The sequence below is a fragment of the Agarivorans albus genome (assembly GCF_019670105.1).
Taxonomy (GTDB): Bacteria; Pseudomonadota; Gammaproteobacteria; order Enterobacterales; family Celerinatantimonadaceae; genus Agarivorans; species Agarivorans albus.
The window spans coordinates 1,763,944-2,225,316 of sequence record NZ_AP023032.1 but is presented as its reverse complement, the minus strand read 5'-3'; the positions used below and the strand labels follow the sequence as shown (position 1 = coordinate 2,225,316).

The following is a 461,373-nucleotide window of genomic DNA, read 5'->3' as shown; positions in this document are numbered from 1 at the left end:
CAAAGCCTTGGAAAGATTTAAAGACAGCGACAAACCCATCATTGCTTATGCCGACTACTATGACCAACACCAATACTATTTAGCCAGTTTTGCAGATCAGTTATTACTGAATCCAAAAGGCGCTGTGTTGATGCGTGGTATGAACTCACGTCGTTTGTTTTTTAAAGATGCCATCGACAAGTTAGATATCACCACCCATGTGTTCCGTGTAGGAACCCACAAATCGTTTGTTGAGCCTTACCTACGCAACGATATGTCTGATGAAGCAAAACAGGATTTAGCGCGCTGGATGGACCAATTGTGGTCAGCTTATCTAAATACCGTTGCTAACAACCGTCAACTATCGGTCAATCACCTTCTGCCTGAACCATCGGCTTTGCTAGCGCGATTAAAAACAGTAGATGGCAACGGGGCTAGATATGCAGAAAAGTTTGGTTTAGTCGACCAGTTAACTACCCGCGCTCAAGCTAAACAAATATTAGTGGATACTTTTGGTGAAAATGACGAAGGCGACAGCTATCAAGCTCGCCATTACGCAGAATATCTGCAAAACGTGGTAGACGAACCGTCCAGTGAAAATAAAATCGCCCTCATTGTTGCCCAAGGCGCCATTGTTGGAGGCCGCGGACAAGAAAAGGTAATTGCAGCCGACACCGTATTAACCCAGCTCAATCAAGTATTGGATGATGAGCAGATTAAAGCAGTAGTGATGCGCGTAGACAGCCCTGGTGGAAGCGCATTTGCCTCTGAGCTTATCCGCGAAAAATTGCAGCAAATCCAAGAACAAGGAATTCCTGTAGTTGTTTCCATGGGCAGCGTAGCCGCTAGTGGTGGCTATTGGATATCATCAACTGCGGATCAAATCTTTGCTAGTCCTACAACCATTACTGGTTCTATAGGTATTTTTGGTATGTTTGCCACCTTAGAAAACGCCTTAGCCAAGTTAGGCATTAGCAGTGATGGTTATGCAACCAGTCCACTGGCTGAGATTAGCCCGTTCCAACCCTTACCAAAAGAGTTGGCCGAGATTATTCAACTTAATGTTGAACATGGATATCACGACTTTTTATCGCTAGTTTCCTCAGGACGAGACATTCCGTTATCTGACATGGAAAAGATTGCCGAAGGGCGAATCTGGACTGGCCAAGATGCACTAAACAACGGCTTAGTTGACCAACTAGGGGATTTAAACGACGCAATTGATTACGCAGCGAGTATAAACGAGTTGGATTCTTACCAAGTAGAAACTTTAACCCCTCCGCTTAATCCAAGAGAGCGCCTAATTGCCCAGTTCTTTGACAGTCAAATCAGTGCCGCGCTAGCTAATGTTGTTCCTAATTGGCAATTGTTTAACCAAGTTGCTGAACAAGCGCCTGCAATAGACAAGTTTAGCGACCCACTTGGTCAATACAGCTTCTGTGCGGTATGTGAACAATTTTAAGCCAAACTAAATAAACAAAAACGGCTAATTACTTTAGACAAACATCAGACTATAATTTCACAAATTCTTTGAATTATAGTCTGATGAATCGAAAATCAATATATATTGCTTATACTGGCGGCACCATAGGTATGCAACGTAGCGAAAGAGGCTACGTGCCTGTTGCTGGGTTCATGCGCGATTGCCTAGAGGCGATGCCAGAGTTCAAACGCGATGAAATGCCCGAATTCACGGTACATGAGTTTTCTCCCCTAATTGATTCCGCAGATATGGATCCGCAGCATTGGCAATTAATTGCTGAGGATATACAAGCCAACTACGAAAAATACGATGGCTTTGTAGTGCTACACGGCACCGACACAATGGCTTACACTGCGTCAGCCCTATCCTTTATGCTGGAGAACTTAAGCAAACCGGTAATTGTTACTGGTTCGCAAATTCCACTCAGTGAATTGCGATCAGATGGGCAAACCAACTTACTAAATTCCTTATACCTAGCGGCGTATTACCCGGTTCATGAAGTATGCTTATTCTTTAACAACAAATTGTTACGGGGAAACAGAAGTACTAAAGCGCATGCGGACGGTTTCGATGCCTTTATGTCGCCTAATTTCCCGCCGTTGTTAAAGGCCGGGATTGATATTGAAGTTATCACAGGGCAAGTTCGACCTACAGGGATTAGCGCACTACAAATAAGTCCCATTGTGCCGCAGCCTATAGGGGTGGTTAGCCTCTACCCTGGAATATCAACTGAAGTTATTGGAAATTTGCTACTTCAACCTGTTAAGGCGTTAATACTGCTAAGTTACGGTGTAGGTAATGCTCCACAACATCAATCAATGTTAGAGCAATTACAAGAAGCCAGCGATAGAGGCATTATTGTTATTAACCTTAGCCAATGTTTAACCGGTAAAGTAAACATGGGCGGTTATGCTACTGGTAATGCGTTAGCGAAAGCTGGAGTGGTAAGTGGTGGCGATATGACTACCGAAGCAGCACTGGCCAAATTACATTACTTGCTAAGTAAAAACCTACCTAGCCAGCGAATTCGTGAGTTACTTTGCCAAGACATTCGAGGCGAAATCTCTATTTAACTGTCATTCTGCGGAACACTAATAATAGTTTGGTCCTCTTTGTACTGACGTTTCAACTCTTGTTTGGATTTCATTACTAACTCGCCATCTGTTCCAACAGTAAAATGTTGGGGCTGATGGTTATGTTTAGACTGATACAAGATAACCATTTGCTGGGTATGGTCTCGTTGCTCATCAGTTACTGGCTTGCCATCAGGCCAGCGACCCGTTTCAACCGCCGTTAGCATATTCTGGTAAATCTCAGGGCTAATTGCAGCTAACAATTTATCTACATCCATTTATCACTCCTATAATGTTATGGGAACACTAACAAACCGACACAACACTGCCAAGCTATATTCTGACCACTTAACTTAACTGGGCAAATTAGGAGAAGCTATATGGAAAATATTTGTGGTAATCTTAGCCCAATAAAGCATTGTTTAAATTGAATTCAGGGAAATGATTTGTCTTTAGTAAAGCCATTTGGCTATAGCTTTTTTTTAGCACTACCTCTAGTACTAAGTGGTTGCGATTCGGGATTTGATTTATTCGGCTTTGGTAGCCGCTCAGTTAAAAGCATTTGTAAAAACAACCCAGAATTATGTGAAGACTTAAACCGCGATGGTTGGTGTAAAAAAGAGCGCAATGGGGTAATCATTAGCCGCTTCAATGAAATGAATGAAGCAAGTGAAATAAACCAATACCAGCTCATTAAAAACTACCGAGACTATAATTTTTGCATAGAGCTAGCAGCCAGCATTGAACCTAAATACGACAAGTCTCGTAAAACTCAACGAGTAATCGGCCTACTAACTTCACTTGAAGAGCTTGAGCGCTTAGAAGCAGAAACTAAAGAGTCTAATTACCCATTTTTGTCTATGTATCACTGGACACAGTTTCGCGATCAAGCAGCTGGAGAACGCTTTCTTGCCCTTGAGGGAACAGACCAGCTGAATCACCCCGATTTACAGTGGACGTTAGCTATTTACTACAGTGGCAAAGACGCTAAAAAGACTATCAACATCCTGCAAAATTCCTTTAAGCTGTTTGGTGAAGAAGAAACAATACCTGCCAAATATGCAGAAGCGATTACCTCCCAATACATGACCCTAAAAGATTACCGTCATGCCTATTTGTGGGCTCAAGTAGCGGCCTTGTTCGAAGATCACAGCAAGCAAGACTACTCCGGTCTTAACCACAAGTTAAAGCTATCAGAAGAGCAACAGAAGGTATTGAAAGAAGAAGCCGGTATTATCTTTAAGCAAATAGAAAAAAGACAATACCGTTTATAGTGGGGGATTTACTCAGCAGTAAAGTCAAGAGCGACTGAGTTAATACAGTAGCGCTCTCCTGTCTCGGTAGGGCCATCGTTAAATACATGGCCCAAATGCGCATCACACTGGCTACAGCGTACTTCGATCCGCTCCATGTTATGACTTTGGTCTCTTACAAACGTAACTACCCTGCTCTCTGCAATCTTATCAAAACTCGGCCAGCCACAACCTGAATCAAACTTTGATTCAGAGTTAAATAGTGCCTGATTGCAGCAAATACAATGATAAACACCTTGTTGTTTATTGTGTAGCAAAGTCCCTGAAAATGGACGCTCTGTGGCTCCCTTTCGAGTTACTTGGTAAGCCATTTCACCTAATAAGGCATGCCATTCTTGCTCGTCTTTTACGATCTTACTCACGATTTTACTTGTTCCAACAATAACATTGATTTTGCTTTAAGTTTGACACTACTTACGCCGCGAAGTTTCTTTTCGAATATGGCTTGCTCATTTGCGGTATCCATTTGTTGACACCAAATTGATTTACCCTCGGCAGTTGGGATAACAAAGTCAATTTCATGAGAGCTAGCGTTAATAATCCATAACCAACGCTCTTTTGATTCTCGCAGGTTTCTTACTTCAACTGCCACGGCCCAACCGTGCGATTGATGCCAGTCTTCTTGGTGCATGTTCTCACCATCGTGACGATACCACCGCACTCCATGTAATTGTGAATGACATTTCTCGTAACTGTCATTTTCCAGCTGCAAATAATGAAAAACACGAGAACGTTTGCGCAGTGCCATCAGTTGCTGACAAAAGATTAGGAACTGTTGTTGATCACGGTCCAAATTCCAGTCAAACCAGCTTATTTCATTGTTTTGACAATAGGCATTGTTATTGCCTTGCTGAGTTCGGCTAAGTTCATCACCACCAAGGAAATGCGGTACACCTTGAGATAACATTAACGTTGCGAGTAAATTGCGCTTTTGTTTACGACGTAAAGCTAAAACCTTTTTGTCTTTAGTTCGCCCTTCTTCACCATAGTTGGCAGAAATATTATGGCCGTGACCATCGCGATTCTCTTCACCATTTGCATGGTTATGACGTTGTTCGTAGCTAACTAAATCTTCTAAAGTGAAACCATCGTGATAACAAATATAGTTAACGCTAGTATGAATACTTCTGCGGCTGGCTAAAAACAGATCACGCGACCCCATAATACGAGTCGCCATCTCGCCCAATAAGCCATGCTCACCTTTCCAGAAACCGCGGCTGGTATCTCTAAATCGATCATTACACTCCATCCAGCGTTCTGGGAAGTGACCTAATTGATAACCATTAGGGCCGATGTCCCAAGGTTCTGCGATCATCTTCGCTTGAGACAAAATAGGATCTTGAGCCACCGCCTTAAAAAATGCAGCTTGACTGGTGTAATGGTTATTCTCGCGGCCCAGGCTAACAGCTAAGTCGAAACGAAAGCCGTCTACCTGCATCTCTTCAACCCAATAGCGCAAACTATCAAGCACTAGCCTCAAACTAACCGGGTGATCTAAACTAACGCTGTTACCACATCCGGTATTGTTGGCGTAATGGCTATAGTCTGGGCTATCTCCAATCCGTTCAAACAGGTAATAGTGTTTGTTATCTAAACCTCTGTAACACAAGGTTGGACCATCATCACCAGACTCTGCAGTGTGGTTAAACACCACGTCCAAAATCACCTCAATCCCATTTCTGTGCAGCTCGCGCACCATGGTTTTGAACTCAATTAAGGCATTTGATTTAGCATAACGTGGCTCTGGCGCCATAAATAATATTGGGTTATACCCCCAATAGTTACTTAACCCTAAGCCTTTTAATCTAGGCTCAGACATAAACGCAGCTGTAGGTAACAACTGAACAGAGGTAATACCTAAATCTTTTAGGTGCTTAATACTAGCGCTATCAGATACACCTAAATAGCTACCTCGGTGTTGCTCGGTGACTTGGGTATTTAACTTACTAAACCCTCGAACATGAGTTTCGTATAACACCATATCTTGGCGGTCTACATTAGGTTTAGTCACACCTTGCCAATCAAAGTGATCATCACAAACAATACACTTAGGTATTAAGTCTGCATTATCTTCTTGGTAGGCTTTGCTATCCCATATTAGTGGACGAGAGATGGCCTTTGCGTAAGGGTCTAAAATGAGTTTTCTAGGATCGAACCAATTGCCGTGCTCGGGTTGATAAGCACCAAAAACACGATAACCGTAATATTGATTTGCCTTGATACCTTTCACATAACCAAAACGGATACCGCCTTGCTTACCAGGTAAGACTAGGCGCGCAACTTCATTTTCATGTTCGTCGAATAAGCACAGCTCAATATGCTTCGCATCGCCGGCATGAATGGCAAAATTACAACCATTTTCGTCGAGAGTGGCGCCGAGAGGATAATCCCTTCCAGGGGAAACCTGAAAATGACTCAGGCTAAAAGGCAAAGGCTTTAATTGACTTCTTGTAGACATGCAAACCTTATTACCCCCTCGCTCCAGCAAGGGGGTATAAACAATGTATTTAATCTACTTTGATTAAATACAATGTTGATAGCGGTGGCAAGTTTAAAATCACAGAATTTTCGCGTCCATGGCTAGCAACGGATTCAGATTGGAATTCAATTCCTGCATCATAGTTGCCGCCCCAGTACATTTCTGAATCTGAGTTCAAAATGATGCGGTAGCGGCCTTGCTCTGGCACAGCCAAACGGTAGTTATCACGAGGAACCGGGGTAAAGTTACTCACTACAATTACTTTTTGTTGACTATTTAAGGCATTACGCTGGAATACCAACACACTTTTTTCCCAGTCGTCGTGATCAATCCACTCAAAACCTTGAGAGTCATAATCACCTTCAAACATCGCTGGGTGCTCGCGATACACTTTGTTTAGCTGTTTAACTAACTCTTGCTGCCCTTTGTGTTTAGGGTATTCCAGTACATTCCACTCAAGGCTTGAATCGTGATTCCACTCGCTAGCTTGTGCAATCTCGTTACCCATAAAGTTTAGCTTTTTACCCGGATGCGCGTACATAAATGCGGTATAAGCTCGCAGGTTGGCGGCCTGTTGCCATTCATCACCCGGCATTTTCCCTAGCAATGAGCCCTTACCGTGAACAACTTCATCGTGTGAAATAGGCAATACAAAGTTCTCGTCATAGTTATAAACCATGGCGAAGGTAATTTCGTTGTGGTGATACTTTCTGAATGCAGGATCTTTTTGCATATAAGTTAAAGAGTCATGCATCCAACCCATATTCCATTTAAATCCAAAGCCTAAGCCGCCGGTAAATGTAGGGCGAGAAACACCCGCAAATGCCGTTGATTCTTCTGCGATGGTCATAGCATGTGGGTACTGGCGATAAACTTCTTCGTTGAACCATTTAAGTAAGCTAATAGCTTCGTAGTTATGATTTCCGCCATCTACGTTTGGTACCCACTCACCTTCTTCTCGTGAGTAATCCCAGTAAAGCATCGATGCTACTGCATCTACTCGTAAACCATCTACATGGAATTTATCTAACCAGATTAGAGCACTGGCAACCAAGAATTGGCGTACGGTATCGCGGCCAAAGTCATAGATGTATGAATTCCAATCGTTGTGCCACCCACGGCGTGGGTCTTCATATTCGTATAAATGCGTGCCATCAAATTGGGCTAAGCCGTGAGAATCACTTGGGAAGTGCGCAGGAACCCAATCAACAATAACGCCAATACCATTTTGGTGGCATTGGTCGACTAAGAATTTAAAGTCATCTGGGTTGCCAAATCTGCTTGTTGGAGCGAACAAACCGATAGGCTGGTAACCCCAAGAACCATCGAATGGGAACTCAGAAATAGGCAATACTTCAATGTGAGTGTAACCCATCTCTTTGACATACTGGACCAACTCAACAGCTAGTTCACGATAGCTCAAATAATTGTTGCCGGTGGCCTCAACTTTGCGACGCCAAGAACCAAGATGCACTTCATATATGCTCATTGGTTGGTGTCGCTTATCGTTATTTTGAGAGCGTATCCACTCATCGTCATTCCACTGATATTGGTCATGGTCCCAAACCACAGAGGCAAATGACGGGTACTGCTCAGAGCTAAAACCTACAGGATCAGTTTTATGTGGCAGCGAGTGGCCATGACGATCTTTTAATTCGTACTTGTACTTGGTGCCAGAATCTAATCCTGGAACAAACAGCACCCAATGCCCATCTAGTGAACGCTGCATAGGCAGGCGGCGACCATCCCAATGGTTAAAATCACCGATTAAACTCACACTTGATGCACTAGGCGCATACACACCAAAACGAACACCCTTTACTTGAACGCCGTCCACTTCAATGGTTTTAACTTGTGCGCCTAACACCTGGTAAAGGTTTTGCGGCGCGTGAGTCATTGTGGCTAAGCCATCATAAGCTAGGTCGGTAAATTGATACGGGTCTACTACTGTTAGTTTGCTGTCGGCATATTCAACTTCTAACTGGTAAGCAAAGAGTTCTTCAGCATCAAACTCTAATTCGAAAAGGCCTTGAGGAGATAACTGGCCCATAGTTCCCAAAACTTCGCCATTTAGCGACATCACAGTTATCGCTTTTGCATCAGGTTGCCAAGCCCTTAACACCAAGCCTTTACCTTTGGCTTTTGCGTTTAAACCCAGAGCATTAAATGGCTCACTTAAACGCACGCTGGACAATTGTTGAACTAATTTAGAAACCTGAGAAGACAAAGATTGTTTCATTATGTACTTACCTTAACGTCCTGAGAATAAGGGGATTTGGTCATTAATGCTTAGGTTAGCGCAACTCTTCGAGCTTTTCTCAATTAATCAGTAGTAAAGTGAGATAGAAAACATTTTCATAGGCAAAAAAAAGCGCTCCGAAGAGCGCTTGTTTATAAATGCATCAAATTTACTTGCTAGCTTTGTTACGAGCGTCTGTTAATGAATACATTAAGTGCTGTACATCGTGGTTGTTAAACAAGTCACTTAGGTTCCAAGTTAACTTACGACGCCAGTTTGGATATTCGCTTGAAGTACCAGGTACATTAACTGGCTTATCCATTTCCATCCAGTCTTCTAACTGAACAGATAACAAGTTACAGCTACCTTTTGCCATGTGTACTTGGATACCGTAGTTAAGGCCTTTATCCATGCCTACCCAGTTAACATCACGAGAGATGTAATCTGGAATACTTTGGTGACCGTGCAAGGTATCTAACAGCTTTTGTTTGTTCTCATGACGATCTTGGTAAAGGCTTTGTAGCACTTCTTCGTCTGGATAAATGCCTAGCTCACGACCTAGCGCTAGATCATCACAATGCCAAAAACCGCGTAGGGTTGGCATATCGTGAGTGGTTACCGCAGACATTGCCTGCTCTGGGTAATGCGCAGGAGAGATAAAGCCACCATCTTCAGCTTGCTCGAAGAAGAAAATACGGTAAGAGTGAACACCGTTTTCTTGGAGAACTTCGAAGATGCCGTCTGGAACAGTACCTAAGTCTTCACCAATGATTAAACACTGGTTACGGTGACTTTCAAGTGCCAAAATTCCTAGCAAATCTTGAATTGGGTAGTAAAGGTAAGCACCTTTATCCGCTGAATCTTCAACAGGAACTAGCCATAAGCGCAATAGAGCCATTGCGTGATCGATACGTAAAGAACCACATGAGCGCATGTTAGAACGGAATAAGTCAACCATTGGCTGGTATTGCTGTTCTTCTAGCACTGCAGGGTCCATTGGAGGCAAGCCCCATTTTTGACCAAGTGGGCCAAGAATATCTGGTGGAGCGCCAACACTTGCATCTAGAGAATACAAATCGCCGTTTGCCCAAATTTCAACACTACCTTCACTTACACCTACAGCTAAATCTCGGTAAAGGCCCATAGCCATACCCGATTCTTTAGCCACTGCATCTACTGCTGCTAATTGCTCGTCGGCAATCCACTGCAACCATAAGTAGAAATCTACAGCTTCTTGGTTAGTTTTTACCCATTCAGCAACCGCTGGTAGGTGGTACTCTTTGTACTCGTCAGGCCATGCTGGCCAGCCCCAGGCGTTACCAATGCTATCGTACAAGTGAGCTTGTAGTGCATCGTAAGTAGCTTGAGCTTGTAAGCTTTCGCCGCCTTCTTTAATAAATGTACGGAAAGCGTTCGCGCGCTTAGTGCGACCTTTCTGAATAGTTTGGAACTGCTTGAATACCAGTTTAAGAGCTTCAAGTTTTGCTTCAGTTACGCCGGTGTAGTCTACCCACTCGCTGCTGCGTAATTGCTCCAAACGGTTTTGGAAAGCAGCGCTAGCAACCAAGGCTGCAGCATCAGACTCAGCAAATTCGTTGATAGCTTCAACGTCGATATAAACTACGTTTAACCAACGACGTGAAGAAGGACTATATGGGCTAGCTGCTTCTGGATTCGCTGGGTATAGCGAGTGAATCGGATTTAGACCAACAAAATCGCCACCGCGCTCGGCAATGTTTTTAACTAAAACCTGTAAGTCTGAGAAGTCGCCGATACCCCAGTTAGTCTCTGTACGTAGGCAGTAAAGCTGTACACTTGGGCCCCATACTTTTTTGCCGTTAGCAATTTGTGGCTGAATGTAAGCAGCTTTAGGTGCAACGATGTAACGCGTTTCAGCTAAAACTTTACGGCCGCCTTTAACCGAAATGCTTAAAGTGTGGTAACCAATAGGTAACTCTAGGCTTAAGTTAACGATGTAAGCTTGGTACTCAACATCATTAATAGCGTGAGCTTCGATTAACTCACCATCTACAGGCGTAATCTGCCCTTTGAATTCTTCACCCTGCTCTGTTTTCAACTTCCAAGTGAATGCTTTATTAGCTAACTCGATAGGAACACGGATCTCTAATGGATATTCAGAAGCGACACGTACTACCTTTACTACTGGCATAACTTTTTGCCAGTAATTTAGTACATCTTCTTCATAGCGCTGTGCTAGTTGCTCTGCATCGTCTACAGGGTAACCTAACGCTCTTAGCAGTTTCGATTTGCTTTCAGGTACGACTTGCGCCGGATTTCCCCAAGCATCTACGTAGCTGGTTTCAATGCCGCGAAGCTTTACCAACTGTTCAATGATTTGATCTGACATAACATTTCCCGAGTTATTGCTTTTATCTAACTAATTATTGTTTTTTTAGCGCGTGTATTGTACTCATCCTAACGCTCGATTTATCGATCTAGCACAAATTTCGCTAAATTAATTTTATCTGAGATTGAGTGATATTGATTGTTTTTTTTTACTTCTAAGCTAATACTTCTTCCTGCAAATGTTAGCTTGCTCATTTTTAAACCATTAATTGATATCGCGCAAATTAATTGGCGATTGAACTTGACCAATTTTAAAAATGTTGTAAGTTTACAACCAATTTCTACATCTGTTAACACTTGGAACATTAGGTATCACTATGACAATTAAAGTTGGTATTAACGGTTTTGGCCGTATTGGACGTTTCGTATTCCGTGCTTCTGTTGAGCGCAGCGACATTGAAGTAGTAGGCATCAACGACTTAATCGACGTTGAATACATGGCTTACATGCTTAAGTATGACTCAACTCACGGTCGCTTCAACGGCAGCGTAGAAGTAGTTGACGGTAACTTGGTAGTAAACGGTAACGTTGTACGCGTTACTGCTGAGCGTAACCCAGAAGACCTTAAGTGGGACGCAATTAGTGTTGATGTAGTTGCTGAAGCAACTGGTATCTTCCTAACTGACGAGACTGCTCGTAAGCACATCACTGCTGGCGCGAAAAAAGTAGTTTTAACTGGTCCTTCTAAAGACGCTACTCCTATGTTCGTAATGGGCGTAAACCAAGAGTCTTACGCTGGTCAAGACATCGTTTCTAACGCTTCTTGTACTACTAACTGTTTAGCGCCTATCGCTAAAGTACTAAACGACAAGTGGGGCATTGAATCTGGTCTTATGACTACTGTTCACGCTACTACTGCTACTCAGAAAACTGTTGACGGTCCTTCTGCTAAAGACTGGCGCGGTGGTCGTGGTGCTTCTCAAAACATCATCCCTTCTTCAACTGGTGCTGCTAAAGCTGTAGGTGTTGTACTTCCTGAGCTAAACGGCAAACTAACTGGTATGGCTTTCCGCGTACCTACTGCTAACGTTTCTGTAGTTGACCTAACAGTTAACCTAAAAGAAGCTGCTAGCTACGAAGAAATCTGTGCTGCTATGAAAGCTGCTTCTGCAGGCGAAATGGCTGGCGTACTTGGTTACACTGAAGACCAAGTTGTTTCTCAAGACTTCATCGGTGAAACTCAAACTTCTGTATTCGATGCAAAAGCTGGTGTTGCTCTAACTGACAAATTCGTTAAAGTTGTATCTTGGTACGACAACGAAATCGGTTACTCAAACAAAGTTCTAGACCTAATCGCTCACATCTCTAAATAAGATATGTAGCTTCTAGCTAGAATAATAAAGCGACCTTAGGGTCGCTTTTTTTATAGGTAAAAATCATGATCTTAGAAAAGCTTAAACTAAAAGTTGTTAAGCAAATAGATAACGCGGTGTTTGAAGTAAGCAATGCCGAAGGCATGGTATTTTATTGGATTGATCACCCCAAAGCGAAAGCACTCATCGCCCAGCAAGGGGCTCACCTAGTTTCTTACCGCCCTAACCCAGGTGAAGAAACCCTTTGGTTAAGCGATGATAGTCTGTTTACCAAAGGGAAAGCCATTAGAGGCGGAGTCCCTATCTGTTGGCCACGCTTTGGCAACCTAGGTGATGACAGCCTTCCGAAACACGGCTTTGCTAGAACAAGCCTTTGGTCTTTAGATGAAACCAATACCAGCGAGGATAGCTGCTCAATTCGTTTGAGCCTAAATCAAAGCGCTACTCCAGGCATTGCATTAACTTGCTTGTTTACCTTTACAGATAATCTTTGTTTAGACTTAATCACCGAGAACAACAGTGACGATAATTTTGAGTTCACAGGGGCCTTGCACAGTTATTTCATTACAGATGTAAAAAAACTACACATCGGATCACTTGGCGCCCAATATTTTGATGCCTTAACCCAAAAAGTTGCAGTTGAATCAGCTGGTTTTAAACTTAGTGAAGAGACGGATCGTATTTATTTGCAGTCAGCAGATAGCAATTTAATCAGTAATGGTGAGCGTTCATTAACCATTCATCACAGCGGTAATGACAGCGTAGTTGTTTGGAATCCAGGTGAGCAATTAGCTAACCAAATAGATGATGTTAGCGACTATCGCCAGTTTATCTGTGTTGAAACGGCTATCACTCAATCCCCAGTCTGTTTAGCGCCTAAGCAATCTCACTGCTTACAACAGATTATTTCTTAACAAAAAAGCCCTAGGCATTACACCTAGGGCTTTTAGTTTCAAACCGTTTAAGAATTACACTTTAGTAATGCCAAACACTTGGTTCTCTTGCTCTTGCACACGGATGAAAGTGGTTCGTTTAGTCAGCTCTTTAAGCTCAGACGCGCCCACGTAAGTACATGCAGAACGAACACCACCAAGAATATCCTGAACGGTAAGTTGTACACTGCCTTTATAAGGTAGCAGCACCGTTTTGCCTTCAGATGCACGATATTCGGCTACACCACCAGTGTGTTTGTCCATAGCTGTTTGTGAGCTCATTCCATAGAATTTCATGAACTTATTGCCATTTTCTTCTACAACTTCGCCACCATTTTCTTCGTGCGCTGCTAACATGCCGCCAAGCATAACAAAGTCAGCTCCACCGCCAAATGCTTTAGCTACATCACCAGCCTGCGTACAACCGCCATCACCGACAATTTGACCACCAAGGCCATGTGCGGCGTCTGCACATTCGATAATAGCTGATAGTTGTGGGTAACCTACTCCAGTTTTAACGCGCGTTGTACAAACACTGCCAGGACCGATACCTACTTTTACAATGTCCGCACCACTTAGAATAAGTTCTTCAACCATTTCACCGGTAACTACGTTACCAGCCACGATAACTTTATCAGAAAAAGTTTCGCGCATTTTACGCACATAACCAACAAAGTGCTCTGAGTAACCATTAGCAACATCTACACAAATAAATTGTAAGTTACTATTCAGCGCCAAAATCTGCTTAGTTTTTTCAAAATCTGCGTCTGAAGTACCACAGCTTACCATCAGATACTTAATTTTATCGGCTGACATGCTGGCTAAAAACTGCGACCACTGTTCGATAGTGTAGTGTTTATGAACTGCTGTCATCATTCGGTGCTCGGCCAATGCTTTTGCTAAACCAAATGTCCCAACTGTATCCATATTGGCAGCAATTACAGGCACACCTTCCCATTGACTACCAGTATGTTTAAAGGTAAACTTCCGATCTAGTACAACCTGAGAACGGCTCTTCAAGGTAGAGCGCTTGGGTTTGATTAAAACGTCTTTAAAACCCAGCTTTATATCTGTTTCAACTCTCATCTACTTCTCTGCTAGTTATTAGGCACAAAACCCAAAAAGTATAGCAAATCTTTATTGATGACAAAAACATTAATACTGCTTTTTGTGCGCAAAGTTTAGATACAAAAAAAGCCTGCAACTTGTGCAGGCTTTTTTTTGGAGAGAAGCTCTTAGGCGTTACCCTTAACCTTTATTTGGTTAGTCTTGGCAAAACCTAGCATTCGATTTAGTGGTACTAAAGCCTTATCGATTAAGGCTTCATCAACAAATACTTCTTTGCCACTAGCATCAATTAGCGCCTCTTCTATTGCCTTCAAGCCGTTCATAGCCATCCATGGACAATGTGCACAAGAGCGACAAGTGGCGCCATTACCACCCGTTGGCGCTTCAATCATTTCTTTATCTGGACAAGCTTGCTGCATCTTATAGAAGATACCCTTATCGGTAGCAACAATAAGCTTCTGGTTTGGCAACGCTTTGGCTGCGGCAATAAGCTGGCTGGTTGAACCAACAGCATCTGCAATATCTACAACGCTTTCTGGTGACTCTGGGTGAACCAACACTGCTGCATCAGGGTATTGCTGCTTAAGTTGCTTTAAGGCTTTTGCTTTGAACTCATCATGCACAATACAAGCGCCCTGCCACAACAACATATCAGCGCCTGTTTGTTTGGCAACATAACCACCTAAGTGTTTATCCGGAGCCCAAATAATTTTATGCCCCTCGGCGTCTAGGTGCTCAACCACCTCTACTGCAATGCTAGAGGTAACCACCCAATCGGCACGCGCCTTAACAGCAGCAGAGGTATTGGCGTATACCACTACAGTATGATCTGGATGAGCATCACAAAACTCTGCAAACTCTTTTTCTGGGCAGCCTAAATCCAGTGAACAAGTCGCCTCTAGAGTTGGCATAATGACTTTTTTTTCTGGTGTTAGGATCTTGGCCGTTTCGCCCATAAAGCGCACGCCAGCCACTAACAATGTTTTAGCTGGGTGATTGTTACCAAAGCGAGCCATCTCTAAAGAATCGGCAACGCAACCGCCAGTTTCTTCAGCCAAAGCTTGGATCTCAGGGTCTGTATAATAATGAGCAACCAACACCGCGTCCTGCTCTATAAGCAATTGCTTAATGCGTTCTTTGTGCGCTGCGCGCTGCTCGGCATTAAGTGGAACAGGCTTAGGAGGAAATGGGTAAATTGATTCGTTAAAATATTCGAGCTGTTGCATAACTACATCTGAGATAAAAATAGTCCGAGTATTATACACGGCGATGTTAGCTAATGGCAGCTATTGGACTAAAGAATTAGTCTAGTTCTTGGAGATAAACCTTAAGAAATGGTGGGTTGTGAAGGATTTGAACCTTCGACCAATTGATTAAAAGTCAACTGCTCTACCAACTGAGCTAACAACCCTTAGAAAGTAGTAGCAACAACAGCAGTGGTGGGTTGTGAAGGATTTGAACCTTCGACCAATTGATTAAAAGTCAACTGCTCTACCAACTGAGCTAACAACCCGTTACTGTTAATGCATATTTTGAAACGAAGAAGTGGTGGGTTGTGAAGGATTTGAACCTTCGACCAATTGATTAAAAGTCAACTGCTCTACCAACTGAGCTAACAACCCATAACGTTTCAAAATAGTGGTGGGTCGTGAAGGATTTGAACCTTCGACCAATTGATTAAAAGTCAACTGCTCTACCAACTGAGCTAACGACCCACTAAAAGTGCTAATAGAAGTGGTGGGTTGTGAAGGATTTGAACCTTCGACCAATTGATTAAAAGTCAACTGCTCTACCAACTGAGCTAACAACCCATAAATTCTATTACAGCGAAGTATCAAAGTGGTGGGTTGTGAAGGATTTGAACCTTCGACCAATTGATTAAAAGTCAACTGCTCTACCAACTGAGCTAACAACCCGCTCTGAACTTCTGTTAAATCCGCTTCAATTTGCTTGCGCAATTGGCCTGACTCAACGGCGGCCTATGATACGGATTTAAGACTGTTGTGCAACAGTAATTTGAATCTTTTTTTCTAAGCGTTCAGCAAATAAGCAACCAGCTTCTTGTTTGTACAGAATTTTGAATTTACTGAACTTTATTTGCTAAAACTTAGGCTACAACTTAGCTAAACGCGTTTGCGCCAAACCCGCAGCTGCAGTGTTTGGATGCTCTTTAACTACCCGAGTAAACAGCGATTTTGCTTCAGCATTGTTATTTTGAAACTGGGCGATGATACCTAATTTTAACAATGACTCAGCCACCTTATTAGAATCGGGATAATCGTTAACAACTTTATTAAACTGCTCAGACGCTTGATCACGCTGTCCACGAGTATATTGTAGCTGGCCTAGCCAATAATGCGCATTTGGTGCGTAACTAGATTTTGGATAATCCTTGATGAAGCTCTGAAATGCAGGAATAGCTGCATCGTAGTCTTTATCTTGCATCACTAATGCAACTGCCGCATCGTAGGCTTGGTCTTCACCCGCTGCAACAGGAGCGGCCTCAGTGGCAGCTTTAGCGGTAATTGGTGAAGCTTGCAGTTGGGCAAAGCGACGATCTAACTCTTGATAGATTTCACGCTGGCGCTCTATCAACTGCTCTATTTGATAATTACTTTGTTCTAACTGCCCTACCATTGTCGACATGCTATCCGACATATCTTCAACTTGGTTTTGCAAATCTAATTGAACCTGGTTACGCGCCTGTAACATACGTTCTAAACGCTCTATGCGCTGCTCCATGGTAAGATTACTTGAAGACAGAGCCACAGAGTTGTTTGCAACGGTGTTAGCGGAGCTTGCACCCGCTTCTTCTACTGGCGCAGCGGCGTGGATTTGGGCTGAAAATAAAACGGCTACAGAAGTAGCCGTAATCATATTAAGTTTCATAAATTACTCTACACAATCAAGCGTATTAATAAACTAACACAGCGCGACGATTCTTAGCCATAGCTGCGTCGGTATGAGAGTTATCTACTGGCTTTTCTTCACCGTAGCTAACAATAGAAATCTGCGACGCCAACACACCTAAACTTTGAAGGTACTTTGATACAGCTTTACCACGACGCTCACCCAAAGCGATGTTGTACTCAGGCGTGCCTTTTTCATCGGTATGGCCTTCAATAAGTACTGTAACTGATGGGTTGTCACGTAAGTAACTTGCATGCGCTTCTAAAATTTCTGCAAACTCATCACGAATGTCTGAACGGTCGAATTCGAAGTAAACCACTTGGCTTTGACGAAGTTCAGCGGCTTTCTGGCGCTCTTCTTCTTCAGCACTTAGTACTGGGTCTACTGCACCCACTTCAACACCGCCATTTGTTTGGCCTTCGCCAGTGGTGCTATCTTCAATAACAACACCGCCTGCTTTATCTTGCTCGCTCACATCACTATCGCTGGTGTTGTTTGAACTACAAGCGGCTAAGCCTGCAAACGCTAGTCCTAAAAATACGGTTTTTACTACTCTTTCGAATTGCATTATTGATTCCTTATGATCACATAGTTTTTGTTAGTTTAAGAAGGGTGACCAAGCAGGGGCTCTTACACTGCCCTCTTTAGCTGGTAAAGTCGCTTTAAATCTTCCGTCCATGGATACCAATGCTAAAACTTGGCGCCCACCTGCTACCGTGCTGTACATAATCATACTGCCATTGGGTGCAATAGTAGGAGACTCGTCCAGTTGAGTCCTAGTCAATACTTGCACGTAGCCAGTATCAAAATCTTGTCGAGCAATTCGGTATTGCCCATTAACTCGACTAACCATCACCAAGGCCGAACCATCGGGGGTGACAGAGCCACCCAAGTTCATTTCGCCTTCCCAGGTTACTCGGTTAACTTTATTGGTATCGATATTCACTTTGTAAATTTGTGGTTTACCACCGCGCTCCGAAGAGAATAACAGCTCACTGTTACCATTTGGCAACCACGTTGGCTCGGTATCAATACGGCGATTTTTGGTAATGCGTTGTAACTTTTTAGTTTCTACATCTATAACGTAAATATCAGGCTGGCCATCTTTAGACAATACTAACGCGATACGTTTCCCGTCTGGAGACCACTCTGGAGCACCGTTAATCCCAGTAAATGAAGTTAACTTAGTTCGCTGCGACGTATAAATATCTTGTATGTAAATCTCTGCTGTGCGGTTTTCAAAACTTACGTAAGCTAGCTGACGACCATCTGGTGACCAAGATGGCGACATTAATGGCTCTTGCGAACGCAGCAAGGTTTTTTCATTATGCCCATCGTAGTCTGCAATTCTTAATTGATAAGGGTAATTGGCTTCGTTATTAACCACTACATAAGCGATACGGGTTAAAAATGCGCCACGCTCGCCAGTTAAAGCTTGATAAACACCGTCAGAGATTAAGTGCGCCATTTGTCGAAGCTGAGCTTTTGCAACACTTTTAAAACGGTCTAAAAGTATATGGTCTTGACTAGTAACTAACTGACCATCTTTAAGCTCTTGTTTATTACCGGCAGTGACTTGTCCACGCAATATATCAACAAGAGAATAGCTGACTTTATATTTACCGCCTTCTAAAGCTTCTACATTGCCAAGTAAGACAGCCTCAACCCCTAAGGCAGCCCAAGCTTCATAATCTACTTGTTCTGCAGTTTGAGGGGTTTGCGGCATTTCGCTAATTGCAACAGGGTTAAATTTCCCTGAACGGCGCAAATCATCTGCCACTACTTTAGCTAAATCTAGCGGAACGTTTCCATGTCCCTTCCAAACAAACGGTACAACGCCCACTGGCCTTGCACTGTCTACGCCTTCCGTGATTACAATTTCTAGGTTAGCTTGAGCAGCATTCACAAAAGCAAACAATAAGCCCACACTCACTAAAAATTTTCTAATCATCACAGCTATTCCTATATCTTAAAGTGTTATTACTAAAGTTAGTGTTTTCATCTCTGCAAATACTTCCGGGTCTTTAGATACAGGAAGCGTTCCAGCTTTCAAAATAGCTCGTTTTGCAGAAGCGCATACAGCTTCATCGTTTTCTAAAACGTTGGTGCTAATAACAAAACCACCAGGAGCCATGTTCACCTCAATTCTACATGTTCTACCCTGCATACTAGGGTCAGTCAACAAATTGCGTTGAATCGTAGACAGTATCATTGCTTTGTATTTGTCGACTTCACCCAGCACTTGTCTTTGACGACGAGAGCTTGCTTCAGCTGCCATTTCAGCTTGCATTAAGCGCTCAAACTCAGCTTCTTGGCGAGCAACTTCCGCCTGTCGCTTCCTTTCCGCTTCGGCCTTAGCAGCTTTTTCTTTGGCAATACGGGCTTCTTCTTCTTTTCGTTTACGTGTTTCTTCAGCTTTGCGTGCAGCCTCTTCGGCTTTCTTAGCAGCTTCTTCTGCTTTACGTTGTTCTTCAAGCTTACGTACTCGCTCTGCTTCTGCAGCGACTGCTGCAGCTTCAGCGACTTTACGTTGCTCTTCTTTCTTTTTGCGTTCAGCTTCGGCTTTAGCCGCTTTTTGCTGCTCTAACTTTTGTTTTTCTTGCGCCCGACGAGCTTGTTCATCGGCTTTGCGCTTTGCATCTTCTTTTTGGCGTTTTTCAAGTTCTAGTTGCTTAATGCGTTTTTCTTCGGCTAAACGTTTTTTACGCGCCTGCTCAGCTTCTTTTTCAACTCTTTCTATTCGCTGTTTTTCTTGGTCTGCTTTATCTTTTTGTTGTTGCTTAATCCGCTCAACTTGCTGGCTAACCTGATTAATATCTACAGCAGTGGCGTTGATAATTGGAGCACTAGGGGTGGGTGTTAACTTTACGCGCTCAAAATCTACCGACCACACCAAGGCAACAAATAGCACTGCATGCAACAGTATTGAAATAACGATAGATAAGCTAAAAGGCGACTTCAATGCTATTCCTATTTTAACTTTCGTCTGGCTGAGTCATTAAACCCACAGACGGTACGCCAGCACTTTGCAGCAACACCATCAGGTTAATTACTTGCTCATAGCGAACATTTTTATCACCACGCACCACTACGGGTAAATTAGGGTCTAATTGCAAATGAGCCATCACAACAGCTTGTAGATCATCTCCAGAAAGAGACTGATTTGCAGAGCCATCATCTTCACCGGTATCGAGGTAGTACTGGCCACTTTCGGTTACCGTAGCAACTAGAGGCGGCTTACTGTCTTCCGGCATTGCTTCAGCACTGGCCTGTGGAAGATCTACCTTCACACCTTGGGTTATTAGCGGCGCTGTTACCATAAAGATAATCAACAATACCAACATCACATCGATGTAAGGTACAACGTTAATTTCGGCAACTAAACGTCGTTTAGGACGTTGATAATGATTCACGCTAGCTCCTCTTAATTACTACCGCTGTGTGTTTGGCGATGTAAAATGCTAGAGAACTCTTCCATGAAGTTAGCGTAGCCGTGTTCAAGTTTAGCTACGCCCGTAGAAAAACGGTTAAAGGCAATAACAGCGGGAATTGCTGCAAATAAGCCCATTGCTGTTGCAATAAGTGCTTCTGCAATACCTGGGGCTACCATGTTCAAGCTTGCTTGTTGAACTTCACCCAATGCGATAAAGGCATTCATAATACCCCACACCGTACCAAATAGGCCGATATATGGGCTAATCGAACCTATGGTTGCGAGCATGGGTAACTGATTTTCTAGTGATTCAACCTCACGCGATAACGATACCCGCATACTACGATAAGTACCGTCCATTACTGCATCGGCACTGCGACCACTGGTTTTATGTAGACGAACATACTCGCGAAAACCAGAGTGAAAGATTTGTTCCATCCCCTGCAGGTGATCTGCTCGGGCGTTACTCTCTTGGTAAAGCTTATTAAGGTCTACACCAGACCAGAACTTTTGTTCAAAAGCATCGCTAGCAGTTTTAGCAGCCTTTAAAACGCGATTACGGTTAATAATCATGGCCCATGAATAAACAGACATACTCACTAACAACAGCATTACAAACTTAACTAATAGGCTCGCCTGCCAAAACAAGCCGATAAATGACATATCAGAGTGCACCGAGTAAATCCTCTTTTAACGTTTCAGGAATGGCCGTGGCCTTCATTGATGACAATGTGACACAAGCTACAGTAACCGTTCCCTGGGCGATGACTTGTTGATCAGCATTTCTAATGGTTTGTTCAAATACCAAACTGGCTCTTTTCATTTTATTGATGGTGGTTTCTACCGAGAGCATTTGGTTGAATAAAGCAGGAAGTTTGTAATCGATGTTTAGCGAGCGCACAACAAAACACAAATCTTGTTTCATTAATACATCTTGATCATAGCCAAGCTCGCGCAACCATTCTGTGCGGCCTCGTTCGAAGTACTTAATATGGTTGGCGTGATAAACCACCCCGCCAGCATCGGTATCTTCGTAATAAACCCGAACAGCTAAAACCGACATTGCACCTATCCCAAATATATAATTACAAATTACTATACACAGGCTAGTGCCCAAGGTTAAGACTCTAAACACTTAATTTAGATAATTGACAAAGAAAATTGGAATAACGGCTTAAAATTAAACACTTTAAGCTCATTTTTTGGCTATACTGTCGTTATTAAACGACAGCATTTTTATCGTTTAGGAAGGTCTAAACCGAGGTGTAAATAGGCTTTATCACTGGCAATGCGCCCACGAGGAGTACGTTGCAAAAAGCCTTGTTGAATCAAGAAAGGTTCTAGTACATCTTCTATGGTTTCTTTATCTTCACCTATTGCAGCTGCCAGGTTGTCTAAACCCACAGGGCCACCAGCAAAAGTTTCGGTAATGGCTTTAAGTAACTTGGTATCCATGTAATCGAAGCCAGCACTGTCTACGCTTAGTAAATCGAGTGCTTGTGCAGCAACTTGTTGAGTGACTTTGCCATCAAATTTAACATCGGCATAATCACGAACTCGGCGTAATAAGCGATTTGCAATTCGAGGCGTTCCTCGAGAACGTTTAGCTACTTCCCACGCCCCTTCGCCATCTAAGTCTAAGTTGAGATAATGAGCACTTCGTTTAACGATATCGGATAAGTCTTTAGTATTGTAAAACTCTAGACGCTGTACAATGCCAAACCTGTCACGCAGAGGAGAGGTTAGCATTCCTGCTCGAGTGGTTGCACCAATCAAGGTAAAAGGCGGTAAGTCCAACTTAATCGAACGCGCTGCCGGTCCTTCGCCGATCATAATGTCCAGCTGATAATCTTCCATTGCTGGATATAGCACTTCTTCAACTACAGCACTTAAGCGGTGAATTTCGTCGATGAATAATACGTCGCCAGGCTCTAAGTTGGTTAAGAGCGCCGCTAAGTCACCGGCTTTTTCTAACACCGGGCCAGAGGTAGTTTTGATATTCACCTCTAACTCGTTAGCCACAATATTAGCCAAGGTGGTTTTACCTAAGCCAGGTGGGCCGAAAATGAGCAAATGATCTAAAGCATCGTCACGACGACGAGCAGCCTCAATAAAAATTTCTAACTGCTCTACAACCGCGTCTTGACCGGTGTAATCTTCAAGCTTTTTGGGTCTAATAGCTCGATCTACACTCTCTTCTTCAGTTACTGGTGTGGCTGCTACCAAACGGTCAGCTTCAATCATCAAAATTACCTTTGTTACAGTGCCGCTTTTAAGGCTTCTCTAATTAGCTCTTCACTACTCATTCCGCTGGTCCACACTTGTTTAACCAACTTATCGGCTTGATTACCTTTGTAACCCAAAGACTCTAGTGCAGCGATGGCTTCATCTCTTGGATCTACATTTGCTTGTAAAGGTAAATCGCCATGGCTACTTAGGCTATCACTAATTGGCGTTTCTGGAAGTTCTACATTCCAGTTTTTCAAGCGGTCTTTCATTTCTACCAATAAACGCTCAGCAGTTTTTTTACCAATACCCGGCACTTTCACTAGGCTCGATAGATCTTCATGTTTAACCGCAAACACAAACTGCTCACAACTTAAACCAGATAAAATAGCTAATGCTACTTTAGGGCCAATGCCATTTACTTTTATCAACTCTCTAAACAAAGAGCGTGAAGCTTTATCATGAAAGCCATAAAGCAGTTGAGCATCTTCTCGTACGATGAAGTGAGTCAACAAGCGTACCGACTCGCCCAGCTCAGGTAGCTGGTAAAAGCAATTCATAGGTAGTTGAATTTCGTAGCCTACTCCAGCCACATCAATTAAAACAAAGGGGGGGACTTTTTCTTCTAAGATACCTTTAATGGTAGCGATCACTGCATAAACTCCTAAACTAACTGCGCTTAGCTTAACTCAAAGACTGGATATATATCCAGTCTTTGAGTTAAAAGTTTACTTAGCACCAATTAAGCCCTGCTAGGTTCTCATCTTCAGTATTAGGCCTTATTCATGTTGCAGCGATTTGTGTTTATGCACCAAGTTCCAATCGGCTAATACCGCATAAGCTGCCGGAATAATAAATAACACCATCATAGTGGAAGCAATAATGCCAAATACTATCGACACCACAATTGGTTGCACAACTTGAGCTTGCAAGCTGGTTTCCAGCAATAAAGGCAACAAACCTGCAGCTGTAGTTAAAGAGGTTAAAAACACTGCCCTAAAGCGCTCTTTACTTGCATTCACTACTGCTTGATAAACATCGTCGCCCTCATCTAAATGATAACGGATATACTGCACCAGCAATATTGAATCGTTAGTCACAATACCCGCTAGGGAGATAAACCCGAGTATTGAGGGCATGCTTAGGTTGTGGCCCAATAAAAAATGCCCCCACAAAACCCCAATTAGGGCCATGGGAATCACCGTAAGCACCACTACCGGTTCTAAGTAACTTCTGAACTGAAAACTCAAAATAGCAAATACACCAAATATGCCAATAGCAAAGCTTTTGCTTAAAGAAGCCCCTACTTTAGCGCTCTCTTTAGCTTCACCTTCAAAATCTACCCGTAAGCCCGGGAACTGTTTTTGAAGCTCAGGCAAAAAGGTTTTTTGTACCAGTTGCATCACCTCGTTGGTGTTGGCAACTCGGGTATCAACATCTGCCATTACTGTCACGGTGCGCAAACTGTTAATTCGTTGAATGCGTACATAAGCGCGCTGATATTCAATGTTTGCAATAGACGATAACGGCACTTGCTGTCCATCGGCTAACACAATTGGAAAATTCGCTAAGGCTTGCAAGCTTCCGGACTGTTGCTTGTTAAGCCTTACGTCTATTTGCATATTTTCTGGGCCAATTTGAAACTCGTCGGCAATGACTCCTTGGTAAGAAGCGCGCAACTGCTCAGCAACCATTTGGCCATTAACCATAAATGACTCTGCACCACCTCGAAGAGAGATAACCACCTCTTCTTTGCCAGGTCGCATATCATCTAAGATGCTATTCACACCCTGAAACTTGCCCAAGTAAGCTTGTAGTTCAACAGAAGCGGACTTTAGTGTATCTAGATTTGAGTGCTGCAAACGAACTTCAATCGCCCGCCCTGCCGGCCCCATCGTCGGTTGAGTAAACGCCAACGCTAAAGGTAAAGCTTGCTCGCCAACTTGCTCGCGCCAAGCCGCGATAAAATCTTCGATATAACTATTGCGAACTTCTGCCGAGAGTAAATCAAGGCGCACAGTAGCGACATGCGGGCCCGACTCGCCTGCATCGGCATTAAAGTTGTATTGCGCAGTAATATCGTGAATAAGCGTCTGAGGTTCGTTGTTATCTTGGGTGAACCTTTCTCCAACTTGTTGCGCTGCATTTACGATTTCAGTAACTAGCGTCTCCGTTTGGCTCAAACTCGACCCAGGAGGAAGGATGATCCTTGCCTCTGCAATATCGCCATCTAACTCTGGAAAGGCGGTAAATTTGACTAAACCACTAATCACTAGTGAAAAAGATAACAACAATAAACCAAACGTTGCTCCTAGCGAGACATAACGCCATTTCACTACAAAGGCGACTGCCGGAACTAGCTTGTTAAGCCGGAAGTTTTCAAAAGCATTTAAAAATTTAGCTTTAAACCCGCTAGTAGGCCGTTCAATTCCTTTGTGCTGCAAAGTATGACGAAGGTGATTAGGCAAAATTAAAAATGCTTCTACCAAACTAATGCATAGCACCAATAACAAGGCCATGGGAACCACGCTTAACACAGCCCCCATTTGACCGTCTAACCACATCAAGCTTCCCAGTACAAAAATGGTGGTGAAGAACGACGAGATAACCCCGGGTGCGGCTTTTTTAACGCCTTTTACTACTGCTTGGTCAGCGCTTAATCCACGTTCTAAATGCGCGGCAATGGATTCTGCAATCACAATCGCGTCATCCATCATGATACCAATGGCCATAAGCAAGCCCACTAGCGTCATGATGTTGATTGACAGTCCAAACACCGACATTAAAAACAATCCGCCCATAAAGGCTACCGGTAATCCAGCTGCAATCCAAAATGAGTAACGCAGCGAGAAAAACAACCACATGCTCAAAAAGACCAAGATAATCCCTTGCCATCCATTTTTGAGCATCATGTTTAGACGATCGCTCAATAGAGAAGACATATCGTTGGTAAGGGTTAAGCTCACTCCCTCCGGCGTAATAAGGCGCTGGTCATCAACAAACTGCTGAACAGACTGCTTAATTCGCAAGGCATCATCTGCTTTGTTTTTGCTTATTTTAAGTACCGCAGATGGAAGGTTGTTAAAGAGGATTTTTTCTTCGTCTAACTCAAATCTATCACTGATAGTCGCTATATCACCAAGGTACACCACGCTGCCATTGTTATCTGAGGCGATCACCGTTTTAGCCAACGCAACAGGGTCTCGCTTACGCTGGTCAAATCGAATTAACAAATTTTTATCGGTAAGTTCAATGGTGCCAGCTGGCAAATTTATGTTTTGCTGGCTAATGGTACTAGCTACATCATTCACGCTAAGGTTTAACCTGCGCAGCGCTGTGTGGTCTAGCTCAACGCGTAACTGATGATCCGAAAATCCACTCACGCTTACCATCGCTACGCCGTAATCAACCTTTAGGATATGTTTAAGCTCTTCTGCGTAAGCTTTTAAATCAGGCCAAGATGCTGGCGCACTTATTGCGATATCGACAACTGGCTCGGCCCAATCCATTTCTTTTACTACGGGCGGTTCAATTTGCTCTGGGAAATCCTTAATTGCATTTATTTCGGTTTGAATATCAACCAGCATTCGCCCTACATCGGCATTACCATCAAGCTTTACAACTAACGAACCAAGGCCTTCAATTGCTTCACAGCGGGTTTCTTCAATACTTGATAAGCCATCAACTGCGTCTTCCATTCGCATACATAAACTTTCTTCCACTTCACTAGGTGACGCACCAGGGTACACCACCGTTGCGATAATGAAGGGATTGGTAAACTCGGGAAAGGTTTCACGCTTTAAGGTACTAAGGCTAGTTAAGCCGAGAAGTATAAAACTCACCATTACAAGGTTTGCTAGAGTAGGATGGCGAATAAAATAATTAAGCATTCGTCGCGTCCTCTAATCGCAAACTCATTCCCTCTACTGCAGGGATAAGATCATTAAGAATTAGCATCTGTCCACTGCTAATCTCGCCACTGATAGCCACTCCTTGTTCAGTCCTAAACAACACAGTAATTGGGATTATGCGAAGTTTGTCTTGGTCATCCATGAGGTAAATATTGCTGCCATGCAAAGCGCGTTCTGGCACCACATAGTGCTGTTGCGGATAACCCTTAATGGTTGCTTGCACATACATACCTTTAGTAAGCGGGATTTGCTGGGCTAAATCCATTTCTGCAATATTTTGTGCAACTTCTAAAAACATACCAACAGTGGCTTGTTCTACACTCACCGCCTCAGCAACGCGAGTGACCGTAGCGGGCCAGCGGTACTCAATACCGGACGCCACTAGACTCACAGAAGCTTCAAACTCCAACTCATCGATTGAAGGTAAACCCAAAGCATTTTGATAGTGCTGAACGCTGCTAACCAAATGACGCATGTCGTTTAACGATAGCTGCACATCGGCTACCATTACATCCAGTTTCTGCGCCACTACCATTACCGATTGCAAGTTAACCACCTGCTCAGTTTCAATATTTACTTCTGCAATTTTGGCATCAAAAGGCAGCACGATTTCTGTTTTGCTCAGTTGCCGTTGGGCATCTTCAAGTTTGGCCTCTTCCACCGCGAGTTGTGCTTCGGCAACGCGTCTATCATCGGGGATAAGCTGTAGGGCATTCTCAAGCTCTTGAACCACATTGTTTTGAATGAGTACGTTTTGTTTTTGGTTTTCTAACTCTGAGCTAGAAATAAGATTTTGCGCTTTAAGCTTTTGCTTACGTTTATACTCTTCATCTACCAACAAAGCTCGCTGACGTTCGATATCTAAGCTCACTTTAAGATTGGTTTCTTCTTGGTTTAGTCGAGCCAATTGAGTTTTACTGGCGCTTAAGTTGGCCTCTGCCTGAACCAGTTTTAGGCTGTATTCAAGCGGGTCGATTTTAAGTAACAAGGTTCCTTTAGGAAGAAACCGCCCCTCTTCTAACAAGGGATGACGATAAACCAAACTACCGGTTACTTCGGCTACTGCTTCCCAGCTGGTTTTAGGCTCTACTCTTCCGTAAGCCACCGCTACAGGAGCAGCAGCTTGCTGTTTTAAACCCACCACCTCAACTAAACGGGAAGACTGGTGCTGAGCATTTACCGGTGCAACTTCCTTTGTAGCAATAGCCAAGACCAGAAAAAATACCCCAATGGCAATGCCAGGAAAAATCAACCAAGGTTTATTGAGCTGCATTACTATGTTCCTTAGGTTTAAACAATCCACGCTCAAGCAACTGAACGTTGTGATCTGCAAGTTTTAAAAATTTTTGTTTCGACAATTCAATTTGATTGGCTTCCAGTAAACGCTCAGGCATCAAAAATGGAAACACCATTAAACTCAAAAAGCTAATCTGTGCCATCTCAGGGTCTACGCCATCTAAAAGTGACTTATTTTTTAACAATTTTTGGAATAACTCCCTGCTTTTAAAGCGCCCCAAACTGCCAATCATCAGGTTTAGTTGCTGAGCGCTTTCGTGTTCTTTAGGTAACCCGGACAATTTGTATATCAGCTTCGGAAAGTAAGGGTTGTCCACCATGGTGGTGTAATAAGCGCGCATCACCTTAGCTAAGTCACTTACTTCGGTGTGTTGTTTCCCATGTTGAAGGGTACTAAATACAGGGTCAGATACATTCTTTAGCATTTCACCAAAAAGCTGCGCTTTAGAGCCGAAGTAATACCTAATAAGTGCCGCGTCTACTTCGGCTTGGTTTGCCACCATGCGTATCGATACTTTGTCGTAGTCGTGTTTTACAAACAGCTGCGTGGCAGCCTCTAATAATTTTTTCCTAGCTTGGCTATCGCCTTTAGGTCGCCCTACAGGATTCTTTTTAGTCATGGCTTATTGGTTTATTCATCATGTGTAGAATAAATAATAAAACATAAACGCGCGTTCTGCGCCAAGTAAAATTCTTCGCATCTTTACTTTCAATGAATTTCCTTTAATTCGCACTGTTCAAGTCTTACTACTGTTCATCAGGCTCCTACAAAATATTTGATAAATATCAGTACCCTACTTGGCTATAGCCAACTCGCATCTACAACATAAGTAACTATGAACTTAAGCATTTTTAAGCAACAATGAGGCTTACGAAATAGTTGGCTTGAATGGAGTTATCATGGCAGTTAGCGGCGAGTTAAAGATTGGCTTAGCTTTGGGTAGCGGAGCAGCAAGAGGCTGGTCTCACCTAGGAGTAATAATGGCCTTGCAAGATATGGGTATCCGCCCACATATTGTATCTGGTTGCTCAATCGGTGCCTTAGTAGGAGCAGCTTATGCTTGCCAACGAATAGACAAACTTAACGAGTGGGCCTTAAGCCTTTCTAGCTGGCAAGTTTTCAATTTGATGGACTTCTCACTTTACCGTGGTGGATTGCTCACCGGGGAAAAGGTCTTTAACGCTGCAGAAAAATACATTGGTCGCGACAGCATAGAGCAATTAACGATTCCATTTGGCGCAGTGGCAACTGAGCTTGAGACCGGCAAGGAAGTTTGGTTGCAAAAAGGCAGTGTACGAGACGCTGTTCGCGCATCATGTGCCATGCCGGGATTAATGGCCCCCTATCGTTTAAAAGATCAATGGCTGGTAGATGGCGCAGTGGTTAATCCAGTTCCAGTATCGTTGTGCCGAGCTATGGGCGCCGACATCGTTATTGCGGTAAATCTTAATAATGATAAATCTCGAATTGCGCTAACCGACCATCCCTTAGAAATAAACGAGCAAAACAACAATGCTAACGAGCAACCATTTTGGCGCTTGTTAGGTGGCGGCAAAGATTTTCTTAATTCCATGCTAAGTAACCTCAAGCAGCCAAACAATAATCGCTCCCCCGGCATGATAGGCGTAATGTCTACCTCGATTAATATTATGCAGGAGCGGTTAACCCGCACCCGTATGGCAGGCGATCCACCAGATATATTGCTGTCTCCCAAATTAGGGGATATTGGCATCATGGATTTCCACCGCGCCGAAGAAGCTATTGCCGAAGGCAAAAGAGTGACAGAACTGATGCGGCCACAAATAGAGGAAGAGTTATTTTATCGCTAAATTAGCTTTTAAGCTCGATGAATAATACCAATTAAAATAATCATTATTATTGATATGAAAACCGATAACCCCATTAAATCAATCAATTAAGATAGTTTTATGAATTTATCTCGCAACTAAATCCGCATGCATGCAATCCTTGCTCGGCGTATACTTAAGCCTGATGTTGAGGATTAAGTATGTTAGAGAAACTAAAACAGCTCAGTAAAGCAGATGTATTGTGCCTAATTACCTGCTTAGTAATCCTTACGCCTCTCATAAACGGCCCTGGCGCTCTGGTTATTGGAGCTTGTTTCGCAAGTTTTGGATTAACACCTAAAACCATTGATATTGCTATTTTAACCAAGCGTTTATTAGCTATCTCAGTGGTCGGTTTAGGTTTTGGTATTTCTATTACCCAAGCTATTGAATACACGCAACACGGTTTTGGTTTAATTGTAGGCTCTATCGCTTTTACCCTATTTGTTGGCTTAGTTGCCGCTAAGTTAGTGGGTATGGAGAAAAAGACCGGCTATTTAATCTCGGTGGGAACTGCAATTTGCGGCGGCAGCGCCATTGCCGCGGTAGCACCTGCGATTAAGGCAAATAGTAAACAAATTTCCTTAGCCTTAGCGACCGTGTTCATTTTGAATGCTTGTGGCTTGTTCTTATTCCCATTGCTGGGCCACATATTAGAGTTAAGCCAAAACCAATTTGGTTATTGGGCAGCCATTGCTATTCACGATACTTCGTCTGTTGTAGGCGCTGCTGCAGCGTACGGCGATGAAGCCCTTAGCGTTGCCACTACGGTTAAACTAGCCAGAGCGTTATGGATAATCCCTGTAGCCTTAATGAGCTCGATAATATTCAAAGAAAAAGACGGAAAGGTATCAATTCCCTACTTCATTTTCTTCTACATTTTAGCAATGCTTATCAGCAACTATGTACCGATGTTTGAGGCTGTCTACAAAGGCTTATTTGAGATGTCTAAACAGTTGTTGGGAGTGTGTTTATTTTTAATCGGCTATGGCTTAACGGCAAAAAACTTACAACAAGCAGGCAGTAAACCATTATTGCTTGGATTAGGCCTATGGTTCTGCATAGCAGTGAGCTCACTAGTTATCATTAAGCTTTTCTACTAACCGGCAAGCTAAACCTGCATGAGCAATGCTAATGGTTAGATTTACGCTGTTTGCCCACTAACGATGTACCTAGCATTACCAGTACCGCCAAAAAGGCTGTTGCTTCGAATACTGCTCGGATCAAATCACTACTAAACCAAGCAATAACTAGACTTAGAACAATAATCGTTAACAAAATTTTACGTAACATCAGCACCCTCCAGTTGGCAAAACTGTAACCAACATTTGTGCTTCTGCAAATTCAGTTTGTCTATAAGCTAGCGCTGCTGCTTATAAAGAATGATTGTTGAGGCGAATAATAATTAGACATGCATCACATTTTTGTTAGAATCGTCCGCGGTCACAATACTTACGGCAGGCACAATGTTTCAAACTTTGTTCTATAGAATACTTTTTCCGTTCATCATCGCGTTGTTGGTGATGATATTAGCAATATTGCAAATGCAAAAAGTAACTTTGGCAAAGTTTTACGACAAAGAATTGAGCTTTTCCGATTACCTAAACTGGTTTTCAACTCACCCAGCTAACACCGTAGACGTATTGTCGGTATTGCGAGCCCAACAACCCAACCACCATGGCGGTACAACGCAGGATTGGTGTCCAAGTGTTAACTCTGAAGACGGTTTTGTTAGCATTAGCTATTTAGATGACAAACCCGTTTGTTGTAGCTTAGGCCAAGGACAGCGCTACGTTTACTACAAAGAAGATGAGCAGTTTATTACCTTACTCTGTGGACGATGGCCAAGAACTGAAGTAGTGAATGTGAGTAAGAAAGGGATCCGCGCGGTGCAATCTTACCGTAGTGCAGCAGGCTCTTAACTAACTCCGCTTTGTTTACAGCACTTTAGTGCTCGTCAAAATAGTCTTTATTGCGAATGTATTTACGCATGTAGTGATAAGTAAACGGTAATAGCAACCAACTAACCAAAGACTTACTTAGCCGATACCAGGTTGGCGTATTCTCATAAATTCTCTCATCGTGTAACCATAGCATTCTACCTACATGCCAATAGACAAATGGCAAGGGCGGTAAAAAGGTTACTATGTCTAAGTCACAGCAAATTCGGTAAGTTTTACGATGCAATTTGTAGTGTTTTTTAAAGTTCCATAAGCCTGTTGCGGGTTGACCAAAGGTTACGACCCGCTTTACTTTTTTGGGATATTGACGCTCTAGCCTATCCGCCACCAATACTGCCATACAACCACCAGAAGAATGCCCCGTGAGCGATATGCGCTTTCCCTGTGCCATCAGTGGCAATAATATTGCCTCAAGACGCTGGTACACGGTGTACTTGTTTTTGCTCCGATTAGGATCGCAACTTAACTGCTCCAACAGCTGCAAATAGCCCCAATGAACATGATAGTGGCTCTCTCCTGCTTGATACTTGCGTGGAACAAAAGCAAGATTAACCAGCCAATCAAATATGTTCATTGACCCTCGAAAAACAACTATCACTTCATCTTTGTTCTCTTTCCATAATACCCGGGTTGTTGACCGCCCCCAGCGATCAAACACATCTTGATACAAATACTTGTCAAGCTGCTCAGTCATACCTTGCATAGCCGACGGATAAGCCAGTCGACAAAGCACCGCATAACGTTCGTATTGGTAACGTTTTAGTTTTTTTAACTTAGCGATGGGTTCTTGAATTAGCGGTTGGTTCAAACAAAGCTACCTAAGGCGTTTTGGTTGTATATTGAAACATAGTGTTCACAATTTAATATGACACTTTAATGAAACAGCACCAACACTGCTATTGTGCGTAGTACTTTAACCAATATTGCTGAGCCTTAACGTGGTTAGGAACTACCTTGTTAAAGATATAAACATTGCCAACTTGCTGAACCACAAAAAAACCGTGTGCAATTACGCCTGTTTTATCATTTAACTCTAGCCTTCCCCACCCCCCGCTAAACGCTGAAAGGCTTGGAAAATGCAATTCAAGGTCTTTCACCTTACAACTCGTGCTAGAGCTTGGCACTAACACGCGATAAGGAAAGTCTTTCCATAGTTTGTCTTGGCTTAACACATTGATTTGTTGCTGTATGCTGGCGTTCCAAGCAAGCTCTATAGTTATTAGTCGCCCTCTTAATAGTTGAAGGTTATCGTAAACACAGGCATTGCTTGCAGGTAGGCTTATTTGCAAGGCATCTGCTTGCTCGTTAACACTTGCCTTTGTTATTGGTATAAGTTCAAGTTGTTTGGCTGCTTCTACTCGAAAAGTAAGTTTGGGGTAAGCCCCTTCTATCACTTCTATCGCTAGCTGATTAGCTATCGCGGAGTATGAAAACAAGCCTAAACAAAATAACCATTTACCCATAACCACCATTCCTTAACTTATCCAAGCGAAAGTTCATCGACTTTAAGATTAGCAGCTTAATGCATTAAGCCATTGCTGAATCTGCTTCACTGTCCATAGCGGCGCATCTAAGGGAAGGTCATGCCCTGCGGTAGGATGCTGTTTAAGATCTGCTTGCCAGCGCTTAGCGAGCAGTTCACTGCAACTGCAATCAACTAATTTATCTCTACGGCTATTTAGGATCAGCATTGCTTGTTTGGGCTTATTAGGTGCTTTAAAAGCTGCAGCCGCTTTAAGTTGCAAATAAGCATTTTCTAGGCTTACCGGATACTGCATTGCCCAGCTAACCCAAGAACACAAAACTTGCTGGTGCTGTTGTGGGAAGTTAGTGGTTAAAGCCATGATTTTTCGTTGCCGAGAAACTGTAGTTTGAGTGAAAATAGCGCTTAGCAAAGAGGGATAAATACGCCAATTTAAACGACTATAAAACGGTGAAAACGCTGCGTTAGAAGAGTTAATTAAAACCAGCGAGTTAACTTCATGACTAAATTTATTTGCCCAATCTACGGCCAACATTCCCCCTAATGAAATGGCAACGATATCTACACAATCAATGTCTACATTTTGTAGTCGAAGTTGAATTCGCAAACTTTGCCGCATTTGGCAAACGCTGTCTGCACTTTTTAAGCGATATAAGTGGCCATTACCGGGGACGTTAAAACTAACAATTGTACGCTCAGGAAAGGCCTGCTGCAGGAGTTCTCGAAATCGTCCCCAATGGCGTTTCTCTCGAATTAACCCTCTAACCAAAACAATTGGTCGTTGATGACTAGTCATGAATACCACTTCTTTATTGCTGCTTTCTTGTCTAAGTCTAATTGTGGATCATTGAGGAAGCTTTGCCATGAATGGCAGGCATCCATTAAAAACTCCATTAATATTAAGTGCCGTCTTAGCACTCGCTGTACTCGGTGTGGCTTCATGGGATGATACAAACCTAAACTGTTAAACAGCTGAAGTGGATTTTTCTTTAACCAACGCCACGAACCCATCTCCAGAGTAAGAGGAATAAACGTACCCGGGTAAGCTAAAGACTGATCGTAGCAATAATCCCAAAGGTCACCATGACAAACATAATGTTTAGTTTGTGGTTCAAACAGATAGTTTTGGTGCGGAAAGCCACTAAAAAAAGCTTTTCGAAGCTGATAAACCACACCAAGGTCATCAATAGGCTGTGATACCGAGTTTGCATAAGGAAACCAAATCCGGTCACTGTGACCAAAACCGCTATGACAATCTAATACCAAACTAAAAGGCCGGGGGAATAAGTTGGTTTGAGCAAATTTAACTAAGGCCTGATTTTCCATTTCCATTGCTTGGCCATTTTTGCCTCTAAACCATGGTAAATGTGGACTGATTCGCTGCCCTCCAACCATAAAGCTTGCGCCATCGGTAGCGATACTTGGCGAGTTACGCATTAAGTCTACGCCATTAGCGTTAGCTCTTCGCTGCATAACCATGCCACTAGGGTTTACGATAGGTACAAAACCAAGGTAGCAGTTATTGAGGAGGTACTGTAGTTGTGTGTCCCAATCAAGCCGGTTTAGCAGGCTGGCTAAAAAAGACAACACTACTTGACTACCAATACGTTCAACACCGTGAACCCCACCTACAAACAATACTCCAGGTTTATCAATTGAGGCATTACCCAGGCTAATTGCATGAACAGGATAAGAGTCATTAGTGTTGCTGTTTACTTCACACAGTAACTCTACTTTAAGCTTATTTGGAAACAGCTGAAGAATGTTAAGCAGCTGATCCATCTCTGGGAATTCACTCTGGCCTTGCATCGCGTCCTCGCTTGCTATAATTGGCAAGTTACATCTAGCAAAATGCCATGACAGGTTTATTACCAGCTCACTATGTAATCTTAATAGTATTTTGGAAGTAGTTGATTTTGCGACAAAGCTGGGCTTCGGTTACACTGCAACAACGTGCTTATAAGGACTACACATGCCAGTAAACGACAAGCTAGATTTTTCATCAGTTTTAGCCACTGCAGTTCACGATATGAAAAATTCGCTATGTATGCTGACTCAGTCAACAGAATCCATCGCCTTACGCTCAAAGCAAATGGGCAGAGAAGACAGCGAAGAACTGTCGCGCTTGCATTACGAAGTGTCACGCTTAAACGGAAGCTTGATGCAGTTATTGGCGCTTTATCGTTTCGAAAAAGAACAAATGCCAATGACCATTGAAGAGCAGTACCTAGAAGACTTGCTCAACGACATTTATTACAAGAACCAAACCTTCATCGAACAAGCAGAAATGAAGGTTGAAATAGATGTGGAACCTTCACTAAGTTGGTACTTTGATGGCGTACTGGTGGACTACCTACTTAATGATATTGTGGTGAATGCGCTTCGCTATTCAAAAAAACAAATTAAAATATCTGCAAAACAAGCCGATAACTATTTATGCATCCAAATTGATGATGATGGTGATGGATTTCCCCAGGACATTATCGACTTGGCAAATATAGAAGTAGCTTCGCAAATAAATTTTGTTAAAAATCGTAGCGGTTTAGGTTTATTTTTCGCAAAATTGATCGCTAAAGCACATATAAATTCGGGCAAGGAAGGTAAAATAAAACTAGAAAATGGCAGTTCTTTAGGTGGTAGCCGTTTTAGTTTATATCTCCCGTAGCACAAACACTTAGGATATTTTTTCGGTTTAAGTATGGTATTTACCTTAGTATTGCTTGGCATAGGCGCGTTGTTATTTTTAGTCATCGCCTACAACATGGTTCAACAATTTAAACAGAAGCAAGAAACCGAACGCCGTTTAGCAATTGCCAAGCAAAAGGCAATTATTAACGAAACGGAAGAGTTGCTACTGCATTCCTCTATTTTGCCTTACAGCAAAGAATTGGTAGAGCTGCTGCATAAACGAATGTTAGAAGCCCTCAATCAAATTAGAACCACTGACCCTAGCGTTAAAGGCTTAAATAACCGTATTCGCGCAACCAAAGGTCAACTAAGCCAAATAAAAAATGCAGGCGACATCAGTGACAGTGCTTTTAGAGCCCCTGATACTGATAAAGATGCTCTGCAAATGCTGCAAATCATTAAAAAAATTCGTGCGGTAGTACGCTCAGAACATGCAAAAGGTCGTTTAAACACTCAAGTGTTTGTACTAGAAGACCGACGCTTAGAGTTAATGCAGCTAAAAGTGAACATCGAAAACGCCCTTAAGCGCGCTGTAGAAGCCCAAGCGCTGCGCCAATGGGGCACGGCTCGCCAATTGCTTAATAAAGGAATATCAGCCTTGAGCAATATTTCTGACCGCGATGCCTACCTAGAACAAAAACTACAAGACATGCGCCGGATGAACCAAGAAATGAGCGACAAGCTTAAATCCGACAGCAAACAAGAAGCAGAAAACTTAGCAGAAAAAGAAACTGACGAGTTAGATGTATTGTTTCAACCCAAGAAAAAGTGGTAATACTTCCCCACCTCATCGTAATCGCTTTGAATTAGCAGCCTAACTCAGAAAGTTAGACCTGCAGCTCAAAGCTATGCGAAAATATCGCTAACTAAATAAATAAAGCAAACACAACATGCGTAAAACACTTGAGCAGATTTCTAGTGACCCTTTCCATGGGGTTTACTTCATAGGTACCACTCCCCCTAAACAAAATACCGATATCGAAAAAGTCAGCGACATTGCAGATAAATTGCTGTCTCGTTTAGATGAAATTGAGTATGACGGCCTAATTGTTTACGACATTCAAGATGAAAGCAGCCGCATCGACAAGCCTCGCCCATTTCCTTTCATGCAAACACATGATCCGCGTATGTACGCGCAACTGCTAATGCATAAAAGTGAACGCTCGGTAATTACTTACAAAAGTGTCTCTCAACGAAACGAACAAGATTTTGTAAATTGGTTAAAAGAAGCATGGCACCAGTTTGAAATTCGCGACTTGGTGTTAGTAGGCAGCCCTGCGGCAACCAATGATATTCAATTAAGTTTGGCCGATGCCTACAAAGCAATCGCAAGTCATGCACCAGAGTTTTATTTAGGTGGAGTAACCATCGCTGAGCGGCACGCCAAGAAAGGTGATGAACATGCTAGGTTAATCCATAAAACACACCAAGGCTGCCAGTACTTTGTGACTCAGGCGGTATATAACGCTCAAGCTACTATCGATATGCTAACCCGTTATGCCCATGAGTGTGCCGCGAGCCAGCAAAAACCGCAGCGGATCATTCTTACCTTTTCACCCTGTGGTAGTGCTAAAACCCTAGAGTTTATTGAATGGTTGGGAATATCGGTACCTGAAGCAACCAGTCTGCGTATTCTCAATGCTGACAAACCGCTAAAAGAATCAATCCTAATTTGTTACAACAACTTAGTGCAGATACTAGAAGCCGTTTTACCGCTTGGGATCCCCTTAGGGCTAAACATAGAAAGCCTTACCAACCGTAAAGAAGAAATTGATGCCGCTATTTTGCTGTATAAGCTACTAAAAGCCACCATGGACAAAAAGCTGGCTCAGTTGCAATTAAACAGCTAATCATCGAAAAATAGCCAATAAAAAAGGAAGCTTTCGCTTCCTTTTTTTGGTTCTATCTACTTACGCCTTTTTCTTGGCTTTAGGCTTTTTGCGCTTATCTTCAATGGTCCATTTACCATCGCTAAAGTACGCTCTCCAACCAGTAGGTTTACCGTCGACTTCAGTGCTTAAGTATTGCTCTTTAGTCTTACGGCTGTATCGAACCAAAGATTTAACCCCATCTGGATCTTCTGTTGGTCCATCAGCTAAATAGTAAAACTTCTCTGGCAATCTATCTCTAAAGCGCTTCAATTCTTCCACTAATGGCGCACGTGTCTCTCGTGAGCGTGGGAAGTTACTTGCGGCCATAAAGATACCGGATGCGCCATCGCGTAATACAAAGTAGGCATCACTATTTACACAGGGTAGTTCAGGCAAATGAACGGGATCTTCACGTGGTGGAGCCACTTCACCGTTTTTCAAAATCTTACGGGTATTGCTACAATCTTCACCTGTACAAGCCATGTACTTGCCAAATCGTCCAGTGCGTAACTGCATGTCGCTGCCACATTTTTCACACTCAACGATAGGCCCGTCGTAGCCTTTAATCTTAAAGCTACCTTGCTCAACCACATAACCTTCACAATCTGGGTTGTTACCACACACGTGTAGCTTACGGGTCTCATCAATAAGGTAACTGTCCATGGCAGTACCACAAACTGGGCAACGCTCTTTAGCTCGCAGAGCCTCTGTTTCTTGCTCTTCTGCATCAGCGGCAACCGCTTCCTCACCAGGAATAAGGTTGATAGTGCACTTACAACGCTCTTTTGGTGGCAATGCATAACCAGAACAACCTAAGAATACACCGGTGCTGGCGGTGCGGATGCCCATAGGACGACCACAATCAGGACACTCGATGTTAGTCAGAACAGGAGTATTGCTACGCATCCCCTTTTCGTCATCGTCGGCAACGGTTAGTTGCTTCTTAAAGTTTTTATAGAACTCGTTAAGTGTTTGTTTCCACTCAATACTGCCATCAGCAACTTCATCAAGACGTTCTTCCATCTCTGCGGTGAAGTCGTAATTCATTAAATCTTGGAAGCTTTCAGTTAAGCGTTCAGCAACAATCTCACCCATTTTTTCAGCGTAAAAACGACGACCTTCGGTGCGTACATATCCACGATCTTGAATGGTTGAAATAATTGACGCATAGGTAGACGGGCGACCAATACCGCGCTTCTCTAGCTCTCTAACTAATGATGCTTCGTTGAAACGCGCTGGTGGCTTGGTAAAGTGTTGCTTAGGATCAAGCTCAACCAAGTTGAGTTTGTCACCTTGGCTCACCGCTGGTAACACACCATCATCGGCTTTACTGGCCTTGCCTACTGGCTGAACCTTTGTCCAACCATCGAAGCGCAAAATCTTACCTTTAGCACGTAATTCGAATTGAGCTGCACTCACTGTAACGGTGGTAGCATCGTATTGAGCATCAGTCATTTGACAGGCTACAAATTGACGCCAAATTAAATCGTATAACCTAGCAGCATCAGCATCTACACCAGCCAATTGAGTACTGGTTACATTCACGTCTGAAGGTCGAATTGCTTCGTGCGCTTCTTGAGCACCTTCCTTACTTGAATAACGTAAAGGGTTGTCTGGTAGATACTTATCACCAAAATTATCGCCAATATAGCCTCTAGCAGCCTCTACAGCGTCGTTACTCAAGTTTGTTGAGTCAGTACGCATATAGGTGATGTAGCCTGCTTCATAGAGCCTTTGAGCTAACATCATGGTGCGTTTAACGCCAAAACTTAAACGGGTGCTAGCTGCTTGCTGCAACGTAGAGGTAATATAAGGTGCTTTTGGCTTTGAGCGTGTCGGTTTATCTTCACGTTTGACAACTTGATAATCGGCGCTTTTTAAAGTCGCAACTGCCGCTTCTGATTGTTGTTTATTAACCGGTTTAAAGGCCTGACCGTTTTCTTTAGCAACTTCTAAGCGAAAGCCTTCGCCTAATTGTGTGGCTAGATCAGCATGAATATCCCAGTACTCTTCTGGTACAAAGGCTTTAATTTCACGCTCTTTTTCTACGACCAGACGAACCGCTACCGATTGAACTCGTCCAGCAGACAATCCACGAGCAATTTTTTTCCAAAGCAGTGGCGATACCATGTAACCCACAACTCGGTCTAAGAATCGACGGGCTTGCTGGGCATTCACTCGCGCCATGTTTAATTCGCTTGGCTGCGAGAACGCGTCTTTAATTGCTGACTTAGTAATCTCGTTAAATACTACTCGCTTAAAACGACTGTCATCGCCGCCAATAATTTCTTTTAAGTGCCAAGCAATGGCCTCTCCTTCGCGGTCCAAATCGGTTGCGAGATAGATAGTGTCAGCATTTTCGGCAAGCGTTTTAAGCTCGTTTACTACTTTCTCTTTGCCAGGCAGAATTTGGTAATTGGCTTTCCAATCTTTCTCGGGATCCACACCCATTCGAGCTACTAGCGCTTTTTTGTCTTTAGCCTTTTTTATTTTGGCTTTTTCTTCTGCGCTTAATCCTTTGGTTGAAACAGGCGCAGCTTTCTTTTTATTGGTTGCACTTCCACTGCTAGGCAGATCACGAATATGACCGACACTTGATTTCACCACATATTGGCGACCCAAGTACTTGTTAATCGTTTTTGCTTTAGCTGGTGACTCTACAATTACCAGAGATTTGCTCATATTTTTCTTTTTACCATTGTGTCCACCAACTTGGCCTATTGACGGAAAGTAATAGATATTCGTTCTTTTTTATATTGCTCGAGACTTAGCATAGGTCAATAACTTTTTTGCATCTTTGGTTTATTGGGCGAATAATTAAGCACTCGACCACCAAGATACAAACTGATAACATCTGAAAATCCCAGTAAAGCGTAGTGTTATACGCTTGATTTTCTTTTTCTGCCAATATAAATAACCATTGGTGTCAAATTTTTCAATAAAAGATAACTCATTTTTTAAGTGAGCGTAGTAAAAGGAAGACTATGAAACATTTTGAAGTCAACTTCGACGGCTTAGTTGGCCCAACCCACAATTATGCGGGTCTTTCATTTGGCAACGTTGCCTCTTTATCCAATGCCCAAAATGCCTCAAACCCTAAAGAAGCCGCCAAACAAGGCTTATTAAAAATGAAAGCCTTGCACGACCTAGGGCTTACTCAAGGCGTGTTGGCTCCGCAACAACGTCCCGATCTCAATCTTCTTCGTCGTATCGGTTTTACCGGTAACGATAGTCAAGTTTTACAACAAGCGGCAAAAAATGCGCCAGATGCCCTACTCGCTAGTTATTCGGCATCAAGCATGTGGACTGCTAATGCAGCCACCGTATCGCCAAGCGCAGACACCGAAAATGGCAAAGTACATTTCACCCCAGCAAACCTAACTAATAAGCTGCATCGCTCTATTGAGCCACAAGTTACCGGTAATATTTTGAAGGCGGTATTTTCCGATAGTAAATACTTTGAACACCATCAACATTTGCCAGAAAACGACTACTATGGCGACGAAGGTGCGGCTAACCATACCCGATTGTGTTCAAATTACGGCGAAGCTGGCTTAGAACTATTTGTTTATGGCCGCTCAGCTGCAGATGCCAGCGTAATTGCTCCTAAAAAATTTCCCGCAAGGCAAACCCTAGAAGCAAGCCAAGCAGTAGCTCGCTTACATGGTTTAGACCAAGATACTGCGATTTTCATTCAGCAAAACCCTGGAGTAATTGACCAAGGTGTTTTCCATAACGATGTGATAGCGGTGGGCAACCAAAATGTGCTGTTTTATCATCAACAAGCTTTTTTAAACACTCAGCAACAACTTCAGCATATTCAGCAGCGTTTCGGCGATAATAAGCTACATTTCATAGAAGTTAGCGACAATGAAGTGAGTGTTTCAGAAGCAGTTAAAACCTATTTATTCAATACCCAGATCGTTACCACTGCACCAGGTGAAATGGCAATTATTGCGCCAACAAACTGTCAAGAATCGTCTCAAGTGAGTGCTTATTTAGAAGACTTAGTAAGCCGAAATACTCCGATTAAGCAAGTCCATTACTTTGATGTTAAGCAGAGTATGAGCAACGGTGGTGGCCCAGCTTGCTTGCGCTTACGTGTGGCGTTAAACGACATGGAATTGGCTGCAGTAAACCAACACACTATCATGAATGAACAACTGTTTAGCACGCTAAACCAGTGGGTTGATAAGCACTACAGAGATAGCTTGGTTTTTGATGATTTACGTGACCCTCAGTTAATCACCGAAGTGAATACCGCATTGGATGAGCTAACCCAAATCTTACACTTAGGTTCTGTATACCCTTTCCAACAAGCTTAACTGAGCAGATAAAAAAGCCTGACTAAGGTCAGGCTTTTTGATTGCTATTTGTTAGCTTGATATTACTTGGTCCAATCCCAAGATTGAGACTGGATAATTTTCATTACGCCACGCTCTACTCCAATGCTTGCCGCTTGGCTGAGCTTTTCTGCTAATTTCTTCTTAGTGTGGTACTTGAACTGGATAACTTGTTTTTCCTCAAACTGCTGCATCAAGTAATCGTCACTGGTAGATACTTCATCAACCAATTCCAAAGCAAATGCTTGAGTGCCGTACCAATGCTCACCAGTGGCTACTTTTGCAATATCCAACTGCGGACGAAACTCTTGAACAAACTCTTTAAATAGAACGTGAGTTTCTTCTAGTTCAGATTGAAATTTCTTGCGTGCTTCATCGGTGTTTTCGCCAAACATAGTCAGGGTGCGTTTGAACTCACCGGCTGTGACCTGTTCAAAATCGATATCGTTTTTCTTTAATACTTTATTAAAGTTTGGCAACTGCGCAATTACGCCAATTGAACCAACGATGGAAAACGGCGCTGCAATAATCTTATCAGCGATACAAGCCATCATATAACCACCACTTGCGGCAACTTTATCAACGGCGATAGTAAGTGTGATGCCTTTTGCTTTAATCCGTTTTAACTGAGAAGCCGCTAAACCATATCCGTGAACCATGCCGCCGCCGCTTTCTAAACGAACTAACACTTCATCTTCTGGCTTCGCTGCGATAAGTACCGCAGAAACTTCTTCACGTAAACTGGCTACTTCTTTGGCGTCGATGCTGCCTTTAAAGTCGATAACAAACAATCGTGGTTTAGTTTGTTCTTCGCCTTTTTTCTTATCTTCTTTTTGTTGTTGCTTTAGTTGCTTCTTATGCTGTTTAAGTTGCTCTTTGCTCATGAGGTTATGATTAAGTTTTTCCTCAACCTCGTTGTGTTGCTCACTTAAATCAGTAACTTCAAGCTCACCACTTTTGTGTTTAGTCTTAGAAGAAGCGGCAATCACAACCACAACTACAGCAATAATAGCGATAACAATCGTTAAGGCCTTCGCAAAAAACAATCCAAACTCAATCAAAAAATCCAAACTTCTGCCCTCATATTTTCGAGCTGCTATTAGTACCATAGCTTGCACACTGAACCAAGTAACAAAAAAGGCCTGCGCGATGCAGGCCTTAGAACCGATAACTTAGTGCTTATTGAGCCGGAGCAATTACCGAACTATCACTCACCACAACACTAGCATTTCCAGCATCAGCACTTACTGCATAACTAACAAACTGGGTTTGCATTTCAACCGTAGCAGCCAAACTAGCTGCTGGCGAAATCAGTGAGCTATGAGAGCCTTGGCTAAAGCGCACCGCATAACTACCTGCTGAGGTAACTTCGGTACCCTCTAGACCCATTGAAGCAATCAGCGGCTCGGTGCCAACTAACGGCAACGTTGCAAGGCTATTTGGAATAACTTGATCACCGCTACCCTCACTACCATCACCCACAATTTCATGCACTAATACTGGCATCGCAAAACCGGATTGCGCATAGTTAATTGGATCTACTCCATCTACCACTGTTTGCGCTAACGACCCAAAAATTGACGCAAATGCAGGATAATTCGAGTCAATCACCAGCTGTGCTGCTTCTGGGTAAGTGGCTTGATATACTGCAAACTGCTCTAAGGCTGTTGCAGTGTCATTGTCTTCAAAGCCAAGGCCAGCAGCAACTAGCGCTAAGTAACCGGGGTTAGATTTTAACCCTGCTTCTACGATTGGACCAAAACTAGGTGAGTACTGGAACACTCCAGCTAAACCGCCAGCTGGTGCGCTAAGCGAAACACTTTGTAGGCTGTAATCAATGTCAAAACCGCTTACGTTTACCGTATCAGCAACCGATGCTGGACCAACACCGACAATTGCTCCTAATGACTGACCTGCATAATGTACTTTGCTGCCGTCAAGTTCAGCAGGCGCACCAGCTGCTTGCAAGGCAGCTCGCACCGCGAGTAAATCGGCTGTTGATTGACGTAGATTTTCTCGAATGCTTAAAAAGCTACTCAAGTTGGCGAATACTTGAGGATCGTCATTGGCACTGATTTCCGCATTACCATCACCGGTCAAATCCAATCCTCGACTACCGTGATAAGGCAAATCCATAGCCAAAACTGCGTAACCTTGCGCTGCATAGCTAGCAGCAATAGCCGCCGCGGTTTCTTTAACCGACCCAATACCATGTTGGAAGATCACTACTGGCCAACCTTCGGCAGGCATGGTATTGCCAGTTAAGGTTTCGTCAGGTAAATAAATATCTAAGTCTAGAAACGCAGTGCTTTTAGTTTCTGGAACAGGGTTATAAGCCGTAAGATGGCGATGTGAGTCAACTGGCATCGCTTCACCGTCTTGCATATAGGTAAGTCCAGCTAAATCTGCCTGAGCAAGCATTTGACCAGCGGTCGTTGTATCACCGCCTGCTACTAAGCCACCAAATGTAGCAACGTCAAAACCTTTTGCGCCGGCCTGGGCCCAAAAACTTGTTGCACTGCCTTGGTCAGCAAAATCAGCATTGGTTTGCAGCAATTGTAAAATGGCTACTGGACTATCAGTCTTAGCTTGTGCCCATTTATTTACATCCGCACCAGTTAGATCAGGATTATCAAGGTCTGATAAATAATAAGGCACTGCCAAGGTAGACTTAAAGTATTTAGCGGCTACAAAGCCTGGTTGGCTACTACCAAGAGCAGCATTGGCAACGTCTTGCGCTGTAGTGCCCGTATCAACAAGTGCGCTCAATGGTAATAAGCTATTTAGTGCCATACCACCATAAATCTGCTGCAAAGTAGTTAACACGCTTCCTACCGATTGAGTGGTAAACACTGCTGAGTAACTTACATTTGCAGTTACGCCTTCAGCGGCCAACAAGCCATTATTAAACGCTGTTAAGCCTTTCAGGCTTTGCACCGTAGCATCATCATCAGCAGTGATTGGAGAACTCAATAACTGGTAGGCCTCACCGGCGGCAACACCTCGACCATTTTCATCTAATAGTTGATCGGTAATTGCCACCATATAAGACGTAGCAGGAGCAAACGGTACTAAAGGAGTTACAATTAAGCTGCCATCACTAAAGGTAGCTATGTAGTCTTCACCGTAAACAAGCTGCTCATCAACGCGGCAAGTTTGCCCTGCCACAAAACTGCCACCATTTTCGGTAACGTCAGCACAAGTATCTGCAAAACCAGAAGCGCGAACTTTGTATAACAACACGCCAGCTGGGAAAGAACTTGCATCTAACTTTGTATCAATTTCTTCATTGTATTCCGCGTCATCATCGCCGTAGGCTAAAGGAATTGAAAACGGCACACTGGTTTGCCAACCGTCTAAGGCTCCTAATACATTGGTGATATCTTGATACTGCTGAGTAAGCGCAATAGCGGCTTCACTAGGTAGGTTAATAGTCCCGTCTAAGCTACCGTTAAACAACAAGTTATTTGGTGTAGATACATCACCAGTAAGAGGATTGAAGCGAATTTTTACTGAGTTTGGCTCATTTGGCGTGATATCATTACCAAAATCAAATGGCGAGTTGCTACTACCACAACCCGCTATAGTAACTGATGCAAATAGAGTGACTGCTGTAGCTATTCGGGACAGACGCATATTAGCTAATTCCTTTTTTTATAGTATGTTTCTTCAAAGAAACCTTAAACATTTGTTTACATTTTTGCAACAGGTCTAACCAGGCGTTAAACACTTGTTTAATTGTTAATCAAATATTTGTGCACCAACGCACATCTACAGGAACGAAAAATGAGCACGGAAACCTCTCCTCAACACTTCCAAGCAGCCAGTGACGAGCTACAAAACAAGGTCATCTTAGTAACCGGTGCGGGCGACGGCATTGGCCGCCAAGCGGCTCTATCCTTTGCACAATGCGGTGCAACAGTGATCTTGCTAGGAAGAACAGTTAAAAAGCTTGAAGCTGTATATGATGAAATTGAAGCATTAGGCGCACCACAACCAGCCATTATTCCCCTAGATTTAAAAGGTGCTACTCAACAAAACTATCTTGATATGGCGGCCACCATCGAAAACCAATTTGGCAGATTAGATGGCGCCCTTCTTAATGCGGCGCATTTGGGGGTGTTAAGCCAATACGTGCAAATAGAAGAAGATCTTTGGGATCAACTTATGCAGGTAAATGTAAAATCACAGTTCTTACTTAGCCAAGCTTTAGTTCCGTTAATGCTTAAAAGTGACCATGCCTCATTAGTTTTTACTTCTTCAAGTGTCGGTAAAAAAGGCCGTGCTTATTGGGGTGGTTATTCGGTGTCTAAATTTGCGATAGAAGGCATGTCGCAGGTCATTGCAGACGAATTTGATAAAACCGGTTTACGCAGTAACTGTATAAACCCAGGTGCAACCCGCACTTTAATGCGTGCAACCGCATATCCCGGCGAAGATCCAAAAACACTAAAAACACCGCTCGATATTATGCCTAATTATTTATACCTAATGAGTGACGCTAGCATTGGGGTAACAGGCACTAGCTTAGATGCGCAACCTAAGTAACTAGTTAGGATAGCGAACGATGAGCAAGCCATTTCGCGCCAAAAGCACCTTAGAGCAGTGGCGTATTTTTCAGGCCGTTGTGGATTATGGTGGCTACGCACAAGCCGCCAGTCAGCTAAACAAAAGCCAATCCTCACTGAACCACGCTGTCAGTAAGTTACAAAACTTACTTGGCATTCAACTGCTTGAAGTGAAAGGTCGCAAAGCCTACTTAACCCCAATGGGCGAAGTAATGCTAAGGCGCAGTAAACTGCTTAGCCAAAACATCCAAGAGCTAGAATTACTTGCTGCAAGTCTAGAGCAAGGTTGGGAACCACAATTGAGCTTAGCTTGTGAAATTATTCAACCTCAAGCTCCCGTTATTAAAGCACTTAAAGCCTTTTTACCGGAAAGCAGAGGCACTCGTGTCGAAGTTATTGATACCGTAGTAAGTGGCGCTGATGATGCAATAGCTGAAGGTGAGTTTGACTTGGTGATCACTGCTCACTTGCCTAAAGGTGTTTTGGGTGAACGCCTCGGTGTTGTCACCTTAGTTCCAGTTGTTCATCGCAATCATCCCTTGGCTAAAATGCCACAACCAGTCTCGATAGACGAAGTGATACAACACGTCCAACTAGTGATCCGTGATACAGGTAAAAACCCTCAACAAGATAGAGGTTGGTTACGCGCCGAACAGCGCTGGACCTTTAGTAGTTTTCATCGCGTAGTAGAAGTACTTAAGCAGGGTTTAGGCTTTGCATGGCTGCCACTACATATCGCTCAACCGCATTTCGAAGATGACAGTTTGGTTGAACTTAATGTAAGTGGCGGTGCGGCCAAGTCATTGGTTACCTATCTGGTAGTGCCACGCCCAGAACTACTAGGCCCAGCTGGCCAGCATTTTTCAAAGCTACTGATTCAACATTGTAAAACGCTACGTTAAGGAAGGTAGATGTTACTAAATTGCGATATGGGAGAAAGTTTCGGCGTATGGGAAATGGGGGTTGATGAGCAGCTCATGCCCCATATTGATCTCGCGAATATAGCTTGTGGTGGGCATGCTTCAGATCCCAATGTAATGAGTCGTACCTTAGCACTAGCCAAGCAACATGCTGTCACAGTAGGCGCGCATCCAAGTTACGCTGACATAGCTGGCTTTGGCCGGCGTTCTATCCCCTATCAAACCGATGAGCTCACTCGCCTACTACTCACACAAATAGGTGCTTTAGATGCTTTATGCCAGTTTCATGAGCTTAACTTAAGTTATGTAAAACCACATGGCGCTTTATATAACGACATGCATAAACAGCCGGCTATATTCGAAGCAGTATGCAAAGCGCTAACTGGCCTCAATAAGGTGCCTCAACTAATGGTACACGCCACCCAATGCCATGGCTTTATCAGTGAGCTAGCAGAAAAATACCAACTATCGCTAATCAAAGAAGCCTTTTGTGATAGACGCTACTTAAGCGACGGGAGTTTACAAGCACGTAGTCAAACTGGAGCGGTACTCTCAACCAAAGAACACATATTGGAACAAGTAGATTTGTTACTCACGCAACAAAGCTTACGCTGCGCTGACGACAGCTTATTAGAAGTAGAAGCTGATACCCTGTGTGTTCATGGCGACAATCAAGCAGCCGTTAAGCTGGTTCAAGCCATCAAGCAGCAAATCCAACGCTCAAAGAAAGATTAGTCAGTATGTACTGCATCGATTATGTTAATGAAGATAGCGTGCTGGTAAGCAGCATATCAGCCCCCCACTGCCAAGCACTGCCTGATTTAGCGAATTTTCTGAAAAACCAGCTTACCAACATCACTGATATTATCGTGGCCAGCGATACTTTACTTTGCATCGGCAATAGCCAAACGCAGTTCGAATCGATAGGCATATCTGTTCAGCAGTTTGAAGTGCAATTAAGTAAACGTACTAGTCACCAAGTATTCGATATTCCAGTTTGCTACGCAGAACAGTTAGCGCCCGATTTAACAGCAGTCGCTCAGCAACTTCAACTCAGTGTTAATCAAGCTATTGAGCTGCATAAACAAAGTGTTTATAAAGTAAAGATGATTGGCTTTATGCCTGGCTTTACTTACTTAAGCGGACTAAACCCACAGCTAAAACTGCCTCGCAAGTCCACTCCCTTAAGCAAAGTACCAGCTGGTAGCCTAGCAATAGCCGAAGATATGAGCGCCGTATATCCCAGCGATAGCCCAGGTGGCTGGCACATCATTGGCCAAAGCCCCATAAAGCTATTTGATAAACATCTCGATCCCATGTGCCCGTTAACGGTAGGTGATCAAGTACGTTTTGTTGAGCTCAGTTATAAGGAATTTCTCAGCTACGGAGACAGCAGTGACTAAAGCAGCCTCACTCACCGTGCTTCGTAGCGGTCCGCAGATGTTAGTTGTTGATCAAGGGCGTATTGGCTTTCAACACATCGGCGTTAGCCCAGGTGGTCCCGCAGACAAGCACGCCTTTAATTGGGCTAACCGCTTGTTAGCAAATCCGGTTAACAGCCCTGCCCTAGAAATCGCCTTTGGTGGCGCTAAGCTGCATTTTGAGCAAGCCTGCCAGATTGCGGTGTGTGGCGCGGCAGTAACGCTTAGCTTTGAAATAAATAAAGCAAACAACAAACCGATTACCACTTGGCAGAGTATTAATGTGGGAGCCGGTCAAACTTTACACATAGGTCCTAGTCGCTCAGGGCTAAGAGCATATTTGGCGATACAAGGCGGCTTTTTACTCGACAGCGAGCTAAATAGTGTAAGCAGTTCACCGAAGCAGACTTTAGGTCCCTTTAATGGGCGGGCTTTAAAGCAAAATGACAAACTCCTTTATCCTATAAAAAGTGCTAAGCAACTGGCCTCCACTCCAGTGCAACAAACTCCGCATCAGTTTATTCCAAACTATAAAGAACACTTAAAACTCGCGCTTATTCCAGGTTATCAATTCCACGCATTTAGTCCGCAACAACGACAACAGATTTTGCAACAGGAATATCAACTCAGCGAGTTAAGCGACCGCATGGGGGTGAGATTAGAAGGCATAGCTATAGACAATGTTCCCCAGGCTAAAGAATCAGAGGCAATAGCTTTAGGCGCTGTGCAAATCCCACCTAACGGCTTACCAATAATTCTGTCTGTTGATAGGCAAACTATTGGTGGTTACCCCAAATTGGGTTGTATCTCTCGGCTAGACTTATTTGCTTTAAACCAACGGCATCCAAAGCAAAGCATAAGCTTTTACTTAAGCAGTGTTGAGGAACAACGACAGCGCTGGCTAGCCTTTGAAAACTTCTTCAACTAAGCCAGCTAAGAGGCTAAATCCATTATGAGCAGTTCACCAGCTAAACCTAAGCGACTAAGGGACTTAAAAGGCTTTGGTCCACGCAGCGAAGAAATATTGGCAGAGGTAGATATTCACTCCGTCGAAGACTTTATGGCCATCGATCCCTACCAACTCTACGGGCGTTTAAAAGCCCAAGTAAAAGGCACTGGTTTAAACTCTATCTACGCGATAATCGGCGCAAGAGAAGATCGCCATTGGCAAGAGATTAAACAACAGCATAAAACTGAGATTTTGTTCAAGCTAGACGAACTAGGACTAGCACCTAAGTAAGCAGAAGTTAGAGTGCTAACCAATAGCGCAAACTATTTACTATATGATCAACGTCGCTTAAACCGTTAAGCCGTTCTAAGGTTTCTAAAGCCATTATTGGCGAGTCAGTAACCACCCCATTTACCCGTAAATAATAAAGTCGCTCAACGTCTGCAGCATTGTTAACTGTCCAAACATGTACTTCTTGGCCACGCTGCTGGGCGCTAAAAAGTCGCCAAGCGTTCAACCATTGCTGGTTCACAATCAACATATCAACATTTTGTTGAACCGCCGACTCACCAAAACTGGCTGCAGCAATAAAGGCAGTGCTAATCCTATTTGCCAACTCGGTACCGCTTATTTGCAGCTTTAGTTCTTCAAGCAGCTCAATGTCTAAACTACTTATGATGACCGGGTATGGATATTCTTTTAAAGACTCTAATAGCGCCGGAACCAAGGCTAAAGAATTGTTGTAGCGTTTAAGTTCAATGTTTAAGGTAATCTTGTTGGCGCTCTTTTTTAACCAATAAGGTAAGGCCTGCGGTTGGCTAAATCCTGCGTCCACAAAGGCCTGTTGAATCTGCGCAAATGAGCTTTCTGGCACCACCAAATCACTTCCCGTTAAGCGGCGTAAGTCGCGATCGTGAACCACTGCTATTTGACCATCAGCGGTCAACTGTACATCAATCTCGGTCACCGGCAGTTCCAGGTTTATCGACTTTTGTAAGCCTTCTAAACTGTTTTCTAGAGCCAACCAACCTCCAGCCCGATGCCCCATCACCAGCATTGAGCTTGGCTCGCTAAAACGCTGACTAAAGGCGCTAATTTCCTCTTTCATTTCACTAGCGCCCAACAACAAAACAGCAATAAACATCAGGCGCAAGCCTAAGTGAACGCGATGATTTTCATTAAGAACCTGTTGGTGCTGTTTGCTTACGCTTTCTTTGTGTTGTTTTAGCAATACCTTAAATAGATAGAACTGAATACTTGCGTACAGCCAAGTGTCTAAAAAGCTAAGAACAGAGCCACCCGCCAGCACTGTTGCACTGAAAAGCAATAATACTAAGGGAGTGACGTCTTCAGGCGCCCACCAATTTAGACTAATGCGAAGTAACCATATAAAGCCAGCGATCACCGCAATAAATACAGAGGTGCGTAAGGCAAACCAAGCAAGGTTCAAACACAAAATTAACTTACGTTGGCCAATGCTTAATTGGGTGGAATCCTTGAGCTGAGCAAGCAGCGGCTTTTTCTGCAACATGCAAAATGGCAAGGCAAACCACCAGTTAAGCCATTTAGCGCCAAGCCAAACAGCTAAGGGTAAGCCGCCAATACTTAAGGCGGCAAAATAAAACCAAAGCTGATTTCGTTGCTGGTCTAAATAATAGTTAATATCCCAGTCAGCTAACATTAAGCCAAACAGCCAACGGCCAATAAACAACAGCGTACAGCTAATGCTAATCAGCAAAGCAGATTGCAAAAACGCTAACCTAGCGATTGTCCAAGCACGATTAACCAGTAAACGAATCGCCTGCGACACCGAACGTTTGTTCACTTCGTGCTGCGCAAGCAATAAGGTTAAAGCACCCTGCTGCAAGAAGAAGTTGAATAAGGCCATCGCGACTAGCCATATAGCGAACAAGTAGCCGCTGGGCGATAAGAAGAAAGCCAATAGCTCTTGATTGGCAACTCCCTTTAGCCCATACCAAGACATCAACGCTTCACTCACCACTATCGACAAAGGCGCAAATATGGCGAGCCAGCTAGCTTGCACTAATAGATAAGCCCCAAACATGGCTATGCCGCGATTTTTTAATGAGCTCGCCAAGTAATAAACAAAATGGCGAATACGATGCAGTAAGTTTGGCAACATATTAATTACGCTCTAGAGCTAAGGCCATGGAGCTCACTTCTCGTTGAGAAACTTGGGCGCGTTGTAGTTCTAATTGTGGATCCTTATCAGCAGCCATTGCTAAAGCATAACGAGTATCAAACTGGCTTAACAAAGGCTCCGAGGCGGCACTATGAAAATGCTTTATTCCCTGCATTTTTAGCATAGCTAAGTTGTGAGCACGAACGCCCCCAGCCACTATCCATTCGATATTTTGATGTTGTTGCTGTAAGGCTATTAGCAATGATAATCCCTGCTCGATGTAATTCTGTTGTCCTGAGCTCAACACCCTATTTATGCCTAATTCGCTAAGATGCGTTGCTGCAACGGTAGGATTAGCTGTGCAATCAAAAGCGCGATGAAAAGTGCTAGCTAGATTGGTAGAAGCTGCAATAAGTCGCTTGCAGGCATCAAGATCAACAGTAGCTTGGTGAGTTAACGCACCAAACACCACGCCGTTAAACCCTAACTGTTTAACTAGCTTAATGTCTTCGACCATATGTTGTAGTTCACTGTGGCTATAACAAAAGTCTCCACCCCGTGGGCGAATCATTACCACAATGTTAATTTTTGGCAGATATTGGCGGGCTTGCAGCAGTGCGCCGTAACTCGGTGTAGTACCTCCATCACGCTGTCCTGCACATAACTCTATGCGCGTAGCACCACCTTTGATGGCACTAATAATGTCATTTTCACTATAACAACAAATTTCCAGCGTATAACCAGAAGGGTCTGAAGAAACCAAACAAGTAACCACTTTAAAAAATACTGGCTTGATTATAACGGATTATTGTTTAGCAACGAGTCACTATGCGAAACATAAACGGCGCTTTGTTTAACTAGATCAAAAATAATCAGCCAAAATAACTGTGCTTTTACTCTAAAGCCAGTCACTTTTGCCCCTGAATAGATTAACAATAAGAAAAATCGAAGGTTTTCCAGCTCACAACTTAGTCGCCCAAACAAGCGTTTTACTAAATAACTGTGTATATTGGCTAAGTTATTCTAAGGAAAGAAGACATTTTCGGGTGAAACAATGACACGATTTTCTCTATATTTGTTGACTGCTGCACTAGCGATCAACGCAAACTTGGCGCATAGCAATGAATACTTATTTGTAGGCACTGGCAACGTAAGTGGTGTTTACTACCCAACTGGCAATGCATTATGCCGACTTCTTGAACAAAGCAACGAACACCGAAAATTAAGTTGTACCGCCGAAAGCTCGGGGGGTTCTAGTGATAACATAGAAGCGCTAAAAGCCGGCGACATTGATTTAGCCATTGTTCAATCAGACGTTCATTGGCAAGCCTACCAAGGCGCTGGTGAATTCACTGAACAAGGTGCTTATAGTGAATTACGTTCACTGCTCTCACTCTATTCAGAAGCCTTAACTGTATTGGTTAACGCCGATCTAAATGTTAGCCAAATTGATGAGCTTAAAGGCCATGCTCTAAACCTTGGCCCGGTGGGCTCTGGTCAATATTCCACCATGCAGGTGGTTATGCAGCAGTTAAACTGGCAAGAGTCCGACTTCTCTAAAATTACCAACCTTAAACCAGACGAGCAAAGTCGCGCCTTATGTGGGAAGAAAACCGATGCCATTATTTATGTTGTTGGCCACCCGAATACTTCGATAACCCGTGCTACCACTATGTGTGAGTCAAACTTATTGAGTTTGTCTAAAAAGACCATTATGGCGCTGGCAGAAAAGTACGAATACTTCTCCCCAGTAACCATTAAAGGTGGTACCTACCACGGAAACCCAAACGATGTATCGTCAATTGGCGTAAGTGCAACGCTAGTGGCCGATAAACAACTCTCGGAGCAAACGGTATATAACTTCGTTGCAGCTATATTTGAAAACTTGAATACCCTGCGCTCTCTGCATCCCGCTCTTTCAGAGCTGAACGTAGAGCAAATGATCAATACCAACTTAAGTGCACCACTTCACCCTGGCGCGCTACGTTACTATCGTGAACAAGGTTGGGTAAACTAAGCTTTAGTTATCCCAGCATGCTCCGATATCTGGCTAAGTGGCAAGTCCAACTTGTCACATAGCCTATCTAATTCATTGTCTAATACCTGATTCCAATCTTCGCATTGCCCTTGCCAACCAAGGCTTTCTAGCCAGTCTTGGCACACCTTTCTATTAGTAAACAAATCATGCAGATAAGAGCCTTGGATGTTATTTAGCTGCCACCCCGTTGCTTGTTCAACAAAGCTATCTACATGAACTGAACATTGGGTTTGCCCATGATGAATTTCATAACAAGCTATTGTTTCATCGCAGTAGTTAATGCTTCGTTGAATCGTCGTTTTTACATTTGAATAAACAGTAGTTAGCGGCAGCAAGGCTAAACCATCAAACGTTTCGCCTTCTACAGAACTAGGATCGAGGTTGCGCTCCCCCAAAATCTGTAAACCACCACAAATGCCAGTTACCCGAACGCCTTGTTTAGCCGCATTAACAATTTGCTTGTCTAAACCTGTTTTTGCTAAATGCTTTCGGCTAGCAGCCACGTGTTTAGAACCTGGTAAGATAATGGCGTCAAAATGGCCTAGATCTTGGTTGTCACGCATTGGCACAACATTAACCCCTGCTTGATACACCAAAGGATCAAACTCATCTAAGTTGCTGGCATAAGGGTAAACAATTAAGGCAACATTCAGACAATTAGCTTGCCAAACGCTTCGGTGAAAAAAGTTATCTTCTTCTGGTAATTGATGCTCAGTCCATGGGATCACTGCTACTATTGGTATGCCGGTTTTTTCTTCTAACCACTCATTGGCATCGTGTAATAAAGCCTGTTCACCTCGAAACTTGTTTAGCACAAAACCTTTTACAAGCCGTTGTTCTTCTGCACTTAAACACATCCATGTTCCTAGTAGATGTGCGTAGGCTCCGCCGCGGTCGATATCAGCAATAAGATAAACCGATGCCTCACAATGCAAGGCCACTTCCATATTTACGATATCACTTTTACGCAAGTTAACTTCAGCGGGACTTCCAGCTCCTTCAATAACAAGTTGAGAAAAACCCTGTTGCAAGCGAGCCAAGCTAGCCGTAACGGCAGGCCAAAGTACAGATTTTCGTTGGTGCCAATCTTTCGCTAACAGGTCATGGCTTACTTCGCCATTCACCACCACCTGAGCGCCTTTTTCGCTATGTGGTTTTAACAACACCGGGTTCATATCTATGCTGGGTGTTTGCTTTGCGGCTATCGCCTGAAGATATTGGGCGCGGCCAATTTCTCCGCCTTCTTGAGTTACCGCGGCATTGTTACTCATGTTCTGTGCTTTAAACGGCGCAACGTTGCTACCAAGGTTGGTTAAATGTCGACAAACCAGTGCGCATACCAAGGATTTGCCCGCATCGCTGGTGCAGCCCATAAACATGATTGGAGATTGGTTCTTGGTAGTGTTTTGCATTAGTTATCGTTGTTCACTAGCAAACAGGCTAATACATCACGCCAAGTCACAAGCCCCAGCAACTTATTGTGCTCATCAATCACCGGCAAACAGCTAATGCCTTTGTCCACTAAGCTACGGCCAGCATCGCTAATGCTGGTATTGGCGTCACAACACAATGGCTGGCGAGTCATCACATGGTGAACTCGCTGGGTTAAGGTATGCACGTCACGTTGGCTTTCAGCTGCTTTTCCCAAATAAGGGCTGAGTGAGGCTAACAAATCTGATTCAGTAAGAACGCCAACCACGGCATCTTCATCATCAAGTACCACTAAGTGATGAAAACTCACATTATCAAAAATGTCTTTTATATCGAATAGCCGCTGATCCATGCCTACGGTAACAACTCGAGTTTGCATAATATCTTTGATATTCAAGTGATTCTCCAATCTGTTGGGCTTAATTCCATTATAAACATAAGCCACTTTAATTGGTGGCTTAGTTATTACAAACTATAGAAAATTTCATCTACATCCGTACACTAGGCTTGTAATCAATAAGAGTTAACAACGATGGCTTACCAAATAATTCCCGTTACTCCATTTCAACAAAATTGCACCCTTATCTGGTGTGATAAAAGCAAACAAGCTGCGATTGTCGATCCTGGTGGCGATCCTCAATTGATTCAAGCGGCGGTAGATAAAGCTGGCGTAGAGGTCACCAAAATCTTGCTCACCCATGGCCACCTGGACCACGTAGGCGCTAGCAGCATTATTCAGCAGCGCTACCAAGTACCGCTGATTGGTCCACATAAAGATGATGATTTCTGGATCAGCAAAATGGCAATGCAATGCCAAATGTTCGGCTTTCCTGAGGTGGCTAGCTTTACCCCTGACCGATGGTTAGAGCATGGTGATGTGATTGAAATTGGTGAATTAAAGTTAGAAGTACGCCATTGCCCTGGCCATACGCCTGGTCACGTGGTGTTTGTCGATCACGACAATCAATTGGCTATTGTGGGAGACGTATTGTTTAACGGTTCGATTGGACGAACAGATTTCCCCAAAGGCGATCACCCTACTCTGATCAACGCCATCAAAACTCAGCTTTATACGCTGGATGATGCCTATCAGTTTTTACCTGGACATGGTCCCATGTCGAGCATTGGGCACGAAAAAGAATTTAACGGTTACACCCGTTAACAAAAAGGGCACCTTACTAGGTGCCTTTTTTATAACTGGATATTATTCCGTTTAGCCAAGTATTTTGCTTCTGTCGCGATACAACAAATATGCGCAACTTAACCACACTCCTATGGCCATAAAGAACAGTGGGTACTCTCTGGGACAACCATCCTGTAAGCAGCTTAAATCGGTGTAAGGAAATAGCCCAAGCGGGGTGAAAATGTGAAAGAATATCGCGCCAGACATAACCCCTAAGCCAATCAATGCGCCATAGAAACGAGTAGCTTTACGCAAAATTAAAATGCTGGCCACTAACTCTGCTAATCCAATCACTGTTTCACCGTATTGGCCAAACAGATCGCCAATAAGATTAAGTCCTAAACCATCTCGTAACCACTGCCCAACGGTGTCAAATATGTACACGGTAATATCTGCAGGACTGCCAAACCAACCAGCAAACTTAAAGAACAGTGATTGTAAAAATACAAAGGCGACGTAAATAGATAGAATGAGTGGGATGTGCTTTTTCAAAGCTAACTCCATGATTTAGGATCTTGTTTAAGCGTAGTCGAATTAAGCACCTTAGTGCTTATTCTTGCCAATCAGAGACCTACCTTCACTAGCTTCCATTTCAGCAAAGCCCAACTATTTTTCAATAGTTGGGCAAATATATATAACAGTCTGCAGTTTTAACTAGTCATTGCTTGCTGGAAAAGTAGCAATTAGTAACTCAGGCTCTGGTTGTTTTTTGCTAGAAAAGCGCTCGCGTAAAGTTTGGAACAACACAAAAAACGCTGGAACAAACAAACAGCCAAGCACCGTAGCTGCCAGCATTCCACCAAACGACGCCATACCAATTGCTTGCATCGCCGCAGCCCCTGCAGAAGATGCTAGCATTAAAGGCACTACTCCCAATATGAAGGAGAATGCTGTCATCAACACAGCACGAAAACGCAATTTAGCTGCTGCAACGCCCGCTTCTACAATGCTATAACCTTTTTGCTCTCGTAACTGCTTAGCAAACTCCACAATAAGAATAGCGTTACGGCTTGCCATACCTATAAGCAGCATAATGGCGATTTGCGAGTACAGGTTGATGGTTGTGCCGCTAAGTAACACCGCTGACAAAACACCAAATATTGCAGTGGGTACTGCTAGCAAAATAGCTAATGGCGTTAACCAAGATTCATACTGAGCAACTAAAAACAAGTAAGTGAATAACATGGCAAAAGCAAACGCAATGAGGCTAGCGTTACCTGCTTGCTGTTCTTGTAAGGTTAAACCGGTCCATTCATAGCTAAACCCTGTAGGTAAAACCTCATTAGCTAGCTGTTCCATTGCTGCAATGGCTTGACCTGAGCTGTAACCTGGCATGGTAATACCATTAATTGTGGTGCTGCCTGATACGTTATAGCGAACCAAAGAACTAGGATTAAGCACCGTACGAACCGAAACCAAGTTGCTTAATCGCACCATCTCGCCTTGGCTAGAACGAACATAAAGATTCGATAAATCATCGATTTGTTGTCTAGAGTCTGCTTCAGCCTGCAGCATTACTCGGTAGTTTCTTCCGCCTTTTGTAAAGTCATTAATGTAACTTCCGCCATATTGCACATTAAGGGTATTTACTATGTCACCAAAGGCAACACCCATCGCAGCAGCCTGCTCTTCGTTAATGTCGAGGTACAAGTTAGGCATACTGATGCTAAAAGTAGAAAAGGCCGAGGCAATCTCTTCACGCTGATTAGCTTTATCGAGTAGCTGTTCGAGTACCTCAGCAGTTTTTTCTGGCCCCTTGCCCATTTCATCTTTAAGCACAAATTCAAAACCATTCACCATACCTAGCGCAGGAATGGCCGGTAAACCAAAGGCAAAACCCACACCTTCTGGCAAAGCATCAATGGCAGCTTGTACTCGTGCAATAACCTGATCTTGATGTTGTTGTTTATCTGAGCGCTGGTCCCAGTGTTTTAGACTGAACACCAACAAAGCAGAATTTGAGTTACTCGACTCGTTTAATAAGTTGTAACCAGCGGCAGAAAACGCCATCTCAATATCGGGATCATCTGCTAATGACTCCACCAATAACTTAGTCATGTCGCGCGTGCGATTAAGCGCAGCCCCTTCCGGCAAATCAACCACCGCAAAAAAGGTTCCTTGGTCTTCATCGGGTAAGAAGCCACCGGGTAAACTAGCACCTAAATAAGCGCAAGTCCCCAAAAACACCGAGAACAACAACACCGCAATACCTACTCGGCGACACAACACTGCTACGCCTTTGCCAAACAATTCGGTAAAACGTTCAAAACCGCGGTTAAATGCTTGAAAGAAACGGTTTGGTTTAAGGTCGCGATTCATTAGCATCACGCATAATGCTGGCGTTAAGGTCATCGCAACCAAGGTGGAGATAACTACAGAGACTGAAATGGCGATGCCAAATTCAGCATAAATAATCCCCACCATGCCAGGCATTACAAGCGTTGGACCAAACACCGCTAACAGCACAGCAGCTGCGGCAATACATGGGCCAATCACTTCATTCATGGCTATTTCTACACACTCTTTCACTGGTTTTGTGGTTTCGTGCAGCAAGCGCTCTACGTTTTCAATCACCACGATGGCGGCGTCAACCACCACACCAATGGCTAACACTAAACCAAATAAGCTAATGGTATTAATGGTTGAACCAAATGCTTTCATCACTGCAAACGTTGCTATAAGGGAAACCGGAATGGCAATCGCAGGAATCAATGTAGCTTGCCAAGTTTGCAAGAATAAATAGGTCACCAAGGTCACTAAGATTAATGCAATTACCAGTGTTTCTTGTACGTTGTAGATGGAGACATCAATAAATTCGGTAGCATCATAAGGCAAAGAAAACACCATGCCATTTGGCAAACTTTGCTCAAGTTTAGCCATTGCGGCTCGTACATCTTCAGCAACTTGCATGGCGTTGGCAGTTGGATCTTGGTAGATCATCATAGCAACCGACTCTTGGTTGTTTAGATAGGTATCAACCAAATACTTTTGCGCTCCCAGCTCAATACGAGCAACATCTTTTAAGCGTACTAAAGTGCCATCGGGATAGGCTTTAACTCGAATGTTACCAAAGGCCTGCTCGTTGGCTAATCGACCTCGAACTTGCACAGTGTATTGCCAATCATTATTTCCTGTTACCGGCTCGGCGCCTACACTGCCCGCGCCACGCACAGCATTTTGATCGGCAATAGCAGTAGAGATGTCATTAACAGTTAAATCTAAGGCCTGTAAACGCTCTGGCTCAAGCCATACTCGCATGGCATATTCTTTTTCACCTAGGGGTGTTACTTTACTTACGCCTTTAATTCTGGATAAAGTTTCTCGCACAATGCCAGTTAAGTAGTAGCTTAACTCTAAGGTGCCGTGAGCACCGGTCTTAGAGTTTAGGCTTGCAATCATTAGCATCGAAGGGCTCAGCTTTTCTACATAAATACCACTGCGCTTAACCTCATCGGGTAGTAAGGGCTGAGCTGCATTTACCCGATTTTGTACCAAGGTAGCCGCTCTGTCTGCGTCAAAACCAGTCTCAAAGGTTACGTTCAAATTGTATGAACCGTCATTGGAAGAAGTTGATTTCATGTAAATCATACCTTCAACCCCGTTCACTTCTTTCTCTATTACCGAAGCAACGGTATCGTTCACAACACTAGAATTAGCGCCGTTGTATTGGGTGAATACGTTGATCATAGGCGGTGCAACATCGGGATACTGTCCTACCGGCATGGTGTAAGCCGCTAAGGCGCCTAACACGCTCATGATCACCGATAGTACGATGGCGGTTTTAGGGCGCGAAATAAAGAACTTAACCATACTAACCTCGCTGTCTTACTAGGCTGCCATCACTTAGCTTTTGCTGGCCTCTAGAGACCACAACATTGCCATCTTCTAAGCCCGTTAATACTTCAGTTTGATTACCCAACTGAAAGCCCAGCTCTACTGATTGAAGTTTTGCCTTGCCTCCGCTTACCTTATAGACAGCAGGCCCGTTAGCGGTTTGTACTAATGCTCTGCTGGGGATCACAATTGCTTGTTTCATTTCACGCAATACCACTTCAACAAATTGGCCAACAAATACACTGTCGTCATTGGCAAATTTAAAACCTACTGCTAGTGCGCCAGTAGCCGGGTTAATTTGATTGTCGATAAAATCAAGTTCACCAGCTAATGGGTATTTGCTGCCATCTAAAAATCTCGCCAACACTTCAAACTGGGAGCTACCATCACGGTATTGCTGAATAGCTTTTAGAACTGTTTTCTCATCAATACTCACAGTAACTTTAAAGTTACTGTCATCAACGATAGAGGCTAACACTTGGCCTACCCCAACCGTATCGCCAGGGCTAAATTGAGTTTGGCTAATACGCCCAGAACGCGTAGCTTTAATCTCGGTTCTGCTTAACAAAAGCTCTGCATCGTCTACTTGCTTTGCAATGGCTTTAAGGCTGGCTTGATTAACCAAAAACTTGGTTTCGATATCTTCTAATTCCTGCTTGGAGATGGCATCGCCTAGTTGCTTAGCGCGTTGTAGGCTTTTAAGTGCAGAATTGTATTTGGCGGAAACGTTAACCAAATTAGCTTGCAAACTGGCTAGGTTAAGCTCGAATTCCAAGGGGTCTAGACTAAATAATAATTGGCCTTGTTCGACAACATCCCCTGCTTGAAAGTGCTTATCAAGTAAGGTTGAGGTAACTCTGGATATCACCCTCACTTCTTCATTTGCCAATACTGTGGTTGTGTACACTTCTTCAAAGGTAAGTTGCTGTTGAGCAGCGTTGGCGAGATCTACGGCAACAGTGGCAGTGGTTTGACTTAGCTTAGCGTCTGATGTGTTAGATGTTTCGCAAGCACTGATAAATACACTGGCCAATAACAAACTAACTAGTCTTATTTTCATGTTTTGCCCTTATTCGTTGTTTTGTCCTTAGCGTTTTTGCAATTGGTTAGTCATCCTTGTTTGCTTATGGTACACCGCTATCGTTAACAACTAGAATTAGCACCTATCAGTTTTGCTTAAAGCTTTTTCCCTAACCAATGGCCAGTCAATACCACCGGGTGAAACAACAAAAAAAGGAGCCAATAGGCTCCTTAAGATTCAACAATGGTTTATGCCGCTTGGCAAAGCTCAGATTTAGCAGATTGCTTTTGTTTGTTATCCAAGGCTGCACTTAAACGGGTTAGCAATAAGGCGCCAACAACAATCAATGCTCCAACCCAAGGAGTATGTTCTACCCCAGCATTGGCAACTATCAGCCCACCGCCCCAAGCGCCTATAGCAATGCCTACGTTAAACGCAGCAATGTTTAAACCGGAGGCTACATCCACCGCATTGGGCGTATATTGTTCGGCTAACTTCACCACATAAACCTGTAAGCCTGGCACATTGCCAAAGGCAAAAGCCCCCCAAACTAGAATGGTTAAAACAGCGGTAATAGGGTTAACCGCGGTAAAGTTGAATACCAACAGTACTGAGGCTAAACCTAAGAATATCCAGCTTAGTGCTTTAGTTGGGCCTAAACGGTCAGCCATTTTTCCACCCCAGATGTTGCCAAAAGCGACCGACACGCCATACACCAACATAATCAAACTAATAGCGCTGGCGTTAAATCCACTTACGTCCTGCAAGATAGACGCTAAAAAGGTAAACGCAGTAAACGAACCACCGTAACCTATAGCGGTTATTGCATATACCAACAACAATCGAGGCTCTGTTAATACTTTGACCTGCTCTGATATTTTGGTGGCAGGCGCTTGCTTCAAATTACTGGGTACCAAAACAGCGCTGCCAATAAGTGCAATTAAACCCAAAATCGCTACTACTAAAAATGTGGTTTCCCAACCAAAATGTTGGCCAATGTAGGTACCCAAAGGCACACCAGTAACAAGCGCTACCGTTAGTCCGGTAAACATAATGGCTATTGCACTAGCAGCTTTTTCTTTTGCCACTAAACCCGTTGCGATGGTTGAGCCAATAGAAAAGAACACGCCGTGGGCTAAACCTGTAAGAATTCGAGCACCTACTAAGGTTTCGTAACTCGGGGCCTGCCAAGCTAATAAATTGCCCGCGACAAATAAACTCATCACCGCAAGCAGCACTTGTTTGCGTGGCCACTTGCCAGTTAATGCGGTTAACACGGGCGCCCCCACCGCAACACCTAAGGCATACAAGCTCACTAACAATCCAGCAGAAGGTAAAGAAACCGCTAAGTCTTGGGCCATAGTAGGAATCAACCCCACTATCACAAACTCGGTGGTTCCAATGGCAAAGGCACTTAAAGTAAGTGCAAATAAAGCTAAAGGCATAACAGTAATCTCTCGTCATCGATTAGGTTGTTGCGTTGCGCAACAGTTGATGGCAAGCATTATTAGTTAATTAACTTTTGTCAGAAATGGCAGTATCAACAAAATACTTTTGTAGAAAATGTAAGTAAAAAAGCGATAAATCTAAGAAAACTGTTGTAATAAACACTAGTATTAAGCATTCACTTTTGTTGATTTCTTCGCAAAGAGTTGCTGATGTTTAACCTAAAAAATCGTTCTGATGATCTCGAAATTTTGTTGGCTGTAGTTGATAGCGGAGGCTTCTCAGCTGCCGCAGATGCCTTAGATATACAAGTCGCTAAAGTATCTAGAGCGGTTAGCAAAATAGAAAAGCAACTAGGCATTACTGTTCTTAATCGAACCACCAGACGGGTGGTACAAACCGACGAAGGCCGCCAGTTTATAGAAGCAGTACGTGTAGGTTTAAGCCAAATTCAACAAGCTGAAGAAGATATTATTAGTAAGGGTGAATTGCCTCAAGGTAGGCTGCGAGTTGATGCGGCAAGCCCGTTTGTCATTCATCAACTCGTTCCACTAATAAATGAGTTTAAACTCGCCTTCCCCAACATAGAACTAGAGCTAAATACCAACGACGGCTTTGTAGACTTACTGGAGAAGAAAACCGATTTAGCGATCCGCATAGGTACATTAGCAGATTCCACCCTGCATGCTCGGCCCATCGGCGTGAGTAATTTGTATATTGTCGCCTCTCCAGCTTATCTCGAAAAACGTGGTGCGCCCCTGCAAGTTACACAATTACACGAACATGAGTTAATCGGCTTTAGCGGAGCTAAGGTGCTAAACCATTGGCCATTAAAAGGGTTTAAATCGATGAAGCCTGCTATTACTGCTAGTAGCGGAGAAACCATTCGCCAACTAGCATTAAGTGGCAACGGTATTGCGTGTTTGTCAGGATTTATGGTTAAACACGATATCGAGCAAGGAACGCTAGTGAGTTTGTTCCCGGCCTTGTTGATGGAAGAAACTAATCAGCGACAAATTAATGCTGTGTACTACCGTTCATCTAAAGTCGCCCGACGTATCACAGCGTTCATTGATTTTATTAAACCTCGATTAAACTTGTAAGTTGCGGCTTGACTTGGAGCTAGCTCCAAGGTCTAGGCTTGTGACTTAGCCTTAGATTAATGGAGTGGTCAATGGAACAAACAAGATACCAACGTGGCTTTGATAAGCTAAGCGAAATAGACGGCGAAGCAGGCCACAATGTGATCAATAACCTCGCCAGTATTTGCCCAGATCTGGCCAAATTCATCATAGAGTTTCCCTTTGGCGACATATACAGCCGCGAAGATCTCGACCTTAAATCACGAGAGATAGCAACGGTATCAGCACTAACCGCAATGGGCAATTGTGCCCCCCAATTGGCGGTACATATCCATGGCGCCCTTAATATAGGCTGTAGCCCAAAAGAGGTGACTGAAGTGATTTTACAAATGGCAGTATATGCTGGGTTTCCGGCTGCTATTAACGGCATGTTAGTCGCAAAACAAGTTTTTGAAGAGCGTGGGATCATTACTCCTTAATAAGCACTTTTTACAACAGTTTTAGGTACTGTTTTGGAGTGATTTTTCCAATGGTTTTACACTCTCGTGTCATATGCGCTTGGTCGGAAAAGCCCTGATTAACAGCAAGCGCAGCCAGCTCAATATCTGGCTGCGTTTTTAAGGCCATAAAAGTATTTTTTACTCTCATGGTTCGCTGCCATTGTTTGGGCGTCATGCCGGTTAACGCTTTAAACTGACGTTCTAGTTGCCGTTGGCTAAGCGCTAATTCATCAGACACCAAACCGATCTCTTGAGCATGTTCTACCAATTCAATGGCGTCTTTAAACAATTGTGGTGGGCAATTATGTATGCCGAGGTGCTGTTGTAACCACTTATACATTAATACTATCCGTGCATTATGCCCGCTAGTTGTCACTAAGCTTTGATGTAGCAGCTGCAATTTTTTCAGCAATGAGGCTTCGATATCCTCGGCGTCACGTCTTACCAATTTGCCAAAGAACCCAACACTTACACCAGGATTAAAGCGAAAACCCGCTAGCTGGGTATCCGCTGACAAGGTGATGCTTCGCGCAGTGGTGTTCACTGGCAGCACAATCACCCCAGAAGGATAAGACTTATCTTCAAGCCTTATTGGAGGGCCTAAGTTAAACAGCACCCCGCTACAGCCGTCGGCATGCAGCCAACGGGTAAGCGGTGCTCGCTGCTGCGCCTCAACGGAAGCAGACCACAGGCCTTGTATGGCTTGAGCTAGCTGTCCTTTTGGCTTAAATAAACTAAACAGAAACTGCTGCTCAAGCTGGTGAATAATTTGCTTAGCTGGGTTTATAACTGCCTACCTCGGGTTTAAAGGTGATTGCAATTCTATTCCAACTGTTGATGGCATTAATTGCAATGCTTAAATCCACCAATGCCTTTGCGCCAAAGGCGTCTAGCGCTTTTTGGTAAAGCTCATCGTCTAAGCCTGTACATGCCGTTAAGCGTTCGGCGCATTCTAAAGCCAGCCGTTCATTTACCGAGTAATACGGGGCTTCTCGCCATGCACTTAAGCCTATTAAACGCTGCCAACTTTCGCCTGCACTCTCAGCATCTTTACTATGCATATCAATACAAAATGCGCATTGGTTAATTTGCGATACCCGCAACTTAACCAGCTCTAATAGCTTCATGCCAAGCGCCTGCTGCTCTGCAAACTGGCTTTTTAGATACTCTTCTTGCTCGAACAAAATTTGCATAGCCTTTGGTGCTTCTGCAAAGTAGTTAACTTTAGTCATGCTTAACCTCTCTTCAATAATGAAAAGCCAGCTTAATTAAACCTTGCTTCCAATTATTGAAGATTTTCGACATCACACAACCGTATTGCGTTTGCTATTAGGTAAACTTAAAGGTGCTAATTGGCTATATTTTAGCCTTCACCGCAAAATTGTCTCATTACCTATTAGCAGCGAGACAATCACCATGAAAACCTATAAAACAGCCTTACTATCTGCGTTTATTTGCACCTTAATGCTTAGCCAAACTGCTAGTGCACATATCGTAGAAATCGACATCTACAAAGATGGTATTGAATATGAGTGCCTACAAGATACCGATACAGGCAAAATCTTTAACTGCGAGCGTGATTAAGATGAACAGATATCAATTAGCCATTATTGGCCTGCTAGTATCAACCAGCGCTTTTGCCAAGATTGAAAACTTAGCTGAACATTGGCAAGTAGCTAGCAACAACAACGCCGCTGTATTAAGCCAAGATCAAGGTTACATCGCAGAGTTTAGCTTCGCTGATGGCGGCGTTATTATATCTAGCACCATTAATGGCAGTTGCACCAGCACCCAACAGCAACATCATGTGGCCGGTAAATTGGTTACTTTTGAGTTAAAGCAACATAACAAGCACTGTTCATTAATCCCTAAAAAGATTAAAGATAAAGCGATTGTAAACTCCTCGTTTAACCGCTTAAAAACAGTAAGCTTTAACAATGCTAGCTTTACCACTAAAGGCTTCCATGATGCGTTAATCCAAGCTGAAAAAATCCGCTTCACTGGCAAAAATAGTTAAACAGAGCTAATCGCAAACCTGCTCGAGCAACTGCATTTTAATTACCTTAATTTCCGGTAAATAGGACTGCATGTTTTGCTCTGGGCTGGGTGGTAAAACGTAGCCCTGAACAACTACTGGGTTTCGGTACCCTTCGAGCTGGTATTGGCCTTGTACATCAGCACTAGACCACATCCAAAACCGTTCACCTTGGCAGCTTTCGAACAAAGATGTTTCGAAGCCGTATATCCAGTAACCCTGCATCGTTTGATTAGGGTATTGCGCAGTGCGATTTGAGCAAGAAAATAGGCTTACCAAGAGAAACGTGGCCAAAACCACTCGAAATACAATAGTCACCCTACTTCTCCCCTTTTTCTCTACCTTACACCTATGCAGTGTCGCCGCAGCATAGTTTAAATCATTAACAAGCTTGTTGATAAGCCTTTAAAAACACAGGTTAAATATCAAACTCCCCATGCAAACCAACTGCATATTTTCAAATGAATCAACAATGGCGGGTAGTATAAATATCGAACAATAAAATCATTCAGCCATTAGTGGATACACTGTTGGCTTTATCGCCACCACTATCAATAAGATGCATTTAAATAATATGAAACAATGAGTTAAAAGAAAGACAAATCCGACCAGTATAGCGCACGACTTTTAGTTAAATCCTGCCATGAAACAACAGCAGTACAATTTTTGAACTGCCGCACAAATCACCAAAGCAAGTATTTATTCACCCTCTCGAAATAAATATTGATCAACCAATTGTGATCAACCTCTAAATTTTGGATAACCAATAATGCTATTTATTTGCCTATAAACCCAATTATTGGTCAACCTATTGGCGTTATTTAGGGAAACCAATTAACCACAAGGAGGACGGTATTTCTTGAATCGCTTAACCAAGGGAGTGGCAACAAGTGGTCAGTATCAAAAATAGCGCAATCATATTATTTAAGCTCAACAGCTTAAGTGCTTGGCTGCTATCAAGTACTACCAAGTAAACCACTTCATTCGTTTAAGCACAGAACAACTTATTAAGGGAACCAAAATTGGTATACCAAATTTTGAGCATATCGCGTTTAGATAATCGAGAAGTAACAAACGCAAATAAATAACTAGGATATAAACATAGGAAGTTTTATGACTATCAAGGCAAAGAAAATGGCTCCGCTCTGCTTTGCTGTCAGTTCAATACTGAGCATAGGTGTATGTTCAGCAGCAGCTGGCGAAGCAATACGAGTAGAGGCCGAAGATTTCGTGATGATTGGCGGAACCTTCGATGACGGCCAAATTGCAGCAGTAAGCACCTATACAGTAAATGGTGCGACTGCAATAAACTTTGTAAACAAAGGCGACTACCTAGACTATCAGGTAAATATCGCTGAAGCCGGTACCTACAACATCGAATACTTAATTGGCACCGATATAGCAAACGGTGCAGAAATTGAAGTATTAGTAAAAAGTGGTGCCGCTTGGGTTTCTCAAGGAAGAACGACTGTGCCAGCAGCTGGCTGGGACAATTTTCAATTACTCGCCCCTACTCATACGGTAGAGCTACCGAGTGGCCAGGTGGATATTCGAATTGCCGCCTCTGGCGCCAATGACTGGCAATGGAACTTAGACTACTTCACGCTGCAAAAAGTTGGCGATGAACCGGTAGATCCTGAACCGCCAGTGGTGTTGCCTCCAGCAGCATTGATTACCCAAGCCACCAGCTTTACTGGTAGTGGTGGTACCTTTGCCGATGGTCAACCTTCTCCTGTAAGTACTTATACCGCTAATGGTGTAAGCGCGATTAATTACATTAACAAGGGCGACTACGTAGATTACGACCTAAATATTGCAGAGTCTGGTGATTACAGCATTGAATACTTAATTGCTACAGCGCTTGATGCAGGTGTAGAAATTGAAGTATTGCTAAATACCGGTAACGGTTGGGCGTCTGTAGGTAAGTCTTCGGTAGCTGCAGGTGGCTGGGACAATTTCCAGTCTCTCAAACCAAGTTATTTATTGTCGATTCCTAGTGGTTCAGTGCAATTGCGCTTAAATGCTTCAGGGACCAATGACTGGCAGTGGAATTTAGCCAGCTTCGCCTTATTACGTGAAGGTGATTATACGGAGCCAACTGATCCTACGGACCCAACTGATCCTACGGACCCAACTGATCCTACGGACCCAACCGATCCTACGGACCCAACTGATCCTACGGACCCGACCGATCCGCCTGTAGTGATACCACCAGGCAATGGCACCGACCCTGTTGAAGTAGAAGGCAGCTTTACCTTAGAAGCAGAAAACTACCAAGCAGTAGGTGGCGAAGTTGGTATTTATGATATCGATAACGGTAAAGCCGTTAATTACTTCAACTCTGGTGATTACTTAGAGTTTTACGTCAAACTTGAAACCGGTGGTTTATACGACGCCAGTTACCGAGTTGCCACAGGCACTTTAAGTGATACAGCAGTGGGCCTAATGCTTACTGATCACAATGGCCAATTAGCAGTTAAAAATGTAACAACCGTTAATAGTGTTGGCGGCGACTGGGACGTGTTCTACACCCAACCAGGCAATGGTAGATTCAACATCTTTAGTGGCACTAACACTATCCGTATTTACGGCGCTGGTTCAGCTGACTTTCAGTTCAACATCGATAGTATTAGCTTTAGCCGTGTAGGCAATGTTGACCTAGCTATCGACGGTGACAATGACGGTGTTCCCGACGTAGATGACCTTTGTGCTAGCAGCCCTAGTGACGAAGTTGCAGATGCAAACGGTTGTACGCCATCACAAAAAGACAGCGACGAAGACGGCATCAATGATCGCATAGATCAATGCCCTAACACACCACCAGGCGCCTTTGTAGATGACATTGGCTGTACTAGCACTGGCGGTGACGACGATGATTTTGATGGAGTACCAAACACCATTGATCAATGTCCAAACACACCATTTGGTCAAAATGTAACACCAACAGGTTGTCCCGTTGCAGGCAGTGATGCCGACGAAGATGGCGTAGCCGACAGTGTGGATATTTGCCCCAATACACCTATCGACGAGTTTGCTAACGCAAAAGGTTGCTCAAGTTCGCAACTAAGCAACGGCGAAACTGTATCAGTAAGTGTAAACGCCAATATCATGCATGAAGTGAACGGTGTATCTGACTTTGGCCGTAGCCGCCATATGACAATGCACAGTACTATCTTTGAGCAAGATTGGAATGGCCACAGTGACCGTTTGAACTACATCCTAAATACGCTAGACGTATACATGGGCCGTGACAACGGAACAGCAACTTGGCGCTTCAAAGAAACCGCTCAAGATCCAAATGTAGCTAATACACCAGATATGGACTGGATGGTTAATCGCGGTAAAGTACTGCGCGAAGATTACGCTAACAACGAGTTCTACAAGCGTTTTGCGCCAGAAAAAACCGAGTTAATTGCTGGTACTAACCCGCATCCTACCTACCCTACCTTAAGCTGGTACGACAACGGTATGACATCTACCGGTTGGCAGCCAAAAACTATTGAGACCTCAGCAAAATGGATGGGTCATTACCTAGCCAACTACTACGCTAACTCTCAAAACGGAAACGTTGGTGAGCCGATGCCTAAGTTCTGGGAAGTAATTAACGAACCCGACATGTTGATGAAAACCGGTCAGTTCATGGTTACCAACCAAGAAGACATTTGGCGCTACCACTCTTTGGTTGCTCAAGAAATCAGACAAGCACTGGGTGACGAAGCACCGATGATTGGCGGTATGACCTGGGGTCAACACGACTTCTATCGTCGTGATGGTATCTCTCGTCACCAAGACGACTACCTATGTGCTTGGGTAGACGAAGAAGCCTGTGCAATGTTCACCGAAGCAATGCAAACCACTGTGGACGATACTCGCGAAAGCGATTGGTATCAGTGGGATGTTATGTGGCGTGGCTTTATGGAAGAAGCGGGCGCAGATATGGACTTCTACGCTGTACATATCTACGACTGGCCAAGTAAAGACCTAAATGGACAAGCAGGTACGGTTCGCCGTGGCGGCCATGTGCAAGCCATGTTAGACATGATGGAGTGGTCTGACGTTAACCTTGGTGGTTTAGAAAACCGTAAACCAATTGTTATGTCTGAGTACGGCGCTGTACAAGGTGCTTGGGACGAACTTCCTCACGAAGAACGTTACGACATCGAGAACTTAAAAGCCTTTAACGGCATGTTAATGCAGTTCTTACAACGTCCAGACTACGTGATTAAGTCTATGCCGTTTACGCCAGCGAAACCATTGTGGGGCTACAAGCCTGCGGGTTGTGGTTACGATGCAACAGTTAACTGTACTGCACCTTACCACTACTCAATGATGATGGAGTCAGAGCTAAACAACGGTGATTGGCAGTGGTCTTCTTACATTAAGTTCTTTGAACTTTGGGCAGACGTAGATGGAACACGTGTTGACGCTCACTCAAGCGATCCTGATGTTCAAGTTAATGCTTATGTAGACGGAAAAGAGTTGTTTGTAATCATCAACAACCTAGAAGATTACGACACGACCGTTAACCTAAACGTTGCAGGTTTAACTGGCCTAAATGTTAGCAATGTTGAACTACGTCAAATGTACTTTGACGGTGTAGAGCATACCAAGCTTGAACGCCGCCATAAGAAACAGCTTCCTTCTAGCCTAACCTTAGCAGCTGATGGAACCGCAGTTCTACGCTACACCTTAAGCAACAACGTTGCCGTTAACCAAAAAGTAACTGAACACAAATACTTTGGCGAAAGTGTTAGTGGCGGCTCGGTACCACATCGCATAAGCGTAAATGGTGGTGCTAAAACCGTTAAGGTTAACAACCTTGTAGTACCTAATGGCGCTGCTGAAGCAATGCTACGTTTAACTGTAGCCTTGTTCCCAGACCAAGATGATAAAGAAGGCGGATTGCTTACTATTAACTCACTAACAGTTAATGGTAACGACGTAACTACACCTATCGATTGGCGCGGCCCAGCTAAGTACTCTTCTGACCGTTACTTTGCAACGTTAGAAATTCCTGTACCGGTAGAGTACCTCTCTACCAACAACACCGTAGATGTTGATTTCAAACATAACGGTGAGCTAACGGTTGCCAGCATAGTGGTTTGGGACTTCTCCGCCCCGCCACAACGCTAATGCCTTAGCAAGTTCTTGGCCCTAGCACCAAGACCGTAAGCAAAAGCGCCACTTCCCCTGAGTGGCGCTTTTTTTAAATCGTGATTTACACAGCCAAAGTACTTATTTCTCTTTATTAGATTAGCGCTTACAATAAAAATATAAGGATATCTCATGAACGCTTTACGCCTAAACAGCTGCAATTCCGCACTCGTTAAACTGGGTTATATGAGTTTGCTGGCACTTAGCCTAAATATGCCATTAGCCAACGCGTGGCAATGGGGTGACGCCACCGATAACTCCACCTACCAAAACTTAAAGTCTCAGGCACAAACTGCTCGAAATCAGCTTATTCAAACCATTGCCCAAGCAGAGCAACAAGGCCACAACACCGACTATGCCAACGTGTCTAAGGCGGTAGTAGATCTGTTCTTAAAATACGCTGAGTTTGACCGACAAAATCCACAAATCATTCAAGCCAAAGTAGATGCCATATGGTGGAACGAATATATACCGAGTAACTACTCGCAAAATATTCCCTTTGAAGAACTAAAAGACAGCATTACCGTTGCAAAGCGTGCCGTACAAGAACTGCAAGCTCAAATGAATGGCAGTTTAGTATTGCAAGCTCCTACCGACTTTAGCAGCGGGCCCGTTAAGCTTAGTGGCGATAAATTTACCATTAACAACCAAGTTGTTTATCCCAGTAGCTTTAATTGGTTACCTAGCGAGAACAACTACATCGATGCTTTTGGCAGAATTGGCGGTGACTATTACCCAGTATCAGAACTTAAAGAAAGTGGCGGTTTACATAACTGGGCAGTAAACAGTGCTGTAGAAAGCTTACAGTCGCAAAATGCCAAATACATGGATCCTAAGGTATTTTTCCTTGGATACAATACGAGCGCATGGCAGAAAGAAGCAGCACCAGAAGCTTTTGAAACTGGCCGCTATTTTGTTCCCTTTGATATCGACAACAGCAGTATTCGCAGTTGGTACCAACAACTCATGCAGCACTATATTCCTGCAACTAAGGGACATGCCGGTGAAGGCGAAAGAATCCACTTACTGGCTAACGAACCACATTTTGCAACACGCGAAGGCGGTTGGTATGCAGACAAGGGGGTATCAAATAGCACTAAACAAAAATACCAAAACTGGTTACAACAGCAATACAACAGTATTAGCGATTTAAACCAAGCATACGGCACCCAGTATAGTAATTTTGCCCAAGCTAAAGATGGCTTAACTATCCCTATTGCCAAGTCATTACAAGGTGGACCCATTTGGTACGACTGGTGCAAATTCAACATGGCCCGTGTTACCGAATGGTTTAGTTTTTTAAAACGCAACGTTCAACAACACGATCCACAAGCCAAAGTGACCATTAAATTGTTGGGTTGGATTATGAGCTCTGAGTGGCGAGATCACGGCATCGATATTGAAGCATTAGCTAAGTTACAAGATGTAATGGGATCTGACTTTAGTATGGGCCCTCGCGATTTAGTCAACTTTAGAAATAAAGAGTTTGAATTTAGAGAGCGTTACAGCATCGAATGGGTAGAACAGTCGAGAGGCTTAGATTTCTACCGTAGCATTGCGCCTAACAAGCCCTTTTACGACTCCGAATGGCATGGTTTATCTGCCGAATGGCAACACTTTGATATGGACCCAAACTACGTGCGCGCAGGCCTGTGGTTAGGCCATACCCACGGTATGAAAATGAACACTGCTTGGGTGTGGGGACGTAAAGAAAACGGAGATCCTAGCACCGTAAACTCGATTTTTGTTTCAGAGCCAACCACGCAACCTTTGGTAATGGATGCCTACGGCCGTACCATGAAAGAACTAAATGCCCACGCCGAAAGCTTCAGCCATTTAGTGGATTACGATACCACTTTCCGCATTTTTTATTCCGAAGATTCAGCCATTCAAGATAGCGGCTACATTGATAAACTCACTAAAGTCTATGAAGCACTAAAAATGCTGAATGTAGACGTCGGCTTTATTACTGCTTCTGAGCTAACTAACTTAAGCAGCGATAAGGTGGTGGTTGTCCCTCCTACTCCCTACCTAAGCTATTGGGCCTACAAAGCATTGCAGGATCATGCAGCAAAGAAAATATTGGTAAATCGTCAAGACTCCTTTGTTAAAAACCAACATGGCAAGCCACGCAATCAGCCCCAAATGCCTTCTTACGCCGACATAACTTTAGGCGGTGTATTTGATATGGCCGACGAGTTGGCAAGCAATGTAAAATCCTTAGCAGCACCTCGTAAGGTAGACTTTCAAATTACAGATATGCAAAACCAAGCGGCTTATGGTGTGTTTGTTAGGCAGTTTACCGACGACAGTGGCGATACCACCCTATCCATCATTAACGTAAGTAAAGACAAGCGTAAACTTAATTTAGATTTATCCCACCAAGTAAAAGACCTAATCACCGGCAAAATGCATGCTCAACAATTTGAGCTAGAGCCCTACGACGTATATCTAGTAAAAACCAGTCAGCAAGCTAACACCGAAAACAGCCTAAGTGGCCTTACCGTGCCTTCTACAATAGATGCGGGACAGCAAGTCTCAGTTGCTGTTAATTACTCCGCTACCAACACCCAAGACTTACAACTTCATTTAGTGAGTCGCACTAGCTGGACAACCGTTGCCAAGCAGCAAAAAGTGGTTCATTCCGCCACCAATCAAGACACCTGGTTTGGCTTTGAAGTACCAGGCGATCTGCCCAGCGGCGACTACGAGTTTAGAGCGATGCTAATTCCAGAAGATGAAACATGGCGTGAAGCTCACGACATTATTAACCATCGCATCGTGGTAAATGCCAAGCAAAACGGCAATGCGGTACCGGCAAGTTGGACCAACCTCGAACTCGCCCACAGCGGTCGCTGTTTCGATCTTGCCAATGGCAACACGGCAAATGGCGCGACCTATCACCAATGGGATTGTAATACAGGCAACCTAAATCAACGCTTTAAATTTATTCCAGCAGATGATGGTTGGTACCTTATTCAGTCGCAACGCAGCGAAAAGTGTGTTGATTTAAACAATGGCTCCACGGCCGATGGTGCAACGGTTCACCAATGGTCGTGCATGCCCAACAATCAGAATCAACATTGGAAGATTAACCCCAAAGACAATGGTAATTTTGAGTTAATCGCAAGGAAAAGTGATAAATGCCTAGACGCAGAAGGCAAATCAACCGCTAATGGAACTCGTCTATTACAGTGGGCTTGTTACAACGGCGACAATCAACAGTTCACTTTCAAGTAGGTGCTAAAAATATAAAGCTCGCATAAGCTGCGAGCTTTATACGTTTACATAAGTCTAATCAGCTTTATGGTAGGCAGAGATAATCGTTGTGCTTGTTACAGAGCTAACAAAATACTGATCTTTAACTAGCTGATAATTTGGGTCGGCAAAAAAACTGTCCTTGTTTTCTTCGCTACTAAAGTTAATGGTGAAAACGCGATTAATGTTACTTTGTTCAAGCGAATCTTGTTGCTCGGTCTTGAGCACCTCCGACACTTTAAAGTCATAAACAAAGTGCCCCTGATAATCAGCCAATATTGGCTTCATTGCTGCTCGATACTCTGCGTACTTAGCATCATCTATTACTTGTAAACCCACTAATATTTCGTAAGACATACACCTCTCCAAGGCTTAGCTGAAACCAACAATGTAATCTAATAATCTGTTAACTACTCTACACCCAGCTTTTAGCAATCGCCAAGCTTAAGCGCCAACAAAACTTTGCTATTTTGTAAGCCACAAATATGTAATACAAATTCGCTAGTTTGATGTAAAATCTAGTTTTATCTTAGTAGTATTCAAGATGCCTCGCTTATCACCCGTTACACTGCTCACGCTGTTAGGCGTGTTTTTAGTGGCCCTTAATTTAAGAGCACCGTTTACCAGCTTAGCCCCAGTGCTAGAGCAAATTATGGAAAGCCTTTCTCTGTCTGCTGCTCAGGCGGGGTTTGTGACTGCGCTTCCGTTAATATCCTTGGCGGTTTTTTCATCTTTAGCGCCTAAATTAGCGCAAAACCTTGGCTTAGAAAAAGCCTTGGTAATTTCGCTATTTTGCGTGGCACTTGGTGTCGCGGTTCGTTCAATGGGTTTAGTTTCGCCCTTATATTTGGGTACCGTTGTAATGGGCGCAGGTATCGCTTTTGGTAATGTACTATTGCCAGCGGTAGTTAAAAAGTTCTTCCCTGAACGCATTTCTGAGGTTTCATCGCTGTACATTTTTGTAATGGGGGTGGGTTCAACCTTGGCGGCAAGTGTGATGGTGCCCCTGTCGCAACAAGCGCCAGAACAGCTATTTGGTTGGCAATTTGCGCTAGCCTTTAACCTTATCTTTCCCTTAGCCGCCCTATTATTCTGGCTACCAAAACTTACAACTAAATCGAGACAGCAGCACCAAGCAGAGCAACATAGCGAATCAGTGTCCATTACTTCACTGCTGCGTTTACCGGTAGCTTGGTTTGTTACCTTAGCGCTTGGCATCAACTCTTTTACCTTTTACGCCTTTGCTGGATGGCTGCCTAAAATACTGAATGATGTTGGCTACAGCGAATTAGATGCTGGTTATATATATGGATTTTTACAGTTTTCTACCATGGTGCCAGGCCTGGTGTTGATGCCCATTCTGGCCAAGCTGAGAAACCATACTTTGCTAATAACACTGTGTGCATCTAGCGTAGTATTTAGTTTGCTGGGGATGATTTTAGCACCCGGTTTAGCCATATTATGGGTAGGATTATTTGGCCTAAGCAACTGCGCTACGTTTATTGTAGCGCTTAGTTTTATTGGCCATAAAACAACAAATACTCAACAAGCTGCTGCGCTGTCGGGCATGTCGCAAAGCTTTGGTTATGCTTTAGCGGCAACTGGCCCTTCACTTATAGGTTTTATCCATACCTCGACGGGGACTTGGAGCTTACCATTATTAATCATTGCTCTGTTTGGCGTGGCTTGTACGGTATTCTGTGCGCTAGCGGCAAAAGGTAAGCGACTACGGGTAAATGAACATAACTAGTCGACGCTAAATTTTCCAAGATATTCAATTCATAGCTTTCCAGATATTGGAATACTGGCACTTTATCGTTACGAACTTTAGAAACAGCAGTTGATAATCTGATCTCACCAAACATTCTTAACCACTTGGTGCGAACTATGAAAAAATCTATATTAACTGTTGTTACACTCGCGTTGCTCTCAACGCATGCTTTAGCCGACATGAAAGCTGGCGATAAGTTAGATTATTACCAGCCTCAACGTGCAGCCCATCAAAACGGTGCAGAGCTTATCGACTTAAGCGGCCAAAGCGGCCAAAGCGCAGAAGCCTTAGCACAAACACTTGCTAAGTTTGACCGCCTAACGCCGGATGCCGAAGTACTCACGCTAGCTAAAAATGCAGTAGCAAACAACCAAGCAATAGCCCCTAAATATGCCGCTATGATGGAACGCCAAGCAGAAATTCGAGGAGTAGAAGTACACGAGCTATATGCCGCAGCATTGCAAATGGACTGGTCAGTAAACAAGTCGATTATGCAGGCCAACACTAAGCAAACTCTTTCTGAGGCAGCCACTAAAATGCGCGGTTGCACAACACTTGCCTTTGCAGATACCGGCATTGTTGCGCAAAACAATGACCTAGGGATCGACCACTTGCTTAACTACCCTACCCGTGTGATCAAGACCGACGATACTATCTTTATACCCACCGACGGGAGTCATTTTCAAGGAATGGGTAAACACGTTGGTGTGGTGCTAAATATTATGGGCGAGCCTAGCGGCACCACTGCAGATATAAACACCAAAAATATTGTAACCATAGATGCTGTGTTTGCAGCGATTACTTCATCTACCAGTGTTGAAGATGCCTTTAACAAACTTAAGCATTACACCACACCAGTAGCCATGAACTTTACCGTTGCTGATGATTCTGGCGACCATGGCGCTATAGAAATGTCGGTAGATGCTACTGTTCTAGTACGTGGAGACGGTGGCATTGGCCACGCTAACCACAATGCAAAAATGAAACAAACAATGCTTGAAACCATGAGCATGACAGAGGCAAACGAAACCTTTGTCGATAGCTTTGCTCGCGAACAAGCAGCGCAAAACTTCGTAGACTTTAGTAAAGAAAAAACAGTGCAAGGGATGAAATACATTCTTAAGCAAAAACCAATCAACATAACCCTTTACGACAAAGACTTTGTCACCGTTGAATCAATGATTTTTGATACTAAGCAAGGCTGTGCTTACGTGTCGGGCGATAACCCGCTATTTAGCGAATACACTAAAGTATGTTTTTAACCCAGCCTAAACAAAAAAACCAGCGGCCAAAGTCGCTGGTTTTTATTTCGTTAAGTGCATAATGCTAATCGAGCATAAAATGGGTTGCGCATATCTTATTGCCGTCGGGATCACGCAAATAAGCCATATAAAGTTTTCGTGGCGCTTTACCTCTTATGCCTGGTGGCTCTTCGATTGCAGTTCCACCATTAGCAAGCCCCACCGCGTGCCACGTATCCACCATCTCTGGGTTGCTAGCTAAAAAACCCACTGTCATCCCATTACCATTAGTGGCGTCTTCGCCATTAATTGGCTTAGTTAAGCCCAACACTCCCGATGCAGTGGCATACATACAGCGACCTTTAGCATCCATCACACCTTCGTTATACCCAAGCACTTGCATAATCTGGTCATAAAATGCTTTTGAACGTGCTACATCGTTAGTACCAATCATTACGTGGCTAAACATACTTTGCCCTTTAGTTTATAAAACAAACTGCAATCAGCTTAAAATTCCAAGCAACCAAGATATAGAATGATCTTGCTGTTTACTCTCTATTATTCGCAAAACGACTATTAGGTTACTTTGCAAACATTAATTGCCTTTTGCAGGCAACTAGTCGTCTTCAACCGCTTTACACTTAACAATTATTTCTGCCACCAGCTCTTCTGGAAACAAAGACTTCGACAAATATTGTCGACCGCCTATTTTAGCCACCAGAATAATGCCAAGCTCGGTTTCAATTACCGTCTCTACATTGTCCCAAGCTAGGCTGGTTTTAGTGTAAGGATTTTGTGTCTCTATACCTTCATTGTTAATGCTAAGTTTTATCTCACTATTAGCGCTGCGCCCCCACATTTGTCGAGTTAGCCACCATGCTCGTTTAAAGCGAATATGAATTAACTCTAGTACCGCTAAACCAATTAGCATGCTACCCGCTACTTTGGGCTGCTCGGTAAACATCAACAGCGCTAAGCCTACTAATAGCAATAAAGCAGGAAACCACTTCTTTATAGCGGACTTCTTTTCAAAGGGCGATGTTTGATCAAAACATTCGGCGAGGTATTGGCGAGACAGCGTAAACTGCGTTTTAAAAGCTTGCATAACAACACTTAATAATTGGGAGGAGGATTAACACCAAGGCGACTATTGGCCTATCGGGTGTTGGCTTATCAAAATAGCCTGGCTAAAAATTAACTTGAGCATTTTACTTAAGTTAACTGTAAAGCTGTAGCAAAAGCTTAGTTTTCTAGTGTTGCGAATAGCGCTTGTACATCGCTGACAGCAACCGGCCTTACAACTCGTGCCACTTCCTTACCGGATTCAAGCAATATTAAAGTTGGCCAAAGCTTAACCTGAAATGCTCGCCCTAAGCGCTTACCTTTGCCGTCAAACACCTTAATGTGTGGTAAATCTTTAGGAGATAACACCGACTCAACCGCACTGGCAGCAGCTTTACAATGGCCACACCAAGGCGCACCAAACTCTAATACTGCATATCCACTTAATGCTGCTAAATCCTCGCTGCTAGGCGCTTCTTCTTGGTACTCTGGGTTAAAACCCTTCTTGCTTGCTTCCATCGTTGTTCCTCCAAATCGCCTAAGCTTACTCACTAGTTTAAGCTCACATTGCCACGTAAAAATCTACATTACATCAACACTAAAGCATAAATAGATAAGCCGCGTTCTTTACACAGCACATAGAAAGGCAAACCTTTGCATATCTTTACATTAGTTTACCTAAACAGAAACCTAAACAACGTAAAATAGCTATTCATTTTTAAGCTCGATGGACTCCCATGTACTTACGTTATGTTTTACCGCCAGTTCTCATTATTTGCATGATCGCTCTAATAGTGATCAATCAGCAGTCTACAAATGGCAACCCAGCGCGTAGCCTTGCCCCCACTTTGGTAACAACAGAGCAAGTGCAACAACATAGCCTAGCTCAAAACCTGAGCTTAATTGGCACCCTAGATGCCGAACAGTCGGTGGCTATTGCTGCAGAAGTCAGCGGCAAGATTAATCAAATCAATGTGCGCTCTAATCAACGAGTTCAAGCAGGCGACGTATTAGTTAAGCTAAACGACTTAAAAGCCAGTGCAGCATTAGCCGAAGCAAGAGCCTACTTGGCCGACGAGCAACGCAAACTGTATGAATTTGAACAACTGTTAAAACGTAAGGCTGTTTCGCAAACCAGTTTTGACGCGCAACTGGCCAGCGTAACGATTGCCAAAGCAAGATTACAATCAGCGCAATCAGAGTTTGATGATCACACCCTTACCGCGCCTTTTACCGGGGTTACTGGGTTAATCAATATCAGTAACGGTGAACTGATTAACGCAAATCAATCGCTACTCAGCTTAGACAACCTATCAAGCCTGCAACTCGACCTAAATGTGCCCGACCAATATTTGTCTCTATTATCCAAAGGCATGCCTATACAAGCCACAACCCCCGCTTGGCCGCAGCAGATCTTTGAAGGCACCATCGACGCCATAGACCCGCGAGTAGACAGCAATACCCTAAACCTCACTGTGCGAGTTAACTTCGACAACACCAGTAAACAATTAAAACCTGGCATGATGATGCGCGCTAAGCTCACCTTGCCAGCATCCACCCAAGCAATGATCCCTGTGCAGGCTATTGAATATTCTGGCACTAAACGATTTGTATACGTGGTTGGAGAAAACAATATTGCTCATCGCACCGAAGTTCAGCTAGGTGCGCGTATTAATAACTACGTACTAATCGACCAAGGTTTAGCATTAAACGACAACATCGTAGTACAAGGCCTAGTGAATATTCGCGACGGTGCACATATTAAACAAGTAGACACCAAAGTCGCTAAATCGAAACAACTAGCCGATGAAAAAGCCACTCAGGAGCCAATTTAATGCTGCTGTCTGACATTTCGGTAAAACGCCCTGTTGTTGCCATTGTATTAAGCTTGTTGCTGTGTGTTTTTGGTATTGCTTCGTTTAGCCAATTGGCTGTGCGAGAAATGCCAGATGTAGAAAACCCAGTTGTTACTATTAGCACCCGCTACGAAGGCGTGTCTGCCACCATTATCGACAGCCAAATAACCTCGGTAATTGAAGACCAATTATCGGGTATTAGTGGTATTGATCAAATTGATTCTGTATCGCGAAACGGTATGTCGCGGGTAACCGTAACCTTTTTACTGGGTTGGCCCTTAACCGAGGGTGTGAGCGATGTGCGTGACGCAGTGGAGCGAGCGAAGCGTAGTTTGCCAGATGATATTACTGATCCAGTGGTGTCTAAAGATAACGGAAGCGGCGAAGCTTCTATCTATATCAACCTAAACTCTAATAAGATGGATCGCACCGAACTAACCGACTACGCAGAGCGCGTATTGGTAGATCGTTTTAACCTTATTAGCGGAGTAAGCTCGGTAGAACTTACCGGTGCATTATACAAAGTAATGTATGTAAAACTCGACCCCACCTTAATGGCCGGTCGACAAGTTACTCCTAGCGACATTGTTACTGCATTAAAAAGCGAAAACCTCGAGTTACCCGGCGGTGAAATAAGAAACGATACCACGGTTATGTCGGTACGCACCGAGCGACTTTATGCCGAGCCTGAAGATTTTGACTACCTGCGAATTCGAACCAGTGAAGACGGCACTCACGTTTATCTAAAAGATGTCGCCAGCGTATTTGTTGGTGCCGAGAACGAAAACTCCACCTTTAAAAGTGATGGCATCTTAAACCTAAGCCTAGGCATTGTTACGCAATTAGATGCTAACCCACTTAATGTAGCCACCATGGTTGCAAACGAGGTTGAGCGTTTACAACGTTTCGTACCCGAAGGCACCGAGCTAAAAGTAGATTACGATGCCACGGTGTTCATCGACCAAGCCATCGACGAGGTTTACCAAACCTTAATGATCACCGGTGGCTTAGTTGTGTTAGTGCTGTATATTTTCCTAGGCCAAGCACGAGTAACCATTATTCCGGCGATTACCGTTCCGGTATCGCTAATTGCCACATTTATTGCTGCACAAAGCTTCGGCTTTTCCATCAACCTAATTACCTTAATGGCGCTTATTCTTGCCATTGGCTTAGTGGTGGATGATGCAATTGTGGTAGTAGAAAATATTTACCACCACATCGAACAAGGCACCCCGCCTCTGTTAGCAGCTTATCGCGGTACCCGTGAAGTCGGTTTTGCCGTTATTGCAACCACTCTGGTTTTGGTCATGGTGTTTTTGCCCATTGCTTACATGGACGGCATGGTAGGTAAAATGTTTACCGAGTTTTCGGTATTACTATCGGTAGCCGTTATTTTCTCCTCGTTTATTGCACTAACTCTTACCCCGGTGCTCAGCAGTAAACTGTTGCGTCACAATGCTAAACCTAGCCGTATAAGCAAAATGATGGATGCAGCGTTCGCAAAATTGATCCCTGCTTATCAAACTCTGCTAAACAAAATTATCGCGACTCGCACTGCGGGGCCTACCGCCATTGTATTATGTGTGCTGGGCAGTGTTGCGTTTATGCAAGCTATCCCCTCGCAACTTGCGCCGGTTGAAGACAGAGGTGTGGTATTCATCATGATCAAGGGTGCCGAAGGTACTAGCTACGATCGTATGACCACCAACATGGACCAAGTAGAGCAGCAAATTATGCCCTTGGTTGGCAATGGTGTGATTAAGTCATTTAACATGCAAACGCCAGCCTTTGGTGGCCGCGCCGGCGACAATACCGCCTTTATCATTGTTCAACTAGAAGACTGGGCAGAACGCGAACAAAACGCCGGCGACGTAGTTAACCTACTGCGTAAAACACTGTCTAATATTGCCGACATTTCTATACGACCCATGCAGCCAGGCTTTAGAGGAAAATCAAACGATCCTATTCAGTTTGTATTGGCGGGTTCAAGCTTTGAGGAGCTAAACCATTGGGGCCAAGTAGTTATGGAAGCCGCCGAAGCACATCCTGCGATTAGTACGGTAGATATTAACTATTCTGAAAAAACCCCAGAGCTTATTGTAAAAATTGACCGCCAACGCGCCGCCGAGTTAGGCGTAAGTGTGAGCGACATTTCCGACACATTAGAGGTAATGCTAGGAGGCCGCAGCGAAACTACCTTTGTAGACAGAGGCGAAGAATACGACGTTTACCTGCGTGGAGGCGAAGAAGGCTTTAACAGCGCCAGCGATTTAAGCAAAATTTACCTACGTGCAGCAAACGGTAGTTTGGTAACGCTAGATAGCGTAACCCAACTAGAAGAAATAGCCTCTGCCAGCCGACTAAGCCGCTTAGACAAACAGCGAGCGGTGACTGTTTCGGGTACGCTTAATCAAGGCCATACTCTGGGAGAAGCACTAGATTACCTAGAACAGTTTGCCATTGAGCAGCTGCCTAGCGACATATCTATTGCCTACAGTGGAGAATCAAAAGACTACAAAGAAAATCAAAGTAGTACCTTTATTATTTTCTGCTTAGCCATATTAGTTGCCTATTTAGTGCTTGCCGCCCAATTTGAAAGCTTTATCAACCCAATGGTAGTGATGCTTACCGTACCGATGGGAATATTTGGTGGCTTAGCAGGTATGTACTTAATGGGCGAAAGCCTCAATATTTATAGCCAAATAGCCATGATCATGCTCATTGGTATGGTAACCAAAAATGGCATTTTAATTGTTGAGTACGCCAACCAACTTCGCGACCGAGGTGTTGAGTTTAACCAAGCAATTGTGCAAGCAGCATCAAGGCGCTTACGCCCAATTACCATGACAGCCTTCACTACGGTAGCCGGTGCAATCCCTTTAATTGTCTCTACTGGAGCGGGAGCAGAAAGCCGTATCTCAGTAGGTACGGTGGTGTTGTTCGGAATGGCCTTTGCCTCGATAGTAAGCTTACTGGTGATACCAGCAATGTATCAGCTATTAGCACGCTCAACTCACTCTCCAGGCCATGTTGGCGAACAACTTAATCAGCAAATCGCTGCCGACAAACAAGCTACTGATTCTTAAGCCCTAAAACCTAGATCCAAGAACCTAAAAGGCCAAAGCAAACCTTGCTTTGGCCTTTTTGTCACCACGCTTTCAGCTTCTTTAAAAGCATGTTTAGCTTTTATCTATTTTGCCTAAGCGCTTCGTAAAATCTTTTTCAATTCATGCCCTTTTGCAAGTTCATCAACTAACTTATCAAGGTAGCGAACTTGTTGAGTAATAGGGTTGTCAATTTCTTCCACTTTATAGCCACAAATCTTGCCGGTTATTAACTTTGCATTTGGGTTAATAGTGGCGTCGGCGAAGAACGCTTCGAATGTGGCAGAGCCATTAATATGCTTTTGAAGAACTGCCTCGCTATAGCCGGTAAGCCAGCTAATAACCTGATTAAGTTCGTTACTTGTACGCGCTTTCTTCTCAACCTTGGTAAGGTAAAGAGGATAGATTTTTGAAAAGACCATGTTGGCTATTTGGTCGTCTTGCTCTTGTGTAGATTTCATTTTTAACCTTGTAATTTCACCCAAAGTAACGGAAAGCTTATACCTTAGATATTGGCCTCAACTGCCCACTTTATCGCTCTTTCTAAGCGGTCATTTCCCCAAAAAAGCTCGCTACCGACATAAAAAGAAGGCGCACCAAAAATTCCACGCGAAATCGCCTCTTCGGTTTGTTCTCTCAGCATTAACTTAGCCTCTTCAGTCACCGCTTCCCTCATCACTAAGGAAACATCTGCCCCAACCGCACTAAGACAAGGTTCGATTACGCTTGGAGATGAGATATCTTGGTTATGCTCAAAATTAGCAGAGTAAACTAACCTTACGAATTTGGGGATCCAAGGTGCATCAGAAAATCTAGTTGTAACGCGGGCTGCTAGCAAACCATGTTGCGGGAATGTTTTGGGGCGGCTAAACGGAAGATTGGAATCACTACAAATTCTCGCCATATCTTTCCACATGTATTCACCTTTAGCGGGATAGACATTAAAAGGTGAATCATTCATACCCTGCTTATTGAAGACTGCACCCAACAGAAAAGGCCGCCACACAATACTTACATTGTTATCGGCCGCCACAGACTCAATACGCATTGCCGCAGGATAGGAGTATGTACTAGCGTAATCAAACCAAAACTCAATGTTCACTAAGCACTCCTCTAGAGGCTAATGCCTTGTTAAGCTGATGACTTAAGCGAATACTACTTATTGTTTTCTTTATCCGACAGATACTTAGTAATCAATTGAGGAATATGTAGCCCTGTCTTACGAACAAGATACCAATCTATAGCAGCCAGAATAACCAAACCTATAATCATTCCCATTTCCAATCCCCCATGCATATTGAAATACAAATCTATCAAATGGTTAAGAAATATACTTTGAACCTAAATACACTATTGATGTTAGATCTGGATAACTACTTTTATTCTATTACACCGCGTTAAGCTTTGAGCAGAGCGAGTCCGGCGACCAACGGGAGCGTACTTGATTGGTTTGTTATAAGCCGTACTCTAGTGTGACACCAGAAGTAACGGTGTTGCTATTTCGTAGCGTGGTAATTAGCTCACTAAAGTGCTTCAAATTTGTTGACTCGGGAATCTGTCTGGCACTGACTCCATTTTCGACCATTTGGTTGAAATCGGAATCTTTATTGTGAAGACTTGGATACTCAACACAAAACCACATTTGAAAAACTATTGTTTCTGGAACCCATGACTTCTTGATGGTGCTATACATTGAAATACCATCAATCAAAGAAAAATGGTTGATATCAGTTCTAAATTCATAAGCCACGTCTTTATCACAATCAGCATGTTTGAAGAAGTTTCTAGACTTGAACATATGTCTAAGCCACTCCTTCTCTTTACCTTCTTTTATCCAGTCATTTTCTCGGAGAAAACTTTGAGCACCAAAGTCCTTTCCAATATCGCTAAGAACTTGGTTTGCAGCTTCCACAAGTGTGTGCACAGAAACAGCATCCTCTTCACGGAAAAACATACGAATTGCCTGAAAAAGCTGTCGTTCTGCCACATCGAACTTGGTTAGTCTTAATTTTTCCATGATTTCACTTAGGCTTATAACGCTTCAAGCAGCGGCGCGCGTTAGCGCGTCCAGCCACAAAGTGGCGATACTGCCTTGGCTTGTTATGTGTTTGGATGAGCATTAGCTAATTTACTCATTACCAGGCTGTTTGAACTCTGCTATTTCGCCTGTGCACATATTTACATTGAATATCTTTCCTTGAATTTCTTGGAGTTCAAAACATTTCGTTTGAGGATGTAAGTTACCATCCCTGTTTCCCAGAAATGCCATACCAAAAACAAAAGCTGCTATACCTAATGCAAACGAGAGAGCAACAAGACCCGAACCTAAACCGTCACCGATAGCCTTAAGTCCTTGGCTATCTGATATCCGCTCTACAGATTTCGCTATTGCTTCTGATTTTGAAAGTTTTTCGTCACTCATAATGATTTGCTTACACATAACGTTCTAACTAAGCGGCGCTGCGCAGCAGCATCCGATTTAGGGCACTTGAGCCCGTAATGTATTTAAGTGTTTTGTTAGTTTTATCTACTTAACTTCATTAAAAGCTTTTTTAGAGTTTCAACATTAATCCAAGGCTTAGCTCTATGAATCATTCTATGGCAGTTAGAGCATAGAATACGTAAATCTGATAGTTTAGTTTTTTCATTTGGTTTGAGCTTGGAAATTGGCTTATCGTGATGACATTCGGCAAAGCCTAAACCCAAAGTGCCATATTTTTCAAAAAAATCAAACTGACATGCTTCACAAGCAAGTTTACCGGTTTTCTCTAACACTTGTGCTTTTTTCTTTTTAACAAGTGAACTATTGCGTTCACGATATTTGTGTACTCTTGATAAGACTCTACCTTCTGTAGCTTCATCATCTTCATCGGATTCCATTTGAGATATTTCTGTATGGTAATACTTAGTATTCTCTTTTATGGCGCTAGCCGTAAGCCTTAATCGATCAAGATCACCATAGAACTCTTCCCAAACAACCTTTTCTAATGCACTACCTTGTTTTAGACCTTTCCCTTCGTAATTAGGGTCATATCTTAAGAAGTTAGCTAACTTCATACCAACGCCATTAGGGTTTCTAAATTCTTGCTTTCTAGCACTACTCTCGTGAATTGGTAGTGAATTTAATACTTCGCTGAGTTCGATTACTTTTGTATGATTTGCATTACCAATAGATTCGGACTCTTTAAAATATAGATCTAAAGCTAAAATTAGTTCATCTTTAGTCCAATTTGGAGATCTCATATCTATAACCTAATTTTGTAGTGAACCGATGAAAACCTAACGCCTTGCTAAGCGGCGTGAAACAGTTGGCTAAACTTGCGAGGAACGAGCGTGAGCCAACTGTTTCACGTCCGTTTAAGCAACTTGTTAGGCTTTTTTTTCCTCAATTTCAGGGATCGTTAATTCGATCTCCTTCTTAGGGTTAGAGCCTTTATATTGCTTACCTAATTGGTCAATTACATAGCACCCAGAAATTTCAGGTAAATGTAAATCTCCTTTGAGCCATACATTATATGATTTACTTGAGCCTGCGGGTATGTCATCTCCTCCGATTTCATCCAATCTTTGTAGGAAGCTATGTCCTCGCACTAGGGCTTGGTAATTTTGGATTCCATTACTAGTTTTAATCAACAATCCAACGTCATGTATGTGCATTGATACATGGCTAATATTTCGTACTGTAACTTTGTAAACAGGTCCAACTAATGAATTTTCATCTCTTTCTCGGCGTGCTCCAAAAATATCAGAGGGATTAACGGAGACATTGATTTGGTGTTGTGCAGATTCGCAAACAGAGTAATCAACTTTTAATTTTCTAGCGCTTTTTTGGTACATTATCCAAAAACGTCCCAAGTTTAGAAACAGCGCAATAGTACCAACGACTGCACCATAAACTGCTATAGAATTAGCTTGTAACCACTGAATATCCAAAATACCTCCTGAAAGCCTAACAACTTATTAAAAGGAAAAATTCCTTGTTTAAACAATGAATTTTTCCTTTTATCACACATTTCTTGGATTGAAGATTATCACTAAACCCTAATCAATTCAGCACACTAGCCAACACATTGACAAAAAACTCATGACGAAAGTATGCAAGCTGTTGGGGAAAAAAGGAAAGTAAAAAGCACTGAGTGAATACCCAGTGCTTTTTTGTTGGTTGAGCGTTTTAACTGCTGCTAATTACAAGCTAGCCATGTACGCTCGCCAGCCGCCAAATTCGCTAACATCTTTGGCTGTGGTCGTTGCGTAGCCTTCGCAGATAAAGCTATTTACCCAGCTTCCATCAGCTAACTCAATTTTGCCTAAACCTAGAGGGTGCGGAATGCCTAGCAAAAAACTGCCAAGGTGTTGTTTGGGTAAGCGCCATACTTCTACTTCTATCGCTACGCCATGTTCCTCATCACGAATCATGCCGGGGCGCGCGGGCGGACCACCTGCCAAGGCATATAACTTGTAGGCGCTGGCGCTTTGAGTAGCGTTAACTAATTGCCCTGCTCGCTCGGTAAGCTGAAAGTTAAGGGGTAAACCTGACAAGTGAGCACCACACACTGCTAGGTCCATGTAATCATCCTCTATGCTTTCTGGGGTTTGCAGTGCCGGTAACGCTTGTTTGCTTGCACCTAAGTTAAAGCCATTATCTTGTTGGACAAGCGCAGCCATACTGAGGATCTTTCTGTCGCAATAAGCATCGCTAAACAGGGTAATACCAAAGCTTTGAGTATTTCCTTGCTTGTTTTGGTAGAAACCGGCAGGTACCGATATCGCGCTGTAGTCCAGCAAGTTCATAAAGTTAGTGTAGTAGCCCATGTTGGAGTTGAGTTGAATGGGATCATCTTGTAATTGGGCAATGCTATAACTACTGCCCGCTGTTGGGGTAACAATTGCATCTACTTGTTTAACTAGCTCGTCACAGACCACTTTATAGGCTTGCAGTTGATAGAAGGCCTTAAAGGCATCTACCGCATTGTGCTTTGTAGCGCCGCCAATAATGGTTTGAATAACCGGTAAACATTGGCTTGGATCTTTTTCAAAAAACTCTTGAATAGCGGCATAGCGCTCGGCCACCCATGGGCCTTCGTATAGCAATTTGGCAGCTGCTAAGAATGGTTCAAAATCAATCTCTACTAACTCTGCGCCTAAACGCTCTAGCTGTTTGAGGCTTTGCTCGAACAGTTTTTCTGTTTCTGGGTTATCGAAGAACGCAAGGTTGCTTGCTTTGGGCACACCAATTTTAAGAGAAGTTAACTCCTGCAAAGGCTGATAGTACTGGCTTTGATTAGCTTTTTGGTTTGGCCTTGCGTAGCAATCATCGGCATCGTACTGGCCAGCTACGTCCAGCAGCAGGTTTAAATCATCGCTGGTATGGGCAAACAAGGTGACACAATCTAGGCTTTTACAAGCTGGCACTACGCCGCTGCAACTAAGCAAACCTTTGGTGGCTTTTAAGCCAAGAATATTATTGAGCGCTGCGGGCACTCGACCAGAGCCTGCGGTATCGGTACCCAAAGAGAAACACACTTGGCCCAACGCAACACTTACCGCACTGCCTGAGCTAGAGCCACCAGAAATCATCCTTGGATCAAAACTGTTTTTAACTGCTCCCCAAGGGCTGCGAGTACCCACTAAACCTGTAGCAAACTGGTCTAAGTTAGTTTTACCCAAAGGCACCGCACCAGCTGCAATAAGCTGTTTCACCACAAAGGCGTTGTCACTGGGTTGGTAGCTATATTCTTTACAGCCTGCGGTAGTTGGCAAGGCTGCTAAATCAATATTGTCTTTAATCGCAAACGGCACGCCAAATAATGGTAACTCGGCAATATCTTGCTGCTCTAGCGCGGCTAAATAGTCGGCTAATTGTTGCTCACTTATGGTAGATATCCAGCAGTTGTTAATGTCGCTTTTCACTGCTGCTAACTGCTGCTCTAAATATTGCTTAGCGCTAAACTGTTTGCTTAGGTAAGCTTCGCGCAACTGCGAAATAGTGTAGGTACTTGTTGTCATATTATTCGGTCTCCATAACCATTAGGCGCTGCCCTGCGTGAACTTGGGAACCTTGAATTTGGTTCAACTGTTTTATTACTCCGTTTGAAGGCGCAGTCACTTCTAGTTCCATTTTCATTGCTTCTAACACTGCCACCACTTGCCCAGATTTAACGCTTTGCCCCGGCTCTACCATTACTTGCCATAGGTTGCCGGCTACGTGGCTTTCTATCGCCAGTTCTGAATCTGCTAAAGCGTCTTCAGTAGCGCTTTGTTGGCTTTGCTCTTCTACCGAGAAGTGAGCTTGGCCGCTTTCTTCCCAGCGTTGGCGCTCGGCTTCGAAGGCTTGTTGTTGATTAACTTTAAAAGCTTGAATGCTCTCTTGTTGCTCGTCTAACAGTGCTTGATAGCCTTTCAAGCTGAACTCGGTTTGCTCAATTTTTAGCGGGTAATCTCCACGTGGGAAATCTTTACGAATTTGCTTAAGCTCGTCCGCACTCACTGGGTAAAATTTAATTTGATCAAAAAAGCGCAATAACCAAGGTTTAGTAAACTCTGTAGTGCTGCGGTAGCGATTCCACATCTGCAAAGTGCGGCCTACAAACTGATAACCACCCGGCCCTTCCATGCCATACACACATAAGTAAGCACCACCAATACCTACAGCATTTTCTGGTGTCCAGGTACGTGCAGGGTTGTATTTGGTGGTGACTAAACGGTGGCGAGGGTCAATAGGTGTAGCAACCGGTGCGCCTAAGTACACATCGCCTAAGCCCATCACCAAATAATTAGCGTTAAACACAATGTCTTTAACTTGTTCAACGGTGTCTAAGCCATTAATGCGGCGAATAAATTCGATGTTATCCGGGCACCATGGCGCGTCTTTACGCACAACGTCGTTATACTTTTGAATGGCTAAACGAGTGGCTTCGTCGTCCCAAGATAGCGGCAGATGCACAACTCGTGCTGGCACACTAAGTTGGTCAATATCACCAAGGCTTGCTTCTGCTTGCTCTAGTATTGCCAATAAACGCTCTAACGGTAGCTCTAGGTTGTTGTAGTGAACCTGTATTGAACGAATACCAGGCGTAAGCTCTTCAATGCCGGCAATGTTTTGCGCTTGCAAGTTCAGCATTAAGGCATGCACTCTAAATCGTAGCGCAATGTCTAAACGCTGCGGACCATACTCAATCAGCAAATAGTCTTCACCCGCTGGGCGATATACCACCTTTTCACCATAAACATCACTGGCTAAGGTTTTTACAATTGGCGTGGTAATGGGCGCAGCGCTAATTTCGCTATTGTAGGCGTTGCCTAGCGCTAAGCTTGCTAATTGCTCTCGCTCTGCCTGCTCTGCTTGCTTGATACTAACTGGAATAAAGTTAATTTCATCGCCCGCTTTAAGCTGTCCCATTTTCCATAGGTCGGCTTTAATAATGGTTGCCGGGCAAACAAAGCCGCCTAAGCTTGGGCCATCTGGCCCAAGAATCACTGGCATATCGCCAGTAAAATCGATACTGCCTACAGCGTAAGCGTTATCGTGAATGTTAGATGGGTGCAAACCCGCTTCGCCGCCATCACTACGTGCCCACTCAGGCTTTGGCCCAATAAGGCGCACGCCGGTTCGGCTAGAGTTGAAATGTACTTTCCAAGTTGCTGCAAAAAAAAGTTCGATGTCTTGGTCGGTAAAAAAGTCTGGCGCACCGTGCGGGCCGTAGATTACGTGAATATTCCATTGTTGAGTAATTTGCGGCTTTTGCTGTAACTCTCGGCCTAGTAAGAAATCGTCAATGGCTTTGACTTGCTTAGCATCTGGCAGTTGCAGTACGTCACCAGTGCGCAGTGCACGCCCTGCGTGGCCGCCAAACTGACCTAAAGTGAAGGTAGATTTACTGCCTAAATACTCAGGACATTGAATGCCACCACCTACCGCTAAATAGGCGCGAGCACCGGCATCACTCACTTTGCCTAATGCTAAGCTTTGGCCAGCGCTTACTTTAAATACTTGCCACATCGCGCGGCTTTGGCCATCTAAGCTAATCTCTATATCCGCGCCACCTACTGCTACCAAGCTGTCTTGATTAAACTTAAGCGTTGGCCCTTGCAGGGTAATCTCTAAACCAGCGGCATCACTTGGATTACCTAATAGCTGATTAAGAAGCTGAAAACTTTGCGCATCCATTGGCCCTGACGGTGGAACGCCAATATCCCAGTAGCCTTTTCGTGCTGGGTAATCTTGAATAGTAGTTTGTGTGCCAGCGCTTAGTACATCCATAGTACTTGGGCGGTAAGCAAAACTGTTTAAACTTGAAGTAAGCAAGGTACCTTGCTCTAAGGCAGGTAAAGTTAGCAACTGTTTAAGGTAGGCTAAGTTATGCTCAATACCGTACACTTGGCAAGCCTGCAGCGCCTTGGCTAAACCAGCAATGGCAGAGTCTCTATCTGCTGCGTGGTATTGCACTTTAGCCAGCATTGGGTCGAAAAACGGAGAGACTTCTACCCCACTTTCTATCCAATGGTCGATACGTAGTTGCTCAGCTGTTGGCAAACCCAGTTCTGCTTTAGTTGGCCATGCAACATGGCTAAGTAAACCAGCGTTTGGTTGGAAATCTTTGTTAGGATCTTCGGCATATAAGCGCACTTGAATGGCGTGACCAGAAGCCTGTAAATTGCTGGCTTTATCAACCAATGGATAAGCTTGTTTAGCAAATTGCGCATAACCCAGCTCTACCATCCATTGCACTAAATCGACGCCAAACACCATCTCGGTTACGCCGTGTTCCACCTGTAAACGGGTATTAACTTCTAAAAAGTAAAAAGATTGGCTTTGCTGATCAAATACAAACTCTACGGTGCCTGCACTGCGGTAATTCACACTTTCGGTAAGCTGCTTGGCAGTTTGTTGTAATTGCTGGCGAATAGCTGGGCTTAAGTTGGGAGCTGGGGTTTCTTCAATCACTTTTTGGTTACGGCGCTGCGCTGAACAATCACGCTCGCCTAAGGTTAATACCTCACCAGCACCGTTACCAAATACTTGCACTTCGATGTGGCGTGCTTGGGTAATAAATTTCTCAAGGAATAAGCCCGCATTGCTAAAGTTGTTTTCACTAAGGCGTTTTACGCTATCAAAGGCTTGGCTTAATTGCTCCGCGGTGTCACAACGTTGCATACCAATACCGCCGCCACCAGCTGTGCTCTTTAGCATAACTGGGTAACCCAGTTGTTCGGCGCAGCTTAATGCTTGTTGTTGATCTTCTAATAGACCACTGCCCGGTAATAAAGGCACTTGCGCTTGTTCGGCTAACTCACGAGCACAATGTTTAAGGCCAAAGGCATTCATTTGCTCTGCTGTTGGGCCTAAAAATACTAAACCTTGTTGTTCACAACGTTTGGCAAAGTCTTGGTTTTCACTTAAAAAACCATAACCAGGATGAATGGCTTGCGCGCCAGTTTGTTTGGCAATGGCAAAGATCTTGTCGATGTTTAGGTAAGTTTGACTGGCTGAACCTTCACCCAAGCTATAGGCTTCGCTGGCTTGGCTAATGTGCAGGCTGTCTGCGTCGGCGTCGCTGTAAATAGCCACGCTGGCAATGTTCATTTTGTTAAGGGTTCGAATGATCCGGCAAGCTATCGCGCCACGGTTGGCTATCAATACTTTATCGAACATAGTGTCACCTGAGAGCTGCGGGTCGTCCCGGCTAATAACAAGGCGTGTTTAGGGTCGTCCCTAGCCTTAATCTAAAGAGTTATTACTTGTGTTTAAGCTGCATCCCAAATCAACATTTCTACTGGGGTTGGGTTGTAGCCATTACAAGGGTTGTTTAACTGCGGGCAGTTAGACATTAGAACAATCACGTCCATCTCGGCGCGCATTTCTACGTATTTTCCAGCACCGCTAATGCCGTCTTCAAAGGTTAAACCACCGGCTGCGGTAATTGGCACGTTCATAAAGAAGTTAATGTTGTGGGTTATGTCGCGCTTGGTTAAGCCGTACTGTTCGTTCTCGGCAACCGCTAACAACCAACTATCACGACAAGCGTGCATGCATTTTTTATCCAGAGAATAACGCACTGTGTTGCTTTCGGTGGCACAGGCACCGCCTAAAGTATCGTGGTGACCACAGGTATCGGCAGTAATGGTGAGCATTTCGCGACCTAGGTTGGATAACAGCTTAGTGCCTGCTGTTAAGTAAACATTGCCTTGTTCACGAATGGTATCCATAGCGCTGTAACGCTCGCTGGGATCGGCTGCACTGTAAAACAATGTGTCTGCAGCTTGGTTACCTTCTAAGTCCAAAATTCGCAGCGTTTGACCGGCCTTGAGAACCTGCATGTAGTAGTCACCAGCTGGTACCACTTCTCGCTGGCTGGCTTGTTCTGCTTGTAAATCACTTTCTTTGATCATGAATGTTATTCCTTGTTTAGCGCTTCCAACTAAGCTTCACAACAAGTGCTAGCTTGGCTAACACAGCGGTAGCGTTCGGTATTTTCGAAGCCACGACCATTCTCTGGTCTAAAGTTTCGGCAGTAGTCGTCTTCACTCACGGTATCAGCTTCCAGCATCGCAACTTCAACACCATGGTTGGGGTATTCACTAGCAGGGTTCATTGGATGTGGGCAGGTTGTCATCAGAACTAAAGTGTCCATTTCAAAACGCAGTTCGATTACATCTCCTGCTTTACTGGCGTTTTGCTCAAACTGTAAATTGCCTTCTGCATCGGCGGCTACTTTACTAAATAGGTTAATGTTAGCTGCCATATCTCGCTTGCCTAAACCATATTTAGCTAATTCAACCAGCATGGCGTCGTAGCCATTTTGTAGCCACAAGTTACCTTGAGTTTGATAGCTGCGCTCGCCCCATTTCTGAGCGACCTTTTGCTTGTTCGCTAAGCCACCTACGCTGTCTATCCAGCCGGTATCGTCACGGGTAATCGAGCAAAACACTCGCCCCATATCGGAATACAAACAATTACCTTTAGTTAGTTTAAAGGTGTGCTGACATTTAAGGGTATCGGGCGCGTTATAGCGCTCTAACAAATCCTTTGGGTTATAAAACAACAGGCTCACATTAGAAGCCCCTTCTGGATTGGTAAAACGCAAGGTTTTACCTGCAGGTACAGTTACCGACCAATGCGCGGCACCGTTTATCACTTCTTGGTAAATAGGTTCTTGGGAAATAGTAGAGTTCATAGATTGTCCTTATTAAGCCACCGACTTATCAATAATCGGCTTCATCTCTTCACTAAAGCGAGCAGCATCGCTGTCTTTGCTAATAGGAATATCGAAGGTGACTTGCGCGCCAAAGCGCTCGGGGTGCTGTGCATCATGACGATGCTTGTCAAACACCCATAGGCGATTGCCTAAGCTAAAACCTTCGGAGAGATCGTGGGTAATCATAAAAATGGTAAGTTTGTGCTCTTGCCACAACTGATGAACTAGCTTGTGCATGTCTTTACGAATGCCGGGGTCAAGCGCGCCAAAAGGTTCGTCTAGTAACAATATCTTTGGCTTTTTCATCAAGGCTTGAGCAATTGCCAAGCGTTGCTGCATCCCCCCAGACATCTCTGTTGGGTATTTATGCGCGGCTTCTGTTAAACCTACTTTATCTAACATTGCCATTGCTTGGCTGTATGCCTGTTGTTTTGCTTTACCAAATAGACTCGCAAGCACTGGCGCTTTAGCAAATACATCACTTAGCATAACGTTTTGCACTGCCGTTAAGTGGGGAAACACGGAGTACTTTTGAAACACAATGCCACGCTCTGGCCCTGGTTCATTAGGTAAAGGTTCGCCATTTAACAAAAGCTTGCCACGGCTGGCAGTTTCATTTCCCAATAGCAAGTTGAGAAAAGTAGATTTACCGCAGCCAGAGGCGCCTACAATGCTAACAAACTCGCCTTCTTCAACACTTAGGTTTAAGCGCTCTAGCACTACGTTGTCGCCGTACTCTTTCCAAACGTCTATGGCTTGAATGATTGGAGTGCTCATTATGCGTCTCCTTGTGTTTTGTGATACCAAGAAAAAGCATGCACCGACAACTTGCGCAGCAGCCAATCCATTACAAAGGCCAACACACTAATCCACAGCACGTAAGGTAAAATTACGTCCATCGCTAGATAACGGCGAATAAGGAAAATGCGATAACCCAAGCCCTCTGTGGCAGCAATTGCCTCAGCAGCAATCAAAAATAGCCAAGCACTGCCCAAGGTTAAACGAACCGCTTCGATTAGCTTTGGCAGAATTTGCGGAATAACTACTGCAATAATGGTTTGCCAACTTGAAGCACCTAAGGTTTGCGCTTTTAAGATCTGCTCATTAGGTAACGCATCGGTGCGCAGCTGCAGGTCTCTAATCATAATTGGGCAGATCCCAATGATGATCAGCATCACTTTAGATAACTCTCCCAAGCCAAACACAATGAACAGAATAGGCAAAATTGCCATGGGTGGAATGAGCGAGATGGCAGTAACCAATGGCGATAAAGGTGCACGTACGAATGGCACCATGCCATTAGCAACACCCACCATTAAGGCCACTAAGGCGCTGATCCCCACCCCAAGTGCCAAGCGAGTTAAGCTAGCAAGCGTATCTGCCAGCATTAAGTACTCACCGCTGCGTTTGCTAGGCTCAAACGCCATGCGGTTAATTGCTTCCACAAAGCTCGACATAGCAGGCAATAACTTATCGTTTGGATTGTCTGCTAAACGCGCCTGTGATGCGGCCATGTATAAAGCAATTAGCAGCAAAAACGGTAGTAGGCCCAACATCAGCCGCACGAAGCGGCTAGGTTTTTTATTAATTATGCGAGTCATAGGCAGAGCCTTATAGTTTGCCTTCGGCAGCCATATCCATGTACTCGGCTGTAAAGCGAAGTTTTACGTTACTTGAATCGCCATAAACACCTGATGGAGTTTCGATACCGATAAAGCTAGCATCTGGTGCGCCTTCACCTAACAAACCGTGATGGTGCGAAAACTCGGCTACTTTAGCCATGGTGCTTTTTAGGGTTGCGCTATTGGTAAAATCAACAGCTTCTTGAGGCTGGTAGAACATTTTAGTAGAGGCTAATTGCGCATCATAACCGGCTAAATCGGTACCTGATGCTTCAGCCATAAATGCACGAGCTTTCATTGCTGCTTCATCATCACCCGACATAGTGGCCATAATCTCGTACCATGCGCCGGTTAGAGCTTTACCTAGCTTAGGATCTTGCTTAAGCGTATCGGTGTTCACTACTAGCAAGTCGATGATTTCACCAGGGATCTTAGATGAATCGAACACCATGTTGGTATCTGGCATTGCCACAATTTCGCTTAGTAGCGGGTTCCAAGTGGTAACAGCTGTTACATCTTTGGTAGTGAATGCAGCTACTAAATCGGCGTCGGAGGTGTTTTCAACTTTGATATCACGCTCTTTTAAGTCTACTGACTCTAAGGCGCGAGCTAACAAATAATGCGAAACACTTAACTCTACTAAGTTAACTTTTTCGCCTTTTATGTCAGCAAGGCTTTTATCACCTTTAAGTACTACACCATCGTTACCATTTGAGAAGTCGCCAACAATTAGCGCTGTTGAATCCACGCCACTGGCTGCAGGAATAGTTAGTGCGTCCATGTTGGTCATTACTGTGGCATCAAAGCCACCGGCGGTGTATTGGTTAATTGACTCGATGTAGTCGTTCACCTGCACTACTTCGATATTGATATCGTATTTGTCGGCCCACTTATCAACAATGCCTGAGGCTGCACCATAGTCCCACGGCATCCAACCAACATAGATAGTCCAAGCGAGTTTATAAGTAGGTTTATCGGCGGCTTGGGCAGATACAACACTAAGCGCACTTGCGCTAACGATGGTGGCTGCTACTGCCAGGGTACGGAGTGGAGATTTAATTAGATTTATCATGGTCACCTCAATGTGGTTATGCACTTTAAAATAAAAACATGAGAGACGTATTTATTGTCATCTCCCGGGCTTTTATCCCTCCGTGTAACCTCTATGAGGTTGACAACTCTCGGTCCAGACACTGCGTTGCAGCCGGAACCCTAGATGTCTATTGCAAATTTTAAGCGGCTCTTGATGAGGCAGAGCCATACATCTCTCATGTCGCAAGTATTAGGTAGCAATGGATATGCCAACGCTAACGCATCCCTCTATCTAGGTATAAATCACTAAATGAAGCCCCAGTAATAGCCACCCAAAGGCACCATAACGGTGCAAACATGTGATTTTTGCACCAAAATTTAATAAAACAAGGGCGTGTTACGCTGTGTGAGAAGAAAACAATATTGTGGCTACAATATAAAGATAAGCAACGAGCAATCTACCGCGATGCTTCAAAGGCTTATATTCATCAACAACTTAAGTTAACAAGTGAAACTAGCTAGCCTTAAGTAAATCACTTATTGCTTTTAGCTATACCTATTTGATTTTTTATATTTATACTCGAATAACTAATTACATTAGCGTGATGAATTAAGCGTTCTTGATTGGCACTCAGCAAAAAGGAGTTATGCATGAGTAGTATTTTTTCCCCTGCCGTTTATTTAAGTGACAGAGTAGGTTTTAAATACAAGTTCATAATGTGGACTTGCTTGTTTTTAATGCCAATCGTTTATGGTTTTGGGTCAATAATCCTCACCATGAATAAAGAAATATCATTTACCGAGAATGAGTTAGCAGGATATGAGATTGTTAACCAACTGCCCGGTATCTCCAACTCGGTAGTGAGGCACCAGCATCTAAACACGCTAAGAACGATGGGTGCAGATTACGACAAAGATGAACTCAGCGCTATTCAGCAAGATTTAAACAGCACCCTGCAACAACTAAGCTCACAACTTTCTGGCGATAATAAAACGTCGATGGAGCAAGCCCAACAGAGCTGGCAGGCCCTAGCAGAAAGTAAAAGCTCTTTAGGTAAGCTGCTCATTGAGCATGAAGCCTTTCTTAGACAAATTAGAGCCATCACCTATAGCGTAGCCGCGAATAGTGGATTAACTAGAGATCCGGAAGTCAGCAGTTATTACCTAATAGACATAGCTACTGCCCGTTTACCTATATTACAAAGCAACATTGCTAGGCTAAGAGATAAAGGAGGCGACATTGCTGACTTTGGTATTCTCGACGCTGAAGGTAATGCTGATCTTCAGTTTAGAACCGATAATGCCATCGAAGTGCTTAACGATATGGATAAAGCCTTGGCGCAACTGGTATCTTACGATAAACAGTTTGAAACTAAACTGGGTAAACAAGCCCAGCAAACTACCGAAAGCATAAAACGAATCGTTAATTTGATTCGCGATGAAATTCTCAAAGACCAACAAGTTAAAACCAATACCAATACTGTTTTTCAGCTTGCTAATGACAGCTTAAATCAAATCGAAGATTTTACCGCTGCTTCGCTTAGCTACTTTGGCGAAGAGTTAGGTAAGCGTAAAGCCAGTGCAGAACAAAAACGAGCCGTTATGCTGTTTGCCCTACTCGGGGTGCTACTAGCATGTTGCTATTTCATGGTTGGTGCTTATCTATCCATTAGACGCACCGTAAAACAAATTCGCTATGTAGCAGGTAGGGTTAATCAAGGCGATCTAAGCCAAGATTTAACGGTATATGGTTCTGACGAACTTGCTGACATTGCCCATGACTATAAAACCACCTTAGAAGCCTTACGATCGTTGTTAGAACAAGTTAAAAGCGGCTCCGAAGAAATGTTAATTGCTACCCAACAAATTGATGGAAAATCGCAAGAAGTGAGGGATGCGATTAATCAGCAGCAACTAGAAACACAGCAAGTAGCCACTGCTGTTGCAGAAATGAATGCCACTGTTAACAACATGGCTGAAGATGCGAATAAAGCCGCAGACTCTACCCTAGCCTCCCAACAAGCAGTTGTTAACGGCCAAACAATTGTCAGCGAAACCATTTCGACGATTGGTTTAATAAATGAAGAAGTACTTACCACCTCTACTTCACTCAACCAGCTGCAAGAGCAAACAAGCGCAATAGGTGGAGTTATCGATGTCATTAGAAACATCGCAGAACAAACCAATCTTTTAGCATTAAACGCAGCTATTGAAGCAGCTCGAGCTGGAGAACAAGGTCGTGGCTTTGCGGTGGTTGCTGATGAAGTGAGAACCCTTGCCAACAGGACCCAAACCTCAACTGATGAAATTCAGAAAATGATTGAAGGTTTACAATCTGGATCGTCGAGTTCAGTTAATGCCATGGCAAATGCTAGCAGCCGCGCACTTAGCGGTGTTGAACAAGCCGAAGAAGCCGGTGGCTCTTTTACCAATATTACTCAACGTGTAGACGAAGTTGTTGATTTGAACACTAACATCGCCAGCGCGATTGAAGAGCAAAGTAAAGTAATGGACGAAGTGGAACTCAATATCGTGCAAATATCTGATGGTGCCAATGCCGCGCTGCTTCTTGCAGATGAAGCGAGCCAAGCCAGTGTTAGCATTGGACAAGAAGTAGATAAGTTGCAGCAGATAGTTAATAAGTATCAACTGTAAGCTAAGCTAAGTAACTCTATGAATAGAGCAAGGCAATGCGGCATGTGAATTCACATGCCGCCAATTTTTCTAGCAGTATGGCTGATCAATTAAGTGCATTAGTTTTGTTCAAACAAAAAAGCCAGTAGCGTTAGCTACTGGCTTTTTTAATTGGTGCCCGGGGCCGGACTTGAACCGGCACGTCCTTTCAGACGAGGGATTTTAAATCCCTTGTGTCTACCAATTTCACCACCCGGGCAAAACTCTTCTTTGTAATGGAGGCGGGTCCCGGAGTCGAACCGAGGTCCACGGATTTGCAATCCGCTGCATAGCCACTCTGCCAACCCGCCAAACAGCGTTACAAATTTTGGAGCGGCACATCGGGTTCGAACCGATGACCTCAACCTTGGCAAGGTTGCGCTCTACCAACTGAGCTAGTGCCGCTTTATTCTTTATCACTATTTAGTGCAAGTGAGCTAACAACTAGGTTGCGCTACTCTTTATACCTACACCGAGCTAGTGCCGCTTTATTCTTTATCACTATTTAGTGCAAGTGAGTAAGCAACTAGGTTGCGCTACTCTTTATACTCACACTGAGCTAGTGCCGCTTTATTCTTTATCACTATTTAGTGCAAGTGAGCTAACAACTAGGTTGCGCTACTCTTTATACCCACACCGAGCTAGTGCCGCTTTATTCTTTATCACTATTTAGTGCAAGTGAGTAAGCAACTAGGTTGCTCTACTCTATATACTCACACTGAGCTAGTGCCGCTTAAATCTTTAAACAAATTGGTGCCCGGGGCCGGACTTGAACCGGCACGTCCTTTCAGACGAGGGATTTTAAATCCCTTGTGTCTACCAATTTCACCACCCGGGCGACACGTTTTGTTGTTAACTAGGAGCTAGCCCCTGAAAACGAGTTGTACTTTAACGTATTACAGAAATGAGTCAACGGATTTTTTAAGGGAGTTGATTCAAGTGCTTAAAAAGCGATCTAGGCGCTGCCTTTTCACACCATTCCTGTATTTACGTTGTGAAAACAAGCGGCCTTTACACACTACCAAAGTAAAACAGATATCGATAAACAAATGATTTGATGCGCTGATTAATTGCAACAATGAGAGTAGCTGACAAGATGAGGAAAAACTTGGGAAGCTTGAGATATAGGATAGATAGAAGAGTTGGTGCCCGGGGCCGGACTTGAACCGGCACGTCCTTTCAGACGAGGGATTTTAAATCCCTTGTGTCTACCAATTTCACCACCCGGGCGACACAGATTTATAGTATGGAGGCGGGTCCCGGAGTCGAACCGAGGTCCACGGATTTGCAATCCGCTGCATAGCCACTCTGCCAACCCGCCATACTATGTGTGTTAAATTGGAGCGGCACATCGGGTTCGAACCGATGACCTCAACCTTGGCAAGGTTGCGCTCTACCAACTGAGCTAGTGCCGCTTCATCTGCTTTACTTGCTAGTATGAATAAATAGACAACTTAGGTTGTGCTACTTTTTATATCCACACTGAGCTAGTGCTGCTTCTTGCGTATTACCTAAGTAATTCGCCTTTAACACCCCAGCGTTGCCGCTGAATGTGCTGTGCATTTTAGCGACCTAAATCTTTACGTCAACTGTCTTTTAATAAGTTTCTTACTGTTCGTTGGATTTTTAGGCTAAAGCTACGATTTATTAATCATTTTGCTTTAATTCTGGCCATGCCAGCATTAAATAACTCACCATTGACCAAAGCGTAAGAACGGTTGCCACATAAAATAGTGCGTAACTGGCTTGCGTAACAAAAGGGTCTATTTGTGCGGTTAAGCCGGTAATAGCTGCCATTTGAGCAGCTGTTTTATATTTTCCTATCCAAGATACCGCAACGCTTGAACGCTTACCAAGTTCTGCCATCCACTCTCGTAGCGCGGAAATAATAATTTCGCGGGATATCATGATAACCGCAGGAACAGTAATCCAAAAAGTCTGATAATGCTCTACCAATACCACTAAGGCTGCAACTACCATAGCCTTATCGGCCACTGGATCGAGAAATGCACCAAAAGGTGTGGTTTGGCCCAGGCGTCGCGCTAAGTATCCATCTAAATAATCTGTAGCAGCCGCTAAGCCAAAGATAAATGCAGCGGCCAACATGCCCCACTCTACGGGAAGGTAAAAAGCTATTAAGAAAAACGGAATTAATACAATTCTAAACGCGGTTAGTATATTTGGAATATTTATCATTATTTTTCATTTATAAAACTACTGCCGCTATGTTGCCTAATCTTGCCTAGTGATGCAACGAATCATAAATTTTTTGCGCTAAAGTAGGGCTAATTCCGGGAACTTTTTTAATTTCGTCAACACTAGCGCTTTTGAGCTGTTGCATTCCACCTAAATGCGTTAGCAAAGCTTGACGCCGTTTTGCCCCCACTCCATCAATATCTTCCAACACACTAGTCTTGCGCGCTTTGTCTCGGCGATTACGATGACCGGTTATCGCAAAGCGATGGCTTTCGTCTCGAATATGTTGAATAAGATGCAATGCAGCGGAATCACTAGGTAAGTGAATTTCGGTCATCGCTTTACCAATCAGCAGCGTCTCTAAGCCTGGTTTGCGGGTTGTACCTTTAGCGACTCCCACCAACAAAGGCATTGGCTCCAAATTTAGCGGCTCAATGCTGGCAAAGGCTGCAGACAGCTGCCCTTTACCACCATCAATAAACAATACATCGGGGATCTTTTCAGTTAACTGGGCCTTTTGGTAACGACGAGTTAATGCCTGCGCCATTGCGGCATAGTCATCGCCACCGGTAATGCCGTCGATGTTAAAGCGACGATACTCAGATTTGTTTGGCCCTTGCCTATCAAACACCACGCATGAAGCCACCGTGCGCTCGCCTTGGGTATGGCTGATATCAAAACACTCCATGCGCTTAATTGGCTGTTCTTGCTTGAGCAGCGCTTCAAGTTCAGTGACGCGATGATGAATGGTGGCTTCTTGATTTAGTTTGGTTAACAGGGCATTTTCTGCATTGGTATTTGCTAGCGCAACAAACCGCAGTTTCTCTCCACGTTTAGGTTGGGAAAGTTTCACTTTGCAATCAAGTTCACTTTCGATTGCTGCTTCTATCTCTGGCCAATCACCTTCGATATCAGGTAGCAGCACTTCATTAGGTTGGTTGCCCTTACGTTGTTCAGACAAGTAGTACTGCATCACAAAACTGCGCAGTACTTCAGGTAAATCGGCTTGTTTAGGCACTTTAGGGTAATACGAACGACTACCTAGTACTTGACCATCACGGATTAGCAACAAATGAATAACGGCAATGCCATTTCTAAAGGCAAAACCCAATACATCACTATGCTCGGTATTGCCGCTCACAAACTGTTGCTCTTGAACCTTGCGTAAGGCTTGAATTTGGTCTCTAAAACCCGCGGCAGCTTCGAAATCTAAGCTATCGCTGGCCTTGGTCATCTTTTCCGCTAGTTGATTTATTACCTGTTGGCTTTTGCCCTTTAAGAACATACTCGCAAGGTCTACTTGCTGTTGATAGTCTTCTTCGCTAATTAGGTTTACACAGGGTCCAGAACAACGTTTAAGTTGGTACTGAAGACAAGGGCGTTGGCGGTTTGCGTATTCACTATCGCTGCACTGGCGAATAGGAAATAGCTTCTGCATCAAATGCAGGCTTTCACGTACCGCATTACCATTAGGATAAGGACCAAAATAGTCGCCTTTATTACGTTTAGCGCCTCGATGCATCGATATCCGCGGATGCTTGTGTTTACTTAAAAGAATATAGGGATAGGACTTATCGTCTCGCAACAGCACATTGTATTTGGGTAAGTGCTTTTTAATCAGGTTGTGTTCGAGAATAAGCGCTTCGGTTTCGGTATGAGTAACCGTAACTTCAACCCGTGCTATGTTTGAGACCAAGGCTCGGGTTTTATTGCTATCGACGTTTTTTCTAAAATAGCTACTTAAACGCCTCTTAAGCGATTTAGCTTTACCTACATAGATTACTTCATTAGCGGCGTTATACATCATGTATATGCCGCTAGCTTCGGTGACTTGGCTTAGAAATGCCTTACTATCAAATGGAGCGCTATCTTCGAGCAAAATTACAGCTTGTCTGTGTCTATCATGCCGTGGCGAATGGCTAAATGAGTTAACTCTACATCACCGCTAATGTTCAACTTGCTAAACAAGCGGTAACGGTAAGAATTGACCGTTTTGGGGCTTAGGCTGAGCTGGTCAGAAATATCGGTAACCTTTTCGCCTTTGGTAATCATTAGCATTATCTGCAACTCTCGTTCAGATAAGCTTTGAAATGGATTGTCTTCTGCCGGATTAAACTGACTCAAAGCCATTTGCTGAGCGATCTCGGGTGACAGATAACGCTGCCCTACGTTAACCGCACGAATAGCTTGTAGCATTTCATCTGGGCCGGCACTTTTGGTTAAGTAACCACATGCGCCTGCTTGCATCACCTTGGTAGGAAATGGGTTTTCAGTATGAATAGTTAACACGATAATCTTAGCATCTGGATCGTAACGCAATATCTTGCGGGTAGCCTCTAAGCCACCAATTCCAGGCATATTCATATCCATTAAGATTACGTTGGCTTGGTTGCTTCTGCACCATTGAACGGCTTTCTCTCCGCTCTCGGCCTCACCAACCACTTTAAATCCTCGAACGTCTTCTAAAATGCGACGGATCCCTGTACGCACTAGCTCATGATCGTCAACCAGAAATACGTTTATCAAGCGTTTTCTCCGCTGTAACTAAAACATCAATCTACTAATTGGGCGGGTTGCCAGACCTTGCATCGTCTGCGCAGCAAACTTTATATCCCATCAGGATAATAATTTAAAGGCTTAAGCGATATAAGTTTAGAGTAGAACTGAGATTATTGGCAGTTTGCGCAATAAACTGGCAATTTATCCACATTGGATGTGAGGTAGTGCAGAAACGAAAAACGCCAGCGTAATGCTGGCGTTTTTCTGAATAATGGCGGAGGAGGAGAGATTTGAACTCTCGAAGGGCTATTAACCCTTGCCGGTTTTCAAGACCGGTGCATTCGACCACTCTGCCACCCCTCCGCAGCAACCGGGCGCATATTACCTAGCATTTTTCAGCTTGTAAACCGTCATCTTTGAATTTTTTGGAAATGTCTAACAATTGACTAAATGCTAGGCAAATTTTGGCTATAAAAAAGCCCAGCATAAGCCGGGCTTTTTAGCAGTTTGTCGCTAACTTACTTAGGTAAGTAGCTCTTACCCATTAAGAAGGTATCAACGGCTTGTGCTGCACCACGACCTTCGTTGATTGCCCAAACAATCAAACTTTGACCACGACGCGCATCACCAGCTGCAAACACACCTTTAACATTTGTGGCGTATTCACCGTAGGTTGCTTTAGCATTTGAACGAGCGTCTTTTTCAACGCCTAGTTCGTCAATAATACCCGCTTCTGGTCCCATGAAGCCCATAGCTAGCAATACTAAGTCAGCTTTGATGACTTCTTCACTGCCTTTTACTGGCTCTGGTACCATTTGGCCGTTAGCGTTTTTCGTCCAGTTGACCTTGGTAGTGTGAACTTCTGTCACGTTACCTTGCTCATCACCCACCATTTTCTGGGTCATAACTAGGTAACGACGCGGATCTTCACCTTGAATGGCAATCGCTTCGTCTTGACCGTAGTCACGCTTTAAGGTGCGCTTAAATTCTGGCCAAGGGTTGTCTTGAGCACGTTCTTGCGGAGGCTGAGGCATAATCTCTAGCTGCATTACGTTCTTACATCCGTGACGCAGTGAAGTACCCACACAGTCAGTACCTGTATCACCACCACCAATAACCACAACGTGCTTATCTTTAGCGCTAATGTAACGGCCATCTTCTAGGTTGCTATCTAGCAAGCTCTTAGTATTTTTACCTAAGAACTCCATCGCAAAGTGAACACCGTTTAACTGGCGACCTTCTACTGGTAAGTCACGCGGAACCGTTGCGCCAGTGGCTAGCAACAGTGCGTCAAAGTCTTCGTTCAAACGGTTAATAGAAATGTCTTTACCCACTTCTACTGAAGTTTTGAATACGATACCTTCTTCACGCATGATTTCGATACGACGCTCAACGATCTCTTTTTGCAGCTTCATGTTCGGAATACCGTACATTAATAAGCCACCAACTCGGTCAGCACGTTCAAACACAGTTACTTTATGACCAGCAGAATTTAACTGAGCAGCAGCTGCTAAACCAGCAGGACCAGAGCCTACAATGGCGACAGTTTTGCCGCTGCGTTTAGCTGGAATGTTAGGTTTAACCCAACCTTCCTTAAATGCACGCTCGATAATGTTAACTTCTTGGCTCTTAATGGTTACTGGTGGAGCATTAATACCTAGAACACAAGAATCTTCACAAGGAGCTGGACATACGCGCCCAGTAAACTCCGGGAAGTTATTGGTTTTGTGTAAACGGTCAATCGCATCCTTCCAGCGACCACGGTATACCAGGTCATTCCACTCTGGAATCAAGTTGTTAATTGGACACCCAGCTACGCGTGGCGCGTAGTCTGAGTCACCAGAATGACAAAAAGGAATACCACAATCCATACAGCGAGAAGCTTGGTCTTTAACCGCTTCTTCGCTCATAGGCGTTTTAACTTCTAGCCAATCTATCAAACGCTCTGCTGGGTCGCGGTCTGTCGATAGCTTCCTGTCTATTTCCATAAATCCCGTTGGATTTGCCATGTCTCTCTCCTAAACCGCTTCAGCTTTTTGTTTGGCTTGTTCAGCCTTGGCTTTTTTCGCTTGCGCTACGCTATCAAGGTGCATATCAAATGCAGCTACCGCTACATCGTAATCCGTTTCATGCTCACCTGTGGCTTTAGCTTCTTTCATGTAGTTCTGCATACGCTCGTAATCGGTAGGCATTACACGAACGAACATGCTAAGTGCGTTATCCCAATCAGCTAGCAATTCTTTTGCTACATCAGAGCCAGTTTGCTCTAAGTGATTTTCGATTAATGCTTTTAGCTCGGCTGCTTCAGCTGCGTCTTCAACGCCGCCTAGCTTAACCATTTCCATGTTACAACGTGAGGCAAATTGCTTGTTACGGTCTAATACGTACGCTACACCGCCAGACATACCAGCTGCGAAGTTACGGCCCGTTTCACCAAGAATTACCGCTTTACCTCCGGTCATGTATTCACAACCGTGGTCACCTACGCCTTCAACAATGGCTGTTACACCAGAGTTACGAACACAGAAACGCTCGCCAGCTATACCGCGAATATAAGCTTCACCAGAAGTACCACCAAAGAAGGCTACGTTACCTACAATGATGTTTTTGCGTGCTTCGAACGGTGCGCTTGAATCTGGGTAAACCACTAATTTGGCGCCAGATAAACCTTTACCGAAGTAATCGTTGGCATCGCCTTCAAGTTCAAACTTAATACCTTTAGCGGCAAAAGTACCAAAGCTTTGGCCTGCACTACCGTTGAATTTCACTTTAATCGTGTCTTCTGGTAGGCCTTCAGCACCATAACGCTTAGATATTTCGTTCGACAGCATGGTACCAACACTACGGTTGGTGTTGATGATCTCTGATTTCAGAGATACTTCTTCGCCACTCTCAAGCGCCTTAGCGGCATCTTTGATTAACTGGCGATCCACGATGTCGTGAATTAAGTGTTTTTGCTCTTGGCTGCAGTAAAGTGTTTCGTTACCACTGTCATCAGCTTTATAAAGGATTGGAGATAAATCCACGCCTTTGTATTTCCAGTGATCAACATCGGTACGTGGTGTTAGACACTGGCTTTGACCTACCATCTCATTAATTGAGCGGAAGCCTAGTTCAGCCATAATTTCACGTAAACCTTCAACCATCATCTTGAAGAAGTTGACAACGTGGTCAACTTGACCTGCGTAACGCTCGCGTAAACGACGGTCCTGAGTAGCAATACCCACTGGACAAGTGTTCAAGTGACACTTACGCATCATGGTACAACCTTCAACTACTAGGGCTGCAGTTGCTACGCCCCACTCTTCAGCACCTAGCAAAGTTGCTACAGCTAAATCGCGTGGTGTTTTAAGTTGACCATCGGCCTGTACAGTAATACGGCTACGTAGTTTATTTTGAATTAGCGTTTGATGCGTTTCTGCTAGACCTAGCTCCCACGGCAGACCCGCGTGTTTAATTGAGCTAAGTGGAGAAGCACCAGTACCACCGTCGTAACCTGCGATAAGTACTACGTCGGCGTAACCTTTACATACACCAGAAGCAATTGTACCTACACCCGCTTCTGATACTAACTTAACGTTAATACGTGCATCGCGGTTAGCATTTTTCAAATCGTAGATTAGCTGGGCTAAATCTTCGATTGAGTAGATGTCGTGGTGTGGAGGTGGTGAAATTAGACCAACACCTGGCGTTGAGCCACGAGTTTTACCGATCCAGGCATCAACTTTATCACCTGGTAACTGACCACCCTCGCCCGGTTTAGCACCCTGCGCCATCTTGATCTGTAGCTCTTCAGCATTTGCCAAGTAATGGCTAGTTACACCAAAGCGACCAGAAGCAACCTGTTTGATCTTAGAGATCATAGAGTCGCCATTTTCCATAGGCTTAAAGCGAATTGGGTCTTCACCGCCCTCACCAGAGTTACTCTTACCGCCAATGCGGTTCATAGCAATTGCTAGTGTAGTGTGCGCTTCCCAAGAAATAGAACCAAAGCTCATTGCACCAGTAGCAAAACGCTTAAGAATCGTTTCTGCTGATTCAACTTCACTTAGCGGTACACTTTCACGGTCTGATTTAAACTTCAATAAACCACGTAGCGTGAAAGCTTCTTTAGCTTGGTTATCTACGTTTGCAGCATATTCTTTAAACACTTTGTAGTCGTTAGTCGACGAAGCATTTTGTAGCAAACGAATCGTTGTTGGGTTAAATAGGTGACGTTCACCGTCTTTACGCCATGCGTACTCACCACCCGTTTTCAGGATTAGATCACTGAATGGGTTGTCGTCTGCAGGGAAACCTTCACGGTGACGGTTTAGTGCTTCTGTAGCGATACCGTCTAAGCTTAAACCTTCGATACGGGTCACTGTACCGGTGAAGTATTTTTTCACTACTTCAGAGTTAATACCAAGCGCTTCAAAGATTTGAGCGCCTTGGTAAGACTGAAGTGTAGAAATACCCATCTTCGAGAAGATTTTTAGCAAGCCGCTATTTACTGCTTTAGTGTAGCGCTCAACAACTTCATCGTTGCTTAGGCTGCTTTCGATAATTGCTTGGTCGCGCATATCAAGAAGCGTTTCAATTGCTAAGTATGGGTTAACCGCTGCTGCGCCATAACCTAATACAGTTGCTAAATGGTGGGTTTCGCGAATATCACCAGACTCAACAATTAGGTCTGCGTGAGCACGAATGCCTTCACGAATTAAGTAGTGGTGAACTGCTGCTGTAGCTAGTACTGAAGGCACTGCTGCGTGGTCACTATCTACTTTACGGTCACTCAAGATTAGAATTGAGAAACCATCATCTACCGCATCTTTAGCATGACGACAAATACGCTCAAGCGCTTTTTCTAACTCATTTTCTGCACCAGAGGCGTGGAAAGTGGTATGAATAGTCGCAGCTTGGAAGTGATTGTGATCAATGCTACGTAGCTTAGCTAACTGGTCGTTAGTTAATACTGGTTGCTTAATCTCAACTTTACGACAATGCAGCGGCGTTTCTTCAAGTAAGTTTAAGTCCGCACCTACGTATGTACGTAGTGACATTACCATTTCTTCACGAATTGGGTCGATTGGCGGGTTAGTTACCTGGGCAAACAACTGTTTAAAGTAATGCGATAAGTGCGGGTTTTTATCAGATAAAATCGCTAGCGGCGTATCTGTTCCCATTGCACCAAGTGGTTCTTTAGAAGTACCAACCATCGGCTTTAATACCGCGTTAATATCTTCTTGGCTGTAGCCAAATGCTTTTTGACGTTTCTCTAGGCTGTGCTGCGTAGCAAAACGGTCGTAACCTTCTGGTAATGGAAGATCATCTAAAACAATCTTGTTTTCTTCTACCCATTTGCCATAAGGCTGGCTAGAACACACTGTGTGTTTAACTTCATCATCAGCAACAATGCGGCCTTGTTCTAGGTCGGCAATGAAGATTTTACCTGGTTGCAAGCGGCCTTTTTGAACCACTTTAGATTGATCTACAACCAATGCACCAGTTTCAGAGCCCATTACTACTAAACCATCATCGGTTACTAGGTAACGAGAAGGACGTAAGCCGTTACGGTCAAGAGTTGCGCCAATTACTTTACCATCGGTAAATGAAATTGAAGCTGGGCCATCCCATGGTTCCATGATGCAAGAGTAGTACTCGTAGAAGGCACGCTTCACCGGGTCCATGTCATCTTGAGTTTGCCATGCTTCTGGCACAACCATCATCATTACTTGTTCAAGCGGACGACCACTTAATACAAGTAGCTCTACACACATGTCTAAGTTTGCAGAGTCTGAGCGAGAGATATCACAAACTGGATTAATCATATCCAGTTCTTCTTTGCTGAAGTTTACACTTGCAAGCAAAGACTCACGTGCGCGCATCCAGTTTACGTTACCTTTAACAGTGTTAATTTCACCATTATGTGCAATGTAACGGAACGGCTGTGCTAAGCGCCATGCTGGGAATGTGTTAGTAGAAAAACGCGAGTGGAACATGGCAATTGCCGAAACCACACGAGAGTCTTGAAGGTCTAAGTAATACTTGCGTACTTGAGCCGTAGTTAACTGCCCCTTGTACACAATAGTACGAGAAGACATCGAAGCCATGTAGAAGTCTTCGTCTACACCGGCAACTGTCGCATCAGCGATGTGCAAGGTGTATTTACGTAAAACAAATAGCTTACGTTCGAAAACTTGCTGGTCTAAGTCAGCAGGACGCGCAATGAACACTTGTTCAATTTGCGGCTCATTATCTAGAGATGCTTGACCTAGGCTAGAGTTGTCTTTTGGAACTACGCGGTAACCTAATAAGGTTAGGCCTAGTTTTTCAATGTTACGGTTTAGTATCTCGCGACATTCGCGACGAATAGCTTCACCAGCAGGGAAGTAAACCATACCCACGCCGTACTCACCTGGTTTAGGTAAGCTGAAGCCCAATTTTGTTACTTCTTCGTTAAAAAACTCATGAGGAAGCTGAATGAGAATACCGGCGCCGTCTCCACTATCTACGTCACAACCAGTACCACCACGATGCTCCATGCAAGTAAGCATGGTTAATGCGTTTTCGATCACATCATGACTTTTACGCCCTTTTAAGTGGGCAACGAATCCGATACCACAGCTATCGTGTTCGAATTCTGGCCTATAAAGGCTCTTATTGTGTTGAGTTATGTTTGTCATCCAGTAATTCCTATTTACTGCTATATTAATGTTATTCAGACCGACAGGACCTTAGACATCAATAGTATTTTCATTTAAAGAGGAGCCCCACCATCTATCGATGATGTGTGAACAACTACCTTTCACAGATAATTATTCTAAAAACCTCCAAAACAACAGCATTCAATAACGCAGGAGCTAGTCCATTCGTCACGAAAGTAAACGAAATGCTACCACAGATATAATTTGAATTTCAGACTTGACTTGAAATTAAACACGATTTTTTTTTACAAAAATGCGTAAGAGACTAAAAAAGCGAGTTTTTTCTCACAAATAGTGCAGAAAAATTCACTATCACTTGATAATTTTGCGTTAAAGGCATCTTAACGTAATAAAATAACGTAATTTGTAAACCATTTTAAAGCATCATGTTGCTGAAAACGCTACCGAGAGTTACAAAAGAAAGCGATCTAACATTTACCTACAAAAAAGCCAGCGATAGACGCTGGCTTTTAGCGAAAGGTTTGCCCTTTAAGCTACATCAAACTCACGTTGTAGCGGCGGCATAACTTGTTTCTTACGGCTAACTACGCCAGGTAGGTCGATAACTGAACCTTCGATAGTTCCACCTAAAGTAGAAGCAACCAGTGCAGCTTCATCACTACAAATTAAGCCAGTAGAGTTTAGGGTAGTAATGTCAGTTAACAACACAAGAGCGGTGTGGTAGTTGTTTGCTTGTTTAAGCGCAACTAAGGCCGTTTCTAACTCATCTAAACGGGCTAGTACCGGTTTTACTGAAGTAAGTTCTAATTGAGCAATGGCAAATTGTTTACCATTAATCTCATAAACTTTTTGATCTCTTAGTACTAACTCATCCGCAGGCACTGAAGCCACATCAGATTTTGCTGCAAATTGCTCGTCTGCAAATGCATCAATATCTTCAACACCAGCCAGTAAAGCTAAGGCTTCTGCAGCTTCACGATCTACTGGTGTAAATGTTGGGGAGTTAAATTTAACTGTATCGCTTAAGATAGCGCCTAACATTAGGGTAGCGGCTTCTTTACTAGGCGTAATATTAGCGGCTTGATACATGCTATAAACAATCGTACAGCTACAACCTACAGGGCGGATCCAACACTCTAAAGGTTCAGCAGTAGTGATATCACCAAGTTTATGGTGATCAACGATACCGCGAATGTTAGCTTTTTTAGCGTCTTTTGGCGCTTGCCCCCAATCAGAGTAATCAATTAGCCAAACATCTTCGCCAGCGATCTCTGTGCGCACTTCTGGCGCTGCAAAACCAATTTTGTCTAAGAGAAATTTGGCTTCAGGATTAGGTTCACCTTGAGCAATCGCTGTTGCTGGTGTGCCTTGCTTGGTTAATAACTCTGCTAACGATATTGCACCGGCAATACTGTCACAGTCTGGATTAGTATGTCCTAAAACTAACATCTGTTATCCGTCTCTCTTAATCGTTGAATGGTTTAGGCAAACTGCCCTGTTAATGCGCTGATCATAGGGCTATGTGATGGCGAGTGCAATACTAAGGAAGGTTTAAGCTTGTTGATTATTTCGCTTAATCAAAGCAATTTTGTTAAGTAGTTGAGCGTCTTAGGAAATTATTCGATGATAATTTGGTGAGGCTAAGCCCACTTTTAGATGGCGGATTTGATTTTATTTGTAAAAAAACTCGTTATACTACAATTTCGTTTTACATAACTTAACGAACTAACTCAGTCATAACGGAGTGAAAAAATGAATCAGCCGAGCACGATAAACTATAGCGCTGCATCGAAACTGGAAACAAATAAGGTATTGCGTAACACCTACGCCTTACTTTCGATGACCTTGTTTACCAGTGCCATTGCAGCATTCTTTGCAGTAGTCGCCGGAATTGGTAGCCTGGCATCTATTGGTATGATGGTTGCCGCCATGGTAATCGTATTCTTCGTTCTACCGAAAAGTATCAACTCTTCTATGGGTTTGGTTTGGACTTTTGTATTCACTTCATTAATGGGCGCCTCTTTAGGCCCGTTGCTTAGTGCTTACCTCCAATTCCCACAAGGTCCTGCTATTGTAATGCAAGCCCTTGGCATGACAGGCTTAATTTTCTTTGGTTTGTCTGGTTACGTGCTAACCACTAAGAAAGACTTCTCTTTTATGAGTGGTTTCTTAATGGCAGGCCTAATCGTTGTTGTAGTTAGCATGTTGCTTAACTTGTTTTTGCAAATCCCAATGCTTAGCCTAGCCATTAGTGGTGCAGCAGTACTGTTGTTTTCTGGCTTCATTCTTTATGATACCAGCAACATTCTAAACGGTAATGAAACCAACTACATACGTGCAACAATTTCAATGTACTTAAATGTATTCAACATTTTTGTTCACTTGCTAAGTATTTTAGGTTTCCTAAACGACGACTAAGCTATTCAGCTAAAGGACTATTACGCCCTGTTCTTACAGGGCGTTTTTATTTATGGTACTTAATTTTAAACTAGATGCTTCCAAACTTAATTGGACCATAGCCTGTAAAGCCGCTGGTTTGGCTATGTTTATTCTCAGCCTAGGTTTGGTATTTAATTTAGATTTCGCTTTAACAGCAACACTTGGCGTGGTTGCAGCAGGACTAGCAGACAGCCCAGACTTTTATCAACATCGCCTGCAAAGCACCTTGTTGATGATGGCGAGCTTTTCCCTAGCCAGCATCTCAGTTACTTTACTGTTTCCCCTTCCCTGGCTATTTGCCATTGGCTTATTTTGTTCTAGCTATCTATTTATGCGCATGCCAGTGCTTGGGCAAAAATACGGTGCAATTTCCCTGTGTTCGTTAATCATCGCTATATATACGATGCTTGGTTACAACACCTACGAAAACCCTTGGTTACAACCCTTTTGGTTAGTGATAGGCGCATTGAGTTACGCCCTTCTCTCATTGCTTATTAATGCGCTATATCCAACCCGCTGGTTAGACAGACAGCTGGACCAAATATTTAAACAGATTAGTCTTTATCAATTAACTAAGACCCGTTTGTTTCAACGCGAAGCAAACATCACCGATATACAAGTAAAGCTAACGGCTCAAAGCGCCGACATTGCAGAGCAATTGGGTGTTATTCGCCATGGATTATATGTTTACCAGCAGCGTAACAAACAGCATGTGGGTTCCAGCCAAATGGACCGCTTTTTTAAAGCACAGCTGCTGCATGAACGCTTAAGCTCCTCACACTTAGACTACCAACGTTTACAACGAGTATTGCCAAGAACCTTACTAGCCGACACGAGAACAGTGTTAGTTAAAATCGCACGGGTTATTGGTGCAAAGCACCTCGATGCAAGCGCAGAGAAAGAATTAATATCCGCTGTCGATGATTTAGAAACGGCACGGGCAAATCTAAAAAATGTTCCTCCCCGCTTTGCCTATATGCTGAAAAATTTGCATAAGGTGATTGCCCTATGTTTTAACGAACAGCATTTCCCCGAGCCAGAACAAAGCTTCTCACCATTTACTCGAATATCGGTAAAACAATACCTGTCTCAGGCTGCTGATATCAGCCTAAGTATTAATCGCCATGCCTTGCGAATGGCCACGCTAATGCTACTTGCCTATGGATTAATCCAATTGTCTGGCGATGAACATGCCTACTGGCTAATGCTTAGTTGTTTACTAGTGGTAAAACCTAATTATCACGATACTAAAAAACGCGTAGATAAAAGAGTATACGGCACCATAGTTGGTGTCGGCTTTGCAGCAGCCTTGAGCTACTTACGTCTACCCGACATAGCACTAACATCATTAATCCCCGGTTTAGTGCTGTTATTCTTTTTGTTCTTTCACCTTAATTACGCCATTTCGGTTGCCATGATTACGGTGTTTGTTGCCATCTCTCTCGATCTTCAAGGCTACCCCGCTAACGAAGCATTGATAGTGCGTACCTTAGTAACAGTAATTGGTGCCTTAATGGCAATGGCGGCACTTCGTTACCTGTGGCCCGATTGGCAACATAAACAAAGCAGAAAAATAATTAGCCAATTGTTTGCCAACACTGCCAATTATCAAACTGCTATTTTTAACCAGTACTTTAATGGCGATGTTGAAGAAACCACTGATTTTCGATTAAGTCGCTACCACGCATATCAAAGCGAAGCTGAGCTAGTTCGACATTGGCAATACATGCTAGCAGAACCTAGCCACAAGCAGCGTTTATCGCCAGACTTATATCAGCTAGTTGGCTTAAGCCATCACTTGTTATCGCATTTATCTGCATTATCAACACACCGCACTCAACTACAGTCCAATCAGGCGGCCGAGCGTTTGGCCTGTTTAGGCGAATTGATTCAAAGCGAATTACAATTGATGCATGATTACTTGTTACTAAAGGGGCCACATCGACCCATAGTGCAAGCAAACAACGATGCATTTACCCGAGCAATTAACCAACTTCTTCCCCAGTTAGTCGGCAACGAACTGTTGATTGCTTATCAACTTCAATTAATCGGCAAAGACTTAAAGAAAATTCGTCAACTACTGGTAAATGGTAAGTGGTAAACTAGCCACAAGATAAAGAAGGCACAAAGTACACAATGATTGAATTTAACGGTCAGCAATTTGAAACCGATAAAAATGGTTATTTAATCGACTTAAACAGCTGGTCGGAAGACCTAGCAGCGCATATAGCCCAGCTAGAAGAAATTGAAATGAGCGAAGCCCATTGGGAAGTGGTGAGGTTTGTTCGCAACTTCTACTTAGAGTTTAATACTTCCCCGGCCATGCGAGCCTTAGTTAAAGCGATGGCCAAAAAGTTTGGTCCAGAAAAAGGTAATAGCCGTTACTTGTATAAGCTATTTCCGCAAGGCCCAGCAAAACAAGCCACTAAAGTTGCCGGGCTGCCTAAACCAGTAAAATGCATTTAGCATTTGATTTACCTATAAAAAAAAGCGCCTAAAGGCGCTTTTTCTTTTAAACATTACTTAAACCGCAATGGTTTCTAAACCGCCCATATAAGGCTGCAAAACTTCTGGAACCTTGATGCTGCCATCGGCGTTTTGGTAGTTCTCTAAAATTGCCACCAAAGTACGGCCTACTGCCAAGCCAGAGCCATTTAATGAATGCAGTAACTCAGGCTTCTTAGCACCAGTAGCACGAAAACGTGCTTGCATGCGACGAGCCTGGAAATCTTCACAGTTAGATACTGAAGAGATTTCGCGGTAAGCCTTCTGAGCCGGAACCCACACTTCCAAATCGTAGGTTTTTGTTGCACCAAAGCCCATGTCACCTGTACACAGCGTTACAACGCGGTAAGGAAGTTTAAGCTTTTGAAGGATATTTTCGGCATGTTGGCGCATCTCTTCTAATGCTTCGTAAGACTTCTCTGGGTGAACCAGTTGCACCATTTCAACTTTGTCAAACTGGTGTTGGCGGATCAAACCACGCGTATCACGGCCGTATGAGCCTGCTTCACTGCGAAAACACGGCGTATGAGCAGTCATTCGAATCGGCAATTCAGCCTCTTCAACAATGCTGTCGCGTAACATGTTAGTGAGCGGTACTTCTGCAGTTGGGATTAAGCTCATGCCAATGCCTTCTTCGGTCGCTGGCTGAGTATGGAACAAATCCTTGCCAAATTTAGGCATTTGACCGGTGCCATATAAAGAGTCTGAGTTAACCAAGTAAGGAACGTACATTTCTTGGTAACCATGCTCCTCAGTATGCGTATCTAACATAAACTGAGCGATTGCACGGTGTAACTTAGCAATCTTGCCTTTCATTACAATGAAGCGTGAACCACTAATTTTAACTGCATTAGCAAAATCTAGCCCTTGTAAATCGCTACCTACATCAACGTGATCTTTAACCTCAAAATCAAAGCTTGGAAGTTCGCCCCAAGTATGTAATTCAACGTTTTCTTCTTCATCTTTACCAATAGGTGCGCTCGCATGAGGAAGATTAGGTAAAGTTAAAGCGTAATCTTTAATTTCTTCTAACAGCTCACTTAGTTCGGCTTTAGCAGCGTCGAGCTTTTCGCCAAGCTGGCCTACTTCTGCCAAAAGTGGCGCTATATCTTCACCACGACCTTTAGCTTGTCCGATAGATTTGGAACGGGTATTACGCTCATTTTGTAGTTCTTGGGTACGAACTTGCAGCTCTTTACGACGACTCTCTAGCTCTGTCAATCGTGCTACATCTAGTTCAAATCCACGAGTCTTTAAGCGCTCTGCGGTGGTTTCTATTTCGCCGCGCAACAAATTAGCGTCTAACATTCAATAACCTACTTCCAATTCTTGTCGTTAATTAAAGGCAAAGCTCCAATTTAGCCTACGGTAGTGAAGGCAAAATAAGCTTTGCTAATTATTTGGTTTCCAAAACTCGCTTATTATAAAGCAACTACTTACAGACACAATCGGGCTATAGGCTGGATTGAGTAATAAACTGAAAATAGTGTTGTTTATTGTTGGCTATTGCGCTTGTTGGTCTAAATTACGCAGGTATTCAAGCTTTTCAGCAATCTGCTTTTCTAAACCACGAGGCTCTGGATGGTAGAACTGATGGCCTAATAAAGGGTCTGGAAGATATTGTTGACCAGCAGAATATGCATTAGGTTCATCGTGAGAATAGCGGTACTCTGCGCCATAACCTAGTTCCGCCATTAGCTTGGTTGGCGCATTTCTCAAATGCACAGGCACCTCGGCATCGCCGAACTCTTTTGCTGCAAGCCTAGCCGCTTTAAAAGCGGTATACACCGCGTTACTTTTAGGCGCACAGGCCAAATAAACCACAGCTTGAGCTATCGCCCGCTCCCCTTCGGCTGCGCCTACTCGGGTAAAGCAGTCCCAGGCGCTTACAGCAATTTGCATCGCGCGGGGGTCGGCATTACCCACATCTTCAGAGGCAATAGCTAAACATCGTCGCGCAACCGATAGAGGATCACCACTAGCTTCTAAAATTCGACAGTACCAAAACAATGCAGCATCCGGCGATGAACCACGGATAGATTTATGTAGGGCTGATAACAAATCGTAAAACTTATCGCCGCCTTTATCTATATGACTATAGCGCTCTCCGGCAACTTGCTTGAGAAGATCAAAACTTAGCTGTTTCTGCAGACCTTCGCCCTCAGCCAATTCACTCATCATCTCTAACAAGTTTAAGGCGCGGCGTGCATCCCCACTCACTAATGTGGAAAGCGCTTCTAGTACACCTTCTTCAAAATTTAGTGTGTGTTGCTTTAGCAACTCATCTTCGTTAATTGCCCTACTCAATAGTTGTTGAATAGCCTCACTGTCTAAAGCGCGTAATACATAAGTTTTGGCCCGTGATAATAAGGCGTTATTGAGTTCAAAAGACGGATTTTCGGTAGTTGCGCCAATAAAGATAACAGTGCCATTCTCGACATACGGTAAAAACGCATCTTGTTGGCTTTTGTTAAAGCGGTGAACTTCATCAACAAACAAAATGGTGCGCCGACTAACCTGTTTGTTTTGCAGAGCGCGATCAATAGCGGCGCGCACTTCTTTTATCCCCCCGGTTACGGCTGAGATCTTTTCTACTTCCGCATCGGCATACAATGCGGCTAATTCTGCAATGGTGGTTTTTCCTGTACCAGGAGGCCCCCAAAGAATCATCGAGTGCAACTGCCCAGAAGAAATGGCTTTATGCAGAGGTTTATCTGCAGCCAAAATATGTTGCTGGCCGACATAATGCTCTAGTTTGCTGGGCCGCATTCTCGCAGCAAGAGGCCTAAAGTCGGCCTCAAAATTCAGCTCTAAGCTCATTAGCGTTGATCATCAATCATAGTGTTTTTAGGGATCTCAAACTTAAACAGTTTTTCACTAAAGCTTGGGTTGGCTTTAAAACCTTGAAGATCAAACTGACTACGCTGTCCGGTACTTTCAATAATATCAAAGCGAGAAATACTATTATCAGCATTTAGCTTTACCCAAAAAGCAGCTTGTAGTGGGTCATCTTTAGACTTAACTAAAAACCCTTGTTGCTGTTTTTCTACCTGATAATTTTGCCAGCTTTCGCTGCGGTCATCTGCCAACAAGATGAATGGTGATTGATTGATGGCTTCACTCGCATCCATAATCGTTACTTGCTCAACAAACGGGCTGTAATACCAAATGGTTGAGCCATCAGACACAATCATATCTTGCTCAGGCATCACTTGTTGCCAGTTTAACTTAGCGGGGCGAGCTAAACTTAGTTTGCCTTCGGCTTCATGAATGCTTACGCCATCAGCATCTATCACGGTTTGTTTAAACTGCGCTTGAAACCCTTTTAAATCGGCAAGATGCGTTCTTAACTCGTTAGCGGCGTCATTGGCAAATGCTTGAGCAGATAACAAAGCCGCAAAACTTATACTTAATAATTTTTTCATCTTTTCTCTTAATCAATTCTCACTGGAGGCGGCGCGATAACTTCCCGGTTACCGTTATGACCTGGTGCACTAACAATGCCCTGAGCTTCCATTTGCTCAACGATTCGAGCGGCGCGGTTATAACCAATTTTAAACTTACGCTGTACGCCAGATACCGAGCCACGGCGTGTTTCTGTAACGTGCATAACAGCTTGATCAAACAAAGCATCTAACTCTTCATCAGACTCTGCTACTTCACCTGGCAACATAGCATCGGGACCAGCCTCACCATTTAATATTTCATCAATGTAATCTGGCTCGCCACGTTCTTTCCAAGCCGATACCACAGCATGTACTTCGTGATCGTCCACAAATGCGCCGTGAACACGGGTTGGCACTCCAGTGCCTGCCGGCAAATAAAGCATATCTCCCATACCTAGCAAGGTTTCAGCGCCTTGCTGGTCTAAAATGGTACGTGAATCAATACGGCTAGAAACTTGAAAGGCCATACGAGTCGGAATATTCGCTTTAATTAGACCGGTAATAACATCTACCGATGGTCGCTGAGTAGCTAACACCAAATGAATACCTGCCGCACGGGCTTTTTGTGCAATACGTGCAATTAACTCTTCAACTTTTTTACCCACAATCATCATCATGTCGGCAAACTCGTCAATGATGACCACAATATGAGGTAGTTTTTCTAAGGTTGGCGCAGTTTCAGCCATACTGTCTTCAGGCTTCCACAATGGATCAACAATTGGGTTGCCGGACTCAATAGCATCTACCACTTTTTGGTTGAAACCTTTAAGGTTTCGCACTCCCATTGCAGACATTAACTTGTAGCGTCTTTCCATTTCGCCAACACACCAACGTAAAGCATTCGCCGCTTCTTTCATGTCGGTAACAACTTCAGACAACAAATGAGGAATACCCTCGTAAACTGAAAGCTCCAACATTTTAGGGTCGATCATAATCATCCGAACATCTTCTGGTGTTGATTTATACAGAAGACTCACAATCATTACGTTTACGCCCACCGACTTACCAGAACCAGTAGTACCTGCAACTAACAAGTGAGGCATTTTTGCCAAATCTGCGACCACCGGTTGACCGGCGATATCTTTGCCTAGCACCATAGCTAAAGGCGACTTTGACTGATGGAAGGTACTGCTATCAATAACTTCGCTAAGATAAACAATCTCACGATAACGGTTAGGTAATTCTAATCCAATCACCGACTTACCAGGTATCACTTCCACTACCCGCACACTAATAGCAGACAGCGCGCGTGCTAAATCTTTAGACAAGTTAGTAATTTTGCTAACTTTAACCCCTGGCGCTAAATCGAGCTCAAAACGGGTAATTACTGGGCCAGGATGAACGGCAACTACTGATGCTTGAATATTAAAATCAAGCAGCTTTGCTTCAACCAAACGAGAAACTTGCTCTAATTCTTCTGGTGAAATTGGGTTAGCTTTTTTGTCGGGTCTATCCAACAAATTCATATCAGGTAAACGGCTTAACCTTGGTTGAGCAGGTTTTACCGGCACTGCGGGTTTAGCTGCAGGCGGTTTAGCCACAGCGACAGTTTCACCGTCAAAAGGGATATCAGGCATGGGCTCAGGAGCGGTATCATCGATAATCACACTTGGTGGATCAATCGCTTCATCTTCGTAAGCAAATTCAATATCTTCTTTTGCCTGTGACAACTCTGCTTCAAAGTCACTGTCCATGGAGAAACTAGGCTCAACAGCAACAGAGGTTTCTGGCTCTGAGTAAACAGTTTGCTCGAGCGTTGGCTCTTGATATGTATTTTGCTCTTCAACAAAATCCTGTTGAAGTTCTTCATTACCTGCTGATAAGTCACTTTGAGCAGGTTCTTGTGATGAAGACTCAGTAGCAAAATCCCTCATAAGAACATCTTGCTCTAACTCGCGCTGTTTTTTATTACGTAAACGTTCAGGAAAACTCACTATTGCACGGTAAGTTGAGTTAAGGCCCCCACCAAGTTGCTCTACAAACTGAACCCAAGATTGACCGGTAAACAAGGTAATACCACCGGCAAAAACGGCTAATAAAATAATGCTAGTGCCAAGCAAGCCAAACACTGGAATCATTAGCTGAGTGAAGATATCTCCCACTAAGCCTCCTGAAGAAAAGAAATGAAAATCATCAATATGAATGCTCGCTAGCGTGGTTAAGCTAACGAAGGTGAATACAAAGCCAATTAGCCTGAGACCTAAGGTGAAGAAGTTTACTTGGGCTATAGGACAAGGGCGCCAAAACAAGGCCCAAGCCAACAAACCACAAATAAACGGCATGCTATAAGCCATAAAACCAAAACTAAACAACAGTAAGTCGGCAAACCAAGCACCAGAACTTCCCGCAGCATTAGCAATACTTTGCTGACCAGCAGTTTGCGACCAACTAGGATCGCTCGGATTAAAACTTAATAAGGCTACCATTAGGTAAACACCTAAAGCGCCCATTGCGATGGCACACACTTCCGCAATTCGAGCAAAGCCAGACAATTTGCTGTCTGTAGTATCTGTCACAAGCGTTCCCTTGAACTAAAAATATCCAATAATTATTCTGTTTGTCTAAAAACAAAACAAGCGGCTATAGCCGCTTGTTTAACTTTATCAAAAATGAATTGGAGGGGGAAACGACTCCGTTAGTTTTTGATAACTAGTCGATTACTCTGCTTCACTTCTTCCATCACTACGTAAGTACGGGTGTCGTTAACACCAGGTAGGCGCAACAAGGTTTCACCTAACAACTTACGGTAAGCAGACATATCTGCTACGCGGGTCTTTAATAGATAATCAAAATCACCTGACACTAAGTGACATTCTTGAATTTCTTCAAGCTGTTGCACAGCATGATTAAATTGTTCGAATACGTCAGGAGCACCGCGATTCAACGTGATTTCAACAAAAACCAGTAGCGAAGCGTCTAAGTATTGAGGGTTTAGAATAGCAGTGTAACCAGTAATGTAACCTTGGCGCTCTAAACGTCTAACCCTTTCTAGACAAGGTGTAGGGCTAAGGCCTACACGTTTTGAAAGTTCCACATTCGATATGCGGCCATCTTTTTGCAACTCATTAAGTATGTTGCGATCAATACGATCCAGTTCCTTCATTGGTCGACCTTTTGCTTCCATTAATGGTGATACGATTGTTGTCCCTAAGCACACCTAGTTGTGCTGACTTTTTATGCATTAATACTTGAGGTAATTGCATAAATTATGTGAATATCCTTTCACACATAAATAAGTCATTCCAAGCGAGATGCAGAGCTAAAACCCAAGCCAATAGACTTTTTTAAACTTTTGTCTTATCCCTGAGCATTATTTATTCCACAAAATGCACGGACTATCAAGTAAAAAGCCGAATTAAAGGCTAGATAAATACGCATATCCATATAAAGTTTTATTATTTGGTAGGAATAACGAAGCCTATTATGCTGTGTCCAACAAACTTCTACTTTGTATAAAGCGCACTTTTTTCGCTTTATTACGCTTGATTTCGGATTTTGTACCCTCATATATCAAGCAAGAACTTTAAGGAATTGTAGCAATCATGAGCAATGCAAAACACCACAAACTAATTATCCTAGGCTCTGGCCCAGCAGGTTACACTGCAGCTGTATATGCGGCACGCGCCAACTTAAACCCAGTGCTTATTACTGGCATTCAGCAAGGCGGTCAGCTGACCACAACCACTGAAGTTGAAAACTGGCCAGGTGATGCAGAAGGTTTAACAGGCCCTGCCCTAATGGAGCGTATGCAAGCTCACGCTGAGAAATTTGAAACCGAGATTGTATTTGACCATATCAACGAAGTTGACTTCAAAGAGAAGCCATACAAGCTTAAAGGCGATAGTGGCGAATACACTTGTGATGCGTTGATTATTGCCACTGGTGCATCAGCCAAATACTTAGGCCTACCTTCAGAAGAAGCGTTTAAAGGTAAAGGAGTTTCTGCTTGTGCTACTTGTGATGGTTTCTTCTACCGTAACCAAAAAGTAGCAGTTGTTGGCGGTGGTAACACGGCTGTTGAAGAAGCCTTGTACTTATCAAACATTGCATCTGAAGTGCACTTAATTCACCGTCGTGAAGAGTTCCGCAGTGAAAAAATCCTCACTAAACGTTTAATGGATAAAGTAGCTAACGGCAACATCGTATTGCACTTAAACCAAACACTGGATGAAGTGTTAGGCGATGAAATGGGTGTAACCGGTGTACGTACTCAGAACGTACAAGATGGCACAAGCCAAGATATCGAAGTTATGGGTGCCTTTATTGCTATTGGTCACCAACCAAACACCGGTATATTTGAAGGCCAATTAGAGATGAAAGATGGTTATCTAACTATCCAGTCTGGTACCGAAGGCAATGCAACTCAAACCAGCATCCCAGGCATTTACGCTGCAGGCGATGTGGCCGACCACATCTACCGTCAAGCCATTACCTCTGCTGGAGCAGGTTGTATGGCGGCCTTAGATGCTGAGCGATACTTAGACAGCCTAAACGACTAAGTAATAGATGAGCCGGTTGTAAAACCGGCTTTTTTATATCAATAATCGTTTTAATATTGATATACTTAGTAGAGACATTGTAAAAGCTATAAGTGCCTGTGCAACCAGTATTCCTAGAGCTAAATCGCCCCTTCCCGTCTCCAAATAATGCCTTAGACGATCCTAATGGTTTGTTAGCCATTGGCGCAGATCTTAGTCCACGAAGATTAATCGCAGCCTACGATAACGGTATTTTTCCTTGGTTTAGTGATGACCAACCCGTTTTATGGTGGAGCCCAAATCCTCGAATAGGCCTAGACCTATCCTTGCATACCGTAAATAAAAGCATGCAAAAATTCATGCGTAAAACCTCGTTACAAGTTAGCGTGAATCGTGACTTTTCACAGGTTATTAAACGTTGTGCAGCCTTACGCACTGATGAAACATGGATAAACTCAGACATGATTAAGGCCTATATTGCCTTACATCAACTGGGTCGAGCTCATTCAGTAGAGGTTTGGAAAAATGATGAGTTAGTGGGTGGATTATACGGCGTTCTCGTTGGAAAGGTATTTTGTGGTGAGTCAATGTTTCATACCGAAACTAACGCATCTAAACTGGCTTTTCACAGTTTTTGTCACCACTTTAAACAACATGGCGGCGTATACATCGATGGGCAAGTTGAGAATCCCCACCTGATAAGTTTAGGTATGCAAGCCATCGAAAGAGAAAACTTTTTAGATTTACTTTGTAAGCACAAAGATGACCAGGTAAATATAAACTGTTGGCACCAACAGGAAATTTTTTAATGCAACTGCCAGTAGGTTTGAGCCAAGTAAACAATTGCCCTTACTTAGATGAACAACAAGAGCAGTTGTGTTTTTTATTGTGTGATGATGAACAAAAATCAGCCTACTACTCACAATTGTTGGAGCTCGGTTTTCGACGCAGCGGCAATGAGATATACCGCCCAGCTTGCAGCGCCTGCAGTCAATGCCAATCATTAAGAGTTAAGGTGGCAGACTTTAGCCCTAGCAAATCTCAAAAACGAATTCTAAACAAAGCTAAGCAACTTACACTTCGTTGGCACCACCAACTCGATCAAGATGATTATCAACTTTATGCCCGCTATATCGAAGCTAGGCATAAAGATGGCAGCATATACCCTCCAAATGAAAAAGCCTTTTTCGAATTTTTACAATGCGATTGGTCGAGCACTCAATACCTAAAATTATTTCAAGATGAACAATTAGTCGCGGTGTGTGTTACTGATGTTTTCTCAAAGGCATTAAGTGCTGTTTATACATTCTTCGATCCAAACTTAGATAAACTCTCGTTAGGAAATCTAGCGGTTTTAATGCAAATTCACCAAGCTAAACAGCAAGGCAAAGACTGGTTATATTTAGGTTACCAGGTGGATGTGTGCAGAAAAATGAACTACAAACGGAACTATTTGCCACATCAACGATTTATTAACAGTAAATGGCAATAGATTTAGAGGATAAACTTTACACAAGGCAGTAAATCTGGCATCCTCCCTGCGTTTTTATAAGTGCGTGTCAAACAGAGGACTCAATGGCGAAAGAAGACAATATTGAAATGCAAGGCACAGTGTTAGACACCTTGCCTAACACAATGTTCCGTGTAGAACTAGAAAACGGACATGTTGTTACTGCCCACATTTCTGGAAAAATGCGTAAAAACTACATCCGCATTTTGACCGGAGATAAAGTTACGGTTCAATTAACACCGTACGACTTGTCAAAAGGGCGCATTGTTTTCCGCGCGCGCTAATCCGCAATTGTTGTATACAACAATTAAAAAGCCAGCTAATAGCTGGCTTTTTTGGTTGTAGTTGCAGTACTAATTAAACTTCAGCAACTTCATCTTCATATTGAAAATCTAGCTTGCCGTCTTTGATACCAACATCTACGTGTCCACCATCATTCAAGCGCCCAAACAATATTTCGTTCGCTAATGGTTTACGAAGTTGTTCTCGAATAACTCGAGACATTGGTCTTGCACCCATAGCTTTGTCGTAACCTTGTTCAGACAACCACAAGCGTGCTTCAGCATTTACTTCCATTGATACGCCGTTAGCGTCGAGCTGAGCTTGCAGTTCAACAATAAATTTATCCACGACTTGCTCGATAATGGTTTCATCTAAGTGATTGAACCAAATAATGTTATCTAAGCGGTTTCTAAATTCAGGAGCGAAGATGCGATTAATTTCATCCATGGCATCAAAACTCATGTCCTGCTCTTTAAAGCCAATAGCAGAGCGTTGAGTCTCTTTAACCCCGGCGTTACTAGTCATAACCAAAATTACGTTACGGAAGTCAGCATGGCGGCCATTGTTATCGGTTAGCGTACCGTGATCCATTACTTGTAATAACAAGTTAAATACATCTTCGTGCGCTTTTTCAATTTCATCCAGCAACACCACACAATGCGGGTGCTTTAACACGGCATCAGTAAGTAAGCCGCCTTGGTCGTAACCCACGTAGCCAGGAGGCGCACCAATCAAGCGAGAAACAGCATGGCGTTCCATGTACTCAGACATATCAAAACGAATTAACTCTACGCCTAAGGCCTTGGCAAGTTGCTGAGTCACCTCTGTTTTACCTACACCAGTAGGGCCGGCAAACAAGAATGAACCCACAGGTTTTTGCTCTGCCCCTAAACCGGAACGATTTAAGCGAATGGCATCAACTAACACGTCGATGGCTGGGTCTTGACCAAACACCACCATCTTCAAGGTTTCATTTAAGCTACGCAGTGTTTCTCTATCAGAAGAAGATACCTTTGCTTCAGGAATACGAGCAATCTTGGCAACAATGGCTTCAATATCCCCTGCCCCAATGGTTTTCTTGCGGCGGCTAACTGGCAACATCCGCATGCTTGCACCGGCTTCATCAATCACGTCAATCGCCTTATCTGGCAAATGACGTTCGTTAATGTACTTAGCGGCAAGTTCAGCAGCACTGCGCATGGCTTGTTTGGTGTAACGTACATCGTGGTGAGCTTCGTAACGGCTTTTTAAGCCCAACAAAATCTTAGTGGTATCTTCAATTGTTGGCTCTACGACATCAACTTTTTGGAAGCGACGTGCAAGTGCGCGGTCTTTCTCAAAAATTTGATTGTACTCTTGGTAAGTAGTTGAACCGACACAACGCAATAAACCATTGCTTAACAAAGGTTTAATTAAGTTTGCTGCGTCTAATTGACCACCCGATGCTGCACCCGCACCAATGATGGTATGAATTTCATCGATAAACAAAATGGCGTTTTCGGCATTTTCAAGCTGCTTTAATAATGCTTTGAAACGTTTTTCAAAATCGCCACGGTATTTCGTCCCAGCAAGCAAAGATCCAATATCTAAGGAGTAGATAGTGGCGTCTTTAATCACATCTGGCACATCTTCGTGAACAATCCGATAAGCTAAACCTTCGGCAATAGCGGTTTTACCTACTCCGGCTTCCCCCACCAATAGCGGGTTATTTTTACGGCGACGACACAATACTTGAATGGTGCGAGATAATTCTTTATCGCGGCCAATAAGTGGATCGATTTTGCCTTTAAGCACTAAGTGATTAAGGTTGCTGGCAAAGCTTTCTAGCTGCTTAGTTTCTTCAGACTGAGCTTCGGTATCGGCAGGGCTTTGTTCAGCGCTAGGTTCTTCATCTTTACGAATGCCATGAGAGATAAAGTTAACCACGTCTAAACGGCTAATATCGGCCTTCTTAAGGAAATAAACGGCTTGGCTCTCTTGTTCGCTAAATATGGCAACCAAAACATTGGCACCACTTACTTCACTATTACCGGAAGATTGAACATGAAAAACGGCCCGTTGGAGAACCCGCTGAAAACCTAGGGTTGGTTGCGTCTCGCGCTCTCCATCGTCCTCAGGAATTACTGGGGTAGTTTGTTCAATGAAACTGCTTAACTCTTGGTTAAGTTGGTTGAGGTTAGCCCCGCAAGCGACTAGGGCTTCCTTGGCGGCAGAGTTTTCTAATAAACCCAACAACAAGTGCTCTACCGTCATGAATTCGTGTTGTTGCTGTCTTGCTTCTTTAAACGCCTGGTTTAAAGTTTGTTCCAACTCTTTATTTAGCATGCATAGGCCCCCTAAAGACAATCAATACTACTTAGCTATGCTTTCTCCATAGTGCACATCAAGGGATGGTCATTTTGTTTGGCATAACTATTTACTTGTGCAGCTTTGGTTTCAGCTACTTCGGCCGTGAAAACCCCACAAACTCCTTTACCTTTGTAATGAATGGTAAGCATTATTTGGGTTGCTTTGTCCAAATCCATATTAAAATACAACTGCAACACCTCAATAACGAACTCCATAGGAGTATAGTCGTCATTATTTAAAACCACCTTATACATTGGTGGGGGTGCCGTCTCACTTTTTGCTTGTTTGGTTATTTCTTCTACATCTAACCAATCAGATAATTTGCTCATAAAAACTATAGTAGTAAAAACGCGTCTCTGTTCTCAACATAACCGCTTTGAGTTAACAAGGCTAGTAGAAAAGTACTCTGAAAACTTGACTGTAGTAAATATTTTACTAAATTGTTAAACAGCTGACTCAAAGTTGCGTCAAAAGTGACCAGCTCGGTCAGTTTGGTAGATAAATTTAATAGGGATATGTCGTATGCCAAGCGGAACAGTTAAGTGGTTTAACAACGCAAAAGGATTTGGTTTTATTTGCCCGGATACAGGTGGAGAAGATATCTTCGCTCACTATTCGACGATTCAAATGGAAGGGTATCGCACTCTTAAAGCTGGCCAGCCAGTACAATTTGAAACTCAGCAAGGCCCCAAAGGTAGCCACGCAGTAAGCATTGTTTTCGACGACAGTCAAAACTAGCGCTCGCTGCAGCAGCTAAACAAAAAACCAGTCTTAACGACTGGTTTTTTATTGCGCGTTTGTAAATTTTATTTCAAACACAAAAAAGCCGATGGCTAAGCATCGGCTTTGTTCAAATAAAGCTAAGCCTAACGTAAGCTATCAATAACATCGTTAAACAAGGCACTTGGGCGCATTGCTGCAGCCGCTTTAGTGCTATCAGGCTGGTAGTAGCCGTTTAGGTCTACTGCAGGCCCTTGAGCGGCGTTTAGCTGCTCAACAATTTCAGCTTCTTGGCTTACCAACTTTTGCGCTACTTCAGCAAATATAGCTTTCAACTCTTGGTCATCATTTTGCTCTGCTAAGCACTGAGCCCAGTACAAACATAAGTAGAAATGACTACCGCGGTTATCCAACTCTTTCACCTTACGTGAAGGCGATTTGTTTTCATCCAAGAAAGTACCAGTAGCTTTATCAAGCGTACTAGCTAGTACCGCTGCTTTAGCATTGTTAGTTACTTGCCCTAGGTGCTCTAAAGATGCAGATAGAGCCAAGAACTCACCTAAAGAATCCCAACGTAGATGGTTTTCTTTTTCAAACTGCTGCACGTGCTTAGGCGCAGAACCGCCAGCACCGGTTTCGAACAAACCACCGCCGTTCATAAGCGGTACAATCGACAGCATTTTAGCTGAAGTACCTAGCTCAAGAATTGGGAACAAATCGGTTAGGTAGTCACGTAATACGTTACCTGTTACAGAAATAGTGTCTAAGCCCTGCTTAACTCGCTCTAACGAGAATTGTGTTGCTTCGCTTGGGGCAAGTACTTTAATTTCTAAACCGCTAGTATCGTGTTCAGCCAAGTACTGCTCAACTTTGCGAATGAGTTGCGCATCGTGAGCACGATTTGCGTCTAACCAGAATACTGCTGGAGTATTAGTTAAGCGAGCGCGGTTAACCGCCAGTTTCACCCAATCACGGATTGGTGCATCTTTAACTTGGCACATTCTGAAAATGTCGCCTTGCTTAACCGCTTGGCTAAGTACAACTTGGCCATTTTGGTCAACAACTTCAACGGTACCAGCAGCTGGTGCAGTGAAGGTTTTATCGTGTGAACCGTACTCTTCAGCTTTTTGCGCCATTAAACCAACGTTTGCTACAGAGCCCATGGTAGTTGGGTTGAATGCACCATTCTCTTTACAGAAATCGATGGTTTGCTGGTAAACACTTGCGTAGCTGCGATCTGGGATAACCGCTTTCGTATCTTGTTGCTTGCCTTCTGCATTCCACATTTGACCAGATGCGCGGATCATTGCAGGCATAGACGCATCAATAATTACATCGCTTGGTACGTGTAAGTTAGTGATGCCTTTATCTGAATCAACCATTGCTAGGCCTGGGCGCTGCGCGTATACCGCGTCAATTGCGGCTTTAATTTCTTCTTGCTTAGCAGCGTCTAACTGTTGAATTTTTGCATAAACATCACCTAAGCCATTGCTTACATCAACACCTAGCTCATCAAACAGCTCGCCGTACTTAGCAAATACATCTTTAAAGAATACTTTAACAACATGACCAAAGATGATTGGGTCTGATACCTTCATCATGGTTGCTTTCATGTGTAGCGAGAACAAAATGCCTTTGGCTTTAGCATCTTCGATTTCAGCTTCAATAAAAGAAGAAAGCTCCGCAACGTTTAGTGCAGCAGCATCAATTACTTCGCCTGCTAATACTGGAAAAGCTTCTTTTAAGGTGATGGTTTCACCAGCCTCAGTTTTTAACTGAATAGCTACAGAGCCAGCTTCTTGGATAGTGGCAGAAACTTCGCTGCCGTAAAAATCACCTTGGTTCATGCTAGCAACATGGCTTAACGAATCTTTCGACCATGCTCCCATTGAATGCGGATTGTTACGCGCGTATTGCTTAACAGAACCAGGTGCACGGCGGTCTGAGTTACCTTCACGCAATACAGGGTTAACTGCGCTACCTTTTACTTTGTCGTATTTGGCTTTAGCGTCACGCTCTTGATCATTGCTTGGCTCTTCTGGGTAATCTGGCAACGCGTAACCTTGAGCTTGTAACTCTTTAATGGCCGCTTTTAGTTGCGGAACCGAAGCACTGATATTAGGCAGCTTAATAATGTTAGCTTCTGGCTTTTTAGCTAATTCACCTAGCTCAGCTAAGGCATCAGAGATCTGTTGTTGCTCGGTTAAACATTCAGGAAAGCTAGCAATAATTCGGCCGGCTAAAGAAATATCACGGGTTTCTACATCAACACCAGCAGCATTAGTAAACGCTTGTACAATAGGTAGCAGTGAATACGTAGCTAAGGCTGGCGCTTCGTCCGTTAAGGTATAAATAATCTTTGACGTCATGTCGGTCCCTAAAAGTTGTGGTTGCTCTCGCAATGGCTGCCATTTTTATACAAATGATCGAGTCTGCGAGGTGGTTAGCAAGCAATAAAAAACTACAAAGTTTGTTTACTTATCTACTCACCGTCCAATAATTCGGCCAAAATAATAAACCATTTACAAACGCTTTAACATTGTTTTACTAGTGGTACATCCATTAGATGTTACAATTGCCGCCATGAATAAGTTTGCAAAACCCCAACAGTCGCGTCGTTTTAAACGAAAGGCTGAGACCAAATCAGTTAAACCGCTCAATGGCCCGCGCCGTTTAGTTCTGTTCAACAAACCCTTTGATGTACTTAGCCAGTTTACCGATGGGCAAGGCAGAGCTACCTTAAAAGACTTTGTCGACATTCCCGATGTATATGCTGCCGGTCGGTTAGACAGAGATAGTGAAGGCTTGTTGCTGTTAACAAACGACGGGAAACTGCAACATAAACTTGCCAACCCTAAAGCTAAAACCGCAAAAACCTACTGGGTGCAAGTTGAAGGCGTGCCTAAAGATGTTGATTTGGAGCCCTTGCGTAAAGGCATTGTGCTAAAAGACGGCCCCTGTTTACCGGCCAAAGTAGCGCTTATGGATGAACCAAATTTATGGCCACGCAATCCACCAGTTCGAGAGCGTAAATCCATTCCAACAACTTGGTTAAGCATTAGCATTAAAGAAGGCCGAAATAGGCAGGTTCGGCGCATGACAGCAGCTATTGGCTTCCCCACCCTGCGCTTGGTTCGCTATCAAATTGGTCGCTATACCTTAGATGGAATAGACAACGGCAGTTACCAACAATTAGTGGGTGAAGAGCTCTCTTAGAACGACATGCTGAAATGCTGTTTTCGTCACAGTTTTTCTGGTAGAATTCGCCGCAAATTTTTCCCAACAAGTTAGCATGAACTCAAACAACACTAAAAAAGTGATTGTCGGTATGTCCGGCGGCGTTGACTCTTCCGTTTCAGCCTACTTGCTTATTCAGCAAGGCTATCAGGTTGAAGGTCTTTTTATGAAGAACTGGGAAGAAGACGATAACAGCGAATACTGTGCAGCGGCAGAAGATTTAGCCGACGCTCAAGCTGTGTGTGACAAATTAGGTATAAAGCTACATACCATTAACTTCTCAGCAGAATACTGGGATAACGTATTTGAACACTTCCTCGAAGAGTACAAAGCGGGTCGCACGCCGAATCCAGACATTATGTGTAACAAGGAAATTAAGTTTAAGGCATTTTTGGAATTTGCCGCAGAAGAATTGTCTGCCGACTACATCGCCACTGGCCACTATGTGCAGCGCCGTTTTCAAGACGGACACTGGCAAATGCTACGCGGCCTAGACAGCAATAAAGATCAAAGCTACTTCTTGTATACGCTAGAAGAAAAGCATATTGCGCAAACACTCTTCCCAGTAGGCGAAATAGAAAAGCCAGAAGTGCGCCGCATTGCCGAAGAACAAGGCCTTATCACCGCCAACAAAAAAGACTCCACAGGTATATGCTTTATTGGCGAGCGTAAGTTTACTGACTTCCTAGCCCAATACCTACCAGCTCAACCGGGTGATATTGAAACCTGTGAAGGCAAAGTCATAGGTAAGCACCAAGGTTTGATGTACCACACCCTAGGCCAACGTAAAGGTTTAGGCATAGGCGGCACCAAAGACGGTGACGAGACGCCTTGGTACACCGTAGATAAAGACATTGAGCGCAACGTGCTGATTGTTGGCCAAGGGCACGATCACCCTCGCCTAAAATCGCGTGCACTTATTGCAGGCCAATTACATTGGGTAGACCGCAAAACCATCACCGAAGAACTGCGTTGTAGCGTTAAAATTCGTTATCGCCAGCAAGACGTTGCCTGCACCATTATCCCGCGTGAAAACGACGAGATTGAAGTGGTATTCGATGAGCCGCAAATAGCGGTTACTCCAGGACAATCAGCAGTATTTTATCTAAACGAAGTATGTTTAGGCGGCGGTATCATTGAACAAAAGATTGGCCTATAGCCTATGAGCAATGCAATCAACGACCGCGTTATCGCTTTTGCTGGGATCTGCCAAGCCGCTAAACTGGTGCAAGACGTAGCCAGAACCAGCAACTGCGACGAAGCAGGTTTAAAAACCAGCTTAGGTAGTATTCTAATAACCAACCCCAACGAAACCGTTGAAGTATTTGGCTCTTTAGAGCAACTTAAGCTAGGCCTAGGTGTAATGAGCGGCCAACTGAGCAACCAACAAGAAAAGCGTAACGCCGAAATCACACGTTACCTGGTTAGCTTGTTGGCCCTAGAGCGCCGTTTAAATAAACGCCCAGACTTAATGAACATGATGGGCGAACGTATTGGCCAACTAGATAGACAACTACAGCATTTTGATTTGCTAGACCAACAAGTACTGGGCGGAATTGCCGACATTTACAGCGACATTATTAGCCCGCTTGGTCCGCGTATTCAAGTAGCCGGAAACGTGAGTTACTTGCAGCAACCGGTAGTACAACATAAAGTTCGCGCGCTACTGCTAGCCGGTATTCGCGCCAGTGTATTGTGGCGCCAATTAGGCGGCCAACGACGCCAGCTACTGTTTTCACGTAAAAACTACTTGCAGCAAACAACACAACTTTTACACACCATTGATTAGTTAATTTAGGAGATCACCATGGAACTGTCGGCCTTGACAGCCATTTCCCCGATAGACGGACGCTACGGGGATAAAACTTCTGAACTACGTAGTATTTTTAGCGAGTTTGGCTTAATTAAATACCGCGTACGAGTAGAAATTCGTTGGTTACAAAAACTTGCTCAACAGCAAAACATTGCTGAAGTACCAAGCTTCTCTCCTGAAGCTATCGCGTTTCTAGATAGCATTAACGACAACTTTAACGAAGCAGACGCTGCGCGCGTTAAAGAAATTGAGCGTACCACTAACCACGACGTAAAAGCGGTTGAGTACTTCTTAAAAGAAAAAGTAGCGGCAAATGCTGAGCTTGATGCTGTATCAGAGTTCATCCACTTTGCTTGTACTTCTGAAGACATTAACAACCTTTCGCACGCGTTAATGCTTAACGAAGCACGTAACGAAGTATTAGTGCCTTACCTACAAAAGCTTATTGATTCAATCACCGAGCTAGCAAAAGAGCTACGTGCAACCCCGCTACTTTCACGCACCCACGGCCAACCAGCTTCGCCAAGCACCATGGGCAAAGAAATGGCCAACGTAGTTGCTCGTTTACGTCGCCAACTTAAGCAAATTGAAGCGGTAGAAGTACTGGGTAAAATTAACGGCGCCGTAGGTAACTACAACGCGCACATCTCTGCTTACCCAGAAGTAGACTGGCACCAATTCTCAGAAGAATTTGTTACCAGCCTAGGTGTACAATGGAACCCCTACACTACGCAGATTGAGCCACACGATTACATCGCCGAGCTATACGATGCCATCGCTCGCTTCAACACCATTTTGCTAGACTTTGACCGCGACATTTGGGGCTACATTTGCCTAGGTCACTTTAAGCAAAAAACCATTGCTGGTGAAATTGGCTCATCAACGATGCCGCACAAAGTTAACCCAATCGATTTTGAAAACTCAGAAGGTAACCTAGGTATTGCTAACGCCTTGTTTGGCCACCTAGCGGCTAAATTACCGGTTTCTCGCTGGCAGCGTGACCTTACAGACTCAACGGTATTGCGTAACCTTGGTGTAGCCATGGGTTACTCGTTAATCGCCTATCAAGCCACCCTTAAAGGTGTGAGCAAGCTACAAGTAAACGAAGAAAACCTACTTAGCGATTTAGATAGCAACTGGGAAGTTTTAGCCGAGCCTGTGCAAACCGTTATGCGCCGCTACGGCATCGAAAAACCTTACGAGAAGTTAAAAGAACTTACTCGTGGTAAGCGTGTAGACGCACAAGCCATGCGTGAATTTATCGATGGTTTAGACATGCCAGAGTCAGCCAAAGACGAGCTGAAGAAAATGACCCCAGCCAACTACATCGGTGATGCGGTTAAGCTAGTAGACCAGCTGTAATAACTGCGGCCTATAGCCTCTCGCTTAAGGCCTAGTTAATACCAAAAGCCACAACAGATGTTGTGGCTTTTTTATTTGCCTTACTTCACTAAATTTCTCTATTCAATCCAGCTACAGGCAACATCACCAGCAACGTAACGCTGGCTATTTACTGGCTATGCATACAGCATTATTAATTTTTTGCGTTTTTGAGCTAATAATTTGATAGATTGTGCGCGTTTAGCCTTGAGCTAAAAAAAATACAAGCGTAGTATCAAACACTTAGCTTAGTGTTAATTAAATAATAGGTTTGTTAACTTTGCATACGCGTTTTGCCAGAAAGCGTATTGAGCCTTATTCTTAATTCTTCACTCAATTCAAATAATTAGCTATGCGCGTTTTCACTGGTCTAACAAGGTAAACGCGCATGCGCAATATACAAATGTTATGTGCTGAAGACTATTTCACTATTCTGCAATAGATAAGAATAGCAGGAGTCATCTGAATAAATTTAATCAGATTTTTTTCATATAGCGGGACTGAGTGCAATACTTTGTACTAGCGTGTTTCCAGAAAATTGTTGAGGATTAAATGAAAGATATCACATCCAACCCATGGTTATGGCTGCTGAGTTGTGTCATTAGCGCGTTTATTGCTGGTATAGGTGTTCTAAATTTTCTAGATGATCGAGTCGAAAAAAAGATCAAAGATGCAGAAAATCTGGCTCCACAAGTAATTGAAATGCCAAAAGGTAGTATTTTAGCTTGGGATCCAGTTATACGAGACTTTAATGGAGTACCCACAGGGAAAACCAGAGAACTTCCTAGCGGTTGGAAAATCTGCAACGGAAAAAATGGAACTCCTGATTTAACTAACCGTTTTATTATGGGGGCTAGAGATGCTAGCAGTTCTGGTAACGTTGGTGGAGCTAACAGTATAGCAATGGATGGTGAGCATAGTCATGGTGGGAGAACTAGTGGCTTTGCAGGTTATATACCAGGAGAAATTAATTGGGATACACGCAGAGGTTATCAAAATCCATATCAGATCAAACATGCAATTAGACCTGATGGGAGCCATAATCACGGGGGAGACAATAGACCTGCGTTTTATTCAGTGGTTTACATCATTAAAATGTGATTATTGTGAAAAGTCACATAACAAAGCGTTTAAGACGGACTCCCAACGCTCGGCATTTTGGGTTTTGCTTCGGCTTTAGTGTTTACGGCACAATACTTTATGTGCAGTGGTCTAAGTTGCTCACCACTTAACGCGGCGTTATGTGTCTTTATGATTGATCAGGCAATTTATAATTCAGTTTTAGATTTAGCTTGTGAATTGGCCAACTCTTCAGGAGCAGGTTTAACTGAAAACTATTGAGCTACTTATCAACAATTAAACTCAATATGTGAAACAAACAAAGGCTCAAATAAAGATCATCCATTTCAATGGGAAACATTAGCTGACTATACAAAAAGTGCTGAACAGGCAATTCGTATTTATTCAGTTGCAATTGAAGTTGCTAAAAAACTAAACTTAGTCGAATTTTTAGCATCGTCACAATTAGCTCTCGCAGAGCGTTATCTTGAATTAAACAACAAAAGTGCAGCAATTAATTGGGCTTCTATAGCAAATGAAAACGCACTTAAATGTAGTAATTTAGAGTTACGCCAAGAAATGTCAGAATTTTTATTAGAGCTTGTAGGCAACACGTAACAAAGCCATCAAGCATAAGGACGCAAAAACAAAAAAGCAGCCAATGGCTGCTTTTTATTAACTTCTATTTAAGCTGCTAGGCGTTTAAACCTTGGCTTTTTAGGTACTCTTCGTAAGTGCCGTGGAAGTCTACAATACCTTGTGGCGTCATTTCGATGATACGCGTAGCAAGGCTTGATACAAACTCTCGGTCGTGGCTTACAAACACCAAGGTGCCTGGGTAGTTTTCTAAGGCTAAGTTGAGTGACTCAATAGATTCCATGTCCAAGTGGTTGGTTGGCTCGTCCATCACCATAATGTTTGGCTTTTGCAAAATCATTTTGCCAAACAGCATACGGCCTTGCTCACCACCAGAGATTACCTTAACGGATTTGTTAATGTCTTGCTGTGAGAACAATAAGCGGCCTAAGGTGCCACGAATCACTTGCTCGTCGTCGCCCTCTTTACCCCATTGCCACATCCAGTCAATCAGGTTTTTATCTTCTTCAAAGTCGGCTGCATGATCCTGTGCATAGTAACCTAGCTGAGCATTTTCAGACCATTTAATGCTGCCACCAAAATCAGTATCACCCACTAAACATTTAAGGAAGGTAGTTTTACCAATACCGTTAGGGCCAATTACCGCAATACGCTCGCCTACTTCAACCATTAAGTCTAGATCTTTGAACAGGGTTTCTTCGTAGCTCTTTTCCAAACCTTCAATTTGTAAGGCTAAGCGGTGCAGCTTTTTCTCTTCTTCAAAACGAATGTAAGGGTTTTGGCGGCTCGAAGGTTTAACTTCGGCCAATTGAATTTTATCAATTTGCTTAGCACGAGAAGTAGCTTGCTTAGACTTAGAAGCATTAGCAGAGAAACGGCTAACAAAGGTTTTAAGCTCGGCAATTTGGGCTTTTTTCTTGGCGTTGTCCGACAACATTTGCTCGCGAGCTTGGGTTGCAGCGGTCATATATTCGTCGTAAGAACCAGGGAAAGTACGCAGCTCACCGTAATCCAAATCGGCCATGTGGGTACATACACTGTTTAAGAAGTGGCGGTCGTGCGAGATGATGATCATGGTGCAGTTACGCTCGTTTAGCACCCCTTCTAACCAACGAATGGTATTAATATCCAAGTTGTTGGTAGGCTCATCTAAAAGCATAATATCAGGGTCACCAAACAATACTTGGGCTAGCAATACACGCAGTTTCCAGCCAGGTGCTACTTCGCTCATTGGGCCGTAATGTTGCTCGATAGGAATGCCAACACCTAGCAGTAACTCACCAGCGCGAGCTTCAGCGGTGTAACCGTCCATTTCAGCAAACTCGGCTTCTAGCTCAGCAGCACGAATGCCGTCTTCTTCACTCATCTCTGGGTTGGCATAAATCGCGTCGCGCTCAGATTTAACTGCCCACAGTTCTTCGTAACCCATTATAACAGTATCGATAACCGCTTTATCTTCGTAAGCAAATTGGTCCTGTTTTAACTTACCAATGCGCTCGTTTGGATCTTTAGATACATTGCCGGCACTTGGCTCTAAATCGCCACCCAATATTTTCATAAAGGTAGATTTACCACAGCCATTAGCGCCGATTAGACCATAACGGTTACCTTCGCCAAATTTAACTGAGACATTTTCGAACAATGGCTTTGCGCCAAATTGCATGGTGATATTAGAAGAAGTAAGCAATGTAAATATTCCGCTTGGTTACGTTACACCAGCATTTTGCTGGGTAATCTGATGGCTAAATTGTTTGGTCGCGCATTATGCCACAACTTGCTCAAACAACGCACATATTAAGACAAAGATCACATAAGCTTAGCCACTTTCCGCGAATACGCCGTAAAACTAAGCACTCAAGAGCTAGCTTAGCGCTTTTATATGACGGCTTAGTTTATTTGGATTATTCTAACCACCTATCATCGTAACGAGGACGAACCATGTCTGACGCAAATAACATTGCTAAAGCCGATAGCCATTCACGCATGCAATACCTAATTAAAGAAAGCAAAGCTCAAAATCAATTGTGGATCTTAATCGACGATGATGGCTGCGTAATGCTTAACTCTGAAGATGAGGACTGCGTACCCGTGTGGCCAAGTAAAGAGTTTGCCGACGCTTGGGCGACTGGAGATTGGCTGCACTGTAAAGCCGAAGCAATATCGCTAAACAAATGGCGTAGCCGCTGGACCGAAGGCCTGACCGGTGACGAACTGTATGTTGCGGTTTTTCCTAACGAGCAAGAAGAAGGCTTAATTTTGTCGCCTTACGAGTTTGAAGACGCCTTAGGTAAAGGCCGTTAAGATAAAAAGCCTCGCTAGACTTAAATCTCGCGAGGCTTTAAAGATTCAATTTAAAAACTACCAGCCTTGGGTATGTTTTTCAATTAACTGACAATACAACTCAACTTGTTCGGGATTATCATTTAACGCTGAAATGTAATGATACTGCTCCCCGCCCGCTTCTAAGAACTCATCTCGCAATTCACAAGACACTTCTTCAATTGTCTCTAAGCAATCTGCTGAAAAAGCCGGAGAAATTACATCTACCGATTTAACGCCCTGCTCTGCAAGTTGGTGCAGTAACTGGTCGGTATAGGGTTTAACCCATGGATCTTTACCAAAGCGCGACTGATAACATAAGCGCCACTGATTTTGCTTAAGCCCTAATACTGCGGCCACTTTAGCTGCAGTATCTTCACACTGCTGCGGGTAAGGGTCGCCATTTCGCGCGTAACGCTCTGGGATACCATGAAAAGAAAACAACAACACTTCGCCACGGGCGGTTAACTCCCAGTGCTGTTTAATCGAATTTGCTAAAGCTTGAATATAAGCTGGCTCGGCATAGTAATCTTTAACCATGCGTAATTCAGGCAAGTTGTAAGTATTTTTAAGTGCTTTGGCATAAGCATCAAAAACCGGAGCAGTAGTTGATACCGAATACTGAGGATACATCGGCAATAACAGTACTTTTTGATGCCCCCCATCTAGCACCTGATTAACCACCTCTTTAATATCTGGTGAGCTATAAGTCATGGCTAAATGTACTTCGTACTTATCGCGAAGTTTGGCTGACACTTTATTGCGAATTTGTTCGCTAATAACTTTAAGGGGCGAGCCATTCTTTAGCCAAATTTGTTGGTAAAGCTTGGCAACACGTCGTGAGCGCAAGGGCAAAATAACGCAATATAACAGTGGTAACCATAATAACTTAGGCAGGTTTACCACTCGCTTATCTGATAAAAAACGCCCCAGAAACTTCGCTACGGCGTTAGGTGTCGCTTCATCTGGTGTTCCTAGGTTCACCAATACTACGGCACATTTTAACTCGTTGTCATGTTGTGACATTCAACTATTCCCTAAAAGTGGACAACACAGTGTACGGCATTTTTAGGCATAAAAAAAAGCGGCAATTGCCGCTTTTTTTTGCAAATAGTAATTAGCAATTAATCAAGTAATTCAACTAATTGATTGCTAATTGCTTCAACAGACTGAGTACCGTCTAGTTTGAAGTATTTGCTGTTGCCTAGCTCAGCTTCTTTACCGTAGTAGCTTACTAATGGTTTAGTTTGCTCGTGGTAAATAGCTAGTCGGTCACGTACGATGCTTTCTTCGTCGTCTGGGCGAATAACTAAGTCTTCGCCACTTACGTCGTCTTTACCTTCAACCTTAGGTGGGTTGTAAACAATGTGGTAAACACGGCCGCTGCCTGGGTGAACTCGACGTCCACTCATGCGTTTAACGATTTCTTCGTCGGCTACGTCAAATTCTAATACCGCATCAATGTTAATGCCGGCTTCTTTCATTGCGTCAGCTTGAGGGATGGTACGAGGGAAACCATCTAACAAAAAGCCTTTTTCGCAATCGTCTTCAAGAATACGTTCTTTTACTAGGCCAATAATCAACTCATCGGAAACTAATTGCCCTGCATCCATTACTTCTTTTGCTTTGATGCCTAACGCTGTGCCAGCTTTTACAGCGGCGCGAAGCATATCGCCAGTAGAGATTTGAGGGATGCCGTAACGCTCCATAATAAATTGTGCTTGGGTACCTTTACCCGCACCTGGAGCGCCTAAAAGAATAATGCGCATAATTTGCTGTTCCTTGGTCTAGTTTTTAGTGCTTTTACAAGAGACGTGAATTTACACTGATGAGGCCAGAACTACAAGGGAAGCTCGACTAAAGTTCAGTTTGACGAAGCTCTGCATAATAACGCTGTTTGTTACTATACATGTTCTGATCTGCTAGCTTGTACAAACCACTAAAGTCTACGTCGGTGGTTGACGCGTAGCCTACAGAGAAGCTTACCAAAGGCTCCCCGCCAAAGCTGTTTAGGTCTATTCCTACTTGATTATTTTGTCTTGCCGCTAAACGCGCGTTTAGCTCGCTAGCTGATGCTAATTGCTCACCAGACAAAACTGCTGCGAATTCATCACCACCAATACGGTAGAAGTCTCCCGTTAAGCCTTCGCAACAATCTGATAGCACTCTCGCCACAGAAATAATCAGCTGGTCACCTTTCTCATGGCCTTTCTCATCGTTCATTTGCTTTAGGCCGTTTACGTCAATAATAAATAAGCCAACTTCGGCATCTAGTTGCGTTTCTAATGAGAATTGCAATTCATCAAAGGCTTGGCGGTTTTTAATACCGGTTAAAGAATCGGTTCTGGCAACATGGTCCAACTCTTCGTTTAGCGTTCGGTTTTCTAAAAATGCACTGAGTTCGGTGATAAACAGTAGAATTCGGTTACTGTTTTCTTCACTTAACTTAGGTTCATTAATGAGTAGCCACCCCATTTTTCCGCCACCGCAGCGAATACCAAAAACATTCACCAACTGTTGTTTAAACTCGATACTAAATCGGTCCCAACGCTGTCGAGATTTCTCTGACACACGATTAGAAAGCTGTTCAAAGCTTTCTACTTCGACAGACAAGCTGTCGTTCACCATACGGTGACCACGCGATTGTGGTAGGTGAATAACCAAACCTGTATTTGGAAAACACATAGACAATATACGAAGTGCATCATTAGCAATCTGTCGGTTACCCTCACTGGCCTCCAATACTCGCCTAAATTGCACAAGCTGTTGAAAAAAGAAGTTACTTTGCGCCAGGTTATCCATCGACAGTTCTAAGTCTCGGGTGCGCTCTTCTACTTTGTACTCAAGTTGGCTATTCAAGTTTTGAACTTCTTCTAGGTAGCCTGCCCGTAGTTTGTCGATACGTGCTAACTCAACATTCTTCTCATTCACCGTTCTTAACTGCTCTCCAATGGTACCTTTCATTTCGGTGAGCAAGTTTGCTACATCGGCAAACTCTCGAATCACTAGCTTTCCGTTGTTCAGTGCTTCGGCATTTCGGCCTTTTTCAAAGTCTCGAATTAGGCCGTACAAACGCCCAAATGCTTTTGCCACTAAATGAGCAAACAGCATCACCACCACAATAATAAGACCAATAACAATAATGCTACTGGCCATGCCCGGCGCCATTGCTTCTTTAACTTGATTAGCCAGGCTCTCTAAGCGCTGACCAACTTTAATTTTAATCCATACAGAGTTTTGATAATTTCGCCCCGATATAATCAAGCGGCTGGCATGAGTAACATCGTAAGCGTCATCACCAATCAGGTTCCCAAGCAATTGTTCTTCGCGATAGAACACTGCGAGGCTCTCTTGGTCGTCAAGCCGATTGGCAGCAACTTCCGCTAGTTTATAAATCGGCACTACCGCTATTAAGTAACCTTTTACAACGATACGGTCGATGGCACGATCTGAGTAAATAGGCACCACATGCACCAAACTATGGTGCTGGCCGCTTTTGCCAACTAAGGAGTAGTTATCAACCAAGTAGACCTTACTTTTTGATTCAAGATCTTTTATTTCGAAGGGACTGGTAAAACGTTGCTGCAGAATATTGGATTGCTCAAGTGCCAATATGTTACCGCCATAAGATTCCACTACAAAACCATCGGCTTCTACCAGGTACAAAGACTCAATGAGCGGCGCATCGAGCACAAAGTTACCCAGTATATCGGGAAGGTGAATCGAATAAAGTAGGTCGTCAATACCGTTTACTACACTCTCTTGCTCAGAAAGCAAACGTAAACCATTGGTGAGAATCTCATTACTATGTTTAAGCTCCGCTGTTATCTGGCTTGCAGAAGCCGCCAGACGGCTATTAACCGATTGATAAACAAAATTGTACATCTGTTTATATAAGGTAAAAGAGAGCACCGAAACCGGGATAATGGCTACGAAGATCAATAACAAAAATGTGATAGACCGAAGTCTTATTGTCATTTTTTGCGTCCGCGTTTGCGAGTTTCTTTGTCAGCAATGGTTTGCATTAACTGGGTAGCTTGTTCGACTGAATAGTTATGATCCATATATCGGTTAAAGCCCCGTTCTAGGGCTAACCACACCACGGTCATTTCGGCATCCCCGGGCATCGCTCTGGTATCTTCCATTTGCTTCAACATGTTTTGTTCGTTGGGGTTGTTGTCACTGATTATTTTCGAAACCAATTCAACATTAGCAGGGATTAAACCACCTTGTTGATAAATGATGCTTTGTGCTTCTTGCTGCTGCATAAATGCACTAAATTGCTTAATTTGTTGGTAATTGTCATCTGACGTTGAGAGACGAGGAAAAGCTAACACATAACCAGAAAACATCGGCAGCATTGGGCTTCCCTCAATATCTGGTAAGGTGCTTACACCTAGCCGCTCATCCATAGTTTGTTTCAATTCCTTATAAATCCAATCGCCGTTAATCATATAAGCTGACTGACCGTTCTTAAATCGTTCTACACTGCAATCGTGATTACATTTGGGGTCAACCAAGCCGATATCTTTAAGCTGTTTATAGAACGTTAAGGCTTGCTGCATTTCTTTGGTATCTAGGGTTATTTTTCCGTCGTTAAGCGGCCAACCTTGAAATGCGGTTAAGAATGGAATAAACCAATACATCTCGGAATAGTTCCAAACAATAGCTTGTTGCTCACCTTGGCTAAGCGCTGATTGCTGTTCTAATAACTCTGCCCAAGAGCTTACGGGCTGTTTAACTAAGTCTTTGTTGTAGTAAAGTACTAAGTGGTTGCCTTGAAATAGTGGCACACCATATTGTTCGTTGTCGGTAAAACCCGCTTTAAGCACCCGCGGTTCTGTTTGCGGAATAATCCAGTCTTTAGGCACCGGTGCTAAAGAAATCAAATCGTGCATGCCAACAAAATCACTAGGCACGTAAAGAATATCTGGCAAGGTATTAGTGCGGGCTTGGTTAAGCACCTCTTCGCGTAATCGTTCTGACAAGAAGTTGTTTTTTTCAACGGTTACACCGGACTGTTTTTCAAATTCAGCAATAGCATTATCGAGGTATTGAGATGGGTTATGGGCATTCCACAATGTGATTTTTGCGTTAGCTTGAGAAATCGTACACATTAAGCCTAAAATCAGCACTACTTTGCGCATGTTAGCTACCTTTCCGTTATTATTTTTTTGTTTAGTGTAGCAACGATTCAGTGCTTTATCTGTGAACTCATCCTCCGCAATTGCTTATAAGTCATCTGACCTGTAATTCCACAATCAAGTCTATGAATAATCGTTTTATTTTTGGAAAAACGCCCAAATAAGCTAGCAACAAAAAAGGCAGCACCGAGTGCTGCCTTTTATTCTTTAGAGTATGTTTAAGCTAAAAGTTGGTTAACTCGCTTAATGAACTCAGAAGGGTTTTCTAAGCTACCACGCTCAGCAAGGGTTGCTTGATCCAATAGTAAGCTTGCCCATTCAGCAAATTTAGCTTCGTCTTGCTCATCGGCAACGCGCTTAACTAAGGCGTGTTGAGGGTTCAGTTCAAAGATGTATTTTTGATCAGGCACATCTTGACCAACAGCTTGCATTAACTTCTGCATTTGCGTGCTCATGTCGTTGTCATCAACAACGATACAAGAAGGCGTATCGGTTAAACGGTAAGTTAAACGAACATCTTTAACCTTATCACCTAAGCTTTCTTTCATGCGCTCAACAAAGCTTGCGTATTCGCTTTCGTCTTGCTCTTTCTGCTTCTTAGTTTCTTCGTCATCTAAGTCGCCAAGGTCTAAATCACCTTTAGTTACCGAAACAAGGGTTTTGCCTTCGGCTTCTGGCAAGTGACTAATTAACCACTCGTCTACGCGGTCGTGCATTAACAATACTTCAATGCCTTTACGTTTGAAGATTTCTAAATGCGGGCTGTTAGCAGCGGCTGCGTAACCATCGGTTGTTACGTAGTAAATCTTGTCTTGGCCTTCTTTCATGCGCTCGATGTAATCGGCGAATGAAACATTTTGCTCAGCACTGTCGCTATTAGTTGAAGCAAAACGCAGTAGCTTAGCGATTTGATCTTTGTTAGCGAAATCTTCTGCTGGACCTTCTTTTAGCACTTGGCCAAATTCAGCCCAGAACGTTTGGTATTTCTCAGCATCGTTCTTCGCCATGCGCTCAAGCATAGTAAGAACACGCTTAGTACAAGCGCTACGTAAGTTAGCGGTTGTTTTAGTATCTTGAAGGATCTCACGTGATACGTTTAGTGGCAGGTCGTTTGAATCTAACACCCCCTTCACAAAGCGTAGGTAACCCGGCATAAACTCATCAGCGTCGTCCATGATAAATACGCGTTGAACATACAGCTTCAAGCCATGTTGACGCTCGCGGTTCCACATATCAAATGGGGCTTTGCTTGGGATGTAAAGCAAGCTGGTGTAATCCTGCTTACCTTCAACTTTGTTGTGCGCCCACGTGAGTGGATCTGCGAAGTCATGGGAAATGTGCTTGTAAAACTCGTTGTACTCGTCTTTAGAGATGTCGTTTTTACCGCGCGTCCACAAAGCAGTTGCTTTGTTAATGGCTTCCCATTCACCTGGCACAGCTGCAACTTTTTCACCGTCTGGACCTTCAGACTCAGGCGTTTCGTCTTTCCACATTTGAACTGGGATAGAAATATGATCTGAGTACTTAGTGATAATAGAGCGGACTTTCCAGCTATCTAGGAACTCATGTTCATCTTCACGTAAGTGAAGAATAATGTCGGTACCGCGGCCTTCTTTGGCAATGTCGGCTACGGTGTAATCACCTTCACCAGCACTTTCCCAACGTACGCCTTGGCTAGCTTCTGCACCTGCAGCTCGAGTTTCAACGGTTACTTTATCGGCTACGATAAATGCTGAGTAAAAACCAACACCAAATTGACCAATTAGTTGCGAGTCTTTTGCGCTGTCACCACTTAACTGACCAAAAAATTCTTTAGTGCCAGACTTAGCAATAGTACCAAGATGCTCAACAACTTCATCGCGGGTCATACCAATGCCGTTATCCGACAAAGTAATAGTTTTAGCTTCTTGGTCGAAGCTTACACGTACACGTAAGTCACCATCATTTTCAAATAAAGCGTTATTTTCTAAAGCTTTAAAGCGCAATTTATCGGCAGCATCGGCTGCGTTTGAGACTAATTCGCGTAAGAAAATTTCTTTGTTTGAATATAGAGAGTGGATCATCAACTGGAGTAATTGTTTTACTTCAGTTTGAAAGCCATGAGTTTCTGCATGAGCTGCATCAGTCATCTTATTGTTTCCTTGCTTTTACACATACTTCGTTAGTTGCTAAACGATATGGGGGTAGCCAATTTTGATTTCAAGCAGGCGAGAAAAAAAATTATAAATGAACAACAAAAAAGCTCACCTTAAGTGAGCTTTATCTATACCGAACATGTTGTATTAATCGAGTTGTTGGCGCCCAATCAGGGAGTGAGACAGTGTAGTGCCGTCTACGCTATCTAGCTCACCGCCTAGTGGCACGCCATGAGCAATTCTTGATACTTTAATTTGATAACGCTTGGCCATATCAGCGATGTAATAAGCGGTAGCCTCGCCTTCTACGGTGGGATTAGTTGCGAGGATCAATTCTGCTACCTCTTCTTGGGCGAAGCGCTGTTCCAGTTTATCTAAGTGCAACTCGCCAGGACCAATGCCGTCAAGTGGTGAGAGATGGCCCATTAACACAAAGTAACTACCAAAAAATTGTGCGGTCTGCTCAATAGCAGCAACATCTGCTGGGGTTTCAACCACACAGATTGCCCCTTTACTCATCCGCTTGGGCGATTGGCATATAGGGCACAGTTCTTCCTCAGCAAAATTGCGACACACCTTGCAGTGGCCAATTACGTCCATTGCATTGCTAATGCTAGCAGCAAGCTGTAAGCCATCTTTACGTTTGCGCTCTAACAAATGAAAAGCCATACGCTGGGCACTACGTGGGCCTACACCGGGTAAAACCTGTAGCGACTTAATCAATTGTTCTATGCTGGGGCTGTATTTCATTAAACTTCCACTAAACTCAATTTACGCGACGCTAATGTAACAGCGTGATAAACAAAATTCATTAAAAGCGACAGATTTTGTCCCTTAATATTAGTAGCCAATTAGTTGTTACAAGTAGACCAAACAGCACTCATGTGCGTATGATAATGATGAAGATGTATTAGCGATAAAGGATTTGTCGTTAACTTGAACAAGGAAAAAGTAATGAAGCTAAAAACCAGCTTAATCTCGGCCGCTATTCTATCTGCATTTAGTACCAATGCACTCGCCGAAGATACCTATGTACAAATTGGTGACTATACTCAGATTCTACTCCCTCTTGGCGGCCTAGGTGTGAGTTTAGCCAAGGGTGATACCGCAGGTAGCTGGCAATTAACCAAGTCATTCGCCACTACTATGATATTCACCCATGGTATTAAGTTTGCCGTAGACAAACGCCGGCCTAACTTCACCACTAACAATTCGTTTCCCTCTGGTCACACCGCTGCTGCATTTAGTGGTGCTTCTTTCTTCCAAACTCGTTATGGCTCAGCCTGGGGCGTGCCCGCTTACGCACTTGCCGCATACACTGGCTGGAGCCGAGTACACGGTGATAAACACTACTGGGATGACGTAATTGCAGGTGCCAGTATAGCTACTTTGAGCAACCTGTTTTTTGTTAACCCCATCGATGAAGACATTAAAGTAAGCCCAATGGTTGATGGCGATGCCAAAGGTTTACAAATCTCTTTATCAAATGGCTTTTTTGAAGGTGGAACGCGCTCTAAAAAACCACCAACAACGTTTGACCCTCAGTTTAAATTTGATTTCTTACTGGGACCGACTCGCTTAAAATCTAATGATATTGGCAGCTTTGCGTCTGAGCAGAATATAGAATTTGGCCAAGAAGATACCTTGACTACTGCAGCCGCTAGATGGACGTGGTTTGCTAGCGACCAACATAGCTTTAGTTATCTTACCCAGCCCTATGAAGCCCGTGATCAAGGCAAAGTAGAAGGCGGCGGTGATGTTTACGCGCAATACCAAGTGTGGGATAACTTAGTTAATTGGCAGTACGATTTACAGCTTGGTAAGCAATGGATAGGTAAAGCCGGTTTAGGTTTATTAATTCAATATGCGCAAGCTTCACTTTACCCCGACTCAAGCTTTAGCAAAGAGCTAGAAGGCGATGAAGAGTGGTTGTTTTACCCCTTAGCAAACGCAACCCTTGGCTACCACATCACACCTAAAGTGAACCTCGCATTTACCGGTGAATACGGTAATAATGGCGACGGTGAAGTGCTTATGACAGACCTAAGCATCAACTATGCGTTTAATAAACGCTGGGATATTGGTGGTGGATACAACTACTATAAGCGTGACCAAGACAATGCTAAAACCTTTAGAAAAATTGAATTCGACAGCATTTATCTGCGTTTAGGTTATGCATTTTAATACTAAAGGCGCAGGTAGCGCCTTTTTGTTTTAATACCTTTTACTTGCAAGGAAGCCCGTGAGTACTCGTTTAAAGTCAGCTTTACTAATCAACCTAATCTGCTTGTTGGTGGTGGCCAGTGTCACCGCCTTAGCGTTGCCGTTTCTTTACCAGCAGCAAAAAGCCAACACCGAGAAAGAAGTGACAACCGCGCTAAGTTTGTTTGAAATTAGTGCCCGGCGCGCGGTTAATATTCAAAATAAAGCAGTGCTTAAAGAGTTGGCTGAAGAACTGTTAAAATCACCTAGCGTTAACTATGTAAAAGTTACCGACCAAAGCAGTCGCACAGTAATGGCAGAAGCTGGAACGCCCCGTAAAAAACAACAAAATGATGGCAAACAAACCAACAAGCTGGCTGCTAAAGTTGATAACCAAAAGCGTTCATCTACCCAAATTAATCCTATCGCTTGGGTAGAGATAGAGTTTTCCAACCCCACTAATGTTTACCATTGGTTACTGCCACATCGTTTAGTCGTATTCCGGCTGTTAGCTGGGATCTTGTTGCTACAAATCTTACTCAGTGTTTTTGTCAGCAGAATGTTTACCACTGCCCCTGCAAAACCAACATCGAATAAACCAGTGAGCAGCAAGCAACAGGCAAAACAAGACCCTGTTATCTCTAGCTCAAAAACGGCGGTGGATATAACCAATGCCAAGCTAAGCAAAGAGTTACAAACAGCTAAAGCACAACACAAAAAAGACAAACAAAAAGTGAAGCAGCTGGTTGAGTTATCTAACCGCGCTAACAGTTTGAAAAAAGCGTTGCTAGAACATGCTAATAACGCCGCATTTATCGTGGATGAACACAACCACGTTATCGAAGCTAGCAAAATTGGGCTTAACTATCTAAACGTAAGCAAAGCCAAACTCATCAACATTAACTTAAATAAACACTACTCAGTACCAAGCCTTGATAATACTCAAGATGGCGAGTTTATGGAGTTATTGGTGTCTTACCCCGAGGAGTTTTGCCTATTAGTTAAAGCAAATAAAACAGGAAAAACCTACGCGGCTACCCACCTTGCCCTGCCCTTTAGTGAAGACAGTTTGTACTTAGTGAGCATCAACCCCGTTAGCCAAAATAATCAAACTCTGCAAGCTAAACAAAACACTAAACAAATTTTACAAAACTTAACGCCAAGCGATTTATACAGCCCCCTTAAAGCAGGGTGTTTAGATGCCTTGAACCAGCTTAACAAGGCCTCGCTTCTAGCGCCTAATGAGCATTCGGATAGAGAACGCTTAGACGCGCAGCTACGCTTAAGCACCTTGATACGCAGCTTGCCTTGGCAGCAGCAAGAAGCCAGCATAAAGCTTAAAGCAGAGTCTGTACTAGACGTACTTGAGCAGAGGCTCGGTCAGTTTTCAGCGCTTTACCAAGCTAAAGAATTGCATTGGGCATTGGTAGTTAGCCCAAAGATTAGCTCGCAATACATGCTTAATCGCGCTCATTTAACTGCGATATTAGATCTGCAACTTTACTTGATTTCATTGTACCCAGCCAGCAGCCAAGTGCTTATTCAGTTGCAGGTTGAAGATCAACAATTAGCCTTTTCTGTGGATAGCGAAAACGCCGGCCAATTAAGTGCTTTACAGCAATCAATCATTGCCCTTAGCGCAGCCTTAGTAAAACAAATCAATGGCCGTCAGCAACAAAACCAAGACTCCTTAAGTATTTGCTTAAACTATGAAACAGTAGCATCGAACCAATTGGTAGAAAGCCCTAGTGATGAGGTGCAATACTTCGCAGTAGATTTTGCTGATGAGTTTTTCCAGCGTTGTATCAGCATTCAACTGCAACTTTTATCTGCCGAGCTTGTAGAGCTCAATCAGATCGAAGATGTGTCCGCCAATCACAAGGTAACAGTGATAACTGACAAACCTGAGCGAAGCCTTGAGTTAGAAGACCAAGGCATTAAGCTAAAGATATTGCTGGTAGCAGAACAACTGCCTTCACCAACGCAAGTCGACTCTTCTCTTGCGCCATTATTTTGTTTGAAGCATCAATTGTGCAGCTTTTTAATGGCGAGCTTCTTCCAGCGACATTCCGATAAAGAAGAGCAGCAAACCATAGAAGACCTTGCTGAAGTAGCCATTGCAGCATCGTCCGAAGATGAGCCAAACACACCAAGCAACTTCTCTATTGCTTCATTTAGTCAATCAAAGCACCGTTTTGAGCACTTAAGTACTCACATAGGTGACATTGCCATTAAATGGCAGCATCGTGCTTGGCAAGAAGCTTATAACCAGATTAAGAATCTCGGCACAGTTGATTACTTGTTACTCGAAAGCAGTGAACTCACGCCGATCCGTGTTCAACAAATACAACAGTACAAACCTGAGCTTCGCTTACTGCTATTAGTGAACAACGCTAAGGATTTTGATGCCACAGATTTAGCGGGCTTACATTACTATTTGATAAGCGAATCCAATACTGAAAGCGATATTCGCGATGTGTTGGTATTAAATCAACACTTTGGGCAGGCATTAGAAGGCTTGTGTGCTGATGAGCAGCTATTATCATCTCATGCTCTTTCGGAATATAGCTACCTTCGCTTAATTGAAAGCCTTAGCGGCTTAAGCCCTAGCGAACCAAAGCCTAAACCCGATAACCAAGCTGTGGCTTCGCCAACAAAAGCAGATAATGAGCCCTACTTACTTGCGCTAAAAAATGTATTCGGTATCGAAAACAAAAACCGCTCTTCTCTCATTGTAGAGTTTGCCAAGCAGCAACGCTGGAAAGAAGCTCAAGAGCAAGTACAACAGCTGGCATTTGGAGCAGAAAAGTTTGCATCGGATAAACTAAACCAGCAGGTAAGTGAGATTTCTGAAGCAGTATTTAAGCAAGATGAAACGGCCTTAACTAGCGCACTAGAACAGCTTGGTTAAGAGAAGACAATTAAGAAGAGCAAGGCATTGCCCTGCTCTTTAACTTTGCACTATCGTTCTAATCAACGATTAAATCGTAATCTTTACGAAGAATATCAATCACTTCTTGTTTTGGATTGTCGCCAATAGTGATTGGCGCACCAGTGATCTTTTCGGCAATGCCTGTATAGGTTTCAGATATTTTCATTAATACTTTAACCGGCAAATTGTTTTCTCGCGCTAAGGCTTCACGCTCTGGCATACGGTTTTTATTCAACAGTATGTCTGGGTCTGGGAAGTAGCTAAGTAAGGTTTGGCGGAAGTCTTCTTTAGAGTTCTCGACAACCTTACCTTCACGATAACTTGGGCCATCCCAAATACGTGATGAGTCAGGTGTCCCCACTTCATCCATGTATATCAACTTGTCCTGGCCTTGAGCATCGGTCACGTAGCCAAATTCAAATTTGGTATCAACAAATACTTGGTCGATATCGCTTAATGCCTGACTAATTACACCAAAACCTTGTTTAAGTAGGTTTTCGTAAACATCGATATCGTTAGCAGATTTAAAGTTAAATGCTGCGAAGTTATCTTCGATATTTTTACGCGTTACATTTACGTCGTCGGCTTCTGGCACGCCAGGGATCCCTTTAAGAATACCTTTAGTAGACGGGGTAATGAGAATCTCTGGTAGTTTTTGATCTCGTTGTAGCCCTTCCGGCAAATCAATACCACAGAAGTTACGCTCACCTTTCTCATAAGCACGCCACATAGAGCCTGTAATGTATTGACGACAAATCGCTTCAATCATTACCGGGCGTGCTTTTTGAACAATCCAAACAAAGGGATGAGGAATATCCAGAATGTGGCTGTCGGCCAAGCCTTGCTCTTTGAAAAGCTTAAACCAATGGTTAGAAATTGCGTTAAGTGCAGCACCTTTACCAGGTACACCTTTAAGGCCCTCTTCGCCGTGCCATATGCAATCAAAGGCTGAAATTCGGTCGCTGATTACCATAATTGCTAGTGGTGTGTCGGCAGCAACATCATAAGCTTTTTCTTTAATGAGTCGTTTACTATCAGCTTCGGTTAGCCAATATACCGAACGTACTTTACCGCTATGAACGGGCGCGTCGGTGCGAATGGGTAAATCGTTATTCACTGCTAATACTTTATCAGCAAGACTCATGGTAAACAGTCCTCTATTTAAGAGCGAAAAATCAACGAACAAGCTGGCTTACACACTGATTTTTACGGGGAACATTAATTTGCTGAGGGATTTTACCAGAAAGCTCGCTAACTGCTAGCGATTCGCGAGCTCTAAACAACTTTCATTCTCAGATACGCTTTGGCCAAACTTAACTAAAGAATGAAAATGATTTGGCTAAAAACTATTGTTCATCAAAATACCAATAGCCGGCGTTGAGTAGCTCTAACAGCCAATCAAGCTGGTGCTCATCTTCGTTAAATGCCCGTAACGAGTGAGTGTCTAAGGCGGTACTATCACACATGTTTTTTGCTAAAGCCCAAGAACAATTGGGCACCGCATAACTTTGCCCATCAACAAACAGCTCGTAAGGCAATACATCAAGGTACAAGGCCTTAATGCCCGAGGTTCGTTTTAACTCAGCGCCCTGCTCCATCAATTGGCGCAGATCACTCATCGCTAACTCTTGATCGCTGCCACTTAGCACAACAATGTCAGAGCTATGTGATGAATCACTAAGGTACTCACCTAAAAAATGGGCACTGGCTTGAGGAGAGTTGAATAAAGACTGCATCAGTTTATTAAGTGCTAAGGTATCGTTCTCGGCTACGCGACCAAACTCATTAGTTTCTTGGCGCTGAGGGTCAGCAAAGCGTTGTGAGCTAGTTTCATGTTGCAGAAGATAATCAGCAAAACCAGTCACCAAATCTTTAGCATTTGGCGCTCTAAAGCCCACCGAATAATTCATCGATGGCTCTATCGCATAACCTTCATGCGGGCAGCCCGGTGGGATATACAATACATCGCCGGCTTCGAGCACCACATCAATCTCAGCCACAAAGTCTTCGCAGTGTTTTAACTTATCGTGAGAGGCAAACTCTTTAAGAATTTGCTTTTGGCCAACACGCCAATGTCGCTTACCTTGTCCTTGGATGATGAATACGCAATATTGATCGATATGTGGCCCTACACCGCCCTTAACGGTGGAGTAAGAAATCATCACATCGTCAAATCGCCAGTTAGGGATAAACTGAAACGCCGCGGCTAGTTTTGCCACTTCGCCATGCCAATGGTCGACACCTTGAACCAACAACGAACTATGTGATTCACCCAGCAATGCAAAGTCTTCGAATGGCCCTAGGTGAGCTTCCCACTGCTGCTCATGACAGGTTACCAATCGGCTTTGAATATCAGCCTCCATCGCTAAACCAGCAAGCTCTTCCGGGCTAAGTGGGTCAACAAAATCAAGCATGCCTTGTTTTAACAAACAGGGACGCTGTTGCCAGTAATTAGCCATAAAATCTTGTTGGTTAAATGCGGTTTGATATGTCATACAGCTTACCTTTTGTAGTATCGGCAAAGTGTAACTGATTTCCACACAGGCTTTTAGCCAAACCGTCGCTTTATTCAAAGGACAAAACTCAAAAAACTTTGTATGCTTAGGCCAGCTAACAGGGACAGTAAACGTAACACTAAACCATGACCACGCACTTTCAATTATTTGATCTCCCGGAAAATGCTACCGAGGAGCAAATAAAAACTCGCTACAAACAACTCGCCAGCCGCTGCCATCCCGACAAAGGCGGTTCTGCGCAGTTGATGATTTTAATTAAAAACAGTTATCAAAAACTGTTGTTAGGCGAAGGCGCGATTGCCATAGAGCAATCTTTGGATGATTCAAATAAGCAAGTCCTTGCCTTAAAAAAAACCATTCATCAACAGCAATTCTATATTCAAAAACTTAGCGTAGCGATTGCCAAACAGGCACAAATTAAAGAAACCAAACGATTAAAAAAGATATTAATGCCAGCGCTTGTTGGGATATTTGGCGTAGTGACGGTAGTTCTAGCCAATGGCTGGTATCAGTCTAACCAGCAATTAAACAAAGTAAGCAAACAGCTGACTACAACCATTAATAACAGCAATAAGCCTGCAAAACCCACTATGCCTGCGCTAAGCCAAGAAAACTTAGCCAAAACATGGGAGCTAAAACAAAAGCTACGTTTAAGCAGTGCACGCCAACAATACCTTGAGTCTGATTTTGATATGAGTTTGACGCTAATTCGTGCCTTGCTTAATCAGCATTCCGCCAAAGCGCTCAATCAAGTACAGCAGCAGTTTTTGTTACAGCAGCATATAGAAATACCACCCGTAATTGATAACGAAGCGGTCATTGATGAAAGTGCAGCTGTTAAAAGCTCTATCGAAAAAAACTCGACTAAAGCTCAACAAACGGAAGAGCAACAAGTAGAAGAGGTAGATTTAGACGGGGAACCGAGAGCAGTGCTTTTAGAAAGTCTCGACGTTAGCGCTGCAAACGCGACAACTAATTAGATAAGAAAGCCTTTAACTCACGCTTTGCCTGTTCGTTTTGTTCTTTAATAGCGGCAATTTGGTCTAGCAGGCGAGTCTTCTTATCACCACAAGGTAGCTTGGCACACAGCTCATCTAAGCGTGCTAAAGGGTCTAATAGTTTATCGAAATGCTGGTTAATTTGTTCCATTTTCACTGTCCCAGTTAAAACCGCCATTAAGTGTACAGATCAAGTACTTGAAAACAAGACTCCAAATGGGTGAAACTTCATTAACTTGAAGTGAATACACTAAATTTGCCAATGCCTTACTCCGCGCTGCTCGAACCCATTAACAATTTTTTATACTGCTCTACACCTAAGCAATGGCTGGCTACGGCTAAAGAGCCCGAAAACTTAAAGGTTTTGTTAATCGATCACGCAAATGCAGAGTGGAAAGCGGCCGCCACTGCAAGCAAACTGATGCTCAAGTATGCCGGCGCTAATCAGCCATTGATTCAACAAGAAATAAAAGCATTGCTAGCTCCCTATGAATTCATTATTTTTCGGGCGGGTCGCTGGTCTGTTCAGGTATTTATTGATTGGTTCTTTCCGTTAGGCATAGACAAAGCCAATAACGAGCAACTAAACGCAGCTCTTACAACCTTGGCTTTAATGCAGCGGTGCAAGTTTGACCAACAGCTATTGTCTCAGCTGCATGATCTAGTAGGTAGTCCTAACGATAACTCTGCAAACAGAACATCAACATTAAGTGCTAAAGCAGAAACTAGATCAGAGGGGCAACTATCTGATTTCCAAATAGCATTGATTGAAAAAATGCGGCTGCTAATTAAAGAGGAACTGCACCACTTTGAACAGGTTTTTTCTATCATGCATCAGTTTAACATTCACTACCAAAATCTCACTGCAGGTAGTTATGCCAAGGGCCTAATATCGCAAGTTCGTCACTATGAGCCTCAAGCCCTAGCCGACAAATTGATTGTTGGGGCTTATATCGAAGCGCGCTCTTGTGAGCGTTTCGCTATGCTTGCGCCACTTTTACCCGAGGCCATTGGCCAGTTCTATATATCATTATTGCGCTCTGAAGCCCGCCACTATCAAGACTATTTGAGCTTAGCCAATATGATCATCGATGAACAAGAGCTCCAACAAAGAGTCAACAACATTGGCCAACAAGAAGCACAGTTAATTTCTCAGCAAGACAAGGTATTTCGTTTTCACAGTGGAATACCCGTGAGCTAATATAATTAACATAGAGAGAATTGATCACCCAAGCAGTAAACCACGTAGTAATTTGTGAAGTTAATTATATTGGATATGGTGGACTATGCGCTTACCCTTGTTTCCTTTAGAGCTTTTTGTTTTGCCCGGAGGGCTAAGCAAACTACGCATATTCGAACCGCGTTATTTGCGCTTGGTCTCTATAGCTAGCGAAGAAGCTAAAGGCTTTGTATTATGCCAGCCACTGGCGGAAGGCCATACAGAGTTCAACATAGGCGTTCATTGCCAAATAGAGGATTTTGAGCAACTTGAAGACGGCATGCTGGGCATTACTATTCGCGGCATCAAACGCGTCGACTTAAGTGATACCAGCCAAGCCGACGATAAGCTTTATAGCGCTTTTGCTCAAGCTAAACCCAATTGGCAGCTTGAAGAACCTCCCGCAGTTGAAGATGACCTAAGTGAAAAACTACAACAGGTATTAACTCAGCATGAGCTTTACGAGCAACATCCTGATTTTTTTGCTTACGACGACGAATATTGGGTAGTGCTGCGTTGGTTAGAGTTATTGCCTTTCTCCAGCAAAGCAAAAAACCAAATTCTTTTTGAAGATGACTTCTCAACCTTAGATAACCTGGTCCATCAATTAGTGTCAGAAATAACAATAGGCCATAGGTAGCTGAAATTAAAAGTGATTATCAATTAAGCTATTTATCTTAATTGATATCTAATATTTAGCATTTAAAACTTATATTTAACTAAAAAATGTCATATTTATCGTAATATGCGAACTTTTACACAGTCTTGTAATCAAAAGTGCTTTAAGATGATTGAGTCATGGATGATGAGAAGAAGTAATGGCTTCGCATTGGACATAGAATCCAATATGCTATTGCCCTAATAACCTTGGAACGATAAATATCTAGTAGTTAGACAGTAAGAGATCTGCGACCCTTTCTGTCTTAAAGGTGATTCATGAGATATAAAGCAAAAATAAGCGCAGCAATTACACAAGCACTACCGCTAGTCCAATCTGCCACCGCCGATGAAGCCGTACTTTGGAACATCGAAAAAGAGCGTGACATGCTCTGCATGGAGTTCACTTCAAATATGAGCTTCGAAAGTTTAGAGGCTGGATTTAAACAAGCCGCAGAGAAACTAGGCATTACCTGCCCTATTAGTATCTTAAAACTGCGTCGCTAGTTTATAAGACAGTGGGGGCGGATCTCCTCCCCCAACTCTTTCCTTTAATTTTTAGTCTTAGTCATCTTCTCGTTAGTTTGTTGCGTATCTAATACACAAACTAAGGAGGCTTATATGGATCTGATAATTAATTCTCATGAAGGTGATATCTACCTAGTTAACGAGCAACAACACAATTCTCAACAAGCGCTTCGCGAGAACAGTTACCCCGCTGTTAGGTTCTCCAGTATTTCTAGCATAAAACAACACTATCAAGACCAAGCCATCGATAAGGTGTGGCTAGTTCAGCACTCTGCCTACGATGAAATGTGCGGCTTACAAAGCACCAACCAGCCAATGAAAATGCTATTAAGATGGTAGCTTGAGGTTATCAACAGAGTTAAAAAAAGCAGCCATTAGGCTGCTTTTCACTTAGTCTTGAAGCCAAGGCGGTAAACATACCCCTAAGCCACCTAAACCACAGTATCCATTGGGGTTCTTGTGTAGATACTGCTGATGGTAAAGCTCTGCGTAATAGAAAGTATCAAAACTAACTATCTCAGTGCTAATAGCATGAGCTAGGCCTTCACCTTGCAGGGCTTTTTGATAAGCCTGCTGAGCTTGCTTAGCTAACTCTAGCTGTTTACTGCTGGTCGCAAATATCATCGAGCGATACTGAGTTCCAACATCCCCACCTTGGCGCATGCCCTGAGTAGGGTCGTGCTGCTCAAAAAAGCAGGTCAACAATTGTTGATAGTTAATCACACTTGGGTCGTAAATTACTTTAACAACCTCAGTATGCCCAGTTAAGCCAGTACACACTTCATCGTAATTTGGGTTAGGTGTAAAACCACCGGCATAACCTACTGCCGTTGTAATTACGCCTTGTTGTTGCCAAAACAGACGCTCGGCGCCCCAGAAACAGCCTAAACCAAAATAAGCAGTTTCCTGATCAGCGCTAGCTTGCTCTAGGTAATTGCTGCCGTTTACTGCATGAATTCCGTCTAACTCTATCGCCTCCAAGCGCCCTGGTAAGGCATCAGCTTGGCTAACCAAAGTCGTTTTGCTCATCGATACAACTCCATCTCTATTGGCAAACGTTTAATTACTGGCACCTAGCCACCAATTTTAGCCCAAGTATCACGCAAACCTACAGTACGGTTAAACACTAAAGCTTCCGGGCTTGAATCTACGCTGTCGGCACAAAAATAACCTTGGCGTTCAAACTGATAAGCATGTTCCGCTTCTGCCTTAACTAAGCTTGGTTCAACAACCCCTTGTTTAACTACCAATGATTCAGGGTTAAGCACTGCGGTGAAATCTTCTTCTGCAGCTGGGTTAGCAACGGTAAACAAACGGTCGTACAAACGGATTTCCGCAGGCTTGGCATGTTCAGCAGACACCCAATGGATAACGCCTTTTGGTTTACGTCCATCTTCAGGGTTTTTACCTAAGGTGGTGTCGTCATAAGTACAATAAACAGTAGTAACATTACCGTTTTCGTCTTTATCGCAACGTTCGGCTTTAATCATGTAAGCATTACGTAAACGCACTTCCTTACCGATCACTAAGCGCTTAAACTTCTTGTTAGCTTCTTCACGGAAGTCTTCAGCTTCAATGTACAGCTCGCGACTAAATGGCACAATTCGCTCGCCCATATCTTCGCTAGGGTGATTAGGTGCAGATAGCTGTTCTACTTTGTCTTCAGGGTAATTTTCGATTACCACTTTAATTGGATCTAACACTGCCATTGCACGAGGTGCATTGGCATTTAAGTCATCACGTATACATGCTTCTAACATTGGCATTTCTACCATGTTTTCCATCTTGGTCACGCCAATACGCTTACAAAACTCGACGATTGATGCAGCGGTATAACCTCGGCGACGTAAACCAGCAATGGTTAACATGCGTGGATCATTCCAACCGTTTACATGACCATCGGTAACTAAAGTATTTAGCTTACGCTTAGACATTACCGTGTATTCAAGGTTTAAACGTGAGAACTCGTACTGATGCGGTACTGTCTCAATGGTAATGTTCTCCAGTACCCAATCGTATAAACGACGGTTATCTTGGAATTCTAACGTACACAAAGAGTGAGTAATGCCCTCGATCGCATCCGAAATACAATGTGTAAAATCGTACATTGGGTAAATGCACCACTTATCACCGGTTTGGTGGTGATGAGCAAATCGAACTCGATAAATAACCGGGTCACGCATACACATGAACGAAGAGCTCATGTCGATTTTTGCACGTAACGAACACTCACCTTCTTTAAACTCACCCGCGCGCATTTTTCTAAATAACGCCAAGTTTTCTTCAACAGGAGTATCGCGGTAAGGGCTATTTTTACCTGGTTGGCTTAAAGTGCCACGGTACTCACGCGCTTCGTCGGCATTTAAGAAACAAACGAATGCCAAACCCTTTTGAATCAACTCTTCAGCATAAGCGTATAACAGATCAAAATAGTTTGATGAGTAACACACCTCACCATCCCAATCGAAACCAAGCCACTTTACGTCTTGCTGAATTGAGTTAACGTAGTCGATATCTTCTTTTTCAGGGTTGGTATCATCGAAGCGTAAGTTACATGCGCCCTGGTAGTCTTGAGCAATACCAAAATTCAAACAAATCGACTTAGCATGGCCGATGTGCAGATAACCATTTGGCTCCGGTGGGAAACGTGTATGCACTGTGTCATGCTTTCCGGATTTAAGATCTTCATCAATGATGTGACGAATGAAATTGCTAGGGCGATTTTCCGCCTCACTCATACCAGCCTACCTATAAATAATGAAACGCTAATTAAAGCCGTATAATCCCTGATTCTTAGCCTTAGTACAAGCAACCATCGAACAAGCGATGAAAAGATCGCCTTATGCATCTGTTCTGCATCCATGCCTTGCCATTAAACAGCTTCGGTTGATTAACTTTTTTGCGTTCCTTTTGGCTAAACTCAACCAGCATCTTGCAGTAACTTCAGCCAATAAGACTGGTGTCAAAGTCATTCACCCCCACCTTTCTTACTTATGGTTTTGTTAAGGAAATGGCGAATTTGTAGTCATGGTTTATAGTGATTAATGGTTACTGTTGATAATTAAGGGAATATGTCATGCGTCTACTTAGTGTTGCTTTTAGCATCCTGCTATTGGTTGCTTGTTCTAGCCAACCCACCTGGGATGGTATGTCAGAATCTGAAATTGCGTCTTGGAAAGAAATCGGGGTAAATGTTGAACAAGTACAAACTTATGTACGAGCAGGCATGAGCCAACCACAAGTTAAAGAATTTATAGACCAAAACTTTACTGACCCAAACCAAATCACAGCTTGGGCCCAAGCCTTCACTGCTGTTGACGCCCGAGGCTGGATAGATTCAGGCTTTGATCTTTCTTCAGCCACTGCATGGGCCACTAAAAAGTTCACTCACCAAGAAGCCAGCGCTTGGAAGTCAGCCGACTTTGATCTAGACGGCGCTGTAGACAATCGCAATAAGGGCTTAACCCCCGTAAAATAAAGCCATATAACATGGGTGTTTACTCAATTTGAGTAGACACCTTACCTAGGCCTTCAATACTCACTTCTACTTGGTCTCCACTCTTTAGTGCCTTAGTTCTTCCCGGTGTACCAGTAAAGATCACATCATAAGCTTGCAAGGTTACATATTGGCTAATGTAACTAACAATATCCTCTACAGAGTGAATCATGTTCGCCGACGATTCTTGTTGAACGATATCTCCGTTTAGCTTAGTGGTCACAGTGAACTGGTTTTCAGCTGTAGTTTGAGTTATCCAAGGAGAAATCGGAGCAAAACCATCGGCACCTTTAGCCCGCCACCATTGCAAATCTCGACCTTGCCAAGAGCGCTCGGTGAGATCATTCCCTACTGTATAACCAAATATACATTCTCTAGCATTTTGCTTAGATACCTTTGAACAGTTTTGACCAATCACAACCACCAGCTCCCCCTCAAAATGCACATTTCGCGCATCCTTTGGGAGCTGCAACGGTCCTCCAATACTGAGAGAACTATATGACTTATAGAAAATTTCTGGCTTGCTGGCACCTGCATCTCCAGCATGGCTGCGATAGTTTAAACCCACTGCAAATACTGTGGCCGGTTTTATCGGCATTAAGTACTTAGCTGATGCCTCAGCCGATGTTTGACCATTAACTTGGCCTTCATCTAAAGGTGAAGCATTTAAGTGAAGTAACTTATCACCATCGCGTTTAACCCAGGTTTTTACCCCTTCATGGTCAATTAACGCAAACTGGCTGGTTTGCTCAGCAGTCGCTGGGCTTGAGAGTAGTAAAAGCGCGAAGCCTGTCGATAATATGTAATTCACAGTTCGTCCTTGATATTAGGTGTCTCAGTAACTACGTACACAAGCAAACTATAGTTTAGCGTTTAACCACTTTGTCCACACTTAAACCCAAACGTTTTGCCAAGCGGCTTAGATTGGCTCTATCAACCCCTAGCTCTTTAGCTGCCGCAGACCAGCTTCCTTGGTGTTTTTCTAAACTCGCTGCTACCAAACTTTTTTGAAACGCGTCTGTTGCTTGGCGTAAGTTAAAGCCAGCAGCAATGCTTGTGGGTGCAGTCGATTGATAAGAGGAAGATTCTACAATATCAGCTGATTTAAGCTCACCGCAATCAGCAACGCTAATTCGTACAATAACTTTACCACTTTGGTGAGCTCGCGCTTTTAGCGCTGCACGGCTAATTAGATGCTCTAATTCCCGAACATTGCCAGGCCAATCGTAGGCATTTAGATAAGCCACCAAATCACTTTGAAGTTTTATTTGTGGAATCCCCAATTTGCGTTTAACCAGCTCCACAAAAAAGCCCGCTAATAATTGAACATCCCCCACTCTCTCTCTTAAAGGTGGAACCAACACAGGGTAGACCGATAAGCGATGATACAAATCGGCGCGAAACCGGCCTTGCTCAACTTCCTTTGCTAAATCCCGGTTCGTGGCGGCAATCACCCGGACATCTACTTTTTGAATTTTGTCTTGCCCAAGCGCCTGCACCTCTTGGTTTTGCAATACTCGCAATAGCTTACTTTGGGCAGCCAAAGGCAACTCACCTATTTCATCGAGAAAAATAGTGCCGCCATCAGCAATGCTAAATTTACCTGCGCGGTTTTTATCAGCGCCGGTAAAGGCGCCTTTAACATGACCAAATAGCTCACTTTCAATCAAATTGTCAGGTAAGGCTGCACAGTTCACATGCACTATTGGCGCTTTGTAACGAGACGATTGAAGGTGCAAAGAGCGGGCAACTAGCTCCTTACCTACACCGGTTTCCCCTTGGATCAAGATAGTAAAATCAGATGGTGCCACCAAGGCAATTTCCTGTTTAAGGCGCTTCATCACCGGGCTTTCACCGACAATTTCATCACTGTTGTGATGCCATGCAGCTTGATTTAGTTCTTCCAATACTTGTTGCGAATGATGAGCCTGCTGTTCCAGTAGGTCTAAGGTTAAGCCTGTATTAAGGCTAGCTGCCGCCATAGCGGAGATTACTTCAAGTGTTCTATTGGGAATGTCATCAAACACTTCCGGAGTAAAGCTATCTAAGGTAAGTACGCCAATTAAGCTTTGATCAAAATACAAGGGTAAACCCATACAGGCATGAACAGGCAAATCACCTTCTCGGTCAATCAACAAGCCATCATAGGGATCGGGTAACTCACAGTTAGCCGGAAAACGCACCGGCATGCTGGAGGCACAAATTTGTTGAAAGCGCGGATGTTCCGACAGGTAAAAGCGCCTACCTAGAGTATCTCGGCTAAGCCCTTGCAGCGTAAGAGGAGTGAGTTGCTCACCTCTTACTGCAAGCAGAGCCACTGCATCACAAGCAATGGTTTTTCGCACGGTATCCAGTAACCGGTCGAATCGATCTTTACTACTAAGATTTTGCGCTAAGTCTAAAGCTAACTCGATTAAGGCTTTTGAAGATATATCTGACATTACAACTCCTCATTTATACCCATAGTAGTCAAAATGACAAGGAATATCCACGAGTCATTATGACATCGTCATTTCAAGAGTCGGCGAGTTCACTGGTCTTAGCGGCTTTAAATAGTTGGTATGAAGATTGCGAAGTACTTATGTAAACGAGAAATGAATATCAAATAGCTAGTATCAGGAGAATTCCATGAAACACTTTCCTTTATTCGTAGATTCAAACAAACCAAGTGCTTTTCGCCAATACATGCGTTGCATAGTGGGTGGAAACTGGTTAATGCTAGTCTCACTGCTTGTGATCATTTCATCCATTATCATTTCCTACCCCTTAGCACAGGCTTTTTCTATTCCAATGCAAATTACTGCACACATATCTACCATTGTATTTGCTGGCGTATTAAAAGTTGGTTACGTGTTACGCTGCGTAGGATTTAACGAACTTGGTCAAGAGGTTATATAGTGATTAAAATTGCTGAGCCAGATACAAACGATACAGCACAACATTGGCATCAACACCCAATCTTCGAATTAGCCTTTCGCCCTTTCTTCTTGCTAGCAGCCTTTAGTTCGGCACTTAGCTTGGCGTTTTGGATATTATTACTAAACGGCCACATGCTAATTGGCCATAGTGGGTTAAGTCCACATGTGTGGCATGCTCATGAAATGCTAATTGGCTTTGGCACTACCGTAGCAGTTGGCTTCATTCTTACTGCGGTACAAACCTGGACCGGCCAGCCCAGCATTAAAGGAAAAGCGCTGGCTGCTTTAGTAGCACTTTGGTCTTTAACTCGTATTGCCTTTTACATAAACACTGCCGAAAGTGCAGTACTGGCTACCATCTTACAAGGTCTATGGTGGCTAGCTGTTGTAATCATCTATAGTAAGTTGGTATTTGCTGCGCAAAATCGACGTAACTACATATTTATCGCACTGCTTTCGGTAATGGGTTTAGTTAACTTGGTTATATTAGGCAGTGATTTAACAGCAAACAGCGGTCTGGCGCTGCATTTAAGCCGAGCCATGGTTTTATTGTTTACTATTATGATGGCTTTAGTGGGCGGCAGAGTTATTCCCTTCTTTACCGTTCGCGGTGCGCAAACTGCCCCCATCGAATGCCCAGCATGGATCAATCGCTTGGTAGGTCCATTAGCAATTGCTACCACTGCCGCTTTTATTGCTAGCTACTTTGTAAATACCTATCAACTTGTACCACTAAGTTTAATGTTACTTGGTCAGTTTCACTTATTACGCTTAGCTTACTGGCGCAGTATTAACACCCTAAAAGTACCGCTGTTATGGTCGCTACACATATCGTATTTGCTTATGGCCTTGGGTTTAATTGCTCTTGGCGCGAGCTATTACCTAACTTCACTAAGCTTTAGCAATGCGCTGCATATCATTACCATTGGAGCCATTGGCTTAATGATTTTTGCCATGATGAGCCGTGTATCGCTTGGCCATACCGGCAGAACATTGATCATCAAGCCGATTATTAGCATTGCGTTTATCCTCTTAGTAGCGGCTACGTTAATACGTACTTTTTTGCCCCTTGCTGATGCTTTGTTAGCTTGGAATTTAAGTGCAGGACTTTGGATAATCACGAGTTTGATTTTCTTGGCGGTATATTTGCCAATATTGTCTTCTAAACGCCAAAGCTAAACATTTTACGGCAAGCTCTAGACGCCCTTAGGCTATTCTGCGATATTGCAGCAATGTTTAAGGGCTTCTTTACAAGGATTTCCCCATGTTGCTCAGTGTATGGCTCACCTTTGTAGCCGCTTGTATTGTATTTAGTATTTCTCCGGGAGCTGGCACAGTAGCCACTATTAGCCATTCATTAAGTGGTGGTTTTAAACAGGCATGTAAAAACATAGCTGGCTTACAGCTCGCTTTGGTTACTCATCTACTTATTGTGTCTATTGGTTTAGGCGCATTGTTAGCGTCTTCGGCGATAGCGTTTACCGTAGTAAAGTATCTAGGCGCAGCCTACCTTCTTTATTTAGGCATTAGTAAATTCTTTGAGAAATCAGTAGCACTAACAGGAAAAGAAGTGGCAAATAAAACCAGTTCACAGCTTATCAAACAAGGGTTTATCGTTAACTTAATGAACCCAAAATCAATTATTTTTCTTGCGGCATTTTTACCGCAGTTTGTTAATCCAACCCAAGATATGACAGGCCAGTACCTGCTTTTAGGGGTAACAGTGGTAATGATTGATTGCGCCGTGATGTTTAGTTATGCCACCTTAGCGTCAGCGGTAAAGCCTTGGTTAGGAAAGGCGAAGTTTGTAGCCTTGCAAAATCGTGTATTTGGCTCGCTGTTTGTAATGATGGGCATTGCGCTGGCTCGCGTAGAACGCTAGTAAGTATGTCCGTCAAACAATAAAAAAGACGCTATGAAGCGTCTTTTTTTTTAAAAAAGCGAGAGAAGCAATCAATTAAGTACGTTTATAACAACGTAACAACACCAAACTTAAACCAACCAACATTAATGGCCAGGTAGGCGGAGTCGGTACAGGTGTTGCTGCGGTATAAGAAAGCGCGTCAAAACCGTAAACCGCTGAACTACTCCCTGATCCAACCAATGAAAAGGATCTTAACGCTGTATCACTAATCAAGCCGAAAAAGGTACTTTCATACCACACATCGGTAATCTTTAGCGCTTCATCGATAATGTGGCCTGCACTATCCAAATAATCCAAATGAGATGAGTTAAGTTCGTTCAAATCAAAGCCAAGTGCAAACACATCGTGTTCAAATTCAACGGTGAAAGTATTTGATTCAAAAATACTAAGGGCTTTTGCACCCTCACTAACTAAACTACTAGTGCTTCTATAACGGTTCGCACTAATCGTTAAGTCTTCGTTCAGCAAAGCAGGATCATTAAATCCTTCAAAGGCTAACTCGGCACCAGCAGCATTTTCAAATGCAGCTCGATCGGTATAAACAATAAACCCAGCATGGGCTTGCTGCGTTAATCCAAGCACAGCAGCAAAAACGAGTAGCGTATATTTCATTCTATTCAGCATATAAGGTCCATTTAACAGGGTACGACTTCCATTTCAGCCCGACATACTAAACTAAAAAGACTGTTGAGCAAGTCGTTATTTCAAACTCATATAGGAGATAAACCCCTAATTTAATTAAGGTTTAAGTTGAGTCCATGTTAAGCAAACGGCTCGTTTTCAATACTTAACCGTTGATTCGAAGCAAAAATCAGCAATGGGCGGCATAAGTTTAAAACTAGTCTTTTGGTGTACCTAAATAGATAGCGAAGAAAATTCGTCTTTTTCTCATCAGGTTCGTCTTATAAGTAATTCACCAATACGATGAGAACATCATGATTAAAATTGTTAGCTTTAAAATTTGCCCATTTGTTCAGCGCGTCACTGCAGCTTTAGAAACTAAAAACATAGCTTACGAGATTGAATACATTAGCTTGAAAGACAAACCGCAGTGGTTTTTAGATATTTCACCTAATGGGCAAGTTCCCGTTCTAGTGACAGAAAACAATACTGCGTTATTTGAGTCAGACGCCATTATTGAATACATCGAAGATGAATTTGGTTCCATAGAAGCTGATGTTACTAACGAGCAGCGAGCCATAGACCGAGCATGGAGTTACTTAGGTTCAAAGCACTATTTAACCCAGTGCGGCACAATGAGCAGCAAAGACAAAACCACCTTTGAAGAACGCAGTGAAAAACTAATTAAAGCCTTTAGCAAAGTAGAAGAAAATTTGTCTGGAACAACGGTGTTCTTTAAGTCTAACCATGTAAGTAAAGTTGATATCGCTTGGCTACCGCTGCTGCACCGCGCAGACATTATCAAACGAAAAACAGGCTTCGACTTATTAGAAGGCTTACCCAAAGTCCAAGCTTGGCAACTCAACTTGTTAGCTACAGGCATTGCTGTGGCAAGTGTTGCGCAAGATTTTGAAGAGCAATTTAGCAACTTCTATCTTACTAATACTTATCTAGCAGGCTATAGCAAAAGCAAAGCTAAGGGGGAACCTGTGGATCTTACCGCCAGTTAGCGAGGGTCGCATTAATCTTTGCTCTTAGGTTCATAGCTAAGAGCAACGGTGCAGCAAACAAGCCCGATTATTCACGCTGGTATAAAGCTTCAATGGTGCTCGACTCTAAGGTATTGGCATTAATCATATACCCGGCCAAGGCCCCCGAAGCTCTTGTTGGTAAATCTAGTTTTTCAACCGATAAGGCATGCAAGGTAAATCGGTAGCGATGCATACCATGTCCTTTTGGAGGGCAAGCTCCGCCAAATGCCTCAACACCATAGTCGTTCTCAATCTGACGGCTACCACTAGGCAGTATCTCAGATTCGACACTGCCGGCATTAGTTGCCAAGGAACGGGTACTTAGAGGGATATTAACCACCTGCCAATGCCACCAGCCACTTCCGGTAGGTGCATCTGGATCATAGGCAGTAATGGCAAAGCTTTTAGTGCCTTTAGGTGGATTTTTCCAGGAAAGCTGCGGTGACATATTCCCCCCAGTACAACCAAACCCGACAAACTCTTGCTGCTTGCTCATTAACTCTCCATGGCTAATGTCATTACTCGACAAACTAAGACTCTCAGCCATAGCCATGTTGCACCCGATTAGTGAAAAGAAAACTGTTGCGGCAGATAACGCTCTCATAATAAACCTCTTAAACAAATAATGAGGGATTATCTTAGAACTTACCTAATTACATAATTAGCGCAAAAACCGTCAAGTTATCGCCTTATTCGTTCATTCTGGTTTTTCTTAATTCTCGAGGGGTTAGGCCGAAGTGTGCTTTAAATTTGTCGGTAAATCGAGATTGCGAGTGGTACCCACACTGCTCTGCTATTAAACCTATCGGCTCGACACTGGTTTGTAATAAATGCAGAGCCAAGCTCATACGAGAACGATCTTTAATTGATTGTACACTGCTACCTTCAAGCTTGAGCTTACGGCGTAATGTAGATTCGCTCATCGCAAGCTTTTCACAAATGGCTGTGGTTGATAAATCTTTAAAACCACTTTTCGTAAACAACTCGTGCAGCCGATGCGATACTTTGTTTTTGCTTCGCATCATAGCCACTTGTTGATAACCAAGGTGATAAAGTAAGGCCAATATTTCTCGCTTCCTTAAAGACAATATCTGCTGATTTGCCCAACTACTGCATTCAACAAACTGTTGTAAACTTTGCCTTAATGGGACTGGTATTTTGTCTGCAAAGTAGTCTTTATCCGGCTGCTCTCCAATGGGCAACTCTTCAAAATCTTGGTAATCAAACTCAATTAACAAAGCGAAATACAACTTAGCTTTCGGAATATTTCGCATATTTATGGCTGGGCTGTCCGACAGAAAAATAAAATGGTCGGCCGGACAATTAATTTTATTGTCGCCCCCAAGTTGCTTGTCTCCGCTTAACACCACAATCAACAAGGGTTTGCTAATAGGTACATTGTGCAATTGCTGTTCTAACACCGAGGAGTAAACCGAAAAGGGCAAATCACTAGATTGTTGCATCGCTTTTCTAATACTAAAAAGCAGTTTATCCATTGCTGGCATCCTTGTTTAATTAATTCGCAAGCAAGCTTATTGGCTGAAGGTTGGCTTAGTTACCTGGTGATCGGTTGGTTGAGGCGTTACCGTCATTACTTTTACCGCTTCGGGTGTTTCAAAGCGGTGCCATTGATTTTGCGGAACCACCGCTAACTGCCCTGCACTTAGCGCGATACGCTGTTCTCCCTCTTCCTGTAACAAAATAAGCGAGGTAGAGCCTTTGATAATTTGAACAATTTCATCACCTTCTGAGTGGCGCTCCCATTCGCTATTGCCAGCATAATGGCCAATGTAGATGCCGCCATTGCGATATGCAGATAACTCAGAAAATGCGCCAGCTAAGTCTTGTGCTGTAGACTCCGGCCGACGCTCACTTGCAAAACGAAGTTGTTTAAATGCTTCCGACAAGGTGACCACTTTTATAGACATAATTGTTCCTTGAAAAGCTGCCAAATCTAGCTTCGCTAGAAAGTGCATAACATCATGAAATGTGCAGCTACTGTAAGTTAATAGCAATTAACGTTATTTGCTAAATGCGTCCAAGCTTAGTAGCGTACTAAGATACTGTAACGAGACATAAATTAAAGAAGTGATTTTATGAAAAAGATCCTTAGTACCATTCTGGCCTGCGCCCTACTCACTGCTTGTGATAGCAATGAAGTCGCCGATGTATCTTTAGGCTTACTTACCACCAAAGACATTAAAATCAGCGTATTGAAGGATCCGTTAATCGACGGAGTGACCTGTCACATAGCTAATGTAGAAGCCGATCTAGACTTTGCAGACCCTAGCGATATGTCTATATCCTGTCGCCAAACTGGCGAAATCACCCCGGCGATGTTAGCTAACATTGATAAAAGCAAATCTGGTGAAGTGGTGTTTAAAAAGTCGAAAAGCATTTTGTTTAAATCACTCAAAATACGCCGAATTTTTGATGAAGAATCACAAACCCTAATGTATTTGTCTTACTCAACCAAAGAAACATCGGGCAGTTACAAACATAGCTTGTCTACAGTACCGCTATGGGGAACCAAAGCCTATGCCGAACCGGCTGCTATAACTCAGTAACCAATATCAAAATCAATATAAAATAGTAACAAAAAAGGCCCTCTAATGAGGGCCAAACACTATCACTACAATAGCAGTTAAGGACGACTGCTTTTTTTTGCTCTTTTCTTTGTTCTTTTATTTGGCCGCCAATAGCTTCAACTCATTGGCAACAAATTCTACGTGTGGACCAATCACCACTTGTACCGCCGTTTTACTTGGAATAATAACGCCAGGTACATGTTTTTTAAGTTCATTTACATTTACTTGGTCACTATCTTTCACTTCTAAACGAAGACGCGTTGCGCAGTTATCAACTAGCACTACATTGTCGGTACCACCTAACATGGTTAGTACTAAATCTGCTGTATCGCTGTGCGAACCTCCTACGCTTAAGCTAGCTTCCTCTTCAGTTGCATCTTCACGCCCCGGCGTTTTTAGGTTCATTTTGATGATCATTGTTTTGAAAACAAAGTAGTAAACAGCAAAGAAAACAAAGCCTTGTGGAATCAGCATGTACCAGTTGGTAGCAAGTGGATTACGTGATGACAGCACCATATCAACCAAACCAGCACTAAAGCCAAAGCCCGCCATCCATTGCATTGACGCAGCAATAAACACCGAGATACCAGTAAGTAAGGCATGTACAACGTAGAGTACTGGAGCTACAAACATAAAGGCGAACTCGAGCGGCTCTGTTACACCGGTAAAGAACGAAGCTGTAGCAGCGGCAATCATAATTGATGCAACTTTAGTTTTGTTCTCAGCTTTAGCGGTGTGATAGATAGCTAGCGCCGCCCCTGGTAATCCAAACATCATAATCGGGAAGAAGCCCGCCATGTAACGGCCTGTTTCTCCAGGCACAGCATCAGAAGCAACACTCAAGAACTTGCCTAAATCGTTAATGCCGGCCATATCGAACCAGAACACAGCATTTAGTGCATGGTGAAGGCCAATTGGAATGAGTAAGCGGTTAAAGAAGCCGTAGATACCCGCGCCTACCGATCCCATACCAGTAATACTCTCACCAAAAGTAACTAGGCCACCAAAAATTAGCGGCCACAGGTACATTAATACAAAGGCCACCACAATACCGGCTACCGAGGTAAGAATAGGAACTAAGCGCTTACCACTAAAGAAGGACAACGCTTTATGCAGCTCAACTTGATAAAAACGGTTATACAGCTCGGCCGCCATAATACCGCTGATAATACCTACAAATTGGTTTTCGATTTTAGAAAACGCCAGTGTGCTTGCGTCATTTAGCGTTACCAAGCCAATTTGCTCTACGGCTCCCGGAGAAAGCAAAGTGGTTATTACCATGTAGCCAACAAAACCGGCTAGCGCAGCAGCACCGTCTTTGTCACGAGACATACCATAGGCAATACCAATAGCAAACAGTACCGACATGTTGTCGATAATAGCAGCGCCAGATTTAATCAAAAATGCAGCCAGCGCGCTATTACCGCCCCAGCCGTTCGGATCAATCCAATAACCTATTCCCATTAAAATGGCTGCTGCTGGTAGCACAGCAACGGGCACCATTAAGGCTCGACCAATTTTTTGTAAATAGCTAAACATAGTATCCCTCGTTATGGTTATTAATAACCAAGTTCAATTTTCCAGTAGCGTTTGCCTATTCGAGCTTGGTGCATCATTGGTTATTTGGTTGATTAATGATCCGCCAAGAACTTAATTCGCAGTGTAAATAATAAAAATTCACACGCAAATAAAGAACCGCAAAAATGTGACACAGACACGAACAACAGAGACTAAAACAGGCTATTTATCACAAAATATCGAAAACTTATTTTTCAAAGAGAATTATATTGCTAAACTAAGCCTAAATTTAGTGGAGAACGATCATGAGATTAATACCATTACTCGACAAAAACCAAGTAGGACGATGGTCTGCCCTTTATATCGCGGAGAAAATTAAGTCCTATAAGCCTACGGCCGAGCGCCCATTTGTATTAGGTTGCCCTACTGGAGGTACACCGCTAGCTACTTATCAACACTTAATAGAGCTGCATAAACAGGGTGAACTAAGTTTTGAGCACGTTGTAACGTTTAATATGGATGAATATGTTGGGATCCCTAGTGACCATCCAGAAAGCTACTACAGCTTTATGCACAACAATTTTTTCTCGCAGATAGACATACCAGCAGAAAACATTAACTTGCTCGACGGTAACGCCGAAGACTTAGAAGCAGAATGCGCCAGATACGAAGCTAAAATTAAACAATACGGAAAAATAAACTTGTTTATGGGTGGCGTAGGTGTTGACGGGCATATCGCTTTTAACGAACCTGCATCGTCTTTGGCCTCTAGAACGCGGGTTAAAACCCTTACCGAAGATACCCGTATGGTTAATTCACGCTTCTTCGACAGCTTAGAGCAAGTGCCAAAACTGGCGCTTACGGTAGGAGTGGGAACTCTACTTGATTCAGAAGAAATTCTTATATTGGTGACCGGACACAACAAAGCCCAAGCGCTAGAAGCCGCGGTAGAAGGCAGCGTAAACCACCTTTGGACTATTTCTGCCCTACAACTTCATCCTAAAGCGATGATAGTATGTGACCAACCTTCCACTATGGAATTGAAAGTAAAAACAGTACGTTACTTTCATGAACTGGAAGCCGAAAACATCAAGAATATTTAGGATAAGCCAATGATGTACGCCCTAACCAATGCACTAGTGTTTGATGGTTGTGAATTGCTAAACGGCTATTCGGTGCTTGTTGATAACAACAAAATCAGTTCAGTGGTGCCTAACCAACAAGTATCGCCACAGATTAGCAGCATAGACTTAAATGGCTCGGTACTTTGCCCCGGTTTTATCGACCTACAGCTAAACGGCTGTGGCGGCGTAATGCTTAATGGCGACTTCTCTAGCACCAACTTAGAGCGTATGCATCAAACTAATTTAAAAAGTGGTGCGACTAACTTCATGCCAACCCTTATCACCACCAATGATGAGGATATGGAGCAAGCGGTTAACGTTTCTAGAGAACACAGCAAAAATAGCGGCACAGTTAACTTAGGTCTTCACTTAGAAGGCCCCTACTTAAGTGTTGATAAAAAAGGCATTCATAGCGAAAAGCTGATCCGCCAACTTAACCAACAACGATTACGCTTTTTGCTCGACAATCATGACGCAGTTAAAAAGGTTACCCTTGCGCCTGAGCAGGTTGAGCTATCTAGTATCTCCGCACTTAAAGAAGCAGGCATATTGGTCTCTTTAGGCCATACCAACGCAAACTACCAGCAAGCAAGCGATGCCATTAATGCCGGGGCTGGCTTTGCCACTCATTTGTTTAATGCCATGAGCCCAATGACCGGGCGAGAGCCAGGTGTACTTGGCGCTATATTTGACCACAACCTCTACGCAGGAATCATCGTAGATGGCCACCATGTGTCAAACGCCAATGTGCGCATCGCAAAACGATTATTGCGCCACAAGCTATGTTTAGTTAGTGACGCAACCGCTGCAGCTGGCGCTGATATAAGCAGCTTTGATTTTGTTGGACGTAAGATCACAGTTCAAGATGGGATTTGCTTTGGTGATGATGGTACACTCGGCGGTTCTGCTTTAACCATGATTGAAGCAGTAAAAAACTGCGTACAATCAGTAGGTTTATCTCTTCGAGACAGTTTAAGAATGGCTTCTTTGTACCCAGCAACCGCTATTAACAGGGATCACGACTTAGGCAGAATCAAGGCAGGTTACGCCGCAAACTTAACCGCATTTGATCAAGACTTTAATGTCACCCTTGCAATTAGCGATGGCCAATTGACTCAGTTTTAATCAAAAAGATGAATGACAAATTAATCGTAAATGTAGATAAAGTTAAGCAGGTAAATACTGCCGCAGTATATGGCATGATTGACCAACAAGGACCAATCTCGCGGGTGAAAATTGCGGAGCAGAGCCAACTAGCGCCCGCCAGTGTGACAAAAATTACCCGCCAACTGCTAGCAACAGGCTTAATTAAAGAAGTTGCCCAACAAGCCTCCACCGGAGGTCGTCGCGCTATTTCTTTAATGGCAGAGCAAGGCAGTTATTACTTTATCTCGGTACGATTGGGTCGCGGAGCTTTAGATATTTCACTGTTTGATTTAAGCGGTGTATCTCATGCCCACGACAAACTCTCAGTAAACGAACTTGAGCAAGATCCGTTAACCCAAGAGTTACTCGACAAAATCGCCGACTTTATTGAACAGCATGTTAGTGAACAAAAGCAGCTTATTGCGGTAGCCGTAACCTTGTCAGGCTTAGTTAATCCCGGTGAAGGCATTGTGGTTTATACCCCACATTACCAACTACGCGATTGCCCATTAGGTGAAATGATAGAGAGCCGTTTTGGTTTACCCGCTTATATCGGTAACGACACTCGCGCGATGGCTTTAGCCGAACATTACTTTGGCGCGACCAAAGACTGTTTAGACTCGATACTGATTACTGTGCACAGCGGTACTAGCGCGGGCATCATTGTTAATGGTCAGGTATTTATGAGCCAACACCGCGATGTTGGCGAAATTGGGCATATTCAAGTCGATCCATTAGGTCAGAAATGCCAGTGTGGTAATGTTGGTTGCCTGGAAACCATTGTATCTAACACCGCCATTGTCGCTCGTTTGCAAGCGCTAATTGAGCAAGGTAGCCCAAGTATTCTGGAAGCCGGCTTTACCATTGAAGACGTATGTTTTGCGGCGAAACAAGGCGACATGTTATGCCGACAAGTACTGCAACGAGTTGCCACTGTATTGGGCAGCAGCATTGCGATTGCCATTAACCTGTTTCACCCACAAAAAATTGTTTTAGCGGGTGAAATAATGGCCGCTGAAGACATTTTATTACCCACCATCAAACAATGCATTCAGCATCAAGCCTTAAGCTCTTTTGCTGATGCCTTGCCAGTGCAAGCGGCACACTTTCAAAATAATCCGACCATTGGTGGCCTGGCACTCGTAAAGCGTGCCCTACTCGACGGCAGCCTGTTAATCCGCTTAATCAATCAGAAGCCGGAATAAGCATTCAAATATAGCCCAATAACTAATCTAGAAAATGGAACTTAAAACACTGTAAAGCATAGGAATGATTGATGTTTTTATGCTTTACTTGTGAGGTCTATGCAAAAGGATTGGTTAATGCGGATATTCTCACCTCGAACCGTTGTAATCAGCAGCGGATTTTTCACCTGCGCTCTGATGGTTTACATTGCCTTAATGCTGCTTTCAGCAGATATTAGTGAAAGCCAACGCCGCTACGCCCACAATACTATTTCTCTGACTCAAACAGTTATTTATGATTCCCTTCAAGCTTTAGACGACCTTGAAAAACTAGATATAAATGATTGTAGCGAAGCTTCCCTCACTAAGATGCGCCAAACAGTATACTTAAGTAGTTATATTCGCGATGTGGGTTTACTAGAAGACGATCACCTTCTTTGTACTAGTGTTGGCGGCTTACTCGAAGAGCCAGTAGCTTTAGATCCTCCATCTTTTTCTACCTCACTAGGCTTTGATATTTGGCTTAATACACAGCTCATCATATTTGATTACCTGCACTCTGGAGTGGTGATTCGCAGGGGCGACTTTAATGTGGTGATCGATAACAGTACCTTTGCGCCGCTCGAATATGGTGATAATCAATGGGAGTTAGTGTCGAACAGGAGAGAAAATGCCATTCACCTCACCGGCACCCAAGGTATATATAAAGACACCGACACCTTGGTTTATGAGGAAGTCACCGACAACTATCACTATTTTCACAGCTGTAGTGAAAACTACGATTTTTGTATCGCCCTAAGCCTTTACAATTACACGCTTATTAAAAACAAAACTTGGTTTTTATTCTTCTCGTTAATGTTCAGCCTTGCCTTTGGGATTTTGGCAAGCATCTGCTCCGAAACATTATTTAAGCGTCACAGCAGCACCAACGCTCGACTTCGTCGAGGTTTACGTAAAAAGCATTTTTATTACCAAATTCAACCTTTGGTGGACTTAAAAACCAAACGAGTGATTGGCGGTGAGGTATTGGCGCGCTTTAAGGACCCGCTTGGCGAGCTTTATCCAGACCAATTTATTGGTGAGATCCGAGCCTTAAAACTCACTTGGCCGTTTACTTTATTGGTGATGAAAAATGCGCTAAAGGACTTGCAAGCCAGCGGTGTAATCCAAAGTGATTGCAAAATTAGTTTTAATATTTTCCCTAATGACGTTGAAAACAACAACATCAACGAGTTAAAAAACTTACAAGAGGTAAAAGACTTCGCAGGCAACATAACCTTAGAGATAACCGAAGACTTGCAACTAGACAGCCTAGTAGCAAACCAAAATATAAACCAAGTCATTAAACAAGGTTTTGAAGTTGCCATTGACGACTTTGGTACCGGCTACTCTAACCTTGCTCAACTAAAAAACTTTCGCTGCCAATACTTAAAAATAGACAAAAGCTTTGTATTTGATTTAGAAGCTGGCTCTATCCGCTCTTCGCTAGTGCCACACATGGTAGATATTGCTCATAAGTCTGACTTAAAAGTAATTGCCGAAGGCATAGAAAATATTATGCAGAGCAAAGTGTTAGAAGATTTAGGTGTTGAATATGGTCAAGGCTGGATGTTTGGCAAACCAATGCCAGTGAAGCAGTTTATCGAAGCTTACCAACGCACCAACAAGCCAGAATAAGCGATTAACTTATATAACAGGCTAAGATAGATAACTTCAACTTAGTTGCTTTGGTACAGCAATTAAAATAGCCACAAAAAAAGGACAACTTACTGCTGTCCTTTTTTGGTCTAAGTTTGGGTATAGATTTAACAGGTTACGCCAATGCTATTGTCATTTTGCCAGTAAAGCTGCCACTGCTCTTCGCTAGCGCTACAACCACAGCCTTTATTACATGAGCCGAGTTTAACAACTCGCAACTTATGGCGCTTAACCCATGGTTGAAGCATAGCTAGCGCGGCGTCATCGCTAAGCGAAAAATGCTTAGCGACTTGGTTTAACAACACACCAGGGTTCTCTTCAATATAGCTTTTAAGCGCTTGTAGTATCATAGTGCTCTGCCTTTTGACGCTTTAAGAACAGTACCCAAACACTTAGTACAATCACCATTGCCAATAACAATACACTGCCTGAAATGGGTGTTTGTTGCCATGTTGCCGCTTGGTAATAAATAGTTGCGGTGCAATAAGCTAACAAGGTCGACCATACGCCAATCAATCTTGCCCATTTTAGTCCAAGCTCTTTGACCAAAGCGCCCATTGCCGCTGCACAAGGCATGTACAACAAAATGAACAACATAAACGATACAGCTGAAGCTTGGCTAAAGTGTTGAGACAACTGTGACATAGTGCCTAGATCTACTTCATTGATTTCAGCAGCGCTAGCTACATCTTCAGCTTCTTCAATAGCAATGCCCAGGGGATCGCCATAATTAAGGTCGTTAAAGTTATCGACAATGCTTTGACCGGCTTCTTGGAAACGGCCTAAGTAAGTCCATGCTTCAGCCTCTTCTTCGGGATCTGCATATAGACTGTTTAAGGTGCCAATTACCGCTTCTTTAGCAAACAGGCCGGTTACAATTCCTACAGTGGCTGGCCAGTTATCTTGCTCGATGCCCATGGGGCCAAATACCGGCGTAACAAACTGACTAGCGCGGGATAATATCGAGTGCTCTTGACCTTCAGCATCCAACTCACCGCCGGTACCAACGTGATTAAGAACACTTAATATCGCTACCACTAAAACAATGGTTTTACCGGCGCCAACAATAAAGCCTCGCACTTTTTGCCAAGTAAGCAATAGTACCCCAAACACTGTTGGGAACTGATAGTCTGGCAGCTCTAATACAGAGTCTTGAGCTGTGCCAGGTAGCAGAGTGTACTTAAGCAGCAAACCGGTAATAATCGCAGCGATAATGCCCACAATATACAAAGCAAACACCATGTTCTGCCCTTGCTCGGGGAAAAACGCTGCAACAAACAAGGCATATACGGGTAAACGTGCACCACAAGACATAAACGGGCTCATTGCTGAGGTAAGCACCCGTTCACGGTGTTTTTCTAGTACTCGAGTAGCCATAATGGCCGGCACGGTACAACCAAAGCCCATTAGCATTGGCACAAATGCTTTACCAGGTAAGCCGATAACTTGCATAGCGCGGTCTACAACGAAGGCTGCACGCGCTAAGTAACCTGAGCTTTCTAACAAGGCTAAAAACAGATACAAACAAGCAATTACAGGAATAAAGGTTGCTACGGTTTGTATGCCTACCCCTACACCACTAGCCAATACAATGCTCGCCCATTCTGGCGCACCAACACTGGCTAACAGTTCGCTCACGCCATCAACAAAAATAGTACCCGCTGTAATATCGAAAAAATCGATAAACACCGCGCCACCGTTAATGGCAAACATGAACATTAAGTACATAACACCTAAAAAGGCCGGAATACCAACCCAACGGTTAAGCAATACTTTGTCCAGTAGCTCGGAATAATCGCGGCTTAGCTGGCCTTTTTTACTGATACAGCTTTGGGTAAGTTGGTAGATAAAGCTATAGCGGCTATCAGCGAGCTCTAAATCAACGTCAGTTGTTGTAAATTGACCCAGCGCTTGGCCCACCTCTAGCTGTAAATCAGGGTCTAGTTGCTCGGTTAACCATGGATCATGCTCAATTAAACGCAGAACTTGCCCTTTGTTTAAGCCAAGCTTTTGCTGCCACTCGGTGGTAAAGGCTTCAATTTCCGTTGGGTATTCCAAGCTTAAAGCGGGAGCTTGCTGGGCTTGCTCCATTAATTTTGGCAAGTTGCGCTTAAAGTCATTCACTTGCTTTTTAGAGGTGGCTGACAAGCACACCACAGGCAAATTAAACTGTTCGCTAAACTGCTTCACCTTAATATTAAGTAGCTTAGCTTTAGCTGTGTCCATTTTATTTAGCACCAACACCACTGGTAAGCCAAGCTCCTTAAGCTGAATGCTTAAATATAGGCTACGCTCCACAGCGCTGGCATCAATCACATTAATTACTAGGTCTAGTGGCTCAGACTGCAAAAACTCACAAGCAATTCGTTCATCTAATGAGCTTTTATCAAGCTGCGGGTCAATGTTGTACACACCGGGTAAGTCTACAACTTCTGCTTGCCAGTCGGCTTGGCGGATCCAGCCAGACTTTTTGTCTACAGTTATCCCGCTAAAGTTACCTACTTTTTGTTTACTGCCGGTTAAAGCGTTAAACAAGGTACTTTTACCGCTATTAGGATTACCTACGGTGGCTATCATATGTTTGTTCATAGACTATCCACCTCAATCGCTTTTGCTTGGCCATTACTTAGGGCAAGGTTGATTCCAGGTGCAGATACTTGGATAGGATCCCCAAGTGGAGCGCGCCTTACAATGGTTAAGGTCGTATTAGGTAAAATACCCAACGACATAAGCTTTTTGCGCATTGTGCGCGGTAAGCCATTTAAGCTCAATATTTGCGCCTTTTGACCAGTGGCTATTTCATCCAATGACATGGAACCTCCATACCTAAGTCTAAATAATAATGATTTTCATTTGATTTCATTGTGCGACACACATCACTGTTCCGTGTTGATCTAAATCAAACGCTTATAGATAGCTTTGTATTTTTGTGAGAAATATTTATCGCTATTTTTTGAAACCGCCTGAATAAATACGCTACCATCAGCACAACTTAGGTATAAGGTAGATTGAAGATGTCATTCAAAGACCAACTTTCGCAACTGGTTTACTCAACAGACCAAGGCCGCATTGAACCAGAGCAGCAAGCTGAACAAGTGCCTGAAACAGACGGTACTATTAAGCTGCGTAGAGAAACTAAAGGTAGAAAAGGCAAAGGGGTTACCTGCTTAACTGGCTTTGGTTTAGCCGAAGCAGAATTAAAAACCTTATGTAAAGATATGAAAAAACATTGCGGCGTAGGTGGCAGCGTAAAAGATTACGTTATCGAGATCCAAGGTGACCAACGCGACAAGCTAGAGGTTTGGCTTAAGCAGAAAGACTACAAAACTAAACGCATCGGCGGCTAAACCATTGCCTTTAGTAGGGCTTTTGGGTATATTCAGCGCGCTTTTGGGGAGTAGCTGCCCATATCAATAAGGTATGGGGCATTTATCAACATACTTAGTGCTCATCACTATGGTAAATGCAGCCTTTATTGGCCTAGCAAGACCAAATGCACATTAACGCCATAAAGAGGTGAGCTGCGTTGTGTGCATTGGTTTATTCGCTCGCCTCATACAAGAAATCCAATGGAAGCTTTATTCACTTCAATTACTGCCGTAGCCATTGCCGAGATAGGCGATAAAACTCAACTGCTTGCTCTTCTGCTCGCCTGCAAATTCAAAAAACCTCTGCCAATTATTGCCGGTATTATTATTGCAACTCTACTTAACCATGCAGCTGCTGCTTGGTTTGGCTCGTTAGTGCAGCAATGGCTAAACCCTGAGATTTTACGTTGGTTAGTTGGCTTCTCATTTATTGCCATGGCGCTTTGGGTGTTAGTGCCAGACAAAATAGATGAAGACGATAACAAGCTACTCAAATACGGCCCCTTTTTGGCCTCGCTCATCTTGTTTTTTATTGCCGAGATTGGTGACAAAACCCAGGTTGCGACTGTGATTTTAGCAGCCAAGTATGACTCAATGTTTATGGTAATTACCGGCACTACCATCGGAATGTGCCTAGCCAACGTGCCAGTAGTGCTGCTGGGTAAGCTTGGCGTAGAGAAATTGCCTATGACTCTAATTCATCGTGTTACTGCTATTTTGTTTTTGGTGCTGGGCATTACTACATTGGTGTTTTAGTAAGGCTTTTGCTGAGCACTGATTGTGTTAAACTCAGCCGCAAATTGTTAGCAAGGTTGTAATAATGAAACTAGTTCGTTGGATTTTAGGCCGCATTATATTGTTACTTAACGCAGTATTTTCGCCTAAGGGCGTAAAAAGAAGTGCTGAGGAGCAGGCTGTCATTGATCAAAAAACCCAAGGTTTACACCTTTATCAGCTGCCGGCTTGCCCATTTTGCGTAAAAGTACGTCGCTCGATGAAACGTAATGGAATAAGTATTGGCTTACGCGATATTAAGGCGCAGCCAGAATATCTTGAAGAGTTGGTGGCCCAAGGCGGTTCAAGAAAAGTGCCTTGTTTACGCATTGAAGATGGCGACCAAGTAGAATGGTTATACGAGTCTAACGATATCATTAACTACCTAGAAGCCAAGGTAGCCTAAAACCAAAAAGCTCCGCAATGCGGAGCTTTTTACTATTAGCTGCAAAAACTTAGTCTGCTTCCATAATATCACTTGGCATGGTTTCACGCAGGCGCTTCCACACTTCACTAGTAGCAATACCGTAACTACGCACTACTTGCAGCGCTTTATCGTGTTCGCCGCTATCGGCCAAGGTGATTAGCTCTTGATAGAAATTATCAACTAAGGTGCGTGCTTGAGGGTCGTCAAAGTAGTATTTACCAACGCTTTGATACATACCTCTAAAGCCATTTAAAATAAGCGCGTATAAAGGATTGCCCGACGCAAAAGATAAGCCGTGTAACACTTGATAATCAAACTCAGCATAAGCTTCGCCAGTTTGCTCAAGTTGTTTGTATTGCTCGATAAGTTGGCGACTTTTCTCGGGATTGTTTTTTAGGGCACCACGAATAAAAATCACACTAATGTTGGTTCTTGCTGATAGCAGTTGCTCAAACAACTCTGGCACACCATCGGTATCTAAACGGGCTAAAGTTTCCAAAATATTCAGCCCTGCGGTTTCCCAAAAGTTGTTCACCTTAGTGGGTTTGCCGTGCTGAATAGTTAACCATCCATCTCGCGCTAATCGTTGAAGCACTTCACGCAAGGTGGTGCGGGTTACACCTATTAACTCAGATAATTCTCTTTCGGCGGGTAAAATTGTGCCAGGAGCAAAACGGTTATTCCAGATAGATTCAATGATGTATTGTTCTGCGAATCCCGCTGGACTTTTTGCTTTAATTACCATTATTTACTCAGTCTATTTTCGTTTTTATTGTATCGATAATAACAAACCATTAACTAAAGCTAAAGCAAGTGGTTTGAGCTCAAACCTCCAAATTTGAAAATCTCTTGACTATTTTTATCGACACTTGAATAAATTTGATATTTTCGGTTGTTCAACTACCAAAGCCGCGTGAGATCACATACAATCGCGCACGAGTTTTCGTAGGGGAAACTCGACCTGCCATTTGAACAACAATGAGATTTCAGGATGAATACTAGTCTTTCTAGTGCTTTTGCTAAGAATTTTCTTGGCAATGCACCTTTGTGGTATAAAAAAGCCATTGTTTTATTTCTAATCATTAACCCCATCGTTTTCTATATCAACCCGTTTGCTGCAGGTTGGTTACTAGTTATCGAATTTATTTTTACTCTTGCGATGGCGTTAAAATGTTACCCGCTTCAGCCGGGTGGCTTGCTAGCCATTGAAGCAGTAGCAATAGGCATGACATCCTCTGAAACCGTTAAACATGAATTAGTCGCCAACTTCGAAGTAGTGCTGCTATTGATTTTCATGGTGGCCGGTATTTTCTTCATGAAACAACTGCTGTTGTTTGTTTTCACCAAGATGCTAATCAAAATTAAAGACAAAGCCATTTTGTCTTTAGCCTTTTGTGCAGCCGGCGCCTTTTTATCAGCCTTCTTAGATGCCTTAACCGTAATTGCTGTAGTCATTAGCGTAGCGATTGGCTTCTACAGCATTTACCACAAAGTGGCATCTGGCAAAGATTTTCACCAAAAACATGACCACACTGGCGATGACTTAAGCAGTGATGACTTAGAAGGCTTTCGCGCATTCTTACGTAGCTTAATGATGCATGCGGGTGTAGGTACCGCATTAGGTGGCGTATGTACTATGGTAGGTGAACCGCAAAACCTGATCATTGCAGACCAGTCTAGCTGGCAGTTCTTCGAGTTCTTCCTGAGAATGGCACCGGTATCCCTGCCTGTTTTAGTATGTGGTTTGATTACTTGTTTTGCGTTAGAAAAAATTGGCAAGTTTGGCTACGGTAGCCAGCTACCAGTAAATGTTCGCCAAATTCTTACCGACTACGATAAACACGAAGATCAAAAACGCACTAACCGTGACCGTGCAAAACTGATTGTTCAAGCGGTTATTGCAGTATGGTTAATCATTGGTCTTGCATTACACCTAGCCGCTGTTGGCTTAATTGGTTTATCGGTGATTATTCTTGCTACTTCATTTACCGGCATTACCGAAGAGCATCAGCTAGGTAAAGCCTTTGAAGAGGCCCTGCCATTTACTGCCTTGTTAGCGGTGTTTTTCTCTATTGTTGCGGTAATTATTGACTTAGAACTATTTAAACCAGTGATTCACTGGGTGTTGTCGATTGAAAACGAAGGCCAACTAGTTGCTTTCTATATTGCAAACGGCTTGCTGTCGATGGTCAGTGACAATGTATTTGTGGGCACGGTTTACATCAACGAAGTAAAAACAGCTTGGTTGGAAGGACAAATCACCCGAGATCAATTCGACATGTTAGCGGTTGCGATTAACACTGGTACTAACCTACCGTCGGTTGCCACGCCAAACGGTCAAGCGGCCTTCTTATTCTTACTTACGTCGTCGTTAGCTCCATTATTACGCTTATCTTACGGCCGCATGGTTTGGATGGCGCTGCCTTACACCTTTGTACTTGCTGGTGTTGGTTTGTTGTGTGTGGAATACGCGCTTATTCCTGCGACTCAATACTTCTACGATATGGGTTGGATCAGCCATCACGTTGCAGGAGCGGCATCGGCGGTTTCTGCTGGACATTAAAAATAAAAACGGCGATGCTTGCATCGCCTTTTTTTATCGGAGTTTCTGATTATGCTCAACTTTTTAAGCAGCATGCCGTACCAACGTAAACCTTGGTTTCTGCTTTTTATTGGTAGCTTATCACTAGAATTGTGTGCCTTATTCTTCCAACACGTAATGAAGCTCGACCCTTGTGTTATGTGTATTTATGAGCGTGTAGCCATGTTTGGCTTAATGTTCGCGGGCCTCATTGGATGGATAGCCCCACAAAACCTTATTATTCGCTTAACAGCATTTGGAATGTGGATAGTAAGCGCAGCTTGGGGCTTGCAGCTGGCTATTACTCACACCGATTATCAAATGAACCCTAACCCATTCGCGACTTGTGACTTCTTCGCTAACTTTCCGGAATGGGCGCCATTAGATAAGTGGGTACCTTGGTTATTTAACCCAACAGGCTTCTGTGACAAAATTTCATGGATGTTCTTAGGTTGGTCTATGCCACAGTGGCTAATCTTGATATTTGCGGTGTTCTTAGCTGCAGGTGTAATTTTCTTTGGCCTACAATGGCGCAAAAAATAACTCGCATTAAAAAGCCCGCTTTAAGCGGGCTTTTTATTTGTGCCAATAACCAGAACTACTCACATTCATCTAAAGGCCAACGCACAATATAATCTTGAGAAGGACCAGTTAATTGCGTTTCGCAAACAATTTTACCGCGTACCGATGCTCCTCGTTTATGCATCTCAGAGGCTTTGCCTTTATTAAGTAGTGGATGCCATTGTGGCAAAGGTTTACCTTCAATCAAACGCTTATAAGCGCAACTTGGCGGCAGCCAATGAAAGGCATCAATATCATCTAAGCTTATTTTTACGCAGTCGGGTACTTTAGCAAAACGGTTTTCATAATCACTGCATCGACAGCTTTTACTATTAAGCAATACACAAGCGATGTTGGTGTAATAGAGCTCATCGGTGTCTTCGTCTATCAACTTCGACAAACAACATTTTCCGCAGCCGTCACACAATGACTCCCATTCTTGGGCATTCATCTGCGCCAAGGTTTTGGTTTCCCAAAATCTTACTTCACTCACTTATTACAACCTCTGTTTCTAACTCTATATCGGCAACGGTTAATGCTAGTTTATCTCCAGCTTCTAAAGGACCAACACCTGCAGGAGTGCCAGTAAGTAACACATCCCCCGCTTGTAGACTAAAGCACTGAGAGGCTTCAATTAACAACATCTCAATGGTGCGGATCATTTGTTGACTACTGCCCTGCTGTTTTACTGCACCATTTTGTTTTAGCTGCAAGCTAACGTCGGCTAATTCACTTAAGCAAGTAATTGGTTTAAAGGCGCTAAGCACACAGCTTTGATCAAAAGCTTTGGCTCGCTCCCAAGGGTGACCACGTTGCTTTAGCTCTAGCTGAATATCTCGAAGGGTTAAATCTAAGGCCGCAGCGTAACCCCAAACTGCATCATTTAGCTCAGCTTTAGAGGCATTTTTTAGCGGCTTGCTAATTAACAATGCTAGCTCTAACTCATAGTGCACAGCTCCCAAACCTTTGGGAATAGCAACACCATTATCAAAACTTACAAAGGCACTAGGCGGCTTGTTAAACAACACTGCTTGTTTTACCGGAGCGCCGCCCATCTCTTGCATATGTGCAACATAATTTTGCCCAACACATACGGCTTTGCTAGGCCTTAGTGGTATAGCTTTGCCTTCGTTATCAACATGCTGATACATATCAAAACACCGGTGGGTAAGAAATACGATCAGCCAAGGTGCCAACCGCTGCTACGAAATAGTGTGAACGATTCCATTTCATTAGCACCCGATAGTTATCATAAGCGAGGTAGGCACGGCCTTGCGCATCATCAGGTTGAACAATTGAAGCGCTAATATCACGTGTAGGTAAATCGCTGCCGTCGTAACGGCGAACACCTAGAGCTTGCCATTCCGCTAAAGTTTTAGTGATTTTTAATCCAGAATTGCTGACATCATAATCTTTAGGAAGCTGAACTTGGCGCCCCCAGGTTAGATCATCACTCCAGCCACTTTGCGCCAAATAATTTGCAGCAGAGGCTAAGGCGTCGGCGGTATTGTTCCAAATATCGCTATTCCCATCGCCGTCAAAATCTTGCGCGTAAGCGAGAAACGAGCTTGGCATAAACTGCACTTGGCCCATTGCGCCGGCCCAAGAGCCTTTCATTTTGTTCGGCTCAATATGTCCGGCATCTAAAATACGAAGCGCATTCATCAGTTCTTTCTTGAAAAACGCTTCGCGACGCCCTTCAAAAGACATGGTTGAAAGCGCCGACACTACATTGTAGTTGCCGGTAAACTTACCAAAGTTAGACTCTACTCCCCATAAGGCAATAATAAAGCGAGGCTGCACCTTATACTTTTTTTCTATCTCTTTTAGCAAAGGGTAATGTTTTTTGTATAAAGCACGCGCTTGTTGCACCTTCCAATCGGGAACGGCTCGCGGCAAGTATGTGTCTAAAGTAAGTTTAAACTCAGGTTGCTGCTTATCTGCCTTTACCGCACGTTGGTAAAATTTAGTATTAGCAAAAGCTGCATCAATGGTTTGCTGAGATATTCCCTGCTCTGCCGCTTCTAATTTAAGTTGTTCAACGTAGTTATCAAAGCCCGGTTCAGCGTGTAACGAGAAGGCAGCCGAGAAGAGCACCGCACTGATAATTTTTTTCACTAACGTCCCCTTATTGTTTATTTTTAGCTTTAGCCTGGGCGGCCAAATGCTGTTTAAGATAATTCTCTGGAGGTGGTGGTAGTTGTAAATAGTAGCCTTGTTCCTTAAACGCGGCTTCTATGGCGTCGATTTTTACACTAGCAAAATCTTTTGTTGGTCGTTTAGGCACCAACATAACTAGCTCCTTAGCGCCCATTAATTCAATTAACGAGGCCGGAACTTTCGAAAAATCGTCTTTCTTCTCAATATAGAGATAAGTTTGCTGTTTTTTGAGACTTTTATAGACTGCACAGAACATGAAAATGTTAGTATCCTAGGCACTGATCAGGTTATGCTAAAACGCAGACTATATCAGAATATATGGTGTAGCGTCATCGCTCGTATACAAATGTAAAAAGGAATCCGCTGTTCATGTCCGGACAGGAAATAGAGTTTAAAGGGACAAACTTTACCCTTTCAGTCGTTTACTTAGGAAAAAATGATTTAACGTCATTAAATAACAAACTTATGGAGAAGGTGGCACAAGCCCCGCAGTTCTTCAATTGTGCTCCTATCGTAGTAAATATTAGTGAAGTGGATGATGCGTTTGACTTCGACCAACTTAAAGAAGTAGTTGAAGCTCAAGACTTTGTATTAGTGGGTGTAACTGGCTGTAAAACCGCTGAGCAAAAAACCGCAGCTCGTGCTGCCGGCTTGGCTGTGATGACCAGTGGCTCGCAACAAGCTACTGCTAAACCAAGCAAACCAACAGAAGAAAAAGCCCCCACTCCTCCCGCTGCTCCTTCGGTAGTTCCCAGTAAAATTGTTCGCGGCCAAATTCGCTCTGGCCAACAAATTTATGCACAAAATACCGACTTAGTAGTGATTGGCTCCGTAGGAAATGGAGCCGAAGTAATCGCAGATGGCAACATACATATATACGGCGCGTTAAGAGGCCGAGCCATCGCTGGCGCAAGTGGTAGAAAAGACAGCAAGATTTTCTGCCAAAACTTGCAAGCAGAACTTATTTCAATTGCTGGTGTTTATATGCTGCATGAGCAAATCGGCGAGCATGCCGATTCTCCGCAATGCATTCAAATAGAAGACCAGCAAATCGTATTTGGTAATTTAAGTTAACCCCGTTAACGAATTTATAAAGGAAAGATAATGGCTAAGATTATCGTTGTAACCTCAGGAAAAGGTGGCGTAGGTAAAACAACCTCCAGTGCTGCTATTGGTACTGGTCTCGCCATCAAAGGTTTTAAAACAGTAATCATCGATTTTGATATTGGCTTACGTAACCTCGATTTAATTATGGGTTGTGAACGTCGAGTCGTTTACGATTTTGTTAACGTAATTAAGGGCGAATCTAATCTTAATCAATCGTTGATTAAAGATAAGCGCACCGACAACCTATACATTTTGCCAGCATCGCAAACTCGCGATAAAGACGCGTTAACTAAAGAAGGCGTGGAAAAAGTATTAGACGATTTAGCCGAACAAGGTTTCGACTACATTGTTTGTGATTCGCCAGCTGGTATCGAAACCGGTGCAATCATGGCTTTGTACTTCGCCGATGAAGCGATTGTAACAACTAACCCAGAAGTTTCTTCAGTGCGAGATTCAGACCGAATTTTGGGCATGTTGGCCAGCAAATCAAAACGTGCCGAACAAGGCAAAGAGCCGGTTAAAGAACACCTACTATTAACTCGCTACAACCCAGAAAGGGTAAACCGTGGCGATATGTTAAGTGTTGAAGACGTGCAAGACATTCTGGCTATTCCTTTGCTTGGAGTGATTCCTGAATCTCCAGCTGTGCTAAAAGCGTCAAACTCGGGTGAACCAGTGATTTTAGACAGCGAAAGCGATGCAGGTTTAGCTTACGACGATGCGGTAAGCCGTTTAATTGGTGAAAGTGTAGATTTCCGCTTTTTAGAAGAACAAAAGAAAGGCCTATTTAGCCGTATATTTGGAGGATAACAATGTCTCTTTTAGACTACTTTCGAACGTCAAAACAGTCTAAAACGGCGGCAACCGCCAAAGAACGACTGCAAATTATTGTTGCCCACGAACGTGGACAACGCAGTGGGCCTGATTACTTGCCTGCGATGAAGCAAGACATTATTGAAGTAATTAAAAAGTACGTAGATATTAACTCAGACCAAGTGAATGTTAGCTTGGACAACAAGAGCGAAGATATAAGCGTACTTGAGCTAAATATTACGCTTCCTGAGCAACGTGATTAGCAAATAAAGGCTGACGCCAACCGGTAAGTAAAAGAGGTAACTCCGCTGCTTGCCGGTCTTCTTTCCAAAGCCAAGACAAATACTGATTAAGCATTTTCTTACTCGCCAATACATCTTCTGGTAAGCCTGATTCTTCGGCAACTTTAGCCACTACTTTTTTAAGCTCTTGAATAGTTTTCTTGTAATCTGGGTAATCAACAATACGTTTAATGGCCTGGGGAAAATCTACGGTTTTAGTCTGCTGCCCTTGTTTAACTAACTTTAATAAGCGCTGCCCATGTATCCGCAATTCTTGCGGTGGCAAACCAAGGCGCTGAAGTTGTTCCATAGTACTTGGCTGATAACGCGCCAAAGCCCATAAACTGTCGCCATGAACAACATTGTTAATGGCTAAGTCTCGGCTAGCAGCTTGTTGGGCGCGCCAACGCGCTAATACCTGTAAAACAGCTAGTTGCTGCGGATTTAGCTTCCAAGCATTCTTAATATCTTTATAAGCTTCGTCTTGATTAAACACTCGCTTTTTAAGCGCAGCTAAACGTGCACTTTCTTCAAGCGCCGCATCAAACCGCCCTTCATCTTTAAGCTGTTGTTGAATCTTTAAATACGCAGGTAAGAGGTAGATAACATCTAAGGCCGCATATTCCAATTGAGAAGAACGTAACGGACGTGCTAACCAGTCGGTACGCGATTCGCCTTTGTCTAATTGAATGTCCAACTCTGTATCAATAAAGCGCTGATAACCCAAGCTAATACCGTGACCTAGAAAAGCGGCCCCAACTTGCGTATCAAATACACTAAGACCAAACTTGCCGCTCACACGCTGAATGATTTCTAGATCTTCACTAAAGGCGTGAAGTACCCAGTGGTGCTTGGCCAATGCTTCCCACAAGGGCGCCATTTCTACTTTGAGTGGATCAATCAAATAGCATTGTTGACCATCAAAGATTTGCAGTAAACCAAGCTGAGCGTAGTAAGTACGAGTACGAACAAACTCTGTGTCAATGGCAAGTACCATTGCCTTTTGCTCATTTAAAAAACGCAACAGAGGCGCAAGTTGCGCCTCTGTTTCTATCATATCGAAGTTTACGTCTGCCAAAATTACGGCGTCCTAGTGGAAAGCATCTTAATAATCACCATTTTACGGTTTATGCCTCTTCACGCAAGGCTCTACGTAAGATCTTACCCACATTTGTTTTAGGAAGTTCATCTCTAAACTCTACCAACTTGGGTACCTTATAAGCTGTAAGAAACTCACGGCAATGCTCGATAACTTGTTTCTCGGTAAGCGACTCATCCTTCTTAACCACAAAAACTTTTACCGTTTCGCCGCTAACATCGTTTGGAACACCTACCGCTGCAACTTCTAGTACCTTGGCATTACTGGCCACCACTTCTTCCACTTCATTAGGAAATACGTTAAAGCCCGATACCAAAATCATGTCTTTTTTACGGTCCACAATGTGGAAGAAACCTTGTTCATCTACTGTGGCAATATCACCGGTAGCAAACCAGCCTCCAGGCATTGATTCTTCAGTAGCTTCAGGACGCTGCCAATAGCCCTGCATAACCTGCGGGCCTTTAACTAAGATCTCACCAGATTCGCCTTCGGCCACTTCCTCTCCATCTTCGCCCACTAGCTTGATATCGGTAGAAGGCGCCGGAAGGCCAATACTGCCGTTATAAGCTTCTAAGTCATAAGGACATACGGTTACCAACGGCGCACATTCGGTTAAACCGTAACCTTCGATCAACCGAGAACCGGTGACTTCCTGCCAACGCTCTGCAACCGCACGCTGCACCGACATGCCACCACCTAAAGAAAGACGTAAACGAGAGAAATCGAGCTTGGCAAAATCTTCATGATTAAGCAGCGCGTTAAACAAGGTGTTCACGCCAGTAATGGCGGTAAATGGGGTTTTAGCCAACTCTTTAGTAAAAGTAGGAATATCGCGAGGATTGGTAATGAGAAGGTTCTGACAACCCATTGCGAAAAACACCATGCAGTTAGCCGTTAAGGCAAAAATATGGTAGAGCGGCAAAGCAGTTACCACTACCTCTTTGCCTTCGCGCAAACAAGGGCCAACAATGCCTAAAGCTTGCAGTAAATTGGCCACCATATTTTTATGTGACAACATGGCGCCTTTGGCCACACCGGTTGTGCCACCCGTGTATTGTAAAAAGGCTAAATCTTCGCTTTGGATCTCTGGGCGAACATATTGTAAATGCTGACCTTTCGACAATACATAACGTAAGGATTGTGCATGTGGCAAATGATACTTAGGCACCATTTTTTTCACGTACTTAACCACAAAGTTAACTAAGGTACGTTTAGTGGCAGAGAGCTGATCGCCTAAGCGAGTTAGCACTACATGCTCTACCCCGGTTTCTTCAACAATTTCTTCTAGTATGTGAGCAAAGTTAGAGACAATTACAATGGCCTTTGCACCACTATCATTTAACTGATGCTTAAGCTCGCGTGGCGTATACAACGGGTTTACATTCACCACAACCATGCCGGCACGTAAAGCACCAAACAAACAGATGGGATACTGCAGCAGATTGGGCATCATTAAAGCAACACGGTCACCCGCTTTTAGCTTTAATTCGTTTTGAAGATAAGCAGCAAAGGCCCGAGATTGTTCTTCGAGGCGGCGATAGGTCATCACCTGGCCCATGTTAATAAATGCTACTCTGTCGGCATGTTTGGCTGCGCCTTCTTCGAAGACATCAAGCAATGTTTGATAACGTGCTGAGTCTATCTCTGCAGGAACATCCTTAGGGTATCGATTAAGCCAAACCTTATCCACGCAGTTCTCCTAAACAATTCAATTACATTAAGTATAAATTGCCCACCAAGTTTATTGTGAATTTTATTATGCACTTGGTGACATTACTGGCCTTAGAGCTTTAGCTCTAAGATTTCAAACGATTGTTTCATACGGCGTTTAAAATAACAATATATTAACATTAAGCGTAGAGTGTAAGTTCAAAAACAGTGAAGTGCTTCAAACAATTGTTTTAATAAAGTCTTGAAGTAACTGAGCTGTAGCATGCGGATTTTGCATATGTAGGTGGTGACCACCACTTAGTAGTTGTGTTTGAATATTGTTAAACCATTGCTGGCGCAAGGCAATGTAATCGGGCTTAAGTAAAGGGTACTCATTTGCTGCCAGCAATAAACAAGGTGTTACAGCTGCTTGGCAAATCTGTTTGGCTTGTTCTTCACTAAAACGTAAAGGTGAGCCAAGTTTTAATTTTTCGTCATGCCGCCAATACCACAACCCTTCACGCTGAATAGTGGCGCGCTCTACTAGTAAGCGGCTATTTTCAGTGCTAATCGCGTTAGTTTTAGCTCGCAGGGCCACGGCATAATCTAGCTCTGCAAAACCTTTGGCGGGTTTTAGTTGCTGTCTTTGACGAATCGCTTTAGCTAAATGCGTAGACGTTTCATGGCTTGCCAAACTTAAAGGTCCAATGCCATCAATACATACTAAGCCACTCAGCTGCTCAGGAAATGCCGCAGCAAAGCAACTGGCCACAAGCGCTCCCAAAGAATGGCCAACTAAGATAACTGGTTTACTAAGGTTGAGCTCATTTAATGCAACATAAACGTCGTCTACGTAGTCAACAAAATGATAATAATCTTGTCGGTGTGGCGAAAAGCCATGTCCAGGAAAGTCTAAAGCAATACAGTGACTATTAGGCAGCTCGTGAATAACAGGAATGAAACTAGCAGCGTTGTCCATCCAACCATGCAACATTAATAAACAGTATGGGCTGTCGGTTGTTTGTTCTAGGTAAGCAAGTTTGCTTTGGGGAAGGCTGGATTCACTGAGCATGGATAAAGCAAGGCCGAGTTAGGCAAACAAGTCGATGCCGAACATTTCATTTACCTGTTGGCGCTTAAGTTGATTAGCAACATCTTGATAGTGAGACACAGCCTCTCCGCCACTGCCAATATTTTGGTCATAGCGGAGCTTTTCTACACTTTTTTCATCCATTACCGCCCATGGCACTACACCTTTTGGCGCTTGAGTAGCGGTACTTAACTCAGTACTACTACTTGCCTGCTTAACTTTAGGCTGTTGCGGTATGGGCTGGCCAAGGCCCTGAATTTTCAAGTTATTTATCCTTTAACTATTCTCTACCTGGAAGCTTTTTCCAAGTGACTTTATCTCGAAGATACACCGGTTCTGCGTTTTCGGCAGCAACAAGGTCGCCACATTCAAAAGCATATTGAGCATAACTAAGCATATCTCGTGCCGCCGGGTATAACACCGAATCTAACACGCTTACGCCAGAAAATTGACCACTTAATAATTCTTTATAGGTTTGCCAACCAGTGCCAACAGCTGCGGCCTTATTGGCACTTGCTTCGAGTAGCTCAGGCTTAATCACTAACTCTTGTCCAACCAAGCGCATCAAACCTTCTTCTAGATGATATTCACCCCAGTATACTTCGCCCATGCGTGCATCAATGGCTGCCAAGCAACGCTCTGAGGCATGATTAACATAAGCTTGCTGCGCCATGGCTTGCAAAGTTGACACTGCAACCATCGGTTTATCTGCCCCAAATGCCAAACCTTGCACGGTAGCTACGCCAATACGTACACCGGTAAAACTGCCTGGCCCGCGGCCAAAAGCAATGGCATCCAGTTGAGTTAAGCTTACACCTGCTTCCGCTAATACTTGCTCCACAAACGGCAAGATCTTTTGAGTGTGGTCGCGCGGACTGTATTCTTGCTTGCTGATCACTTCACCCTTCCATTGCAAGGCAACAGAGCAGTTTTCGGTAGAAGTATCTAAAGCTAATATATTGGCTGTCATGTTTCCTCAGCGTCTTTTTTAACAAATTCTAGAACTTTTGATAGCTCTCTTGTGCGGGGCATAGCCGGTAAGCTACTGATAAATAAAGAGCCGTATTCGCGGTTTACTAGGCGATTGTCACAAATAATCACCACGCCGTGATCGGCCTGAGTTCGAATCAAACGCCCCACTCCTTGCTTCAAGCTTATTACAGCTTGCGGCAAATATACCTGACGAAAAGGATCTCCGCCACGCAAACGGCAATCTTCACTTTTTGCTTTTAGTAAGGGATCATCGGGTGCAGCAAACGGTAACTTATCGATGATTACACACGACAAGGCCTTACCGGGTACGTCTACACCTTCCCAGAAAGTACTTGTTGCCACTAACACGGCGTTGCCATCTTCAACAAACTCGCTAAGCAGCTCTTGTTTGCCAGCTTCCCCTTGCACCAATACCAATAACTCAGTGCGTTGCCTTAACTCTGCGGCTACTTTTTGAATCATGCGATGACTGGTACATAAAAAGAAACAACGGCCGCCGTTGGCTTCTATTACCGGGGCAAGCTGATCTAGCATCAGCTGCTCGGCGTTATGCTGCTTAGTTTCTGGCAAGTAGCGCGGCACACAGAGTAAGGCTTGTTTTTGATAATCGAAAGGGCTGTCGAGCAGCATGCTGCTCGCATCTTTTAAACCCATTTGGGTTTGGAAATGCTGAAAGTTGCCATCAACAGCCAAAGTAGCTGAAGTAAATACCCAAGCCGCGTTGCGATCTTCCACTTCACTATTAAAGCGCTCTGCAATATTTAAGGGCGTAATGTTTAAGGTGAAATGCTGACGCGTAGTCTCGTACCAATAACTAAAGCCGGTTTTATCTACGTCCATTACCTTGTCGAACAAGCTGCGCATTTTAGCTAAACGCTCAAAACAAGCGTCAGCTAATTCACTGCGTGAAAGTGCTAGCTTTAGCACTTGATAAACAAAGTCCATGTCTTCACGTAAATCTTGCATCATCTCGCCAAAGCGTTTTTGTTTAGCAAGTGGACGCCATTCACCTCGGTCTCGCAAACCTTCAAAAGCGAGTCGGCATTGTCGAATGCGACGCTCGAGCTTTTGTGAGGCTTTTTGTAATTGCGCCATATCGCGAATGTCGGTTTTATAACTCAACTCAATGTCATTACATAAATCGAGAATCTGTCGGCTAGAGAAGTGCTGGCCAAAATAGCTGGCTGCAATATCCGGCAACTGGTGTGCTTCATCAAAAATAAAGGCATCAGCTTCTGGAATCAGCTCACCAAAGCCCGTTTCTTTAACCACCATGTCGGCAAAAAATAAATGGTGATTCACCACCACTAAATCAGCTTCCATGGCGCGATTACGCGCTTTAACCAAATAGCACTCTTTGTAAGATGGGCAATCTCTGCCTAGGCAATTATCGTTGGTACTAGTTATAAGAGGGAATACATCTGCCCGCTCAGCCACCGGGCCTAAGTCGCTAATGTCACCACTTTCTTCACCTTGTGCCCAACTTTTGATTTTGACTAGCTCCGCCAAGGTAGCTCTGTCTTGGCCACTGCTGTAGTGCGAAAAGCTGTTTAACCTTTCAATACATAAATAGTTAGCGCGCCCTTTTAGTAAGGCAATCGATTGATTGTACTTAAGGGCTTTTTGCATGCGTGGTAGGTCTTTAGTAAACAGCTGGTCTTGCAAGGCTTTACTACCGGTACTGATTACTATTTTTTTGCCGCTATCCATAGCAGGAACAAGGTAAGCAAAGGTTTTACCGGTGCCAGTACCTGCTTCTACTAACAAACTACCGCGGTCATTTATAGCATGCGCTACTGCATTGGCCATTTCACCTTGTTGAGGACGAGGAGAGAAGCCATCAATGGCCTTGGAGAGTAATCCATCTTTGGCGAAATATTGCTGTTTCAATCTAAATTCCGGCAAGCAAAAGTCGCCGCAACTATACCAGCCGAATTAGCCGAGACCAAACTTAAAACTAAACAAACAAGTCAATGTTATGTGGGTCGTCGGGATCTGGCTTTTTTTTCTGCGCTTGCTGTTGGTCTTGACCAGTTTTAGGCCGCACTTGTATATCATTGTGCGCGCTAGTTTTACCCTTTTTAACCACTTTCGTCGTTTTAATCGGCGGCGCCTTACCGTCAGGCTTTGCAGGTGCCCTAGGCAAAATTGGTAGTATCGCATCTTGGCTCACAACTACAGCTCCTTTTATGGCTTCCTTTACTATATTATCGGTTAAATTTTAAACAACTTTAATCTATTCATAAAAAGGCGTTAAAAAAGGTTGCAATTTAGCGCTAGCTTGGTAACTTTATGCCCATTATTGCCATCAAGGCAAAACTCACGTTGACAGGAACGTTACATGATTTTTAACCAACTGAAGCATCATCACCACCATCATCCAGAATAAGCTTCAGGCGGTTATCTGCTGGAAGCTTGTAAGACGCTTCCGGTGGTAGAATATAACAATATTGCAAACCCCCGGAAGGTAATCCTCCCGGGGGTTTTTTAGTATTATAATTAGGGACATAAACATGACAGAGCAAAAACGACTACGCATCGCCATCCAAAAATCAGGACGTCTAAGCGATGACTCACAGGCACTATTAAAAAGCTGCGGAATGAAAATCAACCTCCGCCAACAACGCCTAATTGCCCACTCAGAAAACATGCCAGTAGATCTACTACGTGTGCGCGATGACGATATCCCAGGCCTAGTAATGGACGGTGTGGTTGATTTCGGTATCGTTGGCGAAAACGTACTAGAAGAAGAAACCATGTTGCGCACCGCGCAAAATGAACCTACCGAATGTGACATTCTAAAACGCTTAGACTTTGGTGATTGCCGCTTCTCTCTAGCAGTAGCAGAAGAGTTTGATTACACCGGTCCGCAATGTTTAGCCAACAAACGCATTGCCACTAGCTACCCAGGTATTCTTAAGCGCTACTTAGACGAACAAGGCGTACCGTTTTCAACTTGTATGTTGGCAGGCTCGGTTGAAGTAGCCACTCGCGCTGGCTTAGCTGATGCAATTTGTGACTTGGTATCTACCGGCGCAACTTTAGAAGCAAACGGCCTTAAAGAAGTAGAAGTAATTTATCGCTCACAAGCTGTTTTAATTAAATCTAAAAATAAGCTTAGTGACGAGCACCAAGAGCTGTTAGATCGCTTACTAATGCGTATGCAAGGCACCATGGAAGCCAAAGAAAGCAAATACATCATGCTACATGCGCCAAAAACACATCTTGACCAGATCGTTGACTTACTGCCAGGCAGTGAGCACCCAACTGTATTGGCGCTTGCTGGCGACGAAGATAAAGTAGCCCTGCATGTAGTAAGTACCGAGAACCTGTTCTGGGAAACCATGGAGAAGCTAAAAACCTTAGGTGCTAGCTCTATCCTAGTCATGCCAATCGAGAAGATGTTGAGATAACCACCATGCAAACGGTAATTTGGAAGCAACTTAATTCAGAGCAACAACTACAGGTGCTGTCCCGCCCTGCGGTTAATAGCTCAACCGACATTGCCGGAATTGTTGCCGATGTAGTAAGCCAAGTTCGTGAACAAGGCGACAAAGCCCTAATCGATTTAGCTGCCAAGTTTGATAACACCGAACTTAGCGCTGTAAGAATATCTCAACAAGAGATAGAAGCAGCGGAGCAAGGTTTAAGTGAAGAATTTAAACAAGCTGTAGCGCAAGCCAAAGCTAACATTGAAGTTTTTCACCAAGCGCAAAAGCCACAGCCAATTAGCCTAGAAACCCAACCAGGGGTGCGTTGCGAAATGCACTACGCTGCCATTGGTAATGTGGGTTTATATGTGCCTGGAGGCACTGCGCCACTACCTTCCACGGTATTAATGTTAGCCATTCCTGCCCGCATTGCTGGCTGTAAAAAAGTGGTATTAAGCTCTCCACCACCCATTGCGCCAGAAATCCTTTATACCGCTAACTTATGTGGTGTAGACGAAGTTTACGCAGCAGGTGGCGCGCAAGCGATTGCAGCCATGGCCTATGGCACCGAGAGTGTTAGCAAGGCAGACAAAATATTTGGTCCTGGTAATGCTTTTGTAACGCAAGCCAAACAGCAAGTGAGCGGCGACCACGCTGGTGCCGCCATTGATATGCCAGCAGGCCCGTCTGAGGTGTTAGTTATCGCCGATGACAAAGCCAATCCGGCTTTTGTTGCTGCCGATTTGCTCTCGCAAGCCGAACACGGCCCAGATTCACAAGTAATCTTGGTGACAACTTCAGAGCAACAAGCCGAAGCGGTTAATCAAGAATTGGCTCGACAGTTAGCGCTGCTTAGTCGTAATAACATTGCCGACCAAGCCTTGTCGCACAGTACTGCCATTGTAGTGAACGACTTAGCCCAAGCAGTGCAAGTAAGTAACCTTTACGGCCCAGAGCACCTAATTGTTCAAACCGAGCAAGCACGTGATTTACTGCCAGAGATTGAAAATGCGGGTAGCGTATTTTTAGGTGAATGGACGCCAGAATCAGTAGGCGATTACGCCAGTGGCACCAACCACACCTTGCCTACTTACGGCTATACACGCACCTACTCTAGCCTTGGCACCCTAGACTTTATGAAACGTTTCACGGTTCAAGAGTTAAGCCAGCAAGGCCTAAAAGACTTAAGCCGTGCAGTAGTGCCTATAGCTAACGCAGAAGGGCTAGACGCTCACCGCAGAGCAGTTACTCTGCGCTTAGGCGAGGAGCAATAATATGTCGGTTACATTATTAGCCCGCAAAAAGATTCAGGCGCTAGTGCCCTACCAAAGTGCTCGCCGAATTGGCGGCAGTGGTGAGGTGTGGCTAAACGCCAACGAAAGCCCAGATGTTTGTGACTTTAGTTACGAAGGCGATGAGCTAAACCGCTACCCAGAGTTTCAACCAGAAGCTTTAATTAACGGTTACGCTGCTTATGCAGGCGTAGAGCCAAATCAAGTGTTGGCTAGCCGCGGCGCCGATGAGGCGATTGAAGTACTAATTCGCGCATTTTGTGAACCGAACGAAGACAGCATTACCATTTGTGCCCCTACTTACGGCATGTATGCGGTAAGCGCCGAAACCATTGGTGTTGAGATAAAAACCGTTGCTCTAGATGCGAACTTTGATCCCGACTACGCGGCACTGGCAAAAATAGATAGCAAAATTATTTTCTTATGTGCACCCAACAACCCAACAGGCAACATGCTAGATGAAGCCAAGTTGTGTGAGTTGTTAGAAGCACAAAAAGATAAAGCGCTAGTTGTAGTAGACGAAGCCTATATTGAGTTTTGCGAAGAACTTAGCGTAGTGAAACTGCTCGGCGGCTACGACAACTTGGTGATTACTCGTACCTTATCTAAAGCCTTCGCTTTAGCTGGCTTACGTTGTGGCTTTACCGTTGCAGGTCGTGAGGTGATTGAAGTAATGAGCAAAGTGATTGCCCCTTACCCTATCGCCCGTCCAGTAGCAGAAATCGCAGCAAAAGCGTTAAGCCAAGATGGCTTAAAAGTTATGCGCGAACGAGTCGCTCGTTTAAACGCTATTCGTAGCCAAGCGGTTGAAGATTTAAGCAAACTTAATATTGTGCAAGAGATCTTCCCAGCTACCGGTAACTACATACTGGTACGTTTCGACGATTCAGCCCGTGTATTTAAAACATTGGGCGAGCAAGGCATTGTACTGCGTGATTTTGCCAATAAGCCGCGGTTAGAAAACTGCATCCGCATTAGCATTGGCAACCAGCAAGAAGTGGCCGCCACCGTATCAGCAATTCAAGGATTGGAGCGAACTTAAGTGAGCCAAGTAAAACAAAAAATCTTATTTATCGACCGTGATGGCACCATGATCGACGAACCTATCACCGACAAACAGGTTGATAGTGTAGAAAAGGTAAAGTTAGAGCCACAAGTGATCCCGGTATTGCTTAAGCTACAAGCCAATGGCTACCGCTTAGTAATGGTAACCAACCAGGATGGTTTAGGTACCGACAGCTTCCCCGAAGCTGATTTCCACCTAGCTCAAAACTACATGATGGATATCTTCGAATCACAAGGCATTAAGTTTGACGACGTACTGGTATGCCCGCACTTCGACGAAGACAACTGTAGCTGTCGCAAACCCAAGCTTGGCTTGGTTAAAGACTACCTAAAAAGTGGCGTGATTGATTTTGCCAACTCTTATGTGATTGGCGATCGCCACACCGACATGCAGCTAGCCGAAAACATGGGGCTAGAAGGCTTGCAATATCAACGCGACGGCCTTAACTGGATTACCATTGAAAAGCAGCTTACTCAACAAGGCCGCAAAGCCAAGGTTGAGCGCAATACTAAAGAAACCCAAATTAGTATCGCGGTTGATTTAGACAACGCAGGCGGCAGCCAAATTGATACTGGCCTTGGCTTTTTTGACCACATGCTTGATCAAATTGCTACCCACGGCGGTTTTCAGCTCAACTGTAAAGTTGTTGGTGATTACCACATCGACGACCACCACAGCGTAGAAGACACCGCCATTGCCCTTGGCCAAGCCCTTAAAGAAGCGCTTGGCGACAAACGTGGTATTGGTCGTTTTGGTTTTGTACTGCCGATGGACGAATGCCTAGCCCAATGCGCACTAGATTTAAGCGGCCGTGCTCACCTAGAGTTTAAAGCCGACTTTACCCGAGACAACATTGGCGACTTTGCTACAGAAATGGTACCGCATTTTTTCCGCTCATTAAGCGACGCGATGGCCTGTACCCTGCACCTAGAAACCACCGGCAAAAATACTCACCACATGGTAGAAGCCTTGTTTAAAGTATTTGGTCGCGCACTAGGTCAAGCTATCGTAAAATCGGGCGATGCAATGCCTAGCAGTAAAGGCACACTATAAGCGCCTGCTTTAAAGGATAAGAGCAAACATGAACGTAATTATTGATACAGGATGTGCCAACTTATCTTCGGTAAAATTTGCCGTAGAGCGTTTGGGCTTTCCAGTAACAGTGAGCCGCGATCCACAGGTAATTTTAGCGGCTGACAAACTGTTTCTACCCGGCGTGGGAACCGCCACCGAGGCGATGCAAAACCTAGCCGACCGCGAGCTAATCGACTTAGTAAAACAAGTTAAAAAGCCGCTATTGGGTATTTGTTTAGGCATGCAAATGCTGGCCGAATTCTCTATCGAAGGCGGCGCCAAACAAGCCGACGAGCCAGTCCCCTGCTTAGGTTTAGTACCTGGCACCGTAAGCTTAATGCAACCGCAACAAGGGCAACGCCTGCCGCACATGGGTTGGAATCAAATTCAACCTAAAGCCGGTCACCCACTGTTTAAAGGCATTGAAGCCGGTAGCTACTTTTACTTTGTACACAGCTATGCCCTGCCAGTAAACGCTGCCACAATTGCCGAATGTGATTATGGCAACGCCTTTACCGCCGCAGTAAACAAAGGCAATTTTTACGGGGTGCAATTTCACCCAGAACGTAGCGGCCAAGCCGGTGCACAACTAATCAAAAACTTCTTGGAGATGTAACACATGATCATTCCTGCTTTAGATTTAATCGACGGAAAGATTGTGCGTTTGTTCCAAGGTGATTACGCACAAAAAACCATTTATGGTGACGACCCACAAGCGCAGTTTTCTGAGTACCACAGCCAAGGAGCTGATTGGTTACACTTGGTTGATTTAGACGGCGCCAAAGATACCAGCGCTCGCCAACTAGATGTGATAGCCCAGTTACTTAAAAACACCCCTGCTAAAATTCAAATTGGTGGCGGCGTGCGCAGCGAGCAAGATGTAAAAGACTTGCTCGACGCAGGTGCAGAGCGCGTAGTAATTGGCTCTACCGCCGTAAAGCAGCCAGAAGTGGTTGCCAAGTGGATGGAAAAATACGGCGCCGAGCACATTGTATTGGCGCTTGATATTAACATCGACGAGCAAGGCAATAAGGTAGTAGCAGTATCAGGCTGGCAAGAAGACAGTGGCGTAACCATTGAAGAGCTAGTGGCTATTTACGCGCCTGTTGGTCTTAAGCACGTATTGTGTACCGACATTTCTAAAGATGGCACGCTAGAAGGCTCAAACGTAAGTTTGTATCGTGAGCTATGTGCGCAATACCCAGATATTCACTGGCAAAGCTCTGGCGGCATTGGCGATTTATACGACATTGCAGCGCTTACCGATACCGGCGTAGCTGGCGTAATTGTTGGCCGCGCATTGTTAGAAGGTAAGTTCAACGTAGAGCAAGCCATCGCCTGCTGGCAGCAAGGAGGCAACAATGCTAGCTAAACGAATTATCCCCTGCCTAGACGTAAAAGACGGCATGGTAGTAAAAGGCGTTAAGTTTCGTAATCACGAAATTATTGGCGACATAGTTCCGCTAGCCAAACGCTACGCTGAAGAAGGCGCTGATGAACTCGTTTTTTACGATATTACCGCCAGCTCAGACGAGCGCGTAGTGGATAAAAGCTGGGTAAGCCGCGTAGCCGAAGTTATCGATATTCCGTTTTGTGTTGCCGGTGGTATTAAAACCATTGAAGATGCCAACCGCACTTTGCAAAATGGCGCTGATAAAATCTCTATCAACTCCCCTGCTTTAGCCGATCCTAGCTTAATTACTAAGCTAGCCGACAAGTTTGGCGTGCAGTGCATTGTAGTGGGCATCGATTCCTACTACTGCGACGAAACCAGCCAATACCAAGTTAAGCAATTTACTGGTGACGAAAAGCGCACCGTAACCACTACTTGGAATACCTTTGATTGGGTGAAAGAAGTGCAAGCACGTGGCGCGGGTGAAATAGTACTAAACGTAATGAACCAAGATGGCGTGCGTCAAGGTTACGATTTAGAACAACTAAGTCGAGTACGCGAGATATGTAATGTGCCTTTAATTGCCTCCGGCGGCGCTGGCGAAATGCAGCACTTTAAAGACGCCTTTAAGATTTCCGACGTAGACGGCGCATTGGCTGCTAGCGTATTCCATAAGAGCATTATTGATATTGGCGAATTGAAGCAATATCTCAAACAACAAGAGGTGGCAATTCGACTATGAGCCAGTTTGAAGAACTAAACCAAAAGATTAACTGGGACAAAGTCGAAGGCTTAATCCCTGCCGTGGTTCAAAACGACCACAGCGGCCAAGTGCTTATGCTGGGTTACATGAACAGTGATGCCCTAGCTAAAACCTTAGATACCGAGCAAGTAACCTTCTTTAGCCGCACTAAGCAGCGCCTATGGACCAAAGGTGAAACCTCAGGCAACGTGCTAAAGCTTAAAGGCATTACCCTTGATTGCGACCAAGACACGCTACTAGTAGCGGTTGACCCAATTGGCCCAACTTGCCACCTCGGCAACCAAAGCTGTTTTGACGGCCACCAAGAGCCTAAGCTGACCTTTATCGCCCAATTACAAGCGGTATTAGCCGAGCGTAAGTTAGCCGATCCAGAAGAAAGCTACACCGCTAGCCTATTCGCCCGCGGCACCAAGCGCATTTGCCAAAAAGTGGGTGAAGAAGGTGTAGAAGTAGCCCTAGCGGCCATGGCTAACGACCGCGAAGAGCTAGTGAATGAAAGCTCAGACTTGTTGTATCACCTACTAGTATTGCTAGAAAAACAAGAAGTAGGCTTTGACGAAGTAGTAGCTTGTTTGCAAGCAAGGCATAAGTAGGGCTTAACACCTGACCCAACAAAAAAACCAGCGTAATGCTGGTTTTTTTACGACATCGAGAATCGACTAACTTACTTTTGGACACAAATAAGCTTGAGCTTAACTAAGTACGTCTAAACCAGAAGTGCCCTAGGCATGAAATTCTATAGTGAATTAAAGTATTCCACTAAAAAATCAATAAATGCCCTAACACGGTAAGGTTGATAATCGTCAGACTTAAATACTGCGTACATTGGTAAGCTCATCGATTTATAACTATCTAAAACTTGTACTAAGCGTCCACCTTCAATGTGCTTTCTTCCCATCCAATCAGGCAGCAAGGTAATTCCTTGACCAGAGAGCGCCATTTGCATTAGTAACTCAGGACTGTCACTGGAAAAAGCGCGTTTGACCGGCACACTGTATGTCTTACCTTGCCTGTCTGATAACCCCCAAACATGAGATCTTGCTGATAGGGTATATACTAAACACCGATGTGTCGTGAGTTCTTCTGCTTTCGTTGGGATACCATGCGAATTTAGATACTGTGGAGAGGCCGTATAAATTGCTCGGTTATCAAAGAGGTGGCGTGCTTTATAGCCAGAGCTTTCCAACACAGAAGCTCTAAGTGCAATATCTATATCCCCCTCAATCAAATCCACTTGTTGATCGTTTACCGACACATTAAAGGTTATCTCTGGATGCATATTCATAAAATCATTAATCGGTTTTACAAGCAGCTGTGTGGCCAATGCACTAGGTACGGACAACTTTAGTAAGCCTTTTACTTCGGAAAGCTCCCCCTTAATTCTTGCTTCAACTAAAGCGAACTCTTCAATCAGCTGCTCGCAGTATTCAAGATAATCGTATCCTTGCTGAGTGAGGTTAACGGTGCGGCTACTACGGTGAAACAACTTGAACTCGACTTTTGCCTCTAACCAAGCAATCTTTTTGCTTACTGCACCTTGGGTCATGCCAAACTCAGAGGCTGCTGCGGTAAAGCTGCCTAAATTTGCGGTACGAACAAATAGTTTAATGCACTCATGTTTATCCATAATTAATTCCATTCAGGAATATTAACTATCAAAAAAGTAGCATTTATCTAAGTGTATTGGAATGATTAAACTGAAGGCACTTAGACAGGAGACGCAAACATGATCGAGTTTATTCACCAAACATTTACATATTTAGCAACGGGCTTTTTGTTCACGCTATTTCTTTTTACCAGCTCAATTAAAATAAGTCGTTGGCATCAGTACATTGTGCCATTTCAATTAGGCTTTATGAAAAAGTATGGTTTGAATGGTTTGGTATATACTCTGATTGGCGTTGCTGAGCTGCTTGGTGCGCTGGGTTTACTGCTTGCGGGAAGTCATGTCTTAGGTACATTGGCAGCGAGTGGACTGTTTTTCTTAAGCCTTGGTGCTTTCCTCTACCACCTCAAATTTGATTCATTCCAGTTTGGTATTCCTGCTCTACTATGCGGCAGCTTGGCGTTAGTGCTGTTTGCTAGTCACTTTGCTTGGTTGACAGAATTACCAACTAATCTTGCTATTACTGCGGATATGCTGGACTTTCAGTTTTCTTTGAAAACAGCGATTCCATTCCTAGTCGGAGCGTCAGTTGCCCTGAAGTTCTCTCTCATAATGTCAGAAACAGCAACTACAAAAATGCTTAATGCTGATAAAGAAGATCCATACGCAGCCTAGAGACCTAATAAGCCTAAGCTAAATGACTCAAACCACCTCAAACCAAGCGTTGCTGAATCCCAAATTAAAATCGGTAAGTTGCGAAAGCCGCGCTGGAGAGCTAGCTCCAGCGCGGCTTTTTAGGTATCCACGTCAAGTAGTAGTTAAATAGCAGAGCCTTGTTGAACAACTTCAGACTCAGCATTTATACGCTGCACCACCGCTAGTCCTTTTTCTAAGGCTTCAGTGCGGCTATCTACGATATGATCTTCATCTATCCAATCGCGGATTTGGATCTTCTCTAGCTGGTGCATGGTTTGCTCATTAGGGCTGTAGAGGAACACTTCACATCCAGCATCTAAGGCATCACGCATGGCGTTTTCCAGCGCTAGCGCCACAGTAACGTCAATCATCGGTACCGCACTAAGATCTAGCACCATTACTTTGTACTGCTCAACCGCGGCGTGTTGTCTGGCAATGGCTTTTGATACTCCAAAAATCATTGGCCCTGAGAGGTAGAAAAACAATAGCTGACCTTTGGCTTGGTCTAACAACTGCCGTTCTGAATCTTCAAGTGGCACACCGTCGTCGGCATCAGATATCGCTTTAACATTTTTTTCCTGAACTCGGCTCAGCTTTTCAATAGTAATTACGTTGGCGAGGAATACTCCAATGCCTACGGCGTAGATTAAATCGACAAAAACGGTAAGAAATAGCACACCATACATGATGCAAGTAGGCACTAAAGATACTCGGTGGGCGCGTTTAATGAAGCTCCAATCGAGAATATTAAGGCCAACATACATAGCGATACCCGCGAGAACGGCCAATGGAATAGGCTGGGTAAGCGGGGCTAACCACAGCACAACCAAGAGCAGAATTACCGCGCGCACAATGCCAGAGAGCGGAGAGCTTCCGCCCACCTGAACATTCACCACAGTTCCCATAGTCGCGCCTGCGCCAGGCAAGCCCCCAAACAGGCCTGAAACCGTATTTGCTATGCCCTGCCCCATTAACTCTCGGTTAGAGTCATGTTCTTTGCGGGTTAAGCTATCGGCAATTACTGCGGTAAGTAGAGTATCGATACAACCTAATGTTCCTAGTACTAAAGCATCAACCAGCATTTCGCTAAGCAGGCCCCAAGTAAAAGTGGGCCAAATAATCGATGGTAGGCCACTTGGGATCTCTCCAATACGGCGAATACCCTCGTCACTAAAGAGCAGCATCGACACTAAAGTCACCGCCACCAGCGCGACCAATTGTGGGGGGATTATTTTTTTATATTTGTTAGGCATGAATAAAAGTGCGCCTAAGGTCATCAGCCCTAGTAGGAACTCGCCAAAGTGCATGTTTCGAATTAAGTCGGGAATCGCCTGTAAGGTACCTAAAGCTCCACCAGCGGGAGTAGACTGGCCTAAAAAGGGTGCCAATTGAAGGATGACCAGAATTACCCCAACGCCAGACATAAAGCCAGAAATAACACTATAAGGCATCAAGGTAATGTATTTACCAAGCTTAAGTGCCCCAAGGGCGATTTGGAATAGCCCGGCCATCATCACCACGGTAAATGCCATGGCGGGCCCGTTTTCTGGGTGTTTGGCAATCATGGTGGTAAGTACCGCCGCCATTACTACGGTCATCGGGCCGGTTGGCTCTGAGATCAAGGTTCGCGAACCGCCAAATAACGCGGCAAACAAGCCGACTAAAATGGCGCCCCAAAGACCCGCTTGAGGCCCTGCTCCCGATGCAACACCAAACGCTAAAGCCATTGGTAGTGAGACGATAGCGGTGGTAACACCACCAAACAAATCGCCCTTAATGTTCATTGATTCAAACTTACCCTTAACCAAACCGCTACTCCTTTTGCTTGGACGCCCCAATTGTATTGAATTCTTTTGGAATTAAAACACTGAATATAGTGCGGTTATTAATTATTTCTCTTACGCCTTACAGAGGCTAAGCAGTCAAATAGCATTAAAAGCGGCGACTACAGCGGCTGCATCACAGCCAAAACATACAAACACCAAGTGACAAAAACTAGAACGAGTCACCTTCCCAATAAGGAAAGCGCCTAACAACTTACTAATTTCTTTCTGCTTCGATATAAATCGGCATGCTCTAGTAGGTATTCCCCAGCTAATTCAAGCCTAATGTCTGCTGTTGCCACCATCTCTGGCGGCTTGCCATATACAATGGCGGCTAACTCTTTTCCTGATGTCACACATTCCACCTGAATACTGAACTTTCGATATCCATCTGGCTCATGTACACGTTCTAAGTTGTCCATTTCTGCTAGCACTTGGTCCGAGACTAAGAAAACTTGCCCTTTCACCGGCTGGCCTTTGCCCTTATCAAGCACTAACCACGGCGAGTAACGGCTACCCACCAAATACAAAGGGTAACTTTCTTTGCTTACATAATCAGAGCCATGGCGAATGCCTTGGTTAAATTTGAAATTTGGGAAGCCTTGTTTTAGCGTGCCAAATACAAACACTTTGTGCATATGTTTATCGTCCTTAAGTGATGTTCTCTAAGAGGCCTTTAGACTGGCTCCACTGTTTAGGAGATTGCCCATACATCCTTTTAAACTCCCGACTAAATTGGGATGAGCTAACATAACCAACGGCCATTGCCGCTTCACTGACATTATTACCTGCGGCAATTTTCATAGCGGCTTGATTCAAGCGCATCGACTTCATAAATTGAATCGGCGACATCATCGTTGCTTGTTTAAACTTACGGTGAAATACCGCTCTGCTCATGCTAACTTGAGAAGCAAGCTGATCAATGGTGACATTTTCGCTAAGACGCTTAGATAAGTACTCAATAGAGCGGGCAATTTCGTTACCAACTCCAAAGGCGCGCCGCGCCGAGATGCCCGCTTCACCTTTTAACACCGCATAATAAAACTCACGTAAACGGCTAGCACCTAAAATAGCACTGTCCCTCGGGTTATCGCCCAATTGTAGTAGCCTTAATAGGGCATCAGAGAAGTTGTCATCCCAATTAGCTAGCGATAGGCCTTGCGCGCTATTTTTAGGATGCTTTATCACCGTTGCTGAGCTTTCCATTTCAATGGCTAGCTCGGTCATTACTTTGGTATCGAGAGAGATGTACACACCGAGCAAAGGCTCTTCTGGCGAGGCTTCTGGTGTACCCGCTTCTACTGGCATAGACATGGTGCAACACAAGTATTGGCTACTATCGTAGACATAATGATGCCCCTCGATTATCGCCTCTTTTTTACCACTGACAATAACCACAACTGTCGGCTCATAAACCGCAGGAGCACAAGGGATAGCAGTGGTCACTTTAAACAGATGAACCCCTTTTACTCCTGTCTCAACCATTCCTTCATCGCTGATGCGACTTTCTATCAGCTGTTTTATTTCTTGCCTAAACACACCACCCTCCCAAAATCACAGTTGACACAAATAGGCAAATATTAGCGTCAAATACGCCTACTAACCATACACAGTGAGAGTTAAAGTCATTCCTAAGCAAAGATACTACGACAAATAAGGTAGTGCAATTAACTTTCGTTGCACTCTCCGAAGACTGAATCAAGAGGTTAGAAAATGACAATTAAGCAACTTACCACTATAGCTTGGACACCAGAGCAGATTGGCTCTCTAACAGGAAAAACCTACGTAATTACTGGCGCCAACAGTGGTGCCGGATTTGAAGCCTCTCGCATCTTGCTGTCTAAAGGCGCAAAGGTAGTAATGTTAAATCGAAACCCTGTTAAATCTGTCGCGGCCATAGAAGAGTTAAAAGCCCAGCTGGGTAGTAATATTGATCTTAGCTATATTCAAATGGATTTGGCTGAGCTTGACTCGGTTAGGCGCGCAGCTAAACAATTACTAGAGAGCACCAACAGCATTGAAGCGCTTATTTGTAACGGCGCGATTGCGCAAGTTGCCAAACAACAATTCACAAAAGACGGCTTTGAAAGCCAATTAGGTGTTAATCATTTTGGCCACTTTCTTCTGTGTGGCTTGTTATTTGAACAATTAGAGGCATCTCAAGGGCGTATTGTGATAGTAGGCAGTAACGCCTACAAAATGGGCTTAAAGAAAATTCAATTTGACGATCTTAACTTCGATGCTAATTACACGGCATGGAACTCTTATGCTCAAAGTAAACTCGCGCAAATGATGTTTGGCTATGAACTGCAGCGACGAATTAAAGCCTCAGGTAAGCATGTACAAGTACACGTTTGTCACCCAGGCGCGTCGAGAACTAACTTATTAAAAGACACAGCTAGCACGTTTAACAAAATACTCTGGGCTCTACTGTCTAGACTAATCGCACAATCTGCCGAAAAAGGCGCATGGCCAGAGGTAATGTGTGCCACCAAACAAGGCTTAGCGATAAACAAACTCTATGGCCCTACCAAGCGCGCCGATACCGTTGGCCCGGTGGGTGAATGTTTATTAGATGAGGTAGCACTTGACCAACAAATGACTCAGCAACTTTGGCAGTTATCTGAAGAAAACACCTCGTTTAACTGGAAACTATAAGCTTGACTCAAATCGACCAAGTTTAAAGTAATACTTAGCCCCACAGGAGCAAAAAATGATAGAAACTAGCTTATTGTTACGAGGCATTGGCATCGCATTGATCATTGCCGGCATTGTGCTGGTATCTAATCCAGAATTAGTCAGTAACAAGGCAATTCCCGACAATACCTTTGATGCAATTGAACGAAGAATTTGGTGGGGTCTGTTAATTGGTTTTGGTTGTTTGCTAATGTTTCATCATCAATTTCAGCCTTGGGTGACAAGCCTTGCCGCTACTAGCGCATCACTAATGTTTGGCCTACTTGTGGCAAGACTTATAGGAATAATGCTAGACGGTTCGGTAACAAAACAATGGTTATATGTAGGCTTAGAGTTAGTATTGTTGGCGCCATTGGTGTGGTGGTACCTTAGCGTTCGGGCATAGCAAAGCCCGAGACCCAATTTATTGAGGAACTGGCTTGTTAAGTATACATAACACACTACATTAAAGTGCTTTAGTGGCGACCACCTCTCCTACCTTATTGATGGTTATTTCAACACTCTCTAAGGGTTGCTTTAGCTTAGCTAAGACATTTTTCACCCACTTAGAGAGTCCACCACAGCAAGGCACCTCCATTCGCAAAATAGTCAGGCTTTTAAGTTGACCATAGCGAATAAGCATATTGAGTTTTTCCACATAAGCGTCTTGGTTTTCATCTAGTTTAGGGCAAGCAATAAGTAGCTTTTTCCCGTCTAAATAGCTGCTGTGAAAATCGGCTGCGGCAAACGCGCTACAATCGGCAGCGAGTAACAAGTCCGCGCCCACAAAAACTGGATTGGCGCTGTTAATAAGATGTAATTGAATAGGCCAATGGCTTAAGGCGCTAGTTGGCGCACTTCCATCACTTGATACTTGGTTTGGCTCACCTTTATCTCGAACAAGCACCTGCTCTTTTTTACCGGGGCAGCCTGTAGTTGAGGCCTCATCGGACAATTGTTTGTGAGAGGGCACATCTATTCCCTGCTCCGCCAATACCTGTAAGGCGATTTGGTAATAATCAAATTCTTGATGCTCTAGCATATGTTCTAAATGGGCTTTAATTACATTTGGCCCACCTTGTATGATGTTTTCCATGACTTTTCGTTCGTCATAAGCGCTAGCTTCACGCTTTACCACAGTCATTGCGCCTGTGGGACAATGTCCCAAGCAAGCACCTAGGCCATCACACATTAAGTCGCTAATTAAGCGAGCTTTTTGGTCGATGATTTGCAAGGCACCTTCATGGCAAGCAGGCACACATTGACCACATCCGTCGCATAGCGCTTCATCTATTTCTATTATCTCGCGTAACATAGCTTCCCCACACTTTCTGCTTATTGAAAGCTAGGCTGCAATATCAAAGCCAGTGAAAACATAACTTAAGTGGCTGATATTTCGTTCAAACTAAAGAGAGATGAAATAAAGCAAACAAGTAAATGTAAGCTTTGTGCTAAGTGCGACAGTTTTAAACTACATACTTGGAATGTGTTGAAAGGCCATCCAAGGGTGAAAATTTACTCAGATACTGCCATTACCCGCAGCAATCTTAGCTAAGCGCTAGCTGGCAGAGTCATTCTTACTTATAATGTCCCTACAAATATTAGGTACTAGTTTACTAGTACTGCTATGGCTTAAAGCGTTACCTTCGCTTTGCCACCATAAACTAAAGATTAAAGAGAAAATATCATGAGCGATCTGCCTCCATGCCCAGAATGTGAATCAGCCTATGTATACCAAGATGGTTCACTACTTATTTGCCCTGAATGCGCGCATGAGTGGAACCCTAACGAAGTTGTTGTTGACCCTGATGCCATTGTACTTAAAGACGCTGTAGGCAATTTACTGGCAGAAGACGACAAAGTTACCCTGATTAAAGACCTAAAAGTGAAAGGGTCGTCGTTAGTGCTAAAAGTTGGTACTAAAGCGGTAATTAAACGCTTTGTAGATGCTGATCATGACATCGACTGTAAGGTAGATGGTCACGGCCACATGATGCTTAAATCTAAATTTGTTAGAAAACAAAACTAGGTGAACTCAGTTCTATCGCTAAATAAAAACCTGCACTAGCAGGTTTTTTTATACTCTTTAGCCACACAACAATAAGGAACACACTTTGGCAATCAATAAAGTACTGTGTTTTGGCGACTCTAATACTTGGGGTTACTCTCCTGCTAGTAGGCAACGTATGCCAGCCAACTCTCGTTGGCCGCGGGTTATGGAGAACTTGCTTGGCGAGCCTTACCAAATTATTGAAGCTGGACAACCCGGCAGAACCACCTATCCCAGTTCATCAAGCTTTGGTTTGAGCAGCGGCATAGATGCCTTGTTGCAAGACACCCAAAAGCACCAGCCAGACTGCTTAGTATTGATGTTAGGCACTAATGATTTTTATCCAGAATTTCAACTTGCAGTAGAGCAGATAAGTGACAACCTTGAGCAAATGGTTGTTGAGCTAGACCAGCACTGTGTAAACCAAGGAATAACAAGCCCCAAGGTGTTGTTAGTTGCTCCACCAGCAATAGATGAAACAGGCCCTTTCGGTCAGCACTTTAAAGGCTCGCAAGCTAAGTCTCAGCTACTTGCTGGCTTACTCGCAGCTAAAGCAAAAAGGCTTAGCTGCGCGTTTTTTGATGTAAACAGCATTATTAAACTTAAACAACAAGACGGCGTTCATTTAAGCCCTGAGCAACATAAGCAACTTGCTGAAGCGCTTGCGGCAAAACTGGCGTTTATCTACCAGTAAGCATAACTAAAGCCTCACGAAGAGGCTTTTAATCATTACAAACCAAAATGCTTAGGCAGCTTGCGAGGCGCCCATTGTTGCCAACGATATAAAGCCTCTATGAAAAAGTAATCGCCAAAAATAGTGCCGACTTCTGGCTCGCCCCATTTTTCTGAGCCTTTCAGCAAAATACTTTGGTAGTTATTGTCCATTGCTAAGTATTTAGGTGTAGAAAGTGACGCTAGCATTTGTTGTGCGTCGTTTAAGTACTTCTCTTGTTGAGTAATCTTATAAAGCTCGATGAGTGCTGATGCCACAATCGCCGTAGCAGAACTATCTCGAGGGTTATCATCATCTATTGGAGCGTCAAAGTCTGAATACGGCACCAAGTCTTGAGTTTGTTGTTTGGTGCTTTCAATAAAGTATTCATAAGACTTGATTGAGCGCTCTAGCATCCGTTCTAAACCCGTGTAACGATAATACATAGCATAAGCATAAACCGACCAAGCTTGGCCTCTTGACCAAGTTGATTCCGTTTTCCAGCCTTGATGAGTTCTTTTCTTAACTACTTCACCACTGGGGCTATAACTCACTACATGGTAGGTGCTGCCATTTTCTCTTACGCCGTGCTCCCAGGTTTTATCTGCATGTGAGATCGCCATCTTGGTGAATTCGGGCTTGTTGGCATGTTTGCCTACCCAAAGCACCAATTCCATATTCATCAATTGATCAATATTGACTTCAAAAGGCAGCCGAGTGGGATTACTAATCCCCTGCCGCCAAGACCGAAATGCGCCGATATCTTTGTTGTAACGCTGTTTCACTAAGGTAGAGGCACCATCTATCAATACTTGCTTGTAATCATCGCTAGGCTTTTTACCCATGGTGTAACCTAAACCAAAACTGTTAAAAATTTGAAAGCCAGTATCATTGTCAGTGGCATAGGCGCGCGACCTTACCCCTTCTGTCCAATGCTCAGCATACTGCTGCCATTGGCCATTATTACTTAGTGCATTTAGATACCAAAAGATGCCCGGTATAAATCCGCTACACCAGTTTTTCGAGTACTCATGCTGCCATTTTCCCGCTTCATTGGTATAGGCTGTAAACCAATGTTTGTTACTGTTTAATGCCTCGGAGGCAAGCAGTTCAGATTTGCTTTCGATAAGCGCCATCACGCTTTGTGGGGGCGCTTGGCTGGCTACCGCCTGTGCGTTTACAGACAACATGCTTACCGCTAATCCTGCGACAACAGCGTTTTTAAGATTGGCGTGTTTAATGGAAAAAAGGGGCATAGTTACCTCATAGTTTGGTACGGTAAATAGCTGCTAGCAGGCTAAGGGCTCTCGGGAGGTGGCACGCGAGAGCTAACCAGGTGCAGGCTTCTATTTAGGCTCAGCTGCTGAGTACTCAAGCTTGTAGAAATGTGCTTCACTCATACCATGGGTAAATTGGTTGTATACGCCGGCTTTAAAGTAACTTAACAGGTGACGCCAATAATCAATGTCGTGCTTAACTAGGTTGGTACCGTCTACGTCAACCGATAGCGTTTTGTTGCCTACGGTAATATCAAAAGCGGTAGTTTTACCTGTCGGCGCTTTACCCAAATCAATGTGGCTATAAGCAACATCAGGCTTACACATATTTTTGTCTTTGTTTTTTTTACCAAAGGACCCTTTGCAAATGACTGCATTGTTTTTGATGATTGCCCAAAAATGCCCTTTCACGCCATTAGCATCACGCTTCCATACCACCCTCAATAAGGGGTGCGGTACATTGTGTGTGCCTTCGTCATCTAAGCCCTTGTTATGTACTTGTAGAAAAGTAATCTCATCTTGTTTTGAGTCTGAGTTTTTCATTGAAGCTTCAGGGTCAATCATTTCAACGTCGGCGCGTAATGAGTAAAAATGATCGGGTAAATCGGTACGGAAGTTTTTATGCACCCGAACTTCATTACGTAAATGATCGTTCTTCATTTTGAAGACCAGGGCTTCGCTTGTTTTATCTACATAAAAGTAAGGACTCACGATACCAGTAAAATCTCCATCTAGCGCAAAGTATTCCTTATTGCCTTTCTTACCTTCAGCATCTGAAATTTGCAGCTCAGATTCGCTTAAAACATGTTGAAACTGAGGATAGTTAACCGGCTCGCCCAAGCTACCGTTGTTATCAGAAAACTGAACATTGGCTGAAGCCAATGTGGAAACAGCTAGTAAAGCAGATAGAGCGAGTATATGGTTTTTCATAAGCCCTCATTAATGTAATATCATCATACTAATAAATATTTAGCATATTCGAACAACAATAAAAGCCACTTAACACGATAGTGTGCACCAAGGCTCAAAAGTAATGAGTTAGAACTAGCTTAACGAATTGTTAGATGAGCGGAATTATTTTTCGTTGTTGGGTTCTTAAGACTTGGCGTAGGGAGTTCTCACTATTAGTTGTTCTTGCCTGTTCAGTTTCCTATTTAAAGCGCTAAAATAAACGCCCAAGGCGCTAAATTGGCTTTAGCAGCTCTTCTCAGTTTCACTCAAAGGACAACTTATGCTGTTTGTATGTTCTGATATTCATGGCGACTACCAAGCCCTAACACTCACTTTAGCCGCTTTTAAACGCAGCGGAGCTTCGCATTTAATCAGCTTGGGCGATGTACTTAACCACGGGCCTCGTAACCCCGTGCCCGCTCACTATGCACCTTTAAAAGTAGCGGAAGACTTAAACAACATCGCTGATAAAATTATTGCGGTTAGAGGGAATTGCGATAGCGAAGTAGACCAAGCCCTGTGTCACTTTCCATTGTTAGCTGAATACAACCAAATGCTTTTAGGAACACGCAAAATATTTTTGTGTCATGGCCATAATTATGGACCAAACCAACTGCCGCCTTTAAGCCCTGGAGATATATTGGTGAGCGGCCACAGCCATATTCCGCAAGCCCAACAACAAGACGGGCACTTTGTGCTTAATCCCGGCTCGGTATCTATGCCTCGACAAGATTGGCAAGCCAGTTACGCATTAATCACTGAACAGCAATTACAAGTATGTAGTCTTGTTGATCACCAAAAGCTACTGAGCTGCCCTTTAGATAAAAACTAAACGACAGCTAGCAGAGCCAGGCTCTGTTAGCACTAATTTGCTTTGACTTACAGTTAAAATCGTCGTGTTTACCGGCGAACATTGCGCAGTGAACCAAACTGTTTCCATCCCACAAACTGTGATGTACAGCAAAATTTATAAATGAAACTCTCAAAAACAAAGAGCAATATGAATAATTGCCAAGGTCATCATATTTAATAATACAATAGTATTATAACGTTTCCCTGTTCACGAAAACTCCGTCTACGAGTTACATTTAACTAACAGGGAACTATCATGAAAAAGATTTATGTCGCTTGTGCCGTAGCTGCACTGTTTGCAGGTACAGCTGGCGCAGCTGGCGCAGCTGGCGCAGCGAATACACCGACCAATTACCAGCTTGAATTGATGTCGAAGCTGGATGCCTCTAAAGCCCCGGCGCAAAACTTCGAAATGCGTAAGTGGAAAATTAACTTACCCTACCCTGATACCAAGCCTGAGCGCGAAGGTAAAACCATGGAAGTGTATGCATCTCAACTAAACGATGCAGAAAATCCGTTCTCACATCCAGAATGGTTTTACACCAACGCTGAAACTGGCGCCATGGTATTTAAAGTACCTAATGAAGCCGTGACTACTCCTAACAGTAAAAACGCTCGTAGTGAATTACGCGCAATGTTAAACGTGAACTTACCTACTGGGTATAAAGATCCAAGCACCAATTTTGTATTGGCTTCTCACGACAATGCGGCAGCTTACGGCTCTATTGGCGGACGCATGAGCGCAGCCTTAAGTGTTGACCATGTAAGCCTAAGTGGTAACGATGCAAAAATGGGTGCTCACTCGGTGGTTATTGGCCAGATCCATGGTTCAAATAATGAACCTTTAAAGATCTTCTTCCGCAAATTGCCAAACCATGAGCATGGTTCGCTATTCTGGAACTATGAAATTAATCCTAAAGACAAGAAAGACCGTTTCGATATTCCTCATAACATCTTCGGCCAGTACAACTTAACCAAAGACGATAAAGATCCAGTTGGCGGCATCAAGCTGGGTGAATTGTTCTCTTATGACGTTGATATTGTTGACAACATAATGAACCTCACATTTACCAAAAACCCAGGTGAAGCCAATGAGCAAGTTGTCACGTATAAGGTTAACTTAGCTGAACCTAACTCTGCTTCAGACTTAGATACCAGCTACGCGCAAGATTGGATGTACTTTAAAGCAGGTGCTTACAACCAGTGCAATATCAAACCTAAAACCAATACTTGGAGCTCGGGCTGCAGCAATAATGGCTTAGATGCTGGTGATTACACACAAGTAAGCTTCTATAAACTTAACCTTATTCAATAAGGCTAAATAAGCAAACAACTCCGTTTATAAACACAAGCCCTTGGCATGAAAATGCCAAGGGCTTTTTAATCACAAGTAAAGCTATAACACTTAAGCCTTCGTCAACAATAAAGGCCTAAAAGCGTAGTAGAGAAGAGGCGTTAAACAAAGAAATACTCATCAGGCTTTAGTTACACCCGATGAGTATGATGCTTAACCGCTCACTGATCGATAGGTATAACCAGCAGATCTATCGAGACGTTATTAACCAGCTCATGATGTTTAGACGCTAAACGATGCCAGAACCCATTATCATGACCACATACGATTAAGTCAGCGCCTACCTCGGCCACTGTTTCATCTAAGCGGGCACTTAAATCACCTTGCATAACAAACTGGTTCTCAATGGTGTAATTAGTATCCACCACCAAGGCGTTAAGCTTGTTAGCAAACTCTTTAAGGCTAGGATGCATTGGTTCTATGGCGGCTAAATCAAGATCAATTAGCCCACTGAATGCTGAATCGTTAGCGCTTTCATCAACAAAAATCAGTGATACTTTTGCATCGAGTGGTTTCGCTAGCAGGATGACTTTATCGATTATTCGTCTGCTGTTTTCAGAGAGGTCGACGGCGACTAAAATGTGACGATAGCTCATGATGTGCTCCTCGTAGTTTATTTAATCACTTTAAGCTTAGCAGCGGAAATACGCCTTAGACGGACTTGGCGCACATGCCAAGGGAATATTTGAAGCTAACTTGAGCTTGGTCATTATTAGCTTCAAAACAATGTATTAGAGACAACATAAAACCAACATTACCGCTCGCTTAACAGCATTCATGGTTTAGTCTCCCTTTTTTTGACAAGTAGATAATTACTGTTAAGTGCTACACAGCTAGTTTCTCTTATTTATTCAGCGGCTTTGTGAGCAAGCTCATACTGACCATGAAACAACAAGAAATTTACCTATCTATTTCAGGCTGTTATGCGGCTTTCCAACTTTTTTACTTAGCTAACTCGGGTAGCATCATCTTTAAGTAAGTTGTTAACTTCACCCTCAAACGTGAGAGCCTAAAATGCCCGAATGTCGAACATACCACCGCTTCGCAGCTAAGCTGATTTTACTTGGTTTCATCTCGCCTTTTGCAGTTGCGGCCGACTGCGAGTACTCCATAACCAATCAATGGGACCAAGGCTTTCAGGCACAGGTGACCATTACAAATACCGATTCAACTAACATCGAGGGTTGGCAAGTTAATTGGCAATATCAACAAGGCTCTCAACTTAGCTCTAGCTGGAATACGGTTTTAAGTGGAGATAACCCATACAGCGCAAGTAACCTTTCGTGGAACGCGACTATAAAGCCAGGGGAGTCGGTTGAATTTGGTATTCAAGGAACCATGAACGGCAACAATGCGGAACAACCAGCGCTTACTGGTGATGTTTGCTCTAGTCAAACACCACCACCTCCCAGTGAACAACCTGCTATAACGGCTATAGACGCTGCAGCAGCAATGGGCACCGGCTTTAACTTAGGGCAAATGTTCGACAACCAACAACATGCGGCTACCCTAACCGAAGCTTCAGGAAAAATAGATGCTTATTACGAGCAAGGTTATCGTAATGTCAGAATTCCGATTAGTTGGACCATAGAGATATCAGGTTCAACCATTGCTAACGAATCAGGAAAAATAGACCTTAACAATGCTCGCCTTAAAGAGATAATAAAAACTGTCGACCATGCCCTAGCTTATGAAGATATGTTCGTAGTTATCAATGCTCACCATGAAGCCGTAATCAAAGACAATAGTGATGCGGTGATGTTAGAAACTCTGTGGACTGATATTAGTGCTCTATTTAAAGACCGCAGTAACCGCCTCATTTTTCAAATTTTAAACGAACCGCACTTAAGTAATAGCGAAGCCATGCTTCCGTCAAAGCTACGCCACATGACAGGTTTGGCATATAACAAGATCAGAGAACAGAGTCCAAATCGGATTGTTGTAATTGGTGGAAACCAATGGTTTGGCGCTCATGAGATGGCGCGAACCTGGCCAAACTTAGACGCTGTTGGAGGGGGCAATGACCCCTATGTGATGGCCGCATTCCACCATTACAATCCTTGGTCTTACCACGGTGAAGGTAACTTATCGACTAAGTGGACTGAATCTGACATTAGTGACCCAATTAGAACCATGCAACAATGGGCAAACGGTGTGGGTCAAGGTATGCCAATCTACATCAGTGAATGGGGTACTAATTGGCAAAAATATAAAAGCCAAATGGATTGCAACAATATTAGAGCTTGGTATGAATTACTGGACTCTAAACATGCAAAAGCAGCAGGCATTCCCACTTCTGTGTGGGACGATGGCGGTTGGTTTATGATCTATGATCACCGCACCAATACCTACAACAACAACCTTTATCAGTGCATTATTCAAGGCTCCTGCGAGTACAGCAGTAACGACAGCAGCCAAATCAATGCAGCCTGTAAGTAGCGCAACTAAAACCCACTACTTTATACTTCCCGCGACTACTCCGTCGCGGGCAACCTTAGAGTATTGGAGACAGCATTCAAAGCGTGATTGTTAACCGCGATAACCAATACTAAATACCCCACCCTCTGTCACCGAATTATAACCAATGCCAAACACTAAATGCCGAGTTAAAGCATAACGAAGCCCAACTTCGCCGCCCCAGTTTCGCTTGGTATCGGTATACCATTCTGGCTTACAGTCGGTGCAAAACTGGGTAATACCGTCAGTGTATTCGGTGGTGTCTTCTAACATTGCTCCACCGCCGTAAACACTTAGATTATTGGAAAGGCTGTAACTCACCCCTAGCCTTAACATGGTTAAGTCTCTTTTACCTTCTGCAGGTGCTTCAAAGCCTAAGTCTTCTTCTTTTGATCTACCATAACCGAGGTAGTAACCCCAATTAGGGTAGCTTTTGTCGTAATGATTTACCGCTACGGTCAAGCCCAACATAGGTTGGTCGGGATGTTGGTAATCGAGAAATACCGCAGCCCACGGATAAGCGTTGGTGTTTTCTTGTTGCTGTTGGGCAACAGCCTGAGCAGACATTGTGAGGGCAAATACTGTAATACTGGGTTTTACTAACTTAGAGATGTGCACGAAATTCTCAACCTTTTAAACCTTACCTCCCTGTAAACCAATAATCTGCGGCAGATAATGGCAGTTATCTGTCCTTAAAAAAACCGTAAGCACTGCTTTAGCTCAAATCATTAGGATAATTTGCTGAATACTTGATGGTGCTTTGAGTTTACTGCTCGCAACCTAGCTAGAAAACCAAGGTATGGCGGTTAAAGCTCTCTTGTCTCACCGCAATTAGATTTTGCATAAGCTATTGATTAAATTGCTTACTTGACTATGCTGAGAACATAAATCTTGTTGAGGATGTATTTATGTTTCAGCTTACTGGCCGTAAGGTTGTTGTTTTCTTTTTGGTGTTTTTCATCATTAACTACATCATTGCAGTGTTTTGGAGCATTGAGCCAGACCGAATCGAGGTCAAAGAATATGTACTTGAGCAAGCAGTGGCAAACGGTGAAGAAGCGGTAACCGGATATGCTACTACCACCGCATTGATGTTTGTGGCCGAAACCCTGCTAAACAAATCGGGCGGTTACTTAAGTAACGATAAAATGCCCCCCAGTGTGTTTATGGACAATATGCCAAGTTGGGAGCTTGGTGCATTAAACCAAGTTCGAGATTTATCGCTGATTATGCGTAAAGATTTTAGCCGCTCTCAAGCACAATCGGTAGAACATGCCCAGCTTAAAATCGCCCAGCCTAAGTTCAATATTGACCATACTTCATGGCAGCTTCCAAGTGCAGAGCGCGAATATCAAGATGCTATAGATGCCCTTGCAGTTTATCGCGCCCAATTAGCCGATCCTAAAGACCCAAATGCGCAGTTTTATGCTCGTGCCGACAACTTAGTTACCTGGCTTAACGAAGTACAATCCCGCCTGGGAAGCATGTCGCAAAAGCTTTCGGCCTCGGTAGGCCGAGAGCGCATTAACACTAGCTTAGTGGGCGATGAAGGTGCTGCACAGTCTACCTTTGCTCCATCAGAAAGCATGGTGAAAACCTCTTGGTGGAAAATTGATGACGTGTTCTACGAAGCGCGTGGCGAAGCGTGGGCATTGTTGCACTTTTTCCAAGCAATAGAAGTAGACTTTAAAGGCGTGTTAGAGAAGAAGAATGCTACAGTAGCGGTTCGCCAAATTGTTCGCGAATTAGAAGCGACCCAAGAAACCGTATGGAGCCCAATGATCTTAAACGGCACAGGTTTTGGCCTCATGGCTAACCACTCCTTAGTAATGGCTAACTATGTATCACGTGCCAATGCGGCCATTATTAATCTAAATAATTTGCTTACCAAAGGCTAAATTAGCTACTAGCAAATACCAAAAGCAGCGTTGATTCGCTGCTTTTGTGCATTTACACTGGCTTAACTTTTACCAAGGATAAGTAACATGGACAAACAACAAGCAATTGAAGCTGCCACTTTTCGCCGTTTGCTGGAACACCTAGACCAACACAAAGAAGTACAAAACATTGAGCTGATGAACTTAGCTGATTTTTGTCGAAACTGTTTAGCCAAGTGGATGATGGCAGCGGCTGAAGAGCAAGGCGAAAGCCTTAACTATGATGAAGCAAGAGAAAAAGTGTATGGCATGCCATACTCAGAATGGAAAGAGCACCACCAACTGCCAGCAACCGATGAGCAAATGGCCATTTTCAACGCTAAACAAGCCTCTAAAAAGTAATACGCTATGGTGAAGTGAGCTTTCTTCTTTCACTAACCATTGTAATGAACATTTAGCCAATCCGGTCCGTATATCTAAGTATCACGGTAAATGATTGAGGTAACACAATGCCAAAATCAGTATGGATAAAAAGCAAGGCCAGCAACAACGCTAAAACCCTAGTTATTGCTGGCTCCCTGCTAGTATTTATTGGGATAAGTACCCTCTACGTTCCTGCGGTATTGGTGTCACTTATAGCCTCGGTGATTTTCTTTTTAGCATACCTGGGGATTAGAGTTGGCGTAGAAAAATGGATGCAACCGGTGTATTCAGTTGTATTGTGCTATGACCACATTCAATTTCACCATCGTTACGGTGGTTGGTGTTTGCCCTGGGATAAACTACAACGTATCGATGTCCCAAGGTTAAGTGATGGACTTAATTGGCACGATATGAATTACGTTGGCTTACGTTTGAGTGACCCAGATTATTTACTCGACAGTCTGTCCCCTCGCCTATCAGCACATTTACTCACAGAGCAAAGAGCGGCCTTGCTCGCATCCTTGCGAAGAAGCTGTACACATTGCCAAGACAGTAAAGTGAGTGATCATTTAATTGAAGACGATTATTTTAAATCAAGCAGTGGGAAAATTTACACCGGACTCACCGGAATGTTCGCAAACAGAATGAAAAAGCTTCGAGAGCTCACTGGTTATGATCTATTAATTGAGCAAGATATTCTTGACCGAGAACCAGAAGATTTCATTAGCTTAGTGCGTAACTACAAAAGCCAAACTCTGCGCGAGCACAACGCATAATCACCTAGCTCGCTAGAGAACGATTACCAAATTAATAACGCGGCTTATCGCTGCCTTCAACGGTACGCAATAACTTTAAAGTCCACATGTATTGCTCTGGCGAGCGAGAAATTAACTTCTCTACCTCTTGATTCATTCGCAAGGTATCTTGCGCAACATCTTTGCTGGGGAAGTCTTGCATAGCAGGATGAATGAACAACTTAACTTTATGCAGTTCGCTGTCGTATCCCGCATAGATAGGCACCACCTTTGCGCCACTTAATTTGGTCATTTTACCCAATACCGGCAACGTGGCTTTTTTAGTAGCAAATAATGGCGTCATTAAACTGGCTTCTGGACCAAAGTCTTCATCTGGTAAATAGATACACCCAAAACCGGCTCTTACTGCTTTGATCAGCGTTTTAATACCTGCGTTACGTTCAAAAATAACGCCGCCAAAACGAGTACGTTGTTTTGCCATCGCCCAATCAACAATGGGGTCACCAGTTTTTTTAAACATGGTGCACATATCATGGCCTCGGGTACAAAAATAAGTCCCCAGAAAATCCACTGGGTAGGTATGTGGTAATAGAATTATAAAGTTTTCATTATTATCAAGAATACTTTGAATATGCTCTTCACCATCAACCACAATACGGTTCTGCAGATAACGTTTTGAGCGAACAGACATCTCGCCCGCTCCCAAAATAAGCTGAGCAAAAATCTGCATATTTTCTTGCATTAATTGCTCGCGCTGTTGCGCGGTCATATCGGGGAAACACAGCTTTAAATTAGTGTCGGCAATTGCACGGCGTTTCTTCAAGGCTTTAAGGTTAAAGATACGGTTGGCAATAGCTACGGCAATTTTATCTCGTAGCTTTACCGGCACATAGGCCAGCAGAATGATGAGTCCGCCCACCAACCAGGTGCCCCAATGCTTAGGGGCTAACCATGTTTTGGAAAACGATATAGAAAATGCTTGAGACTCAAACTTCGACATAGTCTAACAACACTACCTTAAGAAATTGATAAAACTGCGCGCCAGTTTACTCTGCAGTGGCGCTAAAGCAAGTTTACTCAAGGCGGTGAGTTACAAAATAGAGTGTGTCGCATCCAAGTTACTCGATACGAAATGATCAAGTTGTGGCGCCATTAATAAGGGTTCATCTTGCCAAATAATCGCTTTACGCATTTTTTGGCGTGCATCTAATACCATAGATTCAGTTTCTTTAGAGCGTAACCAATGGTCTTTACTAGGCCACTGCGAGTAAGAAATCCACGTGCCGTCGGAGGCTTTATGCAAACGCGATCCCAATGCGGCACACTTATCAATATTAAAATGAATAATCTCTGACCAGCCTTCTTTAAAGGACTGAATATGCTCTTCATTTAACTTCCAACGAAACAACACAACAAACATCGACAATCTCCTTATTATTCTCGCTTAACATAACTATGGCTGTAGCCTGCCTTAAAACACAAGGTCTCTAGCTAAACTCTGCTAAACGGTTATCAATTAGTTGACTTAACTCACTTTTTCTTTGCTCACTGGCATAACTTGCGGCAACAGCGTTTTGGCAAAGCTGGGCAATCTGTAGCGGGCTCCAGGCAAAAGTTTCACTGCAGGCCTGCAAGTTATCCAGTAAATATCCACCAAAATATGCAGGATCGTCTGAGTTAATAGTAACCGCCAAGCCTTTCTGCAACATTTTCGGTAATGGGTGCTCACTTAAGTGCTCAACCACCTTTAGTTTTACGTTGCTAAACGGACAAACGGTTAATGGCATTTGAGCGGCGGCAAGTTCTTTAACTAAAACTTCATCTTCTAAACAGCGAACGCCATGATCAATTCGGCTAACATCCAATAGCAGCCAAGCATTTGCCACATTGGCTGCCGGGCCTTCTTCTCCTGCATGAGCCACTCTTTGCAGCCCCAGTTGCTTTGCCATCGCAAACACTTGTTGGAACTTCTCAGGAGGATGACCTTGTTCACTAGAGTCTAAACCCACACCAATTATATGTTTAAGGTAAGGTTTAGCCGCTTCTAAAGTCTCAATTGCAGAGTCCTGCGATAAGTGACGCAGAAAACACATAATATATTCGCAGGTTATTCCAAACTGGGTAAAAGCTTGTTGCTTAGCCCTCACCAGCCCATTAATCACTGTGTATATTGCGATACCGCGTTCAGTGTGAGTTTGCGGGTCAAAGAATATTTCCGTATGTAATACATTATCGCGGTGGCAGGTTTCAAAGTAAGCCCAAGCTAAATCGAAAAAGTCTTGTTCTGTTTGCAACACTTCTGCACCTTGATAGTACAAATCTAGAAACTCTTGAAGGTTATTAAACTGGTAAGCTTTTCTTAAGTCTTCGACGCTGGCATAAGGCAAAGTAATATCGTTTCGTTTTGCTAGCTTGAACATCAACTCAGGTTCTAAGCTACCTTCAATGTGCAAATGCAGCTCAACCTTTGCTATTTTTTTAATAAAATCTTGTTGATTAAACATCAATCTTTTCCTTCAACTGCTTGGAGATAAGGGGCTGTTAAATTTTCGCGATTAAATTTTGTTCGCGATAAAATAGTTTTAGGCGCGGCAAGGCGTGCGTAACCTAGTCACTCTAAGTAAGTACGCCTTAACAAAGCATAAAACTATTTTAGCCGAACCCTTTGGGCAGCGTTTGTGGCTTATTTCTACGGCGTTATCAGCTTCTCATGTAGGCTAGCTACACATTAAAGCTTCTACCTTGTATAAATAACCCTCAAACTACTGCAAAATTCAGCTCGAAAGTTAAACAGCCCCTCATGAATATAAGCTATTTGTTGCCGTTAGGTTATTTTTCTCTAGCGCTTTTTAGTCACACTACGTTACTCTGAACTACGGATTATAGGGTTCTAAGGAAAAAGAATGAGCAAAGCAGTTATTTGTGACATTGATGGTGTACTACTACATGACAACCAACTGATAGATGGAGCCAAAGCATTTATTGAGCGTTTACTGGCTAACGATACCAAGCTAGTAATTTTAACTAACTATCCTGCTCAAACTCCGCAAGATTTACAGAACCGCTTTCAAACTGCTGGAGTTGATATTCCAGAAAGCTGTTTTTATACCTCAGCGATGGCTACCGCAGATTTTCTTAAACGCCAAGAAGGTAACAAAGCCTATGTTATTGGCGAAGGCGCGTTAATTCATGAACTTTATAGCGCTGGATTTACCATCACCGACATTAACCCCGACTTTGTAGTAGTGGGCGAAACCAAAAACTACAATTGGAATATGATTCAACATGCTGCAAAATTTGTTGCACAAGGCGCGCAGTTTATTGCCACCAACCCAGACACTCACGGACCAAACATGAGCCCAGCTTGTGGTTCACTATGCGCTCCTATCGAACGAATTACCGGGCGCGAACCCTTTGTCGTTGGTAAACCCTCTGCTTGGATTGTACGTGCGGCTCTCAATAAAATTGGCGCACATGCAGACGACACCGTGATAATTGGTGATAACCTACGCACTGATATACTGGCTGGCTTTCAAGCGGGCTTAGAAACAATTTTGGTACTATCTGGTGTGAGCAGTGAAGCCGACATTGAAATGGTACCCTTTAGACCGAACTATGTTTTCCCTAACGTGGCAGCAATCGACATAATATAACGATAAAGATTTAGCACTTAATGGATATTTCTATACTAATAACAGTGACGTTTTTGGCAGGATTTCTTGCTCATTTAGCGCACTTACCCCCTCTAATTGGATTTTTGGCTGCCGGTTTTGCCTTACGCGAAATGGGTTATGAACAAAATGAATTGATCTCTACAGCAGCAGATTTAGGTGTAACATTACTGCTGTTTACCGTTGGGTTAAAACTAGATATACGTACCTTGTTTAAGCGTGAAGTTTGGGGAACCGCAACAGCGCATATGGGAACCAACATGCTGCTGTTTGTAGGCACGCTATCAGCTGTTAAATGGTTCGGTATAAGCAGCATTGGTGAGCTGTCTACCACTGGTATTGTTGTATTGTCTTTTGCATTGTGTTTTTCCAGTACAGTATTTGCAGTAAAAGTATTAGAAGACAAGAGTGAAATGAATGCTCTGTATGGCCGCGTGGCTATTGGTGTATTGATTATGCAGGACATCTTTGCGGTAGTATTTCTGGCTGCTACCACTGGCAAAGTTCCAACCATGTATGCGCCACTACTATTGCTGTTATTGCCGCTACGCCCAGTGTTGTATCGTTTGCTAAACCGCGTAGGCCACGGCGAATTGCAGCTAGTTTTAGGCTTCTTTTTAACTTTTGTTTTAGGCGCGCAACTATTCGACAGCGTTGGCCTTAAATCAGATTTAGGTGCGCTAATTATAGGCATGTTGCTAGCAGGCCACCCCGCTGCAAGTGGCATGGCAAAAGCCTTATTTAGCTTTAAAGAACTCTTTTTAGTTGCCTTCTTCTTATCGATTGGTTTATCCAGTGAGTTAAGCTTCGAATCTATCTATATCGCGCTGTTCTTAGTGGGCATTCTCGTGATAAAAACAGCATTTTATTTGCTGTATTTACTGCAATTTAGGTTACGTTCACGAACCGCATTTCTAGGTGCTGTGAGCTTGGCAAACTACAGCGAATTTGGCTTGATTGTAACAGCTGTTGCAGTGCAACTTGGCTGGCTACATGGCGACTGGATGGCAACCTTAGCAATGGCTGTAAGTATTAGCTTTTTGGTTGCTGCTCCTATCCATAAAAACGCCGATATCATTTACCAGTTTATTCGCCCAAGCCTAAAACGCTTACAGCGCTCTAAGTTGCACTTAGAAGACCAACCTATCGAGCTTGGGCAAATGCAGGTAGTAATATTAGGCATGGGCCGAATTGGTGAAGGTGCCTACGATATGTTGCAGCAACACTATCCCGATTTGGTTATCGGTATTGATACCGACCTTGAGAAAATCCAGCACCAAATTGAAAGTGGCCGAGCAGTGATTCAAGGTGACGCTACCGACTCCGATTTTTGGGAAAAGTTAGCCCCCTCAAAAGATTTAAAACTGGTATTACTGGCAATGCCCCATCACCATGGTAACCAATACGCATTAAAGCAACTTAAGAAAGGTGAGTTTAATGCCAAAATTGCCGCCATTGCGCAGTTCGCCGATGATGTTGAAAAGCTAAAGCGCCTTGGCGCAGACGAAGTCTTCAACCTCTACAATGAGGCCGGTGCGGGTTTTGCCGACCACGTACACTCGCAACTCATTGATAGCAATAAACCACAAGAATAAAGCTTAAAATTTGCAAAAAAACTTACAAAAATAGCCAGTTTGTTAATAATTCTTAGTTTTCTGGCTTTTTTTAGCAAAAAATGTCATTCAGGACTTGCAATAATTTCTGATCTTGGCAAATTGAGGGCAATATTGGAACAAATGGCGAAGTACCATTTGTTCGAGAGTAAACACAAAGTAGTTAAGGGAAGAGTATGTGTTCCATATTTGGAGTTCTAGACATTAAATCTGACCTCAGTGTATTGCGTAAGCAAGCACTTGAGATGTCAAAACGTTTACGCCACCGTGGCCCGGATTGGTCAGGTATTTACACTTCAAAAAATGCCATCTTAGTGCATGAGCGTTTATCTATCGTAGACGTAAATACCGGCGCACAACCTCTTTATAATCCCGAAAAAACTCACGCTCTTGCGGTTAATGGTGAGATCTACAACCACAAAGATCTTAAAGCTCAGCTTAATGTTGATTTTGAATTTCAGACAGAGTCTGACTGCGAAATCATCTTGGCCTTGTACAAAGAAAAAGGCATTGAGTTTTTAGACGACCTAAACGGTATCTTCGGTTTCTGCTTATACGACTCTGAAGAAGACGCCTACCTAATTGGTCGTGACCATATTGGTATTATTCCTCTTTATACTGGCTACGATGAGCACGGTAACTTCTACGTTGCTTCAGAAATGAAAGCATTGACGCCTATTTGTAAAACAGTGAGCGAATTCCCTCCTGGTCACTACTTATACAGCAAGAACGGCGAACCTGTTAAATACTACAAGCGCGATTGGATGGACTACAAAAACGTAGAAAACAACGACGCTAGTGTAGAAGATTTAAAAGTAGCTTTAGAAGCTGCGGTAAAACGCCAGTTAATGTGTGACGTTCCGTACGGTGTATTACTCTCTGGTGGTTTGGATTCTTCGGTTATTTCTGCAATTACTAAAATGTATGCAGATAAGCGTGTTGAAGATAATGACAATTCTGAAGCTTGGTGGCCGCAACTGCACTCATTTGCAGTTGGCCTAGTAGGCTCGCCAGACCTAATTGCTGCACAAAAAGTTGCTGACCATTTAGGTACCGTGCACCACGAAATTCACTTTACCGTTCAAGAAGGTATTGACGCCATTAAAGACGTTATTTACCACCTTGAAACCTATGACGTAACAACCATTCGTGCGTCTACTCCTATGTACCTAATGGCCCGTAAAATTAAAGCGATGGGCATTAAAATGGTACTTTCTGGAGAAGGTGCTGATGAAATCTTCGGTGGTTACTTGTACTTTCACAAAGCGCCAAACGCAAAAGAGTTCCACGAAGAAACCCTACGTAAGCTTGAGAAACTGCACATGTTCGATTGTAACCGTGCTAACAAATCTCTTGCTGCTTGGGGCATTGAAGGCCGTGTACCGTTCTTAGACAAAGAGTTCATGGATGTTGCAATGCGCATAAACCCAGAAGCTAAGATGTGTGCCGGCGATAAAATTGAGAAGCACATTGTACGTGAAGCTTTTGAAGGTTACTTACCTGCTGAAGTGGCTTGGCGTCAAAAAGAGCAATTCTCAGATGGTGTTGGTTACTCATGGATTGACAGCTTAAAAGAATTGGTTGAATTGGAAGTCTCTGATCAAGAATTGTCGAATGCGGCTTTCCGCTTCCCAATTAATACGCCAGATACTAAAGAAGCGTACTTCTACCGCAGCATGTTTGAAGAACATTTCCCACAGGACTCTGCAGCAGAATGTGTACCTCACGGTAAGTCTGTAGCTTGTTCAACTCCTGAAGCGATTGCTTGGGATGAGAGCTTTGCCAACAACGCCGATCCTTCTGGTCGCGCAGTACTATCGGTTCACAACGAAGCTTACTAGTTACTAAAATCTTTACCGCTTTAAACAAAAAAACCGATGCTTTGCATCGGTTTTTTTATTGCGCGTAAATCCAGCCCTAAGGCTAGAATCTAAACGTTAATCAAGCCATACAAGCTACATAAGCGGTGGTAAACGATGTCTCTTGAAAGGCTTTAAGGCCCGTTGCAGAAAACTCTACCGGCATTGGGTTATCTTTTAATACTTGCTTAGATTTAGTGGCTGAAACTAAGTCTACATTTAGCTCGCTAATTAACTCGATAGCCGCTTCCAATTTAAAGCCTACCGCACCACCGGCAAATTTACCTTTCATTGGGCGCTGCTTAATCGCCACTTTCTCAACCTTGTAATCGCTCATCAATTTAGCAAAGGCGAACTGAAAATCACGTAAGTGCTGAGTGCTGTTTATGTCGCTTAAAGTAAGACGGCGCACACGACAATCTGGAATTTGAAATAGTCCATCTTCCAGTGTTAGCAAGCTAACAATAACTTCATTACTTTTTATTTCTACACCGCATACTTTCATCTTGCTACCTATTTTAATCTACGTTCATGCAAACTAAGTGTTGCACAAAAAAGGCCGCTATGCGGCCTAATCAATTTGCTGCTCTAAGCTAGCTTAGAATGGCATTTTCATACCTGGAGGCATTTGCATTCCACCGGTTACATCAGCCATTTTTTCTTTGCTGGTTTCTTCTACACGACGTACTGCGTCATTAACCGCTGCAGCCAGTAAGTCTTCAATCATGTCTTTGTCATCGTCCATTAAGCTTTCATCTAGCTCAACACGACGAACGTTGTGGTTACCTAGCATAACAACTTTCACCAAGCCTGCGCCTGATTCACCAGTAACTTCCATTTTGGCGATTTCTTCTTGAGCGCGCTGCATTTTATCTTGCATTTGCTGCGCTTGCTTCATTAGGTTACCCATTCCGCCTTTAAACATAACTATTCTCTTCTCTTCTATTAGTTATAACTGCGACATTACATCTAGATTAATGTCGAAAATCAAGTTGTTCAGTGGTATTTCACACTGTCGTTATCTAATTCTGCACCAAAGCGTTGCTGTAATACTTGGATATTAGGATCACTCAATAACCTATCAATGGCTGCATTGGTATTTTTTTGATGAAGTAACTGCGCCAACTCTAAAGGTGTTTTGCCATTTGAGTTTTCACCGACAGTTATTTCTAATTCGATTTCCTGCTGCAAGCACACGCTCAATTGCTGATTTAACTCTTCCACCGAGCTTGGTTTAGGCAAGTGAGATAACTCGGGTTTTAATAGCAACTTTACGGTGCTTTCAGAAAGTTGATACAAAGAGTTAATGGCTATTTGTCGAGCAATTGGCCCTAATTCCATAAACTTCACCATCTCGGACCAAGCTTCATCATTGTCGTTTGTAGTGGCGACAAAGCTTACCGTTTCTACTTCCTCAACTGGTTCAACCGTTTCTGGCTGCGCTGGTGAAAGATTATTCGAGGATGGCTCCGAAGCATTTACTGATGCTAAGTTTGGCTTTAGATTGTTAGAGGCGCCCGCCTCTTCAGACTTTTTTCCGGACTTTCCTCGCCCACGTAGCTGGCTTCTCAACTGCAACAAGGATGCAGTTTCTTCTTTAGCCGGTGCTTGAGGAACATCTACTGGAGTAGTCTCAGGCATTGCAGCAGGCAAGTCTTGAGCTTGGTATTCGGCAGCATAATTAGGCTCTTCATATTCAGCCTCAACATTCATGTCGGCAAACTGGGCATAATAACTATCATCAACCGATGCTTGATCTGCACTAACAGCGGCTTGTTTGGTGTTGGCCTGAGGAGCAGCTTGAGTTGATGAAGGTGGTGTTTGGGAAGGCGCCGGATGGCTTGCCACTGGTGGCGTGCTCCCTGTAGATGCTTCTGTTGCAACTGGTTCTGCTGGGTTGCCTACATCCGCTGAAGAAGCAGCTTGTTTGGTTTGCTGTTGCTGTTGCTGTTGCTGTTGCTGTTGCTCAGAACTATCACCACGTAACTGATTTTTCAGCTTGGCAATGCTCTGCTCTCGCTGCACAACTCGCTCATCTTTATCAACAGGAGCTGGCGCATTATCGCTAACACCTGATACTGCAGGAGCGGTAGGTATTTCATAACCTTGCTGCGTCGCTTGCTCTAAAATTTCTTGTTGCTCTTTTACTAAGCTTTTATCCGCTAAATCTGCATTGCTCGGGCTATTTTCTGTAGTAATCGGGCTTGCAACTTCACCCTGCTCTGCTGGCTGAAATGCCAACAATCGTAATACGGTCATTTCGAAACCGCTACGTGGGCTTGGAGCGTAAGCAAAATCTCGCTTACCAGTAATCACTATTTGATAAAGTAACTGCACCAGTTGCGCGTCTACTTGCTCTGCAAGCATTTGAATCGTTTCATCATGTTGACTTGCTGGTAGCACCTGCGCCATAGCTACTTTATGAATAATCTCAGCGAGTTGTTGATGCAAGTGCTCGTAATCAGGCGACATACTCGCTAACTCTGAGATTTTGCTGAATACCGATTCTGTTTGCCCGGCAACGACATGACAAAGAAGCTGACGCAACTGATGAGGGTCTAACACGCCCAACATATTAAGTACTTGCTGGTAAGCTAGCTCTTGGTTAGACAAGGCTAACGCTTGATCAGTTAAGCTCAAAGCGTCTCGCATGCTACCATCGGCTGCATGGGCTAAAGCAGCAAGTGCTGCAGGCTGATATTTACGCTGTTCAGCATCTAAAATATGAGCTAACTGCTGAGAAATTTGTTCTTCACTCAGCGCTTTCAACTGGAATTGTAAGCAGCGTGACAACACCGTAACCGGCAGTTTCTGCGGATCGGTGGTAGCAAGTAAAAATTTAACGTGTTCTGGTGGCTCTTCTAGTGTTTTAAGTAGTGCGTTAAAACTATGACGTGACAACATATGTACTTCGTCGATTAAGTACACCTTATAGCGGCCTTTGGCGGGGCTATACTGAACGTTGTCTAGAAGCTCTCGAGTATCTTCGACTTTAGTGCGCGAGGCAGCATCAATTTCTAACAAGTCAACAAAGTTACCTTGATCGACTTCTAGGCAATTACTGCACTTGCCACAAGGATTAGAAGACACTCCTTGCTCACAATTGAGGCTTTTAGCAAACAAGCGCGCAATAGTTGTTTTACCCACACCGCGGGTGCCACTAAACAAATATGCGTGATGCAAACGCTGTTGGTCTAATGAGTTTATCAAGCCAGCTAGTACATGTTGTTGGGCAACAACTTGCTGGAATGTTCTGGGTCGCCATTTTCTCGCTAGGGCTTGATAATTCATTAAATGCTGTTGTCCTATTCGCCTTCGAACTCAACTAGATAAGTTGATTCTACTCCGAGTGTCGTTAATTTCTGTGCGCCAGGTAAGTCTACCAAATTAATAACAAAGGCCGCATAGTTGATTTCGCCGCCTAACTGGCGAATTAACTTCACAGACGCCTCGGCGGTACCGCCAGTTGCGATTAAATCATCAACCAACAACACTTTGTCGCCAGGCTGAATAGCATCGGTATGTATTTCCAAAGTATCCATACCATATTCAAGCTCATAGCTTTCGCCAATGACTTCGCGAGGTAACTTGCCAGGTTTGCGAACCGGAATAAAACCAACCCCTAATGCCAGCGCTAGTGGCGCACCAAAAATAAAACCTCTTGCTTCGGTGCCAACGATCTTGGTAATACCAAGGTTTTCGAAACGCTGTTGCCATTCATGAATAACCAAGGCAAAAGCCTTTGGATCTTCAATTAAACTGGTAACATCCCTAAACAATATCCCCTCTTTTGGGTAGTTAGGGATAGTTTTAATTGCGTTCTTTATATACTCAAGATTAGCGCTGCTCATACCGGCTTCCATTTTCCAAAAAAAACGCCCAAACAGGATGGGCGTATTTACAATCTTTAATTATCTCAGTTTATGACGATAAAGCAACGAAGTGCTAACCTAGATAATAGCCAAAAGTTAGGCAAATATTTTTAGTAGAGACAAGCTCAAAGGTAGGGTTGGTAACAGCAGCGCCACTACAAAACCTAGGAAATAGAATACGTTATAATCTTCTTTAAACTGCTGGTCCATCTAAACTTCACCTTTAAACTAAATTCAATCAACATTGATCTAGATCAATTATACTTGAGCATCATCTCTACAAACACCCAACAAAAACATGGAAATAAACTGAGCATCCAGCTTATTCAGGCCAATAATTTGCGTAGCTAATTTGCTAGCAGCAGACACCACAAACCGTTAGAATGGCCGCTTTTTCAAACTAAGGTTTACTATGCGCGTAGTTTTAGCCCCAATGGAAGGCGTTGCAGATGCTTCCATGCGCCAGCTTTTGTCTAGTTGTGGTGGCTACGACTGGTGTGTAACAGAGTTCATTCGTGTTACTGACGTAGCCCTGCCCGACAAAGTATTCTACAAGTACTGCCCGGAACTACATGAGCAAGGTTTAATAGCAGGCCACACCCCGGTTAGAGTACAGCTGTTAGGCCAGCATCCTGGCCCGATGGCAGAAAATGCGGTAAGAGCTATCGAACTTGGCTCTCATGGTTTAGATCTAAACTTTGGCTGCCCCAGCAATACTGTTACTGGAAGCTGCGGTGGTGCGTCTATGCTAAAAGCCCCTCAGTCGATTTTTGATGTTGTCAGTGAAGTAAGAAAAGCGGTACCTAAGCAGCATATTGTATCTGCCAAAATTCGCTTAGGTTGGGAAAACAAAGAAGACTGCTTTGATATTGTGCAAGCTGTGCAAGAAGCAGGCGCCAATGAGCTAACCATTCATGCGAGAACTAAGCTCGACGGTTACAAAGCGCCAGCGCATTGGCACTATATAAAGCAAGTTAAACAACAGTTCTCTATTCCTATTATTGCTAACGGAGAAGTTTGGAACCGAGAAAACTACTTACAGTGCAAAGAAGCAAGCGATTGTGAAGATGTAATGATTGGCCGTGGTGCACTTACTATTCCAAACCTTGCTAAAGTAGTACGAGGTGACGAAGAACCATTGCATTGGTCAGCAGTGATTGAGCTGCTAATTCGCTACTCTCAGCACGAAATCACCAGTGAAAAAGCCAAGTACTACCAAAGCCGGGTGAAACAGTGGTTAAGATACCTTTCTGGCTACTACACCGAAGCCGACGATCTCTTTCGCAACATCAGAGTATTAAAAGATACCAATTCTATTGTTAAGCAAATCCGCTTTCAGCAATGCAAAGATTGACCTTTCGTTAAGCTTGGCTTTACGTTTCTTCGCACTATTTGCTCATATTCTGTATTAGATCAACAAAACCCTAATAAAAGTAGTTATATAGCTTTTTAGTGTTTCGTTTTGATTCACATCATATCTCGGGGTTAGACCCGGTGTTTATACTGCTAGCTCATTTAATAATTGGGCTTAAACGTGGAATTTAGAGATTATCAGTTGCGACTCACGCAACAATTAGAGCAGTTAAAGTCTGAAATAATCTCAATTTTAACTGCCTCAGAAAAAACCAGCTTGAAGCTAACAGCTGACAAATTACAGTCTTTAACTAACGAAGAACTTATTGACCAGGCCCTGAAATTGCAGCTCTCAGAGCTAACGACTCAGTTAAAACAATTACAAAGGGTTGACGCAGCACTTTGCCAAATAGACTTAGGTTTATATGGATTGTGTAGCGACTGTGAAGAAGAGATTGAAATTGGCCGTTTAGAAAACGATCCAAGTACTCAACGCTGTCAACGCTGTAGTGACAAACACCGTATGTTTAAGCGGCGCGAAAGTTTCGCACTTTAAATTATACTGAAACCAGTAAATACAAAAAGGCCACCCTTAGGTGGCCTTTTTACTTCCATCTTCTTAGAAGAATTAGAAGTTGTAACGTACACCCACTGCTAAGCGGTTGTCGTCTTCTTTAGCACCAGATACAGACTTAGTAGTCTCGTCTTGGTACTCAGTGTACAAAAGAACATTGTTCCAATCGTACATTGCACCAACTAAAGCAGTTTTTAGGTCAGCTGAAGAGTTTTTGTCTTCTTGAACGTTCCAACCAGTGTAAAGCTGTAGACCCATGTCTAGCGTGTAAGCGAATACACCTTCGTGGCCGATAGCTTTGTCAGATACGCCAGTAGCGCCTTCAAACTGTACGTGGTTTTTGAACTCACCGTAAGATACCGCAGCGTAGATAGGGCCTTGGTTGTAGCTAGCCGCTAACGCAGTAAGCTTAGCATCGCCATCGTTGAACACTTCTGATTTTTCAGCATCAGTACGGTTCATTTGGTGGTAAGTAGCACCAACATTTAGACCGAAATCGAAGTCATAAGAAACAGCACCAGAGTAGCTATCTTTACGACCTTCATCTTCGTCAGCGAATTGGTACTGACCGCTTAAGTTAACGCCGCCAAAGCTACCGTTGTATTGAAGTGCGTCGTTAGCACGTGCAGTACCTGCTTTGTCACCGTTGTCGTAAATACCCATTGCGGTACCGCCGTATACCCAAAATACATCGGTTACGCCAGTGATAGTGTAGTAAGTAGACCATTGCTTACCGTAAGAAACAGAACCATAGTCTGCGTGGTCAACTGCGATGAAACCTAAACGGTTGAAGAAAGGAGAGTCACTGTTACCATTTGGGTTGTCTAAACCGTACTCCATAGTAGCGCGAGCAGTAACATTTTCGCTCATTTTGCGAGAGAAGTTTAGGTTAATACGTGAAGAGTTGTTTTCTGAACGAAGATCGCGCTCGCCTTCGTTGTTAGCAGACTCAACCATAAGGTTAAGACGACCACCGATAGAAAATGCGTTTTCGCCGTCGTTGTAAATTTCTTGAGCGTTAGTTGCACCAGTTGCAAATAATGCTGGGATTGCGATTGCTAGAATAGTCTTTTTCAAAGTTCCACTGCCTATTTTGAGATTAATAATTTATCTCTTCCTTGACCCATTCATTCGTCCTTGGAATGGTTTCCTTGAGCAGTGAATTCCCTCTCACGGCCGACATATTTGCTGATAATGAGAGTGAAATCAACATTTTTTTGAAGTTTTTATGAACTTTTATGGTTAATTGAAAGTGCAATAGGCATGTCAACAAAATAAAAATCTAAACAATGTCTATTTAATAGCAAATATTTAGGCAAGCTTAAGATTTAAAAAGCTTTTTAGGGAAAGTGAAGAAAGAGAACTTACAAGCTAGGCTAGGAAAATTTGAAATCAGATAAAACAAAAAAGCCCACCGAAGTGAGCTTTTTAATGGCTGTAGAACGCTTAACTAGCGCTCATCGCAACAATAAACTTAGAAGTTGTATTGTACTGCGATAGTCCATTCGTTGTCAGCGCCTTCTAGGCCATTGTTCAAGTACTCAGCCCATGCTTTCATGTTGCTGTTGAACTTGTAAGCTGCACCAAGCTTGAATGCTTTAGCAGTATCGCCTAAATCACTAGCGTCGCCTTTACCTTCTTGCGCAGCATAACCTGTGTATAGAGATACAGCGTTAATGTCGTAAGAAGCAACTAAGTCATAACCTTTAAGTTCTGCACCATCTAGATCAGTAGCAGCGTATACAGCGCCTAAGTATAGGTCTTCCCAAGAGTAAGTAGCAGAAAGAGCCATGTTCTTCTTATCGGCACCATTTACTGCACCGTTTTCGAAAGAATCAAATTTTTCTACGTGGTAACCACCATATAGACCTAAACCGAAGTCAAAGTTGTAACCTAAAGTAGCAGCGTAACCTTGATCTAAAGAAGCTTGAGTAGGTTCAGCAGGGATGCCTGAGTCAGGGTTGCCAAAACCTAGCTTGAAGTTCTCATCACGGAACTGGTAAGAAGCACCAACGTAAAAACCACCAAACTCACCAGAGTATACGATTTGACCTTCTTGGCGACCATCTTCGATTGCCGTGAAAGCTTCGTAACCGTAGGTATTGAAGATATCTGTTGCAGCTACAGCTTGGTAGAAAGCAGTATCAGTTTGACCAAATACTACTGAACCAGCATCATCGAATTCGAAACCAGCGTAGATGTGACGAGCGGAAAGCTGCTTAGCTGATTCGCCGCTGTTTTCGGCACGAATTTGCCACTCACCACGAGCTAAACCGTAAACGCCTGATGCAATTTCAGATTTTGCTTTAAAGCCCATACGAGCAGAACCAACACCATCAAGGTCTGAATCGTCGCCACCAGCATCACTGATATCAAATTGCATACGACCGTAAAGTTCAGCTGTTACGCCGTCAGCGTCATATACTGTTGCAGCTTGTGCAGATGCTGCGAATAGAGCTGGTATTGCTACCGCTAGAATTGTTTTTTTCATTTTTCCTGTGCCTTCTTAGCAATTAAACACTTGTTCCTTAAATTCCCTGTGCGACAGTGATTTCTCACTGTCTGGTCAATACATTATCAAGCTGAAAAATTTTTGCAATAAAAAATTGAACTTTTATAAAATCACGTAAAACCCTGTATCTACGCGCTTTTAGAGTGGTCAAACTATAGTCAGGCACAATAAAAGAATGTATTAGAGATAAAAACGTGATCTAGCTCTAACAGTATTTAAGCCAATAATTTGATTTTTTTACAGTATTTTATGTCGCTCTAGTCATCTATAATATCTAGGCATGGAATAAGCGCTTACTTATAAGTTGTTAACAACATTGAGGAATTCATGTTAACAGAAAAAAACAAACAACGAATTCGCCATTGGTATAATACTCTTCAGGAGCAAAACCCATTATTTGTGAAGAGATCTGCACAAAGTTCTCTTATTGCACAAATAGCCAAAACAATTGCTGGGGACATTAATCGTAAACAACGGGTGCTTTTAGCAGAAGCCGGCACGGGAACAGGTAAATCGCTAGCTTATTTACTGGCGTCTATTCCATTAGCCAGAGCCCTAAATAAGAAAGTTGTCGTTTCCACCGCAACCGTTGCCCTGCAGCAACAACTAATAGAAAGCGATTTACCCACGGTGCATAGAGCAGCACACGGCGAGTTTGAGTTTGCCTTAGCAAAAGGAAGGCAGCGGTATTGTTGCGCCCATAAACTTGTAGCTGCGACTAGCGCCGATTTAGGCCTCACCCCTAAACAATTAGATCTCACCAAAAAAATGGCAATTGCTTTGCAGCAAGGTAAATGGGATGGCGATAGAGATAGCTGGCCAGGGCAAGTACCTTGGCAAATTTGGCAACATGTTGTGGTTGATACTCTAAGTTGCTCGGTTCAATCGGCTAGGCATAGAAGTTGTCCGTTTCATAAAGCACGCAAAGGTTTAAAAAAAGCTGATGTTATTGTGGCAAACCACAGTTTGTTGCTCGCCGATCTTCATGCAGGCAGTGGCCATATTCTGCCGGCAGCAGAAGATTGCATCTATATTTTAGACGAAGCTCATCAGTTTCCAGAGATAGCAAGAGAAGCTAGCGCTAAGCAACTAATGCTAAATCACGCACTAAAGGAGCTAGAAAACCTAAAGCTGTTCGACAAAGAATTAGCGAACATACTAAACCCAAATGCCATTGCAGGAAGCAGCCTAAAGCTAAAGGAAGCTTGCGCAGAACTAAACCGCTGCTTTAACAAACTTAAGGATGTTGCAAATGCGAATAAAGAATCATTTGATAACAGTCAGCATTGGCGCTTCGCTTTAGGAAAAACTCCCTCGGCAGTTATTAACCTAGCCAGTAACTACCATAAAGAAGCCAATAAGCTCAGCAATAGTTTGCAACATTACGCAGGGGTTATCCAAGAGAACGTTGCCAACAATCAAATGAAGTCTGCCCAGGCTGAAGCCTTACTGAGTAGATTAAGCATCATGCAAAGTTTAGCTGAGTCTTGGTTGGAGGTGTTGTTTAGTTATGCGAACGAAAACAACCAAAAAAACTATGCCTTTTGGTTTACTCGTAAAGATAAAGAAATACAGCTTTGTAGTTCACCAATAGAAATTGGTGGTTTGCTGCAACAGCTGCTGTGGCAAGACGCTTTTTCGGTTATAGCCGTTTCAGCAACACTTAGTGCTCTAGGTAACTTCTCCTATTATGTAAACCAAATTGGCTTACCTAAGTTAGCCAGCGAACAGCTCATAAAGCTGCCTTCCCCTTTTAACTACCAACAGGTTATTTTAGAGGTTCCGAATAATATCGCTGAGCCTGACCATCCTGAATTTGCCAATAATGTTGCTCAAAAGATCATCGAAGCTCAGCACAATCAAGGCGGCATATTGGTACTTTGTAACTCTTATCGTTTAGTGGATAAAGTTGCGGAGCAATTAGAAAAGCAAAAATTAGATAACCTTTGGATTCAAGGTCAATTAACCAATCAACAAATCTTGGCAAAACACCGACAAAGTCGACAACAAAAACAAACCAGTACTATTCTCGCCACAATTGGTTTTAGTGAAGGCATAGATTTGCCCGGTGATCTATTAACCGACCTTATCATTGCTCGCCTTCCCTTTGCAGTGCCGACCGAACCCGTTATGGCCAGCCATGCTGAGCTGCTTGAAAGTCGCAACCAAAATCCGTTCATGTTGCTAACTTTACCTAGCGCCAGCAGAAAACTAGTACAGAGCTGCGGAAGACTAATGAGAAAAGAAAGTGATTCAGGTAGAATCGTGCTGCTCGATAGTCGACTCACTACTCGTCGATACGGCAAGCAACTATTAGCTGCATTACCACCTTATAAAAGAAGTGACCATTGATGTTAGAACTGGGACTCGACCCTTCTGTTTTGATCCTTATCGTAGGCATAGGCCTAACAGCCGGTTTTATTGATGCTATTGCAGGAGGCGGAGGCCTATTAACCATTCCCGCCTTACTAAGCATTGGCTTACCTCCTCACATTGCCTTAGGTACTAACAAGCTTGCTGCGAGTTTTGGTTCAAGCACCGCTGCATGGACATTTTATCGCAAACAACTATTTAACCCGGTGTTTTGGCTTTGGAGCTTTGTTGCTACTGCAATTGGCGCCTTTGCCGGCACCTTTATCGTCGACTTTATTAGTACCGAGTGGTTAGAAAAGCTGTTACCTCTAGTGATTATGGCAACCGCGGTTTACACCATCCTTAATCGTAAACAAGCCGACGGCCAAGCAGTGCTTCCCAAAGCAGACAAAAAACTAACCAAACAAATGCTTGGGCAAGGTTTAAGCTTAGGCTTTTACGATGGTGTTGCCGGTCCTGGTACCGGAGCTTTCTGGACGGTATCGTCCATGGCCTTATATAAGATGAACATTTTATTGTCCTCTGGCTTAGCAAAAGCGATGAACTTCACCAGTAACTTTGTTTCCTTTATTACCTTTGTATACTTAGGCCACGTAAATTGGGCAATTGGGTTAACCATGGGCGTAAGTATTATGCTTGGAGCAGTAGTTGGCGCGCATTCTGCCATTCACTTTGGTGCTAAATTTATTCGCCCGGTGTTTATTACTGTGGTAATGGTTATTGCCGGTAAACTGGCTTGGCAAGCATGGTTGAGTTAGAACTTGAAACGTTGGCGCAAAAGCTTCGCCAACTAAAGGAGCAAGCCGTACACCGAGATTTGCAAGGTGAACGCAGCGCGTACGCAAAAACCGCAGTACTTGATGAACGATTTAACTGTCGTAGTGATCTGTTTAGTGACTATGTTAGTGAGCTTGAAAAAGACCTCCTTCAAATAAGTCGCTTAGGTGAAAAAACCAAAGACATAGACTTGCTCAAACTATACTGCGACCGATTTGTAGGTAAATTTGCCATGCTGCAAGGTAAAATTAACCAGGTAACTCGCAAACAAAAACAACGCTCCATTCCCCAGCAGCAGCGGATCCAGAGTTGGCAAAATCGCTTAAATAAAGTAATCAACTCTGGCGATCAAAATCAACTGCGCGAAAAGCTCAATCAACAAAAGCAATTTGAAGCACAATTAGAACAAAAAATTGCAGAAAAAAACCAAGTACTTAATCGTAGTAATATCAAGACAGATACTGCTAGACTAAGCGCGGAGATCCTCAGCTTAAAAAGTCGTTTAGGTGAGTGTCAAAAAACCACTTGGAAACTGGAACAGAAAATAAATCAGTTAGAATCACGCTTTAAGGAGTAATTCATGCGATTCTTTGGGAAGACTGTAAGCTTAACATTTGCTTGTATTGCAAGCTTCAACGCCTTTGCCGCGAGCTTTTCTACACCTAGTCACTTTGAGATTATGTATGTAGATAAACAGTCTACTGGTGTACTTAGCCTTAGCAAAACTAGCGCCGACTTAAATGCTGGTCCTCATCAAGTTGTGGTTCGCTACGCAGACAACGTAGGCTCTAACAGCAATTCAGAAATTATTAAGTCAACGCCCATCGTTATCAACTTAAACGTTAAAGATGGCCAAGACATCGTTTTAAAAGCTCAACAACCCCGCAGTATTAGCAAAGCCAAAAAATTTGCTGATAAGCCAAGTTTTAGTTTAAAAGATGAAAACGGTGGTTCTGTAGACTCAAGTTATTATCTTCTGCCTTTAAAACCAGGTATGCAGTTTTCTCGTGATTATTTAGAAGAGATTGCCGCCATTGAAGCTAAACAAGGTACAGCGGCTCCAGCAGCTGCCGCCGCCACAACCACTGCCGTGGTAGCTAAAACCGACACTCCAGCGGCAAGTTCTACAAATAGCAACAGCAATGCCACAGCTGCAGTAGCAACAACCGCTGTTGCAGCTACAGCAGTAGCAGCCTCTAACGATAGTCCAGCTGCAGCAAGTAACGACGTAGCAGTTCCTGCGGGAGACAATACCGAATTACAAATGCTGCAATTTTGGTATCAGCGTGCTGATGCAGCTACGCGTAAGCAGTTTCAAATTTGGGTAATCCAACAACAATAAAAACCTAACGAATACTGGCCTGAGTTGTGTCAACTCAGGTCATTTTCCCATCGCTTTAGCTCTCCCGGATTTCTATGTCTCTTAACTCCGCTCCAAAACACATTCAGTTGGCTGTAGATTTAATTCAATTACTTGAAGAAAACCACATTGAGCCAGAGCTCGCGCTTAAGGCACTAGAAATAGTGAGCCAAGACTGCCAAAAAAAACTTGCAGAACAAGCAAAACCAGAAGATTAAACTCAAAATATCCTCACAAATTTAACTTAGTGCTCAACAATAAGCCTAAGAGCCTGAATTTTAGATATTTGTCACTTATATATTTTTATTATTTTTTTGTGAAAAGCTAAATACCATAAACATATTTGGTTAATAAGATTTAATTGACCAATAAGTGAGCGGTTTTTTGTGATCCAAATCAGAACTTTAGTTCCCTTCCACTATAAACTTTCTGCCGAACTCAAAACAAAACACACACGGTAATTCACTTAAACGTGAACAAGGAACTACCCTATGAAAAAAATTGCACTACTTTCAGCTGCCGCTCTTTTAGCCAGCGCGCCTGCCAGCGCCGAGTATCTTTACGGTTTTGGTAACATCAGCGTAAACTACTTAGATTGGTCTAAAAACACTCAAGACCGTACTGGTTTCCAAGAAGATTTTGCTTACCTTGAATTAGAAGGTGGCGCAGGTTTTGATTGGGGTGAAGTATACGGCTTCTTCGATCTAGAAAACGTTCAAGATGGAAGCGATGAACTACGTACAGCATATAAAGGAACTATTGCTTACAAAATCGCTGATACTGATTTCCGTTTATACGGCCAACACTACGCAACTGACTCAAAAGGTTTTGCTGCAAACAACACTGTACTAGGTGGTCAATACCGCTTCCAAGGTGACGGTTGGTTTGTTACTCCTTGGGTTGGTGCTCACATGACTATCACAAACCCTTCTTGGAACGACGGTTTCACTGGTTTTAACGGTGGTATGTTCGGTTGGACCGCGGTTTACAACTTTACCGCTTGGGACCAAAAATTCTGGATCTCTAACTGGCACGAATCTGAATTTGCACGTAAGTCAGATTACACCGACGTTTCTGGCGAAACTGATGATGTATCAATGAATGGTGCATTAGCATTTTGGTGGGATGCCACAGAGCACGTAACTACCGGTATCCAATACCGTTACGCATACAACAAGCTAGGTACTGTAGGCAACCAAAACGCCTTCATCTACTCACTACGTTACAACTTCTAAGTTCGTAGTTAGCAGAGTAAAAAGCCAGGCATTGCCTGGCTTTTTTGTTTAAGGAAGGTGTAACTGAGTAGTGCTGCCAGATGAATGCTTAAGCACATCTATACGGCTGGTAATTTGTTCCTTCATCTCAGACACATGAGAAATCACCCCCACCATTCGGCCTGTACTTTGCAAATCCACCAAAGTTCGAATCGCCAAATCTAATGACTCTTGATCCAAGCTACCGAAACCTTCATCAATAAACAGAGTATCTAGTTTTATGCCACCTGCATAGGCTTGTACCACATCAGACAGCCCCAATGCCATGGCTAGCGCAGCCATAAAGCTCTCGCCCCCACTTAGGGTTGCGACAGGGCGTACTTTAGAAGTGTAGCTATCTTCCACTTCTAGCTCTAAGCCAGAGGCTTTGTTGCCTTTCGCCCGTTGCTCTTTGCGAATAAGCTGGTAACGCCCTTTACTCATAACGCTTAGCCGCTGGCTGGCCTGCAGCAATACGTCATCTAGCAAAACACTCAATACAAAGCGCTGCAAACTCACTTTGTTACCGGTTTGGCCGTTAGCCACATCGGCTAAAGTGCCTACTACTTGGTATTGGTCAGCGAGAGATTGGACATTCTTATCGGCTTGATTTAGCTTATTTTGAATATCTAACAAACTTAACTGACGATTATTGAGCTTGTTCCACTCCGCATCTGCTAAATCTTTTTGTTCTAGCAGCTTGTTAAGCGCTTGCGCTAAGTCTTCAATATTTTGCTGCTTTTTACCCTTTAGTTTGACCTTTAATTGCTCTAATTGCGCAGACACTGTTGTTAAGTCGCTATGATATTCTTCTAGCTCCTTTGCAAGTCCTGCCATTTCTTCATCACTAATCAAGGCCATGTTAAAGGCGCTTTCATTGGCAAAACTGGATTTTGCTAATTGTTCAGAAAACGTAGCTTGCGCTTCACTTAAAGCTTGCTGAGCGAGCTGCAGCGCCTGTTTTGCCGCTGTAGCTGCCGATTGTTTAGCGCTTAAGTCTTCACGAGCAACATTGTGTTGCTCGTTTATCACTGCAATAGATGTCTTAAGTTGCTCAATTTGCTGCTGTTGTAAGTTTATTGCTTCATCAAGAATTGACGGCTGCTGAAACTTCTGGGGTAGATTTTGCTCAGCACTCTCCCGCTGCCCTTGCAACACATCTAACTGGCTTTTGGTTTGCTGATATAAATCTCGCGCTTGCTCTACCTGAGCTTGCAGCTGCTTCTCTGTTTGCTCTGTTTGCTCAAGTTGTTGTTGCTGTTGTTTAGCATGTAACTGAGCCTGTTGAGTGGCTGCCAAAGCTTGCTGTGCAGCATCCAGCTCTGCGCGAAACTGTTGAAAGGAGGTTGCCGCTTTATCGCCCAGTTGCTGGCTAAGATTCTGCTGTTGATTTAGCCATTCGCTTTGCTTAGTTTTTAAGGTTTTGTAGTGCTGACGCGCTTCTTCTAGTTTATCTCGCGCGATTTGCTCATTGTTACGTGCCTGTTCTACATCATTTTCGCTGGGCAATGCTTGCTGACTCGCCGCAAGTTGAGGATGCGCAGTGCTGCCACATACTGGGCAAGCATCACCAGCCTTAAGACGCTGCGCCATGATAGCTGCTTGGCCTTGATGCCAAGTTAGTTGAACCTGATTCGCCTGCTGCTGAGCTTGCTCGTAATGAGCTTTAAGCTGCTTACCTTGCTCAGCAGATTGTTCAACTTCCCGTTTATTCTCGCTTAACTGTTGATTGAGTTTTGCTAAAGAATCAGCCTGCTCAAGATACTGTTGAGCTAAACCTAAAAGCCGCTGTTTTTCCGCTTGGGTTTCGGCCAATTGGCGACTGCTGGTAAGTTGCTCGCTTAAAGCGGCTTTACTGCTAACTAAATCTACCAGCTGCTGCTTTAACCCCTTGCCTTGTTCTGCTTGGCTATCTAGTTTTGCATGAGCGGCAGTTTGCTGCTGCTTAAGCTTTTCTAGTTCTTGAATCAGTGGCTTAAAGTTTTGTAGCGAAAGTAAGCTTTCTTGAGCTTGCGCTAATTGCGCTTCTTTCTCTGGCATTTGCTCCACTTGCTGCAGAGCTTGCTGCAAGTGTTGTTGAGCCAAACTTAATGCCGATTCACCCTGGCTTTGTGCCAAACTGGCTTGCTTAGCCTCGTTAAAACGCTGCACTTTTGCCGTATCAAAGGCCTCAATAGCCTGAGCAGCTTTGGCTTGGTCTAAGCGAGTTTGCTTTTCGCCAATATTGGCTTTTTGTTTGTTTAAAGCACTTAAAGATGTTTTGAGAGTAGCCTGTAAACTAAAGTCTTCGTCGAGTAGTTTGGCCGCTTCATAGTCTTTATTTGCTGCTGAGTACTGAGACTCAGTTTGCTGTTTTTGCGCTAAGGCTTGCTCAAGTTGCAGGCTTAACTGGGCTAGCTCTTCGCTTAAATTGCTTTGCTCATTTAGATCTGCACTTTGTAAAATACCTTCGCGAATATTTTTTTGCTCTAGGGCTTTTGTACGAATGCTAGCCGCTTGATTTTTAAGGCTATCTTCAATTTTTTTGTATATATGCGTTTGAAACAATTGAGAAAATATTTTTTCCCGCTCTTTCGAGTCAGCCATTAACAGCTGACGAAACTTGCCCTGCGGCAAGACCATCACTTGGCGAAACTGGTCGGCATCTAAACCGGTAAGCGCTTCTATCTGACTATTGGCTTCAGACACTTTGGCGGGCACCAACAGCTCTTCGCTGCCGTCATCATTAACTAAACTTAACTGTGCTTCGGGCTTTTGTTGAGTATAACCATCACCGGATTTTTTTAAGCGTGCTTGTTCGGGCACGCGACGAATTTTATAGCGTTTCGCCCCTAGTTCAAACTCAAAAATCACTTCAGTTAGTAGGGCTTCATCGGCCAAATCGCAACGCATTTGTGAAGCTTCGCGCTCGTCACCTGTGCTCTTTCCATACAAGGCGAAACACATGGCATCTAAAATGGTGGTTTTACCCGCGCCCGTAGGACCATTGAGCAGAAACAGCGGGTTTTGGCCGAGTTGGCGAAAATCTATCAACTCTGTTCCAGCAAAGGGGCCAAAGGCGCTCATGCATAAAGTAATTGGGCGCATTATTGGTCTCCGCGGTGCAGTTGGTCGATAGTTTGCTTTAACAAAGCTTGCTGCTCAGCGCTTAGCTCGTCGCCAGACACTTGGGCAAAAAAGTCGGTGAACATGTCGTATTCACCTTTTTTTATGTGCTCTCGATTAAGCTCAAGCTTGTCTGTATTCGCCATCAAGCCGGTTCGCTCGAGGTGCAGAACATTTGGGTATACCTCGCGTAACTTACCCATGGCATCTAAAATGGCCGACTTATCTAACAAACGCACCATTAGGTAATCATCTCGGTGACTATCGGCGCTTCCGCTAGCTAATAACTCGTCGAGATAACCTTCTATAATGCGTACGTCTCGCTTAGCGTTTAGAGCAATCAGTTCTATATTGCAGTCGTCTTCGGTGAGCTCAACCAAAGTCACAGACTTAGCCTGATGCTGCTCGCTAAAGGAATATTTTAATGGAGAACCGGAATAACGGATCTGCTGTGATCCCTTGTATTGAGGCCCATGTAAATGGCCTAGTGTAACATAATCAAAGTCGCTAAATAGGTGTGGAGAAATCTTATCAGCCCCACCAATGCTAAGTGGCCGCTCTGATTCGGATTCATCACCGCCATCTAAAAAGCAGTGAGCAATCACCACCTTTTTTAAGCCTTCGCTATCATGTTGTTTAACTTGTTCAACCAGCACTTGCATTGCTTCTTGATGGCTAGTTGCTTGGCACTCAAATACTTCGCGTACGGTCGCTGGTTCAGCATAAGGGAGCGGATAAAACACCACTGATTCACCATCTTTGGCGGCAAGCTTAATGGCAGGAATTTGTTGACCTAAAGTGCCACTAATATAAAGGCCACTTTCACGCATTTGTCTCGATGCAAAAGCTAGGCGCTGCGCGCCATCGTGATTTCCGGCAATCAGTATCACAGGAATGTTTAGCTGATTAACGAGTTTATCTAGGGTGTCATCAAGCAGCTTAACAGCATTACTGGGTGGCACAGAGCGATCAAATACATCACCAGCTACGATTAACGCATCCACTTGTTGCTGTTGGGCAATTTGAATAATTTGCTCTAACACATACTCTTGATCTTCTAATAAAGACTGATTGTGTAACTGGCGCCCAAGGTGCCAATCAGAAGTGTGGAGAAATTTCATTCAATATCCGTAAGTTAAACCAGAAACAAGCACAAGTGCTTTACTAATTGCAGTGCCAGCATTATCGCCAAGCCATGCTTTTAAGGCAACGAATATACGCATTTGGCACCAAGCAAGCTGTCAAAGAAATGAATTCGTCAGCGAAACTCGCATAGCGCTTTAGACTCTGGCAACATACAATTATTGTTTCGAGTTAATTCAAGGAAGAACAGTGTCTGATCAAGGTTCTACTGGCAACGTGCTTGCCGCTATTTGTAGCTTTTTTATCCCCGGTTTAGGCCAATTAGTTCAAGGCAGAATTCTGTCGGCTTTAATGTTTTTTGTAATCACCGCTTCAGGCTACGCGCTTTGGTGGTTAATTGTGCCCATTGTGATTGCGGTGATCGTTCATATTTGGGCAATTATTGACGCAGCGAGATTTACACCAGGGAGTAACTAATGAGAATTTTTAGCATATTATTATTGCTTACCGGCCTTGTTGCTTGTGAATCCACCTATTACTCCGCAATGGAAAAGGTGGGCTACCACAAACGCGAGATATTGGTTGACCGAGTAGAAGAAGCACAAGAAAGCCAACAAGATGCGCAGCAACAGTTCACCTCGGCTCTTGAACAGCTAAAAACCTTAACTAATTTTGATGGCGGCGATTTAGAAGATGTTTACGATGAAGTTAATGCCCAATATAAAGACTCTAAAGCAGCAGCCGAAACCGTAAGTGAACGGATAGATGAAGTAGACAGTGTTGCAGAAGCACTTTTTGATGAATGGCAAGATGAGTTAGAGCAATACCAGTCAGCCAGCTTAAAAGCAGAAAGTAAGCAGCAGCTGTCAGATACGCGTAAACGTTACGCCGCCATGCTTAAAGCCATGCGCAAAGCTGAAGCGCAAATGGATCCAGTTCTTAGTCGCTTAAACGATAATCAGCTTTACTTAAAACATAATCTAAATGCTCGAGCCATTGGCGCGGTTGGCAAAGAGTTTTCTCGATTAGAGCAAGAAGTTGCAGACGTAATTAAACAAATGAGCAAAGCGATAGCCGAATCAGACAAATTCATCGCAAGCATGAAATAACTAAGTTACAAGGCTACAAGTCCTTCTTTTGTAGCCTTTTATTTGCCTTTTCTACTATCAATCCCTTCTCACCAACAGCTGTAACATTTCTTTCATAAAAATGAAGTAAATTTGCCACTCGAAATTATTTTTGAACTAAGCAGCACAATAGCTAAGCGCTTAAATTCTGTTGCAGGCCAAGGTACTTTATTGATGTTTTATCGGATTAAACAGCTACAACTTAAGCCTGCGTTATTTGCGCTACTTTGCAGCCTGTTTCCCATCATCATTAGTTATTTTTGGATTGTTGAAACCAGCAAACAACAAAGGCGAGAAGCTTTTAATCACGACTATCAAATAACCTTCAACAACATTAGTCATAACCTAAAGGCCATTGACCAGCAGTTTGAGCAACTCTCTCATGTAAGTGAACAGTGCCAAGAAGATACTTTAATCGCCTTGCGCAAAGTTCACTTTAAGATCTCTTACATTGCAGAAATGGGCTTGGTAAGCCAACACGGCAAATTGCTGTGCTCCAGCTGGGGGAAGCTAGATCCTCCCACCGACGTACTTAAGCCAATTAATTCTAACGTGTTGCGCTACTTTGGGCCTCTCGTTCTAGAGTACACCAAAGAACCAGCTATGGTTGTTGCCAAAACCCGCCCCGATGGCAGCGAAGTTAACGCAGCAATACCGCTAGAGGTATTCCGTTCATTTATCGAAGATACCAGCCAATCTAGTGACATCGTCGCTTTAAGCGACAGCCAAAATGGCACTCCCCTTTTTGTAAGTGGTAGTTACAGCTTGCCGCTAAACTTAAATAGCCCTTTGTTCCCATTACAACAAAGTAAAACCAGCGGTTTTGCGCAATTTGATGATGACAGCAATAAATATTTTGTTAGCGAAGTTTTTCCTGCACTGCCAGGGCTAGCCCTCGTTGCCAGCCGCCCAACTTCTGAACTATACAAAGGTGTCTATTGTTTAAGCCTAGTGCAGTTAAGCATGTATACCCTACTGCTATGCTGCACCGTGTTCTTGGTATACCGACATCGCAGCCAGCGTCTTAGCCAGCGCTCTCGGCTTAAGTTAGCACTTAAAAACCACGAGTTTATAAACTACTACCAAGCTATTTTTGACACAAGAAACTGCCAGCTAGTCGCAGTAGAAGCGCTTGTTCGCTGGATGCACCCGGTAGATGGCCTGCGTTACCCAGATGCTTTTTTGCCCGATATTGACCGCTATCGTTTGCAAGTTGCCCTTACCGAACAAGTGATCAGTAACTTAAAGAATGACCTTCACTCTTTGTTAGCCAAATGTCCTCAGCTAAAAGTGAATATCAACATCACCGGGCAGCATTTAAAAGACGCATCTTTTATTAAACAAGTGCTAAGCGCACATGCCGATTTCCCTAACTTGTGTTTAGAAGTAACCGAAACCGAACTAGTAGAAATAGATTCTCCTCAGGTGCAACAGTCGTTGCAGAGCTTAAAGGAGCAAGGCGTTAAATTGGCTATCGACGATTTTGGTACTGGTTATGCCGGCCTACAATATTTACAACAACTGCCCTTAGATGCCTTAAAAATAGACCGCAGTTTTGTGGTAGCCATTAACACCAATTCTCCACAAGCCAAAGTACTAGATGGCGTAATCGACTTAGCCTTAAACCTAAATCTGCAAATAGTGGCCGAAGGCGTAGAGAATCAGCAACAAGCAAATTACCTTATTTCTAAAGGTGTTTATTTACACCAAGGCTGGCTCTACGGCAAACCACAGGCCATTAACAAATTCAGCGAGTAAAGATTGGCTGTATTGCTTGAGCTGTTTTTTTGTAATGTTTATCAATACTTGCAAGCCAAGGCGTTCAACCGCACAATAGCCGCGTTAACGAAGGAGTAAAACAAATGGTTTCTAAATGGGCTAAGCGCTTTTTTCAAATGGCAGAACTCGTGGCTTCTTGGAGTAAAGATCCCTCTACTCAAGTGGGGGCCGTCATCACCGAGAGCAACCGCATTGTTTCTTTAGGCTTTAATGGCTACCCACACGGTATATCTGACAGCGCAGAAACAGACAACAGAGAAATGAAACTGCTTAAAACCTTGCATGCTGAAGAAAATGCAATTCTGTTTGCCAAACGAGATTTGTCTGGCTGCGAAATTTGGGTTACTCACTTCCCCTGCCCTAACTGCGCCGCAAAAATTATTCAAACAGGCATTGCAACCGTGCATTGCCCAGAACAATCTGAAGACTTTTTATCGCGCTGGGGAGACAAAATTAAAGTTAGTGAAGATATGTTTAGCCAAGCAGGTGTTGCTGTTGATTGGTTGCCGCTAAATCAAAACTAATCATTCATATTGCTAGGGCTGTTGTTTCAACAGCCCTTTGATATGTAGTACAAAATAGAGATGTAGAGTCAACTTTTAGGCTTACAAATCGTTTGTCATTATCTAATCAACGCTATTAATAAATCCCTACAAAACCGTTTTTAGTTTTAAGCATTATCAAGATTTAGCCTTGATAAGCATTACGAAAATCAGTCACTTATATCGATGCCTTTAATAGCTTTTACTCTTATTCCAATCCAATAAATAAACTATTCAATAACTTATAATCTTACGAAAAAGTGTTTTTTCAGCTAAGCTTCTACTTTTCGCTTAACACCAATTTGTTGTTTCAATTCTCCCTTAAACAAGGTTGATTAGCTGTTTAAGCTCACATTTCTTTACGCTAAACCTCATCTAGCCCACAGTTTTTAACCTTTTTCTTTTAATCATACAAAAATATTTAATAATCTGATCGGGTTCACAGATACAAATCCAAAATCCCAATAGCATATTTGTATTACATTAATACTAGTAGCTAAGTCACCTCTAAGGACTAATGATGACAAGTTATAAACCTTTAGCTTTTGCAATTTGTATCGCAACCAGCTCAAGCGCTATTGCAGCCGAATTTGTATTTGTGAAAGAAGAAGTATTAAAAAACAACCGAGTATTGCTGCATTCTGAGAATGCTCCAGCAACGATGACTCAAAGCTATCAGCGTTTGTTAGAAGAAGCAAAATACGCCACCAAAGCAGGTCGATTTTCGGTGACCGATAAAGGGATGACTCCTCCTAGCGGTAACAAAAACGACTATTTAAGCATTAGTCCTTATTGGTGGCCTGACAAAAACAAAGCTGATGGCCTTCCTTGGAATCGTATTGATGGCAAGGTAAATCCAGCATCAAAAACTAGCGAAACGGATTCTAAACGCTTAGGTAAGTTTACCCGCTCAGTCAGAGCCTTGGCGATAGCCTACTATTTTAGTCAAGACGAGCAATATGCAGAAACGGCTATAGATTACATTCGCACTTGGTTTTTAAACCCTGAAACACGAATGAACCCAAACATGAACTATGCCCAAGGTGTACCAGGCCGAGCTGAAGGACGCCGCGGAGGAATTATTGATTCACGTTCATTTGCAGACAGAATGTTAGACGCAATTGCGATGGTGTCTCAGTCTCCCGCTTGGACAGAAGAAGACGAAAACGGCATTAAACAGTGGTATGGCGAATACTTAGATTGGCTGCTCACCAGCGAATTGGGCGGTGGCCCGAAAGGCGAAGCCTATGCTGAAAACAACCACGGCTCTTGGTATGACTTGCAAGTTGCAGGCATCTCCTACTTTTTAGGCAAAGAATCAATTGCCATGAACGCGGTAGAGAAAGGCAAGATGCGTATAGACAGTCAGTTTAGAGCCGACGGTACTCAACCACATGAATTAGCGCGCACTCGCTCTTACCATTACAGCTACTTTAATTTGGATGCTTTATCTGGTGTTGCTCAAGTGGGCGAAAAAATTGGCATAGACCTATGGAATTATGAATCTCCTAAAGGGGGTTCATTAAAGAAAGGTATCGAGCTGTTAGCTCAATATCAAGACAAAGCAGAAGACTGGCCTTACCCGCATAAAAAAACTCCGCGAGTAATGCGCATGATGCCAATTTATCGTAAAGCGGCCCTAGGCATGAGTGACCAAACCTTATTGGCTCTCTCAGAATCGGGTGATTTTTCTCAGTTTACTGTTAAAAAGAATCTCGCCGAAATTTGGGCTGAACGAGATATAGAACTGTTATACCGAAAACAATAACAACTACCCTAACTCCCTAAATAAAAACTAGGCCTGTTAAAGGGCCTTAACTGGAAATGGAATTTATCATGACAAAAATGAAAAGCCTTTCAATTGCAATTGGTGCACTATTAATCGCAGCACCTGTAGCTGCGGGTCAATTAGATTTTCGTAGTGAATACAAACACGAAACAGAAGCTCACGCCTACCGAATTAAAATCGGTGATTCAACTAAAGTAAGCGATGCTGGCCAATGGAACTACAGCGTAGAGATGAAGTTCTTTAGTGGTAAGAATGAAGACGGCGAATACGGCGGTTTTCTAGAAAACTTACAACGTGGTGACTCAGAGTTTGACCTAAGCTACAAACACAAGTTGAACAAAAAGTGGTATGTCCAACCTGGTATGCCAATTACCTTTGGCGATGAGCGCGTAACTTATAAACCGCAGTTTCGTGTAGGTTATACCTCAGATTTCGGTTTGAAAACTGCATTGCGCTACCGCTACGAAATTCGCCAATATGCCGATGGAAAGGAAAATGGGGAAACTTGGTACAAATCTAAAATCACTTTAACTGGTGGCTATAAAGTGAAGAGCATGCCAAACCTTAAGTTGGACTATGAAGCAAATTACTGGAAGAGTCATACCTATGAGTGGGACGCAATTGCCGGTAAAGCAAAAGATCCACAATTCAACAATGGTGATGACAACTGGGACGCTGGTATCTTCATCGGTTACCAAATTGAAAAATGGCGTCCATACGTAGAGTTTTGGAACTCAAGCGTTAGCTCTAAAACTGACCAACGCCAACTTAAAACCCGTGTTGGTGTTAAATACAAATTTTAAGCATTTCGTAAATATTTAGCTTTCCTTCTTTAAAGCCAAGCAGGTTTTCTGCTTGGTTCTTTTTTTATGCAGAGCACACACTAGTATTATTTAGCATTTCTTGTTTGCGCATCGGCATTGCATCAATAATTTCAAATACTTCCTGCCAATTGGTAGTCGCGCCCCAGCGGTGTTTTTCGTGGCCATCTTTACCAATTAACACTGCTATGTGCTTGTTATCTTCTACCTTATATTTGTCGCGTAAATAAGAGACCCCATGGCTTGCTACTGGGCCAGTTTTGCCTAAAGCTTGTTGCGGTGTCATCACTACAACAACAAGATCTCGTTCTTGGATCTGGCAACGGTAACGCATTTCATCTGCCAAAAATTGTTCAACTGCGTGGTCTTGTTGTGGCGCAAAAAACAACACACTTCGGTGTGCCCAATAGTCGCTGTCTAAAGGATAAGACATAGCAACGCCACTAATGGATAACAACATAGCTGCGATTACTTGTTTCATAACAATTCCCCCGTTCTCTGCTAATTAGAACGAAGTCTTAGGGGATAAAGTTCAATTTATCCCCACTTAATAAAAAGTCTGCTGGTCAGGATTTTTTACAGCAATAACTGAGGCTTTGTAAGTGACTAATATCAAAATGAAAAACCATCCACTCAAGCTACAAGGGAGTTTATTTACAAAAACATTAATTAATATAATAAGTTCAGCACACTACAGTTGGTAACAAAAGTGTCATTAATGTTTACATAATTCCTTGATTCACCAGGCCATGCTTTCTTAAGTACTGATTTTTATAACTTTTACATCTTGGCGCAATTATTGATTTACAGGATGTTAACTTTACAAAGGAATGCCTAATGCTAATCACTAGAAATATACTCTCTGTAAGCTTGTTGTTACTCACCGCGCCTGTTCAAGCAACTATCATCGCCTACGACATGCTAAGCAGCAGTAGCCTTAATGTAGTCGATTATCAAAACCCATTTAGCCAACAATTTGTTAGTGACCAAGACGGATTTGATAAATACCAAGCAGTTTCAAGTGCCAGCATTCCAAATAGCTTGGTTGATTCAAGCTTAAGTAACCCAAGTGATAGCCTTGGTATTGTTGATTCACAAACTGACCAAGACAGCTTCTTTGGCGTAAATGATACGCTAAATCCAAACAACCCAAGTGGTGACGCGCAAGCAACTTGGCAGTTTGATATTAGTGGTTTTTCCTTAAGTTCAATTTCTATTTCCATGGCTGCTATGGGTGATTTTGAAACATTTGATCACTTTAGCTTTAGCTATGCAATTGATGCTTCCCCCATTCAGATATTGTTTGCTAGCGCTGTTGGTGAACAAGCCAACCAGAGCTACACCATGGCCAACGGGAACCAATACCTACTAAACGACCCTCTATCTATAAACGGTCAGGTGCTAAACAACCAATTCCAGCAACTTAGCCAGAGCCTAATAGGCAGTGGTTCAATACTTAGCTTGTACTTTAACGCAAATCAAAATGGTGGGACTGAGGCATTCGCCTTTAGGGAGATCATCGTTAACGGAGAAAGTCTACTAGCTAGCCAAGTACCTGAACCAAGCAGCATTTGGCTGGTGCTATTGGGCTTAGTCGCGCTAAAGATCAAGCGCAGCCAGGTTTAAAGCAAATAAAAAAAAGCGACAGCATAGATTTACACTGTCGCTTTGCTATTACCGCTTATTTCTTGTTGTTATTGCTTGATGCCAGCAAATACCACAACCACTTTGTCGTCACCTTTGGTGCGACTAAAGGCGTAAGGTTGATCGCTTATCTTGTTATGTTCACCTGCACCAATGGCAACATGGCGGTCGCGGAACTGACCTACTGTTTGCCAGTGTTTTACTAGCGCTTGGCGATCTGCTTCTTTAGCAATTTGCTCCCAGTTCATAAACGAACGAGTTGGAGAGTCAAAGGCATCCGATTGTGGCCCACGCGGTCTGCCACTCTCATCACCATAATACAATTGCACGCCACCAGGCATCATAAGTAATGCGGTACCGGCACCCGCTTGCAGCGGTAAGTCTTCATAGTTTGAGTAGAACAACTTGGTATCGTGCGAACTAATGTAAGTAAGCAAGTTAAAGGTTGGGTCGCTGTTTATGTCTTTGGCGTAGCTTGCATACATTTTTTCGTTTTGCGCCAAACACTGCGATCCTTTAAGTGCTGCACTATCGCCTGCATATTCAAAGTTAATTAGGCTATCCATACCGTTGTCGAAGTAAAAGTCACGGTAAGCACCGTGGTGCCATACTTCACCCACCATCCAAAATGGTTTGTCGTCAATGGCTTTCTCTGGGTTTTTACTCTTCCATTCTGCTAAAGCGTCAGTAGCTGCATCTTTCAACTTAGCCCACACTTCAGGCTCTACGTGTTTAACAGTATCGGCCCTAAAGCCATCAATACCGTAATCGCGTACCCAATTAGTATGCCATTCAACTAAGTAATCCAGCACAGTGTAGCCTTCACGCTCAACTGCTTTGGTATCTTTTTTGTTTTTAAGAATCGGCGGCAAACCTACGTGTTTAGTGCTCTCAGTCAATAAGTCAGGTAAACCTGCTAGGTTCATGGTGATATCATCACCACCAGGTGCGGTGTAACCAGCCATGCCACTGCGAACCCAATCAGGTCCCCACCAGTTATCTACCCACTCGCTAGAGCTCCAACGAATAAAGTTGTTATAGCGGTGCCAGTTATGCCCTTTATCAAAATCAGGCTGCCAATCGGTCCACTTTTCTGGAACAGGAGCACCAGGAGCCATCGCGTTAATGCCGAAGGTTTGCATGTCATCCATGGTCGGATAACCCACGTGGTTAACTACCACGTCAACCAGCACTCGAATGCCGCGTTTATGTGCTTCGTCAACAAAGCGACCAAAATCTTCTTCACTGCCTAGGTTTGGATCGATTTTAGTAAAATCTAAAGCCCAGTAGCCATGGTAACCATAAAATGGGAAGCTGCCTTTATCGCCGCCGCCCACGAAACCATGAATTTGCTCAACAATAGGCGTAACCCAAATGGCATTCATGCCTAAGTCTTTGATGTAATCCAATTTAGCGGTAATACCGCTAAAGTCACCACCTTGGAAGGTACCAATTTCCTGTTTACCATCTGCTTTACGATTCAGCGGGTAATCATTACTGGTGTCACCATTATTAAAACGGTCAGTCATTATGAAGTAAACGCTCGCGTTATCCCATGAAAACTCACTGGCTTTGGCATCTGCAGCTTCCAGCAACAAGATTCCGCCGCTAGCAGGGTCTGGCTGCATGGTAACTTTACCATTAGCCACTTTCTGGGTTTGGCCAGAATAAAAGTCTTTAACAGTTTGACCATTTTTAAAGGTGGAGCTTACGTCAACCGTTACCGGCTGCCCATCCCAAGCAATACAATCAACCGCTGGCGGTTTACGTTTAAAGGTTGAAGCTTGTGCTTTACGTGAAACTTGTAAGGTAGGTTTGTCGGCGTCTGAGTTATCTAAAATTAACTCGTAGTTACCCGCAAACAATATTTTCAACTCGTAATACCGTTCTTCAGCACAATTACTCAAGTCGTGAGGTTTTGAAAAACGAAGTTTACTTTCTTCTGCTGGACCAAAACGCAAGCCACACTGCAAGCCTTCGTCAGAGATCTGAACTTTATAAGTCCCCTTCTCTAGTGGAACAGTAATTTTATATTTACTTTTTCCTGCAAATTTTAAGCGCTGCTCAACATTTACACCGCTATCGGCATAATTCATGTAAAGAGGCGTTTTGATCATCGCTGCCGACAAGTTCGCCGAACCACCCGCCATAACAAGAGCCGCACTCAATAAACCTAGTTTAAAACCTTTCATTCAACCTCCATGGTATTTACCTATCGCAAACTGCGCGCAAACACCTCGTTCAACTATTTGAAGTGATGAAAACAAAAGCTACTTAAGTTTTCACTAACAAAGCATGATTATTTGCGAATTTTATGACTGACAGCGCTTTCATTTGGCAAAACAGCACGTTCGCCGTCATATACACATTCATTGGCGCGTGCCCCTTGCTGCACCTGTGATGTTGTTTTATGATGTCGGGTCTTTATTGTGGTTATTTTTGCAGAATAATTCGCTTAAGAAACACAATTAGCAGACAGATAAAAGAAACAGTTTAAGTTAGTAGTATTCGCTTAAAGCTTGACTAAATAAATAAGAATAGCGCGAGTGAGAGCAACAGACAGGGTGTAAAGGAAGCCATGAAAAAAACAATGTACGAAAAGATCTGGGACGCGCATGTAGTCCACGAACCAAAAGGTAGCGCATCTATCCTTTTTGTTGACCGTCACCTCATGCACGAAGTAACAAGCCCGCAAGCCTTTGAAGGTCTGCGTATGGCTAACCGCCCGGTTCGCAATCCACACAGCATTTTGGCCACTATGGACCACTGTGTTCCTACTAAAGCCGCCGACCGCGCTTCTTTGCCAGACCCAATCGGCAAAAAACAAATTGAAGTTATGGCGCAAAACTGTGCCGACAACAGCATCAACTTATACGATATGAACAATGCCAATAACGGTGTAATTCACATTGTTGTACCTGAGCATGGTTTTGTTCACCCGGGTATGGTGGTTTGTTGTGGTGATAGCCACACTGCTACACACGGTGCATTTGGTGCCCTTGCGTTTGGTATTGGTACCTCTGAAGTTGAACATATTATGGCAACTCAGACCATCCAACAGAAAAAATCTAAAACCATGTTGGTTAAAGTAGACGGCGAGCTAACTCAGTTTGCAACTGCTAAAGACATTGTACTAGCCATCATTGGTAAAATCGGTACTGCTGGCGGTACTGGTTACGTAATTGAATTTGCCGGTAGTGCAATTGAAGCCTTAAGCATGGAAGGTCGAATGACCGTATGTAACATGGCGATTGAAGGCGGTGCGCGTGCTGGTCTTATTGCACCAGACCAAAAAACCTTCGATTTCTTAGAAGGCAAAGAGTTTGCACCTAAAGGCGAACATTGGGAACAAGCTTTAGAATACTGGAAGTCTCTAACCACCGACGAAGGCGCTGAGTACGACGCTGTAGTTGAGTTAGACGCAGCAGACATTGCACCTCAAGTAACTTGGGGCACTTCACCAGAGCAAGTACTGCCTGTAGACCAGCCTATTCCTGACCCAGCCAAGATTGAAGACTCAATTAAATCATTAGCTGCTAAAAGCGCCCTAAACTACATGGGTCTAGAAGCAGGTAAGAAAATGACCGACTTCCCAGTAGACGTGGTATTTGTTGGTTCATGTACCAATGGCCGTATTGAAGACTTCCGCGCTATTGCTGAAGTGTCTAAGGGCAAAAAAGTAGCACCTGGTGTTCAAGCTATCGCTGTACCGGGTTCTTACCCAGTAAAAGAGCAAGCTGAAAAAGAAGGCATTGATAAAGTGCTTATCGAAGCTGGCTGGGAATGGCGTGAGCCGGGTTGTTCAATGTGTTTAGCGATGAACGGTGATTACCTTCAACCTGAGCAGCGTTGTGCATCAACTTCAAACCGAAACTTCGAAGGACGACAAGGCAAAGGGGGTCGTACCCACCTTGTATCACCAGCGATGGCAGCAGCAGCGGCCGTTGAAGGTAAGTTCGTCGATTTACGTAATTGGAAATAATGTAAACACGTTGATTAATCAATGTGAGTGAAATTTTTGGAGTTTATTATGCAACCATATAAAAAACACAGCTCAGTTGCTGCGGTAATGAATCGTAGTAACGTAGATACCGACCAAATCATTGCTAAGCAGTTTTTGAAAAAAGTAGAACGTACCGGTTTTGGTGTTCACCTTTTTCACGATTGGCGCTACCTAGAAGATGGCTCTGACAACCCAGAGTTTGAATTAAACCGCCCTGAGTTTAAGGGTTCTAAAATCCTAATCGCTGGTGACAACTTTGGCTGTGGTAGCTCACGTGAGCACGCACCTTGGTCAATCGCCGATTACGGTTTTAATACAATTATTTCAACTAGCTACGCTGACATTTTCTTCAGCAACTGCTTTAAAAATGGCATCTTGCCAATCATTGTTGATGCAGAAACATTACAAGCATTAATGGATGAAGTAGAAGCCGCACCTGGTATTTCAATTACTATCGATTTAGAGAATCAAGTAATTCAAACTCCAGCCGGTAAAGAAGTAGCGTTTGATGTAGACCCATTCCGTAAAGAAACTTTATCTAAAGGCCTTGACGACATTGGCTGGACTTTAAAATTTGAAGACAAGATCTCTGAATTTGAAGCCAAACACAAACAACAACTACCTTGGTTGTGGCCAAGCGCATAGTTGCAGCTAGGCGCTACTAAGGTAGCGCCTACTCTTTAGCTAACTTCTTTACTGCGAGACATGGTTTATGGAGCAAAACCGCTCAATACAACTCATGGACACTACCCTTCGCGATGGCGAACAAACCCAAGGTGTGTCTTACTTCCCCCAAGAAAAAGTCAGTGTAGGTAAAGCCCTACTCCAATCCTTAAAAGTTGATCGTATCGAAGTAGCCTCTGCACGTGTTTCAGACGGCGAAAAATCTGCGGTACAACAGCTTACCGACTGGGCTAGAAACGCGGGACACCTGCATCAAATCGAAATTCTTGGTTTTGTTGATCACACCAAAAGCGTTGATTGGATTGTAGAATCGGGCGCTAGAATCATTAACCTGCTGACCAAAGGCAGCTTAAACCACTGTACTAATCAGCTAGGTAAAACCATAGAGCAGCATATCGCCGACATTAAACAAACGGTGAGTTATGCCCAAGCCCAAGGCTTAAGCGTAAACGTCTATTTGGAAGACTGGTCAAACGGCTATGCCGATAGCCCAGACTACGTATACCAGCTGGTCGACGCACTTAAAGACTTAGGTATAGAACACTTTATGTTGCCAGATACCTTAGGGGTAATGGCACCAAAAGAAGTGTTTGATAGCTTAACTGACATGATTGAGCGCTTCCCAAGTATTAAGTTTAACTTTCACCCGCATAACGATTATGGTTTAGCCACAGCCAATAGCATGGCAGCGGCAGAAGCCGGTGTAGCTGCGCTGCATTGCACCATGAACTGTTTGGGTGAACGCGCTGGTAATGCTTCGTTAGCCGAAGTGTCAGTAGTACTTAAAGATAAGCTCGGTCTTCAGCTAAACATCGATGAAAAAGAAATCCACAATATTGCCAAGCTAGTTGAAAGCTTTTCCGGTAAACGACTAGCCGCTAATACCCCGATTGTTGGTGCAGACGTATTTACTCAAACCGCAGGTATTCATGCCGATGGTGACCATAAAGGTGGTTTATACATTACCGAGCTAAGCCCTGAGCGCTTTGGCCGTGAACGCAGTTATGCCTTAGGTAAAATGGCAGGTAAAGCCTCAATTATTAAAAACCTAGAAGCGATGGAGATAGAAATATCTCCAGAGAATCAGAAAAAGCTGCTCGACAAAATCGTTAAGTTAGGCGATCAAAAAGCCACTATCACACCTAACGATTTACCGTTCATTATCGCCGATATCATGGAGAGCAATGACTTCGCCCATATTGAGTTACTTAATTGCTCAATAACCAGTGGTTTGGATTTAGAGTCTTCCGCCAACATTCGCCTGCGCATTGGTGATAAGGTTTATAAGAGCTCAGGACACGGTAACGGTGGTTTTGATGCCTTCATGAAAGCACTCGACCATCCTTTAAGTGATTCCAAGCTAACCATGCCAGAACTGATCGATTACGAAGTTCGAATCCCACCAGGTGGTCAAGCAAATGCACTTACCGAATGTGTGATTCAATGGGCCGATGATGCTAAGCAATTTCATACCCGTGGGGTTAACTCCAACCAGGTATTTGCTGGTATTCAAGCTACCTTACGCATGCTGAATGTGCGTTTACATCAGCGCCAGTAACTCTAGCGCAAGCGTAAACTAAAAAAGGCGAGCATGGCTCGCCTTTTTTAGTTAAAGCCAACGATACAAAACCTCAAGCAAAGTCCACTAGAGTAAAACGCGGGTTGTCACTTAATACTTTTAACTGCTTAAGGCTATCAAGCAGTACAAGGCATTCACCTTCTTCCTGTTGTAACTTGATACATTCTTGTTTCTGTTGATTAGTAAAGGTATCAACTGCTATGCCTTCAAGCACGGTATCGTCTCTCAATTGCAGCCTAACGGAGTAGCGAAACATGCAGGCTATTTCAATATAATCATATTCGTTGCAAGAAATCATAATCACCCCACTCCACTATATGTCGCCAACTATAGACCAGCGAAGAAAGCTATTAATTCCCAAGCTTGCAAGTAAATAAGGTGCTACACTCCGCGCTCGTTACCTTACAGGCTAGATACTATACTAGCTGTTGCCGCTTATTTAGCAGAGTACTCCAATGCCTTTTACAAAACTTGGTTTAAGCACAACGCTTATTCAAGCCATACAAGAACAAAACTACCAACAGCCTACTCCTATTCAGGCTAAAGCCATTCCATTGGTATTAAAAGGCAAGAACCTTATTGCAGCTGCACAAACAGGCACAGGTAAAACTGCCGGTTTTGTCTTACCCATTTTACAAAGTATTTCCCAGCAAACCGAAGCACTGCGCGGTAAAAGAGTACGCGCTTTAATATTAGCCCCTACTAGAGAGCTAGCTCAGCAAGTTGAGCAAAGTATAAAGGACTATGCAAAACACCTTGAAATAAGCTCTTTAGCAATGGTTGGCGGAGTAGACTCAGAACCGCAAAAACAGGCCCTAATTTACGGTGTAGATATTTTGGTGGCAACTCCCGGTAGATTGTTGGACATGATGTATCAACGTGCGGTGCACTTTGACCAGCTAGATACCTTAGTGCTCGACGAAGCTGACCGCATGTTAGATATGGGCTTTATCGACGACATAAACAAAATCGTTGATCGCCTACCTGAGCAGCGTCAAAGCCTATTATTTTCGGCCACACTATCTAAACAAGTTAAACAACTTGCTAAGACCACGATTGGTGATGCGGTTGAAATATCGCTTACCCACGATGCCAACAACGCGCCCGATATTGATCAATGGCTAGTCACCGTAGACAAAGACAAAAAGTCATCATTACTTAGTCACATGATTAACAAAAATGATTGGCAGCAAGCGCTTATTTTTATTCAAACCAAACATGGCTCGGCCAAATTAGTTAGCCAATTGGAAAAACGCGGAATAGCTGCAGAAGCCTTTCACAGCGGTCGTAGCCAAGCGTCGAGAACTAAGTTGTTAGAAAGCTTCAAAGCCGGTGAGGTAAAGTTTGTAGTAGCCACCGGTATTGCCGCTCGCGGTATTGATATTGAAGAATTAAATCGAGTGGTTAACTACGATTTACCCGACCAAGCCGATGACTATGTGCACCGCATTGGTCGAACCGGCCGCGCAGGCGCAAGCGGCGAGGCGATATCCTTTGTATCAAAAGATGACTTTAGAAACCTATGTGCAATAGAAAGCCGAATTGGCCACCTTATTGAGCGCAAAGAAGTAGAAGGATTTGAGCCAAAGAAGGAAGTGCCCATTTCAATTCTCAACTATAAACCTAAATCTAAAAAGGGTAATGGGCATTACAAGAACTCGAAAAAGACGAGCAAATAATGTGTAACAGCCTTCACTGCTCGAGAGGGCTAATTAAATCAGCTTTAGAAGAAGCGAGTTAACTTTGGAAACTAGCTTTTAAGTATCAAGGGTTTTACTTTTGCCCTGCCTGAGTTTTCAAAGAAAGGATTGGGTTTTCCTTTTCCGGTCAGTTTCCAGCTTAGTAATTTAACAATCAGTTTAAATTTGGTTATCCGTGGGGATGCTCCCAACAGTGCCTTGGGTAGTGGCTTTAAGGCTTCATCTTCATTTACGGCTCCCAAGTCTTCAACTTGACTTTGTAAAGCGCTAGTTTGCTCTGCAGCCACAAAATCTTGATAAACCGTTACTAAGGGCAGTTTAATGCCCACGGTATTAGCAATAGGTGTATTACAACATTGGCTATACCAGCGATAAATGCCTTTGCGCGTTAGTCGCAAACAGGCTAATTGCTGTTTGCCCTCAACTATTTCAACCTTAGCGGGCGCCGCTAAATATAGCTCGGAGCCACCATATTGGTTTATTGAGCCTCCCTCACTCTGCAAATGTAGAGCGAACTTGCGGCAATCTTCACAGTAACAGGCTAGCTGCTTAACAGCGCTTGGGCTTACTTGCTTTATCTGCCCTTTTATTTTCCCACAACGGCACTGTAAATCGACATCCATGACTAACTCCATTTTACTCAGGCTTGTATTTTATAAGGAAGCAGTTTCTTACACTGTTCGGCATATTGCGCAATTTGACGCTGTTCTTCGAGGCAAAAATCTTTTATTGCAGCGGAAAAGTCACTACGAGCAACATAGTGAGAAGAATACGTAGTCACCGGTTCGAAGCCTCGGTAAAGCTTATGCTCACCTTGAGTTCCCGGGTTAAACCGCTGCATTCCCTTGGCAATCGCAAACTCAATACCTTGATAAAAGCACAACTCAAAGTGCAGCATATCTAGCTCTTGCAAACACCCCCAGTAGCGGCCATATAAGTTATCTTGATTGAAAAAGAACAAAGCACTAGCCACAATTTTCTGGTCTTTTTCTGCTGTCACCAGCAGCATGTTATCGCCCATTTGCTTAGCGAGTTGCTGAAAAAATCCAAACGACAAATAGCCTTTTTGTCCACGCTTCATATAGGTAGTTTGATAACAAAGATAAAATGCCTCTAAGGCTTGATAGTCGATATCTTCGCCCGTTCGCCAAACTATCTCGTCCACGCTGGATATCGCTACTCTGCGCTCTTTGTTAGTGGTTTTTCTTTTGCGAGAGGTAAAACGTGATACATAATCTTCAAAGCTAGCATAGCCTTGATTATGCCATTCAAACTGCACCCCGTGACGCGTCATCATGCCATTGCTTTGCAATTGCTCGGCAAAAGACTGCTCAATAAAATTGCAGTGCCAAGAACTTAAGCTCTGTTGTTGGCAAATATCTACCACACTATCGGTCAGTTGAGAAACGGCGCTATCAGTGAGGGCATTACCAAAGTGCTTCTGCCCGCCGATAGGCGTAAAAGGCTGCATGGTTACAAGCTTGGGGTAGTACTGTAAACCGTAACGCTGATAAGCATCGGCCCAGGCCCAATCAAACACATACTCACCATAGCTATGTGACTTTAAATAGCTGGGAAACAATAATTGATGATCGGGTAACTCTATATGATGAGGCTGCCAGCCGCTATTAGCGCCCACACATGCTTGTTGCTCTAAAGCTTGCAAGAACAATGGGTTGTGAAATGGTGAGCTAGCATTAAGCGTAATTTCACTATGGTTAATATTAGAGTGCAATAAATAACTGAAATTGTTAGTTAACGCGTTTTTACTGGTAGTCACAAAATCACATTTCGTTACATTGATACAACCAAATTACAACAAAGCGACGCATAACAATACTATTTATTGGCTCTGTTGGCCGCTTTTACACAACATGCTCTTTGCAACTTAATATAAATACACCTTAAGTAGCTAAATCACCGGCGCTGGAGCAAGGCATCGATGGCAAAGCTTGGTTGCTAGCTACACCTCTTTGCCTTTTGCTGAGCCATTCAAGAAACTCGCGCTCGGGTAAGGCCTTTGCATAAAAATACCCTTGGGCAAGTTCACAGCCTAAGCTCAACAATTTATCTTGTTGTGCTTTGCTTTCAACTCCCTCTGCAATAACCGGCAATGAAAATACTTTTGCCAAACTTATAATGCCTTTTATCATCCGGAGATCCTTAGGGTCGTCCAGTACATCACGAACAAAACTTCTATCAATTTTGATGAGTTCGGCAGGCAAGCTTTGCAAATAGCTTAAAGACGCATAACCAGTTCCAAAATCATCCAAGGCAAAGCTAAAACCTAGGCCTTGGCATTGTGCCATCACTTTTGCGACTTGAGCAAAGTCATCTAATACTCCAGTCTCGGTAATCTCTAGCTCTAAGCAACCAGGCTTTACCGTTGGGTATTGCTTAGAAAGGTGATCTAAGCGTTCAGCAAAATTATCTTGTTGGATATGAAAAGCAGATATATTGACACTTACTTTAAGATGCACGCCTTGTTGTTGCCAACGCTCTAGTTGAGCCAAAGCTTGGTTTATTACCCACTCGCCTAAGTCAATAATAAGCGGGTGATCTTCAATGGCCTGCAAAAAACTCACAGGGGAACGTATTCCCAAGTTAGGATGCAGCCAGCGCAATAGCGCTTCAGCACCAATCACTTGTCCGGTTTTGGTATTCACTTGAGCTTGATAGTAGAGTTGCAACTCTTGATTTGCCAAGGCTGCTTTAAACTCTTCGCGTTGAGCAAATAGAGACTTGATCGTTCGAGCGCTTTCTCCATCAAATAGCTCATAACGATTTTTACCAGCCAGTTTTGCGCGGTATAAGGCTTGATCAGCTTGGCGGATTAATTGCTCCGGAGCCAAGCTTTCTTGATCCTGTTCCGGATAGAATGTCACCCCAATACTGGCCGAAGTTTCAATCTTTAGGCCATCGATAACAGTGGTAAAATTGCAGGCCTTTATGATGCGCTCTACAGATAACAAGCATGCTGATTGGCCTTTGTCGCAATTTAGTACCGCAACCAACTCATCTCCACCAAACCGCGCGATGGTATCTTCGGCTCGAATACCTGAGGCGATTTTTTGGGCAATTTCCCGCAATAAACGGTCTCCCGCATCATGCCCTAAATAGTCATTTACCTTTTTAAAATCATCAAGATCTATCATCAATACAGCGATACGAGAGTTGTTTCGATTGCAGCGTGCCACTGCTTGGCTTAAGCGGTCTTCCAAAGATATTCGGTTAGCTAAGCCGGTGAGCGGGTCGTGAGTCGCTTGGTAAGCCAACTGAGATTCGCGCTCTTCTCTTATTTTTGCTTCGTATTGAGCTTCGGCCCATCTGCGTACCGCAAGCCACAACAAAAAAATAGGAGATAACAACACCATTAAGATGATTTCGTCCAGTTCCCAACTTTCATGGTTGCGAGAAAAGGAATATAGGGTTTCAAACGCTTCGAGATGAGCGAGAACAAATCCCAATAATAAGGTAGCCAATAACGCCGCAAGAGATTCTGCAACGATACACTTGTTAGAACGTTTTGCTTTGCTAATCAAACCCAATCCCTGGAGTTTAAAGCCTTTGCGCTGGTTATTGTCGTTGAGTCACCAGTATCAAGGTTGTATTACCATCATATTTTATGAAATTTAGTCTATTGCTTTGCGAACTTCCTTACAATAGCTATTGAGCAATAACATTAAATAAAAATGATAAAAAACAGAGCATTATTTGACATGCCAATCAAAACTCTGCCGCTGAGCCAAAAAGTATTTTTCGATTTGAAAGAGTAAACTGATTACAACACAAGTTGGTTGCCCTAGCGCGGTCCAGAACATAAGTCTTGTTAGAATGATAAGCGCAAGCTCGCTAAGCTCAATGGTAGGATAACAACAGAAAGCAAGAGCCGATAAGTCGGCTCTTGCAAAGTAAACTTAAATACAGTCTACGATTTTAATATCGCCAGGTGCCCAACCGATACCCCTCTCGAATTTCTTACCTTCGTCAGTAATAAATTCAACAAATAGGAAGTGGAAGTGCCCGTCTGGAAGATCTGCAGTTGGGATAACTAAAGGATCACTTAGGTCAAACTCAGCAGTTGCCGTACCTGATTCACTGTTAGCCGATTCAGGATGTTCAATGATGTAATCATTAACAAGCCCCCAACCAGCATCCATGTGTCTTAAGCGGAAGGTTAAACCATTGCTGTTAACTTCTGACCCCGAGCCAGCATGATAATTTGCTACCACATCAAGGGGTTGATTTGTACATAGCTCTGGTCCGAGATATTTACTGTTGTCATCAAATACAACACTCGCTTCTACAAATGCCTCTACATCCAATGAAACGGTATCTTTTACTTGATCAGCTACTTCAGAACCTACAGCAGTTGCAGTAATCACAACATTACCCGCAGCAATAGGGTTAACTTGACCACTGGTTGATACGGTTGCAACACTCACATCAGATGAAGACCATAGAATTGAAGGATCATCAGGTAGTTCTCCAGGTTCACTGGAAGTAAGCTGCGCGGTTAATTGGTAGTTTTGACCAATGTAAACAGCTTGTTCTTCCCAGTCGATGCTAATGCCTGTTGCATAGATAGGGTCAAACTCGCCTGACTTCACCAGCAATGAAGCAGAGACACTTTCGGCAGCAGTGGATTGTACAGTGATTGTTGCCTCGCCTAGCTCTATTGCTGTGACTAAGCCAGTGTCACTAACTGACACTAGATCTGGAGCGCTTGACGTGTAAGTCACGCCATTAATCGCATTAACCGGCGTAAAACTTGGCGTGATCTGGTAGCTATCACCAGGGCGCAGTTTACGCTCTTCGCGCCCTAAATCGATGTCAGTTGGCGCTGGCATTTCAGCATCATCACTGGTGATTCGTTCATTAATGGCTGGAGCATTTAAATAAACTGTCTCACCATTACGCCACGTAATCTGGACTTGTTCGATAGCTGTAGATTTACCTAAACCAAAATGTACTGTGTTCAGTAAACTTTGTGAGAAGTTTTCACCTGAAGAGCCTACACGTCTTGTATAAGACTTACCTTCAACTGACACTTTAATAACTGCCGACATTGGGTCGACATTATGCACTGGGCTATAACCAACATGCACTAAACTATGACTGTCGGTAATCTCTGTTTGGTTTTTGTAGAGATACCAAATGCCGTCTTCACTGCCATTAAGTAAGTCAACTTTACCATCACGAGTAAGAGCAAAGGCTTGTCCCATGTCACCATGACCAGGGTCTTTTGGATCATGAGCGCCATGCATTTGAGTTAATTCAAACTTACCTTCACCGGTATTTAGCAATAGATAATCGGTAACACGTTCCTTTAAGAAACCATAGCGATGAACAAAGATGTCATTGTAACCGTTGTTGTTAAAGTCTCCGTAAGTAACGCCCCAGTGATTACCACCTGGAGGAAGATTCCATTCGCTGGTTTCATCAACAAATACTCCGCCTTTGTTAACCAACAGTATATCTTGCTGATTTCGGTTCTGAGGCTCCCATGCAGTATTCACATTTTGAATGTTATCGAGTGAGAACGCTACCTGCCAAAACACGTTGTCATTTTTAACCCATTCCACATTCCACTGGTTGTCACCAACGTAGCCGATGTAAATGCCATTTTCTTCGCGATTTTCTGGCCACCCCATTGCTGCTTCTTGAGCAATAGTTAAGTCTTCAGGAAGCGTGTAGTAATCCTCAACTTTAACCACTTCATGGGCAACTTTGTTCTCGCCCAGCATTATCGGGAAACCACCGTCATATTGACGATAAGTGAGGTGAAGGTTTTTTAGTGTAAACGAATCTTCCACCGTGAGCTGCATGGTTCTGCGCCCCTGATTACCATCATCGTTAAGATCAAGTGTTTGTGAGCTCGGGTTAAAGTCTAAGGAACGATTTGAAAGTTGGTAATGCGGAAGGCCTTTTGATAAGTAGATATCTGCAAAACCATTTCCTGTCACATCCACATCAGCGGCCGCTTGAACTTGCCATGTTTGGCGTACATTCTCAGGTAAAGCTGTATCGGTTACGTCAGTAAACGTGAAATCGCCATTATTTTTCCACAAGGTCATCGGAGTGAGGAATAATAAGTCATCTACACCATCACCATCGTAGTCCAACACTAACACCCGTTCAGTATTGGCTTTTTCGATGCCTGGTACATCAATTCGACTAAAGGTTCCGTCTAGGTTGTTTTTGTAAAATAAATGCTGTGCTCCACTGTCACCGTTAATGCCTTCAGCATTAATGAATACTAGGTCAAGGAAACCATTGCCATTCATATCGATGAAACGAGCACCTCGGCCACGGGCACTTTCAGTGATGCCTACCTCTTGGTAAGACTCTGTTAGTGTAGTGTCCTCGTTAACGAAAAAGTCTGGGTATGAAGGTGTTGTTCCGTTGCCGCCACCTCGCGTTACGATAATGCCTAAATCACCCGATTTGTCATAATCAGCTACAGCGGTACCATGCATGTCACCCCATGATAAAGAACCATCCCAGTCACCAGTGTTTAAAGTAAACGTGCCGTCTTGGTTATTCCAATAAAGCTGGTTGGTTGGACGCCAGTTATGGTTATTAAGAATAAGATCGTAGTAACCATTATTGTTAATATCGGCAACGGTTGGCCCACCATATTTAGGTAGATTTAGTTGGTCTGTGATCCCCACCTCTTCGGCAATATCAACAAACTTAGGCAGTAATAAATCGGGGCGTTCACTAAATTCCATTTTATTAACAGTGATATCACCACCACGGGCCATTAACTTAATACTTTTTTGCCCCACCTCACCAATATCCACTAATGCGTTAATAGTATTGATACCAGAGGCAGGAATATCAATATTGTCTATTGCAAGCTTGTCATCGATGTATAGCGATAAATTAGCAAAGTCACTGTCGATAGAAACTTCAAAGTCAATTCGTTGTAACGAATCACCACTAAAATTTTTCTCTAAGGTAACTGGCTCAAAAATACCAACTGTAAAACTGTCATCTACTGGGGGGGGAGTACCATCGTCAGAGCTGCTACCACATCCGTATAATGTAGTTAAAGAGGCGGCTAGCAAGGTCAAACAAAGACGCTTATTAAAGCGTTCAACCATGTGGGGCATATTAAATCCTTTTTATTCAGATTATGACTGGAACCAAATTCCCCCTTAAGCTAATTCATTGGTAAACCATGATTCAATATTGGTTCACATTTTGTGCGATGAAGATCCATATTGGTTAACCATTATTGTGGGGTAGATCGATGTTTGACCTTAAACATACTGATAACAATTGGAATTACTGCAATGATTAATCATTAAAAATATTTACTTCCACCTACCCTAGGATTTTTAAAAGCCTATAGGTAAGAAGTATCACGAAAGGCAAGTTACTGATGTTTAATATAAAAAATGGACCACTATTAATACTATTGAGTTTGTTCTGCTTGCTTACACCAAGTATAAGCTCAGCCTGCGAGGACGGACGATTTCATGGAAGCTATGACCCAATATTGAATAGACCAATAAAGCTGCCCGATGGCGTTAGAGTTGTAACACCGAAGATATTGGACTTGGTCGATCGTGAATTTAGCTATCAGGTTATTATTGAATCCGATGGCGAGATAGAAGACTTAGCTATAAAAATTGCACCAGGCCCTGGAGTGATTGTTAATCAAGAATCATTCGGTGTTTTCGAGAATACGATGTCACATACCGTAACCGCAAAATCTGTAGCAAGTGTAATGACGATGACCTCGGTACAGGTTCGCGGCCGCTACAATGGGCAAGAGTTTAATGCATATCGTTTTGTCACTGCGCTACCTAAAAAATAGGTATTCGACTACATCGGTAAATGATTGATTATGCCGATAGCGTACCTCAGTGAGAAACGATGTTACTAGCTATAATTGGGCTCGTTTATACCTACGAAACAATAAGCGAGCCTTGAAAGAACCTATGATTGAGATACAAAAAAGTAGTTAGGTAAGAGATATTGGCCCCATTTCGCAAAGCGCTAAGAGCAAACTCTAATAACGACTTCTTCTGCACTCGGCTTCTCAAATTGTTGCCAAAACATCTCCATCATCTCGGGTGTCATTTCGTAAGCGTGCTCACCGCGATCCTTATTACGTGAATAAGCGCGGTCACAACATTGCGCAAAACTTACGTCTAGATAGTGAATCTCAAACTCAAAGCCTTCGGCTTGGGCCCACTGAGCCATTTCTATTCGCTCTGTTTTTTGCCAAAGGCCGCAGTCAAACACAACTGAGTTTCCCAACTTCAATAACGATATTGCAGATTGTTGAAACAAACCATAAAGAGCATCTTGTCGCGCATCAAATAGCTCGCGATCCATATGCTCACCAAACAAAGGGATCATCCACTCATCCATGGTGAAACGAAATGCCGGCAGCTCCGCCGCTAGCTTTTTTGCGTAAGTAGTTTTACCTGAACCAATAAAACCACACAGAAAAATGACTTTAGCCATTACTCTCCTCAAGATTACGCCTAAGGCGTAATAAACTTATCAAAACGACTATCCATACAAGCGCTTATATCAGTGGTAATAAATTGCCCCTGATAATAAAGACTAAAGATAGGTTGCGGACAAGGGCAATTTTGCGCTTTTTCTACACTATCTAATTTAACAATGCTTAACGGGATGTTCCGCTTAACACAACTTTGCTGCAGAGATTCTAAGACGTGATACTCAGCAAATGGACAGCGATTAGAATAATAAACAAGGCAACCTCGCTGAGCATTGCTAAGATCTGCATTATGCACCGAGTTTGCAAAACGCGGTTTTTGCTCGTCTGCAGAATTGGGGAATTGATACGCTAAGAGCAAAAAGCCATTTGGCGCCTCATCAACCACTACAAAGCCTTGCCTAAGCAGCCACTTGGTATCGCTCATAAAGTGGTATTTTTTCTTGCCTACAACGGTAACCAAACCGAGCTTGTTGTTTTCTTTAGCAGCGCCAATCGCCTTCGCCAACAGGGCTTTGCCATGACCTTGCTTCTTATACTTACCAGATACCCAAAAACAACCAAGCGCCAAATACTGTGGCGCAACAATGGGTAACCATGCTTGCTCGGCAGCTTGATACTCAATAAAGACCTTGGCTCTTTCATCTAAGCGCTGAAATACAAACCCTTGTTCAAATTGCTGACTCATCCATTGTTTTTTAGCATGGTAGCTGTTGGCACATTTCTTATCAGAAAAGCCGCAGCAAATGTGCTCACTCTCGATGTTGTCATGATTAAGCTGAATATAATCCATGTGCTTTGCACTCCGAGTCAATGCATAGCTTTACTCTACCAGCCCCAATAAATGCAATATTGATACAACACAAAAAAGCCCTTGCAGATTGCTCTGCAAGGGCTTTTTATACAAAACTAAATACTAGTTTAAATCGATAGCTTTAACTAGCTCAGCGATAGCATCCCAGTTTTGTTCTTTGATTAGATTCGCTGGAACCATCCAAGTACCGCCACAAGCAAGTACAGCATTAATGCTTAGGTAATCGTTAATGTTCTTAACCGATACACCACCCGTTGGCATAAATTTAACTGGGTAAACCGCCGTTAACGCTTTTAACATGCCTACGCCGCCTGAAGGCTCTGCAGGGAAAAACTTCAAGGTGTCTAAACCCATTTCCATCGCTTGCTCAACCAATGAAGGGTTATTAACACCAGGAATAATCGGCATGTTACGTTGCTGACAGTAACGCACAGTAGTTGGGTTGAAACCAGGGCTAACCACAAAATCAACACCTGCTTCGATAGCCTGATCAACTTGGCCACTGTTTAATACTGTGCCCGCACCAATTAGCATGTCTGGGTAGGCTTCGCGCATGTTAGCAATTGCTTGAGCCGCAGCTGGCGTGCGGAAAGTAATTTCAGCACAAGGTAAACCATTATCTACCAATACTTTTGCCAATGGCACAGCATCATCTGCGTTATCAATAGCGATAACAGGAATTACTTTAAGCGCTTGAAGTTGTTCATTTAAGTTCATGTTTTGTTCCTAGTTCTTACACCGCATCTGCGGTAAATAATAGCTGAATCTTTGGCATATGTGCGGCGTCAATTACTGCGCCTTTATGCTGAATAACTGTACCAGCCACTTTATGGCCAGTTAATGCTGCTTGTTCGGTATTTGCACCGTGTAAACGAGCAACCAAGTAACCTGCAGCAAATGAGTCGCCCGCAGCATTGGTATCAACCACATTAGCAACTTTTGTAGCTGGAACACTAATTGCGCCGTCTTCAGTAACGATTAAACAATCTTTACTACCGCGCTTAATCACTAATTCGCTAACACCTAGCGCTAAAGTACGCTCTATGCATTGCTCTATATGTGCATCATCATAAATCTCTTGCTCATCATCAAAGGTGAGCATAGCAGTATGAGTGCAGGCTAGAACTTTGGCATATGCGTCGATAGCTTGTTGCTTACTTTGCCATAAAGCTGGGCGGAAGTTGTTATCAAATACAACTTTCGCCCCGTTGTTTTTACACTGAGCTAAAACTTGGAAAAGCTTCTCTTGAGATGCTTCTGGCAACACTGCAATGCTAATTCCCGACAAGTAAATTACATCGTAATCAGTCAGCTCTTCAATTAAAGCGTCACTAGCGCGCTCTAACCAAAACTTAGCAGCGGAATCGTTGCGCCAATACAAAAAGCTGCGCTCGCCAGTCTCATCTACCTGCACCATATAAATACCAGGTAACTTGTCTTCTAAACGTTGTACCAAGTGGGTATCAATATTGTCGGCATGCCATGTTGCGATCATTTGCTCGCTTAAGGCATCGCGGCCAAGTGCGGTAACATAGCTAGCTTTGGCATTTTGGCTAATACGCGAAAAATAAACCGCTGTATTTAGCGTGTCGCCACCAAAGCTCTGACGCAGGCCATTTTCTTGTTGCTGCAGTTCTACCATGCATTCGCCAATAAAGGCGACTTTTAACTCAGTCATGAATGTTTCCTCTTAAGACAAGAAGTCCTCACGCGGTGGTGAGAAACAATCTACTAATACGCTACCTTCTTCCAGCGCAACTGCACCATGCATGAAAGTACGCGGGGCGATGTAAGCATCACCTTTCTTAACAATTCTTTTTTCGCCGTTGATTTCAGCTTCAAAGCTACCTTCAGCTACGTAACCAATTTGGTCGTGAAATTCGTGAGCGTGTGGAGCACCAATAGCGCCCTTTTCAAAACGTACGTGAACAACCATTAACTGGTCTGTGTGACCCACAATTTTACGGGTAACGCCATCGCCAAGGTCATCCCAAGGAGTTTCTGCTGAATTAAAAAATGCTGTCATAATGTTTCTCGTTATGGTTAGTTTTCAGTTGTGCTTAAGGTAAATCCTTCTTTTACCAAGGCGAGACGAGCTCGCCTTGGCTTAAGCCTCTCGCGTTTATTCCGTTATCGCTTCTGTGTCTAAGTTTTTATTTGGTTTTCTAGAAGCTTGTACCAACAAGATCCCTGCTACCAATACTATGGTTCCGCACAGAACAAACAGTGCTCGACCGGAAATGTCATTTGGAATCAATGCCATGGTGATGATACCGAAACCAGCAACACTAATTAGGTTACCCAACATTGAACGCTGTTTAGTATCTAGGTTATGTTGCTCTTCAGTGTTTGCATGTACTGGAGTATTCCAATCGCGGAACAGCTCAGCTACTTCAGCTTCACGCTCTGGCGTACGCCCTTTAAAGAACAAGGTTGAGCCAATAAAGAAGCCACCGGTAAATATGACGTGTGCAGCTAGGCTAAGTCCTACTTTCAGGTCAGCCCATTCACGACCAGTTAGGGCTTGCTCTAAGCCAAACCAGTTTTGAATGTCGTCGGAAGTTAATGCGATACCAAATACATAAGACACCACACCACCAACTACTAAGGTTGCCCATCCTGCCCAATCAGGCGTATTGCGGATCCACATACCAAGTAGCACCGGAATCAGCATTGGGAAGCCAATCAACGCGCCAATGTTTAATACAATGTCAAACAGGCTTAGATGACGTAGCGAGTTAATAAATAGGCCAATCGAAATAATCACAAAACCCATGAATATCGTTGCGGCTTTACTTGCAACAATAAGCTCTTTTTCGCTGGCTGCTTCTTTACGTAAAATCGGTGAATAGAAGTTACGAATAAAGATACCTGCATTACGGTTAAGACCCGAGTCCATAGAGCTCATCGTAGCGGCAAACATTGCCGACATTAACAAACCCACCATACCTGCTGGCATAACGTTTTGAACAAAGGCTAAGTACGCTGCATCGCTGCCACCTACGGTGCTATAAGCTTCCGCAAAGTCAGGCATAAAGGCATTTACATACCAAGGTGGTAAGAACCAAATAAGCGGACCAACAATCATCAACACACAAGCTAAACCAGCAGCTTTACGTGCGTTATCACTGTCTTTGGCACATAAGTAGCGGTATGCATTAATGCTGTTATTCATTACCCCGAATTGCTTCACAAAGATGAATACAATCCACAATAAGAAAATGCTCACATAGTTAAGGTTACTGCCCATCACAAAGTCGCCATGGAAGTTACCAATGATGTTGGTTAGACCGCCACCATGGAAGTAAGCAGCAATAGCACAGGTAATTGTTACCGCCATTATCACTAACATTTGCATGAAATCAGACGCAACAACCGCCCAAGAACCACCGGTTACGGCCATTATCACCAATACTACACCGGTGAAAATAATCGTGGTTTCCATAGGAATGTTGAAAACAGCGGCAACAAAAATTGCCAAACCGTTTAACCATACACCGGCAGAAATCAAACTGTCGGGCATGCCTAGCCAAGTAAAAAATTGCTCAGAGGTACGGCCGAAACGTTTTTTAATCGCTTCGATTGCGGTAACTACGCGAAGTTGTCGAAACTTCGGAGCGAAATAAATGTAATTCATAAAGTAGCCAAACGCGTTGGCTAAGAACAAGATAACGATGGCAAAACCGTCGCTAAATGCTTTCCCTGCTGCTCCAGTAAAGGTCCATGCTGAAAATTGAGTCATAAATGCTGTCGCACCTACCATCCACCACAGCATTTTACCGCCGCCTCTAAAGTAGTCACTGGTGGAAGATGTAAAAGTACGAAACATCCAACCTATCGCAATTAAAAATACGAAGTAGGCTAGTACAACAACGATATCAATACTCATAGCCGCCTCTGAAGGTCAAAAGTTAAGTGTGAAATAATTAAAGCCAGCTAAGTGTATTACAAATTAATTATATTGTAATACAAAAACACTTTATGTGTGATGAAGATCCAATTATTTTTTGCTTAGCTTGTTTTGATTAATTTTAAGGCAAATCCAGCCTCATGCTACATAGCTTCAACAACTAAGCTACAATGCTGTAGAACGAATAAACAGCAAAAAGATATATTGTGAGTAAGTTCACTTTTTTACCTGATTATGCTGAATTCATTTTTTATTTGTATTACTTTATATCAATAAATTATGTGTATGAGGTTTCAAATGCTTGCGAATTTAAATGCAGTGTTACTAGACCAGCAGGAAATTGCTGAAATTAGCCAACAGCTAAACACCAAAAGCTTAATGGGTTTAAGCTTAGCCAAAATGATTAGCGAAACTCAGGCTTATATGGCTAAGCCTATTGAAGTACCCGGCCATGGCGAAGCGGGTGGTTACGAGCACAACCGTCACAAGCAGAACTACCAGTACATTAATCAAGCGGGTCGCTTATTTCTTATTACCGGTGAAGAGCAATACGCCCAATACACTGCAGACATACTGACTGAGTATGCCGACAAGTACCTAGGCTTTGGCTTTCATATTCAACGCAATACCAACCCACCGGGGCGTTTGTTTCACCAGATTCTTAACGAACACGTGTGGCTTCTGTATTCAAGCTTAGGCTACAGCTGTATTAAGCACTGGTTAAACGAAGAGCAAGTTAAACATATCGAAAGCCAACTATTTCAACCTATGTTGGATATGTTTACCGACAAATACGGTTTTGATTTTGACCGCATTCACAACCACGGCCTTTGGGCAGTGGCAGCGGTAGGTATTTGTGGTCTAGCCATTGGCAAACCAGAATATGTAGAAATGTCGGTACATGGCCTAAAAGGTGACGATGTTACTGGTGGATTCTTAGCACAAATTAGCCAACTGTTTGCGCCATCAGGCTACTACATGGAAGGGCCTTACTACCATCGTTATGCGATTCGCCCACTGTGTTTATTTGCCGAAGTGTTGCACCGCCATCGTCCAGAGCTAGACATCTTTAACTACAAAGACCAAGTGATTGGTAAAACCATTAAAGCGATGTTAGCTACCGCCTACCCTAACGGTGTGTTCCCGGCGCTAAACGATGCCTCGTTAACAATGGACATTAAAGATCAAGGTGTAGTAGTGGCAGTGAGCTTAGCTTACAAACACTACGGCCACGATGAAAAACTGCTTGGCATGGCTAAAATTCAGCAGCAAGTTTGGTTACATGGCTGCGGCGCGGCCTTATCAAAAGCTTACCAAGACTCAACCAACACAGCCCTTCCTCACTGGCCAAGTGTTGAGTTAAACGAAGGTCCAAATGGTGATCGCGGCGCACAAGGCTTTGTTCGTATGCAAAGCAAAGACGGTGACGTAAGCCAATTGGTAATGAACTATGGCCAACACGGCATGGGACATGGTCACTTCGACACCTTAGGCATTAGCTTCTTCAACCGTGGACAAGAGGTACTTAAAGAGTACGGATTTGGCCGCTGGGTAAATGTAGAACCTAAATTTGGTGGTCGTTATTTAGATGAAAACAAATCTTATGCACGCCAAACCGTTGCTCACAACGCAGTTGCTGTAGACCAAGCTTGTCAAAACAACTTCGATGTAGAATTGGCAGACAGCAAACACGGCATCCCGCACTTCTTCGAAAGTAGCAACCAAGATCTACAAGCGGTAAGTGCCTTTGCTGAAGAGTTTTACCCTGGCGTTGACCAACAACGCAGTGTAGTACTCATTAACGACGACGCACTAGAAGCACCGCTATTACTAGACGTGTTCCGTTTGTCTAGCGACACCGAACATAGCTACGACTACGCCCTACAATACCAAGGTCAAATTGTACGTTGTACAAGCGATTACCAAACACATAAAGAATTGGCACCAATGGGTGACAACTTTGGTTACCAACATTTGTGGAACGAAGCGCAAGGCAAAGCCTCTGAAAACAATTTAGTAAGCTGGCTACAAGGCAATAGCTACTATTCTTGGATTAGTGCCAGCGAAGCAAACGACGAGCTCTTCTTCACTCGCGTAGGCGCTAACGACCCAGAGTTTAACCTGCGCAGCGAAACCAGCTTTATTTTACGCCGCCAAGCTAAATCTACGGTATTTGCTAACGTATTAGAAACGCACGGCTACTTTAACGAAGCTGTAGAAGCCAGTACTAATGCTCGCGGCAAAGTAAACCAAGTGACTGTAGTTGTAAGCAACGACATTGGCAGCGTTATTGAAGTTAAAGGTGAAGGCATTGATTTCACCGTAATGCTTAGCAACCAACGCGATGTAAGCGCTGAAACTCAGCACACTATTGAACATAATCAACAAACTTATTGCTGGCAGGGATCTCTGGCGTTAGAAAAGAACCGAGGTTAACCATGACTTACCAACCATTATTGATAAGCTTTGAAGAAGCAAAAGAGCTAGCTAAGCATCTAAATACCGATTCGCTGATTGGTCAATCTATCGCGGCAGAAGTTGCCGCACTAGAAGCCTACATGCCTTTAGGCATTGAGATCCCAGGCCACGGTGAAGCAGGCGGTTATGAGCATAACCGCCACAAGCAAAACTACATCCACTTGGATTTAGCTGGCCGCTTGTACCTAATTACTGAAGACCAACGCTACTTAGATTATGCACGTAGCATGCTGGTTGAATACGCCAAGGTGTACCCTACTTTGGAGCTAAACACTAGCCGAGACTCAAACCCACCAGGGCGTTTATTCCACCAAACATTGAACGAGAACATGTGGATGCTGTACGCCTCATGTGCTTATTCTTGCATTCGTCATAAGTTGGCAGAAGACGAGCAAACACTGATCGAAAATGACTTATTTAAGTTAATGATTGAGCTGTTTGTAGACGTGTACGCCCACGACTTTGATATTGTGCACAACCACGGTTTGTGGGCAGTAGCAGGTGTTGGTATTTGTGGTTACGCAATTCAAGACCAAGCCAGCGTAGATAAAGCCTTGTATGGCCTTAAAGGTGATAGCGTAAGCGGCGGCTTTATTGCTCAGCTTACTCAGCTGTTTTCTCCTGACGGTTACTACATGGAAGGTCCTTACTACCACCGCTTTTCGTTGCGCCCAATCTTCTTGTTTGCCGAGGCTATTGAGCGTCGCCAACCAGAGATTGGTATTTACCAACTAAAAGATCAGGTTATTAAAACTACAACCTACGCAGTAATGGCTACCGCCTTTCCTAATGGTGTATTACCTGCACTTAATGATTCATCAAAAACCATGGACATTAACGACGAAGGTATTTTGATTGCTACCAGCATGTGCTTTAGCCGTTACCAACGTGACGCCAACTTAGTGGCTATGGCCAAACACCAAGCTAAAGTTTGGGTGCATGGTTCTGGTGCCAGCCTATCGGATGCGAGTGAAAATGCTGCAAGTATTGGTGGCTTTAACTGGGGCAGCTTAGTATTAACCGATGGCGCTGAAGGCGACCGTGGCGGCGTAGCAATTTTGCGCCACCGTGATGCTCAACAAGACGACAGCATGGCGCTACTTTGGTTCGGCCAGCATGGTAGTGACCACAAACTTCACTCAGCCTTAGACCATGGCCATTTTGACGGCTTGCACTTCAACCTATTTAATCGTGGCCAAGAAGTATTGCACGACTACGGCTTTGGCCGCTGGGTAAATGTAGAGCCAAAATTTGGCGGCCGTTACATTCCAGAGAACAAAAGCTACGCGAAGCAAACCATTGCTCACAACACTGTGGTTGTTGACTACCAAAGCCAAAACCAAGGTGATACCGCCACCGCAGAAGAAAAATGGGGCGAGCAGCACTTCTTTGTAAGTGGAGACAACCAGCTACAAGCAATGAGTGCGTTTGTACGCAACTACTACCCTGGAGTTGATCAACAACGCAGTGTAATCATGTTTGAAGCAGAAGGCTTCGCTAAGCCTTTGGTATTGGATTTGTTCCGCTTAGTAAGCGAGCAAGAGCATAACTATGATTACGCCCTTCACTACTCTGGCCAGTTTATTCGCAGCGACTTTAACTACGAATGCAATGCACGCCTTAAGCCTTTAGGCGAAAACAATGGTTACCAGCACCTATGGCATCAAGCAACAGCAGAAGTTGAAGGTTCAAGCCTAATCACTTGGTTGCAAGGCAACAGCTATTACACAATGGTTAGTTCTGCGGTAGCAAATAGCCAAGTTATTATGGCGCGTACCGGTGCAAACGATCCAGATTTCAACTTGCGCAGCGAACCAGTATTGCTGTTACGCCAGCAAGGTAAAGATCACTTGTTCGCCAACGTATTCGAAACTCACGGCTACTTTAATGAAGCGATTGAAGCGAGCACCGAGGCTCGTGGCCAAGTAGTTTCGGTTGAAGTATTGGCTCACAACAAAGTGGCGTCAGCAGTGGCGATTCACTTGGTGTCTGGCAAACAGATTACCGTTTGTGTTTCTAACCAAGCAAACGTGAAGTCAGATACTCAACATCAATTAGAGATTAATGGCGAAACCCTACGCTGGAGTGGCGCTGTTCACATAGCTTAATACTCTCTATCTTTATAAAAGCCTCGCTATGCGGGGCTTTTTTATTGCCTCGCGTCAAGCTCATACTGCTCTATCAACATTCTGCTGTAACAAAATATTCATCTATCGCCATCCCCTACTCTGACAAGCTTGCCAAAGTTGATTAATTAACAAACAAGTAATTTAACCCAAATGGGGAATGGTCGTGAATTATCAGCTTAGGTTACTCTTTCGTCATACCTAATTAGTAACAGACTTGATTTAGGTAACTGTTTAACAAGGATTGTTATCAACGAATAGAGGTTAAAGGAATGACGATAGTATTAACGCTTTCTCTACTAACACTAATTATGCTTGCACCGATTAAATTGGGCACTCAAGTGCTCAAAATTGAGCGCTCGGGAATAGATGTTTGTTTTGTTGCTGTAATTGCTGCAATAGCCGCTACAGCGTTTACCGAAATGGTTATTGGCGAGGGGCTCTTCCCTTCTTTAGTTGCTTTAGTTATCACTAGCATTCTATTCTCTTTGGTCTTTCGAACCACGGCTGTAGCGGGTTTTGTATTAGCGTTATTGTCTACCGCAATACAGTTTGCCTTTGCGCTAGGCCTTGTGGCCTTAGGTGTTGTTATTGCTTATAGCATCTCTTAACTAAACCACCAATCCCCCAAAGGGCGCTTTTGCGCCCTTTTACTTGCGCCAAACTAAATTAACCCACAAAGAATTTCTACTAGGTTTACTCGCTTCTTTTTCTTTTCCCCGCTAACATAAAAATGTTAAATCATTGATCTAACGCTAGCTTGCTAGTTAACAAAGATTTTCAGGGACGGAATGAAGAAAACAGTACTTAGTATCTTGCTGCTATCGCTATCAAGTACTAGCTTGGCAGAGCAAGACGGTGGTCCTCGGATAGTTGCCTATCGCGATACCTATATTTTGCTAGGGAAATACAACCCTAACCCACCAAGTTTAGGTGATTACTCCTCAGTATTAGCCACCAAAGAAGCCGAAAATGGCAGAGGTATCGACAACCTAGAAACCGAATTTCAGATCAGTGGCAAGCTCATCGTAGCTGAAAACCTGTTAAGTGATAGAGACTACTTTAGCATTGCCTATACTCAGCAAAGTTTTTGGCAGGTATATAACAAACCCTTCTCGTCCCCATTTCGTGATACCAATTACGAGCCCGAACTCATTTACACTTGGCGCCCCGATCAATTTAGCATTACTAAAAATCGCTGGTTGTTGCGCGCAGCCAGCCTTGGATTTAGCCATCAAGCAAATGGTTCTTACGGTGATTTTGATCGCTCCTGGGAAAGAATATACGCCCAATTTGATACCTCTTATAACGATTGGTTAATCACCTTTAAACCCTGGATCCCAGTAGGCCCCGAAGTAAACAACGGCGGTGACTTCACCGATTATTATGGTTACGGAGAACTGACTGTAGGGTATTTATTTGGTGATAATCAATGTAACCACCGCATCACAGCAATGGGCCGCAATAATCTGCAATCAGATAATAAAGGCGCTATAGATTTGCGTTTTGCTTACTGCATTAGCCCTGCATTTTCTCTTTACGCCAAGTATTTTAATGGCTATGGCGAGTCAATGCTTGACTACAACATCCACAACCAGTCTTTTGGTTTAGGGGTTGCCCTCAACCGGATCGGTGACCGTCGTGAAATGATGTCTACCAGCAGCCAATGGACGTTTGCCGGCATGAGTATGTTTAGAGATAACTATATTCTGCCATTTAAATATAACCCCTCCCCTGCCATCCCTGATTTAGCTGGAGGTGTGCCCGGTCAACAACCTGAAAAAATGGAAGTAGAGTTTCAGTTTAGTTTCCGCCTCACGCTTCCTTTCACGCTATTTACCGATAGCGATAATTTAAGCTTTGCTTACACTCAACAAACCTTTTGGCAGCCTTATGAACGTTCAGGAGATTCGATTCGAGAAACCAACTATGAACCCGAGTTTTTCTACCAATGGAATAGCCAAGCTGACCAAAAATCACAATGGTCGCCTGAATGGCTGCGCTTTGGCTTAGTGCACGAATCAAACGGACAAACACAAATACGCTCGCGCTCATGGAACCGAGTGTACGCAGAATTTGGCTTTGATGCAGACCCGGTAAGCATCGCGATTAAGCCATGGTATCGATTACCAGAAGACGAGTCTGAAGACGATAACCCTAACATGGAAGACTACTACGGCTACGGTGAGCTAACGGCCAAATGGCAAATAAATGAGCGCCATCGTTTAAGCTTTTTAGGGCGGAATAACTTTAAAAAAGAGAACAAAGGCGCTTTAGACCTACGCTGGTCCTATGGTATAAGCCAAGAGTTAGCACTCTACCTTAAGTACTTTAACGGCTATGGTGAATCCCTAATTGATTACAATAAACATAATCAAAGCTTGGGTATTGGTTTTGCCATTAACAACTAGTGGCTTTACAGCAACCACCGAAAAGAGCGTTTTAAAAAGTTAGTCGCATCTTCGTGAATAATTTCACCATGCGACATCACTAAGGTATCAGCTTGCCAGTTGAGTATCTGGGTTAAATGTTGACGTGCTTTGGCTTTACCAAACATAAAGCTAAGCCGCCAATCTAGCGGCATTTTTCCATTTGGCGCCACTATTCCGGTTATCTTAGCCAATATTCTTTGCCACCAATTAAAACCAGCTGGATTAAAGTTCTCAAGTAAGTCGGTAACAATTAACACACCTGATGAAGGGTGGTAAAAGATGCATTCTTGCATCAGTGGAGAACCGGTAAAAAGCACTTGTTTTATCTGTTGATGCCAAGGCCACACTTCACTTGAACTGTTGGTTAAAGCGCCATCAAAATCCAAATCATTACGCTTAATAATTAATTGTTCTGTGCCATACAAGCGAGCATCAGGGAACTGCTGTTGCCAAGGCTCAATAAACAGATGATGCAGATGGTTTGGCGCGACCAAATACTTAACCTCTCCTAGCGAGGCTATATTTGTTAGCAAGTTATCGTTTAAGGCTATTGGGCTGTGGATCCACAACTGCTGATTATCCAGGCGGATAATAGTCATACGGGTAGAATACGGTAAACCGAAAAAGGGAACACTAGGCCCCTCTACAACCCAAACATTCTCGGCAAGTTGTTGCATTGTACTCCTTTTCACTACGTACTATCTCTATAGTTTGTCCTCTTCTAAACAAATAAGTTCTTGAAAGAATGAAATAAAAATCAAGAAAGTCACTTAAAGAGGAATTGGAGAGCAAATTATAGATAGAGAAAAGCTGTCCGCCACATATAAGCGCCAACAGTTTCATAGCTTATCAGTGGGGAGCAAACTCTTTGTCGTGGTTTAGTCGAGCCAGTGTTGGTTATTCGTCTACTTTTGGTCAACGCTGTCTGAGGATTCGTTAGCCGATTTTGCTTCTCTAACCAAAATACGCGCAGGATTGCCTACTGCAACAGCATTTTCTGGTACGTCTTTAACCACAACAGCACCAGCGCCAACAGTGACATTGTTACCGATGCTAATATTACCCAAAACAACAGCACCAGTAGAAAGCCTCACTTTATTACCGATAACCGGGACACCGGCATCACTACTTGCTCCGCCTTTAGCGCCCACTGTAACCCCATGGTAAATAGTTAGGTCATCACCATAATGCGCTTTTTTATTTAGTACGATATTGCCAAAGTGAGGTAAAAATAGGCCTTTACCGATTTTTGCCGCGCGAGGAATTTGCACCCCCGAAACAATACGAATAACTTTATAGAAAGGAATAGATAATAGCTTTATTAAAGGATTTTTATGAGTGGCTAAGCGATAAAACAAAACAATAATAAAGGTACTTCTTAACAACAGCCAAAGCCAACGCTTTATTAACGAATACTGTTCAAGCTCATGCTCTACTACATAAACAGAATAATCTTGTTTTAACTCATCCATGAATCAACTCACTTAGCAATTGAAGAAATATGAGCTCCAGCTCGCACACAATATAACTCAGTTAGTTAGATGTTGTTGCATACTTTATGCTGGAATTAGAAACAAAAATGCCGACAGTATAACTGTCGGCATTTAGCAATTATCAGAGAGGTAATACTAAGCAGCGTTATCAGAAGGCAAACGGTGATTACTGTTATTTAGCAAGGCTAGGTTAGCTTCACGCGCTTTTTCTGCATTGCCAGCCATAATCGCATCATAAATAGCCTTGTGCTCATCAATACAGGTGCCACCTTCTTTTGATGAGTGGTCAATAAATCCGATAAACATGGTGCGCAGTACGTTAGCAAAAGGAATATAAAAGCTATTACCGGTAGATAGGAATACCAAACGGTGGAACTCCATATCTACGTCTGTCCAAGAAGTGTCTTCATCAACCCCGGTAGCAACATCGAACATCTGTTGAAAAACAGCCGACAAGCCCATACGCTGTTCAGCAGTAGCATTTCTTGCCGCTAAGGCAGCTGCTTCTGGCTCGATAGCGCGGCGTAAAGCCAAAAATTCTTGATAAGCTTGTTCGGTATTGCTTAAACCCATCATCCAATCAAGTAATTGGGAGTCTAAAAAGTTCCAGTATTCGCGGTCACGCACACGCGTACCAATTTTAGGCCGAGACTCTAATAAACCTTTAGAGTTAAGCAATTTAATCGCTTCACGTAATGCAGTGCGGCTTACACCAAATTGTTCGCATAAGTCGAGTTCGCCAGGAATAATGCTGCCCTGTGGCAAGCTTCCCGACAAGATGCCCCGGGCAATCTCTCTCGCTACTTGCAAATGTAGGCTGCGAGACGCACCTTCTATTTGCATGAATTCGTTAGACATAAAATAACCTTAATCAAATATTGTGTTAGCAATAACCAATCCGCCGGATTTATCATTGCTAACACAACTCATTCTACATTTAGTATGACTAATACTACCCTATTTGTAATAGACCAGATACAAAAAAAGCCGTCAAATGTAGGCTTGATCGCTATATTTGTAACACTTAAATACTAAAGTCTTAGCTCATTGCCAAAGAAAGAACACCCGCTGAGTGCTTTCAGCTATTAAAAAAGCCACACTTAATGTAAGTGTGGCTTTGCTATTCTAAAGCGCTAAACGCAGCAATTAGATACCTAAGGCTTGTCCACCACCAATCTGTACAGTTTCAGCGGTGATGAATGAGGCGTCTTTGCTGACCAAGAAAGAGATAGTTGAAGCAACTTCTTCTGGTTGACCTAAGCGGCCTAGTAGAATGCTATCTTTCCAAGAAGCAAATACTTCAGGCTTGGTTTCTTTGATTTGAGCATGGAATGGCGTATCAATAGTACCAGGAGATACTGCGTTAACTCGAATACCAGCTGGCGCGAGTTCTTTTGCTAATGCGCGAGTTAAGGTATGTACCGCACCCTTAGAAACGCCATATATGCCAGCACCCGGACCACCGGCATTCCAACCAGCATTTGAGGTGAAATTAATGATTGAAGCATTTTCACCTTTCTTCAAGAATGGAATTGCAGCACGCGATACAAAGAATGCACTATCTAGATTTAGGGCCATTACAAAGCGGTAGAACTCAGTGGTCATTTCTTCCATAGGGCTACGACCGCCTAAGCCACCGGCGTTGTTTACAAGCACGTCAATTTTGCCAAACTTTTCACCAATTTTGGTCACATTGCTAGTAACTGCAACTTCATCGGTAACGTCAAAGCTATAGTATTCTGCTTCAATACCTAATTCTTGTAATTGAGCGACACGCGCTGCGCCGGCTTCATCTTCGATACCGTTCAAAACAACGGTATAGCCGTCTTCACCTAAGCGTTTTGCCACTTGAAAACCAATTCCACCGGTTGCTCCGGTAATTAATGCAACTTTATTAGACATATCTACACTCTCAATTAAAGGTTAAGTAATGTTAGAGAGCCAACGGCCTCTTTAGTAATACAAATAGATTACACCCTGATAATTTGTAATACAAATACGCAGATCACATTTTAGAAGTTATAGCGTAGGCCTATGCGGCTTCTTAACTCTCGTTGGCTAGATTGATCGGAAACTGAAACATCACCAAACTCTAACCACGGCGTCCAACTGCCCATGCTGTAATGAATGGTAAAGTTGTTTTCATAATTAGTTCGGCCATTGTTATAGAGGTGATATTCAGAATTGTCGGAGTAGTAATAGTTACCCTCTAGACCAAATGTCCATTGCTGATACTTATACCCAATGTTGGCGGTATAGCGATGGCGATACTTCTTAATATCTTCTCCCGGTTTTACGTCAAGTCGGTAACGACCACTTAATGACAATCCCTTTACCTTTTCTGGGGTGTAGGTCAATCGGAGTTGCGGTTTGTAGGTAGCACCGGATTGACCAAACTCTATAGGCATACCAGGAATTAGCGCCCATTCATCGTTAATTTTATAGCGGTAGCCAAGGTCGATTTCAGATCCGTTTGATTGTAAGTCTTCCATGAATTTGCCCTCTTCTCCTTTAAATTTAAGCTCTAAAGCCATAGAGAAATTATTTTCAAAGGTATGGGCCATCTTTACTCGGCTAGCATGCTGCTTGGTATCGCTTTTGTACTCATGGCGAAAGTCTACTGAAGTCGCGAGAACGTTCGCACTCAGTAAACAACCACCACTAAGTAACATTGCTAGACTGCATGATTTCATGTTTATAACTCTACATTGAACATAATAATTTGTATTACAATATCATTTTAATGCATTTTATAGACTAAACCGTTCAAAATGTGATCATCAGCATTACTGTTGAAACAAAACGTCTAACAGATCACCTTTTACAGCCCATTAATTCGATAGTTGATTCAAATGCAAAATATAATATGGCAAGAAAGGCGGTAGGCGACATTGCTAACTTAGGGTGCAGCTATATTGCTTTACGAAGTGTTAGAACGTCTTGATAGCATGTAAACCTTCGAAGGCGACACATTTACTTTTAGAAGAGCGTTTACTGAAAAGAAAAATGCACCCTATAAGGTGCATTTTAGAACTGCTATTGTTAGCGATTTACAAATTCACGACTATTGCATTACAACTTGCTTGCTGGTCGGCGATGTTTCCATTTGTATCTAATTGAGCAATAGTGAGTGGTTGTATAAGGCCGAAGTAGAACTTTTAATAAACCCTCACATACTAAGTAGCGAGGGTTTATTGATTAGCAACAACTAGTTAGCAGTAAAGCCAAATGCTTCTGCTCGCGCCGCAACTTCTTCAGCTGTTAGCGTTGATAACCAGAACGCTGCATTATCAATTGCGCCATCAAGGTTTTTCTGCGAGCTGTTAGAACCACCACCGATGTACACTTTGTCACCTTCTTTGGTGTTTGCAATGTAATCTGTGATTTCAGCAGTACCTTCAAGTACACCATCTACATATATGCTTGCTGTAGTACCATCGTATGTGGCTATAAGGTGAGTATAGGTATCATCTTCTAGTACTGAAGTTGCTTTAACTGATGTTGAGCCGTCACCATTATAGATACGTAACTCTGGGATCAAGGTGCTTTTGTTTACAACAACCTTCCAACCTTTATTACTATCGGTGTTTTCAAGTAGCTGTAAATCTTGGCCAAGGTCAGCATTGAAGCTGGCGCTAGTTGACTTGTATACCAACTCCATTGAAATAACGCCATCGATAGCGGCTAAAGGATCAGTCGTTGAATCCATTACCGTGTAGTGATAACCAAACAAGCCATCAGCAGAGGTTTGAGTAATAGACACCGCTGCATCAGCTTCTACTGCGCCATCAACCACAGCTCTTGCATTATCATCAGCTTTACTCATTTGTAAAACTTTTGTACCTTCAGAAGGTGCTGCATCAACGCTGCTAAAGCCCCACTCAAAATCAGCGGTTGGTCCTGTAGGCGTCTCAGGATCGGTATCCCCAAAGCCAAAGTCTTTTGCACGCTCTGCAACTTCCTCAGCTGAAAGGGTCTCTAGCCAAAATGCTGCACTATCAATAGCACCAGCTAAGTTTTTCTGAGAACTGTTAGAACCACCACCAATGTATACCTTGTCACCTTCTTTAGTATTTGCAACATAATCAGTTACTTCAGCACTGCCCTCTAATTCACCATTAATGTATATGCTAGCCGTTGTTCCATCATAAGTTGCAACAAGATGCATGTAGGTATCGTCTTCTAGTACCGAGGTAGCTTTAATGCTTGTAGAACCACTGCCATTATAGATACGAAGTTCAGGAATCAAGGTGCTCTTATTTACAACAACTTTCCAACCATTGTTACTGTCAGTATTTTCAAGTAGCTGTAAGTCTTGGCCAAGGTCAGCATTGAAGCTAGCACTATCAGCCTTAAAAGTAATTTCCATTGAAATTACGCCATCAATGGCAGCTAATGGATCTGTTGTACTGTCCATAGTGGTGTAGTGATAACCGTAAGAGCCTGACTCAGCTGACTGTTCAATAGATACCGCAGCAGCAGATTCTACCGCTCCATCAACTACTGCTCTTGGATTAGCATCTGCTTTACTCATTTGCAGCTCTTTATCGCCCTGCGCAGCATCTGCGTCGATAGCGGTAAAGTCCCATTCATAGTCAGCAGTTGGAACTTCTACACCTGGCGTTTGTTCTTTTTCTGCATCAGCAATAGCCGCTAAAATAGTTTCGTCGGTTACTTCTGCTCCAGAGTCGTTATAGTCCACTCCATTTAAAGTGTAAGTAATTGCAAGAGCACCTGCATCATCAACTACATATGTACCGTCTACATCACCATAGGCAATAGTGGTTTCTGAAACAGTGTAAGATTGAGTCGTGTAGGTGTAAAGGTCGTTAGTTTCATCGTAACTATAGATAGTTAGCACATCATCTACAAACTTATAGATTTGTGCGTATTCAGTCGACGACGTTGTGATATTCGAGGTTTCGCTAGAGATATTCCAATCGGTGTTTTCAATAGCATAAGTCGGCTCTGGTGGCGGAACGTATACTTCTGGCGCCTCAAAACAACCAAACATAAAAGTTGTGCTCATAGGGATTAGCAGCAGCTTAGACGGTTTCATTTAAACCTCCTTGTAGGTATAAATAATATTATTGTAATAGTTAAAATACTAATATTGCTAAGGTCACCCGTAGTTAAACAGTCCGAAACCTATTTAACGAAATACAACCAGATGACTTTTCCTTTCCAGACTATTCGCTCTCTTAAATGATTAGCCGGCGATAAGTTCCCATTTAAACCTCCTAACTACGGTAAAAATGATCATATTGTATTAGTAATACAAAACTATAATGTGGCAAAAGATTGTGATTGTAAAGTGACCGACTTCGCACTATTTGCGATTAATCTTTTTGGCTTCACAAGTCGTAGAATCTACATAAAAGCAGAGTGAGCGATGAAATTATTGATATTGCGAGGAACGAACTTATAGGCAAACTATAAAGCAAAATAACTGTTTAATAACTTATTAAGTAATGATCTTGAACACCACAACCCCAGTGGTTAAATTCTCCAGTTGCACCAGATATAAGTGAACACAGGTTAAAACTAGTAGGCTTGTTAACCTGCTAGTTTTGTATCGCTAGCCAAGAGAAACACTCTGGCTTAGTTCCACTCTAAACCGAAATTGGTAATACAAATATCTTGTTTGCCCGCTTAGGTTCATCGGCAGAAGGTATTTTGCTATTACTGGTTTAACGCTAACAAATTTTGTTACTTAACGCGCTTAGCTTCACTAATCTGATTGAAATGCCCCATTTCTTAAGCAAAACAAGATCAATCTCACAGACATCTGTTTAAAAAATAGGCTTTAATTGTATGACTATTTAAGCTTGTAGCTTTAATAGCAAGACAGGGTACTAGCTGTTATAAGCTAAATACGCTGCAAAAAATAATAAGAAAGATATACATCGTTAAAACCTTCATTGCACTGTTGTCGGAACTGTTGGTTTTAATAATTAAACGCGAGAATAAGGACAACATTATGATTTTTGTAGGAATATTCCTGGCATTAGTCGCCTCTTACTTAGTAATAATGGACGTAGCAGCCATACTAAAAAGTCACCATTAAGATAAAAAACATGAATAAGACTAACGTTCTAACCGACGCATTTTGTCGGTTAGAATACTTAACCAAGCGCTAAACTCCCATTCCAACACTGAATCATCTTCGTTATTAATTCTTTAAAAGCTTTCTTCAAACCAAAGATTTATACCGACTCCTGTGCAAATAACGCATACTTAAGCAATTGTTCAGACAGTATTTAGTATTATGGACTTAGAAGAAATCTATCGTCGTGACCTAAACTTACTCATAGCTTTAAAGGTGCTCATCGAGGAAAGTAGCGTAAGTAAAGCGGCTATCCGCTTGAGTCTTAGTCAATCGGCGATGAGTAGAGTATTAACCCGCCTACGTGACTTACTCAATGACCCTTTATTTATTCGCCAAGGGCAAGGTTTGGTGCCTACTGAGCGAGCGTTAGAATTGAATCAAGCCTTACAAGGTCCCTTAGAAAACCTGCGTCAGGTACTTAGCCCAAACGTGTTTAACCCAGCAGAATGCAGCCAACATTTCACCATTGCTACTACTGACTATGCAATGCAAACCATTCTGCCTTTTGCCCTAGCAAGGATTTATCAAGAAGCACCGAATATCTCTCTTGAATTTGCTCCATTGCAGCATGAACAACTCGCCCAACAGTTATCTGCAGATGGCTGCGATATGGCGATTTGTCGACCTACCAAACCAGTAGTCCCGCTTGCTAAAGACAGTTTGGGTTTAGTGAGTGTATTTTGCTTACTTGCTAAGCATCACCCATTGGCAAACAAAGAACTCACTCTAAAAGAGTATTTAGCTTATCCACACGCGATGATAGCTATTAGCGATGGCGTTAAAAGCTTGCTGGATGAAGCATTATCTGGTCAAGATAAACCACAACTATTGCTTCGCGCTTACCACTTAGAAGCGGCCCTAGCAATTAGTGAACAAGTGCCGGTGATTATCACGGTTCCCGCTGATCTAGCCTATTTAGTCGCGGAAAAGAATCAACTGGTAGTTAAACCGCTGCCTTTTGAATTTAAGCCTTTTGACTACTCACTGTTATGGCACCCACGCTGCGAGCACTCTGCTCCGCAAATTTGGCTACGCAATGTAATTAAACAAGAATGTAGCCGCTTAATAAGCAAACGAGTGCAAGACATGGGATTAGTAGAATAGGTGCTAAGCAATCAAAAGCAGAGCAACAAAAAAGCCGACCTTATAGATCGGCTTAGACGTAAATTACTAAGTTTTTAAAGCTTGATAACCACCCGCCCAGTGACTTGGCCATTCGTTATAGCTTCAGCGTATTCCGCGACTTGCTCTAATTCCACTTCGGTGCACGCTTGCTGGTAGTAACTATCTGGAAGCAACTCAGCTAAACGTTGCCACGCTTTAATCCGCTTCGCACGTGGGCAGCTCACTGAATCTATGCCTAACAAGCTAACATTACGCAAAATAAACGGCATTACCGTAGTCGGTAAATCGAAGCCGCCAGCTAAGCCACATGCGGCAACGGCGCCATTGTAATCCATTTGAGCCAGTACTTTAGCCAATACCTTGCTACCCACGGTATCAACTGCACCGGCCCAAACTTGTTTTTCTAAGGCGCGCGCTGGCTCTTCAAACACGCTACGGTCGATAATTCGACTAGCGCCAAGTTCTTCTAGTAAAGCACCATTTTGTTCTATTCGACCACTAACAGCAGCCACTTTATATCCCAGCTTAGCAAGTAAGGTAACGGCTACTGAGCCAACGCCACCACTGGCGCCTGTAACCAGGATTTCACCCGATTCTGGCGTAATACCGGCATCAACTAAGGCTTGTACACATAACATAGCAGTAAAACCAGCAGTACCTACCATCATGGCTTGTTTACCACTTAAGCCCTCAGGCAGAGGAACTAGCCAATCTGCTTTTAAACTTGCTTTTTCTGCCATTCCACCCCAATGGCCTTCACCAACTCCCCAACCGGTTAACACCACTTTGTCACCAGCAGCGTATCGAGGGTCGTGAGATTGCTCAACGGTACCGGTTAAATCAATTCCGGGCACCATAGGGAAATTGCGAACAATTTTGCCTTTACCGGTAATGGCTAGGCCGTCTTTATAGTTAAGTGAGGAATAATCAACTTTTACAATTACGTCACTCTCGGGCAAGTCGGTATCATTAAGTTGGCGAATGCTAGAAGTGGTTTGTTTCTCAACTTGATCGAGAACGAGTGCCTTAAACATAGTAGAGCTCCGAGTTAGTAAGCAAAATTTACAAATATCAGTGTAGCCGCTCTAGCTTTATGTATTAAATGAATTTTTATCATTTAATACATGTACAACACTCATAATGACTAAAGTTTAGTCGCTGCGCTACTCCGCATTCCTAAGTTAGCAGGCTTACTTGAATAAGCGAGCTATCTAATTGAGCAAGCTTTTGTTTTGCTAATCGAATGCACTTACCACAGGTGCTACCCAACTGCTTTGCTTGTTTTAACTGCTTAACCGTTTTTAAGCCTTGCACATAACTAACTGTCAATGCTTGATCGTTAATCTGTTCACATAAACACACCCACATAAGTTTGCTCCTGTATTCAAAAAACTAAAGCAACAGTAAATTAAGGCTAACTGGCTAAGCAGTTACACACTGGAGCGTTAAGCAGAACGCAAAACCGGAGCTAGGTAACTTTAGGTAACAAACAGCCAGGTAAGAAGCGTTAACTTATTGTATTAACGGGAGTAAACCGTAATTTACTCAACACTTAGATGTTTGCATAAGAGAATGTGTCACTCAATGTTTACTGAGACATCATCATGCAAAGCGTACAAATTCTGATTTGTTTATCACTGTTAGCATTAGGACTAAGTAAGGGTTTGCAAGCGCAACAATTTGCAGATTTGTCCAAACAGGTTTCCCCTTACAACCACAAACCCTTGCTGAGTGATGTCGATGAACTAAGCAATTATCAAAGCATGAAACGTTACTTGTCGGTAAATCATGGCTTAGACTATCAAATCCAAATTGCGCCTATTGCCCAAACCGACGGCCATGGACATAACTACCTTGATAACGAAACCGACCTGATTATCACCAAGCGATTTTGGGAAGACCAACAAGGTTACGGCAAGCTAGTGTTTGCCGGCGTGATGGTTAACATGCTTAACAACAGCTATACCCGAAAATTTGCCGACGATGTCGGATTAGGGCCAAGTCAACCAAATGGTGGAATGACAGGACCAGACCAAAACATCACCGCAATTAACGGCTTATGGTGGGAACATAGCTTACTAAACCATGGACTCACCTATCGCCTAGGACACCTTTACACCACCCGACTATGGGCAACCAACAAATATCTAAGTGATGATCGTAGCACCTTTATGGCCTCGCCATTTTCACACCAAGGCTTAAGTTGGACTAGTGGTCAACGTGCACTAGGCGCGACATTGTCAGTTCAAAACCAATGGGCCTATGTTCAGGTGGGGTTTAACGATGCGAAACCTAACGGCAAAGATATCGACATTCGTAGCTTTAGTGATGGGAAATTTGTACGCCATCTTGAGCTAGGGCTAACACCAAGCTTTGACTTTGGTGAAGGTGAGTACAAAATCAGTCTTGCAGACATTGACGATACAACTAGCTCACACACCTCGGCAAATGAGTTAGAGGCAAATAAAGCCGGTCAAACTTTATCGGTGAGTATAAGCCAAGACTTTGGCAACCTAGGTATATTTGCTCGCTACAATCGCTCTTATCAACGTTATGCAGCAAAAACTAAAGCGGTGGCCGTGACCGGCCTAGTGATAAATGATTTGTTAGACAACCAAGATGTATTAGGCATTGGATACGCCGAAGTAGAACCCGTTGATAGGATCCGCAAACAACACGGAAACGAAAAGTCCATCGAAATTTATTACGATATAAAACTGACTAATCGCTTAAGCATTGCACCTGATATTCAATACTACTTTACCAAAGCAGCCACCAAAGGCATTAACACTGCCGGAGATACCATTTTTGGCTTACGACTTCGCTATATGCTGTAGTGCCTATAACGATACGTCGTCAGCACATATAACAATCGCCTTACCCAATGCACTGTAACAAGTTACTGGGTCTTTTAAGATGTCACTAGGAAGCTGCTGCGCCGCTTCCTTATTAATGGTGACTTCATTAAAGCCTTGTTCCGCATGATCATAAATTTCGGTGCCATCTTGCAGCGCCCAATAGATTGTTGAATCGTTAGCGCTGGCACAGATTTTTATCTCGCAAGGCATAAGCTTTATCTCATCACCTTGATAAACTCGGCACTCAAACACATCTTTACCACAGCCTGCATTCGCTGAGATGCAATAAAACAGTGCTAAAGCTATTGCGATAAGTTTAAACAACTAGTTTTCTCCCCACGGTTTCAAGAAATAGTATCACCAGAAGGTTTTATGTTCTTAAAGCTTTCTCGTGGCGCTTTAGCAGACGCAAACCTAAACACATTTTTATCGACATCGCGATGAATGGTGATATCGATATAGGTGGTTTGATTAGCAGCACACACCTCATCGATGGCTAAACCCTCAGAGCGAAACTGGGTGTTGGTGTAAAAAGAAAAGCCCTTGTTTGGTCTAGCCATCACTTGCAGTCCAAAACAGCTATCTTTAATTTGCGACATTTTGTCGGCATCAATGTAATACACCAAGCTATGTGTTGCTTTATTCATTTGCTTATCGACAAAGAAACCATCCGGTAATTGATGAGGTTTATAACCTTTACCTGCTAGTAGCAAAACATCGTAGTTTTCATTGTGAATGTGCTCGCCAGTTTGGTCTCTAACCCGCACAACCAACATGCAATATTTACCAATGGTTCGCTTTTTACCGAGCGGCACTTTGGCTTGTTCGGCTTGGCTTAACTGCGTTAGCTCAGCGCTGCGTTGCTGATAATCACTGGCACTGTTTACTTGCAAACATGCAAGCACTTGGTCAACAACGATATAATGATTAGCAGAACTCGCTTTATTCGCCATAATACCCATTTTGGTCCCTGAATGACTAAATTCACTTAGTATCCCAATAGGCACTTCTGCAGGGCGTCGAACAGGCTCAACTTCGCTAGGGTTTAGTCGATATGTTTTACCTTGAAAACCTGTCAACTGTTCTTCAGACTGCTCTAGAGCAAAATAACGGTAATTCATATTGGCACCCGCTACGCGTACCACGCCATCTGAACCAGACTCTACCAAGTAGCCATTTAAAAAATCATAGAACTTAGTATCAATCCCCTGTCCACTTAATACAAAGGGATAAAAGTTGTTGCCAACATAATCATAAGCCATACCATTTTCATTTAGCTGCCACTGACCTTGGCTACCCAGGCACAGCCAATCTAATACTCTTTGCCCTGGCTCAACACCAGCAAACCAAGACTTAATACGCCCAACCCGCTGTTTGCCTAACACCGCTAAACTAGAGCCATGGTTAGCTGGTGCTAGCATCACTAAATGCTTAAGCGGTAACGAAGCTAAACCTGCCGCACCGTAATACTTATCAACCCAAGAACGCACAACCGGCCCACCAGTAGAATGGGTAATACAAGAGAATTCTTGAATGCCTGTTTCGTTACCGGGTAAATCTAATAAGGCTTGCTGCATAGCTCGCGCGATGTCATCCATCGATACTTCATCATGGAAGCTAATGTATTTACCCAAATAGATGTGTTCTAAATCTAGCTGCAAACCTGCAGCGCTAGCTTTAGCCACTAAAGACTGTGGTAGCTCGCCGTATGTAGAGGTATTAGTTACACTCCAGCCATGCACAAAAATCAATTTCATCGTATTACGTCCATGTAATTTAAATAGCTAATTCAAAAGCTTATTTTTATTCGCAAACGATTGTTAACCGTAAGTTAAAAAAAAGCAATCTCCCTTTTACACTATTGCATAGCCTAGGTAAGCCACTAGCAAAGTGCGATGAAACTAACGAGAAAAGACGCGATGAGGCTGTAGTAGATAGTGGACAGTAAAAACGCTGTAGAGCTATGGCTTACGCAATCTAAGCACTAAGTTTTGAACACTAACGGGCGCCGGCTGAGTATAGCGCTGGACAATAAACACAATCGCGAAATTTACTAGCATTCCCAGGGCGCCAATTCCTTCTGGAGAAATCCCCCAAAGCCAGTGTTCCGAATGGTTTAGGGCTGGAAACACAAACTTAAAGAAACCCACGTAAGCCAAAGTAATACTCATGCCAATTAGCATTCCGCTTATTACCGCTGTACGCCCAATAGACTTAACAAATATACCCAGAACAATAGCCGGAAACAGCGAGCTAGCCGCCAAACCAAAAGCAATAGCAACCACTTCTGCAACCAAGGCTGGAGGGTTAATGCCTAAATAGCCAGCCGCGCAAATTGCTGCAATTGCGCAGCAGCGTGCCAATTTCAGCTCCTGTTTATCACTAAGTTTTTTTTGCCAAGTTTGCTTCACTAAATCATGTGATATCGAACTAGCAATCACCAATAACAAGCCTGCAGCGGTAGAAAGTGCTGCAGCTAAACCTCCCGCAGCAACCAAAGCTACCACCCAGTTTGGCAACTGTGCTAGCTCCGGTGAGGCCAGCACCACAATATCTTGATTAATGGTGACTTCATTGCGCTGATCTCCCGAGTAAAACAAACGGCCATCACCATTTTCATCTCGCCACTCCACCAGGCCAGCTTGCTGCCAATGAGCTAACCAGCTGGGTTGTTGTTCTTCAGCAATGCCGTTTGAATCCAAGCCGTTGATAGACTCAATAATATTAACTTTTGCAAAGGCTCCCACTGCCGGTGCTGCGGTGTACAATACGGCAATAAAAGCTAAAGCATAACCGGCAGATGCTCTGGCTTCTGCTACTTTAGCGACAGTAAAAAACCGTACAATTATATGCGGTAATCCCGCAGTTCCCATCATCAATGCAGCAGTGATAAACACTTGGTCACTCAGGTCTCGAGTGCCATTGGTAAACTTGGCAAAACCTAACTCTTCAGATAAGCCATCAAGCTTATCTAACAAGTAAACATTTGAAGCTCCACTAACATTGCTACCTAAGCCAAACTGCGGAAACACCTGCCCAGTTAAGGCTATTGATGTAAAAATAGCTGGAACCAAAAAGGCAAAAACCAGTACGCAATATTGCGCAACCTGGGTATAGGTAATGCCCTTCATTCCTCCCCACACCGCGTAAAAGAACACGATTGCCATGCCCAATAATATGCCTAAATTTACGTTCACTTCTAAAAAGCGCGCAAACACCACACCAACGCCGCGCATTTGCCCAGCAACATAAACAAAAGAAATGAACACCGTGCATATTACCGCTAGCACTCTCGCCCGCTTAGAGTAATAACGCTGACCAAAAAAATCGGCGACAGAGTATTGGCCAAAACGATGTAAGTAGGGCACTAAACATACCGCCAACAGCACGTACCCGCCTGTCCAGCCCATTAAATAAACCGCCCCATCATAGCCAAGAAAGGAGATAGCCCCCGCCAAAGAAATAAAAGAAGCTGCCGACATCCAAGTAGCAGCAGTAGCCATGCCGTTGGTAAGCGGGTGAATGCAAGCATGAGCAACGTAGAAGTCTTGGGTATTGTTGGCTTTAGCCCAAATGGCTATCACCATATACAGCGTGAAACTAGCCGCAACGAATAAAGAAGTCCAAGTTTGAATGTCCATATCTAGCGATACTTATCCTACTGGAGCTAAGATGCTGATAATCGAAAAGAGACACCAACAAAACAGACCAAAAGTTAACAAATTGTTACGCATTAACTTAGGGCGCATTTAGCCACTTGAAACTTATACTTTGGTATAGATGAGACACTCAATAGCAAAGGTGCTTTATTAATTTACAGATTCACACGTAAGCTATTGAATAGAAGTAAAAAGAAGACCAAAACCCTTCTATCATCCTTTAGTCTAAACAATGATAAACAGGGCGATGTTTCTATAAAAAAGACAAAAAAAGAGCTCTTGCAAAGCAAGAGCCAATGGAAACGTGCTTTTTGGAAACCTTCAACACTACTCCCCTCGATGCAGTGCTCGCCGACCAAAGCTAGAAGGTTCAAGCTACTAAACTAAATTAGCATGCTGATTTTGTAGGTCAACTATAAATTTTACAATTCATTAACTTTATGTGAGCAGCCTAACACGCTGAAGAAACGATGCATTTTTCGATCTCTTTTATTTCTTTAAACGTACTTTACTTAAATAGAGCGAAGCAAATCACGCCTGTTTGTTATAGCCAAAGAGCCTTGCGCGGGAATTCTTGAACGGACAGGATGGCAACAATTAATGACTAAAGGTTTTTAAAAAAATGCTTATTTTTTAGAAATTTATTTTTGCCATGGTATAAACTTATTTTAGCGCTTCATGAAATCTTTTGTTTCCAAATTCTATCTTTTATAGAGATAGCTTGTATTTAGGAGGCCTAGGCCATGAGTATTTTTGACCACTATCAACAGCGTTACGAGCAGGCTCAAGAAGAAGAGTTATCCCTCGACCAGTTTTTAACACTTTGTAAAGAACAACCAAGCACTTACGCCAGTGCAGCAGAACGCCTTTTGCTCGCCATTGGCGAGCCAGAAATGGTGGATACCTCAAAAGATCCACGCCTAAGCCGGCTTTTCTCCAACCGTATTATTGCTCGTTATCCCGCCTTTAAAGAATTTTACGGGATGGAAGACAGTATTGAACAAATTGTCTCTTATTTAAAACACTCTTCTCAAGGCCTTGAAGAGCGCAAGCAAATTCTTTACTTGTTGGGTCCAGTAGGCGGTGGTAAATCATCCTTAGCCGAAAAGCTGAAAGCCCTTATGCAACAAGTACCTATCTACCGCTTAAAAGGCTCACCAGTAAACGACCATCCATTCTGTCTGTTTGACGCTAACGAAGATGGCAACATTCTAGAAAAAGAATACGGCATTAGTAAGCGCCATTTAAAAACCATTATGTCTCCCTGGGCAGCCAAACGTTTAAATGAATACGGTGGGGATATTACTAAGTTCAAGGTGGTTAAATGTTACCCATCTATCATCAACCAAATTGCGATAGCTAAAACAGAGCCCGGCGATGAAAACAATCAAGATATTTCATCCCTAGTGGGTAAAGTAGACATTCGTCAATTAGAACACTTTGCGCAAAATGACCCCGATGCCTACAGCTACTCAGGCGCACTATGTAGAGCTAACCAAGGTTTAATGGAGTTTGTTGAGATGTTTAAAGCGCCTATTAAGGTGCTACACCCTCTACTCACCGCCACCCAAGAAGGTAACTTCAACGGTACCGAAGGGCTCTCCGCAATTCCCTTCGAAGGCATTATTTTAGCTCACTCAAATGAATCCGAGTGGCAAAGCTTTAAAAACAACAAAAACAACGAGGCCTTTTTAGACCGCGTTTATATTGTAAAAGTGCCTTATTGCTTACGAGTAAGCGAAGAGATAAAAATTTATCAAAAACTACTGGATAATAGTGAGTTAAACACAGCCAAATGTGCTCCTAGCACCTTGGAGTTATTATCGCAGTTTTCAGTCTTATCGCGGCTTAAAGACCCAGAGAACTCAAGCATCTATTCAAAAATGCGAGTTTACGACGGTGAAACACTTAAAGACACCGATCCTAAAGCCAAGTCTTATCAGGAGTATCGTGATTTTGCTGGGGTAAATGAAGGCATGGAGGGTTTATCTACCCGTTTCGCCTTTAAGATACTATCGCGAGTGTTTAATTTTGATACCACCGAGGTGGCGGCTAACGCAGTGCATCTGTTCTACGTGCTTGAACAACAAATAGAGCGCGAGCAATATAGCCAAGAAGTGGCAGACCGCTACTTAGAACACTTAAAAGGCTACTTGATCCCTAAGTACGTCGACTTTATCGGCAAAGAAATTCAAACCGCTTATTTAGAGTCGTACTCAGAATACGGACAAAACATATTTGACCGCTACGTTATTTACGCCGACTTTTGGATTCAAGACCAAGAGTATCGCGATCCTGATACTGGCCAGCTATTTGACCGCGCAGCACTCAATGCTGAGCTAGAAAAAATAGAGAAACCCGCGGGTATTAGTAACCCTAAAGATTTTCGTAATGAAATCGTCAACTTTGTACTCCGCGCTCGTGCGGGCAATGACGGCAAAAACCCTAACTGGACTAGCTACGAAAAACTTCGCACAGTTATCGAGAAGAAAATGTTCTCGAATACCGAAGACTTGCTACCTGTTATTTCATTCAATACTAAAACCTCCGCCGACGACCAACAGAAACACGATGATTTTGTTGCCCGAATGATGGAGAAAGGATACACCCGCAAACAAGTGCGCTTGTTGTCGGAATGGTATTTACGCGTTCGTAAATCGTCTTAGATTTGATGGAGGGCGCCTATGGCTCATTTTATCGATCGACGTTTAAATGGTAAGAATAAAAGCGCGGTGAACCGCCAGCGCTTTATTCGCCGCTATAAAAGCCAAATTAAACGCGCAGTAAACGATGCGGTTAATCAGCGCAGTATCCAAGACTTGGAGAACAGCGAAAGCATAAGCATTCCTCATAAAGATATTACCGAGCCCTTTTTTCACCAAGGTGAAGGGGGGCATCGCCAACGCACTCTGCCTGGTAACGATCAGTTTGGAACAGGCGACAAAATAGAACGCCCTCCCGGAGGAGAAGGAGCAGGCGGACCAGGTGATGGTGAGGCCAGTGACCAAGGCGAAGGCACCGAAGAATTTCAATTTAACATTTCCAAAGACGAATACCTTGATATTCTATTTGACGATTTGGAGCTACCCAATCTTCAAGAAACAGACGTAGATAGCATTGTTGAATACCGCACCGCCCGCGCCGGCTTTACCAACGACGGGGTGCCAGCCAATATAAATATTGTGCGCTCTTTACAAAACTCGCTAGCGCGACGAATGGCGATGGGAGGAGACAAGCGCAAACGCTTGCGTGCATTGGAACAACAACTTGAACAAAGCCAATCAGACTCGCAAGTTCCACATAGCGAGATTGAAGCGATAAAAGCAGAAATCGAGGTATTAAAACGCAAACTTTCGAACATCCCATTTATCGATACCTTCGATCTTAAATTTAATAACTTTGCTAAACACCCAGTACCAAGCAGCCAAGCGGTGATGTTTTGTTTAATGGATGTCTCTGGCTCTATGGACCAAGCCACCAAAGACATTGCGAAGCGTTTCTACTTACTGCTCTATCTATTTTTGACCCGCAGTTACGAAAAAATCGAGGTAGTGTTTATTCGCCACCACACTCAAGCTAAAGAAGTTGATGAGCATGAATTTTTCTACTCTCAAGAAACCGGTGGCACCATTGTTTCTAGCGCACTTAACTTAATGGATAAGATTATTGAAGAGCGCTACCCGCAAAACCAATGGAACATATACGCAGCACAAGCTTCCGACGGCGATAACTGGGCAGATGATTCACCCAAGTGTCGCGCATTACTGGAGAAGACCCTGCTACCTCTAAGTCGTCATTACGCTTACATTGAAATAACCAGCCGTGCCCACCAAAGCTTGTGGCACGAATACGAACAACTCAGTGAAATTTTCCCTAACTTCTCTATTCGTCATGTGAAAAATGCCGAAGAAATATTGCCGACATTTAGAGACCTCTTCAAAAAAGCCACTGCGTGAGGCCCTTATGAGCAAAACAAAGATGTTGCCCGATGGACCAGATTGGACCTTTGAAATGCTTGAGCTTTATCATCAAGAAATTGAGAAGGTTGCACAACACTATCAATTAGATACCTATCCTAATCAAATTGAAGTAATTACCGCCGAACAAATGATGGATGCCTATTCCAGCGTAGGTATGCCGATTGGTTATCACCACTGGTCCTATGGCAAAAAATTCATCCAAACTGAACAAACCTACAAGCGCGGCCAAATGGGCTTGGCCTACGAAATTGTTATTAATTCAGACCCTTGTATTGCTTACTTAATGGAAGAAAACACCATGCCAATGCAGGCTTTAGTTATTGCCCATGCCTGCTTTGGCCACAATAGTTTTTTCAAAAACAATTACCTGTTTAAAACTTGGACCGATGCCAGCTCAATTATCGATTATCTGGTGTTTGCCAAAAACTACATTAGCAAGTGCGAGGCTCGCCATGGTGTACAAGCGGTTGAAGACTTGCTTGACTCTTGCCACGCTCTAATGAATTACGGTGTCGATCGATACAAGCGCCCTAGCCCAATTTCAATGGAAGAGGAAAAGTCTCGCCAAGATGCTCGAGCAGAGTACTTACAGAGCCAAATCAATGAGCTGTGGAAAACCATTCCAACCAAGGAAGATCCAAACGTAGAAAAGCGTCAGCGTTTCCCCGCCTCACCAGAAGAAAACATTCTCTACTTCATCGAAAAACATGCCCCCTTATTGGAGACTTGGCAGCGAGAAATTGTTCGCATAGTAAGAAAAATTAGTCAGTATTTTTACCCTCAAAAACAAACTCAAGTAATGAATGAAGGATGGGCTACGTTCTGGCATTACACTATCACCAATCATATGTTCGACCATGGACAAGTGAGTGAGCGTTTTATTCTTGAAATTTTACACAGCCATACCAGCGTAGTAATGCAACCGGCATATAACAGTCCATATTTTAACGGGATAAACCCTTACGCGCTGGGTTTCGCTATGATGACCGATATCCGTAGAATATGTGAGTCGCCCACCGATGAAGACCGCAAGTGGTTCCCCGATATCGCAGGCAGTGATTGGCTTCAAACCCTACACTTTGCTATGCAAAACTTTAAGGATGAAAGTTTTATTAGCCAGTACTTATCGCCTAAGGTAATACGTGACTTAAAACTGTTCACCCTCGATGATGACGAAAACAAGCCCTACTTAAAAGTTAAAGCCATTCATGATGACCATGGCTACCAACAAGTGCGCGAAGCGCTAAGTGCTCAATACAATCTAAGTAACATTGAACCGAATATTCAAGTTCATAACGTAAATCTTCGTGGAGACCGTTCACTTACCTTACGCTACGTCCCTCATCAAGGCATTCCACTAGGCAAAAGCAAAGATGAGGTGATTAAACACCTTCATCGCTTATGGGGCTTTGATGTGATTCTCGAGCAAAGTGACTATGCAGGCGGCGCACAAGAAATCGCCCGCTGCCCAGCACAAGAATAACAATGCTGTTTATAAAAAAAGGCCACCATATGGTGGCCTTTTTTATTTAGAGTGAATTTAGAACAACGCTTTGTTCAGCATTAAGTGGCAAACAATAGAGGCGGCATAACCTAAGGCAATAACCGGTGCCCAGCGCAGGTGGCTAATAAAGGTATAGTGGCCTCTAGCTTGCCCCATTAACGCAACCCCCGCCGCAGAGCCAATTGATAACATGCTACCTCCAACCCCTGCGGTCAACGTCACCAATAACCATTGGCCTAAGGACATTGCTGGCTCCATGGTGAGAACGGCAAACATAACTGGGATGTTATCTACAATGGCACTTAATACCCCAACGGCAATATTGGCATAGGTTGGATCCCAATTTAAGTACATGGTGTTAGATGCCATTTCTAGGTAACCAATAAATCCAAGACCACCAACACAAACGACTACACCGTAGAAGAACAGTAAGGTGTCCCACTCGGCCCGCGCTACCCGGTTAAAAATATCAAAGGGCACGACACTGCCTAAGGCTTTTAATCGGGCATCATCACGATGAGAAATCGCATCAACGGCTTTTTTATGCAAGCTAGACGCAAGTGTTTTGCGCAAGAAGAAACCAAAGAACTGTAAGTAACCTAAGCCCATCATCATGCCCATTACCGGTGGCATGTGGAACAAACTATGCCCCATTACAGCAGTAGCAATTGTTATTAAAAACAAACCTACAATTCGTCTTGCGCCGCGTTTTAATTCAACTTCTTCGTGTTCTGCTTCTACTGCTTCAGCAGAAACAAACATCGACATGATAAAGGCAGGAATAACAAAATTAACAAATGAAGGGATTAACAAATCGAAGAACTGACCAAAAGTAACCAAACCTTTTTGCCAAACCATCAAGGTAGTAATATCACCAAAAGGACTAAATGCGCCACCAGCATTAGCACCAACAACAATATTGATACACGCTAGGTTAATAAATCGGCTATTTCCTTGTGCTACTTTAGTTACCACCGCACACATAAGTAACGCAGTGGTAAGGTTATCGGCCACCGGCGAAATAACAAAGGCTAAGCAGCCCGTTAACCAAAACAACTTACGATAACTCAGTTTTTTACTAACCAGCCAAGCCCGCAATGCATCAAATAAGCGTCGTTCCTCCATTGCATTGATGTAAGTCATCGCCACCAACAAGAACAGCATTAACTCTGAAAACTCCAGTAAGTTATGGCGAAAGGCATCGGTTACCAGCTCTTCGTGACCAGAGCCGCGGTAATAAATAGCAATCAAAAACCAAATTAAGCCTGCGGCGACCAGCACGGGTTTCGATTTTCTTAGATGAATAACCTCTTCACTCATCACCAATAAGTAAGCAATGGCAAAAATGACTAAGGCACTATAGCCCACCCAAGACGAGGTTAAGCTCAAGCCATCAGCGGCATAACTAGCAGAAGAAAAAAACAACAATAGCAGAGGCAACAATATACGCATTAAATCCCACTCCTTAGGCGAATGCTCATTTGTTTTAGATTGATAAAGATTTCGTTCTAGCGTCCGTAGCTTAGGGCGCTGGCACTTCGATGATTGTTCATTGCATTTTCAGCTTTGCTTATTAGTGCCTCAATATTGTTGGCAGTGCCATCTACGCAAGCCACCCCCAACCGAGAGCCAAGTTCTAACTCATCAAGATAGTTGAGCCAAAATTCGCTACCTAAAGCATCGTGGATCCGTTCTGCAGTATCCAAAGCTTGGTACAAGCTAGATTCAGGTAAACCAATAACAAACTGATCTTTTTCGCAACGCGCTAACAAGTCAACTTTGCGTACCTTCGATTGTAAAAAATTCGCTAGTTTAACCAATAGCTTATCAGCTTCATCAGCGCCTAATTTATCACGGTATCGACTAAAATGATTGACGTTAATCAAAACAATAGAATAGGCATTCTGATAACGAGAGGTACGTTCAATTTCTATCTCAGAAAACTGTTTAAAGCGGGCAAAGTTAGCACAGCCAGTCAGCTCATCAGTATCGATAGATTGCTTAAACAAAGGTAGGTTTTCGCTACTTGGCTGTTCTTTCTCTTGAAACAAATCTAAGCCTTGTTCATGAGTATAGCGATGACGCCACAAGGCATGACAAAGACAAACGATAATACATACCAATAAACAGTTCACTAAGGCATTTGGCAGCTCGACATAAGGCCAATTTTGTACTTGGCTTGCGTTTAAGGGCTCAACACCACTCAAAGTGAGCAAAGTAGCAACAACTATCAACATAACTGCGAGCAAGATAGGTAAATAGAAACAAATAAACAGTACTGGTAGGCTGTACACTAACCAATCAGGAACAGCACTAAACTGCAGCTCCCCTCCACCATGCATTAAAGCGAAGATTAAAGTGAAATGAATCACTGCATGGCCAGCTAACAAGGCATGGGCTGAGCGAGCCGTCACCAACTTTAAACCACGCCAAGTAAGCAACATTTGATAACAAAACCAAACACTTAATGCTAAAGATGCGCCTATATTGGCTTGTTGCCACCAAGCAGCAAGTACACCCGATTGAAAAAGATAGGAAATAACACACAAGCAATAGAGCGATTGAACCCAAAAGAGATGTTGGCGCTGTTGTTGCCACTGCCAGTTAGCAAATTGCCGCTCTTGGCTAGAGGAAGAAAAGCCCATAAATACGCTTTTCCACGCTTGCATAACTTGTGGCTGTTGCATCTTTCCTTTAACTCCTGTTGTTAAATCAAAGAGAACACCGATATAAGCTAGTTTAGATTTGCGCCTAGGGCTACAATATCGGCTTTAATTGCCAAACAAAGAATCATTGTGACTTCACTTAAGCATACTCGCTATCGACAGTTTTTCCCGTCATTAAACGGTACTAATCAGCCATTTGCATACCTTGATAGCGCAGCTTCAACTCAAGTCCCTGAAGTTGTCTTAAAAGACATTGAACAATATTACCGCCAAGGTCATGCCAATGTACATAGAGCAAGTCATAGCTTTGCTCGACATGCCACCAATGCCTTTGAATTAGCAAGGAAAACACTTGCAGAATTTATTGGTGCCAAGGCGCAAAATATTATTTGGACCAGCGGAACAACTCAAGCTGCCAACCTATTGGCAGATGGCCTCGCCCATTTAGTTGATGAAGGCGACGAAATTTGGGTTAGCGAGCTCGAACATCACTCAAACCTAGTACCTTGGCAGCAACTAGCCCTTAAGCGTAAGGCGAATCTAAAAGTAATTCCTGTACTAGACAATGGTGATATAGATTTAGCTTACTTTCGCCAGCAACTTAGCGACAAATGTAAAATTGTTGCCGTTGCCCACGTATCAAACAGTATTGGTGCTATGCAACCAATTCCTGAATTATCTAGGCTAGCCCACCAGTTCGGCGCAAAAATAGTGGTGGATGGCGCACAAGCTGTAGCTCACTTAGACGTCGATGTTAATCGCTTAGCTTGTGACTATTACTTGTTTTCTGGACACAAGTTATATGGGCCAACAGGCATAGGCGCTCTATATGGAAGCGAAGAAGCCTTAGAGCTGCTCGAGCCCAGCATGTTTGGTGGAGAGATGATAAGTAAGGTGTCTTTTGAAGCTAGCACTTGGAACAGTCTTCCTTATCGCCTAGAAGCGGGGACCCCAAACATAGCTGGGGCAATAGGTTTGGCCTCAGCCATTAAGTTCTTAGCACAGTTCCCTTTAAAAGAGCGTCTTAGTCACGAGCGCCAATTATTAGCTTATGCGCTACAGCAGCTTAAACAGCACCCCAAGGTTGAACTGGTTGGTGAACCGATGATGAGAGTTGGCTTAATTGCCTTCAACTTGCAAGGTGTTCACCCTCAAGATGCTGCCACCCTATTTGACCAATACAATGTTGCTTTGCGCTGTGGCCATCATTGCGCAATGCCCTTGAGCAGTCGTTTGTCTCCAGAAGGCAGTATTCGTTTGTCACTTGGCTTATATAACAATCAACAAGATATTGACCAAGCGATAGAAGCAATTGATAAAATTATGGAGTTGTTTGGTGAATAGAGCACCCCAAGTTGAACTAAACATAGAACAGATTGAACAGCGCTTTGTTAATTGTAAGTCTTGGGAAGAGCGTTACCGCCAACTGCTGCTGTTAAGCAAAGTACTGGGCCCGATGGACTCTCAATACCAAACACAAGAAAACTTAGTACAAGGCTGCGAAAGTAATGTGTGGCTGTATTATGCCAATAAGCAGCTACTGATTGATAGTAATGCGAAAATCATCAAGGGTTTACTGGTAATCATGCTAGCCTGCTTCGCGCAGGATGCTGAAAACACTCAAATAACATTTAGCCAAACTTTAGAAAAGCTTGGCTTAGCGCATCATTTAAGTGAATCGAGAAACAATGGAATAACGGCGATATTGCAGACAATCGCAAAGTTGAGCTAAGCGGTTACTCTTCGCTAGGAATGGTATAAGTGCGGCGTTTTTTGGTTTTAATCACAACTTTTGATTTAGCACCGCCTTCTTCCATCACCGCCCTATATTCACTTCTAGGCACTGGTTTAGCTTGGGGTACTGGCTTGGTAGCTGCAGGTGGACGGCTCGTTACACTATAGGTAAATCCACAATCACGACAGGCCATTAATGCTGGTTTATGGCCACCGCAAGATGGACATTTTTGATTAGAGCTCACTACTGGTTCCTATTTCTTTCTATGGGAAATTTAGTTTATTGCTTAAGTGTATTTGATCATCTGCAATTAATCACAACAAATTAAACATTTAATGATCCGGTTAGCTATTTACTTAGATTTATCGCTAGTTTATTCGCTGTTTTGCTCTGTCAGATGCTCAATAAACCATTCCCCTGCAGGCCCAAGAGCTTGACTCCAAACCACTTCAATTGGCCACTCAAAGTCATCCACAATAAAATCTCGTTCTAACTCAACCAGTTGATTATTGGCAATGTAGGTTCTAGCTAAAGGCTCGGGGAACAAACCAAAGCCAACGCCATTAAGCAACAGCTGCTTAAATTGGTACATTCTTGAACAATTAACCACCTGAGAACTAAGGCGCACTGACTCAGCTAAATCTTCAGTAATAAAGTTAGACACAGCAGGAGTTATTTGAATTTGCGAAAGGAGATCTTGAATAGATAAAGCATGTTTTATCTTGGCAAGCGGATGGCTTGGCGCGCAAACACACAACCATTTAATTCGGCCAATCATAACACTCTCTACTCCGCGTCGCGGGATAAGTTCAGCAGGAGTAATAAGAATGTCTACCTCGCCACCTTCACCAAAATTATGGGAGTCGAACTCATCTACATCAATGATCTTCACATTTAACTGCGGAAACTTAGCTAACAAGCTCTTTATCGCCTCTCCATACTCTGGAAAAAAGCTATAACCCGATACGCCAATGGTTAATTTGTCTTCAATCCCTTCATGGTAAGACTGAGCTTTCTTCTCCATAGCTTGTAAGCGTGGAACAATCTCCAAAGCCTGAACGTAAAGCGTGCGCCCTACGTCGGTTAAGGTTGGCGCTTGGCCAGAAACACGATCAAAAAGTCGAATATTTAAATCCAACTCCATGTTTTGAATCAATTGGCTCACTGCTGAAGGGCTTACCCCCAGTTTACGTGCGGCTGCTGAGAAAGAACGCGTCTCAGCTACTGTCACCAAATAAACTAAACGCTCGGGAGTAATATGCATGCAGTACCTAGGAACAATGCTTTGTTTTTATTGATTAAATGTTAGCACTAGCAGTTTGCTTTTCCCAGCGGTCAACTACTTAATTGTTTGGCTATAAAACTCACTAATGTATTTTCCGCCTTTAATATTGGCAATAATACGTAACTTATAGCTATCTCCCTGGTTAGGGATCAATTCGCGTAATTCGGTGGGGCTTCTCCAGTAATAAGGGCTATCACTCATGCCTAGTGGGTAAGCGGTCACTACATTTGCACTACTTACAATAAAGAAGGTGGCACTATCTAAAGGAAAGGTAGAATTAACCGTGGTTGTTCCTGCTTCATCACTAATATTGAGCTGAAAATCACCGGATTCAAGAATACACTTTTGGTTAATAATGTCGCAGTGACCATAGGTACTTAGCTGGAAAACGCGCTCTTTTTCTGCATCATGCTCCAAATAAATATCAGATGCGATATAACCGCCAATTGCCAAAAACGGCATCACTAACATAGCCAACTTAGTGTGTCTGTTCATTGTTACTTCCTGTAATCAACCTTATTGAGTGATGCTAACCAAGTTCACTCTTTAACACTATCATATTGAAAATTAATTATTTTTACCAAGTTCCACCGCAAAAAAAGGCTCCCTCTAGGGAGCCTTTTGCTTACTAGGGATTAGTTCAATTCAAGCTTAATGATCGTGAGCTGCGCCTGCACCATGTGGTACACGGAAGTTATCAACCATATCTTGAATATGCTGTGGAGCAGGACCGGTTACTTTACATACTGCGAAGGCAACACCAAAGTTAACCAAAGCACCTACTACACCAAAGGCATTTGGCGAGATACCCAAGAACCAGTTTGGTCCCATATCACCTAAGAATGAAGTACCAGGGATAAACATAATGCCTTTATGTTGGAATACGTAAAGCATTGTTACACCAATACCTGAGCACATACCAGCTACCGCAGCGGTACCACTCATTTTCTTAGCAAAGATACCCATCATCAACGCTGGGAAGATAGACGAAGCGGCTAGACCAAAGGCCAGTGCAACGGTACCTGCGGCAAATCCAGGCGGATTTAAACCGAGATAACCGGACACCAAGATGGCAAGTGTCATCACTATTCGCCCTGCCAGCAACTCATTCTTATCTGAGAGGTTAGGCGTGAGCACCCCTTTCATTAAGTCGTGAGATATCGAGGATGAAATAGCCAACAACAAACCAGCAGCGGTTGAAAGCGCAGCCGCCAAACCACCAGCAGCTACTAATGCAATTACCCAGTTAGGTAGGTTAGCAATAGCTGGGTTAGCAAGTACCATAATGTCGCGGTCTACTTTCACCATCTCATTGGTTTCTTTATCAGCAACATATTGGATTTTGCCGTCACCGTTCTTATCTTCAAACTTCAGCAGACCAGTGTTTTCCCAATCTTTGAACCACTGTGGACGTTCGTCATATACCAAGTTATCACCAGCTTCTGGAACAATAGTGTTCATTAAGTTGAAACGAGCCATGGCACCTACAGCTGGCGCTACAGTGTACAAAATAGCAATGAACACTAAAGCATAACCAGCAGAAGAGCGGGCCGCTTGAACAGTAGGAACAGTAAAGAAGCGCATGATTACGTGAGGTAAGCCTGCAGTACCAATCATTAGTGACAAGGTATAGGCAAACATGTTTAGAGTGCCGCCTAGATTGTCGGTTGTGTACTCTTTAAAGCCAAGATCGGTAACTACCATATCTAGCTTATCGAGTAAGTAAACACCGCTGCCATCAGCCAGGGTACTACCCAAACCAATCTGCGGAATCGGATTACCGGTTAACTGCAGTGAAATAAATACGGCAGGAATGGTGTAAGCAAAAATTAGTACACAATATTGAGCAATCTGGGTGTAAGTAATCCCCTTCATGCCGCCTAATACCGCGTAAACCCAAACTACAAACATGCCAATGTATAAGCCCATATCGTACTCAACTTCTAAGAAGCGAGAGAAGGCAACACCAACACCTTTCATTTGGCCGATAATGTAAGTAAGCGATGCGATAATCAAACACAATACCGCAACAATACGCGCACCTTTTGAGTAGTATCTATCGGAGATAAACTCAGGTACCGTAAACTTACCATGCTTACGCATATAAGGGGCTAGTAACATTGCTAGCAGCACATAGCCACCGGTCCAGCCCATTAGAAAAACAGAACCACCATATCCTAGGAAGGCAATTAAACCCGCCATAGAAATGAACGAAGCTGCACTCATCCAGTCAGCACCAATTGCCATACCATTTTGGATAGGCGTAACACCACCACCAGCAACGTAGAAGTCACTGGTAGAGCCTGCTCTAGCCCACCAAGCAATGGCGAAGTACAGGCCAAAGGAGCCAAATACAGCGATATAAGTATAGAGTTTTAACTCGTCCATTTATGACTCCTCAACATGGTATTTTTTGTCGAGCTTATTCATTTTGGCGGTATACCAAAAAATCAAAGCCACAAAGGTATAAATAGAGCCCTGTTGTGCAAACCAAAAGCCCAGTTTATATCCGCCTAAGCGAATTTCATTTAGCGGCTCAACGAGAAGTAAGCCAAAACCAAATGAAACCACAAACCATATGACGAGACAGGTAAATATTAGGCGCAAGTTTTCTTGCCAATATGTAGTCTGTTCTTCCATGATATTTCTCCAAGCAAGCTATAAAAGCTTCGCAATTTTGTGCCAATAAATATGTAAACAACATGTTAACGGCCGAACAAATCATTAAGTTTTTATCTGCGGCTAGTGGAATAGATGCACATATAAACTCAATTCAAGCCTATCGAAGAAAAAGTTAACAAACGATTAACAGACTAGGTATTAATCTTTAGTCTAAAGTCCCTAAATACAAGTAAAAATTGAGATCTAGACGCAGGAATTCAACACTTAAAGAAGCAATAGAGGGATACGGTGAATAATTAAAGAAGGCTCAAGAAAACAAAGCTAAGCAGAAAAAAGCCTGAATAGACAGGCTAGGCAAGTTTTAGTTAACAGTTTGTTAACTACACACAAAAATCCAATTCAGAAATATCAACCGGATTCTCTTTAGAAGAAATTTCAGCGTAACTATCGTCGGCAAACGATAGTTCTTGACCATCATCTAATACAATAAAGTATGAAAGACTCACTGGATCAACACGCAACTCCCCTTGCAGAAAACAACCACTGTTAAATACAACCGTAGTATCCGGTTTTGAATAGAACATGGCGTTAACCCTAGGGCCAAAATTAACTAAGGCAATTATTACCAAAAAGGATATGGTTACCCACTTCATCTTAAGTCTCGTGCAAAAAAGAAAGGATTGTAGCAGGTCTACACACAGTGGCGAGTTGACCAAGAATAATTAGTGGTATTTCGATAATAAAAAAGGCATTGCTAGGAAAAGTGCAATGCCTTTTGTTGGCAACAACAAGCGGCTTCTGCTTATTGCAAAACTTCTAGTTTTGTAAAAAGCTATGAATAACTTAGAGCCCTAGTTGCTGTTACTTGGCTAGAAGTAATATCGAGCTTGTATCGACATCTCGTCTTGTTTTTTATCTGCACCTAATGCGTCTTTATTTTCTAGACCAAACTTATACTCTAGAGCCAAAAGAACTTGGCCGGGCTTCCACCCCACTCCACCTACGGCATAACTCAACTCACCCTGACTACCACTGGTTTTGTCTTCTAAACCGTTGTAGCCAGCGTAAACATGGTAAAGCCCACCATCTATTTTGTAGAAACCAATCAATTCTATACCGTTGGCCTTATCAGCAAGGGTGCTAAATTTACGGCTCAAGTTTTCATACTCGCCATAAGTGCCCGCTAAATAGTACATGTCAGACTCATACACCGCACCTGCTAACCAAGAAGTAGCCTTATCTTGGTCTGCAGCCCCTACATAACCCGCTTTAGTATTGTCATAGCCATTGGCAGCGTATGCCGCACCAATAGATAAACCAAAGTCGAAGTCATACTTGCCGCTTAGCTGGTAACCATAGTCTCTAGCTGAAGCATCTTTCTCAAACTGATATTGAGCTGCTAAGCCAAAGCCGCCAACAGATTTGCGATAGACAAGGGCTTCATCGGCACGCCCCATGCCCGACTCATCGCCACCATTTCGACCATCATACGTACCCGACGCATCACCACCAAACTTCCAAAATTGATCGGTCCACACAGCAATATCATAATAAGCCGACCACTGCTTGCCGACTCTAATTTCGCCAAAACCATCGTTATTGAAATAGATGTTACCTAAGCGGTTACTAAACAATGGATCTTCTTCACTTGAGCCTTCGGTTGGGTTAAAACCCCACTCTAACTGCGCACCCGCAATCCAGTTTTGCACCATCTCATGTTCAAAAGCAAAACGGATCCGCGAGGTCTTATTCTGTAACTCAAATGACTTGTCTTTATCTCCATAGCCCGCTTGATAAAATGCCTCTATCCCTAAGTACCCACCTATACTTACGTTAGTTTTACCATTTTCATAAATAGTAGCGGCCGAAACGCTACCTGCCATTGCACTAAGTGCAAGCCCTGCAATTACCTTATTCATGGTTTACTCCTTGGTTTGAGTTTTTTCATTAACTCTTAACAATTGGGGAACAAAAGTGTGCTAACAGTTAAAGCCCCCAAAATTCAGCGTAGTAACAAACCCAAAAATAACCAGTTAACTAATTGGAAGCATAAAATAGCGGAATAGTTATTAGTCGTTAATATCAGCAACTAAAGTAACAAAAACGTCAAAAAACAATATTTACTAACAGGTTTGAGCTAATTCCCCCTATTAAGCCCTAAAGTTCCTGGAAAAAATTCTTGCCACTTATTAACAATTAACTAGTATTCATAGCCTTACTGAGGAGGGATGGGTGAAAACGAGTAAACGTTTGACAGCAATTAACCAACGCGTGATAAAGCACTACCAAGATATATGGGATTGCTGTTGCGACCACGGTTTATTAGGCGCAGAGCTGGTAAAACGCAACAGTGCCAGCTGTGTGCACTTTGTTGATTGCGTGCCACAAATATGCCAGCAACTAGAGCAACAACTGCAGCAGCACCTTGCCTATTCATCATCTAGCTTAACCAGCCCGTGGCAAGTACATTGCCAAGACGTAGCACAACTAAAACTCGGTAAAAATGGTAATCAATTAGTTATAATCGCGGGAGTTGGTGGCGAACTATGCATTCAATTGCTAAAGGGGATACTAGAACACAACCATGCAGTGGAGTTTGAATTGATTATTTGCCCAGTACATTATCAATATGAACTTCGACAGTTTTTGCAGAGCAATGGCTTTGGTTTAATTAATGAACAGCTAATAGAAGAGAACCGCCGCCATTACGAAATACTGCATCTTTCTACCACCGCCAACTCATCAATCCACCATGTAGGTGACACAATGTGGGACTTGTCTAAACCCGAACATAGAGCCTACTTGAACAAAACCATTGCACATTATCGCCGTATGGGCGGAAAGACGGTTCATCCAGCTCTGCGAGCCTATGAATCATTGCAAGACCATAGCTTGCTAGATAACAGCTAAATCAACACGCCATTTAATAAAGATAAAATATTTAAATCTAATATTGATCTACAAAGCAACATTTTGAGTCGCCTATGCTAGAATCGCTCGCTTTTGTGCAGTGCTACCCGTTCACTGCTACAGTAAGCCTTAAATAGAACAAGCGATCATTGCATGAAATTTCCTGGCCAACGTAAATCCAAGCACTATTTTCCTGTTGAATCTCGAGACCCCTTAACCAACGAGCTCAATCCAGTGATTAGCCCCAAACACACTCATATAACTGGCATTGATCAAACCTTGGTGGATATCGAAGCGCACGTTGACCAGGCATTTATAGACCGCCACCAACTTGTTAAAGGCAATTCCTTGCTCATTGATGACTTAGCGGCTCAAACGCTATATCAAGAGCTACAAGATAAACAGCTTATTACTGCCGAGTTTGCCGGTGGCACTATCGGCAATACCTTGCACAACTACTCTACCCTAGCCGATGGTCGCTCGGTGATGTTTGGAGTAATGAGTCAAAACATCACCATTGGTGATTACGCCTATCGTTATTTATGCAATACCTCTTCGCGCGTAGATCTCAATTACCTGCAAGCGGTAAACGGTCCAGTAGGGCGATGCTTTACCTTAATTAGCGATTGTGGTGAACGCACCTTTGCTATCTCAAAAGGCCACATGGATAAACTTACTCCAGAGTTTATTGACGAAAAATTAGTAAAAACAGGCGCGGCCCTCACGCTCACGGCTTACCTTATGCGGGCTGGAGACGACCCCATTACTCAAGCTGCTATGCAAGCCATAGAGTATGCCCACCAAGCAAACGTACCCGTAGTGCTTACGTTGGGCACCCGCTTTTTAATCGAAGATGATCCTAAATGGTGGCAACAGTTTATTAGCGAACATGTCACGGTATTGGCAATGAACGAAGAAGAAGCAGAAGCCTTAACCGGTGAGAGTGACGTATTACTCGCCTGTGAAAAGGCTCTAGAGTGGTGTGATCTTATTTTGTGTACGGCTGGCTCACGAGGCTTATTTATGGCCGGTTACACCGATGAAGCCTTCAAACGAACCACCAGTCATACTCTGCTGCCAGGAGCCATCCCAGAATTCAACCAATATGAGTTTTCACGCCCAATGTTAAAAACCGATTGTGAGCAAGCGCTGAAAGTTTACTCGCATATTGCGCCATTTATGGGCGGACCAGAAAAAATCACCAATACCAACGGCGCTGGAGATGGGGCTTTATCTGCTCTTCTCCATGATATGGCTGCCAATGTATTTCACCGGAGTAATGTTGAGCAATCGAGTAAACACCGCTTTGAAGCACTTAGTTACTCTTCGTTTGCGCAAATTTGTAAATACGCCAACCGCGTGAGTTACGAAGTATTGGCCCAGCATAGCCCTCGCCTTTCACGTGGGCTACCAGAGCGTGAAGAAAGCTTAGAAGAAGCTTATTGGGAGCGCTAAATCTAAACTGAACGAGGCCTACTAATAGGCCTCGACGTTTACGTTATTTCCGCATTACCTAACAAATAGCGATGATAAAACTCATCTTTAGGTACCGGCTTCGCAAAGATATATCCCTGCAAATAATCACAGGCTACGTTTAACACATGCTGACGCTGTTGTTCAGTTTCCACCCCTTCTGCAACTACTTTTAGCCCCAAATGATGAGCCATAGTCACAATGGCTTTAACTAACGCTACGCTGTCGTTGTCAGTGGTTAAGTGTTGAATAAACGAGCGATCTATTTTTAACAAATCGATATCTAATTGCTGTAAATAAGACAAAGAAGAATAACCAACGCCAAAGTCATCAATTGCCACATCAAACCCGCGTTGTTGCAGACGAGAGAGCTGATCTTTAATGGAGTCATCAGTGGTCATCAAAACATTTTCGGTAATCTCAATCATAATGCTGTGAGCCGGTAATTCGTGTAGCGCAATGGCATGGATCCAATCATCTATCCACTTACCACCATCATTAAACTGCGAAGGCGAGGTATTTACGCTAATTTGAATATCATCCAGCCCCTGCTTATACCATTGTGACACGGTGGCAACAGTTTGCTGCATTACCCATTGGCTAAGCTCGCGAATTAGCCCTGCTTCTTCCGCAACATGAATAAATTCTTCTGGCCCCACCACCCCGCGCTGTGGATGGTTCCAGCGCAATAGTGCTTCTGCCTTTTTCACCCCGCCTTCTTCTGTCTCGAACTTGAGTGAAGTTATGGGCTGATAATAGAGTTCGAACTGTTCTTCTTCTAAAGCGGTACGCAGCTCTTCTAACAAACGCCGTTTCTGCTGAGCTTCCACCTGCATGTCTGAGGAAAAGAACTGATAGCAGTTTCGACCCCGGCTTTTAGATACATACATCGCTTGGTCAGCATGTTTTACCACGGCTTCCACGCTATCACCGTCTAGTGGGGAAAAAGCGATACCTATACTGCCACTAACATGAGCGGCTTCTTGTTTAATTGTGAAACGTTTCGCCAAACCTTGTAATACGGTTTCTGCAATATTGGCAACTCGCGCTTGTTCGTTTACCCCTTCAATCACAATGGTAAACTCATCACCACCAAGGCGAGCCACGGTATCTTGCTCGCGCACACAGCGTAGGATCCGCTGCCCAGCTTGACTTAACAATACGTCACCATAATCATGACCCAAGGTATCGTTAATCTCTTTAAAGCCGTCTAAATCAATAAAGATCAGCGCAAATTCAATTTTCTCTTTAACTAATGTATGGAGTTTTTCGTAGAAAAAGTGGCGGTTAGGCAAACCGGTAAGACCGTCGGTGTAGGCATATTGCAATAGCTGCTGATTTGCTCCCTCAAGCTCTTGGGTTCGCAGCCTTACTTGCTTCTCCAACATACGCTCACGCAGTTCAATCGTCTCTAACATGCCGTTAAAGCACTCGGTAAGGTTGGCTACTTCATCGTCGCTAGATTGCTGAGCGCGCAAACTATAATCATTGGATGCCGTTACGCGCTCGGCAACATCCGACAAGTGTAATAAGGGACGCAAAAAACCACGTTTTAGAAACAGTGAAAAAGACAAACTTAAGCCAAACGTAATCACCAACAGCACGGCCAAAAACTGACCATAAAATCCAATTCGTTGGTCTATGTAACTGTCATTAGCCAATACCGTAAGCGCACCATAAACTTGCTCATCAAGAATAAGTAAACTGCTTACCTCTATCAGTTCGTCGGCTTCTTCTGCTAACTCTTCTTGGTAGTTATCACTTTCTACCACCGCTAAATTTTGCTGCTCGGTATCGGTAATGGCTGCTCTGATTACGCCTTCACGTAATAACAATGATGAAATCATCTCCTGCATGGCATCTCTGTCATCAAACAACAAAGCGGCTGTGATGTTAGGCGACAAGGTATCGGCTATGTTTTGTAAGCTTTGGGTCTGCTCTCGCTTGGCACTCACAAACTCGTAAGCACTTAACACCACCGTTACCATGGCGGCAGAAAAAATCGCCATACTCATCAAAATGACTAGCAGCTTTTTACTCATGGTATTTATGCTAAGAAAAGACATCTCTACTGCTCCTCCTTAACAACGCGACTCAATCTCAATACCTTTGAGCTCATGGTTATATCGGCCTTTTTAAGTTCTTCGGGGGCGACTTCGAAACGGATTTTTCCAGCTAATAAGAAGAAGCGAATGTGCCCTCCTTGATGAATAAAATCAGGAGTTTCCCCAACCAACATGGTGTGAGGCAATAAAGCTCTGTCTACAGTTAGCCAGGTTTTTCTATAGGCAGCGGGGACAAACAGTAAGTTACATTGATTTATCGATAACGAATCCAACTCAACTAGGCTCACCCGTATTTCTAATTCATGAATGCGCTGCTTATGGAGCACCCAACTAGCGGTATCGACAAACTCAATGTCTGGGCTACACAGCTTAAAATAACCCAATGGTTTAGCTAAACCTTGCCATTCACTATAACGCGCAAAATTAAACATAAATCCAGCCTTTAAGGCTGCTTCTTTATCAGCAGCACTTACTTCACTAGCAAGGCCCAATATAGCCAAGGTAATGACTAGCTTAACAAAGCGCCCTATTGCCAACACTGGCTAAAACTCCGCCATAAATCGTAGCACGACACTTTGCTCGATATAGTTTGGAACGGTAAAGGTTTCAGAGGTGTTGTTGTATTCTAGGTGACTACCAGCTAATAAATTTTTGCCTGTTAATGACAGCGAACTATGAGGCATTAGCTGCCAAGCCCAACTTAGATCTAGCGCATCATAATCATCTACTGAATAAGCATCGCTGTTAATGGAGCGGAACAATGCAAAAAAGGAATGCTTCTTAAAAGGTTGCCAGCCAGTCTTGGCAAAAATCTGTTTGCTGTCAGAGTCATATCCTATAGCAGGCTGAGTATTTTCTTGTAAGCGATAGCGATAAGCCATTTGGCTGTATCCTAGTTCGGCGCGAAAACTCGCACTTGGTCGCCAAGCAACTAGCGCTTCACCACCTTTAACGTTTAAATCAGCATTAGATGCAACGTCAAATTCAAGCACTGTGCTTTGTAAAGCTTGCTGCGCCTCGATGATTTTACCCTGTGCTAACAAAGCTGCAATTTGATCCAAGTTGGCACTGTCTGGATTAGGCTGCACGGCAAAAACATCTTTGGATTGCGTATGAAATAAGGCTAGGTCGAATGACCAATCTTGTTTGCTAAAACGGTAACCCAGTTCGTAAGAAAGGGACTTTTCTGGCTCAACTTGTTGATTGCCGTTTAATACCGTGCGCACGTGGTAACTATCAATGGCGTCGATACCGGTTTGAAAATACTCGCCAACACGCGTGCCATTAATAGCAGAATCGTAATCAAACTCTGCCAACGATGGGATCCGCACGCCTTGCGATATGGCACTCCAAAGTACATGCTCGTTATTGGGCTGCCAAGTTATACGTGCGACCGGCTGATGCTCCCAACCGGTAAAACTGTTGTGTTCAGACTTGTTACCAAAACTTAAATTTAACTGCTCAGGAATAAGCGTAAATTGCAGCTGTAAAAAAGCGCCATATTGCTCTAAACGGTCGATATCTTCGTCACTACTAATAATGTAGTTTTCTTCAAAAGGTAAATAGCTATTACGGTAGTTTAAACCCCAATCAAGTTGGGTAGCCCCCCACAAGCTATTCATTTGATAATCAATATCCAATGTTTGAAATCGTTCTTCTAAATATAGCTGTTTACCATTTTGAACAGCCCACGAAGCTTGCAACATTTGGTTAGAAGAGCCAGATAGTCGGTGCTCTGCCCGCGCCATAATACGCCCGTCATCACGCTCAAAGCGCTCGGCATATAGGGTGTTTTGGTTTGTGGCTAAAGATAGAGCTTTAAGATTTTGCCCCATATCTGTATGGGTATAACTGAGCTGGGTAAGAATAGACAAATCATCATTAGGCGCAAAATCAAAACGTGCACCAATGCTTTGTTGTTTGGCTTCATCATTAGCGGGTAGCGACTTACCCGTTTTGGCCGCGTCAGAGTCTCGCACGCTACCATAGATGCGGTAGCTACCGGTGGAGCCAATATTTCCACCGTGGCGCAGCCCTACATCATAATTTAGTTGGTCACCACTGCTTACTTGCACCAAGGTTTCGCGCGTGTCTAAACTATTTTTGGTGATAATATTAATCACCCCATTGGTAGCATTGCTGCCCCACAACAAGCCACCTTGACCTCGAATAACTTCAATACGCTCAATGTCATAGAGAGGTACATCTAAGGTTTCCCAATAAACCCCAGCAAAAGATGGGTTATAAACGCTTTGCCCATCCACCATTACCAATAATTTACTGGTATAACGGCCAGCAACACCACGCGCAGTAATAGCCCACTGATTACTGTCTAGCTGCCGCACTTCTAAACCCGGTACCAACTTTAATGTTTCTGCCACCGATACCGCACCCGATGCGCGAATGTCTTCCTTGCTTAGTACATATAATGATGCCGCGGTGGTAAACGCTGATTGAGCACGTTTCATCGCAGATGTTGCTTGCACATCTGTAGCCATTAACGATTCTAAATCCAAATTAGGCAAGGGTTCAGCTGCTGCAAAGCTGTAATTAGCCATACATAGCGACCACAAAACACCAGCTGAATACTTCAACTACACCACTCCTTGGGCTTTTAATCTATCCTTGATAACTGAAACAAAAAGCTCGACACGAAATTGGGCGTGAGAACAGAATAAAACTCTGAGCAATTCTTCAGCAAAAATTAGTGACATTTATCTCATAGAAAACAGGCGAGGTAAACTACAAACTGATCTTAGGTATTCGTCTTAGGATTAACTAAATATCTGATTTATAGTTTAAATACTAAATTCTTCTAGGAACTGAACAGCTTGATTTCGTCCAGTTTTCTTGGCGTGATATAAAGCATCGTCGGCGCGCTGCAATACACTATCGCAATTGCTGTCGGTCACTTCTATGCTACTCACCCCTAAACTAACCGTAACATCAACCTGATGATTTAGTGTGGTGAAGGTGTATTCTTCAATTGCTATTCTTATCCGCTCGGCGCTGCGTAGAGCTTCTGATGTTTTAGTATTGGGAAGTAAAATGGCAAACTCTTCACCGCCCATTCGCGCGCAAATATCCACCTCACGGAGTTGGGTACAAATCTGCTGATACACTTGCTTAAGCACTCTGTCACCACAAGGGTGACCATATTGATCGTTGATTCTCTTAAAGTTATCAATGTCTAACATGATTAAGCTGCAATCAAGAAAGTGACGGTGAAAGGTTTGGTAATGATTCGCTAAACTTTCAAAGAAACGACGGCGGTTAAACGCACCGGTTAACTCATCGGTTTCACTAAGTCTACGCAGTTGTTGCTCTAGCTTGTAGCGCTCATTAATATTGCGCGCCGCCCAAACCACTGCTCGCTGACCATCTATAAAAGAGTTTAAGGGCAGAATGCGAGCTTCAAACCAATGCTCTCTTTCTAATTTGGCGCTTTCACAGTTAGGTAAACGAATATCGTCCGGTGAAATGGCGTACTCCGAAACACGCAAGCGCTGCTCAAAAATACTATTGCGTATTTGTTGTAAGAACCATTTAGCTTTTTCTTCGCTAAATACATCAGATACAAAGCGACCGGTTAATAACCGGCTGCTTGAGAACTCATGAGCCTCTTGATCACCCAAATGAGCAATACAATAACCATCTTCGGTAAATACCAATGTGGAATCGGGAAATGCTGCAACAATCTCCAACAGCTGTGGAGTCGATAAATGCATATAATAAGCCTTAACTAACTGCAAAACAGAAACGACAAGGTTTAGTTACACAAACTACAAATCACTATTATTAGAATTATAAAGCTAAACGAAATTTGAGTTATAGCTGAAGCTTTAGACTACTCTGACCACTTGATGATGAAATTGATTCACATCAATTTGCGAAATAAATAGCAAGTAAATCTAATAAATCATAAGGCCTAAGAACATTAATCCACACATTGGCTAATAACCCCAACTAACTCACTAATTAGTTCTACTCAGGTTTTGCTACCAAACTGCTGTTTAAGCCAACTCTTCACGCCTTTGTCTGCATCGCTGCATCTTTAATGCTCAGTAAAAACTAAATTTTTTGATGGTATTTCAGACAAGCGGACTTAATCGTTAAAACTGTCACAGCCTAATAAAACAACAATTGTATTACCAAGCGTTCAAGATAAAAGTATTAATCAATTGTTAAGGATTTATGAATAGCCAAGGACAGCTAATGAGCTTATTTACAGAATTTAACCCTATTAAGTGGGTAGTTTCTATTATCACCTGTTTGCCCACTAAGTTAGCTATTTGGCTTTTTAACACGCTAACACTTCATCAGTTTAGCGCTCTAGTGTTAACGGCAATAAGGCTTATCCGCCCACCATTTACAAGCCATACCCAGATAAATGCTTCATCAATCAACTTGAGTTTTCCAACTCAGTTTAGGTATTGCGAACCCAAGTCCCAAGTGCTGTTAAATCGAGATGCTTATACATTTTGACGCCACTTAGACAGAAGCAAAATTGTTAATAAAAACAATAAACTCCACATAAGGAATATGATAAAAATGAAAGTTAGTTCTATAGTTGCAGTAGCAATTGCCGCAGCAACAATAACGCCATCCCACGCTAATTATTTTAAAGATGATTTTAGCTGGGGATACAACTCTGGTATTTGGCAAGCCCGTGATGGCAGTAATGGCAGCCCTTTTGGTTGTAAATTTACTCCGTCTAAAATCTCACCAAGCTCCCATGGTATCACCCTAAACGTAGCGCCAAATCAATGTGCCGAGCTTAGAACCAAATCCTTACTAAGTTATGGCAAGGTTCAATCTAGCCTCAAAACAGGAAATGCCAAAGGCACTGTATCCTCTATATTTACCTACACTTCATGGCACGATGTGCCTGGTCGAGCTTGGCAAGAAATAGACATCGAGTTTTTACCTAGCCTTGGAAACGTTGTACATACTAACCTTATCTACCAACCCCAAGGTGGCCAATACCAAAGCTGGGAACTGGATATTGATTTAGGCCAATATGGTCTAAACATACATCAAGACCTAATCCATATCGGCTTCGATTGGTCTAGCTGGAAAATCGATTGGTACTTGATAGATTCTTCAGGAAATACTCGCATCATTCGTAGTCTGTACAAGGACAATGGGGATGGCTATATTGCCGCAAATGAAGTTCCACAATACGCATGGCCTGTGGATCCAACCCGCATAATGATCAACCACTGGCACGGCGATAACTCTGCAGATGCAATGTACTTTCCGCAAGAGTACTTCTATCAAAACAACTGGGCCTACTACGATTACCTAGAATACACACCCAAATAAACTCAGCTATCGGCAGGCTTTATTTAAGCTTGCCGATTTTGGCCCAAGTTCATCTATTTACTCAGCACACAAGTCCTAAAGTCTCTGCGTTGGTTCTCTTAATTTTTTGCCTTTCTTAACATAAGTGTTAGTCGAATCACATCCATAGTACAAAATTATTGTAATACCATAACAACAAAAATACATTGCGCAATAAACAGACTAAAATCGACTAAACGCTAAGGATGGCACATGCAAATTTCAGTAGTGATGAGAACACTAAGCGGTTTTGCAATTCTATTTGTTTTACTCATTGCAGTAGCGCTGATTGGCCAAATCAACATACGCAACCTAGAAGCACAACTTAATGAAACTGTTGACCGCCTCACCCCTACTGCAGAGCTAACTAATCGCCTATCGGGCCTGCTGCTAAACACTGCATGGGTAATTGGCTTACACAGTAATACTGAGTCCCAAGAACAACTAAGCCGATTAGAGAACCAAGCGTCTAGCTATATGAATAGTTACCAAGATAACTACCAACAGCTATTGTTACTTACTGAAAAATATCCCGATCTACATAATTTGCTTGACCCAATAGAGGCAAATGCAGAAGCAACATTTAGCGCAGCCAACAGGCAGTTTGTAAGCCACCAACAATGGCTAGTAGCTAACAAATCGGTTGAAAATCTACGCCGTGATTTTAAACAACAATGGAGTGGATACAATGACGATTTAGAACAGATAGCGGAATCGGTAGACGGCGATGCGCACTGGATTGCCGTTGATCTACAAGCTGATGGTGTAGTGTTAGAGCGCCAGCTTGATGAAGCGTTTTATGCAAAAACGCCTGAGCAAACCAGCCAACAAATGCAGCAATTAAAGAAACTCTATGCCAGTATGATAGAAAAACGTGACGAGTTAGAGTTCTATATTGAAGATGATATTGAGAACGTGGTTAACTATTTTGTATTACTTAATCAATCGTTAAACTCTAAAGGCTTGTTCAGTGAAATAGACCGCCTCGTACGTTTAACCCAGCAGCAACAAGACAACTTTAAGCAAATTAACACCCAAACTGCGGAAGCTTTAAATCAACTTACTCTCGCCAGTAGCGCGGTATCGTTAATCATTGCCGAAGCGAAAAACCAAGCCAGTGAAAAATCGCAAAGTGCCATTAGCACCATGATTGCCGTAGTGCTTGCCTCATTAAGCATATCGGTACTGGTTGCATGGAGTGTCACATCAAGTATTAAAGGGCCATTGAAGCGTACTTTACAGCAAATGAAACAGTTAGTTGAAGGCGACTTTAGCAAGCAAATAACCGTCGAACGCCAAGATGAATTTGGCCAAATAGCGCGCCAGTTAAACTCACTTACCGAGCAATTTAACCAAGTTATCGGTTCAATGGTAGACAGTGCAAAACAACTAGAGAACAGCGCCGAATCTGGCTTAAATGCAAGCCAACACTCTCGCTCAATTATCTCCGAACAACGCGCACAAACCGACATAGTAGCCAGTGCGGTAAAAGCCATGGAACAAGGAGTACAAGACGTATCCCAACAAGCCAATACCTCACGCGATGATATTGGAGATGTGTCGGCGCTTACTGAGCAAGGCCGACAGGCCGCCCACACCACCCGTAAAACAACTACACAGCTAAAAACAACCATTCTTAATGCAGCAGAGAAAGTAGATACGCTTAAGCAGAGCTCTGATGATATAGGCTCAATACTCGATGTGATTCAAGGTATTGCAGAGCAAACGAACCTACTTGCGCTAAATGCCGCCATTGAAGCCGCAAGAGCCGGTGAACAAGGCCGAGGTTTTGCTGTTGTTGCCGATGAAGTGCGTAACCTTGCAAGCCGAACTCAAAATTCGACCACAGAGATCTTCAACGTTATCGCAGGTCTGCAAAAAGGTGCAAACGAAGCCGTAGACTTAATGAAACAGGGCGAAACCATGGTGCTAGAGTGCTTAAGCCAAGCAGAACAAAGTGACCAACAGCTGGAGAATATAGCGGTTATGCTGGAACAAATTCGCGCCTACAGCCAGCAAATTGCAACAACAGCTGAAGAGAAGATGGCAGTGGCTTCACAAGTAGCCAACAACGTACAAAAGATTGTGGAGCTAGGCCACTCTGCCCACAAAGATGCAGAGCACAATGAACAAGCGAGCGAATCATTAAAAGCCAAATCTGAGCAACAACTCGGGCAACTGGCTATTTTCAAGCTCAAAGAATACTTGCCTGCAAACAATCAAATTGCGACCCAATAGCTTATTGTGATGAAACTAGTAATAAATACGCTGACAAAAAACGGGCTATCTGCGGCGATGTTGGTTGTCCTAACTGCCTGTAGCTCCAACAAACTTAACAATGAATTGCAGAGCCAAGCGCTAAATCCAGAAAACAAGCAAGTTTTAGCAAGCGCTAACTTGGATGCTGATGGCCCAGACTACGGACAACCCGCTTACCAGCTAATTCGTCAGCAGTTTGGCAAGAACGCCATAGAATCACCAGATCGCTTTAAAAACGACCACCAAGGGGAGCTCCATATACAAGAGTACACAGACAAGCTATACGGCCCCTATTTTCGCTTTATTTTGCACCGAGATTTAGATGGCAATAAAGGAAAGTATATCGATAGGCAACGCAATGAAATTAAAGTCTATGGCGGCTCAGCACATGCGCTAAAAGGCTACCAAGGCAGTCACTTCTCATACAGTTGGAAGTTTCGCGTTAGCAATGACATGCGGGTGACCAACAAGTTCACCCATTTGTTTCAACTAAAAGCCGTTGGCGGTGAAGATTCAATGCCAATTATTACGTTAACCGGAAATACTCGCAATGGTAAAGCAGGTATAGAAGTAAGACATAGTCCATTACGCCAAACTCGTATTCTAGCAAGAGAAAATTGGGACTTGATTCAAGGAGAGTGGCTAGAAGCCAAGGTTCAAGCCAAATACAGCGAACTCGGTTGGTTCAGCTTAAAACTGGTTCGTTTAAGTGATGGAGCAGAAATATTTAACGTTCGCGAAGGCCAGCTAGACATGTGGCGAGGTGTGAGCGAACAGCATTTTGTTCGCCCTAAATGGGGAATTTATCGCTCACTTGTTGAAGCAAACAAACTTAAACCAAGTGTACATGTAGACTTTGCTAACTTTAGCATCAAGCAATTTGCTACAAACTAGCGGGCTTAACCACAGTCATTCAGCTTGTTATTTACCAAGGCATAAGTACAGCGGCTAATTAATGCAACTTGCTCAACTTGCATAAAGTGCCCCTGTTCCGCTAGGCGAACAACTTTAGAGTGTTGAGTTGGTAAGTATCGCTCAGCAAAATCAGCATTTTTGGGATCAACCAAATGGTCTTTACCACCTTGTACCAACACCACAGGTATTTTAAGCGAAGCTAAACGCTCGGGCGAATCAGCTAAGCCATCTTGCAGGGCAAACATATCCAAATTAGCTTGGTTAAGTTGTTTCCCCATATCAGATAAAGACAATAAATAGTGCCCTACACTACTACTAGCAAACTTGTTATACCAACGCGCTTGAGTAAGCTGTTTACTCATTCCACCAGCCAACAATAACAAACCATCAACTTGCTGGGGGTTATGCTCGGCAATAATAGGCGCTAAGGACGCGCCCCAAGAATGGCCTACAAGAATTAATGGCAGCTCAGGGTACTTTTGCTTTAAGTGTTGAATGAGAGGTGAAATCAGCTTCGCTTGAGCCTGCATGTTAGCAACAGGTTTAGCTTGGTCTTGATATTGCGACAATCCCCAGCCCGGTCTATCAAAACTAACCACACGTATTTCACTGGTTAATGAAGGCTCTGTAATCAAGTAAGCACTGTCTTGCCAAGACCCAGGCGTACCGTGGATCCACACCATCACTGCTTGATCTGCACGCCCATTCGCATGTACGTTCAAAGTAAAATTATCCGCAGTAAGTTGATAGTGTTCGATATCGGGATTAGTTAACAAATCACTTTGAATAAACTGCTGTTGTTGCTTTATCGCACTAGGCATTGGGCTACAGGCTAGCAATGTGCAGAGCCCAGCCGAAAGACCCAAACACAACACCACTCTCTTCATTAAGAAGCTAAAATCCATAATCAGGCAACACCAAAGCAATAAACAGTCACTAAAACACTAGAAAGTGAAACCACCAAGTAAATTTCACATTCGATTACACTAGCTCAAACTTGACCCATTCCCAGCACATCGCCATAATCTGGGCTCTTCCTCCCCATGGCATTAATAATGAATAACCCAGAAGATTCACCAGAAGAAATTGAAGTAGAAGCCACCGAAGTATATGTGGATGAACAGCCTATCGAGCTTTACAAAGTTTTAAAGATAGGCAATTTGGTGAATGGCGGTGGCGAAGCCAAAATGGCTATAGCAGAAGGTTATGTTGGGCTTAACGGTGAACTCGAGCAGCGTAAACGCAAGAAGGTGTATGCGGATGACATCATCGAGTTTAACGGTCAGTTTTTATATGTTGTTTGTGATCAGCCTATTACTGAGCCAGAGCCTAAAAGCGTAGAGAAGAAAGGTTCAAACAAGCAGAAAAACAAGGGAAATAAAGCAAGCAAGCCTAGTCAAAAACCAACAGCTGCCAAGCAGCCTAACGAAAAGCAAGCTCAGCGAAATGCCAAAACAGGTCGCCACTCAATCAAGTTCTAGTAGCTAAGTGCCTAGAAATAAAAAGGCAGCCAAAGGCTGATTTTTAATAAACACAAACATAAAAAAAGCCGCTCAATGAGCGGCTTTTTTACTAAGTAGTAAGCTTACTTCTTAGCTTGACGTTCTTTTTCTTCTGCGATTACCGCTTCAGCCACGTTTTGTGGAGTAGCAGCGTAGTGCGAGAATTCCATAGAGAACTGACCACGACCAGAAGTCATAGTACGTAGAGAACCAATGTAACCAAACATTTCTGCTAGTGGTACATCAGCTTTAATACGTACGCCAGTTACGCCGGCTTCTTGGTCTTTAATCATGCCACGACGACGGTTCAAGTCACCAATAACATCACCAACGTGATCTTCTGGAGAGAATACGTCAACTTTCATGATTGGCTCAAGAAGTTGTGGGCCAGCTTTTGGTACAGATTGACGGTAAGCGCCTTTAGCTGCAATTTCAAAAGCAATTGCTGATGAATCCACTGCGTGGAAAGCACCATCGTACAATTCTACTTCCATATCTAGTAATGGGAAGCCAGCTAGTGGACCAGTTTCCATCATCACTTCGAAGCCTTTTTGAACTGCAGGCCAGAATTCTTTAGGTACGTTACCACCAACAACAGTTGAAGAGAACGTGAAACCAGAGTTAGGCTCACCAGGCTTGATGCGGTAATCAATCTTACCGAATTGACCAGAACCACCAGACTGTTTCTTGTGCGTGTAGCTATCTTCAATCGCTTGAGTAATAGTTTCACGGTAAGCAACCTGAGGTTGACCAACAACTAGGTCTACACCGTAAGTACGCTTCAAGATATCAACTTTAATGTCTAGGTGAAGTTCGCCCATACCTTTAAGGATGGTTTCGCCTGAATCTTCGTCAGTTTCAACTTGGAAAGAAGGATCTTCTGCAACCATTTTACCGATAGCAATACCCATTTTCTCAGTTGAACCTTTATCTTTAGGTGCAACAGCAATCGAGATTACTGGCGTTGGGAATACCATAGGCTCTAGGGTACAAGGGCTCTTAGGATCACATAAAGTGTGACCAGTTTGAACGTTCTTCATACCTACGATAGCAATAATGTCACCAGCTTGAGCGCTAGTTAATTCATTACGGTCGTCAGCTTGCATTTCTACCATACGGCCAACACGCTCTGTTTTACCAGTAAACGCGTTAAGGATGGTGTCACCTTTGTTCAACACACCCGAGTAGATACGTACGAAAGTAAGCGCACCAAAGCGGTCATCCATAATTTTGAATGCTAACGCGCGTAGTGGTTCGTCTGCAGAAACAATAGCGTGGTTGCCAGTTTCTTCGCCTTCGTCATCCATAAGAGGTTGAGGATCAACTTCAGTTGGGTTTGGCAAGTAATCAACAACAGCATCAAGTACTAATTGAATACCTTTGTTTTTAAATGCAGAACCACAGTAAGTTGGGAAGAAAGACATATCACGAGTACCTTTACGGATACACGCTTTAAGTTGCTCAATAGTAGGTTCTTCACCTTCCATGTAAGCCATCATTAAGTCTTCGTCTTGCTCAACTGCAGTTTCAACCAACATTTCGCGGTATTCAGCTGCCTTCTCTACCATATCTTCTGGGATATCGGTAACTTCGTAGTTCTCAGGAAGACCTGTGTCATCCCAGATGTAAGCTTTTTCAGATAGAAGGTCAACAACACCAACGAAGTCGTCTTCGATACCGATAGGTAGAACCATAACTAGTGGGTTAGCAGCTAGTACGTCTTGAGTTTGCTTAACTACGCGGTAGAAGTCTGCACCCATACGGTCTAACTTGTTTACGAAGATGATACGAGCAACTTCTGATTCGTTAGCGTAACGCCAGTTAGTTTCTGACTGAGGTTCAACACCACCAGAACCACAGAATACACCGATACCGCCATCAAGTACTTTAAGTGAACGGTATACTTCAACAGTGAAGTCAACGTGTCCAGGAGTATCAATAACGTTGAAGCGGTGGTCGTTCCAGAAACAGCTTACTGCTGCAGACTGAATAGTAATACCACGCTCAGCTTCCTGTTCCATGAAGTCAGTAGTAGACTCACCGTCATGTACTTCACCAGTTTTGTGGATCTGACCAGTAAGTTTTAGGATACGCTCAGTTGTGGTAGTTTTACCTGCATCAACGTGAGCAAAAATACCAATATTTCTATATTTTGATAAATCAGCCATTGTTCAACTCTAATTCAATTGTTTTTCAAATTCGCGGGGAGTATACCACTACTGTCGCACAAGGCGAGAGGGTGAACTGTATTTGAGCGATTTATTGCGAAATTTCTTTAAAAAAGTGTCTTTAATTAGTGTCAACAACTAGCCGCAAGCCTGTTAACCACGGGTTTTCACTTAAATTAGTGTTTTCTGCTCACTCAACAAAAAAAGTATAACTCCCCTACCCAATAATCAGCATAGTTGGCTTAATCGTTAGCGCAACCGGATTATTGCCCTTATTACCACCACCTTTGTTAGCGGTCGCTTAGGCTAGCATTACTTCTTTTTATTCATCATTGCTTTAAGATCAGCAAACGGGTTTGAGGTTGCCACTTCTTGCTTTAAATCGCTACCGGCTTCTACTGTTGAGCCGTATTGAGCAGCTTCGGTATATTTAGAATGCTCATGGTCATGACAGTACAAACATAACAGCTCCCAGTTAGACCCATCGTTTGGGTTATTGGTATGGTCGTGGTCGATATGGTGCACGGTTAATTCGCTTAAATTAGAGTAAGGAAATTCACGTGCACATCGCCCACAAACCCAAGGGAATAATTTCAACGCTTTCTCGCGGTAACCTTGTTCAAGGCTTGCGTAATTATTTGGAATATTAGCCATTCTCTGCTCCAGCTATTTTTGCCAAACACTATAACATCAGCACAGCTAAAACACGCAACTAAGCGGGCTTGTTTTGTTCAGCAACAGAAACTTGGGTAAGCGCTTTCATATTTATCAAAAATAAACCACACTAAGCTTAATTGCGCTAAGGGATCAGCCATGGATAAATCGTTAACTCAAGTACACTGTAATCGTTGTGAATGCAGCACCACCACCGACAAAGTAAACGGCTGGCGAGTATTTTTGTATAACGGATTAGAACTGCCACTGCGTAGAACCTTGGGTTGGTGCAAACAATGTGAAGCGCTAGTAACTGCGGAAGAATTTAGAGATATAAACCTCATAATCAAAGAAATGGGCGAACTGGTTAGGCAGGTATCAGCCTTAGAGAAAACCCTAAAAACTAACTACTGGCAACGGCTACTTAATCGCAAGCTTCGCAGAGTGCGCCGTCGCTCTGTGGAAAACTTACTAACCCTAGGTGCAGAACTTGATGTTGCCAGACAACGGGCAAATAAAGCGAGGTGTGTTTGCTGCGACTCTTTAGATGTAGAGGTTATAGATTCTTCATTAAACATTGTTGAGCAATTTTGGCAGCACAATAAACGTAATGAAGTTGCCACTGGGTTAACTCATCCCGGTTGTGGCGGCGAGTTTGTTGCGCGTTCCAATTCAAAAGTAGCGGTAAAACATGCGACAGCCACTTCATCAGAGCCACTCCCCGCAGCAAACTCTCATAAACAAGACCAACAAAGTGTTGCCTAAGGCAACACTTTTTAAATTAACAAGACAACAATTGATGCACCTGCTTAGCTCGCTCGCCCCAACTTTCTGAACGCACACTCATTCGTTGAAAAGAGGTTCTACGATGCTGCAATGCCGAAGGAGTATTTAAGCTGTCTTGCAGCGCTTGAACCATTTGAAACGGCTCTTCAACTTGCGTCACCATGCCTGCGTAAGGTTTAAGCGCGGGGAAAGGCGTGCTTACAATGGGGCGCCCCGCGGCCAAATACTCACGTAACTTAAGTGGGTCACAAGAAGCTATTTGCTTACAACTTTTAAAGGGTAGCCAAGATACCTGCCAATGCTGTACATAACGGGGTAGCTCACTATGGGCTACTGCCGGGTACACTTCTATATTGTCTACTTGTTTAAAAGCAGAAATATCGGTTTGCACTTGGCCAATAAATACAAAACGCCATTCGGGTAAGGCCTTAGCGACTTTAACGATTAATGGGATATCTAACCAAGCCGCTATAGAGCCATAAAAGCCAGCAACCGGACCGCCTTGTAAAATAGATGGCGCTGGGCTCGAAGGGCGAACAAACAAGTTATAGTCTACCCCGTGCGGTAAAATACGGGTTTTCAAAGCTAGATGCGGTTGCTTAGAGAACTTACGTAACAGCATATCGCTAGCCACTAGAACGTGGTCAGCCTTCTCAACTAACAGCTTTTCACACTCAGTAACATGTTGGTGGTCTACGCCAGCTAGTGCATTAAAATCATCGCCACAGTAATAAATGACCTGCCGCTCGTTTAGGTGGCCTAACATATCTACTGCTGTAGGCAAGGCAATCCAAAGATCAGGGTTTACTAACTTAAGGCGCTTAACTTGTTTATTTACCTGAGCTTTTAACAAGCAGCGGTTAAGCCAGCGAAAAAAACGAGTGCGTGGCGCAGGCAAGGCTATGGGTGACAATACATGAATATTGGCCGGCTTTTTAGCTGATGCTTTTTTTGTAGACTCGTGAGCATTTGCGTTAGCTTTGGTCGCACCAAACATCGACTTCATTTTTTCTATTACTCTTCTAGCATCTCGCAGGCTCAAACGTGGCCTACGTAAACCAATGGAGTTAATCCAAAGAATACGGTGGTTTTTAGCCAGTTCGGTTATCACGTGTTGGCTGCTACTTGGGTGGCGTTGCCAATCTTCACCAAATACTATGAGATCGTGTTTCATGTTATTTCTCCTCAATCGATTTAATGACTTTGGCGGGTACACCTGCGGCCAAAACACCTGCCGGCAAACTTTTCGTCACAATGCTACCTGCAGCAACCACTGTACCTTTTCCAATAGTTACTCCGGCCATAATTGATACACCGGTAGCTAACCACACGTCATCTTCAAGAATAACGTCGCCAACCTGCTCATCTAGCTCGGGCAAGCCAGCAGCTCGTTGCTCTGCGTTTAAAGGATGACCTGGGTAGCCAGCAATAAAACAGCGCCCAGCTAAACGTACGTTGTTTCCCAAGATAACTTGTCTGCCAACGGCGATGGTGGTTTGCCAGCCTACATCCACGTTATCGCCAATCTTTAATAACGCGGGCTCAGCTGCACTGCTTCGTCCACTAAAGGTGGTTGCCCCAGAAATTCGGCAGCGATTGCCTAATTCAATGTTTAGGCCTTCACTAATAAGTGGCATTCCTCCGTATAGATACAAGGCCTGAGAAGGGCCGCTGGTTTTACTTCTAAACAAAGGCGTCCACCACAATATGCGCAGCACACTGCTTAAAGCATTAGATAAACTGGTATGAAGGCGGTAAAGCACCGAGAACAACAATGGCACTTTAGGTAGCTGACATAATCTTAGCGCCTTCAAAAACCTAAATAGATTTTTTGCTACGGCAGAGTCACTACTTTTTAGCCAATGCTTAGTATGATGAAAAAACATGCTGCTCATATAATTCCCCTATAACAGGTAGATGTGTTGTCTTAAACTGTAGGTAGCAGCATTTATGCCAACAAACTAAAATCAACATATTCAATAACTTAAAAAGAAAGCAAAGAGCGAATTGCAGTTTGCAATTCGCTCTTTGGGGCTCAAGCATAAGCCTTCTTAAAATGCATTTTGGGCTTTACCAATGGCATTGCCCATACCAACAACCAGCTTAAGCCAATGGCCGGTAATAAAGAGGTCCAGATAGAAGCCGCCATAAACGGAACGATTAGAAGCAAACCTAAAGGAGGGAGTAAAGCGCTGAGCAGCACAGCTACTTTATAAGGCAAGGCCTGTAAGCGTAAGCTCAGTGCGGTGAACAATATAAAGCGCAAAGCAAATACACTGTTGGTAGCCACAATCAGCCCCCAAACACCCCACTTAGGGATAAGTAGGTAATACAAACCTATCGCCATCAACGCCGACAAAGCATTAATCCGCGGCAGCCAAACAGGGCTATTTGGTAGGTAGCAACCAATATCGGTTACTGCAGTGGCTAACTTAAAGCCCAGCGCCAATAGCATTAAAGGCAACCATTCAATGCCACCTAAGTATTCTATTGGCAGCACCCACTTAAGCACTATGGGAGCAAATAACGCAGCAGACAAAATCAATAACATCACCGCGAGCAGCAAACGCTGATGAATCACACTCACTTCATTTACGCCGTTGCTTTGTTGTAACACCGTAAACCGGCGTGGTAACCACCAGCTTTCTAATACACCAAATGCCATGGCGGTAGCCTCTACCACTTTAATCATAATGGCGTACTGGGCTAACGTTTCTGCACCTAACCACTCTGCTAGTAGCAGCCGATCTAAACCATGCATGATGAATAGTGCGAGCGAAGCGCCAATTAAGCAGCGTTGATAACTTAAAGTTAACTTGGCAAGGGCAAGATCTAACTTCAACTTCAACTGTTTACGGCAAAACCACAAACCAATACTTAAACCTAAAGCATTGGCACAAACGCTAGCAACAATCACCGCATCCATTCCCCAGCCTTGCTGCAAACCAAACAAAGTCATCACTACTTGGCAACTCGCTTGCGCCACAACTAAATAGAAATAACTGTCAGCACGACGCTCAATGCGCAGCCACATCATAATAGGCTGCAAAGAAATGGATAAAGCAATAACCGCAGAAACGCCAGCTAACTGAATAAGACTTAACTGAGAGAACACCTCTAGCGGTGCTAGGGCTAGTGCTGTTCCTGCCAATACGGCTAACACCAGGCCGTAACTCAAACTCAATAAAACAGACGACGAAATAAGGTTCGCTTTCGCCGCGGCATCTTTACACTCTGGGTAAAAACGTGGCAAAGCACCTGCACTTATTTCTAGCAGCGAACACAGAGAAAAAATCACTACCAGACTTTCTAACACGCCGTATTCTTGCAAACTCAAATAGCGCGTGGTGACTGGCAGCATCATTAAGCCAATGCCTTTTTGCAGAATCATGAGTACGCCGTATATACCCATTTCCTGTAAGGACTGGCGAGCTTGCTTAAGTTTATTCCACAGCATAATTGGCTCTCCCCGCTCGAATGCGAATCAACCAAAGGGCCCACTCTCGGCTTTGCCATTTACTAAAGCTGCTTACAAAATAATTATCTTGGGTTTGCGAGTCACTGTTGTTTAGCTGATATTTTTCGATGAGGTGCTGGGTAAAGCGCCAGTAACAGAGTAAGTCGAACCAGCTCACTTGAGTTCTTAACTGCAAATAAGCATGCCGACAAAGCATTTCCAAACACAGCGGCGCAGCTTTAGGCAACAACTTGCTTTGCTCCATGCGCTGCATAAAATCGCCAATAGATGACATACGCGCATACAAACGATGTTTGTCAGCACCAGCGCGTCGACAAATGCCCTGCGGATTATGCCGATAAAAGTAGTAAGCTTGCTCAATATGCACCACGGTATCTGCGAACAATTCGGCCATGTAAGAGAAAATTTCATCTTCAAATAACTCTCCTTGCGGAAATACTATTTGATGCTCGAAAATAAACTCTCGACGAAATAGCTTGTTACATACCGAGGTATTCTCGCTGATATTTTGATGGGCGTAGCACTCTACCCCGTGGGCAGAAAACTTACTAAAACCACAACTTACCCAATCCGCTTGCTGCTGGCTGGCCTCATTAAACAAATGCTGATACATGTTTTCATCTACGTAATCATCACTGTCTAGAAATCCAAGGTACTGGCCCTTAGCGTGGCTCATTCCAATGTTTCGTGCTTGTGCTAAACCTACATTTTTATCTAGGTTAACAATGCGAATTGCTAAATGGGATTGCTGAGCAAAACGCGTCGCTAGTTGATAAGACTTATCCGGTGAAGCATCAATCACCACAATAACTTCCAGTGAGCTTAGTTGCTGGTTTTCTAGGCTAGTTAAACATTCCCACAAGTATTGCTCGGTATTAAACACCGGAACTACCACCGATACACTGACCTGAGAAGCAAATACACTTTCCATTATTTAGCTCCTTCACTACTCAAACTGGGCGATAACAGCCCTGCAGAAAGCTGTTGTTTGTACTGGCGCGCCTTTACCCAATAACTCAGCAATACAATTTGTGTGGCCGAGCCTCTAAATTTTAAATAACGGCTTACTTTGTATTCTTGGGGAACAACTGCGCAGCGCTCAAGCAAACGGTACTTACCCACTAGATGGTCGATAAAACTAAAGAAGCCCAACAAATCAACAGCCGAAATATGATAATAAAGTGCGCTTAAAGCGTGATTAGCTAAACACTGCAGCAGCTCCACCGCATGATCTTCAATAGCGCCCCTGCGCTCCATATCGGCTAAAAACCTTGCCAGCATCAACTGCTTATCATAGAGGTTGAATCGACCGTGGTTATCTCCACGGCACAAGCCTTCTGGGCTCATTCGGTAGTTGTAAAGCACTTGATTAACCTCAGCTACATTCTCGGTGGCAAAGCGTGCGGTATACGCAAAAGGTTCATCTTCAAAAATCACATTGCTATAAAAATTTATTTGCTTGGAAAGTAGATAAACACGACGAAATAGCTTGTTAGTCACAAAGGTATCGTCGTAATACTCTTTAGTAGGAATGTTGTGGTATTCCACACTTGAGGCATGCGTTTCAAAAGAGCGCATTTGGCAACTCACCACGTCGGCATTGGTTGTGAGCGCTTTGCAAAACATCAGTTCAAACATATTTGGCTCTGCATAATCATCACTGTCTACAAAACCAATGTATTCACCCTGCGCCGACTGCATGGCAATGTTGCGAGCCATCGACACACCCACATTTTTTTCCAATACAATTTTGCGAAAGCGTTCTGGATATTGAATACAAAACTCACCAGCAATCGCTGCGCAGTTGTCTGGAGAGGCATCAATAACCACTATTACCTCAACATGTTCGAGCGTTTGCTTGGCCAGTGAGCTCAAACAACTTGCTAGGTACTGCTCAGATTTATAGACAGGAACAATAATAGATACGTTAAACATGGCGATGCCCTCTTTTGCTATTCTTCGACCCGTTATTTCGAGTTCGAATTCAGGTCATAGAAACACTAGAGCAAAAGCTAGGCCATCCATTATTAGTTATTTAAATTCAATAAGATAAGAGCGAGGAAGTTGTAATAAGGAACGCTTTTTTAGCGGCTTTTGCATTCTGCAATGGGTTGACGAAGTAGCTGAGCAATCGCTACCACTAAGGCAGTAAAAATATAGATAGGCCAAGTAAAGCCTTGAGTAAGGAAGGTGCCCGAAACAATGGTGCCTAACATACCCGCAAACACCCCTTCAGCGCAGGAGAACAAGCCAGTATGTTTACTCGAGGCATGTTGTGCAAGGGTCTTTAGATTTTGATGGGCGAGCCGACAAACTTTAAATAGCAGTACGCAAAATACGATAAACCCCACAAAGCCTGTTTCTGCCAGCACCCCAAACCAGGTGCTATGAACGGCATGATTCTTACCGTCCCAGTGAGATGAGAAGAAATAGTAGTTAGCGTAAAAGTTATCAATACCAACCCCGGTAATGGGGTTATATAAAGCCATCTTAAAGGCAGCCTGCCACGCATAAATTCGGCCCATCGAAGACTCATCAATTCCCGACTCGGCCGCCCCCCCCGAGCTACGCTCCGACACGCCTGCCAGAATAAACAATATCGGTAATGCCAAGGCGCCGGCGCTAATTAGCAGCGCCTTATTTTCCACTCTTCGCCATGCTAGCACTGCACAAATGGTGGCAATGCCTAACAATCCACCTCGGCTTTGAGTGGCCAAAATGGCTAAGATAATCGCTCCAGCACATACAATGGCTAGCAAGCGAGTGAACGAAAAACCCCGCTTTAAGCTATAGGCCAATGCAAAGCCTAAGGGAAACTGCAAGGTTAAAGCGAGGTCGTTTGGGTCTCCTAATACCGAGCCCATCGAGCGGCCAATGGTTACTCGGGTGCCCTCTACCATTTCTATACCGGCGGCGGCATTTTGTAAGGCAACTGTCGCAATCATTAAGCCACAAACAAAAAAGGCAACGGCTGCTCTCTCAAAATCTTTGGGGCGACGCATTAACCAAGCAATCGCTACTGTCATCAAGGCTATCTTGCTAAATACCCCATTAAAATATGCCATTGCTGTCGGTCTGCTACTGGCAAATATCACCCCCAGCGCACACAAGGCCACAAACAACATTAAGCAGCTTAATTCTTTACTCCAGTAGATTTGCATTTTGCGAGAAATGAATAAATGCCAAGCTAAACAAGCTAAAGATGCAAGGGCCAATAATTGCGGAATACGTAAAACATACAAGGCAGGAAAAGCTTCGTGTAAACGAAAAAATGAGAAACAAACAAAGCCAAGCACTACCCAGAAAGGTTGTTTCATTACCATTACAATAAGCAGAGGAAGAACGCCTAAGACTATAGGAATCAATGGGTTAGATATCCTTAGCCAAATTAGAGCCACCAGCGCCACAACCAATAATGACCAAGCTAAAGGCTTGAGTCGCATTCCGCTATGATCTTGATTTTTTAAGGCTGCTTTCATTTACATTACTCTCTGGCATTCAGATTGCTTATGTAGCTGTATAAGCAAGCTGAATGCCAGCTACTATCCAGGAGATTGATATGCCTAACTTAGTGAATAGCCAACCCATATGCAGTGTAGTGATCCCTACTTACAATTGTTTGAGCTACTTAAAACAAGCCTTAGCAAGCGTTGAACAACAAAACGTAGATAAGCTGGAAGTTATTGTAGTAGACGACAACTCTAGCGATGGCACCTGGCAATGGCTGCAAAACCAACAACAAAAAACACCGCATCTACGCAGCATTAAACTCAGCGGCAAAGGCCCGGCAGTGGCTCGTAATATCGCCATTCAACAAGCAAAAGCGCCACTTATTGCTTTTTTAGATGCCGATGACATTTGGTTAGCAGGCAAACTACAACGCCAAATCGAATTTCATCAAGCAAAGCCTGAGTTAAGCTTTAGTTTTACCGATTACCGTCATGTGGGAGAAAATGGCGAAGACCGAGGCACTTGCTTCGAGTTTTGGCCAAACTACCAAGCCCTAAGCCAACAACAAAAGGGCTACCAACTTAAACCCGATGCCGCAGCAAGTTTGTTTGCAGAAAACGTGGTTGGCACCTCTACGGTAATGGCATCACGCACAGCCTTACTAAAATGCTTCGCTTTTGATGAGCAACTGCCCTCGGCAGAAGATTGGGACTTGTGGCTAAAGTTGGCATTACTAGGCCCTGTTGGCATTAGCAACCATGTTGATTGCGAATACCTAATGCGCGATGGTTCTGAAAGCAGTAAAAGTCAGCTACGCATTAAAGCCATGCACATTATCTATCAGCGCTATGCGCAAGCAGTAAAACAGCAATCACCAAAAGCTTTAGCTCAAGCCAAAGCTCGCATCGCCACCGCAGAAGCGGAGTTATACAATGAACAAAGCCTGCGGCTATCAGCAATATTCTCAAGAGTTCAAGCTCTTTACTATTCCCCAAATCGCCGACGCATTATAGAAACCTTAGCGGACACCCGTAATTTGTTAATGCTGAGATAGCCTAGGGTTTTATTGTTATTAAGGCATTTAAAATAAAAACTGTTTTAAAGCGTAAACCTTGCGGTCACGGCCAAAGCTTAGCAGTCTCTATTGCTTCTATCTTTACACCAAAACTAGAGATATTAGCTAGGGTAGCGTTATGGTGGGCTCGAATCTGAGCGCCACTAGCGTGCTCTTTATCGTGAGTTGTGTGAGCATCAGAGACCAACACTACCGGATAGCCTAAACCAGCCGCTCTGCGAACAGTGGTATCCACACAAAACTCAGAGGCATAGCCACACATAATTAGGCTATCAACGGCTAGCTCTTTCAATAACTCTTCAAGGTTGGTATTTAGAAACGAATCGGGAGTGGTTTTGCGAACAAAATGATCACCCGTTTGAGTTACTAGGCTAGACTGCAATGCCCAGCCCTCGGTTCCATACTCAATGACAGAATTGGCATGTTCGTGCTGAATAAAGATTACCGGGACAGACTTTGCGCGCGCCAAACTGGTAACTTGATTTATCTTGTTAAGAACCACTTGAGACTCAAATGGTTGAGGTTCTGGGTCGAATAAAATCGACTGAACATCAATAACCAATACTGCAGATTTCATTAATATCCTCTGATTAAGCTAATGCCGCTTTAGGGGAAGCTTCGCCGCGCGGCAAAACCAAAATACCTAGTTATAAGCTCACCTTGCAGCCATGCTCTAACTCCATGTCATCAGGCACCTCGAACTTGCCTTCCATAAAGTCAAACATCATGTCGGTAACTTCAAAGGAATATACTTTAGGGTCTTTTTCCATATTGCGTTTAGCGACTCGCTGCTTTCGTGTTTCCGACGCAGCTTCTATGTAGTGAACTTCAGCATTTATTTTCAAAGCCTTAGCATGATTTACAAAAATGTCTCGTAGCGCTTTGGTAGTAAAACCTAAATCGAGAACAACGTTTCCACCTAATGCTAAAATTTGCTCACTCACTTCCCATATTTGCTGGTAGCAACGCTCTACCCGCTCCATCATCCACGAGAAATCGAGCTCCACCATATCCTTAGCAAATAGCGTCTGCATCCAAGGATCTATCGAGAATTTAACAGCGCCAATGTCTTCACAAATAGAGAGAGAATAGGTTGTCTTACCTGCCCCTGTTGCGCCGCAAACTATAATTAGCCTAGCCATTTTTAACATCCTTTTATGTCTATTCTATGAGAGGAATATAAGATCAAATAGGCAAAATATAAATTAGCTTGTTAAGTGCAAAACAGCTAATCAGCCAATTACTTATAGTTGCCAAAAACCGTGTTCAATTGAGCCAAGTATATAAATTGCAAACTTTCCTTTCCCGGGAATATCTAATGGCGGCACTGCTATCTCAGCCCCTTGGGCTTTAACAGTAGAAACGGCGTCATCAATATCACCAACCAGCCAATAAGGGCGCACCACCGGAGTTTCAGTTTCACGTAAAGGGGCACGAACCCCAATAATACTGCCGTCTGCTAAGGTACTAGTTCTTCCACCACCAAGCATTTCATCAGGCTCACTAAAATTGATGCTTTGAGCCAGCGCGTAAGCTTTACACACAGATTCAACATCTAAAGTTACGATCTCAAGGTAATGTACTTTCATGTTTATCCCTTCTGATATTTCCACTGCACGAATAAAGGCAGCTAACACGAGCTTATGGCGAAATTTTTAACAGCGGCCACTGTGCCAACCAATTTTTTGAGTTTACACGATGTTCAAAAACTTCAAGTGAACGTTTGGAGTTAAATGTAAGTTCTAGATTAAATAACGATTCGAAACCAAATGCAGAAACACACTCATAGCTTGAGAGGCTTGTTTTGCGAATAGCTACTGCGGTCTCTTTCTCCGGCCAATAGCGCATTGCATCTATAGCGCTTTGATAGGGTAAATCCCCGTTGCGATGGTGCATCACGGCTTGATTGCGAACCTGCCAATTGAGCGAAGGTAGTTTGCGACGAAGAGCATTTTCATAGCTCAAATGGGTATCTAAGTCGGCCTCATTGGCGTCAAAGTAGATGACATCAACGTCGTTAAGTGTCGTTGGAACAGACTTTTGATGGAGATAATCCCACACTAAGTTTCGGACAAACCCAGCCGCCAAGTAGCATTGAGGCAAGCTCAACTCAAACACTAGGTTTATCGCCGCAACCCTAACAGGATCTTGTTTTATCAGTTCGATAATATTGATGTCCCAGCACCCGCTATTCACGGCTAGACTTGACGCGATTGATAGGGCTTTTTAGCTAATACAACATCGTAAAAATTGTCTTTAATAAACTTATATAGCCTCAAGTCAGCTCCTAGCTCAACTAAGTCCTTGATAGGTACTTCCCACTCTTGGAATCCTTCCATTTTGACGAGTAGCTTATGCATTGCAACTGTTTCACCGGTGCGCCCTTTTGAAATGTACTGAGAGTGAAACGACTCGTAACGCATAAATTGGACTTTATTGCGCGGAATACAGATTTCACCGAAAGCGCCATCACGAATATACAAACTTCCGGCTTTAATCCAAGCAGAAGGCTTCATACCATTTTTAAACCAAAACACAAATGAAGCCAGCATAACTACTAGGACAATAATGAGCGTAAACGCACTCAAGCCTTTAGCTTGAGCTACTACAAATAATAGGAATGGAAGAGGCGCTAGGGATGCCATGAAGATCTGAATGTAATTCCGTTCTCTTGGTAATACTGCATCCATAATCAAAATTTACCTATAAACCTAACATTTAATCTATGCGTCCTTGCAAGCATAGCCTAGCTTACAAGCCAACAGATACTTATCTACAACCTTACTAATAAATACCAAAAAAATAGGTAAAATCATACGGTAAACAGACTAACCATGAGAACTTTGATTCAGATAAGAAGCTGGTTGATAGAAATCTATGGCAGACACACCGGGGATGGAGTTGAAACTTAGCCTCTTTTATTAGCGAATCAGGTGATTAGCTCTCTCTCTTCTAGGCCAATAAAACTGGGTAACTTAATTGTGAAGCGCCAAAACGAATAAAAGCGGCCCAGCTTAGCTAAACCGCCTTTATACGCTTACCTGTAAATTAACTCACCTTACAAGCGCACTACGGTATCGCAGCGCTTCTCAATCATGTAGGGATCGTGGCTTACTAATAACAGCGCACAACCTTGTTGTTTCGCCAAATCCACTAGTAGGTCGGTCACCTCTTTTGCAATTACCGGATCTAAGCGAGAGGTGGGTTCATCGGCAAACAAAAATACCGGATCCAGTAACAAAGCACGCAAAATTGCAAAACGCTGCAATTCTCCCCCTGACACCTCGGTGCTTCTTCGCGCGAGAAGCTCTGGTGCCAAGTTAAGTTTGTTCATTAAATCCGGCACACGCTCGCGCTCTACCTTGTGCAGCTTGAGCAAGTCTTCCAACAATACTCCAAGTGAAACACTAGAGGTAATTGCCGCAGGAGGGTCTTGGTAAAGCTTCAACCATTGGTAAGGTTTAGCGTCGTTCTTTAACTTGTTCACCTGGCCATCAACCGGCTTAAGTAAACCCAGTAAAGTATCGCCTAAAGTGCTTTTGCCACAACCACTATCACCTACCACCCCCACCACTTCGCCAGTGTGAATGGTGAAATCGATGTTCTTCGACAGCGCTGTACCATTGCGACCTATCACTAAACACTTAGTTTCGAGTACTGGGGTTTTAGCAATTTGGCTTTTCTCACGCTGTTGCCAGTGGCGTGGATCCGCGGCAATCAGCAATTGGGTATAAGCGTGTTGAGGATTTTCCAATACTTGCTCAGCACTACCCCGTTCAACCACTTCCCCTTCTTTCATCACAATAATCTCACCGCCAATCTGGCGTGCAACTTCTATGTCATGAGTAATGGTTAGCAAACCACCACCCTTGGCACTGTTGATTAGCAATTGAATGATGTCGTCTCTGCGGCTTACATCAAGCCCTTTTGTTGGCTCATCGGCTAGCACCAACTTTGCTCCACCAGCTGTTGCCGCAGATACCGCTAAACGCTGCGCCATGCCACCGGATAGTTGCCCAGGGCGTTTTAAGGCGCTACTTTTCAAGCCGACTCGGTCTAAGTCCTCTATTGCGCGATTAAATGCAGTTTCTTCGTCGAGATTGTGCAAACACTCGTAAACTTCAGACACTTGCTGAATAGCCGGCATTAACGGGTCAAGTGCGCGCCAAGGCTCCTGAGGTAACATTATTACCTGCTTGCCCCAAAGGCTGGTGAGTGACTTTCGCTCATGAACTTTACCAAATACTTCTACTTTACCTTGTTGCGATAATTCGCTAGGTAACAAACCCACAATGGCTTGAGCCAACAAGCTTTTACCCGAGCCAGTTTGGCCAAGAATAGTTAAAGGTTTGTCTTGGTATAACTGAAGCGATAAGGGTTGAAGCAACTCAAGCTCTTTGGCGTTAATCGAAAGATCAGTCAGCTGAATTAAGAGATTCACGGCTCGCTCCTGCTAATAAATGAAAACCTAACACCAATAGAGCAACCACGAGTAAGGGTTGAGCGAGTACCCAGGGTGCTTCAATATAAAACGGAAATAGCTCCACACTCATTAAGCCCAGTTCGGCCAATGGTGGTTGAATACCTACCGCAATAAAGCCCAGCGATGCCATCATTAAAATGGCATTCGCAGCGCCAAAGGCTGCCATGGTAAATACCGACGAAGCGACGGCTGGCCAAATGTGACGCTTAAACTGATACCATTTACCAAAGCCCATCATGGCGGAAACCTGCCGCTCGGGGCTATCGACAATGGTTCGCGTAATTGCGCGGGTTACGCGATAATACTCAACCCACTGCACCAATGAGATAGCGAGGTACATCACTAAAAATGAACCCGGCGCCAGTGCTGAAAGTAATAACACCAACACCAAACCAGGTAGCGCGAGTAGTATATTCACCACCACATCTAGAGCTTGCTCAACTCTGCCTCCCGCCCAAGCAGAACAAACGCCAAGCGTTACACCTAATACAGAGGCACTAACAACACAAAGCACGCCTAAGCTAAATGACAAGCCGATAGCACTGGCTAAACGGGTCATCATATCTCGACCAAAATGATCGGTACCCAGCCAATTGTTGGCACTTGGCAGTAATAAACGCTGTGCTAAGTTTTGCTCATCAATACTATGTGGAGACAAGCAAGCCACTAATAGCGAAAACGTCAGCAGCCCAAGCAGAATAATTAAGCCAAGCTTTTGATTTAAATTTAATTGCTTCATCATTTCTCTAGCTGACCTCTTGGATCAATCCAGTAACACAACACATCTATCAGGCTATTTAGCAATACAAACAACACCCCCATGGTAAGGGCACAGCCTTGAATAACCGGAATATCGCGGGCAAAAATTGCGTGCGCAAGGCCGTGGCCAACACCAGGCCAAGAGAAGAGAGACTCAATCATCACTATCCCCTCAATCACGCTCACCAGTTGAATACCAATAAAAGCAACAACGGGCACCGCCATATTTCTCACACCATGGCGAAAAAAGGTTTGATTCTCGGTTAAGCCTTTTACTCGGGAGAATAGATAAAAGGGTGAGCGAAGCACCCGGCCTACGCTATTGTGAACCACCCGATTTGATACCGCTGCTAAACTAATCGCTAAGGTTACACTTGGCAAAACAAGGTGTTGCCAAGTACCGTAACCTGCTACCGGGAACCATTGCCACTCAATGGCGAACAGCAAAATTAGTATCAAACCCAATACAAATACTGGCATTGCCCGGGTGAAGGTAGAAAACCACACCACCAGCGAATTAATCACGCCGCCTTTTTTCTTCAATACTTCTTTAGCCGTTAAGGTACCTAAAGGCAGCGCAATCAATATCGATAAGGCAATGCCAACCCCTGCTAGCAGCAATGAATGGCCTAGTTGATGTAAAACCATTTCACTAACCGGTAATCCACTTACCAGTGAATTACCTAAGTTAAGCTGCAGTAGGTCTAACAACCAACTAACGTAGCTACTCAACCAACCTTGGTCTAAGTTTAATTCTTGGCGAACAAGTTCTGCCGCTGCTGAATCAACGTTATCCTGCCCGTAGCGACTGGCCGCAATTCTATAAGCCATATCTCCTGGTAGGCTACGCATCAATACAAAAGTCAGCGTACCCACTCCCCAAGCAACCAAAATAAGTTGGTATAAGCGCTTTTTAGCTAGATCCCACAACATCGTTTACGTTCCTACTGTTCGAAATACATCTGATTGATGAAGTAATCACGCTCAAAGGGGTCGAACTTAAAGTTCTTCACTCGTGCATTAACCGACGTATGTTGGCTGTAGCTAGAAATAGGTAGCACTGGAGTATCCTGATAGATCTCTTGCGCCACCTCTTGGCTTAAGGCAAAAGATTGCTCAGCTTGGCTGGAATTTAGCAACTCAGCAATGGCAGTATCTACCTGCGGATTAACCCAGTTCATGGTTCCCCAGTCGCCACCACCGTTGGCAAAATCACTACTAATAATGGGTAAAGGGTCGGCACTAAAGCCAAAGTTGCGGGCAATAAGCGCCATTTCTAAAGAACCATCGGTATGACCCGCCGGGATCATGCTTGAGTTAGTTACATCTACTTTTAGATCTACGCCAAGTTTGGCCCACTGCGCTTGAATGGCCGTTGCTACTGTAGCCAGTTCAGGACGGTCTGCATATGTCATCATAGTAATTTTAAATGGCTTACCATCGCGCTCTAACAATCCCGACGTACCTTTTTGCCAACCTAAACCGCTGAGTATTTGCTGCGCCTGTTCTAAGTTGTAAGGATTATTATCAACTCCTTCAATAAACCATTGCGACATAGAGCTAGGCATAAGTTGTGCAGTTTCAGAACCTTCAGCGCCCAGTACATTTTTGCTAATGGCGGCTCTATCTAAAGCCATACTCAAGGCTTGGCGAGCTTTAACATCACTAAGGAAGGGGTGACCAGCATTTAACTTCACAAACATAGTTCGTGGGATTAGATTGCTGTGAACAGCTAACTCAGTGCTTGATTCAAGTTGGCTAAGCATGGCTGGGTCTAGGGTAAACACTATGTCAGCTTCGCCAGATTTAGCCTGCAAAATCCGGCTTTCGGCTCGGTGACCAGTTAAGTAAGTTGCAAAGCTGATTTGAGCCTTTTCTCCCCAGTACTCATCAAACTTCCTCACGGTTAATTTATGAGGCGGCGAAAAGCTTTCCATTTGGTATGGGCCGCTGCCATATAGCTCTAGTACCGCACCATCTTCTTGGTAGGATTTTTCTGCCAAAATGGCATTTGAATAGTTGGTTAGCAGCGCGGCGAACGCCACATACGGTTTAGCTAACTCGATACCAATTTGATTGTCGCTAAGTGCAGAAATGTTCACGACTTCCGCTTTGCTTAAAGTACCGTGCTTACTTTGAGCAACCTTAAGAGAATGAACAGCTACATTAGCGTCAAGAGACGAGCCATCGTGGAAGGTCACTCCATCTCGCAAAGTAAATTGCCAGTTCAGCCCATCTTCACTCACCTGCCACTGCGTTGCTAATCCTGCTGTAATGGCGCCACGTTCGTCCACGTTTAACAGCGTCTCAATCACTTGCATACGGGTTAATATGTAGCCTTGTTTAGAGGGGTCTAAACTGGTCATTTCCCAGGGGCCACTAATAGATAAAGTATTAGCTTTGCTTGGCGTTAAAGACTCAGATTTTTTGGAGTCTTTAAACATTACAGCGGTAACAACAACCGCGAGTACGAGCACAACAAGCAACGCACCACGCTTGAATTTGTTCTTGGGTTTATAAGATATTTCAGTCATAAGGGTTCCTAACGTATTCCATTTAACGCTATAAAAAAGGAGATTTTGAAAAGATACTCGGTAGAAAATTTAGAATCGCAGAGGCGGAGAGCGCGTTCTTGGAAGTGCAGTAAAACAGGCGGTTTCTTCTAATGTACTAAAGCTAAGAGAGCACTTAGTAAGAGCGACTAAAGTGACTGAAATAACTGGATAGCTTATTGCATTAAGCATCGCATCATACATTTCACACTGGTGCTGTTCATGAACATGCTGCTCCACCTCCATCGCATGAACGAGCGAAAGGCTACTCAACCCCACAGGGATAATGAGCATCGCCAGTATTAGCAATTTATTAAATTGGAAGCGGCTGAAATAAAACACAGTAGCAACAGTGGGATACGAATAAATGTGATGTTATATCATTTCAATTGCAAATCACAGCCAAGATAGCAATTAACAAATAAAACGATATAGGGCCTAAGCACGCAACAAAGAAGTTTTCTAAAACAGAGCTCATGCCAAATGTAAGCAAGCCAATAAAAATTGAACAAAACCAGCCGCTAAAGATTTCTTCGCACAGTCAAGTCACGCAAGCCTTTATGAAATTTCGTTTCAATAAAGTCAATTTAAAAGCAAATGAATAAAAACCAAATACAATAAGAGATTGATTATAAAAACAAAAAAATAAAAAGCACTTTAGAATCAACATCTGATTAAAAAATGACCTTTATTTAACTTCACATTTTCATAACATTGACCTAACCTTTACCTAGAAGCTGATTTGTGACGCAGTTAACAATATGACTAGTCATCGTTAATACCAAATCGTCTTCCGTAACTCTGTTAATAAGTCGACAGCCATTGCACTCATTACAGTAATAAAAACTTTTTTGTAAAAGGAATCACTATGAAAGTTTTAAGTTTAGCGTTAGCTCTTAGCTTTGCAGCAAGCTCTGTTCAAGCCATGGGCATTTATGTTTTTAACGATAATTTTGACTGTTCAAAGGTATTGAAAACCGAGCAGTCTCGCGGCCCTATAACCAAAGCGGTTATAGATGATTGCAAAATGAAGACGAAAAAGTAATTCCACAATCGTTAACTTCAGGTCTTTTAGAGCTGCATTTTCAGCTGAGAATGCAGCTAGTTTTTTAGAACGGCAAATACTTATCCTTCCTAAGATCCATCAGATAAGCATTTTGAATTAATGCAAATTGCAACAGGAAACAAGCACAATCAAGCTCCCGTTAAGCCAGTTGGCTATACACCTTTTCAAACTGCGGGATAATCGCTTCTGGGGAATAACGCTCGATAATGGTTTGCCTGGCCTGCTTAGCAAGTTGATACTGAAAATCAGCATTTTGTTGCCAGCGTTTAATGACTTTACGCCACTGCTCCACTTCAAAGCCTTCTAGTATAAAACCATTTTGTTGGTGTTTAATGAGTTCACTAAGCGCCCCAACATTAGTGGCGATAACCGGGATCCCTCTGCTCATGGCCTCTAACGACGCCAGCGGCAAGCCCTCATTTCGTGAAGGCATACACAGTAAATCTAGCTCTTGCCAGCAAGTATCCATGCTGTTTTGTTTTCCGCGTAGCCTTAGATTACTTAAGTTTTTGTGCTCATCACTTGGCAATAAAGCCCCCTCACCAAACACCACAAAGTTTAGCTCAGGCATGGCCTTAGCCAATTGGTAAAAACGATCAGGCCCCTTTACTTCTGTTAGCCGACCAACAAAGCCAATGGTTAAACGGCGCTTATGTCGCCGAGACTTTAAGGTCGATACAAACGGAGGGACTTGCACGAAGTTATTCACTATCATGCTAGACGCTGCAACACGCTTGGCTATATCTCTACTAATAGCAATTCTGGCCTGCGACAAACACGCAGTGTTACGATCTAACCAGTCGTAGCAGGCTAAACGCCCTTGGCTAATTTCACCAGCATGATAGCTAGAAACCAACTTGATAGGTTTAATACAGCGTAACACGCGCCCAACTAAACTCGCTTTGTAACCATGGCTATGTACTAGCCTTGGAGAGAAGTTATTCACCGCATGCAACAAACTAGCTATCGCGCCGTCGAGTATTAACCAAGGTACTTGAGCTTGCTCTAACTGACTAAGCATAGGATGAGGCTTGATATAAGCCTTCCAAAACACAACACATACAGCATGACCTCGTTGATGAAGCGCTAAGGCCAAATTGAACACGTGGCTCTCTATACCGCCCACTGTTTGGCTGTCGATAAACAACCAAACAGAATGCGCTTGAGGAACAATCTCACCATGATGATATGCCTGCATCACATTGACCTCTTAAAACGAAAAGCTCGGTGAAGTAACACCTAACTCTGCCAAACTTAACTCTTGATGAACTCGAGTCACGTTGCCAGACGATAGCTGCCAAACCTCCGCCACTAAAGTGCTGGCATGAGCAGGCAAAGTTATATCTAGCGCCATTTGTGATTGGCTAATTTGACCACGCCATACACAAGAACTGTACTCTAGACTTTGCTGCTCCATATCTTTCCATTGGGTGCAAATGTTTAAGTAAGCTCGTTCGTCTCCCAGCATTGGATAAGACACCTGCAACTCTATATCTTGCTGATTACTAAAAATAAAACTCTCTGCTACCTGTACCTCTTCTAAGCTGGTTGCAATAGGCGTTGGTTCAGGGCTTGGCTCGGGCACTGTTTCTACAGGTGTTGTTGGCTCTGGGCTTGGTTCAGTTTCTACCGTTTCAACAACTTCGGTTTGGCCACCTCCACCGCCGCCTCCGCCACAGGCCACTAACAAGCTGCTGCTTAACACCAATAGCCCACTACTTAAGATACGGTTTACATTGATTAACTTGTTCATGGTCTTACTCCTGATCTTGATAAATAAGTTCGCTGCGGGCATTTTCCAGCAAGTACCAGTCACTGGCTTGTTGGCCTTCACTTTGGGCGTATTCAATAAAGTTTGGGTAGGCATCGCTTACTTTGATTCGCTCAAATGGATACTGCCAGTTGTAAGGCACAATGATTGCCCAAGGCAGGCCATTGCCAGTTTGGTAGTAGGAATTAGCCGCTGGGTTGGACACATCATCCATGCTTCCCCACAAGGTATCGTCGGCTTGTGAGCTTGGGCTTTGATTTTTAGCGTGGATCTCTAAGCCACGGCCTGGTGAGTTTGCAAAATAAGGATTACGAGCATGCTCGGTTGCGTAGATAAACGGATCAAACGGGGCACTAGGTAAACTATTGGCCGCAACACCTTCAAGCATTGGCAACAATACTTTAAAGTGAAGTTGACCTTCGCCACGACAATCGCTTTGCGTTTTGTAAAAGTCACACTGGTTTTGATTATTAATATAATCGCGCACGTTACTGGCAATGATCGCGGTAATGTCACTAGTGCTTGCATCCAGTACCGGGCTATCCAATAGCTGTCCATTTATTTCATATCGAATGGCAGCAACATCCACCAACGATTTATCAATCCCTGGAATACGGATCGCAAAGCCGTTATGAAAACTTGCGCCAACCGCTCTTACTTCACCTTGCAGTTCTATTCTTGCAACATCACCTTCAGCAAAACTTAATACCTTAGTTTGCAGGTTAACCACTAGGTCGTTAAGGTCGTAGTCCCCTTCGGCAGGCCAGTTATCTTCAAAGGCCACCGTGGCGTAACCATCAGCACTTGGGTAATAACTAACCTGAGTGGCCGAGTCGCCCACGTAGATTTGCATGTCTTCCACTTCACCATCTGGTGCGCCACCCGTGGCGGCGTTACCGCCTGCCGAGCTAATCCGAAAACGTGCCCAGCGGTCACCACTTTCGTAGCCCTCAGGCACACTCACTAGCAGTGATTGCACCCCACTTACAACAGCTTGGTCGGTTAGTACTTGCTCTTGTGAATCGAATACGCCGTTGCCGTTTAAATCTATCCAAGCACTTAAGTAGCCATTAGCTGAGCTGTCTACCTGCACCACAAAATCTAGGCCTACTTGTACGTCGGTCACAAAGGCGATGCCATCTTCATCGTCTAATAAACGAGAGCTGTCATCACTCTTCGGATACACATAAGCATCGGCCTCGCCGTCTACATAGGTGCCTAAGTGAATTCCACCTTCTACTAACTGATGGCGAGCACCATTGTTGGCTAAAGAAGTACCAAAGCTATCTGGTGCGTCACCAAAATCGATATTGGCTTCATCTTCGGCAACAATCGGGGCGATTGCACATCGGGCGCCATCGTTATTGCCAGAGGCTGGTCCTTGAGCGTAAAACTGTGCTTGTGGGTTACTTTCTGAAACATCAATTTTGAATACTGAACCATCGCTGTTCCGGCTAATATATAGGTTGCCATCAACATCAAAGTAAACCGCGCCAAAGGTGCCAGTTTGACCAACATTTGCGAGGTTTTGGCTATTGCCGTTGCTAGCGTCAATGCTCCATAAGTTACCGTTGTTATCAACGCTGTAAAGCATGTTGTTATCGGGATGGAAGGCCATATCAAAAATGCGCAAGTTTAAGGCACTGCCATCAATTACTCGCTGCATTTGTAGGTAGTCACTATCAGTTTCATCTAGTGACACACGGTATAAGCCGCGCGATGAACCGCTGCGATAGAGGTAGTGTGCGTTATGGCTAACAGCCACATCGCCCACATAAAAACTCACATTACTGTCAATGCCATTCCAATCTAGGCTGAGTGGCTCAATTTGGTAGTCATCACCAATTCTTGCCAAGGTGCCATGCTGGTAACTCCAAGCATAAAGGTAATCGTCGTGGAGGTTAAAACCCAAAGCGTTGAGTTTTCCGGTAGTGCCCATATCATCGGCCAAGGTTTGGTAAAAGCCTGTGGCCAAATTAACACCGAACAATTGCGCCACATTTTGCTGAACCAAAAAAGCTTGTGTAGGGCAACTTGAGAACGCAGCACCATAAGAGCTCAATGGCGAGCAGAGCATGGCAAAAGCGAGAGGTTTCCAAGGTTTCATATTCAATCCTATCGTTTACTTTGTGAGGCTAGTAATTGCTTATCAGCAAGAGCCAAGCCAGATTTGTAAAAATATGATTTATATGAATTTAAGTACTCACTCCCATTGAATAGAATGACACTTTTGCATCTTGCAAATCAGTTAGAATAGCTGAAGAACTAAAGCAATCTAACTCCCTAGCAACCAAACTGCGTTTTCAACATCTATTCCCTTGGCAAACCCTTCTGTTTCCTGTCTGCTCGCGAGTTTCTTTAAAGCATAAATGGATGCATATAAACGCTCTATTTCAGACTCTGCTAACGCAAAAGGAGGACCGGAATATTGGCTTTGTTCGTAGTTGTAGGTAACCACTAGTTGCGGTGCATTGTTGGTGAGAATTGGTAGCGTTTGAGCGTAGCGCGTGCGAATGTCTTCCGGTAAGGCCACTAAAGCACCACGATCATAAATTGCGTCCACTTCGCCTAATAACTCACTGTTTAGACAAAAGATATTAGCGACAAAAATATCTATATTTGCGCTGGTGTAATGTAGGCCGTCAGCTAAGCTCTCTACTTTTGGCTCTAAGTTTAACTCTGCAAAAAGCTGCTTTATGGCATGCTCACTAAGCTCTACGCCCACTACTCTCATCCCATTGTCTAACAACCAGGCGATGTCTCGCGTTTTCCCACACAAAGGAACAAACACTCGCGCACCTGCTGCTAGTTTGAGAGCATTAAAGTACTCATATAAAAAGCGGTTCACCTCTCCTTCGTGAAAACCGATTTCGTCTTTTTCCCATTTTTGATGCCAAAATTGTTCGTGCACGTTTACCCCCCTAAAATCTTTCTAATCTGCAAAAAGCGTTGCGCTAAGCAAGCTTATCCACTAGTTTACAAGTTAAAGTCGACTTTAAGTCAAGAGTAAAAAAGATGGATATTGCAGAAGTAGTAAAGGCCTCGGGGCTTAGCGCTTCAACACTGCGCTACTATGAACAACAAGGCTTGATTAAATCTAGTTCACGAAAGGGATTGCGACGCCAGTTTAATAGCAAGGTTGTGGAACAGCTGGCATTTATTAGCTTAGCCAGCCAAGCTGGATTTTCATTAACTGAAATAAAACCCATGCTCACATCAACTGGAGCGCAAGTAGACCGAGCCAAGCTAAATGCCAAAGCCGATGAATTAGACAAAACAATCAAAGCTCTCACAACTATGCGTGATGGCTTAAGACACAGTGCAAAATGCAAAGCAGCTAATCATTTCGAATGCCCTACCTTTCGCCGATTACTTAACATCGCCAGTAAGAAATCGAGCAAACCTAATAACAAACTCAAACAAGCCTAAAGTAAAAAGCCCTGCTAAACAGGGCCTTTTTGCATCTTGGTAAAAGCAAACCTAACTTGCTTCGGCTTCTTCCCATGATTGCTTTTTGCGATAAATAGTAGAAGGACTTACATCCAGCAATTCTGCAGCTTTAGGAATATTACCATCGCAATGGTCTATCGCATGTTCGATGGCTTCCTTCTCAGTAATCCACAGCGGTTGAATTTGATATTGGCTAACGCCGTTTAAGCCAGTATCAGTTTGTTCCTCGGTAACGACTTCTTCTGGGTGTCGACCATCTTTACCGATGGCACCTTCTGGTACCAATTGGTTTATCGGAGGTGGTAGCTGGCTAGCGAGTACTTCCTTGCCATCGTGTAATACACAAATATTGCGAATAACGTTTTGCAACTGACGTACATTCCCCGGCCAATCATAGTTGCTCATTACCGTAGCGGTTAAACTTGAAAAGCGGCGAAATTGCTTACCCTCTTCCTTGGCGTAACGACGCAGAAACTTTTGCGCAATGCCGGGAACATCTAATCCCCTTTCACGTAATGGCGGCAAATGAATTGGCACTACATACAAGCGATAATAAAGATCTTCTCTAAATCGGCCAGCTTGCACCTCTTCCCAGGGGTCGCGGTTGGTGGCACACAAAAACCTAACATCCACCTGTTCTTCTTGGCTGCCACCTACTTTTTGAAAACGGCCTGTTTGAACAAAGCGCAGTAGCTTAGTTTGTAGCTCCATGTCCATTTCGCCTATTTCATCAAGAAACAAGGTTCCACCGTGGGCTTGTGAAGCTGCACCTGCACGCATCGACGAGGCACCGGTAAATGCGCCTTTAACATGACCAAAAATCTCGCTCTCCATGAGATCTTTAGGAATAGCGCCACAGTTAATCGCCACAAACGGTTTGTCGGAACGGGTACCTTGCTTATGAATGGCTTCGGCACAAACTTCCTTGCCGGTACCACTTTCACCGGTAATAAACACTGTGGCTTTACTTGGTGCTACCGCTTCAATCATGCGATATACATTTTGCATGGCTAGGCTGCTGCCAATAAAGCCATGGAAGCTATCGCGCCCTGCATCCGCTTGGTAGTTTTCGACTAAAGATTTTAGCTTATGAAGGTTAAGTGCATTATTCACGGTCACTTTTAAACGGCTGGCATCAAAAGGTTTTTCAATAAAATCCACCACCCCCAAACGCATCGAGTCAACAGCAATATCTACCGAGCCATAGGCAGTAATAATAATTACCGAGGTGGGCAAGCTACGTTCTACCATCCACTCTAATACTTGCATCCCGCCCATATCTGGCAGGTTTAAATCCAATAACATCACTTGCGGAGATTGCTTAGACAAGAACTCAATCGCGGCACCACCGGTGGCAACGCGCGCTAATTTTAGGTTCTCTTTGCTTAAATAAGCCTGATAGGTGGCAGCAAGCGTTTCGCTGTCTTCGACCAATAATACGGAGGCTGTTAACTCACTTCCCATGGCTTCTCCTTAAGCGCACACTGTTTTTTCAAACTGTTTAATGGCGTTAATTGTTTGCTCTACGGCATTGTCTAACTGCGGCACAGTATTGGCTAATGCTTCTGCGTCCGATGCTTTACCGGCTATTTCAATCGCTAATGCTAGTTGCCTCAAACGCTCGCCACCAAAAGTGGCTACATTGCCCTTTAGGGTATGAGCGGCTAATGCTACGTCGTCAAAAAGCTGCTCTTCAAAAGCTTGTTTAATGGTTACCCTCTGCTGCTCAGTTTCTTGATATAACAAAGAAAGCATCAACGGTAGCGCCTCTGTTCCGGCATCTTTTACCAACTGCTCGAGCACTTTTTTATCAACCAACACACTTAAGTCTTGTTCTAGCACCGCTGCTGTTTTTGTCTCTGAAACAGCCTGCAAGTTCGCCTTAGGTTTATCAGCGTTATTACTAGCAGTTGTTTGCTCTGGTATCGTTGATATAAGTGGCTCACTGAGCTGCGAGCGAATTGGTGCTTCGCTATACCACTGAACCAGTTTAGCCCTTAACAAGGGGATGTCGATAGGCTTAGTGATAAAATCGTTCATACCTGCAGAAAAACAGGCTTGTTTATCTTCGGCAAAGGCATTGGCAGTCATCGCCAAAATCGGAGTTTCTTGATTAGGCCCACTGGCTGCTCGAATGGCACGAGTTGCAGCTAAGCCGTCCATTACGGGCATTGCCATATCCATAAGAATCACGTCGTATTCATTGTGCTCGCAAAGCTCAACAGCAACTTGACCATTTTCAGCGCAGCTTAACTCTTTAACAAAATCTTTAAGTACTTGGGTCACTACCGCACGGTTCATAGCGCTGTCTTCAACCAACAGTACTCTGGCATCTTCTACTACAGATTGCTCAGGCTCTGTTTGTTCCGCCATATCATCTAATTGAATCACTGGTGCATGGCGACCTCTAAAGGGCAGATTTACCGTAAATGTAGTGCCGCGCCCTACTTCACTGTCTACGCTCACCTCACCGCCCATCTTCTCAACTAATTGGCGGGTAATTGCTAAGCCTAATCCGGTACCGGAATAACGTTTGGTAGCACCACTGTCCACTTGATAAAACTCTTCAAATAAGCGCTCTTTATCTTCTTTACTTATACCAATACCAGTGTCACTAACAGTAAGCTCTACACCATAAGGTTGGGTTGCTTTTAACCCCAAGCTCACTCCGCCCTTGGAGGTAAATTTAACCGCGTTCCCCATTAAGTTGAATACAATTTGCCTAAAGCGCAATGGCTCACCAAAATACTCAGGCAGTATTTCATCCGCCACATCTAACTCAAACTTCAGAGCCTTTTGCTGAGCCGTGGTATTAAATAACTTAACGATGCTTTCTAAGGTATCGGTGGCCGAGAACCACTCGTTGTTAAACTCTAACTGACCAGCCTCAATTTTAGAAAAATCTAATACATTATTCACCAAGGCCATTAGTGTATGTCCGGCCTCATTTCCAGTATCAACAAAACCCTGTTGCTCCAAGCTCAAATCGGTTTCTTTAAGTATTTGATACATGTTGATAATGGCATTTAACGGGGTGCGGATCTCGTGGCTCATGCTAGCTAAAAACCGGCTTTTAGCTAAGCTGGCGGCTTCTGCATCATGCTTGGCTCGCTCTAGTGATTGTTCCACTGCTTTTTGTTCACTTAAATCAGTAAAATGAGCCACATAATGAGTAATTTCACCTTCTGGATTTTTCACCGACGAGATACTTAACCACTCTGGTAAACGTTCGCCATTTTTTCGAAGGTTAACAATTTCGCCCGACCACACTCCATCTTGCTTGAGGTGTTGCCACATATTGTCGAAAAACGCTTTATCGTGCTCGCCAGAACTTAATATTGAAGGGGTTTGGCCTAAGGCTTCCTCAGCGCTATAACCCGTAATACGGGTAAAAGCTTGGTTAACCCGCACAATTTCGGCATGTTGATTAGTAATAAAAATAGCTTCGTTAGCATCAAAGGCTTCGGCGGCTAATTGCAGCTCTTGTTCAGTGCGTTTTTTGTCTGAAATATCACGCATAAACGCGGTAAATACAGTATCGTCACCCACTTCTACAGAACTAATCGTTAACTCCGAAAGAAACTCATGTCCTTCTTTATGCATAGCGGGTAACTCTAAGCGCTGGCCTAATACTGGCGCTTCACCGGTTTTTCTAAAATGCTTAAGGCCTTGACGGTGCGCTTCACGAAATGCTTCTGGTACCAGAAAACTCGCAAGTTCTTCACCCACGATTTCATCTCGGCTATAACCAAAAATTCGTTCAGCACTTTGGCTAAATTCTAATACATGGCCGTGTCTATCGGTGGTAATAACGGCATCCATTGCAGAAGCGATGGTTGCCTTTAAAATTGATTGGTTTTGCTTAAGCTCTAAGGCTAGCTTTTCTTGTGTTTCAATGGCTTGCTTAAACTCGATATGGGACTTTTCCAGCGCAGCTGACATGGTGTTAAACGCGTTTGATACCTCGGATATCTCATCCTTGCCTTTCACTTTAAGTTGAATACCCGGTCCAACTTGAGTAATAGTTTTGGCGGCATCTCTTAAGTCGCCCAGCTGGCGAGTAAGGTAAGAGCCCAACAAAAACGAAAACAGCGCCACTAAAGCTATTTCCAATAAAGCGATACTTACCCCAAAAGAGCTCGCTTCAGAAATTAGGCCATGCAGGCCATGGTCATAAACACCTATTTCTATGTTTCCGTATATTCGCCCACCAATCTCTACGACATTTTCGGTAACAAATACGCTGTGCTCATGGTCTCCTAAGTCGGGGTTATCTCTAGGGTTAGATAAGGGATCTACGCCTGCCTTTGATAACAAACGATCGTTTTGGTCTTTGATTATGACGTAGGCAATGTCTTTTTGTGCGGAGAATTCACTGGTAAGGCTATCGAGGGTGGCTAAATCGGTAGTGATAATGGCGTTTTTAGTGGTAGAGGCAAACAGAGAGGACATCATTCTACTGTGCTGCTCAACTTGCAGTTCGTTAGAATCATACAGCCAGCCAATACTGCTATACACCAACACGCCTAACAGCACGGCTTCAATTAAAGCGACGCCCAGAACTGTTTTTGCCTTAAAGCTAAATGTCATCGCGTCGTTTCATCCTTGTTGCTAAGGTCTATTAGTGGTGGGTATCGCCTATCCCAAGCTCTCTCACATCATCCCACTCGGCATCTTCGGCGGCAACAAAACCTTTCATATTTAAGGCTTTAAGTAAGCTTTGTTGCGCTTCATCTTGCCCCATACTAAGAAAAGCTTGCTGCACAGCGGCTAACACTGGCGCTTCCACATTGGGGTGTGCCGCGATAGCATGAGGTGTAAACCCTGGCGACTCCCATAATATGCGTAATTGGTCTTTAACCGTGCTACTTTGAAAAGTGCGCGGAATCCCCCCGCCGGCAGGATATAAACCCGCAGCTACAGCTCGATAAACCGAGTCATGCGACCCAACATAAAACGGATTAAAATCAATTTCTTGTTGAGCTAAGTAACCTCTAAGCACCACACTAGCGGCAAATGCATTGGGTGCAGGAAAAGCCATTGATTGAGAATCCAAGTCACGCACATTATTGATAGTAGTATCAGATTCTTTACTTACCACAATAATACCACTAAGTTTTTTATCTTTTGATTTTGCGAAAGCTCGGTAACCAGGTTGCTCTGAATAAACCTGGTAATGATAAGGATTCATATAGGCAAAGTCGTATTGCCCTTGAGCTAAGCGCTTTTCAAACTCAGCAATACTTGGTGCGGTTTTAAATTCTAAGAAATGACCACTATACTGGCTAACGGCCTCCAAAAGCGGACTCCATTGCAGCGCCAAACGGGTAGCTGATTGCTGCGGCACAATGCCAAAGGTATAGGTTTTTGCCTCAGCCTTTGACATAAGAGCGGCAAAAATCACCAGCAATAAACATACTAACAACACCGTAACTTTTATTTGCATACGGCGTTTGGCCTTATATTGCTTGTTTTTTAGCTCAAACAATTCTTGTTGCTGTTTACTCAATGGAACGCGACTTCCTTTCGCCGTTTGTATTATGAAAAACATATCATATCCTTATTGAAAGTAGTTGAGAGTTAACGAGAATTCTTTGCAGATACCCCTTGAAACGAGGAAACATGTCGGTAATTCGTGAAGTTTCTCTCAATAACTCATTTTTTAAACTTGGATTAAAGCGATCGTTCATCACAACCCCGAGTAGGCGAATATCTTCAAGGCTAAGATCGTTAATGGCCGATTCAAAAGCAGGCCGAGAAGTAACACCTGCCATCATGGTGATAATGCTGGCATCACACGCCGATAAAGCTCGAGCTGCATGAAGGTTGCCGCTATTGGTTTGATTGATCGCCGAAGTATCAAACAACACCAGCTGATAACTTTCCTTCCATTGCTCTACCCACTGCTCGATAGCACCAGGTTCTCTTAGCTGCACTAAGCTCACTTTGTCCATTGGTACTGGCAGATAATCTACGCCAGACTGTTGGTCTTTAATCACCCCAAGCACTTTGCCGCGATCCCAGCCTAAATCGAACACTGGCACATCAAAATGGCGGGGATGATGCAGGTTAAAATCCACAACTAGTACGCTTCGGCCAGCTCCGGCTGCACGCCTTGCAATGGCATCAACTAAAGTAGAAACGCCCTCTTCTGGCTGGCTAGCACTCACACCAATGCAAGAATGCTGTTTCACCGGTAAGCGTTGATACACTCGCTCTAGTTCTTGATAAGTTGACGGTAAGCTAATCATATAAAACTCCAGTAATCGGCTAATTTAGTGGTGCAAAGGCTTATAGAAAACCTAACAGCGCGCTAATGGTGACAATGCGGAACACATCTTCCATGCCTTGGCGGGCCTTATGCCAGCCGCTCTCTTCACGTGATGGAATATACACAGTGTCGCCAGCGCGAATCACAGGCAACATGCCAAAGTCACCGGTTTTAGAAAACTCAAGTAAATTGAAGGTGCGGGCTTGGTCTTTACAGCAAGACAAGTTCACTACGGTAATCTTTTCTGGGAAGCCATCGTTATCAACACCACCCGCTTCGGCTAACAAGTCTAATAGCGTCATGTCATCGTTAAAGCGGTAACGACCAGGCTTGTTCACCGAGCCAAGTACGCGCACGGTGCGCTCTTTTTTCTCCGACAACCAGTTACGGTCTTTTTCTGGAATGTAGATAGAATCACCAGGTACTACGTTTGGCAGTAAGGACTCATCACCGGTTTCAAAGTACATCGCTAAATCTAATTTAGACACGCGAGAGTGCTTGCCATTGCGATGACTAATTCGCACATTGCTAATGTCTGCTTGCTCCGCTGGGCCATCGGCCGCAGCCAAAATGTCTAGGAAGTGCATGCTAGGGTCAAAACGGTAGCGACCAGGTGCAACTACTTGACCAAATACGTAGATAGAATCTTCAGAGCGCTGACGCACCCATTGTGATTTGTTGTCGCTTGGGTCGTCTGGCAATTGCGGCACCATAATCGTGGTACCCGCTACGATGCGTGGCATGCTGTTATTACTAATTTCGCCGTTTAGGTAAGCGTTTAAGTCAAAGTTAACCGAACGAGTATTGCCGTTTGAATCGCTAAACAACACGGTAATTTTAGCCATATCGGCATTGGGTTTAGGGCCACCTGCATGAGCCAACAAATCCATAAGGTTCATCTCGTTTGCCCATTCAAAACGACCAGGACGATTAACTTCACCCATCACCTTCACCGCGCGATTAGGCGATACTTTAGTCCACGACTTTTCATTTAAATCGGTTTTCTCTGGGATGAAAATCGCATCGCCAGCGGCTATTTCTGGTAACTGAGAGATTCGGCCTTCGGTAAACGATTGCAAGTCAAAACGCTCTACCGAACCATTGCTACGAATCACTCGAATTTGGCGAGTTTCGGCAAAACGGGTTGGGCCACCAGAGTTAGCTAGCACATCTAAAAAGCCAGCAGATTTATTACCTTCGTAAGCACCGGGCTTAAATACTTCACCCATTACATACACGGTGTTGGCGCCCGCTTTAATCTCTTCTTCTTGCTTAGGTACAAAAATAGTGGTGCCAGCGCTTAAACGGGGCATCATCTGGCTATCGCCGGTATCTAAATAGCGTTTTAAATTAAATAGTTGCGGGTCACCGTTGATGATAACGCGGATCTGTTCAACACTGGCGTAGCGAGTCACACCACCTGCTCGCATTAGCATATCAACTAACGAGGCAGACTCTTTAAAGGAAAAGCTACCTGGGTTATATACTTCACCAAATACTTTTACTGCAGTGCGATCTTCAGCGGCGTCACCTTTATCGTTTAAGGCTTTTGGGTCAAAATCTACTGCTACATTGCCAATTTTAGGTGAGGCAGGAACAAACAATACATCTAAAGATTCAAGCTCTGGCAGAACACTTAAATCGCCAGAATCTAAGTAGCGTTTATAGTTAAATACTTGCGTTTCATCTAAGCTCTCGCGGCGCAGTTGCATGCGGTCTAATTGCGCACCAGAGCGTAAACCACCTGCGGCTTGAATCGCCATTTGCACACCAGCACCTTGTGCCAGTACTACTTCACCCGGTTGGCCCACAAAGCCCAGCACACTAATGCGAATACGGCGTTCTTCTAACAATACTTTTAGGCCAGCAAGGTCACGGTAAGCTTTCGACAATTCGCGCTTAATCTTTTCTTGCATTTGCGCTTCGGTAAAACCCGATACCATGATTGGGCCAACTTCTGGCAAAATTAAACGGCCGTTGCGCCCTACTTCAAAATTCTTATCAAGCGAAGCTTCTCCAGGGAGAATAATTCTTACTACATCACCCGCTTGCACTTGAGGTTTAGCTGCATGCGCTTGAGCGCTAAATACAATACTTAATACAAAACCAAACAACATCCATGCTGCCACTATGTACTTACACAATTTAAAGAATTTCATGACAAGCTCCTTATTTAACACGCAAAGCGTGCTGAGCGAGGATGTTGCTGTCAGCATCAATAACACTGATGGTAACGCGGCGGTTAGAATGGCGAACAGCATCGCTGTTACCTTCTAAATAGGGTTGTGAGTCGGCTACGGCAGCCACTTCGATTAGCTGTTCGTTCATGCCTAGTTCGGTCATAAACTCGGCTACGGCCTGGGCGCGGGCTAAAGATAAACGCTGTTTGTAACTGTCATCGCCCTTGCTATCGCTATGCCCAGTGATAATTAGCGATACCTTACTGGCTGCGATAATTGGCGTTAGATTACGAAGCTGATCTTGGTAAGCAGGCGTAAGCTCGCTAGAGTCAAAAGCAAATTGATTATTGCTGTTTAATGCATCGCTAATGCTTACCATTAATTGTGAAGACTGAATATGTCCTAAACGGTCGGTTTGGCAAGCGCCACTCTCGGTTACCCGGTCCAAACGTTTTTCCAACATATTTAAAAAATGCTGCTGAATTTCAATATCGTTGGCGGCATCAAAAGTTAGCCCACCTTCTAGTTCGCGCAATATGCGCTGTTGTTGCATACGAGCTTGTGTAACCGAAGCAGGGAAACATAACTCTGCCCCTTCAAGCACCAATAAATCTAACTGGTGTTTTACTAATACAGCTTCAAATTGCAGGCCATGTTCGGGGCCTAGCTCGCGAAGATCGGTAGTGCCAGTGTCACCGTCCATCCAAGCCAAGATAGCGTGTTGATGCTCGGCAAAACCACCGCGTCCTTGTTCTGGCCAGGCGGTACAAGCTGTGGTCATGGTTAACAATACGGGGATGATAATGCTACGCATAATAGGCTCCTGAGGCTCAGCTTAAGCGGCGATTGAAGGTAAAGTATCAGTGGTATGATTTTGGCTAGGTAGCGTATCAATCATGGTAATGATGTGGTCTACACGAAGCATAACCAGCAAATCTCGAGGCTGTTGTTGAGCGCCAAGTAACACTAGTTGACCGCCTGCCGCATTAATGCGTTTAAACATAAATACCAAGGCGCCAATGCCAGATGCATCTAAAAACTCTACTTGGCTCATATTCACAATCACCAATTTGCTGGCTGCATCGGCGCAAATACCTTCGAAGGCTGCTTTATGCTCGGCGCAAGACTCAGCATCAAATGCGCCAACAATTGAAGCGGTAAGGTTTCCTTGGTTTGAAGTAGTTAGTTGCATTTTCATAATTCGCTCCACAATTCTTGATTTCAAGACTTATAAAGCGAGTTTTATGCCAAACTAAAAATATTCAATAAATACAAAGGCATATATATAAAAATGAGTAATAAGGAGGGTTTTAAAATTAAGAAATATTCTGATTTCGCAAATTGCAATTTGCGGGTAACTGCCAGTCTAATAGTTAAACGCCCAAGCACTTGGCTTGGGCGTTTAATGGCACAAACAAGCTAGAGTTTAAATTGGCTAATCATAGTGCCTAACTCATGGTTAATTGCCGCAATGTTTTGAGTTTCACTACGCTGGCTTTGCCCTTCACTGTTTAGCTTTTCAACCATATCGTGAATTTGATGCATGCTCCGGTTAATTTCTTGAATCACAATGTTCTGTTCGCTGGCAGAGGTAGAAACCTGACTATTTAGCTCATTAATTTGATGAATAAAATCACCCAATTTTTGCAAGCTGGTTGAGGTTTTATCCGCCTCTTCTACGGTATCTGAACAAGTATGTTCGGTGCTACCTATCGACGATACCACCAAGCTGGCTTCTTGCTTAAGCTTGGCTAAGGCCTGCTCTATTTCGCTGGTACTACTTTGAGTACGGCTTGCTAAGGCTCTCACCTCGTCGGCCACTACCGCAAAGCCGCGACCTTGATCACCTGCTCTTGCCGCTTCAATAGAAGCATTTAGTGCAAGCAAGTTGGTTTGCTCTGCAATGCTACCAATCACCTCGACAATGTTTTGAATACTCGAAGTTTCATTATTCATGTTCTCTACATTGCTAGAGGTTTCATGAATTTCACTGGCTAAAGCTTCAATTTTTTGTTGAGTAGATTTAATGGTTTGGACCGAGTCTTCGCCACTTTGGTTTGCCTCAGTGGTGTATTTAGCCGCGGCTGAAGTATTGCCAGCCACTAATTCTGCGGTATTCGACAACTCCTCAATGGCTGCAACAATCTGCGTAGTCTCGTTGGTATGTTGTTGCAAAATGTCACTGCTACTTTTGCTGTGCTGATCTAAAGTATCTATGCCTGAAGATAGCTTAGAGCGGGCAGCGTTTATTTCTAACAACATGGTTTGCAATTGAGCAATAAAACCGTTGATACCCTTGGCAATAATGCCAATGTCATCATCAGTTTTAACTTCTAAACGCTGAGTTAAATCGCCACTACCTTGGCCGAGTTCGGTTACCAAGTTGCGTAACTTAATAATCGGTTGATAAAGCTGGTTTAACACAAACAGTAAAATTATCACTGACACCAATGTTGCGGCTGCAATAATGCTGGCCATTTTGTAGCTTGTGGCTTTAAGCGGCGCAAAGGCCGTTGCCTCATCTACCGTAATCATTACGTACCACTCATCATCACCCAGCAGCTTCACTTGCTGGCTAACAAACAAGGTAGTTTGTCCACCCACCTCGGCGGTTTGTATTGCTTGCTCTTTGCCTATAAGGCTTTGGTAAACGCCGGCAAACACTTCAACATCGGCAATGTTGTCTTTCTGTTTTACTTGCTCATTGGTAGAGGCCAACACTAAGCCACTTTTGTCTAATACCAAGCCCGTTGCTCCAGCTATTTCGCCTAACGAGCTCAACTGTTCTTGTAAGTGGTCAAAACGTAAATCGGCCATAATGATGCCATCTTTAATCGGATGCATTACCCCCATCATTGGCACACCATCACTACGAGTAAAAAACACGTCGCTTAGCGACAAGCCGCTATTTCGTTTAGCAGCTTGGTACCAAGGCCGTGTACGTGGGTCGTATTTGTCTAAGCGACCAACACCATTAGGAAACGACTCAGAAGCCCTAGAAACAAACGACGAGCCATCATCAAAACCAATAATTACTTTATACACTCCACCTAAGCGGGCGGTATATTCGGTCATGGCTACGTGGTTATCGCCAATATCCTTTTCCTGATAGAGCTTTGCTAACTGAGTTACTGCGTCAGTTGTGCGCTGAAAAGAGGTTTCAATCTCTTGAGTTTTTTGATCAATCGTATGATGAATATCACGAAGTAAACTATCGGTTATTTGATCTTTGATCAGTGTGTATGAGAGGTAACTTGTTACAAGTAGAGATAAAACAAGCATAGATGCCATTGCCGACAACAAGCTTGATTTAAAGCCAAAGCGATTCATCCTTTTCACCTTTTGTAATATTTTATAACTTAATGTATTACAAATAAGTAAAGATTAATGTTAGGTACTTCAACAAAATTAAACTTCGCTTAGCGACTACCAAAAGGCTTCAAAAAAACACGCATTCGTCACTCAATTACACCAATTTAACTAAATAAAATATGTGCAAAATGCTGCTTAAGTAGCACTACCAACTTAAGAGCCTTAAGACGCACAAACACGAAAAATGAGGAAAGGAACGCCCAGCCGATAGATTGAGCGTATAAATTATTTCAGTATCCGGCAGCGCCTTTATCTAAGCGAAGTATTAGGGTCTGTTGATCTTTGGTGTTGAAATATTATTCATGATAAGCGGGCTTTAATCGCGGCGAGCACTTAGAAGCCTAGTGGGCTAAGCAAGAAGTGCTTAACAAAGAGTAAAGTTCGCATATCCGACCCCTTCGGGCAGCATTTCTTAGCCATTTATTCAGCGTTAGCGAGTGATTATTAAGCCCACTTAACTGCACACTCACAGCCTTGGCTAAATGGCTAATAAATTGCTGCAAAAACCTTCAGCAAAGATCAACAGACCCTAGCTAAAACCATCAAGATTTTTTAACAAACTGAGCGGTTACCATCATGTCGCCAGCGCCATCTACTTTGCAATCTAACTGGTGATCTTTGCCATTGGCCATGCGTTTAATCACCGCTTTAGTGCCAATCTTTAGCACCAAAGAACTGCCTTTTACTTTAAGATCTTTAGCCAAAGTAACTTTATCCCCTTCGGCCAACAAAGTGCCATTGGCATCTTTAACAACCACCTTCTCTGCTTCTGCAACTTCATCGGGGTTCCATTCAAAGGCGCATTCTGGGCATATAAGCTGGCTTTGATCTAGATAAACATATTCAGATTGGCAATTGGGGCAAGCGGGAAATGACATCTCTTTAAACTTCTTAAATTTTACTTAGCAAACATGATACTGATCGTGCGCGCCAAGAGCGAGTAGGTACTACCAATTTTATCGGAACTTCATTGCGCAACAACACTAAAATATTGATTACTTTGTTAAATACATTGCCATTTAAGCAAACTGCTATACCCTAGAGAAAACATCTCGTTTTGTCATTTATCACCGATACCTGGCTTAGCGCTCATTTATTTGTTGAGACAGCCTAATGACAAAATTACGCCTATCCTACCAAACGGTTGAGTTTGGAAAGACCGATATACACCTGTGCACCTTACGCAATAGACAAGAGTTTCACGACCCAACAGGCATTGCCGAAAAACTCGGTATAAGCTCTGCCTCTTGGCCAATATTTGGTGTAGTTTGGCCTTCAAGCTTTGTGCTCGCCCACTACATGGCCGACTATGACACAGGTACCAAAAGAATATTAGAAGTAGGCTGCGGTATCGGACTCAGCAGTTTATTGTTAAACAAACAACTTGCCAATATTACCGCCACCGATTATCACCCCGAGGTTGAAACCTTTCTCAACAGGAATACCAAACTAAATGGCGACAAAAGCATTAACTATGAAAGAGTTGGCTGGGCAGATGAACACGACACCCTAGGGCTGTTCGATGTGATAATTGGTAGCGATTTACTCTACGAGAATGAACATATAGACCAACTGGCTAACTTCATTAACGACCACTCAAAGCCTTCCAGCGAAGTAATTATTGTTGATCCAGGACGTGGCCGAAAAAGTAAGCTAAGCGCAAAAATGGTTGAATTTGGCTACACATCAAGCCATGCCAAACCCGTACATACCGACTACATTGATGAAGTTTTTAAAGGGTATATTTTAACCTTTAAGCGAGCGCAATAAGCAACAATCGCATTGCGAAAGCTCGACGAGCCTTTAGTACTCTTAAACAGCTAATTGCTTGTTCGTGACTAAACTAGAGCTCTAATGCGTTTTGCAGGCATGCCTCCAACAAGAGAATCCGGGTCTACATTTTTTGTAACAACCGAGCCTGCTGCCACAACAGAGCGAGCCCCAATAGTTACGCCTTGGCAAACAACAACATTGCCACCAATCCACACATCATCTTCCACCGTAATTGGCAAAGACTTAACCTCCCATGTCCTACGACGCTGATAGTCTAAGGGGTGAGTTGGAGTATAAAACTGCGTATTTGGGCCAATAAGTACATTGTTACCAATTTTAACAGGAGCGTTGTCTAGCATCGTAACCCCCATATTAATATAGGTATTGTCACCCACAGAAATGGTCTTGCCGTATTCACATAAAAAAGGTGGGCAAATAATACTGCCCTTACCTAAATGCGCTAATAGCTCAGCAACATAAGGTTTGGCAGCTTCAAACTGTCGTTGATTGATCTGTTGGAGTAACTCAAATGCTTTATTTCTAATTTGAGTAAGTTCAGGACTATCAGCATCATACTCCCTCCCTAAGCACATATTCTCAAACTCGCTCATTGCACTTCCAATAGCTATTACCGATTGTCCATTGTAGCAAAATGGAAAAATGAAAAAGTGGGACAAGCCACACCAATGCAGCTATACGGCAGCTACGGTCAATGCGCTGCAGCTCAGCTATGAGGCAACAACAATTGATTCACTAGGTATTAATAGTAATGCAGAACAACAAACAGGCATTACTTACTTCCGGCTTTTCTTGCCACTCTGCATGAGCCCGCATGATAGTGCTTTTTATAAGAGATATTGCTGATGTGTTTGGCAAAGCTGAGAGATCACTGGTTCCCTGATATTTTTGAGAATGGCTAAGTTTACCATCTTCAGATTTAAGCCAGCCTTCCCAGCCATGCGCTTGCGTATTATTTTGTTCGAAAATATCTAGCAGCTTTATTGCATCGGAGTAACCAACAACTAACTCATCCTCTGATTCGGATCTTTCTTTAATATCTTTCAAGCTATACATAATTGTGAAACTTAACGCCCGCTTAACAGGCATAAAATGTTTGGCTAAAATTAGGAACGAAGTGACGCAGCCAAGCTTTTTACGGCCTTTTTGAAGCGATTGTTTTGCACTTTACTGCTTTTCGCAATATAAAAGAGCAACATTTTTAGGCCTAGTCTCTATACCGCCATTAGATTGTAGTTTAAAAGATTGAGCCCCAACGCCACCTTGAATCATTAAGTTTTTATGATCTGCACCACCTGCACCTGCTGGTTGAAAAAAAGAATAGTTGCCACCATGGTCGTGTTGAGAAAACATATCATTTTGGATATTACCAGACAAGCGAACGCCGTCAGGATCTATTCGCCCTGTTTTATCTATACCTCGGACAAAACGTCCATAAGCAGGTTCAAATTCTTTCCAGCCTTTTGGACATCTCGCTAAATTAAATGAAATCACAGCTCCAGAGGGCATCTGAAATTTTTCATATTCTGAAGCTAGCCCTTTTTGTAATTTTTCCATATTGTTGTCATTTAACTCTACGACTTGATTGCTAGAATCTTTTTCTATAGTAGATAACTTTGAAAGTATTAAGTTTGCCCTTTCTTCTTGAGCTGTTAAATTTGAAATCAGCTTTTGCGCATTTATGGCAGCAGTTTCAGCATTAGCTTCAGCTCTCGCTATATTACCTATCGAGTCTTTAATTTGCTCCAGATATTGCTCTTTAGAATCTGCTAATGCTTTATTTAAAATTGCTTCATTTTTTGATTTATCTACAGCACTCCAATATGTAACTGCAGCGGCAATGATTGCTCCCCCCAAGCCACTAACAAATGAAACTTGCAATTGTACTTTTCTAGATTCATCCATTGTACTCTCCTAAAGTGCATAGACATAATGCTCCCCAGTTAAAGTGCCGACCTCCTGCGTTTATCGAGGGTTAGTCAAACTAGGGCCATACTGTTAGATGCAGAGTCTAAACAGAAAGGGAAATCAACATGTCTAAATCTAGCACGTTTTTCATTGGACTAGATGTTCACAAAAAACCACAGATGTCGCTTACTGTGTTGACCACTAAAAGATGAAGCTACTAATCAAAATTCAGTTTATCTGCGCCTTAACTTTTTTCCCTATTTATTAGCATTTCTGCGATTTCTTCCAATTTCTCATCATAAGCTTCCGCATTTCTTATTCCTGCATCCCGTAAATTTTCCAAGTTCTCTGGTGTTGCATTATCCAATGCTGAATCGGCATCATACAAGTTTGGCTGAATCCTATAGTATTTTGAGTTATCAACAGTTGAAGCAATCTGATTCAAATAATACTCTGTCATCTGCGGCCCTCCTTCAAGGGCAATATCAATGGATGGTTTTGCCCAACCAAGAGGCCCCCAATCCTTAATTTCCGAGTAGGTATAGCCTTTTAACTGCTTTCCTGTACCAATAGAGACAATTATCATATCTTTAATACCACTAACATCTTCAAATTTAATTGCCTCTGAATAAGCAGATAAAGTTGGGTCGTTAGCAACCATGCCCCCGTCAATCAGTACATATTTTTGTTTAAGTGGGGGTAACGAGTAAATACGAGCAGCCTCAAAATACGTTGGTGCAGCTGTACTGCCACGCAAAAGATCTCTCACCTTGAAGTCTCTTTTTTTATCTATTGCGGTATGCTGTTTGAAAATGATGGGAATACGTCGTTTCACATCATATGAAACGAGGCAAGTTGGTTTTAATAACTCACTGAGCTTTATATCTCCAAAGGCCGATTTCAGTACTCTCTCAAGCTCATCGGCTGAATACTTTTCGTCACGAACTCCACCTACTGTTCCGATGGACCGCCAGAAACCGACATCAAAAATCTCGTCACCATCTTCGAGATAGAAATTGACAGCTTCCTGAGCAGAAAACTTTGGTCTTTGGCTACCATCATCACTAGGGCATACATATGCAGCACTTAGAATCGCACCAGTGCTTGTACCTGCAACCAAATCGAAATAATCACCTATTCTTACGGTAGGGTCTCCGGATTTAATTTTTAGCTTTTCTTCAAGCGACACTAATATCTGGCCGGGCAATATCCCTCTTATGCCACCTCCATCAATAGATAGTATTCTCATTGTCATTTTTACTCTCCTCAAATACTTTTCTAGGAATAGTTTTTAAGAAATACAACGGCTAACCCTCGCTCCGTTCGGCGTCGAAAGTGCGTAGTTTATTGAACAGTTCGTTTTACATAGGTCTTCCGCAAAACATCGTACTTAGTCGACACAAATCGAGACTAGACACACAACTAAAGCGTTGGAATGCAACTAATGTGCAGACCATACTCTTATGTAAGTTTCTCGGCGAAACAAGCATGTGCCGATAACAAAAGACCAGTTAAAATCAGCACATAGCTAGCACCTATAATCAATAATAGTTATAGTCTTTTTAGTCATCAACAAGTTGTTCAAAATTTGATCAGCTCTTTTATTCGAGGGGCGTAATTATTAGATTGTACAGAGTGGGTAGAGAGCGAATAATTCTGTTGGGTGTACTCTACTAAAAGCCATTTACTCAATCAGTTTAGTTAGAAAGCGTGAATGTGAAGCTAAAGTATTAGAAAAAAGAAAGCCTATCTATGTTGGATTATGGCCTTCATCAATTTTCAGTATAAATGTCATGCAACCTCTGCGGGTAAACAAGAAGTCACCAAGTTTACGAGCTACCGTAAACAACTCTTTTATTGCCCTTTTCCCGCTAGTACTACCCACACCGTTTTAAGCAGTACGCTTATGTCTTGATAGAGCCAAGAGCTGCATTGGCTAAGGCTTAATGCGTAACAGTGGTCGTAAGCGAGTTTTTGTTTAACGTCTTCGATTGAGCAATCGTAGGCTAAGTTTACCTGCGCTAAACCGGTAATGCCGGGTTTTACACCCACTGTGCGTTCACTATAAAAAGGGATGGAGTTTTCTAGCGTTTGATAGAAAACTGGGCGCTCTGGTCGTGGCCCAACCAAAGACATTTCGCCTTTAAGTACATTGATGAGTTGTGGTAATTCATCAATTCGGGTTTTACGTAAAAACCGCCCCACTCGAGTAATGCGTTTGTCTTGCTTTGCCGCCCAAACAGCACCAATGCCAGATTCGGCATCGGCCCGCATACTTCTAAACTTAAAAATGTCGAACAGCTGCACTACATTGTCAGACATTAAGCCTACTCGAGTTTGCTGATAGAAAACCGGCCCTTTACTATCCAGCTTTATGGCTAATGCCACCAAAGGAAATAAGGGACTAAATACCAACAGCAATATCGTTGCCCCCAGCACATCAAATAGTCTTTTACCCACTGCAACTAAGGGGCTTACAAAGCCACTTAAGTAGCGACGCTGTAGCTTTTTAAGAAGGTAATCTACACAGCCCATCATGCTAGAGAAGTGCCCTTCTACTAAATAATTTAGGCTGCCTATTGCGTTTGGTAGTTTTGCATTAGGCATAAAGCGCGGCAACATCGCTAAGCTGTATGCCACAACCTGCAAAGCAAATAACACTGCAAATACTGCAGATTGCGCAGCTAACACCATGGCCCCAAAAAAGCTGGTGAGCATAAATACAGGGATGGTTACTCGTAAGGCTTTGCCAGAGAAGAAGGTAAAGGCCACACCTTTAAAACGCGGTAGCAACATATGTCGAAGACGAATGAGTTGCTGTAAGTTACCCGCTCCAATGCGCTTTCTGCGGCTGCGGTCTTGGCTGTCGGCGGCGTGTTCGAGCTCTAAAGCGCGAATGTTTGGTTCGTAAACAGCCCTGTAGCCTTGGGCGACTATGTCCATGGGAATAACAAAGTCATCGTTAATGGTGTCGTCTGGCATTACTCTAAATAGAGACTTTTTAATCAAATAAAATGCGCCATGAGCGCCCAAAGGTGCGCCCATGTTTGCCTCACAACGTTTTACTTCGCGTTGGTAATTCCAGTAAGCCTGCTCACCTACCGAACCAGGGCTTAGCAGGTGATAGTAACCACACACTACGCCAACTTGTGGTTGGCCAAAATGCTGCGCTGCAATTAACATTGCGTCTACCGAAATAAGCGCTGATACGTCAGACAATGCCACAATGTCGGCTTTGCTTTGCGAAATGTGCTGGTTAAGCACAGCCACTTTGCCTTGGTTTTGCAGCTGTTCACATATCTCTATGGAAAAGCTGCAAAACGCTAAGTCTTCTAAACACGCTCTTGCAACGCTGGCGGTATCGTCACTGCAGCCATCGCATATCACTTTTATGCTTAAGCGATCTTCGGGGTAATCTAAGGTAGCGAGGTTAATCAGCTTTGCCGCAATGTAATCTTGCTCGTTATAAGCAGGAATAAGTAACTCGATGCTGGGCAATTGCTGATCTTGCTCGCGTTGGTGATATTTGCGCGCAACGCTTTGAATATCATCCTCGGAATTTTGCGTTTTGTCTTTGCTCAAAAGCTTTAACAACAAAGGATATAAAGCGTGATGATAAACCACCAAGAACATTGCGATTAAGGTTACATAAATTAATGCGTTCATGATTATCCCCTTATAAGAAACGGTGACGTAAGGCCGCGTAATTGCGTGCAGTAGTGCGTAAATCGCCCGACTGCTTAACAAATTGGCGTGGATTTCCGCTACTCGGTTTTTCGAGCTTAAGCTCTAAAGCTTGCGCCATAGCAAACGCAGAACCTGGCTCTACCACTGTGCCAGTGCGCGGGCATAAGGCTTCGGTAGAGGCACCTACATTAGTCACCACTGCTGGCACCTCACAGGCTTGCGCTTCTAAAATAACCAGCGATAAGCCTTCAAAATAAGACGGTAAACAAAACAAATCTAAACTTTGGTAAAAGCGTGGCATGCAATCTAGTGCGCCTAAAAAATGTACCCGATGGCTAAGGTGCAAACTCTCTACTAACTGCTCTAAACCTTGGCGTTGGCTGCCGTCTCCGGCAAAGGCCAAGTGCACATCGGCAGGTAAAAATGGCAGCGCCTCAATTAATACGGCTTGACCTTTCTCTACTTCTAAACGCCCTGCACATCCAATTATTTGGCAGTTATTAGGTAAACCTAAGGCCTCGCGAGCGATGAGTTTATTGCCGGGGGTAAAACTGTGAGTGTCGATGCCGTTTTTAATCACTTGTACATTTTCGTCGGTTACACCTAAGGCAGTTTTTAGTTCACCGGCTACCAAATTGGCATCGGCCACTAGCATCGGTTTAACCCATTTAAGAATTGCACCTTGCAAAATGCGACGGCGCTGCTGCCGCAAATGCCAGGCATCGTGCTCGGTATGAATAACTACTTTTACTCTGGCTAAACGGGCAGCAATGCCACCATAAATGAGCGGCCCAATGTGATGAGTATGCACCACTGGCACCGCCCAACGGCGAAACAAGTTGGTAAGTTTCCACAGGGTTTTCCAGCTAAAGCCAGCTGGCTTGTTTAAAAACATTAGGCGGTCGGCAAAAGGAATCAAACGAGGCCATGCGGCTAAGGCTTCTTCTTTAGTACCTTCTAAAGAAATAATTATGCCTTGCTCATGCGCTTCTTCCATACGTTGCAGGTCAAGCGCCATAGTTTCGATGCCGCCAGGTTGTAAGTGTTGTACTACTTGGATCCAAATACTCATTGGGTCATCCTCTTTAATGCGATTCTTTAAGCGGCGGAATGCGGCTTAATACCGATACGCCTGCGATGTCTTCAATTTCTTTAATGGTGCGTAAGCTTGAGTCTGTGAGCTCGGCAATTACCGCTAAGCTAATTCCTAGGGCTATGCCTCCCACTAATCCAGCAACAACAAACATCCATAAAGGCAAGGTTGATGGGCCACTGGGTGTGTAAGGGCGGTCAATAATTTTGATCCGATCAGACTGTTCAAATACGCCAAGCGCACCGGTTACTTGCGCCATCTCATAGCGAGTGAGTAAATTTTCATACAGGCTACGCTTAACCCGCAGGTTACGATTTAGAATGCGCAACTGCTTCTCTTGCTCACCCACCGATCCCACTTGGCGCTGTAAAGAAGACGCCAAACTGCGTAATTGCGAGACCTCTTCGGCCAATGCATCTACTCGTTGGCGGGCAATCATTAAGGCTTCAACCTGCACAATCAGCATTTCGCCATTAGATTCGGTAATAGAAATTTGCTGCTGCAATAAAGCCGAGCTGTCGTGGTTACTTACTGCCGATTCGGGTTGCGCTAATACTTGAGCTCGTTCTTCTTCTAAATGGCGCAATACCCGTTTAACCGCGAGAACTTTTGAGTGACCTTCGGTGTAGCGTGACATCAAAGTGGCCAACTCGGCTCGGTTAAGTACTATTTGTTCTTCTAAACGGGTTAATACTGGATTGGTGCGCGACAATTGTTGATCGATGCTACCCAAGCTTTGCTTAGCACCCGCTAGCTCTGCTTCTCGTTCGATAAGGCGTTGACGAACTTGTGATAAACGCTCAATGTTTGCCGAATGCTGCTCTGGTAATGCATCGGCATGTTGGGTGCGGTAATTTGCTAGCGCCTCTTCGGCTTCTTCTAGCTCCATGCTGCTTAGGCTTAAGTGCTCTCGCAAAAAGCGCTCAGACTCTTTAATTGACGAACGCTCTGGCGCTAGTAATTGCTCTACAAAGTGCTTAGAAACGGTTTCTAATAACTGGCTCATTCCCTGAGGATTAGGCGATTTATAGTCGATGCGAATGAGATCTTTACCCACTTGGCGAACACTTAACGAAGCCGACAATCGATTAATCACTTGCTCTTTTTTACTGGCGCTGTCGGTTTCAAACATCAAACCTTGTTCAATCGCCACTTCGCTTAAAACGTGGCGGCTGTGCAGCAGGGTGGTTAGAGCTTCCATGCGCCCTTCCACGTTGGCCGACACGGCTAGGTCTTCCAAAAATGGGTTTAAGCTGGCGGTTTCTTGCACCAACATACTGGTATGCGAGGCATACTGTTTGTCGGTAAACATTGATACGAGTGCTCCCGCCACTGGCATCAGAAGTATTGGCAAGACAATTAGATAACGTCTGCGCCATAGCGCATCAACGATTAAATAAACTCTTGGTAATAATTCGCCCATTACATTCTCCACTTGATTCAAGTGTTGAATAGCGAATTTCATACCAAGATTTTTATTTGTTAATAATCAGTAAGTTAAACTTAATTTCACTTTAGACAATGTGGTAAACTTGCATTTTGCAACAGCTACCTTGGAACGGCTGAATTAACAGCTAAATTTGAGCGGCTCAGCCTTAGAAAACTGTTGTGAGGTCCATACATCTTTAATTTGTGGCCAGCCCCAATCTGTCATCGCAACGCCTTGCAACACGTTTTGAAAACGCAAAGATTGCCAATGATGAAACATGGGCAAACACCAATATTCACTTACTAAGGTATTGGCCAACGGCGTCATCTTGCTGAAGTAGTCTTGCAGCGCAGCATTTTCACGAACGTCACTAAGCTGCGCTTGCATCCATTGCCAATTATCACTGCCGACACAATGCTTAATAATCGGGTCGTTAAACAACCACCGAAACGCCGATGCTGGTCGGTTATCGTCTAAGTTGTAACTTGTCACTATCAGGTCTTGGCTTAACGTATTTTGGCTAGCAGCATGGTTTAATTCGGCATAGGAATACGCTGTTAGTTGAGTGCTTACGCCTACTTGCTCAAGCAACTTGGCAATGGTTTCGGCGTACAATTGCAAATCATCATGTTGATAAAAGCCAATGCTAAGCTCGTTGGGTAGCGGGACGCTCTCTGCAGCCAAACTAAAACAGTCTGGCCAAATGTCTAACAAACTAAAAGCAGGCTCTACGGCCATGCTTTTTAAACTTTTATCTGCTGCAAGCAAAAGTGCTTCGGGCTGCAAATAGCTTGATAGCCAGCGCCTTTGGCTGTAGTTAAGCGTTTGCCGCTGTTGATTAAACAGCAGGTATTGGCAGCCAAATTCTAAACGTTGTTGTAGATGTTGAGGCTGGCTTTGATCATTGCTGGTAAAAGCGTATTGCCCTTCTTTTGCTACCGAGCTTTTGGCGACAAACCAAATGCTCACCTCGTCGGGCAAGGCGCGATAACCGTGGTAGCTAGAATTTGCCTGCAAATGGATCCGCTGACTATTGTGGGCAATTAACGTGAAGGGGCCAGAACCAATCACTTGCTTGCTGCTCTCCCCTGTTTGGCTAAGTTGCAAAGCTGGTTGAATGGCATACTTTGGGTCTGCCAATAGGCCAGCAAAGCCCTGGTCACTGCTGGCTAAGGTAAATTCTACCGTTAAGGCGTTAGCCGCTTTAACACTAGTGACATGGCTTAGTTCATGTTGATATTGGGCATTAGTTTGCAGCGTATTAAACAAGGCGGCAACAGCATAGGCATCGATTACACTGCCATCGTGAAATTGCAGCTGTGGTCGCAAGTAAAAGCGATAAACCTTAAAGGACTCATCACACTGCCAATGATGGGCTAAGTCTGAATGAATGTTCCCCTCGGTGTCGCACCTAACCAAATTAGCATACAGCTGCCGCAGTAAAAATCGCTCACTATTACGTAGCAACAAGTGGGGTAGCACGGCCGAGAAAGGCCGCGAATAGGTTAGCTGTAGATTAAGAGAACCATCTCGATGGCTAGCACCAGAGGTAGCAATAAGTAGCCGGCCAAACCATTGTTGGTCATCGTCTAGCAGCGCTAACGCAGCGCTATAATCTCCAGAATCAATTTGTGCCTTAGCCAAATGTTGCTTTAGATCGGCTTCACTAAACAACAAGCTCAAATGTGAGCGCTGGTTGCGACCAACACTTGGCTGCCAGTTAAGCCACCCAAGCTCGGCCATGTGTTTTAACAAAGTTCGGGCATGTCGTGGGCTAGTGCTTATCGCTTCTGCAATATCGGCCAAAGCCAGCTTAACCGGTTCTTTAGTGCCAAACTTGGTAAGCTTTAAGTAGTACCTTAGTAGTTTAATCGCCTGCAAAACCCTACCTCCTTTATCGTAAAAACTTCCTCATTTTAGCTTTATTTAGAAAAAATCTCAGAGAAATGGTAATAAAGCTACATATAAAAACAATATAAGGAAGGATATACCCAAAGACCATCTGTTTTTAATTCCTCTTAATGGGCGCAAAATAGCCTTGTGTTTAACAACAGCTCTTAGAGGAAAACAATGACTAGTTTAGAACTTAAAGCCAATCAGCAGCTTATGCACTATCGCAAAAACATAAACCATTTGAACAGCGCGCAAGTTAAAGACAAAGCCAGTGATAAGCTAGTGGCTGCAGCCTCTCCAGCCACCATGGCCAAACACACAAAACAGCAGGCGCTGCATAGCCATAGCCCATTGGCCCAAGCTGCACTGCAATCGATGCTGAGCTTATGCCAATGGGATGTATCTAATTTAAGTGATGAAGAGCTTAGCGAGCATTTTTAGCTTGCTAGCTTAAAGCGACCAACATTACTTTCTTGCTGATTTGACAGCGCGTTTAAGCGCTGGCCTTCAGCAGCTAGGGTATCTAATGTTTGGCTGTTTTCTTTTGCTTGCTGAGCTAATAAAGCCATTTCCTTGGTGATACTGCTAGCACCTTCGCGCTGCTGCTCGGTAGCAGTACTAATGCTGTGAGACATATCCCTAAGTTGCTGAATATCTTCACCTACCTCTGAAATCGCCTCAGATAGTTGGTTATTTAAGCTTACGGTGTCACCCATTTTGCTACGGCTTTCGTCCATCAATTCCATAGACGTGCTTGCTTGCTCTTCTAGGCGGGCCATTACTTTGGCAATTTGCTTCGTTTGCTCACCAGTGCGCATAGACAACAACCTTACTTCGTCGGCTACTACCGAAAACCCGCGGCCATACTCGCCAGCCCTTGCCGCTTCAATCGCTGCGTTTAACGCCAGCAAGTTGGTGGCATCGGCAATGGATTGGATAACTTCTAATACCGACTTAACGTCTTGCACATCGCTTAACAAACTCTCCATTGCTCCGTGAGTACTGTAAATATGCTGCTGCAAGGCTTGAATAGTTTGCTGGTTTTGCAGCATAACGCTGGTACCGCTTTTTAAACGATTGTCTGCACTTTCGGTTTGATGGAAGGAATCACTAGCAATGGTGGCAATCTCTTGGCTGGCATTCGCCATTTGCGTAATGGCGCTACCAACGCTAGCTAAACTGGTATTCTGATGGTCGTTTTTGCCTTTAATTTCACCGGTTATATTGGCGTTACTATTGGCCATGGTTTCTAGTTCGTTCGTCACTTGAGCAATTTCGCTTAAAGAACGATTGGTATTCTCGGCAACTTCATTCACCCAGCCTGCTACTTTGGCAAATTCACCATTCCAATTGCTTTGCATGTGTAGGGTAAAATCACCTTTGGCCATGGCTCGGGTAACAGTAGCCAAATCATCTATCGGTCGTTTGATTAAACGGCTAATCGAAATACACGCAGCAACGGCAACCAATAAGGCTATAAAACCGGCAACGCTGGCGCTAATGCTTACCTTTGTCACCAGGCTTTCTGCCTCGTTAACCATCGTATCGGTCTGGCTATCAATAGTGCTTACTAACTGCCTAAGTGCGGTAATTTGTTTTTCGATTTCGCTTTCTAACTCGGTACGTTTTAAGCCGACTTGCTGAATGTTTCGTTTGTTTTCAAGTATCCGTGATAACAAACCTTGAGGTTGCTGCACATGCTTAATAAAGAATGCCCAGTTACTTTGAATATCGGCGTGGCTGTTAATCGATTCAATTTCAAAGCTTAAATCTTCGAAACTAGTACTTAAGCGAGTAGTGCTGGAGCGAATAGTTGCGAGTATTTTGTTCACCGCATTTGGATCGTTTACCGACACCAACTCAAATACCTTAAGCTGAACGCGCTGCGAGGCGGCCATATACGTTCGGTAGATATCGCGAATATACTGATCTTCCAAGGCGTAAGGTTCAACCTGATACCCCATGTCGTTATACAGCTCGGTAGATTGCAAAATAAACTGATTAAATAATTTGGTCAGCTCGTCAGCTTCGCTATAGCTTTGTGATAACGCTTGGTATACCGCCACCAACTCCTCGTCTAACTGGTGCACCATAGACTTAGAAGCAGAGAAACCAGCGATAATAGACGTTTGTTGTTGAGCAGTTGAGCCAGCAATAGCTCGCTCTAATAAAGACTCTGTAGCATCACGCTGTTGTTGCCAGCCTTGGTACAGGTCATCCAATTGTTGTTGATTATTCGAGGTGAGAATAGCCAGAACCAAATGGTTCATTTGTAAGTATGCGGCTTCTACCTCAGAAGCATTTTGTAAGGCCACCAACGATTGCGTTGCTAAGGTTTGGTTGCGGCTTTGAATATTATTTAAGCCCACAATGGCAATAAGAATAGCTGTAACAAAGGTACTAGCGATGACAGCTACCACCGTAACCACTTGCCGCGAAATCGACATTTTTCTCAAGCGATTGAAATAGTTAAATCGTTCTACCATGTTGTACCCCATAACCAACAATACTTTCCGTAGTGGTTATTGACGTTAACGAGGGTAAACATTTTCAGCAATAACAATTCGGCTATTTTATGGATAGGATCAACAATTGTTTCTTAGTTGATGTAGGCTTTACTTGTTGGTTTTAAGCTTTTGATATTACTGGTTAAAAATAAACAACTACGGATATTATAAAAGCTAAAACTATTGCTTAACTCCTCGCAAGCTCTGCCGATAAAATGACTGTAAAGGGAATTTATTGGGAATGACGCAATGTCTTTATCATCGATTAATGGCTCGGCAAGTAACGCATATATGGCACAAGCAGCTGCGCAACAAGCTCAAGCAGTTAAAGCCCCACTGCCGCCAACAAATACTACAGAGCAAACCGCCACCCAAAAACCAAACGAGCCAGAAGACAGCGCTGTTAAGTCTTTTGCTTACGGAGCCTTAGGTATGGACAAACCCAATGAGGTTAAAGACAACGATGATGGCGCCTATACCGCAGGACAAGTATTAAAAGCCATTGGCACGGTTGGCAGCATCATCGCCATTATGGTGTGAACTAACGAGCGTTAACCGCCCAAGTGGTTTCTTGATGTTGATCGGGATGACGTGGCACCAAAAACGAAAAGGCCAATGAAGCCACTGCAATGCCCGCCCCTATCCAAAATACTAAAGATGAAGAATACAGCCAAACAAATCCCAACAACGCGGGCAATACCACCGCTGCAATATGGTTAATGGTAAAGCTCACCCCCGCCGAGCTGGCAATGTCGGCTGGATCGGCAATTTTTTGGAAGTAACTTTTTATCGCTATCGCCATAGCAAAAAACAGATGATCGATAATATATAAGCCCGCTGCCCACTCTGCTGTGTCCACCAAAGCATATCCAGCAAATACAAAAATTAGCCCTGTGTACTCAATAATTAGCGCTCTACGTTCACCGATACGCCCAATCAACTGGCCAATTTTTCCGGCAAACAGAATATTTAGCACTTGGTTAGCAAGATAAAGTAAGGCGATGTCTGACACTGAATAGTCAAACTTCTCTACCATCAAAAAGCCGGCAAACACCACGAAGATTTGCCTACGTGCTCCACTTAAAAAGACTAAGGTATAAAACAGCCAATAACGCTGGCGCAATATTAGTCGTTTGTGTTGTTCGTGTTCTGCGGTGTAATGCGGAAACCTTAAGGCTATAAACAACACCGCTATTATGGTTGCTCCACCAAACATGGCGTAAAGCGATACATATTCAAACTCGGTGTACTCGAGTAGAGCCCATAAAGAGCTATAGGCTAACACCGCTGCAGCACCTTTCACCGCTAAAGCTTTACCCATAAATGCCGGCGTTTCATCTTTTGGGATCCACTGTAAGGTGAGTGATTGGTTAACTGTTTCAAAGTAATGAAAACCCACCGACATAAGTACCGTAGTAAAGTACAAACCATAAACACTGGGAAAGAACCCAGTAAGGGTAATACCAATCGCCAGCACTAACAGGCTGAGCAGAGCGAAGGTTTGCTCTTTGAGCACTAACAGTACAAAAATTGCGGTGAAGGCTAAAAAGCCAGGGACCTCACGCAAGCTTTGCAAAATACCAATTTCGCGACCGGTAAATTGCGCAACTTCAATAGCAAAATTGTTGAGTAAAACCATCCATATGGAAAAACTAAAGGGCATTAAAAATGCCATCATTAACAAAAGTTGTTTCTTAGAACGCTGCATCATAATCCTTGATGAAAGTAACCGAGCTTTAGCTCAGTTCAGAAAAAGCTAAGCGAATACCAAAGGCAGCAAATAAGCCGCCTAAACCACGATTTAACCAACACTTAATTTTGTCACTTGCCTGTACGCGATGAGAAATAGAAGCACTTAACCAAGCTAAAATATGGCCCCAAATCATAGCGTTAAGATTAAACACCAAACCTAACACCACAAATGCCAAAGCTTTGTTTGGCTCGGCGGCATCGATAAACTGGGGAACAAATGCTAAGAAAAACAACGCCACTTTAGGGTTTAAGCTATTGGTAAGAAAGCCCTGGCTAAATATTTTGGAATAGCTGGTTACAGCGCCCTGATTGTTACTTAAGGGCAAAGTAGCATCGGGGGTGTTTTTTGTAAGGGCCATCGAAAAGCCCATATACAACAAATAAATACAGCCAATAACCTTGATCACGGTAAAAGCCGCAGCCGAACTTGCTAAAATAGCAGAAAGACCAAACGCCGCCGCAGCTATATGTACAAAGGTACCCGCACCAATGCCTAACGCGGCCACCGAGCCAGCTTTAAAACCTTGGCTAGCACTGCGCGCCATTACATACAAAGAGTCTGGCCCTGGGATCAAATTTAGCAAAATACCCGAAACGACAAATAGCCAGAACTCGTTAATACCTAACATTGCTACTACTCCATTAGTGTTTTGCTTTATGCGCGAAAGATCATCAGATTAGCATGGAGTTTGTACAAAGCCCTAAGCAGAAAAGACTATTTACACCAATAAAAGTAAAACATAATTTGGCAAACTATGCTCAAATTTAAGCTGCTTCAAACACCGGTAAATCTATTGTTTGTTGCTGGTTATTTTACTTGGAACCTGAGTACGGTTTTAAGCTTGTCTGGTGTTACTTTTCGAGGGTCTGACAGGTAAATTTCTCGATGAACTTTAGATAGTCGCTCAAGACCTTCAGCGACGGCAAAGGCTTCCATTTTTTCAAAGCTTTGCGGCTCATCATCGAATGGGCCTACATGTAGCATTTGTACCGTTTTCCCTTCTTCTATTTGCTCAAAACTAAGTTGTTCAAAAAGAGGGTTAGCTTTTTTCTGTTTTGCTAGCTCAAGCATATCACGGTAAAACGCTTGGTCGACAAAGTCTGGCTGGCGGATCATTAAACGATATACCAGCTCATCTTTATTAATGGTGCCATCGAAGTTGGCTTTTGCTTTGTCGCTAATATCCCAAACACCTTCTAAGGGATAAACGGTAAAATCAAAATAACCTTGCGGTGGCTTATCCATTTTTTTAGGCATCATTTTAATGGTGTAAGCGAGCGCATATAAGGCCTCTACCTTTTTGGTAAAAGCACTGCTTGCAGGGCTCCCCTCGCCTTGAATACTTATAAAGGAAAACTTAGGAACGGTAAGGGTTTCTGGTTTGTTTTTCGGGAGATAGAAACTCTTCTCCTTTTTTCTCCATTCATGTTTGGCTTGCATCTGCGAACTCTTATTTTCAAGCTAATGATTAGGGTCTGTTGATCTTTGGTGTTGAAATTGCTGCAAAAACCATCAGCAAAGATCAACAGACCCTAGTAGATTATCACGCTTATCCTAAGTCATCATTGTCCTAAGCGGTGTTGTATTAACTATCTACTTTCATTCCAACATTCGTTTCATTAAAAACCGCATATGCTTTAAGTTTCTCCACTGGATACTGGACTCTGGGCACGGCCCACAAAAAAGGCGACTAAAAGCCGCCTTCATTGATTGGGGTAATCACTAACCACAGCTACCAAATAAAGCCGTAGATTGCGTTTCTGCTTGCTCAACCAAGTTTGCACACGAAACCTCTGTTGCGCTAAAGGCTTCTGCTAAATCGATGCGAATTTCTGCGTAGGTATCTAAATTACGCATTTTGAATGAGCCATTGTCAAAGTTGTAAGTATATTGAATCCAAGTAGCGTAAGTTTCGCCGTTAGCGGGATCAATAATGTCTTGTGGTACTAGGTTGCCTGCGTCAAAGGTAGACTGCAGCTTACCTTCGGTTTGTGCCCAGTTTGCATCTTGCTTAAATTCAACATTTGCTGAATGGTACAAACCACGCAGCATACGATCTGCCGATGAAATGCTAGAACCAATTTTGTGGCCAGTTTCAGTAAGGCTCATATCGCCTGCAGCTTGAGCGTTTGCTTCATGATATTGCTGTAGTGGCGCATTAGCCATTACCCGCATTTGATCATTCACACTACCGCGGTGTACCCGCATTTCCCCGCCTTTATTTAGCTCAAATAACGCAATATCGCCGCTTTTGTCTTGAACCGAAATATGTAAACCGTGCTGGTCGCCATGAATGCCATCTACCCAAGCAAACTGGAATTGCTTGGCTTCAAACGCTTTCACAGCTTCTTCTACTGTAGCGAAATTTTCAGCCATAAAGCTTGCAGCATCACCCCAGTTTACCGCCGGTGCGCCGTTATCTTTATAGTCTTTAATAAACTCCGCTGAGTCATATAAATACAAGGTAGACGCAGATAAGCCTGCGGCATTAATAGCCTCTCCTACTGTATCAACAAATACTTCACGCTCTTCTAAAGCGAGCGTTGGGTACTTTACTGTCCAAGTTGCCGCAGTTTTATATGAAGGTACGTCTTTAGTTGTTACTTCTGTACCTACTGGATGAAGAATAGCAACCGTTCCAAGCTGAACACCCCAATCTAGAGTACGTACTTGCGAAACGCCGTGGGGAGTATCTAAGGTAATGCGAGAACATGCATTAGCAGTTTGTACAGCGCCAAACGTTACCGCAGCAATGGTTAAAGCAATCATCGATTTTTTCATAGTCATTCTCTCGTTATTAATTGCCCACTCCTTGGCGAATAGTGAACAAAAAAGCACAAATAAAAGTGCTTTCCGGTTCGAGTGATGACAATTAAAACATAACGAAACTAAACTAATTAATCAGCACCTTTAAGGTCAACTAACAGCTTGTGATTGAGGTATTAGGCAAAGAACAGTAGGTAAACATGCCCTGAGGCTAGGCAGGCTAAATCACCGTTATAAACAAGCGGATTTAGCTTGTCTAAAACGACGAGTCAAACAATAACGATATGCTTAAGCACTATACAACTGAACGCAGTTTCGCCCCTGTTCCTTAGCCATATACAAGGCTTTGTCTGCTTGTTGCAGCAAGGTCTTTAATGACTTCACATCGCTGCTACTTGCCACTCCAAAGCTGGCGGTGCAGGTAAAGTTAGCTTCACCCACGATAGGAATAATGTGTTTAGATACCCGCTCGCGCATTCGCTCGGCTACTTGTTGCGCTTGCTCTAAGTTGGTTTTAGGCATGGCAATAACAAACTCCTCGCCACCAATACGGGCAAACAAGTCTTGCTCGCGACAAATCGCATTAATTTCTTTGCTTATTTCAACTAAGCACAAGTCACCAACCACATGACCATAACGATCATTAATGCTTTTAAAATAATCAAAATCGAGCAAGACCAAGCTCATTGTTTGGTGCAACTTGTTGGCATGCTCGAGCATTTCGTTACCCTCAGCAAAGAAGCAATGGCGATTTGCCAAACCGGTTAGCGAATCGGTCGACGCTTGTAAGGTAAGTTGCTTTTCGTTGGCTTCAATTTGTCGCGCAAAAATGGTCAGCACAAAAACCACTTCAATCATATTCACCAATACCACCGACTGATAAAGCAAGTGATTGGTGGCAGCATCTAGCTCTATAAGCGGATTTAAATTAAGGGTGTTTTCGCAGTAAAGGAACAAACCTACCGAGGCTGCGCTTAATGCCAGCATCTCTCGTCGCTGATGAAGCTCAAACAGCAAAAATGCGCCAGTAGGCACCAAGAAATAGTACAAGTGAAAACCACTTTGATTGGTCACATACACATTGGTACAAACCAGTAAATGCACCATTAACACCGAGAAAAACCAGGTTTTAGCTCCAGATACATGACCCCGGTGCATAAATGCTAAGGTGGCAAAGTAAGCCACTGTAAAACCAAGATTAATTGAAGCAACACCGCTATTATCAAGCAGTAGCCAATAGTTGAGTGAGTATAAGCCAGATATAACGGTGGTTATTAAGGCGATGATATTGGTTAGCTTTATGCGGCTAACGGCAGCAAAAGAGTGCCCTTCGGCCCCTAAGTTTATTAGTTTTTTAATTTGCATATTGTTATCTGAGACTTCCCTTTCCAAGTACAGACTAACATACAAACTAGTAACAAATTGTTTCAAATTCGCATTTTCTAACATTAAGATTTAGTTGCAAACGTCGGCAATAATAGAGCTAAAAGTCAGTAAAATTCATTATTTTTTAATTAACAGCAAGTTAAAGCAAAGGCGAAAATATTTGCAGCGTTAAGTGACAAAAATGCTAATGGCTAACGCTGCTGCCAAGCACTTAAAATTTAACTATGCCAATAATCCAACTATTGGGCTTTAACGACTCATTCCATTAAAGCCCTAATACACGAACTAAAGCAGCGAATTTAAGCGTCGCTTAAAACGATTACTTAGGCATTTCCACCAACAAATGCCCTTGTTGTGCTTGGCTTAAATCAACTTCAAAACGTTGTGGTGACCAACCATGTACTTTATCGCGCGCTTCGATATAAACAATGGAACCAACAGCTGGATGTGGCACCTTGCTTAAGCTGCGAGCAAAGGGCTGCTCATTAACATGGGGATGTAATAATTCGCGCTCTCCCAAAACCGTGCCATTTACATCCACTACTCGCCACATATTGGCATAGTGATCCCAACCTGTATCGCTATGCATAAGTGATACATCTACCTTCCAGGTTCGTTGGCCATCTTGAGTAAACTCTGCGGCCACTATTGTGACATCGTTAGCTAAGGCCGAAATGGAGTAAAAGCTAAGAGCTAAGCAACTGGCTAGAAAACTTCGCGAAATGTTAGGTAAGGAAAATGGCATACCAGTACCCTATTGGCTGCTAGGAATGTATTTACACCCTAGCAGCAAAGCCAACTATTGCGTAGCTTTGTTTTGTAAGTGTTCTATTAACTGTTGAGCCATTGCTCGGCTTGGTCAGCCTGAACCATATCAAACGCTTTAATGCTTAAGCCTGGAATAAGCTTGCCTTCAAGCTCGCTAATGGTTTGCACCCATTGCTTGTCGCACAACACTGCGGCGCGTTTAAACTGGCGGATCACTTTAAACATCTCGGGAATACGTGCAAATTCTACGGCTAAGGCACTTAAGGTAGGTAATGCAAAGTCTTCGATTCGATAAAGCATTAGCCCCTGCTCTATACCTTGTACTTTGCTGCTAAGTTCATCTAAGGCTAGTTTCATTTCGTCCGCATCAAGCTTCCCGCCGAATTCAATATCTAAACGGTTGTCAGCCACTTTTGTTACGTTAAACATGTTGGTCCCCCTTAAGATAGTTAGACCGCTTATATTAGTTCTAACCTATGATTCTAGTTTCTTTAGAATTTCTAAGGCTGAATGATTATGACGGCCTGTCGAAAAACAAAGATTGTGTACCCTAAGAGTAATAGCCACTGCAACTAGTACATCTTTAGACGCGTCAATTAAGCTTCGAATCTCTTCAGGCTTAACTCCATTAGCTCCCAGAACATCCTCATCAGTCTTGTTAGTCTCAGAATGAGCTATTAATTGACTTCTAATCGTCAAAATCCGACTTATTAAAGACTTAAATGGCGACAGCTTCTCATCTATAATCATCGCCAGGTTTTCTAGCCCTTCCTCAAGCAGCAGCGTTCTCAACTTTCGAAAACGTGATGATTTAGTGCAGGTATCAAAAGCTCGGCTGAGTGCCATAAACATGGCAATTTGATTGGCCACACAACATGTGTGCAAAAAGTAGTTATAGTCGGGACTTTCAAAAGCTTCTTTAAATCGATGTCTATTTTCTGAAAATCCTAAAGCCCACCAAGTCTCAAAATGTGATGAAGCTTCATCAATTGATGTTTCCAAATCAGATAAAACTTTTAGTAGAGTAATGAGAGTCTCCTTTATTGATTTCTATATTTACTTTAATCCTAATAACTGTTTTAAGTATTGAGTAAGATCGTGTTTTAAAACGCCTTAATTGCGCATAGGCTCGTTGTTTATTTGTAGAAAATCACCAACCAAATAGTCGCCACATTTTCCGCTGTTTCTGCTACTCGATGCTTTTGATGTGCGGGGATGTTTAAGTAATCACCCTTTCCTAAAACAACACGCTGGCCGTTATCAAACTCTATAACTGCCGAGCCTTCTAAAACGCTTACCCATTCATTTTCTTCTTGGTCATACCAACCCTGTTCAGGTGAGGCTTGTCCATAAGAAACAATCCGCTCAACCCTTAATCCATCGGCTTGTAGTAAGTCACTAAAATGCTCTTGGGTCTTATCCCTAGGCAACTTAGCAAATAGATTGTCCATAACTATTACGCCCCTTAATTAAGCCAATTTGATTATTTAGCTAATCCAAGCCCAGTTAACGTTTGCTTAACTATCACCAATAATTCCGCCTCACTGGTAACAACTTTTGACAACACGCTAACTCCCATTAGTAAACTTTGTAGCGCTAAAGCTTTCTCTCTAGTTTGCTGTTCTTCTAGCTCCCCTTTAGCCACTGCTAGTTGCAATAGCTGCTCGAAGCGGGCAATGTTGGCGTGCACCATTTTGCTTAGGTTTTCACCCAATTCTTCGTCTACAGCCACTAACTCAGAGATCGAGTTAATCACCAAACATCCACGCGCTTCGGGATCGCTTGCTCTAAAACGGCATACATCTGCGAAAAATGCGTTAATTAGCGCGAGTACATTAGTATGTTGCTCTGGCTGGTTTAAAACTTGATCAGGGGTAATGGTGGCGTATAAATCTAGGGTTTCTAAAAACAGCGCTTGGCGACTACCAAATGCGTTATAAAAACTGGAACGCGTTATGCCAAGTTTTTCGGATAAGGCTTTAACCGAACAGGCCTCGTAACCATGTAACCAAAACTCATTCATGCAATCTTCTATTGCTGCTGAACGATCAAACTTCGCTGCTCTACCCATGTTCTTCTGATACTGCTCAATATGTTCACATGTGTACAAATTAGCATAATTGTACTTAGCTGCCTAATCTCTGCTCCAGAAGTTGGCCATCTAAGCTTGCTCTTCAGATGAAACGACTATTTGTGATTTATTTTTTGTACATCTATGGACAAAAACAATTTATAAAACTAAATTGTACGCATGTGTACAATAAATATTGTACCTTGTTGGGCGCAGTTAACATGCCCTGTTACATCTTGATTTTATGCAAGCCAACTAAAAGGAAGACCGAGACATGACTGCATTTTTTGTTGCAACTAGCCAAGTAAAAGACCCAGAAAAATTTGCGCAATATGGCCAACAAGCAGCCGCTACACTGGGCGAGTATGGCGGTGAGCTGGTAATAAAAGGGAAATTTTCTGGCAACCTTAGTGGTGCAAATGAGCATGATGCTGTGGGAGTAATTAAGTTTCCCAGTATGAGCAATTTGCAAAGCTGGTACGACAGCCCTAATTATCAAGCGCTTTTGCCACTTAGGGAGCAAGCGGTGTTTATGAACATTAGTACTTACGCGGTACCTGAGTAAGCTTTAGCCTTACCCAAGCTTTAACTTTAAACCCAGATTTGCTGGCTCATTTCTGGGTTTACTTAACTTCACATAAGGCCATCACAAGCTAAGGCTAGCAAGCGAAATAACAGCTAAGCTAAAAGCACCAGTCGCTAAATACCTAGAGGCCTGCTATTGAAGCTTATTAAGATACTTGTCATTTTATTGGGGCTTATTGCTTATCCGACATTAGCAAACCAACACGCAACAAACATTCAAATAGTAATGCAACCAGCGGTAAGCCAAGCCGATAAAGAAAGCCGTGCGCTTATAAAACGCAGTAATATAAACCAGCACTTTAGTCAGTTAGTCACACAGCTGTTCAACTTTAGACGAGCAGTAACTTTGGAATATGGCATCAATGATGGCCCACTGTACGACCCAGACGCTCATGGTATTTACATTCCTTATGCCTTTGTTGCCGAGACCCTAGAGTTTTTCGCCAACAACAACTACCAAAAACGCTATGGCATAAGCGCAGAAGATGCGGCCATAGACACTCTATTGCACACCCTGTTACATGAGTTAGGCCACGCTTACATTACCGACCAGCAAATACCAATCCTTGGCAAAGAGGAAGATGCCGCAGACAATTTAGCCACCATTGTATTACTCAACTACGTTGAACTGGGTGACGAAGTAGCAATTAGTGCAGCCGACATGTTTGCGTTTGAATCTGAAGATAAACCCAATTTTTACGAGTTAAGTGAATATATAAATGAACACAGTTTTGATTTACAACGCTATTTTTCAACCCTGTGTTTAGTGTATGGCTCTAACCCTAAACGCTACCCCAAATTGCTAAATGAGATTGACACCAGCTACTTGGCAGAGCGCCAAGAGTTTTGCATTCACCAGTACCAGCAAACTAACCAAAGCTGGCACACTTACTTAAAACAACCTTAACCCTCATTATTCAGCTTAGTACTAAGCACCGCTTCTAATTGGCTAAAACCATTAACCAAATCACCTAAGTGCTCTTTGCCAATGGCATTCGCTAAATGTTGGTCTAATTCAGCCAACAACAACCTCGCATCAGCCATTAACAACTCACCTTGATGAGTAAACAAAATTTGCTTTTGTTTACCTACTCCCTCTCGCTGTTCCAAGTACCCTTTGTTACTTAGATCTTTTACTGTTTTAGCCACCATCTGGCGACTCACACCTAAATTTCTCGCGATTTCCGAACCAAAATTAATCCCGCAATCTAACGCACTTAAAAAACTTAAGGTGGCAGGGCTAATTGAACTGTAGCCCTTGTTAGAGAGAGCCTTAGATAAGTAATTACTTGTTAAATCTTGAATTTTGCTAGTTGCCATAACCAACTGCAAAGCGTGGCTATCAACCATCGCAACGCCCACCCGTGTCAACCTTGTTGACATAATCACCCCTAGTCACTACGCTTATGTCAACCAAGTATACATAAGGAGCAATTATGAAACATCTCTATCTGTTTTTGGCTATAGCAGGAGCCATTGTGCCCTATGTGTTTTTTATTGAGTTTATTACGGCACATGGCTTTAATTTAGGGCTATTTATTCCTGCCCTTTTTGCAAATGGCGCTGCAGGTGGCTTTAGTACTGATTTACTGATTAGCTCACTGGTGTTTTGGCTGTTCATGTTTAGCGATAAGCAAGCAGATCGTCCAAAACCGTACTGGTTTATTGTGATCAACTTATCCATAGGCCTAAGCTGCGCTTTACCAGCGTACTTGTACTTTAAAATAAGAAATCAACAAACCGCTGCAGCTGTTCAGGGTATCCCTTAGTCAGAAATGGGTTAATCGATTAAAAATAGCTCTAGCATTTGCTGGAGCTATTAATACAGTTAACAAGCTACTATAAATGACAGCGTGAAGGCCGTAAGCTAGTAACTCTCTCCAAATACAATGTCTTGCTGAGTGTCCAACCATAGAGGATGTTTAAACATCGCTTTAGAAAAAAGGCGACTTTGCAAATGCAGATTTAACCAAGCTTGTAAGTGAGTATATGGGCCATTTAGGTAAAGCTGTCGGTTAACCTTGGAAAACTGTCGAATAAACGGCAGTAAAGCATAATCAAGAAGGCTGGCTTTATCGCCCATTAGAAACCGGTGTTTAGTTAAACGTTGCTCCAAGTCTTGCACAAAAGGCTCACACTTTAGCCTGCATGCTTCTAGGTCTTGATGATGGTAGCGTTTTGCGTCTTTGTAGCGCTCTAAATCCGGCTTAAATTGCTGATCGTTATGCTCAATAACTTGCAGTATTTCATCTAGCGCATCGCCTCGCGATGAATACAATAAATCATTAGGATCGTTACGCCTTAGCGCCCACAGCATTATATCTAGGCTCTCATCAATAACCTGATATTGAGTTGCTTCAGCGTTGAGGGTATCAGCTAAAACCAATACCGGTACCGTTCCTTTTGGCGACAAGGCTAGCATTTCTTCAGGCTTGTTTTTCATAACAATCGGCCGCAAATGCACAGCTTGCCCCGCCAGCAAAATAGCCAATCGAGCCCTCATCGCATAAGGACAGTTTTGCAGAGAGTACAATATAGGTAATGTAGACACGTTAGCGGATTAGCTCCCTGACTGTATTAAACTTATAAGGTCCCCATTTTATGGCGTTTGGCAATGTCTTTAAACAGATCTAACATCCCTTGGTTAAACAAAAAATCATCACTCATCTTAAAGCTTTGGCATAAATCCATATCAGGGTGACCACAACGGCTTAGATTATCTAAACTAAAAGCCTTTTACATCAGAGACCAATCAACTAAGCCGCTAAGCTCAGCAACTAGCTGAAGTCTTCAGGATAAAGGTGCGACGTAACATCATCTAAGAAGCGCTTTAGCTTTAGCTCTTCGGGAGAAGCAAAATTTCTTGATGAGATTACACCATAAGTAAAAGTTTGCCCTTGGGGCAGGCTATCTCTAGGGTCGTTCCCTAAATTTGCTTCATGCAATATAAATTTTAGCTGCTCTATTATGGAGTCGTATACCGCGAGCTCTATAGAAGCGATATTTTTCTTTGAGAACTCAGTTAATGCAAGGTTCGTCGATGCTACAAGATTTTTATAATTCACTTAAATGCCCTTTGGATTTATTTCAATAATTTTGTTTTTTATCTCATCATTGACTAGCAGTTGGGTTCCACCGCCACTGCAATGAACATCTACACCTGGAGTGGTCCAGTTATCTTTTACTGGTTTAGCTGACGATTTTAACCCTGTACCTTTAACTACTGTAAAAGGCTTGGAAGTTCTTCCTTCACCACTGATGCCTAAAGAATCAGGAGACTGATTAGATTTAGGATCAAACCAATTCCCGGGATAACCATGTGACTTAACATGTTGAGACATAGATTCCGGAGGTGGGAAACTGATTACCTCCAAAGGCTGAGTTAGATCTACTCCACCGTCCTTGGTTCCGTCAGGAGAGCCCAAAGCATCGTGAATTTGGTCCTTAGTAAACCCATTGTTTTCCAAATAATCTCTAGCAACGGTCTCCCTAGCCTTTATGTGCTGCATAGAATCCCCTTCACTTTTAGCTAGTTTAGTCATCGTATCTATTGAAGCTTGCTTATCTATGGGAATAGCTTCGTTATTTATATCAAAGTTAGGCTGAGCTTGATTAGCTGAGCTTCCTTCTAAGAATTCATTACTATAGCCTCCAAGTCCAAGCGCTTTTGAAGGCCGCTCAGCTGGCCTTTGAGAGTTACCAACAGCTGTTGAAGCAGCTACCGGAATTCCGCCTTCGGCATCGGTTGGTGGCAACGGCGCAAAGTTTTCACCCTTAAATACACTTACCTCTCCACTCATAATGCTGCGGCTTAACCAGCTGAGTTTATCTTGGCGAGATTTGTGGTGTGCTAAGTAGTCATTAGAAACTTGCTGATAGAGCCTATCAATATCAAATTGCTGGCCCCATGAGACGCTATGGTTTTGTAACAAGGCATCAATGTTGTACTTCTCAATACTATTTTGAACTTGCTCTGCAGGTACGTCATGAGTATTAGCTTGAGCAGGCAAGAAAAAATAAGACTGGCCAAATGGGTCTACTAGCAGTGTTTGGTTGAATTTAGATTGCTCGATAGGATTAGCGTTTGCTTGCATACTTGCCTCGCTCTACGCCGCCTTGGTTTGCTGCCTTAAACATGCGGTTCCTTGCCTGTTTTAGTTGCTAGGTATTAACTTTAAAATCAATAAAGTGGCGATGCTATCAGGCTAATGAGGGATGAGTCAATATTGAGAGGGTGTACAGCATACTTAGCGCGTAATAAATCATCAAACAGCGCACGTATATGAGCGTGACGCTAAGCGAACCAAATGCTTAAAAACAACGGGAGAAGTGCTTTTTAACAAGGTACCCCTCTACCAAGCAACGCTGATCAAATAGTCGTCAAAACACTGCTAGCAAAATACCAGCAGTGCTTGTTAGAGAGTTACAAGCCTTGGCTGTATTGGGCGTTTGTTGCCACTGTAACCATACTACTAAGCTGTTGTTGCGCTTGCTCATCCCCTTGCAGAAATGCCTCAAACTGAGTGACCAACACCGTTTTGTCTAACTCAGCTTTCGAGCCGGCGCCTATGTTGGTTAAGTCGATAAAAAACTCGTCAAACTGGCCTGCTAGATCATTCACAATATCAAAGTTCAAGAATTGCTCGTGGTTGTAAATACTTGGGTAACCGCCCTTTTGTTTGTCGACCGCAAATGACACACCTTTCACATTAGTAATAGTGGTAGCCTTAGTACACTTAAGCATGCAGCCATCTTCAATCGCAGGCTTATTACAGCCTACAGTTTGTTGGAAGAAACACTGCCGGCTAGTCATCATCAAAATAGGGTGATAAATGCTGTAGAGCAATTTGAAGTTATCGGGCTTGGTAATATTTCGAATTTGCATGCGATTAATTTCGTTAGAAATAAACGCACCAGCACAATTAAGCTCTTCTTTTAAAGTGACTAAAGCGTGTGAATTGGTGGTATTTAAGAATGGTCCGGCTATCCACTCAATGCCCATTTGGTAAGCCTTAAAAGCCACACCGGTATTGTTACTTACAATACGTGCTGGGCGAACTTCTTCCAGTAAACGCACCGCTTCTAGATAATCTTTACCAATTAACACCGCTGGGAACCACGGGATTAATCGCGGATTACGTAAGAAAATATCAATGTATTTATTATTGCCAGTTTTAAAGCTCTCTGGCAGCTTAAAATAAACATCTGATTCGGTTAAATCACATAGGTGTAAGTCTTTTTCATCTGCAATAAGCAGCGACATGCTTGGTTTACCTTCTGTGCGAGGATGCTTAGGCAAGGCTGGCACCTCTACCGCTGGCACATGTGGCACAGAATTGTTTAAGGCCAATATAGCCTGGTTTTTCAGCTCACTAATTTGCTTAAGTGGCAAACTTAAGTTAGCTGCTAAACCTGAGCAATCAAACTCAGCGTAATCGTAATCTCGGTTAGCGAAGTTTTTAAAACGCTTCTCAAGCAGGGCTTGGTCTAAAGATTGTTTACCGGCTTGGCTAAGCAACTCTTCAGTCGCCAATTGATACACTTTATCCTTATCACCAACAGTGAGAATTAAACGCAAGGGTTGGTTTAATTCACCAGAAAACTGAACCTTTAAAGGCTGCTTAGCAATGCTCAAGTACTTAACTTTTTCGGCTAGTTCATCACCAATTTCGTTGCGCTCTGCGTGCAAGCCTTTTCTGGCTTCTTTAATCTCTACCACTGATATAGCGTTATATTTTTGAACTGCATGCTGCACGCTGTTATCACGCGGGTTATCGATAAACATATCCTTGGTAAGGTTGCCCTTTAAGAAGGAATTGGTGAAATCTCGGTTAAATACTCGGTATAGGTTTGAATCGTCGGCTAGAATTTTTCCGGTCTCAACAAACTTGTCGATATGTTTACGCCAGCTATCCACCACGGTGTAAACATAGTGAGCACCTTTAATACGGCCCTCAATTTTAAGTGAGTCTACTTGTGCATCCACCAGCTCTGGCAAATCAAAATAAGCAGAATTGTCTTTAAGGTTAAGTGGGAAGCGATTACCAGCATTGGTGATTTCGTATTCGTCTCTACATGCTTGGCTACAACGGCCGCGGTTACCTGAGTTACCCACACTTACCGAACTTGAATAACACTGACCAGAAAAGGCGATACATAACGAGCCATGTACAAACACCTCGGTTAATACATCATGTTTATGTGCTAAAGCCGTTAGCGTTTTTATCTCAGCCAAATTTAACTCGCGTGACAGGTTTAGCCTAGAAGCGCCAAGCTTTGCCAAAAACTCTACCTGCCCTTCGTTGTGGGTTGTGAGCTGGGTAGAAGCATGAATATCTAAGCTTGGGAAATGCTTCTTAACTAAGTTAAACATGCCCAAGTCTTGCACAATAATCCCGTTAAGGCTGGTATTTACCAGTTTGTTAAGCAACTTAACCATGGCAGGAATTTCTTGTTCAAGAATGACCACGTTTAGGGTGAGAAACACCTCACAATCATACTTATGCGCCAAGCGTAAAATACCATTCAAATCATCAAAAGAAAGGTTTGAGGCACGGTTACGGGCATTAAAGGTATCTAAACCACAATACACCGCATTGGCACCAGCGATTACCGCCGCCTTTATGGCTTCTACATCACCACCGGGGGCAAGTAACTCAATCTTTCTACTCATGTTTCAAACTCACTTTACTTGGGCTAACAGCCTAATCTTGAATTGCGCGGGATTTTAACGGCAACAGAACACTATTGCTACAGTTAACTAACCTCATCTAGCAGTACTTTCTAAAATAAGCCAACTTGGCAAGTGGCAGCTAAACAACTGCTAGAAACAGCAACTGCTAGGTTGCTGTTTCCCCCGACAAATTTGTAATAACAACCTAAACTATAATTAGACCCCACAGCATAGAGTGGGCGCTAAGTAGCAAATGACCGATTGCTCGAACAATCAGGACTAAAGCTTATGGCTAATACCAACTCACACCCTAGCAAAAAATCCACGGGCACCTGGCAAGTAGTGGTGGCAGTTATCATCTTTGTTACCAGCCTGATAGCGGCGTTTTATTGGGGCTACAAAGACATTCACTTTTTGGTAGTGAATCCCGAGTTATCAGATAAAGGCAGCGACATTTTCCTAAAATACCTATTTATTGTGGTTGCGGTAGAGCGCGCTGCTGCAGTATTTGTAAGTAACTACCGAAATCGAAAAGTAGCCGATTGGACCTTAAGAATATCCAGAATTAAAGAAACCCTATCTGATGAAAGCCAACACTTAAACGTGCTAAAAATGGTGTTTGAACGAGAGATCCAAGTCGCGCAAAAAGTGTTAGATAAACAAATGGTTGATTTGCTTATCCCACCAGAAGATACCGCTGATGAATACCGAGCCGCGCTATTGTGCATTAAACACAGCTATGAGTTTTCGCTGGCTAGGCATCAATCAACATGCAACCGAGACGTAACCTTTTTTGTGTTTATCTCGGGTATTGTGCTGGCATCACTAGGGCTTAGCATTCTTAGCGATGTAATGATGAACCTAACCGAAATATCCGGCATACACGGCCATCTAATAAGAATCGCCGACGTACTCATAACCGGCGGTCTTTTGGGAGGAGGAAGCGCAGGACTCAACTTTGCGTCGACTCGATTTGCTGAATTGATGAAGAAAAATTAATGAACGGCAATTGATTAGTGCTTGCAGCCAATTAGAGGTTCCAAGCACTTTCTTTTGGTTTAATAGCAAAGTACCCGTTTAATTATAACGAGTACTGTGAGTCTATTAGTTATAGTTCTACCGTGCCAATTTGTGGTTTGTCTTCTTCCTCTTCATCAACTTGATTGTCGGTTAAAAACTTATAGCCAAGTGACAAAACACCCACTTGGATAGTAGCTACTAACAAAGATACCGCTGTTGAAAATATCGCAAATAGCCAGCTATCCTCAACGGCAATTATGCTTAGAAGCATATTACTGCTAGTAGGAAGCAACCCCATTAACAGGGCTAAACGCCAACCATTTCCATCACTTAAGTTCCAGGCCCAGGATAAGCTCTTCCCCCTAATGCCAATAGCACTTGCAGGAAGGACTAACGACCACCGACCAACAAAATAATACACCGGGAAGGTAATCGCTAATGATACAATTTGAGCGACTAATTGAGGTGAGTTTTCTCCCAAAACCATGCTGCCAACAAGTACGCCACTAATACCAACCACCGGCAAAGATACCAAAGCAACACAAACTATTAACAGCAAGCTCCAACCTGCAAAGCGGACCTCATTACCTGTCCAGTTAAACACCCTCTCTTCGCTAGGCAATCGCTTGTTAAGAAACAAACGGTGAGCACCAACCAAGGCCTGCAGCGCTGTAGTTATATAAGCAATGCTCAAAAAAGCTATACCAATATTACTAAAGTAACTGTCACCAACTTCTAACGAAAGTGACGCAAACAACACTGCAATAAACATAACAAAAAGCAGCGGAGCGCCAATATTAAGAAGATCTCGAAAATAACGAAAAGGCAAAGACACGGCATCATACAAAATGGCGGTAACGGGTAACTGCTGGCTCAAAATAAATTCCTTGTTCTAAATACCACTCCCTCCAACCCTATGGGTTGAGCTAGCCAACTATTAAAAAAGAAAAGCACGGCAAATGCCATACACCAAATTGGTGAATTTGTTCGGCTTTCGCGATATTTAGTGAGCTAAACACTGCTAATAGCTGGCGCTATACAGCGCGTTGAAGAGAAATTGCTAAGCAGCGAAATCAAAAGTGAAAGAGTGAAAGAGTGAAAAAGTACAACATGACGCATTTTACTAAAAAGAGCCCTCCGTATTGTGCTGGCTTCACTAGGGCTTAGTATTCTTAGTGATGTAATGATGAACCTAACTGAGATGTCTGGCATACACGGCCATCTAATAAGAATTGCTGAGCTGATGAAGAAAAATTAATGAAAAAGTGGAACGACAGCGTAGCGCTAAACGCCCAACGAATTATGGTTTACGATACAGTCACAACTCCACACAACAATGCAATAATCTGATATTGTTTTTATATTCAGTTTTTTATGCTTAACAATCAAGAAACCAAAGTGTCATAAACCACTCATATAGTAAGGCCAAATTTTTTAAAGCCATTACTTAGTAGGTTTAGAACATGAAAAAACTTCTCGGCACCGCTATTGCTTTAGCCCTTAGCACCTCAGCTTTTGCTTCTTTAGATAAGCGCTACCAAGACACTAGCGGTAACCTAACCGCAGACATTCCTGAAGCAGCTAAGCAAGTTGATCCAAGCACCTTAATCTTTGCTTATACGCCGGTTGAAGATCCATCTGTTTACGCCGATGTCTGGGGAGAGTTTCTTACCCATTTAGCCGACAAAACGGGTAAAAAAGTACGCTTTTTCCCGGTGCAAAATAACGCAGCTCAAATTGAAGCAATGCGCGCTGGCCGCTTGCATGTAGCAGGTTTTAACACTGGCTCGACTCCTTTAGCAGTGAACTGTGCTGGTTTTGTTCCATTCACCATAATGGCTGGCGATGACGGCTCTTTTGGTTACGAAATGGAGATCATCACTCATCCGGATTCTGGCATTAACACCATCGACGATCTTCGCGGCAAAAATGTAGCTTTTACCTCGCAAACCTCTAACTCAGGTTTTAAAGCACCTTCAGCTATTTTAGGGGCAGAGTTTGGCTTAACCCCAGATCAAGACTTTAATACTGCTTTCTCTGGAGCCCACGATAACTCTATTATTGGTGTAGCCCATAAGGATTACGACGCGGCTGCGATTGCTAACTCTGTATTAACTCGCATGCTGGATCGCGAAGTAGTAAAACAAAGCGATATAAAATCGGTATATACCTCTGAAACCTTCCCTACTACTGCTTACGGTGTAGCGCATAACTTAAGTGAAGAGCTGCAAACCAAAATTAAAGACGCATTCTTTAGCTTTGACTGGCAAGGCACCAAGCTTCAAGAAGAGTTTACCCGTAATGGAGAATCTCAATTTATTCCTATTACTTACCAAGAACACTGGTCGGTAATTCGCACTATTGATACTGCCAACCAAGTATCTTACAGCTGCAGCTAACCCGCTCTGTTTATAAGCAACACCTTACTTTGGTGTTGCTTACTCCCCTTTTTATAAACAAATTTTTAAATCCATTATGCATACAGCCGGTATTTAAACGGGTTGTAAACTTGAGGTACTCACAATGGCAACCCTGCAGTTAAAGTCACTAAGCATGCATTACTCAGCTAAAGACAAAGCACTTAGTGATGTCAGCTTGGAAGTTAATGCTGGAGAAATAGTCGGGCTAATTGGGCCTTCTGGCGCTGGCAAATCAACGCTTATACGCTGCATTAATAGGCTTAATAATCCCACCGGCGGACAGGTCCTTTTTAAACAGCAAGACCTAACTAACATCAGTGGTTCTCGCCTTCGCCAAGCGCGGCGAAAGATTGCGATGATTTTTCAGGAATATGCCTTAATTGAACGCCTAACCGTAATGGAAAACGTACTTTCTGGTCGCCTAGGTTACGTATCATTTATGAGTAGCCTATTGCGTAAGTTCCCGGGTAAAGATGTTCAGCAAGCCTATGCCTTACTCGACCGAGTTGGTTTGTTAGAGCATGCCAATAAACGCGTAGACGCTTTATCTGGAGGGCAACGACAACGCGTAGGTATCGCGCGAGCTTTAGCGCAAAATCCAGAGTTACTACTCATCGATGAGCCAACTGCGGCCTTAGATCCACGCACTGCTAGGCAAGTTATGCGGCTAATTAGTGAAATATGTGCAGAGCAAGGTTTGCCGGCCATCATTAATATTCACGATGTAAATTTAGCCAAACTGTTTGTTCAGCGCATTGTAGGTCTGCAACAAGGAAAAGTGGTATTTGATGGCAGCCCAGCACAGCTTAACGATGATGTGCTCACACTAATTTATGGCGAAGAAGACTGGCAACAAAGTGAGTCAAATGAAGAAGATACACCAGAGCCACAGGTTACTTTATTAAAGGCAAGTGCCTAATGAACTCGCTTGCAAATTATCCAGATACCTGGAAAAAACCTCACCTTATTAAACAGCCAATCTTACGTTACAGCCTATTGTTGCTTACCGCTGTTTACTTATATCTGGCCCTCAATTCAGTTGAAATTAATTGGCTACGGGTTTATGAAGGCGGAGAGCGCGGTTGGCGCTTTATTCAAGGCTTTCTTGCTCCTGATTTTAGTTCTCGTTGGCCACATATTGTAGACGGCATACTAGAAAGCTTAACCATGACCTTATGTGCTACGGTAGCGGGAGTTATTTTATCAATTCCCTTCGGCTTAGGTGCTGCTCGCAACCTAGCTCCAACTTGGCTGTATTTGTTTTGTCGCAGCGTAATTGCGGTAGCCCGCAGCTTTCAAGAGATCATCATAGCTATTTTATGTGTCGCACTTTTCGGCTTTGGTGCGTTTGCCGGTTTCGTTACCCTCACCTTCGCCACGATTGGCTTTTTGGCGAAATTGTTTGCCGAGGAAATAGAAGCTATAGAACCACAATCTCTTACTGCCATCAAAGCCACCGGTGCAAGCTGGTTACAACAGGTTAACTATGCAGTACAACCGCAAGTTATGCCGCGGTTAATAGGTTTAAGCATGTACCGCCTAGACATTAACTTTAGAGAGTCAGCAGTAATAGGCATTGTTGGCGCGGGCGGTATTGGTGCCACTCTAAACACCGCCATGGATCGCTACGAATACGATTCTGCAGCGGCGATTCTTTTAGTGATTATTGGCTTAGTGATGCTAGCCGAGTTTGCCTCTGGGCAAATTAGAAAACGAATAAAATAAGGAGCGCGAGATGACACAAGCAAGCTATCCCGCATATTGGGAAAAACACTCGCGCCGCCAACGCTTAACATCATGGTTCATATGGTTTTTATTTATCACACTTTGTGTATTTTGCTGGCAACAAATGAACCGCGACACCCTGTGGTATTTTGTTAGTGATGCCCCAACCCAACTAGCGGATATTAGCGGCAGAATGTGGCCGCCTCGCTGGAGCTATATGTCTCAATTATGGCAGCCTTTATGGGACACCCTCAATATTGCTACCCTCGGCACAGCTTTGGGCGTAGTAATGGCGGTCCCAGTAGCCTTTTTGGCAGCGAGCAATACAACGCCTAGTCAATGGTTGGTTCGCCCAATTGCCCTCTTCATTATTGCTGCAAGCCGCTCTATTAATTCGTTGATTTGGGCCTTGCTTTTAGTGGCGGTTCTGGGGCCAGGATTACTCGCAGGTATTATCGCTATTGCCCTACGTTCTATTGGTTTTGTGGCCAAGCTAATGTACGAAGCGATAGAAGAAATAAACCCAAACCAAGTAGCAGCAATTAACGCCACAGGCGCTTCTAGACTACAAGTATTAGATTACGCAGTGGTGCCGCAAATTATGCCTACATTTATTGGTACCACGATTTTCCGCTGGGATATTAATATTCGAGAATCTACCGTTCTTGGCTTAGTTGGCGCCGGAGGTATAGGCTTGCGTTTAAACGAGTCTTTAGCCACGCTGGCTTGGCCGCAAGTAGCATTAATATTCTTAGCGATATTATCTACAGTAATCTTTTCTGAGTGGATATCAGCGCGCTGCAGACGAGCATTCATCTAATACTCCTCTACAAAAGAAATGCTTGAGGCCATCTAGCGCCTTAGGCATCTCTTCCCCTTGGCACACTGATTACTATTTAAGCTGAACACGTTAAAACTAAAAACGAAGCATCAATTAGTGAGCTAAACGCTGTTAATAGCCAGCGCTTTACCGTATGTTGAAGAAAAACGGCTACGCAGCGAGATGATTAGTGAAAAAATATAAACATGAAGCTCAGTTACTAAAAAAAGCCTTACAAATTGGTGAGGTATACGCACTGCAACGCGGTTTTGCCAAGTTTCCACCTGGCATATCAGAGAAAGACAAAGTAGAAGCCTTATACATGTTGTTAGCCGAAGACAAACGACTAACACCGTTACCTAAAGACAAAATCACCGGCCCAGAAATGCGCCACAAACTGGTACTGTGGTTAGCTAACCAACTGCCTAAAGACCACGAACTTTTAGACGGTTAGCGATACAAACAATCACAAGAAGCAGCACTTAGTGCTGCTTACTTATAATTTCTTCTCCCTAATCGCCGCCCTGATTTTTCTGATGTCGTAAATCCTCACCTCAAAAAGTCTCATCTGAACCATTAACCTATCTGCTTATATCCACAAATCGCACATTTAAAATATAATAATATTTTTATCAGCTAATATTGATAATGGTTCATGTGTTGTAAAACAGCACCAAGCCGCATAGAAACTAAATCAATTAAACTCGAAAGGATGCACAATGAGTAATAAAGGAACTAAAATTGATTCGAAATTGCTAAAAAATCTTAGGTTAAAAAGGGGGTTAGCCAGGAGCAATTATCCGACATTAGTTACAAAAACCAGTGCTATATATCGCCCTCAACTATTAAGAGAGCTGAAAAGAATGGGCACATATCCTTCAACACACTAAAAAACTACTGCGAATTATTCAGCTTAGACCGTGAATCTCTTACTAATACAGACCAAACTCCTCGCTTAAGCCCCTCCTTGCCAAACGGCATCCGCTATAGCCTGATCCACTGGCTCTCACTAATTAGTTTAGACAAAACAAGCGAGCAAATTGAGATTGCGACTATTTCTAATCGACTCTTAGAGCATTTAAAGAAAAATCAACATGATCCGGAAATAGCGAAAGTGTTTAATCACTTAAGTTAATCAAAAGTCATTGAAGTCACCTTGTAACTTGATACCAAGGTGACCTTAAACTGACGCCAACCTGACATTGAGCCCCCTCAATTTACTCACTAATCTATCAATAAATCTTGAGTACAAAAAACACTCAACCTTGGTGAAAGGATAAGAAAATGAGTCAGGGAATAACAGCCTCTAAGCCCAGTGCTAATAGCCTCGAGCAACTGCAGAATATAGGTAACAATGGAGAAGGTATCAAGATTGCGATAATAGATGGCTCGATTGATTCAAACCACCAACTATTTGATGAAGCAACCATATGCCAATCAGCCCCAAATAACTCCATTCATGGTACAGCAGTCGCGAGTTTAATAGCTGGTAAAGCCATTGGGCTAACACCAAAAGCCACCATATTAAGCTACCCAGTATTTAGTGAGGATAAATCAGGTAACCCTATTGGCTGCTCAGAAATCACCTTAGCCAACGCAATAAATAAAGCAGCGAGCGATGGCTGTAACATTGTAAACGTGAGCGGAGCAACCCCCTCGCTAAATGGTTTAGGCTCACAGGAACTGCGTAATGCGGTTCAGCGCTGCAAAAAACAGGGGATATTAATCGTTGCAGCAGTGGGTAACGACGCCAAAAATACCGAATCGCTTCCGGCCTCTCTAGATTATGTGCTCGCAGTTGGGGCCTGTGACGAAAAAGGCAACCCAGCACCGTTTAACAACCATGGCACCAAGCTAAAAACCAAAATGTTGCTTGCTTCGGGTGTAAATATGCCTGTAGCAAAAAACCAAGGCTCAATCAGCGTCATATCGGGAAGCAGTTTCTCAACACCTGTTGTTAGCGCAACCGCAGCCTTAATTCAATCTGCACTTGGCTTATCTAACCTCAGCCCAAACTCGGTAAAAAAAACCAAAGAGATACTGATAGATAGTGCCAGCGTTATTTGTTCTGGTGCAGATGAGAAATCCAAAAGCACCTACCGAAAACTTCACATTCCTGCAGTACTAGAAAGGGTTAAGCAGGAGTTACTCACTAAACCTCAACAACAAAACCAAAGGTACCTACCCATGTCTGATACTCAAAGCAATAACCAAACAGATGCAGCAGTACTCCCTGCACAAACTGCGATTGATGAACCCATAATTCCTGCAAGTTCAAGCAATACTGAAAGCCCAGTCTCGGCAGAGCTAAGCCAACCTGTAGGCCTTCAGCTGCCATCAGTGGCAGATTCAGCTCCTCAAATAAACGTACACCAAACGCCTTCTCAAGTCAGTACTCAAGAGATAAGTCCTTGTTCCAGCAGCGACCCCAGAGTGGCCGCCTCCCAAGACAAAATCTTTATTGTTGGCACCTTGGGGTATGACTTTGGAACAGAAGCTAGGCTAGATTACTTCACACAAGTGATGGGAAGTAAAAAAGGTCACCCCTTTGATCCCATTGAGATGGCAAAGCATCTCAATGACGGCGATAACGCAGAGCAATCAAACGCACTAATTTGGCTGCTTAAGATTGATGGTATTCCTGTTTATGCCGTTGAACCTGACAATCAATTTGCCGTTATTCAATACGCCCGCCTCGTTCAATTTCTTAATGAACAAGAAACTCAAGGCATTGAACGGGTTTCAATTGCAGGCGTCGTTTCTGGTGAGACTCGATTATTTAACGGCCAAGTTATTCCGAAAATTTCTCCTGTATTACGCGGCATGTTTAACTGGAGCTCAGACGCCCTAGCAAAAGAGGTACTTGGCAGCGCCTCTGGTAATGAAGAGCAAAGTACCCTGTTATGTAACTTCTTAAATCGCGTGTACTACGAGCTGCGAAACCTAGGTCGAGCCTCTCAAGAGCGAGCGATTAATTACGCTGCAACAAATGCTTATCAGATGAAAGAGATCTTTGATGATGCATTCAGCCAACATTTAGTTCTAAGTAAAATTAGCGCTGAACCAAGTCCTGTTTGCCGTCCAGACTCTGATTGCTGGGATGTAGTTTTAGAATTCTTCAACCCTAATGAACGCCTCACCAATGCTCGCAAACTATACCGCTACACAGTAGACGTGAGTGACCTAATCCCTGTAACCGTTGGAACGCTGCGCAGCTGGCATGCCTACTAATGATTGCAGAACCAAATTATCGTCAATGTTTGACGGTATGTACCGGGGACTCCCCCAACTAACTAGTAAAAGGAAATTATTATGAAAATGCCAATTCAAGCTCAAAGTGTAGACCGCTCTAACCGTATCGCTGAAGCAAAAGCTGCCGGCGTAAACCCAGCATTTTGGGGCGGTGTATTAGATGTACTGAAAAAAGCAGGCCAAGGCGCTCTTAATGGCGTATTGAGCTAAGCACTTTAGCGCATAGAGTAAGCTCTATGCGCTTTTTCTTTATTAATTCTCATAAAAATAAGGCAAGATCATGGACCAAGACTTTCATTACTACGGAACATATTACTCAGCTAAAACGGGTGGGTTCAATCGAGATGAGGCCACTTTAATCGCAAAAGCGGCCAATTTCATCGATTTTTTTAGCGAACAAACCTACGCGGCATACTGGGAACTAGTGACCGACGACACAAAATCAGATAACTACAATATTGTGGCTCAACTTGAATACCCTCGATATACCTATCAAGGAGGGCTGCTAGGATCAGGCTTATCACCAGAAGATGGTTTATGGTGCTCTTACCATTTCACCCCAGGTAACTATGACTGCCCACCAAATACTCCAAGCCAAGAGATGATTCATGGGGCCCCAGTGGCGAGCCAATTGCCAGAGTTCCAAGTTCGTGATACCAACCAGGGGAAAAGTATACTTAAAAAGTACAATCCAAACACGGTTGAAGACCTTAAATATGGCAAGCTGCTAAATCGACCTCAAAGTGCGCTATCCCGCCAATTACTTCTCGATGCTATTGAATGCGCCACTAACAATGACAGGCTTGAGGCCATCCTTAATTACGCTGTTGGCGGACAAGAGATACTTAAAAACAAGGAAGATTGCCTAAACAGATTTAAACTAATTCTGTTAGGTATTCGCGCACATGTGATCGCTGATACATGGGCTCATCAAGATTTTTGTGGCGTGAGCAATGTAATGAATACTTATTGGGATGTGAACTATGACCCGGACTCATGGAAACCATCAGAGATGGGATACGGTAGGCAATCAATTAACTATAATGACGGCAAGTCTGGATGGAAAAACAAAGTACTCTCATCAACAAGCAAATTAGGAAATAAAAATTTTGAAGCGGTTCCTAATGGCTCTTCATATCTAGGACATGGTTGGATGGGCCACATGCCAGATTTCAGTTTTGTAAAATTTGAGTATAAGCCTTGCTGGGCTTCTCCCCATCAAGTCACCCAGCGAGATAACCGTAAAGAATACTTAGCAGCTTGGTTAGAGCTCACTAGTTTATTTAATCAAGCTAACGGAAATGGCAAAATTGTCTTTGACCAAGTAATGCAAGAACAACTACATAAAGCTCAAAAAGCTATAGAAACACCTTATAAACTAGAAAAAGAAAAATGGGTCGCTGGCCGTAAAGTATCTGCTGACGCTTGGAAGGAGATCTTCGAAGAGGGCCCCACCTCCGACATAGATGTAGTAGCCGAACCGCATGAAAATGCAGTGCTTAATGGGCTAATAGAGGGAACCAAACGATTAGACCGTTATGGTAAATTATACGTAAATGTAAACAGTGATTTATATTTGTTCCAAATCGCAGCAGACTATCATTTTCATTTTGTTAAAAGCTACTTAGATACGCACAATATCTACAAATTTACAGGTTCTTGGTCTCAACAAACCAGCGCACTGTCTGAAGAGGTAACCCAACTTTTTGAACATTGCTAACAAATATCCTTTCCAACCACTCCTCATTAGAGCTCAGGTTAATGCCAGAGTTCTAATGAACGCCATGACCTTAAAGCTTTTCCTTCACCCAATGCTCTGCAATTTGCTCTCTGGTGGCATACCAAACACCTTCAAATTGCTGGGTATATTGAATAAAACGCTGTAAAGCAGCAAACCTTGCTGGGCGGCCTATTATGCGGCAGTGCAAGCCAATGCTAAGCATTTTGGGTGTGGTTTCACCTTCAAAATACAACACATCAAAAGCATCTTTTAAATATTGGTAAAATTGCTCGCCGCTGTTAAAGCCCTGTGGGGTAGCAAAGCGCATGTCGTTGGTGTCTAGGGTATAGGGCACCATTAACAAGGGTTTGCTGTAGTTGTTGTCCCAATAGGGTAAGTCGTCGGCGTAACTATCAGCGCAATAGAGAATATCGTCACGCTCGGCAATTAACTTTAGGGTATGCGGACTGGTGCGGCCGGTATACCAGCCTTTAGGTTTCGAGCCAGTAGTTTGTTGATGAATAGCAATGGCTTGCTCTATGTGTTCACGCTCTTGCTGCTCGCTAAAATCTTGATAGTGAATCCATCTTAAACCATGGCTGGCAATTTCCCAGTTGGCATCTAACATAGCTTTTACCGCTTCCGGGTTGCGCTGCAAGGCCATAGCAACGGCAAACACGGTTACTGGGATCCCTTGGCTCACAAACAAACGATGCAAGCGCCAAAAACCTGCTCGGCTACCATACTCGTATATGGATTCCATACTCATATGGCGATCGGGATATGCCTCTGCCCCAACTATTTCCGATAAAAACTTCTCGGAATGACTATCACCATGTAATACGCAGTTTTCGCCCCCCTCTTCATAATTAACCACAAATTGCAGGGCAACTTTGGCTTTATTTGGCCAGTTTGCTTTGGGCGGGTTTTGGCCGTAACCGAATAAATCTCGAGGGTAGTTATTGTTGCTCATAGTTATCCTTAGTTCACCAATTGAATGGCTAATTGGTGATGCTGTAATTTTAGTTGTTCTAGCTGGGCGCGGGTTTCATCAGCGTCTTCAATAATCCACTTACCCGCTACCATCAGTGTGCTCACTTGGCTTGCTCCACATAAAATCAAAGCGGCTAATGGGTCGTGAGCACCCGAAAAATTAAGGCCATCTAACTTATACAAACCAATGTCTGCCTGCTTACCTGGCGCCAAAACGCCAATATCATCGCGCCCCAATGCCGCGGCGCTGCCTTGGCTTGCCCAATTAAGCACTTGCTGGTGAGTGATTTGATCGGCGCGATAACGCAAGCGCTGCTGCATTAATGAATGGCGTAACTCTTGAATCATATTAGAGCTATCGTTAGAGGCTGAACCGTCTACCGCCATGCCTAGCTTACAACCGGCTTTGGCTAAGTCTAAGGTGGGGCAAATGCCCGATGCCAGCACCATGTTAGAGGTTGGGCAATGTGCTATTCCAACTTGTGCAGCACCTAAACGTTGAATTTCAGTTTGGTCAAAGTGAATGCCATGGGCTAACCACGTTTGTGGCCCTAGCCACCCACAATGCTCCAAATAGTCTACCGGTCGCATGCCTAGCGTTCTCAAACAAAAGTCGTTTTCATCAATGGTTTCACCAAGGTGAGTATGCAGTCGTACACCTTGCTCTTTGGCTAACGTGGCGGTGTCGCACATTAGCGATTCGGTCACCGAAAAAGGTGAGCATGGCGCAAGCGCCAAGTTAAGCATGCTGCCTTGTTCAGCACTGTGATAGCGCTTAATTAAACGCAGGCTATCATCAAGAATTTGCTGCTCGGTTTGCACTACAGAGTCTGGCGGCAAGCCGCCGTCTTTTTGTGACAAACTCATACTGCCGCGGGTTAAGGTTGCCCGCACTCCCAAGCGCCCTACTACCTCGGCTTGAATATCTATCGCCTCGCTTAAGGCATGGTTAAATACATAGTGATGATCGGCCACCGTTGTCGCGCCGCTCAACATTAGCTCCCAACAAGCAATCTCTGTGGCAACTTCGATGTGCTTAGCAGTAAGGCCAGCCCATACTGGGTAAAGTGTTTGTAACCAAGGAAATAACGGCTGATTAATTGCAGCCGGTAAGCAGCGTGTAAGGGTTTGATAAAAGTGGTGATGGGTATTTATTAAGCCAGGCAGTAACACCATATCGCTGGCATCGAGCTGTTGATCTACTGCTGTAACCGGCTGCTGCCCTGCTGCAATACATTCAATTATTTGGCTTCCTTGAATCACAATGCCACCGCGTAAATCACGCTCGGCATCGGGGCCGCTGATAGCTCCGCTAAATACGTCTAAAGGATTTTTAATCCAAGTGGTTTGGCTTGCTGGTATAGCTGAACTAGTTTGAGCTTGATTAGAGAGTGGCGACATTACTTAGTGCTTGTCCTGTTAGCGTAGTAGCTAAAGCATAAGCAAAAATCTGACCAAGCACTCAGCTTTTGTTTTAGCTTTTTAAGCCAATCCCGCGAATAACTATATCAATCACGTTTTGCTCGGCTTTGGCAAACTCTTCTGCGCTTAAGGTTTTACCGTTGATCATTCTAATCTCGGTATCAAAATCGGCGTAAAATTGAGTAGCACCCCAAATCAAAAACAGCAGGTATAAAGGTTCTATAGCTGCAATTTTTCCTTGGTCGACCCAAGCTTGAATCAAGCTACATTTGTTTTTAGTCCAATCTACAACCGGAAATTGCAAGTTGCCCTTTAGGTTAGGTGCACCTTGGATAATTTCCATAGCAAAGATCCGAGAACTTTTAGGGTGGCTGCGGCTGTAACGCATTTTAGAGCGAATATAAGCGCTAATTGCTTGCTCGGGGTCATCGTTAGCGGTGGTGTTTTCAAAGGCATCGTTCCACATGTCTACAATATCTTCGAGCAAGGTTTTGTATAGGCCTTGTTTGGATTTGAAGTAATACAGGATGTTAGCCTTGGGCAACTCGGCTCTATCGGCAATGGCTTGTAAGGAAGTGCCTTGGTAACCGTGTTTCACAAATTCATTGGTTGCCGCTTTAAGAATAAGCCGTTCATTCTTTTTTCTAATTGCGCCACTTTGACCTGCCGTAGCTTTAGCCATGCTAACCCACTCTCCCTGTTGAACTTTAATGCCGAAACTTTATACCAAAGTATTATTAATGATTAATTTATAAATCACTAGCACTAAGTTTGCTTTACTAAAAATAGCGATAAACGCACCATAACGCGCCAAAACTTGCCATACTTCGCACCATCAAAGCACAACAAAAAACCAACAATTGCAACTTATTAGCTACAGCGCTTAACTTGAACAGTTGGTCAGATTTATGCAGTAAGACCAGCCAAGCGGATAGAATGCATAAACGAATGGACGCAAAATGAAACCAGAGCAAAGCTTGTTGTCGTTATGGCGAGTGACAAAACGTTACCCCGGTGTAATTGCCAACGACAAAGTAAGCCTAGACTTAGCCGAAGGAGAAATCTTGGCGCTACTAGGTGAAAATGGCGCAGGGAAATCCACCCTGGTCAAAATGATCTACGGAGTGATTCAGCCCGACGAAGGCGGCCTACTATGGAAAGGGAAAGAGCAATTAATACGCTCGCCTAACATGGCCAGAGCCATGGGCATTGGCATGGTGTTTCAGCATTTCTCGGTATTTGAAACTCTCACCGTGCAAGAGAACATAGCGTTAAGCTTAGATGCTGGTGTAGTTAAAGATGCCGCAGCGCTGCGAGCAAAGATCGTTGAGCTAAGCAATGCCTACGAGCTAAAGGTTGAGCCCGACCGTTACGTGCATAACCTAAGCATTGGCGAGCGCCAGCGGCTTGAAATTTTGCGTTGCTTAATTCAAGACGTAAAACTGCTGATTTTAGATGAGCCCACCTCGGTACTCACCCCCCAAGAAGTGGCCGGTTTGTTTAAAGTATTACGCACCTTGGCAAGCCAGGGCTGCAGTATTTTGTTTATTAGCCACAAGCTAAAAGAAGTGACCGAGCTGTGTGACCGCGCCGTTATATTACGTGGCGGTAAAGTGAGTGGAGAATGTATTCCTTCACAAGAAACGCCAGAATCAATTGCTGGCATGATGGTTGGTAGCGATACCCAACTATCGGAACGCTACCAAAAACGCATTGGCTCAGACGAGTTAATGGTAGTGAATAATTTGAGCGTGCCACCCACCAATCCCTTCGGTACAGGCCTAAATAAGGTGAACTTAAGTCTGCATCGCGGCGAAATTTTAGGTATTGCCGGGGTTGCTGGTAATGGCCAAGAAGATTTACTCGAAGCACTTAGCGGCGAAGATACTCGCGCGGCAGCCGACAACATTTTAATTGGTAAACGCAAAGTGGGTAAATTACATGCTGGCGAGCGCCGCTTGCTAGGTATGAGCTATGTACCCACCGACCGTTTAGGCCAAGGCGCGGTGCCAGAGATGAGTTTGGCCGACAATACCTTGCTTACCAGCGCGCGCAAAGGCTTGGTAAGCAAAGGGCTAATTTTGCCGCACAAAGTGGTGGAGCTCGCCAAAACCATTATTCATCGAAATGACGTTAAGTGTCATAACGCTCACGCCCAAGCTAAGAGCCTATCGGGCGGTAACCTACAAAAATTTATTATTGGTAGAGAAGTAGACCAAAATCCAGAAATTTTGATTTGCGCTCACCCGACCTGGGGCGTAGACATTGGCGCAGCCAGCGCAATTCATCGCCAACTGATTGAACTTCGTGATAAAGGTGCTGCCATTTTGGTGGTGTCAGAGGACATCGATGAGCTGTTTATGATCTCCGATCGCATTGCCGCCTTATACGAGGGACAACTTTCTGCGGCGGTGCATACCGAGCAAACCAATATCGAAGAAATTGGCAAATGGATTGCCGGTGGATTTGTCCATAACGATAGCGAGCAAGGAGGCCAAGCGTATGCTTAAAACTCAAGCCCGTTTAGAGTCATCAAAGTTAATGTCTTGGCTCTCGCCACTCATCGCTATTGTTCTCACCATGTTGGTGTCTAGTGTGATGTTTTGGGCCCTAGATATAAACCCAGCCACCGCCTTTAAAGTGTTTATCATCGACCCGCTAAGTGATAGCTATAACTTAGGCGAGTTAATGGTAAAAACCACTCCTTTGCTGCTTTGTGCTACGGGTTTAGCCTTGTGTTACAAAGCCAATATTTGGAACATTGGCGCAGAGGGCCAGTTGCTGGTTGGCGCGTTAGTCGGCAGCTATTTTGCGCTGCAAGCCAATGAGCAAAGTGGCTATGGGTGGTTATTGGTTACTCTCACAGCAGGGGCATTAGCCGGTATGCTTTGGGCGGCCATCCCTACTCTGCTGCATCAGCTATTTCATACCAACCTTATTCTTACCACCATCATGCTCAACTACATTGGCTTGTACTTGCTGCTGTGGGGCGTGCATGGCCCTTTAATTGACCCAGACGGATTTGGTTTCCCAGAGTCAGCCATTTTTGCCGACAGTGTATTGCTGCCTACCATAATGGAGGATGGTCGCGCCTCCATTAGTATTCTCTTGGCAGTGGTATTTGCCATTGGCTCTGGGATCATTTTGTATCGCACCTTACCTGGTTTTCAGCTGCGAGTATTTGGCTCCGACCAACCTGCTGCGCGTTACGCAGGTTACAGCAGCAAATTTATTGTTTGGAGCGTAATGCTAAGCGCCGGCGCACTGGCAGGTTTTGCTGGTGTGGCAGAAGTAACCGGTCCAATTGGTCAGCTCATTCCGCAAGTGTCTCCGGGCTATGGTTACGCCGCCATTATTGTGGCCTACCTTGGCAGGCTAAATCCCTTTGGCATTATTTTCGCGGCATTCTTCATGGGTACTTTATACATGGGCAGCGATTTAGCCCAAATAGAACTAGGTATGCCCACTGCCATCACTGGTTTATTCCAAGGTGTATTGCTGTTTTTCTTACTCGCTTGCGACTTTCTCATTCATTACAAAATAGTCTGGCAGCCCAGCGCGGGCGTAGCGCAACCCTCTTCATCTAGTGCTAAGCAAGGAGCTGCATAATGGACATGGAACTACTGCAACAAATATTGGTAGCAGCAATTAAAACTGGAACCCCCTTGTTATTAGTAGCGCTAGGCGAGCTAATTTGTGAAAAATCAGGCGTACTTAACTTGGGCCAAGAAGGCATGATGTTAATGGGCGCCATGGCAGGCTTTGCCGGCGCCTACTTTACTGGCAACTTAGCCTTAGGTTTATTGCTAGCGGTGATTGCAGGCATGTTAATGGCGGGTATATTTGGGCTTCTCTCGTTAAACCTTAATACCAACCAAGTGGCAACTGGCCTAGCGCTTACTATTTTTGGCACCGGTTTAAGTGCTTTCTTAGGTGCAAGCTTGGTTGGCTCTACCATTAACGGCTTTAAGGCGATTTCAATTCCTTTGTTAAGTGATATTCCAATGCTTGGGGCCTTGCTATTTCAGCATGACATTTTGGTATATGGCAGTTTTGCTTTAGTGGCAATAACTTGGTGGGTTGTGAATAAAACCCGCGCAGGTTTAACCTTGCGCGCTGTTGGCGAAAACCCCTATTCGGCTAATGCTCTTGGCATTAAGGTAATAAAGGTTCGTTATATTGCGGTGCTTTTTGGCGGCGCAATGGCAGGCTTAGCTGGCGCTTATATGTCGCTTTCTTATACCCCAATGTGGATGGAAAACATGACCGCTGGCCGCGGCTGGATTGCGTTATCGTTAGTGGTGTTTGCATCATGGCGTGTAGGTTATTTAATGGTAGGCGCTTACCTGTTTGGCGCAGCCTCTATTTTGCACTTAGTGATGCAAGGTATAGGCTTTACCATATCGCCTAACTTGCTAGCGATGATGCCTTACGTGGCAACTATTGTGGTAATGGTAATGATTAGTGCCAACCCAATTCGCCAGAAATTAGCGGCCCCAATGAGCCTAGCTAAACCCTTTGACGCTCGCCGCCATTAATAAGCAGGCCAATTTATTGAAGCAAATACTTCAAGCTAGCCAGCAAACTAACGTATTATGCTTGCCCGCTAGTTTGGAGTAGTCATGACTTATTCGCTGTACCTTGCTCACATCAACGATACCCACTCTCATTTTGAGCCGACTTTGGTTCATTTTGAAGTGACCATAAACCAAGAGGTTTACCAAGTAGACGCATACTGCGGCGGGTATGCAAGGTTTGCTACAGCGGTAAAACAACACCAAGACTTAGCAAAACAAAATAATAGCTCAAGCCTGTTTTTACACGCTGGCGATAGCTTTCAAGGCAGTTTGTACTTTAGCCAGTTTAAAGGTGAAGCTAACGCTCATTTACTCAATTTGATGTCGGTAGATGCTATGACTATTGGCAATCATGAGTTTGATCTTGGCAATGCTCCAGTGTCTAAATTTGTTGATCAGGTTAACTTCCCCTGTCTTGCCGGCAACATGGATTTAAGCCAAGAAGATCAGCAAAAGCATTTACCTTTAGCACCCAATAACAATCTGTATTACTACAACAACGAGCTGGCCATTGCTAACTATCTGCTTAAGCCCTTAGGCGACCAGCAATTAGCCATTGTAGGCATCACTCACGACCAGATGCACAACATTGGTTGCCCCGATGCCGACTGCCATTTTTTGAACGCCATAAAAACCACTCAAGCTACGGTTAAGCACTTAAAGCAACAAGGCGTGAATCACATCATCATACTTAGCCATTTGGGCTATGACGGCGACATCGCCTTAGCCAAAGCCGTAACTGGCATAAGTGTGATTGTTGGTGGCCACTCACACACATTAACCGGCGATTTTAAGCATTTGGGGCTAGCAAGTACCGGAAATAGCGGACAATGGCAGAATGAGTGCTTAATACTACAAGCTGGTAAACATGCAGAATCCATAGGTTTAAGTTGTTTACATTTTGATAAGAATGGCAAGGTTATTAAGCTTGAAGGCGGAACCCAGTTTCTTATCGATGACAACTGGCAAGCCAAACAAAACGGGCAGATGGTTTGCAATGAAACTCGCCGTCTCATTAGCGACTATTTGGCTACCGCACCAGGGCTATTAAAGTGCTCTGATGATCAGCAAATCAGCGAGATCATCAATCAACAATATCGTCCAGTGGTTGAACAAATGAAAAGCCAAGTAGTGACCATGCTCAGCCAGCCTTTACGCCATAGTAGAATGCCAAATAAAGAGCTACCCAATGGCAGTGAAATTGCGCCGCTAATTTGCCAAGGATTTTACCAAGCCTCTGCTGCCAAGCACCCTACCGATTTTGCCTTGCACAATGCTGGCGGCGTTCGCGTATCGCTAAAAGCAGGCCCTTTGAGTAAGGCTGATATTTGTGGACGCTTACTGCCCTTCGAAATAACCTTAATGAGTTATTTAATTAAGGGCGAAGATTTAGCCATGGCCATTGAAGGTGCCATTAACAATGCCACTAACAATGGTTTAATGGGTACTGGAGATGGCAGCTTTCCCTACTTTTTCAAACTGCGTTATAGCTACCAAGCCCACAAACCTCTTGGGCAGCGCGTTAGCCAAATACAACTTGAAGAAGAGCAAGGCTGGCAAGCGTTGCAGCCCCAGCGGGTTTATCGCGGCGTTTCTTCCGCCTACACCTTGGCAGGAAAAGAAGGCTACGACGCATTATTAAACAGCTGGGATCATCACGATTTAGAGCTCAGCATGAGCGACAGCTTTGTTGCCTTTGCCAGTAGCAAACAATATTTGGTCTAATAGGCCTAGATAACACGCAAAATTGATTAAGTGAAAAGGAAAACGCCAGTGATTAGAGCCATGACCCAAGCCGACTTTAGTGCATTTTGGCCAAGCTTTAAGGCAGTAATACAGGCGCAGCAAAGTTACGCCTTTGATCCAGACATGAGCGAACAACAAGCCTTTCAGCTTTGGTGCGAGTTGCCGCTAAAAAGCTTTGTGTTTGAACACAAGCAGCAAATTTTAGGGACTTATTACATAAAACCCAACGCCATGGGCCCCAGCAAACATATTTGCAATTGTGGTTATATGGTAAGCGAAGCAGCTCGTGGAAAAGGCATAGCGCGTAAACTATGCGAACACTCTCAGGATATTGCCTTAGAGCTAGGCTTTAAAGCTATGCAGTTTAACTCTGTAGTTGCCACTAATACCGTTGCTATTGCGCTTTGGCACAAGCTCGGCTTTGCGACTATCGGCACCATTCCAAAGGCCTACTTACACCCCAAGTTAGGTTATGTAGACTGCCTAATCATGCATAAACAATTAAGTGATTAAAACTGGATTGAAGCCCCATAACCTACTTACTTAAGAGTTGTAGGGCTTTATAGCAGCTTAATCTTTAGCAATTGCCTTTCTTAAACCTATTCTGCTGTGTCCAGTAGGAAAGTTGTCAAAACGGGTAAACTCGCTAAACCCTAAACGCTTATAAAACGCGGGTGCTTGCCAGCTTTGGGTCCATAACCATAAACCACTCAGGCCTTTGTCTCTAGCATAGTCTTCGGCTTGCTGCATAAGCTGCTGGCCCATGCCTTGACCGCGGCAGCTATCGTCTACCCACAGCTCGTCTATGTATAACCAATCCCACAGTAAGTCTGCGGTAAGCGCGGCAATAAGTTTTTCCTCTGCATTTTGCAGCGTCCAATTTAAACGCTGCTTGTGATACGCTGGCGCGTCTTGTGATTGACTATGCTCTTCAAACCCCGCAGCCAAGGCGGAGTTAAGCATCGGTGCCAATGCCCCTGTCGAAAACTCAAATTTAGCCATTACTTCCCCCAGCTTTAAACTGAACCCACACCACTATTTATTCAGCAAGTAAGTGTAACGCTCTCGGTTATACAAGTAAGCTAAATTCATTTACATGTACTTGAATATTGTTTGCCAGATAACCACTACCAGCGCTTGTCAGTGGTTTATTTAACTAGGGTCTGTTGATCTTTGCTGATGGTTTTTGCAGCCATTTAGGCAAGGCAGTGAGTGTGCAGTTAAGTGGGCTTAATCATCACTCGCTAACGCTGAATAAATGGCTAATAAATGCTGACCGAAGGGTTCGGATAAGCGAACTTTACTCTTTGTTAAGCACTTCTCGCTTAGACCACTAGGCTTCTAAGTGCTCGCCTCGATTAAAGCCCGCTTATCTCGAACAAAATTTCAACACCAAAGATCAACAGACCCTAAGTAATTATTAACAAAATCTAAAAACTGTTTCTCACTAACAGCCGTTGTAGTTGCTAGGTTCAACATCTACTATTTAAAACAACTTAAGGCATTCGCTTTTAGGCTTTCAATTTTAAGATAGGTATCAAGCACATGAGCAAAACCATTTTAATTACCGGTGCAACCGACGGCATTGGTTTAGTTACCGCCAAGCAATTGCTAGAGCAGGGTCATAAGGTGCTGCTTCATGGCCGTAATCCAGCCAAACTCGAGTCTGTTAAAAATCAATTAAGCGTGAATGGTGCACAAGTAGATACCTTTGTAGCCGACCTATCCAAGCTTGAGCAAGTTGATGAGCTAGCCAAACAAGTAGCGAGCAAGTACAGCAGTTTAGATGTAGTGATTAACAATGCTGGGGTATTTAACATCCCCGATCCGCGCAATGCTCAAGGGCAAGATTTACGCTTTATAGTAAACACCCTTGCCCCATACAAGCTCACCAAAGCGCTACTACCTTTGATGGGTAAAAGTGGTCGCGTTGTGAACCTATCATCTGCTGCCCAAGCCACAGTAGATTTGGACGCGCTAAGAGGCAATCGTCAGCTTAGTGACAACTCTGCTTATGCGCAAAGCAAGCTGGCACTAACCATGTGGTCTCGCGAATTGGGCTTAGCGCTAAAAGACAGTGGCCCAATCGTCGTATCGGTTAATCCTAAATCGCTACTTGGCAGCAAAATGGTGAAAGACGCCTACGGTATTGCTGGCGGCGATTTAAACATTGGTGCAGATATACTAGTAAGAGCCAGCTTATCGGAAGAGTTTAATGATGCTGCCGGCCTATATTTTGACAACGACATCGGCCAATTTGCCTCACCCCACCCCGATGCGCTAAACGCCCAGAAGACTGGCCAAGTTGTTGAATTAATAGAAACGCTCATCTAATAATTAGAGCAACTAGAAAGTCTTTAAAACGCTACTAATACAGTGGCGTTTTACTTTTTAACCCCTGAGAAACTTGGTGGCTAATATCCATAACAAAGCAGTCTGGATAACTTAAGTTTACGTCGCTTGCCTACCCGCTTAAAATTTATGAAAAGCTCACCGAGCTGCACTATGCTTTTGAGGTAATAGTTAATACAAATGGTTCCTCATGATACGCAACATTCTCTTTAGCCTAGTTTTTATATCCCTGCCCAGTTTCGCTTTTCAAGCCATTCACTTGGGCACGCAAGATCGTCCCCCTTATACCTGGCCACAAGATGGAAAGCCCGCAGGCCCCTTCGATAACGTTGTAGTCTGCGCATTAGAGAGCATGGGCGTTGAATATAGCATCGACTTTTTGCCTTGGGCGAGAGCCCAATCAATGACCCAGCGAGGCCAATTAGATGGTTTTTATGCGGGTTCCCAAAATGCTGAGCGTGACAGTTACGCTACAGCCAGCCGCTTTATTGGTAAACAAAACTGGGCGTATTTTTATTTAGCAGATGTTATTAACCAACCAATTGATGACGAATACTTAAAGAACGCACGCGTGGGGGCTTACCTAGGGTCAAACATGGCGCAATGGCTAAAAGCAAAAGGCGTGAAAGTAGCCTATCGACCCGTTGAACCAGAAATGTTGCTAGAAGGGTTAATACGCGATCGAGCCGACATCATTTTAGCTAATGAGGCGGCGATGCTAAAACTTACCGAGAAAACTAATCGCAGCGCCTATATCGACCGCCAAGTGGTAGTAAGCAAGCCCATCGCAGTCTATTTTGGCAACACCTACTTAAATGAAAACCCCGGCTTTATTAATGCTTTCAATCAAGCAGCTAGCCAGTGCCTGCCGGAAGCGTCATTGGTGATATACAGCGAATAGCAAGGAGCTAGAGTTATCAGTTTTAACTAGCTTATTTTTGGACAGAAAGAATTTAGAGTCGATGGTCTAAATAACTCTCAACTCATTACTTTATGTATTCTGAACTGACAAATTCTTCACACCATATGAAAATCATTAATGAATAAAAACGCAATACGGCACACATTCACTGCGCCGAACAAAGGCTTCTTTGATCTACGCTAAAACGAAGAATCTTAGGGCTATTCAATTACTTCTAGGTCATGCTAAGTTAGAAAGCACGATTGAATACCTTGGTGTCAGATTGAGGATCCGCTAAGGATTTCAGAGAGTTGTGAGACGTGAACAATTTGAACTCTTATAGCAAGTGATGCTGTGGCTAAATTAAAACCATTACAATAGTGGCTTTCCGCTGTCATCTCGATGCTTATATCGTTAAAAACTACAAAAGGAAATACAGTGGACGCAAACGCCCTGACAGTACTAGCCATATTAGTGGCTGGATATACACTGCTCGCTGAAGAGAAGCGAATTGATTTGAAACTGAGGTTCTCATGGGTTGACAAGTCAGTAATTGGATTTTTGGTCATCACTTTACTCTACAGTATTTACCTACCTGTGTTGGATGCTATTGGCCTAGCCTTACCGCTAAAATGGCTATGGGGTTTTGATGAGAAGCTCACAGCGTTTACTGCTATCGTCGCGATCTTACTTTACCTAGCTTTGAAGCTTGGAGGGAAGCGTCTTCCTAAAACAAAAATTTTTGATTGGCAGAAAGAATCAAGTCATTTACTGAGAAACCAGAGATTCGAACAGTTGGCGTTCTTGATGGATAAGTACCATCATCAATTTATCACTACTTTTCAAGACCATTGGTTCGACCGAATTCGCACTAAATTACTAGCACCTTATCGACCATCTATTAGAGAGCTTATTGACTTAGAACTGAGCGATGAACCTGATGATAGTTCAATGAGTAGTCGCTTCAAAACAATTCTTTTTAATCTGATGAAGCCTTTTGCGTTCGCAATGTCGTATTGCTTACCCGATCACAGCAAATACAAAGAAGATGTATCCTCAAGTATCTCCGACGTATTTAAGTCTCACCTTTTTGTAGGGCATTTAGCTCAAACACAACCATTGCTTTGTGCGAAGTTTACAACCGTTGGTTTCAGAGCTGATGACGAGTTTAACACATTATTTTTGAGAGAATTGATTGCCAATAGATCCAGCCAACTTTACCGAGAACTTCGAGATAACCAGAATTGTTCTTACACAGGTGAGTACTACATTGATGATTCAAATCCTCTATTAAGCTTCTACTTCAAAGACATCGAGATTGCTTCTCAAATTGGAATCTGGAAGCCCATCGGAGATTACACGCTAGAATTTATCAAAAAACAAAAAGGCGATGACAGTTATTATAATCAACCCTTCTCATATACCTATTACGAAGAAGAAAAATGGGCATGCCCTATTTTCGTCAATATTCACTTCTTCAACGTGATGATATCAAGAGCTATCCATACAGGCCACCAAGACAATATGTGGTTGATGTATATAGAAAAGTATGTAGAACAAATACTAGAAAACTATATGCCTAGCTCTGATGTAGACAAAGACCGTGAGTTCCCAACTCGTTTCGACTATCTCATCTATCAATCGTTAGATGCATTGAGGGACTGGGTTGGCGCAGCCACACACAACACTGATGACAACACCATGGTTCAACTCGACGTTAACACTGTACCTATACGCTGGGCGGCTTCTACGCTAGGTAGTACATTTTATACTTTAGTTAAGTCGAACAAGCTTACCGATAGCCAATATGTGTACTATCTAGAGATGATCGTCAAATTAATCAAAGAGCTGGATGCCTCTAGTAACGAAAGGCTTAGCAAACTCATTGTTATTAATGCGATTAAGCAGTACGAGCACTCATCCCCAGATAGAAATGTAATTAATGCTTTGGTTAGGTACTACTCACGAGTTGACCATGTTCTCAAATCAAGAGAATCAACTTTTGAAAAACTGGTTTAAGAAGCCCTCGATACACCTTTACGCTAACTATATTTTTCCAACGGAACCATTTATAGAGATGTAAGGACAATCACTAGAGAAGACTCTAAGTCGCTTTTGTCCCGAAGCAACCTAGAATTTATTTCTAAATACTCACTGCCAATGCATAGGTATCACCAACGCCACATGAGTAAAATTTTAGGAAGTCACGATTAACAGAAAATGTGAGTTTGGTCGTCGAAGTTGATAATGGGGCAAAGCGTGTTTGCCGAGATCAGCTTCAGCACGTCCTAGGACAAAAGCTACGTCGAGGTTCAGTTCTTTATTTGTCTTCGGATAATGTCTGGCAATACAACTGGCTAGAGGTCGTCATCGCTCAAATCTAACTAAGTGACTAAACTCAGCGTATCACTACACTTCAAATCAATGAAGAAGTTGAAGAATTGAAGAATCATCACTATCATCATTGCCATTCTTCATAATATTTTCAATTAGTTAGAAGGCGATTAGAGGGTGAGAAACGTTATTAGTGACGATAAAATCAGTGATTTTCGAGACTTAGTTAACTCAAACTCTAGCTTTGTATATCAAATATACAAAGATAAAGGTGGTAAGAATCTTTTTAACCTCGTTTGCTCTGCTATGGATTGGATCTCTGTCTCTGTTCGGCACTTAGAAAATGCGCCAGAGTTTGACAAAAACATAGATAGTAGATGTATGCAGGTCTACTCTCTGATCTCTTCAATAGACCTCATTTTTGAGTCAATAAAACAACTCCATCGAGTGTTTATGACTGGTAAGAAAGACCCGTTTTATGGTGAAAAGAAATGCTTCAAAGATCGCCTCTTCGCTAATGAAGATGATAACAATTACTTTAAAACTATCAGGGCGTGTTTCGGTGCTCACCCCGTAAACCTGAATCAAGAAAATTCAAAGCGTTTCGCAAGTTGGCCATTCCCAAGTCATTTCAACACTGGCGATTTGAGTGTTCATTTGTACAGTCGAGATGTTGGTATAGAAGACTTAACGTTAAACCTCAATATCAATGAGCTGTTGGAATTTCTCAGAATTCGATATGAGTATCTTGATGTTATTGCTGATAGGATTGAAACACTGTTTGTTGAGTATCAACACAAACTTTCAAAAGAAAAGATTGAGACTAAATCAGATCCTTTAGAACAACTCTATGTTCTTCGTACTGAGTCAGAAAAACGATTAGATAACGATTACTATAACGGGGAGATTGATGACCTGATTATGATTTTTGAAGCGGAAGTAACTGACGCTGACCTTGTGCTATTGGCTGATAAGTATAAAGAATCCCTCCTACCTATGATTGAAGAGATTAAGACGAATCTTCAAGAAATGAACATCGTTGACCTAGCAAACGATATTGAACTGAAAATAAGATCTGACCTTGATAAAGAGTTACGTTATGAACTTGGTAAGTTCTACACTTGGGTTCACGGTGGCGGATACGATCCGCTACTCGAATACTATTTTGAAAGGTTTAACGCTTCTACTGCCGGTAAGTTTAAGTTCACCAAAACTGATGACATCAAACTTACGTTTCTTAAAGCAAAGCTCATGCTAACTGAATAGTGTGAACAAATAGGACCAACTCTTATCTTTTGCTGTTCATTACTTTTTGTATATCAAAGTTACCTGAACATCATTGTTTGAACTTTGGGTTGTAACTCATAAAGGGGCAAAAACGTTTCATACACTCAATAGCCAAGACTGTGCTTTTCAATCCCATTATCTTCGCCGAGTAGCGCAAATGAACAAGGGAGCAGAGTTGAAGTCTGTTTGAGCGTAGCGAGTTACTTCAACTCCCTTGTGAATGTGCAACGGAGGATCTAAGAAGATGCAGGGCGAGTTTTCTTTTTGCTTCGTTTTTCTTTGCTCGTCAAAGAAAAATGACGTCGCCGCAGGCGAAAGCTTTTACTCTATAGCTAACACATAAAGGGGCAAACACGAGTTAACTTATAGCTTCACTTCTCGCTGATGAAGAAACCTATCGCTGAGCAAAAAGAGCGCTCTATCGGCGCTCTTATCTACTTAAGACTAAGCAAATACTGGCGCGTCAAAATCTTCTGCTTCGTCGCTGTATACACAAACATTTGAATCTTCTACTAAGCCTGTCTCTGCAACACAATGGGTTTGAAAAAACTCGCTAATTTCTTTGCGTTGGCAGTGCGCTTCAAAGCTTTCTTTATCCGCCCAAATCTCTTGAAAGGCGATGGGATAACCAGTGCCCTGAGCAAAAGGGTTGTCAATTTGGCGTGTAACCGTGTATTGAATACAGCCATCTTCGCGCAAGGTGTTTGGCTCTAACGCTTGCAATACTTTAAACAGCTCGTTTTGTTTACCAGCTTTAGGTTTAAACATGGCAATGCAATAGATCTTTTTAGACATAAGGCTTCCTTAATAAAGCGGCGAGCTGAGCTCGCCATTCTTAAAAATATCAATAATAAGCCTTTGTGCGGGAAAACGCTGCAACTAATTGGCTATTAACAAGCTTTATAGCGCAGCGTTTGCATTGCCAACAAGCGCTTGTAAGCTAACTCTTGGCGCAGCGCAGACGAGCCTTCACACCAGTTGTATTCCAGCGGTTCCCAAAGTGGATCTTTGGGTGATAAACCCAAAGCCTCAATATAACTTGCCTTGGCCACTACATATTGGCTTTTATAGGGAAGAATTACCCCTCCCTGCTTGGCTTGCAGAGCCAGAGCCTCTGGATAATTGGCGCACCAATGATTAAGCAACGCCATACAAGCAGGCGAGTACCAAAACTTGCCGCTATCTTGTTGCATGGTTTGCTTGTGCTGACACGATAATACACTTTGAGCGTGTTGCCAGTCTTTAAAGCCCGCTTCTCGCGCTACATACAACAAGGCATGTTTTAGTTGTGGTGATTTGTCTTTAGCTAAACTTACTAATGGGGAATCGGCAGTATGGCGCTGTTTAAGCAAAATTTTACTGCGAATTTTAAGTTCTTCAACGGCAGATAACATCTCTATGCTCCTAAATACTTAAGTTGTTCCCCGCAAAACAATATTCAGAATGACATACAGTGTCGTAATGATGTGTAACTAAGCATGTGCTTAAGGGTGAGTTCCTCTTGGCGGGCAGGCGCCCCTTAGCACCTGCCCGCATTCTGCCAAAGCTAAGTTAATTATACAAGTAAACTCTAAGGCTCATTAATTCTACGATTGTTGCGTACTCGGTTTGAGTTGAGCCGCAACAGAAGATGGCTGCTCAGGTAATAATAAACTAAGCAAGATAGCCACTAAACCACCGGAGGTAACTGCTGACCCAAAGATGTTTTGAACCAATTTAGGCGCGTGTTGTAATAGGTCGGGTACCATTGTCACGCCTAAACCTACCCCAAAAGACACTGCCATAATAAGTAGTTTGCGGCGATTAAGTGTTTCGCTAGCAATAATTTTAATCCCTGCTGCCGCCACTGTACCAAACATCACCAAGGTGGCTCCGCCTAGTACTGGTTTAGGAATTTGCTGTAAAACAGCGCCTAATATGGGGAATAGTCCCAGTACCACTAGTATTAGTGCAATGTAATAACCTATATACCGACTGGCTACGCCGGTTAGTTGAATCACTCCATTATTTTGGCTAAAGGTAGTGTTTGGAAAAGTATTAAAAACAGCGGCAATTAAGGAGTTAACGCCGTCGGCTAGCACTCCGCCACGCACCCGTTTTAAGTAGCTGTCTCCCTTAATCTCTTGCTGCGAGATAGCGCAGTTAGCGGTAATATCGCCAGCCGATTCTATTGCCGTAATAAAGTAGATAAGCGCAATAGGAAGAAAGGCTACCCAGTCAAAACTAAAACCATATTTAAACGGAATAGGAATACTCACCCAAGGTTGTGAGCCTAGCGAAGAAAAATCTACTTTCCCCATAAATAGCGCGATTAACATACCAGCGAGCAGACCAATAACAATTGATGAGAGACGCAGCCAAGGGTTTGCCGAACGGTTTAAAGCAATAATAATTGCCAACACAGTGAAACCTAAACCTAGGTTTTGTAAGCTACCAAAATCGGCAGCTTTAAAGCCCCCCGCCAAATCGGTCATGCCTACTTTAATCAGCGAAATACCAATGATGGTAATCACTATTCCGGTCACCAATGGCGTGATGATTTTCTTCATTTTAACCAGCATTTGCGATAAGAAAATCTCGATAAAAGCGCCCAAAAAGCAAACGCCAAATATTAGCGACAATATCTCTTCGGGACCGCCGCCTTGGCTTTTAGCGATAAAGCCTGCCGCCAATATCGAGCCTAAGAAAGCAAAACTGGTCCCTTGCACACAAATCATGCCTGCGCCAATAGGGCCTAACCTTTTTGCCTGAATGAAGGTTCCAACGCCAGATACAATGAGCGCCATGCTAATCAGGTAGGGAATGTGCGAGCCTAAGCCTAATACGCCCCCAATAATCAAGGTTGGGGTTATCACGCCAACAAAACATGCCAATACATGTTGTAGCCCAGCAAAAAATGCTTCTGCTACCGCAGGTCTCTCCTCTAGTTGGTACAACAACTCCTTTGGTATCGCTTTTTCCGTATTTGCACTCATGCTTTACTCCCTGTTATTTCGCTATATCACAAGCAGATATCTGACCACTAGGTCAGATTAATAACGCAAGGAACTTGCCAATTTACCTTTTTGCAACAACCAGCCTACAACAACTATCATTTATTCAATCACTTAGACGGGGAACATTGCCAATAAACCATCGCTCAACGAGCTAGCAACATTGATATCATTACGCGTTTAATTGGTGCGCTCTCACCAATACCTGCACCAGCAACTACCAATGCCGAGCATCACATAAAATGCGCCGATTTAGTGTTTTACTCTTGACTGGCAGTGCGAATCAAAATCCTTAAATAACAGTGAGATAACTGTCTTTTATTAGCGACAGGCTCGCGCTAATTCTGGATATTAACGTGATAAGGCTCACAGCTTAATGATAAATTTAATTCTTAATTTAAATGTCAATTGATGCTGCTCTAGTATCTTGCCCAACCAGTTTTGGTTTAAGTGCCCCTTAATAAACAAGAAAGTAATAAAGTGAAGGGACAAAGCTTAGCAATATCAGGATGATATGAGTGTTACATTGCGCAAACTAGATTTGTTGCCGCCAATAATTAGCTAACAAAGCTAAGGCATCAGCAAAGCATTTAACTAACACCCATGCCACATGTTTTTAAAACACTATCATGGAGAAATAAATGCAATTATCCACAGCCTCGGCGCTGGTTGGTGCATGCTTTAGTCTGTTGACTAGCAGCGCCTACGCAGCCACTAGCGTAAGCATCGACTTAAACACCCAAAAGTTTATTGGCGGCGAATCTCAGTTAGATCGCGAAAAATACTTTAACCTACATACCACCCACTCAGAAAACCAAGTTACCAATGATGAGCTTGAGTATTTAACTAACGATCTAAACGCTGGCTTTGGCCGCGGCTTTTGGAGTCCGTTTTCGGCTCACAAAGGGCATGATTCCTACCCTAACGAAGCCACCGCTAAAACCAATGGTGCCAAAAACATTAGTAGCACCAAAAACCACAACAACTATGCTTATTTCTCGAATCGCTACATTGTTACCGACCATCCGCGAAACGCATTTGCAGCCAATCAAGACCCTGTAAAAGCCGCCGAGTGGGCAGCCAACTACTTTAAACACTACTTTGATGACAGCACTCGCCCCATTTTTTATGAGCCAATTAACGAGCCCTTTGTACATGCCGGTGAGTTTGGGATCGATGCCGATCTAGCACGCTCAAAAATCACAGAGCTGTTCAAGCAAATTGGTAAAAAGTTTGACCAAGAAAACATAGATACCAAAGTGATCGGTTATGCTGGTGCTTGGCCGTCGATGGAATTGTGGGATTTTAGGCACTTTGATACCCGCATGAAAATGTTCATGGATAGCGCAGGCCCATACATGGATGCCTTTTCGGTACATTTATACGATGGCGTAAACGTAACTGGCGCGAATAGTCAACGCTCTGGTAGCAACTTAGACGCGATCTTAGATTTAGTTGAAAGCTACAGCTACCACAAATGGGCACAGGTTAAACCGCTGGCCATTACCGAATATGGTGGCATTGAAAAAGGTTACGGCGACACCTACAGCGACATTGCTAGCGTGCAATCGGTTCGTTCTATCAACAACATGTTATTCCAGCTGTTAGACCGCCAAGATCGCTTACTAACTTCTATTCCTTTTATTACCGGCAAAGCTAGCTGGCATTACAATGCCGCAAACAACTGGGAACCATACGGCGCGGTAATTACTCGCCCTGACCCAAGCAGCATTGTTAACGGCAAACCTACCCGCTTCTTCTGGACCCCACGTATTCACTTCTACCAACTATGGTCAGACGTAAAAGGGGTTCGAGTTAAAAGCCAAAGTTCTAATCCAGATGTTCAAGTACAAGCATTTGTAGATGGCAACAAAGCGTACGTTGCGCTTAATAGTTTGTCTGAGAATACCGAGCAAGTTAGTTTAGATTTTGTAAGCAGCTTAGGTAGCATCAATAAGGTAGCTAAGAAATCGTTAAAAATTTACCCAAATGCTGCGCCAGTTTATCAAGACAACAGTAATGTAAATGCTCCAAGTAGCTTGAGCTTAATTGCTGGCGAAACGGTTGTTTTGCAATACAGCTTTAATCAAAACATCGACCTAGACAACACGCTACATGTAAACAGCTATTACAGCACCACTAACTTACAAACCATTTCTGCCAACAAAGCGCTTAACTTTGCGATTAACAACGTTAGTGCCGGCCAAGGTACCTCAAACCTAAAAGTGAGTATTGGGCGTAAACACAACAAATCGAAAAAGCCAGTCGTGAAAATAAACGGCACTGCGTTAACTGTTCCGAATAACTGGAAAGGTGGCGATCAAAGCTCACGCGATGACTTTTTTGGCGCCTTGCATATCCCAGTACCCAACAATTTACTGAGCAAAAACAATGTTGTTAGCATAACCTTCCCCGATTCAGATGGTCGCGTAAGCTCGGTGGTTTTAGAGGTGAACAACCAAAGTAACGCTGCCGTAACCCAAGATGCAGTAAGCTTTACCAACACCATCGACAGCCTAGCACCGGGTAAAAATTACGCCGTTACGCTGGATTACAGCGCCAGCCAAAGCCGTGACTTAACCGTATCCATTTGGAAAGACCAAAGTTACCTAGCGGGCACAACTGTTAACGTAGCTGCTGGAGAAGGTACTAAAACCATAGATGTTACCTTGGCAAATGAAACGGTATCTGGCGAAACGGGCTACATCATAAAGGCTAATATTCGCCCTCAAGGTGGCGATGTTGCTAGCATTATCAAACAAACCCAAATCAACGATATTGTGATTGAAAGTGACAGCGGCGCAAACTACGACCAAATCGTGTTTGTAGAAAGCTACCAAGAACTCACTAGCGCTCTGCAATACACCATTAAGCTTGATTACTCGGCCATGCAACAGCGTGACTTGGTTGTAGAGTTATGGGATGAACAAAACTGGCTAGCCTCTGGCAAAACCAGTGTGCCTCCTGGTTCGGGCACTACCTCAGTCACTATTGACCTTAGCACCGCACCGGCCGCAGGTAGCCAAGGTTACAAGCTTAAAGGCTCTATTCGCCCAAGCGGCACATCGTGGCAAGACAATCTTGATTTCGAGCAGATTAGCAATATTGAAATTGTTAGCGACCTTCCTAGTGAAGACACCACTAAGCTAGTGATGCCTTCTACCGAGTTGCTGCAGGCTCAGAGCTATCAATTTACGGTTGACTACAGCGCGACTCAACAGCGTGACGTAGTGGTTGAGCTATGGCTGAACAATCAATGGTTGGCTCAAGCTACCGAGCAAGTAGAAGCAGGTGAAGGCAGCGTACAACTTACCGTTGAACTTGATGAAGTGGCACAGGCCGCCAACACCTATACCGTTAAAAACAGTATCCGCCCATTAGGAACCGATTGGCACAGTAACTTAGCCACTAACCAAGTAAACAATGTAAGCGTTATAAGTGACGCACTTACTGCACCGAGCACTTGGACTAACCTGCAATTTAAACACAGCGCTAAATGTATGGACGTAGCAGGTGGCAAAACCACTAACGGTAGTCAATATCACCAATGGACCTGTAATACTCTAAACGACAACCAACGTTTTTTGTTTACGCCTCTCGGAGACAACTGGTACACCATTAAAGCTAAGGTGAGCAACAAATGTGTCGACCTAGCCAGTGGCACCACCGCCAATGGTGGGAAATTGCAGCAGTATTCTTGTGATAACAACAACCCAAACCAAGTTTGGCAGTTAGTTGAACAACAAGATGGTTGGTTTGAGCTGCGTGCTAAACCTTCCGCAAAATGTATTGATGTAAAAAATGCCGCTAGCACTAACCAAGCCAGCATTCAGCAATGGAATTGTGGTAACCAAGCTAACCAACTTCTCCGCTTTATAGAATAAACCAGTAAGGTTTAAGAGCCGCTTTGCGCGGCTCTTTTTTCTTTTTACACCTCGCCTACCCTAATCATTTACCACGCAAAATCGCCTAACATTGGTGCGTAGCTAGCGTTTGCTGCACCACAAACAATCATTCATTTAAAACCGTCGCATTAACAATTCCTTCAACTAAACTCAACAAAGCTTGTGAAATTGGGATTTATTGACTTAAATCAAAAAACATGACCAAGTGGCCAGCTTTTTGCTACTTCAATTTTTTAACTAACCGCCATTCCAAGAAACGGAGTTCTAAATGAAACTAAATAAATGGATAAGTGCTGCAGCCTTTGCTGTAACCACCTTAATAGCACCAGTTAGCATGGCTGCCGACGAGCCACTAAAAGTAGGCTTTGTATATGTTGGCCCTGTAGGAGACCACGGTTGGAGTTATGAACACGACCAAGGTCGAATTGAGATGGAGCAGCACTTTGGCGGAAAAGTTAGTACCACCTTTGTAGAAAACGTTCCTGAAGGCGCAGATGCAGAGCGAGTGATTACCCAGTTGGCCAAATCAGGTCACGACGTTATCTTCACAACGTCTTTTGGTTTTATGAACCCAACAATCAAGGCCGCTAAACGCTTTCCTAAAGTTACCTTTGAACACGCTACCGGCTACAAACGCAGCAAAAACGTATCTACTTATGTATTGCGTACCTACGAGGGCCGTTATGTATCAGGCGTGGCCGCTGGCATGACCACCAAAACCAATGTGATTGGTTACATTGCCTCGTTCCCCATTCCGGAAGTGATCCGTGACATTAACTCGGTGTACTTAGGCGCAAAAAGTGTAAACCCGGACGTGCAAATTAAAATTGTGTGGGTAAATACTTGGTACGATCCAGGTAAAGAAGCAGACGCCGCCAACGCCCTTATGGACCAAGGCGTAGACATTATTCTGCAGCACACCGACAGCCCTGCACCACTTATTGCCGCCGAGAAGCGCGGCGTAATGGGCATTGGTCAAGCATCGGATATGAGCCAATTTGCCCCTACTGCACATATGTTCTCGGTACGTGATGTTTGGGCACCGCATTACATTCGCACCGTTGAGGAAGTTCTTGCTAATTCTTGGAAGCCAGAAGATTACTGGGGTGGTTTTGCAGAAAACATTCTGCAAATTGTTTCGGTTAACCCAGCCCTACCCGACGACGTAAAAACCGCCATTAGCGAAACTGAAGCCAAGATTAAATCGGGCGAATTTCATCCATTTACCGGTCCAATGAAAGACAACAGCGGTAAAGAGGTGATCCCAGCGGGTAAAACGCTTAACGACCAAGAGCTAGCGGGTGTGATGTGGTACGTAGAAGGCATCGACGCAACGATTCCTTAGTAAACCTAAACCCCAAATAAACCGATGTTCTTAATGAGTGCCCAGCTTAACTGGGCCTTTACAGTGAGAGTAAGATGAACTTAGCCCTACCTATTATTGATATTTCTACGCTAGATAATAGCGATAGTCAGCACTGGCAAGAAACCATTCAAGCCATTGATTCTGCCTGTCGTGACAAGGGCTTTTTTTATGTGACCGGTCATGGCATTCCTAGCGAGCAATTTGCCGCTATGCAAGCCATGGCTGCGAAGTTCTTTGCTCTCAGTGAACAAGAAAAACAAAAGATCAATATTCAGCACTCGGCCAACCATAGAGGTTGGGGACAAGTAAGTGCAGAGCAACTTGACCCAAGCGGCCCTAAAGACTGCAAAGAGACCTTTGATATGGCTTTAGATCTTAGCCCTTATCATCCACAAGTTGCGCGTTACCCACAGTTGTACGGGCCAAATCAGTACCCAAATCTTGACGGCTTTATCCAACTTTTGCAGCAGCATTACGAACTCACTTTGCAAGCTGGCCTCAAAATACTTAAAGCCATGGCTTTAGCCTTGGGCCAAAGCGAAGACTTCTTTAGCAAGCATTTTAGCTGCCCGATTAGTGTGCTGCGCTTAATTCATTATCCGCCTCAGCTACAAAATGATAACGGCGCTGGCGCACACACAGACTATGGCTGCATTACCTTGCTGTATCAGGATCAAACCGGCGGCCTACAGGTACAAGACCGCAATCAACAATGGCTAGATGCACCACCGGTGGAGAATAGTTTTGTGGTGAATATTGGCGACTTAATGCAACGTTGGACCAACGGCCGATACAAGTCGACGCCGCATCGAGTGCTTAGTCCAAAACAGCAAACTACTCGCTTTTCAATGCCATTTTTTGTAGAGCCAGACTTTGATACTCCAGTGAATACTCTCGCGAGCTGTTTAGCACCTGGGGAGCACAGTCAGTATCCCGAAATAACGGCTGGTGAATGGATACTATCGCGCTTTGCCGATACTTACGCTTATAGAAACGACCAGCAAGAATAAAAAAATTTGGCTAAAAAGCTGACCAATCAGTCAGCTTGATAGCTGCAAATTTTCCGGAGCAATCATGTTACAACTTATGATTAACGACCAAGCCATCACCTTAAGCCAGCAAGCGGCCGATACCATGCTGCTTAGCTTTTTACGCGAGCGACAAGGTTTAGTGGGCAGTAAAGAAGGTTGCGCCAGTGGCGATTGCGGTGCATGCACCGTAGTAATGGTGAGCCAAGATCAGCAACAACAACTTAGTTACAAGCAAATAAACAGCTGCATTACGCCCTTACATTCTTTGCACGGTAAACAAATCATTACCGTTGAATACCTAAAGCAAGGCCAAGAACTGCATCCCGTTCAACAAGCCATAGTAGATAAACATGGCAGCCAATGCGGTTTTTGTACGCCTGGTTTTGTGATGTCTTTATATGCCTTATCTCGTCAAACACCTAAACCCGAACATCCCGAGGAATTTTTAGCTGGCAACTTGTGCCGTTGCACTGGCTATGGGCCACTTATCGAAGCGGCTAAGCAAGTAGCAGCAGCGCCAGCGGCCAAGGATCATATCCAAGAAAATGAGTCCGCCGTGCAGTACTGGATGGGGCAATGCGACAAGCTAGAAAGTGACCACTACTGGCAACCTACGAGTCGCAGTGAGTTAGCCAGCATTCGCGCAAAACACCCTCATGCCAAATGGATAGGCGGCGGTACCGATTTAGCATTAGAAGTTACTCAACAGTATCAACGCATTGATGAAATTATCGACTTAACCGCCCTTCCTGAGCTCACCGGCATCGAGCGCACCAACAATGGTTGGCGCATAGGGGCGGCAGTGCCCTTAGATAAAGTTCACGCTTTTATGGCGCAGCACTACCCCACTACCGACGAAATTTTTGCTCGCTTGGGCAATATTACCATTCGTCACCGCGCCACCCTTGGTGGCAGTTTAGGCAATGCCTCACCCATTGGCGACATAGCTCCATTGCTAATTAGCCTAAACGGCAAAATTGAAGTAGATGATGGCACCACTACCGAGCTTTACGCACCGGAAGACTACATCACAGGCTACCGCGAAACGCGCTTAAAACCGCAACAATGGATTAGCGCCATTCACCTGCCAGATTTGTCTCCAACACTTAAGCATCAAATCTACAAGGTGAGTAAACGTTATGAAGATGACATCGCCACCGTGGTATTGGCGGTAGCCATGGAGTGCGATGACCAAGGCAGAGTAAGCCACTGCGTGATCTCAGCAGGTGGCGTGGCGGCTAAGTCGGTGCGCTTAAGCCAGCTAGAAGACTGCTTATTGGGTGAAGCCTTCAACAACGACAAACTCAAACAGCTACAAGCCCTAGTGCCGCAATATGTAAAACCCATTGATGATGTGCGAGCGAGCGCAGCTTACAGGGTATTGCTAGTACAGAATCTATTAAAACGCTTCTACCTCTATAGCCAACAATTACCCACGAGGTTAGCCGCCCATGCGTAAATTAACGACTCAGCACCTCGAGCAAACTGCGCCAAGCCAAGTAGTGGGTAAATCGATTCCCCATGAGAGTGCAGCCAAACAAGTCGCTGGCGAAGCGCAGTTCATCGACGACTATAACCTGCCAAGTGGTTGCTTGCATGCTGCAGTCATCACGAGCCAAGTAGCCAAAGGTAAAGTACTTGCTCAGCAATTAGATTCGCTGCAACAACACCCCGATGTAGTTGCGGTAATTCGCTGCCAGGATATCCCTGGACACCAAGATATTGGCCCGATATTTAAAGGCGACCCGCTGTTAAGTGAGAACGAGATTAGTTACTTCCAGCAGCCTATAGCACTAGTTCTTGCCCATAGCCACCAGCTCGCATGGCAAATTGCCCACCAAGCTAATCAAGAGCTAATACAATACCAAAGCGCCGATACGCTAGCGCTAAGTGAGCAAGATATTAGCGATTTAAGCCAGCCCAATGCAACCGTGCGCCCAAGCCATTGCATGGGCAAGCAAATAGCCGATGCTCAACTAGACCGCAGTGAACTGCAACTAAGTGGTGAACAACATATTGGCGGGCAAGAACACTTTTATTTAGAAGGACAAGTAAGCCTCGCACAGCCAACCGAAGATGGCGGCGTTATGCTTTACACCTCTTCACAGCACCCTAGCGAAGTACAAAAACTAGTAGCAGAAGTATTAGGCATTGCGTTTCACCAAGTTACCGTAGACATGCGCCGCATGGGCGGCGGCTTTGGCGGGAAAGAAACTCAAGCCGCTCAATGGGCGTGCTTAGCCAGCCTTGCTGCCTGGCATTGCAATAAACCGGTGAAAATACGCCTACCACGCAGTATAGATATGGCGGTAACCGGCAAGCGCCATCCTTTTTATAACCGATACCAACTAGGTTTAAGCGCAGAGGGAATCATTGAAAGTGCTAAGTTAGAAGTGAATGGCTTGTGTGGTCACTCGCCTGATTTATCCGACGCGATTGTGGATAGGGCGATGTTTCATAGCGACAACGCCTACAACTTAGGCGAAGCCGAAGTCGTAGGTAATCGATTAAAAACCGATACCGTTTCACATACAGCTTTCCGCGGCTTTGGTGGCCCACAAGGCATGATGTTAATTGAACAAGCTATGCAAGACATCGCAATTGCTACCGGCCAAGATGCCTTAGATGTGCGTTACAAAAACCTCTATCGCGATGGACATACCACCACCCACTACGGCATGCCAGTAGAGCAACATCAAGACCAGCTTAACTTAATTAAACAATTAGAAGAGAATTCAGATTACCGCGCACGCCGCCAACAAATAGATCAATGGAACAACTCTAATTCGCTAATCAAAAAAGGCCTTGCCTTAAGCCCTGTAAAATTTGGTATTTCATTTACCGCTAAACACCTTAACCAAGCAGGCGCACTGCTGCATGTATATACCGACGGCAGTGTTCAGTTGAATCATGGCGGCACCGAAATGGGCCAAGGTCTGCATACCAAGGTTCAGCAGATTGTGGCGCAAACTTTGGGGATTCCTTTTAGTTATGTGCTGATTACGTCTACCCGCACCGACAAAGTACCGAATACCTCACCCACGGCGGCTTCTTCAGGCAGTGATTTAAACGGGATGGCTGCGCATAATGCGGCGAAAGAAATCAAACAACGTTTGCTTGAATTTGCCCAGCAACATTACCAGCTTGCAGCAGAACAAATCACCATAAACCAAGGCCAAGTTAAACTCGCCGAGCAAACCATTAGCTGGGCGGAGTTAGTGCAACAAGCTTACATGCAGCGAGTGTCACTCTCAGCGACTGGCTTTTATAAAACACCTAAAATTTGGTACGACCGCGAACAAGCTCAGGGACGGCCGTTTTTCTACTTTGCACTGGGCGCTTCCGTTAGCGAAGTGAGCATTGATACGCTAACTGGGGAAATGAGCGTAGACCGAGTAGACATTCTGCATGATGTAGGCACCAGCCTGAATCCGGCCATCGACATTGGCCAAATAGAAGGCGCCTTTATACAAGGCCTAGGCTGGCTTACTAACGAAGAACTGGTATGGGACAAAAAAGGAAAGTTACTAAGTAATAGCCCGGCAAATTACAAAATCCCTACTATTGGCGACTACCCCGAACAAATGAACATTACATTGTTCGACCAAGCCAACCCTGAGCACAGCATCTACCGCTCTAAAGCAGTGGGCGAGCCACCTTTTATGTTAGCCATTAGCGCTTGGTGTGCCATTTACGATGCAGTGACGTCAATCAGCCAACATAAGCAGCCAGCGCAGTTAGATTCTCCAGCCACCAGCGAGCGAATTTTAATGGCTTGCCAAAAACAATATGAGTTTATGGAGGCGCAAGATGAGTGATTGGCAAACTCACTTTTTACCCAATAACTGGTTAGATGCCTGCAGTTATCTTAAACAGCAACAGCAGCCATTTTGTATTGCGACCATTGTGGCCGAGGCTGGTTCCGTGCCGCGAGCAACAGGCGCTAAAATGGTGATAAGTCAGCAACAACAATTCGATACCTTAGGCGGTGGAAATTTAGAGTTTTCGGTGATCAAGCATGCACGCGAGCAACTGGAAAAGGGAACAAAGTCTAATCACATTGAGCGCTTCTCCTTAGCTGCGGATCTAGCCCAATGTTGCGGGGGTGCAGTACAAGTATTGTTCGAATACTTTCTGGTTGATCAGCCACTTATCACCATTTATGGAGCGGGACATGTAAGCCATTGTTTATGTGAAATACTGGCGAAACTGCCGGTACAAGTGCAAGTCATTGATAACCGCCAGCAATGGCTAGATTCAATTGGCCAATTTGGTGTGAACACCCACTATCACGCACAGCCAGAAAATAGCGTAGCAGAACTAAAAGCCAACTCTTATGTTGTCATTCTAAGCCAAGACCATAGCTTAGATTTCGCGCTTAGTTTAGCTGCGTTGCGCCGGGGAAATTTAGCCTTTGTAGGCGTGATTGGCTCTCAAACTAAAGCCCAACGATTTAGGTATCGCTTAGCCGAACAACTTGAAAATCCGGCACAGTGTGATCAACTAACTTGCCCTATTGGCCTATCCGAGGTGAGTGGGAAATTACCCATGCAAGTCGCGGTATCGATTAGCGCCCAGCTGATCACGCTGCTAGAAAAACACGCTAAAACCGGTGACAGGGACCAGCAAAAACACCAATGGGAATCTAGCAATACTCTGCGAAAACAACTTGCGGGAGAACAGCTCAATGAGTGACGACGAAAAACATCTTAAGCTGCTAAACAATCTTCCGCACAGTCAATTCATCAGCGAAATGGCCAGTATTTGCAGTAGCAAAACATGGCAAACCACCATGGCAACATTGCGCCCCTTTCAGTCAGTTGAGCAATTTATGTCTATGGCGAAACAAGCCTTTAGCCAGCTAACAGAGAGCGATTGGCTGGAGGCTTTTGCGGGTCATCCAATGATTGGTGATCTAACCAGCCTTCAAAAAAAATACAACCAAGCCAAGCACTTAAGCGAAGCAGAGCAAGCACAAGTCAACCATGCTCAACAAGCCACTCTTAGTGCTTTACTCGAACTTAATCAGCGCTATTTAAGCCGTTATGGCTTCATTTTCATCGTATTTGCTAGCGGTAAATCCGCCGAGGAAATGCTGCATATATTGGAGCAGCGTTGCGGGAATAGCCGCGAGCAAGAATTACACAATGCTGCCGAACAACAACAACGCATTAGCCTGCGTAGAATGGAGAATTTATTTTGAGCACCTTAAGCTGCCATGTACTCGATACCACTTGTGGCCAGCCCGCAGCAGGTATTGCGGTAGAAATTTATCGCTTTGGCGAAAGCCAAAGCTTAGCCAAAGGCTTAACCGATCAAGACGGGCGTTATAAGTTTGAACAATTAGACTTGCCTAGCGATTGCTACTGCCTGCGTTTTATAACCGAAGAATACTGCCTAGCGCACTTCCAGCAATGCTTTTTTCCTTTAGCCGATGTGGTGTTTATTAGTGATGAGCAACAAGCCCATTACCACATCCCGCTGCTGTTAAGCACCTTTAGCTATTCCACTTATCGAGGCAGCTAAGATGACGCGACAGTTCCACCGCGGGAGTATTTTACACTTTCCAAAGGCCACTATTGCACCGAGCGATAACTACCAATATCTCCATGATGGCATGTTGGTAGTTGAGGATGGTCTTGTTCAACACCTTGGGGATGCGCAAGATTATTTGAGCAACAACCCCGAAGTACAAGCGGCTGTTATTCAGCATCATGGCCTAATTATTCCGGGGCTTATCGACAGCCATGTGCACTACCCCCAGGTAGAGATTATTGCCAGCTATGGCAAGCAACTATTGGATTGGTTAAACACTTACACCTTTCCTGCTGAGCAACAATTTGTTGAAGCTGCTTATGCTCGTGCCCAAGCCGAGTTCTTTTTGCAACAACTGTTTGCCCACGGCACCACCACAGCTAGTGTGTATGCAACCGTTCACCCGCAATCGGTAAGCAGCTTTTTTGAGGCGGCAGAAAGCTACAATGCACGAATGATTTGCGGCAAAGTATTGATGGACAGAAACTGCCCCACCGCGCTGCAAGATAGCGCTGAATCTGGCTATCGAGAGAGCAAGCAACTGCTGGAGCAATGGCACAAAAATGGCCGGCAACTCTACGCAATCACACCGCGTTTTGCGCCTACCAGTAGCGAAGCGCAATTAGCTAAAGCGGGTCAGTTAGCCAAGGAACACCCAGATAGCTTTATTCAAACTCATTTGTCGGAAAACCCCACCGAAGTACAGTGGATTAACGAGCTATTTCCCGATTACTCTGACTACCTGGCAGTGTACGAAGCGCATGACTTGGTGCGCGAACGTTCGCTATTTGGCCATGGCATACATCTTACCGACCGTGAGTATTTAGCCTTGGCAAGCTCAGGTGCAACCATTAACTTTTGCCCCTCATCTAACTTGTTTTTAGGTAGCGGTTTATTTAACTACCAACGCGCCCAAGCCAATGGCGTGGCCGTAGCGCTTGCTAGTGATGTAGGCGGTGGCACCAGCTTAAGTATGTTTGCTAACCAAGCTGATGCATACAAAGTTTGCCAGCTGCAACAAGCCAGCTTGAGCCCTTTCGATTCATTGTATTTATGTACTCAAGGCGCAGCAGTGGCAATGGGTATTGAAAGGCAAGTGGGCAATTTAAATGTAGGCAGCGAAGCCGATTTTATTGAACTAGATATGCACCCTACTCCGATGCTTAGCCAGCGCTTAAATAAAGCCAGCAGCTTAAGTGAGAAATTATTTGCCATTAATACCCTAGGTGATGACCGCGTTATAAACGCCACCTATTTAGCAGGTAAGCAAGTTTACAAAAAAGGACAACACTATGTGGCCACAGCTGTATGAATGGTTAGCCCTCTTTATTAAATGGTTTCATGTCATTGCAGGCATTGCATGGATAGGCGCTAGCTTTTATTTTGTTTGGTTAGATAACAACTTAAAAACGCCGCCAGAATGGAAAAAGCAAAAAGGCATTAAAGGCGATTTGTGGGCGGTGCATGGAGGCGGCTTTTACGAAGTAGCCAAGTACCAAGTGGGCCCAGAAAAAATGCCAGAAAAGCTCCATTGGTTTAAATGGGAAGCCTATAGCACCTGGCTTAGTGGCACATTATTGCTGTTTTGGATGTACTACCTTCGCGCCGATGCCTACCTAATTGACCCACAAGTGATGGCTTTAACCAGCTATCAAGCCATTGGTTTGGGAGTTGGCGGCATTGCGCTTGGTTTTGCCATTTATGAAGGTTTACTGCGCTCACCCATTGCTAACAAACCTTTGCCCTTAAGCCTATGTTTAATCGTTATAGGTGCACTGTTTTGTTATGGTTTTACTCAAGTATTTAGCGGCCGTGGTGCCTTTATCCATATGGGCGCATTAATTGGCACCATTATGGTGACCAATGTGTGGATCAAGATCATCCCAGGACAGCGACAAATGGTGGCGCAAGTTAGCGCTGGCGAACCCGTTGACCCAGCGCCAGGTCTCGAAGCAAAAAAGCGCTCGGTGCATAATAACTACCTCACCTTGCCAGTCATTTTCTTGATGATTAGTAACCACTATCCAATGATTTATCAGCACAGCCATAGTTGGTTAATCCTCTGTGCGCTGATCGGCTTAAGCGCTTGGATCCGCCATTATTTCAACCTAAAGCACCAAGGCGTTCAAAAGCCCAGCATTATTGTCAGCGGCGCTGCAGGCTTACTGTTACTGGCGGTGTTTTTAAGCTGGAGTAACGCTAATCGCCCTGTGCAGGTTCAAGATCAAAACAACAATGAGCTAAACGCCGAGCAGGGCCATGTAATGGCAATTATTCAGCAGCGCTGTACCACTTGTCACAGCCGCATGCCTACAGACGATACCTTCACCGCAGCACCTGGAGGGGTAAACTTAGATACTTGGCAAGATGTAGATCGCTGGAAAGCACGCATTGTAGAACGCTCATTTGTTAGTCAAGACATGCCGTTTTTGAACAAAACCCAAATGACTTATGGCGAACGGCAACTACTTGATCAGCATTTAAGTAACTAAGGGTGCTCTCAACTGAACCTCTAGTCCCAGGCTGTTGCAATTACAGCCTGGGTTTATCTCTAACTTTAAATTTAAACAAAATAGTTTTGCATCAACACCTGGTGCATCGCTAATTGTCCCCCGCGTACACCTGCCGGTTTAGCCGCTTTGCCAATAGCGATGATCATACCAATCACATGGTCTTGAGGCAGGTTAATAACCTCCGCCAATTGGCCAGCATCAAAACCTATCATTGGGCAAGTATCATAACCCAAGCCTTTCGCTGCTAGCATTAAGGTTTGGGCTGCCATGCCGCACGAGCGCATCGCTTCATCACGTTGCAACTGATCTTTGCCGTGATAAAAACTAGCTAGCATATCTACCAAAACACCCTGCGCTTTAGCGTCTACATTTTGCCAATAGCGCTCTGGTTGCTTAGCCCAAGCTTGAGTGTCAGCACATAACACCAATAACTCCGAAGCCTCTGTCACTTGTGGTTGGCCCCAAGCAGCTTCACCAACTTGCTCTCGCACCTCGGCATTGCTCACTCTTACAAATCGCCAATGCTGAATGTTGTAAGAGGTGGGCGATAACAACACAGCTTCCATCATTTTCTGGAAATCTCGCTCACTCATTTGTTCGCCTGAATGAAAATGCTTAACCGCACGACGTTGCTCAATGGCTGTAAATAGTTCCATGGTTGTTCCTTAAGCTTTGTAAGTAATTTGGTGAAACTTAAGACCTTGACTTAAGTTGCCACCAGCTTAATTCCGCAGGGTTTAAATGATAATCCCGCTTTTGCAAAAGAAACTGTTGAGAAAAACTATACAATAGTCTTAGAAAAGTGCTTTTAGCGTCCGTTATATTCAACAAAAATTGTGAGCAATAACTGGAATATTGATTAGCCTTTAGCAAAAATAATTCGCTAAAATACTTAAGTTTCTAGCGACGTTTTAGCAAGCTAAGGTATAAGGTGTGAGCCAAGAACTGTATATAAGAAAACCCGAGCGCAGCGATTTAGAAGAGCTAAGCGAGTGCTATCAAAACAGTGAGATATTTCATCGCCCTTGGAGCTATCCGCCAAAAAATGTGCGCGCTTATTTAGAAGAAGAACACCGCTATTTTGTTTGCCTGCAAGCAACGGGTGAAATAGTCGGTACTTTTAATATCTCGGCTATCATTCGCGGCCATTTTCAATCAGCTTACCTTAGTTACGAAGTCTTTCATCCTCACCAAGCCCAAGGCTATATGCGAGCAGGCATCCGCTTAGTATTAAAAGAAGCCTTCGAAGAACTCAACCTGCACCGCTTAGAAGCCAATATCCAGCCAGCCAATAAAGCTTCAATAGCATTAGTAGCAAAAGCAGGGTTCGTTAAAGAAGGTCTATCAAAAAACTACTTAAACATTGGTGGTAAAGGATGGAAAGACCACGAACGCTGGGCGATTATTAATCCTAAATGGCGTGCAGAATAACTTATGTGGCCAATGCTTAGCCGCTCTCAGGCAATTATAAACAAGTGCTAACTAGCAATGACAAGGCGATGTTAGTGACTAAAAAACCTTGCCACCTTTAACTATATGTGGCGACAAGGTCTTATTCATAACTAAGAATTGACCAACTTAAACCTCTCACCTTTAAAGGTCTTCACTGGATTACCCCGCTCAACTTGCAAATGTTGAAGCCAGCGTGACTTTTCCTGCTGGCCCATTTTATCTAGCTTGGTTAATTCCAACTTTTGCAGCAACAACGCTCGAGCTAAACGTTTATTAGCGTGTTGACTGCGCTCACTTTCAACTCTCACCGATAGTCCAGAGTTCACATGTATCGCTCGAACGGCCGAATCAGTAGTGTTAACATGTTGGCCACCAGCACCAGAGGCGCGGCAGGTTTGAAACCTTAACTCAGCATCATATTTAAGGTCATCTACTTCAAAGCAACGCCCACTAAAGTACCAGTTTCTGCGCTTATGTTGTGGCCTAAACTGGCTTTGGCAAACCCACAACAATGCGCCTTGCCACTCAGTTGCTAGCTGCGAGGCGTCTTTTGAATTTGTAGCGTCTAGCTTTAGTAAGGCAGACTTCAGACAGCCACTAACTTCCGCCTCATTGGCCTCAATTAGTTCCATATCTATCAATCTTTTGTTGCACTGACTTTCAATTACCTTAAGCGCTAAAGCCACAGCTCGACAACATTCGATTGGACCTTGCCCTGCAGAAAGCTGTAATAAGATCATCCCCCACAACTCCCGTTAGTTTTAAACGTTAACACCGGGCGCAACTTAGCAACTAACTCAATTAAACCAGCGTTGAGCATGTCAGAAATAACACTTTCACTGCTTTTATAAGCTTGAGGAGCTTCGTCATATAGTAGTTCCTTACTTCCGCAAACTACTCTACTGCCTAGGGCAGTGTTAATCATATCCTCGCGTTTATACTTATGGCTTAAGCGGCCTTGGCATTCTCCACGCTTCCATTTTCTCCCTGCTCCATGAGCTAAAGAAAACAGATTGCTAGATTGTGTATAAGCATTTATTGGTTTAACTAGGTAGGTGTAATCGCCACGGGAACCTGGAATCACCACATAACCTTGATCACTAGGTGTCGCACCTTTTCTATGTAACCATCCATTTTGATTAGCCACTTTTTTCGCAGTAACGAGGTTATGGTTAACATCCATAGACATAGTGCCTGACGCATTAATGGCATCAATAAAGCGCAAAGCAATAAGCTCTCGATTAAGTTCTGCCCAACGCACCGCTTCGTCGTGTTTTGAGATGTAATCTCCAAAGTCTTTGCTGTCTGTTGACAACCCGCCATGGCTATACTTAGTGACATGTTCAAGCAGTATCGATTGACCTAAGCCTCGCGATCCTGAATGAACCAGTAATTGAAGCCTCTTACGATCTAGTCCTAACTCATCTATAGCTTGTTGGTTAAAAACTTCTTCAATAGCTTGAAACTCAGCAAAGTGATTACCGCCGCCGATTGTCCCAAACGCATTGTCAAAACATGAATTGATAATGCGCTTTTCTTGCTTCCTTCTAGCGATGATGGGTAACCAAGCGTCATCTAATGGCATTTCCACATGTTTAAGTTTTCTCTCTAACTTGAGCAAATTTAATTTAGCTAACTTGGTTGATGTTTGCCATAAGGCCATACCACACCCTATATCGTTCCCAACCAACGCCGGATACACTTTATCTAACGCATGGAATGCAGCACCAATTGGGTATCCTCTACCGGGGTGAAGATCAGGCATACCAGCAACTAAGTTCATGCTAGGTAGCTCAGAAGTTTTTATTAATTGTTGTATTGCTAGCCCCTCGACCCAAGTATTTTTGGATGCAATAAGGCTAACTTTGTCAGTAATTTTTTGGACGGATTTGCCCATAATACCAATTCCTTTTAAAAGGATTTAAAACATAAAACGAATTGGCAGGTCTTTTTCTGAAAGGAAATAAAGCGGAAGGTTTCTAGTTCTTATATGAGTAGACAGTTAGAGATAACAAGCTCAACAATAAAAACTTTTACCCAGCTAGACCTGCAAAGGTTGTGGTTGATTTAGTCATGATATTTCTCCTTCGCAGATAAATTGATAATTAATTGAGCGTCGATACTAGGCAAACAATTCTTTAAAATCAATGATTAAATAATCATTAGTTAAAAAAAGCTAAACATATCGCTATGATGGGAACAAAAATTAGCAAGCATAAACCCCACACCACTATTTATCCTTAAGCTCCCAATATGGCTGTTCTGCAGCTAAGTGCTCTATGGCAAAATCGACAAAAGCTCTCACCTTGGCAGGCAAAAATTGACGCTCTGAAAACACTGCGTAAATGCTTTGGTTTGGCATTTGGTATTGGTTTAACAGCTTAATTAAACGCCCCGCTACAATATCTGGCCCAGCCACAAAAGTGGGTAAGCGCCCAATGCCTAATCCTTGCAACATGGCTTCGCGCAAAGCTTCACTGTTATTCACTCGATAATTGCCTTTTACGTCTATTGATTGTGATTGTCCATCACGCATAAATGTCCATTCTTTTACATCTCGAGAATAGCTAAACTGAAGGCAATTGTGGGCGGCTAATTGTTCAATAGTTTGCGGTATACCATAATGCTTTAAATACTCTGGAGAGGCGCATAACACGCTTTTTAGCGGAGCAAGTTTACGCACAATTAATGATGAATCGGGCAAGTTTCCGGCTCGTATTGCTACGTCAAAACCTTCGGCCACCAAGTCGACAACTTTGTCGTCCATCACCATATCAATAGTAATTTTAGGATAACGCTGCAAAAACTTGGCTATCAGCGGTGCTATATGTAAACGGCCAAAAGACATAGGCGTGTTAATGCGCAGCAAACCTTGTGGCTCCCCCTGCAATTGGGCAACCGCATCTTGGGCATCTTTTGCGGCATTATTGGCTTTTACCGCATGCTCAAAATAATGCTTACCCGCTTCGGTTAAACTCAGTTTACGGGTAGTACGGTGCAGTAATTTAACCCCAAGTTGCTGTTCGAGTAGATTAATCCGCTTACTTACTGCCGACTTGGAGATCCCCAAACTACGCGCTGCAGGCGAAAACCCACCATGTTCAACTACTGCTACAAATACAGGAATTGCTGCAAATCCGTCCATGCGCTCACCACTGTCAACTTAATCTCAACAGTTATTATCAAAATAGAGGGATTATCAGTCAATATAAATATTATTACACTGGCGGCATGACTGAATAACGCGGTATTTGCCATGCTAAACCCAAGCTACACTCACACTAAGCCAAGCTTAAACAACAACCATTTGGCAACCCATGGCTTGATGCTGCTAATGGTTACGCTAGTCGCTAGCTCTTTCCCAGTCGGCGCGGCGATTACCCATGCATTACCTCCAGTAGTGATGATGTTTTTGCGCTTCCTCACTGCGGCTTTGTTATTTGCCCCCTATGTGTTGTACAGAAACGGATTAACGTTACCTTCCGGTAAAACCTTAATGGGATATGCATTGCTGAGCGTACCCTTGGTGATATTTTTTTGGTGTATGTTTGAAGCGCTGCGCCATACCAGCGCGTTAAACACCGGTGCTTTATATACAACATTGCCTGCCATTACCGCCCTTACTAGCTTTTTTATCCTAGGCCAAGCCTTAAAACTACAGAGAGCGGTGGGTTTAACAATGGGTACTTTGGGCGCTTTATGGATTGTATTTCGCGGTGATGTTAATGCGCTGTTTGCATTAACGCTAAATCAAGGAGACTTGCTGTTTTTGCTCGGCTGTGTCGCTTTAAGTATTTATAACCCCTTAATGAAAAAGCTTTACCAAGGCGAGCCACAAGAACTAATGACATTTTGGGTCTTAACATTTGGCAGCCTGTTTTTGTTGCTACTTTCACTCAACAGCTTAAATGAGATTAATTGGTTAGCAGTGCCCCTAAAAGCTTATGCTGGCATTGGCTATTTAGCGTTATTCACTACCCTAACTACCTTTTTCTTGCTGCAAATAGGTACGGTGCGCCTTGGCCCCACCAAAGTGGCAGCCTACAGTTACTTAACGCCTCTATTGGTTTTAGTGCTTACAGTAAGTATGGGGTTTGAGCAACTATCATGGCGATTATTGCCTGGCGCAATACTGGTGTTTTTTGCAATGCTAATTATTCAAAATGACAATAGTTGAAACAGATGATTTTTTCTTGACCCGAGGCAATATTCTCAAATAAGGTAAGCGCGAATAAACCAACACTACAGGACGTAACTCATGGCACAGGCAGATATCGCTAACTTTGTTGAAGTTCTTACTAAAGATCCCGATCAAATTCGCTTTGAAGATAGTATGAAAATTATTGATGCAAACTACGAGTTCACGCCAAGTGCATTTAGCAACGGCAAGCAACATAATGCCGAAGGTGAAAACTCAGGCTCATGCAAAGTATTTGCTTTTGGTCAATTAAACGGATTAAGTAAACAACAAACCCTAGCCTTGTTTGGCCAATACTACCAAGATGTATTGTCTACGCCATACAGTGACGACCACCAAAATATTCGCCAGTTTATTAAAAACGGTTGGGATGGCATTAGCTTCAGCCAACCTGCCTTAAGCCTTAAAGCTTAAAACGTAAAAAGCCGCTTAATGCGGTTTTTTACTTCGCTAGTATCATCTCCACCGCTTCTCAGAGCCCCCTCAAAAAGTAGCACTACTCGGCAATGACTGCAGACTTTAAACCGCACTTAGCAACCCTAAACGCCAAACTCTTGTAAGGCATGCATTGCTGCTTTTGCTTTGTCGGTTTGCACAAATACATGATCGTGATAATAGGCAGCAATTACGTTCGCGCTAATACCTTTTGATGCGAGCTTGTTGGCAACAGCGGCGGTTAGCCCAACAGCCTCTAAGCTAGAGTGCACTGTTAAGGTAATCTGGCTGAATGAGCCCTCATATTCCAAGCCCGCTGCTTTAGCCGCTGCCTTTTTAACAACAAGTGTTAAACCTTCAGATTCTATAAAAGTGGCTACAGGCTCTAGTTCCAAGTATTCGCTAATACCTCCAGGAACCGTGCAGAATACAAATTCTGCATCTATCAACTTAGGGTGCATAGACCTTAAAAGCTCGTCTAAATCTGTAATTCCTGACATGCTGGAAATCCTTTTGTGAATGCGCCTTTATTGTATAAAACCATGAGCAAAATACTTAGTGGTTTCCCCCATTCCCCAAGAACATAGCAAGCTATCTGTTAGCTTACCCTAAATCTTATACTCCTTTGGGTCGTTAGATTTATTGCTTGTCATCTACCACTTTTAGTTTAGAGATATAAGGAAGGTTACGGTTTAAATTGTTCCAAGGTAAACCATAACCCACCAGCATATCGTCGCTGTCCATTAAATAAGCAAAATGTTGTTTTACTGGAATATCTACTCTGCCGGGTTTTACCAGCAAACTAGCAATAGACAAAGATGAGGGTGAGAACTGAGCACTTAGATGGGCAATAAGCCGCTGCATCGTTCCGCCAGACTCTATGGCATCATCAATTACAATCACTGGCTTATTGTTAATTTCGATATTTTGATGATAAACAATGGTGGAGTTGTTCTGCCGATCGCCAGGTGTATGTGGGCAAGAGATGTAATCCATTTCAACTTCAAAGTTTAACTGGCGCACCAGATCAGCAGTAAATAAAATACCTCCCGGAACTACCGTAATTAGCACAACCGTTTTACCTGCATACAAGTGATTTAGTTGCTTAGCTACCGTACTTACTCCTTGGCTAATTTGTTGCTGGCTTAATACCAGCTCGCCGATGTGTTTGTTTCCCATAAAAACCCTTTGTATTTGAACTAAGTGATGGCTGGCTGATCGCTTTTTGTTGGCTGCGACTGCGGCCAGAGTTTCAGTCGTTCGGTGCTAAACATCATTAAACCACTAAACACTAGCAATGCGATTGGCAGGACCACAAAAGAACTGGATGCAGCCAATAAGCCGATAAACGGAGGCATTAAGGTAGTCCCAACATAGGCGCAAGCCATCGATAAACCAATAATAGTCTGCGTTGCTTGCTTGCCAAACCGTTGTGGCGTTAGATGAATAGTATTTGGATAGATAGGCGCACAACCAAAGCCGATAAACATTAAGCCGATTTTAGCCAGCATTGGCCAACCAGGTATCAGCAAAAACATAACGCCAACAAAAATAGTCAATACTCCACCACGAACTAGTTTATCTTCTGCAATTCGCTCAGAAACAAATCCACATATAAAGCGCCCCAGCGTAATCCCCAAAAAGTACATAGCGGTCCAAAAAGCAGCATTGGCAGCACTTACTTGCTGCTGACTAATTAAGTAACTAGCGGCCCACAAGCCAGTCCCCGCTTCTAAGGAGCAATAACAAAAAAAAGTAAGCAATTGCAGCTTAACGCCCTTCATTTTAAAGGCTGTAGCATTGCTTAGCGGTGTATGCTGCTCGCCGCTTGCTGCTAACTTCTCGCTGGTTGCGCGTCGCCACAGGGGCAAAGCCAACAGCAATACTGCAACTAAGGCAAACTGAATATAAGAAATACTGGCGTAACCGTCGCGCCAACCTTGTTGCTGACTCAGATAAATCGCCATAATCAAAGGACCAGCGGTGGCACCAACGCCCCAAAAAGAATGCAGGTAATTCATATGTTTGGCTTTGTAGTTTATCGCGACAAAGTTGTTTAAAGCGGCATCCACTGCGCCCGCACCTAAACCTAAAGGCACAGCCAAAAGCGCCAGTAACCAAACGTTGTAAGTTAAGCTAAAGCCAAATAAAGCAATCGCAGTCATTAGTACGCTTACAGCTACCACTTTACCTGTGCCAAAGTAATGAGTAAGCCGAGTAGATAATAGACTCGACACCACTGTTCCCGCGCTAACAACAATAGAAATTGCACCGGCAAATTCGAGGCTGGCGTCTAAGTCGCCCCGCATGATTGGCCACGATGAGCCCAATAGTGAGTCGGGCAAACCAAGGCTAATAAACGCCAGGTAAATAATCGCTAACAGCAATAGCATTTCAGTTACTCACTAGGTAAGACAGATGAACATCAAAGTAACTGAACAATACTCTTCACTACGATTGCTTAATAGCGATTTTCTCTCATAAAATACAACAAAACTCTCAGTTAATGATGAAAGGCAATTCTTTGCTCTTCAAATAGAGGTGAAGGCATGAATACTTACAAAATTCGTTTTTTCAATTCTGCCGGATATCGTGACAACGAAATCATCCGCACTAATTTTCAGATTGAAGAGCGGAACAATAGCTTGGTGGTCTTAGAAGAAGGGGTTGTTGTTGGTAATGCCGAGATGGTTGAACAGCTTATTAACGAAACCCGCGGTTGGCAAGAAGCCAACACCGCAGTCAGTGCAGAGAAAGTGACAAGCGAAGGTGGTACGCTTAGTCACTAAGCCCAATTGAGTACTTAATCTCGCTGCACCACGCCAAAATTAGATTGCTGCAATAACCACGCTTGCATGTGTTTATCGAATAAACGTTCGAAGGTATTAAACTTAGTAAGCTGAGTGACCCGTTCACTTAAATGACGCCTTAATGCTTCGCTATTACAACCTGATTTTTTTGAAAAAGTGAAATACAAACCCTCTATTGAGATTGGATTATCTAAAGCAACAACCTTAGATTTTAAGCCCGCCGACTCCAAAATAGTTAAGCCCTGATATAACTCGTAAAGCACATAATCGAAACGGTCGGCCAACAACATGGCAAAAGAGCGCTCTGCCGATGCACTGCTAAGTATTTTCAGGTTCTTTTTGGCGTAAGCATCAAAGTCTTGACCAAAGCTGTTATTTACTAAGGTGCCTCCACGGCGGTCTAACAAGTCTTCCCATTTTTGATAATTAAATTCCTTACCTTTTTTGGTCCAAACAACACTGGGAACGTCAGTAAACTGCGGCACAATGTAGTCCATGTATTCTTGTCGCTCATTGGTTAGAAAGGCGCCCGCTAACATATCTATTTCACCATGTTTGGCTTCTTGCAATGCTCTTGCCCATACGCCTCGATCCCGAGCGTCAACACTAATCTCGGTGTCCATTAAAGCCAACTCAAGTAGTTCTATGGCTAAGCCAGTAAGCTTGCCAGGATGATTTTGGTCTCGCCATAATATGGGGGGATATTCGGCATTACCGGTTACCACTAATCGATTACAAATAGTTAGCTCGGAGGCTGACACCCACTGAGAGCTGCTGAGTGCGACAATTAAGAATAAGGTTTTGGTAAACGCGGACATTGCGTAGCTTCCTTAAATACAACCTGTACTTAAGGTTAGCGCTAAGTACTTAGTTATCAAGCTTGCTTAATGCTAAGCAACTGAAAAATTTGTATTTAGTGACCAGACTCCAATTTAGCTTAAGGCTCATTGTCAGCATCCGCTTTATAAACTAGCTAAGGATGCGGAGTGTCCACCAAACTAATCCGCTTGCTTATCGGTATTTACCTGCTTCGCTTGCTGCCAAGCTTGACGGCAAAGCTCACTGCCATCTGCATCCAGCGGCGCTTCCACTATCCAGCGCAAAGGTGAAACAACCGGGCTGGTTACAAAACGAATGGTGGTGCCAATTAAACCACCACTTGCGATGCCTATTCTGAAATCTTCAAAACTTCCAGTAACTTGTACCGGTGTAGACAAACCAAAGATTTGGGCGCGTTTCGCTTTTGGTCGCAACACCATTTTTACTTGTTGTTGCTTAAAGTCCACTTCGGTTTCACCTAGCACTCTCATGCGGGAAGTGTCTGCCAACAAGACATTTTGCACCAATTCACCATCGTTACTATCAAAGGCGGCCACCACGCAATTAAGTACCGATTTGTCGGAATCATCTAGTTCGGGAACTACAGCACTGGCTAGGCTTACCGCCCATAAGTCCATAATTCCGGCTTCAAATTCTTTAGGCCAAACCGCAAATCCTACCTTACCGTTGGCATTCTCTAACCATTGCTCAAGCAGTTCAAACTCACTGTTTACATCTAAATGTAGACTAAAACTACCACGCATTTCGGTATCGGGTTTTATCCGCCTTGCTAACAAGCCATAATCAAAATTATCGATATCCGCCTTAAGCTGACTATAAAAACCATTTTCTAAAGCACTTAACTCGCCACTAAGGTTAATTTCACCGCCTGGCAGGGCCAACCATAGAGGCGCTAAACGCAAGCTGCCATCGTGTAACTGCCAATGCAATTTACCCTCGCCTAACCAATCTTCACCAGATTTAACCCGCTCAACATCTAAAGAAAAATTGGCGTTTAAACGCTGGAACACAGCTTGACTCAACAAAGGCTGAGCGACATCGTTTGAATCAACTTTATTTTGCTCCTCAGAATTACTTTGCGTTTGTTCAGCTGGCAAAGCAGCGCGTTGCTCAAGCCCTTGCCAATCTCCCGTTTTAAAATCATCTAACTGAATATTATTGGCACTAATCGCAATATCGAGTTGGGGTTTTGCGTTTACGGTACTTAAGTTAGCCAAGCCAGTGAGCTCGCTATTTGCTACCGCTAATAGCATGTTATTAATTGCGTAGCCTTGCTCGTTTATCTGCAATTCACCGGCAAGCTCTATCGGGCCAAACGGTGGCAGTTGAATACCATGCAAACTGTCTAGCTGACTTAAACTAGGACTTTTTAAGCGCATGGCAAGGCTTAAGTTATTGCTTGAAACTGGACGTGGAAGTGTCGCCTCTGCCGCTAAGCTAACCTGGTTTATGTCTAAATTAAGCTGAATTGGCAGCTCACGAGGTTGTTGGCTAAACTCGGCCAAACTGAGAGTGCTTAGCTCTACACTTAACGGAAGCTGCTTTAACTGACCTGTTAGGGCCAAAGTCAAGGGCTGCTGCGGGCTAGCAGTTAAGCTCCCTTGATTGAGCTCTACTCTTGCGCTCGCTTGAGTATTGGGATCAATTAAGTCCCAATGGCCGCCAATCAGCTTAGCCGAGAGCGTGGTGCTCGCTAATAGCTGGGCTATATTGTCGCCCGTTAAAGACAAATCTAGTTCTGCACGTTCCAAAGCTAAATTAGCTTGTTCTGCAATATTGAGTTGTTTAAGCAATTGAGGGATATTTGGCTGCTCACTAGCAACAGTAAAATCTAGTTTTAGTGGTGAACTACGTAAATCTAATACTGCGTTCCCCGCTATTTTACTTTGAGCAAATTCGCCACTAAATGGCGCTTGCTGCAACCAGCCATCACGCGCAGAAGCTTGCAGTGCTATTCGATTAAATTGATGTTCACCTAACAGTAGTTGCGCTACCGAAATATCAAGATCAGCATCATGAATAGCCACACCTTGCGGCAAGATAGGCACACTAATATCTATTGCCTTCTTTTCACTAGCCGGTTGGGTAGCTGCTTTATCTTCTTTTAATCCTGGCTGTGCAGATTCGCTGGGCATAAAGGCCATTAACTGGGCTATGTTAATGCGTTGCCAATCGGAACTAATGCTCACTAAACCTTGCTCAGTTTTACTTTTATCCCAACTTGCCTGTAACTTGCCTTGGCTGTCGGCCAATTGAAGCTGATTAATGTTAAGTGATGAACGCCCTTTTGCTGCCTGCAATGCGAGATCGAGCTTAAAAATCCCCTGCGCTTCTTTATCTACGCCTAGCCATGGCGCGAGCAAACCAATACGTGGAGAATTTGCATTTAGCTGCAGACTTGCTCCCTGCTGCCACACGCCACTAGGTAGCTCTCCATTTAGGTTTAGCTCTATTGCGGGCGAGTCTAACTGCATGCGCACTTGCCACGCTTGTTGATTGAGCATGGCTCTTAGAGGGCTGGTATGAATTACCGCGCTAACCGGAATATCTAGCAACACACCATCAAGATTAACGGCTACTTCACTCGCTAATCCGGCACTCATGTTAGCACTGGCAATATCAAAACTGGTGCCAGCGGGTAAGGTCATACGGCTGTCTTCAATCTTGTAGTTAAACTGGCTACTTTCTAGTAGCTCAGCAACATCACTACCCGCCGCATTAATGCGTAATACCGAGCGGCCAATGCTTCCAGTACTTCCCGCCAACATTGGAATGCGGCTGGCTAATTTATCTAGTGGAGATTTTTGCGCGACCAAGCGCATTGACGTTGTTAAGCGGTCGTCCTGCACATTTGCTTTTAAGTTACCGCGAAAGCGAATGTCGTCGACCACTGCGCGCAGCGGTGCTTTTAACTGTTCACCTTCTACTTTTAAACCTAGGCTAATAGATGATATTTCTTGCGGTAGCCCGATTATCTCACCAATGCTTAACGACAAATCTGCATCGGCTTGATTTAACCAGTAGCGGATTATCTGCAACAACGGTAAAGCTTCAGCTTGTGTTTCTGCTTCTTGAACTTGCGCGACAGCGGGCTTATTTGGCTTCGGCTGAGTGGGAGTATCAACTAAAGGTTCTTCTGAAGACTGATTAGGCTCAACGTTGGGAAGCCAAACGCCTAAATCAATTTGGTTTATATCTAAGTTGCCATTAATAGCCACTGGCTGGTGCCCGGTAAGCGCTAACTCACCAGAAAATTGGCTACTCCCTAAAGTAGCCGAAATTGGCGATAAACTATAACTCCCAGGTTTACCATCAAAACGGGTCGCTAATTTAATGGGTGCAATATGCGATAAATTTTCTCCTAACAAACGGGCAATCGAATCGGCATTTTGCCAATCAAGTTTCAGCTCCAAGTAGCTGTTTATTTCTTTTTGCGGCGCCAACTGGCCCGATAAGCCCAAACTAGCATCTGCCACCTGCATATTCAGTTGCACGTCGCCAGCTCGCCCTTGCAATAAGGGCTCTAACTGCCAGGTTGAATCTAAGGAGTAACGCTCATCTAGCATGCTGCCTTTTGCTGTCATCGCCAAGGTCTCGCTATCTAAGGAGGTTAGTTTCAGCTCTTCGAGCTGCCAGCTAAGCACTGCTTCAGCAGCTTGGTCTGTGTAGCTAATTCTGGCATCACTAATTAAAATTTGCTCTTTGATTTCAAAGCTATAGTTAATACCTTGCCAAGTGAAATCATTGCTACCTTCTGATTTGCTAAGGTCTGGCTGAGAGGCTGTATTGCTTGGCGCGGTTGCAGAACTAGCAAATTGCCAATTGTTATCCCCTTCCTCGGTTCTTATTAACTCTAAATAAAAGCCATCTAGCAGTACTTGCTCGATCTCTAGATGCTGCCTTAGTAATGGCAATACTTGAACCTGAGCACTGGTTTTGCGCACTTGAGCAAAGCTTTGTTCACCAAAGCCGCTAGGATTGGCAATATGAATATCTTCAACGGTAATCGCTGGACGAAAAGACAGCTCTAGTTGGATATTTCCGTTAATACGAACATCTCGCTGCAGTTGCTCGCTAAGTAGCTTGGTAACCAATTGACGGCTATCACCAATCTCTACCTTCACCCCCACCATTAAGGCTGCAATGGGTAGCAGGACAATAAGCAACAACACTGTTAAACCTATTAAGCTTCGTTTTAGCCAGGGCTTCATTTTCATCACTACAGTCACGTTTAAATAACAGAAAAAGCCACCAGCACACCGGCTAATAGCTTGAATTTAATGTTGATATTGTAAACCTACTAACAAACTATAGTGTTTGATTAGCAATAAGATAATAGTTAGAAAGGAAATATTTAGCGCTAGCCAAGGCTGACTAGCGCCAGAGGGTATTTTTTAAAGCGAGGTAGGTATTAATCCTTCAATCAGTGCCGGTCGCCACGCACCGGCTTCAGGATCGTAAGCACCAAAACCAGAAGCATACTCCCAGTAGGCCCAACTTATATTGCGCTTTTCTGCTTCACGAGCAATAAACGCTGTCCAAGCACGTTGATGGTCGGGATCAGAATGCAGTGAATACACGCCATATTCTCCCATGAAGATCTCAAAGCCTCGCCCAGCTTGTTCATTCCAAGCCGTTACCCTATCGAACAAATCAATCAAAGGTTGCTGGTCTGAAGCAGTACCTAACCATGGTGTGCCAATCCAATCATTAGAGCCCGATACCCAATCGGCGCCTTGGTGAGTGAAGTGGAACGGTTCGTAATAGTGAACGGTAATAATGGTGTTGCCGGAGTTAACACTGCTAGGTAATTGCAATTGGGTTAAGCCATCAGGGTGTCCCCAATTGGCGGTACCAATCATAATAGTACGCTGCTCACTACCAGTGTTTTGCTGATCGGCCATAGTGGTCCAAATCAACTGTGTTAGGCGAGCAATGATGTCATTCCAGTCGTCGTAGCCAATGGTGCCATTTGGCTCATTAAGTAGCTCAAATACCACTTGCTCTTGGCCATACTCACTTAACGGGAATTCTTCACTGATTTGTTGCCAGATACCCACTAAGCGACGTATATGGTTTTCTTGCATGTTCTCGCCGTCGTTCATCATTTCTTCGTAGTGATGAACGTTTAGCACGACTTGCAGATCCTCAGCTAAACTCCAGTCTACCACTTGCTTAACCCGAGCCATGAAGCTTGCATCTATTTGATAAGGTGTTGTTTCACCAGCATGATTTGACCAACGCACCGGGATGCGCACCGTTTTAAAACCAGCATCAGCAATAATTTGTAGATCTTCTTGAACCAGCAGTCTTCCACCCGTCCACTCTCCTTCATTCGGCGCTTCTAAGTAGTTACCTAAGTTAAGTCCTCGGCCAAGTTGGGTTTGGCTAAGTCCGCCGCTGGCATTCCAACCATACAGGTCGGTGTAGTAGGCGCTATCCAATTCAACTTCTGCATCGCTTGGCGCGCCCACAGAGCTACCGCCACCACATGCTGCAAGTAGAATACAACTACTGAGCAACACACCACCTTGAAGACATTTCTTAATCACTTCCATGCTTTACCTTCTAAACAACTACCTATTACTACTTAGCAGGCTAACTGATTAGCCCGGGCTGACCTAGGCTAAAGCTTTGTTCAGTAATCAGAATTTGTAGGTTCTCACATTAATAAAGCATCAATGAAAATATGCCCAAATTTGTTTCAAACAAAACATCAAAGAATGTGAAAAAACAACAAACCCGCAGTGTTAATTGCGGGTTTAGCGTAAAAGATAGTAGCTAGGGTCTGTTGATCTTTGGTGTTGAAATGTTGTTCGAGATAAGCGGGCTTTAATCGCGGCGAGCACTTAGAAGCCTAGTGGGCTAAGCAAGAAGTGCTTAACAAAGAGTAAAGCTTGCTTATCCGAACCCTTTGGGCAGCATTTATTAGCCATTTATTCAGCGTTAGCGAGTGATTATTAAGCCCACTTAACTGCACACTCAATGCCTTGCCTAAATGGCTAATAAATTGCTGCAAAAACCATCAGCAAAGATCAACAGACCTTAGTTAACTAAAAATACTTAAAGTGGAAGCGCAGATGGTCTTCGATAAAGCTAGCGATGAAGAAATAGCTATGGTCGTAGCCTTGCTGCACTCTAAAGTTTATTGGGTAATCAAGTTGCTTAGCGGCATCAACAAGGGTTTCGGGCTTGAGCTGCTCAGCAAGAAAATTGTCATCGCTGCCTTGGTCAATCAGCAGTGGTAATTGCTGCTCGGGTTTTAATTGTTTAATCAACAAACTACTGTCGTGCTCCTGCCAACGTAGTTGGTCATTACCTAAATAAGCCGCAAAAGCCTTTTGTCCCCAAGGGCAATTTGTAGGCTGACAGATTGGGCTAAATGCCGAAACCGACGAATAACGCTGGGGGTTTTTAAAGGCTATAGACAATGCGCCATGCCCGCCCATCGAGTGCCCGGCAATTGCTCGCTGTTGGGAAATGGGAAAATGCTGCTCTAACAACGCCGGTAACTCTTCACAAATATAGCTATACATTTGATAGTGCTTAGCCCAAGGCGCTTGGCTGGCATTAACATAAAAGCCAGCACCTAAGCCTAAATCATAAGCACCTTTTGGGTCATCAGCAACGCCTTCACCTCGTGGGCTGGTATCAGGGGCCACAATCGCCATACCTAGCTCGGCAGCCACTTTAAAGGCTCCGGCTTTTTGCATGAAATTTTCGTCGCTACAGGTTAAACCAGACAACCAATACAACAAGGGTACCGGTGTATCCTCGGCAGCTTGCGGCGGCATATACACAGCAAAAGTCATTTCACATTGCGTGGATTCTGATTGATGAGAATAACGCTGATGGACTCCACCAAACACTTTGTTGCTGGCAAGTAATTTAATCGTCATTGCACGCTACCTTAATAGTGAATTACGCTGCGAATACTCTTACCTTGATGCATTAAATCAAATGCCTCATTAATTTTGTCTAAAGCCATGGTATGGGTAATAAAGTCACTAAGTTTAAACTCGCCTGCCATGTAACGTTCTACATATTCTGGTAACTCACTGCGCCCTTTTACTCCTCCAAATGCCGAGCCGCGCCAAACCCTGCCGGTAACTAATTGAAACGGCCTAGTGCTTATCTCTTCGCCCGCTCCAGCCACCCCAATAATGACCGATTCACCCCAACCTTTATGGCAACACTCTAAGGCTGAGCGCATCACGTTTACGTTTCCAATACATTCAAACGAAAAATCCACGCCACCATCGGTAAGTTCTACGATGTAATCTTGAATAGGTTTATCGATGGTTTGTGGGTTTATGCAGTCGGTAGCGCCAAGCTGTTTGGCTAACTCGAACTTAGATTCGTTAATATCAATGGCCAGAATGCGTGAAGCCTTAGCCATTTCTGCGCCAATCACTGCAGACAAGCCAATGCCGCCTAAACCAAATATTGCCACCGTATCTCCAGCTTGCACTTTGGCTGTTTTTGTCACCGCGCCCATGCCGGTGGTAACGCCACAGCCCAGCAAACAGACTTCTTTTAAGTCGGCACTTGGATTTATTTTGGCTAATGATATTTCTGGCAGCACGGTGTATTCACTAAAAGTAGAGCAGCCCATGTAATGAAAGATGGGTTTACCATCTTTATAAAAGCGGGTTGTACCGTCTGGCATTAACCCTTGCCCTTGAGTTGAGCGAATTTTTTGGCAAAGGTTGGTTTTGCCCGACAGACAAAACTTACACTCGCCACATTCTGGAGTATAAAGCGGAATCACGTGGTCCCCCACTTTAACCGAGTTAACCCCCTCACCCACTTGCTCAACGATGCCGCCACCTTCATGGCCAAGAATACAGGGAAATACCCCCTCTGAATCGGCGCCCGATAAGGTGTAAGCATCGGTATGACATACCCCTGTAGCAATGATCTTAACCAGCACTTCTCCTTTCTTAGGTGGCATAACATCTACGGTTTCGATAGAAAGCGGCTGATTGGGTGCCCAAGCAATAGCGGCTCGAGATTTAATAAAGTTACTGGTATCCATAACATTCCTTCACTAATAGATAAGCAATTTAAACATGCAGTTACCAGAGCATAGCAGAGCCTATAGCCTTGAGCTTTATAAGCATTTTTTATTTTGGGGAACAAAAAAGGCAGCCCGAACGGGCTGCAAAACAAAATGAACTCAAAAACACGGTAAGCAACTTTTGTTGCTTGAACTACTTACAACTTAATTGAGGTGCAAAAACTTACATCGGCATGGTGAGTCTTTAAATCGTAGCTATGGTAAAGCTCGAAACACGGGCGGTTATCAACCGTTAACTCTGCGTCTACCACTTGGGTCATCAACTGCTGCCAGTAAAGCGCATATTGCGATTTATCCGTTACCAGTTTACGCAAGTTGGCATAACTCCCCGCAGGTAAGGTTTGCAACTCGATGCCTGCAGGTGGAGTAACCCCTGCAGGTATAGCCAAGCAAACGTCGGTACGGCATTTATCGGCTGGAGTTAACTCTGGGTTGTCGTGATAAATAAAAATACTCTCACCGTCAGCTAAACCCATTGGTCCCGCCCAGCCATAAAGGCGTTCACTGGCAACATCGTAACCTTCGCCATAGGGCCCGGTTACCCGAATGTAAGCCAAGTTCTTTTCTTCAAAATGTTCAGTTTTCATGATTTCACTCCTTGTTTGATTTGCAGTGTCATCATATTGCGTGCCGTTTGCTAAAGCGTGTCCATTGTTGCGTAACAGGTGTCCAATCTTGCTGTCTCTTAGCAATTGAGTGTAATGCTCCATGCTTTCACAATTTTTTACTTCGCTAGGGCTTAGTGCGAAATAACCACGAAAAGCCTTAGCTAAGGCTTGCGAGCTAGAAAAACCAAAATCTAAAGCCACCTTGGTAACCGCTTCTTTATGAAAAAATAGCTGGGTGGCGGCTTTCTCAAGTTTTAAGCGGCGAATAAAATCGGCGGGAGTCTCTCCCGTTACCGCCTTAAACACACGGTGAAAATAGTAAGGAGATAAATGGGCCATCTCCGCCACTTCATTCAAATTAAGGTTTTTATCGTAGTTTTTTTCTAAGTAACGAATCACCGGTACAAACTTACGGTGATAATTAGTTTTACTCATTGTGCTCCCTGCTGCTGATCGTATAGAGCGAGCTGTTGATAAAGCCAAATGGATGAGTCCACTTGCTCGCCATTGGCAAAACGAATTTGATAAGGTTTACCGCTCAAGGACGACTTGCTGGCAAGCTTGTCGATGAACATTTCGGCGGTCCAGCTCTCTTTATCTGGCGCAAACCAACTGTTTTGCGCGCGCTTTAGCTTCATTCTTAAATGTTCGCCTGCTTGCTGAGGATTGTGCTCAGAGCCATTGCGAACAAAAGTGAGATCGGCTTGTTCAATGGCTTGTAAAAGGGCTTCAATTCGTTGCTTCTGTAGCACCCAATTTGAGTCGCTTGCTGTTTCAGCTAAGGCAAATTGACTAAACATGCACAAACTTAACAACAGTAAACTAACACCGCGTTTAAATAGCACCATCAAAAACACCTTTTATTGTAGGGGTTTGCGCCTAGTCTATGACTCATTTCCCTTAAGCTCAAGAAACAAAATAACTGTTGTTAATCGCTGAGTAACTTTAGCCAAGTAGTGTAAACTAAGCGTGGATATTCATTCGAATAATGACTATGATTTTTCATAAATACCAAACAATTAGCTGACGGAGCTGCGTTAAATGCACTATTTCTGGGTACCGTTTTTACCCATGCTAGGAATTATTGTTCCTTTGCTAACCAACAAATTCAGCCGAAGTACTTGTGCACTGGCTACCGCCTTGCTACCTGCG

409 protein-coding genes, 14 tRNA genes, 1 pseudogene, 2 riboswitches and 1 other annotated feature (2 of these 427 cut by a window edge) are annotated in these 461,373 nt (G+C 43.5%); of the genes and pseudogenes, 173 read left to right on the top strand and 251 right to left on the bottom strand.

Annotation, left to right across the window (positions count from 1 at the left end; translation table 11 throughout):
* Positions 1-1,441, top strand: the 3' portion of a protein-coding gene (gene sppA, locus K5620_RS10245) for a signal peptide peptidase SppA (RefSeq protein ID WP_040307532.1). It extends 386 nt beyond the left edge of the window; only the last 1,441 of its 1,827 coding nucleotides appear in the window; the start codon falls outside the window, past its left edge; its stop codon occupies positions 1,439-1,441.
* 83 nt (positions 1,442-1,524) lie between these two features.
* Entirely contained in the window at positions 1,525-2,535 is a 1,011-nt protein-coding gene (gene ansA / locus K5620_RS10240; protein ID WP_016403282.1) for an asparaginase, read from the top strand.
* On the opposite strand, the gene K5620_RS10235 is transcribed toward ansA, so the two are convergent.
* On the bottom strand, positions 2,532-2,813 hold the full coding sequence (locus tag K5620_RS10235; protein WP_016403283.1) for a YeaC family protein: 282 nt from the start codon (positions 2,811-2,813) through the stop codon (positions 2,532-2,534). The two genes, ansA and K5620_RS10235, sit on opposite strands and share 4 nt — an antisense overlap.
* 168 nt (positions 2,814-2,981) lie before the next feature.
* Here K5620_RS10235 and K5620_RS10230 point away from each other — a divergent pair, with 168 nt between their 5' ends.
* Complete coding sequence (locus K5620_RS10230) at positions 2,982-3,809, top strand: DUF2989 domain-containing protein (protein ID WP_016403284.1); 828 nt, start codon at positions 2,982-2,984, stop codon at positions 3,807-3,809.
* 8 nt (positions 3,810-3,817) lie between these two features.
* Here the strand turns inward: K5620_RS10230 and msrB are convergent, their stop codons facing one another.
* The 4 genes from msrB to malQ all read right to left on the bottom strand — a co-directional run bounded on the left by msrB (position 3,818) and on the right by malQ (position 10,934).
* Positions 3,818-4,210 (bottom strand): peptide-methionine (R)-S-oxide reductase MsrB, encoded by a 393-nt coding sequence (msrB, locus tag K5620_RS10225; protein WP_016403285.1) that lies wholly within the window; start codon positions 4,208-4,210, stop codon positions 3,818-3,820.
* Positions 4,207-6,306, bottom strand: coding sequence for a glycogen debranching protein GlgX (gene glgX, locus K5620_RS10220; protein WP_016403286.1), 2,100 nt, complete (start codon positions 6,304-6,306; stop codon positions 4,207-4,209). The genes msrB and glgX overlap by 4 nt, the downstream gene beginning before the upstream one ends.
* Positions 6,307-6,355: 49 nt before the next feature.
* Positions 6,356-8,566 carry a 1,4-alpha-glucan branching protein GlgB gene (gene glgB, locus K5620_RS10215; RefSeq protein WP_016403287.1) on the bottom strand — a complete coding sequence of 737 codons (2,211 nt, stop codon included), beginning with the start codon at positions 8,564-8,566 and terminating at the stop codon, positions 6,356-6,358.
* Positions 8,567-8,735: 169 nt separating this feature from the next.
* Positions 8,736-10,934 (bottom strand): 4-alpha-glucanotransferase, encoded by a 2,199-nt coding sequence (gene malQ, locus K5620_RS10210; RefSeq protein WP_016403288.1) that lies wholly within the window; start codon positions 10,932-10,934, stop codon positions 8,736-8,738.
* Between the two features lie 316 nt (positions 10,935-11,250).
* Here malQ and gap point away from each other — a divergent pair, with 316 nt between their 5' ends.
* Both gap and K5620_RS10200 read left to right on the top strand, forming a co-directional pair.
* Positions 11,251-12,246 (top strand): type I glyceraldehyde-3-phosphate dehydrogenase, encoded by a 996-nt coding sequence (gene gap / locus K5620_RS10205; protein ID WP_016403289.1) that lies wholly within the window; start codon positions 11,251-11,253, stop codon positions 12,244-12,246.
* A 65-nt stretch (positions 12,247-12,311) separates the two neighbouring features.
* On the top strand, positions 12,312-13,160 hold the full coding sequence (locus K5620_RS10200) for a D-hexose-6-phosphate mutarotase (protein ID WP_016403290.1): 849 nt from the start codon (positions 12,312-12,314) through the stop codon (positions 13,158-13,160).
* Between the two features lie 54 nt (positions 13,161-13,214).
* Here K5620_RS10200 and K5620_RS10195 read toward each other — a convergent pair whose 3' ends face one another.
* From K5620_RS10195 to K5620_RS10100, 20 genes are all read right to left on the bottom strand, one after another.
* On the bottom strand, positions 13,215-14,264 hold the full coding sequence (locus K5620_RS10195; protein ID WP_016403291.1) for a GMP reductase: 1,050 nt from the start codon (positions 14,262-14,264) through the stop codon (positions 13,215-13,217).
* A 149-nt stretch (positions 14,265-14,413) separates the two neighbouring features.
* On the bottom strand, positions 14,414-15,472 hold the full coding sequence (nadA, locus tag K5620_RS10190) for a quinolinate synthase NadA (RefSeq protein WP_221077483.1): 1,059 nt from the start codon (positions 15,470-15,472) through the stop codon (positions 14,414-14,416).
* A gap of 109 nt (positions 15,473-15,581) precedes the next feature.
* A tRNA-Lys gene (locus K5620_RS10185) sits at positions 15,582-15,657 on the bottom strand.
* 26 nt (positions 15,658-15,683) lie between these two features.
* Positions 15,684-15,759: transfer RNA gene (locus tag K5620_RS10180), tRNA-Lys, on the bottom strand.
* Between the two features lie 33 nt (positions 15,760-15,792).
* A tRNA-Lys gene (locus K5620_RS10175) sits at positions 15,793-15,868 on the bottom strand.
* A gap of 17 nt (positions 15,869-15,885) precedes the next feature.
* A tRNA-Lys gene (locus K5620_RS10170) sits at positions 15,886-15,961 on the bottom strand.
* A 20-nt stretch (positions 15,962-15,981) separates the two neighbouring features.
* Positions 15,982-16,057, bottom strand: a tRNA-Lys gene (locus K5620_RS10165).
* 29 nt (positions 16,058-16,086) lie between these two features.
* A tRNA-Lys gene (locus K5620_RS10160) sits at positions 16,087-16,162 on the bottom strand.
* 196 nt (positions 16,163-16,358) lie between these two features.
* Positions 16,359-17,135, bottom strand: a complete 777-nt coding sequence (gene ybgF, locus K5620_RS10155; RefSeq protein WP_016403007.1) for a tol-pal system protein YbgF — start codon at positions 17,133-17,135, stop codon at positions 16,359-16,361.
* A 25-nt stretch (positions 17,136-17,160) separates the two neighbouring features.
* Positions 17,161-17,724 carry a peptidoglycan-associated lipoprotein Pal gene (pal, locus tag K5620_RS10150; protein WP_016403008.1) on the bottom strand — a complete coding sequence of 188 codons (564 nt, stop codon included), beginning with the start codon at positions 17,722-17,724 and terminating at the stop codon, positions 17,161-17,163.
* 30 nt (positions 17,725-17,754) lie between these two features.
* The gene (gene tolB / locus K5620_RS10145; protein ID WP_016403009.1) at positions 17,755-19,107 is read right to left on the bottom strand and encodes a Tol-Pal system beta propeller repeat protein TolB; all 1,353 of its coding nucleotides are present in this window, start codon (positions 19,105-19,107) and stop codon (positions 17,755-17,757) included.
* 18 nt (positions 19,108-19,125) lie between these two features.
* Entirely contained in the window at positions 19,126-20,118 is a 993-nt protein-coding gene (gene tolA / locus K5620_RS10140; protein ID WP_016403010.1) for a cell envelope integrity protein TolA, read from the bottom strand.
* A gap of 13 nt (positions 20,119-20,131) precedes the next feature.
* Positions 20,132-20,569 carry a protein TolR gene (tolR, locus tag K5620_RS10135; protein WP_016403011.1) on the bottom strand — a complete coding sequence of 146 codons (438 nt, stop codon included), beginning with the start codon at positions 20,567-20,569 and terminating at the stop codon, positions 20,132-20,134.
* Positions 20,570-20,580: 11 nt separating this feature from the next.
* Positions 20,581-21,264: a protein TolQ gene (gene tolQ, locus K5620_RS10130; RefSeq protein ID WP_016403012.1), complete on the bottom strand. Its 684-nt coding sequence runs from the start codon at positions 21,262-21,264 to the stop codon at positions 20,581-20,583.
* On the bottom strand, positions 21,254-21,652 hold the full coding sequence (gene ybgC, locus K5620_RS10125) for a tol-pal system-associated acyl-CoA thioesterase (RefSeq protein WP_016403013.1): 399 nt from the start codon (positions 21,650-21,652) through the stop codon (positions 21,254-21,256). The genes tolQ and ybgC overlap by 11 nt, the downstream gene beginning before the upstream one ends.
* Positions 21,653-21,825: 173 nt before the next feature.
* The gene (ruvB, locus tag K5620_RS10120; RefSeq protein ID WP_016403014.1) at positions 21,826-22,833 is read right to left on the bottom strand and encodes a Holliday junction branch migration DNA helicase RuvB; all 1,008 of its coding nucleotides are present in this window, start codon (positions 22,831-22,833) and stop codon (positions 21,826-21,828) included.
* A 14-nt stretch (positions 22,834-22,847) separates the two neighbouring features.
* Positions 22,848-23,468, bottom strand: a complete 621-nt coding sequence (ruvA, locus tag K5620_RS10115) for a Holliday junction branch migration protein RuvA (protein ID WP_016403015.1) — start codon at positions 23,466-23,468, stop codon at positions 22,848-22,850.
* A 126-nt stretch (positions 23,469-23,594) separates the two neighbouring features.
* Complete coding sequence (locus tag K5620_RS10110) at positions 23,595-26,705, bottom strand: efflux RND transporter permease subunit (protein WP_221077482.1); 3,111 nt, start codon at positions 26,703-26,705, stop codon at positions 23,595-23,597.
* Positions 26,698-27,999 (bottom strand): efflux RND transporter periplasmic adaptor subunit, encoded by a 1,302-nt coding sequence (locus tag K5620_RS10105; protein WP_016403018.1) that lies wholly within the window; start codon positions 27,997-27,999, stop codon positions 26,698-26,700. The genes K5620_RS10110 and K5620_RS10105 overlap by 8 nt, the downstream gene beginning before the upstream one ends.
* Positions 27,986-28,642, bottom strand: a complete 657-nt coding sequence (locus K5620_RS10100) for a TetR/AcrR family transcriptional regulator (RefSeq protein ID WP_016403019.1) — start codon at positions 28,640-28,642, stop codon at positions 27,986-27,988. Before K5620_RS10100 ends, K5620_RS10105 begins: the two co-directional genes overlap by 14 nt.
* A gap of 280 nt (positions 28,643-28,922) precedes the next feature.
* Between K5620_RS10100 and rssA the strand changes: the two genes are divergently transcribed.
* The gene (gene rssA, locus K5620_RS10095; RefSeq protein ID WP_016403020.1) at positions 28,923-29,852 is read left to right on the top strand and encodes a patatin-like phospholipase RssA; all 930 of its coding nucleotides are present in this window, start codon (positions 28,923-28,925) and stop codon (positions 29,850-29,852) included.
* Between the two features lie 179 nt (positions 29,853-30,031).
* The gene (locus tag K5620_RS10090; RefSeq protein ID WP_016403021.1) at positions 30,032-30,973 is read left to right on the top strand and encodes a YeiH family protein; all 942 of its coding nucleotides are present in this window, start codon (positions 30,032-30,034) and stop codon (positions 30,971-30,973) included.
* A 28-nt stretch (positions 30,974-31,001) separates the two neighbouring features.
* Here the strand turns inward: K5620_RS10090 and K5620_RS10085 are convergent, their stop codons facing one another.
* On the bottom strand, positions 31,002-31,163 hold the full coding sequence (locus K5620_RS10085) for a hypothetical protein (protein ID WP_016403022.1): 162 nt from the start codon (positions 31,161-31,163) through the stop codon (positions 31,002-31,004).
* A 251-nt stretch (positions 31,164-31,414) separates the two neighbouring features.
* Here K5620_RS10085 and K5620_RS10080 point away from each other — a divergent pair, with 251 nt between their 5' ends.
* Positions 31,415-31,792 (top strand): hypothetical protein, encoded by a 378-nt coding sequence (locus K5620_RS10080; protein ID WP_016403023.1) that lies wholly within the window; start codon positions 31,415-31,417, stop codon positions 31,790-31,792.
* A 25-nt stretch (positions 31,793-31,817) separates the two neighbouring features.
* Here the strand turns inward: K5620_RS10080 and K5620_RS10075 are convergent, their stop codons facing one another.
* The 4 genes from K5620_RS10075 to K5620_RS10060 all read right to left on the bottom strand — a co-directional run bounded on the left by K5620_RS10075 (position 31,818) and on the right by K5620_RS10060 (position 35,123).
* Positions 31,818-32,639: a lipase family protein gene (locus tag K5620_RS10075; protein WP_016403024.1), complete on the bottom strand. Its 822-nt coding sequence runs from the start codon at positions 32,637-32,639 to the stop codon at positions 31,818-31,820.
* Positions 32,640-32,727: 88 nt separating this feature from the next.
* Positions 32,728-33,294, bottom strand: coding sequence for a hypothetical protein (locus tag K5620_RS10070; protein ID WP_016403025.1), 567 nt, complete (start codon positions 33,292-33,294; stop codon positions 32,728-32,730).
* 48 nt (positions 33,295-33,342) lie between these two features.
* The gene (locus K5620_RS10065) at positions 33,343-34,110 is read right to left on the bottom strand and encodes an alpha/beta fold hydrolase (protein WP_016403026.1); all 768 of its coding nucleotides are present in this window, start codon (positions 34,108-34,110) and stop codon (positions 33,343-33,345) included.
* Positions 34,107-35,123: a DUF2817 domain-containing protein gene (locus K5620_RS10060; RefSeq protein WP_016403027.1), complete on the bottom strand. Its 1,017-nt coding sequence runs from the start codon at positions 35,121-35,123 to the stop codon at positions 34,107-34,109. The genes K5620_RS10065 and K5620_RS10060 overlap by 4 nt, the downstream gene beginning before the upstream one ends.
* Before the next feature lie 163 nt (positions 35,124-35,286).
* On the opposite strand from K5620_RS10060, the gene K5620_RS10055 reads away from it, so the two are divergent.
* From K5620_RS10055 to K5620_RS10045, 3 genes are all read left to right on the top strand, one after another.
* Positions 35,287-35,979: a sensor histidine kinase gene (locus K5620_RS10055; RefSeq protein ID WP_016403028.1), complete on the top strand. Its 693-nt coding sequence runs from the start codon at positions 35,287-35,289 to the stop codon at positions 35,977-35,979.
* A 33-nt stretch (positions 35,980-36,012) separates the two neighbouring features.
* Positions 36,013-36,777: a hypothetical protein gene (locus tag K5620_RS10050; RefSeq protein ID WP_016403029.1), complete on the top strand. Its 765-nt coding sequence runs from the start codon at positions 36,013-36,015 to the stop codon at positions 36,775-36,777.
* Between the two features lie 115 nt (positions 36,778-36,892).
* The gene (locus K5620_RS10045) at positions 36,893-37,852 is read left to right on the top strand and encodes a methylenetetrahydrofolate reductase (protein ID WP_016403030.1); all 960 of its coding nucleotides are present in this window, start codon (positions 36,893-36,895) and stop codon (positions 37,850-37,852) included.
* A 60-nt stretch (positions 37,853-37,912) separates the two neighbouring features.
* On the opposite strand, the gene topA is transcribed toward K5620_RS10045, so the two are convergent.
* The gene (gene topA, locus K5620_RS10040) at positions 37,913-40,555 is read right to left on the bottom strand and encodes a type I DNA topoisomerase (RefSeq protein WP_221077481.1); all 2,643 of its coding nucleotides are present in this window, start codon (positions 40,553-40,555) and stop codon (positions 37,913-37,915) included.
* A 302-nt stretch (positions 40,556-40,857) separates the two neighbouring features.
* On the opposite strand from topA, the gene astB reads away from it, so the two are divergent.
* Positions 40,858-42,198 carry an N-succinylarginine dihydrolase gene (gene astB / locus K5620_RS10035; protein WP_221077480.1) on the top strand — a complete coding sequence of 447 codons (1,341 nt, stop codon included), beginning with the start codon at positions 40,858-40,860 and terminating at the stop codon, positions 42,196-42,198.
* A 62-nt stretch (positions 42,199-42,260) separates the two neighbouring features.
* Here astB and sohB read toward each other — a convergent pair whose 3' ends face one another.
* Together sohB and K5620_RS10025 are read right to left on the bottom strand one after the other, a co-directional pair.
* On the bottom strand, positions 42,261-43,286 hold the full coding sequence (gene sohB, locus K5620_RS10030; RefSeq protein WP_016403034.1) for a protease SohB: 1,026 nt from the start codon (positions 43,284-43,286) through the stop codon (positions 42,261-42,263).
* 109 nt (positions 43,287-43,395) lie between these two features.
* Positions 43,396-45,852, bottom strand: a complete 2,457-nt coding sequence (locus K5620_RS10025) for a VolA/Pla-1 family phospholipase (RefSeq protein ID WP_016403036.1) — start codon at positions 45,850-45,852, stop codon at positions 43,396-43,398.
* A gap of 150 nt (positions 45,853-46,002) precedes the next feature.
* Here K5620_RS10025 and K5620_RS10020 point away from each other — a divergent pair, with 150 nt between their 5' ends.
* From K5620_RS10020 to K5620_RS09995, 6 genes are read left to right on the top strand one after another with little or no spacing between them, the layout of a single operon-like run.
* Positions 46,003-46,764 carry a YciK family oxidoreductase gene (locus tag K5620_RS10020; protein ID WP_016403037.1) on the top strand — a complete coding sequence of 254 codons (762 nt, stop codon included), beginning with the start codon at positions 46,003-46,005 and terminating at the stop codon, positions 46,762-46,764.
* Between the two features lie 19 nt (positions 46,765-46,783).
* Complete coding sequence (locus K5620_RS10015; protein WP_016403038.1) at positions 46,784-47,686, top strand: LysR family transcriptional regulator; 903 nt, start codon at positions 46,784-46,786, stop codon at positions 47,684-47,686.
* 9 nt (positions 47,687-47,695) lie between these two features.
* A complete protein-coding gene (locus K5620_RS10010; RefSeq protein WP_016403039.1) occupies positions 47,696-48,439 on the top strand; it encodes a 5-oxoprolinase subunit PxpA in 744 nt (247 codons plus the stop codon).
* A gap of 5 nt (positions 48,440-48,444) precedes the next feature.
* On the top strand, positions 48,445-49,107 hold the full coding sequence (locus K5620_RS10005; RefSeq protein WP_016403040.1) for a 5-oxoprolinase subunit B family protein: 663 nt from the start codon (positions 48,445-48,447) through the stop codon (positions 49,105-49,107).
* Positions 49,100-50,053: a 5-oxoprolinase subunit C family protein gene (locus K5620_RS10000; RefSeq protein ID WP_016403041.1), complete on the top strand. Its 954-nt coding sequence runs from the start codon at positions 49,100-49,102 to the stop codon at positions 50,051-50,053. Before K5620_RS10005 ends, K5620_RS10000 begins: the two co-directional genes overlap by 8 nt.
* 24 nt (positions 50,054-50,077) lie before the next feature.
* On the top strand, positions 50,078-50,365 hold the full coding sequence (locus tag K5620_RS09995; protein WP_016403042.1) for a TfoX/Sxy family DNA transformation protein: 288 nt from the start codon (positions 50,078-50,080) through the stop codon (positions 50,363-50,365).
* Positions 50,366-50,372: 7 nt separating this feature from the next.
* Here K5620_RS09995 and K5620_RS09990 read toward each other — a convergent pair whose 3' ends face one another.
* Positions 50,373-52,217: a glycerophosphodiester phosphodiesterase gene (locus K5620_RS09990; RefSeq protein ID WP_016403043.1), complete on the bottom strand. Its 1,845-nt coding sequence runs from the start codon at positions 52,215-52,217 to the stop codon at positions 50,373-50,375.
* Between the two features lies 1 nt (position 52,218).
* On the bottom strand, positions 52,219-52,980 hold the full coding sequence (locus K5620_RS09985) for a copper homeostasis protein CutC (protein ID WP_016403044.1): 762 nt from the start codon (positions 52,978-52,980) through the stop codon (positions 52,219-52,221).
* Positions 52,981-53,271: 291 nt separating this feature from the next.
* On the opposite strand from K5620_RS09985, the gene K5620_RS09980 reads away from it, so the two are divergent.
* A complete protein-coding gene (locus tag K5620_RS09980) occupies positions 53,272-54,234 on the top strand; it encodes a TAXI family TRAP transporter solute-binding subunit (protein ID WP_016403046.1) in 963 nt (320 codons plus the stop codon).
* On the opposite strand, the gene K5620_RS09975 is transcribed toward K5620_RS09980, so the two are convergent.
* Positions 54,231-55,667 carry a cobyric acid synthase gene (locus tag K5620_RS09975; protein ID WP_040307470.1) on the bottom strand — a complete coding sequence of 479 codons (1,437 nt, stop codon included), beginning with the start codon at positions 55,665-55,667 and terminating at the stop codon, positions 54,231-54,233. The genes K5620_RS09980 and K5620_RS09975 overlap by 4 nt on opposite strands.
* Positions 55,667-56,083, bottom strand: coding sequence for a CBS domain-containing protein (locus tag K5620_RS09970; RefSeq protein WP_016403048.1), 417 nt, complete (start codon positions 56,081-56,083; stop codon positions 55,667-55,669). Before K5620_RS09970 ends, K5620_RS09975 begins: the two co-directional genes overlap by 1 nt.
* Before the next feature lie 135 nt (positions 56,084-56,218).
* Between K5620_RS09970 and K5620_RS09965 the strand changes: the two genes are divergently transcribed.
* Positions 56,219-56,848 carry an MBL fold metallo-hydrolase gene (locus K5620_RS09965; protein ID WP_016403049.1) on the top strand — a complete coding sequence of 210 codons (630 nt, stop codon included), beginning with the start codon at positions 56,219-56,221 and terminating at the stop codon, positions 56,846-56,848.
* Positions 56,849-56,899: 51 nt separating this feature from the next.
* Here K5620_RS09965 and K5620_RS09960 read toward each other — a convergent pair whose 3' ends face one another.
* The 4 genes from K5620_RS09960 to K5620_RS09945 all read right to left on the bottom strand — a co-directional run bounded on the left by K5620_RS09960 (position 56,900) and on the right by K5620_RS09945 (position 63,169).
* Complete coding sequence (locus K5620_RS09960; protein WP_016403050.1) at positions 56,900-57,361, bottom strand: hypothetical protein; 462 nt, start codon at positions 57,359-57,361, stop codon at positions 56,900-56,902.
* 162 nt (positions 57,362-57,523) lie between these two features.
* Entirely contained in the window at positions 57,524-60,679 is a 3,156-nt protein-coding gene (locus K5620_RS09955) for an efflux RND transporter permease subunit (protein WP_016403051.1), read from the bottom strand.
* A 1-nt stretch (position 60,680) separates the two neighbouring features.
* Positions 60,681-61,763 (bottom strand): efflux RND transporter periplasmic adaptor subunit, encoded by a 1,083-nt coding sequence (locus K5620_RS09950; protein WP_016403052.1) that lies wholly within the window; start codon positions 61,761-61,763, stop codon positions 60,681-60,683.
* A 209-nt stretch (positions 61,764-61,972) separates the two neighbouring features.
* Positions 61,973-63,169, bottom strand: coding sequence for an MFS transporter (locus tag K5620_RS09945; protein WP_040307472.1), 1,197 nt, complete (start codon positions 63,167-63,169; stop codon positions 61,973-61,975).
* Positions 63,170-63,382: 213 nt separating this feature from the next.
* On the opposite strand from K5620_RS09945, the gene K5620_RS09940 reads away from it, so the two are divergent.
* Together K5620_RS09940 and K5620_RS09935 are read left to right on the top strand one after the other, a co-directional pair.
* The gene (locus K5620_RS09940) at positions 63,383-64,273 is read left to right on the top strand and encodes a LysR family transcriptional regulator (RefSeq protein WP_016403055.1); all 891 of its coding nucleotides are present in this window, start codon (positions 63,383-63,385) and stop codon (positions 64,271-64,273) included.
* Positions 64,274-64,344: 71 nt separating this feature from the next.
* Positions 64,345-64,731: a carboxymuconolactone decarboxylase family protein gene (locus K5620_RS09935; RefSeq protein ID WP_016403056.1), complete on the top strand. Its 387-nt coding sequence runs from the start codon at positions 64,345-64,347 to the stop codon at positions 64,729-64,731.
* Between the two features lie 10 nt (positions 64,732-64,741).
* Here the strand turns inward: K5620_RS09935 and K5620_RS09930 are convergent, their stop codons facing one another.
* Together K5620_RS09930 and K5620_RS09925 are read right to left on the bottom strand one after the other, a co-directional pair.
* Positions 64,742-65,494 carry a helix-turn-helix domain-containing protein gene (locus K5620_RS09930; RefSeq protein WP_040307473.1) on the bottom strand — a complete coding sequence of 251 codons (753 nt, stop codon included), beginning with the start codon at positions 65,492-65,494 and terminating at the stop codon, positions 64,742-64,744.
* A gap of 31 nt (positions 65,495-65,525) precedes the next feature.
* Complete coding sequence (locus K5620_RS09925; RefSeq protein ID WP_016403058.1) at positions 65,526-65,984, bottom strand: carboxymuconolactone decarboxylase family protein; 459 nt, start codon at positions 65,982-65,984, stop codon at positions 65,526-65,528.
* Positions 65,985-66,168: 184 nt separating this feature from the next.
* On the opposite strand from K5620_RS09925, the gene K5620_RS09920 reads away from it, so the two are divergent.
* A complete protein-coding gene (locus tag K5620_RS09920) occupies positions 66,169-66,336 on the top strand; it encodes a hypothetical protein (protein WP_016403059.1) in 168 nt (55 codons plus the stop codon).
* Between the two features lies 1 nt (position 66,337).
* Positions 66,338-66,769, top strand: coding sequence for a hypothetical protein (locus tag K5620_RS09915; protein WP_016403060.1), 432 nt, complete (start codon positions 66,338-66,340; stop codon positions 66,767-66,769).
* 6 nt (positions 66,770-66,775) lie between these two features.
* Here K5620_RS09915 and K5620_RS09910 read toward each other — a convergent pair whose 3' ends face one another.
* On the bottom strand, positions 66,776-67,105 hold the full coding sequence (locus K5620_RS09910) for a hypothetical protein (RefSeq protein WP_040307475.1): 330 nt from the start codon (positions 67,103-67,105) through the stop codon (positions 66,776-66,778).
* A gap of 795 nt (positions 67,106-67,900) precedes the next feature.
* Between K5620_RS09910 and K5620_RS09905 the strand changes: the two genes are divergently transcribed.
* Entirely contained in the window at positions 67,901-71,920 is a 4,020-nt protein-coding gene (locus tag K5620_RS09905) for a carbohydrate-binding protein (protein WP_016403063.1), read from the top strand.
* Positions 71,921-72,073: 153 nt separating this feature from the next.
* The gene (locus K5620_RS09900) at positions 72,074-75,181 is read left to right on the top strand and encodes an RICIN domain-containing protein (protein ID WP_016403064.1); all 3,108 of its coding nucleotides are present in this window, start codon (positions 72,074-72,076) and stop codon (positions 75,179-75,181) included.
* A gap of 54 nt (positions 75,182-75,235) precedes the next feature.
* Here the strand turns inward: K5620_RS09900 and K5620_RS09895 are convergent, their stop codons facing one another.
* Positions 75,236-75,556, bottom strand: a complete 321-nt coding sequence (locus K5620_RS09895; protein WP_016403065.1) for a DUF1330 domain-containing protein — start codon at positions 75,554-75,556, stop codon at positions 75,236-75,238.
* Positions 75,557-75,743: 187 nt separating this feature from the next.
* Here K5620_RS09895 and K5620_RS09890 point away from each other — a divergent pair, with 187 nt between their 5' ends.
* Together K5620_RS09890 and K5620_RS09885 are read left to right on the top strand one after the other, a co-directional pair.
* A complete protein-coding gene (locus K5620_RS09890) occupies positions 75,744-76,949 on the top strand; it encodes an MFS transporter (RefSeq protein ID WP_040307477.1) in 1,206 nt (401 codons plus the stop codon).
* A 137-nt stretch (positions 76,950-77,086) separates the two neighbouring features.
* A complete protein-coding gene (locus K5620_RS09885; RefSeq protein WP_016403067.1) occupies positions 77,087-78,232 on the top strand; it encodes a carcinine hydrolase/isopenicillin-N N-acyltransferase family protein in 1,146 nt (381 codons plus the stop codon).
* 64 nt (positions 78,233-78,296) lie between these two features.
* On the opposite strand, the gene K5620_RS09880 is transcribed toward K5620_RS09885, so the two are convergent.
* From K5620_RS09880 to K5620_RS09870, 3 genes are all read right to left on the bottom strand, one after another.
* Positions 78,297-78,680, bottom strand: coding sequence for a VOC family protein (locus K5620_RS09880; RefSeq protein ID WP_016403068.1), 384 nt, complete (start codon positions 78,678-78,680; stop codon positions 78,297-78,299).
* Positions 78,681-78,827: 147 nt separating this feature from the next.
* Complete coding sequence (locus tag K5620_RS09875) at positions 78,828-79,316, bottom strand: YcxB family protein (protein ID WP_016403069.1); 489 nt, start codon at positions 79,314-79,316, stop codon at positions 78,828-78,830.
* Positions 79,317-79,453: 137 nt separating this feature from the next.
* On the bottom strand, positions 79,454-79,792 hold the full coding sequence (locus K5620_RS09870) for a thioredoxin family protein (RefSeq protein ID WP_016403070.1): 339 nt from the start codon (positions 79,790-79,792) through the stop codon (positions 79,454-79,456).
* 218 nt (positions 79,793-80,010) lie between these two features.
* Between K5620_RS09870 and K5620_RS09865 the strand changes: the two genes are divergently transcribed.
* Together K5620_RS09865 and K5620_RS09860 are read left to right on the top strand one after the other, a co-directional pair.
* Positions 80,011-81,108: an efflux RND transporter periplasmic adaptor subunit gene (locus K5620_RS09865; RefSeq protein ID WP_016403071.1), complete on the top strand. Its 1,098-nt coding sequence runs from the start codon at positions 80,011-80,013 to the stop codon at positions 81,106-81,108.
* Positions 81,108-84,215 (top strand): efflux RND transporter permease subunit, encoded by a 3,108-nt coding sequence (locus tag K5620_RS09860; RefSeq protein WP_221077479.1) that lies wholly within the window; start codon positions 81,108-81,110, stop codon positions 84,213-84,215. The genes K5620_RS09865 and K5620_RS09860 overlap by 1 nt, the downstream gene beginning before the upstream one ends.
* Before the next feature lie 113 nt (positions 84,216-84,328).
* On the opposite strand, the gene K5620_RS09855 is transcribed toward K5620_RS09860, so the two are convergent.
* The 13 genes from K5620_RS09855 to K5620_RS09795 all read right to left on the bottom strand — a co-directional run bounded on the left by K5620_RS09855 (position 84,329) and on the right by K5620_RS09795 (position 98,122).
* On the bottom strand, positions 84,329-84,694 hold the full coding sequence (locus tag K5620_RS09855; protein ID WP_016403074.1) for a DUF2200 domain-containing protein: 366 nt from the start codon (positions 84,692-84,694) through the stop codon (positions 84,329-84,331).
* 44 nt (positions 84,695-84,738) lie between these two features.
* On the bottom strand, positions 84,739-85,335 hold the full coding sequence (locus tag K5620_RS09850; RefSeq protein ID WP_016403075.1) for a 2-hydroxychromene-2-carboxylate isomerase: 597 nt from the start codon (positions 85,333-85,335) through the stop codon (positions 84,739-84,741).
* 351 nt (positions 85,336-85,686) lie between these two features.
* Positions 85,687-86,250 (bottom strand): hypothetical protein, encoded by a 564-nt coding sequence (locus tag K5620_RS09845; protein ID WP_051147650.1) that lies wholly within the window; start codon positions 86,248-86,250, stop codon positions 85,687-85,689.
* Positions 86,251-86,361: 111 nt separating this feature from the next.
* Complete coding sequence (locus K5620_RS09840) at positions 86,362-86,655, bottom strand: hypothetical protein (RefSeq protein ID WP_040307478.1); 294 nt, start codon at positions 86,653-86,655, stop codon at positions 86,362-86,364.
* Between the two features lie 101 nt (positions 86,656-86,756).
* Positions 86,757-87,476, bottom strand: coding sequence for an HNH endonuclease (locus K5620_RS09835; protein WP_016403077.1), 720 nt, complete (start codon positions 87,474-87,476; stop codon positions 86,757-86,759).
* A 126-nt stretch (positions 87,477-87,602) separates the two neighbouring features.
* Complete coding sequence (locus K5620_RS09830) at positions 87,603-88,166, bottom strand: hypothetical protein (RefSeq protein WP_040307479.1); 564 nt, start codon at positions 88,164-88,166, stop codon at positions 87,603-87,605.
* 252 nt (positions 88,167-88,418) lie between these two features.
* Entirely contained in the window at positions 88,419-90,239 is a 1,821-nt protein-coding gene (gene atzF, locus K5620_RS09825; RefSeq protein ID WP_016403078.1) for an allophanate hydrolase, read from the bottom strand.
* Between the two features lies 1 nt (position 90,240).
* A complete protein-coding gene (gene uca, locus K5620_RS09820; protein ID WP_221077478.1) occupies positions 90,241-93,885 on the bottom strand; it encodes an urea carboxylase in 3,645 nt (1,214 codons plus the stop codon).
* 92 nt (positions 93,886-93,977) lie between these two features.
* Positions 93,978-94,622 (bottom strand): urea amidolyase associated protein UAAP2, encoded by a 645-nt coding sequence (locus K5620_RS09815; protein ID WP_016403081.1) that lies wholly within the window; start codon positions 94,620-94,622, stop codon positions 93,978-93,980.
* A 29-nt stretch (positions 94,623-94,651) separates the two neighbouring features.
* Positions 94,652-95,407: an urea amidolyase associated protein UAAP1 gene (locus K5620_RS09810; protein ID WP_016403082.1), complete on the bottom strand. Its 756-nt coding sequence runs from the start codon at positions 95,405-95,407 to the stop codon at positions 94,652-94,654.
* A 12-nt stretch (positions 95,408-95,419) separates the two neighbouring features.
* Complete coding sequence (locus K5620_RS09805) at positions 95,420-96,205, bottom strand: ABC transporter ATP-binding protein (RefSeq protein WP_016403083.1); 786 nt, start codon at positions 96,203-96,205, stop codon at positions 95,420-95,422.
* On the bottom strand, positions 96,205-97,029 hold the full coding sequence (locus tag K5620_RS09800; protein ID WP_040307480.1) for an ABC transporter permease: 825 nt from the start codon (positions 97,027-97,029) through the stop codon (positions 96,205-96,207). Before K5620_RS09800 ends, K5620_RS09805 begins: the two co-directional genes overlap by 1 nt.
* 10 nt (positions 97,030-97,039) lie before the next feature.
* Positions 97,040-98,122 carry a putative urea ABC transporter substrate-binding protein gene (locus K5620_RS09795; protein WP_016403085.1) on the bottom strand — a complete coding sequence of 361 codons (1,083 nt, stop codon included), beginning with the start codon at positions 98,120-98,122 and terminating at the stop codon, positions 97,040-97,042.
* A gap of 59 nt (positions 98,123-98,181) precedes the next feature.
* A riboswitch (guanidine-I (ykkC/yxkD leader) is annotated at positions 98,182-98,277 on the bottom strand.
* Positions 98,278-98,733: 456 nt separating this feature from the next.
* Between K5620_RS09795 and K5620_RS09790 the strand changes: the two genes are divergently transcribed.
* Positions 98,734-100,737: a methyl-accepting chemotaxis protein gene (locus K5620_RS09790; protein ID WP_040307481.1), complete on the top strand. Its 2,004-nt coding sequence runs from the start codon at positions 98,734-98,736 to the stop codon at positions 100,735-100,737.
* Positions 100,738-100,888: 151 nt separating this feature from the next.
* Here the strand turns inward: K5620_RS09790 and K5620_RS09785 are convergent.
* The 14 genes from K5620_RS09785 to K5620_RS09720 all read right to left on the bottom strand — a co-directional run bounded on the left by K5620_RS09785 (position 100,889) and on the right by K5620_RS09720 (position 113,546).
* A tRNA-Leu gene (locus K5620_RS09785) sits at positions 100,889-100,975 on the bottom strand.
* A gap of 17 nt (positions 100,976-100,992) precedes the next feature.
* Positions 100,993-101,066: transfer RNA gene (locus tag K5620_RS09780), tRNA-Cys, on the bottom strand.
* 18 nt (positions 101,067-101,084) lie between these two features.
* Positions 101,085-101,160: transfer RNA gene (locus K5620_RS09775), tRNA-Gly, on the bottom strand.
* A gap of 346 nt (positions 101,161-101,506) precedes the next feature.
* A tRNA-Leu gene (locus K5620_RS09770) sits at positions 101,507-101,593 on the bottom strand.
* A gap of 305 nt (positions 101,594-101,898) precedes the next feature.
* Positions 101,899-101,985, bottom strand: a tRNA-Leu gene (locus K5620_RS09765).
* A gap of 17 nt (positions 101,986-102,002) precedes the next feature.
* Positions 102,003-102,076, bottom strand: a tRNA-Cys gene (locus K5620_RS09760).
* A gap of 18 nt (positions 102,077-102,094) precedes the next feature.
* A tRNA-Gly gene (locus tag K5620_RS09755) sits at positions 102,095-102,170 on the bottom strand.
* A gap of 232 nt (positions 102,171-102,402) precedes the next feature.
* A complete protein-coding gene (gene pgsA, locus K5620_RS09750; protein WP_040306994.1) occupies positions 102,403-102,951 on the bottom strand; it encodes a CDP-diacylglycerol--glycerol-3-phosphate 3-phosphatidyltransferase in 549 nt (182 codons plus the stop codon).
* A 46-nt stretch (positions 102,952-102,997) separates the two neighbouring features.
* Positions 102,998-104,830: an excinuclease ABC subunit UvrC gene (gene uvrC / locus K5620_RS09745; RefSeq protein WP_016401013.1), complete on the bottom strand. Its 1,833-nt coding sequence runs from the start codon at positions 104,828-104,830 to the stop codon at positions 102,998-103,000.
* A gap of 2 nt (positions 104,831-104,832) precedes the next feature.
* Entirely contained in the window at positions 104,833-105,477 is a 645-nt protein-coding gene (gene uvrY, locus K5620_RS09740; RefSeq protein WP_016401014.1) for a UvrY/SirA/GacA family response regulator transcription factor, read from the bottom strand.
* Between the two features lie 245 nt (positions 105,478-105,722).
* Positions 105,723-105,813: transfer RNA gene (locus K5620_RS09735), tRNA-Ser, on the bottom strand.
* A gap of 155 nt (positions 105,814-105,968) precedes the next feature.
* Positions 105,969-107,459, bottom strand: a complete 1,491-nt coding sequence (locus K5620_RS09730) for a glutamate synthase subunit beta (RefSeq protein ID WP_016401015.1) — start codon at positions 107,457-107,459, stop codon at positions 105,969-105,971.
* A gap of 9 nt (positions 107,460-107,468) precedes the next feature.
* The gene (gene gltB, locus K5620_RS09725; RefSeq protein WP_016401016.1) at positions 107,469-112,115 is read right to left on the bottom strand and encodes a glutamate synthase large subunit; all 4,647 of its coding nucleotides are present in this window, start codon (positions 112,113-112,115) and stop codon (positions 107,469-107,471) included.
* Positions 112,116-112,625: 510 nt separating this feature from the next.
* A complete protein-coding gene (locus tag K5620_RS09720) occupies positions 112,626-113,546 on the bottom strand; it encodes a manganese-dependent inorganic pyrophosphatase (protein WP_221077477.1) in 921 nt (306 codons plus the stop codon).
* A 303-nt stretch (positions 113,547-113,849) separates the two neighbouring features.
* Between K5620_RS09720 and K5620_RS09715 the strand changes: the two genes are divergently transcribed.
* The 3 genes from K5620_RS09715 to K5620_RS09705 are packed head-to-tail and all read left to right on the top strand — an operon-like array spanning position 113,850 to position 117,002.
* Positions 113,850-114,515: a Bax inhibitor-1/YccA family protein gene (locus K5620_RS09715; protein ID WP_016401019.1), complete on the top strand. Its 666-nt coding sequence runs from the start codon at positions 113,850-113,852 to the stop codon at positions 114,513-114,515.
* 52 nt (positions 114,516-114,567) lie between these two features.
* Positions 114,568-116,637, top strand: a complete 2,070-nt coding sequence (locus K5620_RS09710) for an FUSC family membrane protein (RefSeq protein ID WP_016401020.1) — start codon at positions 114,568-114,570, stop codon at positions 116,635-116,637.
* A gap of 35 nt (positions 116,638-116,672) precedes the next feature.
* Positions 116,673-117,002: a TusE/DsrC/DsvC family sulfur relay protein gene (locus K5620_RS09705; RefSeq protein ID WP_016401021.1), complete on the top strand. Its 330-nt coding sequence runs from the start codon at positions 116,673-116,675 to the stop codon at positions 117,000-117,002.
* 57 nt (positions 117,003-117,059) lie between these two features.
* Here K5620_RS09705 and serS read toward each other — a convergent pair whose 3' ends face one another.
* The 5 genes from serS to lrp form a co-directional block, all read right to left on the bottom strand.
* Positions 117,060-118,349, bottom strand: coding sequence for a serine--tRNA ligase (gene serS, locus K5620_RS09700; protein ID WP_016401022.1), 1,290 nt, complete (start codon positions 118,347-118,349; stop codon positions 117,060-117,062).
* A 195-nt stretch (positions 118,350-118,544) separates the two neighbouring features.
* Complete coding sequence (locus K5620_RS09695) at positions 118,545-119,861, bottom strand: replication-associated recombination protein A (protein ID WP_040306995.1); 1,317 nt, start codon at positions 119,859-119,861, stop codon at positions 118,545-118,547.
* Positions 119,861-120,466 carry an outer membrane lipoprotein periplasmic chaperone LolA gene (gene lolA / locus K5620_RS09690; protein WP_016401024.1) on the bottom strand — a complete coding sequence of 202 codons (606 nt, stop codon included), beginning with the start codon at positions 120,464-120,466 and terminating at the stop codon, positions 119,861-119,863. The genes K5620_RS09695 and lolA overlap by 1 nt, the downstream gene beginning before the upstream one ends.
* Positions 120,467-120,474: 8 nt before the next feature.
* Positions 120,475-123,003 carry a DNA translocase FtsK gene (locus K5620_RS09685; protein WP_016401025.1) on the bottom strand — a complete coding sequence of 843 codons (2,529 nt, stop codon included), beginning with the start codon at positions 123,001-123,003 and terminating at the stop codon, positions 120,475-120,477.
* Between the two features lie 119 nt (positions 123,004-123,122).
* Positions 123,123-123,611 carry a leucine-responsive transcriptional regulator Lrp gene (gene lrp / locus K5620_RS09680; RefSeq protein WP_040306996.1) on the bottom strand — a complete coding sequence of 163 codons (489 nt, stop codon included), beginning with the start codon at positions 123,609-123,611 and terminating at the stop codon, positions 123,123-123,125.
* Positions 123,612-124,029: 418 nt separating this feature from the next.
* Between lrp and trxB the strand changes: the two genes are divergently transcribed.
* From trxB to infA, 4 genes are all read left to right on the top strand, one after another.
* Positions 124,030-124,986 carry a thioredoxin-disulfide reductase gene (gene trxB / locus K5620_RS09675; protein WP_016401027.1) on the top strand — a complete coding sequence of 319 codons (957 nt, stop codon included), beginning with the start codon at positions 124,030-124,032 and terminating at the stop codon, positions 124,984-124,986.
* A gap of 98 nt (positions 124,987-125,084) precedes the next feature.
* Entirely contained in the window at positions 125,085-125,774 is a 690-nt protein-coding gene (gene aat, locus K5620_RS09670; protein ID WP_016401028.1) for a leucyl/phenylalanyl-tRNA--protein transferase, read from the top strand.
* Positions 125,774-126,457: an arginyltransferase gene (locus K5620_RS09665; protein WP_016401029.1), complete on the top strand. Its 684-nt coding sequence runs from the start codon at positions 125,774-125,776 to the stop codon at positions 126,455-126,457. The genes aat and K5620_RS09665 overlap by 1 nt, the downstream gene beginning before the upstream one ends.
* 83 nt (positions 126,458-126,540) lie before the next feature.
* Positions 126,541-126,759 (top strand): translation initiation factor IF-1, encoded by a 219-nt coding sequence (gene infA, locus K5620_RS09660; RefSeq protein ID WP_016401030.1) that lies wholly within the window; start codon positions 126,541-126,543, stop codon positions 126,757-126,759.
* Between the two features lie 73 nt (positions 126,760-126,832).
* Here infA and clpA read toward each other — a convergent pair whose 3' ends face one another.
* Positions 126,833-129,082 (bottom strand): ATP-dependent Clp protease ATP-binding subunit ClpA, encoded by a 2,250-nt coding sequence (clpA, locus tag K5620_RS09655; RefSeq protein ID WP_016401031.1) that lies wholly within the window; start codon positions 129,080-129,082, stop codon positions 126,833-126,835.
* A 35-nt stretch (positions 129,083-129,117) separates the two neighbouring features.
* Positions 129,118-129,435, bottom strand: a complete 318-nt coding sequence (gene clpS / locus K5620_RS09650; RefSeq protein ID WP_016401032.1) for an ATP-dependent Clp protease adapter ClpS — start codon at positions 129,433-129,435, stop codon at positions 129,118-129,120.
* A gap of 193 nt (positions 129,436-129,628) precedes the next feature.
* Between clpS and cspD the strand changes: the two genes are divergently transcribed.
* Entirely contained in the window at positions 129,629-129,844 is a 216-nt protein-coding gene (gene cspD, locus K5620_RS09645) for a cold shock domain-containing protein CspD (RefSeq protein ID WP_016401033.1), read from the top strand.
* A 128-nt stretch (positions 129,845-129,972) separates the two neighbouring features.
* Here the strand turns inward: cspD and K5620_RS09640 are convergent, their stop codons facing one another.
* A complete protein-coding gene (locus K5620_RS09640; RefSeq protein WP_016401034.1) occupies positions 129,973-132,195 on the bottom strand; it encodes an NADP-dependent isocitrate dehydrogenase in 2,223 nt (740 codons plus the stop codon).
* Between the two features lie 214 nt (positions 132,196-132,409).
* On the opposite strand from K5620_RS09640, the gene K5620_RS09635 reads away from it, so the two are divergent.
* The 5 genes from K5620_RS09635 (at position 132,410) to K5620_RS09615 (ending at position 137,357) form a co-directional block, all read left to right on the top strand.
* On the top strand, positions 132,410-133,042 hold the full coding sequence (locus K5620_RS09635; protein ID WP_016401035.1) for a pseudouridine synthase: 633 nt from the start codon (positions 132,410-132,412) through the stop codon (positions 133,040-133,042).
* Between the two features lie 76 nt (positions 133,043-133,118).
* Entirely contained in the window at positions 133,119-134,222 is a 1,104-nt protein-coding gene (gene mnmA, locus K5620_RS09630) for a tRNA 2-thiouridine(34) synthase MnmA (RefSeq protein WP_040306997.1), read from the top strand.
* Positions 134,223-134,225: 3 nt separating this feature from the next.
* Positions 134,226-134,852 (top strand): high frequency lysogenization protein HflD, encoded by a 627-nt coding sequence (hflD, locus tag K5620_RS09625; RefSeq protein WP_016401037.1) that lies wholly within the window; start codon positions 134,226-134,228, stop codon positions 134,850-134,852.
* An 18-nt stretch (positions 134,853-134,870) separates the two neighbouring features.
* On the top strand, positions 134,871-136,238 hold the full coding sequence (gene purB, locus K5620_RS09620) for an adenylosuccinate lyase (RefSeq protein ID WP_016401038.1): 1,368 nt from the start codon (positions 134,871-134,873) through the stop codon (positions 136,236-136,238).
* Positions 136,239-136,808: 570 nt separating this feature from the next.
* Positions 136,809-137,357, top strand: coding sequence for a hypothetical protein (locus K5620_RS09615; protein WP_040306998.1), 549 nt, complete (start codon positions 136,809-136,811; stop codon positions 137,355-137,357).
* Positions 137,358-138,009: 652 nt separating this feature from the next.
* On the opposite strand, the gene K5620_RS09610 is transcribed toward K5620_RS09615, so the two are convergent.
* On the bottom strand, positions 138,010-139,599 hold the full coding sequence (locus K5620_RS09610; protein WP_084681754.1) for an ABC-F family ATPase: 1,590 nt from the start codon (positions 139,597-139,599) through the stop codon (positions 138,010-138,012).
* A 251-nt stretch (positions 139,600-139,850) separates the two neighbouring features.
* Here K5620_RS09610 and K5620_RS09605 point away from each other — a divergent pair, with 251 nt between their 5' ends.
* Complete coding sequence (locus K5620_RS09605) at positions 139,851-140,213, top strand: DUF2750 domain-containing protein (RefSeq protein WP_016401041.1); 363 nt, start codon at positions 139,851-139,853, stop codon at positions 140,211-140,213.
* Between the two features lie 57 nt (positions 140,214-140,270).
* On the opposite strand, the gene hemH is transcribed toward K5620_RS09605, so the two are convergent.
* From hemH to recR, 6 genes are all read right to left on the bottom strand, one after another.
* Positions 140,271-141,257: a ferrochelatase gene (gene hemH, locus K5620_RS09600; RefSeq protein ID WP_016401042.1), complete on the bottom strand. Its 987-nt coding sequence runs from the start codon at positions 141,255-141,257 to the stop codon at positions 140,271-140,273.
* Positions 141,258-141,355: 98 nt separating this feature from the next.
* Positions 141,356-142,000, bottom strand: a complete 645-nt coding sequence (adk, locus tag K5620_RS09595; protein ID WP_016401043.1) for an adenylate kinase — start codon at positions 141,998-142,000, stop codon at positions 141,356-141,358.
* Positions 142,001-142,088: 88 nt separating this feature from the next.
* Positions 142,089-144,209, bottom strand: coding sequence for a GGDEF domain-containing protein (locus K5620_RS09590; protein WP_084681756.1), 2,121 nt, complete (start codon positions 144,207-144,209; stop codon positions 142,089-142,091).
* Positions 144,206-145,378 (bottom strand): sugar ABC transporter substrate-binding protein, encoded by a 1,173-nt coding sequence (locus K5620_RS09585; RefSeq protein ID WP_016401045.1) that lies wholly within the window; start codon positions 145,376-145,378, stop codon positions 144,206-144,208. Before K5620_RS09585 ends, K5620_RS09590 begins: the two co-directional genes overlap by 4 nt.
* Positions 145,379-145,593: 215 nt before the next feature.
* Positions 145,594-147,504: a molecular chaperone HtpG gene (htpG, locus tag K5620_RS09580; protein WP_016401046.1), complete on the bottom strand. Its 1,911-nt coding sequence runs from the start codon at positions 147,502-147,504 to the stop codon at positions 145,594-145,596.
* 153 nt (positions 147,505-147,657) lie between these two features.
* On the bottom strand, positions 147,658-148,260 hold the full coding sequence (gene recR, locus K5620_RS09575; RefSeq protein WP_016401047.1) for a recombination mediator RecR: 603 nt from the start codon (positions 148,258-148,260) through the stop codon (positions 147,658-147,660).
* A gap of 204 nt (positions 148,261-148,464) precedes the next feature.
* On the opposite strand from recR, the gene K5620_RS09570 reads away from it, so the two are divergent.
* Entirely contained in the window at positions 148,465-149,694 is a 1,230-nt protein-coding gene (locus K5620_RS09570; RefSeq protein WP_016401048.1) for a phosphatase PAP2 family protein, read from the top strand.
* A 58-nt stretch (positions 149,695-149,752) separates the two neighbouring features.
* The gene (locus tag K5620_RS09565; RefSeq protein WP_016401049.1) at positions 149,753-152,623 is read left to right on the top strand and encodes a hypothetical protein; all 2,871 of its coding nucleotides are present in this window, start codon (positions 149,753-149,755) and stop codon (positions 152,621-152,623) included.
* Positions 152,624-152,681: 58 nt separating this feature from the next.
* Here K5620_RS09565 and K5620_RS09560 read toward each other — a convergent pair whose 3' ends face one another.
* Positions 152,682-153,788 (bottom strand): phosphoribosylaminoimidazolesuccinocarboxamide synthase, encoded by a 1,107-nt coding sequence (locus K5620_RS09560; protein WP_016401050.1) that lies wholly within the window; start codon positions 153,786-153,788, stop codon positions 152,682-152,684.
* A gap of 202 nt (positions 153,789-153,990) precedes the next feature.
* Complete coding sequence (locus K5620_RS09555) at positions 153,991-155,139, bottom strand: ribosomal protein uL16 3-hydroxylase (protein ID WP_016401051.1); 1,149 nt, start codon at positions 155,137-155,139, stop codon at positions 153,991-153,993.
* A gap of 146 nt (positions 155,140-155,285) precedes the next feature.
* Between K5620_RS09555 and K5620_RS09550 the strand changes: the two genes are divergently transcribed.
* Positions 155,286-156,140 (top strand): J domain-containing protein, encoded by an 855-nt coding sequence (locus K5620_RS09550; RefSeq protein WP_016401052.1) that lies wholly within the window; start codon positions 155,286-155,288, stop codon positions 156,138-156,140.
* Here K5620_RS09550 and K5620_RS09545 read toward each other — a convergent pair.
* Entirely contained in the window at positions 156,133-156,309 is a 177-nt protein-coding gene (locus K5620_RS09545) for a hypothetical protein (protein WP_016401053.1), read from the bottom strand. The genes K5620_RS09550 and K5620_RS09545 overlap by 8 nt on opposite strands.
* A 90-nt stretch (positions 156,310-156,399) precedes the next feature.
* Here K5620_RS09545 and K5620_RS09540 point away from each other — a divergent pair, with 90 nt between their 5' ends.
* The 4 genes from K5620_RS09540 (at position 156,400) to K5620_RS09525 (ending at position 158,901) form a co-directional block, all read left to right on the top strand.
* A complete protein-coding gene (locus K5620_RS09540; protein WP_246612323.1) occupies positions 156,400-157,359 on the top strand; it encodes a MiaE family protein in 960 nt (319 codons plus the stop codon).
* Between the two features lie 85 nt (positions 157,360-157,444).
* Positions 157,445-158,017 (top strand): LON peptidase substrate-binding domain-containing protein, encoded by a 573-nt coding sequence (locus K5620_RS09535; RefSeq protein ID WP_016401055.1) that lies wholly within the window; start codon positions 157,445-157,447, stop codon positions 158,015-158,017.
* Between the two features lie 296 nt (positions 158,018-158,313).
* A complete protein-coding gene (locus K5620_RS09530) occupies positions 158,314-158,541 on the top strand; it encodes a hypothetical protein (protein WP_016401056.1) in 228 nt (75 codons plus the stop codon).
* A 63-nt stretch (positions 158,542-158,604) separates the two neighbouring features.
* Positions 158,605-158,901 (top strand): DUF6482 family protein, encoded by a 297-nt coding sequence (locus K5620_RS09525; RefSeq protein ID WP_281423311.1) that lies wholly within the window; start codon positions 158,605-158,607, stop codon positions 158,899-158,901.
* Between the two features lie 51 nt (positions 158,902-158,952).
* Here the strand turns inward: K5620_RS09525 and msrA are convergent, their stop codons facing one another.
* Both msrA and glnS read right to left on the bottom strand, forming a co-directional pair.
* Positions 158,953-159,591, bottom strand: a complete 639-nt coding sequence (gene msrA, locus K5620_RS09520) for a peptide-methionine (S)-S-oxide reductase MsrA (protein ID WP_016401058.1) — start codon at positions 159,589-159,591, stop codon at positions 158,953-158,955.
* 44 nt (positions 159,592-159,635) lie between these two features.
* A complete protein-coding gene (gene glnS, locus K5620_RS09515) occupies positions 159,636-161,300 on the bottom strand; it encodes a glutamine--tRNA ligase (protein ID WP_016401059.1) in 1,665 nt (554 codons plus the stop codon).
* A 338-nt stretch (positions 161,301-161,638) separates the two neighbouring features.
* Between glnS and K5620_RS09510 the strand changes: the two genes are divergently transcribed.
* Positions 161,639-162,040 (top strand): hypothetical protein, encoded by a 402-nt coding sequence (locus tag K5620_RS09510; RefSeq protein WP_016401060.1) that lies wholly within the window; start codon positions 161,639-161,641, stop codon positions 162,038-162,040.
* 19 nt (positions 162,041-162,059) lie between these two features.
* On the opposite strand, the gene K5620_RS09505 is transcribed toward K5620_RS09510, so the two are convergent.
* Both K5620_RS09505 and norR read right to left on the bottom strand, forming a co-directional pair.
* Entirely contained in the window at positions 162,060-162,869 is an 810-nt protein-coding gene (locus K5620_RS09505; RefSeq protein WP_016401061.1) for a fumarylacetoacetate hydrolase family protein, read from the bottom strand.
* A 55-nt stretch (positions 162,870-162,924) separates the two neighbouring features.
* Positions 162,925-164,499 (bottom strand): nitric oxide reductase transcriptional regulator NorR, encoded by a 1,575-nt coding sequence (gene norR, locus K5620_RS09500; RefSeq protein WP_016401062.1) that lies wholly within the window; start codon positions 164,497-164,499, stop codon positions 162,925-162,927.
* 187 nt (positions 164,500-164,686) lie between these two features.
* Between norR and K5620_RS09495 the strand changes: the two genes are divergently transcribed.
* The 3 genes from K5620_RS09495 to rhtB all read left to right on the top strand — a co-directional run bounded on the left by K5620_RS09495 (position 164,687) and on the right by rhtB (position 166,858).
* Positions 164,687-164,956, top strand: coding sequence for a hypothetical protein (locus tag K5620_RS09495; RefSeq protein WP_016401063.1), 270 nt, complete (start codon positions 164,687-164,689; stop codon positions 164,954-164,956).
* Positions 164,956-166,155, top strand: coding sequence for an NnrS family protein (locus tag K5620_RS09490; RefSeq protein ID WP_016401064.1), 1,200 nt, complete (start codon positions 164,956-164,958; stop codon positions 166,153-166,155). The genes K5620_RS09495 and K5620_RS09490 overlap by 1 nt, the downstream gene beginning before the upstream one ends.
* Positions 166,156-166,240: 85 nt before the next feature.
* Complete coding sequence (gene rhtB, locus K5620_RS09485) at positions 166,241-166,858, top strand: homoserine/homoserine lactone efflux protein (RefSeq protein ID WP_016401065.1); 618 nt, start codon at positions 166,241-166,243, stop codon at positions 166,856-166,858.
* A 75-nt stretch (positions 166,859-166,933) separates the two neighbouring features.
* Here rhtB and K5620_RS09480 read toward each other — a convergent pair whose 3' ends face one another.
* Complete coding sequence (locus K5620_RS09480; RefSeq protein WP_215426365.1) at positions 166,934-167,524, bottom strand: hypothetical protein; 591 nt, start codon at positions 167,522-167,524, stop codon at positions 166,934-166,936.
* 311 nt (positions 167,525-167,835) lie between these two features.
* Here K5620_RS09480 and K5620_RS09475 point away from each other — a divergent pair, with 311 nt between their 5' ends.
* Positions 167,836-168,531, top strand: coding sequence for a glutathione S-transferase family protein (locus K5620_RS09475; protein WP_016401067.1), 696 nt, complete (start codon positions 167,836-167,838; stop codon positions 168,529-168,531).
* 67 nt (positions 168,532-168,598) lie between these two features.
* On the opposite strand, the gene K5620_RS09470 is transcribed toward K5620_RS09475, so the two are convergent.
* From K5620_RS09470 to K5620_RS09460, 3 genes are all read right to left on the bottom strand, one after another.
* Positions 168,599-169,099 carry a YbhB/YbcL family Raf kinase inhibitor-like protein gene (locus K5620_RS09470; protein WP_246612322.1) on the bottom strand — a complete coding sequence of 167 codons (501 nt, stop codon included), beginning with the start codon at positions 169,097-169,099 and terminating at the stop codon, positions 168,599-168,601.
* A 142-nt stretch (positions 169,100-169,241) separates the two neighbouring features.
* The gene (locus K5620_RS09465; protein ID WP_016401069.1) at positions 169,242-170,048 is read right to left on the bottom strand and encodes a helix-turn-helix transcriptional regulator; all 807 of its coding nucleotides are present in this window, start codon (positions 170,046-170,048) and stop codon (positions 169,242-169,244) included.
* A 36-nt stretch (positions 170,049-170,084) separates the two neighbouring features.
* Positions 170,085-170,480 carry a cupin domain-containing protein gene (locus K5620_RS09460; RefSeq protein ID WP_016401070.1) on the bottom strand — a complete coding sequence of 132 codons (396 nt, stop codon included), beginning with the start codon at positions 170,478-170,480 and terminating at the stop codon, positions 170,085-170,087.
* Between the two features lie 168 nt (positions 170,481-170,648).
* Here K5620_RS09460 and K5620_RS09455 point away from each other — a divergent pair, with 168 nt between their 5' ends.
* Positions 170,649-171,119 carry a CreA family protein gene (locus K5620_RS09455; RefSeq protein ID WP_016401071.1) on the top strand — a complete coding sequence of 157 codons (471 nt, stop codon included), beginning with the start codon at positions 170,649-170,651 and terminating at the stop codon, positions 171,117-171,119.
* Positions 171,120-171,236: 117 nt separating this feature from the next.
* On the opposite strand, the gene nagE is transcribed toward K5620_RS09455, so the two are convergent.
* Positions 171,237-172,679 carry an N-acetylglucosamine-specific PTS transporter subunit IIBC gene (gene nagE, locus K5620_RS09450; RefSeq protein ID WP_016401072.1) on the bottom strand — a complete coding sequence of 481 codons (1,443 nt, stop codon included), beginning with the start codon at positions 172,677-172,679 and terminating at the stop codon, positions 171,237-171,239.
* A 284-nt stretch (positions 172,680-172,963) separates the two neighbouring features.
* Here nagE and nagB point away from each other — a divergent pair, with 284 nt between their 5' ends.
* The 4 genes from nagB to K5620_RS09430 all read left to right on the top strand — a co-directional run bounded on the left by nagB (position 172,964) and on the right by K5620_RS09430 (position 177,789).
* Complete coding sequence (gene nagB / locus K5620_RS09445; protein ID WP_016401073.1) at positions 172,964-173,761, top strand: glucosamine-6-phosphate deaminase; 798 nt, start codon at positions 172,964-172,966, stop codon at positions 173,759-173,761.
* Positions 173,762-173,770: 9 nt separating this feature from the next.
* Positions 173,771-174,907 (top strand): N-acetylglucosamine-6-phosphate deacetylase, encoded by a 1,137-nt coding sequence (gene nagA / locus K5620_RS09440; protein ID WP_246612321.1) that lies wholly within the window; start codon positions 173,771-173,773, stop codon positions 174,905-174,907.
* Positions 174,908-174,915: 8 nt separating this feature from the next.
* Positions 174,916-176,133, top strand: a complete 1,218-nt coding sequence (locus K5620_RS09435; protein ID WP_016401075.1) for an ROK family protein — start codon at positions 174,916-174,918, stop codon at positions 176,131-176,133.
* A 117-nt stretch (positions 176,134-176,250) separates the two neighbouring features.
* Positions 176,251-177,789, top strand: a complete 1,539-nt coding sequence (locus tag K5620_RS09430) for an EAL domain-containing protein (protein ID WP_215426366.1) — start codon at positions 176,251-176,253, stop codon at positions 177,787-177,789.
* A 128-nt stretch (positions 177,790-177,917) separates the two neighbouring features.
* Here K5620_RS09430 and K5620_RS09425 read toward each other — a convergent pair whose 3' ends face one another.
* From K5620_RS09425 to K5620_RS09415, 3 genes are read right to left on the bottom strand one after another with little or no spacing between them, the layout of a single operon-like run.
* Positions 177,918-178,160 carry a FeoC-like transcriptional regulator gene (locus K5620_RS09425; protein ID WP_016401077.1) on the bottom strand — a complete coding sequence of 81 codons (243 nt, stop codon included), beginning with the start codon at positions 178,158-178,160 and terminating at the stop codon, positions 177,918-177,920.
* Entirely contained in the window at positions 178,141-180,399 is a 2,259-nt protein-coding gene (gene feoB, locus K5620_RS09420) for a Fe(2+) transporter permease subunit FeoB (RefSeq protein ID WP_016401078.1), read from the bottom strand. Before feoB ends, K5620_RS09425 begins: the two co-directional genes overlap by 20 nt.
* Positions 180,396-180,623: a FeoA family protein gene (locus K5620_RS09415; RefSeq protein ID WP_016401079.1), complete on the bottom strand. Its 228-nt coding sequence runs from the start codon at positions 180,621-180,623 to the stop codon at positions 180,396-180,398. The genes feoB and K5620_RS09415 overlap by 4 nt, the downstream gene beginning before the upstream one ends.
* Before the next feature lie 201 nt (positions 180,624-180,824).
* On the opposite strand from K5620_RS09415, the gene K5620_RS09410 reads away from it, so the two are divergent.
* The 3 genes from K5620_RS09410 (at position 180,825) to K5620_RS09400 (ending at position 182,358) form a co-directional block, all read left to right on the top strand.
* Positions 180,825-181,157: a translation initiation factor gene (locus K5620_RS09410; RefSeq protein WP_016401080.1), complete on the top strand. Its 333-nt coding sequence runs from the start codon at positions 180,825-180,827 to the stop codon at positions 181,155-181,157.
* A gap of 43 nt (positions 181,158-181,200) precedes the next feature.
* A riboswitch (yybP-ykoY riboswitch) is annotated at positions 181,201-181,367 on the top strand.
* Between the two features lie 12 nt (positions 181,368-181,379).
* On the top strand, positions 181,380-181,934 hold the full coding sequence (locus K5620_RS09405) for a TMEM165/GDT1 family protein (protein ID WP_016401081.1): 555 nt from the start codon (positions 181,380-181,382) through the stop codon (positions 181,932-181,934).
* A 64-nt stretch (positions 181,935-181,998) separates the two neighbouring features.
* The gene (locus K5620_RS09400) at positions 181,999-182,358 is read left to right on the top strand and encodes a glutaredoxin family protein (RefSeq protein WP_016401082.1); all 360 of its coding nucleotides are present in this window, start codon (positions 181,999-182,001) and stop codon (positions 182,356-182,358) included.
* Positions 182,359-182,407: 49 nt separating this feature from the next.
* Here K5620_RS09400 and fadR read toward each other — a convergent pair whose 3' ends face one another.
* On the bottom strand, positions 182,408-183,124 hold the full coding sequence (gene fadR, locus K5620_RS09395) for a fatty acid metabolism transcriptional regulator FadR (RefSeq protein ID WP_016401083.1): 717 nt from the start codon (positions 183,122-183,124) through the stop codon (positions 182,408-182,410).
* Between the two features lie 246 nt (positions 183,125-183,370).
* On the opposite strand from fadR, the gene nhaB reads away from it, so the two are divergent.
* Both nhaB and dsbB read left to right on the top strand, forming a co-directional pair.
* A complete protein-coding gene (gene nhaB / locus K5620_RS09390; protein WP_016401084.1) occupies positions 183,371-184,942 on the top strand; it encodes a Na(+)/H(+) antiporter NhaB in 1,572 nt (523 codons plus the stop codon).
* 51 nt (positions 184,943-184,993) lie between these two features.
* On the top strand, positions 184,994-185,503 hold the full coding sequence (gene dsbB, locus K5620_RS09385) for a disulfide bond formation protein DsbB (protein ID WP_016401085.1): 510 nt from the start codon (positions 184,994-184,996) through the stop codon (positions 185,501-185,503).
* 55 nt (positions 185,504-185,558) lie between these two features.
* Here the strand turns inward: dsbB and K5620_RS09380 are convergent, their stop codons facing one another.
* From K5620_RS09380 to K5620_RS09365, 4 genes are read right to left on the bottom strand one after another with little or no spacing between them, the layout of a single operon-like run.
* Positions 185,559-186,014 (bottom strand): YcgN family cysteine cluster protein, encoded by a 456-nt coding sequence (locus tag K5620_RS09380; RefSeq protein ID WP_016401086.1) that lies wholly within the window; start codon positions 186,012-186,014, stop codon positions 185,559-185,561.
* Positions 186,007-186,672, bottom strand: a complete 666-nt coding sequence (locus K5620_RS09375) for a fumarylacetoacetate hydrolase family protein (protein WP_016401087.1) — start codon at positions 186,670-186,672, stop codon at positions 186,007-186,009. Before K5620_RS09375 ends, K5620_RS09380 begins: the two co-directional genes overlap by 8 nt.
* A gap of 1 nt (position 186,673) precedes the next feature.
* Positions 186,674-187,639, bottom strand: a complete 966-nt coding sequence (locus K5620_RS09370; RefSeq protein WP_016401088.1) for a lytic murein transglycosylase — start codon at positions 187,637-187,639, stop codon at positions 186,674-186,676.
* Positions 187,640-187,649: 10 nt separating this feature from the next.
* Complete coding sequence (locus K5620_RS09365; RefSeq protein ID WP_040307002.1) at positions 187,650-187,937, bottom strand: YcgL domain-containing protein; 288 nt, start codon at positions 187,935-187,937, stop codon at positions 187,650-187,652.
* A 113-nt stretch (positions 187,938-188,050) separates the two neighbouring features.
* On the opposite strand from K5620_RS09365, the gene minC reads away from it, so the two are divergent.
* The 3 genes from minC to minE are packed head-to-tail and all read left to right on the top strand — an operon-like array spanning position 188,051 to position 189,864.
* On the top strand, positions 188,051-188,755 hold the full coding sequence (gene minC, locus K5620_RS09360) for a septum site-determining protein MinC (RefSeq protein ID WP_016401090.1): 705 nt from the start codon (positions 188,051-188,053) through the stop codon (positions 188,753-188,755).
* A gap of 30 nt (positions 188,756-188,785) precedes the next feature.
* On the top strand, positions 188,786-189,598 hold the full coding sequence (gene minD, locus K5620_RS09355) for a septum site-determining protein MinD (RefSeq protein WP_016401091.1): 813 nt from the start codon (positions 188,786-188,788) through the stop codon (positions 189,596-189,598).
* Positions 189,599-189,600: 2 nt separating this feature from the next.
* Positions 189,601-189,864 (top strand): cell division topological specificity factor MinE, encoded by a 264-nt coding sequence (minE, locus tag K5620_RS09350; RefSeq protein ID WP_016401092.1) that lies wholly within the window; start codon positions 189,601-189,603, stop codon positions 189,862-189,864.
* Here the strand turns inward: minE and rnd are convergent.
* From rnd to K5620_RS09315, 7 genes are all read right to left on the bottom strand, one after another.
* On the bottom strand, positions 189,839-190,960 hold the full coding sequence (gene rnd / locus K5620_RS09345) for a ribonuclease D (protein ID WP_016401093.1): 1,122 nt from the start codon (positions 190,958-190,960) through the stop codon (positions 189,839-189,841). The two genes, minE and rnd, sit on opposite strands and share 26 nt — an antisense overlap.
* Before the next feature lie 49 nt (positions 190,961-191,009).
* On the bottom strand, positions 191,010-192,671 hold the full coding sequence (fadD, locus tag K5620_RS09340) for a long-chain-fatty-acid--CoA ligase FadD (RefSeq protein ID WP_016401094.1): 1,662 nt from the start codon (positions 192,669-192,671) through the stop codon (positions 191,010-191,012).
* Between the two features lie 198 nt (positions 192,672-192,869).
* Positions 192,870-193,703: an alpha/beta fold hydrolase gene (locus tag K5620_RS09335; RefSeq protein ID WP_016401095.1), complete on the bottom strand. Its 834-nt coding sequence runs from the start codon at positions 193,701-193,703 to the stop codon at positions 192,870-192,872.
* Between the two features lie 18 nt (positions 193,704-193,721).
* Positions 193,722-193,985: a hypothetical protein gene (locus tag K5620_RS09330; RefSeq protein WP_016401096.1), complete on the bottom strand. Its 264-nt coding sequence runs from the start codon at positions 193,983-193,985 to the stop codon at positions 193,722-193,724.
* A gap of 16 nt (positions 193,986-194,001) precedes the next feature.
* Entirely contained in the window at positions 194,002-194,691 is a 690-nt protein-coding gene (gene tsaB, locus K5620_RS09325) for a tRNA (adenosine(37)-N6)-threonylcarbamoyltransferase complex dimerization subunit type 1 TsaB (protein ID WP_016401097.1), read from the bottom strand.
* Positions 194,688-196,604: a DNA repair helicase YoaA gene (gene yoaA / locus K5620_RS09320; protein WP_016401098.1), complete on the bottom strand. Its 1,917-nt coding sequence runs from the start codon at positions 196,602-196,604 to the stop codon at positions 194,688-194,690. The genes tsaB and yoaA overlap by 4 nt, the downstream gene beginning before the upstream one ends.
* A 67-nt stretch (positions 196,605-196,671) precedes the next feature.
* Complete coding sequence (locus K5620_RS09315; protein WP_221077476.1) at positions 196,672-196,887, bottom strand: hypothetical protein; 216 nt, start codon at positions 196,885-196,887, stop codon at positions 196,672-196,674.
* Between the two features lie 191 nt (positions 196,888-197,078).
* Positions 197,079-197,206, top strand: a sequence feature (His leader region).
* 21 nt (positions 197,207-197,227) lie between these two features.
* On the opposite strand from K5620_RS09315, the gene hisG reads away from it, so the two are divergent.
* From hisG to hisIE, 8 genes are read left to right on the top strand one after another with little or no spacing between them, the layout of a single operon-like run.
* The gene (gene hisG, locus K5620_RS09310) at positions 197,228-198,127 is read left to right on the top strand and encodes an ATP phosphoribosyltransferase (RefSeq protein WP_040307005.1); all 900 of its coding nucleotides are present in this window, start codon (positions 197,228-197,230) and stop codon (positions 198,125-198,127) included.
* 5 nt (positions 198,128-198,132) lie between these two features.
* Positions 198,133-199,419, top strand: a complete 1,287-nt coding sequence (gene hisD / locus K5620_RS09305; protein ID WP_016401100.1) for a histidinol dehydrogenase — start codon at positions 198,133-198,135, stop codon at positions 199,417-199,419.
* Position 199,420: 1 nt separating this feature from the next.
* Positions 199,421-200,479, top strand: a complete 1,059-nt coding sequence (hisC, locus tag K5620_RS09300) for a histidinol-phosphate transaminase (protein ID WP_016401101.1) — start codon at positions 199,421-199,423, stop codon at positions 200,477-200,479.
* Between the two features lie 48 nt (positions 200,480-200,527).
* Complete coding sequence (gene hisB / locus K5620_RS09295) at positions 200,528-201,556, top strand: bifunctional histidinol-phosphatase/imidazoleglycerol-phosphate dehydratase HisB (RefSeq protein WP_051147583.1); 1,029 nt, start codon at positions 200,528-200,530, stop codon at positions 201,554-201,556.
* Positions 201,557-201,584: 28 nt separating this feature from the next.
* On the top strand, positions 201,585-202,193 hold the full coding sequence (hisH, locus tag K5620_RS09290) for an imidazole glycerol phosphate synthase subunit HisH (RefSeq protein ID WP_016401103.1): 609 nt from the start codon (positions 201,585-201,587) through the stop codon (positions 202,191-202,193).
* Positions 202,194-202,196: 3 nt separating this feature from the next.
* Positions 202,197-202,949: a 1-(5-phosphoribosyl)-5-[(5-phosphoribosylamino)methylideneamino]imidazole-4-carboxamide isomerase gene (gene hisA, locus K5620_RS09285; protein WP_016401104.1), complete on the top strand. Its 753-nt coding sequence runs from the start codon at positions 202,197-202,199 to the stop codon at positions 202,947-202,949.
* The gene (gene hisF, locus K5620_RS09280; RefSeq protein ID WP_016401105.1) at positions 202,939-203,712 is read left to right on the top strand and encodes an imidazole glycerol phosphate synthase subunit HisF; all 774 of its coding nucleotides are present in this window, start codon (positions 202,939-202,941) and stop codon (positions 203,710-203,712) included. The genes hisA and hisF overlap by 11 nt, the downstream gene beginning before the upstream one ends.
* A complete protein-coding gene (gene hisIE, locus K5620_RS09275; RefSeq protein WP_016401106.1) occupies positions 203,709-204,326 on the top strand; it encodes a bifunctional phosphoribosyl-AMP cyclohydrolase/phosphoribosyl-ATP diphosphatase HisIE in 618 nt (205 codons plus the stop codon). The genes hisF and hisIE overlap by 4 nt, the downstream gene beginning before the upstream one ends.
* A gap of 143 nt (positions 204,327-204,469) precedes the next feature.
* Here hisIE and K5620_RS09270 read toward each other — a convergent pair whose 3' ends face one another.
* Positions 204,470-205,360 carry a LysR family transcriptional regulator gene (locus K5620_RS09270; RefSeq protein ID WP_016401107.1) on the bottom strand — a complete coding sequence of 297 codons (891 nt, stop codon included), beginning with the start codon at positions 205,358-205,360 and terminating at the stop codon, positions 204,470-204,472.
* A gap of 99 nt (positions 205,361-205,459) precedes the next feature.
* On the opposite strand from K5620_RS09270, the gene K5620_RS09265 reads away from it, so the two are divergent.
* Entirely contained in the window at positions 205,460-206,014 is a 555-nt protein-coding gene (locus K5620_RS09265; RefSeq protein ID WP_016401108.1) for a DoxX family protein, read from the top strand.
* A 143-nt stretch (positions 206,015-206,157) separates the two neighbouring features.
* On the opposite strand, the gene K5620_RS09260 is transcribed toward K5620_RS09265, so the two are convergent.
* From K5620_RS09260 to K5620_RS09250, 3 genes are all read right to left on the bottom strand, one after another.
* On the bottom strand, positions 206,158-207,819 hold the full coding sequence (locus K5620_RS09260; RefSeq protein ID WP_040307006.1) for a SulP family inorganic anion transporter: 1,662 nt from the start codon (positions 207,817-207,819) through the stop codon (positions 206,158-206,160).
* A gap of 245 nt (positions 207,820-208,064) precedes the next feature.
* Positions 208,065-208,496 carry a gamma-glutamylcyclotransferase family protein gene (locus K5620_RS09255; protein ID WP_016401112.1) on the bottom strand — a complete coding sequence of 144 codons (432 nt, stop codon included), beginning with the start codon at positions 208,494-208,496 and terminating at the stop codon, positions 208,065-208,067.
* Between the two features lie 13 nt (positions 208,497-208,509).
* Positions 208,510-209,397 carry an AraC family transcriptional regulator gene (locus K5620_RS09250; protein ID WP_016401113.1) on the bottom strand — a complete coding sequence of 296 codons (888 nt, stop codon included), beginning with the start codon at positions 209,395-209,397 and terminating at the stop codon, positions 208,510-208,512.
* A 174-nt stretch (positions 209,398-209,571) separates the two neighbouring features.
* Here K5620_RS09250 and K5620_RS09245 point away from each other — a divergent pair, with 174 nt between their 5' ends.
* Positions 209,572-210,516: an SDR family oxidoreductase gene (locus K5620_RS09245; RefSeq protein ID WP_016401114.1), complete on the top strand. Its 945-nt coding sequence runs from the start codon at positions 209,572-209,574 to the stop codon at positions 210,514-210,516.
* 55 nt (positions 210,517-210,571) lie between these two features.
* A complete protein-coding gene (locus K5620_RS09240) occupies positions 210,572-210,940 on the top strand; it encodes a DUF4345 family protein (RefSeq protein WP_016401115.1) in 369 nt (122 codons plus the stop codon).
* Between the two features lie 60 nt (positions 210,941-211,000).
* Here K5620_RS09240 and K5620_RS09235 read toward each other — a convergent pair whose 3' ends face one another.
* Positions 211,001-211,849, bottom strand: coding sequence for an ATP-binding protein (locus K5620_RS09235; protein WP_016401116.1), 849 nt, complete (start codon positions 211,847-211,849; stop codon positions 211,001-211,003).
* Positions 211,850-212,221: 372 nt separating this feature from the next.
* On the opposite strand from K5620_RS09235, the gene K5620_RS09230 reads away from it, so the two are divergent.
* Both K5620_RS09230 and K5620_RS09225 read left to right on the top strand, forming a co-directional pair.
* Entirely contained in the window at positions 212,222-212,563 is a 342-nt protein-coding gene (locus tag K5620_RS09230) for a zinc ribbon domain-containing protein YjdM (protein WP_016401117.1), read from the top strand.
* Between the two features lie 85 nt (positions 212,564-212,648).
* Positions 212,649-213,278 carry a GDSL-type esterase/lipase family protein gene (locus K5620_RS09225; protein ID WP_016401118.1) on the top strand — a complete coding sequence of 210 codons (630 nt, stop codon included), beginning with the start codon at positions 212,649-212,651 and terminating at the stop codon, positions 213,276-213,278.
* A 35-nt stretch (positions 213,279-213,313) separates the two neighbouring features.
* Here the strand turns inward: K5620_RS09225 and K5620_RS09220 are convergent, their stop codons facing one another.
* Positions 213,314-214,552 (bottom strand): glycoside hydrolase family 88 protein, encoded by a 1,239-nt coding sequence (locus K5620_RS09220; protein ID WP_016401119.1) that lies wholly within the window; start codon positions 214,550-214,552, stop codon positions 213,314-213,316.
* Positions 214,553-214,642: 90 nt separating this feature from the next.
* On the bottom strand, positions 214,643-215,503 hold the full coding sequence (locus tag K5620_RS09215; RefSeq protein ID WP_040307007.1) for a polysaccharide lyase family 7 protein: 861 nt from the start codon (positions 215,501-215,503) through the stop codon (positions 214,643-214,645).
* A gap of 301 nt (positions 215,504-215,804) precedes the next feature.
* Here K5620_RS09215 and yfcE point away from each other — a divergent pair, with 301 nt between their 5' ends.
* The gene (gene yfcE / locus K5620_RS09210; RefSeq protein ID WP_016401121.1) at positions 215,805-216,356 is read left to right on the top strand and encodes a phosphodiesterase; all 552 of its coding nucleotides are present in this window, start codon (positions 215,805-215,807) and stop codon (positions 216,354-216,356) included.
* A gap of 276 nt (positions 216,357-216,632) precedes the next feature.
* The gene (locus tag K5620_RS09205) at positions 216,633-217,691 is read left to right on the top strand and encodes a polysaccharide lyase family 7 protein (protein WP_016401122.1); all 1,059 of its coding nucleotides are present in this window, start codon (positions 216,633-216,635) and stop codon (positions 217,689-217,691) included.
* Positions 217,692-217,891: 200 nt separating this feature from the next.
* On the opposite strand, the gene K5620_RS09200 is transcribed toward K5620_RS09205, so the two are convergent.
* On the bottom strand, positions 217,892-218,326 hold the full coding sequence (locus K5620_RS09200; RefSeq protein WP_016401123.1) for a universal stress protein: 435 nt from the start codon (positions 218,324-218,326) through the stop codon (positions 217,892-217,894).
* Between the two features lie 418 nt (positions 218,327-218,744).
* Between K5620_RS09200 and K5620_RS09195 the strand changes: the two genes are divergently transcribed.
* A complete protein-coding gene (locus K5620_RS09195; RefSeq protein WP_016401125.1) occupies positions 218,745-220,169 on the top strand; it encodes a cellulase family glycosylhydrolase in 1,425 nt (474 codons plus the stop codon).
* A 90-nt stretch (positions 220,170-220,259) separates the two neighbouring features.
* Here the strand turns inward: K5620_RS09195 and K5620_RS09190 are convergent, their stop codons facing one another.
* On the bottom strand, positions 220,260-220,805 hold the full coding sequence (locus K5620_RS09190) for an outer membrane beta-barrel protein (protein ID WP_016401126.1): 546 nt from the start codon (positions 220,803-220,805) through the stop codon (positions 220,260-220,262).
* A gap of 290 nt (positions 220,806-221,095) precedes the next feature.
* Between K5620_RS09190 and K5620_RS09185 the strand changes: the two genes are divergently transcribed.
* The 3 genes from K5620_RS09185 (at position 221,096) to K5620_RS09175 (ending at position 223,263) form a co-directional block, all read left to right on the top strand.
* Positions 221,096-222,085 carry a DUF2333 family protein gene (locus K5620_RS09185; RefSeq protein WP_016401127.1) on the top strand — a complete coding sequence of 330 codons (990 nt, stop codon included), beginning with the start codon at positions 221,096-221,098 and terminating at the stop codon, positions 222,083-222,085.
* An 87-nt stretch (positions 222,086-222,172) separates the two neighbouring features.
* Positions 222,173-222,466: a DUF1244 domain-containing protein gene (locus K5620_RS09180; protein ID WP_016401128.1), complete on the top strand. Its 294-nt coding sequence runs from the start codon at positions 222,173-222,175 to the stop codon at positions 222,464-222,466.
* Positions 222,467-222,573: 107 nt separating this feature from the next.
* Positions 222,574-223,263: a DUF2982 domain-containing protein gene (locus K5620_RS09175; RefSeq protein ID WP_016401129.1), complete on the top strand. Its 690-nt coding sequence runs from the start codon at positions 222,574-222,576 to the stop codon at positions 223,261-223,263.
* Positions 223,264-223,294: 31 nt separating this feature from the next.
* On the opposite strand, the gene lpxM is transcribed toward K5620_RS09175, so the two are convergent.
* The 3 genes from lpxM to K5620_RS09160 all read right to left on the bottom strand — a co-directional run bounded on the left by lpxM (position 223,295) and on the right by K5620_RS09160 (position 225,746).
* Complete coding sequence (gene lpxM, locus K5620_RS09170) at positions 223,295-224,242, bottom strand: lauroyl-Kdo(2)-lipid IV(A) myristoyltransferase (protein ID WP_016401130.1); 948 nt, start codon at positions 224,240-224,242, stop codon at positions 223,295-223,297.
* Positions 224,243-224,332: 90 nt separating this feature from the next.
* Positions 224,333-224,662, bottom strand: coding sequence for an antibiotic biosynthesis monooxygenase family protein (locus K5620_RS09165; protein ID WP_016401131.1), 330 nt, complete (start codon positions 224,660-224,662; stop codon positions 224,333-224,335).
* Positions 224,663-224,729: 67 nt separating this feature from the next.
* Positions 224,730-225,746 (bottom strand): adenosine deaminase, encoded by a 1,017-nt coding sequence (locus K5620_RS09160; protein WP_016401132.1) that lies wholly within the window; start codon positions 225,744-225,746, stop codon positions 224,730-224,732.
* A gap of 399 nt (positions 225,747-226,145) precedes the next feature.
* On the opposite strand from K5620_RS09160, the gene K5620_RS09155 reads away from it, so the two are divergent.
* From K5620_RS09155 to asnB, 3 genes are all read left to right on the top strand, one after another.
* Positions 226,146-226,895: an HAD-IIA family hydrolase gene (locus K5620_RS09155; RefSeq protein ID WP_016401134.1), complete on the top strand. Its 750-nt coding sequence runs from the start codon at positions 226,146-226,148 to the stop codon at positions 226,893-226,895.
* Between the two features lie 20 nt (positions 226,896-226,915).
* Positions 226,916-228,508 carry a cation:proton antiporter family protein gene (locus K5620_RS09150; RefSeq protein ID WP_040307008.1) on the top strand — a complete coding sequence of 531 codons (1,593 nt, stop codon included), beginning with the start codon at positions 226,916-226,918 and terminating at the stop codon, positions 228,506-228,508.
* A gap of 194 nt (positions 228,509-228,702) precedes the next feature.
* Positions 228,703-230,367, top strand: coding sequence for an asparagine synthase B (gene asnB / locus K5620_RS09145; protein ID WP_016401136.1), 1,665 nt, complete (start codon positions 228,703-228,705; stop codon positions 230,365-230,367).
* Between the two features lie 100 nt (positions 230,368-230,467).
* Here asnB and K5620_RS09140 read toward each other — a convergent pair whose 3' ends face one another.
* The 4 genes from K5620_RS09140 to apt form a co-directional block, all read right to left on the bottom strand.
* The gene (locus K5620_RS09140; protein ID WP_016401137.1) at positions 230,468-230,890 is read right to left on the bottom strand and encodes a DUF3010 family protein; all 423 of its coding nucleotides are present in this window, start codon (positions 230,888-230,890) and stop codon (positions 230,468-230,470) included.
* Positions 230,891-230,983: 93 nt separating this feature from the next.
* Complete coding sequence (locus tag K5620_RS09135) at positions 230,984-231,310, bottom strand: YbaB/EbfC family nucleoid-associated protein (protein WP_016401138.1); 327 nt, start codon at positions 231,308-231,310, stop codon at positions 230,984-230,986.
* Positions 231,311-231,381: 71 nt separating this feature from the next.
* Positions 231,382-233,676 carry a DNA polymerase III subunit gamma/tau gene (gene dnaX, locus K5620_RS09130; RefSeq protein ID WP_016401139.1) on the bottom strand — a complete coding sequence of 765 codons (2,295 nt, stop codon included), beginning with the start codon at positions 233,674-233,676 and terminating at the stop codon, positions 231,382-231,384.
* A 14-nt stretch (positions 233,677-233,690) separates the two neighbouring features.
* Positions 233,691-234,236 (bottom strand): adenine phosphoribosyltransferase, encoded by a 546-nt coding sequence (gene apt, locus K5620_RS09125; protein ID WP_016401140.1) that lies wholly within the window; start codon positions 234,234-234,236, stop codon positions 233,691-233,693.
* A gap of 433 nt (positions 234,237-234,669) precedes the next feature.
* Between apt and K5620_RS09120 the strand changes: the two genes are divergently transcribed.
* Both K5620_RS09120 and K5620_RS09115 read left to right on the top strand, forming a co-directional pair.
* Positions 234,670-235,611 (top strand): tRNA-dihydrouridine synthase, encoded by a 942-nt coding sequence (locus K5620_RS09120; protein WP_016401143.1) that lies wholly within the window; start codon positions 234,670-234,672, stop codon positions 235,609-235,611.
* Between the two features lie 180 nt (positions 235,612-235,791).
* The gene (locus tag K5620_RS09115; protein ID WP_016401144.1) at positions 235,792-236,166 is read left to right on the top strand and encodes a TraR/DksA family transcriptional regulator; all 375 of its coding nucleotides are present in this window, start codon (positions 235,792-235,794) and stop codon (positions 236,164-236,166) included.
* Positions 236,167-236,238: 72 nt separating this feature from the next.
* On the opposite strand, the gene K5620_RS09110 is transcribed toward K5620_RS09115, so the two are convergent.
* The gene (locus K5620_RS09110) at positions 236,239-237,261 is read right to left on the bottom strand and encodes a porin (RefSeq protein ID WP_016401145.1); all 1,023 of its coding nucleotides are present in this window, start codon (positions 237,259-237,261) and stop codon (positions 236,239-236,241) included.
* 397 nt (positions 237,262-237,658) lie between these two features.
* Positions 237,659-238,675 (bottom strand): porin, encoded by a 1,017-nt coding sequence (locus K5620_RS09105; protein WP_016401147.1) that lies wholly within the window; start codon positions 238,673-238,675, stop codon positions 237,659-237,661.
* Positions 238,676-239,023: 348 nt separating this feature from the next.
* Between K5620_RS09105 and dinG the strand changes: the two genes are divergently transcribed.
* From dinG to K5620_RS09075, 6 genes are all read left to right on the top strand, one after another.
* On the top strand, positions 239,024-241,048 hold the full coding sequence (gene dinG / locus K5620_RS09100; protein ID WP_221077475.1) for an ATP-dependent DNA helicase DinG: 2,025 nt from the start codon (positions 239,024-239,026) through the stop codon (positions 241,046-241,048).
* Complete coding sequence (locus tag K5620_RS09095) at positions 241,048-241,827, top strand: TSUP family transporter (RefSeq protein ID WP_016401150.1); 780 nt, start codon at positions 241,048-241,050, stop codon at positions 241,825-241,827. Before dinG ends, K5620_RS09095 begins: the two co-directional genes overlap by 1 nt.
* Positions 241,815-242,423: a primosomal replication protein PriC gene (gene priC, locus K5620_RS09090; protein ID WP_016401151.1), complete on the top strand. Its 609-nt coding sequence runs from the start codon at positions 241,815-241,817 to the stop codon at positions 242,421-242,423. The genes K5620_RS09095 and priC overlap by 13 nt, the downstream gene beginning before the upstream one ends.
* Before the next feature lie 3 nt (positions 242,424-242,426).
* Positions 242,427-243,188: a YccT family protein gene (locus K5620_RS09085; RefSeq protein WP_016401152.1), complete on the top strand. Its 762-nt coding sequence runs from the start codon at positions 242,427-242,429 to the stop codon at positions 243,186-243,188.
* A gap of 74 nt (positions 243,189-243,262) precedes the next feature.
* Complete coding sequence (gene rsmS / locus K5620_RS09080; RefSeq protein WP_016401153.1) at positions 243,263-243,424, top strand: pleiotropic regulatory protein RsmS; 162 nt, start codon at positions 243,263-243,265, stop codon at positions 243,422-243,424.
* 273 nt (positions 243,425-243,697) lie between these two features.
* Positions 243,698-244,441 (top strand): outer membrane protein OmpK, encoded by a 744-nt coding sequence (locus K5620_RS09075; RefSeq protein WP_016401154.1) that lies wholly within the window; start codon positions 243,698-243,700, stop codon positions 244,439-244,441.
* Positions 244,442-244,489: 48 nt separating this feature from the next.
* On the opposite strand, the gene K5620_RS09070 is transcribed toward K5620_RS09075, so the two are convergent.
* Positions 244,490-247,546 carry an AAA family ATPase gene (locus K5620_RS09070; protein WP_016401155.1) on the bottom strand — a complete coding sequence of 1,019 codons (3,057 nt, stop codon included), beginning with the start codon at positions 247,544-247,546 and terminating at the stop codon, positions 244,490-244,492.
* Positions 247,546-248,685: an exonuclease SbcCD subunit D gene (locus tag K5620_RS09065; RefSeq protein ID WP_221077474.1), complete on the bottom strand. Its 1,140-nt coding sequence runs from the start codon at positions 248,683-248,685 to the stop codon at positions 247,546-247,548. Before K5620_RS09065 ends, K5620_RS09070 begins: the two co-directional genes overlap by 1 nt.
* A 211-nt stretch (positions 248,686-248,896) precedes the next feature.
* On the opposite strand from K5620_RS09065, the gene K5620_RS09060 reads away from it, so the two are divergent.
* The 6 genes from K5620_RS09060 (at position 248,897) to K5620_RS09035 (ending at position 254,687) form a co-directional block, all read left to right on the top strand.
* Entirely contained in the window at positions 248,897-249,124 is a 228-nt protein-coding gene (locus K5620_RS09060; RefSeq protein ID WP_016401157.1) for a hypothetical protein, read from the top strand.
* Positions 249,124-249,756, top strand: coding sequence for a DUF2959 domain-containing protein (locus K5620_RS09055; protein WP_016401158.1), 633 nt, complete (start codon positions 249,124-249,126; stop codon positions 249,754-249,756). The genes K5620_RS09060 and K5620_RS09055 overlap by 1 nt, the downstream gene beginning before the upstream one ends.
* A 111-nt stretch (positions 249,757-249,867) precedes the next feature.
* Positions 249,868-251,532 carry an EAL domain-containing protein gene (locus tag K5620_RS09050; protein ID WP_051147579.1) on the top strand — a complete coding sequence of 555 codons (1,665 nt, stop codon included), beginning with the start codon at positions 249,868-249,870 and terminating at the stop codon, positions 251,530-251,532.
* Between the two features lie 104 nt (positions 251,533-251,636).
* Positions 251,637-252,077 carry a dCMP deaminase family protein gene (locus K5620_RS09045; RefSeq protein WP_016404080.1) on the top strand — a complete coding sequence of 147 codons (441 nt, stop codon included), beginning with the start codon at positions 251,637-251,639 and terminating at the stop codon, positions 252,075-252,077.
* 535 nt (positions 252,078-252,612) lie between these two features.
* On the top strand, positions 252,613-253,863 hold the full coding sequence (locus K5620_RS09040) for an alginate lyase family protein (protein ID WP_221077473.1): 1,251 nt from the start codon (positions 252,613-252,615) through the stop codon (positions 253,861-253,863).
* Positions 253,864-253,931: 68 nt separating this feature from the next.
* Positions 253,932-254,687: an oligogalacturonate-specific porin KdgM family protein gene (locus tag K5620_RS09035; protein WP_016404078.1), complete on the top strand. Its 756-nt coding sequence runs from the start codon at positions 253,932-253,934 to the stop codon at positions 254,685-254,687.
* 64 nt (positions 254,688-254,751) lie between these two features.
* On the opposite strand, the gene K5620_RS09030 is transcribed toward K5620_RS09035, so the two are convergent.
* Entirely contained in the window at positions 254,752-255,186 is a 435-nt protein-coding gene (locus K5620_RS09030; protein ID WP_016404077.1) for a DUF4174 domain-containing protein, read from the bottom strand.
* Between the two features lie 356 nt (positions 255,187-255,542).
* Here K5620_RS09030 and K5620_RS09025 point away from each other — a divergent pair, with 356 nt between their 5' ends.
* A complete protein-coding gene (locus K5620_RS09025) occupies positions 255,543-256,331 on the top strand; it encodes a PEP-CTERM sorting domain-containing protein (protein ID WP_221077472.1) in 789 nt (262 codons plus the stop codon).
* A gap of 68 nt (positions 256,332-256,399) precedes the next feature.
* On the opposite strand, the gene K5620_RS09020 is transcribed toward K5620_RS09025, so the two are convergent.
* The gene (locus K5620_RS09020) at positions 256,400-258,541 is read right to left on the bottom strand and encodes an alpha-amylase (RefSeq protein ID WP_016403978.1); all 2,142 of its coding nucleotides are present in this window, start codon (positions 258,539-258,541) and stop codon (positions 256,400-256,402) included.
* 386 nt (positions 258,542-258,927) lie between these two features.
* Between K5620_RS09020 and leuC the strand changes: the two genes are divergently transcribed.
* The 3 genes from leuC to K5620_RS09005 all read left to right on the top strand — a co-directional run bounded on the left by leuC (position 258,928) and on the right by K5620_RS09005 (position 262,594).
* Positions 258,928-260,331 (top strand): 3-isopropylmalate dehydratase large subunit, encoded by a 1,404-nt coding sequence (gene leuC, locus K5620_RS09015; protein WP_040307706.1) that lies wholly within the window; start codon positions 258,928-258,930, stop codon positions 260,329-260,331.
* Positions 260,332-260,379: 48 nt separating this feature from the next.
* Positions 260,380-260,997: a 3-isopropylmalate dehydratase small subunit gene (gene leuD, locus K5620_RS09010; RefSeq protein ID WP_016403980.1), complete on the top strand. Its 618-nt coding sequence runs from the start codon at positions 260,380-260,382 to the stop codon at positions 260,995-260,997.
* Between the two features lie 94 nt (positions 260,998-261,091).
* Entirely contained in the window at positions 261,092-262,594 is a 1,503-nt protein-coding gene (locus K5620_RS09005; protein WP_246612320.1) for an alpha-isopropylmalate synthase regulatory domain-containing protein, read from the top strand.
* A gap of 73 nt (positions 262,595-262,667) precedes the next feature.
* Here the strand turns inward: K5620_RS09005 and K5620_RS09000 are convergent, their stop codons facing one another.
* Positions 262,668-262,913, bottom strand: coding sequence for a Rho-binding antiterminator (locus K5620_RS09000; protein ID WP_040307707.1), 246 nt, complete (start codon positions 262,911-262,913; stop codon positions 262,668-262,670).
* Positions 262,914-263,070: 157 nt separating this feature from the next.
* Between K5620_RS09000 and K5620_RS08995 the strand changes: the two genes are divergently transcribed.
* Positions 263,071-264,294, top strand: coding sequence for a DEAD/DEAH box helicase (locus K5620_RS08995; protein WP_016403983.1), 1,224 nt, complete (start codon positions 263,071-263,073; stop codon positions 264,292-264,294).
* A 71-nt stretch (positions 264,295-264,365) separates the two neighbouring features.
* On the opposite strand, the gene K5620_RS08990 is transcribed toward K5620_RS08995, so the two are convergent.
* The 4 genes from K5620_RS08990 to K5620_RS08975 all read right to left on the bottom strand — a co-directional run bounded on the left by K5620_RS08990 (position 264,366) and on the right by K5620_RS08975 (position 271,433).
* Positions 264,366-264,938 (bottom strand): DUF6151 family protein, encoded by a 573-nt coding sequence (locus tag K5620_RS08990; RefSeq protein ID WP_016403984.1) that lies wholly within the window; start codon positions 264,936-264,938, stop codon positions 264,366-264,368.
* A 17-nt stretch (positions 264,939-264,955) separates the two neighbouring features.
* Positions 264,956-266,095, bottom strand: a complete 1,140-nt coding sequence (locus tag K5620_RS08985; RefSeq protein ID WP_016403985.1) for a GNAT family N-acetyltransferase — start codon at positions 266,093-266,095, stop codon at positions 264,956-264,958.
* A gap of 124 nt (positions 266,096-266,219) precedes the next feature.
* Positions 266,220-267,857, bottom strand: coding sequence for a putative bifunctional diguanylate cyclase/phosphodiesterase (locus K5620_RS08980; RefSeq protein WP_016403986.1), 1,638 nt, complete (start codon positions 267,855-267,857; stop codon positions 266,220-266,222).
* Between the two features lie 375 nt (positions 267,858-268,232).
* Complete coding sequence (locus K5620_RS08975; RefSeq protein ID WP_016403987.1) at positions 268,233-271,433, bottom strand: FG-GAP-like repeat-containing protein; 3,201 nt, start codon at positions 271,431-271,433, stop codon at positions 268,233-268,235.
* 389 nt (positions 271,434-271,822) lie between these two features.
* On the opposite strand from K5620_RS08975, the gene K5620_RS08970 reads away from it, so the two are divergent.
* A complete protein-coding gene (locus tag K5620_RS08970; RefSeq protein WP_215426499.1) occupies positions 271,823-272,143 on the top strand; it encodes a hypothetical protein in 321 nt (106 codons plus the stop codon).
* Positions 272,144-272,325: 182 nt separating this feature from the next.
* Here the strand turns inward: K5620_RS08970 and K5620_RS08965 are convergent, their stop codons facing one another.
* From K5620_RS08965 to K5620_RS08940, 6 genes are all read right to left on the bottom strand, one after another.
* Positions 272,326-272,799, bottom strand: a complete 474-nt coding sequence (locus tag K5620_RS08965) for a P-loop nucleotide/nucleoside kinase family protein (RefSeq protein ID WP_016403989.1) — start codon at positions 272,797-272,799, stop codon at positions 272,326-272,328.
* A 20-nt stretch (positions 272,800-272,819) separates the two neighbouring features.
* Positions 272,820-273,590, bottom strand: a complete 771-nt coding sequence (locus K5620_RS08960; RefSeq protein WP_016403990.1) for an N-acetyltransferase — start codon at positions 273,588-273,590, stop codon at positions 272,820-272,822.
* Between the two features lie 123 nt (positions 273,591-273,713).
* Positions 273,714-274,328, bottom strand: coding sequence for a bifunctional 4-hydroxy-2-oxoglutarate aldolase/2-dehydro-3-deoxy-phosphogluconate aldolase (locus K5620_RS08955; protein WP_016403991.1), 615 nt, complete (start codon positions 274,326-274,328; stop codon positions 273,714-273,716).
* A 16-nt stretch (positions 274,329-274,344) separates the two neighbouring features.
* Positions 274,345-275,289 carry a 2-dehydro-3-deoxygluconokinase gene (gene kdgK, locus K5620_RS08950; RefSeq protein ID WP_016403992.1) on the bottom strand — a complete coding sequence of 315 codons (945 nt, stop codon included), beginning with the start codon at positions 275,287-275,289 and terminating at the stop codon, positions 274,345-274,347.
* A 12-nt stretch (positions 275,290-275,301) separates the two neighbouring features.
* Complete coding sequence (locus K5620_RS08945; protein ID WP_016403993.1) at positions 275,302-275,637, bottom strand: cupin domain-containing protein; 336 nt, start codon at positions 275,635-275,637, stop codon at positions 275,302-275,304.
* Positions 275,638-275,733: 96 nt separating this feature from the next.
* Positions 275,734-277,500: a sodium:solute symporter family transporter gene (locus tag K5620_RS08940; RefSeq protein WP_016403994.1), complete on the bottom strand. Its 1,767-nt coding sequence runs from the start codon at positions 277,498-277,500 to the stop codon at positions 275,734-275,736.
* A 318-nt stretch (positions 277,501-277,818) separates the two neighbouring features.
* Between K5620_RS08940 and K5620_RS08935 the strand changes: the two genes are divergently transcribed.
* The 4 genes from K5620_RS08935 (at position 277,819) to K5620_RS08920 (ending at position 284,536) form a co-directional block, all read left to right on the top strand.
* Positions 277,819-279,957, top strand: coding sequence for a heparinase II/III domain-containing protein (locus K5620_RS08935; protein ID WP_016403995.1), 2,139 nt, complete (start codon positions 277,819-277,821; stop codon positions 279,955-279,957).
* Positions 279,958-279,959: 2 nt separating this feature from the next.
* Positions 279,960-282,107 (top strand): heparinase II/III domain-containing protein, encoded by a 2,148-nt coding sequence (locus tag K5620_RS08930; protein WP_016403996.1) that lies wholly within the window; start codon positions 279,960-279,962, stop codon positions 282,105-282,107.
* A gap of 290 nt (positions 282,108-282,397) precedes the next feature.
* Positions 282,398-282,736, top strand: coding sequence for a hypothetical protein (locus K5620_RS08925; protein WP_016403997.1), 339 nt, complete (start codon positions 282,398-282,400; stop codon positions 282,734-282,736).
* Between the two features lie 180 nt (positions 282,737-282,916).
* On the top strand, positions 282,917-284,536 hold the full coding sequence (locus tag K5620_RS08920; protein ID WP_016403998.1) for a phospholipase A: 1,620 nt from the start codon (positions 282,917-282,919) through the stop codon (positions 284,534-284,536).
* Between the two features lie 5 nt (positions 284,537-284,541).
* On the opposite strand, the gene K5620_RS08915 is transcribed toward K5620_RS08920, so the two are convergent.
* The 6 genes from K5620_RS08915 to K5620_RS08890 form a co-directional block, all read right to left on the bottom strand.
* Positions 284,542-285,234 carry a DUF4336 domain-containing protein gene (locus K5620_RS08915; protein WP_016403999.1) on the bottom strand — a complete coding sequence of 231 codons (693 nt, stop codon included), beginning with the start codon at positions 285,232-285,234 and terminating at the stop codon, positions 284,542-284,544.
* A 228-nt stretch (positions 285,235-285,462) separates the two neighbouring features.
* The gene (locus K5620_RS21805; protein ID WP_016404000.1) at positions 285,463-286,029 is read right to left on the bottom strand and encodes a serine O-acetyltransferase; all 567 of its coding nucleotides are present in this window, start codon (positions 286,027-286,029) and stop codon (positions 285,463-285,465) included.
* Between the two features lie 156 nt (positions 286,030-286,185).
* Complete coding sequence (locus K5620_RS08905; RefSeq protein WP_016404001.1) at positions 286,186-286,908, bottom strand: FadR/GntR family transcriptional regulator; 723 nt, start codon at positions 286,906-286,908, stop codon at positions 286,186-286,188.
* A gap of 288 nt (positions 286,909-287,196) precedes the next feature.
* On the bottom strand, positions 287,197-287,952 hold the full coding sequence (locus K5620_RS08900; protein ID WP_016404002.1) for an SDR family NAD(P)-dependent oxidoreductase: 756 nt from the start codon (positions 287,950-287,952) through the stop codon (positions 287,197-287,199).
* A 110-nt stretch (positions 287,953-288,062) separates the two neighbouring features.
* Complete coding sequence (locus K5620_RS08895) at positions 288,063-288,743, bottom strand: oligogalacturonate-specific porin KdgM family protein (protein ID WP_040307711.1); 681 nt, start codon at positions 288,741-288,743, stop codon at positions 288,063-288,065.
* A gap of 515 nt (positions 288,744-289,258) precedes the next feature.
* On the bottom strand, positions 289,259-291,109 hold the full coding sequence (locus K5620_RS08890; protein WP_221077471.1) for a LamG domain-containing protein: 1,851 nt from the start codon (positions 291,107-291,109) through the stop codon (positions 289,259-289,261).
* Between the two features lie 1,209 nt (positions 291,110-292,318).
* On the opposite strand from K5620_RS08890, the gene K5620_RS08885 reads away from it, so the two are divergent.
* Positions 292,319-293,263: a LysR family transcriptional regulator gene (locus K5620_RS08885; RefSeq protein WP_016404005.1), complete on the top strand. Its 945-nt coding sequence runs from the start codon at positions 292,319-292,321 to the stop codon at positions 293,261-293,263.
* Between the two features lie 74 nt (positions 293,264-293,337).
* Here K5620_RS08885 and acuI read toward each other — a convergent pair whose 3' ends face one another.
* Positions 293,338-294,318, bottom strand: coding sequence for an acrylyl-CoA reductase (NADPH) (gene acuI / locus K5620_RS08880; protein WP_016404006.1), 981 nt, complete (start codon positions 294,316-294,318; stop codon positions 293,338-293,340).
* Positions 294,319-294,460: 142 nt separating this feature from the next.
* Positions 294,461-294,652, bottom strand: coding sequence for a (2Fe-2S)-binding protein (locus K5620_RS08875; RefSeq protein WP_016404007.1), 192 nt, complete (start codon positions 294,650-294,652; stop codon positions 294,461-294,463).
* Between the two features lie 236 nt (positions 294,653-294,888).
* Here K5620_RS08875 and K5620_RS08870 point away from each other — a divergent pair, with 236 nt between their 5' ends.
* Positions 294,889-296,121, top strand: coding sequence for a carbohydrate porin (locus K5620_RS08870; protein ID WP_040307715.1), 1,233 nt, complete (start codon positions 294,889-294,891; stop codon positions 296,119-296,121).
* 3 nt (positions 296,122-296,124) lie between these two features.
* Here the strand turns inward: K5620_RS08870 and K5620_RS08865 are convergent, their stop codons facing one another.
* The 3 genes from K5620_RS08865 to K5620_RS08855 form a co-directional block, all read right to left on the bottom strand.
* Positions 296,125-296,466: a hypothetical protein gene (locus K5620_RS08865; RefSeq protein WP_016404009.1), complete on the bottom strand. Its 342-nt coding sequence runs from the start codon at positions 296,464-296,466 to the stop codon at positions 296,125-296,127.
* A 20-nt stretch (positions 296,467-296,486) separates the two neighbouring features.
* The gene (locus K5620_RS08860) at positions 296,487-297,899 is read right to left on the bottom strand and encodes an esterase/lipase family protein (RefSeq protein ID WP_016404010.1); all 1,413 of its coding nucleotides are present in this window, start codon (positions 297,897-297,899) and stop codon (positions 296,487-296,489) included.
* A gap of 204 nt (positions 297,900-298,103) precedes the next feature.
* A complete protein-coding gene (locus K5620_RS08855; RefSeq protein WP_016404011.1) occupies positions 298,104-299,783 on the bottom strand; it encodes a sodium:solute symporter family protein in 1,680 nt (559 codons plus the stop codon).
* 761 nt (positions 299,784-300,544) lie between these two features.
* Between K5620_RS08855 and K5620_RS08850 the strand changes: the two genes are divergently transcribed.
* From K5620_RS08850 to K5620_RS08840, 3 genes are read left to right on the top strand one after another with little or no spacing between them, the layout of a single operon-like run.
* Positions 300,545-302,467 (top strand): PrkA family serine protein kinase, encoded by a 1,923-nt coding sequence (locus K5620_RS08850; protein ID WP_016404012.1) that lies wholly within the window; start codon positions 300,545-300,547, stop codon positions 302,465-302,467.
* A gap of 18 nt (positions 302,468-302,485) precedes the next feature.
* Positions 302,486-303,757: a YeaH/YhbH family protein gene (locus tag K5620_RS08845; protein WP_016404013.1), complete on the top strand. Its 1,272-nt coding sequence runs from the start codon at positions 302,486-302,488 to the stop codon at positions 303,755-303,757.
* 7 nt (positions 303,758-303,764) lie between these two features.
* Positions 303,765-305,264, top strand: coding sequence for a SpoVR family protein (locus tag K5620_RS08840; RefSeq protein ID WP_221077470.1), 1,500 nt, complete (start codon positions 303,765-303,767; stop codon positions 305,262-305,264).
* 57 nt (positions 305,265-305,321) lie between these two features.
* Here the strand turns inward: K5620_RS08840 and nhaD are convergent, their stop codons facing one another.
* Together nhaD and K5620_RS08830 are read right to left on the bottom strand one after the other, a co-directional pair.
* On the bottom strand, positions 305,322-306,737 hold the full coding sequence (gene nhaD, locus K5620_RS08835; protein WP_016400510.1) for a sodium:proton antiporter NhaD: 1,416 nt from the start codon (positions 306,735-306,737) through the stop codon (positions 305,322-305,324).
* 56 nt (positions 306,738-306,793) lie between these two features.
* Positions 306,794-307,972, bottom strand: a complete 1,179-nt coding sequence (locus K5620_RS08830) for a GGDEF domain-containing protein (protein ID WP_016400511.1) — start codon at positions 307,970-307,972, stop codon at positions 306,794-306,796.
* A 108-nt stretch (positions 307,973-308,080) separates the two neighbouring features.
* Here K5620_RS08830 and K5620_RS08825 point away from each other — a divergent pair, with 108 nt between their 5' ends.
* Together K5620_RS08825 and K5620_RS08820 are read left to right on the top strand one after the other, a co-directional pair.
* Positions 308,081-309,295, top strand: coding sequence for an aminotransferase class V-fold PLP-dependent enzyme (locus K5620_RS08825; protein WP_016400512.1), 1,215 nt, complete (start codon positions 308,081-308,083; stop codon positions 309,293-309,295).
* On the top strand, positions 309,288-309,683 hold the full coding sequence (locus K5620_RS08820) for a SufE family protein (protein ID WP_016400513.1): 396 nt from the start codon (positions 309,288-309,290) through the stop codon (positions 309,681-309,683). The genes K5620_RS08825 and K5620_RS08820 overlap by 8 nt, the downstream gene beginning before the upstream one ends.
* A gap of 4 nt (positions 309,684-309,687) precedes the next feature.
* On the opposite strand, the gene K5620_RS08815 is transcribed toward K5620_RS08820, so the two are convergent.
* The 7 genes from K5620_RS08815 to K5620_RS08785 all read right to left on the bottom strand — a co-directional run bounded on the left by K5620_RS08815 (position 309,688) and on the right by K5620_RS08785 (position 315,512).
* Entirely contained in the window at positions 309,688-309,930 is a 243-nt protein-coding gene (locus K5620_RS08815; protein WP_016400514.1) for a hypothetical protein, read from the bottom strand.
* Between the two features lie 129 nt (positions 309,931-310,059).
* Positions 310,060-310,950, bottom strand: a complete 891-nt coding sequence (locus K5620_RS08810; protein WP_016400515.1) for a LysR family transcriptional regulator — start codon at positions 310,948-310,950, stop codon at positions 310,060-310,062.
* 75 nt (positions 310,951-311,025) lie between these two features.
* The gene (locus K5620_RS08805) at positions 311,026-311,466 is read right to left on the bottom strand and encodes a hypothetical protein (protein ID WP_016400516.1); all 441 of its coding nucleotides are present in this window, start codon (positions 311,464-311,466) and stop codon (positions 311,026-311,028) included.
* Positions 311,467-311,622: 156 nt separating this feature from the next.
* Entirely contained in the window at positions 311,623-313,359 is a 1,737-nt protein-coding gene (locus K5620_RS08800) for a sodium:solute symporter family protein (RefSeq protein WP_016400517.1), read from the bottom strand.
* A complete protein-coding gene (locus tag K5620_RS08795) occupies positions 313,360-313,611 on the bottom strand; it encodes a DUF4212 domain-containing protein (RefSeq protein ID WP_040306877.1) in 252 nt (83 codons plus the stop codon).
* Positions 313,612-313,973: 362 nt separating this feature from the next.
* Entirely contained in the window at positions 313,974-314,246 is a 273-nt protein-coding gene (locus K5620_RS08790) for a hypothetical protein (RefSeq protein WP_040306878.1), read from the bottom strand.
* A gap of 216 nt (positions 314,247-314,462) precedes the next feature.
* Positions 314,463-315,512, bottom strand: coding sequence for a porin (locus K5620_RS08785; protein WP_016400520.1), 1,050 nt, complete (start codon positions 315,510-315,512; stop codon positions 314,463-314,465).
* 313 nt (positions 315,513-315,825) lie between these two features.
* Between K5620_RS08785 and K5620_RS08780 the strand changes: the two genes are divergently transcribed.
* On the top strand, positions 315,826-316,503 hold the full coding sequence (locus K5620_RS08780; protein ID WP_016400521.1) for a tRNA (adenine(22)-N(1))-methyltransferase: 678 nt from the start codon (positions 315,826-315,828) through the stop codon (positions 316,501-316,503).
* Positions 316,504-316,656: 153 nt separating this feature from the next.
* A complete protein-coding gene (locus tag K5620_RS08775) occupies positions 316,657-317,958 on the top strand; it encodes an inosine/guanosine kinase (protein WP_016400522.1) in 1,302 nt (433 codons plus the stop codon).
* A 38-nt stretch (positions 317,959-317,996) separates the two neighbouring features.
* Here the strand turns inward: K5620_RS08775 and K5620_RS08770 are convergent, their stop codons facing one another.
* The 4 genes from K5620_RS08770 to K5620_RS08755 form a co-directional block, all read right to left on the bottom strand.
* Positions 317,997-320,042: a putative bifunctional diguanylate cyclase/phosphodiesterase gene (locus K5620_RS08770; protein ID WP_016400523.1), complete on the bottom strand. Its 2,046-nt coding sequence runs from the start codon at positions 320,040-320,042 to the stop codon at positions 317,997-317,999.
* A 2-nt stretch (positions 320,043-320,044) separates the two neighbouring features.
* Positions 320,045-320,581 (bottom strand): YfiR family protein, encoded by a 537-nt coding sequence (locus K5620_RS08765; RefSeq protein ID WP_016400524.1) that lies wholly within the window; start codon positions 320,579-320,581, stop codon positions 320,045-320,047.
* Positions 320,582-320,584: 3 nt separating this feature from the next.
* Entirely contained in the window at positions 320,585-322,636 is a 2,052-nt protein-coding gene (locus tag K5620_RS08760; RefSeq protein ID WP_016400525.1) for a TonB-dependent receptor plug domain-containing protein, read from the bottom strand.
* A gap of 204 nt (positions 322,637-322,840) precedes the next feature.
* Entirely contained in the window at positions 322,841-323,770 is a 930-nt protein-coding gene (locus K5620_RS08755) for a sensor domain-containing diguanylate cyclase (protein ID WP_016400526.1), read from the bottom strand.
* 823 nt (positions 323,771-324,593) lie between these two features.
* Between K5620_RS08755 and K5620_RS08750 the strand changes: the two genes are divergently transcribed.
* The 3 genes from K5620_RS08750 (at position 324,594) to K5620_RS08740 (ending at position 328,538) form a co-directional block, all read left to right on the top strand.
* Positions 324,594-325,367, top strand: coding sequence for a family 16 glycosylhydrolase (locus tag K5620_RS08750; protein WP_016400527.1), 774 nt, complete (start codon positions 324,594-324,596; stop codon positions 325,365-325,367).
* A gap of 231 nt (positions 325,368-325,598) precedes the next feature.
* Positions 325,599-327,623 carry a methyl-accepting chemotaxis protein gene (locus tag K5620_RS08745; protein ID WP_016400528.1) on the top strand — a complete coding sequence of 675 codons (2,025 nt, stop codon included), beginning with the start codon at positions 325,599-325,601 and terminating at the stop codon, positions 327,621-327,623.
* A 9-nt stretch (positions 327,624-327,632) separates the two neighbouring features.
* Entirely contained in the window at positions 327,633-328,538 is a 906-nt protein-coding gene (locus K5620_RS08740; RefSeq protein ID WP_051147568.1) for a heparin lyase I family protein, read from the top strand.
* Between the two features lie 5 nt (positions 328,539-328,543).
* Here the strand turns inward: K5620_RS08740 and K5620_RS08735 are convergent, their stop codons facing one another.
* Positions 328,544-329,464, bottom strand: coding sequence for an alpha/beta fold hydrolase (locus tag K5620_RS08735; RefSeq protein WP_016400530.1), 921 nt, complete (start codon positions 329,462-329,464; stop codon positions 328,544-328,546).
* Between the two features lie 150 nt (positions 329,465-329,614).
* On the opposite strand from K5620_RS08735, the gene K5620_RS08730 reads away from it, so the two are divergent.
* Entirely contained in the window at positions 329,615-330,040 is a 426-nt protein-coding gene (locus tag K5620_RS08730; protein WP_016400531.1) for an RNA-binding S4 domain-containing protein, read from the top strand.
* Positions 330,041-330,144: 104 nt separating this feature from the next.
* On the opposite strand, the gene fusA is transcribed toward K5620_RS08730, so the two are convergent.
* Together fusA and K5620_RS08720 are read right to left on the bottom strand one after the other, a co-directional pair.
* A complete protein-coding gene (fusA, locus tag K5620_RS08725) occupies positions 330,145-332,229 on the bottom strand; it encodes an elongation factor G (protein WP_016400532.1) in 2,085 nt (694 codons plus the stop codon).
* Between the two features lie 312 nt (positions 332,230-332,541).
* Complete coding sequence (locus K5620_RS08720) at positions 332,542-332,883, bottom strand: YajD family HNH nuclease (RefSeq protein ID WP_016400533.1); 342 nt, start codon at positions 332,881-332,883, stop codon at positions 332,542-332,544.
* Between the two features lie 159 nt (positions 332,884-333,042).
* On the opposite strand from K5620_RS08720, the gene K5620_RS08715 reads away from it, so the two are divergent.
* A complete protein-coding gene (locus tag K5620_RS08715) occupies positions 333,043-333,648 on the top strand; it encodes a hypothetical protein (RefSeq protein ID WP_016400534.1) in 606 nt (201 codons plus the stop codon).
* A gap of 16 nt (positions 333,649-333,664) precedes the next feature.
* Here K5620_RS08715 and K5620_RS08710 read toward each other — a convergent pair whose 3' ends face one another.
* The 6 genes from K5620_RS08710 to K5620_RS08685 all read right to left on the bottom strand — a co-directional run bounded on the left by K5620_RS08710 (position 333,665) and on the right by K5620_RS08685 (position 340,626).
* The gene (locus K5620_RS08710; protein ID WP_016400535.1) at positions 333,665-334,843 is read right to left on the bottom strand and encodes a glycosyltransferase; all 1,179 of its coding nucleotides are present in this window, start codon (positions 334,841-334,843) and stop codon (positions 333,665-333,667) included.
* Between the two features lies 1 nt (position 334,844).
* Complete coding sequence (locus K5620_RS08705) at positions 334,845-335,564, bottom strand: acyltransferase (RefSeq protein ID WP_016400536.1); 720 nt, start codon at positions 335,562-335,564, stop codon at positions 334,845-334,847.
* Positions 335,565-335,704: 140 nt separating this feature from the next.
* A complete protein-coding gene (locus K5620_RS08700) occupies positions 335,705-337,126 on the bottom strand; it encodes a lipopolysaccharide biosynthesis protein (RefSeq protein WP_016400537.1) in 1,422 nt (473 codons plus the stop codon).
* Positions 337,113-338,078, bottom strand: coding sequence for a glycosyltransferase family 2 protein (locus tag K5620_RS08695; RefSeq protein WP_016400538.1), 966 nt, complete (start codon positions 338,076-338,078; stop codon positions 337,113-337,115). The genes K5620_RS08700 and K5620_RS08695 overlap by 14 nt, the downstream gene beginning before the upstream one ends.
* Positions 338,078-339,082, bottom strand: a complete 1,005-nt coding sequence (locus K5620_RS08690) for a glycosyltransferase family 2 protein (RefSeq protein WP_016400539.1) — start codon at positions 339,080-339,082, stop codon at positions 338,078-338,080. The genes K5620_RS08695 and K5620_RS08690 overlap by 1 nt, the downstream gene beginning before the upstream one ends.
* Positions 339,083-339,231: 149 nt before the next feature.
* Complete coding sequence (locus K5620_RS08685; protein WP_016400540.1) at positions 339,232-340,626, bottom strand: O-antigen ligase family protein; 1,395 nt, start codon at positions 340,624-340,626, stop codon at positions 339,232-339,234.
* Positions 340,627-340,679: 53 nt separating this feature from the next.
* Here K5620_RS08685 and K5620_RS08680 point away from each other — a divergent pair, with 53 nt between their 5' ends.
* A complete protein-coding gene (locus K5620_RS08680) occupies positions 340,680-341,651 on the top strand; it encodes a glycosyltransferase family 2 protein (RefSeq protein WP_051147569.1) in 972 nt (323 codons plus the stop codon).
* A gap of 64 nt (positions 341,652-341,715) precedes the next feature.
* On the opposite strand, the gene K5620_RS08675 is transcribed toward K5620_RS08680, so the two are convergent.
* The 9 genes from K5620_RS08675 to K5620_RS08635 form a co-directional block, all read right to left on the bottom strand.
* Entirely contained in the window at positions 341,716-342,249 is a 534-nt protein-coding gene (locus tag K5620_RS08675; RefSeq protein WP_016400542.1) for a cysteine hydrolase family protein, read from the bottom strand.
* Positions 342,250-342,319: 70 nt separating this feature from the next.
* Complete coding sequence (locus tag K5620_RS08670; protein ID WP_016400543.1) at positions 342,320-342,814, bottom strand: P-loop nucleotide/nucleoside kinase family protein; 495 nt, start codon at positions 342,812-342,814, stop codon at positions 342,320-342,322.
* 102 nt (positions 342,815-342,916) lie between these two features.
* Complete coding sequence (locus K5620_RS08665) at positions 342,917-343,261, bottom strand: VOC family protein (protein ID WP_016400544.1); 345 nt, start codon at positions 343,259-343,261, stop codon at positions 342,917-342,919.
* Positions 343,262-343,313: 52 nt separating this feature from the next.
* Positions 343,314-343,868 carry a nucleotidyltransferase family protein gene (locus K5620_RS08660; protein WP_215426342.1) on the bottom strand — a complete coding sequence of 185 codons (555 nt, stop codon included), beginning with the start codon at positions 343,866-343,868 and terminating at the stop codon, positions 343,314-343,316.
* Between the two features lie 2 nt (positions 343,869-343,870).
* Complete coding sequence (locus K5620_RS08655) at positions 343,871-344,362, bottom strand: hypothetical protein (protein WP_040306881.1); 492 nt, start codon at positions 344,360-344,362, stop codon at positions 343,871-343,873.
* 368 nt (positions 344,363-344,730) lie between these two features.
* Positions 344,731-346,113, bottom strand: coding sequence for an ABC transporter ATP-binding protein (locus K5620_RS08650; RefSeq protein WP_016400546.1), 1,383 nt, complete (start codon positions 346,111-346,113; stop codon positions 344,731-344,733).
* Complete coding sequence (locus tag K5620_RS08645) at positions 346,088-346,897, bottom strand: ABC transporter permease (protein ID WP_016400547.1); 810 nt, start codon at positions 346,895-346,897, stop codon at positions 346,088-346,090. Before K5620_RS08645 ends, K5620_RS08650 begins: the two co-directional genes overlap by 26 nt.
* Entirely contained in the window at positions 346,894-347,847 is a 954-nt protein-coding gene (locus K5620_RS08640) for an ABC transporter permease (protein ID WP_016400548.1), read from the bottom strand. Before K5620_RS08640 ends, K5620_RS08645 begins: the two co-directional genes overlap by 4 nt.
* An 11-nt stretch (positions 347,848-347,858) precedes the next feature.
* Positions 347,859-349,448, bottom strand: coding sequence for an ABC transporter substrate-binding protein (locus K5620_RS08635; RefSeq protein ID WP_016400549.1), 1,590 nt, complete (start codon positions 349,446-349,448; stop codon positions 347,859-347,861).
* 886 nt (positions 349,449-350,334) lie between these two features.
* Between K5620_RS08635 and K5620_RS08630 the strand changes: the two genes are divergently transcribed.
* Positions 350,335-350,511, top strand: coding sequence for a hypothetical protein (locus K5620_RS08630; protein ID WP_016400551.1), 177 nt, complete (start codon positions 350,335-350,337; stop codon positions 350,509-350,511).
* Between the two features lie 160 nt (positions 350,512-350,671).
* Here K5620_RS08630 and K5620_RS08625 read toward each other — a convergent pair whose 3' ends face one another.
* The 4 genes from K5620_RS08625 to tmpT all read right to left on the bottom strand — a co-directional run bounded on the left by K5620_RS08625 (position 350,672) and on the right by tmpT (position 355,214).
* A complete protein-coding gene (locus K5620_RS08625) occupies positions 350,672-351,730 on the bottom strand; it encodes a glycosyltransferase family 4 protein (protein ID WP_016400552.1) in 1,059 nt (352 codons plus the stop codon).
* Positions 351,731-351,742: 12 nt separating this feature from the next.
* Complete coding sequence (locus K5620_RS08620) at positions 351,743-352,285, bottom strand: hypothetical protein (RefSeq protein ID WP_016400553.1); 543 nt, start codon at positions 352,283-352,285, stop codon at positions 351,743-351,745.
* Between the two features lie 4 nt (positions 352,286-352,289).
* Positions 352,290-354,410, bottom strand: coding sequence for an LruC domain-containing protein (locus K5620_RS08615; RefSeq protein ID WP_016400554.1), 2,121 nt, complete (start codon positions 354,408-354,410; stop codon positions 352,290-352,292).
* 168 nt (positions 354,411-354,578) lie between these two features.
* Positions 354,579-355,214 (bottom strand): thiopurine S-methyltransferase, encoded by a 636-nt coding sequence (gene tmpT / locus K5620_RS08610; RefSeq protein ID WP_016400555.1) that lies wholly within the window; start codon positions 355,212-355,214, stop codon positions 354,579-354,581.
* Between the two features lie 104 nt (positions 355,215-355,318).
* Here tmpT and K5620_RS08605 point away from each other — a divergent pair, with 104 nt between their 5' ends.
* Positions 355,319-355,732 (top strand): helix-turn-helix domain-containing protein, encoded by a 414-nt coding sequence (locus K5620_RS08605; RefSeq protein WP_016400556.1) that lies wholly within the window; start codon positions 355,319-355,321, stop codon positions 355,730-355,732.
* Positions 355,733-355,783: 51 nt separating this feature from the next.
* On the opposite strand, the gene K5620_RS08600 is transcribed toward K5620_RS08605, so the two are convergent.
* The 9 genes from K5620_RS08600 to K5620_RS08560 all read right to left on the bottom strand — a co-directional run bounded on the left by K5620_RS08600 (position 355,784) and on the right by K5620_RS08560 (position 368,454).
* A complete protein-coding gene (locus K5620_RS08600) occupies positions 355,784-357,217 on the bottom strand; it encodes a sigma-54-dependent transcriptional regulator (protein WP_016400557.1) in 1,434 nt (477 codons plus the stop codon).
* Between the two features lie 9 nt (positions 357,218-357,226).
* On the bottom strand, positions 357,227-360,343 hold the full coding sequence (locus tag K5620_RS08595) for a PAS domain S-box protein (protein WP_221077469.1): 3,117 nt from the start codon (positions 360,341-360,343) through the stop codon (positions 357,227-357,229).
* A gap of 31 nt (positions 360,344-360,374) precedes the next feature.
* Entirely contained in the window at positions 360,375-361,304 is a 930-nt protein-coding gene (locus K5620_RS08590; RefSeq protein WP_246612319.1) for a phosphate/phosphite/phosphonate ABC transporter substrate-binding protein, read from the bottom strand.
* A 1-nt stretch (position 361,305) separates the two neighbouring features.
* Positions 361,306-362,004, bottom strand: a complete 699-nt coding sequence (locus tag K5620_RS08585; RefSeq protein WP_016400561.1) for a P-loop NTPase family protein — start codon at positions 362,002-362,004, stop codon at positions 361,306-361,308.
* A 40-nt stretch (positions 362,005-362,044) separates the two neighbouring features.
* The gene (locus K5620_RS08580) at positions 362,045-364,183 is read right to left on the bottom strand and encodes an SLBB domain-containing protein (protein ID WP_016400562.1); all 2,139 of its coding nucleotides are present in this window, start codon (positions 364,181-364,183) and stop codon (positions 362,045-362,047) included.
* Between the two features lie 10 nt (positions 364,184-364,193).
* Entirely contained in the window at positions 364,194-365,018 is an 825-nt protein-coding gene (locus tag K5620_RS08575) for an OmpA family protein (protein WP_016400563.1), read from the bottom strand.
* A 21-nt stretch (positions 365,019-365,039) separates the two neighbouring features.
* A complete protein-coding gene (locus K5620_RS08570) occupies positions 365,040-365,402 on the bottom strand; it encodes an STAS domain-containing protein (protein WP_016400564.1) in 363 nt (120 codons plus the stop codon).
* 221 nt (positions 365,403-365,623) lie between these two features.
* Entirely contained in the window at positions 365,624-367,534 is a 1,911-nt protein-coding gene (locus K5620_RS08565) for a methyl-accepting chemotaxis protein (RefSeq protein ID WP_016400565.1), read from the bottom strand.
* Between the two features lie 584 nt (positions 367,535-368,118).
* Positions 368,119-368,454 (bottom strand): zinc ribbon domain-containing protein YjdM, encoded by a 336-nt coding sequence (locus K5620_RS08560; protein WP_016400566.1) that lies wholly within the window; start codon positions 368,452-368,454, stop codon positions 368,119-368,121.
* 235 nt (positions 368,455-368,689) lie between these two features.
* Here K5620_RS08560 and K5620_RS08555 point away from each other — a divergent pair, with 235 nt between their 5' ends.
* On the top strand, positions 368,690-369,346 hold the full coding sequence (locus tag K5620_RS08555; RefSeq protein WP_016400567.1) for a class I SAM-dependent methyltransferase: 657 nt from the start codon (positions 368,690-368,692) through the stop codon (positions 369,344-369,346).
* A gap of 68 nt (positions 369,347-369,414) precedes the next feature.
* Here K5620_RS08555 and K5620_RS08550 read toward each other — a convergent pair whose 3' ends face one another.
* The 8 genes from K5620_RS08550 to K5620_RS08515 all read right to left on the bottom strand — a co-directional run bounded on the left by K5620_RS08550 (position 369,415) and on the right by K5620_RS08515 (position 379,365).
* Entirely contained in the window at positions 369,415-369,960 is a 546-nt protein-coding gene (locus tag K5620_RS08550; RefSeq protein WP_016400568.1) for a sugar O-acetyltransferase, read from the bottom strand.
* A 142-nt stretch (positions 369,961-370,102) separates the two neighbouring features.
* Positions 370,103-370,423 carry a hypothetical protein gene (locus K5620_RS08545; protein ID WP_016400569.1) on the bottom strand — a complete coding sequence of 107 codons (321 nt, stop codon included), beginning with the start codon at positions 370,421-370,423 and terminating at the stop codon, positions 370,103-370,105.
* A gap of 111 nt (positions 370,424-370,534) precedes the next feature.
* Positions 370,535-371,272: a hypothetical protein gene (locus K5620_RS08540; protein ID WP_016400570.1), complete on the bottom strand. Its 738-nt coding sequence runs from the start codon at positions 371,270-371,272 to the stop codon at positions 370,535-370,537.
* A gap of 247 nt (positions 371,273-371,519) precedes the next feature.
* Complete coding sequence (locus K5620_RS08535) at positions 371,520-372,530, bottom strand: patatin-like phospholipase family protein (RefSeq protein WP_016400571.1); 1,011 nt, start codon at positions 372,528-372,530, stop codon at positions 371,520-371,522.
* A 599-nt stretch (positions 372,531-373,129) separates the two neighbouring features.
* Positions 373,130-374,941 carry a sugar transferase gene (locus tag K5620_RS08530; protein ID WP_016400572.1) on the bottom strand — a complete coding sequence of 604 codons (1,812 nt, stop codon included), beginning with the start codon at positions 374,939-374,941 and terminating at the stop codon, positions 373,130-373,132.
* A 10-nt stretch (positions 374,942-374,951) separates the two neighbouring features.
* The gene (locus K5620_RS08525; protein ID WP_016400573.1) at positions 374,952-376,034 is read right to left on the bottom strand and encodes a glycosyltransferase; all 1,083 of its coding nucleotides are present in this window, start codon (positions 376,032-376,034) and stop codon (positions 374,952-374,954) included.
* 13 nt (positions 376,035-376,047) lie between these two features.
* Entirely contained in the window at positions 376,048-377,478 is a 1,431-nt protein-coding gene (locus tag K5620_RS08520) for a Wzz/FepE/Etk N-terminal domain-containing protein (protein ID WP_040306882.1), read from the bottom strand.
* A 144-nt stretch (positions 377,479-377,622) separates the two neighbouring features.
* On the bottom strand, positions 377,623-379,365 hold the full coding sequence (locus K5620_RS08515) for an SgrR family transcriptional regulator (protein WP_016400575.1): 1,743 nt from the start codon (positions 379,363-379,365) through the stop codon (positions 377,623-377,625).
* Between the two features lie 189 nt (positions 379,366-379,554).
* Between K5620_RS08515 and K5620_RS08510 the strand changes: the two genes are divergently transcribed.
* A complete protein-coding gene (locus tag K5620_RS08510; RefSeq protein ID WP_016400576.1) occupies positions 379,555-379,818 on the top strand; it encodes a hypothetical protein in 264 nt (87 codons plus the stop codon).
* Here K5620_RS08510 and K5620_RS08505 read toward each other — a convergent pair.
* A complete protein-coding gene (locus tag K5620_RS08505; protein WP_040306883.1) occupies positions 379,815-381,863 on the bottom strand; it encodes a methyl-accepting chemotaxis protein in 2,049 nt (682 codons plus the stop codon). The genes K5620_RS08510 and K5620_RS08505 overlap by 4 nt on opposite strands.
* Before the next feature lie 270 nt (positions 381,864-382,133).
* On the opposite strand from K5620_RS08505, the gene K5620_RS08500 reads away from it, so the two are divergent.
* Positions 382,134-382,424, top strand: coding sequence for a hypothetical protein (locus K5620_RS08500; RefSeq protein ID WP_016400578.1), 291 nt, complete (start codon positions 382,134-382,136; stop codon positions 382,422-382,424).
* Position 382,425: 1 nt separating this feature from the next.
* Here K5620_RS08500 and K5620_RS08495 read toward each other — a convergent pair whose 3' ends face one another.
* From K5620_RS08495 to K5620_RS08450, 10 genes are all read right to left on the bottom strand, one after another.
* Entirely contained in the window at positions 382,426-383,592 is a 1,167-nt protein-coding gene (locus tag K5620_RS08495; RefSeq protein ID WP_016400579.1) for an MFS transporter, read from the bottom strand.
* A 28-nt stretch (positions 383,593-383,620) separates the two neighbouring features.
* Positions 383,621-384,265 (bottom strand): LysE family translocator, encoded by a 645-nt coding sequence (locus K5620_RS08490; protein WP_016400580.1) that lies wholly within the window; start codon positions 384,263-384,265, stop codon positions 383,621-383,623.
* 179 nt (positions 384,266-384,444) lie between these two features.
* The gene (locus tag K5620_RS08485) at positions 384,445-385,077 is read right to left on the bottom strand and encodes a GyrI-like domain-containing protein (protein ID WP_016400581.1); all 633 of its coding nucleotides are present in this window, start codon (positions 385,075-385,077) and stop codon (positions 384,445-384,447) included.
* Between the two features lie 282 nt (positions 385,078-385,359).
* Positions 385,360-386,418, bottom strand: a complete 1,059-nt coding sequence (locus K5620_RS08480; protein WP_016400582.1) for a linear amide C-N hydrolase — start codon at positions 386,416-386,418, stop codon at positions 385,360-385,362.
* 273 nt (positions 386,419-386,691) lie between these two features.
* Positions 386,692-387,768 carry a GGDEF domain-containing protein gene (locus tag K5620_RS08475; RefSeq protein ID WP_016400583.1) on the bottom strand — a complete coding sequence of 359 codons (1,077 nt, stop codon included), beginning with the start codon at positions 387,766-387,768 and terminating at the stop codon, positions 386,692-386,694.
* A 340-nt stretch (positions 387,769-388,108) separates the two neighbouring features.
* Entirely contained in the window at positions 388,109-388,534 is a 426-nt protein-coding gene (locus K5620_RS08470; protein ID WP_016400584.1) for a hypothetical protein, read from the bottom strand.
* 86 nt (positions 388,535-388,620) lie between these two features.
* Positions 388,621-388,986 carry a SpoIIAA family protein gene (locus tag K5620_RS08465; RefSeq protein WP_016400585.1) on the bottom strand — a complete coding sequence of 122 codons (366 nt, stop codon included), beginning with the start codon at positions 388,984-388,986 and terminating at the stop codon, positions 388,621-388,623.
* Between the two features lie 45 nt (positions 388,987-389,031).
* Positions 389,032-389,559: an AbiU2 domain-containing protein gene (locus tag K5620_RS08460; RefSeq protein WP_040306885.1), complete on the bottom strand. Its 528-nt coding sequence runs from the start codon at positions 389,557-389,559 to the stop codon at positions 389,032-389,034.
* Between the two features lie 134 nt (positions 389,560-389,693).
* A complete protein-coding gene (locus K5620_RS08455) occupies positions 389,694-390,008 on the bottom strand; it encodes a cupin domain-containing protein (protein WP_016400586.1) in 315 nt (104 codons plus the stop codon).
* Between the two features lie 32 nt (positions 390,009-390,040).
* Positions 390,041-390,628 (bottom strand): TetR/AcrR family transcriptional regulator, encoded by a 588-nt coding sequence (locus K5620_RS08450; RefSeq protein ID WP_016400587.1) that lies wholly within the window; start codon positions 390,626-390,628, stop codon positions 390,041-390,043.
* A gap of 274 nt (positions 390,629-390,902) precedes the next feature.
* On the opposite strand from K5620_RS08450, the gene K5620_RS08445 reads away from it, so the two are divergent.
* Both K5620_RS08445 and K5620_RS08440 read left to right on the top strand, forming a co-directional pair.
* Positions 390,903-391,193 carry a DUF1330 domain-containing protein gene (locus tag K5620_RS08445; RefSeq protein ID WP_016400588.1) on the top strand — a complete coding sequence of 97 codons (291 nt, stop codon included), beginning with the start codon at positions 390,903-390,905 and terminating at the stop codon, positions 391,191-391,193.
* A 156-nt stretch (positions 391,194-391,349) separates the two neighbouring features.
* On the top strand, positions 391,350-392,120 hold the full coding sequence (locus K5620_RS08440) for a DUF4344 domain-containing metallopeptidase (protein WP_221077468.1): 771 nt from the start codon (positions 391,350-391,352) through the stop codon (positions 392,118-392,120).
* Here K5620_RS08440 and K5620_RS08435 read toward each other — a convergent pair.
* Positions 392,117-392,596, bottom strand: a complete 480-nt coding sequence (locus K5620_RS08435; protein WP_040306887.1) for an HTH domain-containing protein — start codon at positions 392,594-392,596, stop codon at positions 392,117-392,119. The two genes, K5620_RS08440 and K5620_RS08435, sit on opposite strands and share 4 nt — an antisense overlap.
* A gap of 53 nt (positions 392,597-392,649) precedes the next feature.
* Here K5620_RS08435 and K5620_RS08430 point away from each other — a divergent pair, with 53 nt between their 5' ends.
* Positions 392,650-392,982, top strand: a complete 333-nt coding sequence (locus K5620_RS08430; RefSeq protein WP_016400591.1) for a DUF2834 domain-containing protein — start codon at positions 392,650-392,652, stop codon at positions 392,980-392,982.
* A 98-nt stretch (positions 392,983-393,080) separates the two neighbouring features.
* Here the strand turns inward: K5620_RS08430 and K5620_RS08425 are convergent, their stop codons facing one another.
* From K5620_RS08425 to K5620_RS08410, 4 genes are all read right to left on the bottom strand, one after another.
* Complete coding sequence (locus tag K5620_RS08425) at positions 393,081-393,764, bottom strand: glutathione S-transferase (RefSeq protein ID WP_040306888.1); 684 nt, start codon at positions 393,762-393,764, stop codon at positions 393,081-393,083.
* Positions 393,765-393,990: 226 nt separating this feature from the next.
* Positions 393,991-394,278, bottom strand: coding sequence for an immunity protein Tsi6 family protein (locus tag K5620_RS08420; RefSeq protein ID WP_040306889.1), 288 nt, complete (start codon positions 394,276-394,278; stop codon positions 393,991-393,993).
* Positions 394,279-395,307: a hypothetical protein gene (locus K5620_RS08415; RefSeq protein WP_016400594.1), complete on the bottom strand. Its 1,029-nt coding sequence runs from the start codon at positions 395,305-395,307 to the stop codon at positions 394,279-394,281.
* Between the two features lie 329 nt (positions 395,308-395,636).
* Complete coding sequence (locus K5620_RS08410) at positions 395,637-397,886, bottom strand: peptidase U32 family protein (RefSeq protein WP_016400595.1); 2,250 nt, start codon at positions 397,884-397,886, stop codon at positions 395,637-395,639.
* Positions 397,887-398,174: 288 nt separating this feature from the next.
* On the opposite strand from K5620_RS08410, the gene K5620_RS08405 reads away from it, so the two are divergent.
* Positions 398,175-398,885, top strand: a complete 711-nt coding sequence (locus tag K5620_RS08405; RefSeq protein ID WP_016400596.1) for a hypothetical protein — start codon at positions 398,175-398,177, stop codon at positions 398,883-398,885.
* A 109-nt stretch (positions 398,886-398,994) separates the two neighbouring features.
* On the opposite strand, the gene K5620_RS08400 is transcribed toward K5620_RS08405, so the two are convergent.
* Positions 398,995-399,783 (bottom strand): hypothetical protein, encoded by a 789-nt coding sequence (locus K5620_RS08400; protein WP_016400597.1) that lies wholly within the window; start codon positions 399,781-399,783, stop codon positions 398,995-398,997.
* Between the two features lie 586 nt (positions 399,784-400,369).
* Here K5620_RS08400 and phnD point away from each other — a divergent pair.
* The 8 genes from phnD (at position 400,370) to K5620_RS08360 (ending at position 408,843) form a co-directional block, all read left to right on the top strand.
* On the top strand, positions 400,370-401,305 hold the full coding sequence (gene phnD, locus K5620_RS08395; protein ID WP_016400599.1) for a phosphate/phosphite/phosphonate ABC transporter substrate-binding protein: 936 nt from the start codon (positions 400,370-400,372) through the stop codon (positions 401,303-401,305).
* A gap of 124 nt (positions 401,306-401,429) precedes the next feature.
* Positions 401,430-402,245, top strand: a complete 816-nt coding sequence (gene phnC / locus K5620_RS08390) for a phosphonate ABC transporter ATP-binding protein (RefSeq protein WP_016400600.1) — start codon at positions 401,430-401,432, stop codon at positions 402,243-402,245.
* Positions 402,245-403,051 (top strand): phosphonate ABC transporter, permease protein PhnE, encoded by an 807-nt coding sequence (gene phnE, locus K5620_RS08385; protein ID WP_016400601.1) that lies wholly within the window; start codon positions 402,245-402,247, stop codon positions 403,049-403,051. Before phnC ends, phnE (K5620_RS08385) begins: the two co-directional genes overlap by 1 nt.
* A gap of 10 nt (positions 403,052-403,061) precedes the next feature.
* The gene (phnE, locus tag K5620_RS08380) at positions 403,062-403,871 is read left to right on the top strand and encodes a phosphonate ABC transporter, permease protein PhnE (protein ID WP_016400602.1); all 810 of its coding nucleotides are present in this window, start codon (positions 403,062-403,064) and stop codon (positions 403,869-403,871) included.
* 190 nt (positions 403,872-404,061) lie between these two features.
* Complete coding sequence (locus tag K5620_RS08375) at positions 404,062-404,325, top strand: DUF5062 family protein (protein WP_016400603.1); 264 nt, start codon at positions 404,062-404,064, stop codon at positions 404,323-404,325.
* Between the two features lie 830 nt (positions 404,326-405,155).
* Positions 405,156-407,102 carry a PatA/PatG family cyanobactin maturation protease gene (locus K5620_RS08370; protein WP_016400604.1) on the top strand — a complete coding sequence of 649 codons (1,947 nt, stop codon included), beginning with the start codon at positions 405,156-405,158 and terminating at the stop codon, positions 407,100-407,102.
* An 81-nt stretch (positions 407,103-407,183) separates the two neighbouring features.
* Positions 407,184-407,333: a hypothetical protein gene (locus K5620_RS08365; RefSeq protein WP_016400605.1), complete on the top strand. Its 150-nt coding sequence runs from the start codon at positions 407,184-407,186 to the stop codon at positions 407,331-407,333.
* Between the two features lie 70 nt (positions 407,334-407,403).
* Entirely contained in the window at positions 407,404-408,843 is a 1,440-nt protein-coding gene (locus K5620_RS08360) for a DUF6765 family protein (protein ID WP_016400606.1), read from the top strand.
* A 70-nt stretch (positions 408,844-408,913) separates the two neighbouring features.
* Here the strand turns inward: K5620_RS08360 and puuE are convergent, their stop codons facing one another.
* The 3 genes from puuE to K5620_RS08345 all read right to left on the bottom strand — a co-directional run bounded on the left by puuE (position 408,914) and on the right by K5620_RS08345 (position 411,940).
* A complete protein-coding gene (gene puuE / locus K5620_RS08355) occupies positions 408,914-409,816 on the bottom strand; it encodes an allantoinase PuuE (RefSeq protein WP_016400607.1) in 903 nt (300 codons plus the stop codon).
* Positions 409,817-409,824: 8 nt separating this feature from the next.
* The gene (locus K5620_RS08350; protein ID WP_016400608.1) at positions 409,825-411,237 is read right to left on the bottom strand and encodes an 8-oxoguanine deaminase; all 1,413 of its coding nucleotides are present in this window, start codon (positions 411,235-411,237) and stop codon (positions 409,825-409,827) included.
* A gap of 73 nt (positions 411,238-411,310) precedes the next feature.
* Complete coding sequence (locus K5620_RS08345; RefSeq protein ID WP_016400609.1) at positions 411,311-411,940, bottom strand: TetR/AcrR family transcriptional regulator; 630 nt, start codon at positions 411,938-411,940, stop codon at positions 411,311-411,313.
* Positions 411,941-412,217: 277 nt separating this feature from the next.
* Between K5620_RS08345 and K5620_RS08340 the strand changes: the two genes are divergently transcribed.
* From K5620_RS08340 to K5620_RS08320, 5 genes are all read left to right on the top strand, one after another.
* Complete coding sequence (locus K5620_RS08340; protein ID WP_016400610.1) at positions 412,218-413,768, top strand: ABC transporter ATP-binding protein; 1,551 nt, start codon at positions 412,218-412,220, stop codon at positions 413,766-413,768.
* Positions 413,761-414,867, top strand: coding sequence for an ABC transporter permease (locus K5620_RS08335; RefSeq protein ID WP_016400611.1), 1,107 nt, complete (start codon positions 413,761-413,763; stop codon positions 414,865-414,867). The genes K5620_RS08340 and K5620_RS08335 overlap by 8 nt, the downstream gene beginning before the upstream one ends.
* Complete coding sequence (locus K5620_RS08330) at positions 414,867-415,796, top strand: ABC transporter permease (RefSeq protein WP_016400612.1); 930 nt, start codon at positions 414,867-414,869, stop codon at positions 415,794-415,796. The genes K5620_RS08335 and K5620_RS08330 overlap by 1 nt, the downstream gene beginning before the upstream one ends.
* 84 nt (positions 415,797-415,880) lie before the next feature.
* Complete coding sequence (locus K5620_RS08325) at positions 415,881-417,560, top strand: bifunctional metallophosphatase/5'-nucleotidase (protein ID WP_016400613.1); 1,680 nt, start codon at positions 415,881-415,883, stop codon at positions 417,558-417,560.
* Between the two features lie 48 nt (positions 417,561-417,608).
* On the top strand, positions 417,609-418,094 hold the full coding sequence (locus tag K5620_RS08320) for a GNAT family N-acetyltransferase (protein WP_016400614.1): 486 nt from the start codon (positions 417,609-417,611) through the stop codon (positions 418,092-418,094).
* A gap of 57 nt (positions 418,095-418,151) precedes the next feature.
* Here the strand turns inward: K5620_RS08320 and K5620_RS08315 are convergent, their stop codons facing one another.
* Complete coding sequence (locus K5620_RS08315; protein ID WP_016400615.1) at positions 418,152-418,583, bottom strand: GNAT family N-acetyltransferase; 432 nt, start codon at positions 418,581-418,583, stop codon at positions 418,152-418,154.
* 543 nt (positions 418,584-419,126) lie between these two features.
* Here K5620_RS08315 and K5620_RS08310 point away from each other — a divergent pair.
* From K5620_RS08310 to K5620_RS08295, 5 genes and pseudogenes are all read left to right on the top strand, one after another.
* Positions 419,127-419,915, top strand: a complete 789-nt coding sequence (locus tag K5620_RS08310; RefSeq protein WP_016400617.1) for an SDR family NAD(P)-dependent oxidoreductase — start codon at positions 419,127-419,129, stop codon at positions 419,913-419,915.
* Positions 419,916-420,192: 277 nt separating this feature from the next.
* A complete protein-coding gene (locus K5620_RS08305) occupies positions 420,193-420,834 on the top strand; it encodes a substrate-binding periplasmic protein (protein ID WP_215426345.1) in 642 nt (213 codons plus the stop codon).
* Between the two features lie 145 nt (positions 420,835-420,979).
* Positions 420,980-421,158: pseudogene (locus K5620_RS21710) on the top strand (integrase); the annotation flags it as partial.
* Positions 421,159-421,272: 114 nt separating this feature from the next.
* Entirely contained in the window at positions 421,273-422,853 is a 1,581-nt protein-coding gene (locus tag K5620_RS08300; protein WP_016400619.1) for a hypothetical protein, read from the top strand.
* Positions 422,854-423,345: 492 nt separating this feature from the next.
* Entirely contained in the window at positions 423,346-424,434 is a 1,089-nt protein-coding gene (locus K5620_RS08295) for a hypothetical protein (RefSeq protein WP_016400620.1), read from the top strand.
* A gap of 465 nt (positions 424,435-424,899) precedes the next feature.
* Here the strand turns inward: K5620_RS08295 and K5620_RS08290 are convergent, their stop codons facing one another.
* From K5620_RS08290 to K5620_RS08280, 3 genes are all read right to left on the bottom strand, one after another.
* The gene (locus tag K5620_RS08290; protein ID WP_016400621.1) at positions 424,900-425,250 is read right to left on the bottom strand and encodes a putative quinol monooxygenase; all 351 of its coding nucleotides are present in this window, start codon (positions 425,248-425,250) and stop codon (positions 424,900-424,902) included.
* A gap of 95 nt (positions 425,251-425,345) precedes the next feature.
* Positions 425,346-425,849, bottom strand: coding sequence for a hypothetical protein (locus tag K5620_RS08285; protein WP_016400622.1), 504 nt, complete (start codon positions 425,847-425,849; stop codon positions 425,346-425,348).
* Between the two features lie 192 nt (positions 425,850-426,041).
* Positions 426,042-427,430: a nucleobase:cation symporter-2 family protein gene (locus tag K5620_RS08280; RefSeq protein ID WP_016400623.1), complete on the bottom strand. Its 1,389-nt coding sequence runs from the start codon at positions 427,428-427,430 to the stop codon at positions 426,042-426,044.
* Between the two features lie 659 nt (positions 427,431-428,089).
* Here K5620_RS08280 and K5620_RS08275 point away from each other — a divergent pair.
* The 10 genes from K5620_RS08275 (at position 428,090) to K5620_RS08230 (ending at position 441,777) form a co-directional block, all read left to right on the top strand.
* Positions 428,090-431,332, top strand: a complete 3,243-nt coding sequence (locus tag K5620_RS08275) for an RICIN domain-containing protein (protein WP_016400624.1) — start codon at positions 428,090-428,092, stop codon at positions 431,330-431,332.
* Between the two features lie 289 nt (positions 431,333-431,621).
* Positions 431,622-432,698, top strand: coding sequence for a BMP family ABC transporter substrate-binding protein (locus K5620_RS08270; protein ID WP_016400625.1), 1,077 nt, complete (start codon positions 431,622-431,624; stop codon positions 432,696-432,698).
* 74 nt (positions 432,699-432,772) lie between these two features.
* Entirely contained in the window at positions 432,773-433,729 is a 957-nt protein-coding gene (locus K5620_RS08265) for an isopenicillin N synthase family dioxygenase (protein WP_016400626.1), read from the top strand.
* A 64-nt stretch (positions 433,730-433,793) separates the two neighbouring features.
* The gene (xdhA, locus tag K5620_RS08260; RefSeq protein ID WP_016400627.1) at positions 433,794-435,209 is read left to right on the top strand and encodes a xanthine dehydrogenase small subunit; all 1,416 of its coding nucleotides are present in this window, start codon (positions 433,794-433,796) and stop codon (positions 435,207-435,209) included.
* The gene (xdhB, locus tag K5620_RS08255) at positions 435,202-437,568 is read left to right on the top strand and encodes a xanthine dehydrogenase molybdopterin binding subunit (RefSeq protein ID WP_016400628.1); all 2,367 of its coding nucleotides are present in this window, start codon (positions 435,202-435,204) and stop codon (positions 437,566-437,568) included. The genes xdhA and xdhB overlap by 8 nt, the downstream gene beginning before the upstream one ends.
* Positions 437,561-438,445 (top strand): xanthine dehydrogenase accessory protein XdhC, encoded by an 885-nt coding sequence (gene xdhC, locus K5620_RS08250; protein ID WP_016400629.1) that lies wholly within the window; start codon positions 437,561-437,563, stop codon positions 438,443-438,445. Before xdhB ends, xdhC begins: the two co-directional genes overlap by 8 nt.
* Entirely contained in the window at positions 438,438-438,953 is a 516-nt protein-coding gene (uraD, locus tag K5620_RS08245) for a 2-oxo-4-hydroxy-4-carboxy-5-ureidoimidazoline decarboxylase (RefSeq protein WP_016400630.1), read from the top strand. The genes xdhC and uraD overlap by 8 nt, the downstream gene beginning before the upstream one ends.
* Positions 438,950-439,276, top strand: a complete 327-nt coding sequence (gene uraH / locus K5620_RS08240) for a hydroxyisourate hydrolase (RefSeq protein ID WP_016400631.1) — start codon at positions 438,950-438,952, stop codon at positions 439,274-439,276. Before uraD ends, uraH begins: the two co-directional genes overlap by 4 nt.
* Position 439,277: 1 nt before the next feature.
* A complete protein-coding gene (gene guaD / locus K5620_RS08235) occupies positions 439,278-440,597 on the top strand; it encodes a guanine deaminase (protein ID WP_016400632.1) in 1,320 nt (439 codons plus the stop codon).
* The gene (locus tag K5620_RS08230) at positions 440,578-441,777 is read left to right on the top strand and encodes a urate hydroxylase PuuD (protein ID WP_221077467.1); all 1,200 of its coding nucleotides are present in this window, start codon (positions 440,578-440,580) and stop codon (positions 441,775-441,777) included. Before guaD ends, K5620_RS08230 begins: the two co-directional genes overlap by 20 nt.
* Positions 441,778-441,848: 71 nt before the next feature.
* Here the strand turns inward: K5620_RS08230 and K5620_RS08225 are convergent, their stop codons facing one another.
* Positions 441,849-442,454, bottom strand: a complete 606-nt coding sequence (locus tag K5620_RS08225; RefSeq protein ID WP_016400635.1) for a nitroreductase family protein — start codon at positions 442,452-442,454, stop codon at positions 441,849-441,851.
* A 277-nt stretch (positions 442,455-442,731) separates the two neighbouring features.
* Here K5620_RS08225 and K5620_RS08220 point away from each other — a divergent pair, with 277 nt between their 5' ends.
* On the top strand, positions 442,732-443,229 hold the full coding sequence (locus K5620_RS08220) for a GNAT family N-acetyltransferase (RefSeq protein WP_016400636.1): 498 nt from the start codon (positions 442,732-442,734) through the stop codon (positions 443,227-443,229).
* Positions 443,230-443,360: 131 nt separating this feature from the next.
* On the opposite strand, the gene prfH is transcribed toward K5620_RS08220, so the two are convergent.
* The 3 genes from prfH to K5620_RS08205 form a co-directional block, all read right to left on the bottom strand.
* Complete coding sequence (gene prfH / locus K5620_RS08215; RefSeq protein WP_040306891.1) at positions 443,361-443,990, bottom strand: peptide chain release factor H; 630 nt, start codon at positions 443,988-443,990, stop codon at positions 443,361-443,363.
* Entirely contained in the window at positions 443,987-445,147 is a 1,161-nt protein-coding gene (locus K5620_RS08210) for an RNA ligase RtcB family protein (RefSeq protein WP_016400638.1), read from the bottom strand. The genes prfH and K5620_RS08210 overlap by 4 nt, the downstream gene beginning before the upstream one ends.
* A 333-nt stretch (positions 445,148-445,480) precedes the next feature.
* Complete coding sequence (locus K5620_RS08205) at positions 445,481-446,395, bottom strand: LysR family transcriptional regulator (RefSeq protein WP_016400639.1); 915 nt, start codon at positions 446,393-446,395, stop codon at positions 445,481-445,483.
* Between the two features lie 111 nt (positions 446,396-446,506).
* Here K5620_RS08205 and K5620_RS08200 point away from each other — a divergent pair, with 111 nt between their 5' ends.
* Both K5620_RS08200 and K5620_RS08195 read left to right on the top strand, forming a co-directional pair.
* A complete protein-coding gene (locus K5620_RS08200; protein ID WP_221077466.1) occupies positions 446,507-447,427 on the top strand; it encodes a DMT family transporter in 921 nt (306 codons plus the stop codon).
* 81 nt (positions 447,428-447,508) lie between these two features.
* Positions 447,509-447,862 (top strand): HopJ type III effector protein, encoded by a 354-nt coding sequence (locus tag K5620_RS08195; protein WP_016400642.1) that lies wholly within the window; start codon positions 447,509-447,511, stop codon positions 447,860-447,862.
* Positions 447,863-447,987: 125 nt separating this feature from the next.
* Here K5620_RS08195 and K5620_RS08190 read toward each other — a convergent pair whose 3' ends face one another.
* The 3 genes from K5620_RS08190 to K5620_RS08180 all read right to left on the bottom strand — a co-directional run bounded on the left by K5620_RS08190 (position 447,988) and on the right by K5620_RS08180 (position 450,276).
* A complete protein-coding gene (locus K5620_RS08190; protein ID WP_016400643.1) occupies positions 447,988-448,383 on the bottom strand; it encodes an ACT domain-containing protein in 396 nt (131 codons plus the stop codon).
* 139 nt (positions 448,384-448,522) lie between these two features.
* Positions 448,523-449,062, bottom strand: a complete 540-nt coding sequence (locus K5620_RS08185) for a phosphoribosyltransferase (protein ID WP_016400644.1) — start codon at positions 449,060-449,062, stop codon at positions 448,523-448,525.
* 20 nt (positions 449,063-449,082) lie between these two features.
* Positions 449,083-450,276: an MFS transporter gene (locus K5620_RS08180; RefSeq protein WP_016400645.1), complete on the bottom strand. Its 1,194-nt coding sequence runs from the start codon at positions 450,274-450,276 to the stop codon at positions 449,083-449,085.
* A 156-nt stretch (positions 450,277-450,432) separates the two neighbouring features.
* Here K5620_RS08180 and K5620_RS08175 point away from each other — a divergent pair, with 156 nt between their 5' ends.
* Positions 450,433-450,672: a hypothetical protein gene (locus tag K5620_RS08175; RefSeq protein ID WP_016400646.1), complete on the top strand. Its 240-nt coding sequence runs from the start codon at positions 450,433-450,435 to the stop codon at positions 450,670-450,672.
* 14 nt (positions 450,673-450,686) lie between these two features.
* On the opposite strand, the gene K5620_RS08170 is transcribed toward K5620_RS08175, so the two are convergent.
* The 7 genes from K5620_RS08170 to K5620_RS08140 all read right to left on the bottom strand — a co-directional run bounded on the left by K5620_RS08170 (position 450,687) and on the right by K5620_RS08140 (position 461,069).
* Positions 450,687-451,511: a substrate-binding periplasmic protein gene (locus K5620_RS08170; RefSeq protein WP_016400647.1), complete on the bottom strand. Its 825-nt coding sequence runs from the start codon at positions 451,509-451,511 to the stop codon at positions 450,687-450,689.
* Between the two features lie 180 nt (positions 451,512-451,691).
* Positions 451,692-455,750 (bottom strand): AsmA family protein, encoded by a 4,059-nt coding sequence (locus K5620_RS08165; RefSeq protein WP_016400648.1) that lies wholly within the window; start codon positions 455,748-455,750, stop codon positions 451,692-451,694.
* Between the two features lie 177 nt (positions 455,751-455,927).
* Positions 455,928-457,091, bottom strand: a complete 1,164-nt coding sequence (locus K5620_RS08160; RefSeq protein WP_016400649.1) for a glycoside hydrolase family 5 protein — start codon at positions 457,089-457,091, stop codon at positions 455,928-455,930.
* 495 nt (positions 457,092-457,586) lie between these two features.
* On the bottom strand, positions 457,587-458,426 hold the full coding sequence (gene fghA / locus K5620_RS08155; protein ID WP_215426349.1) for an S-formylglutathione hydrolase: 840 nt from the start codon (positions 458,424-458,426) through the stop codon (positions 457,587-457,589).
* A 17-nt stretch (positions 458,427-458,443) separates the two neighbouring features.
* Positions 458,444-459,571, bottom strand: coding sequence for an S-(hydroxymethyl)glutathione dehydrogenase/class III alcohol dehydrogenase (locus K5620_RS08150; RefSeq protein WP_016400652.1), 1,128 nt, complete (start codon positions 459,569-459,571; stop codon positions 458,444-458,446).
* A gap of 179 nt (positions 459,572-459,750) precedes the next feature.
* Positions 459,751-460,656, bottom strand: a complete 906-nt coding sequence (locus tag K5620_RS08145; protein ID WP_016400653.1) for an AraC family transcriptional regulator — start codon at positions 460,654-460,656, stop codon at positions 459,751-459,753.
* Complete coding sequence (locus tag K5620_RS08140; RefSeq protein WP_016400654.1) at positions 460,653-461,069, bottom strand: DUF5329 family protein; 417 nt, start codon at positions 461,067-461,069, stop codon at positions 460,653-460,655. The genes K5620_RS08145 and K5620_RS08140 overlap by 4 nt, the downstream gene beginning before the upstream one ends.
* A 193-nt stretch (positions 461,070-461,262) precedes the next feature.
* Between K5620_RS08140 and K5620_RS08135 the strand changes: the two genes are divergently transcribed.
* On the top strand, positions 461,263-461,373 hold the 5' end (the start) of the coding sequence (locus K5620_RS08135; protein ID WP_016400655.1) for a monovalent cation/H+ antiporter subunit A. The gene runs 2,685 nt beyond the window's last position; only the first 111 of its 2,796 coding nucleotides appear in the window; its start codon is at positions 461,263-461,265; its stop codon lies beyond the right edge, outside the window.

Excerpts from the sequence above, each read along its gene's own strand:
- ansA (WP_016403282.1), top strand. The coding sequence starts at position 1,525 with ATGAATCGAAAATCAATATATATTGCTTATACTGGCGGCACCATAGGT.
- K5620_RS10235 (WP_016403283.1), bottom strand. The coding sequence starts at position 2,813 with ATGGATGTAGATAAATTGTTAGCTGCAATTAGCCCTGAGATTTACCAG.
- glgX (WP_016403286.1), bottom strand. The coding sequence starts at position 6,306 with ATGTCTACAAGAAGTCAATTAAAGCCTTTGCCTTTTAGCCTGAGTCAT.
- glgB (WP_016403287.1), bottom strand. The coding sequence starts at position 8,566 with ATGAAACAATCTTTGTCTTCTCAGGTTTCTAAATTAGTTCAACAATTG.
- malQ (WP_016403288.1), bottom strand. The coding sequence starts at position 10,934 with ATGTCAGATCAAATCATTGAACAGTTGGTAAAGCTTCGCGGCATTGAA.
- gap (WP_016403289.1), top strand. The coding sequence starts at position 11,251 with ATGACAATTAAAGTTGGTATTAACGGTTTTGGCCGTATTGGACGTTTC.
- K5620_RS10200 (WP_016403290.1), top strand. The coding sequence starts at position 12,312 with ATGATCTTAGAAAAGCTTAAACTAAAAGTTGTTAAGCAAATAGATAAC.
- K5620_RS10195 (WP_016403291.1), bottom strand. The coding sequence starts at position 14,264 with ATGAGAGTTGAAACAGATATAAAGCTGGGTTTTAAAGACGTTTTAATC.
- nadA (WP_221077483.1), bottom strand. The coding sequence starts at position 15,472 with ATGCAACAGCTCGAATATTTTAACGAATCAATTTACCCATTTCCTCCT.
- ybgF (WP_016403007.1), bottom strand. The coding sequence starts at position 17,135 with ATGAAACTTAATATGATTACGGCTACTTCTGTAGCCGTTTTATTTTCA.
- pal (WP_016403008.1), bottom strand. The coding sequence starts at position 17,724 with ATGCAATTCGAAAGAGTAGTAAAAACCGTATTTTTAGGACTAGCGTTT.
- tolB (WP_016403009.1), bottom strand. The coding sequence starts at position 19,107 with ATGATTAGAAAATTTTTAGTGAGTGTGGGCTTATTGTTTGCTTTTGTG.
- ybgC (WP_016403013.1), bottom strand. The coding sequence starts at position 21,652 with ATGTCGGTTTTAGCTGTTCGGGTTTATTACGAAGATACCGATGCTGGC.
- ruvB (WP_016403014.1), bottom strand. The coding sequence starts at position 22,833 with ATGATTGAAGCTGACCGTTTGGTAGCAGCCACACCAGTAACTGAAGAA.
- K5620_RS10110 (WP_221077482.1), bottom strand. The coding sequence starts at position 26,705 with ATGCTTAATTATTTTATTCGCCATCCTACTCTAGCAAACCTTGTAATG.
- K5620_RS10105 (WP_016403018.1), bottom strand. The coding sequence starts at position 27,999 with ATGCAGCTCAATAAACCTTGGTTGATTTTTCCTGGCATTGCCATTGGG.
- K5620_RS10100 (WP_016403019.1), bottom strand. The coding sequence starts at position 28,642 with ATGACTAAAAAGAATCCTGTAGGGCGACCTAAAGGCGATAGCCAAGCT.
- rssA (WP_016403020.1), top strand. The coding sequence starts at position 28,923 with ATGGCAGTTAGCGGCGAGTTAAAGATTGGCTTAGCTTTGGGTAGCGGA.
- K5620_RS10090 (WP_016403021.1), top strand. The coding sequence starts at position 30,032 with ATGTTAGAGAAACTAAAACAGCTCAGTAAAGCAGATGTATTGTGCCTA.
- K5620_RS10085 (WP_016403022.1), bottom strand. The coding sequence starts at position 31,163 with ATGTTACGTAAAATTTTGTTAACGATTATTGTTCTAAGTCTAGTTATT.
- K5620_RS10080 (WP_016403023.1), top strand. The coding sequence starts at position 31,415 with ATGCAAAAAGTAACTTTGGCAAAGTTTTACGACAAAGAATTGAGCTTT.
- K5620_RS10070 (WP_016403025.1), bottom strand. The coding sequence starts at position 33,294 with ATGGGTAAATGGTTATTTTGTTTAGGCTTGTTTTCATACTCCGCGATA.
- K5620_RS10065 (WP_016403026.1), bottom strand. The coding sequence starts at position 34,110 with ATGACTAGTCATCAACGACCAATTGTTTTGGTTAGAGGGTTAATTCGA.
- K5620_RS10060 (WP_016403027.1), bottom strand. The coding sequence starts at position 35,123 with ATGCAAGGCCAGAGTGAATTCCCAGAGATGGATCAGCTGCTTAACATT.
- K5620_RS10055 (WP_016403028.1), top strand. The coding sequence starts at position 35,287 with ATGCCAGTAAACGACAAGCTAGATTTTTCATCAGTTTTAGCCACTGCA.
- K5620_RS10050 (WP_016403029.1), top strand. The coding sequence starts at position 36,013 with ATGGTATTTACCTTAGTATTGCTTGGCATAGGCGCGTTGTTATTTTTA.
- K5620_RS10045 (WP_016403030.1), top strand. The coding sequence starts at position 36,893 with ATGCGTAAAACACTTGAGCAGATTTCTAGTGACCCTTTCCATGGGGTT.
- topA (WP_221077481.1), bottom strand. The coding sequence starts at position 40,555 with ATGAGCAAATCTCTGGTAATTGTAGAGTCACCAGCTAAAGCAAAAACG.
- astB (WP_221077480.1), top strand. The coding sequence starts at position 40,858 with ATGAAACATTTTGAAGTCAACTTCGACGGCTTAGTTGGCCCAACCCAC.
- K5620_RS10025 (WP_016403036.1), bottom strand. The coding sequence starts at position 45,852 with ATGCGTCTGTCCCGAATAGCTACAGCAGTCACTCTATTTGCATCAGTT.
- K5620_RS10020 (WP_016403037.1), top strand. The coding sequence starts at position 46,003 with ATGAGCACGGAAACCTCTCCTCAACACTTCCAAGCAGCCAGTGACGAG.
- K5620_RS10015 (WP_016403038.1), top strand. The coding sequence starts at position 46,784 with ATGAGCAAGCCATTTCGCGCCAAAAGCACCTTAGAGCAGTGGCGTATT.
- K5620_RS10010 (WP_016403039.1), top strand. The coding sequence starts at position 47,696 with ATGTTACTAAATTGCGATATGGGAGAAAGTTTCGGCGTATGGGAAATG.
- K5620_RS10005 (WP_016403040.1), top strand. The coding sequence starts at position 48,445 with ATGTACTGCATCGATTATGTTAATGAAGATAGCGTGCTGGTAAGCAGC.
- K5620_RS09995 (WP_016403042.1), top strand. The coding sequence starts at position 50,078 with ATGAGCAGTTCACCAGCTAAACCTAAGCGACTAAGGGACTTAAAAGGC.
- K5620_RS09990 (WP_016403043.1), bottom strand. The coding sequence starts at position 52,217 with ATGTTGCCAAACTTACTGCATCGTATTCGCCATTTTGTTTATTACTTG.
- K5620_RS09980 (WP_016403046.1), top strand. The coding sequence starts at position 53,272 with ATGACACGATTTTCTCTATATTTGTTGACTGCTGCACTAGCGATCAAC.
- K5620_RS09975 (WP_040307470.1), bottom strand. The coding sequence starts at position 55,667 with ATGCAAAACACTACCAAGAACCAATCTCCAATCATGTTTATGGGCTGC.
- K5620_RS09965 (WP_016403049.1), top strand. The coding sequence starts at position 56,219 with ATGGCTTACCAAATAATTCCCGTTACTCCATTTCAACAAAATTGCACC.
- K5620_RS09955 (WP_016403051.1), bottom strand. The coding sequence starts at position 60,679 with ATGGTTAAGTTCTTTATTTCGCGCCCTAAAACCGCCATCGTACTATCG.
- K5620_RS09950 (WP_016403052.1), bottom strand. The coding sequence starts at position 61,763 with ATGAAAATAAGACTAGTTAGTTTGTTATTGGCCAGTGTATTTATCAGT.
- K5620_RS09945 (WP_040307472.1), bottom strand. The coding sequence starts at position 63,169 with ATGCCTTTAGCTTTATTTGCACTTACTTTAAGTGCCTTTGCCATTGGA.
- K5620_RS09940 (WP_016403055.1), top strand. The coding sequence starts at position 63,383 with ATGTTTAACCTAAAAAATCGTTCTGATGATCTCGAAATTTTGTTGGCT.
- K5620_RS09935 (WP_016403056.1), top strand. The coding sequence starts at position 64,345 with ATGGAACAAACAAGATACCAACGTGGCTTTGATAAGCTAAGCGAAATA.
- K5620_RS09925 (WP_016403058.1), bottom strand. The coding sequence starts at position 65,984 with ATGACTAAAGTTAACTACTTTGCAGAAGCACCAAAGGCTATGCAAATT.
- K5620_RS09920 (WP_016403059.1), top strand. The coding sequence starts at position 66,169 with ATGAAAACCTATAAAACAGCCTTACTATCTGCGTTTATTTGCACCTTA.
- K5620_RS09915 (WP_016403060.1), top strand. The coding sequence starts at position 66,338 with ATGAACAGATATCAATTAGCCATTATTGGCCTGCTAGTATCAACCAGC.
- K5620_RS09905 (WP_016403063.1), top strand. The coding sequence starts at position 67,901 with ATGACTATCAAGGCAAAGAAAATGGCTCCGCTCTGCTTTGCTGTCAGT.
- K5620_RS09900 (WP_016403064.1), top strand. The coding sequence starts at position 72,074 with ATGAACGCTTTACGCCTAAACAGCTGCAATTCCGCACTCGTTAAACTG.
- K5620_RS09895 (WP_016403065.1), bottom strand. The coding sequence starts at position 75,556 with ATGTCTTACGAAATATTAGTGGGTTTACAAGTAATAGATGATGCTAAG.
- K5620_RS09890 (WP_040307477.1), top strand. The coding sequence starts at position 75,744 with ATGCCTCGCTTATCACCCGTTACACTGCTCACGCTGTTAGGCGTGTTT.
- K5620_RS09885 (WP_016403067.1), top strand. The coding sequence starts at position 77,087 with ATGAAAAAATCTATATTAACTGTTGTTACACTCGCGTTGCTCTCAACG.
- K5620_RS09880 (WP_016403068.1), bottom strand. The coding sequence starts at position 78,680 with ATGTTTAGCCACGTAATGATTGGTACTAACGATGTAGCACGTTCAAAA.
- K5620_RS09875 (WP_016403069.1), bottom strand. The coding sequence starts at position 79,316 with ATGCAAGCTTTTAAAACGCAGTTTACGCTGTCTCGCCAATACCTCGCC.
- K5620_RS09870 (WP_016403070.1), bottom strand. The coding sequence starts at position 79,792 with ATGGAAGCAAGCAAGAAGGGTTTTAACCCAGAGTACCAAGAAGAAGCG.
- K5620_RS09865 (WP_016403071.1), top strand. The coding sequence starts at position 80,011 with ATGTACTTACGTTATGTTTTACCGCCAGTTCTCATTATTTGCATGATC.
- K5620_RS09860 (WP_221077479.1), top strand. The coding sequence starts at position 81,108 with ATGCTGCTGTCTGACATTTCGGTAAAACGCCCTGTTGTTGCCATTGTA.
- K5620_RS09855 (WP_016403074.1), bottom strand. The coding sequence starts at position 84,694 with ATGAAATCTACACAAGAGCAAGACGACCAAATAGCCAACATGGTCTTT.
- K5620_RS09845 (WP_051147650.1), bottom strand. The coding sequence starts at position 86,250 with ATGGAAAAATTAAGACTAACCAAGTTCGATGTGGCAGAACGACAGCTT.
- K5620_RS09840 (WP_040307478.1), bottom strand. The coding sequence starts at position 86,655 with ATGAGTGACGAAAAACTTTCAAAATCAGAAGCAATAGCGAAATCTGTA.
- K5620_RS09835 (WP_016403077.1), bottom strand. The coding sequence starts at position 87,476 with ATGAGATCTCCAAATTGGACTAAAGATGAACTAATTTTAGCTTTAGAT.
- atzF (WP_016403078.1), bottom strand. The coding sequence starts at position 90,239 with ATGACAACAAGTACCTACACTATTTCGCAGTTGCGCGAAGCTTACCTA.
- uca (WP_221077478.1), bottom strand. The coding sequence starts at position 93,885 with ATGTTCGATAAAGTATTGATAGCCAACCGTGGCGCGATAGCTTGCCGG.
- K5620_RS09815 (WP_016403081.1), bottom strand. The coding sequence starts at position 94,622 with ATGATCAAAGAAAGTGATTTACAAGCAGAACAAGCCAGCCAGCGAGAA.
- K5620_RS09810 (WP_016403082.1), bottom strand. The coding sequence starts at position 95,407 with ATGAACTCTACTATTTCCCAAGAACCTATTTACCAAGAAGTGATAAAC.
- K5620_RS09805 (WP_016403083.1), bottom strand. The coding sequence starts at position 96,205 with ATGAGCACTCCAATCATTCAAGCCATAGACGTTTGGAAAGAGTACGGC.
- K5620_RS09800 (WP_040307480.1), bottom strand. The coding sequence starts at position 97,029 with ATGACTCGCATAATTAATAAAAAACCTAGCCGCTTCGTGCGGCTGATG.
- K5620_RS09795 (WP_016403085.1), bottom strand. The coding sequence starts at position 98,122 with ATGATAAATCTAATTAAATCTCCACTCCGTACCCTGGCAGTAGCAGCC.
- K5620_RS09790 (WP_040307481.1), top strand. The coding sequence starts at position 98,734 with ATGAGTAGTATTTTTTCCCCTGCCGTTTATTTAAGTGACAGAGTAGGT.
- pgsA (WP_040306994.1), bottom strand. The coding sequence starts at position 102,951 with ATGATAAATATTCCAAATATACTAACCGCGTTTAGAATTGTATTAATT.
- K5620_RS09730 (WP_016401015.1), bottom strand. The coding sequence starts at position 107,459 with ATGGCAAATCCAACGGGATTTATGGAAATAGACAGGAAGCTATCGACA.
- gltB (WP_016401016.1), bottom strand. The coding sequence starts at position 112,115 with ATGACAAACATAACTCAACACAATAAGAGCCTTTATAGGCCAGAATTC.
- K5620_RS09720 (WP_221077477.1), bottom strand. The coding sequence starts at position 113,546 with ATGTTAGTTTTAGGACATACTAATCCAGACTGTGACAGTATTGCCGGT.
- K5620_RS09715 (WP_016401019.1), top strand. The coding sequence starts at position 113,850 with ATGAATCAGCCGAGCACGATAAACTATAGCGCTGCATCGAAACTGGAA.
- K5620_RS09710 (WP_016401020.1), top strand. The coding sequence starts at position 114,568 with ATGGTACTTAATTTTAAACTAGATGCTTCCAAACTTAATTGGACCATA.
- K5620_RS09705 (WP_016401021.1), top strand. The coding sequence starts at position 116,673 with ATGATTGAATTTAACGGTCAGCAATTTGAAACCGATAAAAATGGTTAT.
- serS (WP_016401022.1), bottom strand. The coding sequence starts at position 118,349 with ATGTTAGACGCTAATTTGTTGCGCGGCGAAATAGAAACCACCGCAGAG.
- K5620_RS09695 (WP_040306995.1), bottom strand. The coding sequence starts at position 119,861 with ATGAGCTTAGAGCTGAATTTTGAGGCCGACTTTAGGCCTCTTGCTGCG.
- lolA (WP_016401024.1), bottom strand. The coding sequence starts at position 120,466 with ATGAAAAAATTATTAAGTATAAGTTTTGCGGCTTTGTTATCTGCTCAA.
- lrp (WP_040306996.1), bottom strand. The coding sequence starts at position 123,611 with ATGGAAGCAAAAGGTCGACCAATGAAGGAACTGGATCGTATTGATCGC.
- trxB (WP_016401027.1), top strand. The coding sequence starts at position 124,030 with ATGAGCAATGCAAAACACCACAAACTAATTATCCTAGGCTCTGGCCCA.
- K5620_RS09665 (WP_016401029.1), top strand. The coding sequence starts at position 125,774 with ATGCAACTGCCAGTAGGTTTGAGCCAAGTAAACAATTGCCCTTACTTA.
- infA (WP_016401030.1), top strand. The coding sequence starts at position 126,541 with ATGGCGAAAGAAGACAATATTGAAATGCAAGGCACAGTGTTAGACACC.
- clpA (WP_016401031.1), bottom strand. The coding sequence starts at position 129,082 with ATGCTAAATAAAGAGTTGGAACAAACTTTAAACCAGGCGTTTAAAGAA.
- clpS (WP_016401032.1), bottom strand. The coding sequence starts at position 129,435 with ATGAGCAAATTATCTGATTGGTTAGATGTAGAAGAAATAACCAAACAA.
- cspD (WP_016401033.1), top strand. The coding sequence starts at position 129,629 with ATGCCAAGCGGAACAGTTAAGTGGTTTAACAACGCAAAAGGATTTGGT.
- K5620_RS09640 (WP_016401034.1), bottom strand. The coding sequence starts at position 132,195 with ATGACGTCAAAGATTATTTATACCTTAACGGACGAAGCGCCAGCCTTA.
- K5620_RS09635 (WP_016401035.1), top strand. The coding sequence starts at position 132,410 with ATGAATAAGTTTGCAAAACCCCAACAGTCGCGTCGTTTTAAACGAAAG.
- mnmA (WP_040306997.1), top strand. The coding sequence starts at position 133,119 with ATGAACTCAAACAACACTAAAAAAGTGATTGTCGGTATGTCCGGCGGC.
- hflD (WP_016401037.1), top strand. The coding sequence starts at position 134,226 with ATGAGCAATGCAATCAACGACCGCGTTATCGCTTTTGCTGGGATCTGC.
- purB (WP_016401038.1), top strand. The coding sequence starts at position 134,871 with ATGGAACTGTCGGCCTTGACAGCCATTTCCCCGATAGACGGACGCTAC.
- K5620_RS09615 (WP_040306998.1), top strand. The coding sequence starts at position 136,809 with ATGAAAGATATCACATCCAACCCATGGTTATGGCTGCTGAGTTGTGTC.
- K5620_RS09605 (WP_016401041.1), top strand. The coding sequence starts at position 139,851 with ATGTCTGACGCAAATAACATTGCTAAAGCCGATAGCCATTCACGCATG.
- hemH (WP_016401042.1), bottom strand. The coding sequence starts at position 141,257 with ATGTCACAACATGACAACGAGTTAAAATGTGCCGTAGTATTGGTGAAC.
- adk (WP_016401043.1), bottom strand. The coding sequence starts at position 142,000 with ATGCGCATTATTCTTTTAGGCGCTCCAGGTGCGGGTAAAGGTACCCAA.
- K5620_RS09590 (WP_084681756.1), bottom strand. The coding sequence starts at position 144,209 with ATGACAATAAGACTTCGGTCTATCACATTTTTGTTATTGATCTTCGTA.
- K5620_RS09585 (WP_016401045.1), bottom strand. The coding sequence starts at position 145,378 with ATGCGCAAAGTAGTGCTGATTTTAGGCTTAATGTGTACGATTTCTCAA.
- htpG (WP_016401046.1), bottom strand. The coding sequence starts at position 147,504 with ATGACTGATGCAGCTCATGCAGAAACTCATGGCTTTCAAACTGAAGTA.
- recR (WP_016401047.1), bottom strand. The coding sequence starts at position 148,260 with ATGAAATACAGCCCCAGCATAGAACAATTGATTAAGTCGCTACAGGTT.
- K5620_RS09570 (WP_016401048.1), top strand. The coding sequence starts at position 148,465 with ATGAAGCTAAAAACCAGCTTAATCTCGGCCGCTATTCTATCTGCATTT.
- K5620_RS09560 (WP_016401050.1), bottom strand. The coding sequence starts at position 153,788 with ATGAGTCTTGCTGATAAAGTATTAGCAGTGAATAACGATTTACCCATT.
- K5620_RS09555 (WP_016401051.1), bottom strand. The coding sequence starts at position 155,139 with ATGACATATCAAACCGCATTTAACCAACAAGATTTTATGGCTAATTAC.
- K5620_RS09550 (WP_016401052.1), top strand. The coding sequence starts at position 155,286 with ATGACCACGCACTTTCAATTATTTGATCTCCCGGAAAATGCTACCGAG.
- K5620_RS09545 (WP_016401053.1), bottom strand. The coding sequence starts at position 156,309 with ATGGAACAAATTAACCAGCATTTCGATAAACTATTAGACCCTTTAGCA.
- K5620_RS09535 (WP_016401055.1), top strand. The coding sequence starts at position 157,445 with ATGCGCTTACCCTTGTTTCCTTTAGAGCTTTTTGTTTTGCCCGGAGGG.
- K5620_RS09530 (WP_016401056.1), top strand. The coding sequence starts at position 158,314 with ATGAGATATAAAGCAAAAATAAGCGCAGCAATTACACAAGCACTACCG.
- msrA (WP_016401058.1), bottom strand. The coding sequence starts at position 159,591 with ATGAGCAAAACGACTTTGGTTAGCCAAGCTGATGCCTTACCAGGGCGC.
- glnS (WP_016401059.1), bottom strand. The coding sequence starts at position 161,300 with ATGAGTGAGGCGGAAAATCGCCCTAGCAATTTCATTCGTCACATCATT.
- K5620_RS09510 (WP_016401060.1), top strand. The coding sequence starts at position 161,639 with ATGCGTCTACTTAGTGTTGCTTTTAGCATCCTGCTATTGGTTGCTTGT.
- norR (WP_016401062.1), bottom strand. The coding sequence starts at position 164,499 with ATGTCAGATATATCTTCAAAAGCCTTAATCGAGTTAGCTTTAGACTTA.
- K5620_RS09495 (WP_016401063.1), top strand. The coding sequence starts at position 164,687 with ATGAAACACTTTCCTTTATTCGTAGATTCAAACAAACCAAGTGCTTTT.
- rhtB (WP_016401065.1), top strand. The coding sequence starts at position 166,241 with ATGTTGCTCAGTGTATGGCTCACCTTTGTAGCCGCTTGTATTGTATTT.
- K5620_RS09480 (WP_215426365.1), bottom strand. The coding sequence starts at position 167,524 with ATGCTGAATAGAATGAAATATACGCTACTCGTTTTTGCTGCTGTGCTT.
- K5620_RS09475 (WP_016401067.1), top strand. The coding sequence starts at position 167,836 with ATGATTAAAATTGTTAGCTTTAAAATTTGCCCATTTGTTCAGCGCGTC.
- K5620_RS09470 (WP_246612322.1), bottom strand. The coding sequence starts at position 169,099 with ATGGCTGAGAGTCTTAGTTTGTCGAGTAATGACATTAGCCATGGAGAG.
- K5620_RS09465 (WP_016401069.1), bottom strand. The coding sequence starts at position 170,048 with ATGGATAAACTGCTTTTTAGTATTAGAAAAGCGATGCAACAATCTAGT.
- K5620_RS09460 (WP_016401070.1), bottom strand. The coding sequence starts at position 170,480 with ATGTCTATAAAAGTGGTCACCTTGTCGGAAGCATTTAAACAACTTCGT.
- K5620_RS09455 (WP_016401071.1), top strand. The coding sequence starts at position 170,649 with ATGAAAAAGATCCTTAGTACCATTCTGGCCTGCGCCCTACTCACTGCT.
- nagE (WP_016401072.1), bottom strand. The coding sequence starts at position 172,679 with ATGTTTAGCTATTTACAAAAAATTGGTCGAGCCTTAATGGTGCCCGTT.
- nagB (WP_016401073.1), top strand. The coding sequence starts at position 172,964 with ATGAGATTAATACCATTACTCGACAAAAACCAAGTAGGACGATGGTCT.
- nagA (WP_246612321.1), top strand. The coding sequence starts at position 173,771 with ATGATGTACGCCCTAACCAATGCACTAGTGTTTGATGGTTGTGAATTG.
- K5620_RS09435 (WP_016401075.1), top strand. The coding sequence starts at position 174,916 with ATGAATGACAAATTAATCGTAAATGTAGATAAAGTTAAGCAGGTAAAT.
- K5620_RS09430 (WP_215426366.1), top strand. The coding sequence starts at position 176,251 with ATGCGGATATTCTCACCTCGAACCGTTGTAATCAGCAGCGGATTTTTC.
- K5620_RS09425 (WP_016401077.1), bottom strand. The coding sequence starts at position 178,160 with ATGATACTACAAGCGCTTAAAAGCTATATTGAAGAGAACCCTGGTGTG.
- feoB (WP_016401078.1), bottom strand. The coding sequence starts at position 180,399 with ATGAACAAACATATGATAGCCACCGTAGGTAATCCTAATAGCGGTAAA.
- K5620_RS09415 (WP_016401079.1), bottom strand. The coding sequence starts at position 180,623 with ATGTCATTGGATGAAATAGCCACTGGTCAAAAGGCGCAAATATTGAGC.
- K5620_RS09410 (WP_016401080.1), top strand. The coding sequence starts at position 180,825 with ATGTCATTCAAAGACCAACTTTCGCAACTGGTTTACTCAACAGACCAA.
- K5620_RS09405 (WP_016401081.1), top strand. The coding sequence starts at position 181,380 with ATGGAAGCTTTATTCACTTCAATTACTGCCGTAGCCATTGCCGAGATA.
- K5620_RS09400 (WP_016401082.1), top strand. The coding sequence starts at position 181,999 with ATGAAACTAGTTCGTTGGATTTTAGGCCGCATTATATTGTTACTTAAC.
- fadR (WP_016401083.1), bottom strand. The coding sequence starts at position 183,124 with ATGGTAATTAAAGCAAAAAGTCCAGCGGGATTCGCAGAACAATACATC.
- nhaB (WP_016401084.1), top strand. The coding sequence starts at position 183,371 with ATGAATACTAGTCTTTCTAGTGCTTTTGCTAAGAATTTTCTTGGCAAT.
- dsbB (WP_016401085.1), top strand. The coding sequence starts at position 184,994 with ATGCTCAACTTTTTAAGCAGCATGCCGTACCAACGTAAACCTTGGTTT.
- K5620_RS09375 (WP_016401087.1), bottom strand. The coding sequence starts at position 186,672 with ATGTATCAGCATGTTGATAACGAAGGCAAAGCTATACCACTAAGGCCT.
- K5620_RS09365 (WP_040307002.1), bottom strand. The coding sequence starts at position 187,937 with ATGTTCTGTGCAGTCTATAAAAGTCTCAAAAAACAGCAAACTTATCTC.
- minC (WP_016401090.1), top strand. The coding sequence starts at position 188,051 with ATGTCCGGACAGGAAATAGAGTTTAAAGGGACAAACTTTACCCTTTCA.
- minD (WP_016401091.1), top strand. The coding sequence starts at position 188,786 with ATGGCTAAGATTATCGTTGTAACCTCAGGAAAAGGTGGCGTAGGTAAA.
- minE (WP_016401092.1), top strand. The coding sequence starts at position 189,601 with ATGTCTCTTTTAGACTACTTTCGAACGTCAAAACAGTCTAAAACGGCG.
- K5620_RS09335 (WP_016401095.1), bottom strand. The coding sequence starts at position 193,703 with ATGCTCAGTGAATCCAGCCTTCCCCAAAGCAAACTTGCTTACCTAGAA.
- tsaB (WP_016401097.1), bottom strand. The coding sequence starts at position 194,691 with ATGACAGCCAATATATTAGCTTTAGATACTTCTACCGAAAACTGCTCT.
- hisG (WP_040307005.1), top strand. The coding sequence starts at position 197,228 with ATGACAGAGCAAAAACGACTACGCATCGCCATCCAAAAATCAGGACGT.
- hisD (WP_016401100.1), top strand. The coding sequence starts at position 198,133 with ATGCAAACGGTAATTTGGAAGCAACTTAATTCAGAGCAACAACTACAG.
- hisC (WP_016401101.1), top strand. The coding sequence starts at position 199,421 with ATGTCGGTTACATTATTAGCCCGCAAAAAGATTCAGGCGCTAGTGCCC.
- hisB (WP_051147583.1), top strand. The coding sequence starts at position 200,528 with ATGATCGACGAACCTATCACCGACAAACAGGTTGATAGTGTAGAAAAG.
- hisH (WP_016401103.1), top strand. The coding sequence starts at position 201,585 with ATGAACGTAATTATTGATACAGGATGTGCCAACTTATCTTCGGTAAAA.
- hisA (WP_016401104.1), top strand. The coding sequence starts at position 202,197 with ATGATCATTCCTGCTTTAGATTTAATCGACGGAAAGATTGTGCGTTTG.
- hisF (WP_016401105.1), top strand. The coding sequence starts at position 202,939 with ATGCTAGCTAAACGAATTATCCCCTGCCTAGACGTAAAAGACGGCATG.
- hisIE (WP_016401106.1), top strand. The coding sequence starts at position 203,709 with ATGAGCCAGTTTGAAGAACTAAACCAAAAGATTAACTGGGACAAAGTC.
- K5620_RS09270 (WP_016401107.1), bottom strand. The coding sequence starts at position 205,360 with ATGGATAAACATGAGTGCATTAAACTATTTGTTCGTACCGCAAATTTA.
- K5620_RS09265 (WP_016401108.1), top strand. The coding sequence starts at position 205,460 with ATGATCGAGTTTATTCACCAAACATTTACATATTTAGCAACGGGCTTT.
- K5620_RS09260 (WP_040307006.1), bottom strand. The coding sequence starts at position 207,819 with ATGAACATTAAGGGCGATTTGTTTGGTGGTGTTACCACCGCTATCGTC.
- K5620_RS09255 (WP_016401112.1), bottom strand. The coding sequence starts at position 208,496 with ATGCACAAAGTGTTTGTATTTGGCACGCTAAAACAAGGCTTCCCAAAT.
- K5620_RS09245 (WP_016401114.1), top strand. The coding sequence starts at position 209,572 with ATGACAATTAAGCAACTTACCACTATAGCTTGGACACCAGAGCAGATT.
- K5620_RS09240 (WP_016401115.1), top strand. The coding sequence starts at position 210,572 with ATGATAGAAACTAGCTTATTGTTACGAGGCATTGGCATCGCATTGATC.
- K5620_RS09235 (WP_016401116.1), bottom strand. The coding sequence starts at position 211,849 with ATGTTACGCGAGATAATAGAAATAGATGAAGCGCTATGCGACGGATGT.
- K5620_RS09230 (WP_016401117.1), top strand. The coding sequence starts at position 212,222 with ATGAGCGATCTGCCTCCATGCCCAGAATGTGAATCAGCCTATGTATAC.
- K5620_RS09220 (WP_016401119.1), bottom strand. The coding sequence starts at position 214,552 with ATGCCCCTTTTTTCCATTAAACACGCCAATCTTAAAAACGCTGTTGTC.
- K5620_RS09215 (WP_040307007.1), bottom strand. The coding sequence starts at position 215,503 with ATGAAAAACCATATACTCGCTCTATCTGCTTTACTAGCTGTTTCCACA.
- yfcE (WP_016401121.1), top strand. The coding sequence starts at position 215,805 with ATGCTGTTTGTATGTTCTGATATTCATGGCGACTACCAAGCCCTAACA.
- K5620_RS09205 (WP_016401122.1), top strand. The coding sequence starts at position 216,633 with ATGAAAAAGATTTATGTCGCTTGTGCCGTAGCTGCACTGTTTGCAGGT.
- K5620_RS09200 (WP_016401123.1), bottom strand. The coding sequence starts at position 218,326 with ATGAGCTATCGTCACATTTTAGTCGCCGTCGACCTCTCTGAAAACAGC.
- K5620_RS09195 (WP_016401125.1), top strand. The coding sequence starts at position 218,745 with ATGCCCGAATGTCGAACATACCACCGCTTCGCAGCTAAGCTGATTTTA.
- K5620_RS09185 (WP_016401127.1), top strand. The coding sequence starts at position 221,096 with ATGTTTCAGCTTACTGGCCGTAAGGTTGTTGTTTTCTTTTTGGTGTTT.
- K5620_RS09180 (WP_016401128.1), top strand. The coding sequence starts at position 222,173 with ATGGACAAACAACAAGCAATTGAAGCTGCCACTTTTCGCCGTTTGCTG.
- K5620_RS09175 (WP_016401129.1), top strand. The coding sequence starts at position 222,574 with ATGCCAAAATCAGTATGGATAAAAAGCAAGGCCAGCAACAACGCTAAA.
- lpxM (WP_016401130.1), bottom strand. The coding sequence starts at position 224,242 with ATGTCGAAGTTTGAGTCTCAAGCATTTTCTATATCGTTTTCCAAAACA.
- K5620_RS09165 (WP_016401131.1), bottom strand. The coding sequence starts at position 224,662 with ATGTTTGTTGTGTTGTTTCGTTGGAAGTTAAATGAAGAGCATATTCAG.
- K5620_RS09160 (WP_016401132.1), bottom strand. The coding sequence starts at position 225,746 with ATGTTTAATCAACAAGATTTTATTAAAAAAATAGCAAAGGTTGAGCTG.
- K5620_RS09155 (WP_016401134.1), top strand. The coding sequence starts at position 226,146 with ATGAGCAAAGCAGTTATTTGTGACATTGATGGTGTACTACTACATGAC.
- K5620_RS09150 (WP_040307008.1), top strand. The coding sequence starts at position 226,916 with ATGGATATTTCTATACTAATAACAGTGACGTTTTTGGCAGGATTTCTT.
- asnB (WP_016401136.1), top strand. The coding sequence starts at position 228,703 with ATGTGTTCCATATTTGGAGTTCTAGACATTAAATCTGACCTCAGTGTA.
- K5620_RS09140 (WP_016401137.1), bottom strand. The coding sequence starts at position 230,890 with ATGAAAGTATGCGGTGTAGAAATAAAAAGTAATGAAGTTATTGTTAGC.
- K5620_RS09135 (WP_016401138.1), bottom strand. The coding sequence starts at position 231,310 with ATGTTTAAAGGCGGAATGGGTAACCTAATGAAGCAAGCGCAGCAAATG.
- dnaX (WP_016401139.1), bottom strand. The coding sequence starts at position 233,676 with ATGAATTATCAAGCCCTAGCGAGAAAATGGCGACCCAGAACATTCCAG.
- apt (WP_016401140.1), bottom strand. The coding sequence starts at position 234,236 with ATGAGCAGCGCTAATCTTGAGTATATAAAGAACGCAATTAAAACTATC.
- K5620_RS09120 (WP_016401143.1), top strand. The coding sequence starts at position 234,670 with ATGCGCGTAGTTTTAGCCCCAATGGAAGGCGTTGCAGATGCTTCCATG.
- K5620_RS09105 (WP_016401147.1), bottom strand. The coding sequence starts at position 238,675 with ATGAAAAAAACAATTCTAGCGGTAGCAATACCAGCTCTATTCGCAGCA.
- dinG (WP_221077475.1), top strand. The coding sequence starts at position 239,024 with ATGTTAACAGAAAAAAACAAACAACGAATTCGCCATTGGTATAATACT.
- K5620_RS09095 (WP_016401150.1), top strand. The coding sequence starts at position 241,048 with ATGTTAGAACTGGGACTCGACCCTTCTGTTTTGATCCTTATCGTAGGC.
- priC (WP_016401151.1), top strand. The coding sequence starts at position 241,815 with ATGGTTGAGTTAGAACTTGAAACGTTGGCGCAAAAGCTTCGCCAACTA.
- K5620_RS09085 (WP_016401152.1), top strand. The coding sequence starts at position 242,427 with ATGCGATTCTTTGGGAAGACTGTAAGCTTAACATTTGCTTGTATTGCA.
- rsmS (WP_016401153.1), top strand. The coding sequence starts at position 243,263 with ATGTCTCTTAACTCCGCTCCAAAACACATTCAGTTGGCTGTAGATTTA.
- K5620_RS09075 (WP_016401154.1), top strand. The coding sequence starts at position 243,698 with ATGAAAAAAATTGCACTACTTTCAGCTGCCGCTCTTTTAGCCAGCGCG.
- K5620_RS09070 (WP_016401155.1), bottom strand. The coding sequence starts at position 247,546 with ATGCGCCCAATTACTTTATGCATGAGCGCCTTTGGCCCCTTTGCTGGA.
- K5620_RS09065 (WP_221077474.1), bottom strand. The coding sequence starts at position 248,685 with ATGAAATTTCTCCACACTTCTGATTGGCACCTTGGGCGCCAGTTACAC.
- K5620_RS09055 (WP_016401158.1), top strand. The coding sequence starts at position 249,124 with ATGAGAATTTTTAGCATATTATTATTGCTTACCGGCCTTGTTGCTTGT.
- K5620_RS09045 (WP_016404080.1), top strand. The coding sequence starts at position 251,637 with ATGGTTTCTAAATGGGCTAAGCGCTTTTTTCAAATGGCAGAACTCGTG.
- K5620_RS09040 (WP_221077473.1), top strand. The coding sequence starts at position 252,613 with ATGATGACAAGTTATAAACCTTTAGCTTTTGCAATTTGTATCGCAACC.
- K5620_RS09035 (WP_016404078.1), top strand. The coding sequence starts at position 253,932 with ATGACAAAAATGAAAAGCCTTTCAATTGCAATTGGTGCACTATTAATC.
- K5620_RS09030 (WP_016404077.1), bottom strand. The coding sequence starts at position 255,186 with ATGAAACAAGTAATCGCAGCTATGTTGTTATCCATTAGTGGCGTTGCT.
- K5620_RS09025 (WP_221077472.1), top strand. The coding sequence starts at position 255,543 with ATGCTAATCACTAGAAATATACTCTCTGTAAGCTTGTTGTTACTCACC.
- K5620_RS09020 (WP_016403978.1), bottom strand. The coding sequence starts at position 258,541 with ATGAAAGGTTTTAAACTAGGTTTATTGAGTGCGGCTCTTGTTATGGCG.
- leuC (WP_040307706.1), top strand. The coding sequence starts at position 258,928 with ATGAAAAAAACAATGTACGAAAAGATCTGGGACGCGCATGTAGTCCAC.
- leuD (WP_016403980.1), top strand. The coding sequence starts at position 260,380 with ATGCAACCATATAAAAAACACAGCTCAGTTGCTGCGGTAATGAATCGT.
- K5620_RS09005 (WP_246612320.1), top strand. The coding sequence starts at position 261,092 with ATGGACACTACCCTTCGCGATGGCGAACAAACCCAAGGTGTGTCTTAC.
- K5620_RS09000 (WP_040307707.1), bottom strand. The coding sequence starts at position 262,913 with ATGATTTCTTGCAACGAATATGATTATATTGAAATAGCCTGCATGTTT.
- K5620_RS08995 (WP_016403983.1), top strand. The coding sequence starts at position 263,071 with ATGCCTTTTACAAAACTTGGTTTAAGCACAACGCTTATTCAAGCCATA.
- K5620_RS08990 (WP_016403984.1), bottom strand. The coding sequence starts at position 264,938 with ATGGATGTCGATTTACAGTGCCGTTGTGGGAAAATAAAAGGGCAGATA.
- K5620_RS08975 (WP_016403987.1), bottom strand. The coding sequence starts at position 271,433 with ATGCCCCACATGGTTGAACGCTTTAATAAGCGTCTTTGTTTGACCTTG.
- K5620_RS08965 (WP_016403989.1), bottom strand. The coding sequence starts at position 272,799 with ATGGCTAAAGTCATTTTTCTGTGTGGTTTTATTGGTTCAGGTAAAACT.
- K5620_RS08960 (WP_016403990.1), bottom strand. The coding sequence starts at position 273,590 with ATGGATTATATTCAGCTTAATCATGACAACATCGAGAGTGAGCACATT.
- K5620_RS08955 (WP_016403991.1), bottom strand. The coding sequence starts at position 274,328 with ATGAACTTAAATGAACAACTTCAAGCGCTTAAAGTAATTCCTGTTATC.
- kdgK (WP_016403992.1), bottom strand. The coding sequence starts at position 275,289 with ATGACTGAGTTAAAAGTCGCCTTTATTGGCGAATGCATGGTAGAACTG.
- K5620_RS08945 (WP_016403993.1), bottom strand. The coding sequence starts at position 275,637 with ATGACAGCATTTTTTAATTCAGCAGAAACTCCTTGGGATGACCTTGGC.
- K5620_RS08940 (WP_016403994.1), bottom strand. The coding sequence starts at position 277,500 with ATGAGTATTGATATCGTTGTTGTACTAGCCTACTTCGTATTTTTAATT.
- K5620_RS08935 (WP_016403995.1), top strand. The coding sequence starts at position 277,819 with ATGCTTGCGAATTTAAATGCAGTGTTACTAGACCAGCAGGAAATTGCT.
- K5620_RS08930 (WP_016403996.1), top strand. The coding sequence starts at position 279,960 with ATGACTTACCAACCATTATTGATAAGCTTTGAAGAAGCAAAAGAGCTA.
- K5620_RS08925 (WP_016403997.1), top strand. The coding sequence starts at position 282,398 with ATGACGATAGTATTAACGCTTTCTCTACTAACACTAATTATGCTTGCA.
- K5620_RS08920 (WP_016403998.1), top strand. The coding sequence starts at position 282,917 with ATGAAGAAAACAGTACTTAGTATCTTGCTGCTATCGCTATCAAGTACT.
- K5620_RS08915 (WP_016403999.1), bottom strand. The coding sequence starts at position 285,234 with ATGCAACAACTTGCCGAGAATGTTTGGGTTGTAGAGGGGCCTAGTGTT.
- K5620_RS21805 (WP_016404000.1), bottom strand. The coding sequence starts at position 286,029 with ATGGATGAGTTAAAACAAGATTATTCTGTTTATGTAGTAGAGCATGAG.
- K5620_RS08905 (WP_016404001.1), bottom strand. The coding sequence starts at position 286,908 with ATGTCTAACGAATTCATGCAAATAGAAGGTGCGTCTCGCAGCCTACAT.
- K5620_RS08900 (WP_016404002.1), bottom strand. The coding sequence starts at position 287,952 with ATGTCTAATAAAGTTGCATTAATTACCGGAGCAACCGGTGGAATTGGT.
- K5620_RS08895 (WP_040307711.1), bottom strand. The coding sequence starts at position 288,743 with ATGAAATCATGCAGTCTAGCAATGTTACTTAGTGGTGGTTGTTTACTG.
- K5620_RS08890 (WP_221077471.1), bottom strand. The coding sequence starts at position 291,109 with ATGAAACCGTCTAAGCTGCTGCTAATCCCTATGAGCACAACTTTTATG.
- K5620_RS08885 (WP_016404005.1), top strand. The coding sequence starts at position 292,319 with ATGGACTTAGAAGAAATCTATCGTCGTGACCTAAACTTACTCATAGCT.
- acuI (WP_016404006.1), bottom strand. The coding sequence starts at position 294,318 with ATGTTTAAGGCACTCGTTCTCGATCAAGTTGAGAAACAAACCACTTCT.
- K5620_RS08875 (WP_016404007.1), bottom strand. The coding sequence starts at position 294,652 with ATGTGGGTGTGTTTATGTGAACAGATTAACGATCAAGCATTGACAGTT.
- K5620_RS08870 (WP_040307715.1), top strand. The coding sequence starts at position 294,889 with ATGCAAAGCGTACAAATTCTGATTTGTTTATCACTGTTAGCATTAGGA.
- K5620_RS08860 (WP_016404010.1), bottom strand. The coding sequence starts at position 297,899 with ATGAAATTGATTTTTGTGCATGGCTGGAGTGTAACTAATACCTCTACA.
- K5620_RS08855 (WP_016404011.1), bottom strand. The coding sequence starts at position 299,783 with ATGGACATTCAAACTTGGACTTCTTTATTCGTTGCGGCTAGTTTCACG.
- K5620_RS08850 (WP_016404012.1), top strand. The coding sequence starts at position 300,545 with ATGAGTATTTTTGACCACTATCAACAGCGTTACGAGCAGGCTCAAGAA.
- K5620_RS08845 (WP_016404013.1), top strand. The coding sequence starts at position 302,486 with ATGGCTCATTTTATCGATCGACGTTTAAATGGTAAGAATAAAAGCGCG.
- K5620_RS08840 (WP_221077470.1), top strand. The coding sequence starts at position 303,765 with ATGAGCAAAACAAAGATGTTGCCCGATGGACCAGATTGGACCTTTGAA.
- nhaD (WP_016400510.1), bottom strand. The coding sequence starts at position 306,737 with ATGCGTATATTGTTGCCTCTGCTATTGTTGTTTTTTTCTTCTGCTAGT.
- K5620_RS08830 (WP_016400511.1), bottom strand. The coding sequence starts at position 307,972 with ATGCAACAGCCACAAGTTATGCAAGCGTGGAAAAGCGTATTTATGGGC.
- K5620_RS08810 (WP_016400515.1), bottom strand. The coding sequence starts at position 310,950 with ATGCATATTACTCCCGAGCGTTTAGTTTATTTGGTGACAGTAGCTGAG.
- K5620_RS08805 (WP_016400516.1), bottom strand. The coding sequence starts at position 311,466 with ATGAACAGACACACTAAGTTGGCTATGTTAGTGATGCCGTTTTTGGCA.
- K5620_RS08800 (WP_016400517.1), bottom strand. The coding sequence starts at position 313,359 with ATGGACGAGTTAAAACTCTATACTTATATCGCTGTATTTGGCTCCTTT.
- K5620_RS08795 (WP_040306877.1), bottom strand. The coding sequence starts at position 313,611 with ATGGAAGAACAGACTACATATTGGCAAGAAAACTTGCGCCTAATATTT.
- K5620_RS08790 (WP_040306878.1), bottom strand. The coding sequence starts at position 314,246 with ATGAAGTGGGTAACCATATCCTTTTTGGTAATAATTGCCTTAGTTAAT.
- K5620_RS08785 (WP_016400520.1), bottom strand. The coding sequence starts at position 315,512 with ATGAATAAGGTAATTGCAGGGCTTGCACTTAGTGCAATGGCAGGTAGC.
- K5620_RS08775 (WP_016400522.1), top strand. The coding sequence starts at position 316,657 with ATGAAATTTCCTGGCCAACGTAAATCCAAGCACTATTTTCCTGTTGAA.
- K5620_RS08770 (WP_016400523.1), bottom strand. The coding sequence starts at position 320,042 with ATGTCTTTTCTTAGCATAAATACCATGAGTAAAAAGCTGCTAGTCATT.
- K5620_RS08755 (WP_016400526.1), bottom strand. The coding sequence starts at position 323,770 with ATGCATTTATCGACTCCACAGCTGTTGGAGATTGTTGCAGCATTTCCC.
- K5620_RS08750 (WP_016400527.1), top strand. The coding sequence starts at position 324,594 with ATGAAAGTTAGTTCTATAGTTGCAGTAGCAATTGCCGCAGCAACAATA.
- K5620_RS08745 (WP_016400528.1), top strand. The coding sequence starts at position 325,599 with ATGCAAATTTCAGTAGTGATGAGAACACTAAGCGGTTTTGCAATTCTA.
- K5620_RS08740 (WP_051147568.1), top strand. The coding sequence starts at position 327,633 with ATGAAACTAGTAATAAATACGCTGACAAAAAACGGGCTATCTGCGGCG.
- K5620_RS08735 (WP_016400530.1), bottom strand. The coding sequence starts at position 329,464 with ATGGATTTTAGCTTCTTAATGAAGAGAGTGGTGTTGTGTTTGGGTCTT.
- K5620_RS08730 (WP_016400531.1), top strand. The coding sequence starts at position 329,615 with ATGAATAACCCAGAAGATTCACCAGAAGAAATTGAAGTAGAAGCCACC.
- fusA (WP_016400532.1), bottom strand. The coding sequence starts at position 332,229 with ATGGCTGATTTATCAAAATATAGAAATATTGGTATTTTTGCTCACGTT.
- K5620_RS08720 (WP_016400533.1), bottom strand. The coding sequence starts at position 332,883 with ATGGCTAATATTCCAAATAATTACGCAAGCCTTGAACAAGGTTACCGC.
- K5620_RS08715 (WP_016400534.1), top strand. The coding sequence starts at position 333,043 with ATGGATAAATCGTTAACTCAAGTACACTGTAATCGTTGTGAATGCAGC.
- K5620_RS08710 (WP_016400535.1), bottom strand. The coding sequence starts at position 334,843 with ATGAAACACGATCTCATAGTATTTGGTGAAGATTGGCAACGCCACCCA.
- K5620_RS08705 (WP_016400536.1), bottom strand. The coding sequence starts at position 335,564 with ATGAGCAGCATGTTTTTTCATCATACTAAGCATTGGCTAAAAAGTAGT.
- K5620_RS08700 (WP_016400537.1), bottom strand. The coding sequence starts at position 337,126 with ATGCTGTGGAATAAACTTAAGCAAGCTCGCCAGTCCTTACAGGAAATG.
- K5620_RS08695 (WP_016400538.1), bottom strand. The coding sequence starts at position 338,078 with ATGGAAAGTGTATTTGCTTCTCAGGTCAGTGTATCGGTGGTAGTTCCG.
- K5620_RS08690 (WP_016400539.1), bottom strand. The coding sequence starts at position 339,082 with ATGTTTAACGTATCTATTATTGTTCCTGTCTATAAATCTGAGCAGTAC.
- K5620_RS08685 (WP_016400540.1), bottom strand. The coding sequence starts at position 340,626 with ATGAAAGCAGCCTTAAAAAATCAAGATCATAGCGGAATGCGACTCAAG.
- K5620_RS08680 (WP_051147569.1), top strand. The coding sequence starts at position 340,680 with ATGCCAGCTACTATCCAGGAGATTGATATGCCTAACTTAGTGAATAGC.
- K5620_RS08675 (WP_016400542.1), bottom strand. The coding sequence starts at position 342,249 with ATGAAATCTGCAGTATTGGTTATTGATGTTCAGTCGATTTTATTCGAC.
- K5620_RS08670 (WP_016400543.1), bottom strand. The coding sequence starts at position 342,814 with ATGGCTAGGCTAATTATAGTTTGCGGCGCAACAGGGGCAGGTAAGACA.
- K5620_RS08665 (WP_016400544.1), bottom strand. The coding sequence starts at position 343,261 with ATGAAAGTACATTACCTTGAGATCGTAACTTTAGATGTTGAATCTGTG.
- K5620_RS08655 (WP_040306881.1), bottom strand. The coding sequence starts at position 344,362 with ATGGATGCAGTATTACCAAGAGAACGGAATTACATTCAGATCTTCATG.
- K5620_RS08645 (WP_016400547.1), bottom strand. The coding sequence starts at position 346,897 with ATGATGAAGCAATTAAATTTAAATCAAAAGCTTGGCTTAATTATTCTG.
- K5620_RS08640 (WP_016400548.1), bottom strand. The coding sequence starts at position 347,847 with ATGTTGTGGGATCTAGCTAAAAAGCGCTTATACCAACTTATTTTGGTT.
- K5620_RS08635 (WP_016400549.1), bottom strand. The coding sequence starts at position 349,448 with ATGACTGAAATATCTTATAAACCCAAGAACAAATTCAAGCGTGGTGCG.
- K5620_RS08630 (WP_016400551.1), top strand. The coding sequence starts at position 350,335 with ATGAAAGTTTTAAGTTTAGCGTTAGCTCTTAGCTTTGCAGCAAGCTCT.
- K5620_RS08625 (WP_016400552.1), bottom strand. The coding sequence starts at position 351,730 with ATGCAGGCATATCATCATGGTGAGATTGTTCCTCAAGCGCATTCTGTT.
- K5620_RS08620 (WP_016400553.1), bottom strand. The coding sequence starts at position 352,285 with ATGAACAAGTTAATCAATGTAAACCGTATCTTAAGTAGTGGGCTATTG.
- K5620_RS08615 (WP_016400554.1), bottom strand. The coding sequence starts at position 354,410 with ATGAAACCTTGGAAACCTCTCGCTTTTGCCATGCTCTGCTCGCCATTG.
- K5620_RS08605 (WP_016400556.1), top strand. The coding sequence starts at position 355,319 with ATGGATATTGCAGAAGTAGTAAAGGCCTCGGGGCTTAGCGCTTCAACA.
- K5620_RS08600 (WP_016400557.1), bottom strand. The coding sequence starts at position 357,217 with ATGGGAAGTGAGTTAACAGCCTCCGTATTATTGGTCGAAGACAGCGAA.
- K5620_RS08595 (WP_221077469.1), bottom strand. The coding sequence starts at position 360,343 with ATGACATTTAGCTTTAAGGCAAAAACAGTTCTGGGCGTCGCTTTAATT.
- K5620_RS08590 (WP_246612319.1), bottom strand. The coding sequence starts at position 361,304 with ATGTTTTTCATAATACAAACGGCGAAAGGAAGTCGCGTTCCATTGAGT.
- K5620_RS08585 (WP_016400561.1), bottom strand. The coding sequence starts at position 362,004 with ATGATTAGCTTACCGTCAACTTATCAAGAACTAGAGCGAGTGTATCAA.
- K5620_RS08580 (WP_016400562.1), bottom strand. The coding sequence starts at position 364,183 with ATGAAATTCTTTAAATTGTGTAAGTACATAGTGGCAGCATGGATGTTG.
- K5620_RS08575 (WP_016400563.1), bottom strand. The coding sequence starts at position 365,018 with ATGCGTAGCATTATCATCCCCGTATTGTTAACCATGACCACAGCTTGT.
- K5620_RS08570 (WP_016400564.1), bottom strand. The coding sequence starts at position 365,402 with ATGAAAATGCAACTAACTACTTCAAACCAAGGAAACCTTACCGCTTCA.
- K5620_RS08565 (WP_016400565.1), bottom strand. The coding sequence starts at position 367,534 with ATGAATCGCTTTGGCTTTAAATCAAGCTTGTTGTCGGCAATGGCATCT.
- K5620_RS08560 (WP_016400566.1), bottom strand. The coding sequence starts at position 368,454 with ATGTCATTTCCCGCTTGCCCCAATTGCCAATCTGAATATGTTTATCTA.
- K5620_RS08555 (WP_016400567.1), top strand. The coding sequence starts at position 368,690 with ATGACAAAATTACGCCTATCCTACCAAACGGTTGAGTTTGGAAAGACC.
- K5620_RS08550 (WP_016400568.1), bottom strand. The coding sequence starts at position 369,960 with ATGAGCGAGTTTGAGAATATGTGCTTAGGGAGGGAGTATGATGCTGAT.
- K5620_RS08545 (WP_016400569.1), bottom strand. The coding sequence starts at position 370,423 with ATGTATAGCTTGAAAGATATTAAAGAAAGATCCGAATCAGAGGATGAG.
- K5620_RS08540 (WP_016400570.1), bottom strand. The coding sequence starts at position 371,272 with ATGGATGAATCTAGAAAAGTACAATTGCAAGTTTCATTTGTTAGTGGC.
- K5620_RS08535 (WP_016400571.1), bottom strand. The coding sequence starts at position 372,530 with ATGACAATGAGAATACTATCTATTGATGGAGGTGGCATAAGAGGGATA.
- K5620_RS08530 (WP_016400572.1), bottom strand. The coding sequence starts at position 374,941 with ATGAACGCATTAATTTATGTAACCTTAATCGCAATGTTCTTGGTGGTT.
- K5620_RS08525 (WP_016400573.1), bottom strand. The coding sequence starts at position 376,034 with ATGAGTATTTGGATCCAAGTAGTACAACACTTACAACCTGGCGGCATC.
- K5620_RS08520 (WP_040306882.1), bottom strand. The coding sequence starts at position 377,478 with ATGGGCGAATTATTACCAAGAGTTTATTTAATCGTTGATGCGCTATGG.
- K5620_RS08510 (WP_016400576.1), top strand. The coding sequence starts at position 379,555 with ATGACTAGTTTAGAACTTAAAGCCAATCAGCAGCTTATGCACTATCGC.
- K5620_RS08505 (WP_040306883.1), bottom strand. The coding sequence starts at position 381,863 with ATGGTAGAACGATTTAACTATTTCAATCGCTTGAGAAAAATGTCGATT.
- K5620_RS08500 (WP_016400578.1), top strand. The coding sequence starts at position 382,134 with ATGTCTTTATCATCGATTAATGGCTCGGCAAGTAACGCATATATGGCA.
- K5620_RS08495 (WP_016400579.1), bottom strand. The coding sequence starts at position 383,592 with ATGCAGCGTTCTAAGAAACAACTTTTGTTAATGATGGCATTTTTAATG.
- K5620_RS08490 (WP_016400580.1), bottom strand. The coding sequence starts at position 384,265 with ATGTTAGGTATTAACGAGTTCTGGCTATTTGTCGTTTCGGGTATTTTG.
- K5620_RS08485 (WP_016400581.1), bottom strand. The coding sequence starts at position 385,077 with ATGCAAGCCAAACATGAATGGAGAAAAAAGGAGAAGAGTTTCTATCTC.
- K5620_RS08480 (WP_016400582.1), bottom strand. The coding sequence starts at position 386,418 with ATGAAAAAATCGATGATTGCTTTAACCATTGCTGCGGTAACGTTTGGC.
- K5620_RS08475 (WP_016400583.1), bottom strand. The coding sequence starts at position 387,768 with ATGCAAATTAAAAAACTAATAAACTTAGGGGCCGAAGGGCACTCTTTT.
- K5620_RS08470 (WP_016400584.1), bottom strand. The coding sequence starts at position 388,534 with ATGCCATTTTCCTTACCTAACATTTCGCGAAGTTTTCTAGCCAGTTGC.
- K5620_RS08465 (WP_016400585.1), bottom strand. The coding sequence starts at position 388,986 with ATGTTTAACGTAACAAAAGTGGCTGACAACCGTTTAGATATTGAATTC.
- K5620_RS08455 (WP_016400586.1), bottom strand. The coding sequence starts at position 390,008 with ATGGACAATCTATTTGCTAAGTTGCCTAGGGATAAGACCCAAGAGCAT.
- K5620_RS08450 (WP_016400587.1), bottom strand. The coding sequence starts at position 390,628 with ATGGGTAGAGCAGCGAAGTTTGATCGTTCAGCAGCAATAGAAGATTGC.
- K5620_RS08445 (WP_016400588.1), top strand. The coding sequence starts at position 390,903 with ATGACTGCATTTTTTGTTGCAACTAGCCAAGTAAAAGACCCAGAAAAA.
- K5620_RS08435 (WP_040306887.1), bottom strand. The coding sequence starts at position 392,596 with ATGTCAACAAGGTTGACACGGGTGGGCGTTGCGATGGTTGATAGCCAC.
- K5620_RS08430 (WP_016400591.1), top strand. The coding sequence starts at position 392,650 with ATGAAACATCTCTATCTGTTTTTGGCTATAGCAGGAGCCATTGTGCCC.
- K5620_RS08415 (WP_016400594.1), bottom strand. The coding sequence starts at position 395,307 with ATGCAAGCAAACGCTAATCCTATCGAGCAATCTAAATTCAACCAAACA.
- K5620_RS08410 (WP_016400595.1), bottom strand. The coding sequence starts at position 397,886 with ATGAGTAGAAAGATTGAGTTACTTGCCCCCGGTGGTGATGTAGAAGCC.
- K5620_RS08405 (WP_016400596.1), top strand. The coding sequence starts at position 398,175 with ATGGCTAATACCAACTCACACCCTAGCAAAAAATCCACGGGCACCTGG.
- phnD (WP_016400599.1), top strand. The coding sequence starts at position 400,370 with ATGAAAAAACTTCTCGGCACCGCTATTGCTTTAGCCCTTAGCACCTCA.
- phnC (WP_016400600.1), top strand. The coding sequence starts at position 401,430 with ATGGCAACCCTGCAGTTAAAGTCACTAAGCATGCATTACTCAGCTAAA.
- phnE (WP_016400601.1), top strand. The coding sequence starts at position 402,245 with ATGAACTCGCTTGCAAATTATCCAGATACCTGGAAAAAACCTCACCTT.
- phnE (WP_016400602.1), top strand. The coding sequence starts at position 403,062 with ATGACACAAGCAAGCTATCCCGCATATTGGGAAAAACACTCGCGCCGC.
- K5620_RS08370 (WP_016400604.1), top strand. The coding sequence starts at position 405,156 with ATGAGTCAGGGAATAACAGCCTCTAAGCCCAGTGCTAATAGCCTCGAG.
- K5620_RS08365 (WP_016400605.1), top strand. The coding sequence starts at position 407,184 with ATGAAAATGCCAATTCAAGCTCAAAGTGTAGACCGCTCTAACCGTATC.
- K5620_RS08360 (WP_016400606.1), top strand. The coding sequence starts at position 407,404 with ATGGACCAAGACTTTCATTACTACGGAACATATTACTCAGCTAAAACG.
- puuE (WP_016400607.1), bottom strand. The coding sequence starts at position 409,816 with ATGAGCAACAATAACTACCCTCGAGATTTATTCGGTTACGGCCAAAAC.
- K5620_RS08350 (WP_016400608.1), bottom strand. The coding sequence starts at position 411,237 with ATGTCGCCACTCTCTAATCAAGCTCAAACTAGTTCAGCTATACCAGCA.
- K5620_RS08345 (WP_016400609.1), bottom strand. The coding sequence starts at position 411,940 with ATGGCTAAAGCTACGGCAGGTCAAAGTGGCGCAATTAGAAAAAAGAAT.
- K5620_RS08340 (WP_016400610.1), top strand. The coding sequence starts at position 412,218 with ATGAAACCAGAGCAAAGCTTGTTGTCGTTATGGCGAGTGACAAAACGT.
- K5620_RS08335 (WP_016400611.1), top strand. The coding sequence starts at position 413,761 with ATGCTTAAAACTCAAGCCCGTTTAGAGTCATCAAAGTTAATGTCTTGG.
- K5620_RS08330 (WP_016400612.1), top strand. The coding sequence starts at position 414,867 with ATGGACATGGAACTACTGCAACAAATATTGGTAGCAGCAATTAAAACT.
- K5620_RS08325 (WP_016400613.1), top strand. The coding sequence starts at position 415,881 with ATGACTTATTCGCTGTACCTTGCTCACATCAACGATACCCACTCTCAT.
- K5620_RS08315 (WP_016400615.1), bottom strand. The coding sequence starts at position 418,583 with ATGGCTAAATTTGAGTTTTCGACAGGGGCATTGGCACCGATGCTTAAC.
- K5620_RS08310 (WP_016400617.1), top strand. The coding sequence starts at position 419,127 with ATGAGCAAAACCATTTTAATTACCGGTGCAACCGACGGCATTGGTTTA.
- K5620_RS08290 (WP_016400621.1), bottom strand. The coding sequence starts at position 425,250 with ATGTCTAAAAAGATCTATTGCATTGCCATGTTTAAACCTAAAGCTGGT.
- K5620_RS08285 (WP_016400622.1), bottom strand. The coding sequence starts at position 425,849 with ATGTTATCTGCCGTTGAAGAACTTAAAATTCGCAGTAAAATTTTGCTT.
- K5620_RS08280 (WP_016400623.1), bottom strand. The coding sequence starts at position 427,430 with ATGAGTGCAAATACGGAAAAAGCGATACCAAAGGAGTTGTTGTACCAA.
- K5620_RS08275 (WP_016400624.1), top strand. The coding sequence starts at position 428,090 with ATGCAATTATCCACAGCCTCGGCGCTGGTTGGTGCATGCTTTAGTCTG.
- K5620_RS08270 (WP_016400625.1), top strand. The coding sequence starts at position 431,622 with ATGAAACTAAATAAATGGATAAGTGCTGCAGCCTTTGCTGTAACCACC.
- K5620_RS08265 (WP_016400626.1), top strand. The coding sequence starts at position 432,773 with ATGAACTTAGCCCTACCTATTATTGATATTTCTACGCTAGATAATAGC.
- xdhA (WP_016400627.1), top strand. The coding sequence starts at position 433,794 with ATGTTACAACTTATGATTAACGACCAAGCCATCACCTTAAGCCAGCAA.
- xdhB (WP_016400628.1), top strand. The coding sequence starts at position 435,202 with ATGCGTAAATTAACGACTCAGCACCTCGAGCAAACTGCGCCAAGCCAA.
- xdhC (WP_016400629.1), top strand. The coding sequence starts at position 437,561 with ATGAGTGATTGGCAAACTCACTTTTTACCCAATAACTGGTTAGATGCC.
- uraD (WP_016400630.1), top strand. The coding sequence starts at position 438,438 with ATGAGTGACGACGAAAAACATCTTAAGCTGCTAAACAATCTTCCGCAC.
- guaD (WP_016400632.1), top strand. The coding sequence starts at position 439,278 with ATGACGCGACAGTTCCACCGCGGGAGTATTTTACACTTTCCAAAGGCC.
- K5620_RS08230 (WP_221077467.1), top strand. The coding sequence starts at position 440,578 with ATGTGGCCACAGCTGTATGAATGGTTAGCCCTCTTTATTAAATGGTTT.
- K5620_RS08225 (WP_016400635.1), bottom strand. The coding sequence starts at position 442,454 with ATGGAACTATTTACAGCCATTGAGCAACGTCGTGCGGTTAAGCATTTT.
- prfH (WP_040306891.1), bottom strand. The coding sequence starts at position 443,990 with ATGATCTTATTACAGCTTTCTGCAGGGCAAGGTCCAATCGAATGTTGT.
- K5620_RS08210 (WP_016400638.1), bottom strand. The coding sequence starts at position 445,147 with ATGGGCAAATCCGTCCAAAAAATTACTGACAAAGTTAGCCTTATTGCA.
- K5620_RS08205 (WP_016400639.1), bottom strand. The coding sequence starts at position 446,395 with ATGGACGGATTTGCAGCAATTCCTGTATTTGTAGCAGTAGTTGAACAT.
- K5620_RS08200 (WP_221077466.1), top strand. The coding sequence starts at position 446,507 with ATGCTAAACCCAAGCTACACTCACACTAAGCCAAGCTTAAACAACAAC.
- K5620_RS08195 (WP_016400642.1), top strand. The coding sequence starts at position 447,509 with ATGGCACAGGCAGATATCGCTAACTTTGTTGAAGTTCTTACTAAAGAT.
- K5620_RS08190 (WP_016400643.1), bottom strand. The coding sequence starts at position 448,383 with ATGTCAGGAATTACAGATTTAGACGAGCTTTTAAGGTCTATGCACCCT.
- K5620_RS08185 (WP_016400644.1), bottom strand. The coding sequence starts at position 449,062 with ATGGGAAACAAACACATCGGCGAGCTGGTATTAAGCCAGCAACAAATT.
- K5620_RS08180 (WP_016400645.1), bottom strand. The coding sequence starts at position 450,276 with ATGCTATTGCTGTTAGCGATTATTTACCTGGCGTTTATTAGCCTTGGT.
- K5620_RS08175 (WP_016400646.1), top strand. The coding sequence starts at position 450,433 with ATGAATACTTACAAAATTCGTTTTTTCAATTCTGCCGGATATCGTGAC.
- K5620_RS08170 (WP_016400647.1), bottom strand. The coding sequence starts at position 451,511 with ATGTCCGCGTTTACCAAAACCTTATTCTTAATTGTCGCACTCAGCAGC.
- K5620_RS08165 (WP_016400648.1), bottom strand. The coding sequence starts at position 455,750 with ATGAAAATGAAGCCCTGGCTAAAACGAAGCTTAATAGGTTTAACAGTG.
- K5620_RS08160 (WP_016400649.1), bottom strand. The coding sequence starts at position 457,091 with ATGGAAGTGATTAAGAAATGTCTTCAAGGTGGTGTGTTGCTCAGTAGT.
- K5620_RS08150 (WP_016400652.1), bottom strand. The coding sequence starts at position 459,571 with ATGGATACCAGTAACTTTATTAAATCTCGAGCCGCTATTGCTTGGGCA.
- K5620_RS08145 (WP_016400653.1), bottom strand. The coding sequence starts at position 460,656 with ATGAGTAAAACTAATTATCACCGTAAGTTTGTACCGGTGATTCGTTAC.
- K5620_RS08140 (WP_016400654.1), bottom strand. The coding sequence starts at position 461,069 with ATGGTGCTATTTAAACGCGGTGTTAGTTTACTGTTGTTAAGTTTGTGC.